This window comes from Ensifer sp. M14 (assembly GCF_003355565.1).
Lineage (GTDB): Bacteria > Pseudomonadota > Alphaproteobacteria > Rhizobiales > Rhizobiaceae > Ensifer.
Genome location: NZ_QJNR01000004.1, coordinates 1830777 through 2283727, shown reverse-complemented (window position 1 = coordinate 2283727; position 452951 = coordinate 1830777). Strand labels below are relative to the sequence as shown.

Here is a 452951-nt window from a genome sequence, read left to right as displayed (position 1 = left end):
TGACGTCACGGACCAGCCAGTTGTGCTTGGTGCACGGCCGGGTGATGCCGATCGTGTCGCATTCCTGGAACGCGTCCGAGCCGATCAGCGAGGTCGGAACCTGGCCGGAGATGCAGACGAGCGGGATGGAATCCATCAGCGCATCCTGCAGCGGGGTGACCGCATTGGTCGCGCCCGGACCGGAGGTGACCAGCATGACGCCGACCTTGCCGGTAGAGCGGGCATAGCCTTCGGCCATGTGGCCGGCGCCCTGCTCATGGCGAACGAGGATGTGCTGGATATCCTCCTGCTGGTGGATTTCGTCGTAGATCGGAAGCACGGCGCCACCGGGATAGCCGAAGATATGCTCGACGCCATTGTCCTTCAGTGCCTGGAGAACGATCTCCGCGCCTGTCATCTGGTTCTCTGTACCGCTCATTGACTTGCTTCCGTCCCTTTTCCCAGTTGGGTGCTTAGCTTGTTTGAAGGCATAAAAAAAGGCCCCGTCAGGAGCCTCGTTTAGCGCATGGGTGGCTACCGCCGGATGGTTACACCATCCTGCCCATGCGCCGTCCCACCACAAGAATAACCGCAAAATTTATCATGGGACGATTTGATAAACACAAAGCGCTAAAGCGTCAACGCTTTTTCCGGAGGATATCCAATCGCCGCGAAACGGACCGGCACTGTAGCGGCCAGCACGGATGACGTAGCCTCGTGCCGCGGCCGGCAAACAATTCCGTTTACCATATTGTTCCACTTAAATTTAAGGGGCCTGAGGAAAGATGGCCTTGCTGCATGATGCAGCGCTTAAAAACAAGGCAATGATATGCTTGATCTTTCCGTACTCTCGCCGCTGGTCATCAGCGCGGCCGCAATCTACCTGTTCTTCCGCTGGGTCGTCTTCGACATGAACTCCCACGAATAGAGCGGTTGCGACAGAGCCGGCCCGGCCGCCCTCGACCAAAGCCCAGCAAGCCCGTCGAAACACGCCTCTGCAGATTTCCGGCGTCAAATCGCTCCCGATGCGATGGGCCCGATGCGATTGGAATGACGCAGCGACGTGGCTAGCTTTACCGCGTGCCGATCGATTGCGACCGAACCCCAGCCGGCGTCACTCATCGACCAGCCTTGCCACGAGATCGCCAGGCAGCCGCTCGCCCTGATCGGTGCCGAGCGCATCGAGGCCGATGATCTGCACGCCGGCCCGATCTTCAGCGTCGACATCGCGGGCAGGCTTGAGATCAGGTCCCGACACGCCGGCTGCAGCAAACCGGCGCTGCCGGCAGGCGATGACGAGCGCTCCGCCCCTCGCCCGGGCGGAGCGGATCTTCTTCCCGTTCAGGCCGGCAAACGCTGTTCATAGTCCTTCATCAGCCGGCTCCAGCCGTCCCAGAAGGGCATCGGCTCGGCACCTGTCGCACGGGCAGCCAGGATGTCGAGATGCATGTGCCAGCCGGCACCGAACATCAGCATGGTGGCGCGGTCGGCAATGCTGCGGTGGGTGACGGTCAAAAGCACCTTGTTGCCCACCGGCTCCAGCTCGAAGGAAACGTCGCCGCTGCCGGTCCAGCTTATTGAGAGTTTTCGCGGCGGATCGAGTTCGGTGATCTGGCTTGCCATCCGGTGCTCGTCGGGAAAACCGGCCGGGCGCTCGCCGGGTGGGTTTGTGAGTTCGTCGTTGCGCCAGACAAGCTCGACCGGCGCACCGACCTTCATCTCCATCTTACCCGAAGCCAGCCACTGCTCGCGCAGGTCGCTGTCGGTCAGATAGGCCCAGACCCGCTCGATCGGGCCTGGCAAAAGCCGCGTCATCTTCAAGGTGTCCGGTTCGCTCAACACGCCATAGGCGTCGAGGGTCGCAAGATCATTCATGTGCCGTCTCCTTCTTGGGTTTGTCGTGCTTCGGTTTTTCTGGCTTGGGTCCAGCGGGCCTGAATGGATCGGGCCAGCGTCAGGCGGGTGAGGTTCGATTGAACGGGCGTTGACCTGTCCACCGCCGGTAGGGCCATGGCCTTCTGCCGATGGGGGCCCGCGCTGGCGCAGCACCGTCTCGAGCCTGTCGAGACGGGCGATCCAGAAGCGTTCTTGGGCGTTCGGCTGGTGGTCAGGATGAAAGATGAACAGCATCTCGGGCACCTATAATTCAACCATTTGGTTGAATGTACGCCCGCTCCGCCGGATAGTCAACCAATTGGTTGAATTACATTTGCGACAGGACGCATGGTTCCCCGAACGATTTGGCTGCGCGGCAGGCGATCCCCTCCTCTTCAGCGTCGGTTTTCTCACCGTCGCCAACAGGTCAGTCCCCGAGGCCATAAATCAGGCTGTTGCCCCGAGGTCCCTTTCGTTCAACGCTGCGGAGCGGTGAGCCATGCGCGCGATAGAAGGATGGAAAATGTGGCATGAAGCACGACGACAGGCCACAGCAGAACACCGGTCAGCTCACCGGCGACGGCGAGATAGGCAAGATACAGCGTCACGCCCACATTATAGGCGAGCATGCCGACCAGAGGCGAATGCCGCCAGCAGGCAAGCCCCAATGCGATCAGGGCGATCCCGGCCACGCGAGCCGCCGCCGCCCCTGCGCCGACGAGAGCCTCACCGAATAGCAGCTCCCCCACAAACGACGGAACGATGAGTAGCGCGATCCCCGTGGCCGCCTCGCAGACGGCGGCAAACATCAGAACCGTTTTCGTCGAACTCATCGGCATCGACCTTTCCTACAACCATGTGCTTCACGGCCGCATGAACAGCCTAGGGTTTCGCTGCCGACTGTTCGTTCAACCTGAAAGTCAGCCTGTTGATCTTGCCCGTGAACCTGAAAGGTGGATCGTAGCGATACTCGATCATGGCGACGCCGGAGCGCGTATCCAGCCCGACGTCGAAAGCTTCGTCTTCCGGAAACGTAATCGGCGTGGTGTGATCCATCGAATTCCTGGCCACTTCCTTGCCGTCCACTGTCAGGATACCCGTGCCGCCCTGCCCCAACGCTGGCCCGTCCGACTTGAAGTCGAAGACAATGGTGTGCTTGCCACTATTGAGTGAAGGGCCTTCCCATGTGGTCCGTTTGAGATCGAGCAGATTATAGAGGAAGACGACCTTTCCGCCGCCGATCCCCAGGTCTCCCTTGCTCAGGAACAGCCCGTAACCACCGAACCGCCCACCCTCGGTGACGATCATGCCTTCCGCCCCGCCTTCGGGTATCTCGACATCGGCAGTGATCGTGTAGGACTTGTCCAGTATTCTCGGCGCGGCATTGGCTGGCACGCCGCTGAGTTCGCCCGAATAGGTGAATTCCGTTCGTCCCACCGTCAGGCTCGGACGGGGCGCGTTCCAGCGGGCGAGTGTGGAGTTATCCAGCGGCAGCACGTCGTGCTTTGCGGCCTCCGAGTAAAACAGCGCCTGCATTTCCTTGAGCTTGTCTGGCATCTTGGCGGCAAGGTCATCGAATTGGGTGGGGTCGTCCTTGACGTTGTAGAGCTCCCATTCGTATCCGGAGATCACATCGGGAGGCGTCTTGGAACTCAGTTCCCACGGCAGGGTCGCTGGCGTCGTCGCCGCCACCCAGCCCTCGTGATAGATGGCGCGATTGCCGAGCATCTCAAAATATTGCGTCTTGCGCGCGGATGGCGCCTCGGCATTGGCCTTGTCCCACGTATACACCATGCTCACGCCATCGAAGGGGCGTTGCTGGACACCGTTGATCGTATCTGGCGCCTTGATACCGGTTGCCTCAAGGATCGTCGGCACGACGTCGATGAAATGGTGGAACTGCCGGCGGATACCTCCCGCGTCAGCAATGTGTCCCGGCCACGACATGGCCATGCCCTGGGCGGTCCCGCCGAAGTGCGACGGCACCTGCTTCATCCACTTGAATGGCGTGCCCAACGCCCACGCCCAACCAGCGGAAAAATGCGGAAATGTGCGGTCCGAGCCCCAGAATTCGTACCAGAGATACTGGTCCTTCACCGGCACTGGAATACCGTTGAATGTCGTGAACTCGTTCGGCGTGCCGTTGAGCGTGCCTTCGGCACTCGCACCGTTGTCGCCGCTGATGTAGATGATCAGCGTGTCATCGCGTTCGCCGAGATCTTCGACCGCCTGGATGACCCTGCCGATCTCGTTGTCGGTATAGGCGAGATAGGCCCCATAAACGTCCGCTTGCTTTATGAAGAGCTTCTTCTGTTCAATATTGAGGGTATCCCATTCCGGCAGTTGCTTCGGCCACGGTGTCAGCTTGGCATTCTCGGGCATGATGCCCAGCCGCTTCTGGTTGGCAAAGATGGTCTCGCGAAGCTTGTTCCAGCCCTCGTCGAAGAGGTGCATGTCGCTGATCTTCTTGATCCATTCCGGCGTGGGATGGTGCGGCGCATGGGTGCCGCCGGGCACGTAGTAGACGAAGAACGGCTTGTCCGGCGCGATCTCCTTGAGCTGCTTCATGTACTGTATGGCATCGTCGGCCATTGCCGTGGTCAGGTTCCACTCGGGCTTGCCTTCGAACGGGTAGATGGCCGTGGTGTTGCGAAACAGGTTCGGTTGCCACTGGCTGGCGTCGCCGCCGACGAAGCCGTAGAAATACTCGAAGCCCATTCCGCTCGGCCATTGATCGAAAGGGCCTGCCTGGCTTGACTGATAGAAGGGCGTGTTGTGGTTCTTGCCGAACCACGAGGTGGCGTAGCCATGGTCCCTGAGAATGGTGCCGATTGTCCCGTTCTCCTTGCGGATAACAGAGTCATAGCCTGGGTACCCTGTCGCCATCTCACCAACGACACCAAAGCCGGCGACGTGATGGTTGCGGCCGGTAATCAGTGCCGCTCGTGACGGTGAGCACAGCGATGTGGAGTGAAAGTTCGTGAAACGCAGGCCCTCGTTGGCGATGCGATCAAGAGCAGGCGTCGGGACGACGCCACCAAAGGTGCCGGGCGCACCAAATCCCACATCGTCCGTCATGATGAGCAGCACGTTTGGAGCGCCCTGCGGCGGTACAATGCGCGGGGCCCACCAGGGCTGCGACTCCGTGGCCTTTTGCTTGATCACGCCGCCGAAGCTCGGATCCGATCGGGGAAGCTGTTTGCCGTCAATCGTGGTTGTGGCCGTCGGAGAACCGAGAACGCCTTTGACCTCCTGCGCAAAACCGGAGATGCAACTCATGGCGAGAAAACCTGCGCCCACCAGCATGCCGTTACGAATTTTCATGATGGAAATCTCCCGTGGCAGGCAGATTTTTTGAATTTGCTGTATTAGCGTACGCGCATAAATTGATCCGAGCAATGCGCCAGGTCGGGCCTGCGTTGCTCTCAGCCACCGTCGAAACCAGTTGTTAAATCCCCAGCGCTAACATGCAGGACCGTTGTGCCGGGGTTTTGCGTTGCTGAACAATGATCTTCATTCCTCGATACGTGCCGGAGAGCAGGATCGCCGCGACGGCTTGAAGCCCGGCAATCGCTTCCTTGGCCGCGTCGTTGCGTGCAGCGGTTCGCGCGCAACCATCGCCGCCGTCGCCGAACAGGGCGAAACGTCGCTGACCGAACTCTGGTCGGTCGGCCGGCTGATTTCGATCACGGTCGGCAGGAACCGTGTCGTCGCGCTGGTCTATTCCATGCAGACGGTCGGCACCGAATGGGGCGAAGACTCCAACAACACGTTCCGCATCGAAGTCGAGTTGATGGGCGAAGTCCATCCGGGCCCAAGCGGCCGCGAGGAGTTTTCCGCCGGCATCAGCGTGTACCCCTATCTCGGCGCGGTCGCCCATCGCATCCGCGCCGCGGACCTTGCCCGCATCTATGATTCCGGCCAGGACGATTGCTGCATCATCGGCAAGCTCACGCAGGACGAGAGCCTCGACGCGACGATCCACGTGCCGTCGATGCTCGCCAAGCACTTCGCCATCGTCGGCACCACGGGCGTCGGCAAGTCGACCGCCGTGACGCTGCTGCTCAACAAGGCGATTGCCGCCGATCCGAAGCTGCGCGTGCTGATCCTCGATCCGCACAACGAATTCGCCGCCGCCTTCCCGGAACTTTCCGTCGTCATCGACCCCGAAACGCTCGACTTGCCCTTCTGGTTCTTCCGGCTGGAGGAGTTCGCCGAGGTCATTTTCCGTGGCCGGCCGGCCGTGCCCGAAGAGCTCGACATCCTGCGCGACGTCATCCCCGACGCGAAGAAAGCCTTCAAGGGCAGTGCCGAATCCGGCCTGATGCGGCGCCAGACGGAAAAAAGCTCCGTTACCGCCGACACCCCTGTGCCCTACCGGATCGCCGATCTGCTGGCGCTGATCGATGAGCGCATCGGCCGGCTCGAAGGGCGCAACGACAAGCCGCACCTGCGCTCGCTCAAAGTCCGGATCGTCTCGGCGATCAACGACCCGCGCTACCATTTCATGTTCTCGTCGAACACGATCTCCGACACGATCCAGGACACGATCGCCAAGGTTTTCCGCATTCCCGGCGAAGGCCGGCCGATCGCCACCTTCCAGCTTGCCGGCATCCCTTCCGAAGTCGTCAACTCCGTTGCCTCGGTGCTCTGCCGCATGGCGTTCGAAATCGGCCTTTGGAGCAATGGCGGCATCCATATGCTGGTCGTGTGCGAAGAGGCACACCGCTACGTGCCCGCCGATCCCTCGCTCGGTTTCCTGCCGACGCGCCAGGCGATCGCCCGCATCGCCAAGGAAGGCCGCAAATACGGGGTCTCGCTCGGCATCATCACCCAGAGACCGGGCGAACTCGACCCGACGATCCTGTCGCAGTGCTCGACGGTCTTTGCCATGCGGCTTGCCAACGACCGCGACCAGGACATCATCCGCTCCGCCATCCCCAACTCGTCGATCTCGACCACCAGCTTCATCTCGTCGATCGGCAACGGCGAAGCCATCGCATTTGGCGAAGCAGTGGCGGTGCCCATGCGCATGCGCTTTGACCGCGTAAAGGAAGAGCGGCTGCCCCGCGCCCATGGGATCACCGACCGGATCGACGAGGATGCGCCACCGACCGTCGACATCCGCTCGATCGTCAACCGCATGCGGGCGATCACCGGCCCGAACATCTCCAGCTTCCAGCAGAACTATCTGTCGGCAACCGGCCCCAGTGAACAGGAAGAGCGGCTCTGGGCCACGGAACTTGGACCAGAGGCCCACGACGAGCCGGAAGAGACCGGCTTCAAAGAAGCCCCTGACGAAGTCGAGCCCTACCGCCCCGATATGCTGCCGCGCGCACCTGAGCCCGGCAATCCGCAGCTCGAGCGCTTCAATCAGATCCGCCAGCAGCTTTTGGCAGAAACACCGGAGCCGAAGGCCGGTTATCGCCCAGAGCCGGCGGCCGATCCCCATGCCGCCCGCCCCGCCGCTGAGCCGCGGCGCGAAGGCTCGCTCCGCGACAGCCTGCTCAAGCGCCCGCTCGGCAGCATCATCCGTAAACCCTGACGCCGGGCGCGCTTGGCAAAGCGTCGCCCCTCATGCCTTTGCGTTGCTCGGCTGGCACCTGAGCGAACGGCCAAACGTCTTGCTCTGTCGCCGACATCGGCGAACGTCCCAAGCGACGCCCCCTGATTTTGCTCCTGCTTTATTGCAGTTGCTAAAGTTGTATCCCGCGGCCAGACTGCGTGCGTGCTGGATTCGCCGCCGGGCACTGCTTCGGCGTGCAACTCAGACTGCGACTGAGGGGGTCGATCATGCGATATGCCAGGTTGAAATACGCCACAGCCTTGTTCGCCATCTTCGCGACGACGGCGCAGGCGCAGGATTCGAATGCGGATCTCGCCAAGAAGCTGTCGAACCCGATCGCCTCGATGATCAGCGTGCCCTTCCAGTTCAATTATGACCGCGGCTACGGGCCTGACGACGGCAACAAGTCCACACTCAACATCCAGCCGGTCATTCCCTTCTCGCTGAACGCCGACTGGAACGTCATTTCGCGCACCATCCTGCCGGTAACCTCGCAGAACGACATTGCCGGCCCGAGCGGCTCGCAGTTCGGCCTCGGCGATACGCTGCAGAGCTTCTTCTTCTCGCCGGTCAAGCCGACGGAAAGCGGGATCATCTGGGGTGTGGGGCCTGCCTTCCTGATCCCGACTGCGACCGACGACCTGCTCGGCGGCGAAAAATGGGGCGCTGGCCCGACCGTCGTCGTGCTCAAGCAGGAAGGCGAATGGACCTATGGCGCACTTGCCAATCACATCTGGTCGTTTGCCGGAAGCGACGAGCGCAACGACATCAGCTCCACCTTCCTCCAGCCGTTCCTGTCCTACACCACCCCGGATGCCTGGACTTTCACGCTCAATACGGAATCCACCTACGACTGGAAGGCGGATGAGTGGACCGTCCCGATCAACTTCAACATCTCCAAGCTGATCACCATCGACAAGCAGCCGATCAGCCTTGGCGCAGGCGTGCGCTATTGGGCGCAGGCACCCGACAACGGCCCGGAGGGTCTCGGTGTCCGGCTGACGATGACGTTCCTGTTTCCGAAGTAACGCCCGAGATCGGGCGCGCCGCAACGCCGCGCCTGTCGTCGGCATGCCTGCCCGCACGTGAACTCACGAAAGTACGGGTGGCAGCAGATAGAGCGTCATGGCGAAAATCAGATAGACCATCAGCATCAGCACGCCCAAGAACCACGCGGCACGACCGCTGTTCGTGATGATGATGGCCGTCATCGTGGCGACCAATACCATGATGACGGCACCCGGCCAGAACTGTAGGTCCATCGGCGTGGGCCCGATGACGTAACTCAACAGCACGAGAACGGGAGCAACGAAAAGGGCGATCTGGGCAGCACTGCCGAGCGCAATGCCGACGCTCAGATCCAGCCGGTTCTTGCGCGCACCCGAAAATGCCGACGTCATTTCTGCGGCTGCCCCGACAAGTGCGACGACGACAAAGCCCACGAAGGCGGGCGTCATTCCGAACGTTTCCGCCGCCTGCTGCACCGATTCCACGAACACTTCGCTGACCAGAGCAACCATGACCGTGACGGCGGCAAGCGTTGCAAGCGCGACACTCAGCGGCCAGGGAGCCTCATCCGAGGCGCTGGCGTGCTCGACGCTGCCGAAGAATTCGCGGTGGCTCTTCAGGGAGAAGAACAGGCCCAACCCGTAGGCGATGATCAGAAGGATCGATAGACCGAAGCTCAGATCCTGCATGAAATCCGGCGCCGCAGCGAGATTGTCGGCATCCGCCATTGCCGATGGTACGATCAGTGCGACCGTCGCCAGGAAAAGCAGGCTCGTCTGCAGGCGCGCACTGACGCGGTTGTAATCCTGAACATGGTATTTGAGGCCGCCGAGCAGGAACGAAGCCCCCAGCATGAAGAGCGTGTTGCAGACGATGGCGCCGGCGAGCGACGCTTTCACCAGCGTGTATTGACCAAGGCGCAAGGCGGCGAGCGCAATGATGAGTTCGGTCAAATTGCCGAGCGTCGCATTGAGAAGGCTGCCGACCGTGTCGCCGGTCCTGGCGGCGACGGCTTCCGTTGCGTGGCTGAGCAGGGTTGCCAATGGAATGATCGCCAACACCGAAAGCAGGAAGAGCAGCGTGTGCGCTTCCGGTAACGCGCTATGCGCCACCAGCACCACCGGCGCCAGAACGAGCAGCCAGAGAAGCGGCGTGTGCCGAATTTCATTCCAAAGCTGGCTCATGACATCCCCCGGAAAGCATTGAAGTTTCCTGACCGCACGGCTGAAGGCGGCCGTGAACGAGGCTCAGTCCGGCGGCTTTCGGTCGTTGTGTTCACGGGCGGTCGCCTGCAGCGCCTGGACACTGACGGCTGCAACGAGGCCGGTGAGGATAATCCCGGAAAAGCCGATCAACATGGCCAGCACGCGCGAAGACAAATGGCTCGGCGTCAGATCGCCGTAACCTATGGTGAGACCGGTGACGAAGGTGAAATACAGGGCGTCCATCACCCGCCACTCCTCTATTCGCCCGATCAACAGGCCACCGCCAACCATGATGCAGAGAATGGCGGACAGGATTGGCCAGACAACGCCAAGCTGGCGATAGAACTCGCCGAAGAAGATCCGTCTTGTGAATTTAGACCCCATCGGACCCGCCTCGAAAAAGAATAACCTGACATCCCCATGATGACCGCCTGAACGCCTGTTCCGGATGTCGCCGACAACCGGATCACTACAGCAGTCCAGGCCGCAATTTAGGGTGATCTAATGTGGGTGAAAGTCAACTCTGTAACGGTAACGATGGAGGGCTCATCGAGCAGATTTGTCGCCTCCCTGGTACACCTGAATTCTCTCAGGCGACCGCACACTGGGGCATCGCAAGGTCAACCGACGGTCGTTGCCTTGGCAGCCGCAGCATACTTGCGAAAATTCTAAAAAAGACGAGACTGCGCACCGTGCCCCAACGGGGCACGGAATGCCAGGACAGCAATCCGGGGTTTTTGCCGCTCGGCCTATCCGGCCGGGCTGCGCCTATTCCTGCCTATCTCGTTCGCAGTCACATCCATACAACAGATGAGGACACTGCTCATGATAGACCAAGCTGATCAACCACGTTCATTGACAAGCCGCAGGTTGGGCCTTGGAGCCCGAGCCAGGCTTCTCGCAACAGCCGCTGCTGCGCTTACGTTCGTCGCCGTCCCCTGGGGGTCGGCGGCAGCCCAGACAACGCAATCTGCCAAACCGAACATTCTCATGATTGTTTCCGATGATACAGGCTTCGGCGATCTCGGGCCGTATGGCGGCGGCGAAGGCCGCGGAATGCCGACGCCGAACATCGACAAGATGGCAGACAATGGCATGACGTTCTTCGACTTCTACGCCCAGCCGAGTTGCACACCCGGCCGTGCAGCGATGATCACGGGGCGCATTCCCAATCGCAGCGGCATGACGACCGTCGCGTTTCAAGGCCAGGGCGGTGGCCTGCCTGCAGCCGAATGGACCCTTGCGTCCGTTCTCAAGCTTGGCGGCTACGACACCTACTTCACTGGCAAGTGGCACCTTGGGGAGGCTGACTACGCGCTGCCGAACGCCCAGGGCTTCGATGTGATGAGATATTGCGGGCTCTACCACCTGAACGCCTATACCTACGCCGATCCGACCTGGTTCCCGGATATGGACCCGAAGCTGCGGGCGATGTTCCAGCGGGTAACCAAAGGCGCCCTGTCAGGCAAAACGGGTGAAAAGGCCGTCGAGGAGTTCAAGATCAACGGCCAGTACGTCGATACTCCAACGATCAACGGTGCACCCGGTGTTGTCGGTATTCCGTTCTTCGACAGCTACGTCGAGAAGGCCGCGGTCGGCTTCCTTGACGACGCATCCAAATCCGGCAAGCCCTTCTTTATCAGCGTCAACTTCATGAAGGTGCATCAGCCGAACATGCCTGCACCGGAGTTCGAGCATAAGTCGATGTCGAAATCGAAGTATGCCGACAGCATCGTGGAACTGGACACCCGCATTGGCCGCATCATGGATAAACTCCATGAAACCGGCTTGGACAGAAATACCCTCATATTCTACACCACCGATAACGGCGCCTGGCAGGATGTGTATCCTGACGCCGGCTACACGCCATTCCGTGGCACCAAGGGCACCGTCCGCGAAGGCGGCAATCGCGTTCCCGCTATCGCAGTGTGGCCGGGCAAGATCAAGCCTAACAGCAAGAACCACGATATCGTCGGCGGGCTCGATCTGATGGCAACCTTCGCCGCGGTCGCCGGCGTCGCCCTGCCGGACAAGGACCGCGAAGGCCAACCGATCATCTTCGACAGCTATGACATGTCGCCGATCCTGCTCGGTACGGGCAAGTCGGAACGCACCTCCTGGTTCTACTTCACCGAGAACGAGCTTTCGCCCGGCGCTGCCCGCGTCGGCAACTACAAGGCCGTGTTCAACCTGCGCGGCGATGACGGCCAGGCGACTGGCGGACTGGCGGTCGATTCGAACCTTGGCTGGAAAGGTGCATCCAAATATGTCGCAACGGTCCCGCAGGTCTTCGATCTCTGGCAGGATCCGCAGGAGCGCTACGACATCTTCATGAACAACTATACGGAGCGCACCTGGACGATGGTCACCATCAGCGACGCGATCAAGCAGCTGATGCAGACCTATGTGAAATATCCGCCGCGCAAGCTGCAGAGCGAAACCTACACCGGTCCGCTCGAGATCTCGAAGTACCAGCAGTTCCAGTGGCTACGCGAAGAGTTGTCAAAGGACGGTTTCAAGATTTCGCTGCCAACAGGCAACTAAAGCATGTCGCGCAAAAGTGTGCAGCGCTTCTGCGATAACGACATGCGTGAAAACAAGGACTTAAAGCGCGGCAGGCGAATCCTAGAGACCGCGACGCGCTTTAGTCACATCTCCCGATGTGGCCTGAAAAAGTACAAAAACGGGTCTTTGCGTGGGCGACCAGACGACGCCCAGCACCAAACGCCCGCACCAAACGTCAAAGCCGCCGAGGACGGCGGCTTTGTCCTGCACGGCAGAATTTCTGATCACAAAGCCAAACGCCGGACGTTGCCAGGGGCGCGATCGCCCGCCAGAAATTCACGCCATCTCGGCAGCACTCTCGATGCGCTGCCAGCTGTCGTCGAGCTGGTTGCGAAACCAGGTCATCTGCCGCTTGGCATATTGCCGGGTTGCGGCGGAGCCGGTCTCGATCACCTCGGCCTCATCGATCTCGCTGCGCAGGAGCGCTGCAATCTGGCTGACGCCGATCGCCTTCATCACCGGCATGATCTGGTCCAGGTCGAGTGCCATCAGCGCCCGCACCTCGTCGATCGCCCCACCCGAAAGCATCAGGCCGAAGCGGCTATTGATGCGGTTGTGCAGCACCTTGCGATCCGGCAGCACCACCAGCTTGCGCGCCCGCTGCGGATCGATGATCTGCGGACCGTTTTTCTGCTGGTAGACACGGATCGACTGGCCGGTCGCCTCCACCACTTCGAGCGCCCGCACGATGCGCTGGCCGTCGCCGGGCTTCAGCGTCTCCGCCGTCTGCGGATCGCGCGCCGCAAGCTCTGCATGTAATCCTTCAGGCCCCTCCTGCCTCAGCCGCTCGCGCAACCGGTCACGAAGGACAGCGGGAATGTCCGGCATGTCGGCAAGCCCGCCGGTCAGCGCCTTGAAATAGAGCCCGGTGCCGCCGACGAAGACCGGCAGCCGGCCGGCCTTGCGCAGTGCCGCAACCAACGCCTCTGCCTCGCGCAGCCACGCCCCGGTCGAATAGGCCGCGCCTGCCGGCACGTGGCCGTAAAGACAGTGCTCGACGCCGCCCATGTCGACCTCGTCGGGGCGCGCGGTCAGCACCCGCAAGGTGTCGTAAACCTGCATGCTGTCGGCGTTGATGACCACGCCGCCATGCCGCCGCGCCAATTCGACCGCAAGCGCGGACTTGCCGCTGGCGGTCGGCCCGGTTATCAGGATCGCGTCCGTATCGGTTTCAAGGTTGTTGTCCATGGCTCTCGTTGCCACGCTTATCGCCAATCCGTCAAATCCTGTTCTGACGCCAGCGCTCGCGGAAGCCGCCGCTGACGCCGTCAAGGCATCCGGCCTCTATTGGCTCGCCGACGGCATCGCCTGCGACCTCGCGCTCAGGGACGGCACAGACCCCTTCGCCGCCGAGGCCGCGCTGCGCGGTGCGCTCAACGGCGTGGCCGTCGATGTCGCCGTCCAGGACGCCGACACAAGGCGCAAGAAGCTACTGATCGCCGACATGGATTCGACCATGATCGGCCAGGAGTGCATTGACGAACTTGCCGCCGAAGTCGGCCTCAAGGACAAGGTCGCCGCCATCACCGCCCGCGCCATGAACGGCGAGATCGCCTTCGAGCCGGCGCTGATCGAGCGCGTCGCGTTGCTGAAGGGCCTGCCTTCGAGCGTCGTCGGTGATGTCATCGCCCGGCGCATCACCCTGACGCCTGGAGGCCCCGAGCTGATCGCCACCATGAAGGCGAAGGGCTACTACACCGCCCTCGTTTCCGGCGGCTTCACCGTCTTTACCGGCCCGGTCGCCGACATGCTCGGCTTCCAGGAAAACCGCGCCAACACGCTGATCGAGAAGGATGGCACGCTGACCGGCGAGGTCGCCGAACCGATCCTCGGCAAGCAGGCCAAGGTCGACGCCCTGCTCGATATCGCCGGTCGCCTCGGCATCTCCACCGACGAGGCGCTTGCCGTCGGTGACGGCGCCAATGATCTCGGCATGCTGCAGCTCGCCGGCACCGGCGTCGCGCTGCACGCAAAGCCCGTGGTCGCCGAACAGGCGAAGGTGCGCATCGACCATGGCGACCTCACGGCCCTTCTCTATCTTCAGGGCTATCGCAAGACCGACTTCGTGCGATGATCATCTCGGAGACCGAACGGCTGCGCATCCGCGCCTGGAAGGAAAGCGACCGCGATCTCTTCTTCGAGATCAACAACGATCCCAAGGTGATGGAGTTCTTTCCCCATCGCCGCAGCCGGGAGGAATCCGACGCGCTGTTCGATCGCGTCGGCCGCGGCATCACGGAGACCGGGCTCGGCTTCTTCGCAATCGCGCTGAAGCCCGACGACCGGCCGATCGGCTTCTGCGGCCTCGCCTATACCGACCTCGACCCCTACCTGCCGAAAGGCACCGTCGAGATCGGCTGGCGGCTTGCCGTCCCCTTCTGGGGCAAGGGTTACATCACCGAGGCGGCGCTCGACCTTTTGCGTCACGGGTTCGAGGAGAAGGGCCTACGCGAAATCGTCTCGTTCGCCATTCCCGAGAACACCCGCTCGACGGCGGTGATGACACGCCTGGGCATGCACCGCGATCCCACCCGCGATTTCAACCACCCGCGCATCCCCGCCGCCAAACCACAGCTCGTTCGCCACGTGCTTTATGCGATGACACGGGCGGACTGGCAGGCGCAGCGGGCAAAGGCCGGGGCGTGATCGCGTAGCGGCGTCCGTAAGCTGCGGCTCGCCGCACGCCCTTGTCGTTCAACCGCCTCCCGCTCGTTATTCGTCGCTTGCCCCTCACTGTCCTGCCGGACATCTCTCCCCGCAGGCGGGGAGAGAGACGCTGGGCGCACCCCGTCTCGCCAAGCCGCAACGCGAGCGCTCAGCATCCGTCCTTCTCCCCGCAGGCGGGGAGAAGGTGGCGGCAGCCGGATGAGGGGCAGCGTCAAGCCGAAGCGCCCGCCCTGGAGCGGACCCAGCGACACGTCTTCAGTTCCCTCGCCCTGCCCCCGGATAATTCTTCTCGACCCAAGCGGCGAACGCCTGCGCTGCCTCCGACAGCGCATCAAACCGCCGCGCCACGAGAAAGAAGGCACCGTAGGGCACCGAAATGTCGAATGGTTGCAGCAGGCGTCCGGTCTTGAGTTCGTCGCGCACATGGTCGCGGTCGATCAGTCCGACGCCGTTGCCGCGTAGCGCCGCCTGCAGCACCATCGCGCCATCATTGAAGATCGCGCCGCGCTCGATGCGAACCGGCCCGGCCCCGGCCGCGGCAAACCATTGTTGCCATGCCTCCCGGTTGTCTTCGTGCAGCAACGCATGCTGCATGAGATCGATCGGTGTCGAAATTGGCCGACCGGAACGAGCCAGCTCCGGTGAAATCACCGGAATCATCTCGACATCAGCAAGTCGGCGTGCCTCGACGCGCGGCCAGGAAGAAAGCGTCAGACTATGGCGGATGGCGATATCGGCTTCGCCGCTGCGAAACTCCACCAATCGCGGGTCGGCATCGATCAGCAGATCCACATCGGGATGCGTGTTCTGGAACTCTGCCAGATGCGGCACCAGCCAGCAGCCGGCAAAACACGGCTCCGAGCTGACCTTAAGCGTGCTCGCAAGCTCGCGCCCCGAAAGCGCCGCCAGGCTGTCTCCCACCATATCGAAGGCCGACGTCAGTACCGACAGCAGCGACTGCCCCTCCGCGGTCAGGCGAACGCTGCGATGCCGCCGCTCGAACAGCGGCCGACCGACAAGATCTTCCAGCTCGCGGATCTGCCGGCTGATCGCCGCCTGCGAGACGAAAAGCTCGCCCGCGGCCAGGGTGAAGCTTTCGAGCCGGCCCGCCGCCTCGAAACTCCGCAACGCTGTCAGGGGTAAACGGCCGCGCTTCATGCATAACCTCAAGTCATCCGAAGGCGACTGTAAACTCGTTTGAGCCCTTGCGACAAGTGCGTTGAAATGCGGAAACAGAAAGGAGGATCCGGCCATGCATGCCATCCTCGAGACCTTGATCGACGCGCTGCGCCTGATGACCTTCCAGCCGCCAATGCGCCAAACGCACCACACCCGGACGGGAGAGATGGAGGGTGCTGGCTTGCGCTGTTGCACAGAATGATCGAGTTGGGCGGCCACAGAATATTAGCCGCAGGATGGGTCGGCGCCATCGTTGGCGTGCGTTCCCGCCTGAGGCGGAATAGCGGCACGGCTCATCTCAACGTTTTTTCGGCAGAACCGCTTCGCACCGTTCACGGACACTCGCCAAAGCAATGGCGCATGCGCCAAGCCCGCGCAGATCTGTCGGCAGTCAAAACCCGCCTTGGCGCGCTCCAATGCGCGAAGTGACCTGCCGGGCCATCGCTCTCAATCCATGGCGATCAAAGAAACGGGCTGCCTTGAATCAAAGTCTCAGACATCAGAATCGGACTGTGAGAGAGCGGCGCGATAGGCCTGAAAGGATTCAGGAAAACACCATCGCGCCGCGCCGTCCTATTCCATGCGCACGGTGACGAAGCGCAGCTCGCCGGTCTTGTTGGAAAGCATCAGCAGCGCGTTGCGGCGGCCGTCAGACTTCAGCTCCTCGACGCGGTCGGAGACGTCGTCAGGCGTATCCATCGCTTCCTGACCAACCTCGACGATGACGTCGCCCGGCTCTACCCGGCGCTCGGCCGCAGCCGACCCTGCCTGCACCTCGGCGATGACAACGCCTTCGACATCGTCGGCGATGCCGAACTTCTTGCGGCTTTCGGCATTGAGCGTTGTCAGCTTCATGCCGAGCACCGTGTCCGAGGCAGGCATCTCGGCGGCTGGCGGCTGATCCGTCTTCTTGTCCTCACCGCCTTCATCGCTCGTGGTTGCCGAGGCACTGGCAATGCCTTCGCCATCCTCCAGCCGTCCGAGCGTGACCTTGACCGTCTGCTCCTTGCCGCCCCGGATGATCACCACGTCGACAGCCTTGCCGACGCCGCTCTCGGCGACTGCCCGCTGCAGGTCGCGCATCTCGGCAACATCCTTGCCGTCGAACTTGATGATGACGTCTCCGGCCTTGATCTCACCCTTGGTGATCGGCCCGCCCTCGATGATGCCCGAGACCAGCGCGCCGCGCGGCGAGGCCAACTTCAGGCTTTCGGCGATATCGTCCGTCACCGGCTGGATGCGCACGCCAAGCCAGCCGCGCCGCGTCTCGCCGAAGTCCTTGAGCTGCAGCACTACGTTGGCGGCAAGTTCGGTCGGCACCGAGAAGCCGATGCCGATCGATCCACCCGACGGCGAAATGATCGCCGTGTTGATGCCGATGACCTCGCCCTGCATGTTGAACAGTGGGCCGCCGGAATTGCCGCGGTTGATGGCGGCGTCCGTCTGGATGAAGTTGTCGTAGGGGCCGGCATTGATGTTGCGTCCGCGCGCCGAGATGATGCCGACGGAGACAGAGCCGCCAAAGCCGAACGGATTACCGATGGCCATGACCCAGTCGCCGATGCGCATTTTGCGGGAATCGCCGAAGGGTACCGCCTTGAGCGGCGCTTTCGGCTCGACCTTGAGCACCGCAAGGTCCGTCTTGGTATCCTTGCCGACGAGCTTGGCCTTCAGCTTGCTGCCATTGGCGAAGATAACCTCGATATCGTCGGCACCCTCGATCACGTGGTTGTTGGTGACGATCACGCCGGCGGGATCGATGACGAAGCCGGAGCCGAGCGAATTGACGGTGCGCTGGCGGTTGCCGCCCTTGTCGCCCTGCCCCTTGAAGAACTCGTCGAAGAAGTCCTGATAGGGCGAGCCTTCCGGCACCTGAGGCGTCGGCGCATCGTCGTCGTTCTTGACGCGCTGGGACGTCGAAATGTTCACGACCGCATCAAGCAGGCCCGCCGCGAGGTCGGCGACGGATGCGGGGCCATTGCTCGGCGGGCGAATGGCGGTCGTCTGCGCCACCGCCACGTTGGACAGAAGCAGCGTGGCGGCCAGCGCCAGGGCGCCGAGGGATTTCGATCGAGTGGACAATTCGCGGAGCTCCTCACATTGTCTCGGCGGTGCGATACCTCAAAGGATAGCGCGTCATGCGATGCTCTGCAGCCCCACACGCCCAAAGAGGCGCAAGGATCGCTGCAGCGACCTTGATTTCCAGCATAACCCAATCCGTCGACCGATACCGGTCGCAGGCGTTATGCATCTGGTGACAGCAACGCGATCCGGAGATCCCGTTCCGCCCGATCTTCCTGTGAAGATACGGCGGAATTCAGAAGCGTCCAGACACGATTTTCTGATCCGCCCGAAAGAGCGGATAGGGACCGACGATCAGATGGTGATCTCGTGCCCATGTTCTTTCAGCGCCTGCACCGCCTTGTCGAGATCGGAACCGGGCACGAAGATGTAATCGGTGCTGAAGGTCGAATTGGCAAAGACGCCGATGCCTGCGGCCGAAAGCGGCCTGAGCACGGAAGAAAGCACGCCCGGCACGTCAACGCTGAAATGCTGTTCGATGCGGAAGCAGCGCCAGCCGAGCGAACTCTGGGTGCTGGAAGGAACGCGCGCGGCGCGGCAGACGAGGGTCATTTCCTCTCGCGAGCTGGACACGGTCCAGAAACCCGGCCCCGGCAGCCATTCCGGCATCTGGGAACCGACATTGAGACGGGTGATCGCATATTCGGCGTCGACCAGCCGGATCAGCAGTTTATGTGGCATTTCGCATTATCCTCGAAGCAACCAGACAAGTCCGACACCGGCGGCAACGGAAAATACCCCGGTCAGTCGAAGCTGATGCTCCGGGACATACGGCAAACGCTTCGCCAATTCCACTAAAACCAAAGGGGCCAGTGCGTACACCAGCCCCTCGATGATCAGGAAGAAAGCGATCCCGGTCAGAAAGTCGGACATAGTCCGCTTAGTTCCCGGTCGCTGGTTGCGTCGTTGTCGCAGCCGGCGGGTTGCCTTCCGAGTCATTGAAATAACGGAAGAACTCCGAATGCGGCGACAGCACGAGCGTCGTGTCCGAGCTGCCGATCGACTCCGTATAGGCGGCCATCGAACGGTAGAATTCGAAGAACTTCGGATCACGCGCAAATGCGTCGGCAAAGGTCTTCGTCCGTGCGGCTTCGCCTTCACCGCGCAGGATTTCCGATTCGCGCTGGGCGTCGGCGACGATCTCGACGACCTGACGGTCGGCAATGGCGCGGCGACGTTGACCGGCTTCATTACCGCGGGCGCGAATCAGTTCGGCTTCCGCCAGACGCTCGGCCTTCATGCGGTCGAAGGTCTGCTGAGAGACTTCCTGCGTCAGGTCCGTGCGACGGATGCGAACGTCCTCGATGCTGAGGCCGAGCGTTTCGGCATCGGCCTGGAGGTCGGCACGAACTTCGCGCATCATCGATGCGCGCTCGTCGGAGAGTGCTGCCTCGAAGCCGCGCAGACCGTAGACGCGACGCAGCGATGCGTCGAGACGGGTGCGCAACCGGGCCTCGGCCGAGTCACGGTCGCCCGAAACGGTTTCGCGGAAGCGGCGGGGGTCGGCGATTTTGTAGACGACGAAGGCGTCGACTTCATAGAACTTGCCGCCCGAGACCTGGACGCGGATGTTGTCGAGATCGAAGCGCAGGGCCTGGTCCTCGACGTACTGGACGCGATCGGCATCCATGAAGGCGAAGGGCAACTTGAAGTAGAGGCCCGGCTCGGTCTTGACGTCCTGGATCTGACCGAAGCGGACGACGACAGCCTGCTGACGCTCGTTGACCACGAAGACCGACGAGTAGATTCCGACCAAGACGACCGCGAGCAGGATCAGGATGATTGAAATACGATTGTTGATCACTGTGCGGCTCCCGTCTGTGCCGGCCGACCGATTTCATTCAGCGGCAGATAGGGCACGACGCCCTGCCCGTTCTTCTCGTCGATGATGACCTTCTTCGACTTGCCGAGCACGCCCTGCATCGTTTCGAGATAGAGACGCTTGCGGGTCACGTCAGGCGCCTTGGAGTATTCGTCGTAGACCGAGATGAAGCGCTGCGCTTCACCGTCCGCTTCCTTGACGATGCGGTCCTTGTAGGCGGCTGCCTCTTCGCGGATCTGCGCGCCCTGACCGCGGGCCTTGCCGAGGATCTGGTTGGCATACTGGTTGGCTTCTTCGACGAAACGATCTTCGTCCTGCTCGGCGCGCTGCACTTCGTCGAACGCGTCGGCGACTTCGCGCGGCGGAGCCGCATCCTCGATCGCCACGGTGTTGATCGAGATGCCGGCACCGTAGCTGTCCATCGTCGCCTGGATCGTGCTCTTCACGTCGGCGGCGATCGCCTGACGGTTGTCGCGGAAAATGTCCTGGGCCGGACGACGGCCGACCACTTCGCGCATCGCGCTTTCGGCAACCTGCTGCAGCGTGTCAGCCGGATTTTCGACATTGAACAGGTAGTGCTTGGGGTCCGTGACGGAATAGAGCACCGAGAACTGGACGTTGACGATGTTCTGGTCGCCGGTGAGCATCAGGCCGGCATTCGACTGACCGCTGTTGCGACCGCCGATGTTCTGCTGCTGCTCGGTGACCTTGACGAATTCGACGGTTTCAAGCGGCCAGAAATGATAGTGCAGGCCCGGCATCGAGATCTCGTCCTTCGGCTTGCCGAAGCGCATTTCCACGCCCCGTTCATCCGGCTGAACGGTGTAGATCGAGTTGATCAGGATGAAGCCGACGATCAGCAGGCCGACGATGGCGAAGACGCCGCCGTTGAAACCGCCGGGAACAACGTTCTTCAGCTGGTCCTGGCCACGACGAATGATCTCTTCCAGATCCGGCGGGCCACCTTTGCCGCCTCCGCCGCCACGTGGGCGGTTCGGCCCCTGGCCCCATGGACCCTGATTGCCTCCGCCGCCGCCGCCACCCCACGGGCCGCCGCCGCCATTCTGATTGCTCCAGGGCATCAAAACCTCTCTTTTGAATACTGCTCACGATGAACTGCCGCGCGAATGCACGGACGTCCACGATGTGAACCCGTTATAGGTATGACATGCTTCGCTTTCAACGCGATAGGCCAGAGTTCACCGTAAATGGTTCAAAATAGTTGACGAATGGACCATTCCGGCGCCACGCTCCATGCATGACGCACCAGGGACGCCGGAGCGCTTCAAGCTCGCGGCCTAGCTTCGCCTCAAATCGATCCCGATTTTCGGAATTATGCAGCTGAGGGCGTGCGGCGGCGCCAGGTCACGAAATGCATGGCATGGCTGTCCCTCTCGCCCTGCGGCAGATCCTCTTCGAACACCTTGTCGAAAACGGCAGGATCGATATGCGGAAACCGAGCATCGCCTTCGATATCGGCCGGGACCTCGGTGATGTGCAGGATATCGGCCACGCCGATCGCCTGACGATAGATCTCGCCGCCACCGACGACGCAGACCTCGTCCGCGCCGGCTGCCGAGGCTTCTCGCCGCGCCACGCTCAAGGCTTCTTGCAGCGAATGCACGACGATCGCGCCCTCGGCGAAATAATCGGCGCTGCGGCTGATGACGATGTTCGCCCGGCCCGGCAGCGGGCGGCCGATCGAGGCCCAGGTCTTGCGGCCCATGATCACGGGCTTGCCGATCGTCAGCGCCTTGAAGCGCTTGAGGTCGGTCGGAAGCCGCCACGGCAGGTCGCCCTCGCGCCCGATGACGCCGTTGGCGGCGACCGCTGCGATGAGGGAGACTTTCAGTTCGTTGGTGCTGGTATCAGTCATGGAACCCATTCGGTTTGCTGTCGATTTCGCTTGCCCGGACAAAAGCCGGCCGGTCGGTCACCACTCGGATGTAGCGGTCGACGACCTCGCTCTCGGGCAGGATCTTGCGCATCCATTGCAGCGCACTGGCCAAAAGCAGATCGGCGGCACTCATCGTCGCGCCGAGCAGATAGGCCTGCCGGCCGAGCACGTCGGTCACATGGGCGCACATGTCGCTGTAGAGCCGCGCCTGCGCCGGATTGCTGATCGTCGCCCCGGTGATATGCGCCAGCGCCGTCGGCTCGATCACGCCGGCATAATAGGCAAGCCAGGAGAGATAAGCGCCGCGCTCGGGATGGCCGGGTGCCCGCCCAAGACTGCATTCGGGATGAAGGTCGGTGAGATACTGCACCACGGCGGCCGATTCCCAGATCAGAGCGCCCTTGTGCAAAAGCGCTGGCACCTGTTTGTGCGGATGCGGATTGTCGTCGTCGGGCGCACCGGTCCCATCCCAGCGGCGGATCGAGACATAGCGGATCTCGTATTCCGCACCGATCTCCTCGAGCAGCCAGACGATGCGCGAGGAGCGCGACTGCGGTGCGTGGATGAGCGTCAGCATCAAAACCTCCCGACAGCGCGGCGTCGAACAGAAAACGCCAAGGTCGCTGCAACGCTTGAATTACGTCGGAGGCGGAAGACCCTCCCGGTCTGCCGCCGTCACGCGAATGCCCGTATCGATCACCCTGACCGCGCCGTGCGAGGCGGCGACGTGTCAGACGGCGATCGGCGCCTTGATGGTTGAATCAGCTTCGTAGCCGACAAGGGTAAAGTCTTCAAAACGGAACGAAAACAGATCCCTGACATCTGGATTGATCTGCATGGTCGGCAATGTCTTCGGCGTGCGGGCAAGCTGCAGCCGCGCCTGGTCGAAATGGTTGTGGTAGATGTGCGCGTCGCCAAATGTATGGACGAAATCGCCCGGCTTCAGCCCGGCCACCTGCGCAACCATCATCGTCAGCAGCGCGTAGGAGGCGATGTTGAAGGGCACGCCGAGAAAGATGTCGGCCGAGCGCTGGTAGAGCTGGCAGGAAAGCTTGCCGTCGGCGACATAGAACTGGAAAAGGCAATGGCACGGCGGCAGCGCCATCTCGTCGACCAGCGCCGGGTTCCAGGCCGAAACGATATGCCGGCGCGAATTCGGATTGGTCTTCAGGCTTTCGACGAGGCCGGCGATCTGATCGATGTGCCGTCCGTCCGGCGCCGGCCAGGAACGCCACTGGTAGCCGTAGACCGGCCCGAGATCGCCGTTTTCGTCCGCCCACTCGTCCCAGATGCTGACGCCATTTTCCTTGAGATAGGCGATGTTGGTCTCGCCCTTCAGGAACCAGAGCAGTTCGTGAATGATCGAGCGCAGGTGCAGCTTCTTGGTGGTCAGCACCGGGAAGCCTTCCGACAGATCGAAGCGCATCTGGTAGCCGAAGACCGAGCGTGTGCCCGTCCCCGTCCGGTCGCCCCGGTCGGTTCCGCTGGTCATCACATGGTCGAGGAAGTCGAGATATTGCTGCATGGTCTGGCGCCGCCGATTCGTGTTGTCCCAAATTTAGGGTGAAGCCGGCGGCAAACCAATGTCCTGGGGATGTTTATCCCGCAAATTTAGCCGCGTTCAAACCGGGATCTTGAGGAAAGCCTGCGCGTTTTCCGCCGGCATCCCGCCTCAAGGCATCGGTTAGGTTGATGAATCCGGGTCGATCCGACCCGGGTTCACCGCAACTTACAGCGCCTGCAGCTTACCGAGGTTCTTGGCCACCAGATAATAGAAGGTCACGCGCGACTTCGAGCGGTCCGCAGACATCGCCTTCGCCGTGGCCGAGATGGCTGCGTCCGCGTCCGCGCCCGCGACGCCGAGCTTCTTCTCGCACCATTTTTCCCGGACGCGATCGAGTTCCTTCGGGTCGGTGGCCGACACGAGCGAGGAATCCTTGTTGCGAAGCGCAATGCCGAGATGGCGCACGATCTTGTTCACAACTGCTTCATCGGCGCCGCTGTCATACTTCTGCACATCTGCGAGATAGTCGGTCATGATGCCTCCACATTGGGATTGCTCAAAAAACTGCAGCGTGCCCCGCATGCCCCAGCGGCCCGCCTGCAGCAGCCGGAGTTTTTCATGGCTGCCAATCCTGTCAAGCGTTTTGGAAAAGCAGCGATTTATCCGCGTCTTCCCCTTTTCTTCGGCGCCGGAAAGACCTATATGACAGATGCCGTCTTCGGGCGGCTATGGCAATAAACGGGCGGTGAAATAAACCCATTGGACCCGGGGGCGGTACCCGGCGCCTCCACCAAAAACCGGTCGACACTTCGATGACCGGCTTTTGATGGGGGCGAAATAGGATCGACAAGGGCGTAAAGATCGACTTTTTGCTCGGCATTGTACCACCGTTATCGGGCTAAACTTATAGTTGCAAACGACAACTATGCTGAAGCACGTCTCGCTGCCTAACGGCGGTGCGACACTTCAAATCAAGTCCTTCCGGGTAGCACCGTAAGGCGGGGTCCGAAGGCACCTGGCAACAGAAGCCTTCACCTTCTCCCCCGCTTCGAAATGGTCTATAGATGCTTGGATAATTGACTCGTCATATTCTGACGGGCAATGGAAAGCCGACAGTAGAATTGAGTTCGAGAAAGACGGGAAACCCATGGGCCAGGACCACATTCGCTACGACATTCTGGCGCAGGACGCGCTTCGCGGCGTCATCCGCAAAGTGCTGACCGAGGTTGCGGCCACCGGCCACCTGCCTGGCGAGCACCATTTCTTCATCACCTTCCTGACCGGAGCGCCGGGTGTTCGCATCTCGCAGCACCTGAAATCCAAGTATCCCGAGCAGATGACCATCGTCGTCCAGCACCAGTTCTGGGAACTCAAGGTCTCCGATATCGGCTTCGAGATCGGCCTTTCCTTCTCCGACACGCCGGAGCGGCTCGTCATTCCATTCAATGCCATTCGCGGCTTCTACGACCCCTCGGTCAATTTCGAACTCGAGTTCGACGTGGCCGCGGCCGAAGAGGAAGAACTCGAATCGGCGGAGATCACCGCCTACCCCGTGCCTGAAACAGACGGCGAAGTGCCGCCCAAGGACGCGGAGAAATCCGGCGAAGCCAAGAATGGCGGCGGTTCGGTCGTTTCGCTCGATTCCTTCCGCAAGAAGAACTGAGGCAGCTGAAAGGCCGCGGCATGAGTGGTGACGTCGTCAATCTACGCCAGTTCCGCAAGCGCAATGCCCGCGCCGAAAAAGAAAAGCAGGCCGAACAGAACCGTATTTCGTTCGGCCGCACCAAGGCTGAGAAATCTCTGACCGACGCCTTGAACGCGAAAGCGGCAAAAGCCCTCGACCAGGGGCGCCGCGAGCCCGCAGCCGATCGACCCGATGAGGCCGAGGACTGAAGCACAGGACGCGTAAGCGGCTGCGGCCTTCTTCAAATCATCATCGAAACAGATTGTGCGGAACGTCTCACGCCTGAATGCGTTGCTAGAGCATCAAAGCCGGCGCACGGTTCGGCAAAAACGATTCTGCGTCAAGGACTTGCAGCAGCTTCCCGAATCAAACCGCCAACGACTTGAATCAATTTGCGAGCTCCGGCGATGATCCGAAAACACTCCGCCACCCTGCACGGACACCGCACCAGTTTTTCGCTGGAGGACCCGTTCTGGCTGGAACTGAAGACGATCGCAGCGACCCGCACCATGCCGATCGCCCAGCTGATCGTCGAGATCGACGACGCGCGCAGCAGTGACAGCAACCTCTCCTCGGCACTTCGGGTCTACGTTCTCGACTGGATCAAGTCGAACGTACCGCGCTCAGCAGCCGACGACACGTGACGGCGCGTCGCCATGGCGTGCGAACCCGTCCGTCGGGGCGCCGGCGAGGCCCTCGCGCAGCTGTGTCGCCATCGCCCTGATCCCGCCCGGCAGCCGCGAATACTCGATCAGACACACCCGGTTGCGCCCCGTGTTCTTGGCAAGGTAGAGCTGGTCGTCCGCGATCTTGAAGATGTCCTCGTACTGTACCGGATAGGTAAACAGCGCCACGCCGATGCTGACCGTCACCGGATCGGCATCCGGAGCAATCGCCTGCCCGTGCTCGGCCACCGCCCGACGAATGCGCTCGGCCATCGCCCCGATCGTTGCGGGATGAGCATGGTGAACGAACACGCCGAACTCCTCACCGCCGAGACGGCCAATCAGACCGCCATCGCCCACCGCCAAGCGCATCCCGGTCGCTATCGCCACCAGCGCATCGTCACCGGCGAGATGGCCATGGCGATCGTTGATGCGCTTGAAGTGGTCGGCATCCAGCACCATCAGCGCCGAGGTCGTGGGAAAGGGCTTGAGATCCTGTTCGGCAACGAACGCCGTGACATCCGACGTGAACGCGGCACGATTGAGACAGCCGGTCAGGCCGTCGTAGCGGCTCGCCAAAGTCAGGAGATCGTTGGCGCGCGCCAATTGCTGCAGCTTGATGCCGATGAAGGCGAAAAGCGGGATGGCCAAAAGCAGTGGAATGAACAGGGCAAGGCGCATTGACGTCACCATCACCTCAGCCCCGAAGGGAGCGATATAGTAATAGGTAATGAGAACCGCAACGGCCGTGCATCCAGCGGTGCCCGAGAATGTCCAGTTCGTGATCCATATGATCGCGCGGCGATCAAGGCCCTCATCCAGTGACGTCATGCCACCCCCCGTTGCAGACCGCACTGTGAAGGCAGGATGCTAACTCCTGCTCAATCGATCCATTAGGATTTTAAGAGTTTTGCGTTTCGCCGCAGCCACGACAGGCGCTGGCAGCCGAAGCAGATTGGTCTTCGATCGCTGAAGCGGAGCCTGAGTTCGGCTGTCGATAGGCTCTTCACCGGGCAAAACAGGCCGCGTCAACCCACCGGAACATAGACTTTTGATTGCAACGGGAACCCGCCCCTCGCCTTCTGTGTGCCTTGCGCCACACCTCGCGCAATTCCCGCGTGCCGAAACGGAATTCGAAGCGAATATACTTGTTTAGCATCACCTAATTTCAAACAATCCAAGTGCCGCCAGCGGCCGCAGCCTCGGGCGCTCGTGAATTATGTGAGGGAGGAAGGCATGCAGCTCTATGCTCGGATCGGTCTGGCCACGTGTTTGACCCTGTCATCGGCCGCGCTCGCCAACGCCGCCGACATCGCGCCGCTCCTTGCGCCCACGGCGCAGCCGCAGGAGACGGAAAGCGGTTGGCAATTCACCGTTGCACCCTACTTTTGGATCGCGGGCCTGAGGGGCGATACGGCCCAGTTCGGGCTGCCCGAGGTGCATATCGATTCCAGTTTCAGCGACATCTGGGACAATCTCGATTTTGCCTTCATGGCAATGGGCGAGGCGCGCAACGGCTCCTACAGCATCTTCGGCGACGTGATATACTCCAAGCTATCCGCCGACGGCAGCACGCCGAACGGCATCCTCGCCAATAGCGTGGATGTGGAATCGACGAGTTTTGCCGCGCTGCTGGGCGTCGGCTATGCCATTTACGAAGACCAGTCGTCCCATCTCGATATCGTCGGCGGCCTGAAAGTCTGGTCGGTCGACACCACGCTTTCGTTCTCCGGCGGCCCGCTCGATGGTGTCAGCCGGGATGACGGCGCCACCTGGGTCGATGCGGTCGCCGGCTTGCGCGGCTCCTACTACTTCACGCCCGAGTTTTATCTGACCGGTTGGGGGCTGGTCGGCGGCGGCGGCGCGGATCTCGATTGGGATGCAGCACTCGGCCTCGGCTACAAGTTCACCGACACAATCTCGGCCGTCGCCGGCTATCGCGCGCTCGGCGTCAACTACAGCAACGACGGCTTCGAATACGATACGGTGCAGCATGGACCGATCCTGGGGGTCGCCATCCGCTTCTGATCCGACGCGTTGCGGCGGTCGGGGACGAGCGATCTGTGGGACGGCAGGTGTTCTGCTTCATTTTCTCCTCAAGTCGCACGCGATCTGAGGAGACGGCAGAACGCCTAAAGTTCGACAGCAGCCCTGACGCGTCACATCTGACACGTGGCACCCGCAGGGCCCCCGGACGCGTCAGCCACGCGTCGGCGATCAAGCCGCCGCCGCGACATGGGGAGACGCACAGCATCTCTGCCTCTGTGCTCCGCTCCACTGCTACAGCCCGGGAAAAATGCAAAGCGTGGCCCAGCAGCAAAGACGTGAAAACAACGCGATCGAGCGTTTCCCTGACCTGCCTTCTGCATGTTTCCTTAGATCGTACCTGGCTTAACAACGATAAACATGCGGCAATTCAAAGCGCTATAGCGACCTTTGCGCGTCCGGCTAGGGTCGTTTCCGTGCTACACGGAGCCTTGGAAACCCTCTGGACGTGCGGCGCTGTAGGACGTAGCGCCCTATTGCACCGTGACATCGGGCAAAACGTCGAAATTCAGCCCCTGCCCGCTCGGATTCTGTGGGCCTTCGCCGGTCCCCGGCGGCACCTGCGACGGGGCGCCAAGTTGCTGTTGCTGCTGGCGTTCGCGTTCGACGCGCGCGGCTTCTTCCGCTGCCTTTCGCGCGGCCTCTTCCGCCGCCTTACGTTCCGCCTCCGCGCGGGCCGCCAGATCCGCCTTCACCCGTTCCGCTTCGGCTGCCGCTGCCGCACGCCGCCGCTCTTCGGCGACCGCCCGCAGGCGCTCGACTTCACGCTGCTGTGCCTTTGCCTTGTAAAGTTGTACCTCGCGACGCAGCCGTTGCTTCTCAAGCACGTTGGCCTGCAGCGTCTCGACGCGCCGGCGCTCGCGCTCAAATGCGCGAAGCGACAGGAAATTCGAGAGATCGGCAACATCGAGGTTCACACCCGGTGACGAAAGCAGGCCGGCATAACTCAGCCGTACGCGCGGCTCGGCGCCGGTCAGCGCCTCCTCGCCCGGACGGAAGGTCATGTCTATGGTCGCGTCGAGGCGCTCCGCCGCAAGATCCAGCGATGCTTCGCCGACAAAGGCTGCGTTGCCGTCGGCAGCCGTGACGTTCTGCGCCCTGAGCACGCCTCCGGCGATGCTGAAGGGGACCTTGACCACACCGACGACCGACTGGCCGGAAAACACGGCTGCCTCTGCCGCCTGGCGGATTGCGTCGGCCGAAATCTCCGTCTTCATGGCGTCGGCAGTTGCCATCAGTTGCGGCAGCGCCGCGCTGTTGACGCCGTTAAGCGTCACGCCATTGAAGGTGGCGGTGCCCGAACCGCTTGCCGAATGCGCCATGGCTTGCGCGTTCGTGCCCGATGCCTCAAGCGCGACCGAAAGGTCGAAGGTGCCGGTGGCGACCGGGGCGCCGGCACGCATCCAGCCAGCCTGCGCCAGATCCCCGCTCTTGACGTCGAGCCGCGAGCGCAGGAAGCCGGAGCCATTGGCATTGCCGAGCTGCAACCGGCCTTCGAGCTTGCCGCCGAGCCAGTCGCCGGTCGCATCGGTAAAGGCAATCTCGTCGCCCTTCCACTCCAGCTTGCCGGCAAAGTTGCCGATGGCGCTGTAGAACCCCGGCCAGAAGTTGGCGGCCTGCACATCGAGCACCACGTTGAAACCGGTCCAGGCGGCTTGCGCCACGGGGGTTTTCGACAGCGCTCCATTCGACATGTCCTGAACGTGGCCAAGGATTCCCTCGGCCAGCCAGGCGAGATCGAGCGTTGCAACGCTGATCTGGCCTTCGGCCTTGCCCGGCACCGTGCGGTCGATCGTCAGAGCGCCTGCAAAGCCGTTGTTGTCGGCCTTGCCTTCGACGGTCGTAAAGGCGATCGCCTCCGGCGTCGTCGCCACGTCGGCCGAAACCGAAATCGGCAGGCCGGTGCCCGTCTGCGGCAACGCGATGCCCTGCTGCAGCAGATAGGGCTCGAGGTCTTCCGTCTGGAGTGTCAGTTTGGCCTGGCCCTCGAGGAAATGGTCTCGCGAAAGATCGAAGCTGCCTTTGGCTGCAAGCGACGTCTTCTCGGTAGTAAAGGTCACCGTGCCATTGGCGTTGGAGCCATCGGTGCTCTGCAGCTTGACGGAGAGAATGCCGTTGGCGTCGGCATCGAAAGGCAACGGGTCGAACCCGGCCTGGCCGAGCAGCAGCAGCGTTTGCGGGTTTTCGAGCGTCGCTTCAAGCAACATGCCCTTGCCGGAAAGCGCCTGGGCCATGTCGGGCGCCTGATAGCTGGCGGCAATCTTGGTGCCGTTGGCCGTGCCGAAAATGCCGAAGGTCGCCGGCGCGTTGCCTTCCTTGTTGCCGGCCGTCAGCGTCACGTCGAATGCGGCATCGGTGAAGTACGGACCTGCCCTGGTCAGGCGACGAAGGGCCGGATGATCGACGGCGTGCCGGCCGATCATTTCCAGGAACGGTGTCAGGTCCTTGGCCGCAAGCTTCATCTTGGCCGAAATCACCGGCTTTTCGAGATCGCCGCTGGCACGACCGGAAAAGGCGAGCTGGGCGCCGGCAAGCGAACCGATCGCCACGCGCTCGGCCTGAAGCTGGCCATTCTTCAATGTCACCACCGCCTGAACGTCGCGCGCCTCCTCGCCGAAGGCGGAGAACTCGTCGGCGGAAAGGTCGGCGGCAATCGCATGCTGCATCAGCGTCGAGGCCGAGGCATCGCCGGCAACCAGCCCCGCCAGCGCCTGCAGGGCTTCGAGGTCGATGCGATTGCCGTTCAGCTGCAGCGACAGGTTCGGCTGCTGCTCGGCGAAGGACTGGCGCTCGAGCCGCCCCTTGAGGCTGGCGTCGCCGGCCGCCACTTCGAGGTTTTCGAACTGCTGCAGCGTGTCGGTCAGGTTGACGGTTGCCGAAAAGCCCGCGGTCTTCAGCTTGCGGATCGCCGGATCGACGGAGCCCGCCAGCCAGCTCGCCAGGCCCGAAGGCTGGTTGGACGCGAGAAGCAGGTCGCCGCGGAACGAGCGCTGGCCCTTGAGGTTGAGCCGCCCCTTGGCCTCAAGCTGGGTGCGCCCGGGCAGAAGGGCAACGACATTGTCGATCACCCAGCCGGCACCATCCGGCTGCACGTCGATGCGCACATCGCGCACGGTCGTATCGCCGATGACGATCGCCGGCAGTTTCAGGCTTGCCCGCCCCGGCACCTGTGGGATGGGAATGTCGGCGGCAATGGCCAGCATCGCTTCGAGCCGCTGGCGCATGGAGATCGCCGGGTCGCGCCCGGTCTTGCCGTTGCTGCCGGAATTGCCGATGCGGCTGACGTCGATCTGCTGGCCGTCGGCAATCAGGAGGAATTTCTGGTCCTTGCCGGTGTCGAGCGTCGCCTCGCCTGTCACGACGTAAGGATCGTCCGCAGGGCCGATCTCGAACCGGTATTCCGGCACGCGGATACTCTCATTGGTCAGCTGGAAATCGCCGTTGATGCGCAGTGGCGCATGGCCGTCCGCATCCTTGGCCTCGCCCTGCGGGCGGTTTTCGGTCAGCGTGAAGCGACCGCCGTAAACCGGCTTGAAGTCGACGATCTTCAGTGCGCCGTCGAGCTCGACGCCGAAGGGACGCTTGTCCGGCGTCACCCGCGCCTTCAGGCTGAGCGCACCCGTCTCGTCCACCTCATTGCTGGAGAAGGCGAAACTGCCGGCCTCGCCGTCGAGCGCAGCCCGCCCCTCCACCTTCCAGGGGCCAGCCAAGGTGCGGGCGGAAAGATCGGCGGAAAGGTCGGTGACGCGTCGGGTGCGGCCGGTCTGCTCATCGATGAATTCGATCTCGCCATGGGTGATCTCGACATTTTCGAGCACCACCGTCTTGGCCGGGATGGCCGTACGGGTGCCGCGCGCCCAATCGAGCGTGCCGTCCGGGAGCAGCCTGACCTTGGCCTTCGGCCGGTCGAGGCGCATATCGAAGATCAGTGCTTCGCCGCTCAGGAACGGCGCAAGCTCCGCACTCATCGAGAACTGCGCGACCTGAATCAGCGGCTCGCCCTTGTCGCTGCCGCCGACGCGCACATCGTTGAGCGTGACCGTCGGGAACGGGATCAGCCGTGCGTCGACGCTGCCATGGACGACGACCGGCTTGCCCATGATGCGGCTTGCCTCGCGCTCGAATTCCTTGCGGAATCCCGTCCAGTCGATGAACCACGGGGCGATCAGCGCCGCAAAAAGCGCAACGACCACAAGACCGCCGATGGCAACCAGAATTCGCGAAAGCACCGTGCCTACATTCCCATCAAGTTCAAAGGCGCCCATCGGCACCGTCTGCGTCCATATGAACGCCAAAGGGACGTCTTCGTCCATTACATTTGGACGTCTTCGTCCTTATCAATTGCGTCGGCGTTGCCTGCCGCCCAAGGAGCGGCCGCATCCCCGCTCTCCCCTCGCCCGTCCATTCGCGTCAAGCGAAGATCTTGCCGGGGTTGAAGATACCCTGCGGATCGAGGGAACGCTTGACCTGCCGCATCAGATCCAGCGCATCGCCAAGTTCAGCTTCGAGAAACGGCATCTTGCCCTGACCGATGCCGTGTTCGCCTGTGCAGGTCCCGTCCATCGACAGCGCTCGCGCGTTCAGCCTTTCGACGAAGGCCTCGGCGCGCGCCACGTCTGCGGCGTCCGTGTCATCGAAAAGCAGGCCAACGTGGAAGTTGCCGTCGCCCGCATGCCCGACAATCGGGGCCGTCAGGCCGTTCGCCGCGATATCCTCATGGGTCGCCGCAACGCAATCGGCCAGCCGCGAGATCGGCACGCAGACATCGGTGGAAAGAATGGCCGCTCCGGGGATCAGGCTCTTCTGGGCCCAGTAGGCGTTGTGCCGCGCCTTCCACAGCCGCGCGCGCTCTTCCGGGTTGGTTGTCCAAATGAAACCGCTGGAACCGAAATCGGCCGCTATCTCGGCAAAGTGCCGCGACTGCATCTCTACGCTCTCGCTGTTGCCGTGGAATTCGACGAACAGCGTCGGGGTCTCTTCGTAAGAAAGGCCGGAATAGGTGTTGCAGGCCCTCATCTGCAGCGCGTCCAGCAGCTCGATGCGGGCAACCGGAATGCCTGATTGAATCGTCAGGATCACAGCATTGCAGGCATCCGCAATCGTCGGGAACGGGCAGACGCCGCCGGAGATGACTTCGGGAATGCCCTGCAGCCGGAGCGTGATCGAGGTGATGATGCCGAGCGTGCCCTCGGCGCCGACGAAGAGCCGCGTGAGATCGTAGCCGGCAGATGATTTGCGCGCCCGATGCGCCGTGCGGATTTCGCGCCCGTCTGCCGCCACAACTGTCAGGGCCAGCACGTTGTCCTTCATCGTGCCGTAGCGCACCGCATTGGTGCCGGATGCCCGCGTCGAGGCCATGCCGCCGATCGAGGCGTTGGCGCCGGGATCGATCGGAAAGAACAGGCCGGTGTCGCGCAGATAGGTGTTGAGTTCTTCTCGGGTGATGCCGGGCTCGACCCGGCAGTCCAGGTCCTCCGCGTTGACTTCGAGCACCCGGTTCATGCGCATCATGTCGACGGAGATGCCGCCGTTCGGCGCGTTGACGTGGCCCTCGAGCGAGGAGCCGGTGCCGAAGGGGATCAGCGGCACCGCACTTGCAGCGGCGATCGCGACGATCTCGCGCACCTCGTCGGCACTTTCGGGGAAGACGACGCCATCGGGAAGCTGCGCCGGGATATAGGTGGTGGTGTGGGCATGCTGGGCACGGATCGCTTCGCCCGTCTGGAACCGGTCGCCGAATCGGGCGGCAAGCTGCGCCTTTGCGGTATCGATCCCGGTTTCGTTTCGCGAGCCAGCTCTGATCGCCTTCAATGCCACGGAAAACGTCCCTTCTTCCTGCCATCCACACCGCCCCTTTCCGACATTGGGGAAGCGCTTTCATTTCAAGGCGCTACTGTGCAAATCGGAATCACTTTGTCCAGACGTTCGCGCTCTTCTTGGAGCAAGGTAGGGCAGGAAAACGCCGACGGTGAGACCGGAGTGTCACAGGAGGCCGCGTGAGACCGTCGCAGTGCATCCGCCACCGCCGGCCCTTCCGGATAATGCTTCCCAGCCAAATCAGCATCTTCTGGCAGACACGCCGAGACGCAAGAATCCGGCGCTACCGCGACGCGTAACGAGCCGGATCCGGAAGGTGGCGGCCCTGCGTTTCGCGCCGAAATTAACTGTTACGTACTTACGTCCAGCCTGTTGCCGAACGACGATCCGGTCGTTCCGCAACCCATCGGCACGACGCCGATCGTCCGACTGAACGCAGTTCAGCATTTCGTGAACCTTAGGAGGCTCGAATAATGAGAATTCCTGGCAAGCTCGCGGCGATAGGGCTGCTGCTTTTAAGCAGTTCCGCTTATGCACAACAGCCCGCAGCAACGAACAAGCCGAACGTCCTCGTCATTTTCGGCGACGACATCGGCCAGAGCAACGTCTCCGCCTATACCATGGGCGTAATGGGGTATCGTACACCAAACATCGATCGCATCGCGCAAGAAGGCGCGATCTTCACCGACTACTACGCCGAACAGAGTTGCACCGCGGGCCGCTCCACCTTCATCACCGGCCAGTCGACGCTGCGTACCGGCCTTTCCAAGGTCGGCCTGCCCGGCGCGCCTCTCGGCTTGCAGGCTATCGATGTGACGATCGCCTCGGCGCTCAAGGACAAGGGCTACGCGACCGGTCAGTTCAGAAAGAACCACCTCGGCGACCGTGACGAGTTCCTTCCGACCCAACATGGTTTCCAGGAGTTCTTTGGCAACCTCTACCATCTGAACGCCGAGGAAGAGCCGGAAGACCGCAACTATCCGCAGGATCCGAGCTTCCGCAAACAATTCGGTCCACGCGGCGTCATCAAATCCTCCTCCGACGGCAAGATCGAAGACACGGGCGCCCTGACGCGCAAGCGAATGGAAACGATCGATGATGAGACCTCGGCCGCCGCGATCGACTTCATGAAACGCCAGAATGCTGCTGGAAAGCCGTTCTTCACCTGGTTCAACACCACGCGCATGCACGCACGCACCCATGTGCGCGACGAGCATCGCGACAAGCCGGGCCTCACGGCGCGCACTGAATATGCCGACGGGATGATCGAGCATGACGCCGTGATTGGCGAGGTCCTGAAATCGCTCGACGACATGGGCATCGCCGACAACACGATCGTTGTCTACACCACGGATAACGGTCCACATGAGAACACTTGGCCCGACGCGGGCAACTCGCCCTTCCGCAATGAAAAGACCACCAATTGGGAAGGTGCCTTCCGCGTACCGGCGATGATCCGCTGGCCGGGGCAGATAAAGCCGGGAACCCAACTGAATGGCATCTTCTCCGGCCTTGACTGGTTCCCGACCTTGCTTGCCGCCACTGGCGACACAGACATCAAGGAGCGCTTGCTGAACGGAGTGACCATTGGCGGAAAGCAGTACAAGAACCATCTGGATGGCTACAATCAGCTCGACTACATTACCGGAAAATCCCCGGATAGCGCCCGCCGCGAGTTCTATTACTTTAACGACGACGGTGATCTCGTGGCAATGCGCTACGAAAACTGGAAGCTGGTCTTCGAGGAACAGCGCGCGATCGGCACATTGGCGGTCTGGGCCGAACCCTTTACCAAACTGCGCATTCCGAAAATGTTCGATCTGAGGGCCGACCCTTACGAGAAGGCCGACATCACGTCGAACACCTATTGGGACTGGGTGTTTACCCATGCCTACTTGGCGGTGCCGGCACAGGCGAGCGTGGCCAAGTTCTTCGAGACGTTCAAGGACTATCCTCCGGCGCAGCGCCCGGCGAGCTTCTCGATCGACCAGATCCAGGAAAAGCTGCAAGAGTCCATGACGTCGATGGGCAGCGGACAGTAACAGAGAGCAAGAATGGGCCCGGACGGAAAATCCGGGCCTATGACAAGCCGCGCGGGTCGAACGGCTCTGAAGGGGCACGGCGCCGGCGTCCGGACCCTGCCGGGCTCTCCGTTCGGTGGCGATTGACCACGAGTGGCCTTCCCTACTCTTCCACGAGCCCTTCGCTGGTCGTGGATTTCGCGCCGTTCTCGTCGACCTCGCGAAGAAACGGCTGCCGGAAACCATCTTTCTGATCGCCGCCCAGCTCGAACTCCCAGCCGGTTCCGGCTTTAGCGAACCTCGAGCGAGGCTGCCGCTTCCATCTCCTCGTGCAGCTTGCGCTCCTCGTCCGCATGCGGCTTGGTGAACCCGGCAATGACGAGATAGGCAACCGGCGTCAGATAGAGCGTCACCACGACGGCAAGGCCGAGACCGCCGACCAGCACCCAGCCAAGCGCGATGCGCGCTTCCGCACCCGCACCGCTTGCCATCACCAGCGGCACCGCGCCGACGATGGTGGCGATCATCGTCATCATCACCGGACGAAGGCGAATGTTGGCGGCATTTTCGATCGCGGTTCGCACATCCTGGCCGCGATCGCGCAACTGATTGGCGAACTCGACGATCAGGATGCCGTTCTTCGCCATGATGCCGACGAGCATCACCAGGCCGATCTGGCTGTAGATGTTGAGCGTGTTGCCGGTCAGGATCATCGCAAAGACCGCGCAGGCGAGGCCCAGCGGCACCGTCGCCATGATGATCAGGCCGCTGACGAAGCTTTCGAACTGTGCCGCCAGCACCAGGAAGATGATGACGAGAGCAAAGCCGAAGGTGACGATGAGCCCGTTGGCATTCTCGTTAAGGGTCGCAGCCTCGGCGAGTGGCATGATGCGCGAGCCCGGCGGCAACAGCGGCTCGGCCATCTGCTCGACCATGGTCAAGGCTTCGCCGAGCGCGAGGTCAGACTTCAGCCCGGCCGAAAGCGACACGGCGCGCAGCTGCGATTCCCGCGACAGCTGTGGCGCGACGGCCATTTCCTCGACGCTGGCAATCGTCGACATCGGGACGATCTTGCCGTCGCCGGCCTTCAGGAAGATGTTCTGCAGGTCGGTCGGGTCGTTGACCGGATTGGTCGAAGACAGAAGCTTGACCGGATAGGACTCGCCATCGACGAAGACGTCGACGACGCTGTTGCCGTCGAGCATCGCCTGCAGCGCCCAGGCGAGACCGCCGATATCGACGCCCATGTCGGATGCGCGCTCGCGGTCGATGGTGATCGATAGCTGCGCCTGGTTGGCCTCATAGTTCAGCCGGACGTTCTCGAAACGCCCGGTATCTTCCATCTGGCGCACGAGCTTGGCCGCGGCATCGCCGAGCTTGGTGTAGTCATTGCCGACGAGCGCCACCTGCAGGCCGCTGCCGGCGCCGCGGATGCCGAGGCTGTTCGGCTGCATCGCAAACACCCGCACCGAGGGGATGCGCGCCGTCACCTTGTTGATCTCGGAGACGATCTGCTGCTGGCTGCGCTCGCGCTTGTCCCAGGGGGCAAGCGTCAGCACCATGAAGCCGCTATTGGCCGAGCCGCCCTGGCCGGAGATCGAGAAGATGTTGTCGATCTCGCCGGATTTGACCAGCGGCTGCAGCCCGTCCTCGATCCGGCGCATCTGCGCCTGTGCATATTCGAGCGACACGCCCTGCGGCGCGTTGATGCGCATCATCACCTGCGAGCGGTCCTCGCTCGGCGTCAGCTCCGATTTCAGCGTCATGAAGCCGATGCCGCCCATGGCGGTGAAGAAGGCAGCAACGACGAAGACGATCACAGGCGCGTTGAGGCAGCCGCGCAGCGTGACGCGGTAGAATTCGGAAGCGCGCGCGCCGAACCGGCGCATCGGTCCGGGTTTCGAGTGGTTCTCCTGCGTCAGCATGCGCGATGCCAGCATCGGGCAGAGCGTCAGCGACACGAAGGACGACAACAGGATCGAGAAGGCAAGCACGAAGCCGAACTCGCGGAAGAGACCGCCGGTCTGCCCGGGAAGAAACGACAGCGGCACGAACACGGCGGCAAGCGTCGCCGTCGTCGCCAGCACCGCGAAAAACACTTCGAGCGTGCCGTGCACGGCTGCAGCCCGGGGCCCAAGACCTTCGGCCCGTCGTCGCACGATGTTTTCCAGAACCACGATCGCGTCGTCGACCACCAGACCCGTAGCGAGCACGATGGCGAGCAACGTCAGGATGTTGATCGAGAAGCCGGCCATGTAGATCGCCGCCACCGTGCCGATCAGCGCGATCGGCATGGTGATGGTCGGGATCAGCGTCGCGCGCCAGTCGAGCAGGAACATGTAGATGACGAGCGTGACGATGAAGATCGCTACGCCGAGCGCGATCTCCACCTCGTGGATGGCGCCGTTGATGAACACCGCGTCGTCGCTGGTGATCCGGAGCTGCGTGCCCTCGGGAAGGATCTGCGTCTGGATCGTGTCGACGACCTTGCGCACGCCCTCGGAAATATCGACCGTGTTGGATTGCGCCTGGCGGATGATGCCGAGGCCGATCCCCTGGCGGCCGTTGGAGCGCAGCGCCGTCGTGCCTGAATCCGGCCCGAGCGTCACCGTACCGATATCGCGCAGCCGCACATTGTTGACGAGGATGAGGTTTTCGAACTGCTCCGGCGTCTGCAGGTCGGCGGTCGCGCGCACCGAAATGTCCTGGCTGGCGCTGGTCAGCTTGCCGGCCGGCACATCGTAGGAGGCGTTGGCAAGCGCCGTCCTGAGGTTTGCCACCGTCACCCCGCGCCCGGCGAGCTTCGCTTGGTCGAGGTCGATGCGGAAAATTTTTTCCTGGTCGCCGTAGACGGCGACGTCGGCGACGCCCTCGACGGCGGCGAGCCGGTCGCTGATCTCGTTTTCGACCAGCAGCGTCATGTCTTCCATCGACATGGTGTCGGAGGTCAGCGCCAGCCGCATGATCGGCTGGCTGTCGGCATCCGCCTTGACGATGCTCGGCTCGTCGACATCCTCCGGCAACTGGTTGCGCACGCGGCCGAGCGCGTCGCGAATATCGTTGGCCGCCTGGCCGATATCAGTCGTGTCGGAGAACTGCAGCGTCACCCGGCTGCGGCCGAAGTTGGACGTCGAAGAAATGTCCTTGATGCCCTGAACGCGCGATACCGCGCCCTCCACCACCGACGTCACCTCGCGGTCCATGGTCTCGGGAGCGGCGCCATCAAGCGTCGTCGTCACCGATATGACCGGCTGGTCGACCTGCGGCAATTCACGGATCTCGATGCCGTTCCAGGCCGCAAGGCCGGCAACCACGATCAGCGTGTTGACCACCAGCGCGAAGATCGGCCGGCGGATGAAGAGAGCAGTAAAGCCGGTCTTGCCGGCCTCGCGCGCGGTCTGGTGGCCGGTTTCCCTAGCGCCGCTCACTTCACCTCCTCCGCGACCTTCTGCGTGGCATCGCGGCGTTCGCGCCCGGCAATGCGGACATCGCCGCCGTCGCGCAGCCGCTGCACGCCTTCGGTGACGACTTCGTCGCCTTCGCTCAAGGCTGCATCGACCAACACCTTGTCCGGGTTGCGCTGGATGATCTTGACCGGAACACGCTCGCTCTTGTCGGCGCTCACGCGCCAGACGTAGGAGCCGTCGGAGCTCCACTGGATGGCGAGCGGATCGACGGTCGGATAGGTGTCGCCGTCGAATGCCATGGTGACGGAGAAGGACATGCCGGCCCGCAGCGTATCTTCGGGGTTTTCGAGCCGCGCCCGCACCCGCAATGTCCGGCTTGCCTGGTCCAGGCGGTTGTCGATGGCGTGGATGACGCCGTCGAGCTGGCTCCCCGGCTGGGCTATGGCTTGCGCCGTCACCGGCTGGCCGACGACGATCTTGTTGGCGAAGCGCTCCGGCACCCAGAAATCGACGAGGATTTCCGAACGGTCGTCGACCACGGCAATCGGCGTTGTCGTGGTGACGTAATCGCCGACATTGACGGTGATGATGCCGACGACGCCCTTCGACGGCGCGACGATATCGCGGCGCTTCAAATCGAGCTCGGCGGTCTTGAGAGCCAGTTCGGCGGTCTGCATGGCGATTTCGGCATCGCGCACGTCGACGGCCGTCACCGCGCGCGCAGTGCTGAGGTTGCGGTAGCGTTCCACCTTTTCCTTTGCGCTGTCGCGCGTCAGCCGCGCCTGGTCGGCGGCAATCTTCTGGTCGTCGCTGTCGAGCTTGGCGATCACCTGGCCCTGCGCCACCCTGTCGCCGGAACGCACGAGAATTTCGGTGAGGTTGCCGGTGGCCGTCGGTGTTACGGTGACGGAGTGGATCGCTTCGCCATTGCCGATGGCGTTCAGCCGGTCGTTGACGACGGCCGTTGCCGACGGACGCACCATGACGAGGACGGCGTCGTTGCCGCCCTGCCGGCGTGCGCCGCCACCCTGGCCGCCCTCGCCGCCAGCACCGCCGTCCTGCTTGGAGAGAGCATCGATCAACGGGTGCGAAACACCGATCGCCGCCAGCGTTTCACCTGCCCCGGGCACGAACCGCACCCAGACGCCGGCACCCACCAAAAGCACAACGGCGCTGACCGCCAGCTGTTTCCAAACCCGCATTCATGTCTCCAAATATGCAATACACGCTCCTGCGCGGCAGGTGCCGGCGGAACGTTCCGATTTGCCCTGAGTATCGTTGTTCGGACCTTTGGGGGCAACGACGGAATGCCATCATTACGCAATTGTAATAAAAGCGAATTTGTTGGCCGCATGATGACATCAGGGCATTATAGCACCGGCCGCTGCGGCTACCGCGTTATTCTCCAGAAATACACTAGACAATCACCGTTTACAGTCACGGCGACTGAGGTATCCTGCAACCGCCGGCAGCCATTGCCATCAGGTTTCGACCGGTTCTGGAGAGGGGAAAAGACATGTGCGATGCGTGCGTCATGGAATCCGTAAAGCAGAAAATGCTGTCTCGCCGCAGCTTCTTTAAAGCGACAGCCGTCGGAACGGTGGGGATCGCGGCCGCAAGTGCGGGCATCGCCCCGCCGGCGCTGGCCCAGGGACATACTGGCGTTACCGACCTCACCCACGAACTCTACGAGGAGTTCCCGACCTTCTTCGGCAAGCAGCAGTTCTTCCGCGAGGAGAAGTTCAACTACGCCAAGGACAAGTTCAACATGTTCGAGCTCCGGGTGAACGAGCACACCGGCACCCATGTCGACGCGCCGCTGCATTTCTCCGCAGACGGCCTGTCGGTCGCCGAGCTGCCGGTCGAAAAACTGGTCGTGCCGCTTGCAGTCATCGACATCCGCCAGAAGGCGTCCGCCGACGCCGATGCACAGCTAACGCCCGACGACATCAAGGCCTGGGTCGCCGCCAATGGCGAGATCCCGGAAAACGCCTGCGTCGCCATGCTTTCGGGCTGGGGCGCACATCTCGGCACCGACAAGTTCCGAAACGCCGATGGTGACGGCAAGCTGCACTTCCCCGGCTTCCACGTCGAGGCGGTGAAGTATCTCTTGGAAGAAACCAAGGCGGCCGGCATCGCGGTCGATACGCTCTCGCTCGACCACGGCCCCTCGCCCGATTTCGCCACCCACTATGCCTGGCTGCCGGAAGGTCGCTGGGGGCTGGAGGCAGCCACCAACCTCGACAAGGTGCCGGCCAAGGGCGCGACGCTGGTGCTTGGCGCGCCGAAACATCGCGGCGGCACCGGCGGCCCTGCCCGCGTGTTTGCGCTCGTCTGACCCCTTGGCCCCGAAGATCCGGCGGCACCCCTGCCGCCGGCGATGTTTTCCTCAGGAGATATCATGAGCACCATCACCCCACCGGCCGATCCGGAAGCCGATCCACGCGTCAAAGCAGTTTTCGACGACATCCGCGCCACCCGCAAATCGGACTTCATCAACAATATGTGGCTGTGGCTCGCCTTCGATCCGGATCTGCTGGAGCAGACCTGGCGCGACGTCAAGGCGGTGATGGCGACGCCCTCGGCACTCGATCCGCTGGTCAAGGAAATGCTCTACATCGCCGTTTCCGTCAGCAATGGCTGCGGCTACTGCGCCCATTCCCACACGGCGGCCGCCAGAGCCAAAGGCATGACCGATGCCGAACATGCCGATCTCCTGCGCGTGATCTCGCTTGCCGCCAGAACCAACCAACTGGCCACCGCCCTGCAGGTGCCGGTGGATGCGGCCTTCGACAGGACGGCCTGACGGCGGCTGGCGGGAGAATAAGCGGCTTCGAAATCGCCTGTCTTTCCACAGGCTTGGTGCGGCTGGCGCAGAAAACGGAATAAAAGAAGAACATCCTTTCTGGCCTTTCGCCTCCGAATCACTACATTGAGCCGCATGATGAGTGGTTTCGACGACATTCCCTTCTTCGACGAAGAGCCGGCCCCGCGCAAACAGCAGCCTCCGGCGACGGGCGGCATTGCCGCACGCGCCATGGCGGCGCGCGACCGTCAGCAGCGCCCGGACTATCTTTCCGGCCTCAACCCGGAGCAGGCCGAAGCGGTGGAATCGCTCGATGGTCCGGTGCTGGTTCTCGCCGGCGCCGGCACGGGCAAGACCCGGGTGCTCACCACCCGCATCGCCCATATTCTGTCCACCGGCCGCGCCTTCCCCTCGCAGATCCTGTCGGTGACCTTCACCAACAAGGCGGCGCGCGAGATGAAAGAGCGCATCGGCGTGCTCGTCGGCCATGCGGTCGAGGGCATGCCCTGGCTCGGCACCTTCCACTCGATCGGCGTCAAGCTTCTGCGCCGCCATGCCGAACTCGTCGGCCTGCGCTCCGACTTCACCATTCTCGACACCGACGACGTCATCAGGCTGATCAAGCAGATCATCCAGGCCGAAGGTCTCGACGACAAACGCTGGCCGGCCAAGCAGTTCGCCGGCATGATCGACGGCTGGAAGAACAAGGGCCTCGACCCGGCGCAGATCGCCGAGGGTGATGCCCGCGCCTTTGCCAACGGCAAGGGCCGCGAGCTTTACGCCGCCTACCAGAACCGGCTGCGCACGCTGAACGCCTGCGACTTCGGCGACCTGCTGCTGCACCCCATCCGCATGTTCCGCAGCAATCCGGATGTGCTGAAGGAATACCACGACAAGTTCCGCTACATCCTTGTCGACGAGTATCAGGACACCAACACCGCGCAGTACATGTGGCTGCGGCTTCTGGCGCAGCGCCCCAAGGGCGTGCCGCAGAACGTCTGCTGCGTCGGCGACGACGACCAGTCGATCTATGGCTGGCGCGGCGCGGAGGTGGACAACATCCTGCGCTTCGAAAAGGATTTCCCGGGCGCCAAGGTGATCAAGCTCGAGCGCAACTATCGCTCGACCGAGCATATTCTCGGTGCCGCCGCCCATCTGATCGCCCACAACGAGGGGCGGCTGGGCAAGACGCTGTTTACCGACCGCAGCGACCCGGATGACGAGAAGGTGCAGGTGCACGCCGCCTGGGATTCCGAAGAGGAAGCCCGTGCCGTCGGCGAGGAAATCGAACAGCTGCAGCGCAAGAGCCACAAGCTCAACGACATGGCGATCCTGGTGCGCGCCTCGTTCCAGATGCGAGAGTTCGAAGATCGTTTCGTCACGCTCGGCCTCAACTACCGCGTCATCGGCGGCCCGCGCTTTTATGAACGGCTCGAAATCCGCGATGCCATGGCCTATTTCCGGCTGGTCTGCCAGCCGGCCGACGACCTCGCCTTCGAGCGCATCGTCAACACGCCGAAGCGCGGCCTTGGCGACACCACCATCCGCACCCTGCACGACTATGCCCGCGCCCGCGACGTGCCGATGCTGGCGGCTGCGACCGATATCATCGAGACCGACGAGCTGAAGCCAAAAGCCCGCAAGGGGCTGTTCGACGTCGTCGCCGACTTCCGCCGCTGGCAGGGCTTGCTCGAAACCACGCCGCACACCGAACTTGCCGAGCAGATCCTCGACGAGAGCGGCTACACCGCGATGTGGCAGAACGACAAATCGGCCGAAGCCCCAGGGCGGCTGGAAAACCTGAAGGAACTCATCCGCTCGATGGAAGCCTTCGAGAGCCTGCGCGGCTTCCTCGAACACGTCTCGCTGGTGATGGATGCCGAGCAGAACGAAAACCTCGATGCCGTCTCGATCATGACGCTGCATTCGGCCAAGGGCCTGGAATTCGACACCGTGTTCCTTCCCGGCTGGGAGGAAGGCCTGTTTCCGCACCAGCGCGCGCTCGACGAAGGCGGCCGCTCGGGCCTCGAGGAAGAACGGCGCCTTGCCTATGTCGGTATCACCCGGGCAAAACACCGCTGCCACATCTGGTTCGTCTCCAACCGCCGCATTCACGGCCTGTGGCAATCCACCCTGCCATCACGCTTCCTCGACGAACTGCCGATCACCCATGTGGACGTCGCCGAAAGCGAGCAATCCTATGGCGGTTACGGCCGCGGCGGCTACGGCCAGTCGCGCTTCGACAAGGCCGATCCCTTCCAGAACAACTACTCCACCCCCGGCTGGAAGCGCGCCCAGCAGAACCGCTCGGACGCGACACGCGACAACTGGGGCTCACGCTCCGGCCACGCGGTCGAGCGCATCGGCTACGGCGAAAGCGGCCCGCGCAGCCGCACCATCGACGGCGAGCTGGTGGCAAAATCGACAGCCACCGAGCCCTCCCGCTTCACCGTCGGCGACCGCGTCTTCCACATGAAATTCGGCAACGGCAACATCTCGGCGATCGAAGGCAACAAGCTGACGATCGACTTCGACAAGGCCGGCCAGAAGCGCGTGCTCGACGGGTTTGTCGAGAAGGTGTGAGCGGAAACGGGCTGGCGATTGCCAAACATCTGCTTGGAGATGGGCGCGTTGGACAGCGGATCGACATCATGCATATCCGTAAGTGGGAGCGCACTTTGGCTTGAGGGGCAGAATGAAAAAGGTCGGGCTGGCGCTTATTCTACTGGCTGTTGTTACGCTTGCGGCTGGTTTTGCATTCAATGAGAGATATCCAACGTATACGTGGAATCAAAAAATCCGGATCGTAGCCGAAACGAAAAGCGGTGAAATTTCTGGTGAAGCGGTAAGTCGCGTTACGTGGAAAAAAGGGTTCAACTTAAACACCGGCTGGAATAGATCCGTAAGCGGCGAAGCCGTAATCTTAACGTCTTCGGATGGCAGCCACCTCTTTGCGTTGATAACGCGGACGGACAATCCGGATTATTTGAGCACGGTGGCCACCGCCTCCCTCCAAAACGTCGATCTTTGGCTTGACGAGTCGCTGTTCGAAGAGCTTTCGCTTAAAAACGGGCGTGCATCTGGCCCCATTGCCGTTCCGGAACGACTGTGGCCATGGTTCGCATTTTTCGACGATATTCACGACTCGCGCACAGTCAGGCAGGCAACTCCCAGCGACCTTACGCCGGTATTTGGTTCGGGAGCATACGTTAAGAGTGTGACGATTGAGATCACTTCTGAGACGCCAGAGCTAGGCAAAATACAGACTATCTTGCCATGGTTGACCGACATCTGGCCCAATCGCTTAGACGGGCAAAGATACGAAACCATCCGAGCAGTCGACCGAACGGCAAATTCCCTTTCGGCAAACAGCTTCTCCACGGAGGTTCGCCGATAGCGGGCCGAAAGGCTCGAGGCTTTGTTACTTCTGGCGTTCGGCATCTCTAGGTCGAGGCTGCCCGCCTAAAGATGCTCGACGCGCAGCCGTCCGCCCCAGCGGTCGTTGAGATATTCGCAGACGAGCGTGCGGTGGCAGCGGTGCGGTTTATCCTCGGCGCAGAGCAGGCAGGCGCCCTGCAGCGCCTCCGGTTTCACCTGCTGCTCGATCCTGCGCTCCGCCATCAGGTCGAAAAAGTCCCGCGAGAAGGTTTTCCAGTCGCCCTTGTCGGTCTTGTAGGCCTTCATGATCGCCTCGGTCGGTGCAAAAAGCGGCTGGTGCACATAGTCGATGCCACCGATCCGCTTCAGGAAGAAGGCGAGGTCAGTGGCCTTGGCGAAGCCGGCGAGCTGCGACGTATTATGCAGTCTGACATCGACGATCGTCCTGACGCCGGCCTTCTGCAGCCGGTCGAAGAAGTCCTCGGCCGACGATTTTGTAAAGCCGATCGTCGAAACCAGAACGTTATCCGTCGCGCCCATCCCAATTCCCCCGCAGTTGCGAGACCTTCTCCCGATCTCAAGCTTGGACCAGCTTGCGGTAGACGAGAAAGCCCGACTTCTCCGCCACCCTGTCATAGAGCTTCATCGCCGTCTCGTTGGTCTCGTGCGTCTGCCAATAGACGCGTGCCGAGCCAGCTTCGCGTGCCGCCTCGCAGACGCCTTCGATCAGCGCCGCGCCGACGCCCTTGCCGCGCGCGGCCTCGGTGGTGAAGAGATCCTGGAGATAACAGTTCGGCCCGATGGCCGTCGTGCTGCGGTGGAAGAGGTAATGCGTCAGCCCGATCAGCCGCCCCTCGCTTGTCGCCACCAGTGCATGCACCGGCTCGTAGCCGTCAAAGAAGCGCGACCAGGTCATCGCGGTAATCGCCGGATCCAGCGCCGTAGCGCCCGAGCGGCCATAAAAGGCGTTGTAGCCATCCCAGAGCGGTAGCCATTGCTCGTAATCGCTGCGTTCGATCGGGCGGATGCGAAGTGCGTCGGCCATGTCGGTTCCTGTTTTTCGCGGGAGCGCGGTCCTTTGCCCTCCACCATCTGCGAATTGTGCGCGCAACGCATCTTTGAGACTGACTTTTCCACCGCAAATTGAAGAATTGAATGCGCCGCGCGTTGTTGGACTGCCTGTCTCGACGATCAAGCGGCGAGATGCCTTGGACAAGCACGATACGTGGGTCGGCGGAACATAACCTGAGCGAGCCGCCCGTGGCGGACCGCCTGGAGTACGGCCCGGATCTGTGGCCTCGGTGGCACCACCGTTTCAAGCGCCCTCGCCGTGCCTCGCCTTGCGGAGCAAGGCCATGACTTCGGCATCCGAGGTCTGCTCGAAATCGCGATAGTGGAGGCCAACGGCGCGAAAGAAGGCTGGTGTAGAAAGGCAGACGATGGCCTCGACCTGCTCGCGCAGGCTTGCGATTGCGCTCGCCGGCGCGACCGGAACCGCCAGGAGCAGGCTGCGCACACCGGCGCGGCGCAGTGCCTGGATCGCCGCGCGGATCGTGCCGCCGGTGGCGATACCGTCATCGACCAGCACCACGTTGCGCCCCTTTGGCGATAGCGGCTCGCGGTCGCCATGATAGAGTACCCGCCGCCGTGCGATCTCTTCGCGCTGGCGTTCGGTTTCGGCGGCGATGTAATCGCGCGCCGGCCTGACGAGGCGCACTGCCTCGGGGTTCAACACCAGTTCCGCCTCATCGCCATCGACCAGGGCGCCGAGGCCGAACTCCTGGTGTCCGGGCGCGCCGATCTTGCGCACGATCAGCACTTCGAGCGGTGCGTCGAGGTGCATGGCGATCTCGAAGGCAACCGGCACGCCGCCACGCGGCAACGCCATCACCAGGGGAGCCGGCGGGACTACGGCCGCCACCGCCATTGCCAGCCGGCGGCCGGCATCGGCCCTGTCTTCGAAGAACACCGGTCCCGTGAACATATCCGCCTCTCCCGGCCGGCAGAAGGCCGCTTGAACCGCCCGGCGCAGGGCTGCCACCGGCAAAACACCGCAGCGTCCGTCAGTTGTCACGCCGCGTCGGTGGACAACCGTTCCAATCACGGCAATCGCTAAAATTGCAGCGATTTTCGCCGGATTTCATTAAGGCGCCAAAGCTACCAATTGAGCCTGTATATCTGACTTTGCAGCAAGCCGCCTTCCTCGATTTTAGCACGACAGGCCGTTTCGAAATGAGCTTTCTTCCTGCCTTATCGATCATCTCCCTTTTGGTGATGCTGCCGGTTCTGCTGTCGCTGCGGAAAGCCTCGACGCCGGGCGCTGCGGAGTTCGCTTCGGGCTGTGTAACCACGGCCGTGGCCATGGCGTTGGTGATGGTCTCCGGGCTTCCGTCGCTCCAGCCGTTGGCGCTTGTCGGCTATGCATTTCTGGCCGTCGCCTGTCTTTTCGTGCTCGCCGGTTTCCAGGCGTTCTTCGCGCTGCCCGGCTGGTGGCCGGCAATCCTGTCACTCGGCACGACCTTGGCTGCCACGCTCTCGGTTCTGGTCGTTTCGGGGCCGAACAGTTACGCAGCACGGACGCTGATTGCGCTCGGCATTGCGGCCGCCGTGTTCGTGATCGCCTCGATTTCCGTCCCAAGGCTGCGCACGGCCAGCGATCCGAAGACACGACGGGCAATCATTGTCGGCGCGGCGGTTGCCGGCGCGACGCTCCTGCATATCGCCGCCGATGTGCCCGCCGCCATCGTGGACCGGCCTGGCCCGGCCGCCGAGGTCGCCTGGAATTTCGCGCTGTCGGCCATGTGGCTGCTCTATATGCCGATCCTCTATCTCGGCGTCATCCTCATGGCGCATGATCGCGTCATCGCCGATCTCAAGACCACGATCGCCCGCGACGAGTTGACGGGAGCGCTGTCGCGACGCGCCTTCATCGATCTCGGCGAGCGCCAGTTCGCATCGTGCCTGGCCCGTACCCGCCCGGCCACGTTCCTGCTGCTCGACCTCGATTACTTCAAGCAGATCAACGATCGCTACGGCCATGCCGCCGGCGATGCGGCGCTGGGTCACTTCGCCGGCATCGTCGCCGCCTGTCTTGCCGGGCGCGGCACTTTCGGGCGCATCGGCGGCGAGGAGTTCGGCATTGTCCTGTCCGATCATAGCGAAGGGGAAGCCTTTCTGCTGGCCGAGGAGATCGGGCGCACGGTGCGCGACACGCCGGTCGGCCGCTTTGGCCAGCCGATCCGATTGACGGTCAGCATCGGCATCGCCAGTGCGAGCACCGGCGATACCATGACCGACGTGATGGTCCGGGCCGACATGGCGCTCTACGCTTCCAAGGCCGACGGCCGCGACCGCTGCACCATCGCAGGCCGGCTGCAGCCGGACGCGAGCGCCCGCGTGCTGGCCGCCGCCGCGGCACAGCTTCGCGCTGCCGAAGACTATTCGCACGCGCCGCAGTTGCTGCGCGATACCGGCTGATGAAAACAAGCGCGCCCAGCTGGTCTTGCGCTTTCCACCTTGCCTTGCCCTTCTTGCATTGACCGCGGCAGAACCTATGTGAACGGTGCAATCCACCGGAGGAAGTCCATGTCCCGTTCACACCGCGTCTCGATGCTCGTAGGCCTTGCCGCCCTCATGTCGACCGTCGCTCCCGCCCGCGCCGAAACCGTCGGCGAAGTCGGGGTCGACTGGCTCGGCAACGACATCATCGTCGACGCGGTCAGCGACCCCAAGGTCAAGGGCGTCACCTGCCACGTCACCTATTTCGATCGCGGCGTCATCGATCGGCTGAAGAACGGCAACTGGTTTGAGGACCCCTCAAACAACTCGATCGCCTGCCGCCAGACAGGCCCGATCGAGATCGGCGACATCGAGCTGTCGAAGGAAGGCGAGGAAGTCTTCCGCTCCGGCCTGTCGCTGATCTGGAAAGACCTGCTCGTCACCCGGATCTACGACCGCAAGAACGACACGCTGATCTATCTCGCCCACTCGCGCGAACTGACCGACGGCTCGGCCAAGATGTCGATCACGACGATCCCGCTCTACGGACAGACCGTCAACTGGCAGGAAGGCAAGCCTGCGCCTTGATCGCGCGTCCCGTTGCCTATCCTTCAGACGACACAGGTTGAAAAAGAGCCCCCGAAACCACGTTCCGGGGGGCTTTGTCACTGGCCAGTCCCCACAACTGGCCGAAAATCTTCAATGTTCAGTAAGAGGAAGGAGGGACGATACCCTGGTAGTATTCGCCGTCGCCGCCTTGATAGCGTTCAAAACTCGGCTGCTGGTAGATGACACGCGGCGGAGCGGTCCTGTAGATGCTGCCGGTCGACATGCGGTCAACGGATCCGTTGTCATACATCATTCTCGGCTGCGCCGTCGTCGTGCGCGGCTTGATGGCGTGGGCGTCGATACCCTGGTAGTAGCTGTCGGCAAATGCCGGAGCTGCGATGCCGGCGACCGCCGTCGATAGAACCAGTACAGCAAGCGAGTTTCTCAGAGACGTTTTCATGACATAACTCCTATGTCGTTGTCCTTGCACCACCCGGCCTCCGTTCGGGTACGCGCAGGAACGTACCATACACCCACTTGTTCCTCTGATGTAGTTGACGTTTCGCTCACATAATCTCGTGCAACCGTGATGGACATTGCGCAACTGTAACTTGACCGGTTCGCACGCCAAACGTCTCCGGCGCGGGGTCGGGCCAGCAAGCATCTGAAAGAGCGCAATTTTTCGCAGCCGAGATGGTGCGCGGAAGCGCCGTGCCACGGTCGATGTCGCCGGCATGACGGGCGATCTCGCGGAAAACCGCTCGCCGTCGTCGAAGGTTCCCGAAAAAATAAATGAAAACGGCCCGGAACAATGCTCCGGGCCGTGGCGCAGAAAGAGGTGACTGGCTGGGATCAGGCCGCCTGGGCCAGTTCGTCGGCAATCACGGTGTCGAGGTTGAGGAAGCAGACCATGGTCTTCTCCAAGGCGACGATGCCGCGGCAGAAGGCGCGCTGCGCTTCCGGAATGATCTCCGGCGCCGGCTGCAGGTCTTCGCTCTTGATGGTCATCATGTCGGACACCTGCTCGACCAGCAGGCCGACCAGCTTGCCGGCGATATCGGTGACGATGATCGCCGAACGTTCCGACGGTTCGGTCATCTTCATGCCGAGACGGCAGGCCATGTCGATGACCGGGATCACCGCGCCGCGCAGGTTGATGAGGCCGAGCACGTAAGGCGGCGTGTGCGGCATCGGCGTCACCGGCGCCCAGCCGCGGATTTCGCGGATCGCCATGATGTCGATGCAGAATTCCTGGTCGCCCAGATGGAACGAAACGATTTCGAGGTAGGCACCGGACTGCTTGATTGCGTTGGACATGATCAGAATTCTTCCCAATTCTCACCGGAGGCCGAAGTCGATGGCACGGAGCCCGGTTGGTTGCCGAATGCGCCCGCAAGCTTGCCCATGAGGGCCTTGGCGGGGGATGGAGCTGGACGCGAGGTCGATTTTGCCGAGGCGAGGTTGCGCAGGGGCACGGCCCTGTCGGTGCCCCTGGGCACCAGCCTTGCAGATACCGGCGTCGTCGATGCCGGCGGCGCTGTTGTCTTCGTCTGGATAGGAGGAGTGACCGGCTTCGCGCTCGAGGTCGTCTGCGGGGCGCTGGAGCGCATCGATGCGTGAACGGTGCGGCCTTCGTGGAACTGGCCGACGAGCTGCGTCAGCTTTTCCGCGTCCTGCGCCAGCGTGTGGCTGGAGGCATTGGTCTGCTCGACCATCGCGGCGTTCTGCTGGGTCATCTGGTCGAGCTGGCCGACGGCCGTGCTGATTTCGTTGAGCCCGGTCGACTGCTCGCGCGCCGCCATGACGATGGAACTCATGTGTTCGTTGATGCGCGCGACATCGACGCCGATGCGGCCGAGCGCTTCACCCGTCGCCTGCACCAGCCGGACGCCGGTGCCGACCTCGTTGCCGGAGCGGCTGACGAGCGTCTTGATATCCTTGGCGGCACCGGCGGCACGCTGCGCCAGCTCGCGCACTTCCTGCGCAACGACCGCAAAGCCCTTGCCGGCTTCCCCTGCCCTTGCCGCCTCGACGCCGGCGTTCAGCGCCAGAAGGTTGGTCTGGAAGGCGATCTCGTCGATGACGTTGATGATCTTGCCGATCTCTTTCGACGCGTCCTCGATGCGGGCCATGGCATCGATCGCCTCGCCGACGATGCGGCCGGATTCCTGCGCATTGGTGCGGGTATCGTCGACCATGCGGCTTGCTTCTTCGGCGCGCTGTGTCGCCGTTCGCACGGTCACCGTGATCTCGTCGAGGGCGGCGGACGTCTGTTCAAGCGATGCGGCCTGCTTTTCGGTGCGCCGCGCCAGGTCGTCGGCGGCGCTGCGCATCTGGCGGCCGTTCGATTCGATCGAAAGGGCGTTTTCCTTGACGTTGAAGAGCACGTCGCGCAGGCGCTCGACCGTCTGGTTGAAGTTGCGGCGCAGCGTGTCCAGATTGCCGTCGAACGGCCGGTCGATGGTGACGGCCAGATCGCCTTCTGCAAGCTGCGTCAGCGCCAGGCCGAGGCTGTCGACGGCCGCCTGGATGCGGCGCACCGCTTCGTCGCGCTCACCCTGCTGCTGCTCGCGCTCCTTCTCGATCTCGCGGCGGCTGGCCGCCGCATTCTGCTCGAGCGATTGTTTTTCGATGGCCGAGACGCGGAAAAGATCGACCGAACGGGCCATGACGCCGATCTCGTCTCCGCGATCGAGCGCCTCGACCTTGGAGCCGAGCTCGCCCTTCTGGATGCGCTGCATGCTGTCGCGTAGCCTGAGGATACCGCGACGCAGCGTGGCGCCGTGGAACCAGAGCAGGCCAAGCAAGGTCGCCATGGCAAGCAGGCCGGCGGCAGTCTGCAGCAGAAGCGCATCGGCCGAAACGGCGCGCGCTTCATCAACCCGCGTCTGAACAAGTTGGGTCGCAGCCTCCGACAGCTGTGCAAGCGCAGCACCGAGCCGTTCGCCGGCACCGTCGATCGCGTCGTCGATCTTGCCGAATTCTTCCGTCGAAGCCTTGCCCTCGACCAGCGCCTTCAGGTCGACGCCGATGGCCTGGCGAAGTTCGGCCAGATCCGCGTCGAAAGTCGAAAGCGCATCGGCACGACCGAGCAGTGTCGCCAGCGTCTTGATATCGTCCTTGCTCGCCTCCAACAGCCCGAGCGTGGTTGCAATGCCGGCGGCACGCTCCGGATGAACGACGCCTTCGTCACGATCGACGATCGTATCCATGGCGTTGAGCACGAGATTGGTGGTGGCGAGCCGCATCTCCCCAACGGTGGTCAGGCCGCGCTGCGCGGTGATTGCGCCGTTCAGCGCCTCATTCGAGCGAATGTCTTCGTACCAGCCGACGCCGAGCACGGAGCCGAAGCCGACGAAGGCGGCGCCGGCAAGCGTTGCGAGCCGCTGGCTGACGGAAAGGTTGTTCTTCAGAGGAGCAGACGTAGCGGTCATAGAGCAGTCCATGGTCACGGACCTGCCTAAAGCCAGGCGAAGTCCTCCGTTAAAATCGATGCGGAAAGCCGGGCTCGATCAAACCGGATGACGTCATGTCATGTAGAGGTGAAGCACTTCACCCGCGTTGTCGAAACACTGGCAAACAGACCTTAAGCATTTGCTAAGACGGGCGCGCAAGTCTGGGGACAAGCGTGGTTCACCACCCCTTCCCCGCGCAGTTTCAGATGCTATGATGGGGCCATGAACACGAGACCGCTAAAATCGATCCGGCTGCCGCTGCTTGCGGCTCTCGCGCTGGCACTCGCCATCGTGTCGGTCCTCGCCTTCCAGGGCTGGATGGCGAACGGCGCCGATATGTTCCTGGCGCTTGCCCAATCCGGTCTTGCCTGGTGCCTGTGAGCTGATAAGCCGGGCTTCCGGCGCATTTCCGGGACGGAGGCGACACGGTTTTCCACCGGGAAATGCCTCAACATGAAGTGATTGCCTGCGGCAATTCTCCCATTTGCGTGGCCGCGATGGAGACGGTATCAAAAGCCGATCACGCTGACATGGCCGGCTCGGGCCCCAACAAAATCGGTAGCACGCATGAAAACCATTCGCATCGCCCTTTGGGCCGCTGTCGTCGTCATGGCCGGCGTTCTCGGCTGGCTGACCTACGAGATGACCCAGTCGAAGCAGCAGGCGGCCTCCGGCCCGTTCGGCGTGCCCTTCACGCTGGTGGCGCAGGACGGCAAGGAGATCACCGAAAAGGCCTTCACCGGCAAGCCGACAGCACTGTTCTTCGGCTTCACCCATTGCCCGGAGGTTTGCCCGACCACGTTGTTCGAGCTGAACGGCTGGCTGGAAAAGGTCGACCCGGAAGGCAACAAGCTTCAGGCCTATTTCATCACCGTCGACCCCGAGCGCGACACGCCTGACATTCTCGGCCAGTATGTTTCCAACGTCTCCAAGCGCATCACCGGCATTTCCGGCCCGGCCGACAAGGTGCTGGACATGGTCAAGGGGTACCGCGTCTACGCCAAGAAGGTACCGCTCGATGAGAAGCAGCCGGATGGCGACTACACCATGGACCACACAGCCTCAGTGTTCCTGCTCCACGCCGACGGCAAATTCTCCGGCACCATCGCCTACGAGGAAAACCCCGAGACGGCGGTGAAGAAGCTCGAGAACCTGACCAAGGGCTGAGGACGAGCCCAGCCTCAATCGAATGCTTTTGCAAGCGCCGGCATCGTCCGGCGCTTTGCGTTTGCCCGGCATTCATGCTAGCGGCGGGGCTTGCAGCGCCGCGCGCCGGATCGGGACCGCGCGCCGTATGTGCAGTGACAGCCGAAGGACAGGGCCTTGAGCGAGATCAGACTTTTCGTCACCACCACCGAGAGGCAGGCGGAAGCCGTGCTCGACCGCTTGAGCGAGGTTTTCGGCGAAGAGGATTTTGCCATCGGCACAACGGAAGTCGACGAAAAGCGCGACGTCTGGGAAGCCTCGATCTACATGATGAGGGTTGACGAGGAAGGCGTGAACGAGCGCTTGACCGCCGCGCTTGCCGACGGCTTCGCCGATCTCGCCATTACGCGCGAAGTGCTGCCGGATATCGACTGGATCGCCAAGTCGCTTGAGGGCCTCGCGCCCGTGCGTGCCGGCCGCTTCGTCGTGCACGGCTCGCACGACCGCGACAAGGTCCGCACCGGCGAAATCGCCATCGAGATCGAGGCCGGACAGGCCTTCGGCACCGGCCACCACGGCACCACCGCCGGCTGCCTCGAAGTGCTGGCGACCGTGGCGCGCACCCGCACGGTGCGCAACGTGCTCGACCTTGGCACCGGCAGCGGCGTGCTGGCGATCGCCGCCTGGAAGCTGCTGCATGTGCCGGTGCTCGCCACCGACATCGATCCAATCGCCACTCGCGTCGCCGAGGACAACGCCCGCCGCAACGGGGTCGTCACCGGCATGACCTTTGCGACCGCCCCGGGCTTCCACTCGACAGCCTTCAGCGGCAACGGCCCCTTCGATCTGATCATCGCCAACATCCTCGCCCGCCCGCTGATGAAGATGGCGCCGCAACTGACGGCCAACCTCGCGCCCGGCGGCTCGGTGATCCTGTCGGGCATCCTTGCCGAACAGCGCTGGAAGGTGCTTGCCCACTATAACGGCCAGCACCTGCGCCACGTGCGCACCATCTGGCGCAACGGCTGGGTGACGATCCACCTGGAGAAATGAGCTGCCAGCGGCTCAGTCACAGGCCTTCGCCTGATGGCCTGAAGAACTGTGACGTGCCCGTCCCAAGTATGTCTCTTCGCGCGGCCGACGCCGCACGGCTGGATTCCTGTGACAAGCACAGGAATGAGGGTTGAGTTTTGGGCGCTCTGGCTGCTCTTCACGATGGTCGAATGCATGCGGCCCTGCGGTGGCTTCCAGAGATTTGCTGAAGAGCAATGGGCCTACATCGGCTCACTGACCCTGCTCCTTGTCCCCGGTAACAGCCCTACATCGTCATCCAAGCCGTCCCTCCTCTCCCTCATTCCTGTGCTTGTCACAGGAATCCAGCCACGGCGCGTCCGCGCTGTGAAAGGCCCCTCTCCCGACGGAAAGCCTTAAGCCGGATTCGGGCTCCACGCGCAAAAACTGATGCCGAACGAAACGACGGGTCCTGCAGCCGAGACCAACCAAACCGGAAAAACGAAAAGGCCGCCACGTCCATCATGACGGGCGGCCCTTCGAAACAAAGGCGATGCCAGGGGCATCGCCTGCTGGTTCGGCTTGAGACCGAACCATGCCCGCGAGCCTGAGGAGGAGGAGCGCTCGAGCGGGCGTCTACCGTTCCGAAGCTGACCACCCTTGAGGGAGGAGGAGAACAGAATGATCAACTATTCTCGGAACTGCAGGCTTTTGAACCACCGGATGTTCGTCCGTGTTCGTTGAGGCGGCTTATAAACTATTATTCCGATAGAGATAGCGGCTTCTTGGCATAGGAGCCATGCACAAAGCGCATATGTATGGTGAATGAGCAATTGCCCTCTAATTCTGTGCACGCTTTGCCGCGCAATTGGTGGGCAGGATCTCGCCTCTTTCCTCCCAAGGGGGCTTTCCGCTAAGATCGCCCATCTTTCCCGCGGTTCTCCGCCCAATCTACCGGAAATCCCTCATGTTTCAGTCCTTTGAAGTCACCTCTACGCCCCAGTTCGGCAAGGAGCGCGCGCAGGCCTTGCGCGCGTCCTTCGCCAGCCTCGGCATCGACGGCTTTCTTGTGCCGCGTGCCGACGAGTTCCAGGGCGAGTACGTGCCTGCTTCGTCGGAGCGGCTGTCCTGGCTGACCGGCTTTACCGGCTCCGCCGGCGTCGCCCTCATCACGCAGAGTCAGGCCGTCGTGTTCGTCGATGGACGTTACGTCACCCAGTTGAAGGAACAGGTCGATGGTAGCGTCTTTACCGGCGGCGACCTCATCGGCGAGCCGCCGCATCTCTGGCTGGAAAACAACGGCACCAAGGGCTTCAAGCTCGGCATCGACCCGTGGCTGCACACCGGCGCCGAAGTGCGCCGGCTGGAAAAGGCACTGGCCACCCTCGGCGGTTCGCTGGTCTTCCTCGACCATAACCCGCTCGACCGCATCTGGACCGGACGCCCGGCAGCCCCGCTCGGCCGTGTTTCCATCCAGCCGATCGAACAGGCCGGCGAACTGGCCAAGGACAAGATCGCGACCATCGCCGCCGGCCTCGGCAAGGCCGGCGCCAGCGCCGTCGTCTTGACCGACCCCTCCTCCGTCGCCTGGACCTTCAACATCCGCGGCACCGACGTGCCGCACACACCGCATCCGCTGGCCCGCGCCATCATCCACACCGATGGCCGCGCCGAGATCTTCCTCGACAAGCGCAAGGCCGGCATCGAGCAGGAAGCCTATCTCACCCAGATCGCCGAGATCGCAGCGCCCTCGACCTTCGACGATCGGCTGAAGGCGCTCGGTGCTGCGGGTGCTGCCGTCATGCTCGACCCGGATCTCGCTTCGTTTGCCATTTCCCAGCTGATCCGCGGCAACGGCGGCAAGGTGGTCGAGGCCGTCGATCCGGCCCGCCTGCCCCGCGCCCAGAAGAACAAGGCCGAGATCGAGGGCTCGACCCGCGCCCATCTGCAGGATGGCGCCGCCATGGTCGAATTCCTTGCCTGGCTCGATATGGCCGAACCCGGCACAGTCACCGAGATCGGTGCTGCCAACCAGCTGGAAGCGGCCCGCGCCACTGTCGGCGAGCGCATGCAGAACCCGCTCAAGGACATTTCCTTCGACACGATCTCCGGCGCCGGCTCCCATGCGGCGATCATGCATTACCGCGTGACGACCGAAACCGACCGCGCCATCGAGGCAGGCACGATGTTCCTGATCGATTCCGGCGCGCAATATATCAACGGCACCACCGACATCACCCGCACGGTGGCAATCGGTGCGGTTCCGGAGGAGCAGAAGCGCTTCTTCACCCTGGTGCTGAAGGGCATGATCGCCATCAGCACCGCGCGCTTCCCCAAGGGCACGCGCGGCGTCGACCTCGACCCCTTGGCCCGCATCGCCCTCTGGAAGGCGGGCGCCGACTACGCGCACGGCACCGGCCACGGCGTCGGCTCCTATCTCTCGGTGCACGAGGGCCCGCAGCGCATCGCCCGGCTTTCCACGCAGGAACTGCTGCCCGGCATGATCCTCTCGAACGAGCCGGGCTACTACCGCCCCGGCGCCTTCGGCATCCGCATCGAAAACCTTGTTGTCGTCGAGCCGGCCGAAGAGATCGCCGGCGGCGACTTGCCCATGCTCGGCTTCGACACGATCACCTACTGCCCGATCGACCGCCGCCTGGTGCTGCCGGCGCTCCTGACCGACGAGGAACTGGCCTGGTTCAACGCCTACCACGCCGAGACGCGCGAAAAGCTGATGCCGCTCCTGGTCAGCGACGAGACCCGCAACTGGTTGAAGGCCGCGACCGAGGCGCTGACACGCTAAAGGCGGTGTCCGGCGCTTGCGCCGGGTCGTCGTCCAAAAGAAAACGCCGCGGCTCATCAGAACCGCGGCACATTTGTTTTTCGGGCCAGCCTTGACGTGCACGTTGCCGCGAAAGGGCCACCCCATTCTCCTCATCCTCGCCCTTGTGGCGGGGATCCAGCGCCCCGACGGCCGTCGGGGCGAATGACTCTCCAGCCCAAGGACTTGGGCTACTGGATTTCTGTGACAAGCACAGAAATGAGGCAAGAACCGGCGATCCCCGGCCCAATTCACCGAACCAGAAATATTGGAAGCCGTGGCAACGCTTCCCTTTCGGTAATCGCTGCGCTCTTAAAGCACCAGATGACGCAGCAGCATCACCACCACCCAGCCGATGGCCAGCATGCGCAGGGTGGAAAGGTTGAGCCCGAGCGCAATGGCGAAAGCGACGAACATCGAGACGGCCACGTCGAAGCCGCCATAGACGAAGGCGGGCGCGACCAGCGTCGTCAGCACCGCCGCCGGAACGGCGTTCAGCGCCGCCTCCAGCCGCGGCGGGATCTGCTTCATCTGGGTGATGAGTACATAGCCGCCGATGCGGGTGACGAAGGTGGCAACGGCTGCCGCGATGATGAGGTAGATGAGGTTGAGGTGCTGCGGATCCATGGCTCAGGCCTCCTTCTCGATGGCGACGGGCGGTGCCGCCACGGCCCCGGTCGGCGGCAGGCAGGCGGCGAGCAAAACGCCCGCCAGTGCCCCGATGCTGACATGCCAGGGCGAGCCGACGAAATGCATGCCGGCGACGGAGGCGACGGCCGAAACGGCGACGATCGGCAGGAAGCGATCGCGCTTGCGGAAACCCATGACCAGGCCGAGGAAATAGATCGGCAGGAGCACATCGAGGCCGATCGCCTTGGGGTCGCCGATCATCTGGCCGAAGATCGCGCCAAGCAGCGTGTTGAAGATCCAGGGGAAATAGATCACCAGCCCGAAGCCGAGATACCAGGGGAAGGTTACCGGCAGGCCGCGCTCGCCACGCTTTTCCGTCTCGGCATACTGCGGATCGACGAGCAGGAAGAAGGCGAAAAACTTCTGGATTGGGGTGAAATGCCGGATGTATTTGGCGATAGAGGCGGAATAGAGCACGTGGCGGAAGTTGACGGCGAAGACCGAAAGCACCACCAGCCACGGCTGGACATGGTTGCCGAACAGCTCGATGCCGACCATCTGGCTGGCGCCGGCATAGACCGTCGCGCTCATGAACACGGTGTCGGCGATGGTAAAGCCATTGTCGACCGCGAGCGCACCGAACAGCGCGCCGAACGGCGAAGCGGCCAGCATGATCGGGAAGCCGCCGCGCACGCCCTCCCAGAATTCGTCTTTTCTCATGGGTTCCTCCCGCGGCGCCGGATCTCGGCGCCCGCGGCATGCGGCCTCCGATCGAGCTCGATCAACGCGACATGCAGCATTTCAATCTTGATGTAACGGTCGTCACGCGCCTCAAAGCGCGCGGCAGTCGTCCTGTGCCGGACAGATAGGCGCTTCGCCCCTGCCCAACAATTCAATTGCGCTTATACAATGATTGAATTTTATGATGCCTGGCGGCGCCAGGCTTGAACGAAATGCGCACGGGGCCGGCAAGCGCGGGTGAATCGTCACCGCAGATATCCATTTTCCCGACAGTCGCCAGGTCAATACGAGCCCCATCCGGAGTCCCCGGCGGGACGGGGCGCAGGCCGCATGGGCCTGCACCCCCAAGTCACAAGCACCGTGCCTTCAGTCGGCACGGCCACGTCGCGTGAAGGCGGAGCGCCTTAGCGCTTGACCTGGAACGTATGCTCGATGCCCGGGAAGCTGCGCGCCTTCACCTCGGCCGCATATTCTTCGGCCGCCTTGGAAATCGCCGGCGCCAGCTCGGCGAAATGCTTGACGAAGCGCGGCTTGAAGTCGTTGAAGAGGCCCAGCATATCGTCGGAGACGAGGATCTGGCCATCGCAGGCCGGCGACGCGCCGATGCCGATGGTCGGCGAGCGCAACTCGCCGGTGATCTCGCGGGCAACCGGCTCGACGGTGCCTTCAACGACGATCGCGAACGCACCGGCATCATCGATCGCCTTGGCGTCGCGACGGATTTTCGCCACTTCCTTCTCGTTTCGGCCGACCGAGCGATAGCCGCCGGTGGTGTTGACGAGCTGCGGCATCAGGCCGACATGGCCGAGGACCGGAATGCCGCGGCTGACGAGGAAATCGACGGTCTCGGCCATCTCGGCGCCACCTTCGAGCTTCACCGCGCTACAGCCGGTTTCCTTCAGGATGCGCGCTGCGCTGCGGAAGGCCTGTTCCTTCGATTCCTGATAGGAGCCGAACGGCAGGTCGATGACGATGCAGGAGCGCTCCGAACCGCGCATGACCGCCTGGCCATGGGCGATCATCATGTCGAGCGTGACGCCGACGGTGGTGTCGAGACCGTAGAGCACCATGCCGAGCGAATCGCCGACCAGCAGGAAATCGACATGCGGATCGAGCAGCCGGGCGATCGGCGTCGTATAGGCCGTCAGGCTGACGATCGGGCGTTCGCCCTTCAGTGCTTCGATGCTGGCGGGGCTCAGGCGGCGTTTGGTGGATTGTACGCTCATTCTCAGGCAACCTTTGCAAAACGTGCGGATTTGGACGCAATCACGCGGTTATCGAGCAGCTTCGTCGTGCCGAAGCGGACGAAGAGCAACAGGAGGACCGGCTTGTCGCCGACCTCGTGAATGGTTTCGAGCGTGTCGGGGTCGCGCAGCGCCACGACTTCGGGCCGGGCGAGCGGCTCGGTCGAGAGAAAGGCGGTAACCGCCTTTTCCACTTCGGCAGCGTCGGTGATCCCGGAAGCGACGAGGCGCTCGGCCTCGGCAAGCGCCCTCGGCACGATGGCCGCCGCCTGGCGTTCTTCTGTCGTCAGATAGACATTGCGCGATGAACAGGCGAGCCCGTCGGCCTCGCGCACCGTCGGCACGCCGATGACGGAAACAGGCTGAGCGAGATCTTCGACCATGCGGCGGATGATCTGCAACTGCTGGAAATCCTTCTCGCCGAAATAGGCACGGTCCGCCTGCACGATGTTGAACAGCTTGGTGACGACAGTCGACACGCCGGCAAAGTGGCCGGGACGCACCGAGCCTTCGAGCTCGGAGCCAAGCTTCGGAACATCGACCACCGTTTCCATCGGGCGCGGATACATGTCGGACACGTCAGGCGAAAAAAGGAAGTCGACGCCGCCCTCCTCCAGCATCGCCTGGTCGCGCGCGAGATCGCGCGGATATTTGCTGAGGTCTTCGTTGGGGCCGAATTGCAGCGGATTGACGAAGATGCTGGCAACGACGACGTCGTTGTCTTCACGCGCGCGTCGCACAAGTTCCATATGGCCGACATGAAGATAGCCCATGGTCGGCACGAGCCCGACCGTCCTGCCCGCCCGCCGGTGTTCGGCAAGGGCTGCGCGCAGCTCGGCAATGGTGGTGATGGTCTTCAAATCCGGACCCTCCAATCCGCGAAGGCGCCGATCGCGCCCCGCCCCGCGGCATATGGCGCTTGGCCCGCTCCGCGAAAAGGCAATTGCACAAAATTTGGCTGCAAACCTCTATCTTGTGCAGCGCAAAAAGACAAACGGAAATGGTGCCGCTGCGAATAGGAAGAAGCCGGTCATTGGCGGCGCACCGCGCAGATGCGAGACTGCCGCGCCGCTGGGGCGAACGTGCATCCCCGCGGCACGCGCAGGTTCACTGGGCTGCCGTCGCCGGCACCCGCCAAGGCGGATCAAGCCTGTTGGTTCCGGCGAAATAGAGAACGATGCGGTTGCCGGCCGGATCGAAGACTTCGGCCTCCCGCCAGAGCCAGCTTTTGTCGGCGGGGCTGCTGGCAAACAGGATGCCGGCCTCGATCAGACGACTGACGGTCAGATCCAGGTCGTCACACTCGAAATAGACGGTGGTCCCGCCCCCTGTTGTCTCGCCCTGATGCAGCGAAAACGAACTGCCGCCATCCGGGCAGACGAAGCGCACATAATGCGGCCGCGCATCGACGATCGGCTGCAGCCCGAGCGTGCCGTAGAAAGCCCACCCCGCATCAAGATCCGGCATCGTCACCGTTACCTGGTTCAAACGCATGGCAACCCCTTCAATGTCGAACGCATGAACAGCGGGTCGGCAACGGCCGGCCGCCGAACGTCGCGTGTGCGAGCACGGCATCCCGAGCCTATCCCCTGTAACGTCGAAGTTTACAGTAACGTACTGGCGCTTTTCGGCGAAGGTATTCAATATCCCGCACGGAGAAGCTCGAAGGACGACGCAAGGTCCATCGTCGTTGGTGGTTTGACGGATTGGAGAGCGCCAGCGGGACTGGCGTCACCGGTACACGCTTGTGGTGCGGCGCCTGGCAGACGCACAGACCTGATGGGGCAACGCGAAAAGCGTTGGTGTGCCTGTTGGCTTCGAACTGAAAGGCGCGCTGGCATTCGCGAAGAAACGCCAGATGGTCCCCCTTCACTGGGGTGCGCTCGAAGAGCATTTGATTGCCGCATTTCATGCCGGATTCCGCGATTGAAAATACCGCCGCCTGCTTTCAACTGGGAGGAATGCAATGTCGCCATCCAGAGGCCTGCGTTTCGGGAGCGCTGCAGGAGGGCCGCTCCTGCCGCTCACCCTGTCCCTCGCCTTATCGCTCTCGGCATTGGCGCTACCGGCCCATGGACAATCTGCCCCCGCCGATGGCTCCGTGCTGCCGTTCCCGGCCGAGCCGATGAAGGGCGTTGCGAAGCCGCGGCTGCAGGATTCGACGATGCAGTGGCCGGCCGCACCGAGCCGGCTGCCCGACAGTGCCCCCAACATCCTGATCGTGCTTCTCGACGACGTCGGCTTCGGTGTTTCGGAAACATTCGGCGGCGAGGTCCGCACCCCGACAATGTCGAAGCTTGCTGCCGAGGGCATCAGCTTTACCGGCTTCAACACCACGTCGATCTGCTCGCCGACCCGCGCATCTCTTCTAACGGGCCGCAATCATACCCGCGTAGGCTCAGGCACCATCGCCGAACGCGCCGTCGCCTTCGACGGCTATACCGGCGTTATCCCGAAGACGGCGGCGACCGTCGCGGAAGTGTTGAAGAATTATGGCTACCATACCTCCGCCTTCGGCAAATGGCACAACACGCCGGCGATCGAAACCACGGCGATCGGCCCGAAGGACCGTTGGCCGAACGCCTATGGGTTCGAGCATTTTTACGGCTTCCTGGGTGGCGAGACATCGCAATGGGAACCGCGGCTGACGGAGAATTTCGACGCCGTCGAGCCACCGCATGACGACCCGAAATATCACCTGACCGAGGATCTGGCCGACAAAGCCCTGACCTGGCTCGACAACTACCGCGCCTTCGATCCCCAAAAGCCCTTCCTGATGTATTGGGCGCCCGGCGGCGTGCACGGCCCGCATCATGTCTTCCCGGAGTGGGCCGACAAGTACAAGGGCAAGTTCGATAGCGGCTGGGATGCCTATCGCGAGCGCACCTTCAAGCGCCAGCTGGAAATGGGGATTATCCCCCCTGACACGAAGCTGACCGAACGCGACCCCACCATGGCGTCGTGGGACAGCATTCCTGAAGCCCAGCGCCCATTCCAGGAGCGCCTGATGGAGGTGTTCGCCGGTTTTGTCGAGCACACCGACGCCCAGGTCGGCCGCCTGATCGACGGCATGGAACAACGCGGCCTTCGCGACAATACGCTGATCTTCTACATCTTCGGCGACAACGGCTCGAGCGCGGAGGGCCAGCAGGGATCGATCAGCGAACTCCTGGCCCAGAACAACATCGCCAACACGGTCGAGCAGCAGATCCAGGCGCTCGACAGGATTGGCGGGCTGGATGCGCTCGGCACCGGCAAGACCGACAACATGTATCACGCCGGCTGGGCCTGGGCCGGGGGCACGCCTTTCAAGGGCACCAAGCTGATGGGCGCCTATTTCGGCGGAACACGCAACCCGATGGTCGTTTCCTGGCCCGGGCACATCAAGCCTGACGGCAAGGTCCGCAGGCAGTTCCAGCACGTCGTCGATATCGCGCCGACCATCTATGACATCCTGAAGATCAAGCCGCCGCAGATGGTGAACGGCTACGAGCAATTGCCGATCGACGGCACCAGCCTTGCTTCGACCTTTGCCGATGCAGATGCGCCGTCGCAGAAGAAGGAACAGTTCTTCGACAACAACGGCAGCCGCGGCATCTATCTCGACGGCTGGTTTGCCGGTGTCCCCGGACCGTTCATTCCCTGGGACACGCCAGGCTCCGCCAAGCGCCTCGCCACCTGGGATTCAGCCAAGGACGAATGGGAACTCTACAACGTGAGGAACGATTTCTCGCAGGCGACCGATCTGGCAGCCAAGAACCCGGACCAGCTTGAGAAACTGAAGAAGCGCTTCCTCGAACTTGCCGAGGAGAACAAGGACTTCCCGATTGGTGCCGGAAACTGGCTGCGCCTGCATCCGCAAGACCGGATCAAATCGTCCTACGACAAGTGGACGTTCAGCCAGAACACGCGCCGCATGCCGGAGTTTGCAGCGCCTGGTGTCGGGCGCGAGAGCAACAACGTGACAATCGACGTGGATCTGTCCGAAAATGCCAGCGGCGTGCTCTATGCGGTCGGCGGCGCCGGCGGCGGCCTCAGCGTCTACATGGACGATGGTCACCTGGTCTACGAATACAACATGATGATCATCGAGAATTACCAGGCGCGCACGGACAAGATCCCGGCAGGCAAGCATCTGATCCAGATCTCGACCTCGATCCCGAAACCCGCCGGACCCGCCGAAGTCGTGATCGCAATCGACGGCAAGGAGGCGGCGCGCACCACGATCGCGCGGACGGTTCCCGCAGCCTTCACCGCCACGGAATCCTTCGACGTGGGCGTCGACCTCGGCTCTCCGGTCTCGCAGACCTATGCCGACAAACGCCCCTTCGCGTTCAACGGCAAGATCGATGAAGTGCATGTGGAACTCACCCACTAGAGTGGTCGAGCGCCTCGAATTTCCCGGGAACGACGTGCCTGGAACCCCAGGGCCGATCGCGGCATCGAGCCGTCGGACCCGGCAGGCAAAATGGCAAAGGGGAGAATGCGGCATGAACCTGAAGAAACTCCGAGCCCTGGTGCTGCAGACCGCGGTGCTGGCGGCAATCCCGAGCTTTGCGCTCTCCCAATCGGTGTTGAGCAAGGCACAGCGGGTCAGCGAAAGCATGGAGCCCGCGCTGGTGCACTCCGAACAAGCCGGTGCGACGCAGAAGAAGCTTGATGCGCTCTTCGACAGGATGGGCAAGCGGCCGAACATCGTCTGGCTCGTCGTCGACGACATGGGCTATGGCGATCCCGGCGCCTATGGCGGCGGCGCGGCGATAGGCGCCGCAACGCCGAACATGGACCGGCTGGCATCAGAAGGCCTGAAGCTCACCTCTGCCTATTCCCAACCGACCTGCACGCCGACGCGCTCGGCGATCCTCACCGGCCGGCTGCCAATCCGCACCGGCCTGACACGGCCGATCCTGGCAGGCGACAAGATCACAAAGAACCCCTGGGCTGACGAGATCTCGCTGCCGAAGCTGCTCGGAGAGGCCGGCTACAAGACCGTGCTGTCGGGAAAATGGCATGTCGGCGCGGCGGAAGGCATGCGCCCGCACGATATCGGTTTCGACGAATTCTACGGTTTCTACGAGGCCGAAAAGGAAATCAGCCAGAGCGTCGACAAGCGTCGCTATCCGGACCTCGTCCTCAATCCGGAGCGGCTTGAAATGCTTCGCCGCACCGGCTCCAGCGACAGTCTCGTCCACGGCTTCAAGGGAGGCGAGACATCCGACGTCGTCAAGATCGACAGCATCGAGACGATGGCCGAAGGCGACCGGATGACGAAGGAATTCAGCGTAGAGAAGATCAAGGAACTGGCGGCTGGCGGCGCTCCGTTTTTCCTCGAACACGCCTTCATGAAGGTGCATGCCGACAACTTCGCTTCGAAGGCGTTCGAGGGAAAGAGCGCCAGCAAGTATCCGTACAAGGACGATGTCGTCGAGGTCGATGCCTATATCGGTGAGATCGTTGCAGCACTCGATGCCGCAGGCGTCTTGGAAAACACGTTCATCTTCGTCACCTCGGACAATGGTCCGCAACTGGATAGCTGGCCGGATGCGGGCTACACGCCCTTCCGTGGCGCCAAGGCGTCCGCATGGGAAGGCGGCGTGCGCGTTCCCGGTATCGCCTACTGGAAAGGCATGATCGAGCCGGGCCGCCAGAGCGACGACCTCTTCGATCTCATGGATCTTTTCAACACCTCGCTGCATGTCGCCGGTGCGGCCGAGAAAACTCCGACCGACCGCTACATCGACGGCATCGATCAGACGTCCTTCCTGCTTGCCGACGACGGCCGCTCCAATCGCGAGAAGGTCTATATCTGGTCCGAGCACAACCTGATGGCCATGCGCATGTACGAGTACAAGATCCACGTGAAGGTGGTGGAAGAACACGCCCAGTGGCTGAACATCGACATGACGACGATCAGCGATGTCGGGCTCGCTCCGTGGCTGTTCAATCTCTACATCGATCCGAAGGAACAGTATCCGGTCGGTCACCGCATGAATGCCTTCCTCGCCTCCATGGCGGCAGAGATGAAGGGACATGCGGCGACCCTGCGGAAATATCCGCCGAAGGATATCGGCCTCGGTCGATAGTTGGAGAGGCCGCCGTTGCGCGCTCTCAGCCGAACTTGACGAGGTTGAGCGCCGGCAGCGGCCCGCCCGGGAACTGCGCGAGCCTGCCGCCAACCGCAAGCGAGCCGAGGTCGATGCCGAAGAAGCCGAGGCGGTCGATCAGCCGGGCGACCTCGGCCTTTGCAGTCTCGTCGTCACCGGAGAAGAACAGCACGCGGCTGCCACCTTCGGCCTTCGGGTCGCTCGAGACGAGCTGTGCCTGCAGATGGTTGAAGGCCTTGACGACGCGGGCGCCTGGCACGAGGTCGGCGACGATATCGCTCGAAAGCCGGCCATCAAGCTCGGCCGGCTTGAACAGCGGCGCCTCGATCGGGTTGTTCGCGTCGATGACGATGCGGCCGTTCCACTCGGGCAGACCAGCAAGTGCCGTCGGCAGCTTCGACCAGTTGACGGCAACCAGCACGATATCGGCGCTTGCGGCCTCCTCCCGCGTGCCGGCGGTGATGTAGGGTGCGAGTTCACCTGTGAGTGCCTGCAGGCTTTCCGGGCCGCGACTGTTGGCGATGGTTGCGGGGATCGACGCTCTGGCGAGCGCTCGGGCGAAGGCCGATCCGATATTGCCGGATCCGATGATACCGATGGACTGGGACATGGACATTCTCCTTTTGCGCGCCGCGGGGGCAGCCGATCGCAAGGGGCTGCGGCGACGCTGATGGGGGGTGAGGATCGGGATACGGGGCGCACCCGTTGCTGGTCGAACGCTTCGATCAGGCGGTAAAGCCACCGTCTGCAACGATGTCGGCGCCGGTGACGAAGGCCGCCTCCGGGCTTGCCAGATAGGCAACGACGCTGGCGATCTCCTCCGGCTTGCCGTAGCGGCCGATTGCCATGCCGGGGCCGACGATCTTGGAGACGGGGCCGCCGTCCGGGTTCATATCGGTGTCGGTCGGCCCTGGATGCACCGTGTTGACGGTGATGCCGCGGGGGCCGAGATCGCGCACCAGGCTGCGGTTGAAGCCGGCGACCGCGCCCTTGGTCAGCGTGTAGAGCGAGGCGGTCGGAAAGGCGGCGTAACGCACCGTCGACGAGCCGATATGGATGACGCGGCCGCCCGGCTTCATCTTGCGCACCGTCTCCTGCGTGGCGACGAAGACGCCGGTGACGTTGACGGCGATCATGCGATTGTAATCCGCGTCCGTGATCTCATCGATCGGGCCGCCAAGCGCAATGCCGGCGTTGTTGACGAGGATATCGACACCGCCCAGCGTCTCCGCGGTCTCGTTGACGGCGGCGCGCACCGCTCCCGCGTCGCCGGCGTCCGCCCTGATGGCAATGGCGCGGCCGCCCGCAGCCTCGATCTCTGCGACCACCGTGGCCGCCTTTTCCGGCGAGCCATGATAGGTGATGGCGACGGCCGCACCGTCGGTTGCGAGGCGCTTTGCGACGGCGGCGCCGATCGAGCGTGAGCCACCGGTCACCAGGGCCACCTTGCCTTCAAGCGTCTTTCTATTCTGCGACATGACATCAGCTCCTTCAGGGTTTCGATGGAGTGGATATTGCCATTTCATTCCGCTAACATAAGTCGGCAATGATTTTCATCATCTTCAACGATTGCTTGAATATGGAAACACTGGCCAATCTCGAATCCTTCGTGCGCAGCGCCGAGCTCGGCGGTTTCTCGGGTGCTGCGCGCAAGTTGGCGCTGACGCCGGCAGCCGTCAGCCGCAACGTCGCAAGGCTGGAGCGGAACCTCGGCGTGCGGCTTTTTCATCGATCGACCCGCAAGCTGACGCTAACGGAAGAAGGCGAGCGCTTCCTCTCAGCCATCCGCGACAATCTCGAGGGTTTGCAAAGCGCGATCGCCAGCGTGGCGGGCGACGGCGGCGCGCCGGCCGGCCTGCTCAAGGTCAGCCTCAGTCCCACCTTCGGCATCGATCACATCCTGCCGCTGGTGCCGGCGTTCCTTGAGGCCTATCCGGCTGTTCGCCTCGACTGGCAATTCGACAACCGGCAGGTTGATCTTATCGCCGAAGGTTTCGACGCGGCGATCGGCGGCGGCTTCGAGCTTTCGCCCGGGATCATCTCGCGGCCGATCGCGCCGGCGCACATCATCGCCGTTGCCTCGCCCGCCTACCTGAAGAGCCGTTCCCAGCCCGTCGACCCCTCCGGGTTTGCCGACCTTGATGGCATCGTCATGCGCGCCACCCGCACCGGCCGCATCCGCCACTGGACGATGCGCAACGCCGCCGGCAATGAAATGAGCGCGACGCCGCGCGAAACCATCGTCGTCAACGATCCGACCGCCATGTGCCGGGCAGCCCTGCTCGGCCTCGGTGTGACGCTGATTGCCGTTCCCGATGTGCTCGGCCATCTCGAAAGCGGCGCCCTCGTGCGGTTGGCTCCGAAATGGTACGCCGATGCCGGTCCGATCTCGATCTACTATGGCAGCCGGACGCTGCTGCCGGCAAAGACCCGCGCCTTCGTCGACTTTGTCGCCGAGCATTTCAAGCGCCACCGCCTAGCCGAACAATTTGCCGGCAGCCTCGGGTGAGCCATGGGGTTGTTGAAAACCCTTGATTGCACACCACATCATGAGCGGCACATCGCATTCCTCAAAAAAATGTCTGGCCGGCTGTCGGCTGCGTGTCCCGCCGAACGTCCTAGTGATGTCCAACCAAGAAAATCCCTATGAGGAGCATTTCATGCGCATGATTTTTGTAAACCTGCCCGTCAAGGATCTGAAGGCTTCGCGCGCGTTCTTCGGCGCGCTCGGCTTCACCTTCAACGAGCAGTTCTCCGACGACACGGCCGCGTGCACGGTGATCTCGGACAATATTTTCGTCATGCTTCTGACGGAACCGAAGTTCCGCGGCTTCATCACCGGCGAGATCAGCGACGCCAGCAAGGGCACCGAGGTCATCACCGCCCTTTCCGCGTCCAGCCGCGCCGAATGCGACGACATGCTCGCCAAGGCACTCGCTGCCGGTGCCAAGCCCTGGAAGCCTGCGATCGACTATGGCTTCATGTACGGCATCAGCTTCCAGGATCTCGACGGCCACGTCTGGGAATTCATGTGGATGGACATGGAAGCCGCCCAGCAACAGGCCTCCTGATCGGCCGCAAGCCCTTTGCCTTGCGCCCGCCGCCAAAAGCGGCGGGCACTTTTTTGTCTGATCCGGTGCACGCGACAGTGAGCGAGGCTATCGGCCGCAGAGGTTTTGGGGAGAAATTGCCCGAAAAACCGGATAGTTGGGGAACCGATACGTCCAGAACGGCAAGCAAGCCGCCGAATGCGCTTGCCGCGCATGCAGATTAAGGAGTCCCATGTCCACGAACGTCGAAGCCAAGCATTGGTCCAAGGTCGAGCTTTTGCACGAGACCGTGCGCAACCCCAACATCCACGTGCGCGGCACCAACAGCTATTACAGCAACGCCTGGACAGGTTCCTTCGAAGAGAGCGTCGTGCGCTACCTCTATGGCGACGAGTACAGCCTCAAGGCCTGGGAGCCGCAATGGCCGATCGACCAGTTGCGCATCGGCGACTATGTCGCGATCGGGGCCGAGGCGGTCATCCTGATGGGCGGCAACCACACCCATCGCACCGATTGGATAAGCCTCTATCCCTTCCTCGACATGATCGGCGAAGCCTATATCGGCAAGGGTGACACCGTGATTGGCGACGGCGCCTGGATCGGCATGCGCGCGATGATCATGCCGGGCGTGAAACTTGGCGAAGGCGCGGTCATCGCGTCGGGCGCAATCGTCACCAGGGACGTGGCGCCCTATACCATCGTTGCCGGCAATCCGGCCCGCCCGGTTCGCCAGCGCTTTCCCGAAGCCGACATCGAGACGCTGCTTACGCTCGGCATCTACCGGTGGGAGAAGGCGAAATTCGACGCGCTACGTCGCTTCATCTGCGCCGACGACATTGCCGCACTGAAAGCCGCATCAGAAGCCTACGATATCGAGCAGGCGTAACCACGCCGCATGCCAACACGCCTGATCGCGGGAATTCATTTTTACGCATTTCTTGACGGAAAAAGCGCTTCGCACTTTTCCTGGAAATGCGTCAGCCCGCGATCAGCGCCAGCCATTCATCCTCGTCCATCGTCTGCACGCCAAGCTCGCGTGCCTTGTCGAGCTTGGAGCCCGCCCCCGGGCCGGCGACGACGATATCGGTCTTCTTTGACACCGAGCCCGCCACCTTGGCGCCGAGGCTTTCGGCCTTTGCCTTGGCCTCGTCGCGCGTCATCTTTTCGAGCGAACCGGTGAAGACGACGGTCTTGCCGGCGACCGGGCTGTCGCTTGCAACCGGCTTTTCCGCGTCTTCGGGCGTGACTTCGGCAAGCAGCCGCGTCACCACTTCAAGGTTCCTCGGCTCCTTGTAGAACTCGACGATGGCGCGCGCGACCACTTCGCCGATGCCGTCGATGCTGTTGAGCTCGTTCCAGGCATCGCCGGCAAAGGCGCCGGCCTCGCTCATGGCAGCGCCAAAAGCCTCGTAGGTACCGTAGGAGCGCGCCAGCAGCTTGGCCGTGGTCTCGCCGACATGGCGGATGCCGAGCGCGTAGATGAAGCGATGCAGCGCGATCGAGCGGCGCGTGTTGATCGCGTCATAGAGTTTCTTGACGCTGACGCGGCCGAAGCCATCGATGTTTTCGAGCTTCGTCAGCTGCGATTCAGCCTGACGCTTTTCCAGCGTGAAGATATCCGCCGCCGTGCGGATGATGAGCGTCGGATCCTCACTCTCGAAGAAGAACTCGATCTGCTTGGAGCCGAGGCCCTCGATATCGTAGGCATTGCGCGAAACGAAATGCTTCAGGTGCTCGACCGCCTGCGCCCGGCAGACGAAGCCGCCGGTGCAGCGGCGCACCGCGTCGACCTTGCCGGATTTCTCGTTGATGTCGCGCACCGCATGGCTGCCGCAGACCGGACAGGTCGTGGGGAAGCGATAGGGCTCACTCCCCTCCTTGCGCTCATCGATCACCACATCGACGATCTGCGGGATGACGTCGCCGGCGCGCTGGACGATCACCATGTCGCCGATGCGGATGTCGCGGCCCTCGCGGATCGGCTCGCCCGAATTGCCGAGCCCCTTGATGTAATCTTCGTTGTGCAGCGTGGCGTTGGTGACGACGACGCCACCGACGGTGATCGGCTCAAGCCGTGCCACCGGCGTCAGCGCACCTGTGCGCCCCACCTGGATATCGATGGCCGTCAGCCGGGTAAACGCCTGCTCGGCGGGGAACTTGTGCGCCGTCGCCCAGCGCGGCGAGCGCGAGCGGAAGCCGAGGCGCGCCTGCAGGTCGAGCCGGTCGACCTTGTAGACGACCCCGTCGATATCGTAATCGAGATCCGGGCGTTCGCGCTCGATATGGTGGTAGTGCGCCAGCAGCTCGTCGGCGGACGAAATCCGCTGCATCAGCGGGTTGACCGGGAAGCCCCAGACCTTGAATGCCTCAACCATACCGAATTGCGTATCCGCAGGCATTTCCGACATCTCGCCCCAGGCATAGGCAAAGAAGCGCAGCTTGCGGCTGGCCGTCACTTTCGCGTCGAGCTGGCGCAGCGAGCCGGAAGCGGTGTTGCGCGGGTTGACGTAGAGCGGCTTGCCGAGCGCCGCCATCTCGGCGTTGAGCGCGGCGAAATCCGTCTTGCCCATATAGATTTCGCCGCGCACCTCGACGATATCGGGGGCGCCTGCCGGCAGCGTCTGCGGGATCATGCCGATGGTGCGGATATTGGCGGTGACGTTTTCGCCCGTCGTGCCGTCGCCGCGGGTCGCGGCCGTCACCAGCCGGCGGTTTTCGTAGCGCAGCGACATCGACAGGCCGTCGATCTTCGGCTCGGCGGTAAAGGCGATCGAGTTATCGGGCAGCTGCCCGAGGAAGCGGTAGACCGAAGCGACGAAATCGCGAGCGTCCTCGTCGGAAAACGTGTTGTCGAGCGACAGCATGGGCCGGGCATGAACGACAGGTTGGAAGGTGACCGAAGGTGTCGCCCCCACCTTTTTCGACGGGCTGTCCTCGCGAATGAGCGCCGGGAACCGCGCCTCGATCGCATCGTTGCGCCGCTTCAGCGCGTCATAGTCCGCGTCCGTGATCTCCGGCGCGTCGTTGCCGTGATAGAGCGCATCGTGACGGGCAAGCTCGGTGGCGAGAAAGGCCAGTTCTCCGGCCGCTTCCGTTTCGGTGAGGTTCTCGACGGGTTTCAGTTCACTGGACATGCGCGACGACTCCGGATTGGGAGTCGTTTTTTAGAGCAACTGCCGGGAAAGAAAAGAGCGACCGCTAGCATGCTCCCTGATCATCCGGCGGAAACGACATCTGGCGCGACATCGGCGCAGCGGCGGATCTCCAGTTCGCACCAGCGTTCGTATCGCTTCTGATAGCGGGCGCGTATCACCTCCAGATCCTGCCGGTGAATGCCGCGCCGGGTGTAGATCCATTTGCCTTCGGCAAGGCCCCGCATGACGCGACCGACCGGCTCCAGCCCGAACATCTTCAGGATGGCGGCGCCGCCCTTGTCCCAGCCGATGCCGTAGAGGTCGATACCTTCAGGCGGAAACTCCTGGTACTCCAGGATCGCCGACACCGTCGCCCAGACGAGAATGCCATTTTGCCGTCGGCGTTCGCTGCGCATGGAATCAAGCAGGTAGCTCAGATTAAGGATGGTTGCGAGATAGACCACCTTGGCCTTGCGCGCTTTCGGATGGGCGAGCAGCCCGTTGGCAAGCAGATCGTCGAAGCCGTAGTCGCCTTGCAGGGACAGCTTGAAGTGGTTTTTCTCGAAGACGTAGTAGTCGGTGAAACCGAAGATATGGTCGTCCGAATCCTGCAGGCAGATCAGGCTATAGGGATCGGAGAAGAAGGCCTTCATATCCTCCTCCGGATCAATCGCGTCGCTCTGGAACACATCCTGCGCCTTGCGGATCACATCATAGGCAACCGCGGTCGATGGCGGGATCCGAACCAGATAGGGGCGCTCATCGTCCGCGCTGGAACGCAGAAGGCCGGGCGTCTCGATCCAGCCGTCGCTTTCCTCCGGCAGTTCGATGCTGCGCGGACCTGAAAGCCGCGCGACCACAAAAGGAAGGACCGCGGTCGCGCCGACCACTGTCAGGATGCCAAGTTTTCCAAGTTGATCCTCGGCTTCCCTTATCGTCAGGATGTAACCGACGAAGGCGAGCGAATAGATCACGATCAGTTCCGGATGCTTGCGCATCTGCTCCAGCCGAAGCTGAAACCGCTGCTGTAGTCTCTCCCACATGCCCTATGCCGCCCGCCAATCCGCCAAAGACGAATAAAAACACGGACGCGGAGGGCCCGGCAACCTGGCGAGAAGACGTACGAGTCCTAACCGTTGCCGGAAAGCAACCTTGCGGCAGCAGCCCTCGCCTCTTCGGTGATCGAGGCGCCGGCGAGCATGCGGGCGATTTCCTCGGTGCGGGCCTTGTCGTCCATGCGGGCAACACGGGTCGAGATCATCTCGGCCTTCTCGCTCGACGGTCCCTTGGAGATCAGCAGATGCGTGGCCGCGCGCGCGGCCACCTGCGGCGCGTGGGTAACGGAAAGCACCTGCACCGTGCCGGAAAGCCGCTTCAGCCGCTGGCCGATGGCGTCAGCCACGGCACCACCGACACCGGTGTCGATTTCGTCGAAGACGAGCGTCGGCGCCGAGCCGCGGTCGGCAAGCGCCACCTTCAGCGCCAGCAGGAAGCGCGAGAGTTCGCCGCCCGAAGCTACCTTCATGATCGGCCCCGGTCGGGTGCCCGGATTTGTCTGGACATGGAATTCGACGAGGTCGATGCCATCGGCAGTCGGCTGGCCCGCATCGCTCTGCACTTCGACCATGAAGCGGGCGCGCTCTAGTTTCAGCGCCGGCAGCTCGGCCATGACGGCCGCCGACAGAGCCGAAGCGGTCTTCTGGCGCTTGTCGGACAGCGTGCGCGCGGCAGCGTCGAAGGCAACCCTTGCGGCGCCCACCTGCGCATCGAGCTGCTTCAGCTTCTCTTCGCCGGCGTCGAGGTCGGCGAGGTCCGAAATCATCCGGACGGCCAGCGCCGGCAGCTCGGCGACCGGCACGGAGTATTTGCGGCTGGCGCCACGAAGCGCAAACAGGCGCTCTTCGACGCGCTCCAGCTCCTTCGGGTCGAACTCGGTGTTGCGCAACGCCCGCTCGACGGCCATCTGCGCGTCGGAAAGCTGGTTCAGCGCCCCATCGAGCAGTTCGACGGTTTCTTCCAGCAAGCCCGGCGCCTCATGGCTCTTGCGTTCCAGCCGGCGCACGAGCGAGGCGATCAGCGGAACCGGCGAACCGTTGCCGTTCAAGAACTCGGAGGCTTCGTTGATGTCGCCGGCAATACGCTCGGACTTCATCATCCGCGCACGCTTTTCGGCGAGCTCGTCCTCTTCGCCGTCGCGCGGGTTGAGCTTTTCCAGTTCCTCGACCGAAGAGCGCAGATAATCCGCCTCGCGGGCTGCTGCCTCGACCCGCTCGCGGTGTTTCTTCAGCCCGCGTTCGGCGTCCTTCCAGGCGCGGTAGAGACCGGAGACCTGCACGGCCTCGTCGGTGGTGCCGCCGAAGGCATCGAGCAGCGTGCGATGAGCGTCGATATCGACCAGCGCACGATCGTCATGCTGTCCGTGGATTTCGACCAGCGTCTGGCCGAGCTGGCGCATCAGTTGCACGCTGACCGGCTGGTCGTTGACGAAAGCCTTGGTGCGGCCATCGGCCGATTGCACCCGACGGAAGATCAGGTCGCCGTCATCGTCGATGCCATTGTCGCGCAGCATCAGCCGCGCCGAGTGTCCGATCGGTACGTCGAAGACCGCCGTCACCTGCCCCTTGTCGGAACCGTGGCGCACGAGCGAGCCGTCGCCGCGCCCGCCAAGGGCCAGCGACAGACTGTCGAGCAGGATGGATTTTCCAGCACCGGTCTCACCGGTCAGCACGGACAGTCCGGCCTCGAACGCCAGATCAAGCCGTTCAATCAGGACGATATCGCGGATCGAGATCTGGGCGAGCATCCGGGGTCAAATCTTCCGTATCAGGCGCCGATCAGCTTCTTGCCTGCGCGCGCAATCCAGGAACCTCCGCTTTCGCGTGGCTCGAGACCACCCGACTGCAGCAGCTTGAACGAATCATTATACCACTGGCTGTCAGGATAGTTGTGTCCGAGAACGGCGGCAGCGGTCTGCGCTTCGGATGTCACGCCCATGGCGTAGTAGGCTTCGACCAGACGGGCCAGAGCCTCTTCGACCTGGTTGGTATTGGGATACTGCTCGACGACGGTGCGGAAGCGCGACACGGCGGCAAGGTACTCCTTGCGCTCGAGATAGTAGCGGCCGACCTGCATCTCCTTGCCGGCGAGCTGGTCGCGGGCAAAGCGGACCTTCGCCTGCGCATCCTCGACATATTGAGAGTCCGGATACTTGTCGACGACGGCCTGCATCGCCTCGATCGCCTTGAAGGCCGGCTTCTGATCCTGCGTCACCGCCGGAATCTGCTTGGTGTAGGCAAGGCCCTGGATGTACTGCGCGTAGGCAGCATCTTCGGACTGCGGATAAAGGTTGAGATAGCGACCGGTGGCGTTGATCGCCTCCTGGTACTGACCGTTGCGGTAGGAAACGAACGCGTTCATCACCAGCGCCTTGCGGGCGTATTCGGAGAACGGGTGCTGCCTGTCGAGCGCTTCGAACTTGCGAGCCGCCTCACCGGTCTTGCCGGCATTGAGGTTGGCAAGACCCTGGTTGTACAGCACTTCCGGCGGATCGGTCTCGGCCGTCAGCTTGGTGATGTCGATATCGGGATCGTTCTGGCAGGCGGTAATCAGGGCGCTGCCGGCAACGGCCGCGACAACCACGGCGAACATACGCGCTGACTTCTTCAAATCAACAGAAACTGCAAGAACCATCGGATATTCCCGTTCCATTCTGCGGGCATGGACCCCGCCAGACATGCGCTTTTAGAGCAAGTTGCCTCAAGACCGCAACGTCATGATCGGTGATTCATGCAAATTTGTGGCGGCGCCGACATGAAAATGCCGGCCTTTCGGCCGGCGACTGGAGGAGAGTGTCCTTTTGTTGTTATGCGGACCAGGGCGCGAAGCCCGGAACTGCAACCGCAACCATGTCGCGCGCACGGGTGCGCTGGCGTGGCGTGGCGGTTTCGACGACCTCGTAGGCAGAGGGATCGCTGAGCAGAGCCTTGAGCGCATTTGCGTTCATCTTGTGACCACCGCGATAGGAACGGTAGCAGCCGATGAACGGCGCGCCGGCAAGCGACAGGTCGCCCACGGCGTCGAGCGTCTTGTGACGCACGAATTCGTCGGTGTAACGAAGGCCTTCGACGTTGATGACCGAATTGTCGTCGGAGATCACGACGGAATTCTCGAGCGAAGAGCCGAGCGCGTAACCGGCCGCCCAGAGGCGCTCGACGTCACGCATGAAGCCGAACGTGCGGGCACGCGACAATTCGCGCTTGAACACCGAAGGCGTCATGTCGCCCTTCCAGGCCTGGCGGCCGATCAGCGGGCAATCGAAATCGATCTCCACCTCGAAGCGCATGCCGTCATAGGGTGTGAACTCCGACCAGGACGCACCCGATTCGATTCTGACCGGCTTGATCACCCGGATGTAGCGGCGCTTGACCGCAAGCGCGCGAACGCCGACCTGCTCGATCGCGTCGATGAAGGGTTCGGAGCTGCCGTCCATGATCGGCATTTCGGCGCCGTGAACCTCGATGGTGAGGTTGTCGAGGCCGAGCGCATAGATGGCGGCCATAACATGCTCGATCGTCGCGATCGAGGTCGCCGGCGACATGCCGAGAACGGTGCAGAGATCAGTATTGCCGACCTGCGAGGAAACCGCCTTGAACTCGCTCAGACGACCGTTGGCGAGAACGCGCTGGAAAACGATGCCCGCATCGGCTTCGGCCGGATGAAAGGTGATTTCAACCTCGGCGCCGGAATGAACACCAATTCCCTTGAGCGTTACCGGGCTAGCGATCGTGGTCTGAAACCCGAGCAGTTCGATTCCCATTCTCGTCGTCACTTTCAATACCTATGGCCCTTGGGCCCAAACATCAGGCGGATGCAGCGGTTTTCAGGGCACAAGAAAGGTGCCCGAGAGTTTCAGCCCAAAGGCCGGAACTCTGCGTTTCGAACAGACAGCGCGTGATCGAATCGCATGCATCCCCAATTCCGAGTCTGAAAATAGTAGTTATGAGGCACCATTCCAAATCACTGTTCGTTTCGCTTTGTTACGCATTTGCAACGGGCGGACGGCACCAGGCAACCTATTGAAACAAGAAGTAAAATGCAAAAATGCCCGGGCGTTAGCCCGGGCACTCGGCAAGGTGAAGGAACGGGCCTTCAAGATCAGTTCGATTGACGGCGCAGGAACGCCGGGATTTCGAGCTGATCATCTTCGTGCGAGCGCGCCTGCGGTGCGGCGCGACCGTGATCGTCAAGCTGGCCGCGACGCGGCGCATAGAGGCTGGCTTCCGGCGACAGCGGACGGCGCTGCTGGGAAGCGGCGGCCGGCGCACCGGCCGTCATGTCGGCAGCCACGCTGTGGCTTTCTTTTTCGCGCAGGCCGAGCGAGCTGGTGATGCGGTTCAAGAGGCCCATCGGGCCGCGCTCTTCCTGCATCTGCGGCGCCGGCTGGGCGCGCTGGTCCATCTCGGCCTTTACGACCGGCGGGAAGTCTTCGACCTTCGGCATGCGAACCGGTTCTGCCTGCTGGCGGATGACCGGAGCGATCGGCTCCTGGCGCTGGACCGGCTGCGGCTGGACCTGTGCGTGAACCGGCATTTCGACCGGGCGCTGAACCGGGGCCGGCTGGCGCATGACCGGAGCGGCTTCTACCGGTGCAGCACCGGCAAAGAGCTTGCTCTGGGGACGGAAGTCCTCATGGGCCTGCTGCATCGGCACTGGTGCCTGGGTGGCAGCGCGGGTCGCGATGTCGAGTTCGCGTTCCATTTCCGCTTCGCGGATCGCAAGCGCGATCTGGTCGACGGAGTTCTGCTGCTGCACCGGCTGGGCAACCGGCTGCTGAACCGGAGCGGGCTGGTGGTGGGCGACAACCGGCTGCTGGGCCGGAATGGCTGCCGACGGGCGGATGATCGGCTTCTGGGATGCTACCGAACGAAAGTCAGCAGAACGACCGGCCACCTCCGCGGCCGTGCGATCGATACCGGTGGCAACGACCGATACGCGGATCAGGCCTTCGAGTTCTTCGTCGAACGTTGCGCCGAGGATGATGTTGGCGTCCGGGTCGACTTCTTCGCGGATGCGGGTCGCGGCTTCATCGAGTTCGAACAGCGTCAGGTCGCGACCGCCGGTGATGGAGATCAAGAGGCCCTGCGCGCCCTTCATCGAGGTTTCGTCGAGAAGCGGGTTGGCGATTGCAGCTTCGGCAGCGGCCATTGCACGGCCCTCGCCCGAGGCTTCGCCGGTGCCCATCATGGCGCGGCCCATTTCGCGCATCACCGAACGGACGTCGGCGAAGTCGAGGTTGATGAGGCCTTCCTTGACCATGAGGTCGGTGATGCAGGCAACGCCCGAATAGAGAACCTGGTCGGCCATCGCGAACGCATCGGCAAACGTCGTGCGGTCATTGGCGATGCGGAAGAGGTTCTGGTTCGGGATAACGATCAGGGTGTCGACCGACTTCTGCAGTTCGGCAATGCCCTGGTCAGCCAGACGCATGCGGCGCTGGCCTTCGAAATGGAAAGGCTTGGTGACGACGCCGACGGTCAGGATGCCCTTGTTGCGGGCGGCCTGCGCGACGATCGGGGCTGCACCGGTGCCGGTGCCGCCGCCCATGCCGGCGGTGACGAAGCACATGTGGGTGCCCTGCAGGTGATCGATGATCTCGTCGATGCACTCTTCGGCAGCCGCGCGGCCGACTTCCGGCTGCGAGCCGGCGCCAAGACCCTCGGTCACGGCGACACCCATCTGGATGACCCGCTCTGCCTTGGTCATGGTCAGCGCCTGCGCGTCAGTGTTGGCAACGACGAAGTCGACGCCCTCAAGACCCGCGGTAATCATGTTGTTGACGGCATTGCCGCCGCCGCCGCCAACACCAAAGACGGTGATGCGGGGCTTCAGCTCCGTGATATCCGGCTTCTGCAAGTTGATAGTCATAGTACCCGTTCCTTCTGTTTTCTGGCCGCCTTGCCGAGCCGACCAAATCCTTGAAATTCCAACTTTGTCTTCACCGGGCGCCGTCCCTGTTCGGCGCCCGCTCTACTCAAAAACTTTCCTTCAGCCACTGACCCATGCGGGCGATGCGGCCGTTGCCGTTGCCGAGACCCGAGAACATGCCGCCCTGGGCCGCATGCGTCTCGAGGTCGGCGACCTGCGGATAGATCATCAGACCGACAGCCGTTGAGAACGCCGGTCCCTTGGCAGCCGCCGGCAGCCCGGAAACTCCGAGCGGACGGCCGATGCGAACGTTGCGCGCCAGGATCCGGCGTGCTGCTTCCGGCAGGCCGGTCAACTGGCTTGCGCCACCGGTCAGGACGATGCGCTTACCGACGATCGGGCTGAAGCCCGAGCGCTGGATGCGGTCGCGGATGAGTTCCAGCGTTTCCTCGATGCGGGCGCGCACGATCCGCGACACCAGCGCGCGCGGCACGTGGGTCGGCTGATCGCGGTCGTCCTCGCCGATCGGAGGGACGGATACGATGTCGCGCTCGTCGGCGCTGTTGGGCAGCGCCGAGCCGTGCACGACCTTCAGCCGCTCGGCGTCTTCGATGCGGGTCGAGAGACCGCGCGCCAGGTCCGTCGTCACATGATGGCCGCCAAGGTTGACCGCGTCGGCATGAACCAGCTTGCCATCGGCAAAGACCGAGATCGTCGTCGTGCCGCCGCCCATGTCGATCGCTGCACAGCCGAGTTCGACTTCATCGTCGACGAGAGCCGCCAGACCGCTGGCATAGGGCGTCGCAACGATGCCTTCGACCGAGAGATGCGCTCGGTTGACGCAAAGTTCGAGGTTCTTCAATGCGGCCCGCTCGGCGGTCAGCACGTGCATGTCGACGCCGAGAACGTCGCCGAACATGGCCAGCGGATCACGGATGCCGCGCTCGCCGTCGAGCGAGAAACCGGTCGGCAGCGAATGCAGGATGGCGCGATCGGAGCGCAGCGATTGCTGGCCGGCGGCCGACAGCACCCGCTTCAGATCGCTGGCATCCACTTCCTGGCCACCGAGATCGATGGTCGCGGTATAGACATCGCTCTGCAGGCGGCCGGCGGAAATGTTGACGATGAGGCTGTCGATCGTCAGGCCGGCCATGCGCTCGGCCGCATCGACGGCAAGCCGCACGACGCTTTCGACCGCATCGAGATCGGCGACGACGCCGTTCTTCACGCCGCGGGATTTCTGGTGGCCGATGCCGATGATTTCGACGCTATGCGTGCGATTGGGCAGGATCTGGCTTTCGGCGCGCGGCGTCAGCCGGCCGATCATGCACACGATCTTGGTCGAGCCGATATCCAGCACCGAGACGACATGAGACCGCTTCGAAGAAAGCGGCTTCAGGCGCGGCAGGCCAAAGCTGGAGGAACCGAACAAACTCATATCCGCCCCTCTTTCTTCTTCTCCGTCTCCTGCGCCTTCAACATCTTGTCCCTCGCCTTCAAGGCAACTTCGCGCCGGCTGACCGCACCCGGCGTCAATTGAACTGTGGTTCGATCTTCCAGCCTGAGATCGACGGCTGCGATGTCGCGCTCCAGCAGCTGGTGCTGGCTTTCCATGTCGGAGAGAACCTGCATCGCGCGGGCGACATCGTGTTCCGGCAGCTTGACGACGATGCCGTTGTCGAGGCGCAGATCCCAGCGGCGGCCGGCGACGCGCACGAAGGCCTTCACCCGCGAGCGGATTTCAGGCCAGCGGGAAAACTCATCGTAGAAATCAGCCGCCGCCGTCTCGGCATCACGGCCGACGAACAGCGGCAAGGCTGCAAACTTGTTGTCGCGTAGCGGCGCAATCGCGCTGCCGCTGCGCTCGATCAGCGACAGGTCGGAGCCGTGCTGCCAGATGCCGAAGGCCTTGCGCTCGGTGAGCGTGACTTCGATCGTGCTGGGGTAGACCTTGCGCACCGTGACGCCCTGCACCCAGGGCAGTTCGGCGATCAGTTTGCGCGCCTCGATGATGTCGAGCGCCACCAGCGACGTCGTACCGTCAAGGCCGAGCTGCTGCAGGATATCGATCTCGGAGGTCTGCTCGTTGCCGGAGACGCGCACATCCTCGATGGCAAAACCGGCGGCCGTCGTCGATGCCTGCGCAACGTTCTGCGTGTGGCCGCCGAGCGACATGCCGTAAAAGCCGGTTGCGACGAAAAAGGCGACGGCAGCAATCGTCCCGGTATGTGCGGGAAAGCGGACCCGGCCGCTGCCGAGGCTGACGAGAAAGCGAACAGCCTTGCGAAGCGGACGCGGCAGAACGCGTGCGCCATCCGCCTCGGCAGCAACCGCGCCCAGCGGATCACGAACTCTCTTGCCTCTTTTGCCCCTTACCGCAAGCACGAAGCGTCCTCCACCATCCAAGTCAGAAACTCGCCAAAGCCAAGGCCCGCATGCTGAGCCATTTCAGGCACCAGGGAGGTCGGGGTCATGCCGGGCTGGGTGTTGATTTCCAGCCAGATCAGTTCGCCTTCACCGGAGCCACGGTCGTCGAAGCGAAAGTCGGATCGGCTGACGCCGCGGCAACCGATTGCCTGATGCGCCTTCAATGCGAGTGTTTGTATTTTTTGGTAAATATTTGGTGAAATCTGTGCCGGAATGACGTGTTGCGAGCCACCTTTCACGTATTTGGAATCGTAATCGTAGAAGGCGTGGCCCTGCGGGATGATTTCGGTGACGCCAAGCGCCTTGTCGCCCATGACGCCACAGGTGAGTTCACGGCCGGCAACATAACGCTCGACCATGATTCGGTCGCCATAGCGCCACTCGCTGGAGGTCACGACCTGCGGCGGGTGCGACTGATCTTCCTTGACGATGACGACGCCGAAGCTCGAACCTTCGCAGACCGGCTTGACGACGTAAGGCGGCTTCATCGGATGCGTCGGCCCAAAAGCCCGGCGGTCCATTACCAGCGCCTCGGCAACCGGGATACCGGCAGCAGCAGCCACATGCTTGGCCTGCGCCTTGTCCATGGCGAGCGCCGAGGCCAGCACGCCGGAATGAGTGTAGGGAATTTCCAGATATTCGAGAATGCCCTGGATCGTGCCGTCCTCGCCGAAGGGGCCGTGCAGAGCATTGAAGGCGACATCGGGGCGCAGGTCGGCCAGAACCGAAGCGACATCGCGCGCGACGTCTACACGCGTAACGCGGAATCCTTCCGCTTCCAGAGCATCGGCGCACGCAGCCCCGGACGACAGGCTAACCGGTCGCTCCGAAGAAAATCCGCCCATAAGGACAGCTACATGCTTGCCGTTCATTCATACCCCCGAAAATACGCCACTATCGCAGCGCTTGCTTGCGTCTGGCTTGTTCCGGCATCGCGAGTCGCCGGTGACCATTGGGGGCACTAGAACGGCATTATAGTTAATGAACCGTTTACTTTTGTTAACCTTAGTCGGGAAACGATCGGCAGCGGCGCTCGAAAACGTTGCGAATACAACGCTTTCTGGCGCGAAATCAGCGCGTTGGCGCAACCTGTTTACGCGAAACACAAACCGCTAAAAAATGAAGACCCCGCTCCAATTCGGTGCGAGGCCTCAAGGCTTGGCCGTCTGTGCGGCTTATCGGTTAATCGTCTTCAGTGACGCGATCAGTCGTCCTCACCGATGCGATTAATCGTCTTCCCCGACGATTTTCCAGACGATTCCGGCGATCGCGGCGCCGACGATCGGAGCCAGCCAGAAGAGCCAGAGCTGCGAAAGCGCCCAGTCTCCCACGAACAGCGCCTGCCCCGTCGAGCGCGCCGGATTGACCGACGTATTGGTGACCGGGATCGACACCAGATGGATCAGGGTCAGCGCCAGGCCGATGGCGATCGGCGCAAAGCCCGAGGGCACGCGGCCATGGGTAGCGCCGAGAATGATGAACAGGAAGAAGAAGGTCATCACCACTTCCATCACCAGCGCCGCCGTCAGCGAATAGCCGCCGGGCGAATGTTCGCCATAACCATTGGCCGCAAAGCCGCCGAGCTGGAAGTCCGCCTTGCCGCTGGCGATGACGTAGAGAACGGCTGCAGCGACGATCGCGCCCAGCACCTGGGCGATGATGTAGCCGATGAGGCTGGAGGCCGGGAATTTACCGGCAACGGTAAGGCCAACGGAAACGGCCGGATTGAAATGACCGCCGGAAATGCCGCCGACGGCATAGGCCATGGTCAGAACGGTGAGACCAAAAGCGAAGGAGACGCCGAGAAGGCCGATGCCGACGGCAGGAAACGCGGCCGCCAGCACCGCACTGCCGCAACCACCGAAAACGAGCCAGAATGTACCGAGAAATTCCGCAGAAAGCTTCTTGAACATGCATTCGCTCCTGAAAGACGAAGCCGATCGCTTCAGTTGCCGAGAGTTTGCCACATTTTGATTCCGGTCAACCCCGGTTGCGACAGGGATCCCATCGCCAGTTAAACACGAAATCGAGCGCCCCAGCTTCGCCGATCGCCCATTCTGTCGACAACGATAGCTGCGTTTCGCCGGAGCCATGCAGCTCGGGAATAATGCTGCGCGCGCCCTCGGAATCGTTCGCATTTCTTACGAGTTCAGGGTTTCATCGTGCGGAAACTTGCGTTAATACGCCCGAACCGCCTCCCAAGACGGCATGACATCCATATCAGGAACGACAACAATGACAGACGCGACACCCTCCCTGTCGCCGAAGGATAGCGCGTTGCAGACGCCGGCAGTGAACTCCCCTGCCCGGGTGCTGTTCGCCAGCCTCGTCGGCACGACCATCGAATTCTTCGACTTCTACGTTTACGCCACCGCAGCGGTGCTGGTCTTCCCGCACCTCTTTTTCCCGACATCAGACCCGACATCGGCGATGCTGCAATCTTTCGCCACCTTCTCCATTGCCTTCTTCGCCCGCCCGTTCGGCGCGGTGATCTTCGGCCATTACGGCGACAAGGTCGGCCGCAAGGTGACGCTGGTCGCAGCTCTGATGACCATGGGCATTTCCACCGTCGTCATCGGCCTCTTGCCGACCTATGCGTCGATCGGCGTCGCGGCCCCGCTGTTGCTCGCCCTTTGCCGCTTCGGCCAGGGTCTCGGCCTTGGCGGCGAATGGGGCGGCGCCGTGCTGCTCGCCACCGAGAACGCACCGGAAGGCAAGCGCACCTGGTATGCCATGTTCCCGCAGCTCGGCGCGCCGATCGGCTTCATCCTGTCGGCCGGCACCTTCCTCATCCTCGGAGAAGTGATGACCGACGAGGCCTTCCTCGCCTGGGGATGGCGCGTGCCCTTCATCGCCAGCATCCTTCTCGTGGCCGTTGGCCTCTATGTCCGCCTGAAGATCACCGAGACACCGGAATTCCAGAAGGCGATCGACAAGCACGAGCGCGTCCAGGTTCCGATCGCGCAGATCTTCCGCTTCCACAAGCGCAGCCTCGTGCTCGGCACCTTCGTGGCGCTCGCCACCTTCGTGCTGTTCTACCTGATGACGGTGTTTTCGCTGTCCTGGGGCACGGCCAAGCTCGGCTATTCGCGTGAGCAGTTCCTGGTGGTCCAGATGACCGGCGTCGTGTTCTTCGGCCTGATGATCCCGGTTTCGGGCATCCTGTCGGACCGCTACGGCCGCCGCCTGGTGCTGATCGTCACCACCATCGCCATCGGTGCTTTCGGCCTCGTCATGGCGCCGCTCTTGGCCGGTGGCCTCGGCAGCGCCTTCCTGTTCTCCATCCTCGGCCTCGGGCTGATGGGGCTCACCTACGGTCCGATCGGCGCAGCACTTGCCGCCCCGTTCCCGACCTCGGTGCGCTATACCGGCGCGTCGATGACCTTCAACCTCGCCGGCATCTTCGGCGCGTCACTGGCGCCCTATATCGCCACGTGGCTTGCCACCAACTACAGCCTCAACCACGTCGGCTACTACCTTCTGGGGGCCGCCGCCATCACACTTGTGTGCCTGGTGCTGTCGACCGAGGAAGAAGTCTCGGCCTAAGCCGCACCTGTTGCGCTTCGACGCGTCAGAAACACCCATTAAAAGGGCCGCAGCGGCAACGCCGCGGCCCTTCTCTTTTGGCTGGCTCGCTGGCCAACGACCTGATCTGAATTCCCTCCGACGAGAAGGGCGAAGCCACAAAACACGAGATGTGCCGGTTTCCTGTTCCCGACCCCGGAAGCCTCGATCTTTGTCAATGTCAGCCAGGAAAGTGACATGGTTCACTGTGGTGTCGCGAGGTCTGGATCGTCGCCGCAGTCCCCGGTCATTGCGCAGCTTGAGCCGATCTGCCGAGCGCGCTTGGGAAGTCGAGCAATCGACTCACAACGATGCATCGATTCCGCGAAAGTGTTGTCTATTTCCGTTCCGTCGATCATGATCACGCCGTTTCGGACGGCTGGCGGCGCGCCGTCGGAGATCGACATCGCGATGAGCCTGATGGCAATGTTGGCGTGATGGCACGGTCCCATGGATAGCCCGATCTGCTGCGAGTTGGGGATCGTCGCCAGACTGCCTAGGAAATCGCCGTCCTTCATCTCGATCTGCTCGGCCAGTTCTGTAAGCCCGACCTGGTCGCCTGATTTCACGAACTCGGCAACCTTGGCTTCGAGATGTTGCGCTTCTGCGCCGTCGCCCAGCGAAGCCACCGCATCGCGCAGGCGAGCCTCATCCATAGCCTTGGCCGGTGCAACGAGCGTGAAATTGACCAGCAAGGCGCCAAAAAGGAGCGACCTGATGCGCGACAGTTTTTGCAAGCGAGACACGCGCGCTTCCCTCCTGAGACGTCAATGTTGTGCTGGGAATCCAGTGTTCTTTCACAGAGCGGAGTGATCCAGCGCAACCGCGCGCCAGATAAACAAAGGGCCGCAGCGTCACCACTGCGGCCCTCTTTTGGGGCTTTGCCCTCCAGCCTCAGGCGATGCCGCGGCCGAGGAATTCCTTGATCTCGTAGCCCGGCATGAAGGTGCCGATGCGCTTGATTTCCCACTCCAGCCGCACACCGGAATGTTCGAGCACGCGGTTGCGCACGGTCTCGCCGAGATATTCGAGCTCGTAGCCCGTCGCCTGTCCGGTGTTGATCATGAAGTTGCAATGCAGCGGCGACATCTGCGCGCCGCCGATCATCATGCCGCGGCAACCCGCCTCGTCGATCAGCTTCCAGGCCGAATGTCCCTCGGGGTTCTTGAAGGTCGATCCGCCGGTCTTCTCGCGGATCGGCTGCACGGTTTCGCGGTGCTGGCGCACGGCATCCATGTCGGTGCGGATCTTGTTCTTGTCCTCGGGATAGCCCTCGAAGATCGCGTGCGTGAAGATCAGGTCCTTTGCCGCTGCGGAATGGCGATAGCCGTAGCCCATGTCGGCATTCGACAGCACATGCGCATTGCCCTGGCGATCGACCGCATGCACCTCGACCACACGCTCGCGGGTTTCAGCCCCATTGGCGCCAGCGTTCATGCGCAAAGCGCCGCCGATTGTGCCGGGAATGCCATAGTAGAAGTAGAAGCCGCCGATGCCGTTATCGAGCGCCATGGCCGCGATGTTCTTGTCCGGGCAGATCGCACCGGCCTTGATGCGGTTTTCGCCGACGAGCTCAAGATCGCCGAAGCCCTTTGCCGAAAGCCGGATGACCACGCCGGGAATGCCGCCGTCACGAACAAGCAGGTTCGAGCCGACGCCCATGACCATGACGGGCACTTCAGCCGGAACGAGCTTCAGGAAGGTGACGAGATCGTCGGTGTCGTGCGGCTGGAACATCAGCTCGGCAAGACCGCCGGCGCGGAACCAGGTCACGCGATCCATCGGCGCGTCGGGCGTGATGCGGCCGCGAACGGCGCTGACCCCGCTTCCGAGGGCTTCGAGTAGTTTCTGACCGTTGACCTGTTTCATGCTCAATTTCCTGAAATGTCTGCGAGTTCCCGTGGCAAGGCGGCGGCCCAGTAGGTGATGCTGCCAGCCCCCAAGAGAACCACAAAATCACCCGGCTGCGCAATCTTGCTGACAACCGGCGCGATTGTTTCTGGGCCGACCACATACCGGGCGTCGCGATGACCGCCGGCCCTGATGCGGTTGACGAGCTCTTCGGCGTTGATGCCGTCGATGGCATCTTCTCCGGCTGCGTAGACCGGCGCGATCAAAATCGTGTCGGCATCATTGAAGCAGGCGGAAAAATCTTCAAACAGGCTTGCAAGGCGCGAGTAGCGGTGCGGCTGGTGCACGGCGATGATCCGGCCCTGGCAGGCCTCGCGCGCAGCCCGCAACACCGCCTTGATCTCGACCGGATGGTGGCCGTAGTCGTCATAGACGCGCACGCCGTTCCAGTCGCCGGTAAAGGTGAAGCGGCGCTTGACGCCGCCGAAGGAAGCGAGCCCCTTGGCAATCGCTTCCGGGCTGACGCCGAGGCGCTGCGCGACCGCGATCGCGGCCGTTGCGTTCGATACGTTGTGGCGGCCGGGCATCGGCAGGCGCAGATCCTTCATCGTGATCACCTGGCCGGTGCGGCGGCGGCGGATCTCGACGTCGAAGACGGAGGTGGCGCCATCCATGCGGATGTTGTGGAAGCGCACGTCGGCCTGCGGGTTCTCGCCGTAGGTGACGACCTTGCGGTCCTCGATCTTGCTCACCATGGTCTGCACTTCGGGGTGATCGAGGCAAAGCACGCCAAAACCGTAGAATGGCACGTTCTCGACGAACTGGCGGAAGGCGGCGCGCACGGCGTCGAAATTGCCGTAGTGGTCGAGATGTTCAGGATCGATATTGGTAACGATGGCGACGTCTGCCGGCAGCTTCAGGAACGTGCCATCGGATTCGTCAGCCTCCACCACCATCCACTCGCCCTCGCCCATGCGGGCATTGGTGCCGTAGGCATTGATGATGCCGCCGTTGATGACGGTCGGGTCGAGTTCGCCGGCATCGAGAAGGGCGGCGACCATCGAGGTCGTCGTCGTCTTGCCGTGGGTGCCGCCGATGGCGATCGCATTGCGGAAGCGCATCAGCTCGGCCAGCATCTCGGCGCGGCGCACGACCGGCAGAAGCTTCTCGCGGGCTGCGATCAGTTCGGGGTTGTCCTTCTTGATCGCGGTGGAAACGACCACGACTTCCGCATCGCCGATATTTTCGGCCTTATGGCCGACGAAGACCTCGATGCCCTTTTCGCGCAGGCGCTGGACATTGGCGCTATCGGACTGGTCGGAGCCCTGCACCCGATGGCCGAGATTGTGCAGCACCTCGGCAATGCCGCTCATGCCGATACCGCCGATACCGATAAAATGGACCAGACCGATCGTCTTCGGCATTTTCATGAGCGTTTTTCCTTGAATGTCTCGACTGTCAAACCGCTGGCAATAGCCTCAACCATGCTCGCAAGCAAGCGCGCGGCATCCGGCTTGCCGGTTTCGCGCGCATGGGCAGCCATCTGCGCCAGCGACTGCGGATTGGCCATGGCGTCGGCAAGAATGCCGGCGAGGCGCTCGGCCGTCAGCTCTGCCTGGACGATCACCTTCGCTCCGCCCTTGGCGGCAATCGCTGCGGCATTCGCCGCCTGGTCGTGATCGAGCGCGTAGGGATAGGGAACGAGGATCGCCGGCCGGCCGATGACGGCAAGCTCCGAAACCGTCGAGGCGCCCGAGCGGCAGATGACGAGCTGGGCATCGGCGATGCGCTCGGCCATGTCGGTGAAGAACGGCGAGACGTCGGCAGGAACGCCGAGCTTCTCATAGGTGGCGATGACGCCATCGCGATCTTCCGGACGCGCCTGCTGCGTCACCTTCAGCCGCTGGCGAAGTGCATCGTCGAGACGGCAGATCGCCTGCGGAACCGCTTTCGAAAAATACTGCGCGCCCTGGCTGCCACCGAAGACGACAAGATGAAATGGTGTTTCGCCGGCGGCGGCGTCATAAGGCACCTTGGCAGCCTCAAGCACCGCCGGGCGCACCGGGTTGCCTGTCGTCACCGTCTTTGCGGCAAAGGCGCCGGTGCCCTCCGGCAGGAAGCCGCCGGCAATCGCCTTGACGCGCGACGCGAGCGCCTTGTTCGCGCGGCCCATCACAGCGTTCTGCTCATGGATCATCGACGGCACGCCCATGCCCGTTGCCGCCAGCAGCGGCGGCACGGTCGGGTAGCCGCCGAAGCCGACGACGGCCTTCGGTCGCAGACGGCTGATCAGCCGGCGCGCGGCGCGCATGCCGGTCCACAGCGTCCACAGCGAGCGCACGACATGGATCGGGTTTTTCGAGCCGATGGTCGCCGACGGCACCACGTGCACTTCGTCTGCCGGAAACTTGCCGGCGAAACGCTCGGCGCGGCTGTCCGTCACCAGATGCACCGAATAGCCGTTCGCCTTCAGCTCATGCGCAAGCGCTTCGGCTGGAAACAGATGGCCGCCGGTACCCCCGGCGGCAAGAAGGATTATACCCTTTGTCATTCTTTACTCCGCCGGCACGCCAATGCCGGACCGAAACAGGCTGCGCTCCACGGCGCGCTTCTCCGGGCGATGGCGCGTGAGCGCCAGGATGAAGCCGGCGGTGACGCAGATCGCCACCATGGACGAACCGCCATAGGAGATCAGCGGCAGGGTCATGCCCTTGGCCGGAAGCAGTTCGAGGTTAACGCCGATATTGATCATCGACTGGATGCCGATCTGCAGCACGAGGCCGGCGACGGCAAAACGGTTGAAGTCGTTGCGCTCGCGGAAGGCATGGTTGAGCCCGCGCAACACCAGGAAGGCAAAGATCATCACGATCAGCATGCAGAAGACGATCCCGAACTCTTCGGCTGCCACCGAGAACACAAAGTCGGTGTGGCTATCGGGAATGATGCGCTTGACGATGCCTTCGCCGGGGCCGCGACCGAACCAGTCGCCACGGATGATGGCCTCGCGCGCCGTGTCCATCTGGAAGGTGTCGCCTTCCCCGGTCAGGAACTTGTCGATACGGCCGGCCACGTGCGGCAGCATGGTATAGGCGACGAAGAAGCCGCCGAAGGCTGCACCCGCAAGTACGATGATCCACAGCCAGGGCATGCCGGCCATGAAGAACATGCCGCCCCAGACAGCGGTCGTCAGGATGGTCTGGCCAAGGTCGGGCTGGGCGACAAGCAGCGCCCCGACGATGCCGAAAAGCAGGATCGCAAAGAGGTTTCCGGGAATTTCCGGCTGGCGCGCATGTTCGGAGAAGAGCCACGCGCAGACGACCACGAACGCCGGCTTCATGAATTCGGAGGGCTGGATGGAAATACCGGCGATCGAGATCCAGCGCATCGAACCCTTGACCTCCTGGCCGACGAAAAGCACCAGCACCATCATGCTGAGCGACACGCCGAGCAGGATGATCGCGGCGCGGCGCACCTGCCGCGGCGTCAGGAAAGAGATCGCAACCATCACCACCAGCGACGGCAGCAGGAAGACGGCGTGGCGCTTGACGAAGTGGAAGCTGTCGAGGCCGATGCGCTCGGCGACCGCCGGGCTTGCCGCAAAGGACAGCATGAAGCCCACGCCCATCAACAGGATGAAGGTCGCCAGGAAGAACCTGTCGATCGTCCAGAACCAGTCGGCCACAGGGCCACGTTCGGCTCGGCTTACCATCTTGTCAGTCCCCTTTATCAGGCGCGCTTGCGCCAAACGTCCGAAACCCCGGCGACGCCCATCCGTCCCGCACCGCATGGGCGCGCGGACAGCGAGTGTCAGATCAGCATCGTCACGCCCTGCAGTGCCTTGACGTGCGTCACAAAGGCATCGCCGCGTATTTCAAAGTTCTTATACTGGTCGAAGCTTGCGCAAGCCGGGGATAACATCACCGCCGACCCGCCCTTGGCGTCGCCTTCGGCATCGGCTGCGGCATGCGCCACGGCCTTTTCCAGCGTGCCGGAAATTTCGTAGGGCACGGCCTCGCCGAGCGTCGCGGCAAAAGCAGGTGCTGCCTCGCCGATCAGGTAGGCCTTGACGATCTTCGGGAAGAACGGCGACAGCGAGGCGATGCCGCCATCCTTCGGCAGACCGCCGGCAATCCAGTAGATGCGCTCATAGCTCGACAGTGCCGGTGCCGCCGCATCGGCATTGGTCGCCTTGCTGTCGTTGACGAATACGACGGCGCCCTTGCGGCCGACCGGCTGCATGCGGTGCTTCAGCCCCGGGAAGCTTTTCAGCCCCCGGCGGATCTCGTCTTCGCTGACGCCGACGGCAAGGCAGGCGGCGATTGCGGCTGCCGCGTTCTGCGCATTGTGGCCGCCGCGCAGCGTCTGGATGCCATCGAGATCGACGAAGAGCCGTGACGTTCCGCCATGAGCAAGAAGGATGCGCGAGCCGTCGGCATGGATCCCGTCGGCGAGAACATGCCGGCGCGAGATGCGCACCACCCTGGTGCCTGCCCGCTCGACGCGGTCTGCAATCAGCGCTGAGAAACTGTCGTCGACACCGACGATCGCCGTGCCGCTGCCCGCCACCAGCCGCTCCTTGATGTCGGCATAGTGCTGCATGGTGCCGTGGCGATCGAGATGATCGGGCGTGAGATTGAGCAGGATGCCGGCCGTCGGGTTCAGCGTCGGTGCCAGATCGATCTGGTAGGACGAGCACTCGACCACATAGAAGCGGCCGGCCTTCGGCGGCTCAAGCGTCAGCACTGCCGTGCCGATATTGCCGCCGAGCTGCGTGTCGCGGCCGCTTTCCTTCAGGATATGGGCGATCAGCGCCGTCGTGGTCGACTTCCCGTTGGTGCCGGTAATGGCGATGAACGGGCAATCGGGCGCCTGCGCCCGGCGCTCGCGCACGAAGAGCTCGACGTCGCCGATGATCTCGACCCCGGCGGCATGCGCCAGGTCGACAGTCCAGTGCGGTTTCGGATGGGTCAGCGGCACGCCGGGCGAAAGCACGAAGGCGGAAAGAGCCCGCCAGTCAATGTCATGAAGGTTTGCCGTCGGCACGCCCGCCTCGCCGGCCTTGGCGACGCTGTCTGGATTGTCGTCCCAGGCCGTCACCTCGGCCCCACCGGCAACGAGCGCCTCGGCGGTCGCCAACCCCGAGCCGCCAAGCCCGAAGAGAGCGACCTTCTTGCCCTTGAATGTGCTGACCGCGATCATCGTCCGATCACCGCAGCTTGAGGGTGGACAGGCCGACCATCGCCAGGATGACGGCGATGATCCAGAAGCGGATCACGACCTGGCTTTCCGTCCAGCCCTTCTTCTCGAAGTGGTGGTGGATCGGCGCCATCAGGAACACGCGGCGGCCGGTGCGCTTGAACCAGAACACCTGGATGATCACCGACAGCGTTTCCATGACGAACAGGCCGCCGATGATGATCATGACAAACTCATGCTTGACGGCGACGGCAACGGTGCCGATCAGGCCGCCGAGCGCCAGCGAACCCGTGTCACCCATGAAGATGGCCGCCGGTGGCGCATTGAACCAGAGGAAGCCAAGGCCGGCGCCGATGACGGCGCCGAGGATGACGGCGAGCTCGCCCGTGCCGGGCACGAAATGGATCTGCAGGTAGTTGGCGAAAACGGCGTTACCGGCGAGATAGGCGATGAGGCCGAATGCGGCTGCCGCAATCATGACAGGCACGATCGCAAGCCCGTCGAGCCCGTCCGTCAGGTTCACGGCATTGCCGGCGCCGACGATGACGAAGCCGCCAAAGAGCACGAAGAAATAGCCGAGATTGATCACCAGGTCCTTGAAGAACGGGAACGTGACCGAGGAGCCGAAGGTCGAGCCGGCAGCACCGCCCGAAAGCGACGCCTGCATCATGAAGAACACGGCAATGGCGGCGATGATGAACTCGAAGCCGAGACGCGCCTTGCCGGAAAAGCCCTTGTCCGACTGCTTGGTGACCTTGAGATAGTCGTCATAAAAGCCGATGGCGCCGAAGCCGAGCGTGACGAGAAGGGTCGAGACGACATAAACGCTGGAAAGATCGGCCCACAGCAGCGACGACACGACGATACCGGCGAGGATCATCAGCCCGCCCATCGTCGGCGTGCCGGCCTTCTTGAAATGCGTCTGGGGTCCATCGGCGCGGATGGGCTGGCCCTTGCCCTGCCGGATACGGAGCGAATCGATCATGCGCGGACCGAACAGGAATACGATCAAAGCGGACGTGAAAAGCGCTGCTCCGGTACGGAACGTGATGTAGCGAAAAAGATTGAAAAATTGAAAGTGGTCCGCCAGTTCCACGAGCCAGATGAGCATTAAGGGACCTTTCCCCAAAGGTTTAAAATCGGACACCGTCCAACAGAATCATCTGAAAAACGATACGCGCTTGTATACAAAAGTGTTAGGTCGCGCTGCCTAACCCAAGGCTGTATCCACCGCCAGCGGTGGCGATCATCACAGCGCATCGCGCGCCAGAAGGCGCGCGAAAGTCGCTATCCTCAATTCGTCGACTGCATGGCCGCCCCTGAACCGCTCCCGGCCCGGGTCGATCATGCCGTCGCTTCGTCCCCCTCGGCCAAAGGCTCCGGATAGGCTTCGATCAGTGCGTGCACGATCTTGCCGCAGCCGGTGCCCTTCGAAGACTTGATCATCACCACATCGCCGGCCGCAACTGCCCCGAGCGCATAGGTTTTCAGCTCGTCGACGGTCTCGCGGTAGACGACGGAGACTTCCGGCGGCAACGAATCGCGCAGGTTTGCCATCAGCGGCCCGGCAAGCCAGACGTCGGCAATCCCGGCTTCGACCAGGGGCCTTGCGAGTGCTGCATGGACCTCGACGGAGTGGTCGCCCATCTCCAGCATGTCGCCGAGCACGGCGATGCGGCGCCCGCCCGGCGCCGGTGTCGAATCTTGCAGCAGCGAAATCGCCGCGCGCATCGAGGTCGGGTTGGCGTTGTAGCTTTCGTCGATCAGCGTCAGCGTACCGGCGCCGACCAGCAGCTGATGCCTGCGGCCACGGCCGGTTTCGGCCTGCATGGTCGCAAGCGTCGAGGCGGCAAAGTCGACATCGGCGCCGACGAGCTTCACCGCCGCAAGCACGGCCAGCGCGTTTTCAGCGATGTGACGTCCAGGCGCGCCGATGGTGATTTCCATCGTCCGACCGCCAAGGGCTGCCCAGAGCACCGATCCATCGGCAGCGCCGGCAAATTCGACGAGACGGAACTCGGCCTTCGGGTTGACGCCGAAGGAGTGGATATAGCTGACGCCGGCGGTACCCGCCGCTTTCTCCAGCAGCTTGTACTGGGCGCTGTCGTGATTGATGACGGCGTGACCGCCATTGACGACGCCCTCGAAGATCTCGGCCTTGGCCTCGGCAATCTGGTCGAGGCTTTCGAAGTTGCCGAGATGGGCGGCGGCGATGCTGGTGACGATCGCCACATGCGGGCGGACCATCTTCGTCAGCGGCCGGATCTCGTCCGGGTGGTTCATGCCGATTTCGAAGATGCCAAAATCGGTCGCTTCTGGCATGCGCGCAAGCGTCAGCGGCACGCCCCAGTGATTGTTGAACGACGCGACGGACGCATGCACGCGGCCTTGCGGCACCAGCACGTGGCGCAGCATCTCCTTGGTGGTGGTCTTGCCGACCGAACCGGTGACGGCGATGATCTTGGCGGCGCTGCGGTCGCGCGCCGCACATCCAAGCCGGATCATCGCTTCGAGCACATCGTCGACGACGATCATCGGCGCGCTGAGGCGTCCAAGCGCCGGCAGCTTGCCTTCGCTGACGACGAGAAGTGCGGCGCCATTGGCGAGTGCAAGCCCGGCATAATCATGGCCGTCGACCCGGTCGCCCTTGATCGCGAAGAAGGCCTCGCCCTTGCCGACCGAGCGGCTGTCGATCGAGATCCCGCTTACTCCTTCGGGCAGGTTTCCAACCGGACGGCCGTTCATTGCGGCCAGAAGATCGCTGCTTGTCCAGAGCCAGTTCAAATCACAGACCTCCCAATGCCTTGCGGACTTCCGCATGATCCGAGAACGGCAGCGTGACGAAACCGACCGTCTGGCCTTCCTCGTGTCCCTTGCCGGCGACGATCAGCGTGTCGCCGCTTTGAAGCATGCCGACGGCAGCGCGGATTGCTTCGGCGCGGTCGCCGATTTCGGTCGCGCTCGGCGCGGCAGCCATGATTTCCGAACGGATCACGTCGGGGATTTCAGAGCGTGGATTGTCGTCGGTGACGATCACCACGTCGGCCAGCCGCGTGGCGATCTCGCCCATGATCGGCCGCTTGCCCTTGTCGCGGTCTCCGCCGCAGCCGAAGACCACGATCACCCGGCCGGTCGTGAACGGCCGCACCGAGGCGAGCACATTTTCGAGCGCATCGGGCTTGTGGGCGTAATCGACATAGGCAAGCGCGCCATCGCGCGTCTGGCCGACCAGTTCGAGGCGACCGGAGGCGCCCTGCAGCTTTTCAAGCGCCGAGAATGCCGCCTTGGCGCTGATACCGGTGGAGATCGCCAGACCGGCCGCGACAAGGGCATTGGCCACCTGGAAGTCGCCGGCCAACGGAATGTGGATTTCGAAGATGTCGTCGCCGACATGGACTTCGGCCGACTGCTTGTGGCGGAAATGCTCCACCCGCTTCAGGGAGATGAAATCGCCCTTGCGACCGACGGTGCGCACGTCGAGCTTCGCCTTGCGGGCAGCCGCAATCGCCTGTTCCGACCATTGGTCATCGGCAAAGATCACCGCCGGCGCGCCCTTCGGCAGAAGCGCTTCGAACAGCCGCATCTTGGAGGCCATATAGTGCTCGACCGTCGGATGATAATCCATATGGTCGCGGCCGAGATTGGTGAAGGCGGCGGCCGATAGCCTGACGCCGTCGAGGCGGCTCTGGTCGAGGCCGTGGCTCGAAGCCTCCATCGCCGCATGGGTCACGCCGGCGTCAGCAAGTTCGGCCAGAAGCTTGTGCAGGGAGACCGGGTCGGGTGTGGTCAGCGAGCCATAGTCGTTGCGGCCGGGCGCAACCACGCCTGTCGTACCGATCATTGCGGCCGCAAGGCCGGAATGCGCCCAGATCTGCCGGGTAAAGGAGGCAACCGAAGTCTTGCCGGCAGTCCCCGTCACCGCCACCATCGTCTCGGGCTGGCGGCCGTAGAAGGCGGCCGCGGCGCGCGCAAGAAAGGCGCGCGGATTGGCAAGCGAGAGAACCGGCGCAGAGGCTCCATCCGGCTTCGCATTGCTTTCGGCAACCACGGCGACGGCGCCGCGCGAGAGCGCATCGGCAATATAGCTGGTGCCGTTTGCCTTGCTGCCGGAAACGGCGACGAAAAGATCCCCTGGCTGCACCTGCCGGCTGTCGGCCGTGATGCCGGCAACCTCGATCGCAGAGGAAGCGCCATCCAGTTGCGCAGAAAGTTCAGGGAAGCTCGTTCCCGCCAGGTCTCTTATCTTCATGAACCGCACGTCTCACATCGCTCTCGATCCGCCGGAATCGCGAATCGTCCCGCATTCTCATTTCATGCCTAATAAGACACAAGCATGGCAGAACCATCTTCTCCGAACTTCGGTTCGACGCCGAGAAGCGGTGCAGAGCGGCTGATGATGTCGCGTACCATTGGCGCGGCATTCGAGCCGGCGGTCCGTCCGCCATTCTCGCCGGTCTTCGGCGCGTCGATGAAAGTCAGCACGATGTATTTCGGATTGTCGATCGGAAAAGCTGCGAGAAAGGCGTTGAAGTTCTGGTCGCTGGCGTAGCGGCCATTGACGACCTTGTCGGCCGTCCCGGTCTTGCCGCCGACGTTGTAGCCCGGAACCTGCGCGCGCTTGCCCGAACCGGCGATGCCGTTCCAGCGAAGCAAGAAGCGCATGTCGTCGCTTGTGCTCTTCTTGACGACCGTCGTTGCCACCTCGTCGGCTTGTTCTTCCGAGCGCGGCAGGAAGGTCGGCGGGATCAGCTTGCCGCCGTTGACGAGCGCTGCACCGGCGACAGCCGTCTGCAGCGGCGTCGTCGAGACGCCGTGGCCGAAGGAGATGGTGATCGAGTTGATCTTCTTCCATTCGCGCGGCTGGCTCGGGGATTTGACTTCCGGCAGTTCGGTCGGCAGCCTCGAGAGCAGGCCGATGCGGGTCAAGAATTCCTTGTGGCCGGGAATGCCGATGAGGTCGGCGATCTTGGCCGTGCCGATGTTCGACGAATACTGGAAGATTTCCGGAACGGTCAGCACCCGGCGCTTGCCGTGGAAGTCCTTGATGGTGAAGCCGCCGATGCGGATCGGCGCCGTGGCGTCAAAACTGTCGTTGAGCGTCACCTTGCCGGAATCGAGGCCCATGGCGATCGTGAAGGTCTTGAAGGTCGAGCCCATCTCGAACGTGCCGTTCGACATGCGGTTCATCCAGCCCTCTTCGGCCCCTTCGGCCGGCTTGTTCGGGTCATAGTCGGGAACGGACGCCATCGCCAGCACTTCGCCGGTGTTGACGTCGAGCACGACGGCGCCAGCGGCCAGCGCCTGGTAGTTCTTCATGCCCGAATCGATGACGTCGCGCACGATGTTCTGCACCCGGACGTCGATCGACAGCTTGACCGGCTCGAGCTTGGCATCACTGGTCATGCCGATGGCGGCGAGATCGGCGAGCCCCTGCCCGTCGATGTAACGCTCCATGCCGGCAACGCCGCGGTTGTCGATGTTGACGTGGCCGAGGATGTGAGCGGCGGTCGGGCCGCCCGGATAGAAGCGGCGCTTCTCCGGCCGGAAGCCGACGCCGGGAATGCCGAGCGCCAGGATCTCGCTCTGCTGCTTCGGCGTCAGCTGGCGGCGCAGCCACTGGAAGCGCGATTTCGACTTCAGCTTGTTGTAGATTTCGCGGGCGTTGATGTCAGGCAGAACCGTCGCCAGCCGCTCGACCGCCTCATCGGCGTCGACGATCTTGTGCGGCTCGGCATAGAGCGAGACCGTGCGGATGTCGGTGGCGAGGATCTCGCCATTGCGGTCGAGAATGTCGGGGCGCGAAGCCATCAGGTTGTCGGCACGGCCGATGCTCGACACCGTCTCCGGCTGCGCCATGCCGTACTGCACCAGGCGGCCGCCGATCACGGCATAAACGATCCCGAAGCTGGCGATGATGATCGCCACGCGGTTTTTCGCCTGATTGGTGGTCTTCTTGCGCGTGCCCTGGAACGTGACGTTGAGCTTGGCTTCGGCCGGCAGGTTGTTGCCACCGGCGGAAAAGTGCGCCTTGCTCTTCAAAACCATGATGCGGGAGAGAAACGACATCAGTGCGCCACCGAACCTGTTGCGATGTTATCGGTCGTCTGCTCCGCCGCCTTGGCGGCAGCGAGCTTCTTTTCTTCTTCCGTCGGCGGCACGTCGGCCTTCAGCATCGGCAGTTCCTGCGGGCGGACGAGTTGCGTCGATGGCGTCGGCGCCAGCTGCAAGTCGGCCCCGAAGGCGCCAACCAGCCGCTCCAGCCGGTTCGGCTGCGTCAGCAGCGCCCAGTCGGCGCGCAGCAGGTCGATCGTGTCTTCTTCCAGCTTGATGGCGGCGTCGAGCTTGCGCACCTGCTCCAGCTTGTTCTCGGCCTGGTGCTTGATCGTGTAGGTGACCGTGGCGGCTGCCGTCATGACGACGATCAGGACTATGTCGAGTGTTCGCAGCATATCTCTCTCAGCCCCCCAACCGTGCAAGGCTCGCCAGTTCCGGCAGATTGAAAATGGATAGATCGTTTCCCGGCGATGGCGCTTCCGTGCGGATACCGGCTCTGAGCTTGGCAGACCGGGCGCGCGGATTGAGGGACGCTTCTTCCTCGCTGGCCGCCACCATAGGCTTGCCAACTGGCGTGAAGGTTGCCGCCCGCGCGGTCACCAGCGGCAGATGCCGCGAACCCGCAGCCTTGCCCGAGCGATCCTGGAAGAACGCCTTGACGATCCGGTCTTCAAGGGAATGGAAGGTAACGACCACCAGGCGGCCGCCCGGCTTCAGCGCCCGCTCGGCGGCAAACAGCGCCTGGGCGAGTTCGCCGAGTTCGTCGTTGACGAAGATGCGCAGCGCCTGAAAGACGCGCGTTGCCGGATGGATCTTGTCCTTGGCCTTGCGCGGCGTGACGATTTCGATCAGCCCGGCGAGATCGCGGGTGGTTTGGAACGGCGTTTCGGCCCGGCGCTTCTCGATGGCGCGGGCGATGCGGCCCGATTGCTTTTCCTCACCGAGAAAACCGAAGATGCGGATGAGATCGGAAACCTTGGCGCGATTGACGACGTCGGCGGCGGAAACGCCGGCTGCCGACATGCGCATGTCGAGCGGTCCCTTCCTCTGGAAGGAGAAGCCGCGCTCGGGCTCGTCGATCTGCATCGACGACACGCCGATGTCGAGCACAACGCCGTCGAGGCTGCCGGCCGGCGCATGCTCGGCAAGTTCGGAAAAGCGGGAATGAATGAGCTTGAGCCTGCCGCCGGAGGCCGCGACCATCGGCTGGCCCGCGGCGATCGCCGTCGGGTCGCGATCGAGCGCGATCACATCGGCGCCGGCATTGAGGATAGCGGACGCATAACCACCGGCACCGAAAGTACCGTCGAGAATGACCTTGCCGGGAGCTGGCTCGAGGGCAGCGAGGACCTCGCTCAGGAGGACGGGAATGTGACGGACCGGTCCGCCATCGGCTTCAGAAGCTCCTCCGCCTTGTTCCGTCACCATTCCGCCTCTCCATTCTATTCCGGACGCAGCCCCCGTGACTTGCGCCCTTCCCGGGCCGCCGCCTGCGCCTTTGCAAAGGCCTGCGGCTCCCAGAGCTGAAAATAATCGCCCCGCCCGACAAACATCACGTCGGCCGAGATGCCGGTGAAGTCGCGGATAAAATCCGTCACCATCAACCGGCCTTCCGGGTCGAGCTTCACGAAGACCCCGCCCCCGTGAACGAGCAGCGACATCTCGTTGGCTGCCGGAGAAAAAGGATCCTCGGCCGCCATCTGCCTCTCGAACCGATCCAGGAGTTCCGGCCCACCGACGCTGATCGCCGGGAAGACGAAGTCCTGAAAACAGTATAGCTCCCGGACGCCCCCATCCGACAGAACGGAACGAAACGCCGAAGGCACGGACACCCGCCCCTTTGCATCGATCCGATTGGTGGCATTTGACAAGAAGCGGTTCATGACGCGAAACGGCCGCCCAAGACTGACGGGCCATAATCATCGACCCGCGAGAACACTCGACCGCGCTCACAAAACACCCCTGCCGGACACCAACATGTCCGCCCATCTCCCGATGCCGGGAGACCCTGGAATCTTGCGATGATGGGCCACGAAGCGGCCCTTGCGCAGTACCATTATGGGATATCATGGGACCATATGGGCGTCAATGGGATTGGCTCTTGAACAGCCGGGTAGCTGATCAAATATTGATAGGTTGTTAAGTTTAACGAAGCGTTACGAAGCGACCCCCGCTGCCCTGGAATGCGACGGTCAAACGGCTTCAAATCGTTGGGAAATCAGAATGTGAGAAAGAATGCAGCAAAGCGGGGAAGCAGGATTTCCTCGCGCGATTTCTGATCGCTTCAACCTGTTCGGCATCGAAACGATACCCGCCTGAACACGCGTTGCGCCCACGGGCTTCGAAGCGCGCGACGCCGTGGGAAAAGGAAAAATCGCCAGTTGGCCTGTAAGCCGGGTTCTGTATGGCCCCGCTGCCCGAAGACAGCAGAACGTGGCAGCCATTCATCTGGGACTACGTTTGCACGCAGCCTCTTGCAACCCACCCGGATGACTGGCCCGGAAACAGGCTGGACGCTTGCGCGTCCGCGTCATCCCTATTCGGTCTTGCTCCCGGTGGGGTTTGCCGTGCCGTCCATGTCGCCATGTCCGCGGTGGGCTCTTACCCCACCCTTTCACCCTTACTCCGCAAGCGGAGCGGTTTGCTTTCTGTGGCACTTTCCCTGAGGTCGCCCTCGCCGGACGTTATCCGGCACCGTACTTCCGTGGAGCCCGGACTTTCCTCCCCCCGCGGCCTTTCGGCACTTGCGGAGCGCGGCTGCCCGGCCAACTGGCAGGCGGTCCTTAAACGACCGGGAAGCGGAGCGCCAGAGAAAAACGGCGGTCTCGACGTTTCGCCTTTACGCCGCCGCCACGCTCTTCGCTGTGCGCTTAGCGGAAAGAGACGGCGAAATCCGTCTCATAGGCCGGATCGTCGATGCGGCCCTCCGTCACCAGCATGGCGCCGAGCCTGCCGATCTCGTCGGAGCTTTTCGCCGCCTGGCCATTCCCGCCGGTCAACACGGCAATGCGGTCGCCGCCGGCAAAGCCGATATAGGGAAAGCCATGACGGGTGAACGACGTGACGCAAGGGCGGAAATGCGTCGACGCCGGCTTGAAACCGGGCATCACCTCGTTGAGCAATCCGCCCATATGCTCGGCGGCACCGGCACCGGCGCTGCCACGGAACCAGGCGCGCACCTCAGCCTCGCTGTCGAGCACGCGGTCGGTCGGATCGCCGCCGATCTTGATGTAGTGCTTGCCGTCGGCATAGGCGACCGGCGGCAGCAGATAGTAGCTCTTCGCCTGCTCCGGCGCTGCGCCGATCAGCGACGGCATACGGTCATAGGCTGGCAGATCGCGAGCCGCGACCTCAGCGAAGAACACGGTGCGCGCCTTGACCACAAGGTCGATCGGCCGGGGAAGAAGCGTGTCGGAAAGAGAAAACCCGCCCGCGGCGACAATCACGCGCCCGGCATCGAGCGTGGCGCCATCAACGGTTGTGACGACGACGCGGTCGCCGGCCTGAGACACGGACGCCACTTCGCTGCGCACGATCCGGGCTCCGGCCTTTTCCGCGCAGATCGTTTGCGCCAGCACCAGCGCCCGCGGGTTGATGTAGCCGGCACCTTGCGCCTCGTGAATGCCGGCAAAGCCTTGCGGGAATCGGAACCAGGCAAAACGCTCGGCAAGCGCGCCCTCGTCCAGAAGCGGCGCCTCGACGCCGAGCGCATCGCGAGCGCGCGCAACCTTCTCGATGTAGTCGTAGCTACCGCCCGGCGCTGGACCGGCGATCAGGCAGCCGACTTCCGCGTAGAAATCGACGCCGCTTTGTGCAGCGATTTCCTCGTACCGGTCGATGGAACGCTTGGCGAGCCGCGCCCAGACGGGATCGTCGTCGATCGTGCGGGTGATGCGGGCATTGTCGTAGTGGCTGGAAAAGACGCCGCCGTGATTGGCCCAGTCGCCGGGTTCGTCCGGCCCGACCAGAGCGACCCGTGCGCCCGAGAGCGCCAGGTGCCGCCCTGCCGCCGCCCCCATCATGCCCTTGCCGACAACGATGAAATCAAAGCTTTCCGACATGTCCGTCCTCACCATTTCGATCAGGTCGGGATAGCATGCCGGCGCAGATATGGCACTGCGGTTGCATCACGTTTTGAAGGTCGCCGGAACGCGAGACCTGTCCGGCTAGAGCATCCGCCACCGCTTGGGAAACAGCAGGCGGATGATGCTCGGTACTCGATAGAAACAGTGCCCCTTAACCGGGGCGCCCTCCTCGGATCGACATCGATCGAACGAGGAGGTAATGCCGCACGCCCAATGACATAAGGCGTGCTTTGCGCGCACGATCTGGCGCGCCCTAAGATCGGCATCAATCAGTCGATGATGCTCTGGACCTTGCCGCAGTAACGCTTGGAAACCGGGTTCATGCGCTTGGCGCCATGGCCGGCATTGTACTTCAGGATGGTGCCGCAGGTGGTGCCGCCGGACAGCTCATGCGCCATGGCGAGATACTTCATGCCGAACTTGATGTTCGTTTCAGGATCGTAGAGCCCCTTGGAGGAACCGGAATAGCCCATCATGCGCGCCGTTGCCGGCTTGATCTGCATCAGGCCGATTTCACCGGCACTGCCGCGCGCCTTGGCGTTGAAGTTGCTTTCGACCTTGACCACCGCATGGGCCAGATCGATCGGAACGCCGTATTGCTTGGCGTAGGACTGGATCAGGATGGTGTATTGCGTGCCCTGTGCGAGCTGAGGATTCGGGTAACCTGTCGTCCGTGTAACTGACTTGAGGGATGAGGTCTTGATGGTCTTGTCGACGTTCCCCGCATACGACGTACCAATCCCGGCGAAGAACATGCCAAAGCATGCCGCCGCCGCAGCAACAGACGATATTCTCATGTAGCTTGAAGTCTCCGGTCTGGGGAATGGGCAGCACGGCGCACCCCGCCGTTCGAGCCTCACTTCCCGATCGTTTCATTGACAGGAAGGAGCGTATTGCCCTTGCGTTTCCTGCAGTTTCAATGAGCGGCAAATGAATGCCGCATCATGGTAAACATGTGGCAACGCAGCAAATTTGTGCGGAAATGACCGAAAAAGCTAATTTAGCACGCAAAAATTTTGCGCGTCAGGCACCAAACTGAGGTAGAGCCGCAAGCAGTCGATGCAACGTATCGAGCGTCGAAATATCGGCGATGCCGTCGACCCGTTGCTGACGAAAATGCCGCTGGAACGCGGCAACGGTGCCCTCGGTTTTCTCACAAAAATCGCCAGTGACTTCAATGCCGTAACCGTAGAGCGACAGCATCGACTGTATCGCCTCGACCGGCTGACCTCGGTCGCCACGCTGGAAAAAGCGACCGCCGCCGATCGGCGCCGGCTCCACCCAGTGACCGACGCCCTCGCGGTGCAGCCGATGCCACGGAAACTTTTCACCCGGGTCGACCTTGCGAATCGGGGCGATATCGCTGTGCGCCAGCACCCGTTCAGGGGCTATCGACCACCGTTCGCCACAGTCCCGACACAATTCGACGACTGCAGCGATCTGCTTTTCGGGAAATTCCGGCAGCCCGCCGGGGTGGCCGGCATTGGCGATCTCGATGCCGATCGAGCTGGAATTGATGTCCGTCTCGCCCTTCCAGAAGCTTTTGCCCGCGTGCCAGGCCCGCAGCGCCTCCGGAACCAGCTGGTCGACGCGGCCGTCTTCATCGACGAAATAGTGGCTGGAAACCTGGCTTTCCTCGCGACATAGCCATTCAAGCGCCGATTTCGGCGTCGCCATGCCGGTGTAGTGAAGCACAATGATATCGGGCACCCGGCCGTCCGCACGGTCGCCGAAATTGGGCGAAGGCATGAAGCGCGCACCCGAGTAGTCGCAGTATTTCGACGTCATGCGGCGCGGCGTTCTCTCTCGATCGCCTCATAGGCGGCATTGAGCGCGGCCATGCGATCATTGGCGATGGCATGGAACTCTTGTGGCACACCGCGCGCAACCAGCCTGTCGGGATGGTTCTCCGACACCAGCACGCGGTAGTGCTTGCGGATCTTGGCGAAATCGTCCTTGGGCGAAACGCCGAGAACGAGATAGGGATCCCGGCCGTCGCTATGGACATGGCGCGCCATGATCTGCTCGAAATGCGCCTCGTCCATCTTGAAGATCTCGGCGACACGCATCAGGAACGCCAGTTCCTTCTCATGCACTGCGCCATCGGACTTGGCGATGTGGAACAGACCGTCGATGATGTCTTCCAGGATCGGGCAATTGCTCTCGCAGGACGAGCAGAGCGACGCCATCTTCTCCGCGTAGGCTTCGTAGCCGGCCACGTCCTGGCGCGCGAGGTTATAGAGACGGGCAACGTTCTGCGCCTGATCGGCCGGAAACTCGAAGATATCGCGAAAGGCCGAAACCTCCGCCTCCGTCACCACGCCGTCGGCCTTGGCCATCTTGGCCGAAAGCGCGATCATCGCCACGGAGAAAGCCACCTTGCGCCGCGTTTCCGGGTCGCCTTCAAACAGCGTGCGCACGGCCTCGACCACACCGGCAAGCGCATTGCCCGTGGCGGTGACGATCTTGAGGAGGCTATCCCAGAATGACATGCACGATTTTCCTGTCTCTCCAGCCTATAGCATGGACTATTGTGGTGGCAAATTGCAAGCGGTGGCCTGCGGCGAACCACGGGAATGACGAATTTGTGATGGCCCCTCACTATTGTCAATCCGTTTGAGTGACGTTGCGCCGGCGCAAGGGTTCCCGCCTGTTCCCTGGGGAACACACCCGCCCCCGCGAGAAACCGCCTGATCCCCTGCCCCGCAGCGCATTGATGTCGGCGACGTCCCCCACCACCTTCCTTTGCGCGACATCATGTCCACGCCGGCAATGGAGACGAATGCGGCGAAACCTGCGCGCTTGCCGACAGGACATCCACAGAGCCGTCATTTAACTTCCATCCGTTTTGCGCTAGAGAGGCCCCACCAATTGCGTGCCGAATCCCGAGGAGGAAACATGGCCAAGAAGAAAGTCGCAATGCTGACGGCGGGCGGGCTCGCGCCTTGTCTGTCATCCGCCGTTGGCGGCCTGATCGAGCGCTACACCGACATCGCGCCCGACTACGAGCTGGTGGCCTATCGCTCCGGCTACCAGGGGGTCCTGCTTGGCGACCGTATCGAGATCACCCGGGACATGCGCGAGAACGCGCACATTCTCCACCGCCACGGCGGCTCGCCGATCGGCAACAGCCGTGTCAAGCTCACCAATGCTGCCGACTGCGTCAAGCGCGGCCTGGTCAAAGAAGGTGAAAACCCGTTGCGGGTCGCCGCCGAACGGCTCGCTGCCGACGGCATTTCGATCCTGCACACGATCGGCGGCGACGACACCAACACCACGGCCGCAGACCTTGCCGCCTATCTCGGCGCCAATGGCTATAATCTGACGGTCGTCGGCCTGCCGAAGACGGTCGACAACGATGTGGTGCCGATCCGCCAGACGCTCGGCGCCTGGACGGCCGCCGAATACGGCGCCCGCTTCTTCGATCATGTCAGCAACGAACAGAGTGCCGCCCCGCGCACGCTCGTCGTCCATGAAGTCATGGGCCGCCACTGCGGCTGGCTGACGGCGGCAACCGCGCGCTCCTATGTCCAGATGACCGAGGACAAGCAGTTCGTCGACGGCTTCATGATGAACAAGCAGCTGAAGAATATCGACGGTCTCTATTTGCCGGAGATCAAGTTCGACCTCGAGGCCGAGGCCGAGCGCCTGCGTGGCGTCATGAACCGCTCGGGCTTCGTCACCCTGTTCGTCAGCGAAGGCGCCTGCCTCGACGCGATCGTCGCCGAGCGGGAAGCCGCCGGCGAAACCGTCAAGCGCGATGCCTTCGGCCATGTGAAGATCGACACCATCAATGTCGGCAACTGGTTCACCAAGCAGTTCGCGGCCCTTCTCGGCGCCGAGCGCTCAATGGTGCAGAAGTCGGGTTACTACGCCCGCTCCGCACCGGCAAACGGCGACGACCTGCGCCTGATCCAGAGCATGGTCGACCTTGCGGTCGAAAGCGCGCTCAACAAGGTTTCCGGCGTCACCGGCCACGACGAAGACCAGGGTGGCAAGCTCAGAACCATCGAGTTCCCGCGCATCAAGGGCGGCAAGCACTTCGACACTTCAACCAAGTGGTTCGGCGACGTCATGGACGTCATCGGCCAGAAGTGGCAGGCGCAAGACTAGGAACGCAGCGCCCGAAGCTGATCATCGACTTTGGGCGACTGTGTATTGGCAAGCCGAGCCTCTCAATTGGCAGTTGACGACTCCGCGCCTTGGTGGCTCCCTCCAGAGATCAGTCTCGGAAAGCCCTCAAGCGCGGAGCCTTTTTCATGTCGTTCGAACACTGGTTTGCCTTTGCCGCAGCCTCGGCAGGGCTGCTCGCCATCCCCGGCCCGACGATATTGCTCGTCATCTCCTATTCGCTCGGCCACGGCCGCAAGACCGCAGGGGCCACCGTCGCCGGCGTGGCGCTCGGCGATTTCACCGCCATGACCGCGTCCATGCTCGGGCTCGGCGCGCTGCTTGCCACCTCGGCTGCAGTCTTCACCGTGCTCAAATGGGTGGGTGCCGCCTATCTCATCTGGCTTGGCATCCAGCTCTGGCGGGCACCGGTTGCGGGCGCAGACGGCACGGACGGGCAAGCGCCCGCGCAGGAGCGGCCGCTGCGCATCTTCTTCCATGCCTACGCCGTCACCGCACTCAACCCCAAGAGCATCGTCTTCTTCGTCGCGTTCCTGCCGCAGTTCCTGGACCTGTCGCGGCCGCTCTTTACCCAGATGGTCATCTTCGAGGTGAAGTTCCTCACGCTCGCCATCATCAATGCAAGCCTCTATGCAGTCCTTGCGTCGACCGCCAAAGACACGATTTCCAAGCCGAATATCCGGCGGATCGTCAACCGCGCAGGTGGCTCGCTGCTCGTCGGCGCAGGGCTTTTGACGGCAACCATGAAGCGGGCATCGGCCTGAAATTCTCGCGCGCGCTTGCTGCCGGCCGCCCCATGGGTTAATGGAGATTCACGCATGGCGGCTGGCAGCCGTTGATTTGCAGGGGCTGCGGGGCCCAGAAGCACGAAAGTGACAGCATGGCGAAATTCCGTATTTCCCTTTCAAAACAGTCGTTTGGCGTGGCAGCTATTCTGTCGGCGACACTCGTCTCGGGGTGCTCCACTGTCGAGCATACCTCGGTGGAAGAGCTTACGGCCGTGCAGACGGTCACCCCGCTTGCAAAACCCGGCACCGAAATGACCGCCTATGCCCTTCCGACGCCCGATGGCGCGGCAACGGCAGCATCCGCTGCCCTGTCGGCACAGACGGCAGGCATGGCGACTACCCTCCCCGTCGGCACCGACCTCGCGCAGACTGCCGGTCCGGCACCAACTGTCGTCGCTGTTCCCGGCGGCAAGCCGGGTGAAGCCCAGGCTGTCGCCATGGCGACGCCGGCAGCAGCTTCGGCCAATGCCGCCGCGCTGCCGGAAACCGCATCCGCTCTCGTCTCACCGAAGACGAGCCGCGTTCAGGATCTTCCCGTTTCGACGCTTGCGGTTGCCGCCGCGATGGAATCGGACTTCGACACCGGCGAGCCCGTCGGCCTCGAAACGCTCGTTGCCAACCGCATGATCGTTCCGACCGAAAAGCCGAAGATGGGTGTGATCGGTTCGAGCGTCGCCGCCGTTGCGAGCGTCATTCCCGATTCGCTGAAACTGACCAACGCACCGTCCAGCTCGCGTCCGGACCTGGACAAGCTCATCAAGCACTACGCCGATCTCAACGGCATTCCGGTCGAGCTTGTGCACCGCGTCGTCAAGCGTGAGAGCAACTACAACCCGCGCGCATACAGCAAGGGCAATTACGGCCTGATGCAGATCCGTTACAACACTGCCAAGGGTCTCGGCTACGAAGGCCCGGCCGAGGGCCTGTTCGACGCGGAAACCAACCTGATGTATGCGACGAAGTACCTGCACGGCGCCTGGATGGTTGCCGACAACAAGCACGACGGCGCGGTCAAGCTCTATGCCAGCGGCTACTATTACCATGCCAAGCGCAAGGGCCTGCTCGACGATCTCGGCATGAAGTAAGCCGACCCGATTTGTCATGGTGAAAAGTTTCAGGAGGCGCTCAATCGAGCGCCTCTATTATTTTGGCGTTGAGCTTTTGCACGTCATAGCCGCCACGCGATGGCGTCAGCCCCAGGCGCACGACCGCAAGCTTGAGTGACGGCACCAGCATGATCGCCTGCCCATCGTGCCCGAGCATCCAGAAGGCATCCGCCGGAAAGACGCCCGTGCCGGCACGAACCCCGTTCTCCTGAAGCCAGACCTGACCGGCGCCATACTCGCCGCCGGACGCTTTTGTCGGCGTGCGCATGAAGGCGACATAATCCCTCGGCAAAAGCGCCCTGCCCTTCCAGGTGCCGTCCTGCAGCAGGAATTGTGCGAAACGCGCCCAGTCGCGCGCCGTCGCATACATGTAGGATGAGCCGACAAAGGTGCCGCTGGCGTCGGTTTCCATCACCGCACTCGTCATCCCGAGTGGCAGGAACAGGGCATCGCGCGGATAGGCGCGTGCGGCGGCAGGATCGTCGAAGCTCCGCATCCACAGCCGCGACAACAGCGTGCTGGTGCCGCTGGAATAGCTGAAGGTGGAGCCGGGCGGCGACTTCGCCGGCTTTCCTGCGGCGAAGCCCGCCATGTCCCTCTCGAGATAGAGCATGCGCGTCACATCGCTGACATTGCCGTAGCCTTCGTTGAACTCAAGGCCGCTCTCCATGCCCATAAGGTCGGCAAGCTTGATCTTGGCGCGTGCATCCCCGCTCCATTCCGGCAGGAGGCTGGCCCGCGTCACATCCATGCGCCCCTCCGCGATACGCATGCCGATCAGCGCAGCTGTCACCGATTTGGTCATCGACCAGCCGAGAAGCGGCGTCGAGCGATCGAAGCCCGCGGCATAGGTCTCGGCAATCAGATGTCCATCGCGCACCACCGCGACCGCCCGCACGCCGGGACCGGCAAGGCTGGCGTCCTCGATCAGTGCCTGAACGGCCGGGTCGATCTCCGCCTTGTCGCCTTCCGGCCAGGCGACATCCGCCGATCGTGTGATCGCGGGCGTCGGTTCCACCGCCGGCACCTGTGCGGCGACATCATCGCCGGAGACATTGGCGCAGCCGAGCCCTGGGTGATAGACGGCATAGGACGGAGCCGCAAAGCCGAAGATGCGGGCTGATACCAGCCGTTTCTCCCTGTCGACCGAGACGGTGATGAATTTCAGCAGCGGATGGCCCGGCGCCTGCACGTCGTCGGCCAGCACCGCCTGTCCGTCACGCCCGGCGATGAAGACATTCGAGCAGACGATCTTGGCGGCATAGCCATCACCCACCTTCAACAGTTCCGGTGGCGCCAGGGCCAGCCATCCGCCGACGCCGGCAATGGCGACGGCAACCGCGGCCCCGACAGTTTTCAATAGTCGTGCCATTGCGTCCTCCCGTCTGACACGCGAGAGAGAAGCAGCATTTGACCGAAAGGAAAAGCCCTCGTGGTTATGCGAGCCGGCGGGCGTCTTTGTCGTTGGCGTCTCGCAACAGCGCTGGAAGATCCCGTGCCGGCAAGGCCGGTGATATCCATGGCCCCCAAGCTTCCACCGCGCCTGCTGTGCGGGCGCAATCCATTTCGCTTTCCCTGGCGATGCCGCGCACCGCCATCGGCAGCCGCAGAACCTGCCCCGTCTTGACGAGGCAAGCGAGCAGGGCGACGCTACGTTCGCTGCCGTGGACGTCGCGTATCGCCGGCAGATCCACCGTCAGCTGATCCGGCTGAAGCTCGCCAACAAGGTTGAGCGGCAACGCGGCCGCAGCGCCACCGCTCAGCGCCACGCGCACCCCGAGAGCGCGCAGGCCCTGCAGGTTTTCGCAGATTAGCGCCATATCACCGGTCGACAGCGCTTCCGACACCTCGATCGTCAGCCGGCCGGGCGCCAGCCCGGCCTCCTGCAGACACGTCTTCACGTGGCTGAGGAAATCGCGATCTCGCAGTTGCAGCGCGAAGGGTGCCACCGTCAGGCCCACTGGAGACGGCCAGTTCGCCGCCTGCCGGCAAGACTGCTGCAACGCCCAGTTGCCGACCGTCAGCGCAAGGGGTCCCTGCTCCAACGGCTCTGAAAACGCCTCGGTGCCGATGACCCCGCGGATCGGGTGCGACCAGCGCAGCAAGACTTCGAAGCCCCGGACGGCGCCGCTCGCAGTGCCGGCGATCGGCATGTATTCCAGAAAGAACTCCCGCTGGGAGACGGCACGGGCAAGGTCGCGCTCGGCCTCGGCGCGCATTTCTGCGGCTTGCGCGAGATGCGGCGCGTAGAAAACATGGCTGTTGCCGCGCATTTCCTTGGCTTCGTAGAGCGCCAGGTCGGCCCGCTTCAAGACCGCGCCAGTGGACAGATCGCCCTGCTCCAGGAACGTGACGCCGATGCTGCAGCCGGAGGCCGCCTGACCATCGACCAGATCGAACGGCGCGTCGAACAGCGCCTTCACCCGGTCGGCAAGGGTGGTGACCTCGGCATCCGACGGAGAGCCCGGACCAAGCAGCACGAACTCGTCGCCACCGAGGCGATAGACCGTCGCCTCGCCGGCAAAGGCCCGCCTCAGCCGCGTGCCGATACCACTCAGCAGCCGGTCGCCCGCATCATGACCCATGGTGTCGTTGACCGCCTTGAACCGGTCGAGATCGATCAGCAGCAGCGGCCGACGCTCGAACGGCGTGCCATCCGAGCGAAGCGCGCGCAGCACATCTGCCTCCAGCGCCGAGCGGTTTTCAAGCCCGGTCAGCCGGTCTCGGTGAACCTCATTGCGCAGCCGCCGCTCGGCACGGCGGACTGCACGGAGCTCGCGCTCCAGCCGCCGTGAATAAGACCAGCGATAGAAGGAAGCGCCGGCGACGAAGGGCATGACGCCGGCCGCAAGCGCTCCTGAAAAATTCCAATGTGTAAAGGATCCATCCGTGAACAGCGTTTCCGTCGTCAGCCAGATCGCCGGAAACAAAGCCCCCAGTGCCGTGCCGGCAGCTGCAAATCGCTGCTCGGGCTTCGGCAGAAACGTTCTTAACATCATGTCGACGCCCCCCGAATATAAGGAGGAGCTAGCACGCCAGGGTTTAATGAATTCTTATGGGTGAAAAATCGTAGTCGGCTATTTTGTGCAGTGCGGGAGCTGTGAAAAAACCCGTCATCAAAGTGTAGCGGAGTCACTTTAGAAGCGGCTAAGTTTCAACTGGATGAGCGGCAGAGATGACCGAACTTGCCCCTGATGTCGGCTTTGGCAGAAACAATCCGAAGCTGAAAAACGCCCTCCTGCAACACAAGACCTTCTCGTTTGCTGGCCTCTCCGAGCGCCTGTTCGGCCTGCTCTTCTCCGGCCTCGTCTATCCGCAGATCTGGGAAGACCCTATCGTCGACATGGAAGCCATGCAGCTTCGCCCGGGGCACCGCATCGTCACCATCGGTTCCGGCGGCTGCAACATGCTGACCTATCTGTCCGCCGATCCCGGCCGCATCGACGTGGTCGATCTCAATCCCCACCACATCGCGCTCAACCGTCTGAAGCTTGCCGCCTTCCGCCATCTGCCTGGCCACAAGGATGTCACGCGTTTCCTGGCAACCCAGGGCACCCGTTCGAACGTCCAGGCCTTCGATCTGTTCCTCGCCCCGAAGGTGGACCAGGTCACCCGTGGCTATTGGAACGGCCGCGACATCACCGGGCGCCGACGCATCGGCGTCTTCGGCCGCAACATCTATCGCACCGGTCTGCTCGGCCGCTTCATCGCTGCCAGCCACATGCTCGCGCGCCTGCATGGCGTCAACCCGGAAGAGTTCGTCCAGGCGCGCTCCATGCGCGAGCAGCGCCAGTTCTTCGATACGCGCCTGGCGCCGCTGTTCGAGCGCCCGTTCATTCGCTGGATCACCAGCCAGAAGAGCTCGCTTTTCGGCCTCGGCATCCCGCCGCAGCAGTTCGACGAGCTGGCGAGCCTCAGCGCCGACAAGTCGCTGGCCACCGTGCTTCGCCACCGCCTGGAAAAGCTGACGTGCCATTTCCCGCTCAGGGAAAACTACTTCGCCTGGCAGGCTTTCGCGAGACGCTATCCCCTGCCGCACGAGGGCGAGCTTCCGGCCTACCTGCACGCCGACAACTATGAGACGATCCGCAACAGCGCCGAAAACGTCCTTGTCCATCACGCCAGCTTCACCGAGCTTCTGGCAAAGAAGCCGGCGGCTTCGGTCGATCGCTACGTCCTGCTCGACGCCCAGGACTGGATGAACGACCAGCAGCTGAACGATCTGTGGACCGAGATCACCCGCACCGCCGATGCGGGCGCGACCGTGATCTTCCGCACCGCTGCCGAAGACAGTATCCTCAACGGCCGCCTCTCGCCGGCATTGATGCAGCAGTGGCACTATGATGCCGAGGCGTCGCTGACCCTCGGCAATGCCGACCGCTCGGCGATCTATGGCGGCTTCCACATCTACAGGAAGACGGCATGAGCGGGGTGGAGCAAGCAGAGATCAGCCATCAGCGGCGCATGGACCACATGTACCGCTACCAGAGGCACGTTTACGATCTGACGCGGAAGTACTATCTCTTCGGCCGCGACACGCTGATCCGCGACCTGAACGCTGGCGCGGGCTGCTCCGTGCTCGAAGTCGGGTGCGGCACGGGGCGCAACCTCGCGCTCATCGGCACATGCTTTCCCAGGGCCCGGCTCTTCGGTCTCGACATCTCCGCCGAGATGCTCGCCTCGGCGGCAGCCAAGCTCAGCCGTCGCGGCAGAACACCGGCCATGCTGCGTGTCGCCGACGCGACCAGCTTCGAGCCCCGGTTGTTTGGCGAGCCCGGCTTCGACCGGATCGTCATCTCCTATTCCCTGTCGATGATACCCGACTGGCAGGGCGCGATCGACGCGGCGATTGCCGCGCTCAATCCCGGCGGCTCGCTGCACATTGCCGATTTCGGCCAGCAGGAACGGCTGCCGGAAAGCTTCCGCCGCCTGCTGCGAAGCTGGCTCACGCGCTTCCATGTGACGCCGCGCGAATCGCTGTTCGAAGCATTGGCCGAGCGGGCAAGATGCAACGGCGCACAGCTTGAGCGCCGGGCCATCGGCCGGGGTTATGCCTGGCTCGCGGTCTATCATCGCCCTTCGGCCGCAGCATCCGCGCGGGCAAATCCAGCCGCGGCATTGCTGGAAGACCGGGGTGCTGCCGCAATTCCCGCTTGAGCTAACTCAATTTTTACGATGATATGGTGAAAATGAGGTTCACGCCTCGTTGGGGACATCACCATTATGGAAGCCACCGTGTGAGGCAGGATCGTCGATTTTTTCGAAACAGGACCTCCATGCGCCGGCTTCTTCTGGCACTGCTGCCCATTGCCACCCTCCTTTCGGCCTGTTCGTCGACCGATTACGATCTGCTGCAGACCGCATCGATCCCGCCGCGCTTCAGCGATACCGATCCGCAGAATTTCGGCGACCGCACGCCCCACCACCACAATATCCACGGCATCGACGTCTCCAAGTGGAACGGCGACATCGACTGGATGAAGGTGAAGAATTCCGGCGTCTCCTTTGCATTCATCAAGGCGACGGAAGGCAAGGACCGGGTCGATACGCGCTTCAACGAATATTGGCAGCGCGCCCGTGCCGCCGGCATTCCCTATGCGCCCTATCACTTCTATTACTTCTGCTCGACGGCGGATGCCCAGGCCGACTGGTTCATCGCCAACGTGCCGAAGAGCGCCGTCTATCTGCCGCCGGTTCTCGACGTCGAGTGGAACGGCGAATCCAAGACCTGCCGCACCCGCCCCTCGCCGGACGAAGTCCGCGTCGAGATGAAGCGCTTCATGGATAGGCTCGAAGCCCATTACGGCAAGCGGCCGATCATCTACACCTCGGTCGACTTCCACCGCGACAATCTCGTCGACCAGTTCAAGGAACACCATTTCTGGGTCCGCTCCGTCGCCAAGCATCCGGGTGAAGTCTATGTCGAGCGCCGCTGGGCCTTCTGGCAATATACCAGCACCGGTGTGATACCGGGCATCGACGGCGCCACCGACATCAATGTCTTTGCCGGCTCGCCGAAGAACTGGAAGAATTGGGTTGCCGCCGTCTCCAAGCCGAAATGACGACGACCACGGTTCTGTGCAGAAGCGCGGCAAACCGACCCATTTTCTTGTTTCCGTCATAATGCTCTGAGAGAGCATCGGCAGATTGCATCTTTGGTACATTGACCGCCAGCGGCGGCGCATCGCGCCCTGCGGCGACAGAAAGGAATTATCATGATCCTCAAAACCCGGCATGCGCTTGCATCCGTCGCGCTTCTCGCGCTGACAGCCTCCCCCGTTTTCGCGCAGCAGGCACCGGCCTGCGGCGGCGATCTCGGCGCGTTCCTGCAGGGCGTCAAGGCCGAAGCAGTCGCCAAGGGCGTGCCGGCCGATGTGGTCGACCGTGCGCTCGCCGGTGCCGCCATCAATGAGAAGGTGCTGAGCCGCGACCGCGCCCAGGGCGTGTTCAAGCAGACCTTCACCGAGTTTTCCAAGCGCACCGTCAGCAAGTCGCGGCTTGATATCGGCGCGCAGAAGATGAAGGAATACGCCGCCGTCTTCGCCCGCGCCGAGAAAGAATACGGCGTTCCCGCCCCTGTCATCACCGCCTTTTGGGCCATGGAAACCGACTTCGGTGCCGTTCAGGGCGACTTCAACACCCGCGACGCGCTGGTCACGCTTGCCCATGACTGCCGCCGGCCGGAAATGTTCCGTCCGCAGCTGATCGCCGCCATCGAGATGGTCCAGCACGGCGACCTCGACCCGGCAACGACCACCGGCGCCTGGGCCGGTGAGATCGGCCAGGTGCAGATGCTGCCGGAAGACATCATCGCCTATGGCGTCGATGGCGATGGCGACGGCCACGTCAACCTGAAGAGAAGCTCGCCGGACGCGATCCTGACCGCCGCCAAGTTCATCCAGAGCCTCGGCTTCAAGGCCGGCCAGCCGGCGATCCAGGAAGTCAGCGTTCCCGAACAGCTGCCCTGGGAAAAAACCGGCCTGCAGCCGGGCATGAAGGCGAGCGACTGGTTCGCGCTCGGCGTCAAGCCGCGCAATGGCGACACGGCCTTCGGCAACCTGGAAGCCTCGCTCGTCCTGCCGCAGGGCCGCAAGGGCGTCGCGTTCCTGACCTACCCCAATTTCAACGTCTATCTCGAGTGGAACCAGTCGTTCATCTACACGACCTCGGCCGCCTATTTCGCAACCCGGCTCGGCGGCGCACCGACCTATGAGGGCGGCAATCCCGAACTGGGCCTCGACGACACCGGCATGAAGGCGCTGCAGACCAAGCTTCAGACGCTCGGACACGACGTGGGCAAGGTCGACGGTATCCTCGGCTCGGGCACCCGCGCAGCGCTTCAGAAGGAACAGCTGCGTCTCGGCCGTCCCGCCGACGGCTGGGCGACGCTCGAATTGCTGAACTCGCTGTAAGCGGTTTTCTGTCAGGAAACCGGAAACACTGAAAGCATCGGCCCGGCCAGGATTTGGCCGGGCTATTTTTTTGCATGGCCGTACCCGTCGGTACGGCCGGGGTAGATCCCCCGTCATTGGCTAATTGCACACATCGATATCGATCGGGCGCTGTCCGGCGCCTGGGAGCTTGCAAGAACCGGGTGGTGCCCGTCGCTGCACCGCGCTAGATCTGTATCGCACCTCTTCACGCAACCTTCCGAGTCCCCGGGGGACGTGGCGGCTGGGCAAGCGGCACAATTCCATTGCGCATGCCGACGGCTCGATTTCATCGGCAGCGGCCGCGCAGAAAGCGCGAGCAGCACCATGAATGCACCGGCACAGTCCGCCAGCCAGCAGATGACCATGCGGACCTGGGCGCTTCTTGCCCTGCTCGGGCTCATCTGGGGCGGATCCTTCTTCTTTGCCCGCGTCGCCGTCGCGCATGTGCCGCCTTTCACGCTCGTGTTCCTGCGGCTCGGCCTGGCCGCCCTGGCGCTGCACATCTACATCCGCGGCCGTTTCGGCATTTATCAGGCGCTAACAAGCCGCTGGCGCGAATTCCTGCTGATGGGCCTGATCAACAACGCCATTCCGCACGCCTTTATCTTTCTCGGACAAACCCAGGTCGGCGCCGGGCTTGCGGCGATCCTGAACGCAACCACGCCGGTCTGGACCGTGATCATCGCCAACATGGCAACCGACGACGAGAAGCTCAGCGCCGGCAAGATCGGCGGCTGCCTGCTCGGCCTTGCCGGCACGGTGGTGCTGATCGGACCGAGCGCGATTGCCGGCCTGTTCGGCAATGCCAGCAGCGTGCCGCTCTGGGCGCTCATGCTGCCGGTGCTGGCCGCCGTCAGCTATGGTCTGGCGGCGACCTACGGCAAACGCTTCCGCGGCCTGGCTCCACCTGTCACCGCGGCCGGCCAATTGACCGCCTCGTCCCTGATGATGCTGCCGGTCGCAGCCCTCATCGACACGCCCTGGGCCCTGCCGATGCCACCGATCGAGGCAACGCTGGCCATTCTTGGCCTGGCGCTCGTATCGACCGCCTATGGCTACATCCTGTTCTTCCGCATCATGGGCGAAGTCGGCGCCACCAACACGTCACTGGTCACGCTTCTGGTCCCGCCGAGCGCAATCCTGCTCGGCTACCTCTTCCTGGGCGAGACATTGCAGCCGGCGGATGTGGGCGGCATGGCGCTGATCGCAGCCGGCCTTGCCGTACTCGACGGCCGGATCCTCAGGGTGAAACGCGCCGCATAGGAGGAATCGAACTGGCCGGACATGGCGGAAAACGTGCCCTTCCGAAGCACTCACGCTCGGTTACATCTGTTTACATTAACCTTCCGGCAGCGATTGTGAAAAAAATGTGGCACGTTAAAATGCGTTTTAATTTCAATCTACTAGCCCTGTTGATAAGGCAAATGTGATCACGCATTTTTGCACTGCAGCACAAGTTTCCCTTTTAAGCGCCGATAATTCGCCCTATGTTTTAACCGTCAGCGCAAGGAGGGTCTTCGATGGGACTTACACATTCGTTGAATGTCCTCATGATTAGTGCAGCGTTCGTATTCGTGGCGACAATGCTCTTCATCTGAAGTCAGGCCACTGAGAGTCCAGACCGAAATAGGGACTTTAATTTTCCGGGAATCCAATTTGCAGCAGAGATTTTTGAGGTAGGCCAACACAGCAATCTGCCTCGACGCTGCAGGAAAAAAGAAAGCGCATGAAGGACACCTTCATGCGCTTTCGCTTTTTCGGAACGGTTTCCCCCGGAACACCCGCACAGGCCTGAGGAAATCGACCCTTTTGATGTTTGCTGGCGAAATCGCGGGGCTTTACGCCGCCGCGCCGGCAACCGCCTTCAGCGCGACCTGCTCGTCTTGCGCCATCTCGTCGGCGCGCTCGAACCCGACGAGGTCGCAGACGGCGGTGATCAGCGGCGAACGGTTCATCGTATAGAGATGAAAGTCCCTGACACCGCGGCGGGCGAGATCGACGATCTGCTCGGCAGCGATATGCGTCGCCTCCTTGAAGCGCTCGGTCGGTTGGTCCTCCAGATGCGCAAGACGGGTGACGATCACCTCCGGCACGCTGGCGCCGCAAAGGCCGGCGAACTTCTGCACCTGGCTGAGGTTGTTGATCGGCAGGATGCCCGGCACGATCGGGATCTCGATGCCCGCCCGGCGCACGCGTTCGAGATAGCGCTCGAAATCGTCGTTGTCGAAGAAGAACTGGGTGAGCGCGCGCGTCGCACCGGCATCCACCTTGCGCTTCAGCATGTCGATGTCGGCATCGACGTCAGGGCTTTCCGGGTGCTTTTCCGGATAGGACGATACCGAGATCTCGACATCGCCGCGATCACGAAGCGCCCGCACGAGATCGGAACTGCTCTCATAACCACCGGGAAAGGGCGCGTAGGTGCTGCCGATGCCGCCCTGCGGATCGCCGCGCAGCGCCACGAAGTGGCGAACGCCGAAGGCAAGAAACTCATCGATAACCGTGTCCACCTCCGACTTGGGCGCGCCGACGCAGGTCAGGTGCGCTGCCGTGTTGGCAAAGCCCTTCTCCTCGATCATCCGCTTGACTGTCGTCAGCGACCGCGTCTTGGTCGAACCGCCCGCACCATAGGTGACAGTCACGAAGGCGGGACAAAAGACGGAGAGCTCTTCGGCCGTCTGGAAGAGCTGCGCTTCCATCTCGTCGGTTTTTGGGGGGAAGTATTCGAAGGAAAGCCGCAGATTGCCGCGCTCGGCAGGATAAAGCGTCTGTGCCGTCATTCTCAAAGTCCCCCTGCTTGCATGCGCTGATGTGGCGCTTCGCTCTCCTCGACGGCGCGCTGATCGCGCGCCAGCCAGATTGTCACCGTCAGTTTTCCTCCGTCCGTGCCTTCCGGCGACAGATCGGTCGTCTTTTCCAGTTGGAGCCCGGCCTTCGCCAGCCAATCGGTCATCGCCTGATGCGAGAAGCCGAGCCGCGCATGGGCATGTTCGTCGCGCAAGTGCTCCAGCCCGTGCGGGGCAAAATCGATGATCACCAGCCGTCCGCCGGGCGTCAGCATGCGGGCGGCCTCGGCGATCGCCGCTTCCGGCTGATCGAGGAAATGCAGCACCTGATGAATGGTGACGAGATCGAACACCTGCCCATCGAGCGGCAGGTTGAAGATATCGCCATGGCGGATGGACGCCTTGGTGATGCCGGCACGGTCGAGATTGGAGCGGGCAACGGCCAGCATGTCGCGGCTGGCATCGATGCCGATGCCGCGGCGGTAGAGGCCTTCGAACAGTTGCAGGATGCGGCCTGTGCCGGTGCCCAGATCCAAAAGGCTTTCGACCGGCTCGTCGCCAACCATGTCGCGCAGCGCCGTCTCCACGTCCCGCTCGCTGACATGCAGCCGCCGCAGTTCATCCCAGCCGGCGGCGTTGCGGCTGAAATAGGCCTGCGCCTTTTCGGCGCGCGCCTTCTTCAGGGTGACTAGCCTCGAGGCATCGCGAGAAAGAACCGCGTCGTCCGATGTGGCCGAGGCAAGCATCGCCCGCACCAGCGACACGCGGGAGCCCTCCTGACGAAGGCGGAAATAAGCCCATGCGCCTTCCTGGTAACGGTCGACGAGTTCGACCTCGGCCAGCAACTTCAGGTGCCTCGAAATGCGGGGCTGCGATTGTCCAAGAATTTCGGTAAGATCGGTGACGGTGAGATCTCCCGCACCAAGCAGGGCGAGCAGGCGCATGCGGGTGGGCTCACCCGCAGCCTTCAACACATCCACCAGCGCGTCGAGACCAAGTTCTCTCTGATCCGCCATACCAATCCCCATCAACACATAAAGATATGTTTATGTGATTTAAGGGTGTAGCGCAAGCGGATTTGCGCTGACAGAGCAAACTATGCCGCTCAAGGAACAGGACTTTCCACCGTTCCTTCAGGCACGCAGACGAAGCTTGCCTTCGCGCGGCGTTTCTCCAATCGGCGTTTCGAGGTCAACCGCTTTTTCGCTGGCGGATTGCATCCGGTTGATTTGCAAGCGACGGCGTAAACAGGCTTGTTGTCCGCAAGCGGCAACCGGGCCCAGGCTGTAGTTAAACCAAACCGATCATCTCGCAAGAAATGCAAGGCGATTGATTGTGATTCCACACGCAACACTCTAAGGGTGCCGAAGACGCAAACTTCTGCTCCCGAAGGCTCCTTGAAACAGGATCGCGCTCATGAAGCTGGTGACCGGTAACTCCAACCGCGCCCTTGCCGAAGCCGTTGCCCACCACTTAGATCTTCCCCTGATAGACTGCACGGTCAAGCGCTTCGCCGACCAGGAAATCCACGTTCAGCTTCATGAGAATGTGCGCGGTGAGGATGTCTATATTCTCCAGTCGACAAGCGCCCCGGCCGACGGCCATCTCATGGAATTGCTCATCCTGGCCGATACGCTGCGACGCTCGTCGGTTCGCCGTGTCACCGCCGTCATCCCTTACTTCGGCTATGCCCGTCAGGATCGCCGCGCCGTTGGCCGCACGCCGATCTCGGCGAAGTTGGTCGCCAACATGATCGCGGGCGCAGGTGGCCACCGCGTCATAACGGTCGACCTGCATACGGATCAGATAGAGGGCTTTTTCGATATTCCGACTGACAATCTCTATTCAGCGCCCGTGACGTGCCGCGACATTCAGGAGCACTACGACACCAGGGATTCAATCATCGTTTCGCCCGACGTAGGCGGCGTGGCGCGCGCTCGCGCTATCGCCAAGCGCATTGGCACCGATCTCGCGATCATCGACAAACGGCGCCCCGGCGTAGGCGTGTCGGAAGTCATGAACATCATTGGAGATGTGGCCGGGAAGAGCTGTCTTCTGATCGACGACATCGTCGATAGTGGCGGGACGTTGATCAACGCGGCGGAAGCGTTGTTGAAATCGGGTGCCAAGGAGGTTTCGGCCTATGTAACCCATGGCGTTCTTTCCGAGGGTGCCTGCGAACGTATTGGTACCAGCAGCCTCAAGGAGCTGGTCGTGACCGATTCCATTCGCGAAACCGAAGCTCAGCGTCACACCCCCAACATCAGACGCATCACCATCGCGCCATTGATAGGCGAGGCCCTCGCCCGGACGGCGAGAGAGCAAAGCGTTTCAAGCCTTTTCAACTAAGTCGGCGCGTGGTGCGATACCCACCGCCATGCCACGCTAGAACATTCCCCGGAAAAGTGCGAAGCGGTTTTCCGTCAGGAAAAGCGTAAGAATAAGGTACCAGAGCGCTTCTGCGACTCCTCTAAACCCGAAACGCTGCAGAACATCCCGCGTTCAAGTGGAACCACTAAAGGCGGATAAGATTTTCTGGAATGAGAGTGCTTGGAGCAACCCTGGTGCGTTCTTCTGGACGCACGGCGCCCAACGTCACAGGCGGCAAGACGGCTGCCGCCTTACCCATGCCGCAGAAGACGGGCGCGTCGCGCGAGACCGGGCTCACGCGACGCGCAAGACTGTTAGCGCGTCAGGCGCTTGTAGGTGACGCGCTTCGGGTTGACCGAATCCGGGCCGAGGCGGCGGATCTTGTCCTTTTCGTAGTCTTCGAAGTTGCCTTCGAACCATTCAACCTGGCTGTCGCCTTCAAAGGCGAGGATGTGGGTCGCCAGGCGGTCGAGGAACATGCGGTCGTGGCTGATGATAACGGCGCAGCCGGCGAAGTTTTCGAGCGCGATTTCGAGTGCCGCCAACGTCTCGGTGTCGAGGTCGTTGGTCGGTTCGTCGAGCAGCAGCACGTTGCCGCCGTTCTTCAGCATCTTGGCGAGGTGGACGCGGTTGCGCTGACCGCCCGAGAGGTTGCCGACCTTCTGCTGCTGGTCGCCGCCCTTGAAGTTGAAGGTCGAGCAATAGGCGCGCGAGTTCATCTCGTACTTGCCGAGCTTGATGACTTCGGCACCGCCGGAGATTTCTTCCCAGACGGTCTTGTTGCCGTCGAGCGCGTCGCGGCTCTGGTCGACATAGCCCAGATGCACCGTCTCGCCGATACGGATCGAGCCGCTATCGGGCTGTTCCTGGCCGGTGATCATGCGGAACAGCGTCGTCTTGCCGGCGCCGTTCGGGCCGATGATGCCGACGATGCCGCCCGGCGGCAGCTTCAGAGACAGGCCGTCGATCAGGAGGCGATCGCCATACCCCTTGGTGACGCCATCCATCTCGATGACCACCTGGCCAAGACGTTCGCCGACCGGGATGATGATCTGTGCGTCGCCGGGACGCTGGTTTTCTGCAGCGTCAACCAGTTCGTCATAGGAGCGGATACGCGCCTTGGACTTGGCCTGGCGGGCCTTCGGGCTGGAGGCGATCCATTCCTGCTCGCGGGCAATCGCCTTCTGGCGGGAAGCCTCTTCGCGGCCTTCCTGCTGCATGCGCTTGGCTTTTGCAACGAGGTAGGCCGAGTAGTTGCCTTCGTACGGAATGCTGCGGCCGCGGTCGAGCTCGAGGATCCAGCCGGTGACGTTGTCGAGGAAGTAGCGGTCGTGGGTGATCATCAGCACGGCGCCCGGATATTCGCGCAGGTGCTTTTCGAGCCAGGCGATCGTCTCGGCGTCAAGGTGGTTGGTCGGTTCGTCGAGCAGCAGCAGGTCAGGCTGCGACAGCAGCAGCTTGCAGAGTGCGATACGACGCTTTTCACCGCCCGAAAGGCTGGTGACGTCGGCGTCACCCGGCGGGCAGCGCAGCGCTTCCATCGCCATTTCGACCTGGCTCTCCAGATCCCACAGGTTCTGGCCGTCGATGATGTCCTGCAGCCTTGCGCCCTCTTCCGCTGTCTCGTCGGAATAGTTCATCATCAGTTCGTTGTAGCGCTCAACGATCGCGGTCTTCGCGGCAACGCCTTCCATGGCGTTTTCGAGCACGGTCTTGGTCGGGTCGAGCTGCGGCTCCTGCGGCAGGTAACCGATGGTCGCACCTTCGGCGAGCCAGGCCTCGCCGGTATATTCCTTGTCGAGGCCGGCCATGATGCGCAGCACCGTCGACTTACCGGCGCCGTTCGGGCCGAGGATACCGATCTTCGCGTCCGGGTAAAACGACAGATGGACGTTGTCCAGGACCTTCTTCGCGCCGTAGGACTTGTTGAGCCCGGTCATATGATAGATGAATTGACGTGCCATAAAGGAATGCTCCACATGGGAAGGAAATTTGCCCGCTATGTAGGCGAATTAGTGCAAAGGGGCAATCGCCAAAGGCGCTCGCCCCCGCCTATCCCATGGCTGTGTCGTGTCTGTGCCTACCCACGCCCCGCCGCGTCGGCAATGCCTTTGACGCATTTGAACTCCGTCGGCCCCGCCGCCTGGATCAGTGGCGCAAGGCCGGTCTTTCCCGAGATGTCCCCGGTCAGCCCGATCGTCAGGCCGGTGATGACACTGCGTCCCGCAACTGTCTGGCAGCGCATGCGCACCCGGTCGCCGGCGCCACTGCCAAAGCTCTGGTCGAAGGCCTGCTTGATCGCCGCCTCGTCGAGTTCGGCGCCAATGCGTCCTCGAAAGAGCGCGCCGACGGCCGACCGGTTGAGCTCCTCCAGCATGCGCAATTGCACCGCGAAGTAATCGTCGACCGTGCCGCCCTGGCAGGTGCCGCTGCGCAACCATTGATGACGATCGAGCCCCGACTGGACACCCGGCATCGCGATCAGCAGTCGAGTTGCCGTATCATCTGCCATGGCAAGCTTCGGCAGATCGAGCCAATCGCCCTTGCGGTCCTGGCTGCGCATCTCGGCCGCCACTCCGCAATAGCTCTTGCGCAAGGGCCAGAGCCCATGCAGCGACAGGTTGGTGGCATCGAACCGTTCCGCCGTCTGGCTGGCGCATTCCTTGCGCTCAGGCCGTGTCTCGCAGAAGCCCGGCTGCCAGCTGACGGCAAGCACGTAGTCCGTTCGGAACGAACCGCTACCCGCGCCAGCGTCGACCTTCTCCTGCGCCAAGGCAAAGGACGACGGGGCAAGCAGCATCGCCAGCGCCATCGCAACAATTGTCATTGGACTTGATATCGCTTTTCTCCAACATGCCATGACACTCTCCCGATATAAAACAAAACGGGAACAAATATCGCTCAAAACGGGAAAATTGCAACTGGTAATTACAGATGCGGGAAATCGCTTGTGACCTCATGCGTAGAGATCACCAAGCAGCGATTGCCTTTCCCATGCAAATCGATTTGATATCGGGCAAGCTGACGATTGGTCCGGGAGAAGGCATGTTCGGGCAGGTGAGGACGCATCAAAGCCCGACAGGCGCTACCTTAAGCTGGCGCCACCATCCGGCAACCATCGAGGCGCGCGGCATTCTTCTCGTCAGCCACGGGCTTGCCGAACATTCCGGCCGCTATACCCGTTTCGCGGACGTGATGGCCGCCCACGGCTTTAACGTCTACGCCCATGACCATCGCGGCCACGGTGCGACCCGCGCGCCGGATGCGCCGCTTGCGATGTTCTCGAACCGGGACGGGCTCGACAAGGTGTTTGCCGACATCAAGGCGATGCGCGCGCTTGCCGTCGAGGCCCATGCGGGCCTGCCGGTCATTCTCTTCGGCCATTCCATGGGCGGGCTGATCGCGCTCAACGCCGCCGAAACAGATCCTGATCTCTATGACGCGCTCGCCGTCTGGAACTCGAACTTCCGTCCGGGCATTGCCGGGCGCGGCGGCCAGTTGATCCTGAAGATCGAAAAGGCGCTCAAGGGCTCGGATGTGCCGAGCCCGTTACTCTCCAAGCTCACCTTTGGCGCCTGGGGTCAGGCGATCAAGGATCGCAAGACCGATTCCGACTGGCTGTCGCGCGACGAGGCCGAGGTAGCGAAGTACATCGCCGACCCGCTTTGCGGCTTCGACGCGACTGTCTCGCTGTGGCTGGACCTCATGCGGCTCGCCTTTGCCGGCGCACGGGCGGACCGGCTGGCGCGCCTGCCGGCAAACCTGCCCGTCCATCTCGTCGGCGGCAGCGCCGACCCCTCGACCGAAAACGGCGCTGCGATCAGATGGCTTGGCGAACGAATGAAGGCGCGCGGCATGACGGATGTGTCGATCACGATCCACGAGGGCATGCGCCACGAGACGCTCAACGAGATCGGCCGCGAGAAGGCGACCGCGGATTTTGCGGCCTGGTGCCAATCTGCCACCAACAAGACTGCGGCCGGCAAGGTTGCCGTTGGCAAGAGGTTCTGACCCGAAATCACCATGGCAGACATGTCCCTCCCCAAGACCGCCAAAGCCAATGACCGGATCTCCTTCGGCCTGACGCTGATGGTCCTTTCGGTGCTCCTGTCGCCGCTGATCGACATCTTCGCCAAGCTGGCGATCGCAACCGTTCCCTCGGCGCAGATTACCGCTGTACGCTTCATCCTGCAGGTGGTCTTCATCCTGCCGATCGTGCTGGTGCGCGGCAGCCTGTTCGACCTCACCTGGCGCAAGACGGCGCTGCATGCGCTGCGTGGCGGCCTGCTTGTCGTCACCATGCTCTCCTTCATCACCACGCTGAAGGTGATGGAAGTGGCCGATGCCATCGCCATCTTCTTCGTCGAGCCGATCATCCTCACCATCCTCGGCAGCATCTTCCTGAAGGAAACCATCGGCTGGCGGCGCTACACCGCCTGCGCGGTCGGTTTCCTCGGCGCGCTACTCGTCATCCAGCCGAGCATGCAGGAGGTGGGCCTCATCGCGCTGCTGCCGATCGTCGCCGCCTTCGGTCTGGCGGTGTTCCTGCTGGTGACGCGCATGGTGGCGCAGAACGAGGACCCCTGGTCTATGCAGTTCCATGCCGGCATCTGGGGCGGGCTCTTCTGTCTCGTCCTGCTCTGGCTTGGCGAAGGCAGCGGATCCAATGTCTTCGATCCGGTCTTGCCGGCGGGCAACGCCTGGCTCTACCTGCTCGGCGTCGGCGTCACCGCCACCATTTCCGGCGTGCTCGGGGTCTATGCCTATCGCTCGGCTCCGGCCTCGGTGCTGGCACCGCTGCAATATCTCGAAATCGTCTCGGCGACGATCTTCGGCTGGTTGGTCTTCGGCCATTTGCCCGACGCGCTGAAATGGCTCGGCATTTCCATCATCATCGGCTCCGGCCTCTACATCATCTGGCGGGAACGCCGGGTCGACAAGACCGCGAGCATCGCTCCGGTCTCGCCTGCAATCTGAAATAAGCAGTCTGAAAACAAAAGAATGACTATCGGGAGGAAAACATGAAAACTGGAGGTCAGCTCGTCGTCGACGCGCTCGTCGCCAATGGCGTTAAACGCATCGCCTGCGTGCCCGGCGAAAGCTATCTGGCGGTGCTGGATGCGCTCTATGACACCGATATCGATGTCGTCGTCTGCCGCCAGGAGGGAGGCGCTGCGATGATGGCCGATGCCTGGGGACGCCTCAGCGGCGAGCCCGGCATCTGCATGGTGACGCGCGGCCCCGGCGCCACGAATGCCTCGGCAGGCCTCCATGTCGCAAAGCAGGATTCGATCCCGATGATCCTGTTCATCGGCCAGGTGCAGAGCGAGGCACGCGAGCGCGAAGCCTTCCAGGAGATCGAATATCGCCGCGCCTTCACCGAGGTCGCCAAATGGGTCGGCGAGATCGACGATCCCGCCCGCATTCCCGAATTCGTCACCCGCGCCTTTGCGGTCGCCACTTCGGGCCGGCCCGGCCCTGTCGTGCTGACGCTGCCTGAGGACATGCTGACGCGCAACGCCGAGGCACCGGCGGCCAAACCGTACCAGCCGGTCGAAGGGCATCCGGGTCCGTCCCAGATCAAGAAGCTCGGCGCGCTGCTCGAAGGCGCCAAACGCCCGATCGCCATTCTCGGCGGCACGCGCTGGACGGCCGACAGCGTCGCCGAATTCCAGCGCTTCGCCGAGCGCTGGAGCCTGCCGGTCGGCTGCTCCTTCCGCCGCCAGATGCTGTTCGACCACCTGCACCCCAACTATGCCGGCGATGTCGGCATCGGCATCAACCCGGCGCTCGCCAAGGAGATCAAGGAAACCGATCTGGTGCTTCTGATCGGCGGCCGCTTCTCCGAAATGCCTTCGTCCGGCTACACGCTGATGGATAGCCCCTACCCGCGCCAGACGCTGGTTCATGTGCATCCGGATGCCTCCGAACTCGGCCGCGTCTACCGGCCGGAACTGCCGATCGCCGCCAGCCCGCGCGATTTCGTCGCCGCGCTCGAAGGCCTTGCACCGGCGGCCGAGCCCGCCTGGTCGGCGCGCACCAGGGCGATGCACGAAGCCTATCTCAAGTGGTCGACACCGCCGGAAACCGGCCCCGGCGACGTTCGCATGGGCCCGATCATGAACTGGATCGAGGCGAACACGCCCGAGGACACCATCTTCACCAACGGCGCCGGCAACTACGCCACCTGGGTGCATCGCTTCCACCGCTTCCGCAGATACGCGACACAGGCAGCGCCCGCATCCGGCTCCATGGGTTATGGCCTGCCGGCAGCCGTTGCCGCCAAGCACCTGCATCCGGACCGCGAAGTCATCTGCTTTGCCGGCGACGGCTGCTTCCTGATGCACGGCCAGGAGTTCGCCACCGCGGTGCGCTACCGCCTGCCGATCATCACCGTCGTCGTCAACAACGGCATCTACGGCACCATCCGCATGCACCAGGAGCGCGACTACCCCGGCCGCGTCAGCGCCACGGACCTGACCAATCCGGATTTCGCAGCCCTTGCCCGCGCCTATGGCGGCCACGGCGAGACGGTGGAAAAGACGGAAGAGTTCGCCGATGCGTTCCTGCGCGCCCGCGCCAGCGGCAAGCCAGCGATCATCGAGATCAAGCTCGATCCGGAAGCGATTACGCCGACGCGCACGCTGAGCGAGATCAGGAAGGGTTGAGCGGGTTCGTTCTCTAGGAAGGTTCAATCACGGCGCGGACGCGCCGTGGCTGGATTCCTGTGACAAGCACAGGAATGAGGGAATTCAACTGTTGCGGTCGAGACCTTCCAACGCGATGGCACATCTCCGCAAACGTGGCGTGTGCGCGCAGCGGCACCGACTTGCACTTCCTCATTCCTGTGCTCGTCACAGGAATCCAGCTGCGTCGTGTCGACGACGCAGGGAGGTGGTGCCCACTGCCAGACCGAGCTGCCGCTTCCTGCTTACTCCAGCCACTCCGTCGCAAACGCTCCGGTCGCATGCAGGTCGGTGGTCTCAAGGCGCCCCGGCCCAAGATTTTCGAACTTGTGCGGCACGTTGGCCGGCGCCACGACGATCTGCCCGGCTTCAGCTTCGATCTTGCGATCGCCGACGGTAAACAACGCCCTGCCAGTCCGGATGATGAAGGTCTCGGGATAGGGATGGCGATGCAGCTTCGGCCCGCCGCCGATCCTGTCGGTGGTAAAGAACATCACCGAGACGTCGGCGCCATAGGCGCCACCCTGAAATTCGCCCTGCCAGACATCGGGCCTCTCAGCCCACTGCTCGCGCTCGATCAGATGTATTCCGGACATGCAATCTCCTCCGCCATTCGATTGTTCGAATCACGGGCGAGCCGGCATGTCGGTTTGCCTGGCACCCTTGGGCGCAAGGCATTGCGGGGCGCAGTGACGCCCCTGCACTGCTGCGCTGAACCGGCTCAGCCGCGAATATGCTGGGTCTGCTGGAAGACCGCTGTCGAGCGGGCGCCGGAACGGCAATAGCCGAGCATCGGCCGCTGGAATTCGTCGAGAGCGTCGACCATCTTTTGAACTGCGTCCGCCGTTACGCCCATCGGGCCGACGGGGATATGCATGGTCTCGATGCCCAGCTCCTGCGCGCGCGCTGCGATGGAATCGAAGGTCGGCTGGTCTGGCGCCTCGAAATCGGGGCGGTGGCAGACGATGGACTTGAAGCCAAGCGCCTTGATCTGGTCGAGGTCCTCGACTGTGATCTGGCCGGAAACCGAGTATTCGTCGTTGATCGGGCGGATGTCCATGGCAGCTTTACCCTTGCAAAAAACCTGAGGCGATTGATGTAGGCGCGGTACCCGTCGGCGTCAATTCCAAACGCTTGAGTCAGGCGACGCCGAAGGCGAGTGCATAGGTCTGCGTTTGGCCGGGCTCAAGCAGTTTCAGCTCCCCGGCAGCGCCGAGCTCCGGCCGCTTGGCCAACCGATGCGACGCAGGCTCGATGCTGATGACGTCGGCGTTGCCGCGCTGACAGCGCCACATCTGCAGAAAAGGCAGCGTATCGGCGTGAAAGCGCACCGAAAGCCGCTTGCCACCGACGAGCGGGGCAAGCGCCACTTCTGACCAGCCATCCGCCTCCACCTTGGCCGGAATGCAGAAATGTGCACTTTCGCCCTCGCCGAAGCGCCAGGCGCGCTCCCCTTCAGCAAAGGATGGGCTGATGATGCGGGTTTCATCACCGACCAACCTGCCGGCAATATTGAGGTGGTACATCATCATCGGTGGAAAGGCGCCGGCGCCGGTGTTGGTCAGCCGGTCTTCCAGCATCACCTCGTCCCGGTCGGCGTCCACGTGCCAGCGGCGCTCCAGCAGTGCGTGGCCGCCATCGGCAAGGTTGACCTCGACCGTGGCGATGCAAAGCGTGGCGTCGGCAGACATGTGCGTGTGCTTGACTGGCGTGCCGGCAAGCGAGCCGTGAAGGGGGTAGCGCGCACTCTCCTCGCCAGCTGCAATCGGCTCGGGATGTCGGATGTGCTCGGGTCCGCAGGTGAAGAGAAAGCCGGCCAGCGCCCGGTCGATGCGCGGATCGCCGTCGGAGGGAATCGCCGCACCCGGCGAAAGGTCAACGCCGTCGACGACGAAGGCAGCGATGTCGAGCGCCGACGCGCGGTCGAACAGAATGTGATTCTCCTGTGCGTCATCAGGTGCATCAAATCTCGTTCGCATGCACCGGCCCTCCACCCCCAACCGACGGGAATCACAGCGATCACAAAGACATGATACCCGACAAAGGCTGTTTTTCATCGGTTGAAAGCTGGTAAGGCGTCGCCTAGATAGAATTTAACCGCTTATTCATGATGAATTCATTTTTTTCACATTAACGTCGAAATCGGAATGTACCGCGCCACATCAACCACCATGAGAACAGGTTTTATCGTGACGTCAGCGACCCGCACCGGCCTCTCGCTCCTCGCCGCAGCCGGCTTCCTCGCCGTGGATCTTGCATCCGCCTTTGCTCAGGAAGGCTACGGCCGCAACCGCCGTGGCAATGGCGACGTGATGCTGGTGACGCCGGAAGGTGAAATTCTCGACTATATGCCGGGCGCCGACGAAGTGCGCACCATGCGCGACCGCCGCGGCCGCACCGTGCTGGTCGACAACTGGGGCAATCTGGTCGCGACCGTCGTGCCGTCCGAAGGCTATGGTGCCTATCGGCGCCAGCAAGAAGCGGACGTCTATTCCAACCGTCGCAGCCGCGATCGCGGCTATGGCTATTCCGAACCGGGCGACGTCACCGGCTCCATTCAAGACTATCGCGATCCGGCCTATCGTGACGTGGTGCCGCCCTCGGTCGAGCGCAACGATCTGCCCAACAGCCTGCCCGGCCTGATCGACGGCGACGAGCAGGCCGCGATCGACCCGCAATACGACCAGCCGCTCCGGCAGTCCATGCCGCCGGCCATCTCGGTCAAGTCCAAGTCGCGCGCGGAAATCACCGCGCTGCAGGTCTTCCTCGACCGCGAAGGCTTCTCGCCCGGCGTCATCGACGGCAAGATGGGCTCGAACGTCACCAAGGCCATCGAGGCCTGGCAGCAGTCGACCGGCGAAACGCTCGATCCCAACAACACCGAAGACATTCTCGAGCGGCTGCGCATGAACGGCGGTCTGCCGATCACCAGTTACACCATCACGGCAGCCGACGCTTCCGGCCCATACGTCGCCTCGATCCCCGACGACTACGCCCACAAGGCGATGCTGCCGCACATGTCGTTCACCGCGACGAGCGAAATGCTCGGCGAGAAGTTCCACATGGACGAAGCCTATCTGCGCGAGCTCAATCCGGGCGTCGACTTCACCATTCCCGGCACGATCATCAAGGTCATCAACCCCGGCGAAAACCGCAAGGAAAAGGTCGCGCGCATCGTCGCCGACAAGGCCCGCAAGCAGGTTCTGGCCTATGACGCCGCCGACAAGCTCGTCGCCGCATACCCGGCAACGATCGGCTCGTCCGACACGCCTTCACCGTCGGGCACCGTCAATGTCGAGCGCATCGCGCTCAATCCCGGCTACACCTACAATCCGAAGATCAACTTCAAGCAGGGCGACAACGACAAGATCCTGACGTTGCAGCCGGGGCCGAACGGCCCGGTCGGCACGGTCTGGATCGCGCTATCGAGGCCGACCTACGGCATCCACGGCACACCGGAGCCCTCCAAGATCGGCAAGACCCAGAGCCACGGCTGCGTGCGCCTGACCAACTGGGACGCAACCGAACTTGCCAAGATGGTGAGCGTCGGCGTCACGGTCGAGTTCGTCGACTGAGGCGTCGTCTCGGAGCCTGTCAGTGCTAAAACCGATCCGCAGGCCTTGGCCCACGAAAAGCCTGAGGAAGCCTCTTGCTCACAAGCAATAACACGCGCCCTCATTCCGGCCTCGTGCCGGAATCCAGCGACCTGACGTTCGTCAGGTCAAAAGACTTTTCCTGTGACAAGCACAGGAATGACGGTGAGCCGGATTGTCTCCGAACGTGTCTGCGTTGAACCTCGACACCCTCTGTATCCTGGAGGCCCAACACTGCGCCGCCTCCTTGCGTCGACCTGAGATTGACGACCCGCCGTCGTAAAGCGCCGGAATCCCACTCGAATTCATTGAAATCGCAGCTTTTTGTGCACTCCGTCACCCAATTGGGGGAGTGACACCGACATGCCTGCGTTGAAAATGACCCTGTCTGCTCAAGGGCTTCTTGATCAGGCTATTTTCATCGGAACCCATAGGGCCGGTGCGGCGGACCACCGTCCCGGCAAAGACATTTACACCCGACTACTCCACCGACACGACCCAGACCGCGGCCGCCCACGAACCGGCTGCGGTCATTTTTTTTGCTGGCGCATGGTCGCCTCCTTCGCGCGAAACCCTTCATGACCTCATGAAACATTGTCATGAGAAATTTGAAGGCGTTGGCCCTATCACTTAGCCACCTCTAAATTTCAGACCTTACCGAAGGAATGTCCGCTATGGCGACCGAGCGCACCCTGCCCAACCTCTGGCATGCGACGGCGCCGGCCGCACCGGAGACCCGGCCGCTTGGCCGCGATCTGACGACGGATGTCGCCATCATCGGCGGCGGTTTCACCGGTCTTTCGGCAGCCCTTCACCTCGCCGAAAAAGGCGTGACGGCGACCGTCATCGAGGCGAAGATGATCGGCTTCGGCGGCTCCGGCCGCAATGTCGGCCTCGTCAATGCCGGCATGTGGGTTAAGCCCGACGATCTGATCGCGACACTCGGCGCAGATGCCGGCAACCGCCTGCTCGGCGAACTCGGCGACGGCCCGGCAATGGTCTATGCGCTGGTCGAAAAGCACGGCATCGCCTGCGAAGCCGTTCGCAACGGCACCCTGCACATGGCCGTTGGCGCCGAAGGGCTAAAGGATATCAGCGACCGCGAAACGCAGTGGAAGAAGCGCGGCGCGCCGGTCGAGGTTCTCTCGGCCGAGCGGGCGACAACGCTCTCCGGTGCTGAAGGCTTCTCCGGCGCGCTGCTTGATCGCCGCGCCGGAACGATCCAGCCGCTTGCCTATGCGCGTGGCCTTGCCCGTGCAGCCCTTGCCGCCGGTGCCGAGATCTATACCGACACGCCGCTCGTGGGCGCCGAGCGCCAGGGCGATGCCTGGGTGCTCAAGGCCGGGCGGAACACCGTGCGGGCAAAGCAGGTCATCCTCGCCACCAATGCCTATGGCGGCATGTTTGCCGAGACGCCCTGGCAGGAACACACCCAGGAACTGACGATCCTGCCCTACTTCCAGTTTGCCACCAATCCGCTGCCGGAAGAGGTCGCAAGCCGCATCCTGCCGGAGCGCCAGGGCACCTGGGATACCGGCCTGGTCATGACCTCGTTCCGCATGGACCAGCAGAACCGCCTGATCTTCGGCTCGATCGGACGTCTCGACGCGATGGCCGAGGGTACGCACCGTGCCTTTGCCGCCCGCTCCGTGCGCAAGCTCTTCCCCTATATCGGCGATTTCCGCTTCGAATACTGGTGGGACGGCCGCATCGGCATGACCACCAACAACCTGCCGGCCATGCATACGCTGGCACCGAACGTGTTTTCCGTCAGCGGCTACAACGGCCGCGGCATTGCCCCCGGCACGGTTTTCGGCAAGGCACTCGCCAGCCACGTCACGGGTGAGACCTCGGCGATCCCGCTTGCGGAAACGCCCGTGACGCCGGATAGCTTGCGTGGCGTGAAGTCAGCGTTCTATCACGCGGGTGCGCAGGCCAAGCACTTGGTCGATCATCGATTTTGATCTGCGCTGCCCACCGATAGGAATGATCGCCAATTTTCTCCTCATTCCGGCCTTGTGCCGGAATCCAGCGACCTGACGCCCATCAGATCAAAGAGCCTTTCAGCCAAGGACTTGGCTGGCTCGATTCCTGTGACAAGCACAGGAATGCGGGTGATTGTCGCGTTTCACTGAGCCGTCCGTTGATCCGCACAGTAAGTCGGTCTCGGCGCTCCCAAGTGGACCTCCGAAACACGTCTTATGTACGCGATCGAACTCAGGCGTCAGTGAGCCCCGGCATCGTTGGCGACCTTGTCGACCATCACAACCGGCCCCTCAATCGCTCGATTCAGCAGGTCCCTCACCCAGTTGATCTTCAGATTGGATTGCCGGTCCTCGCATTCTTCGTCACCAAGCATTGCGAGCGCAGCTTCAAGGCGCGCGGAGACTTCCTCTTTGGTGAGCTTTGTCATCTATGCCTCCATATCCATGGGAGCAGACTACAGAAACTGCGTCGCGAACATCACGCCGGCGCAAACAATATCCGCCGCTTTTCCACGTTATCCCCGCTATGTCGATGCAACGCATTCACGCCTATCCGCCTAACAAAGTCATGAGCGCCATCAGAGGTGAAGATTTGCTTTGCTTGAAATGAACAGCGCCCCGGACCGTGATGATCCGAGGCGCTGTCGGTCAGACTGCAATATGCGGACTCAGGCCGCGCGGCGATAGCCGGATGCGGTACCCACGTGGACCTGGGTCGACGTCTGGAACGCCTTCAGCTTCAGCGCGATCTGTTCCGATTCCACCGTCAGCGCCTGGCTTGCGGCATTGGCCTCTTCGACCATTGCGGCGTTCTGCTGGGTGATCTGGTCCATCTGGCCGATCGCTGTGTTGACCGCCTGCAGGCCAGTTGCCTGCTCGGCGGTGCTGGCGCGGATGTTGCCGAAGACCGAGCTGACCTCGACCACCTGCGAGACGATCTGCTGCAGCGACTGGGCAACCTGGTTGACCGAGTTGACGCCGTCATCCACTTGGCAGCGCGACTTGGCGATCAGGCCCTGGATGTCCTTGGCCGCATCGGCACAGCGCTGGGCAAGCGCCCGCACTTCGGAAGCGACAACGGCAAAGCCCCTGCCCGCCTCTCCGGCGCGCGCCGCCTCGATGCCGGCGTTGAGCGCCAGCAGGTTGGTCTGGAAGGCGATCTCGTCAATGACGTCGACGATGCGGGCAATGCTTGCCGACGACGTCTGGATTTCCTGCATCACCTCGATCGCGTGGGTAACGACCTCGCCGCTGCGCTCTGCGTTGGCGCGGGCGGCAATCACCGTCGAGTTCGCCTGGTCGGCGCCTTCGGCGGTCTGCTTGACCGTGCGCGTCACCTGTTCGACCGCGGCTGCCGTCTCCTCGAGGTTTGCCGCCTGGCGCTCGGTGCGCTTGGCGAGGTCGTCGGCCGCAGCCGCGATCTCCTTGGCACTCAGATGGATCTGGCTGGCGCCGGCCTCGATACCGCCGATTGCACGGGCAAGCTCGCTGATCGCATGGTTGAAGTGCTCGCCAAGCTCCTCATAGGCGACAGGCAGGTCGGCGGCGATGCGCGCCGTCAGGTCACCGTCGGAGATCTTCTTCAGCGCAACGCCAAAAGTCTGGCTGACGAGCTGGCGTTCGGTCGCCAGCACCTCTTCCTGAACGGCGCGCTGCTTGGTAACGTCAGAGGCGTCCATATAGACCGAGATCGACAGGTCCATGTCGAGGAACATGCCCTTGACGAGGCTCGACAGCATCGCGCTCATCTCTTCCGCCGAGGTGGCCTGGCGCGAGAACAGGCCGCCCTTCGGCCAATGCGCCTTGACGATTTCGGTAATGAGATGCTCGGCGATCAGCGCGTAGCCGCCGATGTACCAGCGCGGCTCGAGCCCGATGCGGGCGTGCACCTGGCCGATGGTGCGCACCTTCGCACCATATTCGTCGTTGAAATTGCCGTCGGCGATGTTCGCCCAGTGACCGACCTGTGCGCCCTTGGCGCGGTTGATATGCGCGTCCGACGAGAAGAAGCGGTTCGTCTCCGGTGTCTTCTTCACCCGGGCGTAGAACTTGTCGAGCGCCGGCGCCATTTCCTTTTCCAGGATCGGCTTCAGGGTCTTCAGGCTCGCCTTGGCCGCATCATCAAGCGCCATGAAATTAAGACGACCGGCAATGTCTTCCTTGCCGGCAGCGACGTGTTCCGTTTTCATGCGCGACTTCCCTGCATGCTCTTGCTGGATCATGGAAGCGGGACGGGAGACCGGGCGAACGAGGTCAGATCCACAATCCTTGCCGCAATCATGGCGGCTATCTGCACCTCGGCAAACAGCCGTCAGGTGCAGTCACTTTCCATCAGCACTCGTATAAGCCCATGGTAAAGGAAGCCTTACGGGAAACAGCCATTTCGAGTGGTTGCCACGCGATTCAACCGGAATTGACGAACATCAATTCCGGTTGCGACTATTCTGAAAACTGGCGATGCTTGATCAGGCCGCGCGTCGCGAAGCCCAGGATGGTGCACGCGAAGCCCAGGAACGGCGCGCTTTTATCGGCGTCAGGGCCTGCACTTCCTTGGCAAGGGCCGCTGCGTTTTCGCGCGCCTTGTCGAGGTTGCTGACGCGGGTTTCATCCATGGACTGCAGCGTTCCGCCGCAGTCGAAAATCTCGCGATAGGCGACGCGCTCGACGATCGGCGTGTCGAGAACGGAGACGCCGCGCGAGGCAAGCAGGGTCTTGATCGTCTGCAGCGCCCGCGTCGTCACCAGCGAATTGACGCGGGTGAGCACCACGGAATGGTTGATGCGAACCCGGGCCCTCTCCTCGATCTGGCGGATGAGTTCGAGGATCTGCACGGCGCCGCGCGCGTCCATGGCACAGCCCTGCACCGGGATCAGCACCTGGTCGGACAGTGCGAGCGCCAGCGCGACGATCTGGTCCTTGGCGCCGGCAAGATCGATGATGATGTAGTCGGCCTCGTCCTTCATTTCCCGGATATGACATTCCAACGATGCCGGGGTGATATGCGAGATGACGGAGAGATTGGCGATCTGGCCGGAGACTTCCGCCCAACTGGTGATCCAACGCTGCGGATCGGCGTCGAGGACCACCACGCGGTGTCCCTGCCTCGCCAGTTCCGTCGACAGGATCAGCGCCGCCGTCGTCTTGCCCGCGCCGCCCTTTGCATTGGCGAAAGTGATGACCGCCATCTTATTCCTCATTTTCTGCTCTGTTCCCGCGCCCTGCCCGACCGAAGCGTCGAGCGAGCAGTGCCGCTTAATAGAACCTTTCAGAACATGGTTAACGAATTGGAAATTTTCGCTGGCGAAGATTAACACCCGCCCTGCCCGATCGAACGGAAGGGCGTGAAAAAGCCCGGAAAACCAAGGGTTTTCCGGGCTCAAAGAAAATTAACACTCAGAGGCTTTTGGGCAATGCGCCCAGGCTCAGATGCATTCCCTGAACAGCTTCTTGGCCGCATCGAGCGTCAGCTCGACCGGGTTGCCGCCCGCGGTCGGGTCGACGATCGCCATTTCCGACATCTCGTCGATACGGTCTGTGCCAACGCCAAGTGCGGAAAGCTTGTCGGGAACGCCGAGTTCCTCGCGCAGCTTCAGCACGTAGTCGTAGAAGCCGTCGAAGCCGCCGGAAATACCGAGATAAGCGGCAGCCCGGACGATCTTGTCCTCGATCACCGAGCGGTTGAAGCGCAGCACCGGCGGCATCACCACGGCATTGGTCATGCCATGATGGGTGTTGTAGATCGCGCCGACAGGGTGCGAGAGCGAATGGATGGCGCCGAGCCCCTTCTGGAAGGCCACAGCCCCCATGGCGGCCGCACTCATCATGTTGGCGCGTGCCTCGATATCGCTGCCGTCCTTGTAGGCGCGCGGCAGATACTCTTTCACCAGTCGCATGCCCTCAAGCGCGATACCGGCTGACATCGGATGGTAGAACGGCGAGGAATAGGCTTCCAGGCAATGGGCAAAGGCGTCCATGCCGGTGCCGGCGGTGATCACTTTGGGCATGCCAACCGTCAGCTCCGGGTCGCAGATGGTGACCGCGGGCAGGAACTTCGGGTGGAAGATCACCTTCTTCACATGGCTCGCCGAATTGGTGATGACGCTGGCGCGGCCAACCTCGGAGCCGGTGCCGGCGGTCGTCGGCACAGCGACGATTGGCGCGATGCCTTCGACGCTCGCGCGCGTCCACCAGTCGCCGACATCCTCGAAGTCCCACACCGGGCGGCTCTGGCCGGCCATGAAGGCCACGCACTTGCCGAGGTCGAGGCCGGAGCCGCCACCGAAGGCGACCACGCCGTCATGGCCGCCATCCTTGAACGCCTTGACGCCCGCGGCCAGGTTGACGTCGTTGGGGTTCGGATCGACATCGGCGAAGATCGCCCGGCCAAGGCCGTTGGCCTCGAGGATATCGAGCGCGTTCTGCGTGATCGCCATCGGTGCCAGGCCACGGTCGGTGATCAACAACGGCTTCTTCATGCCGGCCGCCTTGCAATGGTCGGCAAGCTCCTTGATCCGGCCGGCGCCAAACTTGATGGCGGTCGGATAGCTCCAGTTCGCGGTGATCGTCATGCTGTGACTTTCTTCAGATGGTAGGATTTCGGACGGGTAAGGTTCTGGAAGCCGATGACCGAGAGCGAGCCGCCCCGGCCGGTTTCCTTGACGCCGGTCCAGCAGAGCGCCGGATCGAGATAGTCGGCGCGGTTCATGAACACGGTGCCGGTTTCGAGATCGCGACCGATGCGGGACGCGCGGTCCGCATCCTTGGTCCACAGCGATACGGTCAGCCCGTACTGGCAATCGTTCATCAGCTCGATCGCCTGGCTATCGCTCTTCACCTTCATGATGCCGACGGCGGGCCCGAAGGTTTCCTCGCGCATGAAGGCCATGGAGTGATCGACATCGACCAGCACCTGCGGCGCGAGATAGGCGCCGCCATCGTCCTGCGGGAACAGCTTCGGGTCGACCAGCGCCTTGGCGCCCTTGGCGAGCGCGTCGGCGATCTGCTCGCGAACGGTCGCGGCAAAGCGCTTGTGCGCCATCGGACCCAGCGTCGTTTCCGGATCAAGCGGATTGCCGAGCTTGTAGTTCGATACCCAGGCGACCGACTTCTCGACGAAGGCGTCATAGAGGGATTCGTGCACATAGATGCGCTCGATACCGCAGCAGCACTGCCCGGAATTGAAGGTGGCGCCATCCATCAGCGTGTCGACGGCCGCGTCGAGGTCGGCATCTTCCATGACATAGCCCGGATCCTTGCCGCCGAGTTCCAGGCCAAGGCCGGTGAATGTGCCGGCAGCCGCGCGCTCGATCGACCGGCCGCCTTCGACCGAACCGGTGAAGTTGATGAAGTCGAAGCTTTTCGCCGCGATCAGCGCCGCCGTCGTCTCGTGGTCGAGGAAGACGTTCTGGAACACGTCGGCCGGAACGCCGGCCTCGACGAAGGCGCGCACCATGCGCTCGCCGACGAGGATCGTCTGGCTGGCATGCTTGATGATGACCGTGTTGCCGGCCATCAGCGCCGGCGCAACCGTGTTGATCGCGGTCATGTAGGGGTAGTTCCACGGCGCGATGACGAAGACCACACCATGCGGCTCGCGCTCGATGCGACGGCCGAAGCGGTCGCTGTCCTCGACGAGGATCGGCCGCAGCGCATCGGCAGCAATCGAAGCGACATAGTTCGAGCGCTCATTGAACCCCTTGAACTCGCCACCGTAGCGCACCGGCCGGCCCATCTGCCAGGCCAGTTCCGGCACGACCTCGTCGACCATCTCGTTGAGACGGGCGACGCCTGCCAACACCAGGTTGACGCGTTCGTCCAGCGGACGGCGAGCCCAGGCCTTCTGCGCCTTGCGCGCGTGGGCAACAACCTGCTTGGCCATTTCCAGCGGCAGCGCCGGGCGTTCGGCATAAACCTCTCCGTTCACCGGAGAAATGCACTTGATCATGCTCATGATCGTCTTCCTGTTTGTTCCATCGGATTTCTCGTTCGGTGCTGCGGCCGCCCCTCATCCGGCCTGCCGGCCACCTTCTCCCCGCAAGCGGGGCGAAGGAAATATGCCGCGCCGTTGCTCCCAACCAAGCCCGATTCGCAGGGCAGGTACCCTCTCCCCGCAGGCGGGGAGAGGGTTAGGGTGAGGGGCAAATTCCGCGCCCTCCTTACGCTCTTTCGAAGCCGCGTGCGACCTCCCAATCGGTGACGCGACGGTCGTATTCTTCCTGCTCCCACTCGGCCGCGCGGACATAGTGGTCGATGACATCGTCGCCAAAGGCGGCGCGCAGCATCTTGGAGCCGGTCAGCGCTTCAGTGGCCGCCCGCAGCGTGCGCGGGATCTCGCGCACGTTCTTGCCGCCATAGGCATCACCGACGAACGGCGCCTCCAGTTCCATCTTGCCTTCGATACCGGAAATGCCGGCGGCGAGCAAAGCCGCGAATGCGAGATAGGGGTTGAGGTCGGAGCCGCCGACGCGGCACTCGATGCGGATCCCCTTGGTGTCCTCGCCGCAGAGGCGATAGCCGGCGGTGCGGTTGTCCTTGCTCCATACCGCCTTGGTCGGCGCGAAGGTGCCGGCCATGAAGCGCTTGTAGGAATTGATATAGGGCGCGAGGAAATAGGTGATCTCGCTGGCGTGGCTGAGCAGGCCGGCGACATACTGGCGCATCTGCTCCGACATGCCGTATTTGCCGTCCTTGTCGAAGAACTTCGGCGTCTTGCCGTCGGCGCTCCACAGCGACTGGTGAATGTGGGAGGACGAGCCGGCGGCCTGATAATTCCACTTGGCAAGGAAGGTGATCGCCTTGCCGCGTGACCAGGCGATTTCCTTGCAGCCGTTCTTGATGATGGCGTGCCGGTCGGCCATCGTCAGTGCGTCGGCGTAGCGCACGTTGATTTCTTCCTGGCCGGCGGAAGCCTCGCCCTTGGAATTCTCGACCGGGATGTCGGCGCCCTGCAGGCCGTTGCGGATCGCCCGCATCACGTCCTCTTCCTTGGTGGTCTGGAAGATGTGGTAGTCCTCGTTGTAACCGCTGACGAGTTGCAGGTCGCGATAGCCGGACTGGCGCGCGTCGTCATAGGTCTGGTCGAACAGGAAGAATTCAAGCTCGCTCGCCATGAAGGCCTTGAGGCCCATGGCCTCCAGCCGGGCGATCTGCTTCTTCAGGATGGCGCGCGGCGAGTGCGGCACTTCGGCATGGGTGTGATGGTCGAGCATGTCGCACAACACAAGTGCCGTGCCTTCGAGCCACGGGATGCGGCGCAGCGTCGAAAGGTCCGGCTTCATCGTATAGTCGCCGTAGCCTTTTTCCCAGCTCGTCGCCTTGTAGCCGGAGACGGTTTCCATCTCCATGTCGGTTGCCAGCAGGTAGTTGCAGCTATGCGTTTCCTGCCAGGCGCTGTCGACGAAATACTGCGCGTGGAAGCGCTTGCCCATCAGCCGGCCCTGCATGTCGACCTGGCAGGCGAGAACCGTATCGATGCGGCCGGCCGCAACATCCTCTTTCAATTGCTCAAACGAATAGCTCATCAAACTTCATCCCATGTTTCGGCAAGCGGCCGTTCCCGTGGCCGCAAAAAGAAAGGCGGAAGCTGCAGATGCGCTCCCGCCCATTTTGTTATTGCTTAGACTTGGCCGACGGCCTTTTCGGCAGCGGCGATTTCCGCCTGACGGCGTGCGACTTCCTCACCGATCGGCGGGCCGCGGAAGCGGCGCTTTTCGAAACCGAACCAGATGAGTGCGGTCAGCACCAGGAAGCCGACGGTGATGTAGAGCGCCCAGTCGTTCGGCGGCTGGATGCCGAGAACGAAGATCAGCACCATGGCGATGATAGAGAGCACTGCGAAGAGCTTGAACATGCCCTCGCCCAGGTCCCACGGACCCATCTTGTCCCACTTCGACGTTCCCCATGCGAGGAGGCCGAGCGTGATCGGGATCGCGAAGGAGAAGAACAGGAAGATGACCGTGCACGATACGACGATCGTGTAAACGGGCGTCTCGCCGATCGAGACCAGCGACGAGCCCCAGACGAAGAGCACGGCGAGGATCGAGCCGGTCCAGATCGCCGCCACCGGCGTGCGGTAGGTCGGGCTGACCTTGGCAAGCGCCTTGGAGGCCGGCAGGCCGCCGTCACGCGAGAAGGCGAAGATCATGCGGGAGACCGAGGTGACGGTTGCCAGGCCGCACAGCCATTGGCTGACGAGGATGGCGAGGTAGAGCACGTCCTTCATGACGGGATGAACCTGCGTGTCCATGGCCCAGAAGAACACGTTCCAGCCCTGCTTGGCGGCTTCGTCCATGTTCGGGATCATCAGCACGAAAGAGCACAGCATGATGTAGCCGAACAGTGCCGACCACAGCACCGACGAGACCATGCCGCGCGGCACGGATTCGGCCGCTTTCACGGTTTCTTCCGAGGTGTGCGCCGAGGCGTCGTAGCCGGTGATCGTGTAGATCGGCAGCAGCAGACCGAGCAGGAAGACCCAGATGCCCGAGGTCACAGGCCAGACATTGCCGCCGGCTTCCCCGGAATAGTTGGAGAAGGTGAAGAGGCGCGCAATGTCGTAGCTGTCGGCAACGGCAAGGCACACGCCCGCGAGCAGGATCGACGTCGCGAAGATCAGGTAGCCGGAAAAATCGGTGAGCTTGGCCGTAAGCCCGATGCCCATGTGGTTGACCAGCGCCTGGGCGCCGGTGATGACGGCCAGGAAGATGATGCGGGTGAGCGTGGTATCCGCAAGGCCGAAATACGGCGTGCCGAACGAGCCCATGAAGAAGTAATAGGTGCCGACGTTGATGGCGCCGAGAACCGTGACGAGACCGAGCAGGTTGAACCAGGCGGTCAGCCAGCCGGTGAAGCGGTTGCCGAGGATCGAGCCCCAGTGATAGAGGCCGCCGGCGGTCGGATAGGCCGAGCTGATCTGCGCCATGGCAACGGCAAAGACGAGCGAGATGAAGCAGCCGAGCGGCCAACCAATGCCGATGGCGGCCCCACCCGCACCCGACGTTGCCTGGGCCAGCGAATTGATGCCGCCGGAGAGAATGCAGATGATCGAGAACGAGACTGCGAAGTTCGAGAACCGGCTCATTCGCCGCTCGAGCTCCTGGGCATAGCCCATCGAATGCAGGACCTGCATGTCCTGCTTTTTGTCGAGATCACTGTAGTCTGACATTTTTCTTCCCCTGATTTCTTCAGACCCGGCCGCCCCATTGCGGCAGGATCCCATCACTACCTGCCCCGGCAAGCCGGAACAGGACCGCGGCAAAGCCGCTCCCCAGGGTCTTTTATTGTGCTGAAAGTGCCGCCACGCCTTGGCTGAGCAACCCTTCCAGATAATCGGCCATGACCCTCTGGCCGATCTCGTTTCGAATGAGATCGTTGCGGATCTCGATCATCACATTCGGCAATCCGTTGTGGACGCCGTATTCGATCAGGCTATGCGTGACACCATCGGCCGGCCCGTAGGGCTCGTTGCGGCGGATGTCGTAGGCAACCTTGCCCTTGGTGGCGAAGGTCAGCATCTGGTCGGCGAGCCGGCTGTCGGCGTCATGCAATATGCCGACCTCGACGGAACGCGGCTTGCCGAAATAGACGGGCGTGAACGAGTGCATGGTGACGACCACAGGCGGCTTGCCCTTGGCCTTGCGCTCGGTCACGAACCGGCTGACGGCGTCGTGAAACGGCAGGTAGATCTCGTCGACACGCGCCTGCCGCTCATCCCCCGCCAAATCGCGGTTGCCCGGAACCTCATAGACTTCGCTGACGGCAGGCATGGCACCGTCGGCTTCCGGTGGCCGGTTGCAATCATAGGCAAGCCGCGAGAAGCGCTGGTAGATCAATGCCGCATCGAGCTTGCGCGACAACAGTTCTGCAACGGCGAGCGCCCCCGGATCCCAGGCGATGTGGCTTTCGAGCGCATGCTGCGAAAGGCCGAGCGAACCCAGCCGCTCGGGCACCCGGCGCGACGCGTGTTCGCAAACGAGAACGATTTCGCCTCTGCCGGCCGCGTTCTCGATCGCAACCGGATCGCCATCTGTATCGGTCAAAAGTCGCGTCAACACCGGCATCCCCTCTTGCCCCGTTAGACGTTCGTTAATGAAAAGATTTGTTCAGAGATTAGCCAGTGTCAATCGAAATCTGAAACGATCTCTTCAAAATTGCGATTGACTCCAATTGTGACAGCGATGTTTAATCTGTCACAAACTGGCGTTAGACCAGTTCAGGGGAACCGATTTGACCAGCAAGGCGACATCCACAACGGTGTCGGATGTGATCAATGCCCACTTCACCGCGCTGACCCGCGCGGAAAGGCAGTTGGCCGAGACACTTCTCGACAATTATCCCGTATCGGGGCTCGGTTCGATCACCACGGTCGCCGAGAACGCGGGCGTGTCGACGCCGACGGTCGCGCGCATGGTGCAAAAGCTTGGTTTCAAAGGCTTTCCCGATTTCCAGTCGCGGCTGCACCAGGAGCTGGAAGCGACGATTTCCAACCCGATCACCAAGCATGACCGCTGGGCCGCGAGCGCACCGGGCACCCACACGCTCAACCGATTTGCCGACGCCGCGATGAACAACATGCGCGAGACGCTGTCGCAGATCGAACCGCAGGAATTCGACGCGGCGGTGGCGCTTGTCGCCGACCGCAAGCGCAACGTCTATCTGCTGGGCGGCCGCATCACCCGCGCCGTTGCCGATTATCTCTTCACCCATCTGCAGGTCATCCGCCCTGGTGTCACCGAAATTGCCTCCAATGCCAGCGCCTGGCCGCATTACGTGCTCGACATGCGCCATGGCGACGTGCTGATTCTCTTCGACATCCGCCGCTACGAGCAGGAGATGGAGACACTCGCGAAATCCGCCCGCGACCGGGGCGTCGAGATCGTGCTCTTTACCGATCGCTGGAGTTCGCCGGTCGCCAAATCCGCCTCCAAGGTCTTCCGCTCGCAGATCGAGGTGCCGTCCGCCTGGGACAGTTCGGTGGTCATCCTGTTTCTGGTCGAAGCCCTGATCGAAGCCGTGCAGAGTTCCAACTGGGACGCGACCCGCGACCGGATGAAGACGCTCGAGGGGCTGTTCGATTCGACCCGCATCTTTCGCAAACCGGTTTAGGAGGGACAGCCGGAACGTTCACGAAGTTTTATGCACATGTGTTTCAGTGAAGGCGCCGTGTCGGAAAAAGATTTGTTCTTCCAACGACATGCGCGGCGCGAACAGACAGATCGCTGTCACACAAGTTTCATAGCATCTCTTTAACAGCATCGCCGAAATTGACTGAAAACCCATAACAAGGAGAACGCCAGTGATTTCAACGACTCAACGCCTGCTCTCACTTTCCACCGCCATTCTCTTGGCAACGACGGCCATTGCCGCTGCCGAGCCGAGCGCAGAGCTTATCGAAGCCGCCAAGAAGGAAGGCATGCTGACCACCGTCGCCCTGCCCCACGACTGGTGCGGCTATGGCGACGTCATCGCTGCCTTCAAGGCCAAGTATCCGGAAATCCAGGTCAACGAACTGAACCCGGACGCCGGCTCGGCCGACGAAGTCGAAGCCGTCAAGGCCAACAAGGACAACAAGGGCCCGCAGGCGCCTGACGTTGTCGACGTCGGTCTCGCCTTCGGTCCGCAGATGAAGGCCGAAGGCCTGCTGCAACCCTACAAGGTCTCCACATGGGACGAAATTCCAGATAGCGTCAAGGATGCCGAAGGCTACTGGTACGGCGACTATTACGGCGTGATGTCCTTCATCGTGAACAAGGACCTCGTCGCCAACGCGCCGAAGGACTGGGCTGATCTGCTGAAGCCGGAATATGCCGGCCAGGTGGCACTCGCCGGTGACCCGCGCGCCTCGAACCAGGCGATCCTCGGCGTTCTCGCCGCTGGCCTCGCCAAGGGTGCAAAGTCCGGCAAGGAAGCCGGCGAAGCCGGTCTCGGCTACTTCGCCGAGTTGAACAAGGCCGGCAACTTCGTTCCGGTTATCGGCAAGTCCGGCACGCTGGCCCAGGGCTCGACCCCGATCATCGTCGCCTGGGACTACAACGCTCTCGGTTGGGCAAAGACGCTGAACGGCAACCCGCCGACCGAAGTCGTCGTTCCTGCAAGCGGCGTTCTCGCCGGCGTCTACGTTCAGGGCATCTCGGCCTATGCGCCGCACCCGAATGCAGCGAAGCTGTGGATGGAGCACCTCTATTCCGACGAAGGTCAGCTCGGCTGGCTGAAGGGCTTCTGCCACCCGACCCGCTTCAACGCCATGGTCAAGGCCGGCAAGGTTCCGCAGGAACTGATCGACGCCCTGCCGCCGGCAGCTGCCTACGAGAAGGCCTACTTCCCGACGCTCGAAGAAGTCGATGCCAACAAGGCAGCGGTCACCGGCGCCTGGGATTCCGTGGTCGGCGCCAACGTTCAGTAAGCGTTTCCACACTCGATCCTGCCCCGGCCGGTTTTCCGGCCGGGGCAGATGCTATAACCATAAGAAATTCAATGAACGACCGCGTCCGTAGCGCGGCATCTCGGGGCGAACGGAATGTCATCTGCTCACACCGGCGCCAGGCCACCTGCGCGCCGTCTTCCGCTTCACTGGCTCGGCGTCCTGCCCTTTGCAGCGTTCGTGTTCCTTTTTCTGATTCTGCCAACGATGAAGATCGTGGTCGGCGCCTTCCAGACGCCTGATGGCAGCTTTACGTTCGACAACGTCATCGGTCTGTTCAGGCCGTCGATCCTGTCGGCCTACTGGATCTCCATCAAGATCAGCATTGCCTCGGCGCTTCTCGGCTGCCTGATCGGCTTTGCTATTGCGTCTGCCGTCGTCTTCGGCGGGTTGCCGAAATGGATTCGCGGACCGCTTCTGACCTTTTCCGGCGTCGCCTCGAACTTCGCCGGCGTGCCGCTCGCCTTCGCGTTTCTGGCGACGCTCGGTCCCGTTGGCATCCTCACCGTCTTCCTGCGCTCGAACTTCGGTCTCGACCTCAGACTGCTCGGCTTCAACCTCCTGTCGTTCTGGGGGCTCACCGTCACCTATCTGTTCTTCCAGATTCCGCTGATGATCCTCATCATCACCCCGGCTCTCGACGGATTGAAGCGCGAGTGGCGCGAGGCCGCCGAAATTCTCGGTGCCACGGGCTTGCAGTACTGGCGCATGGTCGCTTTCCCGATCCTGCTGCCCTCGCTTCTCGGCACCCTCGCGCTCCTCTTCGCAAACGCCTTCGGAGCCGTCGCGACCGCAATCGCACTCACCGGCTCGTCGCTCTCGATCGTCCCCATCCTGCTCTTCGCCCAGATCCGCGGCGACGTTCTCGGCAACCCGCACCTCGGCTACGCGCTTGCCTTCGGCATGATCGTCGTCACGGGCATCGCCAACGCGATCTACATCTGGCTTCGCGCCCGCAGCGAGAGGTGGCTGAAATGAAGAAGATATGGGCCTGGGGGGCCCTGATTTTCGGCCTCCTCTATTTCACCCTGCCGCTCATCGGCATGACGAACTTCTCGCTGAAGATGCGCCGCGGCGAGTATTCGTTCGACGCCTATGCAAAGGTCTTCAGCGATCCGCGCTTCCAGGAGACCTTCACCTATTCCATCATGCAGGCACTGTTCACCATCGCCTTCGGCGTGCTGCTTGTGGTGCCGACGGCCTACTGGGTTCGCCTGAAGCTACCTGGCTTGCGGCCCTACATCGAGTTCATCACGCTGCTGCCGCTCGTCATTCCGGCAATCGTCATCGTCTTCGGCTATATCCGTCTCTACAACACCTCGAGCTGGCTGCCGCTCACCGGATCGATCGCCGGCACCAATGTGCTCCTGATGTTCGGCTACGCCATTCTTGCGCTTCCCTATATGTACCGGGCGGTGGACACGGGTCTGCGGACGATCGACATCGCCACCCTGACCGAAGCCGCTCAAAGCCTCGGCGCGGGATGGGCGACCATTCTGGGGCGGATCATCCTGCCGAATGTTCTGGTCGCGGTACTCTCCGGCGCCTTCCTGACCTTCGCCATCGTTATCGGCGAGTTCACCATGGCAGCGCTTTTGAACAGGCCGGCCTTCGGTCCGTATATGCAGCTTCTGGGCGCCAACCGCGCCTATGAGCCAGCCGCCCTCGCCGTTATCGCGTTCGGCATCACCTGGGGCTGCCTCGGCCTCATCCAGCTCGTCTCGCGCTTTCAAAAAAGCGCGCCTCCCAAGGCCTGAGGATCGGTCCATATGAGTTTCCTGACACTGACCAACATCCAGAAATCCTTCGGCCCCGTGCAAGTCGTGCATGGCTTCGACATGGCAATCGAGAAGGGCGAGTTCGTCTCGTTCCTTGGGCCCTCGGGCTGCGGCAAGACGACCGTGCTGCGCATGATCGCCGGCTTCGAGACGCCATCCAGCGGATCCATTGTCATCGATGGCAAGGACCAGGGCACGCTGAAGCCGAACCAGCGCAACATCGGCATGGTGTTCCAGGCCTATGCGCTGTTTCCCAACATGAATGTGCACGACAACGTCGCCTTCGGCCTGAAGGTCGCCGGCGCGCCGAAGGCGGAGACCGATACGCGCGTCAAGGAGATGCTGAGCCTGATCAAGCTCGAGCACCTGGCCGACCGTTTCCCCTACCAGCTGTCCGGCGGCCAGCAGCAGCGCGTTGCGCTGGCGCGCGCGCTCGCCGTCAAGCCGCAGGTGCTGTTGCTCGACGAGCCGCTCTCGGCGCTCGACGCCAAGATCCGCGTGTCGCTGCGCGAGGAAATCCGCCAGATCCAGCAGCAGCTCGGCATCACCACCGTCTTCGTCACCCATGACCAGGAAGAGGCGCTGTCGATCTCGGATCGCATCGTCGTGATGAATGGCGGCCGTGCCGACCAGATCGGCACGCCGTTCGAGATCTACAACACGCCTGCCACCCGCTTCGTCGCTTCCTTCGTCGGCACGCTCAACATCATCGAAGCCAAGGTCGCAGACCCTGCCTCTGGCGCCGTCACCATCGGCAACCAGCAGGTCTCGCTGAAGGAGCAGATTTCCGGCATGAAGGGCGGCGACAACATTTCGCTCGCGCTGCGCCCGGAAGCAGGCTCGATCGCCGACAGCGCCAAGGGCGATACGGCGCTGACCGGAGAGGTGGTTTCGACCAGCTTCCTCGGCTCGGTCATCCGCACCAAGCTGCGCATCGGCGGCGATGTCATCTCTTTCGACATGTTCAACGATCCCGGCCTGACGCCCCCAACGTTCGGCGACAACGTCACGCTGCGTTTCGCTGCCAAGGATCTGCTGGTCATCCGAGAGTAACGTCGGACCTGAGAAGGCACCGCGCTGCCGGAATCATTTCGCCCGGCAGCGGCAGACCGTGGAAAAATCTGTCGTAATTTCCAGGATTTTCGTCGCGCCACGCGTTTGACCACGCGTGGCCGATCTATATAGTCGGCCCTGTTCTCAGGGCGGGGTGAAACTCCCCACCGGCGGTAGCGATCGAAAGGTCGAAGCCCGCGAGCGCTTCGAGGGCTTTCCTCGAGGGTCAGCAGATCCGGTCAGATTCCGGAGCCGACGGTCACAGTCCGGATGGAAGAGAGCAAGCAGGAACGTGGACCCCACGCCGGGGCTTCGCGCGCATGCATGTTCGCCCGACGGGAAAATTGGAAACGCCAAACCCTGGAAGGCTTGAGACCCATGACTATTCTTTCCCACCCCACCGCCAAGATCGCGATCGTTCGTGCCCGCTGGCATGCCGACATCGTTGATCGTTGCGTCGATGCCTTTGTCGCCCAATGGACGAAGCTCGGCGGTTCGGCCGCCGATGTCGAGATCTTCGATGTGCCAGGCGCACTCGAGATCCCGCTGCATGCCCAGAAGCTTGCCAGGACCGGCCGCTATGCCGCAATCCTCGGCACCGCCTTCGTCGTCGATGGCGGCATCTACCGGCATGATTTCGTCGCCGGCACCGTGCTCGACGGCATGATGCGCGTCCAGCTCGACACCGACGTGCCGGTGCTTTCCGCCGTGCTGACCCCGCACAATTTCCAGGAAAGCTCGCCGCTGATCGCCTTCTTCCGCGAGCACTTCGTCGCCAAGGGCGAAGAGGCCGCCAATGCCTGCGCCCAGATCCTCGACGCCCGCGCCAAGCTGGCTCTGGTCAACGCCTGATCTGACACTTCACTGCATCGCACCCGGCAGCCCCTCATCCGGCCTGCCAGCCACCTTCTCCCCGCCTGCGGGGAGAAGGACATGCGTGGCACGCTCTCACGCCCAACACCTCCACCTGACGGCTTCAGCCTTTGCCTCCCTCCGCTGCAGTGATCGGAACCAGCAAAGCGGCTGACGAGGCCGTCGCACGGCATGACCGCGCTGGGTTCACGGAAGAGCGATGACGACGCCACACGCTCGACCGTCCCCTCTCCCCGCCTGCGGGGAGAGGGCTAGGGTGAGGGGCAGCTCCAGACAAAGCGCGTGAAGGACAAATCCACGCGAAGGCGCACGAGGCTTCCTTGAATCAACCTCTGAACCACCTGAATCGACCCGTCAGCACAGGCCGCCAAACAGCTGTTTCGACTCGGCAATTCAAGGCACTCAATGCGCCGGCCCGGCCTCGGCAAGACAACGTTCCAGCGCCGCCATCCGGTGGCGATGGCCGGCTGCCTCGAAGCCGACGACGGTCACGAAAGGCGCGAACATCACGATGATCAGGCAGATCGCCATATCGACGCCCGCCATCGCCGCTACGATCGACGCCGCTAGCACAAGCACCGTTCCGGCCAGCAGCCACGCATGCAGCGGCTCCGCCTGCCGCAGCAGATAGGCATACATGCCGTAGACCAGGCCGATGTAGGCCCCGACCGGAATGACCACGGTCAGAACGGTTGCCAGTGAGCTGATATGCGCCTTGTGTTCGATGTAATAGGCAGCCACATGCAGACCCGCGCCAGTGGCAACGATGGCGGCAAAGATGAAGATGTGCCCGTAGCCCCAGACGAAGGAACGCCTGCGGTGCGCATGCAGGACCTCGGCGCTCGGCAACAGGAAATAGATCCACCACATGCCGAAGGTGAGCCCGGTGCCGGCAAGGCAGACGAGCGCCACGTCGAGGTTCCAGCCCTCCCCGTCGACGACAGCGGTGATCGAGGCGACGGTGCCGACCACACCTTCGCCGAGCGCGATGATCGCCAGAAGACCGTAGCGTTCGGCGATGTGGTGTGCATGCCAGGGCGTGCCGCCATGCCGCGTCTCGGCGATATAGGGCCCGAGCATCTCGATCGCCGTCAGCACCACGGCCATGGCGATGGACACGGTGAGCGAGAAATCGAAGAAGATCAGCACGATCCAGCCAAGCTGGGCAATGCCGATGGCGATCACATAGGTCATGCAGGCATCGCGCCGCACCGGATCCTGGTGGGTGGCGCGCAGCCACTGGAAGATCATCGCCACGCGCATGACGACATAGCCGAGCACCATCACGCCATTGTCGAGATGCCCGCCCACGTCGATCGAGTGGAACATGGCGGGAAGGCCGATCGCCAGGATCAGCACGCCGACCATCTGCACCATGGTCACGCAGCGGAACACCCAGTCGTCGGTGTCATAGGCGGAAGCGAACCAGGTGAAATTGATCCAGGCCCAGCAGATGGCAAAGATCGCCAGCGTAAAGCCGATCAGCCCCGCCCCGAAATGCCCTTCGGCCATCAGATGCGCGAGCTGCGATGCCGCAAGGCTGAACGCGATGACGAAGGTCAGGTCGAACAGAAGCTCGAGTGTCGTTGCGGTGCGATGATGCTCATGCGTGTCGCGGCCGCTCATGCGTGCCAGGCGGTGGCTTACGGCAAGGGGCGGTGTCGTGGTGGCGTCGGACATGGGGCGCAGACCTCGCTGGCGGGACGATATGCAAGAATATTCAAATATTTGCAGAAGCTTCGTCAAGCGGGCAGTGCCAGATCTCCCGGCATTGGCTGAACATGAAAACGCCCGGCATCTCTGCCGGGCGTTCGCCGCGATGCGCGAGGGAGGATCAACGTGCATCGCGGTATCGGAGCATTTCCAGGAGAAGTGCGAAGCGGTTTTCCGCCAGGAAATGCGTGAAGCAAAGAGACAGAGCGCCTCTGCGGCCCGGTTTAAGCCGGAAACGCTCTCTTGGTCGATTGAATTACTTCGCCGCGTCGAGACGATCGATCGCGTCGACATTGCCGGCCGACGAGCCGTTCGGGTCGAACTCGGAGGCAAGCCAGGCGTCGACGATCGACTTCGCCAGCTCCGGCCCGATGACGCGCGCGCCCATGGTGATGATCTGGGCATTGTTCGACTTGGCCGCCCGCTCGGCCGAATAGGTGTCGTGGGTCAGCGCGGCGCGGATGCCCGGCACCTTGTTGGCCGAGATGCAGACGCCGATGCCGGTGCCGCAGAACAGGATGCCGCGTTCGTTCTCGCCGTCGACGATGGTCTGCGCCAGCTTCTGCGACAGGTCGGCGTAAAAGCCGGACTGGCTGAGGTCGCTGACTTCGAGGTCGGCCTTGCTCTTCAGGTGAGCGGCGATGACGTCGAGCAAGGGCTTGCCGGCGCTGTCTGCTCCGATTGCGATCTTCATGGTCGTTCCTTTCCGTTCTTGTTGGTCTGCGACGTGCGAGGGCTCAGATCGCCTTCGACACACGCTGCAAAATGTCGAGATAGCCGTTGACGTCCCAGGCGGAGCGGCCGATGAACAGGCCGTCGATATGCTGCTGGGTGATCAGTTCTTCGCAATTGCCGGGGTTGACGCTGCCGCCGTAAAGCACGGGAACGCGTACGCCGAGAGCTGCCTCTGCCACATCGGCAATCCGCTTATGGCGCTCGTCGGCATAATCTGATGTCGCCGGAATGCCGTTGACGCCGATGGCCCAGACCGGTTCGTAGGCAAGCAGGATCGTCGCCTTGCGGGCATCGCCTTCAAGAAGCGCCAGCGCACCTTCCACCTGCCGTTTCAGGACGGCATCCGCCTCGCCCGCCTCGCGCTCGGTGAGCGTCTCGCCGATGCAGATCAGCGGCACCAGGCCGTGACGCACGGCCGCTGCCGTCTTCAGGCCCACGGTCCGGTCGGTCTCGCCAAAATGCTCGCGCCGTTCGCTGTGGCCGAGCTCGACAACGTCGAGGTTGCAATCCCTCAGCATGACTGGCGAAACTTCGCCGGTCCAGGCGCCGGCGTCGTCCCAATGCATGTTCTGCGCGCCGACCTTGACGCTCGTCTCGACCAGCCGGTCCTTGACCTGGCGAACGGCGGTGAAAGGCGGAATGACGAAACGCTGGATGCGCTCGTCTCGCGCGCCGTCGGCGGCTGCCAGCCCATCGGCAAAGACCATGGCTTCCGCCAGCGTCTTGTTCATCTTCCAGCTTGTGCCCACCCAGAGCTGCGGCTTGTTCATGCTGTCTCCGATATTTTTCGAGTGTCGACCGTGACCAGGCGGATGCCGGCTTCGCGAAGCGCCACGGCATGCTCGTCCGCCACCTCCGCACCCGTCAGCACCGCGTCGAAGGCGTCGAGCCCGGTCAGGAAATGCAGGGCGGACCGCCCGAACTTGTCGTGATCCACCATGAGATATTTGCGCGCCGCCGACTTCACCATCAGCCGCTTGGCCTGCACGACCTCCTGGTCCTGGTGGAAGGCTGCCGCGCCCGCGACCGCGGAACTGGAGAGGAAGGCGATATCGACCCGCAGCGAGCTGAGCGCTTCCTCGGTAACGATGCCGAAGAAACCGTTGAATTTCTTGCTGTACTGGCCGCCGAGCGCGATGACGTTGATACCCGGCGCGCCGGACAGGCTGGCGATGACGCCGAGATTGTTGGTGATGACGGTGAGCGGCCGGATGTCCCTGATGCAGGCGGCGATCGCACCCGCGGTCGAACTGTCGTCGACGAGGATGCTCTGCCCCGGCTCGATCAGACCAGCGGCATATTCGGCAATGCGGTTCTTTTCGGCGGCGGCAATTTTTTCGCGGTAGCGGAAATCGCTTTCGAACTGCGGGCTCGACTGGATCGAGGCGCCGCCGTGCACCTTACGCAACAGGCCGGCCTGTTCGAGATCGTCGAGGTCGCGATGCACCGTCATCTTGCTGACGGCGAAACGCAACGACAGATCCTCGACGGACGCTGTGCCAGCCTCCATCAGAACATCCATGATCGCCTGTCGCCTGTCTTCCGGCTTCATCGTCATCCGCCTCATCCGATGCCGCGAAAGCGCGTCATCTCTTGTGAGAAGATAACACTTGCATGTGATATTTCAACCTTAATAGTGATATTTTGTGATTTTTCAGTGTGATTTTGACGAGTCGTTGAACCCGGTGTCGATGTAGGGCTCCCAGAATTCCACCGACTCCCGGATCATTTCGACGACGTTATGGTCGGTCGGCTCGCGCTCGCGGAAGGAAAGCTCCAGGCAGATCTCGTTGTCGGTGCCGCCACCGGCCTTGACCGCTTCGATCAGCTTCTCCGGCGTGATGCGGCCGTCCTTGTTGTAGGCGGCGGTAAATGGCCAGTGCCCGCCCTTGTTCATCGACGACTGCTTGATGTGGATGATTGGCGAGCGCTCGGGAAAGGCACCCGCCCAGGCATAGGGGTCGATGTCATCGGGGTTGTCGGAGGTGACGTCGCCATGGTCGATATCGACCATCATCTTCATCGGGATCGGCAGCTCGGCATCGGCAAGCCGCCGGTCGAGCGCGCGGCATTCGGCGATCGTGTGGCCGAACTCGCGCCCGACCGACATCGGCTCCCAGAACACATAGGAAAGACCGGCCGCCTTGCCGTGTTCCGCCACCTCGCGCCAACAATCGATGGCGATCTTCATCATTTCCTCGCGCCGGGCCGGGTCGTCATAATCCTTCTGCGTGAAGATCGCGAACTGCGTGCCCATGCCGGAGGCGCCGAGCTCTGCGGAAATATCGGCGAAGGTCTTGAACCAGCCGACATAGTAGCGCCGCACATCCGGGTCCGGGTGGCCGAAATGGTTGAGCCTGCCATAGGGCCCGGTCATGCCCGAGGTGATCTTCACGCCGGTGCGGCCAAGCGCTGCCTTGAACTGGCGGATGGTCTTGGAAATCGTCGCCGCCGGCCAACCGGGATTGACGAACTCGTGCGTCAGTTGCACGTAGCCGATGCGGATCTGTTGCCCGATCGTCTCGATCAGGTCGTCGGGTTCGGCAAAGCGGTTGACCAGTGGATTGGTGTTGAGCGACAGCGTGAAAGCCAAGGCCGGACTCCTGACTACCAGAGAAATTTCGGGAGGATGAAATCGGGCGTGGCGCCATGCTCGGCAAAGAGTTTTTGCCGCTCCGCGTCGGAGGCATGCTCCAAAATGCCCGTGGTCACCAGCACCGAACCCAAGCCGGCACTCGCCGCGCCGGCGATATCGTGCTCGATGCTGTCGCCGATCGCGCAGATGCGCGACGGATCGGGATGACCGAGGAAGTCGAGGGCAAAGTCGTAGATGTCGGCGAAGGGTTTGCCGATCCAGCGCACCTTGCCGCCAATGTCCTCGTAAAGCTCCGCGATCCGCCCGGCACCGAAGGCCGTTCCGCTCTTCGTCAGCATGACCTTGTCAGGGTTGGTGCAGAGGCACGGCACCCCGCGCCGCGCCGCCGGCGCCAGCAACGCCTCATAGTGTGACAACGGCAGGACATCACCTTCGCTTGCCGCCAGCAGCACAAAATTCGCATCTTCACCCCATTGGGTGCGTTCAAGGTCGAGCCCTTTCAGCGGCGAGAGGTCGCCGTCGCGGCTGACCAGCAGGCATTTGCGGGGCAGCCCGCTTGCCTGTCGGCCCTCTCGCTTCAGGATCTGCCAAGCCACTTCGCCCGAGGTCAAAAACCAGTCCCAGCTGCCGGCGACAAAGCCGAGTTCGACGAGGCGACGATCGTTTTCCTCCGAGCGCTTGCCGGAATTGGAGAGAATGATGATGCGCTTGCCCTGATCCTTCAGCCGCACCAGCGTCTCGGCGGCACCGGGATAAGGCCCACGACCGTCGCGCAGCACGCCGAACTGGTCGATCAGGAAGGCATCATAGCGATCGGCGATATCGGCAAGGTTGGAGATGACGGTACTCATAACACACCTGCCTGTTTGGCGCCCGCAAGCGCCAGTTGCGCTGTGCCGGCTGCGGCCTCTTCCGAATGCACGACCAGGAACGGCACCCCGAGCTTACGCGCGCGGATCGCCGACCACGCCGCATTTTTTGCACCACCGCCGACCGTGCGGATGGAGCCGAGCTTCGGCCCGCCAAGCGCTGTCAGCCGCTGATAGGCGAGGCTTTCGACCCCGGCGATACCTTCGAAGATCGCCTTCAGAAACATGGCGTCATCCTGTGGCCGCGGTGTCATACGTGGTTCGAAATTCGGGTCGGCGATGGGAAAGCGCTCGCCCGGTTTCGTCAGCGGATAATAGTCGAGGCCGGTATCGTTGGCCGGGTCGATGCGGGCGGAAAGCTCCGCGATTTGCTCGCCGGTGAAATGCGCCGCCAGAACCACGCCGCCCGTATTCGACGCTCCGCCAGCCAGCCACATGTCGCCGATCCGATGGCTATAGAGCCCGTATTCCGGGGCAAACAGCGGCCGGTCGGAAAGCACCTTCACCGTCAGCGTCGTTCCGAGCGCACTGACACCATCGCCCGGCCGGTCGGCACCCGTCGCCAGAAACGAGGCACAGCCGTCGGTGGTGCCGGCAACGACGACCACCTCTCGCGAAAGGCCGAAGGCTTCGGCAGCCGCGGGCGAGATCGTCGCGACCGGCTCGCCGGCAGGCAGTACCTCCGGCAACAACCCGGCACGCGCGCCGGTCTTTTCGATCCACTCCGGCCAGCCCCGAGTGACCGGGTCGTAGCCGGTCTTCAAGGCGTTGTTCTCGTCGGACACATCGTAGAGCCCGGTAAAATGCCCGGCCAGCCAATCGGCCTGGTGGATGACACGGAAGACATCCGGCACCAACTGAAAAGCCAGCACCTTGGCAAGGCCGGAGGTTGCGCCGTGGGCGGCGCTCTCCTTCGGCGCATGGGCGGCAATCGCGTCCAGGATTGCACCATCGGAAACCGGATCGTTGTACATCATCGGGCGGGCCAGCGGTGCACCGTCAGCAGCCACCGGCAGCATCGTGCCCGAGGTGCCGTCGATGCTGATCGCCCGGATTCGCTGCCGATCGACCACCTCGATCACATCGCCAAAAGCCGCCTGAACCGCCTTCCACCAGCCGACCGGATCGCGGTGATCTTCAGAGAAGGCAGAAAGCTTGGCAGCGCCAGATGCGACGATTGCGCCATCCGGCGTCATGGCGACAGCACGCGCACCCGATGTGCCGATGTCGATGCCGATGACCAGCGCGTCATGATGTCCATTCATTGTAGCGCCTGCCCTGCCCGGTTGAGCTTCTGGCGGTATTTCTCCGCGTCCCAGCCGAGCAGCTCCGCATTCTCAGCATCGCTTAGGTAGCGCAGTCGCCCGCTCGCCGGAATGCGGGCCGTGACGTCGGCAAGGCATCGCGCCATGGCGAGCGCACCTGCGGATATGGTCTTTTCCACCAGCACCCCCTTGCCGGGAAAGAGCAAAAGCGGCGGCAGGCTTTCGCCCCGTTCCGCCCTGCCCTTTTCGATCGAAGCTGCAGTCTCGCCCGGTGCTGCGATGACGCAACCCTTTCCGAGGAAGATGACATGGTCGGGATAGAGGCTGCCGCCTGCGGCGATCCGGCAACTTTCCAGATCGGTTGCGACCGCATGCAGCCGCGCATCGTCGGGCAGGCAGTAGCCGCTGTCGACCGCAAGCCGCGACAGTGCAGCCAGATCTGCCGCGGGCGCCGGCCGTCGCTGCCCCGTCAACCGGCGCGAGACATCCGTCAGGAGTATCGCGGCATCGGCGACAGTCTCAGCGGCAACCGCCAGACCGTGATTGCCGAGGATCAGCACGGACGTATTCTCCTGCAGCCGCTCGGCGATCGCTTTCGCAAGCGGCAGGCCCGGTCGGGCATAGGGCACGAAGACATGCGGAATGCCGGCCAAGCGCTCGGCGGCGATGGCAGCGCCGTTGGTCTGTACTGCGGTCGCAATGGTTTCGACGCAATGGACGTGGATCACCACCTTCTGCGGCATCAGCGCATGCACCGTCGTCTCGATCGAGGGCCTGAGACCCGAAGGGTTCATCTCGGAAATAACGAAATCCTGCGCTTTCTCGGTGGCGGGATCGTTGCGTTCCAGCGCCTCCAGCATCGGGTCGAGCGCCACCGGCACCATGACGTCGCGCTGCCGGGCATGGGCAAGCCAGAGGCCGGAGGCCTTGATCCAGAGCGTGCCAACCTCCTTGATCGACGTGTTGCCGCCCGCCCCCTGCACCAGCAGCGGGTCGGCACCGACACGCGCCGAGATATCAAGCAAGGCCTCGAATTCCAGACTGCGCATTCCCACTCTCCTTCAGGCCGCCGCCTGCTGGCGTTCCAGCCAGCCGGTGAAAACCTGTTTCTCGGCCGGCGTCATGTGCAGGCCGTGCTTCGTCCGTCGCTCCAGGAGGTCTTCAGCCGTCGAAGCCCATTCGGTGTCGATCAGAAAGCGCGCCTCGCGCTCACGAAACAAGGGGCTGAAGGCCGTGCCGAGGTTGTCGAGCGATGTGGCATTGCCGATCAGCTCATGCGTACGCGTACCGTAGAGCCGCGCGTAATGCTTGGCGAGATCGGCCGTCAGCCAGCGATAGCGCGCTCTCAGATCCCCGAGGAACTGCTCGAAATCGGCATTGGCCATGTCGCCCCCCGGCAAATGCGCTTTTGCCGTCCAGGCCACGCCCATCTGAGGGAAGAACGGCTTAAGCCGCTCCAGCGCATGCTCGGACAGCTTGCGAAACGTCGTGATCTTGCCGCCAAAGACGGAAAGAAGCGGTGCCTGCCCGTTCACGGCATCCACCTCGAAGATATAGTCGCGCGTCACCGCCGAGGGGTTCTCGGCATTGTCGTCGTAAAGCGGCCGCACGCCGGAAAAGGAATGGACGATATCGTCCTCGGTCAATTGCTGTTTGAAGTAGCGGTTCACCGATTTCACGAGATAGGCGATCTCGTTGCCATCGGCCGACACGTCCTCGGGACGACCCTCATAGGGGATATCGGTGGTGCCGATCAGCGCCAGGTCGTTCTGGTAGGGGTTGATGAAGATCACCCGCTTGTCCGGGTTCTGCACGAGATAGGCCTGCCGCCCCTCCCAGAACTTCGGCACGACGATATGGCTGCCCTTGACCAGCCGCACGCTGCGGCTGGAGTTGAGCCCGGCGACCCGGCCAATGATGTCGTTGACCCACGGCCCGGCGGTATTGACGACTGAGCGCGCCCTGACCTCGGACTTCACGCCGGTGCGCAGATCCGTCATCTCCACCTGCCAGAGGCCGTCGACGCGACGGATGGCGCTGCAGGCGGTGCGGGTCAGGACCCGCGCGCCCTTCTTCTGCGCATCGAGCGCATTGAGCACGACAAGCCGGGCGTCATCGACCCAACAGTCGGAATATTCGAAGGCCTTGCGATAGTCCCGCTTGATCGGCGCGCCCTCTGGCGCGGTCCTCAGATCAAGGCTGCGCGTGCCCGGCAGGCGCTTGCGGCCGCCGAGGTGGTCGTAGAGGAAGAGCCCGAGCCGCACGAGCCAGGCGGGCCTGTCGGCCGGATTGTGCGGCAGCACGAAGCGCATTGGCCAGATGATGTGCGGCGCGGAAGCGAGCAGCACCTCGCGCTCGATCAGCGCCTCGCGCACCAGCCGGAACTCGTAATATTCGAGATAGCGCAAGCCGCCATGCACCAGCTTGCCGGAGCGCGAGCTCGTGCCTTGCGCCAGATCGTCCTTCTCGCACAAAAGCACCGAGAGCCCTCGCCCGGCGGCATCGCGCGCGATCCCAGCACCATTGACGCCACCGCCGATGACGAAGAGATCATATAGTCCGGTCTCGGAACCCAAGGTCTTGCCCCCTGTCATCAGCACGGATTGACCGGCGGCAGGCCGGCGATGTAGCGGCGCACCTCTTCGGCAGCCATCTCGGCAGCGAAAGTGACGGTGCGCACCGACGCACCGGCGATATGCGGCGTCAGCGTCACGTTCGGAAGCTGCAAGAGCGGCCAATCCTCCGGCACCGGCTCCACCGAGAAGGTCTCGAGCATGGCCGCCGACAGGTGGCCGCTCACCAGGTTTTCGTAGAGCGCGTCATAGTCGCAGAGCGGCCCGCGCGCCGTGTTGACGAAGATCGCGCCGGGTTTCATCGTCGCGAAGGTCTCGGCATTCATCATGTTCCGGGTTTCCTCGGTGACGCGCGGATGCAACGTCACGAGGTCGGAGCGCGTCAGGAGGTCGTCGAGCGACACCTGCTCGACGCCGGCATTGAGGTCGTCGGCCGAGAGCTGCACATAGGGGTCGTGCACCAGAACCTTGGTGCCGAAGGCCCGAAGCAGCCGCACCACCTTGGTGCCGATATTGCCGTAACCGATGACGCCGACGGTCATCTCCGAGAGTTCGCGGCCGGTGCGATCGGCGCGATAGAGATCGCCGCGCCACTCGCCCTTGCGCAAGGCCTCGTGGCCGGTGCGGATCAGCCGTGTCTCCGCGAGGATCGCGCCCAGAGTGAATTCGGCAACGGCGCTGGCATTGCGCCCGGGCGTATTGACGACGCTGATACCGGCGTCTCGCGCGGCAGCCATGTCGATGTTGACAGGGCCGCCGCGAGAGACGGCAACGAGCTTCAGCCCGGGAAGCGAGGTCAGCATGCCGCGCGACAAGGGCGCAAGCTGCGTCACCAGGATTTCCGCATCGCCGATGAAGTCGACGATATCGTCCGCCTTGCCCAGATATTCCTTCAGGCCGTCCATGCCTTCGACAGCGTAACCATGCTCCATCGGCACATCCGGCCAGGGCAGTTCGAGGGTGCGGATGTCATGGCCGTCGCCGCTTGCTTCGACGATCTTGTCGCGAAACACGTCCGGCAGCATGAACCGGTCGCCGATGATGGCTATCTTCTTCATTTCAGTTTTTCCTGTTGAGGTCCCGAGACAGCCCCTTGGGAAAGGGCGTGCCACACGGGGCGAAGCGCGATGCGCGACTGCTGGTAGGAGGGGAAGAGGCCGTCGTAACGGCGCGCCAGCGCCGCGTCGGCCGGCTCGGCGGTACGCTGATGCGGCGACACCCAGTCGCGCACGCAATCGGCCATCGAGGGGTAGATGCCGAGCGACACGGCGGCGATCATCGCAGCACCCGCCGCACCCGCCTCCTCGCGCTCGCTGGTCTGGACGCTGGCGCCGAGTGCTGCGCCGAGAATGCGCCGAAGCGAGGCGCTGCGTGCGGCTCCGCCGGTCAGCCGAACGCGGCCTGGAAGCGGCCCCATCTCGGCGTAGCAATCGCGTGCCGCCATCGCGAGCCCGTCGAACACCGCCTTCACCATGTCGCCGAAACCATGGGTGATCGACAACCCGACGAAGGAGGCGCGCGCCGAAGCGTCGACGAACGGCCCACGCTCGCCCGCATCCGAAATGTAGGGCTGGAACAGGAGCGAGCTATCCTTGGCCTCCGCCAACCAGCCGTCGACATGGGAGAGCAGCTCGCCTTTGGTCTTTTCGACCCCCATGCCCTTCAGCAGGCCGCCGGCAACCGACAGGATCCAGTCGATGTTGAGCGTTGCCGCCATGTTCGACTGCATCTGCGCGTAAGTATCGGCGATCGGCATGCACATGGTGTAACCGGTGAGATCGCGGTTGAGCCGCACGTCGTCGGCGCCGTTGGCAAGCCGCATGTGCATGCCGGTCGAGCCGATGATCGAGCAGCCGGTGTCGGTGCCGGGATCGTAGAGCCCGGCGCCAAGGGCCGTGCAGACCACGTCGACATAGCCAAGTACCACCGGTGTGCCCGTGGGAAGGCCGATGGCAGCCGCCGCATCCTTCGAGAGCAGATGATGCGATGTCGCCCCGTCGACGATCTCCGGCAGGAAATGCTTGAGCTTTTGCAGGCCGAGAAAGCGGATGACGTCGTCGTTGTAGCTACGGGTGCGGAAATTGCCGAAGGTGAAGTTGGCTTCGGACGGGTCGGTCGCGCGCATCTGCGTCAGCTTGAAGTAGAGCCAGTCCTTGCAGTGAAACGTGGTCGCGACATCAGACAGCATCTCGGGCGCGTTGTCGCTCATCCAGCGCAATTGCGCGCCCTGCTGGCAGGCTGCGAGCCCGGAGCCGGTGCTGGCGAAACGTTCGACATCACCGCTGTCGCCGCGCAGCCGCTCAACCGTGTCGCCGGCGCGCGCGTCGAGCCACAGCCAGCCCTTGCCGATCGGCTCACCCGCCTTGTCGATCATCCAGGTGCCATCGCCCTGGCCGGTCACCGCGACCCCCGCGACGCGGCCAGCGAGGTTCTCGACCTTGCCTGAAAGCTCGGTCAGGGTGGTGACCGTATCGGCCCAGGCGCGGTTGAGATCCTGGACGCTGCCGGTCCTGCCGACGGCCTCGTAGACGTTCGGCACCGCGGCCATCGCCAGCTGCCGCCCGCCGAGGTCGAAGGCCACCGACTTGATGACCGAGGTTCCCGCATCGATGCCGATGAGGATGTCGCGCATCAGGCCAGCTCCACGCCGTGGCTGATCGCCTTGCCGCTGTCGCCGTCGAACACGTGCAGGCTCGACGGATCGAGGCGGATGCCGATCGGCTGGCCGACGGCAAGCTCCGTGCGGTCATGCTCGACCAGCACCATGGTCCCGCCGGCAAAGTCCGCCGCGATATGCGTCTGGTCGCCAAGCCACTGATTGACGGCCACCCGGCCGGAAACTCCGTCAGCGCTGCGGCGCACCGCGTAAGGCCTGATGCCGAGCACCACCTTCTGCCGCTTCATCAGCGCGTCACGCACCGCGTGGGAAAAGTCCGACGCCGGATATTCCAGCCGCACGCCGTCCTTGAGGCCGAACGAGACCTTGGCGTCCGAACCGGTGATGCTCGCCTCAAACACGTTCATGGGCGGCTCGCCGACGAAGGTGCCGGTGAAGAGGTTCGCCGGACGCTCCTTGATCTTTTGCGGCGTGTCGAACTGCTGCAGCACGCCGCCCTCCATGACGGCGATGCGGTCGGCAAGGGCGTTGGCCTCCGTCTGATCGTGGGTGACGAGGATCGCCGTCAGCTCGCGTTCCTTGATGTAGTGCTTGATGCGGCCGCGCAGCACGGCGCGCAGCTGCGGCTCGAGCTGGCCCATCGGCTCGTCGAGCAGGTGCAGGCTGGCGTCGCGGATCAGCGCCCGCCCGAGCGAGGCCCGCTGCTGCTGGCCGCCGGAGATCGAGCTGGGATAACGGCCGAGAATGTCCTCGATTTCCAAGAGCTTGGCGATACCTGCGACCTTGTCGTCGACGACGCTCTGCGACAGTTTGGAGGCCTTGAGCGCAAACGCGATGTTCTCGCGCACCGTCAGCGGCGGATAGAGCGAATAGCCTTCGAACGCCATGGCAACATTGCGGCGCACCGGCGCAAAGGTCTGGACCTCGCGCCCGCCGAGCGAGATCGTGCCGCGCGACACCGCCTCGAAGCCGGCGATCATGCGCAGCGTCGAGGTCTTGCCGCAACCGGACGAGCCGAGAAGCGCGATGATCTCGCCCTTCGTGACATCCATGTTGAGCTTCTTGACGGCGTGCACGCCGTAATCGACAGGTCCATAGAACTTGTCGACGTCCCGGATCACAAGAGCGGTGTCGGTCATGCCGCTTCTCCATTGCGCTTGGATTCAATGTCGGAGCGAGGCAACAATTGGCCGCTCGCCTTGTCGAAGAGGAAGGCCTGGGCGCCGTTGACGGCGATATGGGCAGGTCCAGCCGTCGGGCCCGGCGTTCCGGCCGGCCGCGACACCAGGATTTCGCGGCCGCGCGCGGTCATCGCCAAAGTCACGGTCTTCTCGTTGAGCGGCGTTTCCGCCTCGACCGTCACCGGAATAGCCCCCGGCGCCGATGCATCGACAAAGACGATGGTTTCCGGGCGAAGACCGAGAACGCAAGGTTTGCCCGAGACGTCGCCGTCATAGTCGGCAAGCCGCACCCGGACGTTGGAGAGCTCGATGTAGACACCGTCGCCGCTCTTCTGCGGCACCACATCCAGGAGATTGATCGTCGGATCACCGAAGAGGCGGGCGATCTCGATATCGGCGGGTGCGTTGTAGATTTCCTGCGGCGTGCCGATCTGGCGGATGCGCCCCTGCGACATCACGGCGATCCGGTCGCCGAGCGCCATCGCTTCCTTGTAGTCCTGGGTGACGTAGACGACGGTTGCGCCCTGCGCTGCCAAGAGACGCGGCAGTTCCAGCCGCATCTCGAAACGGAGCTTGGCGTCGACATTGCGCAAGGGGTCGTCGAGCAGGAGCAGCGGCGGCGAGCCGACGAGCGCGCGGGCAAGCGCCGTGCGCTGCTTCTGGCCGTTGGAAAGCGCCTTCGGGTGGTGACTCAGCACGTGCTCAATCTTCAGGAGCTTTGCGACCTTTTGCACGCCTGCCGTAATCGCATCCTTCGATGACCGCGTCGCCGTCAGCGGGCTCGCGATATTGTCGAAGGCACTCATGTGCGGAAAGAGCGCAAAGTTCTGGAAGGCCATGCCGACGCCGCGATGCTCGGCATCGACATCGGTCATGTCCTCGCCGCCGATCAGCACCCTGCCCTCATCCGGTTCGATGACGCCGGCGACCAAGCGCAGAAGCACCGTCTTGCCGGCGCCGGAAGGGCCGAAGAGCACCAGGCGTTCGCCATCGGCGACGTCGAGCGACAGGTCGTCGAGAACCGTGTGGCTCTTGTAGCGCTTGACGATGTTTTTCAATTGAAGCGTCGTCATGTCTTACCCTTTCACCGCGCCAAGCGACAGGCCTTCGACGAGGTAGCGCTGAGCGTAGAGTGCGAGCGCCAGCGTCGGCGTGACCGAGAGAACGATGGCCGAGGCGATCTGCCCGTATTGGATGCCTGAAGAGGTGATGAAGGCAAGCGCGCCCACAGTCACCGGCTGCTTGTCGGCGGACGCCAGCACCAGCGCGAAGACGAAATTGTTCCATGCGAAGATGAAGGCAAGCAGGCCAGCCGCGGCAATGCCCGGACCGGCAAGCGGCAGGGCGATCTTGCGGAAGGTCGCAAACCAGGAATGGCCGGCGATGCGGTAGGCGTATTCGACGTCGGCCGAGATATCCTCGAAATAACCGCGCACGATCCACAGGATGAGCGGCAAGCAGATGAGCTGGTAGACCCAGATCAGGCCGAAATAGGTGTTGGAGAGACCGAGCCATTGGAAATACTGAGTGAGCGGCAGCAGCACCAGCAGCGGCGGCGCGAAGCGGAAGGACAGAAGCGTGAACGCGATGTCCTCCGACCCCTTGAACTTGTGGCGGGCAAAGGCATAGGCCGCGGGAACCCCGAGCACCAGCGCCACCGCCACCGAGGCGGTCGACAGGAAGATCGAGTTGCCGAGATTGCGCATAAAAGCGATGTCGAGCGTGCCGGCTGCCGTCTGTAGCTTGCCCGTGATCAGCGCTGCATAGTTCGACAGCGTTGGCGAAAACACGATCGACGGCGGGATGGCCAGGATGGTCTCATTCGTCTGGAACGACATCAGGAAGATCCAGAAGATCGGGAACATGAAGAAGACAACCACGAGCGTCAGGGCGAGAGCGCGCAGGACCCGTTCGATGGGAGACATGGTTTCCATTTGAACCTCCTTACGCTTCGCCGCGAGCGCGTTCGCGCAGACGCAGCCAGTTCTTGATGAAGACGTTGGAGAGCGCGTAGGTGATCGCCCACAGGATGATCAAAAGCGCTGCCGAACGGCCGACATTGGTCGACTGGAAGAAGTTGAGATAGGCCTCGACCTGGAAGACGGTCAGCGTGTTGCCAGGCCCCCCTTGGGTCATCGCATAGATGATGTCGAACTGCTGGATGCTGTCGAGCAACCGGAACAAGGTCGCCGTCAGAATATAGGGCGTCAGCATCGGCAAGGTGATGCGGAAGAACACGAAGCTCCTCGGCACGCCGTCAAGCGCCGCCGCCTCGAAAGGCTGGGTCGGCAGCGACCGGAGACCGGCCAGAAGCAGGATCATGATGAAGGGCGTGTAGACCCAGATATCGACCAGAACCACGGTCAAAAGTGCGGTATCGGGTGACGAGGCCCAGCGGAAGTCGTGCAGCCCGATCAGGCTTGCGAGATAGCTGAGAATGCCGAAGCTCGGATTGGTCATCAGCTTCCACATCAGCGCCGCCAGCGCCGGCGCGATCATCAGCGGCAGAAGCAGCATGATGGAGATGAAGTTGTTGATGGTGGAGCGGCGCTGCAAGAGCAGCGCGATGCCGAGGCCGAGCAGCAATTCCAGCGTCACGGTGATGCCGGCATAAAGCAGCGATACCTTCAGCGTGTTCCAGAACGCCGGGTCGGTGACGAAGTTCAGGTAGTTTTCGCCCCAGTTGAACTGGCGAGCCCATGGCTGGCTCAGCCGGTAGCGCTGGAACGAATAGATAACGGCCGTGAAGAAGGGAATGAGAATGCCGATGCACACCAGAAGCGCCGGCAGGCTCAGCACATAGGGAAGCATCTTCCTGCTGATCCTGAAACCTGACGCCGGTTTGCGGAGGGTTGCTGTTGAAGCCATGTCGAGCTCCGTTCTCTATTCTTGAAGAAAGCACGCGGCACGCGAGGCGTTTTTGCGCCCGCGCCAGTCCATCGGCATCTCAGGTTGTTTTAACGGCTGTAAGCCGAACTTGCGGGACGCCCGACGCTCAAGTGCCTGTTTGCGTTCATTTGAACGCGCGGCTCTCAAGTCGCCGGGCATCGCTTGGGAGGCCTATCAGCCGAGACCAGCTTCCTTCAGCTGGCGATCGATGCTTTCGACGAGCTGGTCGAGACCTTCATCGACCGGCACCTGCTTGGCGACCATCTTTTGCAGCGTCGCCGCCCATTCGGTGGTCACGTCGAAGAACAGCGGCTGCGCGGTGAAGTGGATCTTCGCGCCCGGTGCGGAAATGTCGTGCATCTCCACATAACCCGGATAGCTCTTGTTCAGCCGCTCGCGGAAGATCTCGTCCTTCCAGACCGATGCACGAACCGGGTTGACGAAGTCCATCTTGGTTGCGCCGAAGATGGCATGCTCAAGGCCGGTCGCCCATTGCAGGAAGTACCAGGTCGCGTCCTTGTCCTTGGCGAAATTGGACATGGCAAGCGACCAGATCCAGATATTCGGCGTCGGCGCGGAAGCGGCGGGGTTGGCGGCGAACGGCGCGTATGCCAGCTTGCCGGCCATCTTGTTGTCGCCGCCATTCATGAAGTAACCGAGAATGTCGGCATCGTAGATCATGGCGGAGGCGCCGGCGCCGAGATCGGTGCCGACCTGGTACCAGGTGTAGGTCGACCAGTCCTTCGGCCCACTTTCCTGGATCATTGATACCCATTTCGTGTGGAAAGCCTTGGATTCGGCCGTATTCATCGCTGCGGAAAGCTTGCCGTCCGCCGAGACGTTCAGGTCCTTCTGGCCGAAATTGGCGTAGCCCGAGAGGAAGCCCGGATGGATCGTCGCCCAGGAGCGCGAGCCGCGCACGCCGATGCCGTAGACACCGCCGCCGACATCCTTGGTGAGCTTAGCCGCAGCAGCGGACAGTTCGTCCAGGTTCTTCGGAACAGCGACGCCGGCCTTGTCGAACATTTCCTGGTTGTACGAGAGATTGTTCTGCTCATAACCCCACGGAATGCACCATTGCTTTGCATCTTCCGAACCGAGCGCCCCGCCCGGCTGGCCGTTCCAGGCGCAGGAATTCTTGACGCCAGGCAGGAAGTCGTCCCAGGCATATTGCGGGTTGGTCTTGGTCGGATCCTTGATCCATTCGTTGAGATCGGTGATCCAACCGGCAGGGCCATAGGTCCAGGTCATGTAGGCGCCGGTCATGAAGGCGTCGTATTCGGCTGAACCCGAGGAAAGCGCTGCCGTCACCTTGTCGAAATAGACGTCTTCCGGGAACACGTCATAGGTGACTTCGATGCCGGTCAGGTCCTTGAAGGCCTGAAGGTTGGCAATCATCGCATCGGCATAGGGATGCTTGTTCAACAGGAGCTTCAGCGATTTTCCGGAATGGGCCTTCCAGTCGAAGTCGGCGGCCAGCGCCTGGGTCGACATCATGTTGAAGAGCGTGCCGGCCGTGCCGGCCGCAATGCCCGCGGCACCGAGACCCTTGAGCAGGCCGCGACGATCTACCTCTCCGCGCAGAAACGCGCTGATGAGGTCTTTCTCCTTCTCGTACATAAGTCTTCTCCTCCGTTGCGGGTATGATTGCATCATGCGATCACCGGCTACCCGACCGGTATTCCTCCCCTTGAGATCTTAGAGCGACACCTCTTCGCCCTCGCCTCTCGATCTTGTCAGACACTCCTCATTTGACGCCGGCGGCGAGCGCCCGGGCCGTCTTTTCATCGGTGATGAGCCCGCTCAAGAGGCCGCTGCCAAGCACGGCGCGAATGGCGGGCGTCTTGATCTTGCCGCCGGCAACCGCCACCGTGCGGCGGTCTCTCAGGTCGTCACGGCTCAAAGTGAAGGTGCGGTTGGACAGCGTCGTCTCGATCGGGCGGCCGTCCTCGTCGAAGAAGTGGCCGAGCAATTCGCCCTTGCCGCCGCCTTTTTGAATTTCCTCGATCTCGCTCATCTCGATCATGCCTGTCGAAACCAGCGACGCCTCGCGCTCCGCGGTGCCGATGCCAACCATCAGCAGATCGGCGGTCTTGGCGAGATCAAAGACCTCGCGCACGCCGCGCTGGCTGAAGAGCACATCGCGGTCCTCGACGGTGTTGGCAAAGAACGGCACGGGCATGACATAGGCTTCGGCACCGGTGCGCTCCGCCAGCCGGTGGATCACGTCATGCGGGTTGGCCGAGAACTTGCGGGTGAGCCCGCCGAGCAGCGAGACGAAGCGGGTGTTATTGCTGGTGGTGCGCGGCAGGTATTCGACACAAGCCGCCAGCGTGCGGCCATGGCCGACGCCGACGAGCGACGTCTCGCCGCGCTCGATTTCGCGCTTGAGGAACTGGGCGCCGGATATGCCGAGCGCCTTCAGCGGCAGGTCGTCGGCATCGAAATCAGGAACGACCTCGCAATAGTCGAGGCCGTAACGTGCCGAGAGCTTCTGCTCCAGCTCGACGCATTCCGACACCTCGCCGTCGATATAAACCTTCACCAGACCTTCCTGGTTGGCCTTCATGATCAGCCGGTGGGCTTTGAGCGACGTCAGCCCCAGCCGCTTGGCAACCTCGGCCTGGGTCAGGCCGCCGGCGTAGTGCAGCCAGGCAGCGCGCGTTGCCATGCTCGTTTCGTCGTCGCGAAGGTTTGCACCGCCGATGATCGCCATCGTTTCCACCCGGATCTCTTATGTTGCAGTGCGTGATAAATTTTGCACCGCATGATATTTTTATCTCGCTGATGAAAGAAATTTCATGCGGTGAAAAAAATGTCAAGCAAGAACGTGCGAAGGCACGATCACGGTTTATGGATCGGCGGAGAGTGATGTGGATTAGGGCGCGTTTGATGCGGGTGTCAGGGAGCCAAGAGCCGATGCCAAATGCTGGCTGGAACAGCACAAATCCGCAGCGAGGGCTTGAATGCATCGCTCGTCGGCGAAAGCGGAACCAATCCATCAACGATAGGAATGCCGGTTAAACAGCTGCCACGAGCGGGCCGGACGCTGAGGAAAAGCCCGTCACAGGAATCCAGTCAGCCCAAGTCTTTGGGCTGAAAAGGCTTTTGACCCTGATGACGCCGAGCCGCTGGATCCCCGCCACAAGGGCGAGGAGGAGGGAGAGTGGTATGCACAGCACCTCAAACAAGGCATTCTCAGCAGCTTCTCCCAAACGCTGACCGACCAGACCGCCGGCTTGCGACTCAGCCCTTACTGGCCGAGATTGCGCAGATAGAGCGAGAGAAGCTGCGTCTGCGAGGAAATGCCGAGCTTGCGGTAGACATTGCGGCGGTGCACCTTGACCGTGCCGGTCGAGATACCGAGCTTCAACCCGATCGATTCCGACGAATGCCCCTGCAACACCAGCTCAATAATCGAGGCTTCGCGCTCGGTCAGATTGAGGTGCTGCCAGACACCATCCGCCGGCGGATGTGTGGACTTCCGGCGGCTGCGGCCGGTCTTTGCCAATGCCGCGTCGAACCGGCGGCCGAGATCGGCCCAATGGTGGCGCACCAGTGCCGAGACCAGCGGCTCAACCTTCTTTAACAGAGTGAATTCCGCAGGACTGAAAGACCCGGTCGCCTCGCGCCGCATCAGCGACAGCACGACGGTGATCTCGTCGCTGATCGGCACGAAAAAGCCGACCTCCTCCGCAAGCCCCGTCTGCACGTAATAGGTCCGATAATACTCGCTGGAGAAAAACCGGTCCGGCGCCCGCTCCCGCATGCGCCAGACGCCCGGTTTGCCCTCGCAGGCAGCATGGTAGAACGGATCGAGCAGATAAGGGCCGGCCTGGTAGAGGCTGACGAACAGCACGTGATCCCTAGCATTGAAGGTGCTGTAGAGGTCAATCGGCCGTTCCTTGCCGCGATAGGCGAAGACAACAACATAATCGAATGTCATCAGCGTCGACATCAGTTGCCGATAGGTCGATCCCACAGCCTCGTCTTCCATGGGCGCCCCGTCGACCATGGGCGCCAAGACCTGAAATAACCCCTCGAGATCGATGCCCAAACCGCTCTCCCGCCGATCCGGCCCTGTTTAGGGGTATACTCCTCCCACAAGCCAATTCGCGTTGAAATACCTCTCTCGGGGTATATACCGGCACCGGGCGCTTTGACTAGGCTGCCTGTCAATGACGGTGGAACGCCAGGGCATCCGAGCCTTGGCGGTATCCGACAACAACCGCAGGGAACAGACGTGACATCCGCTTCGACGAACGACATCGAGTTCCGTTCGGTCGCCAAACGCTATGGCAGCGTGACCGCCGTTTCGGACATCAACTTCGCGGTGCCCAAGGGCGCCTTCATGGCTCTGCTCGGCCCTTCCGGCTGCGGCAAGACCACCTGTCTGCGCATGATCGGCGGCTTCGAGCAGCCGAGCGAGGGCACGGTCTATATCAGCGGCGAGGCGATGAACGGCGTTGCCGCCTACAGGCGCCCTGTTAACATGGTGTTCCAGCAGTATGCGCTGTTTCCCCATCTCGACGTCGAGCAGAACGTCTCCTACGGCCTGCGGCAGATGCGGCCGCGCATATCGGGCGCCGAGATTTCGCGCCGCGCCCAGGAGGCGCTGGAGATGGTCCGGCTCGGCGGCTTCGGCAAGCGCCGGATCCACGAAATGTCCGGCGGCCAGCAGCAGCGTGTCGCGCTTGCCCGCGCCATCGTCAACAAGCCGAAGGTGCTGCTGCTCGACGAGCCTTTGGCGGCACTCGACAAGAAGCTGCGCACCGCCATGCAGATCGAGTTGCAGACGCTGCAGCGCGAACTTGGCATCACCTTCGTGCTCGTGACCCACGACCAGGAAGAAGCGCTGTCGATGAGCGACTTCGTCTGCGTCATGAACGCCGGCCGCATCGTCCAGGTCGGGCCGCCACAGGAAATCTACGATCGCCCTTCAAGCCTGTTCGTCGCCGATTTCGTCGGCAAGACCAACCGGATCGAAGCAACCGTCGACAATGGCGGCACTTCGATCCTGTTTGCCAACGGCACGCGCTTTGCAGCCCCTTCCGCCACCATGCCGAGCCTCGGTCCTGCCACGGTCGCGTTGCGCCCCGAGGCGATCAGCCTGAAACGCAACGGAGCTGCCGGCAGCGCCGCCCTCGCCGGAACCGTCACACACCGCATTTTCCTGGGATCGTCGGTCGAATACTCCGTCGATGTCGACGGCCTCGGCGATTTCCTCGTCACCGCCGATCGCAGGGCGCTCGGCGACGGCGATCTCGTCGAGCCTGGCGACAAGGTCGGCCTCGCCTTCGATCCCAACGCGCTGCACGTCTTTCCGGCCTGAGATCTCTTCCCGGCCCAAGCCGGCCGGGACCTTGCATGAACGTCAAACGATAAAGGGAACAGCGTCATGACCAAATGGTACAGAGAAAATGCCCCGATTACCGCCGATAAGCTTGCCGACGAGCTGATGCGCCTGAAGCGCGGTTCGGTCACCCGCCGCCACTTCCTCGGCGTCACCGGGCTTGGCCTTGCCACCGCGGTTCTGGCGCGCCAGCCCGGCCTGTTCAGCTCGACGGCGTTTGCCCAGGATCTCGGCAGCCAGATGTCGATCGCCACCTGGCCGAATTACCATGACCCCGCCACTTTCGAGGCGTTCCAGGCCGCAACCGGTGTTGCCGTCGAGGTCAACGTCTTCGGCTCGAACGAGGAAATGCTGGCCAAGCTCCAGGCCGGCGGCACCGGCTGGGACCTGTTCGTGCCCACCAACTACACCATCTCCACCTATGTAAAGCTCGGCCTGATCGACGAGCTCGATCTCTCCAAGCTGCCGAACTACGACGCTTCCACCGAAACCGCGCGCTTCACCAACGAAGGCGTCGTCGACGGCAAGACCTATGCCGTGCCGAAGAACTGGGGCACCACCGGCATCGCGCTCAACTCGAGCAAGATCAAGACGCCGGTCACCAGCTGGAAGGACTTCTTCGAGGTCGCCATGACCGAGGCCGACGGCCGCGCCATGGTCCACGACTACCAGCTCACCACCATCGGCAACGCGCTGGTCTCGCTCGGCTATTCGTTCAATTCCACCAAGCCGGACGAACTCGCCAAGGCCGAGGAGCTGCTGATCAAGGTGAAGCCGCATCTCTACGCCATCAACAGCGACTATCAGCCGTCGATGCGCGCCACCGACGCCTGGATGACCATGTGCTGGACCAATGACGGCGCGCAGCTCAACCGCGACATGCCGGAAATCCAGTTCGTGCTCGGCAAGGACGGCGGCGAAATCTGGTCGGATTTCTACGCGATCCCGAAGAGCGCCGCCAACAAGGCGGCCGGTTATGCCCTGCTCAACTACCTGATGGCGCCGGAAAACGCCGTCAAGGAGCACATCGCCAATGGCGCACCGACCACCGACAGCCGTGTGCTGAAGCTGCTGCCGGCCGACGTCACCGGCAACAAGATCGTCTATCCCGACGACGCGTCCCTGACGCCGCTCGAGTTCGGCGCTGCGGTGACCCTGACCGACCCGGGCCGCGCCGAGCTGATGGCGCGCTTCAAGTCGGCCTGATCAGTCACGTGCTTGCCCACGCGGAGAGACAGTGCCCTCCTCCGCGTGGTGAGTGTCTCTGGTCTGCGCGATGAGGCGCCCCTCATCCGGCCTGCCGGCCACCTTCTCCCCGTTCTGACGGGGAGAAGAGACAAGCGGCAAGCTCCCTGCCCCCCGCTTTTGCCGGAAGAGAGGGACCGAGCGGACGCAACGCATCCCCTTCGCCCCGCCTGCGGGGAGAAGGTGGCCGGCAGGCCGGATGAGGGGCTTCCTCACTGCGCCGATCGGGCCGAAAACACTGATGAAACTCGAACGGATGACCTTTATGCCCGCGGCAACAAACACGAAAAGAAACCTGGTGACGGCAGCGCTGGTGGCGCCGGCCGCAGCATGGCTGATGATCTTTCTCGTGCTGCCGTTCATCGCCATGCTGGTCTTCGCCTTTGGCGAGCGCGCGCCGGAAGGCGGCTATCAGGCGGCCTTCACCTTCGCCCAGTTTGCAAGGCTGCCGACACGGGCGGCCGCCTTCTGGAATACGATGGTGCTGGCGCCGGTCGGTGCGCTCGTCTGCCTGCTGGTCGCCTATCCCGTTGCCTACTACCTCGCCGTCAAGGCCGATCCGCGCTACCGCCTGATCCTCGTGTCGCTGGTGGTCGTGCCCTTCTGGACGAGCCTGCTCGTGCGCACCTATGCCTGGATGTATATCCTCGGCTCGCGCGGCATTCCGAACCTGTTGTCGATGATCGGCCTTGAAGACGTGCGCCTGTTGAATACGCCCGGCGCCGTGCTTCTCGGTATCGTCTATGGCTACCTGCCGCTGATGATCATGCCGATCTATGTCAGCCTCGAAAAACTCGATCGCCGGCTGCTCGAAGCCTCCGCCGATCTCGGCGCCAAGCCGGTGTCGACGTTCTTCGGCGTCACCCTGCCCCTGTCGCTGCCGGGCGTGATGACCGGCGTGGCGCTTGTCACCATCCTCTTGCTGGGCGAATACCTGATCCCGCAGCTGCTCGGCGGTGGCAAGGTGTTCTTCATCGGCAATGCGCTGGTCGATCTCTTCCTGCAATCGCGAAACTGGCCCTTCGGCTCGGCAATCGCCGTGACGCTGGTCGCCGTAGTCGTGGTGATCCTGATGGTGGCAATGCGCATCGCCTTCCGGGTCGCCGGCACAAGACAGGTGGATCTCGTCTGATGCGCGCCTTCATCTCCTCGGTCTACATCTTCCTCTATGCGCCGATCGCGCTGGTCGTGTTGTTCTCGTTCAATGCCGGGCGCAGCGCCAGCGAGTTCACCGGCTTTTCGACCGCCTGGTACGGCAAGGCGCTCGGCAATACCTTCCTGGTCTCGGCGCTGCAGAACAGCCTGATGATCGCCTTTACCAGCGCCACGCTTGCCGCGGTCTTCGGCACCATGGCGGCGCTGGGCATGGAGCGGCTTGCCCCGCGCAACCGGGCAATCTTCGATGCGCTGTTTGCTGCGGCCATCGTCGTCCCCGGCGTCGTTATCGGCATCGCCACGCTCGTTGCGCTCGTTGCCGTCTTCTCCTTCGTCAATCCGGCGTTGGCAACGATCTGGCCGGGCGATCAGCCGCCACAACTCGGGCTCGGCTATGGCTCGATCATCGCCGCCCACGGCCTGTTCTCGATGGCGCTCGTCACCATGATCGTAAAAGCGCGCATCGCCAGCCTCGGGCGCGATATCGTCGAAGCATCGAGCGATCTCTACGCGACGCCGCTCACCACCTTCCGCCTGATCGTGCTGCCGCAGATCCTGCCGTCAATCCTCGCCGGCTTCCTGCTCGCCTTCACCTTCTCCTTCGACGATTTCATCATCGCCTTCTTCGTCGCCGGCTCGAAGACGACACTGCCGATCTACGTCTTCGCCTCGATCCGCCGCGGCGTGACGCCGGAAATCAACGCTATCGCGACGCTGGTGCTCGTCGCCTCGCTGCTTTTGATCCTGACCGCCCGCATCCTGATGCGGGATAAGAAACCGAAATCCGGGGAGTGAACAGATGATCCTGCAAGATCGGGTCGCTATCGTGACCGGAGCGGGCTCCGGGATCGGAAAGGCAGGCGCTGCCATCATGGCGCGCGAAGGCGCCCATGTGGTCGTTATCGACCGCAGCGTCGAAGCTGGTAGCCTGACCGTCGACACCATCCGCGCCATGGGCGGCAAGGCGGAGGCTGTTGCGCTCGACGTCACCGACGACGCCGCCCTTGCCGACGGCATCGCCGATATCCTCTACCGTCACGGCCGTATCGACATCCTGCACAACCACGCCGGTGCGCAGGTTGCCGGCGATCTCGAAGAGGTCGAAGTCTCCGGCTTCGACCGCTCGTGGAACCTCAACGTACGCGCCCACTTCATGGCCGCCCGCCTGGTCATGCCGTCGATGAAGGCCGCCGGCAGCGGCGTCATCGTCAACACCTCCTCATCGTCAGGCGTGCTCTACGACCGCGAGATGATCGCCTATACCACCACCAAGCACGCCGTCATCGCCATGACCAGGCAGATGGCCGGCGACTACGCCCGCCATGGCATCCGGGTCAACGCGCTCTGCCCCGGCTGGGTCGATACGCCCTTCAACGACCCCTTCATCGCCCAGATGGGCGGGCGGGGCGCAATCGAGGCCTATATCCGCGAAAAGGTCCCGCTCGGCCGCTGGGCCAGCGTCGAGGAGATCGCCGAGTCGATCCTGTTCCTCGTCTCGGATCGCTCGTCCTACATGACCGGCCAGATCCTGGTGGTCGATGGCGGCGAGACGGTGGTGTGATGTTTGAACGTGCCGGGCGGCGGCACATCCCGCTTCGTCAGGTCGGTGAGTACCGTAGCAGGTCCGTAGCGATCCCAACCTTCCTCGTTCCTGTGCCCGTCACAGGAATCCAGCCACGGCGCGTCCGCGCCGTGAATAGCTCTTGCCAGGCGTGGAGCGAGTATGTCTCCGGCGCCGCCAATCCGACACCGCTGGACCTCGGTCACGAGCATTGGGATGAGGGTCGGCGCACCGCGAAGGCCCTCACACCTTCACATGCCCGATGCCCTTGGCTTCGATCTCCTCGAAACTCTCGTCATAGCCGGCGTCGGCGTAGCGGATGACGCCGAGCGCGGTGTCGTTGGTGAGCGCATGGTCGAGCCGCTCGTCGGCATCCGGCGTTCCGTCGGCAACCACCGTCACGCCGCAGCTCGTCATATAGCCGGCGTAACCGCCGCCGCCCGAATGCACGACGACGAGATCGGCCATCGACGAGCAGAGCAGCATGGCGTCGAGCAAGGGCCAGTCGGCGATCGCGTCCGATCCGTCCTTCATCCGCTCGGTCATGATGTTGGGATGCGCCATGGCGCCGGCGTCGAGGTGGTCGCGGGAGAAGGCAACCGGTCCCTTCAATTCGCCTGATGCCACCAGCTCGTTGACGCGGCGCGCCAGCGCCGTTCGCTCGCCATGGCCGAGCCAGGCGATGCGGGCCGGCAGGCCCTCGAACGGGATGTGCTCGCGCGCAAGCCTGATCCAGTTGGTGACGATCTTGTTGTCCGGGAACATCTCGAGCAGCAGATCGTCGATCCGGGCGATGTCGCTCTCCTCGCCGGACAGCGCCATCCAGCGGAAGGGGCCGATGGCGCGGGCAAAGAGCGGGCGCAGATAGGCTTCGGTGAAGATCGGAATGTCGAAGGCATTGGCGACGCCGCCCTCGCGCGCCTGGGTGCGGATGAGGTTGCCGTTATCGAAGACCTCAGCGCCCTGTCTCTGGAAGTCGAGCATCGCCTTGACATGTTCGACGATCGAGGCCCGGCTTGCGGCCATCAATTGCCCCTGGCCGTCATCGCGCAGCGATTTCACCTGATCGACCGTCATGCCTTTCGGCACGTAGCCGTAGACGAGGTCGTGCGCCGAGGTCTGGTCGGTGACCACATCGGGAACGATGCCGCGCCGGGCGATCTCGGGATAGATCTCGGCGGCATTGCCGACGAGGCCGACGGAAAGCGCTCGCTTTTCCTTCACTGCTGCATCGATCATCGAAAGCGCCGTATCCAGATCCGGCGCGATCTCTTGGAGATAGCCGATCTCCCGGCGTTTCTTCGCCCGTTCCGCATCGATATCGACGCAGAGGATCGCAGCCCCCGCCATGCGGCCGGCGAGCGGCTGCGCGCCGCCCATGCCGCCGAGCCCGGCGGTCAGCACGAAGCGGCCGGAAAGATCGCCGCCGAAGCGGCGCTCGGCGATGCGCATGAAGATCTCGTAGGTACCCTGGATCACGCCCTGGCTGCCGATATACTGCCAGGCGCCGGCCGTCAGCCCGCCCCAGCAGATCAGCCCCTTGCGCTGCAGCTCGTAGAAGACCTCGGCCTTGGCCCATTGGCCGACGATGTTGCAATTGGCCATGATCACCAGCGGCGCCTTGGCATGGGTCTTCAAGAGGCCCACAGGTTTACCCGACTGGATGATCAGCGTCTGGTCCTCGTCCATCTCGGTGAGCGCCTTGACGATGGCCCGGTGCGCCGGCCAGTTGCGCGCCGCCTTGCCGAGGGCGGCATAGACGATCAGATTGTCCGGATCCTCGCCGACCGAAAGCACGTTTTCGAGCAGCCGCAGCAACGCCTCCTGCCGCCAGCCCTTGGCGCGCAGCTCGGGGCCGCCGGGGATGGGGAAGCCAGGATGGCGGGGATTGGCCTTGTGCATCGTCTCGTTCCTCGTTGTTGTCTCGGCGGGCGTGCCCGCTCATTCGCGGCACGGAAATGAGCGGCCCCTCACCCTAGCCCTCTCCCCGCCTGCGGGAGAGGGCTAGGGTGAGGGGCAATTCACCAAACACATCGGTGATGGGCTGATCAAACCACATCCGCCTCTCATTCACTTCAGCGGCAACGTCTCCACGAAGACGATCGCACCATCGAGCAGGCGCTTGCGCATGATGTCGTCGCCATAGGCGTCCGCCCCTGCTCGCACCCAGCCATGCATCGCGCGACCGTTCATCACCATCACCTCGACGTCGGACAGCGCCAGCGCCCAACCGTCATTGCCCTTGCCGAGCCGCACCAGCAGCGAGCCCTCGCGTGCACCGCAGAGCAGATTGCCGTTGAGCAGAAACGCCCAGCCACCGAACATCGCCTTCTCGGACAATCCCGGCCGGTCGCTGAGTTCTTCCCGGATCACCTCTTCCAGGCCCGCATCGCGCGCCATGAACCTCTCCCCTGATTACCGCCCAGCGAGCGCGTAGCGGGCAAGCTCGATGCCCATCGCCTTTTCGACAGACGGATAGACCGTCGGGTCGAGCACACTGGAGGCAAGCGGGATCACCGACTTCGGCACATGCAGCACGAAGATCTTCATGCCGACTTGCAGTTGGCCGACGCTCAAGGGTTCGCCCTCCGGCGACAGCGTGGTGATGACGTCCGGGAAGGTCGCGAGCCTCTGACCTTCCGCAGAGTCAACCGCCATGTATTCGTTCATCACGTGCAATACCCTGGAGTCAGTTCCCTTCCCCAACGTCACCGTGCCGATGTCGAAGGCGTCCTTGGTGTAGGTGACCGACTTGTCGGTGATCACACCTTCGGCCAGCAGCGCGCCGTTGGTCGTCTTGACGATCGCATCGATGATGGCGCTGCCGCCTTTGGCTTCGGCGGCGATGATCGCTTCGCCGAGCGCCAGCGCCAGCGAGATGCCGCCGAGCGCCGCATTCGCCCTGACGTAGGAGGCGCGCACCGGATTGCGGCAGGACGCAATGAAGCCGCCCGACATGTCGGAGGCCGTGCGCAGGATCGGCGAGACCTTCGCGGTCGCGCCGCGCACCACCAGCTCGATATAGCGGTTGTCGTCGCGGTTTCCGCCGACCGCCGTCTGGATCATTGGCTCAGGAGAGCCGGCAAGGCCGATCGAACCCATGTCGCCGGTCGGGTGCGCCCGGATGTCGCCGACCGCATCGACCACCTTGGTGCCAAGGATTGCCGACGGCAGCCAGCCATTGAGCGTCGAGGACTTGCCGTTCTGGCCGATGATCAGGCCCGAGAGCTTCTCGCCGAGCGCTTCCTGCAAAAGCTGCACAGCCTTGACATAGTCGACGCCGCGCATCTCCCAGGCGGTGGTAGAGGCCGGCGCGCCGATGGCAGCCGCCGTCGCCACCCAATCGTTCGCGTCCAGTTCATCGATCGACACCAGTTCGGGCTTGCCGATGGAGACCGCCGCATAGCCGAGCATGCGGCCATGATCGGCCCAGCCGCCGCCGCCGGCGGCATAGACGGAGCCGCCCTTGACCGCTGCCTCGACATCCTTTTCCTTGAGTATCCGGCCCATCTCACACCTTCTCCTGCAATCGTTTGTCGAGCCTCTTCACCGCTTCGAAGAGTACGGCGGCGCCAAGCGCGATGTCGTCGTTTTCGGCCCATTCCTCGGGGGCATGAGAGCGTCCGCCCCGGCATGGAATGAAGATCATCGCCGAGCGGGTGATCCGCCCGATCCAGGCAGTGTCATGACCGGCGCCCGATGCCATGCGCCGGTGCTTGGCACCGATCCCGTCACAGCTTTCTTCCAGCGTCGACAGCAGAAGCGGGTCTCCGGGCGTCGGGTGGTTGTCGGAAATCACATTGGCAGGTGCGATCGTCACGCCGGCATCGCCAGCGATGCCAAGGCAAAGCGGTTGAAGCTCTGCGAGGAACCGTTCCATCTGCGGTCGCAACTCGGCGCGGGCGTCGATCAGCAATCGCACCTTTGAGGGAACTACATTGGCCGCATTCGGCTCGATCGAGAACTCGCCGACCGTCGCAGTGAAATGGCCCTCGCCCTTCGAAAACTCTGTCGCCAGCCGTTCGATCGCAAGCACCAGCCGGGAGGCGGCAACCAGCGCATCGCGCCGATGGCCCATCGGCGTCGTGCCGGCATGATCAGCCTGCCCCTCGACGATGATCTCGATGCGGGTGATGCCGGAGATCGCCGTGACGACGCCGATATCCAGTCGCCCCGTCTCCAGCACCGGCCCCTGCTCGATATGCAGCTCCAGAAACGCCTTGATGTCGGAGCGCTTCAGTGTTGACAGGCGCGATGGATCGCCGCCGACTTCGACGATGCCCTGCCGCAGGCTCAATTCACCCTGCACCCGGCTCAGCCAGCCATCCGGCAGGATGCCGGCCATGCCGCGGCTGCCGACGCAGGAAACGCCGAAGATTGACACTTCCTCCGCCAGGAAGTCGACGATCTCCAGGTCGTGATCGAGTTCGATGCCGGCGTCGGTCAATGCGCGCGCCACTTCAAGCGCGGCTGCGACGCCGGCGATGCCATCAAACCGGCCGCCTTCCGGCACGGTGTCGGAATGCGACCCGAGCATCAGCGTGCCAAGCGAAGATTTCCGCCCTTTGCGCCGGCCGATGAGATTGCCGGCCGCATCGATGCGTGTCTCCAGGCCCGCCGCCCGGAAGCGGCGATCGAGAAACGCCCTGCCTTCGAGGAAGAACGGCGTGAAAGCACGGCGGGTATACGGCCGGTCCGGCTCGGTGATGCCCGCGAGCCCGTTGACGATGCCGGCGATCCGGCCCGCATCCACGGGCAGATTGGTCTTGACGCTGGTCATCATCGGGCCTCCTGCAGGGCAAGGGTCTGAAGCGGGCGGACGAACGCGCCGGTGCCCGGCTTGGCAACGACGGTGCGTCCGTCAAAGGCAAGCTTGCCACGCAGATAGGTGGCAGACACCCGCCAGGGCAATCTGATGCCATTATAGGGCGACCATCCAACGACATTGTTGCCGCTTGTCGCCGCGTCATAGGTATAGGGCTCTGAGGTCATGACGATGATGTCGGCATCCTTGCCGGCTTCGAGCGCACCCTTGCAATGGTCGAGCCGGAAATGCCGCGCGGGATTGAGCGTCATCAGCTCGGCCGCCCGCGTCAACGGAATGCCGCGTTCCAGCGCGCCCTTGATGAACAGCGGCACCATGACTTCCAGGCCGGGCACGCCTGAGGCATTGGCGAGCATGTCCGGATTGGTCTTGCGATCCTCCGACCAACTGACATGGTCCGTCGAAACCATCGTCACCGTGCCGTCGGCCACATGCCGCCAGAGCTTTTCCACCTCGGCGCGCGGCCGGATCGGTGGATTGATTTTGGCCTTGCCCCCGAGCCTGCGAACGTCGTTCTCCTCGTCGAGCGTCAGGTAGTGGATGCAGCATTCGATCGTCGCCGCATGGCCCTGGGCGCGGTAGGCGGCGGCGATCTCGTAGCCGCGCCCGAGCGAACAATGCACCACATGCGCCGGGCAACCGGTCGCGGCTCCTGTCTCATAGATCTGGTTGGTGGCAAGCAGTTCCGTCAGCGGCGGCCTGGAAAGACAATGCGCGCGGTAGTCGGTGACCCCCGCAGCCTTGACCCTTTCGATCGCGGCTCGCACCGCCTCGTCGTCCTCGTTATGCACGCCAGCAGAAAGCCCCGTCGGCGCTATGGCACGAAAGCAATCCTCGAGCAGGGCTGCGGGAATGCGCGGAAAACGCTTGGGATCGGTGCCGAAGGTGGAGAACTTGAAGGCCGCGACACCGGCCTCGACCATTTCGAGGATACGGGCCGGCCCTTCCTCGGGATCAACTGTACCATAGAGCGCGAAGTCAACACGCGCCTGCGGGCTCGCATGCTCCACCTTGTAGGCCACAGCCTCGGCCGAGCAGACGAGATTGCCCTCGTCATAGGGCATGTCGACGATCGTGGTGACGCCACCCGCCGCAGCCGACCTTGTCGACCAGACGAAATCCTCCTGGTTCTTCTGCGACAGCGAATGCACCTGCGCATCGACGGCGCCGGGAAGGATCATCGCGGTTCCGAGATCGTGGCGTTCACGCGCCGATGGTGCTGCCCCCTGCCCGACATGTACGACCTCGCCGTCTCGAACCGCCACATGCCCGCCTTCGACGATCCGGTGTGCAAGAACGACGGTGCCTTTCAGGACAAGATCGAAATCGGACATCGTGTTCTCCCCCTTGGATCAGTCTTGTTGGGTCAGTCCTGGATCACTTGCTCAGCGCAAAGAAGTCGTCGAATTCCGGCATCGGCGCCATGGCGACGAAGCTGCGCAGCAGGTCATGGCAGGTGAAGGCCTGCTGCAGCGCCTCGATCTCTCTCGAAAGCGGCCGGTCCTTGACGTACATCGGGCTGATCGAGCGGGTGCGCTCATGCGCAAGCTTGACGATCCCGTGCGGCGCGTCGCCGACGAGATCGATTGCCTGCGACGACAGGATCGCCTCGATCGCCGCCAACTGCCGGAGGTCGCGCACCTGCGTTTCCATGCGCTCGACGATCAAGGGCAGGAAGGTCGCCTCCTCCTCCAGCCCGCCGGCAACGACGATGGACTGGGCCGAAAGCGGCACCGCCATCGACTGCACGCGCATATAGAGTTCGACGGCGAGTTTCATCAGCGGGCCGAGGCCGGTTGCGACTTCGCCCGGCGCCACCAGATTGACCGGAAGATTGCGCCTCCCGCCGTTCGACAAAAGGATGCAGCGGTTGAGCACGTTGCGCGCCACATGGGAAAAGGCGATCTGCGCGGTTTCGACATAGAGCGTCGTCGTCAACGGCAGCGATGCACCCGAAGCATGCACCTGGCCGCCGAGCACCACCGGATTGTCGTCGGAAAGATAGGTCGCCTCGACCAGACGGCCGGCCGCCACCAGCAGCGTGTCGACGACGGCGCCGAACACCTGGGCGGTCATGCGCAGGCTCAAGGGATCGTGGATCGCTGTCGGCAACGGCCAGTCGGCAACGCCGGACTGGCCATAGAGCCAGGAACCGACCAGCGCCTCGCCACGCGTCGACAGGGTCGCCGCCACCCGCCACGGATCGGCCGAGGCGCCAAGCGCCTGGGAAGACATTACGCCGGTGACCAGCAGCACGCGGATGGCCGCTGCAGCCTCGCGCAACACATCGGCGGCAGCCGAATAGGCGATGGCGTTGACGCTGAGCGCGGCCAGCGCATCGCGCGGCCGCATCACCAGGGGCTCAAGCCCGGCATCGGCAAGCGCCGTTTCGGCCGGCACCAGCCGGCCGCGATGATAGGCCTCGCCGACCCCGGTCAGGACCGCCGCGATCTGTCCCATCAGGCCGATATCGGCACAGCCCATCGAGCCATGCCGGCGCACCGCCGGAATGATGTCGTGTTCGATCAGCGCGAGAAAGGCGGTGATCAGCTCGGGACTGCAGCCGGTATGCCCGCGCATGGCCGTATTGCAGCGAATGGCGATCGCCTTACGCACAATCGGCACCGTGAAGAACTCGCCGGTGCCGAAATGGTGGGCACGCACCAGCGAGGCGTTGAATTCCACCAGATCGTCCGCCGTCCACAGCCGGTCCTTCATCGAGCCGACGCCGGTGTTGGAGCCGTAGACCGGCAGGCCGAGCGCGACACGATCGGCGATCACCTTGTGGGCAGCCGCAACCCGCTCCATGCCGCCCTCGTCCGCAACCGGCCGCGCAGCCCCCGAGCCGATTTCCTCGAGCGTCGCGAAGTCGAGCGGTTTCCCGCAGAGAACGATGGACTTGACCTGTTGCAGCATGCCGAGAGAACCTTACCACGCGATGCGCCTCGACGCCGAAACGATGCGTGGATGCAAAGACTTGATGCGATCCGGCCCGTTGGACGAGGGATCGTCGTTCAGCATGCTATGCGGTTTGCCCTCTCGCGTGATATATCCCAAATCCTGAACAGCCGATGCCGAAAGCTGAACGCGACAGCGACGGCCATGCTGGTGAGGGAACTTGCACAATGGATATCGCCACGATCCTGCTCGTCGAGACCGTGATGAAGGAAGGCGGCATAAGGCGCGCGGCCACCTTGAGCGACCGTGCGCCGTCAAGCGTCAGCGCCGCCGTTCGCCGCTTCGAGCAGGCCGTTTCGATCCCGCTTTTCCGCCGCGATGGCAACCTGATGGCCCTGACCCTGGAAGCCCGCGCGCGCCAGGCCGACGTGGCTGAGGCAAGCGCCACCATCAGGGCGCTGCTCGCCAAAAGCAAGGCGGAACCGACGACCGCTATTCCGCCCGTCGGCCTTGTCGCGCTCGATCGGTTCGTGCGCATCGCCCGCGCCGGCAGCATCCGCGCCGCCGCCCACACCCTCGGCCTCGGCCAGCCGCAACTGACGCGGCAGATCGCCGACCTCGAACGCCATCTGCTATGCCGGCTGTTCGAACGCTCCCATGGCGGCATCGCCTGCACGCCGGTCGCTCTCGACCTCATCCCCGACGTCGAACGCCTGCTCGACCTCTGGGCGCGGCTGACGCGCGCCTCGGCCGACCGGTTCCGCCGCGACGTCACCACCTGGCGCCTCGGCGCGGTCATGCCACTCGGGCCGGAAAGCGAGATTGCCCGCATGCTGGCGGCGCTGACCGCCACCTGGCACCGCTCCCGTCCGCGCCAGTCGCTGTTCATTTCCAGCACCACCGCCGACGAACTTCTGGCCGGCCTCAAGAGCCGGCGCTTCGACGCAGCCCTGCTCGACATCGCGGGCATTCCCCCTGATTTCGACGGTCGTCTGGTCACCGAGACGCCGCTGGTGCTGGCCGGACCGGCCCTGGCATTGTCGGAGATGGGCGGCAATCTTCCGCGGCTGCTGGCCACCTGTCCTATCGCTGTGCCAAGCGCCCGAAGCGGCCTGCGCCGGGAGGTCGCCCGCTTCCTCGATGATATCCTCACTGAGTCGGAGCGACGGCGCGTGACGCTGGTCGAGGTCGATTCCATCCCCGTGATCATCAACCTGGTCAGCCACCACGGCTATCTCTCGGTGCTGCCGGAAACCTCGCTGGCGCGCATCCACCGCCCACCGGCGATGATCCGGCTGGGAGCCCAATACCGTCAGTCGCTGACGTTGATCTGGCCGAGCGGCGCATTTTCCAGCGAGGTCGGCGAGTTGATGATTTCGATGATGCGGGCAAGCGCACAGGCTTGACGGCTTGAGGTGTCACACAGTGTATGCGGCACAAAATTTCGCGAGCTCGGGTTTGCCATTGTCCTCATTCCTGTGCTTGTCACAGGAATCCAGTCGACGCGCGCCGGCGCGGCGGAAAGACTCTTTACCAGCCCAAGGACTTGGGCCGGCTAGATTCCTGTGACAGGCACAGGAATGAGGGAGGGAGAAACGGTCGCGAACGAAAGCAGGCCCTTTACCCCGAAGCAACAGCTTCGGAATCAATTGCTGATCATCCGCCGCCAACCGCCTGAAACGACTCACGAATTCGAAACTTAAATCAAGACTTGAAGTACGCTTTCAGCCCTTGAGCTTCAGCCGGCGACGCGTTTCGCTCGGGCTTTCGCGATAATGCGCGCGGTAGCTGCGCGAAAACGACGAGGAGGAATTGAAGCCGGAGATCGCGGCAATGTCGGCAAATTCCATGCGCGTCTCGATCACCTTGCGCCGTGCCGCATTAAGGCGCAGCGCCAGGTAATGTTCGTGCGGTGCCACCCCCATCGTGTCGCGAAACAGATCCTGCAGGTGCCGAACGCTGACGCCGATGCGGCGGGCGAGGCGCTGAAGCGTCAGCGGCGCCTCCACCGTTTCCTCCATCAGCTTGACCGCCGCACCGACACGCGGGTCGAGGATGCGCATGTTGCCGATGGCCGGCATCTGCAAGAGGTCGCCGCGGGTGCGCTCCTGCTCGTAGATGAATAGGCGAGACACTTCGAGCGCCAGCGAGTAGCCATGCGCCCGGCGGATCAGCTCCAGCATCAGGTCGAGCGTCGGCAGCGACCCTCCCGTGGTGATGCGCTTGCCATCGATGACGAAGCGTTCGGGCACCATCGTCACCTGCGGATAGGCGGCGGTGAAGTCCTCGAAATCCTCCCAGTGGGTGGTGGCCCGGGAGGTGTCGAGCAGGCTGGTTTCGGCCAACAGCCAGGAGCCGGATTCGATGCCCGCCATCATTTCGCGATGGCGCGCCGTCTGCGACAGCATCATCTTCAATTGCGAGGTGGCGCTGCGCTGCCAGTTGTAGCTTGAGAGAATGAACAGCGGTGCCGTTTCGCGCTGCGGCCGGAAGGCACCTGAGACCGGAATGGGAATGCCGCTCTTGGTTTCGATCGGCTCCCCGTCAGGGCTGTAGAGCGTCCAGCTGTAGAGCGGCCGGCCGGCGATGCGGTTGGCGGCGCGCATCGGCTCGATCACCGAGGCAACGAGGATCAGGTTGGTCTCCGGCAACACCAGGATATCGGCGTGCTGCACCTGCGAAACGTTCTGATCCATCTGCAAACTTCTCCGCCCCGTTGCCGATAATGTACAATCTGGAACCGATTATGAAAAGCAGCGCCGTCGTTCTTGGCTCGTAATGGTCGCAATAAAAGGGAGACAGCAATGCCGCTCAGCATGAACCGCGAGGTATTCATCACCTGTGCCGTCACCGGCTCGGGAGACACCGTTTCGAAGTCCAGCCACGTTCCGATCACGCCGAAACAGATCGCCGAAGCGGCGGTCGAGGCGGCCAAGGCCGGCGCTGCCGTGGTCCACTGCCACGTTCGCGATCCGGAAACCGGCGCCCCCTCCCGCAGGCTCGACCTCTACCGCGAAGTCACCGACCGTATCCGCTCGGCCGATGTCGACATGGTGCTGAACCTGACCGCCGGCATGGGCGGCGATCTGGTGTTCGGCAACGTCGAAAGCCCCTTGCCCGTCAATGAAAAAGGCACCGACATGGCCGGCGCCACCGAGCGCGTCGCCCATGTGGCCGAATGTCTGCCGGAAATCTGCACGCTCGACTGCGGCACCATGAACTTCTCGCTCGGCGACTATGTCATGACCAACACGCCGTCGATGCTGCGCGAAATGGCCCGCCAGATGACGGCACTCGGTGTGCGCCCGGAGATCGAGGCCTTCGACACCGGCCACCTCTGGTTTGCCAAGCAGCTCGCCGAGGAAGGCCTAATCGAGGATCCGGTGCTGATCCAGCTCTGCATGGGCATTCCGTGGGGTGCGCCCGACGACCTCAACACCTTCATGGCCATGGTCAACAACGTGCCTGCCAACTGGACCTTCTCGGCCTTCTCCATCGGCCGCAACGCGCTGGCCTACCCGGCAGCGGCGGTGCTTGCCGGCGGCAACGTTCGCGTCGGCCTCGAAGACAACCTCTACATCGGCAAGGGCCAGCTCGCGACCAACGGCCAGCTCGTCGAAAAGGCCGTCGGCGTCATCGAAGGCATGGGCGCCAAGATCATCGGGCCGGATGAGGTCCGCAAGAAACTGAAGCTGACGAAGCGCTGAGCGGGGATACAATGAGCCAGATCAAGAATGCAGCCTGCGTCGGTGGCGGTGTCATCGGCGGCGCCTGGGTGGCGCGTTTTGCGCTCGCCGGCATCGACGTGAAGATCTTCGACCCGCATCCGGAAGCCGAGCGCATCATCGGCGAAGTCATGGCCAATGCCGAGCGTGCCTATGCGATGCTCACCATGGCGCCGCTGCCGCCGAAGGGAAAACTCACCTTCTGCAAAAGCATCGAGGAAACGGTCAAGGACGCTGATTGGATTCAGGAAAGCGTGCCCGAGCGGCTGGAGCTGAAGCGCGGCGTCATCACGCAGATCGACGCGGCAGCAAGGCCGGATGCGCTCATCGGCTCGTCCACCTCGGGCCTGCTGCCCTCCGACCTTCAGGCCGAGATGAAGCACCCCGAGCGCATGTTCGTGGCGCATCCCTACAACCCGGTCTACCTGCTACCGCTGGTCGAACTCGTCGGCGGCAAGAAGACGTCGAAGGCGACGATCGAACGCGCCATGCAGGGCGTCGAGCAGATCGGCATGAAGGGCGTCGTCATCGCCAAGGAGATCGAGGCCTTCGTCGGCGACCGGCTGCTGGAAGCGCTCTGGCGCGAGGCGCTGTGGCTGATCCAGGATGACATCTGCGATACCGAAACGCTCGACAACGTCATGCGCTATTCCTTCGGCATGCGCTGGGCGCAGATGGGCCTGTTCGAGACCTACCGCATCGCCGGCGGCGAAGCCGGCATGCGCCACTTCCTCGCCCAGTTCGGCCCCTGCCTGAAATGGCCGTGGACGAAGTTCACCGACGTCGTCGACCTCGACGATGCGCTCGTCGAAAAGATCGGCGCCCAGTCGGACGCGCAGGCCGCCGGCCGTTCGATCCGCGAACTGGAGCGCATCCGCGACGAAAACCTCGTCGGCATCATGCACGCGCTGAAATCGGGCAATGGCGGCGAAGGCTGGGGAGCGGGCAAGCTGCTCGCCGATTTCGAAGCGAAGCTCTGGGCCAATGCCAAGAAGCCGGAAGCCGATCTCGGCGACGTCAAGCCGCTGCACATTCTCGATACCAAGGTGAGCGCTGCCTGGGTCGACTACAACGGCCACATGACCGAGCATCGTTATCTCCAGGTCTTCGGCGACACCTCGGACGGCCTGTTGCGCCTGATCGGCGTCGACCTCGAATACGTGCGCGACGGCCACAGCTACTATACGGTCGAGACTCATATCCGCAATCTTGGCGAGGCCAAGCTCGGCGATGCGCTCTATTCGACCTGCCAGCTGCTGTCCTCGGACGAGAAGCGCCTGCATCTGTTCTCGACGATCTACAATGCCGAGACGAAGGAAGCGGTCGCAACCGCCGAGCAGATGATGCTGCATGTCGACAGCAAGGCCGGCGAAGCGGTCGCGGCGCCTGCGAAGGTGCTCGACAAGCTGAAGGCGATCACCGAGGCACATTCGGGCCTGCCGAAGCCGGACGGTGCCGGACGGTTCGTCGGCCAAAAGCGCTGACTGCCCTTTCTCGTGGGAAGGGAATTTGCGGGAATGTTCCGGGCGTCGGCCGCCCCTCATCCCGCTGCCGCGACCTTCTCCCCGTAAACGGGGAGAAGGGATCTGCCGCAACCGCTCGCTCCTTCAAAGGTCGCAGCGGTTCTTGGTGGCCGGAGCGGTGCGCTACCCGAGAGGCATCCCCTCTCCCCGCCGGCGGGGAGAGGGTTAGGGTGAGGGGCAAGACAAGCACGCCAGCCGTCGATGGGGAGATCGGCTACAGGCAGGCAGATAAATTGCGAGGGAGAACACATGAATTTCGCACTGACCGATGAACAGCAGATGATCGTCGACACGGTCCGCAGCTTCGTCGAGACCGAAATCTATCCGCATGAGGACGAGGTCGAGCGCACCGGCATCGTGCCGCGCGAACTCGGCCAGGACATCGCCCGCAAGTGCAAGGAACTCGGCTTCTTCGGCTGTAATTTCCCGGAAGAGGTCGGCGGCGCCGGGCTCGACCACACCTCCTTCACCCTCGTCGAGCGCGAGCTCGGCCGCGGCTCGATGGGCCTGACCGTGTTCTTCGGCCGGCCCTCGGGCATCCTGATGGCCTGCAACGACGAACAGCGCGAAAGATACCTGCTGCCCGCGGTCAAGGGCGACAAGTTCGACGCGCTCGCCATGACCGAGCCGGATGCCGGCTCCGACGTGCGCGGCATGAAGTGTTTTGCCCGCAAGGACGGCGACGACTGGATCGTCAACGGCACCAAGCATTTCATCAGCCATGCCGACATCGCCGATTTCGTCATCGTCTTCATCGCAACCGGTGAAGAGGACACGCCGCGCGGACCGAAGAAGAAGATCACCTGCTTCCTCGTCGACCGCGGCACGCCCGGTTTCGAGATCCGCAAAGGCTACAACTCCGTCTCCCACCGCGGCTACAACAACTGCGTCCTGACCTTCGATGATTGCCGCCTGCCCTCCGCCCAGATCCTCGGCGAAGTGCACAAGGGTTTCGACGTCGCCAACGACTGGCTGTTCGCCACACGGTTGACGGTGGCGGCAACCTCGGTCGGCCGGGCGCGCCGCGCCTTCGACTATGCACTCAACTACGCCGCCGAGCGCAAGCAGTTCGGCAAGCCGATCGGCGCCAACCAGGGCGTCTCGTTCAAGCTCGCCGACATGATCACCGAGATCGACGCCGCCGACCTCCTGACGCTGTCGGCTGCCTGGCGCCTCGACCAGGGCCTGCCCTCCAACCGCGAGATCGCGTCTGCCAAGGTCTACGCCACCGAAATGCTCGCCCGCGTCACCGACGAGGCGATCCAGATCTTCGGCGGCATGGGGCTGATGGACGACCTGCCGCTCGCCCGCTTCTGGCGTGACGCCCGCGTCGAGCGCATCTGGGACGGCACCTCCGAAATCCAGCGCCACATCATCAGCCGCGACCTGCTGCGGCCGCTGGGAGCGTAAGGGATGATTGAGCAGGCTTCCTCTCCCTCCCTCATTCCTGTGCTCGTCACAGGAATCCAGCAGCGGCACGTCCGTGCCGCGCTTGACCAGGACGCGACCGACGTTGGCGCCGTGAAAAAGAAAACTCCCGTCGGCTTGCAGACGCAAGCCGGCTGGATTCCTGTGACAAACACAGGAATGAGGGCGTTGGCGGCCAGCAGTCGGACGACCAACAGCCCGGCGCCAGGTGCTCCTGCGACCATCCAGATGAGGGAGTGCAGGACGGCATGACCCAAACACCCCGCTCCGTCGACCGCCTGATCCATCTGAAATCCAGCGCCACACCATCAGCAGCGACCCGTTGCGGCCGGTGGGAGCGTGGTCCGATGACGGCGAACCTCACTCCCGCCTTCATCCCTGTGCTTGTCACAGGGATGAAGCAGCGGCACGTCCGTGCCGCGCAAGACCAGAACACGACCGGCATTGGCGCCGTGAAAACGAAAGCTCCTATCGGCTTGCCGACTCAAGCCAGCTGGATTCCTGTGACAAGCACAGGAATGAGGGAGTGCAGGACGGCATGATCCACACTCCCCGCTCCCTCGACCGCCTGATCCGACCGAAATCCATCGCCGTCTTCGGCGGCAAGGAAGCGCGGCGGGTCATCGAACAATGCGACAAGATGGGCTTTTCCGGCGAAATCTGGCCGGTGCACCCGAGAGAAGACCAGATCCTCGGCCGCAAGTGCTACCGCTCGGTCGCCGACCTTCCCGCCGCACCCGACGCCTCCTTCGTCGGCGTCAACCGGCAGCTCACCATCGAGATCATCGCCGCACTTGCCGCGCGCGGTGCCGGCGGCGCCGTCTGTTACGCCTCGGGCTTCCGCGAGGCGGCAAGCGAGCTCGACGACGGCAATGACATGCAGGAGGCGCTGGTGGCCGCTGCCGGCCACATGCCGATCGTCGGTCCCAATTGTTACGGCTTCATCAACATGCTCGACGGCGCCCTGCTCTGGCCCGACCAGCACGGCATGCAGCGTGTCGAAAAGGGCGTTGCCGTCCTGACGCAATCCTCAAACATCGCCTGCAACATCTCGATGCAGACGCGCGGCCTGCCGCTCGCCTACCTCATGACCGCCGGCAACCAGGCGCAGACGGGTCTCTCCGACATCGCCTGCGCCGTGCTCGAAGACCCGCGCGTCACCGCCGTCGGCCTGCACATCGAGGGTTTCGACAGCATTGCTAGCCTCGAGCGGCTGGCGACACGCGCCCGCGAACTCGGCAAGCCGGTCGTGACGCTGAAGGTCGGCAAGTCCGAGGCGGCCCAGCTTGCCACCGTCTCGCACACCGCCTCGCTTGCCGGCAACGACCGGGTGTCCTCGGCGCTTCTCGCCCGCCTCGGTATCGGCCGCGTCGATACGCTACCGGCGCTGCTCGAAACGCTGAAGCTGCTGCATGTCGCCGGCCCGCTCGAAAGCAACGAGATCTCCTCGATGAGTTGCTCGGGCGGCGAGGCCTCGCTGATGGCCGACGCCGGTGTGCGCTACCGCGTGAACTATCGGGCGCTGCTTGACGAGCAACGCAAGCCGCTCAAGGAAGCGCTCGGCGAGATGGTGACGATTGCCAACCCGCTTGACTACCACACCTTCGTCTGGGGCAACCGAGAAAAGCAGACCACAGCCTTCAGCGCGATGATGAAGGGCGGCTACGCGCTCAACCTGATCGTGCTCGACTTCCCCCGCCAGGACCGCTGCGACGCGGCCGACTGGGTGACGACCTGCGATGCGGTGATTGATGCAGCGAAAGCGACCGGCGCGCGCGCCGGCATCGTCGCCAGCCTCGGCGAAAACATGCCGGAACAGACGGCGCTGTCGCTGATGGCGGCTGGCGTCATCCCCTTCTTCGGCATCGACGAGGCATTGGCGGCGGTCGAGACCGCAGCCGGCATCGGAGCTGCCTGGGCCAAGCCAATACCGCCGAAGCTGTTGAACGGCGGTGTTTCTGGCGGTGGCGGCGGTTCGATCACGCTCAGCGAGCATGACGCCAAGACCGAGCTTTCAGCCTCAGGCCTCAGGATCCCGGCGGGCAAGACCGCATTAACGCCTGAAGATGCTGCCAGTGCCGCCGAAAGCCTCGGATTCCCCGTCGTGCTCAAGGGATTGGGTGTTGCCCACAAGACCGAAGCAGGTGCCGTCAAGCTGAACCTGTCGAGCCGCGAAGCGGTGCTTGAGGCGGCCGAAAGCATGGCTTCGGTCGCCTCCGGCTATCTCGTCGAAAAGATGGTGGCAAAGCCGGTCGCCGAACTCATCATCGGCGCGATGCGCGACCCGGTCGCGGGTCCGGTGTTGACCATCGGCGCCGGTGGTATCCTCGTGGAACTGCTGGACGATTCCGCCATCCTGACGCTGCCGACGACGCCGGACCTGATCCGCGAAGCGATCGACGGCCTCAAGATTCGCAAGCTTCTCGACGGTTATCGCGGCGGCCCGAAGGGCGATTTTGCCGCCCTTGCCGACGCTGTCGCCGCTGCGGCATCCTATGTCGTTTCAAACGCTTCAAACCTCGAAGAACTCGATATCAATCCTTTAATGGTGTTACCGGAAGGCCATGGAGCCATCGCCGCCGACGCCCTGATCCGTCGGAGGAACTGACGCCATGACCGGACCGATCCTGACGCGCCGCGAGGGCGGCATTCTCGAAGTGACGATCGACCGGCCGAAGGCGAATGCCATCGACCTGAAGACCAGCCGGATCATGGGCGAAATCTTCGCAGGTTTCCGCGACGACGACAGCTTGCGCGTCGCCATCATCACCGGGGCCGGCGAAAAATTCTTCTGTCCGGGATGGGACCTGAAGGCGGCTGCGGCCGGCGACGCGGTCGACGGCGATTACGGCATCGGCGGCTTCGGCGGCCTGCAGGAGCTGCGCGATCTCAACAAGCCGGTGATCGCCGCCGTCAACGGCATCTGCTGCGGTGGCGGCCTCGAAATCGCACTCTCCACCGACCTGATCCTGGCGGCCGAGCACGCAACCTTCGCGCTGCCGGAAATCCGCTCGGGCACCGTTGCCGACGCCGCCTCGATCAAGCTGCCGAAGCGCATCCCCTACCACATCGCCATGGACATGCTCCTGACCGGCCGCTGGCTCGACGTCGTCGAGGCCAACCGCTGGGGCTTCGTCAACGAGATCCTCCCCGCCGACAAGCTGATGGCGCGCGCCTGGGAACTGGCCCGGCTGCTCGAAAGCGGCCCGCCCCTCGTCTACGCCGCGATCAAGGAAGTGGTGCGCTCAGCCGAGGGCGAGACCTTCCAGACGACGATGAACAAGATCACCCGCCGGCAGTTCAAGACCGTCGACATTCTCTATTCGAGCGAGGACCAGCTGGAGGGCGCAAAGGCCTTTGCCGAGAAGCGCGACCCGGTCTGGAAGGGGCGCTGACGGACGCTGCCAGAGGCGGCGCAGGACTGAAAAAACGTGCCGGTGATCCGGCGAAACGACGTCACGGAACGTGCAGGGGTACTCGCGCGTCGCCGAAGGCTATCCATAAGCCAGCCTTATGGAAATAAATGATAATTTAGGACGTTACAAGGTTCATCCAAGCGATTAGGCTTATCGATCTGAAGCCAAAAGCGTCCGCCCGGGAAAGGAGACAACAGGCAATCGAAGATGAAAAATGGCCCAAACGGCCGATCCGAAAGCCATCCGCAAGGTGGCGGTACGCAGCAATCTCTACCAACCAGAACGAACGGCGAATGCCGACAAAGAAGGGAACAGGGGAATGAGCGATTACAAGGATTACCTCACACGACAGGTCATGCTCGGCAAGATGAACCGGCGTGAATTTCTCGGGCGCGCGGCTGCAGCCGGCATCCTCGCATCGACCGCAGGCACGCTGTTTGCCACCAGCGCTGAGGCCCAGGAGCCCAAGCGCGGCGGCCATCTGAAACTCGGTCTCGAAGGCGCTGCCGCAACCGATAGCAAGGACCCGGCAAAGGCACTGTCGCAGTTCATGTTCGTCGTCGGCCGCAACTGGGGCGACATGCTGGTCGAGAGCCATCCGACCACCGGTGCGCCGGTACCGGCACTGGCCGAATCCTGGGAGCCGTCGGCCGACGCCTCGACCTGGACCTTCGCCATCCGCAAGGGCGTGAAATTCCATGACGGCAAGGAACTGACAATCGACGACGTCATCAAGACGCTGCAGCGCCACACCGACGAAAAGTCGGAGTCCGGCGCGCTTGGCGTGATGAAATCAATCAAGGAAATCAAGGCTGACGGCGACAAGCTGGTGCTGGTGCTGACGGAAGGCAATGCCGACCTGCCGCTGCTCCTGACCGACTACCACCTGATCATCCAGCCGAATGGCGGCCTCGACGCTCCCGATGCCATGATCGGCACCGGCCCCTATAAGGTGGCAAGCTTCGAAGCCGGCGTGCGCGCCACGTTCGAGCGAAACGCCGACGACTGGCGCACCGATCGCGGCTTCGTCGATTCGGTCGAACTGATCGCGATGAACGACGCCACGGCCCGCATCGCTGCCCTTTCCTCCGGTCAGGTCCACTTCATCAACCGCGTCGATCCGAAGACCGTCAACCTCCTGAAGAAGGCGCCGACCGTCGAGATCCTGAACACATCGGGCCGCGGCCATTACGTCTTCATCATGCACGCCAACACCGCGCCGTTCGACAACAACGATCTGCGCATGGCGCTGAAGTATTCGATGGACCGCGAAACCATGGTCCAGCGCATCCTCGGCGGCTACGGCAAGGTCGGCAACGACTTCCCGATCAACGATACCTATGCCCTCTTCCCCGAAGGCATCGAGCAGCGCGCCTATGACCCCGACAAGGCGGCCTTCCACTACAAGAAGTCCGGCCACAGCGGCCCTGTGCTGCTGCGCACCTCCGACGTCGCCTTCCCGGGTGCGGTCGACGCGGCCGTTCTCTACCAGGAAAGCGCCAAGAAGGCCGGCATCGAGATCGAGGTCAAGCGCGAACCGGGCGACGGCTACTGGACCAACGTCTGGAACGTTCAGCCTTTCTCGACATCCTACTGGGGCGGTCGCCCGACCCAGGACCAGATGTATTCGACGGCCTATCTCTCGACCGCCGACTGGAACGACACCCGCTTCCTGAGGCCAGACTTCGACAAGATCCTGCTTGAGGCCCGCGCGGAACTGGACGAGACCAAACGCAAGGACATGTATCGCACCATGGCCACGATGGTGCGCGACGAAGGCGGCCTGATCCTGCCGATGTTCAACGACTTCGTGAACGCCTCCACCAAGCAGGTGAAGGGCTTTGTCCACGATATCGGCAACGACATGTCGAACGGCTATATCGCCACCCGCGTCTGGCTCGACGCCTGATGATGGAAAGCGGACCGCTGACTGGTCCGGTTCCGACGGATGGGGCCGCGGATGGAACACATCCGCGGTCTGCCGCTCTTTCCGGTGTACCAGCAAAACCCAACCCCACCGATGCCAAGGGTGAAATCGACGGCACCTTCTGGCGGCGCTTCACCTTTCGCCGTCCGCTCGCGGCGCTGATCCTTCAGCGTCTCGGCTTGAGCGTCGGGCTGCTCTTTGCCGTTTCGCTGATGATATCAGGCGGCATCGAGGCGCTCCCCGGCGATTTCGCCACCACCTATCTCGGCCAGTCGGCAACGCCGCAGGCGGTGGAAAACATCCGCAAGGACCTCGGCCTCGACAAGCCCTGGAGCGAGCGTTACCTCTCCTGGCTCGGCGGCGCCGTGCAAGGTGATTTCGGCACCTCCTGGGCCAGCAAAAACTCGGTTGGCGAACAGATCGGTAAGCGCCTGGGCAATTCGCTGTTCCTCGCCTTCTTCGCCGCGATCGTCTCCGTGCCGCTCGCCGTCGGCTTGGGCATGCTGGCGGTGCAGTTCCGCAACCGGCTGCCTGACAAGATCATCAACGTCGTCTCGCTTGCGGCCATCTCGCTGCCCGAATTCTTCGTCGGCTATCTCCTGATCATGTTCTTCGCCGTCAAGTTCGGCGTCGCCACCTTCCCGGCGACCGTCTACGACAGTATGAGCCTCACCGAGCGTCTCTCGGCAATCGCTCTGCCGGTCGCAACCCTTGTGCTCGTCGTTCTCGCCCACATGATGCGCATGACGAGGGCCGCGATCCTCAACGTCATGTCGTCGGCCTATGTCGAGACGGCCGAGCTCAAGGGCCTCGGCATGTTCCGCATCATCGCTCGCCACGCCGCTCCCAATGCAGTGGCGCCCGTCATCAACGTCATCGCGCTCAACCTTGCCTATCTTGTCGTCGGCGTCGTCGTGGTCGAGGTGGTGTTCGTCTATCCCGGCATGGGCCAATACATGGTGGATGCCGTGACCGTGCGCGACATGCCGGTGGTGCAGGCCTGCGGCCTGATCTTCGCGGCCTTCTACATCTTCCTCAACATGGCGGCCGACATCATCGCCATTCTCGCCAACCCGAGACTGAGGCACCCGCGATGAACCTGAGATCCATCCCCTTGAGTGCCTGGATCGGCATTGCCGGTATCGCGATTGCGATTTTCTGCGCGCTGTTTGCACCCGTCATCGCCCCCTTCGGCGAGCGTGACGTCGTCGGCGATGTCTGGCTGCCGGCCGGCGGCGACTTCCTGCTCGGCACTGACAATCTCGGTCGCGACCTACTGTCGCGCCTGATCTATGGCGCCCGCACCACCATCTTCGTGGCGCTGGCGGCAACCGTGCTGTCCTTCTCGCTCGGCATGATTCTGTCGTTCACCGCAGCCGTCATGGGCGGCTTCGTCGACCAGTTCTTCTCCCGTTTCAACGATCTGATGATGGCGATCCCGACGCTGATCTTCGCCCTCGTCGTGCTTGCCGTGCTGCCGCAGCATCTGTGGATCCTGATCCTGGTCATGGCCGTGCTCGACTCGACCCGCGTCTTCCGCATCGGCCGTGCGGTTGCGCTCGATGTCGCGGTCATGGAGTTCGTCGAGGCGGCACGGCTGCGCGGCGAAGGCAGCGCCTGGATCATCTTCCGCGAGATCCTGCCCAATACGCTGTCGCCGCTGCTCGCCGAATTCGGCCTGCGCTTTGCCTTCTCCATCCTGTTTCTCTCCACCCTCTCCTTCCTCGGCCTCGGCATCCAGCCGCCGGCCGCCGACTGGGGCGGCATGGTCAAGGACAACAAGGACGGCATCATCTTCGGCATCTCGGCAGCGCTGATCCCGGGTGCTGCGATCGCGACGCTGGCGATCTGCGTCAACCTCGTGGTCGACTGGCTGATGAAACGAACCTCCAGCCTGAAAGGAGGGCGTGGCGATGCCTGAACCTTCATCTGCAAGGAACACGCTTCTCTCCGTCAGGAACCTGAAGATCGAGGCGACCAGCTATCCGCCGGGCGAACCGCCGAAAACCGTCACCCTCGTCGAAGGCGTGTCCTTCGACCTTGAGAAGGGCAAAGTTCTCGGCCTGATCGGCGAATCCGGTGCCGGCAAATCAACGATCGGCCTGTCGGCGCTCGCCTATGGCCGCGGTGGCGTGCGCATTACTGGCGGTGAGGTCCTGCTCGACGGCAAGGACATCCTGACGCTCGACAAGAACGGCATCCGCTCGATCCGCGGTGCGCGCGTCTGTTACGTCGCCCAATCGGCAGCGGCCGCCTTCAATCCGGCCCACCGGCTCGGCGATCAGGTGATCGAGGCATCGCTGCGCCACGGCATCATGAACCGAGAGGAGGCGAAGAAACGCGCGCTCTATCTCTTCCGGGTGCTCGGCCTGCCGAACCCGGAAACGTTTGGCGAGCGTTATCCGCATCAGGTCTCGGGCGGTCAGTTGCAGCGGGCGATGACCGCGATGGCGCTTTGCCCCAACCCGGAGCTGATCGTCTTCGACGAACCGACGACCGCCCTCGACGTGACGACCCAGATCGATGTGCTTGCCGCGATCAAGCACGCGATCGAGGAAACACACACCGCAGCGCTCTACATCACCCACGATCTCGCGGTGGTGGCCCAGATCTCCGACGACATCATGGTGCTGCGCCACGGCAAGACGGTGGAATACGGCACCACCAAGCAGATCATCGAGGCTCCGCGGGAAGATTATACCCGGGCGCTGGTCAGCGTCCGCCAGACCAAGCGCGATGAGGCGCCGGACCAGACCGGCACGCAGTTGAAGATCGAGCATATCAGCGCCGGCTATGCCAATGGCTTCAAGGTGCTGCACGACGTTTCCATGCACCTGCCCAAGGGCCAGACGCTGGCGATCGTCGGCGAAAGCGGCTCGGGAAAGTCGACGCTGGCCCGCGTCATCACCGGGCTTTTGCCGCCGACAGAGGGGCGCATCACCTTCGAGGGCAAGGAACTGCCGCGCGCCCTGAAGGGCCGCAGCAATGGCGAACTGCGCCGCATCCAGATGATCTACCAGATGGCCGACACGGCGATGAACCCGCGCCAGACGGTGCGCGACATCGTCGGCAGGCCGCTCTCCTTCTACTTCGGCATGCATGGCGCCAAGAAGACCGCGCGGGTCAAGGAACTGCTCGACCAGATCGAGATGGGAACGAAGTTCCTCGATCGTTATCCGGCCGAGCTCTCCGGCGGCCAGAAGCAGCGTGTCGCCATCGCCCGGGCGCTTGCTGCGGAACCGGAGTTGATCCTCTGCGACGAACCGACCTCGGCGCTCGACCCGCTGGTGGCCGAGGGCATCCTGAATCTGCTTCTGAAGCTGCAGGAGGAAACCGCTGTTTCCTATGTCTTTATCACCCACGACATCGCCATCGTCCGGGCAATCGCCGACAGCGTCGCCGTCATGCATCGCGGCCGGCTGGTGCGGTTCGGGCCGAAGTCCAAGGTGTTGGCACCGCCCTTCGACGACTATACCGACCTGCTGCTGAAGTCCGTGCCCGAGATGGAAATCGGCTGGCTGGAACGGGTGCTGAAGACACGGCGCATGGAAAGTGCCGGCAACTGACGGTCAGCGACAACAGAGTCCCCTCTCCCTGCCTGCGGGGAGAGGGCTAGGGTGAGGGGCGACGGGTCAACAGGAGCTGGCTGTCACTTCACTTTGCAATCGACATCACCCAGCCGCTGCGCCGCCTTGCCTTCGAAGGTCACGGACGATTCCGCCTTGGCGGTGCAGTCTCCGGTAGCGCCGCTGCCCGAGCGAAAATGCACCACCGGCTGCCCCTCGATCATGATGCTCGGCACCACCTCGTAAAGTTCCGGCGGGCAGTTGGCGACGTCGGAAAGCCGAAGCGCCGGCTGGCCGCCGATCATGACGCTGGTGGAACCGGAAAGCGCGCAGGCCGGGATCGGTGGACGCGCATCTTCAGCGCCTGATGGCACCGCTGAGCAGGCGAACAGAAGGCCTGACATGGCCACAACAGCAGATTTCATCGGCTTCCCTCAACGATACGGTCGCTTGCTCATGGCGCAATCTAGGACGGCAACGCGAAGGCCGCCACCTCAATAATCGGTCGGTACCGTCAGCACGTCGGCATCAGGCGTTTCGAGAAAGGTGCGCACCGTCGCGGGCATTTGCCGGGACCCCATGGCCAGCACCCCGCAGCGCGACAGCATCTGCCGGAGATCCGGCTCCTGGCCAAGCGTGCGCCAGATCATACGCGAGGCATAGGGCAGGTTTTCCTTGCGCCAAGAGACGCCCATGGTGGTGCCACGCAGATAGACGCGCTGATGCACTTCGAACGGCATCAGGATCGTCTGCGACAGCATCGGCTGGCGCCCGACGCTGCGCTCGGCGATGAAGATGCGGTTGCGCCAGAAGGTGGCGAGGCCGACATACTTCGAAAACTGCTGGATTTCGTTGGCCGCATCGCGGATGCGCTCGATCGACTTCACCCGGATCGAACCGCTCTCCTCATGAATGCGGGCGCAGGAGCAGACGACGCGGCCGGGCCACGACGGCGAGAGATGATAGGTCTGGTAGTAGCCGACATGACGGCGGAGCCCGGCAAGGTCGCCCGGAAATCCCTCAAGCAGCAGCCCGGCTTCAGAGCGGTCGCGATCGGGCCTCACCATGCGCGCTTCGAACAGTTTTGCCGACAGCGAAAAGTCCTGCGCCTGCAGCCCGAAGAAGCCGGCGATGCGGGCGACATTGTGCGCCGACGGCCGCGCCTCGCCGCTGATGTAGCGGTTGAACTGCTGACGGTTGATCCCGATTTCCCGGCAGATCTGCGAGATCGAGCGCCGCGTCGCGCAGGCAAAGCGAAGATTGGCGGCAAAGTGGTCGGCGTCGTGCAAGATTGCTCTCCCGAACGGAACGACAGATAGCGTAAAGTCGCGTAAATCCGCGTCAAGTCGCGAAATTGTGTGGCCGGTGCCAACCGTTAGGTTTTCGCTAGAAACAAACTTCAGAGGGAACCTGCACATGAGCGACTTCACCAAGCGTCCCGACGGCCTCATCGTACCTGCCGGCATCAACCGTCGCGGCTTTCTGGCAGGCACCGCAGCGCTCGGTCTGGCGGCAGGCTTTGGCGGCACAATGGTCGCGGGCGATGCTCGCGCCGAGGAGCCCAAGCGCGGCGGCCACCTGAAGCTCGGCCTCAAGGGCGGCGCCACCACCGATACGCTCGACCCCGCCGGCTACAGCGGCTCGGTCTCCTTCGTCATCGGCCATCTCTGGGGCGACACACTGGTCGAATCCGATCCGAAGACTGGCGCACCGCTGCCGGCACTCGCCGAATCCTGGGAGCCTTCGGCCGACGCGTCACAATGGACGTTCAAGATCCGCAGCGACGTCAGCTTCCACGACGGCAGCAAGATGACCGTCGCCGATGTCATCGCTACGCTGAAGCGCCACTCGGACGAAGGCTCGAAGTCGGGCGCGCTCGGCCTGATGCGCTCGATCAAGACGATCGAGGAAAAGGCCGGAGCTCTGGTTCTGACATTGACCGAAGGCAATGCCGACCTGCCGCTGCTCCTGACCGATTACCACCTGATCATCCAGCCGCGCGGCGGCGTCGACAATCCCGCCTCGCCCATCGGCACCGGCCCCTACAAGCTGGCGAGCTACGAGGCGGGCCTGCGCTCGACCTTCGAGAAGAACACCAACGACTGGCGCCAGGATCGAGGCTTCGTTGACAGTGTCGAAATCATCGTGATGAACGACACGACGGCCCGCATTGCGGCGCTCTCCTCCGGCCAGGTGCATTTCATCAACAACATCGACCCGAAGACCGTGCCGCTCCTGAAGCGCGCGCCGCGCGTCGAGATCCTGCGCACCGCTGGCAAGGGCTTCTACAGCTTCCTGATGCATTGCGACACGGCGCCCTTCGACAACAACGACCTGAGGCTGGCGCTGAAATATGCCGTCGACCGGCAGGCGATCCTCGACCGCGTCGTCGGCGGGTTCGGCACGCTCGGCAACGATTACCCCGTCAACGAGAACTATGCTCTGGCGCCCGAGGGCATCGAGCAGCGCGCCTATGACCCCGACAAGGCCGCCTTCCACTTCAAGAAGTCGGGCCACGACCGGCCGATCCTTTTGCGCACCTCGGATGCCGCCTTCCCCGGCGCCATCGACGCCGCGGTGCTGTTTCAGGAAAGCGCCAAGAAGGCCGGCATCGAGCTCGAAGTGCGCCGCGAGCCGGAAGATGGCTACTGGACCAATGTCTGGAACGTCCAGCCGTTCTGCGCTTCCTACTGGGGCGGCCGGCCAACGCAGGATTCGCGCTACTCCACCTCCTACCTTTCCAGTGCCGAGTGGAACGACACCCGCTTCAAGCGCGAGGACTTCGACAAGCTGCTGCTTCAGGCACGCTCAGAGCTCGACGAGACCAAACGCAAGGAGATGTACCGCACGATGGCAATGACAGTGCGCGACGAAGGCGGCCTGATCCTGCCGGTGTTCAACGACTACGTGAACGCCGCTTCCGCATCGCTGAAGGGTTTTGTGCACGACATCGGCAACGACCTTTCGAACGGCTACGTTGCCAGCCGCGTCTGGTTCGACAGCTAAGAGCAACTCCAGCGCGTGCGGAATTGCGCAAAAAACACGGAGCCAGAGCATTTCCGGCAGAAGCACCTGGCTTCGGGAAATGCGTGAGAACAAAGAGAGTGAGCGGACAAGCGAAATGTCAGACCGTGAATTCACCCTGATCGAGAACGAATGGATCCGATTGAAGGACGGCACCCGGCTTGCCGCCCGCATCTGGATGCCCGCAGGCACGGATGCCGACCCGGTGCCATCAGTGCTTGAATACCTGCCCTACCGCAAGCGCGGCGGCACGAGCCTTCGCGATGAATCGACCTACCCGGTCTTTGCCGCCGCCGGCATTGCTGGCGTGCGTGTCGACATCAGAGGCTCGGGCGAAAGCGACGGCGTCATCGACGGCGAATATACACCGCGCGAACTTGCCGACGGCTGCGAGATCATCGAATGGATCGCTGCCCAGCCCTGGTCGAACGGCAAGGTCGGCATGATGGGCATCTCCTGGGGCGGCTTCAACTGCCTGCAGGTCGCAGCCTTGAAGCCGCCGGCATTGAAGGCCGTGATCTCCATCGCCTCCACCGTCGACCGCTACAACGACGACATTCACTACAAGAACGGGTGCCATCTCTCGGCGCAGCTATCGTGGGCGGCGACGATGCTTGCTTATCAATCGCGCTCGCCGGACCCCGCCATCGTCGGCGATCGCTGGAAGGAAATGTGGCTGGAGCGCCTGGAGAACGAGCCCTACTTCATGGAGGAATGGCTCGAGCACCAGCGCCGCGACGCCTTCTGGCAGCATGGCTCGATCTCAGAGAGTTTCGACAGCTTCGACACGCCGGCGCTCGTCATTGCCGGCTGGGCCGACGGCTATCGCAACACGCCGCTGAAAGCCGTCGAGGGTCTCGGCATGAAGGCCAAGGCGATGATCGGCCCCTGGGTGCACAAATATCCGCATTTCGCCTGGCCGAAGCCGCGCGCCGATTTCCATGGCGAGGCGATCCGCTGGTGGAACCGCTTTCTGCGCGACGAGAACAACGGCGCCGAAGGCGGGCCGCAGGTGCGCGCCTATATCCTCGACGGCCCGCGCCCGACTGTGCGGCGCGACAACGACCCCGGCCGCTGGGTCGCCAAGGACGTCTGGCAGACGCCGGAGATGCAGGTTCTCGGCGTCACGCTCGACGGCAGGCTCGCCGCCGACACCAAGGACAAGGGCATCGGCGACGTCTATCTGAAATCGCCGCTCGATACCGGTACGGCATCCGGCGAATACTTCACCCTGAAACCCGATGCCGAAATGGCCGGCGACCAGCGCATCGACGATGCCGGCGCGCTGACCTTCGAAACGCGTCCCTCGCTGGAGGCTGAAGACTATCTCGGCCAGGCGAGCCTCTCGGTCGATGTCACCTGCGCCGCAGACACCGCCAACCTCGCTGCCCGCATCGTCGATGTGCATCCGGATGGGACCGCCACCCGCATCGCCTTCGGCGTGCTCAATCTGGCGCATCGCGACGGCAATGCCGAACCGCGACCGATGGAGAAGGGCCGCAAGACGCGGATCACCCTGGTTCTCGACGCCTGCGGCTATCGCGTGCGCGCCGGTCACCGCATCCGGCTGTCGCTGTCGACCTCCTACTGGCCGATGATCCTGCCGCCGCCAGGCGATCCCGGGCTCACCATCGACACGGCAAGCCTGGCGCTTTCGCTACCCCTGCTCGGCCAGCACAGCGAGGTGGTCGTGCCGGAGCCGGAAAATCCGGACCCGCTGCCGAAGTACATCGAGCATACGGCGGGCAGTACCAGCCGTACCGTCGAGCGCGACATGACCAATGGCGTCACCCACTATCGCATCTACGAGGATGGCGGCTTGAGCGAGCACCCCGATACCGGGCTTTCGACGCAGGACATTCGCGACGAGACCTGGTCCATCGCGTCAGACGATCCACACTCGATGATCGGCACCTCGACCTGGACCTGCATTGCGAAGCGCGAAGGCTGGTCGGTGCGCACCGTCTCGACCTCGGTGCTCACCTGTGACGCCAACGACTGGATCACCGAAGCCAAGATCGTCGCCTATGAAGACGACGCCCCGATCTTCGAAAAGAGCTTTGCCAAGCGGGTCGCGCGCGACCTGATGTAGGCGCATCTTGACTTCAGCGCCGCATGACTGTACCAATCGGTAAATACTTTACTGATTGGTACAGTCATGCGCCATTTTTTCAGTCGTCACCAACCTCCCATCCATATCGGCCGCGGCCTGGTTGCCGGCATCGGCGGCCTTGTCGCCATTGCCGCCGTCGGCGCGCTCACCAACATCGTCGGCGAACCGCTGCTGATGGCGCCGTTCGGCGCCAGTTGCGTGCTGATCTTCTCGGTCGCCGGCAGCCCGCTTTCGCAGCCGGCCAATGTCGTCGGCGGCCATTTCGTCGCGACGCTGGTCGGCCTCGTCATGCGCGCGATCTTTCCCAACGAGTGGTGGGCGGTCGGCCTCGCCGTCGGCGCCGCAATTGCACTGATGGCAGCGCTGCGCATCACCCATCCACCGGCCGGCGCCAATCCGCTGGTGGTCTTTGCCAGTGACCCCGGCTTCGAGTTCCTGCTCTTTCCCGTGTTGACCGGTTCGCTGATACTGGTCGCCGTCGGCACGCTGTTTCATCGTTTCGGCAAGGTCGAATATCCGCTTCAAAGGAAGCCCGCATGAGCCGCGTCGTCGCCGAGCGCCAGGATGTCATCGCCACGCTTGCGGAGGTCTTTCGCGAGCATGGCTATGACGGCGCGAGCCTCAGCCTGATCACCGAGAAGACCGGGCTCGGCAAGGGCAGCCTCTATCACTTCTTTCCCCGCGGAAAGGAGGAGATGGCCGAGGCCGTGCTGGGCGACATCGCCACATGGTTCCAGACCAACATATTCGACCCATTGCGCAGCGGCGAAACACCGGCGGCCGCGATCGACGACATGTTTACCGCCGTCGACAGCTACTTTCGCCAGGGACGCCGCCTCTGCCTGATGGGCGTCATTGCCGCAAGCGGCGCGCATGATCGCTTCTCGGTCGAACTCAACCGTTATTTCGCCGATTGGCGGACGGCCCTTGCTGAGGCACTCGACCGCCAGGGCACCGCAGAGAGCGAACGACAGGCGCTCGCCGAAGAGGTGATCGGCGGCATCCAGGGTGCGCTCATTCTTGCCCGCAGCCTCGATGATCCTCAAGCGTTCGGCCGCGTGCTTAGCCGCCTCAAGGCGCGCTGCCGCTCGTCGCAGAACTGACAAAAATCAGATCGCAAGGCGCTGCCGCCTTGACAATTCCCCGTGCACCCGGTTATTAACCTTCAAGTTAAATAACTTTCGGGTTAAAGAACGGCCGCGCCTTGCGACGGCGCTGGCTGCGGGAGGAAACATCATGGCAATGACCACTGAAAACGCATCGCGCGAACACAGGCTGAGCCTGGAGATCACCAGGATCTTCGACGCCCCGCGCAGCCTCGTGTTCAAAGCCTGGTCGACCCCGGAACATGCGTTGCGCTGGTGGGGACCGCGTGATTTCAACCCGCATTCCATGAAGATGGATTTCCGCCCCGGCGGCGCCTGGCGCGCCTGCATCCGCTCGCCGGAAGGGCAGGACTACTGGATGGGCGGCGTCTATCGCGAGGTGATCGAGCCGGAAAAGCTCATCTTCACCTTCGCTTGGGACGAGGAAGGCAAGCCGGGTGCCGATACGCTGATTACGGTGTCCTTCGTCGATCTCGGCGGCAAGACGCAGTTGACCTTCCACCAGACTCCATTCGACAGCGTCGACGAGCGCGACTCGCACCAGGACGGCTGGGGCGAGTGCCTCGAAAGACTGCAGGAGTATCTTTCCGATGTCTGAGACAATGAACACCGCGGACAACGCGCCGGGCCCGAAGGCGACGCGGCGGGAGTGGATCGGCCTTGCCGTCCTCGCCCTGCCCTGCATGCTCTATTCGATGGACCTGACGGTCCTGAACCTCGCGGTGCCGCAGCTGACCGAACAGCTGAAACCTTCGGCCTCGCAGCTCCTCTGGATCGTCGATATCTACGGTTTCATGGTGGCGGGTTCGCTGATCACCATGGGCACACTCGGCGATCGCATCGGCCGCCGCCGGCTCTTGATGATCGGCTCCATCGCCTTCGGCATCGCCTCGGTGCTTGCCGCCTTCGCATGGAGCGCGGAAACGCTGATCCTGGCGCGCGCCGTTCTCGGCGTCGCCGCCGCCACGCTCGCGCCTTCAACGCTGTCGCTGATCCGCAACATGTTCCTCGACGACAAGCAGCGCACGCTCGCAATCGGCATCTGGATCGCCAGCTTCTCTGCCGGTGGCGCCATCGGCCCCGTCGTTGGCGGACTGATGCTCTCGCAGTTCTGGTGGGGTTCCGTCTTCCTGCTCGCCGTGCCGGTGATGATCCTGCTCCTCATCCTCGGCCCGATGCTGCTGCCGGAGTTCCGCGATCCCAATGCCGGCCGGCTCGATTTCGTCAGCGCCGGCCAGTCGCTCGTCGCCGTACTCTCGGTAATCTACGGCATGAAGCGCATCGCCGAGGACGGCCTCGACGTCACGGCCGTGTTCTTCATCCTGCTCGGATTGACGGTCGCCATGCTGTTTGCCCGGCGCCAGAGCCGGCTTGCCGATCCGCTGATCGACCTCGCGCTGTTCAGGACCCCGGCTTTCAGCGCGGCGCTCGGGGTCAACATCCTCGGCCTGTTCGTCGGCTTCGGCGCCTTCCTGTTCGTGGCGCAGTATCTGCAGCTCGTGCTCGGCCTGTCGCCCTTTGTCGCCGGACTCTGGTCGGTGCCGACAGGTGTCGCCATGGTGCTGGGCTCTATCCTCGTTCCGTCGCTTGCCTCCCGCTATGCCGCCTCGAACCTGATTGCGGCCGGCTTCGTCTTGACCGCCATCGGCTTTGCCATCTGCACCCAGGTCGAAACGACGAGCAGCCCGCTGCTTGTGACGACGGGCCTTGTCGTCCTCTGCCTCGGCTTTGCGCCGGTCGGCACGCTGACGACGGATCTGATCGTCGGTTCCGCCCCGCCGGAACGCGCCGGCGCGGCCTCGGCGATCTCGGAAACCAGCTTCGAATTCGGCGGAGCACTCGGCATCGCCGTACTCGGCAGCATGCTCACGGCCGCCTATCGCAGCCGCATGGATGCGGTGATCGTCACCGGCCTTCCCGAAGAGACCGTGGAGGCCGCACGCCAGACGCTGGGCGGCGCGGTTGCCATTGCCGAGCAAATTCCGGGCGAGCAGTCCGAACGGCTGCTCGATGCCGCTCGCGACGTGTTCACCACTTCGTTTGCCTTCACCGCATCGATCTGCGTGGCCCTGTCGCTGCTGACCGCGCTGCTCGCCTTCCTGCTTCTGCGCAAGGCAACCGGCGATGGCGCCGACAACGATCCAGTCATTGCCGACGAGGCGGAAGTTTCCGCCAAGGCAGGATAACAAGTGGCGTCCGCGTAACGGACGCCAACACATAATTCGCATCAACGCCCACCTCGGCAGCGCCGTTTCCCCCGGTCGAAAGACTGGGGTCCGGCGGCGCATGCCCAAAAACAGGAGCACGTCCGATGAAAAAGCTCTATCGCGGCAGCTGCCATTGCGGCACCGTCAAGTTCGAGTGCCAGCTCGATTTCGCCGAAGGCATCCGCCGCTGCAATTGCAGCTTCTGCGCCAAGACACGCATGCAGAAATCCTTCGCGCTGCGCGACGAGTTCACCATCATCAGTGGCAAGGAGGCGTTGACGAGTTATCGAGCGGTGCCTTCAAACTGGCGGGAGGGCGACGTCGATCACTACTTCTGCAATCGCTGCGGCATCCGGCCATTTTCCCGCGGCTATCTCGAGGATTTCCTCGGCCATTTCTATGCCGTCAACGTCGCCACCCTCGACGATGTCAGCGACGAGGAACTCGGCACCGCCCCGATCATCTACGAGAACGGCCGCCACGACGACTATGAAAACCCACCGCCAGACATCCGCTTCATGTGATCGCCGACGCCGGAGAATGTCCGGGACGCGGTCCCGTCAGCATATCCGCAAGCGGGACGACCTCAAGCGGGACTCAGCGCCCGCAATGCTTCCAGCGCGCGCTCGGCATCCGCCTCCGGCACGAAGATGTGGTCGTGATAATAGGCAGCGACGACGTTGGCGCTGATGCCCTCCCGCGTCAATGCCGTCGCCACCGCCGCCGTCAACCCGACAGCTTCGAGCGCCGAATGCACATTGAGCGTGATGCGGGCAAGCAGCGGACCATAGGAAAGGTCGGCGGCATCGGCCGCCGGACGCTCCAGGATCAGCGTAACCCCTTCGTCCTCGCGATAGGTCGCAAGCGGCTCAAATGCCATGTAATGCTGCGCCTCGTCGTGGGGCACCGTGCAATAGACATAGGTTTGTGGAAACAACGCCGGCGCCATCGTCGCGAGCAGCTTCGCAAGATCCGTTTCCCCAGCCATCATGCCTCCTCCACCATGTCCGCAATCCCTCTCAACCGGATCGCAGCGCCGCTGCTGTGGTAGCGGATCGTCACATTGCCGTGAAGCACGGTCTTGCGATTTGCTTTCGAAAGGCCACGCGAAAAACATGGGCGCAACACGGCCGCCGCCCGACTGCGGCAGAGGAACCCACCGATGCCTGCAAAACGCGACGCTCATCCGATCACTGTGAAGGCCGGCCGCCACCTGCGGCTGATCGCTCCGGCACTGGCGCTCTGCGTCGCACTTTCGTTTGGGGCAACGGCCCGAGCCGCCGAACCGGCCATCTCCATTCCGCCGCCATCGCTGGACGAGAAGGCAGCCAGCGGACCGGAGACGGCGGTGTTCTCCGGCGGCTGCTTCTGGGGCGTCCAGGGCGTGTTCCAGCATGTGAAGGGCGTGAGCAAAGCCGTCTCCGGCTATGCCGGCGGCAGCCGCGACACCGCGTCCTACGAGGCGGTCAGCAATGGCGATACCGGCCACGCGGAATCGGTGGAAGTGACCTACGACCCGAGCAAGGTCAGCTACGGCAAGCTGTTGCAGATCTTCTTTTCCGTCGGCCACAACCCGACGCAGCTGAACTATCAGGGGCCGGATCGCGGCACGCAGTATCGCTCGGCGCTGTTCGTCGCCACACCGGAGCAGAAGAAGATTGCCGAAGCCTATATCGCCGAACTCGGCAAATCCGGCGTGTTCCCGGCCGAGATCGTCACCGAGATCGCGCCGCTGAACGGCTTCTATGTCGCTGAGGCCTATCACCAGGATTTCCTGACGCGCAACCCGACCTACCCCTATATCGTCTACAACGACATGCCGAAGATCGAGAGCCTGCGCAAACTGTTCCCGCAGAGCTTCCGAGCCAATCCGGTGCTGGTGTTCAAGGCGAAAAGCTAGCGCACCCAAGAGAACTGAGGCGCGCGAGAACTGAGGCGCACCGCGGCCGGATTTACGCTGCGGTCAGGGCCGAAACGCTCAGCCGGTCCCGACAAGAACGGCAATGCCGTCCGCCAGACGACGAAAGCCTTCGCGCGCGCCTTCGCTCATGTGCCGGGCCCTGAGCCAGGCATGGATCATCTGCGGCTCTTCCCGGAACGTGACATTGACGCCGGCCATCGCCAGCCGCGCCGCATAGATGCGCGCATCGTCGCGCAACGGATCGAAGAAAGCGCCGGTGATGTAGGTCGGCGGCAGGCCTGAGAGATCCTTCTCCGCCAGCGGTGCCGCAAACGGGTTGCCCTCCGGCGCCTGCAGGATCTCACGATAGTAGCTGGTATCGGCGGTCGTCAGCCCCGGCGCCTCCGACATCTCAACATAGGAGCCGGAAGTGAGATCGCCGCCGAGCCCCGGATAGATCAGCGCCTGGCCGACGACACCCGTAAGCCTCTCAGCCCGCGCCTTCAAGACAATGCCCGCCGTCAGGTTGCCGCCGGCACTGTCGCCGACGACCACCACGGGCCGTCCATCGGCGAAGAGGAAATTCAAGACCGCGTAGCAATCCTCGAAGGCGGCCGGCCAGACATGCTCGGGCGCCAGCCGGTAATCGACCGATACGAGTTCCGCCCTGGCGAAATCCGCAAGCTCGGCGCAGATGGCGTCATGGCTGTCGAGCGAGCCGACGACGAAGCCGCCGCCGTGGATGTAATAGATCCGTGTGTCGGTGGAGATCGCCGCCGGCCGGTAGCGCCGGATCGGGATGCGGCCGTCGACAAGCCCGTCCTGGCGCGTCAGCCCTTCAGGTGACGGCGCGTCGAACTCGGCACAAAGTGCATCGTACCATTTGCGCTGCTGTTCGATCGACGCGTCCACCGCATCGGCGGGATAGAAGGCTTCACAGCGCCGGTGAAAGGCGAGAATGCCCTCCTCGGTCGGCATCGGTTTCATTACGGCCTGATCCAAAGTCCGCCTCCTGATCTCTCCAGCGGAAGTCTAGCAGCAGGCCGGCCGCCTTCTATCCGGAAACCGACACAACCATGAAAATTCCGCCGCCGTTGCGTTGTCGGGGACGACCTCCCGCTCGCGCTTGCAAGCGCGGCTCCACAACGATTAACTGCACGGATGGCCTTCACCTTCAGACAGTTGCAGTATTTCGTCGCCGTCGCCGAGCAGGGCTCGATCACCCGTGCGGCACAGAACCTGTCAATCTCGCAATCCTCGATCACCGAGGCGATCAAGGAGCTTGAGGGCGACCTCGGCGTCGAACTGTTCGACCGGCATCCGCGCGGCCTGTCGATCACCCATAACGGCCACCAGTTTCTGCGGCATGCGACAAAAATCCTCTCCGACGTCTCGGATGCAAGGCGCAGCTTTTCCGACAGCCGCGAGGAGACCGGCGGCAAGCTCAATCTCGGCGTCACTTCTCTTGTGGCCGGCTACGTGCTGTCGGATCTGCTCGCCCGCTATCGCCGCGCCTGCCCCGGCGTCGATGTCAGCGCCATCGAGGACAACGGCTCCTATCTGGAACACCTCTTGATCGGCGGCGAGCTCGACGTTGCCGTGATGGTCATCTCCAATCTCCGGGACCGCATGGCGCTGCAGGCCGAGATCCTCGAAACCTCGCCCTATCGCCTCTGGCTGCCGATCGGCCATCCGCTCGTCAGCGCCGACATCATCTCGATCAGCGATATCGCCAAGGAGCCGCTGATCATGCTGACGGTGGACGAAATCGAGGAGAACACCGGCAAGCTGCTGTCGGCGCTCGGCGCCCGCCCGCACGTCGCCTTCCGAACACGTTCGGTCGAAGCCGTGCGCAGCCTGGTGGCAACCGGTGCCGGCATCGCGCTTCTGCCCGATCTCGTCTACCGCCCCTGGTCGCTTGAAGGCGACCGCATCGAGAGCCGCGACGTCTCCGGCGCGCTTCCCGTCGTCCAGGTCGGCATGGTCTGGCGCAAGGGCTCCAGCTTGCCGCAATCGGCACGCGATTTTGTCGGCATTGCGGAAGCGCTGCGCAGCGCCCGTCCACGCTAGAAATCCGATACGGTTCAGAAATTCAAAGAAAATCATAGGGCTACGCCACAGTATATGCGTTCGTCCGCACCGGTACATCTATCGATATCGGGAAAACCGATAGCGGCATTCTGATTAATGAATTTGCGAATGCGGAGAAACCAAGGCACGCTTCAACCTGGGAACGAAGCCGTAAAATGCGGCTCAAAACTGGGAGAATTCAGATGAAGCAGATCCTGAAATCCTGCACGGCGCTGACGCTGTCGCTCGGCCTTGTGGCACCCGCCTTGGCGCAGGAGCCGCTCAAGGAACTGGGCAAGGGCGAAGGCGAACTGTCGATCGTCGCCTGGGCCGGCTACATCGAACGTGGCGAGACCGACAAGAACTACGACTGGGTCACAGACTTCGAAAAGCAGACCGGCTGCAAGGTCAGCGTCAAGACAGCCGCCACCTCGGACGAAATGGTGGCGCTGATGAACGAAGGCGGCTTCGACCTCGTCACCGCCTCGGGCGACGCCTCGATGCGGCTTGTCGCCGGCAAGCGCGTCCAGCCCATCAATACCGATCTCATCCCAAGCTGGAAGACCATCGACGAGCGCATGCAGAACGCGCCCTGGTACACGGTCAACGGCGTTCACTACGGCACGCCCTATGTCTGGGGTCCGAACGTGCTGATGTACAACAAGGACGCCTTCAAGGGCGAAGCGCCGAAGAGCTGGAACGTCGTATTCGAGGAAATGAACCTGCCCGACGGCAAGTCCAACAAGGGTCGCGTCCAGGCCTATGACGGCCCGATCCACGTGGCGGACGCCGCCAACTACCTGATGAAGCACAAGCCCGAGCTTGGCATCAAGGATCCCTACGAGCTCAACGAAGACCAGTACAAGGCGGCACTCGATCTGCTGCGCACCCAGCGCACCCTTGTCGGCCGCTACTGGCACGACGCCATGATCCAGATCGACGACTTCAAGAACGAAGGCGTCGTCGCCTCCGGCTCCTGGCCGTTCCAGGTCAACCTGATGGAAGCCGAAAAGCTGCCGATCGCCTCGACCATTCCGGAAGAAGGCGTGACCGGATGGGCAGACACCACCATGCTGCACGCTGAAAGCGCCCATCCGAACTGCGCCTATATGTGGATGGAGCACTCGCTTTCGCCCAAGGTCCAGGGTGATGTCTCCGCGTGGTTCGGCGCCAACCCGTCGGTCGGAGCCGCCTGCAAAGGCAACGAACTTCTGACCGACGCCGGCTGCAAGACCAACGGCTACGAGGACTTCGACAAGGTCAAGTTCTGGAAGACGCCGGTGACGAAATGCGCAAGCCAGGGCGAATGCGTGCCCTACCACCGCTGGGTTTCCGACTATATCGGCGTCATCGGCGGTCGCTGAGCCGCCGCGACCATATCGCAAGCATTAGCCCCTCACCCTGACCCTCTCCCCGCTCGCGGGGAGAGGGAACGCCCTCGGCAAACCCGCAGGGCATCACCTTGAGGCAAGGCGTCCGCCACGTGTCTCCTTCGCCCCGCCTGCGGGGAGAAGGTGCCCGGCAGGGCGGATGAGGGGCGCTTCCCCTCACCGCGGGGATGAGGGGCTGGAATTCTGGAGCAACTTGATGTCCACCGCCGTTCTTTTCGACAATGTTTCCCGCCACTTCGGCGCCGTGCGCGCGGTCGATGGTGTGAACCTCGAGATCGCCGAGGGCGAATTCTTCGCCATGCTCGGCCCCTCCGGCTCGGGCAAGACAACCTGCCTGCGCCTGATGGCCGGCTTCGAGCAGCCGACCGGCGGCCATATCGAAATCTTCGGCGAGACGGCAGAAGGCGTGCCGCCCTATCGCCGCAGCGTCAACACCGTCTTCCAGGACTATGCGCTCTTCCCGCATCTCTCGATCCTCGACAACGTCGCCTATGGGCTGATGGTCAAGGGCGTCGGCCGCGAAGAGCGTCGCAAGGCGGCCGAAGACGCGCTCGCCATGGTCAAGCTGCCGAGCTACGGCAGCCGCCGCCCCGGCCAGCTCTCCGGCGGTCAGCGCCAGCGCGTCGCGCTCGCCCGTGCCCTCGTCAACAAGCCGAAGGTGCTGCTGCTCGACGAGCCGCTCGGTGCGCTCGACCTCAAGCTGCGCGAGCAGATGCAGGAAGAATTGAAGACCCTGCAGAAATCGCTCGGCATCACCTTCGTCTTCGTCACCCACGACCAGGGCGAAGCGCTGTCGATGGCCGACCGCATCGCCGTCTTCAACGATGGCCGCATCCAGCAGCTCGGCAGCCCGGAAGAAGTCTACAAGCAGCCGAAGACCCGCTTCGTCGCCGATTTCGTCGGCTCGTCAAACGTGCTGCCGGCAAAGCTGTGCCAGAAGTTGGGCGTCAGATCCGCCTATGCCAGCCTTCGCCCCGAGGCGATCTTGCTGTCGCCACCGGGCGAAGGAGCGCTCAGCCTCAACGGCACCGTCTCGGCCCATAGTTTCCTCGGCGCGGTCAATCGCGTCGTCGTCGACGTCGATGGCGCGCGCATCGCGGTCGCAAGCCCCGCCGCGCTTGCCGTGCCCAACGTCGGCAGCCCCGTCACCATCAGCTTTGCGGCGCACGAGTTGCACCCGATGGAGGACGCATGACCGCCGTCGTTGAACATATCACCCTACAGGATCTTCGAGGCCCGGCCGGCCGGCTCTCGGACTTCTTCTGGAAGCACCCGCATGTGCTGCTCACCGTCATGCTGGCGCCGCCGCTCCTGTGGCTCGGCGTCGTCTACATCGGCTCGCTCTTTGCGCTTCTGCTGCAGAGCTTCTTCTCGATCGACGACTTCTCCGGCCTGATCAATTACGAGTTTACCTTCGCCACCTACCGCCAGCTGCTGAGCGAGACCAATCTCGACATCATCCTGCGTACCGTGTCGATGGCGGCGATCGTGACGGTCGCCTCGGCGCTGATCGCCTTTCCGATCGCCTATTACGCGGCGCGTTACGCGCAGGGAAAATGGAAAGTGCTGTTCTACCTCGGCATCATGCTGCCGCTGTGGTCGAGCTATCTCGTCAAGATCTATGCCTGGAAGCTGATCCTCGCAAAGGAAGGCATCGTCACCTGGTTCCTGGCCAAGGTGCATCTGCAGTGGCTGCTCGATGCCTGGCTCTCGCTTCCCGTCGTCGGCGGTAACTCGCTCTCGGTCAGCTACACCGGCACCTTCATCGTCTTCGTCTATGTCTGGCTGCCCTTCATGATCCTGCCGATCCAGGCAGCGCTCGAGCGCGTGCCGGGAAACCTGATCGAGGCCTCCTCCGATCTCGGCGGCACGCCGGCCCAGACCTTCCGCCACGTGCTTTTTCCCTTGGCGCTGCCGGGCATCGTCGCAGGATCGATCTTCACGTTTTCGCTGACGCTCGGCGACTACATCATTCCGCAGATCATCGGTTCTTCCCGGCTGTTCATCGGCCAGGCGGTCTATGCCCAGCAGGGCACGGCCGGCAACATTCCGCTTGCCGCCGCCTTCACCGTCGTGCCGATCGTCATCATGGGCGCCTATCTCTATATGGCCAAACGCATGGGGGCCTTCGATGCGCTCTGATCGCCTCAACCGCTCGCCCCTCGGCCTGAAGATCGCGGCCGCCGCCGGCCTCGCCTTCATGCATGTGCCGATCCTGCTGATCTTCCTCTATGCCTTCACCACGGAGGAAAAGAGCTACCAGTTCCCGCCGCCGGGGCTGACGACGCAATGGTTTGCCGTCGCCTGGAACCGGCCGGATGTCTGGGCGGCGCTGACGCTGTCGGTCAAGGTCGCCTCGATCGCGACCGCCGTCGCCCTGGTGCTCGGCACGCTCTGTGCTGCCGCCGTCAGCCAGACGCGCTTCTTCGGCCGCGAGACAATCTCGCTGCTGGTCATCCTGCCGATTGCGCTGCCCGGCATCATCACCGGCATCGCGCTGCGCTCGGCTTTTTCGATGGCCGAGATCCCGTTTTCCTTCTGGACCATCGTGCTTGGCCACGCGACCTTCTGCATCGTCGTGGTTTACAATAATGCCGTTGCCCGCTTCCGCCGCATCTCCGGCTCGCTGATCGAGGCCTCGATGGACCTCGGCGCCGATGGTTTCCAGACCTTCCGATACATCATCCTGCCGAACATCGGCACGGCGCTTCTGGCCGGCGGCATGCTCGCCTTCGCCCTATCCTTCGATGAGGTGATCGTCACCACCTTTACCGCCGGCCAGCAGTCGACGCTGCCGATCTGGATGCTCGAAGAGCTCATCCGCCCACGCCAGCGCCCGGTGACCAATGTGGTCGCCATGATCGTGGTGCTGGTCACCTTCCTGCCGATCCTCGGCGCCTACTACCTGACCCGCGACGGCGACCAGATCGCCGGCGGCGGCAAATGAACAAGACTTTCAAGGGAGAACAGACATGGACACCCAGCTTTTGATCGGATCGCGCTTCGAGGCCGGAACCGAAGCCGAGGAGCTTATCCTGAACCCGCGCACCGGCGCAAAGATCATCGATCTCGCCGAAGCCTCGCACATGCAGGTCGAAGCGGCCGTGGACGCAGCGGAACGCGCCTTCGTCTCCTGGTCGATGACGACGCCGGGCGAGCGCTCCGGTTATCTGCTCAAGATTGCCGACGCGATCGAGAAGAACGCCGACGATTTCGCCGCACTCGAGGCGCTCAACTGCGGCAAGCCGATCAATGCCGTGAGGAACGATGAACTGCCCGCCATCGTCGACTGCTGGCGCTTCTTTGCCGGCGCCATCCGCAACCTGCATGCGCCGACGGCGGGCGAGTACCTGCCCGGACACACGTCCATGGTCCGCCGCGACCCGGTCGGCATCGTCGGCTCGATCGCGCCGTGGAACTATCCGCTGATGATGATGGCCTGGAAGCTGGCGCCGGCGATTGCCGGCGGCAACACCGTCGTCTTCAAACCGTCGGAACAGACGCCGCTGACGGCGCTGAAGCTGGCGCGTCTGCTCGCCGACATCCTGCCCGAAGGCGTCGTCAACGTCGTCACCGGCCGCGGCGAAACCGTCGGCAACGCGCTGATCAACCACCCGAAAATCGCGATGGTCTCGATCACCGGCGACATCGCCACCGGCAAGAAGGTGCTGACGGCCGCCGCCAAGACGGTGAAGCGCACGCATCTGGAACTTGGCGGCAAGGCCCCTGTCATCGTCTATGACGACGCCGATCTCGAAGCGGTCGTCAACGGCATCCGCACCTTCGGCTACTACAATGCCGGCCAGGACTGCACCGCCGCATGCCGCATCTATGCCGAAGCCGGCATCTACGAAAAGCTCGTCGCCGACCTGAGTTCCGCGGTGTCCACCATCCGCTACAATCTTGCCGACGACACAGAAAACGAGATCGGTCCGCTGATCTCGCGCCGCCAGCGCGACCGCGTCGCAAGCTTCGTCGAGCGCGCCGCCGACCAGAAGCACATCGAGATCACCACCGGCGGCGCTGCTGGTAGCGCCGACGGCTTCTTCTTCCAGCCGACGGTGATCGCCGGTGCCACCCAGGAAGACGAGATCGTCCGGCGTGAAGTGTTCGGCCCGGTCGTCTCCGTCACCCGCTTCACCGGCAAGGACGATGCCGTCGCCTGGGCGAATGACAGCGATTACGGCCTCGCCTCCTCCGTCTGGACCAAGGACATCTCCAAGGCGATGAGGGCCGCCTCGCGCCTGCAATATGGCTGCACCTGGATCAACACCCACTTCATGCTGACCAACGAGATGCCGCATGGCGGCGTCAAGCAGTCGGGCTACGGCAAGGACATGTCCGTCTATGCGCTGGAGGACTACACTGCCGTCCGCCACATCATGATCAACCACGGCTAAGCCTTCAGGCGTGGCGCGGCCTTTTCGGGCAGCGCCGCGCCTCTCGGGCCACGACAAATGGGAGGAAATACCATGTACCGCCGCCAACTGCTCGTTGCCGCAGGCGCTCTGGGTCTGAGCGCCGTTCTCCAGGTACCCCCAGGCTTTGCCGCCGATGCGGCGCCTGATGTCGTCAAGGCTTATGTCGCCGCCTGGAACGCCCATGATGCGACGAAGGCCGCATCCTACTTCGCCGACGGCGTCACCTACTACGACGCCTCCGTCGGCAAGCCCGTGACCGGCAAGGATGCCGCCAAGACCGGTGTCATCGACAACTTCCTCAATGCTGCTCCCGATGCCGTCTGGACCATGAAGGGCGATCCGATTGCCGCCGGCGACAAGGTCTCTTTCGAATGGGAGTTCTCCGGAACCAATTCGGGCGCCTGGGCAGATGGCACGGCCGCAACCGGCAAGAGCTTCAAGTTCACCGGCGCCTCGGTGTTCACGGTCAAGGACGGCAAGATCGCCGCGCAAAATGACTACTACGACGCGCTCGGCTTCTACAAACAACTCGGCCTGCTCTAGTCGGCCGTCGAACCTGCGAGACCGCTCTTCCAGTAGCCGCAAGCCCGCGAACAAAAACATGCGCCCAAAACTCATAAAATAGCTTGCGCGAAGAGGAAACATGAGTAACACGATCACCTTATGAGTTTCTGACCCTTGCTCAGAAGGTGTGTCGCATGCTTGCAAGAAGGATCGCTGCTTCAGCCGGGCTTCCGGCTGTGTCTCGCCCGCACCGTGCGGGCGATAGCGCATCTCTTCTGGATGCCTGTTCATGGCAGGCGGCACAATGACCGCCGCCGCCGAAGCGATCATGGACACGGGAAGCGCCAAGATTCTGTCCGCTGCCTTTTCAGGCACGCACGCCTGGTGCAACGAGAAGATGATGCTGTCGGATGATCTTTCCGACGGCATGGCGTTGCCGGAGTTCTTCGCCTCCGGCGCCTTCGACCGTGCGCTCGACATCTATGCGGAAAAATCAGGGGGGACTGATCGCCGCGCTGTCGCCTCCATGTGGTCGCTCTACTATTTCTCGGCGCTCACCATTCCCTATATCGTTGCCCGCGTGCTCGACCATCAGGTGCTGCCGGTCGCGTTTAACCGCATGAAGGTGGCACTATCCGACGATGGCCTGCCCCGCGCCTTTGGCGTCGTCGATGCCGGCGACTGGCAGGCGGGCGACAATGACGACGTTTTCGCCACCCTATCACCGCTGATGGGCGAGCATCTGCGCGAAGTCGTCGGCTATCTCAAGTCGAGCGGCGGCATCGCCCCGAAACTCGCCTGGAACAACGCGCTCGTCTATATCGACTACGCCATGCGCGCCGCCGGCGTCGAGCCGCTTCATGCCCAGGCCGAAGCCTTGATCGGTAGCAAGTCCCTGCCCGATGGTTCGCCCAACCCCTTCTTCGGTTGCCTGCGCCACGAGGAAGAGGACGGCGCGCGCGTCTGCCGGCGCAAGATCTGCTGCCTGCGCTACCTGCTCCCGGGCGTGCGCAGTTGCGGTAGCCTCTGCGCCCTCCCCAGCCAACGGAACCAGTAGCTTGCCTTATCTCGCCTTGCGGCCCGCGGTCCGGCTCTTGCTGGCCCTGATCATCACCATCCTGCTTTTCGCCACGGTCGCCCGGGCCGAAGGCAAATGGCCGATGACGGTGAAGGACGCGGCCGGGCGCGAGGTGACGATCCCCGCGGCGCCAAAGGCGATCCTGCTCGGCAGCGGGTTCAACCTGGTGGCGCTTTCGCTCATTCATCCGAAGCCCGTCAGCCTGCTCGCCGGCTGGTCCGGTGACATGAAGGGCGACAATCCCGAGATCTACGAGAGCTTTCGCAAGAAATTTCCTGCGATTGCCGACGTGCCGCTGATCGACGACGCCTCTGGCGTGGGTACGGCACTTTCCCTGGAAACGCTGCTGACATTGAAGGCCGACCTTGCGATCCTTGCCAACTGGCAGGCCGATACCGAGCCGGGCCAGCGCGCCATCGACTATCTCACCAGCACCGGCGTGCCTGTCATCGTCGTCGATTTCAACAGCGATCCGCTGAAAAGCACAGCCGACATGATGCGGCTTCTCGGCCGCGTCCTCGAGCGCGACGACCAGGCGGAAGCCTTCGCACGCTTCTATGAGGACAAGCTGGCCTTGATCCGGTCCCGCGTCGCCGCCAAGCCCGAGCCGCGCCCGACCGTACTGATGGATGCCTTTCCGAAGCCCGATCGTTGCTGCTGGGCCTATGGCGTCGGCGGGCTCGGCGAGTTCCTGACGATCGCCGGCGGCCGCAATATCGCCGAAGGCACGCTGCCGCGACCGGGCGGCACGGTCAGCGCCGAGGCAGTCATCGCGGCAAACCCCGATGTCTACATCGCCACCTCATCTCCCGGCGGAGTGTATAGTGGCTTCTCCATCGGTCCGGGCGTCGCCAGGGATGAGGCAGAGCAGACGCTGGCGGCTGCGGTCAAGGTGCCGGTCCTGTCCGGCATCGTGGCAGTCGAAAGCGGCCGCGTCCATGGCATCTGGAACTTCTTCAACGCCATTCCGCTCAACATCGTCGCTGCCGAAGCCTTCGCCCATTGGCTGCGGCCCGACATCTTTGCCGATCTCGACCCGGAAAAGAGCCTCGCCGAAATCAACGAGCGTTTCGCCGCCGTGCCTTTCGAAGGCACCTACACGGTCAGCCTGGGGGCCGATACGCCTCGCTAAACGCGCCAACAAGCCCACCATATTCGCAATTGCCGCAAAGGGTTGGCGAAAACGATCCGGCTTCGAACCGCCAGATGTCGGAAGCGTGACCTTCGAGCGCGTGCGGCGATGTTGCCACCCACCGCTCACCCTATATAAGGGTTGATAAGGAGGAGCTTCATGCTTTGGTTGGTAGCGTTGGTTGGCGTGGCGATCGTGTATCTGGCGGCGCGTTTCAGCCGCTTTCGCCGGTGGGCCGAGCCCATCCTTTCGGTCGCAGTGGCAATCGCCCTGCTCTCCGCTTTCATCGTCTGGATCAGCGACCGCGGCGAGCGCAAGGCTCCCGCATCCGAGCCGGTGGCAACGGCCCCGGCGGTTCCCGCCGCCCAGAATATTGTTCTCGGCGATATCACTTTCCAGCAAAGCCAGCCGGAGCGAAGTTTTCGCCTGCGCGGCACGGTCACCAACAACGGTGCCACGCCGCTTGAATATTTCCGGCTCTCCGTGACGCTCGAAGACTGCCCTCAAGACACCTGCTCGAAGATCGGCGACGATACCGCGCTGGTTCTTTCCCGCGTGCCCGTCGGCCAGGCACGGCCGTTTGAAACCTTCCTTACCTTTCCAAGCCGCGAGGGCGAAAGCCTGACGACGCCGAAATGGACCTACCAGGTATTGGAAGTCCGCGGCGCCGCCAGCAAGTGACCGACCACATCACTCCTAAGGCAAGATCGACTTGCGCAGCAGATGATGCCGCGGACGGCGAAGGTTGCAGCGCCCTTACGCCGCGGGCGCCAACCGCAGCACTGACACGATCGCGGCGGTAGTCGTCACCTCGGCGAATTCCGCCCGCAGTGTGGCGACATGCGCACGATGGATGTCGCGCGCCGGGATCGTGCCGCCCTGGCCGTCCGGCTGGTCGAAGCAGTCGCAGGCGTCTTCGACCAAGATCACCCGATAACCGAGATTGGCGCCGACCCGCACGGAGGTCGAGACGCACATATCCGTCGATATGCCGAAGAGCACGATCGTATCGACGCCGAGCCGGCGCAGGCGCAGATCGAGGTCGGTGCCGATGAAGGCGGCATTGACGCTCTTGCTGACAAGCGGCTCGTCGCCGACGGGTTCGAAGCCCGGGCGCGGCGCATTGCCCGGCGCACCCGGTTGAAGCGTCGAGCCCGGCGCGACGCTCTCGTGCCGCACATGAATGATCGGCCGGCCCGCCGCACGCCAGGCGGAGAGCAGTGCGCGCCCGTTGTCGTCGACGTCCACGTTCCAGCGCGGTGGCCAGGGAGCGGCATCGAATGCCTGCTGCATGTCGATCGGGATCAGGACGGCATTGTTGGGAAGTCTCGGGATGGTCATGGCTAACGCTCCTTGGTTGCCTCAGGAAGCTAGCTGGCCTATCGTCCGGTTTCACTGGACAAGATGATGTCCAGCCGGACGAACTTCCGGCCTGGTGTGCATAGGGGCGACACATTGACAGAATTGGATGAGAAGGACCGGCTTCTGGTGGCCGCGCTTCGACAGGATTCGCGCCAGAGTCTGGTGGCGCTTGCCCGCCATGCCGGCCTGTCGCGTAGTGCTGCCCATGAGCGTCTGCGCCGGCTGGAAACGAAAGGCGTGATCGCCGGTTACACCATCCGCATAGGCGTCGAGGACAAGGCCCCGGTGGTGCGCGCGCTGATCGCCATATCCTTCCAGCCCGGCAAAAATTGCGACCATATCGTGCCGCATCTGGCCGGCATGCCGCCTGTCGTCAGCTGCTGGTCGCTCGCCGGTGAGACCGACCTGATGCTCCTGATCGAATGCGCGTCGAACGGCGATCTTGACACCATCCGCCGGCAAATTTCGTTGATCTCGGGCGTTGCGACCATGCAGACCCATGTGGCGCTGCGCACGCATTTCGACCGGCGGGATTGATCGCGCAACGGCGCTCGACGACGCATGGCGTTGTTGCTACCCCAACCGCCGCTGAGCCACCGATACTTGCCTCATTCCTGTGCTTGTCACAGGAATCTAGCGACGGCGCGTCCGCGCCGTCATTAGCTTGCTTCGTCCCACCGCAGCATTCAAAGTTCTTTCACACCGCCGACGCGGCGCTGCTGGTTCCCTGTAGCAGGCTCATGGATGACGGTTGAGTCGGCCGGCTGATCTCATCGAGATACCAGTTGATGTAGCGCAGTTCGTTCTGTTCCATCGGCGCGATCGGCCCCGGAACGAAATAGTGCGAGCGCACGCCGCGCGAGGTGTGTTCGATGATCGCCTTGTCCTCGTCTGTTGTCACCGTCCACAGCCAGGTGAGCTTTTCGAGCTCGTAGTCCCGCCCCTCCTCGGCCTTGCCGTCGACGAGCCAGATCAGTTCCATCTCGCAGGTGCCCGCCGTCTTCGGAATGAAGCGGTAGATCATGCCGTGATCGGGATAGCAGACGAGGAATGTCGTGCCGCCGAGATGGATGGAGGTGACGCCGCCGTCGAAATCGCTGAAGCGGCCCATCAGCGGGGCCAAGGGCTGGCCGTCCTTGCTGCCGGTCTTCACACCATCATAGAGCGCATAGCGGAAGGCGTGCACCGTCTCCTTGCCACCAGCCGAACTCTGCCAGTGATCACCCGAGCCGACCTCGATGCCGAGCGCGCAGGTGCGCGCCTCCATCTTGGCGTTCAGCTCCTCGATCATGTGCAGTGGCTGTTCGAGCGCATGCGTCTCGGAATATTCCGGATGCGCCGGGCCGCAATGGTAGCACTCGACATAGTTCTCGACGGCGAGCTTCCAGTTGGCATCGACAGGATAGGACTGGCGGTGGGCGACCTTGGCCGTAGCCCAGCCATATTGGCCGCAGGTCGCATGCAGCAGGTTCTCGACTTCGGCGAAATCGAGCGGTTCTTCGGCAAAAGACATGAAGATCAGGCCTTCGACCACGCGCACATGAAGTTTCTTCAGCCCATGGTCCTCGCGCTTGAAATCCTTCGGCATCAGCCGCGCCGCCTTCAGCGCGCCGTCATTGCCATAGGTCCAGGCGTGGTAGGGACAGACGAAGGCGCGGGCATTGCCCTTGTCCTTGGTGCAGACCTCGGCGCCGCGATGGCGGCAGACATTGAGCATCGCATGGATGGCGCCGGTGGCGGTGCGGGTGACGATCACCTGCTCGGAGGCCATGCGAAAGACTTCGAAATCATTGGGGTTCGGGATCACGCTTTCATGCGCCACACAGTGCCAATGGCGGCGAAACACCCGGTCGAGATCACGCTCGTAGATGTCCTCGTCGTGGTAGAAGGCGCGGACCAGCCCATGGCCCGGCCGATGCGCTGCCACCAGCTGATCGATGCGGTCGCCCGCGACGGTGGTATTGGAAAGGTCCGATGCGAACATGGGCCTGAACTCCCGAAAGATAGACCGGAAGAACCGCGTTCCGGCGCGCGCATGCTAAGTTTACTTGGTGTGCGGGGCCGCCCCTCACCCCAACCCTCTCCCCGCATGCGGGGAGAGGGAGCGCGCGCCACCAAGCTCTCCGCCTCGTCCGCTTACGAGCTCGACGGTCGCGACTCGTCTCCTTCTCCCCGTCAAACGGGGAGAAGGTGGCCGGCAGGCCGGATGAGGGGCAACCTCAAACGCCGTTCGCTACATCCTCACCCGTTCGGAGCGCGGATCGTACATCGCCTTCAGCGACGCCTCTGCCTTCACCCGCGTGCCGGCGATCTCGATCTCGAAGCGTGAGCCGAGCACGTCGGCATCGCTCTCGCCTTCAGACGGCACATAGCCAAGGCCGATCGCGCCGCCGAGATGGTGGCCGTAATTGCCCGACGTGATCGTGCCGACGATCTTGCCGTCGCGCACGATCGCCTCGTTGTGGAAGAGCAAGGGCTCCGGATCGGCGAGCCGGAACTGCACCAGCCGGCGCGAAAGCCCGCGATTGTGCTTGGCGAGCACCGCCTCGCGACCGATGAAATCGCCCTTGTCGGGTTTCACCGCGAAGCCGAGCCCGGCTTCGAGCACGTGGTCCTCGTCGGTGATATCGTGCCCGAAATGGCGGAAAGCCTTTTCGATGCGGCAGCTGTCGAGCGTGTGGATGCCGCAGAGTTTCAGCCCGAGATCCTGCCCCGCCTCCTCAAGCGCCTCGAAGACATGCGCCGTCTGGTCGGTCGAGACATAAAGCTCCCAGCCGAGTTCGCCGACATAGGTGACGCGGTGGGCGCGAGCGAGCCCCATGCCGATCTCGATTTCGCGCGCCGTGCCAAAGGGATGGGCGGCATTCGAAAAATCGTTCGGGCTCACCTTCTGCATCAGGTCGCGTGCCTTCGGCCCCATGACGCAGAGCACGCTTTCGCCAGCACCGACATCGGTGATGACGACGAATTCGTCGCGTACATGCTTGCGCAGCCAGGCAAGATCGCGCTGCAGCGTGGCGCCCGGCACCACCAGCAGGAACGCCGTTTCCGAAAGACGCGTGACCGTCAGGTCACTTTCGATGCCACCGCGGCCGTTGAGCATCTGGGTGTAGACGATGCGACCAGCCTCGACATTCATCTCGTTGGCGCAGAGCCGCTGCAGGAAGGAAAGCGCATCGCGCCCTTCCACTCGGATCTTGCCGAAAGAGGTCATGTCGAACAGGCCGACGCCGTTTCGGACTGCCAGATGCTCGGCCTTCTGGTTTTCGAACCAGTTCTGCCGTTTCCAGGAATAGCGGTATTCACGCTCCTGACCGTCATTGGCAAACCAGTTGGCCCGCTCCCAGCCGGCGACCTCGCCGAAGACCGCGCCCCGGCTTTTTAGGTGTTCGTGCAGCGGCGAACGGCGAACGCCGCGGGCCGTCGCCATCTGGCGGTAGGGGAAGTGATCGGCGTAAAGCAGCCCCAGCGTTTCCGACACGCGATCCTTCAGATAGGCACGGTTCTTCTGGAACGGCTGCGCCCGGCGGATATCCACTTCCCAGAGATCGAAGGGCGGCTCGCCGTCGTTCATCCACTCAGCCAGCGCCATGCCGGCGCCGCCGGATGAAACGATACCGATGGAGTTGTAGCCGGCCGCGACCCAATATCCCCTAACCTCCGGCGCCTCGCCGAGATAGTAGCGATCGTCGGGTGTAAAGCTCTCCGGACCGTTGAAGAAGGTATGGATGCCCGCCGTCTCCAGCATCGGCATGCGGTTGACCGCCATTTCGAGGATCGGCGAGAAATGGTCGAAATCGTCGGGCAGTTGGTCGAAGCAGAAGTCCTCGCGGATACCGTCCATGCCCCAGGGCTTGGCCTTGAGCTCGAAGGCGCCGATCAGCATCTTGCCGGCATCCTCCTTGTAATAGGTGCACTCGTCCGGCACGCGCAGCACCGGCAAGCGGGTCAAGTTGGGGATCGCCTCGGTGACGATGTAGAAGTGCTCGCAGGCATGTAGCGGCACGGTGACGCCGGACTGCCGCGCGAACTCCCTGCCCCACATGCCGGCACAATTGACGACGTGGTCGGTCTCGATCGTATAGGTCTCGCCGTTCTGCTCGCAGGTGACCCCGGTCACCCGGCCGTCCTTCTTCAGAACGGCCGTGACCTTGACGCCTTCGATGATGACAGCGCCATTCTGGCGGGCGCCCTTGGCAAGCGCCATGGCAATGTTGGCCGGGTCGCACTGGCCGTCGAGCGGCAGATGCACCGCCGCCTTCACATCGGAGGTGTTGAGGTGCGGGTACATCGCCTTCACCTCGTCAGGCGTGATCTCGCGCACGTCGACGTTGAAGGCGCGTGCCAGCGAGGCCTGGCGGTAGATCTCTTCCTTGCGCTCTTCCGTCAGCGCCACGGTGATCGAGCCGTTCTGGCGCATACCGGTGGAAATGCCAGTCTCGGCCTCCAGCTTGACGTAGAGGTCGGCCGAATATTTTGCGAGCCGCGTCATGTTTTGGGAGGCCCGCAACTGGCCAATCAGGCCGGCCGCATGCCAGGTCGTGCCCGAGGTCAGCTGCTTGCGTTCAAGCAGCACCACGTCGGTCCAGCCGAGCTTGGCGAGGTGATAGGCGACCGAACAGCCTGAGACGCCGCCACCGATGATGACGGCCCGGGCTTTCGAGGGGATCGGCTTGCTCATGCGCGCAGTCTTTCATTGGAGGGATCCCAGAGCGGTTGGTCGGCCTCGACGGTCGCCTTGAAGCGATCGCCGAAGATCTCGACCTCGATCTCGTTGCCGGGCACGGCGAGATCGGCGCGCAGCATCCCGAGCGCGATCGACTTGCCGACGCGGTAGCCCCAATTGCCCGAGGTGGTTTCGCCGACCACCTGGCCATCCGACCAGAGCGTCGACATGTAGGGCGCGTCGCAGCCGTCGGCGGCGACCGTCAGGGTGACGAAGCGTTTGCTGACACCCTGCTGCTTCTCCCGTTCCAGCGCCGCCTTGCCCTTGAAGCCGGGCTTTGCCCAGTCGACGAAACGCTCGAGCCCGCCCTGCAGGATAGTGTAGTCGGTCGAAAGATCGCCCTTCCAGGCGCGGTAGCCCTTCTCGATCCGCAGGCTGTCGAGCGCCTCCATGCCGAAGGGTTTCAGGCCGTGCTTCTGACCTGCGGTCCAGACGGCATCGAAGATGACGGCGGTATCGTCCACCTTGGTGTGGATCTCCCAGCCGAGTTCGCCGGCAAAGGAGACGCGCACCAGCTGGCAATAGCGCCCGGCTATCTGCGCGGTCTGATGGGTCAACCAGCCCTTGGCGAGATCCGCATCGCTGATGTCTGCGAGGATATCGCGGGATTTCGGCCCGGTGAGGATCTGGCAGCTAAATTGCGTAGTGACATCGTCGAGCGTGAAGGCCGCATCCGCAGGCAGGTGTTTGCGCAGCCATTCGAGATCGTGCCACTGCGCCGTTGCCGCCGTGATCAGGAAGAAGAAATCCTCTTCCAGCATCATGACCGACATTTCGGTGACGATGCGGCCCTTGTCGTCGGAGAAATAGGCAAGGCCGATGCGACCGAGCTTTGGCACGCGGCCGGTAATCAGGCCTGAAAGCCAATCGGTTGCGCCCTTGCCCTTCACCCGGAAGCGCGAAAAGCCCGGCAGGTCGAGAATGCCGGCGGCATCGCGCACGGCGAGACATTCCTCCTCGATGCGTTTGGCCCAGGGCCCTGCCCGCCCCCAGGTCTGGGTCGCCTCTTCCGACGTATCATCACCGGCTTGGGCGTACCACATCGCCCGTTCCCAGCCGTTATAGGGCTTGAACTGCGCGCCGAGCGCCGCGATCCGATCGTGGATCGGCGACAGTTTCTTGCCGCGGCCGGCCGCCCAGTAATGCTTCGGAAAATGCATCGCGTATTCGTGGCCGTAGATTTCCATGCCCTTAGCGATGCAGTAGTCCTGGTCGGTATAGTCGGTGTAGCGCCTGGGATCGCAGGACCACATGTCCCACTCCGTCTGGCCCTCGGTGATCCATTCGGCCAGCACCTTGCCGGCGCCGCCCGCCTGGCAGATGCCGAAGGTGAAGACGCAGGCCTCAAACGCGTTCGGCACGCCCGGCATCGGCCCGATCAGCGGGTTGCCGTCAGGCGCATAGGGGATCGGGCCATTGATGATCCGCGACAGCCCGGCCGTTCCGAGGATCGGCACGCGCTCGACGGCGTCGTTCAGATACCATTCCAGCCGATCGAGATCGTCGGGGAACAGCTGGAACGAAAAGTCTTCCGGCATCGGGTCATCAGGCGTTACCCAATGGGCGCGGCAGTTGCGCTCGTAAGGCCCGAGGTTCATGCCGTTCTTCTCCTGGCGGAGATAGTAGGAGCTGTCGACATCACGCAGCAGCGGCAGCTTATGGCCGGCCTCCTTCGACCAGGCGGCCAGCTCCGGGATCTCGTCGAACAGGATGTATTGATGGCTCATCACCATCATCGGCACGTCGCGGCCGAACATCTTGCCGACCTCGCGGGCATAGTAGCCGGCGGCGTTGACGACATATTCGCAGCGGATCTCGCCCTGCGGCGTGGTGATCACCCACTCGTCGTTTTCGCGGCGGGCCGCCGTGACGGGACAGAAGCGGATGATCTTCGCGCCCATGTCGCGCGCGCCCTTGGCGAGCGCCTGCGTCAACTGCGCCGGGTCGATGTCGCCGTCATAGGGGTCGTAGAGCGCACCGGTCAGGTTATGGGTTTCGAGGAACGGATAGCGGCTGCGCATCTCCTCGGGCGAGAGAATATCGAGATCCATGCCCTGGTAGCGGCCCATGCCGACGACGCGCTTGAACTCCTGCAGCCGCTCCTTCGAGTGGCCGAGCCTGATCGAGCCGGTGACGTGATAGTTCATGGGATAATCGACGTGCGCTCCGAGGTCGCGATAGAGCGAGGCGGAATAGCGCTGCATGTTCATGATCGACCAGGACGACGAAAACGTCGGCACATTGCCGGCCGCATGCCAGGTCGATCCCGCCGTCAGCTCGTTCTTTTCCAGAAGCACGCAATCGGTCCAGCCCGCCTTGGCAAGATGGTAGAGCGAGGAAGCGCCGATCGCTCCCCCACCGATGATCACGACGCGCGCGTGAGACGGCAAATTCGACATGCACTGTTCCCTCGTTTTGCCGGAATTCTTGCCGGTGAAACGGGGCGCCATCAAGCGATGGAAACAGGCTTTATTGATCGATGAATTCGATTAGATTGGACGAACCTTCGAAACCGGATGAAATGCCGATGCAAGTGGATCTGATCGAGACGTTCCTGGACCTGATGGAGACTCGCTCCTTCAACCGCACGGCCGAGCGGCTGAACATCACCCAGTCCACCGTTTCCCACCGCGTCAAGGCGCTGGAGGCGCAGTTCAACCGCAAGCTCTTTACCCGCAACAAGGGCGGCACGGTACCGACGGCTGCTGGCCTCAGGTTTCTGGACTACGCAAAAGCGCTGCAAAACCAATGGCATGAGGCCACACGTGCGGTCACCAGCGCCGGCGCGCTGGAACGCTCGATGCGGCTCGGCATCCAGCATGATCTCGCCGAAGCCTTTGCCGGCGAATGGCTTTCGGCCATCCGGAAGGAGCTGCCGACCACCGAGATCTACATGGAAGCAGACTACTCCAATCAGATGAACCGGGATCTCGGTGCCGGCGATCTCGACCTCGCTTTGCTCTATACCCCGCATTATCTGCCCGACCTTCACTATGAAAGGATCGGCGATCTGCATTACGTGATGGTGAGCACAGACGCCGCTTCGCTATCGGATGTCAGGATCGAGACCTATATCCAGGCGATCTACTCACCGGCCTTCGATCGCGCTCACCGGCTGGCTTTGCCGCATCTCTCGGCAGCGCCGGTCGCAACCGGCCAGAACATGGCCATCACCATGCTGCTGCATTCGCTCGGTGGTGCAGCCTATGTGACAGTAGCAACGGCCGATCGGCTCGTGCAATCCGGCCGGGCCTGCATCGTTACCGATGCGCCGGTGATCCCGCAGTCGGTCTATGCCGCCACCAGCCTTCGCACCCGCCACGCCCACCAGCACCGCAAGATCATCGGTGCGATGCAGACGCTGCTTTCCGCAGAAAGCGAGGCCGCGGCCTGAAGCTAGGCCATGCGGCGCTGGATCAGCCGCTGCAGGAACATCAGAATGGAAACGATCGCCAGATAATAGACGAGTGCCGCTGAATACCATTCGACGAAGCGGAAGCTGGAGGCAATCGCGTCGTTGACGACGGCCATGATCTCTCGCATCGAGATCACATAGGCAAGTGACGTCAGCTTGATCAGGTTGATGAACTCGTTGACGAGCACCGGCATGACGATGCGCAGGGCCTGCGGCAGGACGACGAGGAAGAAGGTCTGCAGCCGGTTGAGCCCGAGCGCGCGGGCCGCATCCGTCTGCCCCTGGCCGATAGCCGAAAGCGCGCCGCGCATCGCCTCGGCCATATAGGCGGTGGTGACCAGCGTGAAGGCGATGAAGGCGGCGGCAAAGGGCGTATACCACGGCGCCCGCGTCAGGCCGGGAAAGAGCTGCGGTGCACCGTTCCAGACGATCAGCAGCACGAGGATGAGCGGGGCCGAGCGAAACAGCCAGACATAGATCTGGGCCGCCGTGCGGCGCACCGCCGCCATCGAGTTGAGCGCGACGGCGAGCGGCAGGCAGAGCAGGAACGAGGCGGCCTGAACCAGGATGGAGAGCAGGATGGCGATGGCCGCACCCTGCAGCATGACCGGCATGGTCAGGGCATCGAAAAACAGTTTGGTGTCGAAGTTCATGCCCTGCCCGCTTCCTTGGATTAAGTTGGAGCGGGATGCGGGCGGAAGACCGCACACACTTTCCCCATCCCGCTCTCAAAGCATCAACGGTCGTAATCGACGTCGAACAGCGCCGGATCGAGGCCGTATTTCTTGGCGATACCGGTAAAGAAGCCCTGCTCCTTCAAGGTCTTCAGGCCCGCCTTGATCTGAGCGGCATCGCTGTCCCCGCGCCGGGAGTAGATGCCGTAGGTGAAATCCGAGGCCCAGATGTAGGGAAGCTGCAAGGTCCCGTCGGAGCGCGAGGCGCGATAGGCGCCCTCGGCCTCTTCGGTCATCGTCGCATCGACACGCCCGACGAGCACCTGCTGGTAGGCCGCCTGCTGGGTCGGATATTCCTGCACCTCGACCGGCGCCTGGCCCTTGGCCGCGAGCACCTTGTTCAGGGGCTCGATCCGCTCCTGCTTGTAGTAGGCGCCGGCTTCGAGCGCGATCACCTTGCCGCTCAGGTCCTCCGGCACCTTGATGGCATCGCTGCCGGCCTTGGTCACCATCGCGGTTGCCGACTTCATGTAGGAGACGCCGTCATAGGTCTCGCGACGCTTGTCGTTGATGTAGATGCCGCTGACGATCATGTCGCAGCGCCCGGCGCCGAGCGTCGGCAACAGGCCGGTACTTCCGCATGGGCAAGCCCCGCCGACAGCAGAATGGTCCCGAGAAGGGTTGCATGCGATGCCAGTCTGATCATCTCTATTCCCCTCGATTAGGTTGGTGAAACGCGCCCGACGATGTCGCCATAGGTCTGGCTGTCGAAGGCGGGAAGAATAAGCGGGTCGACGAACCCGTCGCGCCGCGCCGTCAGCACGTATTGCATCATCGACGCATTGTCGGGCATCTCGAAAACCTGGACGAAATCGTAGGTTCCGAGCGTGGCGTAGAAGGCGACAGAACGGCCGCCGAGCGCAGAGACGCGGTCTTCGCTCACCTTGCGCCGTGCGCCGCTGTCGGCAAGTTCGGCCAGTCCCTTGGCCGTCAGTTTCATCAGCGAGATATATCTTTGCATGGGGCATCATTCCGTTGGAACGGTTGGCAGAACGCTTTGAAAATGGAGGTGTACTGTCGGTGCTAGAGCGCTTCATCTTTAAACGGAAGCAATTCTGTTGGCTCAAAACGGCCGCTCCACACGAAGGATGGCGCTGAGCGATGCCGATCCATCGAGCAAGCCATCCGACACAGTGGGCGGCCGTTTTCAGCCAACCCGAAGGGCCGGATGAATTTTGGCCATTGCCGGCGGTGGCCGTCTCGACCGCAGCGTCAGCTGCGCTCTTCGCCAACCGCCTTGGTCCTGGCCGAAATTCCTTCCGGCAGAATGCCTCCGTTTAAAGATGAAGCGCTCTAGCGGCTGGCTTTGGCCAGGCCGGCGATGACGGCTTCGCTGGTCGAGACCGTGCCGAAGATGCCGTTCTCGATCGAGATCATGTTGATCGCCGCCTCATGCGCCCATTGCTCGCCACTGGCGCAGCAATCCGAAATCGTCAGGCACTGGAAATTGCGGTCGCAGGCCTCGCGCAGCGTTGTATGCACGCAGACATCGGTGGTGCAGCCGGTAAAGAGCATATGGGTGATGCCCCGCGCCCTCAGCACATGCTCGAGATCCGTATAGGTGAACGAACTGTTGCAGGTCTTGTCGACGATGACGTCGCTCTCCGCGACATCGAGTTCCGGCAGCAGTTGAAAGCCGGGGCTCGAGCGCAGCAGTACCTGCGTGTTCTCGAGGCCCGAACGCCTGCGGCGCCATTTTTCGTAAGGGGTCATGTCGGCGAGGTCGGCGCGGTAGCCCTGCCGTGTATGGATGATCAGGCACCCGGCCTGCCGCGCGGCTGATATCACCCGATTGACGGCCGGCACGATGGCCGCGAGCGGCGCCGGATCGTAACCCATCGAAGCGAAGTAGCCGTTGGGCGAGCAGAAGTCGATCTGAAGGTCGATCACCATCAGCGCGGTCTGCGACGGAGCCAGCTTGCCGTCATAAGGAAAATCAAATGGTTGCGCTGCGATCATGGCTTATCTCCCTCTCTCCGACCCGATTCATAGAAGCAAAAATCGATTGGGAATAGCGATTTTTTATGCTTGATATTGTCTAGTTTGGCTAAACAGTTGTTGATGACGGAAACGTATCGATCGACTGCCAATCAAGGCTTGGAGCTCTAATGAAGGCGTTGCATTTCCTGCCCTATCTCAGGGTCTTCGAAGCCGTTGCCCGGATTGGATCGGTGCGCCAGGCAGCCGATGAGCTGGGTCTCAGCCCCGGCGCCGTATCGCTGCAGCTTCGCCGGCTTTCTGAGACGACTGGCCTGACGCTCCTGGAAAAATCGGGACGCAACATTCGCCTGACCGCCGCCGGGCGCGATTTCGCCCAGACCGTCTCCCACGCCATCGGCAATCTTGCGGTTGCCGTTGAAAACAATGCCGAACGGCAGCTCGAAAACCACCAGACGAAGCTGACGGTCGCTTTGCCCCCGGCCCTGGCAATCGCCTGGATGGCGAGCCTGCTGGTGCAATTCGCCGACGCACGCGGGGTCAGCGATCTCGCCATGCGCAGCTGTATCCGCGCAAGCGACGTGCAGTGGGACGATGTCGACCTGGCTGTGGTCTACGACAATCCGCCGTTCAACGGGCTGTGGTGGCAGGTGGTCAGCGACGTGAAGCTCAGGACCATTTGCTCGCCGCTTCTTTTCCCGCGCCTGGAAGGGTCGCACCGCGACCGGAAGCTGCGCGACGTCACCTTGCTACACGAGGACGACGGCCGGGAATGGACGCGCTGGGCGGCCGCCGCGCGCATATCGCTTGAAGGCAGCCGCAGCGTCCGGGTGCCTTCGGTCGCCGTCGCCGTCGCATCAGCCCTGCAGGGACAGGGCATGGCACTGGTCTCGGATGTTCTCACCCGCTCCTATCTGCAGGAAGGACGGCTGATCCAGCCGTTCGCAACGGCGATACCGGCGTCCGCGGGATATTACCTCCTCTGCCCGACGGAGAAGGCCGAGGCGCCGCTGATCCAGGCGCTTGCCCATCAGATCGCCGCCCATCTGCGCGGCGACTGACATGCGCCGGCTTTCAATAGCGCCCCTTGAGCAGCGCCTTCAGCCGGGTCGCGTCATCCGTTGTCACCCCAGGCGGATCGACGACCTCCATCCACGCATCGATATAATGTTCCGGCGCATAGACATGGCCGTAGCCTATCGGCGTCGTCGTGCCCGTCGCCGCGTCGGCCAGAAGCTGGAACATCGTTACCACAGGGAACCATCTGAGGTCCGGCGAGACGTCATGACCGCGCGGCGCCTTCATCCAGTCCGGCTCGCGATAGAAGGAATGCGCATCGAAGAAGGTGATCGGGTCGCTGGCATATTGCAGGTAGACGATGCGGACATTGCCCCATACCGCGCCTGGGATATCCAGCGCATTCTGCTGGCCGGTGAAGCGGATCACCGAACCGTCGCGATAGCGCGGCAGCCACTCCGGAGAGCCCGGATTTCGGCCGGCTGTCACCGAAAGCCACGTCCGCGTCGGGAACGGCGTCCCGACCCAGAGCGCGCCCTGGAACGGATCGCTGAGGATGCCGAACGGGTCGACCGAGCCCTGCGAGTTCATCGAGCCGAGGCTGAGACCGTAGAGGTAGAGGCGCGGACGTTTGTCCTTGGGCAGCGTCGTCCAGTAACCGTAGACCGCGTCGAACAAGGCATTGGCAGTTTCGCCGCCATATTCCGGCTCGACCAGGAGCGACAACCAGCTGGCCAGATAAGAATACTGCACCGCGACACTCGCGACGTCGCCCTTCAAGAGATACTCGACCGAATCGAGGCCCGGCGGATCGACCCAGCCGGTGCCTGTCGGCACGACGATCACGAGGTTGGACCGCTCGAACCCGCCGACACGCTTCAGTTCTTCGAGCGCCAGCTTGGCCCGTTCCTTCGCCGTCTCGGCCGAATTGAGCCCGGCATAGACGCGCAAGGGCTCCTTCGCCTCGCCACTGAAGAAGGCGCCGATATCCCCGGCGCTCGGCCCTGAGGCGATGAATTGGCGCCCTTGCCGGCCGAGTTCGTCCCAGGTCATCAGCGACGCGCCGCTGCCCGTCTTCATCGGGTCGGTCGGCGGCGCCACATCAGGGTCGATCAGCGCATCGAGCCTCTGGAAGGAGCTGTCGGCCACATGCAGTGCGTAGCGGAAGATCACCCCGTCGGTCGCCGACCAGAAGAGAGCGATGGCCGCCGCAATGGCGGTGACCTTTGCCAGCGGCCGCGTCAACACATATTCGAAGCGCTTGGCAAGAAAGCGGAATGTCAGCCGGAACAGGCGTACAAGCAGGACGATGACGATGAAGACGACAGCGGCGATGAGGCCAAGCTTGAACGGCTCGGCGCTCTCGACGGGATCGAGCCCCATGAGGCTGCGCACGGTATTCTGCCATTCCGCCGCCCGCCAAAGAAAGGTCAGCGCAAAAATTCCGCAGCCGAGGGCCGCCGCAAGCTTGAGGAACAGGCCAGTCTTCGGCCGTACGTCCGGCAGTTCGAGATAGGACCAGAGCCAGCGCAGGAACACGCCGATGGCATAGCCGGCAGACAGCGAAAGGCCTGAGATCATCGCCTGAATGACGTAGGGCCGCGGGATCAGGCTCGGCGTCAGAGACGCGGCGAAGAACGCTACGGCGACGATGAGCCCCGTCGTCGACAACGACGCCCAAAGCCCGGACACGAATCGTGGAACGGGCCACCTCGCCCTGCGCAGGCCTATCTCTTCAAGGTGATCCACCGGCAGGCTCCTTGTTGTCAGTCGTTCGTCAAGAGCGCCATGTGGGTTGGCGCGGTGCCCGATTGATAGCCGTCAGCCACAGAGGCGACAACCTCGCGTCGGCAGTGTAACCGCCACCGGCGCCATCCTCTACACGCGGCATGCGCGGATCAGCTTTTCTGGAAGGCCAGGTGCACGCCGAGCCCGACGAGGACGCCGCCACCAACACGCTGCATCGCACGCTGCGCCATGCTCGAGCGCTTGAGCCTGGCCATCAGTACCCCCGCCAGAATGACGCAGACGATATCAGCGGACGAAAACATCAGGTTGACGATCGTGCCGAGAATGACGAACTGCAGCCAGACCGGGAACGCCGCGGATGCGTCGATGAACTGCGGCAGGAAGGCCACGAAGAAGATCGCCGTCTTGGGGTTCAGCACTTCGACGGTGATGCTTTCGAAGAAGGCGCGCCGGCCGGATTTCGCCCCGATGCCGGGCAAGTCGCCCGCCCCTTGTGCCTTGGCGCGAAACAGCGAAATCCCGAGCCAGACGAGATAGGCGGCACCGGCAAACTTGACAACCATGTAGAGCACCGGCACCGCATGAAACAGCACCGACAGACCGGCGGCCGCCGCAAAGACATGCACATAGCCGCCGAGGTGAATGCCGAGCGTCGCCATCAAACCGGACCAGCGGCCGCGCGCCATCGTCTGCGCCGCCGCATAAAGCATCGCAGGACCCGGGATATAGGCGAAAATTGCCGTGGTCACGACGAAAGCCAGAAGCAGTTCCATGGACGGCATCACAATGCTCCCAAAAGGTCATATGGTGTGCAATATCCGGCAGTAGACAATGCCTGCGCTCGCTTGGCAAGGCGAGATCGATGCCCGTACACACGCCGACATTGCAAGGGTCGGCCACGATGCGCGCGGAGCCTCAGACTTCCTGGCTCATCGGCCACTCGCCGCTTAGATCCGCCGCTCCTTGATCGTGTTCATCACGAAGCTCGTCTCGATCGAGGCCACGCATTTGAGGCGGGCGATCTTCTCCTTGATGAAGCGCTCGTATTGCTCGAGCCCCGCGCTCATCACCTTCAGCACATAGTCGCGCGAGCCGGTGACCAGGTGGCATTCGAGCACTTCGTCCCAGCCGCGGATCGCCTGTTCGAACATCACGATCTCGTCCTCGTGCTGACGGCTGAGGCGGACGGTGGCGATCGCCGTCATCGTCCAGCCCTCGACCGCCGGGTCGATCAGCGCCGTGTAGCCGCGGATTACGCCGGTCTCCTCCAGCCGCCGCAGCCGCCTGAGGCAGGGCGAAGCCGACAGGCCGACACGTTCGGCAAGGTCGTTGTTGGTGATGCGTGCGTCGGCCAGCAACTCCCTCAGGATTCTGCGGTCGGTCTCGTCGGCAATTTTCTGCGTCATATCTCTTCAATCCCGGTAATAGTTTGCGCAACTCAAGGGTATGTGATCGCAAATAGCAAGGATCGGTCCAAGCGTCTGATATAATTTGCCTGCCAGTCGCCCCGTTTCGCTTCAGGAGAAAGCCATGACCGCGCCGCACCCCTACAAGACCCATATCGGAAACCACAAGCTGCATCCCGAAACGCTGATGCTGAACTATGGTTACGACCCCGAACTGTCTGAGGGGGCCGTCAAGCCGCCGGTGTTCCTGACCTCCACTTTCGTCTTCCGCACCGCCGAGGAAGGCCGCGATTTCTTCGATTTCGTCTCCGGCCGTCGCGAGCCGCCGGCGGGTGTAGGCGCCGGCCTCGTCTATTCGCGCTTCAACCATCCGAACAGCGAGATCGTCGAGGATCGCCTTGCCGTCTATGAGCGCACCGAAAGCTGCGCGCTGTTTTCCTCCGGCATGTCGGCGATCGCAACGACGCTGCTTGCCTTCGTCAAGCCGGGCGATGCGGTGCTGCACAGCCAGCCGCTCTATGGTGGCACCGAGACGCTGCTGGCGAAAACCTTCCTCAATCTCGGGGTTTCGGCCGTCGGCTTCGCCGATGGCGTCAACGAGGCGGCAGTGACTGAGGCTGCAGACGCGGCGATGGCGAAAGGCCGCGTATCGGTGATCCTCATCGAAACGCCCGCCAACCCGACCAACAGCCTCGTGGATGTCGCGATGATCCGCCGTGTCGCCGACGCCATCGGCGCCAAGCAGGGCCACACGCCTGTCATCGCCTGTGACAACACCCTGCTCGGCCCGGTGTTCCAGCGGCCGATCGAGCATGGCGCCGACATCTCGCTCTATTCGCTGACAAAATATGTCGGCGGCCACTCCGACCTCATCGCCGGCGCCGCCCTCGGCTCCAAGGCGGTGATGAAGCAGGTGAAGGCGCTGCGCGGCGCGATCGGTACGCAACTCGACCCGCATTCCTGCTGGATGCTCGGCCGCTCGCTCGAGACCCTGTCGGTGCGCATGCACAAGGCCAACGACAATGCCCTGGTGGTGGCAGAATTCCTGCGCGACCATCCCAAGGTCGAGCGCATCCACTACCTGCCGTTCCACGACGCAGCCTCGCCGCTCGGCAAGGCCTATGCGGCGCAATGCACCGGCGCCGGATCGACCTTCTCCTTCGATATCACGGGCGGCCAGGAGGCGGCGTTCCGCTTCCTCAATGCGCTGCAGATCTTCAAGCTCGCCGTCAGCCTCGGCGGCACGGAATCGCTGGCAAGCCACCCGGCCGCGATGACCCATTCCGGCGTGCCGATCGACGTGCGCCGCCGCATCGGCGTTCTCGACACCACGATCCGGCTTTCGATCGGCATCGAGCACCCGGACGATCTGGTCGCCGACCTCGCGAACGCGCTGACGCTGGCCTGATTTCGAGAAACCGGCCGCCGATCCCATCGGCGGCCAGCCGCCTCAATGCGACAGTATATTGATCACGTTGCCGAACGGGTCGCGCATGTAGAAGCGTCGGACGCCCCAGGGCTCGTCGGTAATCTCATAGACGACCTCGACGCCCTTTTCCCGCGCCTGGGCATAGACCGCGTCGACATCATCGACCTCGATCGAGAGCACCGGCACGGGGGTGCCGTTGCCGCCTTCGCTCGCGACACCCACCTGCGGCATCACCGCCTGCCCTTTGGCCGCGAATGTCAGGATCCAGCCATGATCCATCACCAGCTCGAGCCCAAGCAGGTCGGCGTAGAAGGCATGCGCCACCTGCGGATCCGGCGCGTATAGATTGGACACGATACGTTTGACTGCCATGCCGTTCTCCCGGCTTTCGTGTGGGCGCAATTTGTCTTGCGGCAACGCGTTTGCCAAGAGCGCCGAAACCGGCAGTGGGCAAAAGTGCTAAAGAGGTTTTTGACTGTCCGGTCAGCCACGCGGCGCTGCCGGAGATCGGGGCAGCACTGTTCGGATCGCCGTCTCCACCAGCGCCTTGAACCGCCCAATTTCCGGCCGCCGCTGTTGTTGGCGCGAGGTTTCCAGAAACACCGTTCCTTCGGTGCCGTCGATCGCAAGCGGGCGGATGGCGAGCGCCGGGTGCAGCGCCGTCAGATGACGGGCAAGCGACGACGGAACAGTGGCAACCAGCCGGCTCGCGATCAGCGCGTCGCCGATCCCCAGATGGGATGGCATGGTGAGCATGATCCGGCGCGAGCGCCCGTCGCGCGCCAGCAGCCGGTCGAAGTGATTGTCCGACGCCGGCCAGGGCAGCGAATAGAGATGCGCGGCCGAGAGATAGTCGTCGACCGCCACCTCATCCGCACCGGCGAGCGGGCAGAGCGGACCGAACAGGCAGACGAGCCTGTCGCAGGCAACCGGCAACCGGTCGACGAGGCTGCGGTCATCGCGATCGCCGCCGACCGAGATGACGGCATCGACCTCGCCCTGCGACAGTTCGGTGGCATAGGAGCGGCGTTCAAAGGAGCGGATGTGCAGGCTATGGCCCGCATGGTCCTGCAGCAGCCCTTGCATCAGCACCGGCAAAAGCTGCTGGCGCAGACCGTCAGGCACCACGAGCGTAAAGCGCCGCGCCTGCGGCAGCGCCTCCAGAGCGCCGGACGAAACCGCGAGCGTGATGCTGGTGATCATCTCGCTCAGCGGCACCGCGATCTCTTCCATGCGCGGCGATGGCGCCATGCCGGTCGGCGTGCGCACGAACAGTTCGTCGGAAAAGTCCTCCCGCATGCGCCGTAGCCGATGACTGATCGACGAGGCCGTCACCCCCAGCCGCTCGGCCGCCCGACCGACATGGCGCTCCAGCATCAATGCATGCAGCACTTTCAGATTGTTAAGATCGATCCGACGCCAGTCGAGCATGCTGAATTCCGTTCAATGCGAGATGAGGAGCCATCATTTTCCAGCCATGAAAGGCCTTGGTAGAGCGCCTCCTTAACACAGGAGACAACAATGCTTCACCTGACGCGGGTCGCCCGCAGTACTTTCCTGGCTCTTCTCCTGCTGCCGACGCCATCGACCGCCGAAGATGGCGGCCCGCACGTGACCAGTTGCGAGGCGATCGTCCCTATGGTCGCCGGCTGGGAGACGCAACCGCCGGAATGGCCCGACGTCGAGCTGACCGCCGAAGTCGTGTCGCTGGAGGTTCAGGATCCGATCGCCGTCACGACGCTGTGCCCGAATACCAAGACCCGCGTCGTCTGCCTCGAATACAACAACAGCGCGCTGAAGCCGGGAGACCGGGTCAATGTCAGCGGGCTGGTGTCCGGCACCTTCGAAAACGGCGTCGTGCTCGACCCCTGCGGCACCACCAAGGTCGAGGCCGACGGCAAGCCCTGAAGGCAGAAATCAGCGGCCGGGCATCGCCGCGCGAACCAGCATCGCTGCCGCCTTGCCGGCACTCTCCATGTAGCTTGCATCCCGGTGCAGAAGCACGACCGCAAAACTGCCGTCGAGCAACAGCAGCATCTGGCGCGCCAGTTCGCCGGCATCATCGATGCCTGCCTCGGCGAACACCTGCGCCAGCCAGGCCTCGAACTTCTTCTTGTGGGCCGCACCGATGCGGATCGCCGGATGGCCAGGCATATTGGCAAGCTCGGCCGTGGTCCGCAGGAAACCGCAACCTTTCCATGAGGGATGCCGGGCGACGCGGGCGAGATTGACGAAGATCGCCTCGACCTTAGCCGCGAGATCGCCGTCGGTCGCCTCGAACCACTTGCGAAACAGCGCCAGGTTCGGCTGGTCGCGCCCTTCGAGATAGGCCGCTATCAGGTCGTCCTTGCTTTCGAAGTGATAGTAGAGCGTGCGTTTCGTCATCCCCGCAGCTTCGGCCACCGCATCGACGCTGACGGCGCGGATACCCTCGGCATAGAAGAGCTTTGCTGCTGCCGCGACGATCGTTTCCCGGGTCGATTTCTGAGCTTTCGCCATCACGATGTATACCGACTAGTGAATATACATGACATCCTCCCGCACCTAACCTCTCCGTGTCAACACTTGCCGGAGAGCAACCATGTCCAACACCGTTCTGATGCAGATTTCCGAAGGCATTGCCCAACTGACGCTGAACCGGGCCGAGAAGCTCAATGCGCTGAGCTACGAGCTGATCGACCGGCTGCTGGCCCTACTTGACGCAATCGAGGGGAACGACAAGGTCGGCGCCGTCATCATCACCGGCGCGGGCGACCGCGCCTTTTCCGCCGGCGGCGATATTCACGAATTTTCCGAAAGTGTGGCGAAGGGCGTGAACCCGGCGGTGCGCGATTTCGTCCGCCGCGGCCAGCGTCTGACCGCGCGGCTCGAATCCTTCCCGAAGCCGGTCATCGCTGCCGTCAACGGCATTGCCTATGGCGGCGGATGCGAGATCACCGAGGCGGTGCATCTGGCAATCGCCAGTGAGCAGGCACGCTTTGCCAAGCCCGAGATCAAGCTCGGCATGCCGCCCACCTTCGGCGGCACGCAACGCCTGCCGCGGTTGGCAGGCCGCAAGCGCGCGCTTGAACTGCTGTTGACGGGCGAGGATTTCTCGCCGGATCGCGCCCGGGAGATGGGCCTCATCAACCATGTCGTTGCCCATGAGGAACTGATGCCCGCCGCTCGCGACCTTGCGCGGCGCATCATGGGCTATTCGCCGCTCGCAATCCGCTCGATCATCACCGCCGTCACCCGCGGCCTCAATATGTCGATATCTGAGGGGCTGCTGGTGGAAAGCGAACAGTTTGCCCAGATGGTTCCGACCGACGACCTCTCCGATGCGCTTGCCGCCTGGAAGGGACGGCACATTCATGATGATCCGCCGCGCGACCGCGCCTTCTCGCGTTACTATTAAATTCAACCGATCGGTTGACAATCACCATCGCATCGTCAATATTCAACAACATGGTTGAATATATGAACGATCGGCTCGACGCCGTATTCCATGCGCTCTCCGACCCGACGCGGCGGGCGATGTTGCAAGATCTGTCGGCGGGCGAACGGCTGGTGGGCGAGCTTGCCGCCCCCTTCTCCATCTCGCTTGCCGCCGCATCGAAACACATCAAGGTGCTCGAAGGTGCCGGCCTCGTGCGGCGCGAGGTGCGCGGCCGGGCCCATGTCTGCCGGCTCGACGCCGAGCCGATGCATGCCGGCATGGAATGGATGCGCCACTACGAAGCCTTCTGGCGCCAGCGCATCGACGTGCTGGAGGCGCTGCTCCTGGCGGACGACGCGGCAAAGGGCGTGGACGCGCAGGCAACGACCGAGACGGAGAAGAAAGGATGACTTCGCCAACCGGCAACGACGACGGATATGCCCGCAACGTCGCGCCGGATACGGCGCGCATCGAGCGGCTCTTGCCGGGTCCGATCGAGCGCATCTGGGCCTATCTGACGGAGGAGGACAAGCGCCGCCAGTGGATGGCGTCAGGCATCATAGGTGCCGCAGCCGAAGCGCCGGTCGAACACATCTTCCGCCACGAGGAACTCGGCACGGATTGCGGCGAACCGCCGGCCAAATATGCGGCCCTTGCCGGCGAGAGCCGGATCCATGGCCGCATCATCGCCTGCGAGCCGCCGCATCTGCTCGCCTATAGCTGGGGCGAAGGCACGCCGACACCGTCGCAGGTGCGGTTCGATCTGGAAACAAGGGGCGCCAACGTGCTGCTGGTCGTCACCCATTCGCGCATCGCGAAACAGGAGATGATGGCGAGCGTGGCCGCCGGCTGGCACACCCATCTCGACATTCTCGCCGATGTGATTTCCGGCCGCACGTCGCGCGGCTTCTGGAACAAGCATACCCGGCTCGAACTGGAATATGCCCAGCAGCTGTCACCGCCCTAGCACTCTTTAACCTTCCGAAATTGCTGCATGATTTTCTGCCTGGGATCCCTGCCGATCCAGGGGCCTCATGCCGCATGTCCATGCAACGAGGCAGGATCAAGGGAGTTTGAAATGTTGCTTCAGAACAAGGTGGCCATCGTTTATGGCGGCAGCGGCGCAATCGGCGGCGCAGCGGCGCGAGCCTTTGCCCGCGAAGGCGCCAATGTCTTTCTGGTCGGACGTACAGCCGAAACCTTGAGCCGCACCGCCGAGACAATTCGAGCGGCGGGCGGAAAGGCAGAGTTCGACGCCGTCGATGTCTTGGATCAGGCAGCCGTCGAACGGCATGCGCAATCGGTAGTCGATCGCGCCAGCCGGATCGACGTGGTGCTGACCGCCGTCGGCTTCACGCATGTTCAGGGACCGCCGCTGTCCGCGCTGTCACTGGAGGAGTTCGAGCGCCCGATCGCCGCTTACACCCGCGCCAACTTCATCACCGCCAAGGCGGTCTCGCCCCACATGGAGAGAGGCGGCAGCGGCGTGATCCTGACGGTTTCGACGCCCGGCTCACGCCTGTCAGGATCCGGCTTCCTCGGCTATGGCACCACCTGCGGGGCCATCGAGACCTTTTCTCGCATTCTTGCCGGCGAAGTCGGTAGCCACGGTATCCGCGTCATCTGCCTGCGCCCGGACGCCATACCCGAATCGCTGCCCGTCTCGCACGCACGCGGCGTGTTCCAGGGGTTTGCTGACCGCTTTGACACGACCGTTGAGGAGATGCTCGAGGGACGAGCAAAGACCGGCACGTTGCTCGGCCGCTTCCCGCGGCTCGACGAGGTCGCCGACTATGCCGCCTTCGTCGCCTCGGACCGGGCGGGCGCCATGACCGGCGTGATCGCCAATCTCAGCTGTGGCTCGTTAGTCGACTGAAATAAGACGACCGGCGCAACCTTTGAAGGTCCGCCGGTCGTTCACCTTCAGGCGCGTGCAAAGCCCAGGATGAACAGGGCCAGCGCGCCGATCGAAGACACCGTGCGCACATGGTTCCACCAGACCCAGTCCGTCAGGTAGCGCTGCTGCCAGATTTCGATCGCCGCCTGCCCGGGCGTGGCCGCGCCCAGCGCATCGTTCATCGGCACGTTGAAGACAATGGTGACGATCAGCACGCCGGCGACATAGACGATGCCGCCTACCGCCAGCAGCAGGCTGCCGTTGCCGCCGGAGAGGAAGGCCAGCACCACCAGGGCGAGCGCCAGAAGCGCCGTGCCCATGAAGGCGCTGAGGAACAGCGGATTCTGGATTACCACGTTGATGGCGTTCATCGCCGCGATCCCCTGCTCCGCCGGCAACCGCGCCAAGGCCTGCATGATGCAGACCGAGAAGATGAAGAACAGCCCGGCCATCAGGCCGGAACCGATCGCGGCCGCAAACGCCAGAGCGGGGATGAGCGCGATCATGCGGCAAGACTCCAAACACCTGTTGCAGCGGTCTCCCGGGCATAGTCGGCGAAGCCGCGCGGCCCGCGCCCAAGCACGCGCTCGACATCGGACGTCACTTCAGAATTGCGCCCGTCGAGCACCGAGGTGAAGAGATAACGGATGAGTTCGACATAGTCATCAGGCAAACCGTCGGCCTGCAACTGCGCGGCGAAGTCGGCAACCGGCACGGACTGATAGCGGATCCGGCGGTTGGCGGCCACGGCGATCTCGGCCACGGCGTCAGCAAACGTCATCAGTCGCGGGCCGGTCAACTCGTAGACCTTGCCGACATGTCCCTCGTCCAGAAGCGCTGCCACCGCCACGTCGGCAATGTCATCGCAGCTGATGAAGGGTTCGGTGATCTCATCCGGCGGCAGGAAGACCGAACCGCTGGCAACGGCACCGGCCAGGAAATCCTCGCTGAAATTCTCGAAGAACCAACTGGCCCGGATGATCGTCCACTCGGCACCGGATGCCTGAAGCGCGCGCTCGGCTGCTTCCGCCTCGTCCTCTCCGCGTCCCGACAGCAGCACCAGCCGCTTGATGCCCGAGCGCACGGCAAGGCTCGAGAACTTGCGAATGGTTTCGACGGCACCCGGCACCGCCAGATCCGGTTGATAGCTGACATAGATGCGCTCGACATTTTCAAGCGCGGGCGCCCAGGTCGCCTCGTTGGTCCAGTCGAAGGATGGTGATGCCGAACGGGCGCCGATGCGCACGGCAACGCCGCGTTCCTGAAGGCGCGCTGCGACCCGCCGCCCCGTCTTGCCGGTACCGCCCAGAACCAGTGTGAGTTTGTCCGTCATCGCTTCCTCCTGAGGTTGATCCACAAACATGAGTATCTCTCACATTTGCAAATGTGATAAATCCTCGTATTTTAGGAGTCAAGTCAAAATGTGAGCATCCCTCATGAAACAAGAGATAAGCCCAGCCGCGGCTTCCGCCGACGACGAGACCGCGCTGCGCCGCACACCCAGCCAAAAGCGCAGCCGCGAGCGCGTCGAGCAGATCCTTGCCTGTGCGACGGCGATCATCCAGGAAAAGGGCAGCGACGCGATGCGCATGAGCGAAGTCGCTGAAAAGGCTGGAATATCGATCGGATCGCTCTACCAGTACTTTCCCGACAAGGCAGCGATCGTGCGCACGCTGGCGGAGCGCTACAATGCGGTCTGCAGCGAATGCATCGCGGCCGAGCTTGCCAAGGTGACGTCGCTCGCGGAACTGCGTGACGCCTTCGCCGTGCTGTTCGACATCTACTACGACATGTTCCTCGCCGAGCCCGTCATGCGCGACATCTGGTCGGCGATGCAGGCCGACAAGGCGCTGCGCGAGATCGACCTCCAGCAAAGTCGCATTGGCGGCCGGCTCCTCGCCGATGTCTGGGCGCGGTTTGCGCCCGGCACGCCGCGCGAAGCGATCGACAGCGCCGCCTTCCTGATCATGCATCTCGGCGATTGCACCATGCGGCTTGCAGTCTCGGTCGAGCGCGCGGAGGGCGACCAGATCGTCGAGGCCTACAAACGCATGATCCTTCGGGATTTTGTCGCGGATGGGCCGGGCGGCGGCGCAAGTTTAATTGACATCTCCGGGGTGCGATCCTAATCATCGTGGGATCGATTGGTTCCCGCAACGCGAACGCGTTTCGGGAGTAAACGGGAACGTGACGGATGGACCCATGCTGGGCATTCAAATCACGGCCGACCCCGCGACTGTAGAGCGACGTGAATGCGCCGTTCCGGAGCGATCCGGAAGAAGCCACTGGAGACGGGACCGCGAGAGGGCGGACCTTGGCTCTGGGAAGGCGAGGCAAATCCAGGGTGATCTCACCCGACGTCCTGAGCCAGGAAACCTGCCAGTCGATGCGGGCATAGGGCCCAAACCGGGATATTTCCCGATGCCATCACGGAGGTTGTCATGGCTACGTCTACAGTTTCGAGCATTCCGCTCTCCCTCAGCGATCGTCTGACCGCAGGTATCATCGCGCTGCTCATCGGCGGCTTCCTCGTCTTCGGCGCGGGCCTCGCGAATTCGGCCGTGCTGCACGACACCGCGCACGACACCCGCCACTCCTACGGCTTCCCCTGCCACTAAGCGATGCGGAGGGACGCGACATGCGTTCCGCATCGACATAGCTGCGGACAAAAACGCTTCCGGCGAACAGCCGGACGCGTTTGCTTGCGTCTGATGCAGACCAAAGATCTGCCGGCAGGAGCCGTTCGCGGAATTGCCAATGGGACACGGCGCTGCCTGCAAGATGCATGGCGCGCCGATATCGAGGGATATCGAAAATGATTGTCAGAACGCTTCTGGCCGCGATCGTGGCTGGATTAATTGCCGGTGTCTTCATGACCGGCGCCCAGGAACTGCGCGTCGTACCGTTGATCCTGCACGCGGAAGAATTCGAAGGCGAGGCACCGGCAGCCGGCGAACAGCCCGCCGCCCAGCCGGGAACCGTCGATCCGGCCGCCGCAAGCCACGACCAGCACTCGTCGCTGAAGGCGGTCTCGCCGATCGGCACCCTGCTCGACGCGCTGTCGCCGATCACCCCCGCCTACGCCCATGAGGGCGAACACGAGGAAGGCGGCATCATGTTCGGCATGAGCCGCTTTTCCGGAACGCTGATCGCCAATCTGGTGACCGGCTCCGGCTTCGCGCTGCTGCTGGCCGGTGTCAGCCTCGTCATCGGCTACCCGATCACGCTTAGAAACGGCGCGCTCTGGGGTGCCTGCGGCTGGCTCGCCGTGCACATGCTGCCGGCCATCGGCCTGCCGCCGGAACTGCCGGGCTTCCCGGCCGCCGAACTCGGCGACCGCCAGGTCTGGTGGCTGGCAACGGTGGCGCTTTCGGCCGTCGGCCTCTATCTGCTGGTTCTGCGCGAAGAAATCGTCGCCAAGATCATCGGCCTCGTGCTGATCGCGGCACCCCACGTCTATGGCGCCCCGCAGCCGTCGGATATTTCCAGCAACGTTCCGGCCGTGCTCGGTGCCGAGTTTGCCGTGGCAGCGCTCGCCACCACGCTCGCCTTCTGGATCGTCCTCGGCGTCGTCTCGGGCTTCATCAACGATCGCTTCGCCAAGGCATAAGCCGACCGGCCACCGTGACAAAAGGAGCCCCTGATATCGCCGATATCAGGGGCTCTGTCGTTTCAGATGCTCAGCCGGTCTGCGATGCCAGCAGATGCGCCTGCAAGCGTTCTCGACGCTCCTCCGGCGCCTGCAGCACGCAGCTGTCGCAGAAGCTGCCACCTTCGGTTCGATAATAGAGACAGCAACCGCCGCGCAGCCGGTAGACCCGCGACAGCGGCGGGTGGCCGTCGATCTCGATGGTCTCGTAACGGAGCTTGCCGGAAAAGAGAGGCGTGCCTTCGCGCTTGACGATCGCCAGCGCCTTGGACATCGCATCCTCTTCATCGCCGAGCGCGCGGCCAATCTCCAGGAAACCGCCGGCCAGCGAATCCGCCGCAAGCCGCCATTGCGCCCCGGAGGAAAGACCGGCGCGATGCTTCAGCATGGCGATGACTGGCGCCAGATGTGCTGCGAAGGTTTCACCGAAGGCATCCGTATCGCCTGGGGCATCATCGCTGACTGCGGGCAAGGCAAGACTGAAATGAAACCGTTTGGCCGCCACCAGCCGCTCACCATAGGCGCGCGAAAATTCTTCGAAGCGAAGGCCGCGAACACCCGCCACGATGCCCGCACCGAGGTAGAGGCTGCCGAGCGCCAGAGCGAGCTGGTTGCCGTAGAAGGCGATCAGATGAGCGGCGCGAATCTTGTCGTCCATACCGGCGGCAAAACAATCCTGATAGGCAAGCCCGGCGTCGAGGCCCGCACCGTCTTCGGCCCAGAACTGCGCCTCGGAAAGACAGCCGTCGCCGGCATCGTCAAGCGAAAAGCCCACTTCGGGAAAGCGCAGTTGCAGGCGCGCGAGCACGCCACGAACGCTCTGGCGCAGCGCCTCGTCCATGGCCTCCTCCGCTGGGCGATCGCCTTGTCGCTCGTGAGCAAAGCTCATGCCATCCCCCTGGTCGCAAGCCAGCCACCGCGAAAATCCGCCCGCTCCAGTCCGCGCCGGATGGCCGGAATGTCGCGCGTCAGCCGCCAGACAAAACCGCTTCTGGCGTTCTCGATCATCATCACGACGAGCCCCTGGTCAAGCCCGACCACGCGGTCGTCGACCCAGCCGTCAGGGCCTGAGCCTCGCAGGCTTGGGTTGAACCCGCCGGGAAAGCGGCCCTCGCACAGGAGGTCGGGATAGCGGTTTTCGAACGCGGCCAATGCCGACTGCGAAGCATCCGCGTCGAATGGCAGGCAGGCAACTGGTGCCCAGGGCGCAAGCGTGCCATCGTCTGGTCCACCGGGCGCACCGCGGGCGGCATAACCGAGCATCCGCTGCCAACGCCCATCGACAAGCCGCTGCCGCCCCTTCGGTCCGTCACAGGCACTGAGGCCCCATCCATCCCTGTCATAGCCAGCGAAACCTCGGGGATTGTCTTCGGCATACTGGCGCTGCAGGTCGATCGCCCGGCAGGTGTTTTCAGAATAATCCGTCGCCTTGTCGCGCATCGGCGGATCGCGAAGACCGCGAAGGTCGAGCCAGGCCTGCGGAAAGAGATGGATGAACAGCGGGCCGGCCCGCAGGTGCGGCGCACCGTCGACCGTCGTCCAGTCATAGGCGGCTGTGAAGACGCGGTAATGCTCCGGCCCGATCGCATGATGCGGCGCGCCGAGCGCCAGGACATAGAGCAGAAGCGCCTCGCTATAGCCTTGCCAGCGATATTTCAGAAATCGCCCCGGCGGCCGCCAGCCCATCGTCAATGTCTCGCCGCGGCCAAGCGCCCAGTGCCAGTCCACCTGGGCATAGAGCTTTTCCGACAGCACCTGGATCTCCGTCTCCGTCGCATCCTCGCCGGTGAAATAGGCAGCAGCCGTCAACACGCCGGCAATCAACAGCGCGGTATCGACGGTCGAAAGCTCTGACTGCCATACCCGCTCACCGGTCTTCATGTGGAGAAAGTGATAGTAAAAGCCGCGATAGCCGGTGGCGCGCGCATCGCTCCCCTGCCGGCATTGCTGGAGAAACCGCAGGGTCGTCAGCACCCTTTTGGCCGCTTCGCCGCGCCCGATCCAGCCGCGTTCGACGCCGACAGGGTAACAGGAAAGCCCGAAACCGGTCGCGGCGATGCTCGAAGGCGCGTCTGCGAGCGACGTATCGGCGACCAGCCCCGTTTCGGCGTCGCTGTAGCGCAGAAAATAGTCGAAGGCGGCGGCCTGCAGCCTATCGACCTGAAAACATTCCGTATTCCGTGTCTGCTGAAGCATATTCCCGGCTCATTTGGACCCGCTGGCACAGTATCGATCGGCTGTCACCTATGTCGATATCACCTTTTATTGAAGGTCGGCCAAGCCCAGACAGTCGCCGACAGCCAATCCTGTGCTACATTTCGTCAGATAACGCGGCTCGCAATGACGGGTTGAAGCTATGTTGAGCATGCTGGCGTTGATCCTTTCCCTGACGGGCAGCCCGACCCAATCGGGCACTGCGCCGACCGATGTCGACGTCGAACTGGTGTTGGCCGTCGATATGTCCGGTTCCATGGACCTGGACGAAGCACGGGTCCAGCGCTCCGGCTACGTGCAGGCACTGCGCCACGCGGACTTCCTCAATGCGGTGGCCAGCGGTCGATATGGCCGGATCGCGCTTGGCTATTTCGAATGGGCCGGCACGGTCAACGAATCCTCCCTCGTCGCCTGGCGGGTGATTTCCAACGCCGCCGAAGCCGACGCCTTTGCCGCGATGATCGAAGCACGCCCGGTCGGCACCCGCCGCGGCACCTCGATCTCCAACGCGATCACCTACGGCACGGCGCTGATCGATTCCAACGCCTTTTCCGGTATGCGCCGCGTCATCGATGTCTCCGGCGACGGACCCAACAATATCGGCCCGCCGGTCACGCCCGCCCGCGACATCGCCATTGCCCGCGGCATCATCATCAATGGGCTGGCGATCCTGATCCGGCCGTCGGTCTCGACCGGGCCGCTCGACCAGTATTATGCCGAATGCGTCGTCGGCGGCCCCGGCTCCTTCGTTCTGCCGGTGCACGAGCCGGAAGATTTCGCCATCGCCATCCGCCAGAAGCTGATCCTGGAGGTGAGTGGCTTACCGCCGCCGCCACGCGTGCGGCTCGTCGATGCCATGCCGGCGCCCGACTGCATGATCGGCGAAAAGCTGCGGCCCGGCTTCCTAGATCGGGTGTACCCCGAACTCGACAAGTAGCCGGCGCCGATCCACCACCACGCCAGATTGTCGTTTCCCTTCACCGCGGGCGACGATAAGATGCCGCACTCATTCGCGGATCGATTTCCTTCATGCCCCTCACCACCCATCCGGCACCTGCCGATGCAACCACCGACACCAGCACCCGGCAGATTCATGACAAGCTGCGCGATGCGATCGTCGAACGCCGGCTTGCGCCGGGAACCAAGCTGTCGGAAAGCGATGTCGGCGATCTCTTCAATGTCAGCCGGACGCTGGTGCGCGCCGCCCTGCAGGCGCTTGCCTATGAAGGGCTGGTCACCGTCGAGAAGAACCGCGGCGCCTTCGTCGCCCATCCCTCGCCGGATGAAGCCCGCCAGATTTTTGCGACCCGCCGGCTGATCGAGCCAGGCCTCCTGCGCGCGGCTGCGGCCCGGATCGGCCCCGCCGAGATCGATAAGCTGCGCCGCCTGCTCGCCACCGAACAGCATCTGACCGCCCAGCGCGGCCGGACGGCCCGCCGCGCCGAGATCAAGGCATCGGGCGACTTTCACCTGGCGCTCGCCGACCTCACCGGCAATGCCATCCTCAGGCGCTTCATGGACGAACTGGTCGCCCGTTCCTCGCTCGTCATCGCGCTCTACGGACAATCGACCGTTTCGAGTTGCGGCCACAACGAACACGACGACATCCTGACCGCAATCGAAACCGGCGACATCGAGACCGCATCAGCGCTGATGATCCGCCACATCGATCACATCGAGGCCGATCTCGACCTTAGGGAGCGCAAGCCGACCGACCTCAGGGCCGCGCTCGATTTCTGAGCCATGTCGCCCGAAGGCTGTAGCGATCGATCAACGCGCATCAGCACCCAGGTCGAAGGCGGATCCTGTGACCCGGTTTGCGCACGGCCCACATTGGATCATGTCATTGCTGCAATGAAACAGTGACATGATCGAACGTGTTGCAGTCGCGCAATCCAGGCGGAAAGCCGCTTCACACTTTTCCTGGAATTGCTTCTCGGCCTCCGGCGCCCCAGCCTTCAGCACTTCCATCAACCGAAAAATCTTTCGCGAAATTTGTAGCGGCCAAAGCGTGGCCGCGTTCGTCCGAAAGCCTTGGCTTTAGGGGCTCCCGACGGCCGCAGTCGGCCGACCATGTCGGGCCGCCGTCCTCATGGTTAAAAAAACCGCACCCACTGACGGAACCATCTGCGATCACCGGCGTTGCCCTCCCGCTCAAAAGACTATGAATGAGGAATGCAAGATGAGCGAAAAAACCTTCGCAACGCCGATCCACCTGAAACTGTCGTCCAAGCGGCAGACCGTCGTAAGGACCGTCTGGGAGGCGCTTGAGCTGCTGCGGCAATGGCCGGGCAGACGTGGACGGGAATATCGTGCCGCCCTTCAGCGCTGCCTGGATGCGCTCGACGGGCTGACCAGCGTCAACAGGGCAAGCCGCTGCTTTACCGCCGCCGCCCGCGAATCAGGCCTTCTGCTCGCCTGAGAAAAACTCCAGTTTTCCGAAGTTCACGCACCGGCTGAACCGCCGGTGCGTCCGCCTCCGCTAAGCATGTCGCGCAAAAGTGTTCAGCGGCTTTGCGATGACGACATGCGCAAAAACAAGAGCTTAGAGCGCGTGGCAGTCGCGCGCCAATCTCAGTAGCAATTGCTTGCGTGTTTCATCCCTGAGCCGGACAGGACTTAAGGAAACATGCCGGTGCCGCTACTGCGTCGGCCGGCCGACGTTTTTGCCACCATCGGCAACAAGTGCGGCAAGCGACGCCTTGTCCAGCCGCCAGTCCGGCGAGCCGTAGCCGAGCGGCCACTTGTAGGGTTCCTTGTCGTTGAAGAACACCACGGCTGTCAGAAGCGGGAAACGATCGCGATAGGTGTTGCGATCGAAGATCTCCGCATACCAGGCGCGCTTGTAGTCGGGCGAGCCGGAAACGCCGAGCTCGGCGACCATCACAGGCTTCCCGAAACCTTCGACCCGGCGGTATTTTTCGCCAAGCGTTTCGCCAAAACTGCGCTCGCGGCCCCAATAGTCCACATCCATCTTCTGCAGACCCCAGACGGGAATGCCGATGGCATCGACCACGTCGTCGCCGGGATAGTAGCCGGTGAGGTTGCGGTGCCCCTTCGGCGACCAGACGAAGCGCACGTCGGGCGCAAGCTCCCGGCAGCTTTCGACGAAGTAGCGAAACGCCTTCCTGTAGCCCTCGGCGTCGCGCCGCGCCCAGGGGTAGCGACCGTCAGGATCTTCCATCTCGTGGCCCCAGCGCATGTAGACCGGGGCGGCCACCGCGCCGGCGCGCTTGCAGATATCGCGGATCTCGCGATCGAAACGCCCGCGGCCGATATCGGCAAACAGCCGCTCGCCCCCCGCCCGCCAGTCGCTCGCATGGGTGTAGGGCTCGACGGAGATCATCAGTGCCCGTCCCTGCGCCTCGGCAACGGCGATCTTGCGCTTCAGCATCGCCTTGTCGAGCGCCTGCCAATAGACGAAGACATGTTCGATCGTCAGGGCATCGCTGTTCGTCACCGCGTCATGCGGGTCGTAGACGCCGATCGCAACCGCGCCGCCGGATTTGCCCGCGGCCTTGCCGGCCGTACCGATCGAGGCCGTCGTCAGCACCCGGTCGACCGTGTCGCCGAGATCGGCAGCCACGGCGCGCGCGCCGTCCATCGCAGGCGAAAGCGCCACGAGGCCAGCCAGGAACACCGATCTGAACATCGCAATCGACAAGAGTTGTCTCCGACGGAGGATGAGTATTTCCCGGAACAGAACGACAAGCGCCTCTCCCGAAAAGATGCAGGACTGCAAGAAGCTCGAGTATTTCCGCAGCTCAAACCCTCAAGCGGAAACACTCTGACGAAACTGTATGAAGACGAAGCATTTCAAGCGCATCACCCAAATGGGAATGGCTTTACAGCGAACTTCTGAGGAAGCACCGCGACGTATGGCCGAAGCCGCTCGGCGAGCAGATGTAGGGCGCACGGCCGAGATAGGCGGTGACCCGCTTCCTTGCCGGCAGCGGCTCGACGATATCGTCTTCCTGCGCAACCCTGATCAGCTTGCCCTCTTTCGGGGCAACGCCCGCCGTGCTCGTCACGGCCTTCGAGCCGGCAGAGGCAAACAGCGGACTTTCCGCAATGCCCGCCGACGAACAGCCGGAAGAGACAAGCAGAAGACCGAGAAACGAGGCAGGTACGAGAGACTTGAAACCCGAAACGGTAATGCGGCGGAGGCCGCCCAAGGCGGTTAGGCTTCGCATAAGCATCCTTTCGAACGAGCGGAGATAGCCGCCTGGCAATTTCCCTAGCGGGAATCGACCGTGACGTTCAACCCCCACTTCTTATTATTGACAGCTAAAATTAAGAGTTTCTTTCTGAGCGCATGCTTTTCGAATGCAGGGACGCTGCCAGGCCGCCGCCGCCCGCACCGACTTTTGCCCCGTCAACCGCACTCCAGCGGGGCCGAGATCCGCAATCGCGACGAATAAACGTTATGAAATCATGATGTTGGGTAGACAAGCCCCGCGCGCCGAATTCAAACGAGCACCGGTTGACGCCTCACCTCCCCCGCTTCACAGCACAGACGGAGACAGCCGCCATCGAAGCCGTGCACGCCGCCGCCCTGTCAAGCCGGAACAAACGTTCTCCCGCGGGAGGCTCGCCGCACCGGCCGGAGGTCGACGCGCCCCACTCCGACCAAAGTCCCCCTCATTTCTGGCCGCCGGTTGTTTACACAGTGTTGACCTCTGTGACGCACCTTGGCTTCCAGGCGCAACATGTTTGAGCGTATGCGCCCACTCCAAAACTGCCCGCTTCTGGCGGGCATTTTTTTGGCTTCAGATCCCGAAGAGGTTTTTCAGGTGCCGTTTCGATTGGCGAGCGGCTCCGATGGTACGACTGCTTATCGATAGCGAGACGACTTGGTGGGCCCGGAGGAACCTGTCGAGCCGCGTAAACTCTTGTAATCGCTTCGGTATTTTGGACGTCGGCGTCGTGATGCCAACACTGATGCCAACACATTTGTGGGATTTTCTGGGACTTCTGTGGACATTTCCCTGGCCGCGTGAATATTTTGACGGCAACTGAGCGAGGGCGGCGATTGAGCAAAGCGGGCGATCATCACTACGTGCCTCAGTTCCACCTCGGTATGTGGAGCGGGCAAAACGACAAGATCAGCCAGTGGGGACGCATACCATTCAACAACAAGCTCGTCTGCACACCGGTCACCACCGCTGCCACGGCATACGTCCCTGGCCTCTACTCGCTGGCCCACGTCAACGATGAGGAGGCCCAGCAAATTGAAATCAAGCTGTTCGGGAAGATCGAGACCGCAGCGAAGCCGGTCCTCGACAAGCTGATCAGTCGCGGCCCCGCCAAGCTGTCAGTTGAAGAGCGATACTGGTGGACCATCTACCTCAATGCCTCACTCTTGCGCGTGCCGCATATCGTTGAGATGGTCACATCGAGTGTTCAGGAGCGCATCGCTCGGGACATGTCCCAGCCCATTCCTGAGTTTGACGCAGCGAAGGGCGATGCACCAGAAAACACGCTGTACGAGTGGGCTTCAAAGCACGCACCCGCTCGTGTCGCTAACTCGGGATTGAAGGTCCTGGTCGATCTGATCCAAAGCGAAAAGGCCATCGACCGCATCATTCATCTCAGGTGGCTCGTCAAAGACGTCTCGTCAGGACCGAGGAGGTTGCTGCTGGGCGACAATCCTTTCGAACGAGTTGGCGACCTCTACAAGCCGCGCACCACCATCTCGCTTCCGTTGTCTCCGACGCACCTTTTCATCGCCAGTGATGCGCCGGATGTCATCGACCACTTTGCCCGGATGCCCGCTCGCGATGTGGTCAAGGCGAACAACCAATCGTCCCTCATCAACGCGAAGAAATTCGTCTACGGCGAAGCGGAGCGCGACTTCATCGACGCCCACCTGCCGCGGCACTAGCTCAGCACGTAAGCCCGCCAAGCATCCCAATCAGCGTCGTTGTCATAGTTGTCATTCGCCGCTACCTGAGAGGATGCGGAATGCTGCTGCTGCCACCGAAGGTACTTGGCCGTTGCCAAGGGCCGTAAGCTGCTCCACCCTTGCGGCCACCCCATCAGCCAGGATACCCACTCCGGGTTCAGAGGGCCATTCAGCTCCTTTGAGGACACCATCTTCCTTAACTTCGCGCGTGCTCCAGACCCGCCCCATTTGCAGAGCGCGGCTCCACCCGAGGCTGTCACCGCAGTTGGTGTTGGCCAAAATCCAAATTCGCTCCCTGAGATGGGGCGCGCCAACGTGTCCCGCTGCCAGCACTCCCCACTGAGCATCGTACCCCATCTCGGCCAGGTCTCCGAGAACTCGACCGAGTCCTCTGGATGTGAGCATGGCGCTGTTCTCCACGAAGACGAACTGGGGTCGTACTTCGTCAACGATGCGGGCCATTTGCTTCCACAATCCTGATCGCGCTCCGTCGATCCCGGCACCCTTGCCTGCGGCACTGATGTCCTGGCAGGGAAACCCTCCAGAAACCACGTCAACACGTCCGCGCCATGGCGTTCCGTCAAAGGTGCAAACGTCATCCCAAATCGGGAAAGGCGGGAGAAGTCCGTCATTTTGTCGGGCGGCAAGAACAGCGGCGGCGTAGGGTTCTCGTTCGACGGCACAGACGGTGCGCCAACCAAGCAGGTGTCCTCCGAGAATGCCTCCACCAGCGCCCGCGAAAAGAGCCAGCTCATTCATGGCACCTCCAGGCAGAGGTGCAGTGTTCATTTCCAATAGAATCGTATGTCCGGCGCATGACCTTTCCTGTCGTTGGATGTTGCGCCGATTCTACTACACTGGAAGTGGCTTATTCTACTAATCGTTGAATATAGATCGTGTAACTGACAGTTGAATCGCCAGTATGGTTCCGGTCATGGGACTCGAACCCGCAACAGGTGGGACTCGAACGAAGTGAGAAAAAGCGAATCAGTTCAAGCATTTGATTCAATGGAAGGAGTCGAGAGTTTGTTGGCATCACTACAAACGGCGAAATCTGATACCAACAACCGTGCCAACAAATTGAATCGCTGGGGTGTCCCGACGTGTCCCATGTCGTCCAAAGAACCCTGGAAACGCTAGGGTGTCAGGGACGGCTATGGACGGTATGGGACGTCTGTGGACGGATTGGTGGGCCCGGAGGGACTCGAACCCCCAACCAAGCGGTTATGAGCCGCCGGCTCTAACCATTGAGCTACAGGCCCACGCCGGATCAGGTCCGGGACTCAGCGAACCAATGGCAGTTCGTGATCGGCAATGGCTCTAGCCGAAAACCTTTTTGACGACAAGCCATTGCCGCAATGCCCACACAATCGATAAGCATGAAGTGAGCAGGGACAGAAACAACCGGAGAGACACGACCCATGACTTCCACACGCACTGCCCGCACGCTTTCCATCGCTGCCTTGGCCGCCGCCTTTGCGGGTATTGCCGCTGCGGGCGCACACGCACAGGATGCTGCCACGGCGCGCGAAGCGATCATCACCGTTGCCGGCGAAGGCCGCTCGTCGATCGCGCCCGATATGGCGATCCTGCAGCTGAGCGTCGTCAAGGATGCCAAGACCGCCCGTGAGGCGCTCGACGCCAACAACAAGACGATGGCCGAGGTTCTGACCGCCCTCAAGGCAAGCGGCATTGCCGACCGCGACCTGCAGACGAGCGGCTTCTCGATCAACCCGCAGTTCAACTTCCCGACCAACAATGACGGCGGCAACCGCCCGCCGGAGCTGATCGGCTACCAGGTGGCCAACGGCGTGAGCGTGCGCGTGCGCGACCTCGCCAAGCTCGGCGAGATCATCGATAAGTCGGTCACGCTTGGCGTCAACCAGGGCGGCGGCATCCAGTTCACCAATGACAAGCCGGAAGGCGTGATCACCGAAGCGCGCAAGGCGGCTGTCGCCGATGCCATCGAGAAGGCCAAGGTTCTGGCGGAAGCTGCCGGCGTTTCGCTCGGCAACGTCGTCAACATCACCGAGCAGGGTTTCCGCCCGGAGCCGGTGCCGATGATGCGCGCCGGCATGGCCAAGGAATTTGCGGCCGACTCCGTGCCGATGGCAACCGGCGAAAACAGCTACAACGTCACTGTCAACGTCACCTTCGCGATCAAGCAGTAACGCCTGCCGCCTGAGCCCGCACGCAAACAGCGCTGGCGGGCTTTTGCGGTTTGCGACTGGCCGCCGACTATGGTCGGAGACCGGCACCGGAAAAGACAAGGCCCCGCGCAGTGGCAACCGCGCGGGGCTTTTTCGTGTCGGGCTCAAGCTCGGTGCGTGCCCGTCGTGTGGCTTGCAGACAAAGAAAAACCCCTCACGCCTGGGGCGTGAGGGGTGCATTTCCGCCGGCCGGGGGAGACAGGACGGAAAAGGCTTGGATTACCAGCGGCCGATTACCGGGCAACCGCGCTGATTGGCGAACGCGATCGTCTGGCGGTAGCCGCGGCGGCTGCCTTCGACGACGATGCGGCGGTGCGAGACGTCGGCGACGTAGGCGCGGCGCAGGCCATGGTCACGGGCCTTGTCGACAGCCATCCAGGGGGCGCAGCGGCTGCGGCGGCCACCGCCATCCCAGCCACGGTCCGGACCGCGGCGATCACGACCCCAGTCGCGCTCGTCGCCGTAACCACGGTCGAAATCGCGATACTGAACCTGAACGCCGCCACCCGAGCCGAAGCCGAATTCGACGGTGTCTGCGGAAGCGGTGGAGGCGGCACCGAAAAGGCCGGTCAAACCGATGACGGCAGCGGCGGCGGCGTTGATGAGGATGTTCTTCATGGTCTTTCTCCGAGGGCTTGAAGGGTTCAATCTGCAATCACCGTCCCAAGCGATTGATCGGACATTAGCGGCGCCAAACTGAACGCTAGCGGAACTGCACATTCATGCGGGGTTCAGATTGCGGGCACCTGACGCAAACGGGCGGGAAACAGAGATTCGTTCGACTTCCAGGCGAAGTGCTTCGACGGATGGCCGGCAGACGCAACGCCGCTATTTGTGCGCGATATCAATATGATAGAGGATTGATCGACATGACCTTGCCGTCCGACACGCGACAGGCGGCGTGAAAATCAGCGCGATCTTCCTGAGGAGGTTGCGATGCGAAGACGCGGCTCAGCCGGCAAGTTCGGCTTCGAAAGCGCGCATGTTGCGATAGTGGCTGACCCGGGTGATCGACTGATCCTCGATCTCGATCACGAAGACGCTCGGGATCGAATAGGTCTGGCCGGAGGCGGTTGGGAAACCGTCGAGCGTCTCGCGGTAAGTGCCGCGTGCGGTCAGGTCCACGGCGATCCGCTGGCCGAAATTGTCGCGCATCTGCACAACGTCGCCATAGGTTTCGTCGAAATGGCGCAGGAAGGTCATGATGCTGGATCTGAGCGGCTCGACGCCGACGGTGCGCTGGCCGGTCAGAGAATCGAGCGCCACGTCCTCGTCGACAAGCCGCGCCAGAGCGTCGAAGTCGCGGTCGTTCAATGCGTCGATGAAGCGGCTGGCGATGGTCTGCGCGTCGGTCATATCTGCCTCGGATGCTGATTTCGGGTTCGTCCACGTTTTTTGGACTAGAGCCATGGAAACGACGAAGGCCAATGTCGGTTCCATGCACGATCCTCCAACGAATATGGAGGGATGGCGACGCCCTTCAAGGCGCCGCCACGATCGATCGGGCAACCGGGTCGGGGTCATTGCCCAAGATGCAGCACGATCTCGCGGCGGTGCGGCCGGTCGCGGTGTTCGAACAGATAGAGGCCTTGCCAGGTGCCGAGCGCCATGCGGCCGGCATTGACGGGGATGCCGATCGAGACCTGCGTCAGCGCCGCCTTGATGTGCGCGGGCATATCGTCAGGCCCTTCCTGCGTGTGCACCACCCAGCGCATTGACGGATCGGAGGATGGCGGCACCAGCCGGCCGAAAAAAGCGCTGAGGTCACGCTTCACGTCAGGATCGGCGTTTTCCTGGATGAGGAGCGAGCAGGAGGTGTGCCGGACGAACAGGGTCAACAGCCCCTCGCCCCCGCTATTGGCGCTGACGAAGTCTGCCGCCTCGTCGGTGAACTCGTAAAGCCCCTGGCCGCGGGTGGAAATGACGATCGTGGTCTGCGTCATGTCTGCCTGTCTCCCTTGGCGCCGCGGCAGCAAAGCGCGGCCCCCGCTTGAACTGGTTCGGCAAAGCCGCCGCCAAGTCAAGCCCAGGCCTTCTGCCAGGTCTGTTTCTCGCAGCCAAGGCACCGTCTCGCGGCCGGAGCTATTTCTCGAGAAAGGCCTCGAAGCCGCCATAGATCATGCGTTTGCCGTCGAACACGTCTCTCCAGGCCTCGCCCTGCAGCCGCGGATCCTCCATCACCTTGGCAACGATCGCGTCCCGGTCGGCGCGCGACTTGTAGGTAATCCAGGAGAAAACCACGGTCTCGTCATCCTTCGCCTGCACCGCGCGGGGAAACGATGTCACCTCGCCATAGGGAACGTCGTCGCCAAGGCACTCGGCATAGGAGAGCGCGCCATGCTCCATCCACACGTCACCCGCTTGCCGCGCCATGTCCTTGTATGCCTCGATATTGGCCTTGGGCACCGCAACGATGAAACCATCCACGTAGCTCATGTCGATATCCTCCTCGGTTGCTTCGACCACCAAAGGACGAACGGGATCGAAAAGTTCCGACAATAACCTCAGATTCTTCGGTTGATGCGTGTTTGCCGCCTTCAAGGGCTGTCGTCGGCCGCCGCGCATGGCCTTGCGAAAAGTTGTGACCGCCTGTCGGCAAGTCCCCTTCCCGTTCGTCCTTGGCACAGACCATCACGCAAGGGAGCAACCGTCATGCAGAAGATCACGCCCTTTCTCTGGTTCGACAACCAGCTTGAAGACGCTATCCAGTTCTACACCGCCATCTTCCGCAATGCCCGCATCACCGACATCAAGAAAGGGCCCGATGGCCGGGCCTTCACCGCCGCCTTCGAGCTTGAGGGACAGGCGTTCATGGGGCTCAACGGCGGCCCGCATTTCAAGTTCTCCGAAGCCGTCTCGTTCTTCGTGCGCTGCGCCGATCAGGCGGAGGTCGATTACTACTGGGAACGCCTGCTCGACGGCGGCACGCCGCAGCGCTGCGGCTGGCTGAAGGATCGCTTCGGCCTGGCCTGGCAGATCATACCCGATGCTCTGATGCGACACCTGAGCGATCCGGATCCGGCACGCGCCGGCCGCGCCCAGCAGGCGATGATGGCCATGGTCAAGATCGACGTCGCCGGGCTTGAAGAGGCAGCCGCCGGCTGAGCCTTGTCCTAAAGCGCGTCGCGATCTTTCAGATAAGCTTGGCGCGCTTTAAGGTCTTGTTTTCACGCATGTCGTTATCGCAAAACCGCTGCACACTTCTGCGCGACATGCTTTAGCTACCGCAGCTTTTCAACTGGCGGCTATAGAGCGAGGCCATTCCGGTGGCGCGCTTGGCGCCGGTCTTGGCGGTGTCGCTCCAGTTGCCGCGGGCGTAGCCGGCGTGGCCGTGGTAGTAGGCGATGTAGAGCCGATAGGTGTCGTTGAGCGCGATGCCGTTTTTCTCGCCGCTTTCGCGGTGGTACCAGGCAATGAAGCGGATGGCATCGCCGAAGTCGGAACGCCGTGCCGTCCAGCGGCCGGTTTCGCTCTGGTAGCGCGCCCAGGTGCCGTCGAGCGCCTGCGAATAGCCATAGGCCGACGAAAGCCGCGTCCACGGAATGAAGCCGAAGAGTTTGGTGCGCGGCGGCTTGGCGTTATGCCGGAAGCCGGATTCCGTATAGATCGTCGCCATCAGCACCGGCACGGGCACGCCATATTCGCGCTCCGCCTGATAGGCGGCGCGGCGCCAGTTGTTGAAAAGGCCATCTCGCTGCTCGAAAACCGCGCATGCGTTTCGGGTGTCTCTCGGCACCGTCGCGCAACCGGCCAGCAACAGGAGGACGACGACAAAAACGCAACGCATCTTCGAACCTCTCGTTTCAGAGAGATTGATAAAACGTAAACGTTAAGGATCGGTTTTGAATCGAATGCGATTGATCGGGGAGCTATTGCGTCATGGCTTGGTCAGGTCGCGATTTGGGGATGAAATTACGCAGCAGGTTCAAAATGCTACGCCGGGTTTGCGTGCCATATCCAACGCGCAGCGCTGCCGCGTGTGGCACTCAAGATTCTGCTATCTGACGTTTCAGCTTTGACCTATTCTCGGCGCAGCGGAAGACAGTTGCGGCCAGCGCTGAGACTCAGCGTCCGTAGGTGGTCGCAGATCATGCGAAAGTGTCGTCGCCGACCGTGGCGCGCGCAAAACGAGGAGAGCGAAGACATGCGATTTCCTGCCTTGATGTTTGCAGCCGGTGTCGTGCTGACGGGTCTTGCATCGGCCGCACGGGCCGATGATTGCGCCAATGCCAGCGACCAGGCGACGATGAACGAATGCGCCGACAAATCGCTCAAGGCCTCGGACACCGAACTCAACACCCTCTACAAGCAGATCGAGGCGCGCCTGAAGGACGATCAGGACAAAGCCAAGCTGCTCGTTGCCGCGCAAAAGGCATGGATCGCCTTCCGCGATGCAGAGTGCGACTTTTCCGCAGCTGGCGTTACGGGAGGCTCGGTCTATCCGATGATCGTTCTTCAATGCCGGGATGGCTTGACGCAGAACCGCGTCAAGGACTTCAAGACCTATCTGAGCTGCGAAGAAGGCGACCTCAGTTGCCCCGTTCCGTCAGCCAACTGAAGCCTGCCTTGACGACGGCGGCGAAGACATGTGTTTTCGCCGTCGCCCTTACCACTGCCTGGCTTGGCAGCGCGGCAAACGCAACTGACCGATCGCACCTCTACACCAGCGATGCGATCGTCACCGGCACCGGCGAAGAGAACCGGCAGATCGGCTTTCGCGAATGCCTGAGCGAAGTTTTGGTCAAGGTTTCCGGCGATGCCAGGCTCGCCGACAGCACCGCACTCCCCACCCTGCAGGCGCGTGCGGCGGAGTTCGTCGCAAGCTTCTCCTATCGCGACCGGTTGGAAGGCGTCCCGATCCATGACGAGCAGGGAACGCACGACCGTCCGCACGATCTCACCTGCCGTTTCGAGCCCAAGATCATTGACCCTCTGCTGGCAAGACTTGGGTCGAAGCCATGGCTTTCGCCGCGTCCGATCATCGCCGTGCTGCTGGCCGTCAAAGACCAGACGCGCCGCTTCGTGCTGGCGCACGACGGCAGCGAAAGCCCCTATATGGCGCAATCGCTTGCCGCTGCCACGGTTCCGCTGGCTCTCATGGCCCGCCTTCCCGACGCTGCAACGCTTGCCGCCGCAAGGCTCGATTTCGACCATCTATCCCGGTTGAACTCGACTGAGCTGAAACAGCTGGCCACGGATATCGGCGCAGAAATCCCCCTCGCCGGCACGCTCGTCTGGTCCGACGCCGCACGTGGCTGGATCGCCGATTGGCGCCTCGTCGAAAACGGCAAGGCGTATCGTTGGCAAATCCGCGGCGTCAGCTTCGATGACGCATTTCGCAACGCCATGCAGGGCGCGGCACGCATTCTCTCCGGCAACGGCCCGCCATAGACGAGCGTTGCGTGCTTGCCGGCTGTTGCCCAGCGCTGCTGATCTCACCCGAGAGACGCCACCAGTTCGCGATAGGCAGCCTCCGGGAATGCCTTGAGCGTGCGAGTGCGCACATTGCCGCCCATGCCGAGCGTCATGGCAAAGCGCGCTGCGACCGCGTCGTCAGGCGCCTCGCAGATCGCCACCATGTCGTATTCACCCATGGTCAGAAAGAAATGTTTGAAGGAGCCGCCCATGTCGCCAAGCATCTTCTTGGCCGCATCGAGGCGCTTCGGAGACTCACGCACGTTCTTCACGCCCTGCTCAGTCCAGTTGAGGAGCACGACATAGGTGGTCATTTCACACCTCCCTGAGGACACGTTTCACGCCCGCGGTGCGACTGCTCCCGCGCTTTGGCCGGGTGCCCCGATTGCTCGGAAAGGGGGAGTATAGTCCTCCGGGCAAGCCGCCACAAGAAAACCGGCAGAGCCGCCTGCACGGAAACGAAAAAGCCGGGCGATGGCCCGGCTTTTGAATGTTGGACTTTCGACCGCTCAGTTGTCGAGGAACGAGCGCAGCTTGCGGCTTGCTTAGCTGTCCAAGAAGCTTCTCAGCTTCCTGGAGCGGCTCGGGTGCTTGAGCTTGCGCAGCGCCTTCGCCTCGATCTGACGGATACGTTCGCGGGTAACCGAGAACTGCTGACCGACTTCTTCAAGCGTGTGGTCCGTGTTCATGCCGATGCCGAAGCGCATGCGCAGGACGCGCTCTTCGCGCGGCGTCAGCGAGGCGAGAACACGGGTCGTCGTTTCGCGCAGGTTGGCCTGGATGGCAGCATCGATCGGCAGCAGCGCGTTCTTGTCCTCGATGAAGTCGCCGAGATGCGAATCCTCTTCGTCACCAACAGGGGTTTCGAGCGAGATCGGCTCCTTGGCGATCTTCAGGACCTTGCGGACCTTTTCGAGCGGCATGGCGAGCTTTTCGGCAAGTTCTTCCGGCGTCGGCTCGCGACCGATTTCGTGCAGCATCTGGCGCGACGTGCGAACGATCTTGTTGATCGTTTCGATCATGTGCACCGGAATGCGGATCGTACGGGCCTGGTCGGCGATCGAGCGGGTGATCGCCTGACGGATCCACCAGGTCGCATAGGTCGAGAACTTGTAGCCGCGACGGTATTCGAACTTGTCGACCGCCTTCATCAGGCCGATGTTGCCTTCCTGAATGAGATCGAGGAACTGCAGGCCGCGGTTGGTGTACTTCTTGGCGATGGAGATGACGAGGCGCAGGTTGGCTTCGACCATTTCCTTCTTGGCGATGCGCGCTTCGCGCTCGCCCTTCTGCACCATCGAGACGATGCGACGGAATTCGGCGATCGAGATGCCGGTTTCGGTCGCAAGGTTCTGGATCTCCTGGCGGATGTCGCGGATCGTCTGGTTTTCGCTCTTGGCGAATTCCTTCCAGCCCTTGCCGGCCAGGTTGCTGATCGACTTCATCCAGTTCGGATCGAGCTCGGCACCGGAGTACTGCTCGAGGAACGAGTCGCGCTTGACGCCGTAGGATTCGGCAAGCCGCAGCAGGCGACCTTCGTTCTGCATCAGGCGCTTGGAAATGTCGTAGAGCTGCTCGACGAGGCTGTCGACGCGGTTCTGGTTGAGCGACAGCGACTTGACCGCCTTGATCAACTCGTCCTTGAGCTCCTTGTAACGGCGCTCCTGGGCGGGCGACAGAGTGCCGGTGGCCGCAAGGCGGGCTTCCACCTGCTGGTCCTGCAGCTTGCGCAGCTTCTTGTAGGTCTCGGCGATGATGTCGAGCGTTTCCATGACCTGCGGGCGCAGTTCCGCTTCCATGGCTGCGAGCGAGAGGTTCGACTCGTCTTCGTCTTCCTCTTCTTCCTCGCTCGGCATGACATCGCCGCCGACATTGGTGATGTCGTCGTCGTTGCCGGTGCGAACCTTGCGGGTCTTTTCCTTTTCCTCGGCGGCCTTGCGGTCTGCCTCGATCTTTTCAGGGCTCTGGAACTGCGGCGCAGCCTTTGCCTCCGGACCGGAATAGGTGGTTTCGAGATCGATGATCTCGCGCAGCAGCGTCTGGCCTTCGTTGAGTTCGTCGCGCCAGATGATCAGCGCCTGGAACGTCAACGGGCTCTCACAGAGACCGGCGATCATCGTCTCGCGGCCAGCCTCGATGCGCTTGGCAATCGCGATTTCGCCTTCGCGCGACAGAAGCTCGACCGAACCCATTTCGCGCAGATACATGCGCACCGGGTCGTCCGTCCTGTCGGTCGGCTCTTTCTTCTTGGTTGCCGCAAGCGCCGTGCCGCCGCTGGAGGTGGCCAGTTCGCCGCCTTCGCCGTCGTTGTCGTCGTCGCTGCTCTCGTCGTCGCTGCTGCCGCCGGCGGCTTCCTCAGCTTCCTCGTCTTCGATGACGTTGATGCCCATATCGGAGAGCATCGCCATCGTATCTTCGATCTGCTCGGAGGTGACTTCTTCGGACGGCAGGACGGAGTTCAGCTCGTCCATCGTCACATAGCCGCGCTTCTTGGCGGCCTTGATCATCTTCTTGACAGCGTCATCGGAAAGATCGAGAAGCGGGCCGTCCGGAGCGCCTTCGCGTTCAACGTCAGCTTCTTCGTTTTCTTTGACTTTGGTTGCCATTTAGTTCGTCGCTTTCCTTGTCGCAACCGGCGTGAGCCCGGTGCAAATGCCGCTCGAAGGTCCGGGTGCGCCGCGCACCCGCCACCGAATCATTTCCCCTGACGTAACGGGATGATGTTTAATTCCTGATTAACCACGATAGCGATCGTGGCAAAGCGGACAAGCTTCGACAGTCCTGCCACTGAAGCACTACTGGCATGATATCCTAACCGCCGTGTCATTTCGCCATTTCTTGCTTGGAAATGGTGATTCCCAGAATTTTCGATCCCGTCAAGCATTTCCGCTGAAAAACCGCCTGATTCGGCAAAAATCGCCTCAGTTCACGTTTTCGGGTGTTTATCAGCTTCCGCTGAACATGTAGGCGTTGCCCATAAAAAGACAAGGGTCGATACTGCCTATCGACAAGGTAAGATTGCGTCGCATCGGCACGCGCAACCATACCTATGCACAATACCCCCGGTCATACCGATAGCCCGTCGTATTTGACGATCTTCACCGCCTCGATATCGAACTCCGGCAGACAGCGCAGGTTGATGGCCGCCATCGGTCCGTTCGGGCCGGCCCCCTCGCCGAATGGCGCGATACCGCAATGGCTGCAGAAGTGATGTTTGATGACGTGCCTGTTGAACTCATAGGTCGAGAGATCGGCTTCCGATGTCTTCAGGCTCAGGCTGTCGCGTGGAACGAAGGCCAGCAAGCCGCCCCGCCGGCGACACATCGAACAATTGCAATCGATCGCCTCGGCGAAGTCTCCCTCGACCTCGAAAGCGATTTTGCCGCAATGGCAACTTCCCTCGTAACGCATGCACTGGCTCCTTTGGCCGCCACAACCGTTGATCGCGGTCGCCCGCAACTGTCGGCAAAGATAGTGCGCGAACACGGGCGAACAAGCCGGATTGAACAACGCATGCCAAGACGCAAAACAATTCCCGAAAAGCCGAAGTTCGCCTGCGTGTTCGCAACATTATTCCGGTTTTCCGCTTGCCCTCGACCCAATCTCGACTGACCTTCCGGCCGAGAAAATGGAGGCACTCTTGAACATCAAGGAAACCGGCGCCATGCGCGTCATCAGCATTCGACGCAGGCTCACCATCCCCGAAGTCAGACATGCAAGCGCCGAGCTTGCGCCGCTGATCGACGCGGAAATCGACCGCGCGGGGCTGAAGCCCTCAGGGCCATGGATCTTCATTGCGCGGAACCTGCCGAAAAATGCCAAGGCCGCATTTGACTGGCGTATCTGCCGGCCGGTCGCAGGCGGTGAGGCCTATGACGGCACGCTCGACATGATCGAACTGGAGCCGATCATGGTCGCCTCGACCCTGCATCAGGGGCCGGTGCGAAGCCTCTTCACCCAGGGCTATGCGCCGCTGGTCGAAAAGATCGAGATGAGCCGGCACAATTTCTCCGGCGAAAGCCGCGAGATCTATCACCGTTGGGCAGGTCCCGGCTCTCGCTACCACGAGATCGAGATCCAGTTCGGCCTGGCCAATTGACAAAAAGACCGCGCATCGATGGCGATACGCGGCCTTGTGGATTTCGGCTTTCTAGCGAAGCGCCCTGCCTCACCGGTCCCCGTTCACCAATCCCCGTTCACCAATCCATGACGACCTTGCCGGAATTGCCCGAGCGCATGGCCTCGAAGCCGTCGCGGAAGTCGTCGATGCCGATGCGGTGGGTGATGACGGGCGAAAGGTCGAGCCCGCCCTGGACGAAGGCGATCATCTTGTACCAGGTCTCGAACATCTCGCGGCCGTAGATGCCCTTGAGGTTGAGCATCTTGAAGATCACCTTGTTCCAGTCGATCTCGAATCCAGCAGGCGCAATGCCGAGAATGGCGATCTTGCCGCCATTGTTCATCTTGTCGATCATGTCGCGGAAGGCCGGTGCAGCACCGGACATTTCCAGCCCGACATCGAAGCCCTCGGTCATGCCGATCGCTTTCATCACGTCGGCAAGGTTCTCCTTCGAGGCGTCGACGACATGGTCGATGCCGAGGTTTCGGGCGAGCTCGAGCCGCGTCGGGTTGATGTCGGTGATGACAACCTTGCGCGCGCCCGAGCGCTTGGCAACCAGCGCCCCCATGATGCCGATCGGGCCGGCACCGGTCACCAGCACATCCTCGCCGACGAGATCGAAGGAAAGGGCAGTGTGCACCGCATTGCCGAAGGGGTCGAAGATCGCCGCGATCTCGTCGGGAACGTCCTCAGGGATCGGCACGACGTTGTATTCCGGCAGGCAGACGAATTCGCCGAACGAGCCCGGCCGGTTGACGCCGACGCCGAGCGTGTTGCGGCACAGATGGCCGCGGCCGGCCCGGCAATTGCGGCACTTGCCGCAGACGATATGCCCCTCGCCCGAGACCCGCTCGCCGACATGGTATTTCGTCACGGCCGAGCCGACCTCGGCGATCTCGCCCATGAACTCGTGGCCGACGACCATCGGCACCGGAATGGTCTTCTGGGCCCACTGGTCCCAGTTCCAGATGTGCACGTCGGTGCCACAGATCGCCGACTTTTTCACCTTGATCAGCACGTCGTTCGGCCCGACCTCGGGCACCGGCACGCGCTCCATCCAAAGCCCGACCTCGGGCTTCGTCTTCACCAGCGCCTTCATCATGTTCGTCATCGACCTAATCCTCAAATCACGCCGAGGTCGCGGCCGACCTCTTCGAAGGCGGCGATCGCCCGGCGCACGTCGTCTTCGCTATGGGCGGCCGACATCTGCGTGCGGATGCGGGCCTGACCCTTGGGCACCACCGGGAAGGAGAAGCCGATGACGTAGACGCCCTTTTGCAGCATGCGTGCCGCCATTTCCTGCGCCAGCGCCGCATCGCCCAGCATCACCGGGATGATCGGATGGCCCTCGCCGGCCAGCGTAAAGCCGAGCTTCGACATCTCGGTGCGGAAAAGGCTGGCATTGGCGTAAAGCCGCGCCCGCAGCGCATCGCCGTTGTCGATCAGGTCGAACACCTTCAGCGAGGCAGCCGCAATCACTGGCGCCAGTGTGTTGGAGAACAGATAGGGCCGCGAGCGCTGCCGCAGCCACTCGACCACCTCGGCCTTGCCCGAGGTATAGCCGCCCGAAGCGCCGCCGAGCGCCTTGCCGAGCGTGCCGGTGATGATATCGATACGGCCTTCGACGCCGCAATGCTCGGCCGAGCCTCGGCCGTTTTTGCCGACGAAGCCGACCGCATGGCTGTCATCGACCATGACCATGGCGCCGTACTTCTCGGCGAGATCGCACACGCCGCCGAGATTGGCGATGATGCCGTCCATCGAAAACACGCCATCGGTGGCGATCAGCTTGAAGCGGCTGCCTTCGGCCTTCTTCAGCTCTTCTTCCAGTGCCGCCATGTCGTTGTTGGCATACCGGAAGCGCTTGGCCTTGGAGAGCCGCACGCCGTCGATGATCGAGGCATGGTTCAAGGCGTCGGAGATGATCGCATCCTCTTCGCCCAGCAGCGTCTCGAACAGGCCGCCATTGGCATCGAAGCAGGAGGAATAGAGGATCGTGTCTTCCAACCCGAGGAACGACGAGATCCGTGCCTCCAGCTGCTTGTGTTCTTCCTGGGTGCCGCAGATGAAGCGCACCGACGCCATGCCGTAGCCGTAGCGGTCGAGCGCCGCCTTGCCGGCTTCAGCCAACTCCGCGTTGTCGGCAAGGCCGAGATAGTTGTTGGCGCAGAAGTTCAGCACCCGCTCGCCCGAGGCAACCTCGATCTCACCCGCCTGCTTCGAGACGATCACTCGCTCCGACTTGTAAAGGCCTGACGATTTCAACCCGTCGAGTTCGGTGCGAAGGTGGGAGAGAAAGGCTGAGGTCATGGCTGGCCGCTTTCGCTGTAAAAAGAACGTTTCGTGCCAAACGAGTACCACGCCAGCTTTCCCGTTGCAGCAAATTCCCGCGGCTTGAGAGGGCCGTGCAGCATTCCGAAGGCAAAACGACAGGGCGTTGCATGGCGAGACGGCTTGCTCGACATTTTATGTCGTAGTCTTCGCCGTGCAAGACAGATTGCTTCGGTTGCCACTGAGTTTGAGTGCGCGGCCAGCGAAATCCGCTCCCCTCGCCCTTGTCCCGTTGAGTACCGCCTATTGCGCCGCCGACGCGGCGCTGCTGGATTCCTGTGACAAGCACAGGAATGAGGGAGAACCAGGTCGGATTTTCCAGATCGCGCACAATTTTTACTTGTATGCTAGACGCAGCGCCGTCAATCTCGGATCCCATGAGGGGCTATGTCTACATCCTCGCGTCCAAGCGAAACGGCACGCTATATGTTGGTGTGACGAAGGATCTCGCCGCCCGGCTTTACGAACATCAGAACGACCTGACGCCCGGTTTCACATCGAGATACGGCGTCAAGACGCTGGTCTGGTTTGAGGAGTTTGATTTGCTGACTGCAGCGATAACTCGGGAAAAAACGATCAAGAAATGGCCTCGAAAGTGGAAGTTGAACCTGATCGAACAGATGAACCCGGATTGGGCGGATATTTCGGCCTATCTGCATGCCCTCTGACCAATGATCCTATCGCGTTGTCTCGAGCTCGGGACAGCCTCGCCACGATTGTCAGGGTTCAGTTTTTGAATGCGCTGGCGGCCGCCACCGCCCTCATTCCTGTGCTTGTCACAGGAATCCAGCAGCGCAGCGTCGGCGGCGCGGTCGACTTAGCTGTTCGCAGGCGAAGTTCCCAGAATTGCGCTGTGTCCGCACAAGTGCCGAAACGATAGAGAGTCAGGACTAGCCCAATCGCCCAAGCTAAACGTCGGGGTTCACCCCTCAAGATACCCGTCGATGACGGCGAGAAACGCCTTGCCGTAGCGCTCGCGTTTGCTTTCGCCGATGCCGGGGATGTCGAGCAATTCGTCGAAGCCGCGCGGGCGCTCCTTGGCGAGCGCGATCAGCGTTGCGTCCGGGAAAACGACATAGGGCGGCACGTTCAGGTCCTTGGCGATGGTAAAGCGTTCGGCGCGCAGCAGTTCGAACAGCTCGAGATCGGAACCGGCGAGGTCGGCGCGCTCGCGCTGGCTGCCGGATTTCGCCTGTCGCGCAGCCTTGCCTGTCTGCGGGCGGTCCTTGCGAAACAATACCTGGCGCTCGCGCTTGAACACGGCGCGGGCGTCAGGTTCGAGCTTGATCGCACCGAAGGCAGTGTGATCGACGCTGACGAGGCCGGCGGCCAGCAATTGGCGAAACACCGATTGCCATGTCCGGGCCGGCAGATCCTTGCCGGCGCCGAAAACAGGCATGTCGACATGGCCGAAACGCTCGGTCTTTTCGTTGACGGTGCCCATCAGCACGTCGACGACATGGCCGGTGCCAAAGCGCTCTCCGGTGCGATAGACGGCGGCAAGCGCCTTGATCGCCGCTTCGGTGCCGTCCCAGGTTTCCACCGGCTTCAGGCAGGTATCGCAATGGCCGCAGCGGCCGGGATGCGCCTCGCCGAAATGCGCGAGGATCGCCTGGCGGCGGCAGCCGGCCGTCTCGCAGATCGCCAAAAGCGCATTGAGCTTGCCGCGCTCGATGCGCTTGATGTCTTCGGCCGCACCGCCCTCGTCGATCATCCGGCGGCGCTGCAGCACGTCGGCCATGCCATAGGCCATCCAGACTTCGGACGGCTGACCATCACGACCGGCGCGGCCGGTTTCCTGGTAGTAGGCCTCGATCGAACCCGGCAGATCGAGATGGGCGACATAGCGCACATCCGGCTTGTCGATGCCCATGCCGAAGGCGACGGTCGCGACCAGGCAGAGGCTTTCTTCCTTCAGGAACGCGTCCTGATGGGCGTCGCGCAGCGTCCGGTCCATGCCGGCGTGATAGGGCAGCGCGCGAATGCCCTGCCCGTTCAGCCATTCCGCCGTATCCTCGACCTTGGCGCGCGACAGGCAGTAGACGATTCCGGAGGAACCGCGAAAGCGGCTGAGGAAGCGCAGCAACTGCTGGCGCGGCTGGTCGCGCTCGACGATTTCATAAGCGATGTTCGGACGGTCGAAACTGGTTGTGAAGACTTCGGCACCTTGCAGCGACAACCGCTCGATAATGTCTTCGCGGGTATGCGGGTCGGCCGTCGCCGTCAGCGCGATGCGCGGCACACCGGGATATCGCTCGGCAAGCAGGCCGAGCGTGCGGTATTCCGGCCGGAAATCATGGCCCCACTGCGAAACGCAATGCGCCTCGTCGATGGCGAAAAGCGCAATGCGGGCATTGCCGATGAGGTCGGCGAAGCCGTCGGTGACGATGCGCTCGGGCGTGACGTAAAGCAGATCAAGCGTGCCGTCGGCAATCTGCCGGCGCACCGCGACCGCCTCTTCGCGCGTCAGCGACGAATTGAGGGCGGCCGCATTGACGCCGAGTTGCTTCAACGCCTCCACCTGATCGCGCATCAGCGCGATCAGCGGCGAAACGACGATACCAAGGCCGGGACGGCAGAGAGCAGGAATCTGGAAGCAGAGCGATTTGCCGGCGCCGGTCGGAAACAGAACGACGGCATCGCCACCGCCGGCCACATGCTCGACCACTTCCTGCTGCCGGCCGCGAAAGGCCGAATAGCCGTAGACGCGCTTAAGCACATCGAGCGGCGCTCGACCGGCGTCGTCGAAGAGTTGGCTGGCAGCACTTCTGTCGTGCTGCGCGCGTTCGACGAACTCCATTGCATCTCCTTCGGGGAATCACACACCGCCATCATCGCCAGATGCGACGGCAATGCCATAGGCGCCAGCCTATTTGAAGACACAGCGTGGATATCCAGAAGGATCGGCAGGCGTTTTCGGTCGGGGATTGGTGTTTTTGACAGCGCGGCCTTATTGATGCATCGGTACTTTAGGAAGCCGAGATCATCGGAAGGGCATCATGGCGAATATTCTGGCGGCAAGCGGCGGCGTCAAGCAAGTGATCTGCATCAACTGGGGTACGAAATACGGCGCTCCGTTTATCAACCGGCTCTATGCCATGGTGGCGCGCAACATCACCCCACCCTTCACCTTTACCTGTTTTACCGACAATCGCGACGGACTGCGCGACGAAATTCTCTGCGAGGATCTGCCGCCGCTCGACATTGCGAACATGCCCACGAAGACGCCAGGCATCTGGCAGAAATCGCGACTGTGGGGACCGAAGCTCGGCAATCTCAAGGGGCCGGTCCTTTTTCTCGATCTCGACATCGTCATTGTCGGATCGCTCGATTGCTTCTTCGAGAGGGAAGGACCCGACGACGTTGTCCTGGCGAGAAACCAGACGACGCCTTTCGAGCGCCTCGGCCAGACCTCGGTTTTCCGCTTCCCCGTGGGCAAACTCGTGCCACTCCAGGAAAAGTTCAGGGCCAGCCCACAGGCAATCGCAGACGAATATCGTTTCGAGCAGCGCTTCGTAACACGCAATGCGCCTGGTGGCGTGAAGCTCTTTCCCAGACGCTGGGTGCTGCACTTTCGACGGGACTGTCGCCACATCTTTCCTCTGAACTACTTCCTGGCGCCACGCCTGCCGGCCGACGCGCGCGTCGTGCTCTTCCCGCGCAACCTGCTGCCGCAACATGCAATCGACGGGCAATATGGCGAACGCGGCCGCGTGGATACGCCGCTTGGGCACATTCGCCGGCTGTTTACCGGCGACCACCGCGAAAAAAGTCCGATCAGCCACCTGCGCCACTACATCCACCCCGCGCGATGGGTGGCCGAACACTGGCGCGAATAATCGGGATCCTGCCAGGATCAGGATCGGACCGGATCTCGACCTCGCTGAACGGCATTTCGGCGGTTATATCGACTTGCGCCGATATTGACCTCTTGCGTGGGACCGTCTGCGATTATCCGGCAAGGAGCACACCGCAGTGCGATGCCTTGGCATCGGTCGAGGATTGCGACGCTGCCGGTGGCCGACAGACGGCCCACCCGAAGGGCCGGGCGCTTTTGGCCCCCGGACAGCGTCGATAATCCTCACCGGACCGTTTGGGTCCGCTTCCGGTTCTCTCCTTGCCGAGAACCAAAATCGCTCCGGCGCAAGAGGTCAATATCGGCGCAGGTCGGTATTACCGGGCCGCCGGCCCCTTCACCCGGCCCGAAAGCACGCCAAAACCTTCGATGATCGCTTCCTGGTTCTCAAGCCGGGTCACCTCGAACTGGACCTCCTGCAGCGTGCGCAGCAGTTGCGGCACGGCGTCAAGGTCTCCCTCCTCCGTTGCGTGCGCCAACTCCCGCTCCAGTTCGCGCTTTTGCCAGTGCAGCGCCTTGGAGCGCTGGTGCAGCGCCAGCGCCTGCAGATAGCCTTCGCGGGCATCCTCAGGCGCCGCAGCGGCAGTCGCCGTCCACAGCCGGGCGTAGCGGATCTGCTGGTCGATGGCCGCGATCAACGGGGCAAAGCCTTCGGCGTCGAGCTGCTCCACCAGCCCCTCGCGCGTCAGGCGCGGGCCGTTGGCGGCAGCGGCATTCAGCACCGCCGCCCAGCAGCGCTGCAGATCGCGATGGTCGAACTCGATGGTCGAGATCTCGTCGTACTCGTCGAAAAGCAGCTGCGGGTGGTTTACGATGGTCAGCGCCAGCACGCTTTCGCGCAGCGACGGCACCGCCTGCTGGCCGCTGACCAGCGACGAACGCGCCAACCGATCCGAGATCGCCGTTGGGCCCGAGGTGTTCGTCTGGCGTTGACCGGGTCCGCTGCGCTGGCCGCCGCCCTGGCGGCCGCCGCGCTCGAACTGCCGCCGCTCGCCGCCGCGACCGGGGCTTGCCGCCTGCAGGAAGGCGTGCAGCCGGTCGCGCATGTCCTGGCCATAGTGGCGCCGCACGCTCTCGTCGGCGATCACGGCGGTAACCTGCTTCAGCCTCGCTTCCAGCTCGGCGCGTTTTTCCGGCGTATCGAACGAGCCGCCCTGGATTTCACGCTGCCAGACCATCTCGGCGAGCGAGCGGGCATTGGCCAGCACCTGATCGAAGGGCGCCCGCCCCTCCTGACGCACCAGATCGTCGGGATCCTTGCCATCGGGCAGCATGGCGAACCGCACCGAGCGGCCGGGCTTCAGATGCGGCAGCGCCAGATCGACACCGCGGTTGGCGGCGCGAATGCCGGCGCCGTCACCGTCAAAGCAGAGCACCGGCTGCGACGTCATCTTCCAGAGCAGATCGAGCTGGTTTTCAGTGAGTGCTGTCCCAAGCGGCGCCACAGCATTCTCGACGCCCGCCTGATGCAGCGCGATCACATCCATATAGCCTTCGACCGCAATGATCGTGGCCGCAGCATTGTCGTTCTGCCCGGCGTCGCCGGGACGGCTGCCCACAGACATCGCCCGTCGTGCCCGGGCAAAGTTGTAAAGCACGTTGCCCTTGTGGAAGAGCTCGGTCTCGTTGGAATTGAGATATTTCGCCGGCGCATCCGGCGACATGGCGCGGCCGCCGAACGCGATGACCTTTTCGCGCGACGACAGGATCGGAAACATGATGCGATCGCGAAAACGGTCGTAGGAGACAGGCACTTCGGGCCCATGCACCACCAGCCCGCAGGCCTCGATCTGGTCCTTGCCGATGCCTTTTCCGGCCAGAAATTCCTTCAGCGCATTGCGGCTGTCGGGTGCAAAGCCGAGCCGAAATGTCTCGATCGTGCGACCGGTCAGCCCGCGCTCGCGCAGATAGGCGCGCGCCTTGGCACCATTGGCCTGCTGCAGCTGATCCTCGAAGAATTGCGTCGCCAGCTCCATGACGTCGAGCAGGCTGGTCCGCTCCTTCTCACGCCGCTCGGCCTGAGGGTCGGGCTGCGGCATGGCAACGCCCGCCATGTCGGCGATTTGCTGCACCGCCTCCGGGAAGCTCAGGCCTTCGAGGTCGGTGAGAAAACGAAAATGATCACCGGTGACGCCGCAGCCGAAGCAATGGTAGCGGCCCTTGCGGTCCTCGCAATGGAAGCTTGGGGATTTCTCGCCATGGAACGGGCAGCAGGCCCAGTAGTCGCCGCGCGAGACATTGGTCTTGCGCCGATCCCAGGTGACGCGTTTGGCGATCACGTCCGAAATCGGCACGCGGTCGCGTATCTCGTCAAGAAAGGTCTGTGAAAAGCGCATGGATACCTCTGGTCAATCCTCCATATAGGCGGAGAGACCGCCGGACACCACAGCACTCAACGGCCGTGCCCGCAATTCACAGGCCTTGTCGATGGCAAATATGAACCCGGCTTGCTGTGGGGCACAATCTATACACGTTAAACGAGAGTTTATTTCCACACGCAAGCCGTGTCCCCGCCTTGACTCCGGTTCGGTGCGATAGGATGAATTCGCATCCCGACCTCGGATTCCGCATCATGGCCCTCTCCGTCGAAGCACTTGCATCCAGCACCGGCTTCTTCAACGCCGTGCTCAGCTATGCGCGCGGCATGGTCGCGCTTTATGGCGCAAACCCGCGGCTCGCCTCGATCTTCGCCTCGCAGCAGCGCTGGCTGATGGCGCAGTCCGGTCTTGCCCTCTACCACGAGCGCGACCCGCAGGACCCGGCAAGCGGCCTCTATTCCGGGCGGTTCATCGACTATATCGTCGCAAACGAGATCGCCAGCCGCAACACCGCAGCCTCGTTCACGCAGGAGATGGTCGCTTATCGTTTCGCCCGCCATATCGCCGACCGGCCGGACAAGCGAGCCCGGCATCTGGAGCCGACCGAGGCCGCTCTCGACTATGTCTGGAAATGGCTGCAAGCCCACCTGACGATTTTGGACGCGCTCGACGGCGGCGCAAGGGCGGGTTCACTCGAGCAAACGCCCGATCTGTTTACCCGGCTGCAGCCGGTGATCGCGCACGCCCTTGTCGGCAACGACAGGGTTCGCCGCCCGGGCCCGACCTTCGATCTCTTCACCTGGGTCAATTCCGGCGGCGTGGTCATGGACGACCTGTTCTCACGCATTGCCGTCTTCGACCCGGATGCCCAAAGGGCCGATATCGGCACGGTGTCGTCGAGCGATCTCAGCGAACGCTTCATGATCTCGAAGACGCACCTCAAGCGCATCTTCAACAAGGCGTCGGAACTTGGCAACATAGGGTGGGATGGCCTGCCCGGGCGCGGCAGCCTCTGGCTGTCGAAGGGCTTCATCCGGGAGTATTGGGATTATCAGGCGGAGAAATTCGCGCTGATCGATCAAGCCTATGAAGGGCTCGGCGGCACCCTCGGTGCCGCAACGGCGCCCGCTGCAAAAGAGCGGGCGCTGTCGGTTACTTCAGCAGATCCTTGACCAGACCGGAGGCCTTGGCGAAGTCCATCTGGCCGGGATAACGCTCCTTGAGCGCGTTCATGCACTTGCCCATGTCGCGAAGCCCGTGGGCGCCGGTTTCCTGGATCACCGAAGCACAGAGTTCCCTGACCTTATCCTCGGGCAGCTGGACCGGCAGGAACTGGTTGATGATGACGATTTCCTGGCGCTCCTGCTCGGCAAGCTCCGGCCGGCCGCCTTGATCGAACATGCGAGCTGATTCCTCGCGCTGCTTGATCATCTTGGCGAGGATCTGCAGGATCTCGTCGTCGCCGACCGGATCCTTGCCCAGGCCACGGTTGGCGATATCACGATCCTTGATCGCAGCCTGGATCAGCCGCACGGTCGAGGTGCGCCGCGTATCCTTGGCCTTCAGGGCTTCTTTCAGTACCTCAGCGAACTGGTCGCGCATGTCTTTCTCCATGTCGAAGCCGGCCCGCGGTGCTCTTGCCCGGAACCGGTTCGATGCGTCAATGTTGTCGTCGTCTTAAACCAGTGTGGCAGGTGCAATCAAACGGATTACACAACCGCTTGAATTATAAGGAATTTTATTTCCGGACAATTCACAGCGGCCGGTTGACCGGGCTTAGCGCTTTGGCTATTTTCCCGCACCTGCACGACATCGGCATGTGAGCACTTTTCGCGGGGATTCCGCGCGTCCATGCCTGAGCACATGAAATGGCGATCAGCCGCCGGGTTTTCAAGCCCCGCGCTCCACGCCACAACGGGATAGGAACGATGACCGCGACACCCGCATGGACCACTGAAAAACCCACCGCTTTGCTCGTTCTTGCCGATGGCACCGTCATCGAAGGCAAGGGCATCGGCGCAACCGGCAAGGTGCAGGCGGAAGTCTGCTTCAACACGGCGCTTACCGGCTACCAGGAAATCCTGACGGACCCTTCCTATCTCAGCCAGATCGTCACCTTCACCTTCCCGCATATCGGCAATATCGGCGCCAATGACGAGGACATCGAAGACCTGACGCCGGCAGCCCGCCACGGCGCGGTTGGCGTCATCTTCAAGGCCGACATCACCGAGCCGTCGAATTACCGCTCCGTCAAGCACCTCGACGCCTGGCTGAAGGCACGCGGCATCATCGGCCTTTGCGGCATCGACACGCGCGCATTGACCGCCTGGATCCGCGAAAACGGCATGCCCAACGCCGTCATCGCCCACGACCCCTCCGGCGTCTTCGACATCGAAACGCTGAAGAAGGAAGCCAAGGCCTGGAGTGGGCTCGAAGGCCTCGACCTCGCCAAGGTCGCCACGTCAGGCCAGTCTTCGCAGTGGACCGAGAAGCCCTGGGTCTGGGACGAAGGCTATTCGACTCTCGGCGAGAAAGAGGCCCAGTACCACGTCGTGGCGCTCGACTACGGCGTCAAGCGCAACATCCTGCGCCTCTTCACGGGCCTCAACGCCCGCGTCACCGTGATGCCGGCAACGACGAGCGCCGAAGAGGTGCTTGCCCAGAAGCCGGACGGCATCTTCCTCTCCAACGGCCCGGGCGACCCGGCCGCCACCGGCGAGTATGCCGTGCCGGTGATTCAGGACCTCTTGAAGAGCGACATTCCGGTGTTCGGCATCTGCCTTGGTCACCAGATGCTGGCGCTGGCGCTCGGCGGCAAGACCGAGAAGATGCACCAGGGCCATCATGGCGCCAACCATCCGGTCAAGGATCACACGACAGGCAAGGTCGAGATCGTCTCGATGAACCACGGCTTCGCGGTCGATTCGAAGTCGCTGCCGGAAGGTGTTGAAGAGACTCATATTTCGCTGTTCGACGGCACCAATTGCGGCCTGCGCGTCGCCGGCAAGCCGGTGTTCTCGGTGCAGCACCACCCGGAAGCCTCGCCGGGTCCACAGGACAGCCACTACCTCTTCCGCCGGTTCATGAACCTCGTGCGCGAGAAGAAGGGCGAGCCGGCACTCGCCGAGCGCTAAGCGCGCGACGAAGACAAGTTTTGAAGGCCCGCTCCGTGCGGGCCTTTTCTTTTGGAGCACAGGTTTTGAGCGCCGCCCCCTCACCCAGCGGCCAGACGCGCGGCAATGAAATCGACTACGGCGCGCACCGACGGCAATTGACCGCGCCGGTGCGGCATCAAAAGCGTCGTCGTGACGCTGCCTGCTTCCCAATCAGGCAGGACACGCACGAGGCTGCCCGCCTCGATTTGCGCCCGGCAGATTTTCCGCGGCAGTGCGGTGATGCCGAGGCCGGAAACGGCGGCTGCGCAAAGCACATGGGATTCGTCCGCGACGAAGCGGGGCTCGGGGCGAACCCGGACGACCACATCAGCGTCGTTGCGCATTGTCCATCCCTCTGCGGTCAAGGAGGCCAGAAGCCCGTTATGGCGTGAAAGGTCGCTGGGTTCACGCGGTCGCCCGCGGCTTTCCAGATAGGCCGGCGCCGCCACCAGCCAGATGGCGTCCGTTGCCACCCGCCGCTGCACCATGCCGGAATCGGGTAAGGCAGCGAAGTGATCGCGCACGGCGATGTCGAAGCCCTCCTGCACCACATCGACGAAGCGATCGGTCGCGTGCAGCATCACCCGCATCTTGGGATAGGTCTGCGCCAGTGGCGGCAGGAGGCCGGCCAGCATCATCTGCGCCGTCGGAACCGAGGCGGTGATCCTGACCGTGCCGCTCGGCTCGGCAAGCCGCCCCTTGACGATGGCTTCGGCCGCTTCCGCCTCGATCAGCATCGCCGCGGCATGGCGATAGAAGTCCTCCCCGATTTCGGTGACGGTGAAGCGGCGCGACGTGCGGTTGATCAGTCGGACACCGAGCGTCTTTTCCAGTTCGGCCACGCGTTTGCTCAGCGTCGATTTCGGCACATTGAGTGCGCGCGCCGCCGGTGCGAACCCCTTGTGGTCGACCACATGGGCAAAGACGATGAAGTCGTTGAGATTGCGCATCGCAGCTTCCAATGTCTACAAATGTAGACGATAGATCCACATTTTCCTCACTTACGCAATATCGTCCACGAAACTATCTCTTCATCATCGAAACCTGATATCGAAGGAAGAGAAGATGGGTATCTATCAGAACAAGAAAGCCGTCGTCATCGGCGGCACGCACGGCATGGGTCTGGCAACCGTCGAGCGGCTCGTCGACGGCGGCGCCGAGGTGCTTTTGACCGGCAACAACGAGGCGAACCTCGCGAGAATTCAGGAGCGCTTCGGGTCGCGCGTCCATGCGGTGAAATCCGACATTTCCGATCTCGGCGAGATCGCCGTGCTCGGAGCGACGGTCGGCCAGAAGCTGGGCTCGATCGACCTGCTGCACGTTAACGCCGGCACATCGCTGCTTGAACCGTTCGACCAGGTGACGGAGGCCTCCTATGATCGCCAGTTCACCATCAACACCAAGGGCGCCTTCTTCACCGTCCAGCGATTGGCGCCGCTGATCCGCGACGGCGGCTCGATCGTCTTCACCTCGTCCGTTGCCGATGTCGGCGGTCATGCAGGCATGGCTGTCTATAGCGGCAGCAAGGCAGCGCTGATCTCCTTTGCCTCGGTCTTTGCTGCCGAACTCCTGCCGCGCGGCATCAGGGTGAACTCGGTCAGCCCAGGCTTCATCGACACGCCGACCAAGGGTGTTGCCGGCGTCACCGATGCCGAGCGCGCCGAGTTCAAGGCGCTGGGCGACGCGATCACGCCGATGGGCCGCAACGGCACCGCCGACGAAGTGGCCCGGGCCGTGCTGTTCCTCGCCTTCGACGCGACGTTTACGACAGGCGCAAGACTGACGGTCGACGGCGGCCTCGGCCAGCAACTGTCGCCAGCGGCCTGAAGCGCGCAGGAGCGGAGAAGCACGATGTCCAAAACCATCTCCATCCTCGGCCTCGGCGCGATGGGCACGGCACTCGCCAACGCCCTCATCGACGCAGGCAATGTCATGAACGTTTGGAACCGCACGCAGACACGGGCTGATGCGCTCGTTGCCCGCGGTGCCCGCCGGGCCAAAACGGTCTCCGAAGCCATCGCGGCAAGCGATCTGATCATCCTTTGCCTCACCGACTATGCCGCCGTGGACGCCACGCTTGCCGACGTCGGCCCGATGCTTGCCAACAAGACCGTCGTCAACCTGACGAACGGTCGTCCGGATGAAGTCCGGGCCATCGCCGCCCGGCTTGAAGGATACGGCGCGCGCTATCTCGATGGCGGCATCATGGCGACGCCGCCGATGATCGGCTCACCGCACGCCTTCATTCTCTATAGCGGCAGCGCCGATGCATTCGAGGGCGCCAAGGAGCAACTGGCCGCCTTCGGCCAGAGCCACTATCTCGGCGAAGATCCCATCTTCGCTGCGGTCAACGACCTCGCCTTGCTGTCAGCGATGTACGGCCTCTTTGGCGGTTATCTGCACGCAACGGCGCTTGCCGGCAGCGTCGGCGTCACGGCAATGCAGTTCCTGCCCCTCGTCGAGCCGTGGCTCGCCGCGATGATGACGGCGCTACCCGACTATGCCGAACGGATCGACAGCGGCGATCATGCCCGCGACGTGATGTCGAACCTAGCGATGCAATCGGTGGCGATCACCAACATCGTTACCGCAAGCAGAAGTCAGGGCATCGATCCGGCGTTCATGGAGCCGATGGAAAAGCTGGCGCAAAAGCGCCTTGCCGGCGGCTTCGGGACCGACGAGATCTCCGGCATCATCGAGGCGATGAGGGCGAAGTAGCGCGCAGCCTTCCACGGGGCTGGTGGCGATGAAGGCCCGGCGGAGCCACCTCGAAATGTCGCCTCAGCCGAGCGGTGCAGCAACGGTCCGCGGTAGAAAGCTCGCGCGTCGTTTGCCTGCGGTTGACCCGTCGCAGGCCATCGCGCATCCTCACCGCAACTGGAGGTGACGATGATTACAGGTCCACAGTGCCGCGCCGCCCGGGCGCTGATCGAAATTTCGCGCGAGATGCTGGCGAGCTTTTCCGGCGTCGATGAAGACACGATCCTCAAGTTCGAGCGCAAGCTGGAAAAGCCCGGCGGCGCGGTGATCCTGTCGCTCACGCATGCGCTCGAAAATGCCGGCGCCATTTTTCTGCCGGAAGGCGAGCGCGGTATCGGTGTCTGCCTGAAGTTCACCCGCTCCGAGGCGCGACGCCTCTCCATCCTCGAAAGCGAGGGCGGCGTCGTCGGCGACGACGAGGTTCCCGGCGCCTAGGCAAAAGGCAGATCTAAATTGATTTCAGCGCCTTAACCGGCAGGATTGAATCAGTTTGACCGCTTGTTGAATCGTTTTGCCAGCAAAAAAGCCCACCGTTTCCGGCGGGCTTTTTCTATTGCATGCAATGCCTCAAGATTACTTGCAGGCGCCGCAGAAGCGCTGGATGCGGCGGCAGGCTTCCTCGAGCTGCGCTTCCGAGGTCGCATAGGAAATGCGGAAGTTCGGGCCAAGGCCAAAGGCCGAACCGTGCACGACGGCAACCCCTTCGGCTTCGAGCAACTCGGAGACGAAGTCTTCGTCGGTCTCGATGACCTTGCCCGACGGCGCAGTCTTGCCGATCAGGCCAGCGCAGGACGGATAGACGTAGAAGGCGCCTTCCGGCGTCGGGCACGCAATGCCCTTGGCCTGGTTCAGCATCGACACCACGAGATCACGGCGACCTTCGAAGATCTTCTTGTTCTCGGGGATGAAGTCCTGCGTACCGTTGAGCGCCTCGACGGCAGCCCACTGCGCGATCGAGGTGGCGCCCGAGGTCTGCTGGCCCTGGATCATGTCCATAGCCTTGATCAGCTGAAGCGGGCCGGCTGCATAGCCGATGCGCCAGCCGGTCATGGCATAGGCCTTGGAGACGCCGTTCATGGTCAGGGTGCGGTCGTAGAGGCCGGGCTCGACTTCGACGGGGGTCGCGAACTTGAAGTCGCCGTAGGTCAGGTGCTCGTACATGTCGTCGGTGAGGATCCACACATGCGGATGCTTCATCAGGACGTCGGTCAGCGCCTTCAGTTCGGCATGGCTATAGGCAGCACCCGACGGGTTGGACGGCGAGTTGAAGATGAACCACTTGGTCTTCGGCGTGATCGCCTTGTCCAGGTCTGCAGGCTGGAGCTTGAAGTTGTTTTCCTGCGTCGCCGAAACGGTCACCGGCGTGCCGCCGCACAGCGCCACCATCTCCGGGTAGGAAACCCAGTAGGGCGCCGGGATGACGACTTCGTCGCCCGCGTTCAGGGTTGCCATGAAGGCGTTGAAAAGAATCTGCTTTCCGCCGGTGCCGACGATCGTCTGGGCGGCGGTGTAGTCGAGGTTGTTCTCGCGCTTGAATTTCTTGGCGATCGCTTCGCGCAGTTCCGGAATGCCCGATACCGGCGTGTACTTCGTCTCGCCGCGGTTGATCGCGTCGATCGCCGCCTTCTTGATATTGTCAGGCGTATCGAAATCCGGCTCCCCTGCCCCAAGGCCGATCACGTCGCGTCCCTTCGCTTTCAGCTCGCGGGCTTTCTGCGAAACGGCGATGGTGGCGGAAGGCTTTACACGGGAAAGGGCATCGGCAAGGAAGGCCATGATGAAAGGTCCTGATCGTTTCGAGACGCGGTGAGCGCTACGGAACGAAAAAGTCAGGCTCCATAGCGGTTAGGTCTATGTCGAAAGACGCCCGGTCTTGCAAGCGCCAGCGCCTGAAAAACCGCGCGAATGCGGGCAAAATGCGTCACCATGACAAAGTTTCATGAGTGCGATCAGCGATGACGATGGTCCGTCGATACTCCCTTCGGATCTGCCGACAACTACGACGGGATGGATATGTCTCAATGCCCGCAGCCAAAGCTCGGCTCCATCCGGGACTTCGTGACCCGGCAATACCATCGACCAAGAACGTTCCTTGGCGTAAATTTATTCAGAAAAAACAGCGGATTTCGGCATTTTTGCAAAAGCCATAATTTAGCCACGACAACTGTCGCGGTCCGCCGCAATTCCGTCCAGCAACAGCCGGTTTCCGGGCCTTTCCTCGCATGATCCGATCGCATCGCATCACGGGGGTATGCAATGTTTCTCGACGACGAAATTGCTAAATCACGGACACGGCAGAACGAAGCGCGCTGGGGCATGTATCTGGCGCTTGCAGCGCTCGCCGCCTGCATCGTGATGATCCTCGGCTTGATGACCCAGGCCTCGGCCCAGACGGCAAACGCCAGACCGGAGCAAGTGGCCGGCTATGTCAGGCCCAACGACATGGGCACCGGCGCCCTGCTCTTTCCGTCGAAGGAACCGGGCTATTTCGTCGAGGCGCCGCGCCTTGCGACAGATGTCGAGATCGACGTCAACGGGCCGATCATGCGCACCCGCGTCACGCAGCGGTTCCAGAACCCGAGCAAGGGCTGGGTCGAAGGCACCTATGTCTTCCCGCTCCCCGACGATTCCGCCGTCGATACCCTGAAGATGCAGATCGGCGACCGCTTCATCGAAGGCCTGATCAAACCGCGCCAGGCCGCCAAGGAAATCTACGAGCAGGCCAAGGCCGAGGGCAAGAAGGCAGCACTTCTGGAACAGCAGCGCCCCAATCTCTTTACCAACCAGGTCGCCAATATCGGCCCGGGCGAAACGGTGGTGGTGCAGATCGAATATCAAAGCGGCGTGCGCCAGTCGAACGACGCCTTCACCTTCCGTTTCCCGATGGTGGTGGCACCACGCTACAATCCGCAGCCGATCGTCCAGACCGTCGATCTCGACAGCCGCTCCGGCTATGCCGTCAGCGACCCGGTTCCCGATCGCGCAAAGATCGAACCGCCGGTGCTGGACCCCAGCGAAAACGCCAGGATCAACCCGGTGACGCTGACGGTCAATCTGAAGGCGGGCTTCCCGATCGCCGAGGTGACCTCCGCCTTTCATGAAATCGAAACGACCACGCTGGACCAGCTGACGCGCAAGATCACGCTGAAAGCGGGAAGCGTTCCTGCCGACAGGGATTTTGAACTCAGCTGGAAGGCGGTCGAAGGCCAGAGCCCCTATACCGGCCTCTTCCGCGAGACCGTCGGCGGCAAGACCTATCTCCTGTCGTTTGTCACCCCGCCGGTCAAGGCGACCGAGACCGACAAGCCGGTGAAGCGCGAGGTGGTTTTCGTCATCGACAATTCCGGCTCGATGGCCGGCCCGTCGATGGAGCAGGCAAAGGAAAGCCTGGCCTTGGCAATCTCGCGGCTGAAGCCGGAGGACCGCTTCAACGTCATCCGCTTCGACGACACGATGACCGTGCATTTCCCTGGGCTCGTCGAGGCGACGCCCGACAAGCGCGAGGATGCCATCGCCTTCGTGCGCGGCCTGACCGCCGATGGCGGCACGGAAATGCTGCCGGCGCTGGAAGCGGCCCTGCGCACGCAGGGCCCGGTCGCACCGGGCGCGCTTCGCCAGGTGGCGTTCCTCACCGACGGCGCCATCGGCAATGAAGGTCAGCTCTTCCAGGAGATCCAGAAGAACCGCGGCGACGCCCGCGTCTTCACGGTCGGCATCGGTTCGGCGCCCAACAGCCACTTCATGACCAAGGCCGCCGAATACGGTCGCGGCACCTTCACGTTGATCGGCTCGGAAAGCCAGGTGGCCGCGCGCATGGGCGAGCTCTTCACCAAGCTCGAAAGCCCCGTCATGACCGATATCTCCGCGAGCTTCGAAGGTGCCGCTTCCGGCGATATCACGCCCAACCCGATGCCCGATCTCTATCGCGGCGAGCCGGTCGTGCTGACGGCCGAACTCGACGGTACGTCGCCGGACGGCAAGCTGCGGATCGTCGGCAAGGCCGGCGACCAGCCCTTTCGCGTCGAGATGGATATCGCCAAGGCGGCAAGCGGCGAAGGCATCGCCAAGCTCTGGGCCCGACGCAAGATCGACGATCTCGAGGCAAGCGCGTCGGCCATCGCCGACCCCGCATCGCTCGACAGGCAGATCGAAACCGTCGCCCTTGCCCACCACCTGGTCTCGCGCGTCACCAGCCTCGTCGCCGTCGATGCCACGCCATCGCGGCCCGCCGGCGAAAACCTGACGGCAACCGACGTGCCGCTCAACCTTCCGGCCGGCTGGGACTTCGGCAAGGTTTTTGGCGAGAAACACGATGCAATTGCGCCCGACGCAACCGACACGATCGACGAGCGGGAAGCTTCGAGCGAAAGCCAGACGAAGCTCGCGATGCTCACCGCCGACCGCATGTTGGCGGCGCCGACGGCGCGTGCAGCCGGCCTGCTTGCCGAAGCCAACAACCAGGTGAACCTGCCGCAGACGGCGACCGAGGCGGACAAGCAGATCCTCATCGGCCTGATGCTGCTCGCCTTCGCGCTTGTTGCCGGCAGCACCTTCGTCTTCTGGCGCGGCCAGATTGCCGTCCTCGTCATCGCAGGGGTTCGACGCCATGGCCGCTGACGACGACCTGCCCGGGCCGCGCCCGGGCTTCCTCGCCCGTCTCTCGGCGATCGAGACCATCGTCGTCGCGATCATCGCGCTGTTTGCACTTGCCGGCCTCATGCTGGTCGGCAAGGGATTTTACATGAAGGCCAAGGCCGAGGTCTCGCAGGTGCTCTTGAAGAAGAGTTTCGAGGCACAGCTGCACGGCGAGGCCAACGGCAAACCCTGGCCCTGGGCCGACTTCGAAACGACGGCGGAAATCATGGCGCCGCGCCTCAACCGTTCGGCGATCGTGCTGAAGGGCGCAAGCGGCCAGGCGCTTGCCTTCGGGCCGGCCTGGCTCACCAACACCCCCCTTCCCGGCGACGAAGGCACTGCCGTCATCGCCGCCCACCGCGACACGCATTTCCGCTGGCTGAAGGATGTGTCGGCCGGCGATCTGCTGGTGTTGACCCGCAAGGACGGCCGGCGCTTTCTGTTCCGCGCCGGGCAAGGCCGTGTCGCACGCTGGGACGAAAGCGGCATCAATGCTGCCGCCAGCGGCCACAATCTGGCGCTCGCCACCTGCTTCCCTTTCGATGCGATCGAGCCCGGACCGATGCGCTACATCGTGACGGCCGAACTGGTGGGCGAGCAGCATCCGGTGCCGCTGACCACGGGCTCGATCTCGAAATAAAGCCTTTTTGATCCGATTTGACTTGAACGAACCGGCCGACCGCTCCAGCTTGCCATGCAACAGCATGAACGGATCGGAGAGAGCGAATGCGGCAGACGCGGGCATCAAGGCTGGATTCAACGCGGATGGCGCGGGCCGTTCGTGCATTGCCGCTCCTGGCCGGCCTGCTTTTGTCGGCCGCTCCTTTTGCCGCCTTTGCACAGGAAACGCGGGAATTCCCCTCCCAGCACGGCGACGTGCTGGTCGAGACGCTGGTCGCCGGGCTTGAGCACCCGTGGTCGGTCGAAGTCCTGCCGGATGGCGGCTATATCGTCAGCGAGCGCGCCGGTCGGCTGCGCATCATTCGCGACGGCAAGGCCTCGGCACCGCTGACGGGCGTGCCTGAGGTCGCAGAACAGGGCCAGGGCGGCCTGCTCGACATTGCGCTCGCCCCCGACTTTGTCACCAGCCGCACGCTCTACCTGACGCTTTCGGCCAATGGCGACGGCGGCTTTGGCACGGCACTGGTAAGCGCGACCTTGGCGGCAGACGACAAAAGCCTCACCGGCGTCAAGGAACTCTTCCGCATGAACAAGCTGACCCGCAAGGGCCAGCATTTCGGCTCGCGCATCGCCATTGCGCCGGATGGCAGCCTGTTCTTCGGCATCGGCGACCGCGGCGATCGCGACCGCGCCCAGGATCTGCATGATCATGCCGGCGCCATCCTGCATATCAACGCCGACGGCAGCATTCCCGCCGCCAACCCCTATCGCGGCGGCACCGACGGCCTGCCGGAACTCTGGTCGAAGGGGCATCGCAATCCGCAAGGCATCGCCATCGATCCGAAAGACGGTACGCTTCTGACCGTGGAACACGGCGCGCGCGGCGGCGACGAGGTCAACAACCCGCAAGCCGGCCACAACTACGGCTGGCCGGTGATCACCTACGGCAAGGACTATTCCGGCGCCGAGATCGGAGAAGGCACGGCAAAGGACGGCTTCGACCAGCCGCTCTACTATTGGGACCCCTCGATTGCGCCGGGCGCGCTTGCGGTCTACCGCGGCAAGATGTTTCCGGAGTGGGACGGCAGCCTGCTTGTCGCAGCGTTGAAGTACCAGCTGCTCGCCCGGCTGGAACGGGACGACACCGGCGCAGTCACCGCCGAAGAGCGGCTGTTCGACGGCGAGTTCGGCCGCATCCGCGATGTCGTCGTCGCGCCGGACGGCGCACTGCTCATGCTGACGGACGAGGAAGACGGCGCGCTGCTCAGGGTCTCAAAGGCACCGACGCAGTAGATCCTCAATGAAGATCAGAGACCGGCGCGAACGTCCTTGCGGAACATGAACTTCAATCCGGACCAGACCGCATCGACGGCACAGACCTTGGTGTCGACAAGCCCGAGTGGTAGGAAGATCTCGCGCAATCCATATTCGGTCAGCGTGGTCGGAACCTTCGATGCGCGCTTCGGCCATGAGATCCACATCATGCCCTTGGCCTTCAGGCTTGCGGCAAGCCGCGGTGCCAACACGTCGAGCCCCGCCCTCTCCACCGCAAAGGCGTGAATGTAATCGTGCCGGCGTGACGCCAAACCGTCGATAGAGGTTTCGCAAGTGGCAAACCCGGCAAAGCCAGCAATCTCGGTCAGATCACCGGGAACACCAAGCAACAGCGCTGACTGGCCGTCCCTCAAGCCAAGCTTGCGGACAAGCGGTGTCCCGGAATAACCGCTCTCGACCATCTCCACCTCCCCGTCATCGCAGGCGTTCCCGGCATTTCGCGCAGCTCGGCCCGCGACGATGAGCCTTGCCCGGGAAAATCGCAACTGATAGACGGCGATGCATCTGAGGAGATGCAATCATGACCCGCGTTCAGGCCAATCTGTTCCTGCTGTTTTCCGGCGCCATCTGGGGTGCCGGTTTCGTCGCCCAATCGACGGCGATGCAGGCGATCGGCCCGCTCTGGTTCATCACACTGCGTTTTGCCATCGCGACGCTGGTCGCGCTGCCGCTTGCCATCGTTGAAACCCGGCGGGCACCGCAGCCTTTGACCGGCACGACTGTGCGCAATTTCGCGTTTGTCGGACTTGCGCTTTTCGCCGGCGCAGTCACCCAGCAATATGGACTGCTGACCACCAGCGTCACCAATTCCGGTTTTCTGACCGGCCTTTACGTCGTTTTCGTCCCGGTGCTGACGGTGATCTTCCTCCGCCGCAAGCCGCACTGGATCATCTGGCCTGGCGCACTGATGGCGCTGTTCGGCATTTTCCTGCTGAGCGGCGGGGCGCTGTCGAGCCTGACCGGCGGTGACTATCTGACCGTCGTGTGCGCTCTCTTCTGGGCACTGCAGATGATGCTGGTCGGCATCTTCGCCCCCAGCAGCGGCCGTCCGATGCTGTTGTCGATGACGCAGTTCGCCGTGTGCGCTGTGCTCGGCTGCGTCGTCGCCTTGGCGATCGAGCCCTTGAGCATGGAGGCGGTGAAGGGCGCGCTGCCGGAAATCCTCTATGCCGGCATCTTCTCGAGCGGCGTCGCCTTCATCTGCCAGGTCGTCGGCCAACGCTACACCACGGCGCCGCAGGCGGCGATCTTCCTGTCGAGCGAGGCGCTGTTTGCGGCCTTCTTCGGTGTGCTTTTGCTTGGCGAGATCATCACGCCCATCGGCTATGTCGGCTGCGCCATCATTTTTGCAGCGATGCTGGTGGTGGAAATCGTGCCGGAGCTGACAAAGAACCGGCGCGCGCAGGCTCCTGCCTGAGGCGCGACACGCCCTGGTCCGGAGACAGGCAGAACTATAACCGTTGAATTTGACGGGTACTGAACTGCTGCGTTACTTGTCACTGCTCCCACCAAGAAAGCTGTTGCTTGACTTTGAAACGCTTCCGGGCGTTGCAGAATTTTTGCATTATTACTTGCATGTTTTCTGCAACGAAGAATGAAGCCTCGGGTCGGGACAGCGCGACGGCAAGAAGCTTCAAACATATCAGTCAGTTGCGAATTTATGCTGCATACAGCGCGCCGATGGCGGCCACGACTCTTGCGGCAAAATTGGGCGCAATCCACTCAACTTCTCGATACATTCGTTCAAAAAGCTGTGATTTCAACAGCTTGCGATGCATCCTAGATATCACCTGAAAAAACCGCAACTGACCGAATTTTGAGCAATGGCAAGACGCAATACCACTTCTAAAAAGTTTTGCTTGCCAATTCAAAATAAACCCATCAATCTTACTCTGTTCGGGCAATCTACGAGCACGGGAAGATCTTGAAATAATAGCGGGCCGGAGACGCAAAAACTCCGGGTGGCCAGACTGGGGGGACGCATGTTTGCAACCTTTCCGATGGCTGGCTGCGGTAACAGGAACCTTTCCTCAAATATCGAGAACTGCCTGCCCAACGCCCAACCGGGCAAACTGCAATGCTACCCGTCCGTCAAACGGGTGGAGAGAAAAGGACCTGACGCATGGCCGAAACTGGCACTGTAAAATTCTTCAACACCGACAAAGGCTTTGGTTTCATCAAGCCTGACAACGGTGGAGCGGATATCTTCGTACACATCTCTGCTGTCCAGGCTTCCGGCCTGAACGGCCTGTCGGAAAATCAGAAGGTAAGCTTCGACACCGAACCGGATCGCCGCGGCAAAGGCCCGAAGGCGGTCAACCTGCAGGTCTCCGGCTAACACCGGTTCTGCTGAAAGATTCAAGTTGAAGCCCGGCAGCGATGCCGGGTTTTTTTGTTCAGGCCCCGTTCAGTTTGGCGCGGTTAACCTTCTCTCATCATGAAGGCCGGAACCGCTCCGGTCCATGCACAGGATTGAAGCCATGAACAAGTTCATCAAAGCGACGGTTCTCTCGGTCATCGCCGCCGCCTCGGTTCTCCCGACCCTCAGCACGGCTGAGGCGGGTGATTGGAACCGCCACCGGCACCATGACAACGGTGACGCCGTTGCACTCGGCGCACTTGGCCTGGCGACCGGCGTGATCATTGGCGGCGCGATCGCTTCGCAGCCCCGCTACAGCGAGCGCGTCTACATCGACCCGGAACCCGATTACTATGAACCGCGCCCGGTCTACCGTCCGCGCCCCGTCTATCGCCCGCGTCCTGTGGTCGTCGACAACTATGGCGGCGGCGGTTACGGCTCGCTCGAGCCCTGGACCCCGTCCTGGTACAGGTATTGCTCGCAGCGTTACCGCTCGTTCAACCCTGACAACGGCACCTTCCGTGGCTACGACGGCCGCAGCTACTTCTGCAACGCCGGCTGATCCCAAAGCCAGCCGAGCGAACAAACAAAAAGCGCATGTCTCACTCGAGGCATGCGCTTTTTTCGTTACCGTCAATGCCTGCCGACGTCGTCAGAGGCCGCGCAAATAAGGATTGGTGCGCCGCTCCTCGCCGATCTGGCCGCCGGGGCCATGCCCGCAGATGAAGCCGACCTGATCGCCGAGCGGCAGGATCTTGTCGCGGATCGAATCGAGCAGTTGCTGATGGTTGCCGCCGGGCAGATCGGTGCGGCCGATCGAACCGTGAAACAGCACATCGCCGACATGGGCGAAATTCTGCACGCGGTTGAAATAGACCACATGGCCGGGCGCGTGGCCGGGGCAATGCAGCACTTCGAACACATGGTTGCCGAACGAAACCGTATCGCCATCCTCCAGCCACTGATCGGGAACGACGTTTTCCACCTTCATCGCCAGGCCGAATTTCTCGGCTTGCTCTTCCAGCCGCGACAGAAGGGGCAGATCGTCCTTGTGCGGACCGATGATCGAAAGCCCCAGCGCTTCCTTCAGTTCCTTGGCGCCGCCGGCATGGTCGATATGGCCGTGTGTCAGCCAGATCGCCTTCAGCGTGATGCCGTTTTCCTTGATGGTCTGCAGGATCACATCGACGTCGCCGCCAGGATCGACGATCACGCCTTCCTTGGTTTCAGCGTCGAAGAGAACCGTGCAGTTCTGCTGGAAATGGGTAACCGGGATGATGCCCGCTTGTAGCATGCCGTCAGCGCCTCGCTCAGATGTCGTTGGCACAGCTATAGCGCCAAATGACATCAGGCACAGCGCGAATTAACGCATGTCGTATGAAAATGATCGGCGGCGTCGCGATCATGACATGCGCAAAAACAAGAGCTTAAAGCGCAGCGCGCGAATCCCGGACGTCAGAATGCGCTTTAGCGCAGGCTTGCAATTTGCGCTGATGGAGGCAGAGGCGTCGGGAATTGCACGGTCGTCAGCAACAGGGCTGAGATCAAAAGCTCGGCGGCCACGACGATGGCCACTACCGGACGCAATCCGTTGACGGCTGGGTTTCCCGGATTAGCAGTTGTAGTCGACATTGAACCTCCCTCTCCTGCCCGAGCTCGTCTTTGTTGCGCGGGCAAATCGCTGATCGTTTCCCTCGGGCACTGCCCCGACATGGACAGGAAAACACCTCGATCGCGAAACGGTTCCCTCACACAAATGCAGATTGAACCACTGCAGTCTCATTATGTCGCATCTTCATATTTCGTGACGTTCCCCAGGGAACATCCCCACCGACGCCGCGTTTGCCCCTCAGCCAAAAAAAAGGAGCATGATGATGAAGAAGCTTACCCGCCCCCTGTTGCGAACTGCCGCGGCCGCAGGTTTCGTACTCGTAGCCGGCTCGGCCGCCTTCGCTGCCATGACTGCCACCACCGTCACCGACCTCAATGTCCGCGCCGGCCCCGGCCCGCAATATCCGACCGTTGGTCTGGCCACGCGCGGCAGTACCGCTGTCCTTGACGGCTGCATCGAAGGCAGCAAGTGGTGCCGCATCGACGTCAACGGCCTGCGCGGCTGGGTCTATGCCCAATATCTGACCTCCGATCTCGGCGGCGCTGCGGTGGTTGTCCAGGATCGACGGTCCGACCTGGCAGTCCCTGTGGTGACCTATGAGGCGCAGGCCGGCGATCCGCCGATGCCCGCACCCGGCGACGAGCTGCTCGGCCCTGTCGAAGAGGTCGACCCGATCGTACCGCCGGATACGGTGCGCACCTACATAACCACCAATCCGGGCGATACCGTCTACCTCGACGGTGAAGTCGTGGTCGGTGCCGAACTGCCGCAAACAGTCGAAGTTCGCCGCGTGCCCGACTACACCTACGACTATGCCAGCATCAACGGCCAGCCGGTCCTGGTCGAGCCGGCGACGCGCCGTATTGTCTACGTCTATCGATAAGCGAGAAGCGCCCGCCCGAGAGGAAATACACGAACCAACTCCAGCGGCCTTTGGTCGCTGGACTTTTCGTTTGCGCTGCAGCGAATCACCGACGTCTATAGCCACGCATGACCATGCCGGTTCTCAAGCGCTGTAGTAATTCTGTCGTGTTTCACTCAGCAGAACCCGAAAAGCACCATCTCCCGTACGAAATTTCAACATTTTAGCGAGCAAAGCCTTCGCGAAAGGTGGCCGTGACTTCGCCAAATTGACAAGAGTCTAGATTCGGTCTCAACCTGTCCTTGCCGGATCATCGGCATAGGGCGGCTCGTCTTCGACGAGCCTCGATACGGAGGGATCAATGGAAGCATTAATGCCAATCATTACCCAATTGATCGCGGGGGCGGCCGGCGGAAACGCGGCCAGCGCAGTATTGAAGCAAGGGGCATTCAGTGTCGTCGCACGAACGATCGTCGGCGCCATCGGCGGCCTCGGTGGGGGATTCCTGATCCAGATGCTCGGCGGCGAAGCGGCCGCGACCGGCCTTGCCATGCAGGCGATTGGCAGCCTCGTCGGCGGCGGTGTGCTCAGCGGCATCGTCGGTCAGTTCCTCGGCAAGCAAGCCTGACGCCTTCCGAACGATATCCGTAGCAAGACAAAAGGCGGCCGGGGGCCGCCTTTTCTGCATTCAGGTCATGGCTGGTTATTCGGCCGCTGCGGCAACCGGATAGACTTCCTTCATGTAGTCGTTCATCAGCGTTTCGCAGATGGTGGCAGGCGTGAAGCGATAGGGCCCGATCTCGGAAACGGGCGTCACCTCGGCGGCAGAACCGGTCAGGAAGCATTCGCTGAACCCGGACAGCTCCTCCGGCATGATCGCCCGTTCGATCACCTGGTAGCCGCGGCGCCTGGCAAGCTCGATCACCGTGCGGCGGGTAATGCCGTCGAGGAAGCAGTCCGGCACCGGTGTGTGGATGACGCCGTCCTTGACGAAGAAGATGTTGGCGCCGGTCGCCTCGGCCACCTGGCCGCGGTAATCGAGCATCATCGCATCGGCATAGCCCTTGGCTTCTGCGGCGTGCTTGGAGATGGTGCAGATCATGTAGAGGCCGGCAGCCTTCGATTTCGACGGCGCCGTCTTCGGGTCCGGGCGGCGCCATTCGGCGATATCCAGGCGAATGCCCTTCAGCTTTTCGGTCGGGTTGAAATAGCTGCCCCACTGCCAGATGGCGATGGCCACGTTGATGCGGCTGTTCTGGGCAGACACACCCATCATCTCGCTGCCGCGCCAGGCGATCGGCCGGACATAGGCTTCGGAAAAGCCCTGACGCTTCAGAAGCTCGACGCTTGCGGCATCCAGTTCCTCAACCGAATAGGGGATTTTGAAGCCGAGGATGTCGGCGGAGTTGTGAAGGCGCTGATTGTGTTCCGTCAGCTTGAAGATCCGGCCGCCATAGGCGCGCTCCCCCTCGAACACGGCGCTCGCATAGTGCAGACCATGGGTCAGCACATGGATCTTGGCATCCTTCCACGCGACGAACTCGCCATTGAACCAGATTTCGCCGTCCAACTGATCGAAAGGAACCGCTGCCATGATGTCGTCCTCCGGCGCTTGTGCGCCATTCTTGCTGTTGATTATCGTCCCGCTTTCAGTTTATCGGCAAACTGATTGTTGGAAAGTTCAATTTCGAGATTTTGGATTTGCGATCAGTGCGGCGCGGCATATCCTCCTGAGGTGTTACCGCCGCCAAATGTCTCGCTTACCGAGCATGGACGCTACCAACGCCGTAAAAATATGTCAATAAAGCTGACGTATTTTTACGATTGTTTCGTAAGTTGCAACTTGGCTGAAAGGAAATGACCGCGTGGCCGGCCAATCCAAAGAAAACACCCGATATGTGGGCGACACGGTCGCGCACGACGATGATACGATCGACTTCGAAATCATCGAGCTGCTTTTCTTCGCCTATCGCGACTTCACCTCCGACCCGGACGCCATCCTGGAAAAAGGCGGTTTTGGCCGCGCGCATCACCGCGTCTTGCACTTCGTCGACCGCGAGCCCGGCATGACGGTCGCTAACCTTCTCGACACGCTGAAGATCACCAAGCAAAGCCTTGCCCGGGTGCTCAAGCAGTTGATCGATTCCGGCTACATCCGTCAGGTCACCGGGCCCGAGGATCGGCGGCAGCGCATGCTCTATACCACCGAGGAAGGCCAGGCGCTGGCCCGTGCGCTGGCCGAGCCACAGTCCCGCCGCATAGCCCATGCATTGGCAAAGACGGGACCCGGCGCGCGTGAAACCGTCAAACGCTTCCTTGCCTGCATGAAGAACGGCGCCGGTGACTGAAATGTCGAAAGCCCGCAATCGGCGGGCGACGGGGGAAAGCTAGGCATGACAACTAAAGCGACAGTCTCCGACGATGCCGCGCATCTACTGGTCGTCGACGACGACAGGCGTATCCGCGATCTGCTCAACCGTTATCTGGTCGAACAGGGCTTTCGCGTCACGACCGCTGCCGACGCCGATGAAGCACGGCGCAAGCTGGTCGGTCTCGATTTCGACCTGTTGATCGTCGACGTGATGATGCCCGGCGAAAGCGGCATTTCGCTGACGCAGAGCCTGCGCCAGATCAAGACCGTGCCGATCCTGATGCTGACGGCGCTGGCGGAATCGAATTCTCGCATCGAGGGCCTCGAGGCCGGTGCCGACGACTATCTCTCAAAGCCCTTCGAGCCGCGCGAACTGGTGCTGCGCATCAGCAACATCCTCCGGCGTAACCAGCCGGCGCAGGCGCCCAAGGTCGATCAGGTGATCTTCGGCCCCTACACCTTCTCCGTGGTGCGCAAGGAACTGCGCCGCGGCGCCGATCACATTCGGCTCACCGACCGCGAGCAGGAAATCATGACGCTGTTTTCCCAGCGCGCCGGCGAGACGATCCCGCGCCACGAACTGATCGGCGATGATGCCGAAGTCGGCGAGCGCACCATCGACGTCCAGATCAACCGTCTGAGGCGCAAGATCGAGGACGATCCTTCCAATCCCGTTTGGCTGCAGACGGTGCGCGGCATTGGCTACAGGTTGAGCGTGGACTAAACATGGCGCGCAAAAGCGCGCGGAAACAAGGAATTGAGGCGCAAGGAGCGAACCCCCGAGGTCGCGGCGCGCTTTAGAGTGGTGATCTCTTCGATGAGCGCAGCGGAACCCAATGGCAAGTTTTGACAGCATCCGGCGCGAGGCGGCAGGCCCGAGCGACAACCCGTGGAAGCGCTTCACCCGCTGGCTGCGCCGGCGGCTGCCGATGGGTCTTTACGCCCGCTCGCTGCTCATCGTCATCATCCCGATGGTTCTGCTGCAGTCGGTCGTCGCCTTCGTCTTCATGGAGCGCCACTGGCAGTTGGTGACGCAGCGCCTGTCGGCCGCCGTCACCGGCGATGTCGCCGCCATCGTCGATCTCATTGCCACCTTCCCGGCCGATCGCGACATAGCCGAAATCGTCCGCATCGCCCGCGACCAGCTCGATCTCAGCATCTCGGTCGAGCCGGGCGGCGAACTGCCGCCGCCGCGGCCCAAGCCCTTTTTCGAGATCCTCGACCAGATCCTGAGCGAGGAGATTTCCAACCAGATCCGCCGCCCCTTCTGGATCGACACGGTCGGCAACTCCAATCTCGTCGAAATCCGCATCAAGCTCGATGACGGCCGCATGCTGCGCGTCTATGCCCGCCGCAACCAGGCCTATGCTTCCAACACCCATATCTTCATCGTCTGGATGGTCGCGGCTTCCCTGGTGCTTCTGTCGATCGCCATCCTGTTCCTGCGCGGGCAAATCCGACCGATCCTGGCCCTGACCAAGGCGGCGGAAAACTTCGGCAAGGGCCAGAAGATCGACGACTTCGCCCCGCGCGGCGCCGTCGAAATCCGTCGCGCCGGCCTCGCCTTCATCCAGATGCGCGAGCGCATCGAACGCCAGATCGAGCAGCGCACCGCCATGCTCACCGGCGTCAGCCATGACCTTCGGACCATCCTGACCCGCTTCCGGCTGCAACTGGCGCTCGCCGGCAACAACCCCGACCTCGAAAGCCTAAACCAGGATGTCGACGACATGCAGAACATGCTCGAAGGCTACCTGGCGTTTGCGCGTGGAGAGGCGGAAGAAGACGTCGGACAGCTGAAGCTCAGCGACCTGATGACGCGCCTTGCCGCCGAAGCGGAGCTGCACGGCAAGACGCTGACGACATCCATCGAGGGCGAGGACGAGGTCCGCGTCCGGCCGAACGCCTTCACCCGTCTCATCGCCAACCTCGCCTCCAACGCCTATCGCTATGCCAACCGGGTCAACATCGACGCGCGTCACAGCGCCAAGTGGGTAACGATCACCGTCGATGACGACGGCCCCGGCATTCCCGAACGCTCGCGCGAGGACGTGTTCAAGCCGTTTTTCCGTCTCGACGAGGCGCGCAACCTCGACAGTTCCGGAACGGGTCTGGGCCTCGCTATCGCCCGGGACATTGCCCGCAGCCACGGCGGCAACGTCACGCTCGGCGACAGCCCGCTGGGCGGGCTCAGGGCAACCGTGCGCGTGCCGGCGTGACCGAGCTTCTTTCAGCAACAGCCGATCCACGTTGAAGATGCCATGCTTGAGGAGACGCCGCACGTGCCGGACACGTTAGACTGGGACGATTGGGAGCAGCGGCTGGCCCTGCACTGGGCGGACTTCAGCCAGATGAGCGCGCAGCCGTTCGTCGAACGGCTCGACGCACTGGCGGCAGAATTGCCCGACGGCCACCCCATCGGGCTGTTCGAACGGGCATCGGCTCAGGATTCTCTTGGCAATGAGGCAAATGCCGAGCCTCTTTACCGGCAGGCGCTTGCCGGTGGTCTCACGGGCATTCGCCGTCGCCGCGCCACCATCCAGCTTGCCAGCACGCTGCGCAATCTTGGGCAGACAAGCGAGAGCATCACCTTGCTGGAAGCCGAGCGCGCGATGCCATCCGACGAACTCGACGATGCCGTCGCCGCCTTTCTGGCGCTCTCGCTTGTTGATGCCGGAAGAGCGCAGGAGGCCGCAGGTCTGGCGCTCGGCAGGCTGGCGCGCCACCTGCCCCGCTACAACGGATCGCTGAAGCGCTACGCCGACGCATTGCTGCCGGACGTGTGACCGGCGGGAAACTTGGGCGTTTAGCGCGTATAGATGGAAATCAGGCCACGCCGCTCATTGAAGCGGTGCCAGGCATCGATGCGGCGCGGATGGTGGGCACGCATGGTGTCGAGCGGAGCCAGAAGCCGGCCCTCGCGACCGAGCGAGGCATCGAGGATCTCCACGATCCGGCGGTTCGGCCAGGGCTTTCTGGTAATCGTCAGAAGCGCCCGGAACGCCTCGTCCTCGCGGCCGGCGCCGAGTTGGTGGGCGATCAGGCCGTAGGCGAAGGCGGTCGAGCGGCTGACGCCGGCGTGGCAATGCACCAGAATGCGGCTCGACGCATCGTCGGCGGCCGGACGCATCGCTTCGAACACTTCGAGGACCAGATCCGGGAAGTGCTGCGTCGCGATAGCATTTTCCTGGTCGCGCATGCGCACGACGCGGTGGCTTGCATCCGCGATGACGGGCACATCGGTCTCGGGCAATTCCGGATCGAGCAGCGAGAGCACGTGACTGGCGCGCCAATCGCGCGCCGCGTCGGATGCGCGCCAAAGGCAGGAGACCTTCACGCGCTCGGGTATCAGATCAACATGGATTGTCATCGGGTCACATCAGCTTTCGGCCGTTGGGGATCGGCTTGTCGATGGCAGCCAGCACGATCGCGCCGGCCTCGTCTTCAAAGCCCAGCGTCAGAACCTCGGAACGGACAGGGCCGATCTGGCGTGGCGGAAAATTGACCACCGCCAAGATCTGCCGGCCGATGAGATCCTCAGGCTGGTAGTGCACGGTGATCTGTGCTGATGACTTTTTTATGCCGATCTCAGGGCCGAAATCGATCTTCAGCTTGTAGGCCGGCTTGCGGGCCTCGGGGAAAGCCTCGGCCTCGATGATCGTACCGACACGAATATCGACGCGTTCGAAATCTGCGAAAGTAATCGTTTCCGACATGACAATGCTCTGAAGAATTTAACCGGCCAGTTCCTCGGCACGCTGACGGGCAGCGGCAATGGCCTTGTCAAAGAGTGGCTGCATCCCGTCATCGGCCATCAGCACGTTGAGCGCTGCGGCGGTCGTGCCGCCGGGAGACGTGACGTTCTGGCGCAGCTTCGAAGCGTCGTCGGGGGACTGATGAAGCAGTTCACCAGCCCCCGCGACGGTTTCCCGCGCGAGCCGCATGGCGAGGTCCGCCTTGAGACCGGCCTTGCGCCCGGCCTCCGCCATGCACTCGACGAGGTAGAAGACATAGGCCGGACCACTGCCGGAAACAGCGGTGACGGCATCGATATCGGCTTCGGTCTCGACCCATTCGACCGGACCGCTGACCTTCAGCAAATCGTGCACCTGACCGCGCTGCGCCGCGCTGACGCGGGCATTGGCAAAGGCGCCAGTGACACCACGTCCGATCATGGCCGGCGTGTTGGGCATGGCACGCACCGTGGCGGCGGCACCCAGATGGCTTTCGATGAAGGCAAGCGTCTTGCCGGCGGCCACCGAGACGATGACGGTGCCTGCGCCAACCAGCGTCTTCAGCGGCGGCAGCACCGCTTCCATCACCTGGGGCTTGACGGCAATGAAGATCACCGCGGCTTCGACGCCATCAGGGGCAGAGGTGGCGTGCGCGACGCCGTTGTCGGCAATCAGCTGTGCCATGGCCGGGGGCGGGCCGGGATCGATCACCAGAAGATCGGCGCCCTTGACGCCGCTCTTCAGCCAGCCGCTGAGCATGGCGCCGCCCATGTTGCCGGCGCCGATGAGAACGATGGGACCGGAAGCGACGACAGCCATATCAGGCCTCCCCGACGGTTTCGAACAGGACCGCATCGACGGCGCGCTGCGCATCCATGCCGGACCAGACGACGAACTGGAACGCCTGGAAATAGGACTCGCAGGCATCGAGCGCGCTCGAAAGCAGAACTTCGACCTGCTGGTTGGTGGGCTCGGCGCCACCGGCGAGCAGCAGCGACTGGCGGAAGATCACCACTTCTTCCTGCCGCCACAGATCGAAGTGCCCCATGAGCACCTGACCGTTGATGTGCGACAGCAGACGAATGACTTCGTTGACGCGGCTATCGGGAACCTTGATGTCGAAGGCGCAGGCAAGATGCAACGCCTCGAACTCTTCCATCCACGAGAAGGACACGTGGTAATCCGCCCACTTGCCTTCGACGGTCATGGCGATCTCGTCCTCGCCCGACCGTTCGAATGACCAGTCATTGGTGGCGGCCACAAACTCGATCATATCGACCGGGTTGGACTGACGCTCGATTTCCATTTCCAAAAGGCTCATGCATCACCCTAGTAGGCGCGACACAGGCGCGCGTTATCACGTTCACAAGACGCAACTCTGCAAACCTGGCACTGAATAAGAACACACTATGATTGCTGAACTCACATCCATCCTGGCTGACTTACCCTGCCTGGAGCTTGCGTGGTCCGTTTCGAATCATCATTTAAAATCAGTGTATAATGGCGGAGTCAGGCTGCCAGCCCCCCGGCCCAAAAATAGCAGGGTACAACCTGTTGCGCGTTGCCATTTGCATTCAGCGCGAATGCTTAAACGACTCTGGCGTAAGGGTTTTTTGCCAGTGTCCACAGGTGGAAAACTTTTCAGGTTTTATTAACCTCCCTGTGCCGCGTTTCACACCGCCAAGGATATCGACAGCAAAACGCCCGCAGAATCGATCCGCGGGCGAAGTAAAAACGTTGAAAAGCCGTTACTTGGCAGGGAGGGCGTTACTTGCTGCTTTCGGCGAGACGCGCCTCAAGAGCCTCTATACGGGCCAGCAGCGCGTCGTTTTCGTCGCGCGCTTTGATCGCCATTTCCTTCACGGCCTCGAATTCCTCGCGCTTGACGACATCGAGCGAATTCATTGCGCGCTCGGCCTGGGCGCGAAAGGCAGTCTCGACTTCGCGGCGCACACCCTGGGCTGCCCCTGCGGCATCGGTCATCAGCTTGGCAAAATCATCCATGATGCGGTTGGCGCCTGTGCTCATCGTCCTGATCTCCATATTCAGCCGCCGCTTCGCATTGCGATGCGGTCCTTGTTTTCAGGTAGGGTCAGGCGCGGGCGGATGCAAGAAAAATCACCAAACTGTGGTCGCTGCTCGGCCCCAAGCGGCCTTGACCCCGCCGGATTCGATCGCCATGTTCCGGCAAAACAACCGGTCCGGAACGAGAAGACATTTTGGAAACCATCGCGACCCGCCTCGCCATTCTCCCCTTCCCCGAAATCGACCCCGTGATCTTCCAGATCGGTCCGCTTGCCGTCCATTGGTATGGCCTCGCCTATGTCGCCGGCATCCTGATCGGCTGGTACTACGCCCGCCGCCTCGTGCTGAACACGTCGCTCTGGCGCAACGGCGAACCCGCAGCGACCCTGGCGCAGCTCGACGACTTCCTGCTCTGGGCCGCCGGCGGCATCGTGCTTGGCGGCCGCATCGGCTACATCCTCTTTTATGATCTCGGTTCCGTGCTCGAAAACCCGATCCGGGCGCTGGAGATCTGGAACGGCGGCATGTCGTTCCACGGCGGCTTCATCGGCACCACCCTGGCAATGATCATCTTTGCGCGCCGCAACGGCATCGCCCTCTGGAGCATGTTCGACATCGTCGCTGCCGTGGTGCCGATCGGCCTGTTTTTTGGCCGCGTCGCCAACTTCATCAACGGCGAACTCTGGGGCCGGCTGTCGTCTGCGCCCTGGGCCATGGTGTTCCCGACCGGCGGTCCCTTTGCCCGCCACCCGAGCCAGCTTTATGAGGCGGCACTCGAGGGCTTGCTGCTGCTCGCCGTCATCGCCTGGTTCATCTATCGCCGCCATGCGCTGAAGTCGCCGGGCCTCGTCACTGGCATCTTCGTGCTCGGTTACGCAGCAAGTCGCATTTTCGTCGAATTCTTCCGCGAACCGGACGCGCAGATCGGCTATCTTGCCGGCGGTTGGCTGACCATGGGCATGCTGCTTTCGCTGCCGATGGCGCTTGCCGGCATCTGGGCGATTGCCCGGGCGCGCCGGGCCGCTGTCGCCGCCGCATAACGGGACGGACGCATGACGACACCACTCGCGGACAAAATCAAGGCGCTGATCCGGACCAACGGCCCGATCAGCGTTACCGACTATTTCTCGCTGTGCCTGGCAGATCCGGAGCACGGGTATTACCGCGTGCGTGAGCCTTTCGGCAAAGCGGGCGACTTCACCACGGCGCCTGAAATTAGCCAGCTTTTCGGCGAGATGATCGGCATTTTTCTCGTTCATGCTTGGCAGCAGCACGGCACGCCGGAAAAGACTGTGATCGTCGAAATCGGCCCCGGCCGTGGCACGATGATGGCGGATGTCCTGCGGGTCGTCAGGCGCCTTTCGCCCGAACTCTATACCGCCGCCAGCGTGCATCTGGTCGAGACGAGCGATCGCCTGCGCAAGGTCCAGGCGGAAACGCTTGTTGCCCATGGCGAGAAAGTGCAATGGCACGAGAGTTTCGACACCCTGCCGGAGGGCTTCCTGCTGCTGGCGGCCAACGAGCTTTTCGATGCCATCCCCATCCGCCAGTTCGTGCGCACGCCGCAAGGGTTTCGCGAACGCATGGTCGGCCTAGATGCCGCGGATGAACTGACATTTGCCGCGGGTATCGCCGGCATCGACCCCACATTGTTGCCATCGCCCCCGCAGGCGGTTTCCGATGGCACGATCTTCGAGATCGCCCCCGCCCGCGATGCCGTGATGGCCGCGCTTTGCGAGCGTTTGAAGATCGGCGGCGGCACCGCCGTCATCATCGACTACGGACATCTGGCGACCAACTACGGCGACACGCTGCAGGCGCTGCTCGACCACCAGTACGATCCGCCGCTCGCCAATCCCGGCCGCGCCGACCTCACCAGCCATGTCGACTTCGAGCAGCTCGCGCGGCGCGCCAAGAACGACGGCCTGCAGATCAACGGCCTTGTCCACCAGGGCGACTTCCTGATCGGCCTTGGTCTTCTCGAACGCGCGGCGGCGCTGGGTCGCGATAAGGATGCCGTAACCCAGGAGGGCATCCGCCAGGATGTCGAGAGGCTCGCCGGATCCGGCGAAGGCAAGATGGGCGAACTCTTCAAGGTGCTTGCCGTCAGCAGCCCTCCGATCGCGCTTCCGCCGTTCCGAAAACCAAAGAGCTGAATGCATCGGGCGTAGCCGGCCAAATGTAAATTCGCCGGCCGTCGTGGGGTATCCGCAGCACCCATTGCTCCGGGAGTTTGACGTTCGCCGCCACGGGCAAGGCGCCTCCTTCGGACGGCACCCCTGTCGTTCGGCAATTGACAGTCCAGCCATCGCGGGTCAACATCGCGCCGGCAAATCAGCCGCCAATCACCGGGCCGCACGTGCCCCCAACCCCATTTGAAACTCACGTCGAAGCAAAGGGCGAAGACACCGATGCAGCACGATGCCGCGCTTTCCCCCGTGCAGAGCTCGCTCTTCAGCGACAAGGCCGGACCGGCGATCGCACATGGTTATTTCACCCGCCAAGGCGGCGTTTCCGAAGGCATCTATCGCGGTCTGAATGTCGGCCTAGGCTCGAATGACGACAAGGGTCGCGTCGGTGAAAACCGCGCCCGCGTCAGCCGCTGGTTCGGGGCCGAGCCGGAACAGCTTGCAACCGTCCATCAGGTCCATTCTCCCGATGCGGTCGTCGTCGACGCCAGCTACAACGGCAGCCGACCGGATGCCGACGCCCTGGTGACGGCAACGCCTGGCGTCGTGCTCGGCGTGCTGTCGGCCGATTGCGGGCCAATCCTGTTTGCCGACGCGGATGCCGGCGTCATCGGTGCCGCCCATGCCGGATGGAAGGGCGCGCTCGGCGGCGTGCTCGAAGGCACCATCGAGGCGATGCTGACGCTCGGTGCGCAGCGTGAGCGCATCGTTGCCTGTCTCGGGCCCTCGATCAGCCGGCGCAACTACGAGGTTGGCGCTGAATTCGTCGACCGTTTCCTGGCGACCGATGGCAACTATGACAAATTCTTCGGCCCGTCCGAGCGCGACGGCCACGCGATGTTCGACTTGCCGGGCCTGACGATCGCGCGCCTGACCGCCGCCGGCGTCACCGCCGAAAACCTCGACATCTGCACCTATTCCGACGAAGACCGGTTCTTCTCCTACCGCCGCACCACGCATCGGCAGGAGCCGGACTATGGCCGACAGATATCCGCAATTTGCATACGGGAGAGCTGACATGGCGCTGCAATTTGCCCAGGAGGAATATGCCGCCCGCCTTGAGCGGCTGACGGCGAAGATGCGTGAAGACAAGCTCGACGCGGTTCTGCTCTTTGCCCAGGAAAGCATGTACTGGCTGACGGGCTACGACACCTTCGGCTACTGCTTCTTTCAGACCCTGGTGGTCAAGAAGGACGGGTCGATGGTGCTCCTGACGCGCTCGGCCGATCTGCGCCAGGCCCGACACACCTCCAACATCGAGCGCATCGAGATCTGGGTCGACCGCGTCAACGCCGATCCGACGATGGACCTGAAGAACCTCCTCAGCGAGATGGATCTGCTCGGCAACCGCATCGGCGTCGAATACGACACCCATGGCATGACCGGCCGCACCGCGCGCCTCGTCGACCACCAGCTTTCGACCTTCGGCGAACTGATCGATGCCTCGCTGCTCGTCAGCCGCCTGCGCCTGATCAAGAGCCCGGCGGAAATCGCCCATGTGGAAAAGGCAGCCAGCCTTGCCGACGATGCGCTCGACGCGGCGCTGCCGCTCATCCGCCCCGGCGGCAACGAAGCCGATATTCTGGCAGCGATGCAGGGAGCGATCCTTGCCGGCGGCGGCGACTACCCGGCCAACGAGTTCATCATCGGCTCCGGCGCCGACGCGCTGCTGTGCCGCTACAAGTCCGGTCGCCGGCTGCTCGACAGCCAGGATCAGCTGACACTCGAATGGGCCGGCGTCAGCGCCCATTACCACGCCGCCATGATGCGCACCGTCGTCATCGGCGAGCCGACCAACCGCCACCGCGAGCTTTACAGCGCCTGCCGCGAGACCATCCAGGCGATCGAGATGGTGCTGCGCCCCGGCAACACCTTCGGCACCGTCTTCGACGTGCACGCCAAGATCATGGACGAGCGCGGCCTTGCCCGGCATCGCCTGAACGCCTGCGGCTATTCGCTCGGCGCCCGCTTCTCCCCCTCCTGGATGGAGCACCAGATGTTCCATGTCGGCAACCCGCAGGAGATCGAGCCCGACATGTCGCTGTTCGTGCACATGATCATCATGGATTCCGACAGCGGCACGGCCATGACGCTCGGCCAGACCTACATCACAACCACCGATACGCCGCGCGCACTTTCACGTTATGGGCTGGACTTCATTTCTGCTTAGGGAAATCCGCCTACACTGTCGCTGAAATGGCAGACAACAGGAGATGACTTCACAGGCCTGCCGCGAAGGAAAGACGGACGGTTTGAACGATGCGAAAGCTTCTCACGCCCATCGCAAGCCTTGGCCTTGTAGTCGCCTTGGCAAGCTGCAACAGCACGGACGCGCTGATACCGCAGGTCGACGTCGGCGGTGGCACGTTCCGCTCGCCGCCGGTGACGCAATCCGACCTCGAGTCGATGTCGACGCAGACGGCCGTTGTTCCGGTGCAAAGCTCGCCGGTGCAACGCACCCAGGCCTTCGCCTCGCAGCCGGCCCCCGTCAGCATGCCGACGGAGTATGCGACAAGCGACAGCACCTACACCGATCCCGCCGGCTCGCTTGAGGCACAGGCAAACCGCCTGGCTTCCGGCACAGAGCCGGTGCAGAACACGACGCTCGCCGAGCCAGCGCCGGTAGAAACGTCCGAGCCCGTCGCCGAAGAGGTTCAGCAGCAACAACAGCAGCCGGCCGTTGCCTCCGTTCCTTCCGCCAGCACGGCTGCGAGCGGGGCGATCCGCTTCCTGCCGATCATCGGCGCGCCTGTTGCGGCCGTCACGCCGCTTTCCAAACAGCTCGGCGCCGAGGCGCGCAGCCATGGCCTGACGATCAAGGGATCGGCCGACGCCAGCAGCGAACACATCCTCAAGGGCTATTTCTCGGCGCTTAAGGATAACGGCAAGACGACGATCGTCTATGTCTGGGACGTGCTCGACGGCAGCGGCAACCGGCTGCACCGCATTCAGGGACAGGACTCGGTCGCAACGGCCGGAGCCGACCTTTGGGAAGGCGTTCCGGCCGAAACCATGCAGGCGATCGCCACCAAAACCATCAACGCCTATCTCGAATGGCGGCAATCCAGACCCGGTTGATACAAAGTTTTTAGGATAATGCGCTTCGCGGCGCAGCATTCCCCTTGCATTCAAGTTCAGTGTCGCTAAAAAGCGGCCGATCAGCTCTGAACGGCGGCCATCCCGCAAAGATTGTCCGCGATTGGAATGGCTCTCGGAATCTGCGCGGAAAATGCCGCTCCCGGATGAACCCGGACGGTAGCCGCGCCAGCTCAAGGCGGTCCGTCAATGAAGGTTTTCGCAGGCAATTCGAACCGGCTGCTGGCCGAAGCGATCTGCAACTATCTCAACCTGCCTCTTGGTAAAGCGACCGTAAGGCGGTTTGCCGACCAGGAGATTTTCGTCGAGATCGGCGAAAACGTGCGCGGCGAGGATGTCTTCATCATCCAGTCGACCTCGTTCCCCACCAACGATCACCTGATGGAACTGCTCATCATGATCGATGCGGTGCGCCGCTCCTCGGCTCGCCGCATCACCGCGGTGCTCCCCTATTTCGGCTATGCCCGCCAGGACCGTAAGCCCGGTCCACGCACGCCGATCTCGGCCAAGCTCGTTTCCAACCTGATCACCGAGGCCGGCGCCGACCGCGTGCTGACCCTCGATCTTCATGCAGGCCAGATCCAGGGTTTCTTCGATATCCCGACTGACAACCTCTATGCGATCCCGATCCTCGCCCGCGACGTCAAGGAAAACTACGACCTGAAGAACGTCATGGTCGTTTCGCCCGACGTCGGCGGCGTGGTACGTGCCCGTGCGCTCGCCAAGCGTCTCGACTGTCTGCTGGCGATCGTGGACAAGCGCCGTGACCGCCCGGGCGAATCCGAGGTGATGAACGTCATCGGTGACGTGAAGGGCAAGGACTGCCTGCTGATCGACGACATCGTCGATTCCGGCGGCACGCTCTGCAATGCCGCCGAAGCGCTTCTGAAGAACGGCGCAACCAGCGTTACCGCCTATATCACCCACGGCGTGCTGTCCGGCGGTGCGGTCGCTCGCGTCACCTCGTCGATGCTGAAGGAACTTGTCATCACCGACTCGATCCAGCCGACGACGGCCGTCCAGTCCGCCCACAACATCCGCGTCATCACCACGGCGACGCTGCTCGGCGAAGCGATCAACCGCACCAGCCAGGAAGAATCGGTTTCGAGCCTCTTCGACTGAGGCAGGCTTGACCTGCCGGCGAAAGTAACCGCTTTCGTCAAGCGGGATTGGGTCGCCATTTTCCGTGGCCCTGACCAGGGCGTTGCATTTAAGCAGCTTTGTGCAACGCGCTTCCACGGCTTGATTTCACGTCTGTCGTCGTTGCAAAACGGCTGCGCATTTTTGTGCGGCACGCCTTGTTGCACAATTTCATCCTTAAATCGGAAACTATTTGAGGATGAAATTATGCAACAAATCATAGTGTTACAGTGATCTTTGCGCGCCTGTCTGGACGGCGCAGCACCTTATTACCCACCCGAGAGTTGTCATCTTCCATCCGTAGGGGTAACATTTGCCCCGCTGCAGCTAACGTCTTTCTCTGCAGACTGCATAGTTCATCGACAAGGTGCTTCTCGAACAGAAGACCTCTTGATACTTCGAAGGACATCTTCGGAACGTTACTTCCATGCAGCGCCACCTGGGTGGCGGCTCCACCGAGCTATGCCGATCACGCACGGATAATTTGGAGGAAAAGATGAATAACTGTACGCTAACCCTCGTTCTTGCAGCCGGCCTCGCCTTGTCTGGTTGCCAATCTGCTACGTACTCTCGGACGAGCACTGGCGATTTCGGCTGCCTCGCCGGAACCGTCAGCGGCGCAATCCTAGGCGGGTTCGCCGGCTCGGCCATCGGCGCAGGCAGCGGCCAGCTCTGGGCTGTCGGCGGCGGCGCCACGCTTGGCGGTGCGGCCGGTGCTGCCTTGACGTGCCGCTGAGTGCGAAAGGCTACGAGATGCGAAAAGTAGCGCTGCTGATGGCATCCGTGCTTTGCCAGCTCACTCCGGTCGCCGCCCAGGATAAGCCTGCGGCGATGTATCAGGGGCAAATGGATCGGCTCGACCGCGACGGAGACGGCGTGATCAGCCGGTCCGAGTATCAGGGCTTCATGACAACGGCTTTCGCAAATCTGGACAAGAACAAGGACGGTACCCTGAGCGCCGACGAGGTAGCGCCTGTCCTGAACGCGCAACAGTTTGCCGCCATCAACGTGAACCGCGACGGCAAGATCACCCAGAGCGAGTTCCTGACCAGTGTGATGGCCGATTTCAAGGCGGCCGACCGCGGCGGCGACGGTAATCTGCAGTAGAACGCGCGCGGATCGGACGAAGGCATTCGAGAACACCGCGCGACCGAGGACACGTCAGGTCACGCTGACGTCAGGAGCGGTCATGCGCCGGAGCTTGTCGCTGTGGTCTCCAGCGGGCAAGCCTCGCCGCCGCCGAACAGCCGCGAGCGCGTCAGGAAACGGCGCTCGCGGCCATTGTCGAGCGAGAACATCCCGCCCCTGCCCGGCACCACGTCGATGATCAGCTGCGTGTGTTTCCAGACTTCGTACTGGCTGGCGCTGATGTAGACCGGTACGCCGCCGATCTCGCCGAGCTTCACGTCGTTGTCGCCGACGATGTAGTCGTCGGCGGGATAACACATCGGCGACGAGCCGTCGCAGCAGCCCCCAGATTGATGGAACAGAATGTCGGGATGATCGCGCCTGATCTCGGCGATGAAGTCGAGTGCGGCGTCGGTCGCAAGCACCCGCAGTTCCCCAGCGGTCATGTCGAGCCTCCTGGCGCATGTCGCACAAAAGCGTGCAGCGGTTTTGCGATGACGACATGCGCGAAATCACGTGTCGCGCCTCGCAATTTCAAATTCAGGGGGCCGAGGGCGAGAGCTGGAGGAGAGCCCTCGGCCGCACCTGGGAGGCCCCCTCCCCGTGAAAGGGAGAAGGAATTTGGCGGCTCAGAAGAAGCCGAGCGCCTTCGGGCTGTAGCTCACCAGCATGTTCTTGGTCTGCTGATAATGGTCGAGCATCATCTTGTGAGTCTCGCGGCCGATGCCCGATTGTTTGTAGCCGCCGAAAGCCGCATGGGCAGGATAGGCATGGTAGCAATTGGTCCACACGCGGCCCGCCTGGATCTCGCGGCCGAAGCGGTAGCAGCGGTTGGCATCACGACTCCAGACCCCGGCACCAAGGCCGTAGAGCGTATCGTTGGCGATCTCCAGCGCCTCGGCTTCCGTCTTGAAGGTGGTGACGGACACCACCGGCCCGAAGATCTCTTCCTGGAACACCCGCATCTTGTTGTGCCCGCGGAAGACCGTCGGCTTGACGTAGAAGCCCTCCGCCAGTTCGCCTTCGAGCACGTTGCGGCCGCCGCCGGTCAGCACCTCGGCGCCCTCCTGCCGGCCTATGTCGATATAGGAGAGGATCTTTTCGAGCTGTTCGCTCGACGCCTGCGCACCGATCATCGTGGCGCTGTCGAGCGGATTACCCTGGCGGATCGCCTCGACCCGTTTCAGCGCCCGCTCCATGAAGCGGTCGTAGATGCTTTCCTGAACGAGCGCCCGGCTCGGGCAGGTGCAGACTTCGCCCTGGTTGAGCGCGAACATCGCAAAGCCTTCAAGCGCCTTGTCGAAATAGTCGTCGTCTTCGGCCAGCACGTCGGCAAAGAAGATGTTCGGCGACTTGCCGCCAAGCTCAAGCGTGACGGGAATGAGGTTCTGGCTGGCATATTGCATGATCAGCCGCCCGGTCGTCGTCTCGCCGGTGAAGGCGATCTTGGCAATGCGCGGGCTGGTGGCAAGCGGCTTGCCGGCTTCAAGGCCGAAGCCGTTGACGATGTTGAGCACGCCCGCCGGCAGGAGGTCGCCGACGAGGTCGGCCCAGACGAGGATTGAGGCCGGGGTCTGCTCGGCCGGCTTCAGCACCACGCAGTTGCCGGCGGCAAGCGCCGGCGCCAGCTTCCATGCCGCCATCAGGATCGGAAAGTTCCAGGGGATGATCTGGCCGACGACGCCGAGCGGCTCGTGGAAATGGTAGGCAACCGTGTCGTGATCGATCTCGCCGATCGAGCCTTCCTGGGCGCGGATGCAGGCGGCGAAGTAGCGGAAATGGTCGATCGCCAGCGGAATGTCGGCCGCCATGGTTTCACGGATCGGCTTGCCGTTGTCGAAGGTTTCGGCGCGGGCGAGCAGCTCCAGATTGTCTTCCATCCTCTGGGCGATCTTCATCAGGATGTTCGACCGCTCGGCAGCCGATGTGCGCGCCCACTTCTCCTTGACCGCATGGGCTGCATCGAGCGCAAGCTCGATATCGGCCGCGTCCGAGCGCGCAACCTGGCACAGCACCCCACCGGTCACCGGTGTCGTATTGTCGAAATAGCGCCCGGCCACCGGCTCGCGCCATTCGCCGCCGATGAAGTTGCCGTATTTCTGCTTGAACGGGCTCTCGACGATCTTCTGATGCAACATGCTCATTCCTCCCTGTGAACCAGCAACCAAAGCTGTGAGAGGAAGGTGAAACCGAACGTGCGTCTTCGATAGTAAGGCAAGACCGTCAGCGGCGCGATCTGTATCAGAAGTGAGACAGCTAGGGTCGGGTCACTGTGCTGCAGCGCAACAACCAGGGGCGCCCGAGGGTAATGGCTTCGATCCGCGCGCCCCTCATCCCCCCGCCGGGACCTTCTGCCCGCCACCGCGGGGAGAAGGGACGTGCCTGGGTTAAACTCGAGGAGAGGGGCATTTTCGGAAAGCCGGAATTAGTTGACCGAGAGCCGCTTCATCTTGCGATAAAGCGTCGCACGGCTGATGCCGAGCAGTTCGGCTGCCATAGAGACATTACCGTTGGCGCGCGACAGCACGCGCCGAAGGGCGGCCCGCTCGGCGTCTGGAAGTTCAGCGCCGTCGTCGGATGTGCCTTCCCTGAGAAGATCCGAGGCCGGAATGCCCGACGCGATGCGTTTGTCGTCGAGATCAAGCCATTGCCGCGCCGCCCGCGTTGCGCCCTGCACCAGATCGTCGCGATCGACCGCCAGAAGCGCCGGCCCTGCCCTGTCGACCGGCACGAGCACGATGCGCGAGCCGGCAAAGGCCCGGCGGAAAAGCCCTGCCTCGATGCGGGCTGCAGCATCGCGCACGGCCTGCGACAGCAGCGAGAGGGTGATCTCCGAGGCGTCGTCGCGGCAGGTGGAGATATCGATCGCCGCCGCCAGCCGCCCGAGATGATCGCGGATCGGCGCCGTGGTGCAGCTAAGCCCGATGTTGCTGCTGAGGAAATGCTGGTCGCGCTGGATGATGACGGCGCGCTCGTCGGCGATCGCCGTGCCGATGCCGTTGGTGCCAACGCTCGCCTCGCTCCAGACCGTTCCCGACCAGAGACCGACATCGCGGAACGCAGCATCGTCGCCGACAGCACCGCGCCGCTCCAGCGCCACGCCCTTGTCGTCGGTCAGAAGCAGGCAGCAGCCGGCCTTGCCGACTGTCGCAAACAGCCGGTCAAGCTCGCCGCCCGCCTCGGCAATCAACTCAGACGAACGCTGACGCGCCAACCGGAATTCGCTCTCGGACAGTCGAACGGGCGTTCGCCGCTCTTCGGGCGCCAGGCCATGCAGCGTCATGCAGCGGCGCCAGGATGCAGCCACCGGCGAGCTTGCAGCCGCGGAAGACTGGTGCGCAACCTGGTAGACGTATTCCGTATGATCCCTGACGGCAGGCATCGGTTTCCTCCCTGGAAGCCACGTCTGGCAACGCAAGGCCCGGCCGATCTCCCAAACGGCTGAGCCTGCTTTGGCCGCACTATAGGCATCGATTGGATAAGAGGTCCAGCAAGACGAAGGTCCACCGTCCATGCCCGCATCAGCGTGTTTGATGCGTTCATCACGGCGGCGGTATCGACACGCCGCCGGAATATGATAGGCGAGTTCAAGCATCATCCGACGCGCCATCACAACAACTGGTTGCCAGCCATGCTTCGTGACTTCTCGATCCAGAGCCTGTTCATGGGCCTGCTCATCGCCTTTGTCGGCTTCGCCAGCTCCTTCGCCGTCGTCCTGCACGGCCTTGGAGGCGTCGGCGCTACCGAGGTACAGGCCGCATCCGGACTGATGGCGCTGTCGATCTCGATGGGCGTCTGCGCCATCATCCTCAGTGCCGCCACCCGGCTGCCGATCAGCATCGCCTGGTCGACACCCGGCGCGGCCCTGCTTGCCAGCTCCGGCGTGGTCGAGGGCGGCTTCAACGCCGCCGTCGGCGCCTTCCTGGTCTGCGGCCTGCTCATCGTGGTTGCCGGTCTCTGGAAGCCGCTGGGACGCATGGTCTCGTCCATCCCGGCCGCACTCGCCAACGCCATGCTGGCCGGCGTGCTGCTCAGCCTTTGCTTTGCCCCGGTCAAGGCAATCGGGTTCAACCCGCTGTTGGGCCTGCCCATCCTCTTGGCCTGGGCCATCGTCGGCAGCGTCAACAAGCTCTATGCGGTGCCGGCAGCCCTGCTTGCCTTCGTGCTCGTCATTGCCTTCGGTGTGGACATGCCGGCGGATGCTCTCAGCGAACTGTCTTCGGCGCTGGCCCCTAAGCCGGAGTTCGTGATGCCGGCCTTCACCACGCCGGCGATGATCAGCATCGCGCTGCCGCTGTTCATCGTCACCATGGCGTCGCAGAACATTCCCGGTATCGCCGTGATGAAGGTCAACGGCTATGACCCCACGCCCGGTCCGCTGTTTGCGACGACCGGCCTGTTTTCGATGCTGAGCGCGCCCTTCGGCGGCCATGCCGTCAACCTTGCGGCGATCACTGCCGCCATGGGCGCCGGCGCCGACAGCCATCCGGATCCGGCGCGACGCTACTGGTCGACCATCATTGCCGGCATCTTCTATGTCATCTTCGGCCTGCTCGCCGGCGCCGTCACCACCTTCGTCAGCCTCGCGCCGTCGATCTTGATCGAGGCGGTCGCCGGTCTGGCGCTGGTCGGCGCCTTTGCCGGCTCCGCCATGGCCGCCTTCACGGAGGCAAAGACGCGCGAGGCGGCCGCGATCACCTTTCTGGTAACGGCCTCAGGCGTCAGTTTCGGCGGTATCTCCGGTGCCTTCTGGGGGCTGATCGCCGGCGGCTTGATGCTGGCACTTGCGCGCTTCACACGCAAAAAGGCTTAAGAGCGCCGCCTTCGCCATTTGATTTTGCACATGTCGATAGCGCAAAACCGCGGTGCACTTTCGCGCGACATGCTTTAAAACCGCGGCAAAGCTTGCATTTGCGGGCGTTCTCGTCTATGCACCGCCCGTCCGCGTAGACACCCTTGGAGGCAACGCGGATGAAGCCCATGCGGCTTCGGTTCTTCTGCCATTGCGGATGAACTCTCCAGAATTAGACATAGAAAGGTCTACCTATGAGCCACGCAACTTATGAGCTCAAGGCCGAGACGCGCGAACGGGTTGGTAAGGGGTCCTCCCGTGAACTTCGTCGCAACGGTCTTATCCCGGCTGTCATCTACGGTGACAAGCAGGCCCCCATTTCGATCGCGCTGTCCACCAAGGACGTGACGATGAAGATCCACGCCGGCGGTTTCATGACCACCGTTGCGGTCATCGACGTCAACGGCGAAAAGATCCGCGTCCTGCCGAAGGACTACCAGCTGGATCCGGTCCGCGACTTCACCATGCACGTTGACTTCCTGCGCGTCTCCAAGGACAGCAAGGTCACCGTTCAGGTTCCGGTTCACTTCGTCAACGAAGAGAAGTCCCCGGGCCTCAAGGCCGGCGGCGTTCTCAACATCGTTCGCCACGAAGTCGAACTGGCCGTTGCTGCCGACGACATTCCGGAGTTCCTGACTGTTGACCTGTCGGGTCACAAGGTCGGCGACGCGATCCACATCTCCAACATCAAGCTGCCGAAGGGCGCGACCCCGGTTATCAGCGACCGCGACTTCACGATTGCAACGATCGCTGCTCCGGCTGGCGGTCTGAAGGAAGAAGAAGGCGAAGCAGAAGCCTGATTCACCTGGAGGTGAAGCGGCGATCCGGCAATTGCCGGACTCTGCACTACCCATTGAAAGGCCCGTCCCGGCAACCGGGGCGGGCCTTTTGCGTTGAACGCGCCGGTTGCCGCGCTGTCCCACCCCTACAATCGATCAGGCCTCCTCACGAATTGTAATGTAGCAATTTCAGCAACATTTAAGGTTTTGATGATGTTCTTGCAGCGGGGAATTTGTAAGCAAGCGTCTAAAGAGAATACGAAATGACACGAGTGGCAACGCCTGGGGGATGCGTCCGATGATGCATTCCGTCGAGAACCGATTTATAGCGATTGTATGCGGTGCGATGCTGGTTTTCGTTGCCCCACTCTTCGTGCTTTTCCTCAGTATCTCCAGCGAACGCGTCGCACGGGAGCGCCTGCACAACATCGAGCTTCTGATGGGCGCAAGCGCCGAGGCGCTCGGCAAACCGATCTGGGATTTTGACAGCGACGGCATCAAGCGCATCGCCCGCTCGCTGATGAACGACACCGATATTCTGGCCGTCACCATTCGCGACAATTCCGGCTCGATCCTCGCACAGATGCCTTCTGGCGGCCTCGGCGCCGGCAGCGACAGCCGCACGCTGAAAACGCCCATATCCTACGACGCGATCGACGGCATAAAGGAAATCGGCAGTCTTGAAGTGCGCGCGCCGACACCCGGCCTGCTGTCGCAGTTCAGCAAGGACGAGCTGGCGATCCTCGCCATCCTTCTCATTGCCGTTGCCACCGTTTTTGCCGCCGCACTCATAGGTAACCGCTTCACCGTCATCCGTCCGCTAATGCGCCTGACGGCCGCCATCGAGGCGACGCGGCGCCTGGGCTCGCGCCACCGCGTCGACTGGATCGCAGACGACGAAATGGGCGCGCTTGCCGCCAACTTCAACGAGATGCAGGACCGGCTCGAGCGCGAGTCGATGGAGCTGAAGAGCGCACATGAGCGCGCCACAGACATCTACAACCTGACCCCGGCCATGCTGTTTTCGCTCGATACCGACAATCGCCTCTGCGCTGTCAGCGATTACTGGCTGCTGGCGACCGGCTATGCCCGCGAACAGGTTATCGGCGAAAACTTCACCGACTTCATCGATCCGCACTGGCACGAGACCTATCGCAGCCATGCCAAGGCCATCGCCGTCGGCGACCACAACATCTGCGAGGTCACCGTCCCCTTCCGCAAGGCGGACGGCGAGTTCATGACCGTGCTGATCCTGGAAACGGAAACGACGGGGGATGGCGACCTGTCACTGTCCGTGATGACCGACGTCACCGCGCTCAAGCAGGCCGAAAGCCGCAATCATGCCCAGGCGATCACCGACCACCTGACCGGCCTTCTCAACCGCCAGGGCTTCGAGGCAGCGCTGGACGAAGCCATCGTGACTGCCGATGCCTCCGGGATCCAGGTCGGCTGCCTGTTCATCGACCTCGACCGCTTCAAGTGGATCAACGACAATTTCGGCCATGCCGCCGGCGACGAAGTTTTGCGCCACACCGTCGAACTGATCCGCGCCACCCTGCGCCCCGACGACATCATGTCACGTCTTGGCGGCGACGAATTCGCGATCCTGGTCTCAGATGTGGACGTCGCAACGCTCGCGTCTGAAATCGGCGAGCGCATCGTCAATACGCTACGCGAGCCGATGCACATTGCCGGCAACGAGCTGTTCGTCAGCGCCAGCGTCGGCATCTCCGTTTATCCCCAGCACGCCGAAAACGCGTCCGACCTGCTGCTCAAGGCCGACATGGCGATGTATGCCCGCAAGCACGACGGCAAGAATGGCCTGCAGGTGTTCGACGCCAGCATGCTCGATACCGCTCGCGAGCGCCACGAGATCGAACAATGCATCGAAGCCGGCCTCAAGGATGATCACTTCGAGGCCTGGCTGCAGCCGATCGTCAGCCTCAGCGACGGACAGATCGCCGGCTTCGAGGCGCTGATGCGCCTCAACCATCCGGAAAAAGGCATCATGCCGCCCGGCAAGATCATCGGCATCGCAGAGGAAACCGGGACGATCGCCCGCATCGGCGACTGCATTCTCGAAAAGGCGATCCGCCATCTGGCGGCAATCTCCGCCCTTGATGGCACGCAGAACACCTATCTCGCGGTGAATTTCTCGCCATTGCAGTTCGAGCTGACGCTGCCGCACAAGCTCGCAGCGCTGCTGCTCAAACATCATATCTCGCCGAACCGGATCGTCATCGAAATCACCGAAGCGGTGCTGATGCTCGATAATCCGGAAGTGCATGCCGTACTGAAGCAGCTCAACGAATTCGGCTGCCGGATCGCGCTTGACGACTTCGGCACGGGCTACTCGTCGCTGAGCTATCTCAACCGTTTCCCCGTCGATATCGTCAAGGTGGACCAGTCCTTCACCCGCTCGCTCAGCTCCGGCACCGCCGATGTCCGCCGCAAGAGCCGGATGCTGATCAAGGGCATCCGCACGATCTCGCATCAGATGGGCTGCACCGTCGTCGCCGAAGGCATCGAGACCCAGGAGCAATGGCAACTCCTGCGCAAGCTTGGTGTGGATTGTGGGCAGGGTTATCTCTTCAGCCGCCCCATGCCGATCGGCAAGATGCTGGCCATGCTGGAGAGCGACTCCGAAGTCAAAGCAAACACTCAAGGATAGCGGCCGGACACTGGCGCAAAGGAGCAAGGCGTGAAAGAGCTGATACTGGCATTCTTCCTCGGCCTTTCCGCGTCCGCCGAAGCACAGACGATCAAATTCGTCACCGAGGACTATCCGCCCTACAACTTCTCGACCCCGAGCGGTGCCAACGGTTCCTCGGTCGAACAGGTGGCGGCGATCATGGACGCGTTGAAGCTCCCCTATACGGTCGAGGTCCTGCCCTGGGCGCGGGCCTACATGCTGGCTGAAACCGATGCGTCCCATTGCGTCTTCACTACGGGAATTAACGCCGAGCGCGAGAAGCGGTTTCAGTGGGTGCAGCCGCTGCTCGTCGACCACATGATCATGGTGCGGCGCAAGGGATCGGACATCGCCCCTGATACCATCGATGCGGCAAAGCAGTTCACCATCGGCACCCAACGGGAAGATTTCTCCGCCACCTATCTCATGGAACACGGCTTTCGGAAGATCGATTATGCGACCAACCTGGACTCGACGCTGAAGAAGCTGATTGCCGGCCGCATCGATCTGATGATGACATCGGAAAAGACCTTCGAAAGCATGCGCGCCGAAGGCAAGCCCGTCGAGGCGGCGCTGATGCTGGAAGGAAAATACTACGGCATCGCCTGCCACCGCGACATGGACAAGCAGACAGTCGAGAAGATGCAGCGCGAACTCGACCGCCTGATCGGCAACGGCACCCAGGATGCGATCTTCGATCGTTATGGCCTGAGGCCCAGCGGAAGCGTGCAGGCAACGAAATAAGGATTGACTCTGACGGCGTTTCGCGGTCGTGAAGCGGTGAAAGCCCGACGGAGCGTAACGACATGCTGATCATCGCAGGACTTGGCAATCCAGGTTCGAAATATGCCGCAAACCGCCACAATATCGGTTTCATGGCTGTCGACGTCATCCATCGCCGCCACAATTTTTCCTCCTGGTCGAAGAAGTTCAAGTCCGAGATCGCCGAAGGCGAGATCGGCGGAGAACGCGTGCTCCTGATGAAGCCGCAGACTTTCATGAACCTCTCCGGCGAAGCTGTCGGCGAGGCCATGCGCTTCTATAAGCTTGCGCCGAAGGACATCACCGTCATCTATGACGAGCTGGATCTGCCCGCCGCGAAAGCGCGCATCAAGGTCGGCGGCGGCCATGGCGGCCACAACGGCATCAAGTCGATCGACGCCCATTGCGGCAAGGAGTATCGGCGCCTGCGGCTCGGCATCGGCCACCCTGGCGTGAAGGACCTCGTGCACGCCCATGTGCTCGGCGATTTTGCCAAGGTGGATCAGACCTGGCTGGTGCCGCTGCTCGACGCCATCGCCGACAATGCCGACATGCTGGTGCGTGGCGAGGATTCGCAGATCTTGAACAAGATCGCGCTTGCGACCGGCGGCAAGCCGGATGAGGACAAGCCTCAGGCCCAAAAGAAGCAGGGCGCTCAATCCCATATCCATCAGGCGCGCAATTCGGCCCAGCCGAAGAAGCTGCCGACAAGCGGCCCGATGGCCGACATGCTGAAAAAACTGTTCGGCCCGAAGGGCGACTGAGCGTGGCACCCTCGCTCGTCTCGATCCGTGCCGCCCAGGCAGGCGATCTGCCCGGGCTTCTTGCGCTTTACGGCGAGCTGAACCCGGACGACCAAACGCTCGATGCCGAAGTGGCAGCAGATCGTTTTGCCGCGATCCTCGCGCAACCCGGCATGACAGTTTTCATCGGCTTTGCCGACGAGATCGCCGCTGCATCGGTCACGTCTGTCGTCGTGCCGAACCTGACGCGGGGCGGCGCACCTTACGCTCTCATCGAAAACGTCGTGACGTCGGCCTCCTTTCGCAAGCGCGGCTTTGCCGGTGCGCTGATCCGGCACGCCGTCTCTGAAGCCTGGGCCGCCGGCTGCTACAAGGTGATGCTGCTAACGGGATCGAAGGATCCAACGACGCTGCGTTTCTATGAGAATTGCGGCTTCCGGCAGGACAAGACCGGTTACCAGATCCGCCGCCCCTAACGGTCACTCCTGGCCGTCACTCCTCCGGCTCGGTCATGAACATCAGCGGGAAACCGGCATCCTTGGCAAGATCCGTCGCCTCCTTGGCCTTGGTCTCGGCGATATCGCGCACGCAGACGACGACGACGGACACCCCCATCTTGTGCGCCGTCATCATCACCCGGTAACCCGCCTCCTCGCTCATATGAAACACCGCCTTCAGCACCATGACCACGAAGTCGCGCGGCGTGTAGTCGTCGTTGACGAGAATGACCTTGTAGAGCTTCGGCCGCTCCAGTTTCGGTTTCGGCTTGAGCTTTGGTTTTGCGGCAAGACCATCGTCACTCATCGGAAATCCACCCGTTGATGACAGGAAGGCGGTCGCAGTCGGCCATGCGGCCCTGGGACGCTGACACTCAATATCGTACGCCAGACGCCGCCAATCAAGCAAAAGCCCGTTCCTTCACCGCGCCGAAACGCGCGAAGGCTTGACCGTTCGGCTCCTTTATCCCATAGCCACGCCCAACGAATTCGAGAACGACAGGTTTTAGCCATGGGCTTCAAATGCGGTATTGTCGGGCTGCCGAACGTCGGCAAGTCCACCCTCTTCAACGCGCTCACCAAGACGGCGGCGGCTCAGGCTGCCAACTATCCTTTCTGCACGATCGAGCCGAACACGGGCGAAGTCGCGGTTCCCGATCCGCGCATGCGCAAGCTGGCCGACATCGCCAAGTCGAAGGAAATCATCCCGACGCGCATCTCCTTCGTCGACATCGCCGGCCTCGTGCGCGGCGCATCGAAGGGCGAAGGCCTCGGCAACCAGTTCCTCGCAAACATCCGCGAAGTGGATGCAGTGGTGCACGTGCTGCGCTGCTTCGAGGATGACGACATCACCCACGTCGAAGGCCGCATCAACCCGGTTGCCGATGCCGAGACGATCGAAACCGAGCTGATGCTCGCCGACCTCGACAGCCTGGAGCGCCGCACCGATCAGACCCGCAAGCGCGCCGGCGGCAAGGACAAGGATTCGGTCGCCCAGCTGCCGATCATGGAAGCGTCGCTGAAGCTGCTGCAGGACGGCAAGCCGGTGCGCACGCTGCTGGCCAAGCTCGACGCCGAAGAGCTGCGCATCCTGCAGGGCCTCAATCTTCTGACCGCGCATCCGGTTCTCTATGTCTGCAACGTCGCGGAAAGCGACGCCGTCGACGGCAATGAGCACACGCGCGCGGTTGCCGAAATGGCAAAGGCACAAGGTGCCGAGAGCGTCGTGATCTCGGCGGCGATCGAATCCGAAGTCGCACAGCTGCCGGAAGAAGAAGCCAAGGAATTCCTGAGCGCGCTCGGCCTGGAAGAAGCCGGCCTCGACCGCCTGATCCGCGCCGGCTACAAGCTGCTCGACCTCATCACCTATTTCACCGTCGGTCCAAAGGAAACGCGCGCCTGGACGATCCAGCGCGGCACCAAGGCACCGCAGGCTGCCGGCGTCATCCACACCGACTTCGAGCGTGGCTTCATCCGCGCCAACACCATCGCTTTCGACGATTACATCGCGCTTGGCGGCGAAGTCGGTGCGAAGGAAGCCGGAAAGGCCCGCGACGAAGGCAAGGAATACGTCGTCCAGGACGGCGACGTCATCCACTTCCGCTTCAACACGTAAGACGATGAGCCAAGGCGCGCTTCAGGCGCGCCGCCAATAGCACCACCCGATGTTACGGCGCGGCATGCAACCGCGCCGTAACTGTTTCTGGCAACAGGTTCATGACGATGCGCCGCAGCTTCTGCCAGAAAATGCCGATGAAAAGCACGGTGACGCCGACGGCCGCAAACGCGACGAAGACATAGTTGTCGAGCGACGCGCCGGTCTGGTTGAGCATCGTCCAGATCGCGCCGCCCAGCGACAGCAGCCCTGAGGTCACGAAGGCGCGGCGGTCGATGACCAATCCGACCAGCATGAACAGGGCAACGATCAGGATGGCGGCAATCGCCTGGCCAAGCCCGGCCTGCCCATCCCACCACGTGCCGCCGCCGTTCGACAGAAAGACCAGAGCGATCAGCGCGTAGAGCAATGCAGGTGCTGCGGCCAGATGCAGCCAGAACGCCGTATCGGAGCGCGCCGTCACACGCTGTGGATCGGAGACGTCGTAGCGCATGGCGACCGCAAACAGGCCCAGGGCTCCGACAAGAACGGTGAGCGCGAGAAGCGTGAAGTGGTTGCCGTTGGCGAGGTCGATCCCAAAACTCCTCTCGATGGCAAACAGAACCGCCACCACGCAAATGAGCGCGATCGATACCATCAGACCGGCGAGCGCCAACGGGACGCGGTAGCGCCAGTAAAACAGACCGAGCGGGATGGGGAACACCGAGAGATAGACGAGCGCAACGACCATCGGCTTCCAGGCATCATCATGCTCGTCCACGAACAGCAGCGAAGTCATCCCGACCCAATGCACGAGGGCAATCGTCAACGCCACCGAAGGCAGTGCCAGGCGCTGGCGACGCACGAGGATCTCCGCAAGCACAAGAATGACCGGCAGGGTGGCGAACGGGCCAGCCAAACCCCAAACACCGATCAGCACGACCACGACGCCGATGGTGATCAGGATGTCGTGAAATCCCCGGACGAACCGCGGCTGCTCGCTGTCTTCGGCGGCGCGCGCATCGAGAGCGGCATCGTCCCGATCCGCGGCGGCGTCCCTTGCCGACGGCCCGAAGTTGATGCCGCGGTCAGCAAGATAGGCTTCAAGATCGCTCACCTGATGGGCGGCGATGATCCCCTTTTCGGCAGCGCCGGCGAGCGCCCTGTTCAATTCGGTCACGGACATTCCTCAATCAAGAGCTGGTCGAGATACCAACAAAACAGGTGGTTGCATGAAGAAGCGCCATGCGCAACCTGGAAATTCCGCGATACGGATGCGTCAACTGATGCGGGAACACCATGCGCCGGACACGACACTTCGGGGACACCCTAAGGTTTGAAAGACATTGCTTAATTTCCCACTCAAATCGATTCCGGTTTGTGGAATTATGCAGTAGGTAAAGCGTCAGCAAATCAGACGGGACAACCCAGCATGTTGTATTTCGAGGATTTTTCCGAGGGGCGGCGCTTCGACTATAAACCGGTCGAAATGAACGCCTCCGATATGATTGCCTTCGCTCAGGAATTCGACCCGCAGCCGATGCATCTCGACGAGGAAGCCGGCAACCGCAGCATCCTCGGCGGGCTTTCGGCGTCGGGCTGGCACACCAGCGCCGTCGGCATGCGCATGATGCTCGACGCCTTCATGGGCCAATCCACGTCTCAGGGCTCGCCCGGCATCGACTTCATGGACTGGAAGAAGCCGGTGCTTGCCGGCGACGTCCTGACCGGCTTCAGCCAGGTGATGGAGGCGCGCCGCTCGAAGTCCAAGCCGGGTTTCGGCATCGTCAAGTTCCGCAACGAAATCGTCAACCAGGCCGGCGAGCCGGTGGCGGTTTCGGAATGTTCGGTGCTCTTCCGCTGCCGTGACAAGGTCCAACACTGATGATGACGATGGAGGAGTTTTACGCCACCGGCCGCAGGACCGTCATCGGCAGCCTGACCTTTTCGGCCGAGGACATCATCCGCTTCGCCCGCGACTTCGATCCGCAGCCCTTCCATCTCGACGCCGAGGAGGCCCGGCATTCACTGTTCGGTGGCCTTTGCGCGTCCGGTTGGCACACGTCCGCCGGCTGGATGCAGTGTTTCGTCCGGTTCTGGAAGGACGAGCAGCGGCGGCTTGCCGCCGAAGGCCTGCAGGCGCCAAGGCTCGGCCCCTCGCCCGGCTTTCGAGATCTCCGTTGGCTGAAGCCGGTCTATGCCGACGACACAGTCACCTATGCCGTGACGTTTCTTGAAAGCCGCGCTCTTGCCTCGCGGCCGGGCTGGCGGATCAACACGATCCTCTGCGAGGGCGAAAACCAGCACGGCGAGGCGGTGATCCGCTTCGAAAGCAAGGTCATCGAGTTCGTCTAGAGGGTTTCCAGGAAAAGTGCGAAGCGGTTTTCCGTCCGGAATGCGTAAATGCAGGGAGCCAGCCCGCCGTCACCTGTCCCAACCGAAGGGCGACAATCTAATTCCTTAAGTCAGGAACGATTTGGGCGTAAAATCCGTTCGGACCTTCCAAGCTCCACGCCCGTCGCCGACAGGCCCTGGCGCAGAGGAGCTTCGACAGGGATAACGGAGGGCTATCGATGGAAAAGACCCATGTCCGCGAACTGGCGGAGGAATATCTTCGCCTCGGCGGCCACCGCCGCGTGGCGATCGACGATAACGAAACCTCTATCAGAAGCTGGGAAGACGAACCGCCAGAAGCCGACGCCTTCTGGCGGAAAGAGGTGGAAACACTGACGCCAGCAACACAGCGCGAGGTGCAGCTGATGCTGCCGACGATCAATCGCGCCTGAGGGCGTCAGCCCTCAGTGGCCGTCGAATTCGATCAGCGTGCGGACGTTGACGCCAAGCGCTTCGAGCTTCTTGCGGCCGCCGAGCTCCGGCAGGTCGATGACGAAACAGGCCGCAACGATGTCGGCGCCCATCTGCTTCAACAGCTTGACGGCGGCTTCCGCTGTGCCGCCGGTTGCAATCAGGTCATCGACGAGAATGACCTTCTCGCCCGGCTTGATCGCGTCCCTGTGCATCTCCATCTCGTCGACGCCGTATTCGAGGCTGTAGGCGATGCGCACCGTGTCATGCGGCAGCTTGCCCTTCTTGCGGATCGGCACGAAGCCGGAGGAAAGCTGGTGGGCGATCGCGCCGCCGAGAATGAAACCGCGTGCCTCGATGCCGGCGATCTTGTCGATCTTGGTGCCGGCATAGGGATGCACCAGTTCGTCGATCGAACGGCGGAACGCGCGTGGATTGCCGAGCAGCGTGGTGATGTCGCGGAACATGACGCCCGGCTTCGGATAGTCGGGAATATTGCGGATAGCGGCGATCAGTTCCGATTGAACGGTAGTGGTCATGGGCAAAGAAGGCCTTTGTGTCTCTTGTTACCGCAAACCCATAACACCATCGACCCGCATGTCTATAACGGTTTCTTGCCGCACGGAGGCTGGAACAATTTGGTCGGTCCGGGGGTTGATGCTAGGCTGGGTTCCGTGGCGCGCGGAGGAGATGCGCGCGACCAACCCCTTGCATTGAGCTCACATCGGAAGGAGGAACATCATGCGCCTGTTTGAATGCGGTTCTCTTGTCCCGGGTTGCGAATGGCACACCCGCGCCGATAACGACGCCGAAATCGTCCGCCGCGTGGTGGACCACATGCGCCAGTCCCACGGCGAAACCATGATCCGCGAAAACATGATCGACAACATCAAGGCGCGCATTGTCGAAGAGACAAAGGCCGCCTGACAAAGCTGCCTGTGACCCGAGCGCGCGCGGGTTTCACACCGATGCAGACCCGCGCCGCGTCTCGTTTGTCCTGCCGCCCAACAACGGCGCGCGGTGTCGGACGGTTGTGATGGACAGAACGATCGCGACCGCGCGATCTGGACTGTGCGAGGATCCCCTGCCAACCCTTGAGCCTTGGCACACTTCGGATCGCGCCTTCGATGATCCGGTGGACAAGCGGCAATGGCGCGAAGGAGATTTGACCCGCGCGGTCCTCACGCTTAATAGCCTTGTGATCAGGACACGGCGTTCCGCCCTCGCCTGTCATGGTGATCACTTGCGTTTGCCGGCCGCCTGCGCGAACGTCTCATGCCCTGCACTTTTTCAAACTGGCACTCGGAACCTATGAACGACAAAGCTTTTGACACTTTGACCGGCATGTACTTCACGGTCGACGATCCCGATGGGAGTTATGGTACTGGTCAGGTTATTCGTCTTGCTGCCGAAGGGATCTATTTCGTTCGCTTCGACGGCAATGAGGTGACGCTACCCCTGGAGCTCGTGTCTATCGGCGAGATGCTGCAGACCACCGAAGAAGAGTACAAGCTCTGGCGGTTCTTCGATACGACCGAGGAACGGGACAAGTGGATCGAATGGCTGGACGCGCCATCCAAGCCGCGGGTCATCTCGCTTGTGAGGCCGACCAAGTAGCGGCCTCTACTCCGGCGCGGAAAGGGGTTGCGGAGACAGGATTCGAAATCCGAACCTGCGACAGGTTAAAAACCGGATGAGCGACCGGGCTGCTCAGCGCGTGGCGCGCTCCCGAAGCGGGAGATCTGAACGTTTCGACTTGGGCGCATCGAACTTTGCCATGCTCTCACGCCGCGCGCTTCAGGCGCGCGGCACCATCGCTTCGAGCCTTGCGACAAGGTTTGACCGGTCGAGACCGAAGTTGCGCTCGATCCACAGGGTCTCCAACTCGCTGAGGATTTCACCGACGCGGGGTCCGGCCGGGATGCCGACCTTCAGCACATCGGCGCCCGTCAGCGGGAAACTCGGGCGCTTCCATGCCTCGGTTCGCTTCAAAAGACGTTGGAACGCTGCGGTTTCAGCCAGCAACGATGGATCGTTTTCGGATTTGCGTCTGGCCGAAGCGAGCGCCAGCCGAAGCCGGGCGGAAATTCCCTCCGGGCCGTGGCGGTAAAGCAACCGGTCGAGTGCCGCATCCACGGTTTTTGCGAGTATCGCCGGCGCATTGGCAAAGCGCGAAAAATACGCTGCCTCGGCCTTCGACAGGCGCAGACGTGCGGCCATGGCTTCGAGCCGCTCTGCGTCCGGCGGCACGATCGCCGCAAGGCGTAAAAGCGGATCGGGAACCCACGAGAATGCGCGCTCTGCGGCAACCAGTTCCGGAATGGCGTCGATGCCCCATTTCTCCGTCTCAGGCAGGATTTCGGTCAACACACCCGCCTGGCGCATCCAGAGCAGGGCACGGCCCGGATCGTCGGCCGAAAGCAGCTTTTTCGTCTCGGCCCAAACGCGCTCTGCCGAAAGCGTCGACAGTTTGGAGCGCGCCTGGGCGCAGGCCCGCAAGCCATCGGCATCAGGGCGCCCATTGCCGTAATGGGCGAAGAAGCGGAAGAAGCGCAGGATGCGCAGATAGTCCTCAGCCACCCGCTCGGCCGCATTGCCGATGAAGCGCAGAGTGCGGCTCTCGATATCGGCAAGGCCGCCGACATCGTCGATGACCTCGCCCTTGGCGTTGGCGTAGAGCGCGTTGATGGTGAAGTCGCGCCGTTCGGCATCGGCTTTCCAGTCGGTCCCGAAGGCCACTTCGGCACGGCGCCCATCGGTCGCAACGTCACGGCGCAACGTCGTCACCTCATAGGGCATGCCGTCGATGACCAGCGTCACCGTGCCGTGGTCGATGCCCGTCGGCACCACCTTGATCCCGGCGGCTTTCGCGCGCGCCGAAACCTCGTCGGGATGCCAGGTGGTGGCCATGTCGACATCGCCGACCGGCACGCCCATCAGGCTGTTGCGGACGGCGCCACCGACGACGCGCACTTCGCCGCCCTCGACATTCAGGAGATCGAAGACGCGGCGAAGGGATGGGGCAGAAAACCAGCTCTCGCCGGCAACCGAGGTCATGCATAAAGCCTTTCGTAGAGCATTCGGACGATGCCGGCGGTGATACCCCAGATATTCCGGTCACCATAGGGCATGCGATAGAAATGCCGGTCCTCGCCCTGCCAGTGGCCGCTTCCGCGTCCATGGTTTCCAGGATTCATCAGGAAGGACAACGGCACTTCGAAGACGCTTTCGACCTCGTCCGGGTTGGGCACCAGCTCGAAGCCGGGCTGCACCACCGCCAGAACCGGCGTGATCTTGAAGCCTGATAGCGCCATGTAATGCGGCAATCGTCCGATGGTTTCCACGAACCGCGGATCGAGACCGATCTCCTCTTGCGCCTCGCGAAGGGCGGCAAGCTCGATCGACCGGTCTTCGGGATCGACGGCGCCGCCGGGAAACGCCACCTGGCCGGAATGCTTGCGCAGGCTGGCGGTCCTTTGAGTGAAGATGACATGCGCATCCTCGCCGTCGTCGACCACTGGCACCAGCACAGCCGCATCCTTCAGATGCAGAGTTTCAAGATGCGGCACGATGCTGGGATTGAGCAGGAAGTCGCCGTGCTCACGCCACGCGCTTTCCACCGGCCCGCCCATCTGGGTCAGCGCCCGGCGGCGAAATTCGTCGGCGGAATAGGGATGCACGTTCATCGCGACAGCGCTTCCAGTTCGGCAGCGGGCATGACCGAGAAGACGGAGCCGCCCGAGCGCACGCAGAACATCTCGACACCGTCGACCATCACGGTCTCACCAAGTTCGACGATATCGTACATGACCGGCCGGGAAACCAGCGCTTCGAGCCGGCCGCGCACATGCAGGTAGGGCTTCAGCTCACGGTTCTCGCCGTGGATGACGAAGCGCAAGGCATGCTCCGGCCCCGCCTCGACAACATCGCCGACATTGGTGCGAAACGTCAGCACCTGCACGCCGTCGTTCTGAGTAACGCTCATTTCGACGGCAATGAAGGGCGCATCGACGATGCGGATCGCCACCTTTTCCACAGGTGTCACCAGATAGGTGACGCCGTCCTCGTCCTTGCGCAAAACTGTGGAGAACAGCCGCACCAGCGGCTGCCGGCCGATCGGTGTGCCCAGGTAGAACCAGGTGCCGTCGGCGCGGATTTCCATGTCGATATCGCCGCAGAATGGCGGATTCCAGCGCTCCACCGGCGGCAGGCCGCGCTTGCCGTCGCCCGTCTGGCCGGCCGCGCGCGTAATCAGCGCCGCCAGTCCGGCCGCGTCCCCGGTTCGCTGAATTTCGGCTTCTGCCATCGTTCCGTCCCGATTGGCCCCGATTTTGCACCGGAGGCGTGTATGCCGTCGCGAGATGCGGCGTGTATGATGTCACGAGATAGTGCGTCTGCGGCGACTTGTCAGCCGTCCGCCAGGGTCTAAATTGGAATAAGGCAACTGAAATTCCCCGGCGGGGCGATTCGGTTCAACAACGGGCGACCGGGGAGTACGACCATGAGTGTGATGAAGGGCGCGACGGACGCGACCGACGAAAAGGCGATCGTTGCCGCGGCGGAAAACGCGCTTTCGGAAATCGCGCTCGTGCGCGCCGAAGTCGGCAAGGTCATCTTCGGTCAGGAGACCGTGGTCGAGCAGACCCTGCTTGCGGTGCTCTCTGGCGGTCACGCCCTGCTCGTCGGCGTTCCCGGCCTTGCCAAGACCAAGCTGGTGGCGACGCTCGGCACCGTTCTCGGGCTTGATTCCAGCCGCGTGCAGTTCACGCCCGACCTGATGCCGTCGGATATTCTCGGCTCCGAGGTCATGGACCAGGACGCGGCCGGCCATCGCTCCTTCCGTTTCATCCCCGGCCCGATCTTCACGCAGCTGCTGATGGCCGACGAAATCAACCGCGCCTCGCCGCGCACGCAGTCGGCGCTGTTGCAGGCGATGCAGGAGTATCACATCACCGTTGCCGGCGCCCGCAAGGACCTGCCGCAGCCGTTCCATGTGCTCGCCACCCAAAACCCGCTGGAGCAGGAAGGCACCTATCCCCTGCCCGAAGCCCAGCTCGACCGCTTCCTGATGCAGGTCGACGTTGGCTATCCCGAGCTTGCCGCCGAACGGCAGATCCTGCTTGAGACCACGGGCACCGCCGAAGCGACTGCCCGTCCTGTCATCGATGCCGCCCGCCTGCAGCAGATCCAGAGCCTCATCCGCCAGATGCCGGTCGGCGAGAAGGTGGTCGATGCCATTCTTGATCTCGTGCGCTCCGCCCGCCCGGGGAACGGCAACGCGGCAACCGACAAGAACGTCGCCTGGGGCCCGGGTCCGCGTGCCGGGCAGGCGCTGATGCTCTGTGCCCGCGCCCGCGCGCTTTATGATGGCCGCCTGGCTCCGTCGATCGACGACATCCTGGCGCTCGCCGAGCCCGTTCTCCAGCACCGCATGGCGCTGACCTTCGCCGCCCGTGCCGAAGGCATGACCGTGCGCGACGTCATCGCCGGGCTGGTGAAACAAGCCAAGGGATAAAGAATGGCCTCCATCGGGCACATAGTTGCGCGTACCCCCGCTGGTGAGGTTCTTTCCCGTGCGCAGCAGCGCGCGATGCTTGTTCCTGATTGCCTCGTCGAAGCCCGCCGCATCGCCAATACGGTGATCTCCGGCTGGCATGGGCGACGCAAGCGCGGGATCGGCGAGAATTTCTGGCAGTTCCGCCCCTATAGCGACGGCGAAAGCCTGTCGCGCATCGACTGGCGCCGTTCCGCCCGCGACGATCATACCTATGTGCGCGACCGCGAATGGGAGGCCGCCCATACCATCTGGCTCTGGGCCGACCTGTCGCCGTCGATGATGTACAAGTCGACGCTCGGTTCGGTGTCGAAGGAAAGCCGGGCACTGGTGCTGATGCTGGCGCTCGCCGAAATCCTCGCCCGCTCGGGCGAACGCATCGGATGCCCCGGCGTGATGGAGCCGATCTCGGCCCGCAACGCCGCCGAACGGCTGGCAACCGCGATCATGCTGACCCCGCTTTCCGAAGGCTTGCCGGAGACGGGCATGATCCGCAACGCCAGCGATCTGGTGCTGATCGGCGATTTTCTCGATCCGACCGACCGGATCATGGAGCGGCTGGGTCCGATCGCCCGCCGCGGCCTTCGCGGCCATGTCGTCGAGGTTGCCGATCCGGCCGAGGAGGTTTTCCCCTATGCCGGCCGGACGGAATTCAGCGACCCGGAAACCGGCCAGAAGCTGACCGCCGGGCGCGCCGAAATCCTGCGCGAAGATTATCAGCGCGCCTACCTTGCGCGCCGTGAAAGCCTCGGCGTGACGCTGCGCCATCTCGGCTGGACCTTCACGCCGCACAGGACCGATCGACCCGCCTCCGAGGCGCTGGTTGCCGTCCACATGTATCTGTCCGGCATGCCCGGGCGCGCCACCCATGGAGGCCAGCTATGACCGGCCTTCCCTTTCTCTTTGCCAATCCGGCGATGCTTGCGGCCCTCATCGCCCTGCCGGTGATCTGGTGGCTGTTGCGCATGACGCCGCCGAAACCGGCGGCCGAAGTGTTTCCGCCGCTGCGCATCCTTGCCTTGGTCTTGAAGCGCGAAGAAACGCCGTCGAAAAGCCCGTGGTGGCTGACCCTTTTGCGCATGCTGCTGGCCGCCGCCGTCATTCTCGCCATCGCCGATCCCATTGTGAACCCGCGGCAGAACACATTGGCAACGGGCGGTCCGCTCGCGATCGTCGTCGACAACAGCTGGGCGACCGCCACCGACTGGGAACAGCGCGTCGATGCCGTCAGCACGCTGATCGACGATGCGGAGGCGCGCGACCTGGCCGTCTCGATTGCCTTCACCGGCGATCGCCAGCATGACGCCACCCCGGGCTCGGCAGCGACTGCGCGCAACAGGCTTGCCGCCGCCGCCCCCATCCCGCTCGCCGTCGACCGCGCCCAGGCGATTGCCGCGCTGAAAACCGCGTTCGAAGGCACGAAGCCCGGCACACTCGCCTTTGTCAGCGACGGCATCGAGGCGGCAGATCAGAAAACCATGGCGGCACTGTCCGAAGTCGGAGCCGCCGAACTGCGGCTGATCGAGGCCGATGGCAGCCGCACCGTGGCGCTGACCGATAGCAGCAACGGCTCGACCGGCATGTCGGTGACGGCGACGCGCCTGCGCAAGGACGCAGCGCAGACCCTGCCGATCGTTGCCTATGACACCCGCGGCCGCGCCATTGCCGACGGTCAGATCGCCTTTGCCGCCGGCGAAGGTGTCGCCAAGGGCGACATTGAAGCGCCTTTCGAACTGCGCAACGACTTCGCCCGCATCGGTATCGAGAATGCCGCGACCGCCGGCAGCGTGCATCTGCTCGACGATGGCTTCCGCCGTCGCCGCGTCGCGCTTTTGAGCGGCGAGGCCCGCGACCAGTCGCAACCGCTGCTGTCGCCGCTCTACTATATCAACCGTGCGCTCGCGCCCTATGCCGATCTTGTCGAACCGCGCGAGACCGATCTCGCCGTCGCCATTCCGGAACTGCTGGAGCAGAAGCCTTCGGTGCTGATCATGGCCGATATCGGCCGGCTGCCGGAAGAGATCTATCCGAAACTGTCGAAGTGGATCGACAATGGCGGCATGCTCATCCGCTTCGCCGGGCCGCGGCTTGCCGCAGCCCCGGCCGATGATCCGCTGGTGCCGGTAACGCTGCGCCAGGGCGAACGGGCGCTCGGCGGCGCGCTCTCCTGGTCCGAACCGCAACCGCTTGCCGACTATCCGGGCAACAGCCCGTTTGCCGGCATGGCGCGCCCGGCCGACATTCTCGTCAAGCGGCAGGTGCTGGCCGAGCCGACGGCCGATCTTGTCGAGCGGACCTGGGCAAGCCTTGCCGATGGCACGCCGCTGGTCACGACCTCGACCCAGGGCGCCGGGCGCATCATCCTCTTCCATGTCAGCGCCGAGGCGACCTGGTCAAACCTGCCGATCTCTGGCGATTTCGTCGAGATGCTTCGCCGCAGCGTTCAGCTGTCGCGCGGCGGCGGCGTTGCCAATGAGGGCAAGGCGCAACAGCAGACACTCGCCCCCTATCGGCTGCTCAATGCCGACGGCGTGCTCGTCGCCGAGACTGGCAACGCCCGGCCACTTGACGTCGCCCCGGGTCAGGTTCCGGTCGCGACGCCGGAGAATCCCCCGGGTCTCTACGGCTCGGAAGACGGCTTCACCGCGCTCAACCTTTTGCCGCGCAATGCCGAGCTGGCGCCGATCGACATGACGGCCGCCGGTGCGCACACGACCCAGCCACTGGCCGCTTCCGAGAGCTGGTCGCTGAAGCCGTCGCTGTTCACGCTGGCGCTGCTGCTGTTGCTCGTCGACGCGCTGATCGTGCTGTTCATGGGCGGCGCGTTCTCGAGGCTGCGTGCAGCAAAGGCGATGAGCGCAATCCTTCTGCTGGCCGCAAGTGCCTTCCTCGCGTCGCCACCGGATAGTCTGGCCGACGACAGCCGACCGGAGGACGCCGCCATTCTCGAGCGCCTCGACACCACGCATCTGGCCTATGTCGTGACCGGCGAAGGCGAAGTCGATCGTCTCTCCGAGCGCGGGCTTGCCGGCCTCACCGATTTCCTCACCTATCGCACCACGCTTGAGCCCGGCACACCCGTCGGCCTCGATATCGCCAAGGACGAGCTGTCGTTCTACCCGATCATCTACTGGCCGGTTTCCGCATCGGCGCCGATGCCGAGCCCGCAGGCCGTCAGCCGCATCGACGCCTATATGCGCGCCGGCGGCACGGTGCTGTTCGATACGCGCGACCAGTTCTCTTCGCTCGGTGCATCGTCCGGCGGCACCAGCCCCAATACCGAGCGGCTGCAGGCGATCCTTGCCAATCTTGACATCCCGCCTTTGGAGCCGGTTCCGACCGACCACGTGCTGACCAAGGCGTTTTACCTGCTGTCGAACTTCCCCGGCCGTTACACCGGTAGTCCGCTGTGGATCGAGGCTCAGCTCGACAATCGTGAAGAGCCGAGCAATCGCCCGGCCCGCTCCGGCGATGGTGTCACGCCGATCATGATCACCGGCAACGACTTTGCCGGCGCCTGGGCGGTGGACGCCAACGGCGTCGCGCTGCTGCCGACCGTACCGCCGGACGAGATGCAGCGCGAATACGCCTTCCGCTCCGGCGTCAACATCATGATGTATATGCTGACCGGCAACTACAAGGCCGACCAGGTGCACGTGCCGGCCCTGCTCGAACGGCTCGGACAATGAGGGCCGATCGATGACCGCCGACTTCTCACCCTTCATCCCCTGGCCCTATCTGGCGGTGCTTGCCGCTGCAGCCGCAATCCTGGCTGCACTCGGCATCTGGCGCGGCGTGCGCGGCGCCTGGGTGCGTGCAGCAGCGCTTGCTGCCTTCTGCCTGGCGCTGGCCAACCCGATCCTCTTCCAGGAAGAGCGCGAGCCGCTGTCGACCATCGTTGCCGTTGTCGTCGACCGCAGCCAGAGCCAGGACTATGCCGGCCGACGCGAGCAGACCGACAAGGCGCTCGCCGACCTCAAGGACCGGCTCTCCCGCTTCCCGCAGATCGAGACCCGCCTCGTCGAAGCGGCCGACAGCGAGGAGAGCGAGGCGCCATCGACGCGGCTCTTCTCCGCCTTGACCTCCGTGCTTGCCGACGTGCCGCCGGCGCGGGTCGGCGGCGCAATCTTCATCACCGACGGCCAGATCCACGACGTTCCCGATATCAACCAGAAGCTCGGCTTCGACGCGCCGATCCACGGGCTGATCAGCGGCAAGCCGGATGAGTTCGACCGCCGCATCGAGATCGTCAGCGCGCCGCGCTTCGGCATCGTCGGCGAACAGCAGAAGCTCTCCTTCCGTGTGGTTGACGATGGCAAGACGCCGGGTGGAACCGCCGAGGTCACCATCCGCCTCAACGGCAACGAAATTGCTACCGAAGTGGCCGAGCCCGGCACCGACGTGCCTTTCAGCTTCACCGTGCCGCGCGGCGGCAACAACATCCTCGAATTCGCGGTCAACGGCGTCCCCGGCGAAGTCACCGAAACCAACAATCGCGCCGTCCATGTGCTCGACGGCATCCGCGAGAACCTGCGCGTTCTGCTGGTCTCGGGCGAGCCGCATGCGGGCGAACGCGCCTGGCGCAACCTGCTGAAATCAGACGCCGCCGTCGACCTCGTCCATTTCACCATTCTGCGCCCGCCGGAAAAGCAGGACGGAACCCCAATCAACGAGCTGTCGCTGATCGCGTTTCCGACGCGCGAACTGTTCGTCGACAAGATCAGCGAATTCGACCTGATCATCTTCGACCGCTACCAGCATCGCGGCGTGCTGCCGATCCTCTACTACGACAACATCGCGCAGTATGTGCAGAACGGCGGCGCGCTTTTGATCGCCGCAGGGCCGGAACATGCCGGCAATGATTCGATTGCCGCCACACCCCTTTCGGCCGTGCTGCCAGCAAACCCGACCGGCGTGATGAACGAAAAAGGCTTCTATCCGCGCCTTTCGGACGAGGGCAAGAAACACCCTGTCACCCGCGGCCTCGAAGGGGCTGCCAGCGAGCCGCCGCAATGGGGCCGCTGGTTCCGCACCGTCGACGTCGACAGACCGCTCGGCCAGACCGTGATGGAAGCGGCTGACGGCAAGCCGCTGCTGGTGCTCAATCGCGTCGGCAAGGGCCGTGTCGCCATGCTGCTCTCCGACCAGGGCTGGCTCTGGGCCCGCGGGTTCGAAGGCGGCGGTCCGCACGTCTCGCTCTATCGCCGCACCGCCCATTGGCTGATGCAGGAGCCGGCGCTGGAAGAAGAAGCGCTGACGGCCCGCGCCGCCGGCCGCACGCTCGAAATTACCCGCCAGACCATCGAGGGCGATCCCGGCCCCGCGACCCTCACCTACCCCTCGGGCAAGACCGAGGAACTGACGCTCGCTCAACGCGAGCCCGGCCTCTACAGGGCCGAAGTCAAGACGACGGAGACCGGCCTGTTCGAAGTCGCCAACGACGAATTGACGACGCTCGTCCATGTCGGCAATGTCGACGCGCCGGAGTTCAAGGCGGCGATCTCGACCGAGGACAAGCTGCGCCCCTGGGCTGAACAGACCAAGGGTCTGGTGCGCCGGCTGGCAAGCGCCGAAGGCGCCATCGACCTGCCGTCGATCCTGCCGGTGCGCGGCGCCGTGCGCGTCGCCGACGACCAGCGGCTGTCGCTGCGCATGACCGACGAAACCGTGCTCAGGGGCATCAATTCGCTGTCGCTGTTTACCGGCCTCTTCGGCCTTGCCGCCCTGCTCCTGCTGATATCGGCAACCTGGTACCGCGAGGGGCGATGACCGATCCGAGCGTCGCCATCAGCAACCTGCGCGACGTGCCCTACTTCGCCGATGATATAGCCGACCGCGTCTGGCGAGCCTGGTGGGAGCCGCGCGGCTTTCCCTTCGGCCATATCGCCGAGATGGTGGCGGGGAGCCTTGGCGACCACCACATTCCCTTCGCCATCGTCGCCCACCGCGGGGCGACCTTCATCGGCACCGCATCGGTTATCGAATCCGACCTGGAGGAGCGCCCCGAACTTCGCCCCTGGGTGGCGGCCGTCTGGGTCGAGCCTACTTTCCGTGGCCTCGGCATCGGCGCCAGCATCGTGCGCCATGCGGCGGAGGCGGCGTTGTCCACCGGAGTCGAGCGCGTGTATCTCTGCGCCTTGCCGCAGAAGCGCTCCTTCTATGAGCGCGGCGGTTGGCAGCTCGATGAAAAGGATGTGGGTGAAAGCCGGCTCGACGTTTTCAGCATGCGCCGTTCCTGATTTAGGCCACAATGACTGTCGACATCGCAGGGACATTCTTTGGAGCCCTGTAGATGCGATCGATAGCCTCCTCCTTCCTTGCCCTCGCCCTTACCGGTGCCATCGTCACCGGGTCTGCTCACGCGGCAGACCTTATCGACTTCTGGGACAAGCCGCAGCACGGCGGCAACAGCTTCAACCGGCTGCCGCCGGACGAGGCTTACTTCAAGGCATTGTCCGGCTACGGCGCCACCTGGGTTCGCCTGTCCTACGACAAGTGGAAGCCGACCAAGCGCGACTATCTGATCGGCGACGCCGATAAATACGAGGGCATTCCGGCAGCCGACCTGAAGACGCTGAAGGAAACGCTCGATCGCGCCGACAAGGCCGGATTGAAGGTGGTCATTACTCCCCTGTCGCTGCCCGGCATGCGCTGGTCGCAGAACAACGGCAACAAGTTCGACGGCCGCATCTGGCAGGACAAGGCCTGGTGGGCCGAGGCCGCGAGCTTCTGGCGCGATCTCGCCCGCGAACTCAAGGACCATCCGGGTGTCGCCGCCTACAACATCATCAACGAGCCGGCGCCCGAAAAGCAGAACGGCCTTGCCGAACATGCCGACGAAAAGGCGATGCAAGACTGGTACGCCGGCAAGAAGGGCAGCGCCTCCGACCTCGTCGCCTTCTACGAAACGGTGATTGCCGCCATCCGCGAGGTTGACCCGGCGACCCCGATCATGGCGGACGCCGGCTGGTATGCCGCAGCCGATGCCTTCAATTACTGGCCGTCCGGTCTCAGCGACCAGAAGGTGCTCTACAGCTTCCACATGTACGAGCCCTATGCGGCCACCAGCGCCCCCAACTTGAAGCGCGAGAGGCCCTATGGTTATCCCGGCAAGGTGCCCTTCGGCGAAGGCGAAGAGAACTGGGACAAGGCGCGCGTTGCCTCCTATCTCGGCCAGCCGGTGCAATGGGCGAAAGACAAGGGCATACCGCTCAACCGCGTCGTTGCCGGCGAGTTCGGCTGCATGCGCCGCTGGACCGGCTGCAAGGCCTATCTCGAAGACGTGCTGACGACGCTCGACAAGGACAGCCTGCACTGGGCCTTCTACAGCTTCCGCGAAGACAGCTGGGACGGCATGGACTACGAACTCGGATCGAAGAAGGTGCACTGGAAATACTGGGATGCGATCGACGCCGGCACGCCGGATCCGGTCAAGCGCACCGCGACGCCGGAGTTCGAACCGATCGCCAAGCGGCTGGCGAAGTAGGAACGCCCGTGCTCGAGATTACCGACAAGCCGCCGGCTGAAGCGCTCGACGCCATCGGCAATGGGCTGACAGCGTTCAACGCCGCCGATGTCGGCCCGTCCGAACGACGGCCGCTGGCGGTGCTCGTCGGTGGTCCCGATGCCGGGGGCCAACGCGGCGGCCTCTGCGGCTATACGGCCTGGGGTTGGCTGTTCGTGCAATGGCTGTGGCTGCCCGAAGATCTGCGCGGACAGGGTCTTGCGGGCAAGTTGCTGGCGGCGGCCGAAGACGAGGCGCGGCGACGCGGCTGCCACGGCGCCTGGATCGACACGTTCAATCCGCAGGCCCGGCGCGCCTATGAACGCCAGGGCTACGAGGCCTTCGGCGAGCTGCCCGACTTTCCGCCGGGCCGCAGCCGTGTCTTCCTGAAAAAACGGCTCGTCTAGGACCGGCCGTCAGACCGCAAGCGCCAGTTCGATATCGTCGATCTCGGCTGCCTCATCGGCGGCTGTATCGTCCCGCCAGCCGATGACACCGGACAGGCCGGCATGCACGCCTTCGGCCATCGGCACCACCAGCACCCGCGCCGGATCGACCGGGCCGGGAAACTCCAGCGCGGCGTACCGGACCTTCTCAAAGCCGAGCGGCTGATAATAGGGCGGGTCGCCGACGAGAATGACGGCGTGCGAGCCCTTCCGCCGTGCGGCTTCGACGGCAATACGAACGAGTTCCCGACCGATGCCCATGTTCTTGTGCGACGGCCGCACCGCCAGCGGCCCGAGCAAATGGCCCTTGATCGAACCGGCCATGACAGGCGTCATCCTGACGGAGGCGATCGTCTCACCATTGTCGGCACAGATGAAGGACAGCGACCGATCGTGAGCGCCCTGCTCGCGGATACGCGCAGCCGCCCGGGCAAACCGGCCGGGGCCAAAGGCTTCTTCGTTAATGATTTCGATGGCTGCGTCATGGGACGCGTCTTCGGTCAGGTAGACGAGGTCGTGCTTTGTCATGGGATCAGGAACCAGGCGTACGAACGGACATGGGGATGGCTTCGCCCGAAGGGCGTTGGCAGCATCAGCGTCGTCGCAGGTTTCCCGAGAAGGTCATGAGTTCGGTTCGTTCCGGACACAGAGAAATTTTCTGAAATCGCCGATACCAGAAAATTGCCCGATGTCAAAGCCCAAAACGCACTGTTCAGAAATCGATACCTACCGAAGACCGATAAAGCAGCTATCTATGAACGACGAAACGACAAAGGAGACCGCCCATGGGCAGGCTTGTAGATGGCGTCTGGCAAGACGTGTGGTATGACACAGCGGCGACGAAGGGCCACTTCAAACGCAGCGAATCGCAATTCCGCAACTGGATCACATCAGACGGATCGGCAGGCCCATCGGGCGAAGGCGGCTTCAAGGCAGAAGCCGGGCGCTACCACCTCTACGTCTCGCTTGCCTGCCCCTGGGCCCACCGCACGCTGATCTTCCGCAAGCTGAAGAAGCTCGAGGAGCTGATCTCGGTCTCGATCGTCGATCCGTTGATGCTGGCGAAGGGTTGGGAATTCAAGGGCAAGGACGGCGGCACCGTCGATCACCTCTTCGGCTTCGACGCCCTCTGGCAGGTCTACACCCGCGCCGATCCGACCTATTCCGGCAGGGTGACCGTGCCGGTCCTCTGGGACAAGCAGAAGAACACGATTGTCTCGAACGAATCCGCCGAGATCATCCGCATGTTCAACTCGGCCTTCAACGAGCTGACAGGATCGACCGAGGATTTCTATCCCGAACATCTGCGCAGCGAAATCGACGAGCTGAACGGACGCATTTATGGCGCCGTCAACAACGGCGTCTACAAGGCCGGCTTCGCCACCAGCCAGGAAGCCTACGAGGAAGGCGTTACCCCGCTGTTCGACATGCTCGATGAACTGGACGAGCGGCTGGCATCCCGACGCTACCTGACCGGCAACCAGATCACCGAGGCCGATTGGCGGCTGTTCACGACGCTGGTGCGCTTCGACCCGGTTTATGTCGGCCACTTCAAGTGCAACATCCGCCGGATCGCTGATTACAAAAACCTGCAGGGCTATCTGCGCGATCTTTACCAGGTGCCTGGCGTGGCCGAGACGGTCAACATGCGCCACATCAAGGAACACTATTACCGCAGCCACACGATGATCAATCCGACCGGGGTCGTTCCCGTCGGCCCGATCCTTGATCTGGATGCACCGCATGGGCGGGAATCCATCTAGCCAGCCGGCAGCGCAGGCCTCGAAGCAAGGCGGGGCGTTGCCGCCTCACCAATAGACATCGACAGCGGTGGCGCCGGCGAGCTCTGCAAGCCGGCGGCGCGTTGCGGGCGTCGTATCGTCAGGCAGAGCATCGAGCGCAAAGAAGCCGCTTGCCGAAATCTCCAGATCCGGCGTCTTCGGCGCCAGCTGGCGAACATGGTCACAGCGGTAGAACACCACGTGGTCGCGACGGCTCGTGCGCCTGTTGTAATAGACCTGCGCCAGCATCGGCGGGACTGCCGCCTCGAGATTACCCTCCTCGCGCAATTCGCGCAGCAGGCCGTCGAGTGCCGTCTCGTCACGGTCGAGCCCGCCACCCGGCAGATGCCAGCCGGGCAGATACGAGTGCCGTACCAGAAAGACACGACCTTCATCGTCGAAGCAGGCGGCGCGCACGCCGATCGTCATACCGCGTGACAAGGCGTAGTATCCGTGAGCAAGGCGCATCAGGACGCGGTGATACCAGCGCCGCACCTCCCCAGGCTGCTGCTTTTCCAGATGCTTATCCTTCCGAATGGACCGCCGGGCCGGATTAATCCGGTGACATGATTCCCCTCAACCGGAATATGCGCTAGACGGGGACGATGTTCAAACTTGCCCATATCTCCGATGTCCACCTCGGCCCTCTGCCCGATCTCTCCTTGAGGGAACTCGCCTCCAAGCGCATCACCGGCTTCGTCAACTGGCACCGGAACCGCAGGCGACACCTGTTCACGGGCACGCTCGACTGCCTGATGGCCGATATCGAGAAGCGCGATCCGGACCATATGGCCATCACCGGTGATCTGGTGAACCTCGCCTCGTCGCGGGAGATCACCGCGGTGACCGATTGGCTTGAAGACGCGGGAGACCCGGCCAACATTTCGATCGTCCCGGGCAATCATGATGCCTATGTGCCCGGCGCCTATGAGAAGACGACGCGCGCCTGGTATCCCTTCATGCGCGCCGATGGCGCCCCGGTCGATTGGCATGAGAGCCATCGTTGTTTCCCCTATATGCGGGTGCGCGGCCCGGTGGCGCTGATCGGTTGCTCGACGGCCGTCGCGACGCCACCCTTCGCCGCAAGCGGCTATTTCGGCCAGCGGCAGGCGCGCGCCACCGTCAATCTGCTGCGCCAGGCGGGCGATGCCGGTCTCTTCCGCGTGGTGATGATCCACCATCCGCCGATCCGCGGCGCCACCTCGCTGCACAAACGCATGCTAGGCATCCGTCGTTTTGCGGCGACGATCTCGTCTGGCGGGGCCGAGTTGGTGATCCACGGCCACACGCATCTCAACACCGTCTATTCGCTGAAGGGGCCGAACGGCCCGGTGCCGGTTGTCGGCATCTCCTCCGCATCGCAGGGCCCGGGCGGCCACAAGCCACCGGCTGCCTACAACCTGTTCACCATCGTCGGCGAGGCCGGCAACTGGCATCTCACCCGCGAGCGATATGCGCTCAACGCCGACGCGACGGGCGCCACGCTGGTTGAGACCACCCGGTTCTAGGGACATGACGAACATGGGAGAGGCCGGCCCGAAATTTGCCGGAATCCCATCCCCGAGGGGAATAATTACGCCTGTTTGCGCGTCACACTTCCGTTCGGGTTCCCACAACCGGCAGAGCGATCTATCCTCTGTGCCGGAGATGGCGTGCTCGGCGCCATTGTATCTGTTGGGAGATAGGCATGATGTACCGCAAGACCATTCTATGCACCCTGTTTGCCGCCGGCGCGGCCATCTTCGCAGCGCAGACGGCCATGGCCGCCGGCGAGGATACCAGCGAGCCGCCGAAGAAAACCAAGACGAGCAGCGAATGCACCAACGGCAAGATCTGGGATGCCAAGCGAAATGCCTGCGTCAACGCCAAGAAGAGCGACCTGAGCGACGACATCCTTTTTCAGGCCGCCCGCGAGCTCGCCTATGCCGGCCAGTATGAGAATTCCATCAAGGTTCTCGGCGCCGTCAGGGATCAGAAGAGCGCCCGGGTACTGAACTATCTCGGTTACGCCAATCGCAAGGCGGGCCGGATGGAGCTCGGAATGCAATACTACAAGAGGGCGCTCCAGGCCGACGAAAACTATATCCTCGCCCGCTCTTACATGGGCCAGGCATTGATCGAGCAGGGCCAGGTCGAGGATGCCCGCGTGCAACTGGTCGAGATCCGCGACCGGGGTGGCGAAGACACCTGGGCCTATCGCTCGCTGTTGCAGTCGCTCGGCGGCGTCAGGCACTATTGATGCATGCCGACTGCCTTCCCGCGACCGGGAAGGCAGTTCCGCACCCCGGTTGAAGGCGCCTCCTCAGTTGCGCTTCTTTTCGGTCCATTCCGGCGGCAAGCCCAGGCCGCCGCCGACGATGCCTGTCACCCCAGAGCCACGCCCGAAAACCGCGCAATCGGGATCGGTCGGCTTGCCGGTGACCGCATAGGACAGGCTGTTTGAGACGGCCTTCATCGACGGCAATTCGAAATCCGACTTCATCGGGTCGTTCGATTTTGCCAGCAACGCGCTGAAATCCTCGGAGAAGTCGCCGGCCAGTTCGAAGGCGTCGGCCGCTGTCGATGCGCGCGAGCCGTTGGTCAGGATATTGGCGCCCCGCGCCCATGTGAGCCCAGCGATCTGCTTGCCCCTTGTATCGAAGGCCTCCGCCTCGACGGCGAGACTGCCAAGACCGATCGGAATACGCGGGACCGGCACCGGAGCCACCGCCGAGGTGACGGTCGACACGCCGGCGACGACGGCATTGGTCGCCTTGACCTTGCTGACGACGGAGCGCACCGCCATATCCGCAGGCTTCGAGACCGGCACGACATCAAAATGGGCGCTGAGCGCCTCGCACAGCGACCGGTCGATGCCCGTCGCCACCAGTTTCTTCTGGGGATCGCCGAGCGTACCGACATCGGCATTGGAGGCAAAGGTCGTCGGGATCAGGTGCACGGTCTTGACCGTCTTGGTCGCATCGGAATCAACCCGGTACTTCGTCTTGGTCACCATGCCGTCGCTGGCGACGAAATCCTTGTAGGACGACAGCGAGCCGGTCTCGCTGAGCGACGCGCTCTGGCAGGCAGCAAGGCCCGCAAGAGATACGCTTAAGCCCGCAACGCGAAGGAACGGCGACGCCGATCGCAACCGCTCACCCAGCACGCGCCCAGAGGATCGCCAGCCGCTACGGCCTGTACGATCGCATTCTTGTTTGTTCATTGACACTTCCCCCGACAACGACTTGCAGTTGCACGGATGAGTGCCGGTCAGATTCGGGCTGAACTTTGACGCACGGCCAGCGCAAGCTTGCAGTTTACGGTAACGACTGCCTCACGAGATGGGGTGCGGGTGAGCGAAGGTTTTTGGGATTACGGCGCAAGAAAGAACAGATTTCGCTTTCCGATCCGGGACTTCCCTTGCAGACTGATGCCCAAATGTTTCATATCATTGGCCGTGGATATTATCTGGCGAATAAAGACACGACCCCGCACGTTTCATTTGGAAGAGCAATGCGCCCAGCGGCAGAAACGAAGGACTTCAGACGCGACTTGGTCAGCCTGCTGCCCAAATTGCGCCGTTTCGCAATGACATTGACGCGCAATGCCCATGATGCCGATGACCTTGTCCAGGAAGCTTGCGAAAGAGCGATTACGCGCAGTCACCTTTGGAACGGAGAAGGCCGACTCGAAAGCTGGATCTACGCCATGACGCGCAATCTCTGGGTCGACGAGATCCGCAAGCGAAAAGTCCGCACCGGCAGCGGCACCGTCGACGTGTCCGACCAGGACGAACTCAGCATCGAGGCCTCCGCCGAAAAGGCCGTCTACGCCAACCAGTTGCAGAAAATGATCCTCTCCATGCCCGAAGGCCTGGCAAGCACGTTCCTCCTGGTCAATGTCGAAGGCCACAGCTACCGCGAGACTGCCGATATCCTCGGCATCCCCATCGGCACGGTCATGAGCAGGCTATCGACAGCGCGCCTCAGGCTCGCGGCGATGATTTCCGAAAACACCGAAAGGAGGGCATGACCGTTGCAGCAGACGAAAGGTCACGCGCTCGAGATTCGGTTGTGCGCCTATATCGACGGCGAACTCGGCGAGGCAGAGAAGACTGAGCTGGAGGCGCTCCTCGCCCGCGACGAGGACGCAAAGGCGCTGTTCGAAAAGCTGAAGGCCGGTAGCGCCTTCGGCAACACGGCGTTCGAGGATTTCCTGCACGATCCGGTGCCGCTGGCGCTGGTGCGGCAAATCAAGCAGGGTTCCGGTATCAATCCCAAGGTGGAGCGGGTAACGATCGCGGCCGCCAATGTCAGCCGCGTGCGCGTCTGGCCGCGCGTGATGGCCGCCTCCGTGGCGCTGGTTCTGCTCGGTGGCACCGCCGGCTATATCGTCGGAACGACAACCGGCTTCGGTGAGCCGACGAAGCTTGCTTCAGCACGCAACTGGCTCGACGACATCGCCGATTACCACCGCATCTATTCGCGCCAGAAGGAACGCCTCGTCGAGGTTCCTGCCTCCGAAGCACCGAAGATCGAGACCTGGCTCGCCTCCAGCGTCGGCGTGCCGTTCACCATCCCCAACCTTACCGGCAAGGGCCTGAACTTCGAGGGTGCACGCCTGCTTGTCGCAAGCGGCAGACCCGTCGCCCAGCTCATCTATCGCAATGCCGATGGCGACGTGTTTGCAATCTGTTTCCTCAAGGACAGCGACAGCCCGCAATCCGACAGGTTCTCCGAAAGCATCCGCGACGATCTCGGCATGGTTTCCTGGCAGCGCGGCGGCGCATCCTTCGTCGTCGTCGGTCCGTCCGCAAATCCCGGCCTGCACGATCTGGCCGAAGCGGTCTCGACGACGATCTGACCCTGCACCTTCACACCGCAGTGCCCCTGCGTCGAGACGGATCCGTTCGCTGGCGTGCCATTTGTCAGACTGGATATCGTCGGTGTGAAAGCCAGGTCGGCCGCCGGTGCGGCAGAAAGAAGAACTGCCCAAACCCGAGGCAGCTATTTATTCACATAACCAAAGAGTTATAGCCACTTTGGATGCAGAAAATACATCTGCCGCCGCGGGCAAATATTGGCTCCGAATTGTGATGTCATCTCGCCCGGAAAATTGGTAAATTTCAGCAAATGAAAACCAAAGGTTGACATTGCAATACTTTATCTCTATCTCTTGCAAATCGATATTTGCTTGCTGAGCTTTGGTTACCGCGCATTTAGCAACCGCGCCCTGAACGAACCTTCCTTTCAAAAATCGCTATCATCATCCGCAGCGCTTCCGCGCGGCGGTCATTCAATATGCTATGAAAGGGTTCATCATGACCACTGGCACAGTTAAATGGTTTAATTCCACAAAGGGCTTCGGCTTCATTCAGCCTGACAACGGCGGCCCGGACGCATTCGTCCACATCTCCGCCGTCGAGCGCGCTGGCATGCGCGAAATCGTCGAAGGCCAGAAGGTCGCCTACGACATGGAGCGCGACAACAAGTCGGGCAAGATGTCTGCCTGCAACCTTCAGGCAGCTTAAATCGGTATCGGCTCTCCCTTGACCACGGATGTACTGGCACTGTCGAGAGCATGATACCCATCAAGGTCAGGCACTATGCCTGGCCTTTTTTTATACTGCGTGTTGCCTGCATGATCCCGCGGATCGGAACCGGTCCGGAGATGAAACCATGTGGGAACCAAAGGGATAGCGCGGCTGCCGCGCGCCTCCGTACGGAGGTGCACCACCGCAGGCGAGCCCTTTTTAAGTCGGGAAACCCCATGACAGAGACACACAACAAATCGCGCCAGCGCGCCGAGATCGCCTTTGCCAAGGAGCAATCGCAGTTCTTTGCCCGTGACAGCGCGGTCGAAGAGCTCGACTCGATCGTCCAGGCTCGCGAGGAGAAGACCTTGCGCCTGCGGGAAGCCCGCCTGGCAAAAGAGTTGCAGGATCGCCTGGCGGCGGCCGCCGCCCCCGTTTCGAAACGTGTCAGAAAGGCCTGACTTTCAGTCAGGGTGACACCTCAACTGGAATAGAGACTTGAGAAACATCAGAAACAACGAACTCACCGACCGTCGCAGCGCCGCTAACGACGCGAAGGCAGCGCTTCTCCAGGCCTACCGCGCCGCGAAGGAAGCAGCCGAACCGACCCAGCTCGCCCGTCAGGCCGAACGCCAGGCGGTCGCTGCCGCCCGCGAGGAACGGCGCATCAATCGCGAGCGAGTAAAGACCGAGGAGCGCGAGCGCGCGCAGGCCGAGGCCGCCGAGCGCGAGGCAGCAATCGCCGCTGCAGCAACGGCTGAGGCCGAAGCACGCGAAGCCGCTGACAAGAGCCGCATTTCACGCGTCATCGAAGACGAAGCCGCGCGCAAGGCCGAACGCGATCGGCGCTACGCCAACCGCAAGGCCCGGCAGGGCTGATACTCTTGGAGTTCGGCCCCAAATCGACCCTGTCGGTCGGGCCGTCCATCGTATGCCAGCGAATGACATTCCAATTGAAAACGCCGCGCGTCGATCACGACGCGCGGCGTTTTGTTGATCAGGCGTTTTTCATGTCCAGCACGCGGTTGGCGGCCGAAACGATCGCTTCCAGCGAGGCGGCGACGATGTTGGTATTGATGCCGGCGCCAAACAGCTTGCCATCCGGATGCTCCATCTCGACATAGGCGATAGCGGCGGCGTTCGAGCCGTGCTGCAGCGAATGTTCCGAATAGTCGGCGACCGAGAGGTCGACACCGAGGTAGATCGACAGCGCATTGATGAAACCATCAATCGGACCGGTGCCCTTGCCCTCGATGCGCTTCGTCTCGCCATTGTCGGTGATCTCGGCTGCGACCACGCGCACGCCCTTGTGCTCGCCGACCGGATAGGTGTGGTGATCGACGAATTTTATCCGCGCGCCGGGCTGGTCGACGTAACGCTCGATAAAGCGCTCATGGATCCGCTTGGAAGGTAGCTCCTTGCCTTCCTCGTCGGTGATGCGCTGGATATCTTCACGGAACTCGACCTGCAGGTTGCGCGGCAGGTTGATGCCGTAGTCTTCCTGCAAGATGTAGGCAATGCCGCCCTTGCCCGACTGCGAGTTGATGCGGATGATCGCCTCGTAGGAGCGACCGACGTCACGCGGGTCGATCGGCAGGTAGGGCACTTCCCACTGCGGCTTGTTGGCGGTTTTGATCGCCTTCATGCCCTTGTTGATCGCATCCTGGTGCGAACCGGAAAACGCGGTATAGACCAGCTCACCGACGTAAGGGTGGCGCTCGGGGATCACCATCTGGTTGGAATACTCGTACACTTCCTTGATCCGCTCGATATCGGAGCAGTCCAGCTCGGGATCGACCCCTTGCGTGAACATGTTCAAGGCCAAGGTCACCACATCGACATTGCCGGTGCGCTCGCCATTGCCGAACAGCGTGCCTTCGACGCGGTCGGCACCGGCCATCAGGCCGAGCTCGGTTGCTGCAATGCCCGTGCCGCGGTCATTGTGCGGATGCAGCGAGATGATCAGGCTTTCGCGATTGTCGAGGTTGCGGCACATCCACTCGATCTGGTCGGCATAGATGTTCGGCGTCGCCATCTCGACGGTCGAGGGCAGGTTGAGGATCAGCTTGTTGTCCGGCGTCGGCTTGACGATCTCGGTGACGGCATTGCAGATCTCCAGCGCCACTTCGAGCTCGGTGCCGGTAAAGCTCTCCGGCGAATACTCGAAGCGGAAGCCGCCGCCGGCCTTGGCCGCCATGTCGGTGATCATCTTGGCCGCATCGGTCGCGATCTGCTTGATGCCGGCGACATCCTTGGCAAACACCACGCGGCGCTGCAGCTCGCTGGTCGAATTGTAAAAATGCACGATCGGCTTGTGCGCGCCCTGCAGCGCCTCGAACGTCCGGGTGATCAGCTCCGGCCGGCACTGCACCAGCACCTGCAGCGACACGTCCTTAGCGACGTTGCCCTCTTCGATGCACCAGCGGGCAAAGTCGAAGTCCGTCTGCGAGGCGGAGGGAAAGCCGATCTCGATTTCCTTGAAGCCCATGTCGAGCAGCAGCTGGAACATGCGCGCCTTGCGATCATGGCCCATCGGGTCGACGAGCGACTGGTTGCCGTCACGCAGGTCGACCGAGCACCAGATCGGCGCCTTGGTGATCGTCTTCGACGGCCAGGTACGGTCGGCAAGCGCGATCTGCGGGTAAGGCTGATACTTCACCGCCGCTTCCGGCATGCCGTTCTTGATGGAATGGGATTTCTGGATCATTGCAGCTTCTCTTCATCACTGAGCGCTCTGGCCGCTTTGCCTTAGCCGATCGGGGATCGGATTGCGATGGCAAATGCCGGACGGGCGCGCCTTTGTCCTAAAACTCTATGGGATTCGAGGAGCATCTGCCGGCGTGGCTTTTCGGCCGCCGGGCGCTCCTCAGCGAACCCGGCAACCGCGAGTAAGGCCGAGAAGAAGAAGCGAGGCGAAGGCGCGCAGCGGCGCACGATTGTCATCGTGTGCGGCAGAGATCGTAGCGATCCGATATGCGCTGGCCTTGGTCATGCCAAAGCCTATACACGGCTTGCCGAAACGGAGCAAGGCGTCGCCTTCAGGAAACATTGGGTGCTCCACGGGATCTTCAATCCGTTGCCCCACAAAACAAAAAGGGCACCGGCGCGACCGCCGATGCCCTTTGCAAATCAGCCCGCCGCTTCCGGCGAGTATCGGTCTCAGATATCCGAAACCGAGGTGATGATGCGCGAGACGAGACCGTAGCTCTTGGCCTCTTCAGCCGACAGCCAGTAATCGCGTTCCGTGTCCTTGGCGATCTTTTCGACCGTCTGGCCGGTCGCTTCGGAGAAGATCTTGTTGAGGCGCTCGTTCATCTTGATGATTTCGCGCGCCTGGATCTCGATATCGGACGCCATGCCGCGGGTGCCGCCCGACGGTTGGTGAAGCAGGAAGCGGGTGTTCGGCAGGCAAAGACGACGCTCCTTGGGAACGCCGACATAGATCAGCGCGCCGGCGGATGCGACCCAGCCGGTGCCGATGGTCCAGACCTTCGGCTTCACGAACTTGATCATGTCGTGAATGCTGTCGCCGGATTCGACGTGGCCGCCCGGCGAGCTGACGAAGAGACGGATGTCCTCATCGCTGGCGGACGAAAGCGCCACGAGCTGCGAGCACACCTTCTGTGCCAGTTCCTGGGTGATCGTGCCGTAGATGAAAATCGAGCGCGACTTGAAAAGGTTCGCCTCCGTTTCCTTGCCCAAGGGCAGCTCGGTGTTCTTGTCTTCCTCGTCGCTCATCGGTGATTCTCCGGCGTCTCATGAATTTCTTTGTCAAAGTCAGATAATGCGACTCGACCGCGAAGACAATGCAACAAACCGAAGGGGCGACAAAGCGGCAATCCGGACTGTGCCTATGGTAAACACGGCCACCGCCAAATGCCGTATGGACAGCCAAACAGACGGCAATAAGATCGGTGCGTCAACGAACAGCAAGAACGGGGCTTTCCTCCCAGGCCCTGTCGATCCATGGGGACAGATATGAACAGACGCATCCTGATTGCGGCCACAGCGCTGATGACATCCGCAGCGCCCGCCTTCGCTCACCTCAACCCGCAAGAGCACGGCTCGTTTGCCGCCGGCTTCTCGCATCCGCTCTTCGGCCTCGACCATATCCTGGTCATGGTCGCCGTTGGCCTCTGGGCCGCCCAGATCGGCGGCCGCGCGCTGTGGGTGGTGCCGACAGCCTTCGTCGCCATGATGGCGGCCGGTTTCGCGCTGGCAACCGCCGGCATCGACCTTCCCTTCGTCGAGCCAGCAATCCTCGCCTCGGTTGTCGCTCTGGGCCTGCTGGTGGCCATGGCCGTGCGCCTCGATGCACCAGTGTCGGCTGCCGTCGTCGGCCTCTTTGCGCTCTTCCACGGCCATGCCCATGGCGGCGAACTCGGCAGCGCCGGCGCCCTCCCCTTCGCCATCGGCTTCCTGATTGCGACAGCCGCGCTTCATGCAGCCGGCATCGGGCTCGGGGTAGCACTCGGCCGCCTCTCGGGCGGCGGCACATTGTCCCGCGTTCTCGGCGGCATCACGGCACTCGCCGGCACCGCACTGATCTTTGGCTGACGATCGCGACCAGGGAACGGCGGACCCTGTCCGCCAACCTCTTGCCGAACCCAAGGCGGCGCCAGGGAATGACATTACGCCCAGACCTCGGACTGTTGTTCCTCCACGCTCTTCCACTCGACGGTTCGATGTGGAGCGCGCAGGAAAACCTGCTGCCGGGCGCAACCTACACGCCGACACTCTATCGCCGCGGTCACTCCGTCGGGGAATGGGCGGCTTCGGCTCTGAACGAGGTGGAGGAGGAACGCCTTATCGTGGTCGGCTGCTCAATCGGCGGGTCCTGCGCACTCGAAGTTGCAGCCGCAGCGCCGCAAAGAGTTGCCGCGTTGGTGTTGATCGGAACCAAGGCAGACCATCGGCCCGATCCGCAATTGCATGCATCCGCGCTCGAAACGATAGAAGAGCATGGCCTTGAGCTGGCCTGGGAAACCTTCTGGGCATCGCTCTTTTCGAGAAGTACGGGGCAATCGGTCGTCGATGCCGCCAGAGACATGTTCTTTCGGCGGTCCGCCGAAGATCTACGAACGGGCATCACCGCCTTTCACTCCCGACCAAGCCGCGGCGACATGCTTTCCATGTTTCGCGGGCCCGTCACGGTCGTGACCGGGGCAGACGATATCGCACCGGGGATTAGAGTTAGTGCCGCACAAGCCAGCGCCGCTCGCGACGGGACGCTGATGATCGTTCCAGATTGCGGGCATTATGTGCCACTGGAAAGGCCCGAGCGCCTGAACGAGATTCTGCGCCGGGTGATATCCGCCGAGCACGAACGCTGAGGTCACGCGGCAACGGCCAGACGCATAGCCGCCACCGGCGTTCGAACTCAGCGGCCGTGTGTATCCTGCATTGGGCTTTAAAACGGCGGGCCAGGCCCGCCACTATTTACCCGCGTCCGCGATAGGTCGGAACGCCCTGGTCCGGCAGCCAGAGCCCTTCGGGGGGCTTGCCGGTCTGCCAGAAGACATCAATCGGGATGCCGCCGCGCGGATACCAGTAAGCGCCGATGCGCAGCCAGCGTGGCGACAGGAGCGTCACCAGCCGGTTGGCGATGTCGATGGTGCAATCCTCGTGAAAGGCGCCGTGGTTGCGGAAGGAGTGCAGGAAAAGTTTCAGCGACTTCGATTCCACCAGCCACTCATCCGGCACGTAATCGATGACGATATGGGCAAAATCCGGCTGTCCGGTCATCGGGCAGAGCGAAGTGAATTCCGGCGCGGTGAACCGCACCAGGAAGTCCGCGCCACGATTGCCGCTCGGCACCCGCTCGAGCACCGCTTCATCAGGGCTTTGCGGCAGATCGACCTTCGCGCCCAGTTGCGACAGGCCGGATACGTCAGTCTGGCTCATTTGCGTACTCCACTTACCTTTACGCGCACACCGTGCGCCGTTTCGCCTTCCGGCTCCACATGAATGGCGATCTTGGCGCCGGGATGAACGGCACGGATCGCGTCTTCGATGCGGTCGCAGATATCATGCGCCTCTCCAACCGCCATCTTTTCCGGCACGACCATGTGGAAATCCACAAAGATCACCGCACCCGCCTGGCGCGTCTTCAAGTCGTGCACCCCAAGCGAACCCTTGGCATTGGCGGCAATCGCCTGCTTGATCGCCTCCTCTTCATCATCCGGCACGGCTCTGTCCATCAGCCCGTCGATCGAGCGTGAGATGACAATCCAGCCCTGGAACAGAATGTTGCAGGCAACGATGACGGCAAGCAGCGGATCGAGGATCGCGTAGCCGGTGGCAATGGCAAGAACAAGGCCGATCAACACGCCGATCGAGGTGACGACATCCGACAGGATATGATGCCCGTCGGCGCTGAGCGCAGGCGAGCGATACTGCCGGCCGGCGCGGATCAGCACATAGGCCCAGACGGCATTGATGACGCCGGCGACAAAGTTGATCGCGAGCCCAAGGACAGGCGCATCGAGAAGGACCGGCGCCATCATCGCGGGAACCGCTTCCCAGACGATCAGCAGCGCGGCAACGACGATCAGCACACCTTCGATAACGGCGGAGATATACTCCGCCTTGTGATGGCCGAAAGGATGCCCGGCATCCGCCGGCTTGGCGGCATATCCGATCATGGCATAGGCGATGACGGCCGCAATCACATTGACGGTTGATTCAAGACCGTCGGACAGAAGCGCGACGGAGCCGGTCACCCACCACGCCAACATCTTCAGGCCCATGACGCCCAAAGCGAGCGGAATGCCCCAGAATGCAAGTCGGAGCACGGTTCTGTTATCGGATACGGACATCTTCATCATTCCTCATGCAGATGCAAACGAGTTGCAAACGCAAGCCCATTGAAACGCAAAACCGCCCGCGCGAATTTCGCGCAGGCGGTTAATGGCAGACATATGTGCCATCGATAGCGGCTTGTCAAAGGTTTGATCGGACCGTGCGCCCCTTCTAAGGGTCCATGGCTGTGCTCGGCAGCAGATCAGGGGCGTCGGCGGCAGTTTCCGCCACGTCCGTGCCCTTGCCGAGGTAGAGGAAGACGATCACCGCCGTTGCCGCGGTAATGGCCGTCAACAGCCAGAGCAGCGCGCCGAACGCATCGCCATAGGCCTGAAGCAGAACAACGCGCTCGATCGACGGCACGAGGCTGCCGGCAGCAGCCACATTGCCGGTGACGAGCCTTTGGGCGATGTCGGCGGCGTGCACGCCCGTCTCTGAACCCAGATTGATCTGCGTAAAGGCAGAGAGAAGCGCCGCCACCACGGCGAGCGCGACGCCTTCGCCGGCGACGCGGGTGGTGCTGAAGATGCCTGTCGCCATGCCCGCCCGCTCCTTTGGCACCACGCTGACGGCAAGGCCATCCATCAAGCCCCAGGGCAGGCTGATACCGATGCCGATCGTAAGCAAGGGTGCGACCAACAGCGCTGGCTGTGTCCCGACGGGAAACTGACCAAGCCAGGCAAGGCCGGCGGCCGACACCAACAGTCCGGTCCCGCAGATGGCCGCCGGCGCGAACCAGCGCGTCAACAGACCCGCGGCGATCGGCAGGACGAGAAGCGGCGCCGACAACGCAATCATCATCCGCCCGCCGTCGATTTCGCTCATGCCTTCGATGCCGATGAAACGCACGGGCAGCAGAATGAGCAACACGACAAAACCATAGGCCGGGGCGGCGGCGAGCAACTGTACGCCGACAAAGCGAGGGTATCTGAACAAAGAAAGATCCAGCATCGGCCGCGCCACGGAACGCTCGATCCGGTAGAAGATGAAGAAGAAGACGGCAGCAGCTGCCAGCACTGCCAAGACGAAAGGATCGCTCCAGCCGGCTTCAGGCATCTGCAGGATGCCGAAGGTCAGGAATGCCAGCGCAAGTGTGAAGGTCGCCGCCCCCTTACAGTCGAGGCCCCCGGCATTCGGGTCACGTGTTTCCCGCAGGAAAACGGCGCCGAGCACGAAGGCGAAGACCGCGAGCGCGACGACGAGCAGAAAGATTGCCGGCCAGCCGAATGCCTCGACCACAAGGCCGGAGGCGATCGGGCCGAAGGCGAGGCCCACGCCGAAGCTCGCCCCGACGATACTGAACGCCCGCAGCCGCTCCCCCTCTTCAAACTCCTGCGCCAGCGATGCCATACCGCCGGAAAAGGCGGCTGCGGCGCCGAGACCCTGCAGCGCTCTGAGACCATCGAACCAGACGATGTCGCCGGCAAAGGCGAGGCCAAGCGAGAACAGCCCGAAGGCTGCAAGCCCGCCAAGAAACATGCGCTTGCGGCCATAGGCATCGGCAAGCGCGCCGGCGGCCATCAAAGTGCTGCCGAAGGTCAGCATGAAGGCGTTGGTAACCCAGTTGAGCGCCAGCGGACTTCCGCCCAGCGTCCGGCTGATCGAGGGCAGCGCCACCGCCGTGCCGGTGAAGGTCAGCGGCATCGCCGCAGCGGCACAGCAAACGGCGACAAGCACGAACAAGCGTCCCGCACTGCCCTCGCATCCAATCTTTTCTCTCATATCTGTCAGTCCGCCGTGTTCGAGCAAAGGAAGGACCCGACGGCGCACGCAAGGTGGCCGGCTAAATGGTCCGTGTCAGTGACTACCGATTGACTTGAGCAGGATAGATTGGACACAATGTGCGGAAAATACCGTCAATGTGCCGCATATAGCGGAACAAAACGCTCGAATAGGAAAAACGATGGATCGCTTGAGCGGGCTGACAGCCTTTGTGCGAACGGCTGATCTCGGAAGTTTCGTTGCCGCCGGACGCGTGCTCGGGCTGTCCGCCTCGGCCGTCGGCAAGGCGGTGACAGGTCTCGAAAAACAGCTCGGTGTTCGCCTTTTTCAACGCTCGACACGCAGCCTGCGGCTGACCGACGAGGGCCGGTTGTTTCACGAACGCTGCCGCCGGGTGCTCGACGATCTCGACGATGCCGAGGCATCGCTCGCCCAGGCGGTCGCGACCCCACGTGGGCGCCTGCGCGTCAGCGTTCCGATCGTCAGCTATCACCTGCTGTTGCCGGTGCTTCCTGAGTTTGTCGAGCGCTACCCCGAGGTCGAACTCGACCTCGACTTCAATGATCGCATTGTCGACCTGATCGACGAGGAGGTCGATGTCGCCATTCGCAGCGGCGACCTGCCCGACTCCCGGCTGATGTCGCGGGCGTTCAGGCCCTTTCGGCTGCTCCTGTGCGCAGCCCCGTCCTACCTGGCAAAGCATGGCATTCCTGAATGCCCAAGGGATCTCGACGGTCACCGGGCAATCCGGTTTCGCTTTCCCAACAGCCGTAAACTTCAGGACTGGCCGATCGCAATGCCAAGTCCTGTCACCTTGCCGCCGATGCCGACCGTTTTGACCTGCAACAATATGGAAGCCTTGCGCGGCGCTGTGATCAGCGGCCTCGGCATCGGCTGCATGCCGGACTTTCTGGCGCGCGGACCGCTTGGCGATGGCGCGCTTAAGACGGTGCTCGATGCGCATCTCGACGCGCCCAGCCAGTTTCACCTTCTCTGGCCATCGAACCGGCACCTGTCGCCGAAGGTGCGTGTCTTCGTCGATTTCCTCAGCGAGCGGCTGTTTGCCGACCATTGCGAAATCCCCGGAGCGCTACGGCTCCCGTGAAGACGCTGGCAAAATGACAAACGAAAAACGCCGCCCCTGGTCAAGGAGGCGGCGCCTGACTGTCTGTGATAGCGTGCTTAAGCGGCCTTGACCTTCGCCCGCTTGGCCAGATGCGCCACCACGTTTTCGATCATGCGCATGCCGGCATCGCCGCCGAGTGTCATGATCGATTCCGGGTGGAACTGCACGGCCGCCACCGGCTCCTTTGTATGCTCGATACCCATGATCGTGCCGTCCTCGCTTTCGGCGGTGATCATGAAATCGCGCGGCAGGCTCGACGGATCGGCAAAGATCGAGTGATAGCGACCGACCGTCACCTCCTTGCCAAGGCCGGAAAAGACGATACCGGGCTCGAGCACGCGAATGCGCGAAGGCTTGCCGTGCATCGGGATCGCCAGTTGCCGCAAGTCGCCGCCATAGGCTTCAGCCAGCGCCTGCAGGCCGAGGCAGACGCCGAAGATCGGCAGGTCGCGGGCGCGCGCCTTCTTGATCGTCGCCTTGCAGTCGAAATCCTTCGGGTTGCCGGGCCCGGGCGACAGCACGACCAGATCCGGCTTCACCCGGTCGAAGATCTCCTCGGCCACCGGCGTGCGTACCGTCGTCACCGTCGCGCCGGTCTGGCGGAAATAGTTCGCCAGCGTGTGCACGAAGCTGTCCTCGTGGTCGACGAGCAGGATGTTGACGCCGGCACCAACGGCCGCGACGTCGCGGCCGGCCTTACCGGCGTTGGCGGATTTCGCGTCACGGATGGCTGCGATCATGGCAGAGGCCTTCAGTTCGGTTTCGGCTTCTTCTTCTTCCGGGTTTGAATCGTAGAGCAGCGTTGCTCCCGCCCTCACCTCGGCAATGCCGTCCTTGATGCGGATGGTGCGCAGCGTCAGGCCAGTGTTCATGTCGCCGTTGAAGCCGACCATACCGATGGCGCCGCCATACCAGGCGCGCGGGCTCTTCTCGTGGCTCTCGATGAAGCGCATCGCCCAGAGTTTCGGCGCGCCGGTGACGGTGACGGCCCAGGCGTGGCTCAAGAAACCGTCGAAGGCGTCCATGTCGTCGCGCAGGCGCCCTTCGATGTGGTCGACCGTGTGGATCAGGCGAGAATACATCTCGATCTGACGGCGGCCGATGACCTTGACCGAGCCGGGCACGCACACACGGCTCTTGTCGTTGCGGTCGACGTCCGAGCACATGGTCAGTTCGGACTCGTCCTTCTTGGAGTTCAGGAGCTTGAGGATCTGCTCGCTGTCGGCAATCGGGTCGTCACCGCGCTTGATCGTGCCCGAGATCGGGCAGGTCTCGATGCGGCGGCCGGACACGCGAACGAACATTTCCGGCGAGGCGCCGACCAGGTATTCCTGATTTCCAAGATTGATGAAGAAGGAATAGGGCGACGGGTTGATCGCCTTCAACCGGTTGGAAATCTCCGACGGCTTGCTGTCGCAGCGCTCGAAGAATTTCTGGCCGGGCACGACTTCGAAGAGGTCACCGCGGCGGAAGCTCTCCTTCGCCTTGACGACGAGTTCCGCATATTCGCCGGGGCGATGGTCGCCATGCGGCGGAATGCTGTCGACGGTCTGGAAGGGTTCGCTGGCGATCACTTCCGTCTTGCCTTCGGTCGAAGCGCCGTCCTTGGCAAAATCGTAGCGGTCGATCCAGGCCTTGGCGGCGTAGTGGTCGACGACCAGGATCTCGTCCGGCAGGAACAGCACCATGTCGCGCTGATCGTCAGGACGCTTCAGCTTCAACTCGATCGCGTCGAACTGGAAGGCGAGATCGTAGCCAAAAGCGCCGTAAAGGCCGAGGTTCGCATCCTCCGCCGAATGAAAGAGATTGGTGACGGCGCGAAGCACGGTGAAGACCGTCGGCATCTTCGAGCGCTCTTCCTCGGTGAAGACGCGGTCGGGCACGTTGATCGTCAGGTCGAGACGGGTTGCCGTAGAGGAGACGAGCGTGATGTCGGCAACGGTTTTCAGATGTTCTGCGATGATCGACAGCAGAACTTCGCCACGGCCGTTATAAGCCTCGATCCAGAGCGCGCGGCCGAAGGAGGAAATGCCGAGCGGCGGATCGACGACGGCGGTGTCCCAGCGGGTATAGCGACCGGGATATTCGTAGTTGGACGAAAACACCGCGCCGCGGCGCTCATCCAGCCTGTCGACATAGCTGGAAATCGCATCCGCATAGGAGGCCTCGCGCCGCCTGCGGGTGACGACGACGCCGCCCCTGGTGGTATAGCTTTCCGCGCCGTCTTCGAGAATTGCCGTTGCCATTCGTCTCGCTCCGTAAAAGCCCGGTTTTCCCATGCGGCCAGAATACAAAAAAGCCGCCTCGAAATCTCCGGGCGGCTTGATGTATCAATCACGCATGACTGGTCAAGGCCGCCTCAGCGAGCCCACCACCAGATCGAAATGTTGCGTGCATTTGTCATGGGCGAAAGTGTTAGCGCGGGTTGCGCCCTTGCGCAAGCGGGAAAAAGCGGCACCGCAAAGGCAAAAGAAAAGGCGGCCACGAGGACCGCCTTTTCGACTGGAATGCGACAGGAAGACCTTAGAACCGCTGGGTCAGCGAGATCTTGAACGCACGTCCCGGCTCCGAGTAAAAGTCACGCGGCTGCGAGCCGGTGGACGCCAGATTGACGTCGCGCACACCGAGCGCGTTGAAGTACTTCTTGTCGAAGATGTTGTAGACACCCGCCTGGACCCTTAGGCCCGACAGTTGCTCCGGCGTCCACCAACCCGTGAAATCGACGATGCCGTAACCCGGTGCGTCGAACGTGTTGGCTGCATTGTCATTCGGCATGGCCGCGGAAAGCGTCGTCGAAAGATCGACGCCGAAGGTTTCCTGGCTGTAGCCTGCACCGATGATGGCCTTGAACGGCGCGACCGTCCGCAGACGCTTGTCGGTATCCTCGTTCTTGCCATAGGCATAGGCAATCGAGCCGTGAACGTTGAAGCCGTTGTCGAAGGTCTTCAGGGCGCTGAGTTCGAAACCAGAGATTCGCGCCTTTTGGACGTTGTTGTACCTGAATTCCGTGAAGCCGGCAGGGGTCACGGTTGTCGTAGTCTCGATGAAATTGTCGTAGCTGTTGTGAAACACGGCGACGCGACCGGTCAGGTCACCCGTGTCGAAGTTGGCGCCGATTTCGAAACCATTGCCGATTTCCGGCTTGAGATCCGGGTTGCCGAGCTGGGCATAGCGACCGAAGGGATTGTAGAAGCGGCTGTAGAGTTCGTCCACCGTCGGGGCGCGGTAGGCCATCGACCATTGCGCGAACAGTTCCACGTCGGGGGTGATGTCATAGGTCGCAAGCAGCTTCGGCGACAAACGCGCGCCGTCCCGATCACGCAGGGTGCCGAAGGACGGCAGGGTCGGGTTGGCAACGAAGCCGGCATTGGCCTCCGGCTGATAGTCGAACCAATCGAAGCGCACGCCGGGGGTCAGGGCAAAGGCGCTGTCGCCCATCGAGATACGGTCTTCCAACACTGCACCGATGGTCGTGCTTCGAACATTCGGGATTTCAGACTGATTGTTGAGCGCCGGGCATGTCGTCGGCGTCGGGCAAAGTGCCCAGGTGTACTGGTTCCAGTCCGACCGCGCCGTATCGAACCGGAACAGCACGGAATGGTCGAACCCGCCAGCTTCGAAGTCCTTGCCCGCAGTGGCGCTGAAGCCCCAGCTTTCGTTGCTGATCGAGTTGTCGCGGCCGTAAGCCACGTTTGCAAGCGTGCGCCCGTTCGAGCCGGACGACCGTTCCAGTTCCTGCCAATAGAGCGTCGCACGGGCAAAGCTGAAGAGATCGTCGGAGGAAACCGCCTCGAAATCATAGTCGAGTGAGACGCGCTTGCGTGCCCGATCCTCATAGCCGTTGTAGTCACCGATCTGATAGGTCCGCCTCTGGTCTGTCATCAGATCGGCGTCGCCGTCGCGGCGGAAGCTTTCGGCGGTAAACCCGATCCGGTGGCCGCCTTCCATCTGCTGGCGAAGCTTGAACAGCAGGTTGCTCTGGTCGAAATCCACCGGATTGGGTTCGGTACGGGTCGCACCGGTGCCACCGACTGTGCCTTCATTCTCGCGCTCATGCCCCTTGCGGTAGCTGCCCTGGAACAAGACCGATGTGTCGCCGAACGTCTTGGCAACGGCAGCGGAGCCGGAAATGCTGCTGTCTTCACTGTCATAGATCGTTCTGAACAGCGCACCCCAGTCCTTGCCGTCTGAAATGAGGTCTTCCGGCTCCAGCGTGCGCAGGACGATGGCGCCGCCGAGCATACCTGAGCCGCCGCGGCTGGAATCCGCGCCACGCACGACATCGAGCGCCGAGAGAGAATTGAAGTCGAATGTATCGCCGCCGCCGTTCGCGTTGATGGACGCGAAGGCCCCCTGACGCGAACTGTTCGAAAGGAACGGGATCGGAACGCCGTCGATCGTCGTTACGATGCGCGGCCCGGACAGACCACGGAGGTTGACGCCAGAGTCGGCCTTCGATGCGTTGATGCCCGCATCGACGCTGCGCCCGAGATCGTCAAGGTCCGTGACCTGCTTCTGCTCGATGGTCTTCGCGTCGATCTCGCTTGCAAGCGGCGTGTCTGCAATGCTGCCTGCTGGCGCCGTCGTCGTACCGCGAGCACCCTTCACCACGATCTTCTGCATAGGCGTCGCATTGCCGTTGGTTTGCGCCGTCGTCTTGGCCGGAGCGCTCTGCGCGAAGGCCGGTGGCGCAGCAGGAATGAGTATCGCAGTTGCGCAAGCCAGAAGTGCCAGGCGACGGTGCCGGTTGAGCATGGACCAATCCTTTGAAATCATGGGCCGGGCTTGCTGGTTGAGCGGCGAACTCAAGGGGCTGGCTGGGCGTGGGTTCGAAAACGTTGCGACATTGCGTCGCCTCATTTAAGCCGCATAAAAAACATGACTATTGTTGTCAACATAGAAACACTTTCCCCACAATTTATGGGATCGTCCCAATTCGAGGCGTTGCCGAACTGCAACGCTCTTTGGACCAGGACGATGAAACCAGATGGCCTCCCATGCGTTCCTCTCCCTCGTAGGTTGCCCTAACGGACCTGTGAAAGGATACGCATGCGTTGCCATATCCCTCTGATCTTGCTGTCGACATTGCTCCTCGCCGGTGCGAGCCTTCCCAAATCCGGACCCCTGCCCCAAGACAAACCGCCAACCGGCAATCAGGCTGAAGCGCCAATACCCGCGCCTGAAAAGAAGCCGGTAACGCCGACGAAGGAAGGGGAGGAAAGCAAGGAAAAGTCGCCCGTCGACGCTGAGCAGGGCAGTCAGGCGCCCACGCCTGAGCCGAAGCCTGCAGAAGCCACGGAAAGCCAGAAGGCTGCCGAAAAGGAAAAGGGTGCCGATGGCAAGAAGAATGGCGATGCCGCGGCGGAAGAAAAGGATGGAAAGGAAAAGGACAAGCCGACTGGCGACAAAACGGACGAGGCCCCGGTCACCTACCCGCCGGTCGAAAACGAGAACCCGGCCGATTACGCCAAATGCCTGTCGGAGCTGAAAGCACTGGGCGCCGTCTTCACCGAAGCCAAGCGGATCGACGATGGCAAGGGCTGCGGCATCGACAAGCCGCTCGACGTCACCGGCGTGCTGCCCGACGTCAAGCTGGCGCCGAAAGGGCTGATGCGCTGCGAGGCGGCACTGGCCCTGGCGCGCTGGACCAAGGAAGCGGTGCAGCCGGCCGCCGGCGTGGCATTTGCCAAGGGCACGACGGTGAAGGCGCTGAACCAGGCCTCCACCTATATCTGCCGACTGCGCAACAATGCGAAGACCGGCAAGATTTCGGAGCATGCGCACGGCAGTGCCGTCGACATCGCCTCGTTCAGCTTAAGCGACGGCAAGACCATCGAGATCCAGCCGCGCGATGAGGACGGCACGATGACCGGCGCCTTCCAGCGGGCAATCACTGCCTCGGCCTGCCTCTATTTCAAGACCGTGCTCGATCCCGGCAGCGATGCGGCGCATGAGACGCACCTGCATCTCGATGTGATCGAACGCCGGAACGAGTACCGCTACTGCCGCTAGCTTTCGACGTTTGCGAGGGCGACGAACTCGCCTTCAAAACGCCCGGCAAGGACGCCGTCATCCAGCAGTTCCGCGGCAACGACAATGCGGGCTTTGCCCCGACGGTGAAACATGCGCAGGAAACCCGGCCATTGCCCGATGTCTGCAAGGGTTGATCGCGCGGAAAATGCACAGGCAACAGGCTTCAGATACTCCATCCGGTTGCTCTGGATGACGAGGTGCGCCGAAACTCCGGCTGAACTCAAGCGCACGTGAAGCAGCGACCAGGCTGTCAGGATCGACAGCGCCGACGCGCTGCCGCCGAATACCGTCTCGCGATGGTTGATGTTGGGGGCCAGCGGCGCCGACAGCCGCACGTGCTCCTCCGTCATCTCCTCGACCTGAACCTGCATCGCCGCGGACAGTGGAATGTGGGCGTGAAGATAGGCTTCGAGGTCCAGCGGGGTCATGGGCGGCTCTTTTCCGTTTCGGCACAAGACGTTGGCAATCGCGAGTGATCACGAGATGAGCACAAGGGCGCCGACACCCACAATAGCCCCATGCACTTCGCCATCATTCACTTCGCAATCCGCGGGGCATGGAGGCAATAAAGGCGGTACAGCCGCCTTGCAGGATCGGCTTGTGTTTCCCAGATAGCAGTCCAGGCAAATCGCAGTCCCCTAACGCACGAGTAACCACTATGGCACTTACGATGTACCGGCTCTCCGTTCCCACCTTCGTCCATGGCTTCGCTGTCCTCGGCAAATTGCTCGACAAGGCCGAGGTCCATGCCAGCGAGACGGGCCTTTCGCTCGACGACCTCGTCAACGCCCGGCTCACCGCCGACATGCTGCCGCTCTCGGGCCAGGTCCAGCGCGCCAGCGACACCTCGAAGGGCACCATCGCCCGGCTGACCGATCTCCAAGTGCCGAGCTTTCCCGATGAGGAAAAGACGTTCGCGGAACTGCGCGAGCGCATCGGCAAGACTGTCACCTTCCTTGAAACGGTCCGGCCTGCCGATCTCGAGGGCAGCGAGACCCGCGAGGTGACCTTGAACTTCACCAAGCTGAAAATGACGTTGAGCGGCGAGGACTATCTCCTGAAGTTCGTGTTGCCGAACTTCTATTTCCACCTGACGACCGCCTACGACATTCTGCGCCACAAGGGCGTTCCCGTCGGCAAGGCGGACTTCATCAGCCTCAGCTGAGGCGGCGCAGCAGAGCTTTTTAGGCCAGCCGGCAACGCCTCGAATTGATTCCATTTCGAGGCGTTGCGGATCACCGAAAGTGGCTAAAACAGCCCTTCGATATAGCCTTGCTGGTTGAGATAAATCTTCTCCGACGACGGCACCTTCGGCAGGCCCGGCATCGTCATGATCTCGCCGGTGATGACGACGACGAAGCCGGCGCCGGCGGCAAGCCGCACTTCACGGATCGGCACCGTGTGGCCGGTCGGCGCGCCGCGCAGGTTGGGATCGGTCGAAAACGAATACTGCGTTTTAGCCATGCAGATTGGCAGATGGCCGTAGCCCTGATCCTCCCAAGTCCGCAGCTGATCGCGCACCGACTTGTCGGCGATCACTTCGCTGGCGTGGTAGATGTCCTTGGCGATCGTCTCGATCTTGTGGAACAGCGACATCTCGTCGGGATAGAGCGGCGAAAACTGCGAGTGGCCACCTTCGGCGAGGTCTGCCACCTTTCGCGCCAGTTCCTCGATGCCGGCAGAGCCTTCGGCCCAATGGCGGCAGAGCACGGCCTCGGCACCGAGCGTCGCGACATAGTCCTTGATCGCCTGCACCTCGGCCTCGGTGTCGGAGGTGAAGTGATTGATCGCGACGATCGCCGGCACGCCGAATTTTTTCACGTTCTGCACGTGGCGGCCGAGATTGGCGCACCCCTTGCGCAGCGCCTCCAGGTTCTCCTTGCCGAGATCGTCCTTCTTGACCCCACCATTCATCTTGATGGCGCGCACGGTTGCGACAATTACGGCGGCATCGGGCTTGAGCCCCGCCTTGCGGCATTTGATGTCGAAGAACTTTTCGGCGCCGAGATCGGCGCCAAAGCCGGCTTCGGTCACGACGTAATCGGCAAGCTTGAGTGCCGTCGTCGTCGCGATCACCGAGTTGCAGCCATGGGCGATGTTGGCGAACGGGCCGCCATGCACGAAGGCGGGGTTGTTCTCCAGCGTCTGCACTAGGTTCGGCTGCATCGCATCCTTCAACAGCACGGTCATCGCCCCATCCGCCTTGATGTCGCGGGCAAAGACCGGACTCTTGTCGCGCCGGTAGCCGATGATGATATTCCCAAGGCGCTTTTCCAGATCCTTCAGATCAGTCGAAAGGCAAAGGATGGCCATGACCTCGGAGGCGACGGTGATGTCGAAGCCGGTCTCGCGCGGATAACCGTTGGCAACGCCGCCGAGCGAGCCGACGATGTTGCGCAGCGCACGGTCGTTCATGTCCATCACCCGCCGCCAGGAGATGCGCCGGATATCGATGTTCTGCTCGTTGCCCCAATAGATGTGGTTGTCGAGCAGCGCCGCCAGCAGGTTATGCGCGGAGGTGATGGCGTGGAAGTCGCCGGTGAAATGGAGGTTCATGTCCTCCATCGGCACCACCTGCGCGTAGCCGCCGCCGGCTGCCCCGCCCTTGACGCCAAAGCAGGGCCCGAGCGACGCCTCGCGGATGCAGACGACCGCCTTCTTGCCGATGCGGTTGAGCCCGTCGCCGAGGCCGACCGTGGTCGTCGTCTTGCCTTCGCCGGCCGGTGTCGGGTTGATCGCCGTCACCAGGATCAGGTGGCCGTTCTTGCGGTCCTTCTGGGCGGCGATGAATTCGGCGCTGATCTTCGCCTTGTCATGCCCGTAAGGCAGCAGGTGCTCCGGCGGAATGCCGAGCTTCGCACCGATCTCCAGGATCGGCTTCTTCTTCGCGGCGCGCGCGATTTCGATATCGGACTTGACCTCCGCCATGGGTTTTCCCCTCCCCCCAAGCTCGCATTCTTTGACCGCACCCCTTTATGGGATGAAGCTTGTTTTCAGCGGCTCCGGGCCGGAGCCGCTGCCATCAGGCATGAATTTTAGCGTGCAAGAATGTCGCGCATCTCGACGATGTTGGAGCGCACCCGCAGGATATAGAAGCCCATGGTCGCCAGATGCGTCGGCATGATCCACCCGGCCTCCTCGCCGTTGGAAATGATGAAGGGCTGGATGCGCAGCGCCGAGCGCAGCTGCTTGATCGTCTCCGTCCAGATCGGCGTCAGGCCGCGCTGGGCGACGACGTTCTCGAAGTCGGCGCCGGCGGCCGAAAGGATGCCGTAGTAGCCGTAGAGCTGGCCGTAGGCGAACCAGAAGCGGTCGTCGGCGCGCGTATCGAACCAGCCGCCATTGTGGTTTTCCGAGCGCTCCCTGATGATCGCCGACGTGTTGCCGAGATCGTTGGCGATGCGATCGAGGAACTCGACCAGGTTGTCGGCGCGGCCGTCAAAGACGGCGTCACACTTGGCAAGCGTCGTGTTGAAGGTGCGCATGTCCCTCATGGCCGCGCGATAGAAGCTCGGCGTCGGGGTCTTCGGGCCAAACGGATTGAGGCCGAAATACCAGGTCTCCTCATCGAACTGGATGTTGCCGCGCGCGCGCTGCAGATCGTTGTTGATGCCGGAGGTGCCACGAACGCGACCGAGCGAATCCACGAGCTCTACCGAGGTGCGACGGACCGCCTGGTTGATGCCGCGCTGGAACGATGCCTTGTTGTCGAGCCAGGGCGTATCGTCCCAGTCGAGGCCGAAGAAGCCGACCTTGTAGAGCAGCATCGACGAGATCCAGGCGTTCTCGTTGACGTTGAAGTCGATGAGATCGGCTGCGACATCGACGATCGCCGAGGTCTGGCACTGGGTCCCGGCCGGCAGTTGCACGGCGGCGAGCGCCTCGGGCGTCACTTCGGCGGGCGGAGTGGCGACTGCCGCCTGGTTGGTTGCAGCCGCACCGGGCGTCGCCTGTCCAGTCGTGGCTCCCGGTCCGCTCACCGGCGAACCGGCAGGCACCTTGCGCTCGGCGAGCTTGTAGCGATCGACATAGTCAGGGTTGAAGTTCGTCCAGGCCTGGGTCTGCCAGACGAAATAGCCATAGAAGAAGATGAGGCCGAGCAAAATGATGCCGATCGGTCCCTTGATGATCCAGCTGCGCTGGCGATACCAGTTTCCAAGCAAAACGAACGGCCACAGCAGCCAGGCAACGGCCAGGCCGATGCCGCGACCGATCGCGGTAAAGACACGCTGGAAAAACGCAACGATCGGATCAAACATGTCCTATTCCTCTCTGAGGCCGTAAAGCTTACGGCGGAAGGCCGCCTTGTCTTTGAGATATGTCCCGGTCAGTGTCGCAACAACATATTCCCTGAACTTTTCACTGTAACGCTCGTAGGCGTCATAAAACCCCTGCTTGTCGAAGACGAAGCGGGAGACGAAGTCGCGCGGAACGAGCTGGGCGATCAGGCGGTTGACCAGCCACTGGTCGGCATGAGTGGGCGATGCCCTCACCAGCATGAAGCGGTTTGCCGGGGCCACATCCTGCATCCGGATGCTGCCAGTCGTCTGCACGGCGCGCAGCATTTCCTGCAGAAATGGATAGGCCCCATCTCGGGCAACAAGGGCAGCGTTGCGGTGCATCCAGGTCTGCAGCCAGATCCGGTCGACACGCGCAAGATCCGCCGTCGGATCGGCGTCGTTGATCAGGCCGCGCACCACCATGTCGGCGCGGTGCTGGTAGAGGCCGGAATCCTCGACCCAGGACGCCTGCGGCAGCTGCAGCCGCTTGGTCGAAGCGAGGAAATCGTAGATGCGGGCGTGATCGTCGATGGCGATATAGCTGACCTGCCAGGGCCGCGACCGGCGAAAACCTGGGACCGACGGGTCGCAGATGACCGTCGTCGTCTTGTCGTCGAGGAAGACATAGACGCCGCCGAAATGATTGGCCCAGAAGGCATCGTGGCGGAAGACGAGTTGATCGGGCACCAGCGCATTCTGGCGGATGTCGCCGGTCACCTTCGCCAGCTCGACCATGCGGTTGAGCATCTCATCGTCCGTCCAGGCCGTCGGCACCTTCTTCAGGCGGTCGACGAGACCACGCAGTTCGGCCGCCTTGCCCAGCATGTCCTCAGCGGAAAGCACCCGGAAGCGCACCTCGTTGATCGATAGCAGGTCGTCGATGTCGTCGACGATCGAAACCGAATCCTCGATCTCGCCGTAGAGCGCATCCTTGATCGTCACCGCGTTGATGGCGCGACTGTTGGCATTGAAGAACTCGTGCATCAACGCCGCCGTATTGGAAAAGCTGGTGTGCACCACCGGCAACTCCGCCTGATCCGGCGTCATGATGATGAAGCGGCGGTTCACCCGGTTGGGATCGAGATAGTCGCGATCGCCAAGCTCGTCGGCAATCTCCGGCGAGAACCCGGTGATGTCGATGCTGAAGCGCTCCAATGCCGTCGGAGGCAGGCCAAAGCCCTCAAGCGCCTTGTTGTAGCGCGCGATCAGATGCGGCTCGGCGATATCGAGCAGTCGTCCATAGATGAGCTCGGCTTCGAGAAGGCGTTTCATGCCTGAAGCCCTCCAATGACAACATAGCAAGGTCGCTCAAGGTCGCCGAACTTGTATCGGCCACGCAGGTGCATTCGTCCCCTCTCCCCGCCTGCGGGGAGAGGTTTAGGGTGAGGGGCAAATCTCCATCGTTCAAACATGGCTTTCGCCCGCAGGAATGAATGTCAAATCTGATGTCCTCACTTCACCCGTCAAACGCTTCTCCAGGATCGCAACAACCGTCTCCAGAACCGCATTGCGCTCATTGAATACTTGCATGTTCCAGAAGCGAACGACGCTCCATCCATTGGCGACCATGTACATATCGCGAATTGAATCGCCACTACTATTCGCGTGCTGGCTCCCATCGACTTCGACGACGAGATGGTGATCCCGACAGGCGAAGTCAGCAAAATAGCGGCCTATCGGAAACTGCCGAACGAACTTGTAGCCATTGAGCCGTCGAGCCCTGAGCTCCGACCACAATATCGCTTCTGCTTCGTTATCCGAACGGCGCAAAAGACGTGCACGTTCGGTGGCTTTCTCGTCCGCTCCTCTCATGCCGGCCCCTCACCCTAGCCCTCTCCCCGCACGCGGGGAGAGGGGATCGCGTCGCGCGCCGTGGTCAACCACAGTGCGAAAAGCAGGCCAAGGCGATCATCTCTTGCTTCAGACATCAGCCCTGCCACCGGCCATCGCGTTTCATCGCCTCGATCTCGCGGATCGCCTTCTCGCGTTGGCGCTCGCGGCGGATGATGTCGGTGACGGCGGCATCGTCCGACTTGTCGGTGTAGCGGAATTCGCTGTCGGCGTAGCGGTTGATTTCCTGCAGCACCATCTCGATGGTGATCGGGCCGCGCAGCGCCTCGATCATCGCTTTCTTCTCGTCATAGCCCTTGTGCATGAACGAGCCGGCATCCTTGAACCAGTCGTCGGGCAATTCGACGTCCATCGCCCGGAGCTTGACAGCATCGGTGATGTTCTTGATCGCCCGGCCGGTAAAGCGGGGTTCCGCCTCCTTGATCATGTGCAGATAGGCACCGACATCGGCGAGAGTGGCGAGTGCCCACTTCTCCTTCTGGTAACGCTCCCAGACGGACACGAGCCCTTCTTCCTGTGGTCGCGAATGCGCCTCGTAGGATTGCGACACGGCGCGCTTGATCTCCTGGCCCTCAAACAGCGCGTGCTCGCCGAGCGGGATCTTGTGGTTCTTGCCGACCAGCAGCGCGAAGATGTCGATATAGTCGTCTTCCGTCTGCGGCCCATCGACCAGCCAGCGGGCGCCGGCGCGCTGGCGCAGCGCATCATCGACATTCTCCGGGTAGTTGGAGAACATGCCGAAGGTGCAGTTGCCGCGCACCACCGTCGAGGCACCGGCAAAGCTTTCCATCAGCACCGCCGTTACCTCGTGCTGGCCGGCAGATGCCCGGTCGTCCGAGCGCTTGGCAGCGACCTGGTCGACATCGTCGATCGTGCCGAAGCCGATGGCGCGCGGGTTGATGACGTTGTTGACGAACTCCTTGCAGTTCTGGCCCGACTTGCCCTGATAGGAGGAGATCTGGTCGACGCCGAAATTCTCGTAGTGGAAGGCGTAGCCGGCGATCTCGCAATACTCGTTGAGCATGCCGGCAAGCATCTGTATCAGGATTGTCTTGCCGGTGCCCGGCATGCCGTCGCCGATGAAGGTGAAGAGGAAACCGCCAAGCTCGACGAAGGGGTTCATCTGCCGGTCGAAGTCGTAGGCCATCAGCATCTTGGCAAGCTTCAGCGCCTGGTACTTGGCGATGTGGTTGCCGATGATTTCTTCCGGTTTCTTGAAGGTCATCACCAGCGGCTTGCGCTTCTGGCCGGGCGCGACATCGAAGCCGTTGAGCGTGAAGTCGTCCTGATCGAGGCGGATATGCACGCTTTCGAAGCTCTGCAGCCCGGTAAATCGACCCTTGCGCGCGATCAGCCCCTCGATCGCCACACGCGAAAACGCACGGGCCCGCGCCGTCAGCGCCAGATCGTCGGCCGCGCCTGAAATGCTGCGGTCAAGCGCTGCGATCAGCCCCTTCAGGGCATCCTGCGGCGTGTCGAACAGAAAGTCCGGCTCGACGGCATCGTCGACCGGCTCGCCCTCGCCCGACAAGGTCGCGCCGAGATAGGCGGCCAGCGTAAAGGCCGAGATGTAGGCGGAAGCATTCAGCAGCGCCTTGAACTGGTTGGCGTCCTCGCCGGCAAGCGGCGCGGTCAGATTGCGCGCCTGCAGCTGCTCGAGGTCCGTCTGGCGCGCGAAGACGTCGGCAACCGCCAGCGCCACCTGGATGCCGCGGCGGGTCCTGTAGAGTACCGCATGTTGCGCCGGCGACAGCATCGGATCGCCCTGCCGCACCGCCTGAACGGTGCGCACAAGCTCGACCTCGCGGGTGCGACGCTGGCCGCCGGTCGAAACCGTCGAGACGAACCGTCGCCCGGTGCCGGCAAGCGGTGCGCCAGCCGGCCCTTCGTCGCGCTCGAGGATCACCAGCTTGGTCACCAGCCCCTGCGCGACCGCCTGGTGCTTGGCGATCTCGTCCTCGTGCAGCGTCGTCAGCCCGGCATTGAGTGTCATGCTTAAACCTCGCTCACGACCTGGTTTCCGGAGATGACATGCACCTTGTAGTCGCCGAAGACCTGGGCCGCCTCGCCGGATGCATAAAGCGCCTGATAGGCATCGTGCGGCACCAGCGCATGTTTCTCGTAGGACGAGACGCCCATGCGCGTGGCCTCCAGATTGTCGGTATCGATGTGGAACTCTTCCTGCGCCGGGGTCGTCGACCAGAAGCCGCGCTGTGCGGCGCGTTCGGCCTTGGAAAACACCTCCTGCACCGTCCAGGTCAGAAGCCAGGCATTTTCGGGCTTGCGCACCTTGGACAGGATCTCGTTGATCTTCGCATTGTTCTCGGTGATCCCGGCCGAGTAGAACGGTCCAAGCACGATGCGCCGCAACTGCTTGGGATGCAGCTCGGCGAAATCCTTGTCCATGTTGGTGGCGATCGTGATCGGCGTCAGCGAGTAGGTGCTGTTCTTCGAGGCGAAGTCATCGAAGCGGCTGGCAAGCTCCGGGTTGAGCAGACCGCCGACCGGCAGCGGGATTTCCACCTGCGGATTGAGCTTGCCATCCGCGGTGACGAGCATCTCGACGATCTTTTCCGAGGAATCCTCGATCGTCGCCATGTACACCATCGGCAGGGTCTGGGTGCCGTCGAAGGCTCCCCAGCTCACGACATAATAGGGCCGCATCGTCTTGGGGTTGACCGCGACGCGGATCGTTTCCGGCAGGATGAAGGGTGAAAAGATCTCGCCCTTGCCGATCTGCTCAAGATAAAGCCGCTCCGCCATGCGCGACTGCAGCGCCTCGGGAAAAGCCTTCTGTCTCAGGATGAAATCGGCCATCTCCTCGCGCAGCGCATCGGCCGACGGAATATCCGCAAGCCGCTTGCCCGCTGTCTGCCGGTCGTTTTCCAGCTCGAGCACGTTCTGGAAAACCGGAAAGCCGCTCTCGGCCCGCGAAATCCTGAACTGATCGACGAAGCCGATGCGGTTCTCCCAGCAGGCGATCGACGCTTTCAGCCGGGCCAGATAGGGAACGATCACCTCGCCAACCACCGTGTTGCGATAGAGCGGCGAATTGCGGTCTCCGAGAAACAGCTCAAGCCCGGCCAACGCCGAATGGATCGAGGCGAAATACTGCGCAACGGCGGGGGATGCGGCGATCTTCATGCCGTTCCCCCCGGCGCGCGGCGCAAGGCAAAGTCGAACCGTTTCATGCGCATGCCCATGTGCTCGCGCCGATCACTGCTTCACGTAGTTGGCAGTGTTGTGCTTGTCCATGACCGCCTGGAAGCGGCGGGCAAAGGCATCGTCGGCCAGCTTCTTGCGGCGCTGGATGTCCTGCGTCGACAGCATGTTTTTCTCGTGCATTTCCAGGAGGTCGCCGATGTGGCGCTGGGCGGCCGCACCGATGCCGGCCATCGTCTCTTCGGCTGCCGTGTCGACCTGGCTTCCGAGCGTGTTGATCTTGTGGGCGACGTCCTGCTGGGCCGCCGTCTTCAATGAATCTTCCAACGCCTTGTAGAGCACGATGCGCTGTTCGGTATCGATCGTCAGCTTGTTGATCAGGGTGTTCTGGGCGGCGATCTGGTTGTTGAGCGAATCGACGAAGGTCTGGAACATCGAGGTGTAACGCTCGAGCGTCTGGCTTTCGGCCAGCAGCTCCTGCTCCTTCGCCTGTTTCTCATTGTACTCCGTCGCCAGCGCCGAGCGCTCGCCTTCGAGCTCGGTGCGCACCTTCTGCTCGGTCGAAGCGGCAATGCGGTTCTCGATGTCGAGCAGCAGCGGGTTCAACTCCTCAATGCGCTTCTGCACCGTTTCCAGATTGGACATCGTGCCCTTGCGGCGCTCGATCACCTGGATCAAGCTCTGTTCGGAGGTCTTGTAGCGCTGGTCGAGGATCGACTTCTGATCCTTGAGGATGCCGACGATCGTGTCGGACTTCGACAACAGCTCCTGCAGATTGCCGGCAAGCGACATGTTGCGCACCCGGTCGGTGCGCATGCGCTGCATCTTCTGCTTGGAGAAAATACCGATGAACTTCTCGTAGCCGGTATAGTTCTTCATGCTCTCGAATTCGGAGCCGAAGACGTTGGTCGCATCCTCCAGCCCGATGATCAGGTCGGCAATGTTCGCCTCCATCACCTTCTGCTGGTTGATCACGTCCTGAATGCGGGCATTCTCGATATCGAAATTGACGTCGCCGAGCTTGGTCTCCGATTTGGCGAACTGCTCCAGCACGACACCGGATTGCTCGAGCTTGCCGCGCATCTGCTCGACAACGCTTTTCGTCTTCTCGATCTCCGCGTCAAAATTCTGAAGAGAAGCCATATCATCCCCCTGGATCGGTCGAGGCAACAGATGCCATCCGGGCCAAATTATTCAGCCTTCGATTGCAGGTATATAAAGGGTGTTTATCGAAAGAGAACAAGTCTCGCCGGCCGGCTTTTTTGGTCAACCGTACCGTCGAAGTGCTTGAGATATCGAAGGCATTGCCTATTTGGCCGCAGATGGGTCCTTGAGATATGCAATGACGTCGGCGATGTCCTGCGGCTTCCTCAGCCCGACAAAGCTCATCTTGGTGCCGCCCACCATCGCCTTGGGGCTTAAGAGATACTCACTCAGTGTCGGCTCGTCCCAGACATGCCCTTCCGCACCGAAGGCCTTCATGGCCTCTGAATAGCTGTAGTCGGACACTGACGCGGCCGGACGACCGATAACGCCCATCAGGCTCGGGCCGACCCTGTTGTTCGGCTCGGTGGCGGTGTGGCAGGCGCCGCATTTGCGGAAGACGGCAGCGCCCGCCTTGGCGTCGCCACCGGCATGAGCGGGCGCAGCACCGAGACAGAGACAGAGCAGGAGAGACGGAAAGATGCGCGACATCGCTGACCTCATCTGGGAAAGACGGGATCAGCATTGCATCCCGAATGCGTGGTCTTCAAGACGGCAGGCGGTCGCACCAAGGCACCGCGCGTCAAGCAGCGCCTGAAGAGCAGGGCATGGCACTCGCAAGTGGCAGCGGAACGCCTTGAATCGAATCCGATTTCAGAGCGTCACGCCGGATCGCAGCGCATCTTGTCTTCCCAATGGCGCCGGCAATAGGAGACATATTTCTCGTTGCCGCCCACCTCGACCTGGGCACCCTCGCGAACGACATTGCCCTGCCCGTCGAGACGGACGACCATGGTCGCCTTGCGGCCGCAGTCGCAGATCGTGCGCACTTCGCGCAGTTCGTCGGCAATGGCCAGAAGCGCCATAGAGCCCGGAAAAAGCTTGCCCTGGAAATCGGTGCGCAAACCGTAGGCCATGACGGGGATGCCGATCCGGTCGGCGACCCGCGCCAGCTGCCAGACCTGCTCCTCGTCGAGGAACTGGGCCTCGTCGACGAAGACGCAGGCGATCTTGCCCATGTCATCCGCGTTGAGCCTTTCGATCAGACCAAAAAGATCGTCGCCGCCATGGAAGGGAATGGCATCCGCGTCGAGACCGATGCGCGACGAGATGCGCCCGGTGCCTGCCCGGTCGTCGAAAGCCGCGATCAGCATGACGACGCGCATGCCGCGTTCCTGATAGTTATAGGATGCCTGCAGCAGCAACGTGCTCTTGCCCGCATTCATCGTGGCATAGCTGAAATAGAGTTTGGCCATATCCTGCCGCCTCCGGAAATCGTCTCGCCGGTACATGACGAGGCTTGGCCCCGAAGGCCAGAGCCTGTTTGCGCGACCCACAGTTTTTCGCTCGACTTGACCATTTCGTGGGCATTGCGACATTCTGCGTCGCAGCGTGCATCCCGTCAGCGTATTGACGCAATACACTTCCTTCGACATCAAAGCGCTTGAATTCGCTATCCAATGGTGTTTGGCTAACACTCCAACCGTGTTTGGCTATAACAATAATAGAGGCAGGGGAACGACAACGATGAACAAAGCACTCTCTCTCAAATTCATGCTCGCGGGCGCCGTTTCGCTGGCTGCCCTTGTTGCCGGAAACGCCGCGGCAGCCGAGCCCGAAAGCTGTGGCACCGTCCGTTTCTCCGACGTCGGATGGACGGATATCACAGCCACCACCGCCACGGTTTCCGCCGTGCTCAAGGGCCTCGGCTACGAGACCGATATCAAGGTTCTCTCGGTGCCGGTCACCTACACCTCGCTGAAGAACAAGGACATCGACGTCTTCCTCGGCAACTGGATGCCGACCCAGGAAAACGACGTACGCCCCTATCTCGACGACAAGTCGGTCGAATCCTTCGGCCCGAACCTCGAAGGCGCGAAATACACGCTGGCGACCAACGCCAAGGGTGCCGAACTCGGCATCAAGGACTTCAAGGATATCGCCGCTCAGAAAGACGCGCTCGAAGGCAAGATCTATGGCATCGAGCCGGGCAATGACGGCAACCGCCTGATCATCGACATGGTCGACAAGGACACCTTCGGCCTCAAGGGCTTCGAAGTGGTCGAATCCTCCGAACAGGGCATGCTGGCGCAGGTCGCCCGCTCCGAAAAAGATGGCGCGCCGATCGTGTTCCTCGGCTGGGAACCGCATCCGATGAACGCCAACTTCAAGCTCACCTATCTCTCGGGCGGTGACGATATCTTCGGCCCCAATTTCGGCGGCGCCACCATCTTCACCAACGTTCGTGCCGGCTACACCACCGAATGCCCGAATGTCGGCAAGCTGCTGACGAACCTCAAGTTCTCGCTGCAGATGGAAAACGAGATCATGGGCAAGATCCTCAACGACGGCAAGGAACCGGACGCAGCCGCGAAGGAATGGCTGAAGGCCAACCCGACGGCCATCGAACCGTGGCTCGCCGGCGTCACCACCAAGGACGGCGGCGAAGGCCTTGCCGCGGCCAAGACCGCGCTCGGGCTCTGACCGACGACAAGGCGGGGCAAGACCCCGCCTTTTTTTCACCGCATCGCGCGATATTGTTGATCTGACGAGACGGATTTACCCCTGTGGAATTTCTGACAGAATACCGCATTCCCATCGGCGGCTGGGCCAAGGCGTTCGTCGACTGGCTGACGACGAACTTCGAGCTGTTCTTCGACCAACTTGCCAGCTTCCTGTCGGGCGTCGTCGGCATTCTGCTCTATATCCTGCAGACGCCCCACCAGCTGATCGTGGTGGCAGTCATCACCGGGCTCGCCTGGTGGTTCCGCCGTTCGCTCGGCGTGACCCTGTTCACCGGCCTCGGATTGCTGCTGATCATCAACCAGGGTTACTGGAAGGAAACGACCGAGACACTGGCTCTGGTGCTGGCTGCAAGCGTCGTCAGCATGGCCGTCGGCGTTCCGCTCGGCATTGCCGCTGCGCGCCGGGCCTGGGTCTATTCCGTCATGCGTCCGATCCTCGACCTGATGCAGACGATCCCGACCTTCGTCTATCTGATCCCCGCGCTCATTCTCTTCGGCCTCGGCATGGTGCCGGGCCTGATCGCAACGGTGATCTTCGCCATTCCGGCCCCCATCCGCCTCACCCGCCTCGGCATCATCTCGACGCCGCCATCGCTGGTGGAAGCGGCACAGGCCTTCGGCGCAACACCGGCCCAGGTGCTGCGCAAGGTCGAGTTGCCCTTCGCAATGCCGCAGATCATGGCGGGTCTGACCCAGACGATCATGCTCTCGCTGTCGATGGTTGTCATCGCCGCACTCGTCGGCGCCAACGGCCTCGGCGTTCCCGTGCTGCGGGCGCTGAACACGGTGAACGTCGCAAAGGGTTTCGAGGCCGGTCTCTGCATCGTCATTCTCGCCATCATCCTCGACCGCCTGTTCCGCTCGTCCGACGAAGGAGAAGGCGCATGACCGACGCCGTCGTTTTCAAGAATGTCGACATCATCTTCGGCAACAACCCGCAGACCGCGCTGCAGATGATCGACCAGGGCAAGACCCGCGACGAGATCGGCGCGGCCACCGGCCTGGTGCTGGGCGTCGCCGGTGCAACGCTTTCGATCAACGAGGGCGAGATCCTTGTCTTGATGGGGCTCTCCGGCTCCGGCAAGTCGACGCTGCTTCGCGCCGTCAACGGCCTTGCGCCCGTCGTCCGCGGCGAAGTCGAGGTCAAGACCGCCAATGGACCGCTCAATCCCTATCGCACCACACCGAAGTCGCTACGCGATTTCCGCATGCACACCGTGTCGATGGTGTTCCAGCAGTTCGCACTGTTGCCCTGGCGCACCGTTGCCGACAATGTCGGCTTCGGCCTCGAGCTGGCCGGCATGCCCGACGCCGAACGCAAGGCCCGCGTGGGCGAGCAGCTTGAACTCGTCAATCTGACGAAGTGGGCAGGCCGCAAGGTCAACGAGCTTTCGGGCGGCATGCAGCAGCGCGTCGGCCTTGCCCGCGCCTTTGCGACCGGTGCGCCGATCCTGTTGATGGACGAACCGTTCTCGGCCCTCGACCCCTTGATCCGCACGCGGCTTCAGGACGAACTGCTTGAGTTTCAGCGTCGCCTGAAGAAGACCATCGTCTTCGTCAGCCACGACCTTGACGAGGCGTTCCGCATCGGCAACCGCATCGCCATCATGGAAGGCGGCCGCATCATCCAGTGCGGCACGCCGCAGGACATCGTCAGAAACCCGGCCAACCAGTATGTCGCCGATTTCGTCCAGCACATGAACCCGATCACCATGCTGACGGCGAAGGACGTGATGCAGACCGGCGTCCAACGCGGTGCGACCGTAGCCGGCGTGACGGCAACCGCCAAGCCGACGACACCGCTCGTCGATATCCTCGACGCCATGTCCCGCCAGCCGGGCAGCGTCGGCGTCGTCGACAACGGCTCCGTGGTTGGCACGATCAACGCGCAGAACATCGTCGAAGGCCTGACGCGACACCGCAACAAAAGTTGACTAAAGCGCACAAGAAGCCAATAAAAGCCCGGACCCTGTTCCGGGCTTTTTCGTCTGGAACCGGACCGAAGATCAGGAAGGACCGAGGAATGACCGACAAGCCGAACGTATTGCGCGAAACCGATGACGAGGCGCGCAAGCTGGCACATACGCTTTTGCGCGGTGCGCGCAGCGGTTCGCTTGCGGCCATCGAGCCGGAGAGCGGCGGCTTCCCCTTCGTCAGTCGGGTTCTCGTCGGCATGGATGTCGACGGTGTGCCGCTGATCCTGATTTCCAAGCTGTCGACCCACACAAAGGCACTGCTCGTCGACACGCGCGCTTCGCTGCTGACGGGAGAACCGGGCAAGGGCGATCCCCTCGCCCATCCGAGACTCACGGTACAGTGCGAAGCCGAAGCGGTTGCACGCGATTCGGACGCTCATGCCCGCATCCGCGAGCGGTTTGTCCGTCGGCATCCCAAATCGAAGCTCTATGTCGACTTCCCCGACTTCGGTTTCTTCCGCCTCAACCCGTTACGCGCCAGCCTTAACGGTGGTTTTGGTCGCGCTTACGTGCTGACGGCAGAGGATCTGGTGATCGAATCACCGGCCACCGCATCGCTCGCCGCCATGGAAACCGGCGCAATCGAACATATGAACGCCGATCACGCCGACGCGGTCAGGTATTACGCTGAAAAACTCTGCAACGCCCCGGAAGGCGACTGGAAGGTCGTCGGCATCGACGCCGCCGGCCTGGATCTGGCCTATGGCGACCAGCTGAAGCGGCTCGAGTTTCCTGCGCCAATGCGGGACAGTTCGGAGTTACGGCCACTTTTGCGCGAACTTTACGGTTAAATCGCTCGCAAGCTACCCCCATTTCTTGCAGTAGGTAGTTGCCCTTTTATGCATCACGACTAATTATCGTCCTTCGTCAACCATAACTACGTGTGATGTAATTTTCGCATGGAGCACGCAATGCAGCCACTTTCGCCTGAAAAACATGATGAAGCCGAGATAGCAGCCGGCTTCCTCTCGGCCATGGCAAACCCTAAGCGCCTTCTCATCCTCGATTCCCTTGTCAAGGAAGAGATGGCAGTCGGCGCATTGGCCAATAAGGTGGGCTTGAGCCAGTCCGCTCTTTCCCAGCACCTGTCCAAACTGCGAGCCCAGAATCTGGTCAGCACTCGCCGTGACGCTCAGACGATCTACTATTCCAGCTCGTCCGACGCCGTCATGAGGATTTTGGGTACGCTCTCCGAGATCTACGGCGTCGACGCAAATGCCGTGGAAGAAAAGACATTGGTCCGCCGCTCGGCCTGACCTTCTCAGTCCGGAACAGGGATCATGCCCTGAAGTAGCCCCACACGAGCAATCGCGCGGGGCTTATTCTTTTCTGGAAGATCGGCAGACGGGGCAGGCCATTGCCCGGCCGAAGCGCTCCGCTGCCCAAGCAACCTCCATCCTGAAGGTTGCTTGGGGCTTGCCGCCGTTGTTTACGCGGCCTTGAGGTTTCGGGGTCAGGATGCGCCCGGGCGAAACAGCCGGGACATCGGGTTTATGAAGGATAAGGTCCGTTGGGGCATCGCCGGTACCGGCGTGATCGCAAACAGCTTCGCATCCGACATCCAGTTTGCCGGCAACGCCGTGCTGGCAGCGGTCTATTCCCGAAGCCAGGACAAGGCCGATGCCTTCGCCGAGCGTTTCGGCGGCATTGCCCGCCATTCCAGCATCGATGCCTTTGCTGCCGATCCTGAAATCGACGCGGTCTACGTTGCCTCGCCAAACGCCGTGCATCTGGAACACGCCATCGTCTTTCTTTCGGCGGATAAGGCCGTCCTGGTCGAAAAGCCGCTAACGACCTCGTTCGACGACGCGCGTTCGCTATCGGCGTTGGCCGCAGCCAAGGGCCTCTTTGCCATGGAGGGCCTGTGGACGTGCTTCCTGCCGGCGATCGCCAAGGCACGCGCACTGCTCGATGGAGAAGCCCTCGGGCGCATTCGGCATGTGACGGCGGAGCTGGCCTATGAAAAGCCGTTCGACCCCACTGACCGCTTTTTCGACGCCAGACTCGGCGGCGGGTCGCTGCTCGACCTCGGCATTTATCCGCTTTCGCTGTGCCTGAACCTTTTTGGGCGCCCGCATGCGATCGACGGCCGCTGGCAAAGCGCGCCCACGGGCGTCGACCTCTCGGCGGAAATGCGCCTCGCCTATGCCGGCTTCAATGCGCATCTTTCCTGCGGCTTTGACCGCGATGGAGACAACCGCTTCGTCATCGATGGCGATCGCGGCACACTCGTCATCGACGCGCCGTTTCTGAAGGCGAGCCGGCTGTTCCTCGCCAACAATGGCCTGGTGCGCAAAGCCATCGCACCGAGAGGCCGGGGTCTATGGGCAAAGACACTGACGCGGGTTGCCAGGCGCGTCGCCCTGCCCGGCCTTCAGCGTTTCGATCTGCCGTTCCCGGGCAACGGATTGCAATTCGAGATCGAGGCGGCAAGTGCTGCAATCCTGGAAGGCTGGCACGAACACATCCTGATGCCGACATCGCGCAGCATCCAGGCGATCGAAATCATCGAGACGATCCGCGCTTTGCCACCGTCATAGATCGCGTGGACGGTAGCCCTGGCGGCCGTTGTTGAGCGCAAGCACGATTTCGGTCAGGTGGCGCGCCGTGGCTCCGGAAAAGAACGGCGCCTCCTTACGCGCGATCGCCTCGGCCTGGGCTGCAATGCCGCTGACAAAATCGATCTTCGAGGGATAGGCGGGCAAGGCCGTGGCCTTGGCCCTGGCGGGATAGCGCACCCGATTGCCGGCGTAGAGCCGGAGAGGCAGCTTGCGGCCGAGCTTCCATTCGACCCAATCGAGAATGCGGTGCTGCAGCGAGCGCTTCGCACCGAAAGCTTCGAGATGGACGGGCGAGCGGTTGTCCCAGAGATCGCGCACGACGATGATGCCCTCGTCACCGATGATCGTCAGCGACCGGTCGCGCGGGGCCGCAAGCCCACAAGTCACCCGCGCCGTCACGCCCGAGCGGAAGGAAAGGCAGCCGACGGAGAAATCCGGACCGAGGTGCAACCGTTCCGTACCCGGTCCCTTGTCCGGAAAGGTCAGGGCCGAAACGGCGCTGACCTCGGCAACCGGGCCGAAGAGCGAAACGAGCCAGCTTGCGGCGTAACCGGCGTGTTCGAGCGTGCAGCCGACTTCGAATTCATGCACGCCCGGCCAGCGGGCGCCGGAGCGGCTGCGCCATTCCCGCCAGTTCGCCTTGAACACCGGACCATCTTCCATTTCCGCGTAGACGAGGCGCGGCGTGCCGATGGCACCAGCCGCCAGCAGCGAGACACAGAGCGTGTGCGCCTCGCTGAGCGCATTGGCCGGCGCACCGCCAAGCACCAGGGCCCGCTCTCGTGCGAGTTCCACGAGTTCGCTCGCCTCATCGACGTCCATGGCCAGCGGCTTTTCACAATAGACATGCTTGCCAGCGAGAAGTGCTGCGCGGTTTACCGTATAGTGGCTTTCCGGCGTCGTCAGATTGACGACGATCGCAACCGCCGGATCAGCCAGAACCGCCTCCAGCGTCGCGTAGCGGTTGACCTTCCAGTAACCGGCAAACTCGGTGAGGCGGGCTTCGTCCCGGTCCCATACACCGATGAGGCGCAACTGCGGGTGGTTTGCAAGCGTCGTCATGTAGTAGTCGGCAACAAAGCCGGTTCCGACAAAGGCTATCCCGGTCATCGCTGCAGCCCTCTAGCGTGCGTCGGCAAGGAACGACGCGACATAGACGAGCGGTGCGTTCCAGTTGATGGTGATCTCATTGGAGCCGTAAGCCTCGATATCGTCGACATAACAGGTTTGGGGCGCGCAGCCCTGCAGCCGCTGTTTGGCGATCGCGTCCACCGGAGTCGAATTCGGCCCTCCGGCAAGCGATCCGACCGGCGGACTGGGCAGGCTCGGGTCTACCTGATGCGCATACCAGCGGCTGTGCTGGTTCTGCGGCGAGCGCGCGCCGTAGCCGGTGATGTAGGACATCGCCAGAGCATTGCGGCCGAGAAGATAGTCCATGCTTTCACGCGCAGCACCGAGGAAGGCCTTGTCTCCAGAAAGGTCGAAGGCCGCCGACAGGACAATGATGTTCTGCAGAATCAGCTGGTTCGAACCCCAATCGTACTGGTGATTTCCAGGGCGATAGATCTGCCCAAACGGCTCGGCTGCCTGCAGCGGCAGGAAGGTCCTGGCCGCAGCCAGAACCGAGCGTCGCACCATGGCGAGATCGGCCTTGGGCAAGGCTTCACCGTAAAGCGCCAGCTGCAGCCGGGCGAAACCGGCAACATTGCGCCAGTGGAAGGCGCCGCTCGGCGGCAGCACATCGCCCGACCAGTGCGGCGATGCACGCAAGACGTCAAGATACTTCGCGTCTCCGGTTGTCAGGAAAAGCTCGGTCGCAGCCCAATAGAGTTCGTCGGAAACGTCGTCGTCGTCATAGTCGCCGCCGCCTGAATTCCCGTCCGATTTCGGCGCCAGCAGCACCGGATTGGCATTGGCCGCCACCCACGCCTTGCGCGCGGTCGTCAGCAGCTTTGCGGCAAATGTCGGGTTGTCCTTGGCAAACAGCCGCGAGGCCTGTGCGGCAACCGCTGCCACATCGAAGGTCGCAGCCGTCGAGGGTCGGTGTAGCGCCCGCAGCTTCGGATCCTCGCTCGGCAGCATCGGCGGCGACGTCCACTCGGTGTCATGGATCTTGTGATGAACCATCCCGGCCAGCGGTTCGCCATCCGGCACCATCATCGAAAGCAGGAACTGCAGCTCCCATCGCGCCTCGTCGAGCAGATCGGGAATGCCGTTGCCGTTCTCGGGAATGCGCGAAAGCCGATCGCCGAGTGCTGGCGATTTGGCGCCGCCAAAGGCACGGGCGCGCTCGAACGTCGCCAGCAGCTGCGCGGCCGAGATCGCGCCGTTGACCGCATACTTGCCGTGATCGCCGGCGTCGTACCAGCCGCCGGAAACGTCGAGACGATAGGTGCAGGACCAGTCGCCGTAGAGCGCTGTGGCTTCGTCGCCACTGAGGCAGCCGACCGATTTGTCCCCCTCGTTCGGCGCTGCGCCCACATGGCCTGCGGGCCGCGCATAGGCCTTGCCGGCGATATCGCCGCGGATCTGGATGCCGCTGCGCTGCGGGTAGAACCAGGAGAGCGCGTCAACGGTGAGGCGACCATAGAGATCGTCGGAGATCGAAAAGCGGTCGCTCGTCCAGTCGCCGGAGACCAGCCGGTAGCCATCGCCGGGCGCAGCATAGGCGGAAAAATCAGCCACATGCGTCCGCACCCCAGCCGATGGATCGAAACCGCGCGGCCGCGTCGTTCCCTCGCCAACGACCGCGTCGCCGGCGTCGACCAACTGAAAGGAAATCGCGTTGCGTGCGTCCGAGATCACCGTCGCCCGCTTCGGACCATCGGTGAAATAACCGAGCTGGTTGACCCGGATGGCCGGGCCCCTGTTCGCCCGGTTGGTGGCTGCGGGAGGTGCAGCAACCTCCACCAATGATACGTCGTCGATACAGAAGCGCGACGGCTTGTCGACACCGCCGAGCGGGAAGACCAGCTGAGCCTCCTCCTCGTCCGATGCCATGAAGTCCGCTGAAAATGACGTGCGCTCCGACGCGCCGCCGATGCTGAACTCGCTCTGCACCGTCCAGGGCTCGGCTGCGCGCTGGATGCGGGCCGGCACAGCGCGGGCAGCATCGACCATGGCCGACATTGACAGCCTGTAGTGAAGCCCCGGCTCGAGTTTCACACCGTTGACGCCGATGAGCCTGTCCCAGGTATCGCCGCCCGCCGAGACGTCGGCGCAGAGTTGCCCTGCGTCGCGGGTCAGTGCCACACCGTCACCGGCCCAGAAACTGTCCCCGCCATGCTCGAAACGGCCGTCGACGATCAGGTCGGCGCCTGCTGCCACACCGGGCAGAAACAGGACGACCATGGCCGCCTGCGCGATCCCCAACCTCGACACCGTCTCGCCACTCCGCTTCATTCGCCACCGGATCGCACCGTCCGGATGACGGTAAGAAGCACGAGCCATGGATCCGGCGATACACGGCGCGGTAGCGTTGACGCAAACAGGTTAAACTTGAGAAAACGTCCGCGCCTGCAACGAAAAATCCGCCGCACCGCTTCGAATGAACAGTCGATTTTTGCGGGAAATCACGCCCATGTATCCGATTGTGGCAAGCCCTGAACCCGCGCACGTGTCGGCGCTCCAGACTTGACCCGAACCGGCGCCCTGATAGTTTGACCAAAGGGTAAAAGAATCCGAGCGGGCACAACCGCCCGACACTGGACCATGCCGAGGAGAACTGGAATGTCGAACCGTCTGAATACCACGCCGAACGATCTGCGCGCCTTCTGGATGCCGTTTACCGCCAACCGGCAATTCAAGAAGGAGCCGCGCCTCTTCGTCGGCGCGAAGGACATGCACTACACGACCCATGACGGTCGCACGGTGCTTGACGGTACCGCAGGTCTCTGGTGCGTCAATGCCGGCCATTGTCGCCCGAAGATCACCGAGGCGATCCGCGAACAGGCGGGCGAGCTCGACTACGCGCCGGCCTTCCAGCTCGGCCATCCCAAGGCCTTCGAACTCGCCAATCGCCTGGTCGATATCGCACCTGAGGGCATGAACCACGTTCTCTACACCAATTCCGGCTCCGAATCGGTCGATACCGCTCTGAAAGTGGCGCTTGCCTATCACCGGGCCAAGGGCGACGGCTCGCGCTTCCGGCTGATCGGCCGCGAACGCGGCTATCACGGCGTCAATTTCGGCGGCATCTCGGTCGGCGGCATCGTCTCCAACCGCAAGATGTTCGGCACGCTTCTGACCGGCGTCGACCACATGCCGCACACCCACCTGCCGGCCCAGAACGCCTTTACCCGCGGCGAGCCCGAGCATGGCGGCGATCTGGCGACCGAGCTCGAGCGCATCGTCACCCTGCACGACGCCTCGACCATCGCCGCCGTCATCGTCGAGCCGGTCGCAGGCTCCACCGGCGTGCTGATCCCGCCGAAGGGCTACCTCCAGAAGCTGCGCGACATCTGCACCAAGCACGGCATCCTGTTGATCTTCGATGAAGTCATCACCGGCTTCGGCCGCCTCGGCACGCCGTTTGCCGCGCAGTATTTCGGCGTGACGCCCGACATCATCACCACCGCCAAGGGCCTCACCAACGGCGTGATCCCGATGGGTGCCGTGTTCGTGACCTCGGAAATTCACGACGCCTTCATGAACGGGCCGGAACACCTGATCGAGTTCTTCCACGGCTACACCTATTCCGGCAATCCGATCGCCTCGGCCGCAGCGCTCGGCACCCTCGACACCTACAAGGAAGAGGGCCTTCTGACCCGCGCCGCCGAGCTTGCCTCCTATTGGGAAGACGGCCTGCATTCCCTCAAGGACTGCCCCAACGTCATCGACATCCGCAATGTCGGCCTGATCGGCGCGATCGAGCTGCAGCCGATCGCCGGCGAGCCGACCAAGCGCGCCTTCAACGCCTTCCTGAAAGCCTATGAGAAGGGCCTGCTGATCCGCACCACCGGCGACATCATCGCGCTGTCGCCGCCGCTGATCATCTCCAAGGCGGAGATCGACGAGCTGTTCGACAAACTGCGCGACGTGCTCGTCAACAATATCTGATAGCGTCGTCCACCAGCGAATACGACCCTTTCCCCGGCAACGGGGAGAGGGTTATTCTTAACTACAGGCCGAAATGAGAGGTGCACGGATGGCAACAGCTTTGGAACGAATGATCGACCAGGGCGTCGGTCGCGAGCCGGCAGACACCGTGCTCAAGGGCGGGCACTTCTTCGATCTGGTGACGGGTGAGCTCGTCGCCTCTGACATCGCCATATCAGGCGGCCGTATCGTCGGCACCTATGGCGAGTACCAGGGACGCGAGGAGATCGATATCTCTGGCCGCATCGTCGTGCCCGGCTTCATCGACACGCACCTGCACATCGAATCCTCGCTCGTCACCCCGCACGAGTTCGATCGCTGCGTGCTGCCGCTCGGCATCACCACCGTCATCTGCGATCCGCACGAGATCGCCAACGTTCTCGGCACCGAGGGCATCCAGTTCTTTCTCGATTCCGCGCTCGAAACGATCATGGATATCCGCGTGCAGCTGTCATCCTGCGTGCCGGCGACGCATCTGGAGACGGCAGGTGCCGACTTACCCGTCGAACGGCTCCTGCCCTTCCGCGATCATCCGAAGGTGATCGGCCTTGCCGAGTTCATGAACTTCCCCGGCGTCATCCACAAGGATCCGGTTTGCCTCGCCAAGCTTGAAGCGTTCCAGGGTGGTCATATCGACGGCCACGCGCCGCTGCTCAGGGGCAAGGACCTCAACGGCTACCTCTCGACCGGCATCCGCACCGAGCATGAATGCACGACGGCCGAAGAGGCGATGGAGAAGATCCGCAAGGGCATGCACATCCTCGTGCGCGAAGGCTCCGTCTCCAAGGACCTGTACGCGCTGATGCCGATCATTACCGAACGGCTTTCGCCCTACCTGGCGCTCTGCACCGACGACCGCAATCCGCTCGATATCGCCGAGCAGGGTCACCTCGACCATATGATCCGCACCGCGATCGCAGCCGGCGTCGAGCCGCTGGCGATCTATCGCGCCGCCTCGATCTCGGCCGCCCGCGCCTTCGGCCTTCGCGACCGCGGCCTCGTCGCACCCGGCTGGCGCGCCGATCTCGTTGTGCTCGACAGCCTCGAAAGCTGCCGCGCGCAAATGGTGTTTTCCGGCGGCCGACGCGTGACCGACGCGCTGTTTGCCACCCGCAAGCCGGTTGCCCCCGTCGGGCTCGACAGCGTCAAGGCCGGCCATGTCAATGCCAGCGACTTCGGCGTGCCCTACTCCGACAGAGAGACGTCCGTCATCGGCGTCCTGCCGGGCAAGATCATCACCGAGCATCGTCGCTACAGGCTGCCAGCCGATGGCAACGAGACCGGCGTCGACCTCGGCCGCGATATCATCAAGGTGGCGGTGATCGAGCGGCACGGCGTCAACGGCAACCATGCCAACGGTTTCGTCCAGGGTTTTGGTCTGAAGAAGGGCGCAATCGCCTCCACGGTCGGCCATGACAGCCACAACATCTGCGTCGTCGGCGTCAACGTCGAGGACATGGCAACCGCCGCCAATCGGCTTGGTCAGATCAAAGGCGGCTTCGTCGTCGTCGAGGATGGCAAGGTCACCGGCGAGATCGCATTGCCGGTCGCCGGCCTGATGAGCCTCGAGCCGCACGAATCCGTGCGCGATACCCTGCATCACCTGCGCCAGGCGGCCTTTGCGCTGGGCGCGACCCTGGAAGAACCCTTCCTGCAGCTCGCGTTCCTGCCTCTGCCGGTGATCCCGCACCTGAAGATATCGGATCGCGGACTTGTCGACGTCGACAAGTTCATGCTGATCGGCTGAACCAGGCAGGGCCGCTCAGTTGTCGGCAGAGGAGCCGGAAAGCTCCTTGCGAAAATAGACCACGCGCTCGGTTTCCTCGAAGCCAAGCGCCATGTGCAGGCCATGGCTTTCAAGGTTGTCAATGTCAGTGTCCGACGCCAGCTCGCGGCAACCGTGGCTGGTCGCCCAGCGCTCTGCAGCCGTGATCAGTGCCCGCGCCACCCCATGGCGTCGGTAGCGCGGAAGCACGTAGATGCCTTCGAGAAAGGCGACGGGAGACGTCTCGCAGCCGTTGACGTAATCGGTACGCAGCGAGACCTCGGCAAAGCCTGCCGCGACACCGGCATCGTCCTCGCACAGAAACGCTGCCTGTCGCTCGGCCGCAGCCAGACAGCTGTCGATCTCGTCGCGGTGAACCGCGGCGGGCGTATCGGACCAGAGTGCAAGCCGCATCTCCAGCCAGCGTCCGACCATCTCCCCATCCATCAGCAACACGCGCATCAGAGTTTCCCGCAATAGGCGCTCAGACCATCGAGCTTCAGCACGCCGCCGGCAACCCGCGCAGATTGGCCGGGTAGCGGAAAGGTCTCCACCAACGCGTCAGAAACGAGGAATTCCTGCGGCTCGCGTGTCAGGTTGAAAACGAACAGCAGCCGTTCGCCATCCTTCTCACGCGTGAACGCCAGAAGGTCGCGGTTGCTTTCCAGGAATGACATGTCGCCATCGTGCAGGGCGGCGTGCGATCGACGAAAGGCGAGCATTGTTCGGTAGTGGTTGAGGACCGTCTCTGCGCGGCTCTCCTGCGTATCGACCGCCAGCCGCGCCTGCTCGGCCGGCACCGGCAGCCACGGTTTTCCGGTGGAGAACCCGGCATTCTGGGCGGCGGCCTCCCACACCATCGGCGTGCGGCAACCGTCCCGACCCTTGAACGACGGCCAGAAGCGGATGCCATAGGGATCGCGCAGATCTTCGAAGGCGATGTCGGCCTCAGGCAGTCCGAGCTCTTCGCCCTGATAGAGGCAGACCGAGCCGCGCAAGGTCGCCAGCAACGTCATCGCCAGCTTGGCGACGACATCCCGTTCCGCCTCGCTCTCAGCAAAGCGGCTGACATGGCGCGTGACGTCGTGGTTGGAAAAGGCCCAGCAGACCCAGCCGTCGGTGACGGCCTTCTGGAAATTGTCGACGCAGCGACGGATATGGCCGGCGGTGAAATCCGGGCCGAGCAGATCGAACGTGTAGCACATATGCAGCTTGTCGCCGCCGCTGGTATAGGCCGCCACCGTCTTCAAAGATCGCGCGCCATCTCCGACCTCCCCCACCGTCGTTCGGCCGCCATAGCCATCGAGCAACGCCCGGAACCGCTGGAGAAAGGCGATGTTCTCCGGCTGGCTCTTGTCGTAGAGATGATCCTGCATGCCGTAAGGGTTAACGTCGGGCGCATCATTGCTGGTCGCATCCGGATCCGGCACCAGTGGCGGATTGTCCCTGAGATGGCGGTCGTGGAAATAGAAGTTCACCGTATCCAGCCGGAAGCCATCGACGCCGCGGTCGAGCCAGAAGCGCGCGGCGTCTAGCACCGCATCCTGAACTTCAGGATTGTGGAAATTGAGATCCGGCTGCGAGGCCAGGAAGTTGTGCATGTAATACTGCTTGCGCACCCCGTCCCATTCCCAGGCCGGCCCGCCGAAGATCGAAAGCCAGTTGTTGGGCGCGGTGCCATCCGGCTTCGGATCGGCCCAGACATACCAGTCCGCTCTGGGGTTCTCGCGACTGGTGCGGCTTTCGATGAACCAGGGATGGCGGTCGGAGGAATGCGAAATCACCTGGTCGATGATCACCTTGAGGCCGAGGCGGTGCGCTTCCGCCAGCATCGCGTCGAAGTCGGCAAGCGTGCCGAACATCGGGTCGACGTCGCAATAATCCGAGACGTCATAGCCCATGTCCGCCTGCGGCGAGGTGAAGAACGGCGACAGCCAGATGGCGTCGACGCCGAGCGAAGCGATGTGGCTAAGCCGGCGCGTGACACCCTTCAGGTCACCGATGCCGTCGCCATCGGTATCCTGAAACGAGCGAGGATAGACCTGGTAGATCACCGCGCCGCGCCACCAATCGTCACCCGAAACCTGCTGAGACGCCATGCCCTGCCCCCGTGAAACCGATCTGTGCGCCAAGATGTAGCCTTGCCCGGCACGCGAGTAAACGCCGGACTGCGGGCGCAATGTCGCGCAATCGTGTAACATCGAAAAACAATCTCTTGCCGAGACCGGTCTGGAACCTTATCCCGTCAGCACGGGAAAAACCAAAGGGAGAGAAGACGTTGGCCGGAACGATGCTGTCGATCGGGGAGTGCATGGTCGAACTGATGCAGGCCGAGGGCGGCCTGCTGCGCAAGGGCTATGCCGGCGACACCTTCAATGCGGCCTACTATGCCCGCCTGTTCCTGCCGAGCGACTGGTCTGTCGCCTATTGCTCCGCGGTCGGCACCGACCCGGTTTCCGACGAAATGCTCGCCTTCATGGCAGAGAAGGGCATCGACACAGGCCCCGTCCGCAAGATCGAGGGCCGCACGCCTGGCCTCTACATGATCCATTTGAAGGACGGCGAGCGCAGCTTCTCCTATTGGCGCTCGGCGTCTGCAGCACGGCTGCTTGCCGATGATCCTGAGCATCTGCGCCGCGCGATCGAGGGTGCCGATCTCATCCTGTTTTCCGGCATTACCCTTGCGATCCTTTCACCCGACGCGGTGGAAACCCTGCTTGCCGAACTGCGCCGCGCAAAGGCCGCAGGCAAGCGCGTGGTCTTCGACCCCAATATCCGCCCTCGCCTCTGGGACGATGCCGAGCGCATGCGCCAGACCCTGACGGACGGCGCGCGCGCCGCCAGCCTGCTGATGCCGAGCTTCGATGATGAAGTCACGCATTTCGGCGACGGCTCGATCGCGGCGACGATCGCGCGCTACAAGGCGCTTGGCGTTGCCGACGTCGTCGTCAAGGACGGTGAAAAGGGCGTGACGCTGGCGTTCGAGGGATCAGGCGAAAGCCATGTCCCGGCAACGCCGGTCGCGCTCGTGGTCGACACCACGAGTGCCGGCGATAGCTTCAATGGCGCCTTCCTTTCCAGCCTCGTCGCAGGCGATACGCCGAGCGAGGCTGCAGCCTTTGCGGCTCGCATCGCTGCGGGCGTCATCGGCCATCACGGTGCGCTCGTCGACAAAGCCAAGCTCGTCGGCTGACGCTCCACTTCAGCTTTCCGCCGCCGTCGAGATTGATCGCTTCGGAGCCAAGTTTGATCCGTTTGGCGCCGAACGGATCCCTGTTTGCGCTAGCTTTCCTGCATCCACATGAAGGAGATGCAGGGAATGAACCGTTTTCACAATCTGGTGGTTGCCGCCTCGATGCTCATCGCCAGCGCGGCCCAGGCTGCCGATTTCACCGTGACAAGTCCTGACTTTGCCGAGGGCAAGGTGCAACAGGCGCAGTTTGCCGCCAATATGGGCTGCACCGGCAAGGATCTGTCGCCGGCAATTTCCTGGGCCAACGCGCCTGAGGGCACCAAGAGCTTTGCCGTCACCCTTTACGACAAGGATGCGCCGACCGGTTCCGGCTGGTGGCATTGGGTGGCGATAGACATCCCGGCCAACGTCACCGCGCTCGATGGCGGCGCCGGCAGCGACATCTCGAAAATGCCGGCCGGCGCGGTGACCATCGCCAATGACGCCGGTCAGCGCGGCTTTGGCGGCGCCTGCCCGCCCGACGGCGAGGTCCATGACTACACCATCACCGTCAAGGCGCTGAGCGTCGACAAGCTGCCCGTGCCGCCCGGCGCATCGCCCGCACTGGTCGGTTTCGTCAGCAACATGAACACGCTTGCCTCAGCAACGGTGTCCGCCAAAGGCAGCCGCTAACCGGACCCATCCTCGAACGTCGAACGCCGCTCGGCTTGCCCGCAGCGGCGCTTCCGCGTTACGACCGTTGTCCGGATCGCTTGCCGAGGAATGAAGCCGCGTGAACCACAAGATCTCCGTTCGGCCAGGCGCTGGCGCCGCGGCACAAATCGTTCAGTACAACCGGCTGCGCTATTCAAACATCCTGATCGAGCAGCCGGTCGTCATCGTCGTCGAGCGCGGCACGAAGATCCTGCGCCAGGGCGATTTCGAATGCGTGATCGCGCCCGGCGAAGCGGTTGCCCTTCAGCAGGGCCAGGTGTTCGATGTGGTCAACGTGGCCGAGAAGGACGACACTTATCTCGCCCGATGGATCGCCTTCGATCCGGAGCTCATCGCGGCCTTCCATCCAACGAAGAATGTCGGCGCACCGATCGAGAAGGCGCATCTCCTCACTGGTCTGCAGCCGGCCTTTGTCGACGCCTTCGACGCAGCGACAAGGGTCGTCGCCGAGCCCGATGGCATCCCCCTACCTGTCGCCCGACACCGGATCGGCGAGTTGCTCGTCTGGCTGAATATCTTGGGTTGCTTCTTCCGTCCGGTCAATACCACAAGCTTTGCCCAAAGGGCCCGGCAGAACCTCATCGGCGATCCGGGCACACCATGGACGGGCAGCGGCCTTGGCAAGCGGCTCGGCGTCAGCGAGGCGACCTTGCGCCGCAAGCTCTCCGCCGAAGGCTGGTCGTTTCAACAGCTATTGACCGACGTGCGCATGTCCGCGGCGATGCAGATGCTGCAGTCATCGGATGTGCCCGTGCTGCACATCGCCCAGCAGGTCGGATACGAATCGCAGTCGCGTTTCGCCGCCCGCTTCCGCCAACGCTTCGGCTTTCCGCCGAGCGCGATCAGAGGCCACAGGCGCTGACGCTTAGCGCTTCTTGCGCTTGTTCTCGAAGGGGTTCTCCGAGGCGCGATAATGGATGCGGATCGGCACGCCCGGCAGATCGAAATCGTTGCGCAAACCATTGATCAGGTAACGGGTATAGGATTCCGGCAGCGCGTCGGGACGCGTGCACGAAATCATGAAGCCCGGCGGGCGAGCCTTCACCTGCGTCATGTATTTCAGCTTCAACCGGCGGCCGGAGACGGCCGGTGGCGGATGCTGCACCTGCTGGGAATCGAGCCAGCGGTTGAGGCGCGCCGTCGAGATGCGACGGTTCCAGGTCTTGTCCGTATCGATGATCGCCTGCATCAGGCGGTCGAGGCCGTACCCCGTATGACCGGAAATCGGTATCGCACGAATGCCGCGCGCCTGCGGCAGCAGCCGCTCGGTCTTTTCGCGAAGATCGGCAAGCACCGCCTGCCAATCTTCCACCAGATCCCATTTGTTGAAGGCGATCACGGCGGCCCGGCCTTCGCGAATGATCAGATCGACGATCTGCAGGTCCTGCTTTTCGAACGGAATGGTCGCGTCGAAGACGATGACAACCGTTTCGGCAAAGCGGATGGCGCGCAGCGCATCGGCAACCGAGAGCTTTTCAAGCTTCTCCTGCACTTTGGCCTTGCGGCGCATGCCGGCGGTGTCGAACATCTTGATGGTACGACCGCGCCAGTCCCATTCAACCGAGATCGAGTCACGGGTGATGCCGGCTTCCGGACCGGTCAAAAGCCGGTCTTCGCCGAGGAAGCGGTTGATCAGCGTGGACTTGCCGGCATTCGGTCGGCCGACGATCGCCACGCGCAGCGGCTTGGTCTCGTCATAGACTGGCTCGGCCTCGTCTTCCTCTTCCCCCGCCTCACCGTTGGTCGGGCGCAGGTCGATGTCGGTCTCGGCGACGTCGTCTTCCGGCGGATAGGCCCGCTCCTCGCCGATCGCAGCGACGATCGCGTCGCGCAGATCGAGCATGCCCTGGCCATGCTCGGCCGAAATCGGGCACGGATCGCCGAGCCCGAGGGTGAAAGCGTCATAGAAGCCGCCGTCGGAACCACGGGCTTCCGACTTGTTGGCAACCAGCACGACCGGCTTGCCGCGCCGGCGCAGCATCTCGGCCAGCGTCTCGTCGGCGGGCGTCAGGCCCGCCTTGGCATCGACCACGAACAGCGACAGATCGGCCTCGTCGATCGCGGCTTCCGTCTGCGCCCACATGCGGCCCTGAAGGCTATCGGGCGCCGACTGTTCGAGACCGGCGGTATCGATGATGCGGAAGCGCAGGTCGATGAGCTTGGCATCTCCAGGGCGGCGGTCGCGGGTCACACCCGGCGTATCGTCGACGAGCGCCAGCTTCTTGCCAACCAGACGATTGAACAAGGTGGACTTGCCGACATTGGGGCGCCCGACGATGGCGACGGTGAAACTCATGAACGTATCCGTTTCCGACTGAAAGCGCTGCATGTCCTCAAGACATACAGCGCTCCAACACTTTGAAAATCAACATATCCTTTCCAGAGACCGGACCCGGTCTCCAGGGATATGCGCTTAGGCTTTGCCGCTCGCGGCAATGACGTCGAGCAGCATCTGCGCCCGGCCTGCTACATTGCGCGGGCTCTGGGCGTCATCGACGATCTGTTGGAACCAGCTCTTCGCCTTGGCGATATCACCGGCCTTGTAGGCAGCAAGGCCAAGCGCCTCGCGGGCCGAGTGCCGCATGTTGTTCTGTCGCACGGCGAGCTGTTCCACTTCGGCCGAAACCTGATCATAGGTGCCGGCATCGACCAGCAGGTAGGCTGCACGCAGACGGGCGGCATCACGAAGCGCCTCGGGCAGGCTGGTATCCTTGCCGATGTCCGAGAACGCCTTGACGGCGGCATCGGTCTCGCCCTTTTCAGCCTGCAGCGTCGCTGCACGAAGACGGGCAAGCACCGGGTAGGCGCCGTAGCCATCCTTCTGCAGCGTGTCGAGAGCGGCAAGCGCCTCGTCAGCCTTGTTCTCCTTGGCAAGGTTCAATGCCTGGAGGAATTCGTCGCCAGACTTCGAGGACGCGCCATCGCGCCAGTAGTCGTAGCCGACCTTGCCGACAGTCCCCAGCACGATGAGCACGGCAATTGCCACGATGACGCTGCCGAAACGGGCCCAGATGTTCTTCATCTGATCCGAACGCAGTTCTTCATTCACCTCGCGGATAAAGCTGTCGTCTTGGTTCGCCATCGATTGCCCCGGCCTCTCGGCCTTCCCTGCACGCTATTAGGATTTTGCGCCTTCTACCCGATTTTGCGGCAGTTGTAAGGGGGCGCGCGTTATTTAGCCGACAACCATCGGAGAAACACCGATCACCAGTTCGTGCAGTTTCCAGACAATCGCTCCGTAAAGGACAGCGCCAAGCACCACCGCAATGAGGTCGTAACGATAGGAAACGAAGGCCGGATAGGTGATTTCGCCGGCGCGCCAACGCTTCTTCATCGAGATGCGCAGGATCACCGCCCAGATGAGAAACGTGCCGAAGAGCAGCACAGACGACGTTTCGCCATTGGCAAGCAGGTGGGCGAGCGCCCAGATCTTGATGGCGAGGATGGCGGGATGTTTGGTGGCCGTCCTGATCTTGCCCGCGGGCAGATAGGCGGCGACGAGACAGATGCTGGCGATCAGCATCAAGGTCAGCGCGATATGCGCGAGGAACGTCGGAGACGTGTAGAGCATGCCGGTGGTGGCGCGTGCCTGGTCGAAGCCGTAGGCGATCAGACCGAGGCCGAGCAAAGCGCAGATGCCGTGGATCGCATGCCATGCGCCGGTGCCGCTGCGCGCGATTACCGATGCACGCAAGCCGGGCGCAAAACTGCGAACGAGATGGATGCCCAGGAAGATCACGATACCCAATATCAGCAGCGCCATGTCGTCACCCGTCCTTCATTGTTGCTCTGTCGGCTATCGACATAGCCGGAGTGCACAGAAATTTCCAGACAGATCAAAGGATTGCCGCATTCCTGGATAAAGGGACGGCATACGCAAATCGTCGCAGATATCATGATCCGAACATTCATTGCCCTTTCCGTAGCCCTTGTCCCTGCCCTCGCCGCGGCCGGAGAACCCATGCACGACGCAGCCGCGCCGGCTGTTCCTGCCAAGGAAAAGCAGCTCGTTATCGTCTCTTTCGATGGGGCGCATGACAACGCGCTGTGGGAAAAGAGCCTGGCGATGGCCAAGCGCACCAATGCGCGTTTCACCTATTTCCTCTCCTGCACCTTCCTGATGACGCGCGCCGACGGCAAAGAGATCTACAAGCCGCCGGGGATGAAACCTGGCCGCTCCAATGTCGGCTTTGCCCAGAGCCGTGAGGAAATCGCCACCCGCGCCGGCCACATATGGCAGGCCCACCTCGACGGCCACGACATCGCCAGCCACGCCTGCGGCCATTTCGACGGCAAGGACTGGACGAAGGCCGACTGGCAGAGCGAATTTGCGACCTTCGATGTGGCTTTGCGCGATGCCTGGAAGAAAGCGGATAAGCCGGATGCAGAGCCGCAGGGCTGGGCGGAATTCGCCCGCGCCGGCATCAAGGGTTTCCGCGCACCCTATCTTTCGCTGAGCGACGGCCTGCTGCCGGCGCTGAAAGCCGCCGGCTTCACCTATGACGCAAGCCTGGTGACCAAGGGACCGGGCTGGCCGATGGAAAAGGACGGCCTGCCGCGCTTTGGCCTGCCGCTGATCCCCGAAGGACCGTCCAAGCGTCCGGTGATCGGCATGGACTACAACCTGTTCGTCCGCCATTCCATGGGCGTGGAAAACAAGAAGGACAGCGCCCTCTTCGAAGCGCGCACCTATGAAGCCTACCGGAAAGCCTTCGACAAGGAATATGCTGGCGACCGCGTCCCGCTGCAGCTCGGCTTCCATTTCGTCGAAATGAACGGCGGCGCCTATTGGCGCGCGCTCGACCGGCTCTTGACCGAGGTCTGCGGAAAGCCCGATGTCGCCTGTGTCAGCTACGCTGAGGCGCTGCCGATGATCGACCAGGCAAAAAAGAAGGCGGATCGCTCCGCCTTCTGATTGGTTTTCATCCGGCCTCGGTCAGGCCAGCTCTTCTTCGCCACCAACCGCGATGAACTTCTGCTCGATTTCCGGCAGCGGTTCGTCGTCGATTGCCGCTTCGAAGGCGCGCAGACGCTTGTAGATCGACAAAAGCTCGACAATCGTCGGCCAGGACGAAACCAGATACTGGAACGACGACGTCACCTGCCCGAAGGCACCCGAAATCTGGTTCAACGCACCAAGCGTGATCTTGCCGGCGATGATCGACGGCGCCAGGATCAGCAGCGAGAAGATGCCGTTGATCTGCAGATAGAAAATGCGGGCGATGTTGAAGTAGAGGTAGTGGAAGTAGAGCCGGAAATAGTTCCGGCGAACGTTTTCGAAGAGATCAGCGACCGTCGGCGGCTGGGCGCGATCGGCATGGTCCTCACCATAAACCAGTTCCTTGCGGTAGGCCGCTTCCACACGCTGGTTGCGGAATTCGAGGCCCGGCAGCTTGATGCCGACGAGCGCCAGGAACACCGTGCCGAACAGCGACCAAGCCACGGCAGCCGTAACGAGCGGATACGGGATGGCACCGACAATCGGCAGTTCGGTGACGTTGGCCGAGAGCCGGAGCAAGACAGGCGTAAACGCAATCAGCGTCATCACGCTGTCGATCAGGCTGACGCCGAGGCCCTCCACCGTCGTGGAAAAGCGCATCGTATCTTCCTGCACGCGCTGCGAAGAACCTTCGATATGACGCAGCTTGCCCCAGTGGGCCATGTAGTATTGGTTCATCGCCGTGCGCCAGCGGAAGATATAGTGGCTGACGAAGAAGCGGGTCATGACCGCCACCGCGACCGCGACCATGGCGATGCCGAGGAAGACGGCGATTTCCCCATAGAACTCCGCCGCGGTCACCACCTTCGTCTTCGAGACAATTGCCTGGATCAGATCCCAGAACGGCCCGTACCAGTTGTTGATCGCGACGCTCACCTGCACCTGAAAATAGGTAACGAACAGAATGAGCGCCGATCCGAGGATCGACCAGTTCTGCCAAGGGTGTGGCGAGTAGACGTACCAGAACGCTGCGAACAATCCGACGACCAGCCCGAAATAGAGGTAGAACCAGAGGAAGGCGGGCGACCAGAAAGCAGAAATGCCGGTAATCGGCGGTGCATCCGCTGGCAAAGGCGGCATTCCGAAGACGGCGCCCAACTGTTCGCCCCCGCCATACCAGAAGGCAATAGCGACAAGCGACCAGACGACAAACGAAATGAAAAAGAGCTTCGGCTTCGGAAAGAAGGATAGGAACAAAGTACGGCACTCTCGTTTCGGGGGAGGAGAACAACTCGCCTCCCGAAGCGCCGAAACTAGGGCAAAGCGCCATTTTCAACAATCCGGTAATATGAACCTTACTGTTATTTCATGATGCCGGAAGGGGATGCCCCGCGGCATTCAGCCGTCGTCTCTGGGCTGTCATCAAGGTGGCGCTTCAGCGCGGCAAGGCCGCTGAAATTCGCCTCAACTCCACCATGATGATGCCGCCGCAGACGAACAGCACTGCAGCCGCAATCAGGGTCGGCGCTGCAAAGCTGCCGGTGCGCTGCGCAAGCCAGCCGGCGACGACAGGGCCGATGATCTGGCCGATGCCGAAGGCGGCCGTCATCAAGGCGAGCGCCTTGCGCGGGCTTTCCGGCGCCAGATGCCGGCCGATCTGCAGGCCATAAGCGGTGATCATCATGAAGGTGGCACCCAGCATCAGGCCGCCGGCAAGCGGCGCATAGGGCAGTGGCAGGCTGACGGTGAGCACAAGACCCGCTGCCTCGACCAGAAGGCCGATCGCGTAGACGCCGGCAAGGCCGAAGCGCGGCACGGCAAAGCGCCAGAGATAGACCGACAGGGCCGCACTCAGGCCCGTCAGCAGCCAGGCGAGGAACTCGATGCCGTGGCCGCCGCTCGCATCGCGGGCCATGGCAACGAGGAATGTCGCGGTAATCACGTAACCGAAGCCGAACAGCCCATAGGTCAGCGTGACCACCGTCAGGGGTCGCGTCCAGATGAGCGGCTTTTCGCGCACGGCGCCGTTGCCCGAAGCGGCTCCGGCCGGCAGCAGGAGGGCGACGACGATCGTGCCGGCGAGGCCGACAAGAGCGCCGGTGAACCAGTCGGCCTGAGACGCCGAAAGCCCGGCAACGCCGACAAGAGGGGCCAACCAGACGCAGAGCGAGGAGAAGGCGATGCCGAGCCCGACGCCGCCGAAATGCACCGCCGGCACGTTTGCAGACCGCGCCAGCAGCCCGTGGCCGAGCACGATGCCGGAGATGAAGATCATCGAGAAGGCACTGGCAAGGCCGGCGAGGAAACGGACGAGGCTCAGCACGAAGACCGAAGAGGAAAGCCCCATCGCCGCGAGCAGCAGCGTGGTTGCCGCAAGCGAGAAGAGCCCGATCCTGCGCTCATGCCCATGCGCCCAGCCGTAGGCGCCAAGCACGGCGCCGGCGAGGTAGCCGACGAAATTCGCCGAGGCGATGACACCGGCATCGGCCGGCGTCAGGCCGAGGTCCGCCATCATCGCCGGCAGGATCGGCGTATAGGAGAAGCGGCCGAAGCCCATGGCCACCGCCATGGCGATGGCGCCGGCGGCAGCGGTAGAGGCAAGGCTTTCATGATGTGGTCGGTCGATCGTGGTCATAGCAGTTTATTGCACTGCAAAACGGCCACCACAAATCACTATAATTGAATGTCCTATTGAAGGAATCGAACGATGCCCGTCAGCCGGGCAGCGTCACCACCAGCGGACCGCCCCGGGTGACGACGACCGTATGCTCATACTGCACGGTCGGTGCCCGCGGTTCGCTATAGAGTGTCCAGTCATCCTTGTCGCCGCTTTCGGCCCAGTCTGCCCCCATCGAAAGAAAGGGTTCGACGGTAAAGACCATGCCGTCGGTCATGCGCCGCCGCTCGCTCGGATCCGGCCAGGTGGCAATTTCCTTCGGCTCCTCGTGCAGGGAGCGGCCGATGCCGTGGCTGGCGAGGTTGGTAACCAGCGAATAGCGGTTCTTGCGGGCAAAATCGCCAATGGCATTGCCGATCGCAGCGAGCGGCTGGTCGGGACGGACCTGCTTGAGACCGACCCACATCGCCCGCTTGCCATCGCGGCAGAGCCGGTCGATCGCAGCCGAGACTGGTGGCACCGGGAAGGACGCGCCGGTATCGGCAAAGATGCCGTCTTTCTCGGCCGAAACGTCGATATTGACGAGATCACCGGCGCGGATGATACGGCTGCCGGGAATGCCGTGGGCGATTTCCTCATTGACGCTGATGCAGGTGGCGCCGGGAAACTGGTAGCAGAGCTCCGGCGCGGACCGCGCGCCAGCCTCTTCCAGCACCTTGCGGCCGATCGCATCCAGTTCCGCCGTGGTGATTCCGGGTTCCAGGGCTTCGCCCATCGCCTGCAGCGCATTGGCGCAGATCCGGCCGATTTCCTTCAGCCGCAGCAGATCTTCTTCGTTGTTGAGGGTCATCCGTGTCTCGCTTTCGTGCCCACATGTAGCCCGTCGGCGCCAGATTTTCCAGCGCCGTCAACCGAGACCTGAGCGGCCTGCGGCGGCTTAAGCCGAAACGGCTTGTCCGGCCTTCTCTTCAGCGAGCGCCTTGCGCACCAGCGGCGCCACCTTGGTGCCGTAGAGCTCGATGCCGCGCATGATCTGGTCGTGCGGCATCGGGCCGATCGCCATCTGCAAAAGGAAGCGATCGTTGCGGAAAAGCTTCCAGTTCTCGACGATCTTTCCCGCCACGGTTTCCGGATCGCCGAGGAAGAGATTGCCGGCAGGGCTGCGCGCCTGATCGAAATGCGCCCGGTTCGTCGGCCCCCAGCCACGCTCGCGGCCGATGCGGTTCATCACTTCGGCCTGCGGCCCGTAAAACTGGTCGGCGGCAAGATCGGTGGTATCGGCGATGAAGCCATGGACGTTGATGCTGGTCTTCAGCTTTTCCGGATCCTGGCCGGCACGGCGGGCAGCCTCGCGATAAAGGTCGAACAGCGGCGCAAACCGGCGCGGCTCGCCGCCGATGATGGCGAGCGCCACCGGCAGCCCGAGGGCGCCTGCACGGGCAACCGACTGCGGCGTGCCGCCGACGGCGATCCATAGCGGGAGCACCTCCTGCAGCGGGCGCGGATAGACGCCGCGGTCGCTGATCGCGGGGCGCATCTCGCCCGCCCAGGAAACCTTTTCCGTTTCACGCAACGCCATCAGCAGGTCGAGCTTTTCGGCAAAGAGCTGGTCGTAATCGTCGAGCGACTGGCCGAAGAGCGGGAAGGATTCGATGAACGAGCCGCGCCCAGCCATGATTTCCGCCCGGCCATTGGACAGGAGATCGAGCGTCGAAAACTGCTGGAACACGCGCACCGGATCGTCGGAACTAAGCACGGTGACGGCACTCGTCAGCCGGATGGACTTCGTCTTCGCGGCGGCGGCTGCAAGAATGACGGCCGGAGCGGAGGCCGCATAATCAGGGCGGTGGTGTTCGCCAAGGCCGAAGACATCGAGGCCGACCTGATCGGCGAGTTCAATCTCTTCAAGCAGATTGGCAAGCCGGCGCTGGCCTTCCCGGCCCTTGTCGGCAGCGTTCGGATCGACATCCGCAAATGTGTAAAGCCCGAGTTCCATGGTGCCCATCCTGTCCTTGTTTACCGACAGATAGTTGGCGCGGGGACAAGCGGCAAATGCGCATCCGGGAAACACTGTGTTTCCCGGATGGAGCCAAACGGCCCTTTGATCAGATCTGGGTCAACGTGCGCTTGACCGCATTGCGCCAGCCCTTGAGCTTTACCTTGCGCGTCGCCTCGTCCATGGCGGGCTCGAAACGGCGATCACGCGCCCAGGACTTGGCAAAATCCTCCTGCTTCGGCCAGACGCCGGCACGGCTGCCGGCAAGCCAGGCAACGCCGAGCGCTGTCGTCTCGAGGATGGTCGGCCGGTCTACCGGCGCATCGAGCAGGTCGGATAGGCGCTGCATCGTCCAGTCCGAGGCGACCATGCCGCCGTCGACGCGCAGCACCGTTTCCTTGCCGTGGCTGCGCCAGTCCTTGTGCATGGCTTCAAGCAGATCGCGCGTCTGGTAGCAGACGGCTTCGAGTGCGGCACGAGCGAACTCGGCGGGCCCCGTGTTGCGGGTCATGCCGAAGATCGCGCCGCGGGCATCGGGATCCCAGTGCGGCGCGCCGAGACCGGTAAAGGCCGGCACCAGATAGACCTCCTGCGACGGGTCCGCGCTTTCGGCGAGCGTGCCGGTGTCGGGCGCCGCCTTGATCACCTTCAGGCCATCGCGCAGCCATTGCACGGCAGCACCCGCAACGAAGATCGAGCCTTCGAGCGCATAGGTTGTTTCGCCATCGAGCCGATAGGCAATGGTGGTGAGCAGCCGGTTCTTCGAGCGCACCATGTCCTTGCCGGTGTTGAGCAGTGCGAAGCAGCCGGTGCCGTAGGTTGATTTCAGCATGCCCGGCTTGAAGCAGGCCTGGCCGATGGTGGCGGCTTGCTGGTCGCCGGCAACGCCGAGGATCGGGATCGCCGCACCGAAGAGCGCCGGATCCGTGACGCCGAAATCGGCGGCGCAGTCCTTGACCTCCGGCAGCATGGCGCGGGGAACGCGCAGGATGTCGAGCAGTTCGTCGTCCCAGGCATTGTCGGCGATGTTGTAGATCAGCGTGCGAGAGGCGTTGGTTGCGTCGGTTACAAAGGATTTTCCGCCCGTCAGCCGCCAGATGAGAAAGGTGTCGATCGTGCCGAAGCAGAGCTCGCCCTTGGCCGCTTTGGCCTGGGCACCCTTGACGTTCGACAGCAACCACTGAAGCTTGGTGCCGGAGAAATAGGGGTCGAGCAGCAGGCCTGTTTTCCTGGTAAAGGTCTTTTCCAGACCCTGCTTCTTCAGCTTGTCGCAATAGGCAGCGGTGCGGCGATCCTGCCAGACGATGGCGTTATGGATCGGCTTTCCGGTTTGGCGATCCCAGACGACGACGGTCTCGCGCTGGTTGGTGATGCCGATACCGGCGAGATCGCCGGCAGAGATCCCCGCCTTCTTGATCGCCTCGTTGACGGTAAAGACAACGCTCTCCCAGATTTCCTCCGGATCGTGCTCGACCCAACCGGATTTCGGAAAGTGCTGTTTGAATTCCTTCTGGCCGACGCCAGCCACCTGCTGCTTGCCGTCGAAGATGATCGCCCGGCTCGACGTCGTGCCCTGATCAATCGCAAGAATATATCCGCCCATATGCCCCTCCCCGGCCTCACATCACGTGTTTCCACGCACTTCCTCAAGCACGCGGCGTCCATTTCGAAAAACTTCAATACGATGGCAAAACGAATGTCAAACGAAAACAAAACGCAAGAAATCGCGAGGAAGCCTGCAACCGCAACTCTGCGTCGGCGGCCTGAAAAACACAATTGTCACCTCAGCGGTTTTACGCGTAGGTTGGCGCTGTTGCGTCGCAAAAACCGGGCAAGATCAGGCGGCGCTGCAAAGGGAGAGTTGAGGAATGACGAGAACAGCGGTCATCACCGGTTCGACGAGCGGCATCGGCCTTGCCATAGCCAAGGCTTTCGCCAAGGGCGGCGCCAACATCGTCCTGAACGGCTTCGGCACGCCGGACGAAATCAAGGCCGCGACGGACGAAGTCGGGGCACTCACCGCGGCAACCGTGATTTACCATCCGGCCGACATGACCAAGCCGGAGGAGATCGCCGACCTGATCGCGACGGCTGAAAAGCGCTTCGGCAGCGTCGACATCCTCGTCAACAATGCCGGCGTTCAATATGTCGAGAAGGTCGAGGACTTTCCGGTCGAGCAATGGGACCGGATCATCGCCATCAACCTCTCCTCCTCCTTCCACACCATTCGCGCCGCGCTGCCCGGCATGAAGGCCAACGGCTGGGGCCGCATCATCAACATCGCGTCTGCCCACGGGCTCGTGGCCTCGCCGTTCAAATCGGCCTATGTCGCCGCCAAGCACGGCGTCATGGGGCTGACGAAGACCGTCGCACTCGAAGTTGCCGAAGATGGCATCACCGCCAACTCGATCTGCCCCGGCTATGTGCTGACCCCGCTGGTCGAAAAGCAGATCCCGGATCAGGCCCGCACCCGCGGCATCACCGAGGAGCAGGTCATCAACGACGTGATGCTCAAGGGCCAGCCGACCAAGAAGTTCATCACCGTCGAACAGGTAGCGTCCTTGGCCGTCTATCTCGCCAGCGATGACGCCGCGCAGATCACCGGCACCCATGTTTCGATGGACGGCGGCTGGACGGCGCAATAGAGCGCCGCCCGTCCATTGAGACGAGGCGCAGGACGCCCTAACTCTATGAAAATGCGCAAGGGTCCCCGTCGCCAGGAACAATCCCGGCTTTCGCGGCCCTGCACCAGCAGGAATGAATGGCATGCCCAACGATAGGGACCGCACGGACGATAGCATTCGCTTTATCCTCAATGACAGCGAGGTGACGCTTTCCAATGTCGCGCCGACCGCCACGCTGCTTGATTATCTGAGGCTCGAGCGCCGACTGACGGGCACCAAGGAAGGCTGCGCCGAGGGCGATTGCGGCGCCTGCACCGTGCTTGTCGGCCGGCTTGCCGGCGATAAGCTGGTCTATGAAAGCGTCAACGCCTGTATCCGCTTCGTCGGATCGCTGCACGCGACCCACGTCGTGACGGTCGAACATCTCGCGGCCCGGGACGGCACGCTGCATCCGGTGCAGCAGGCGATGGTCGATTTCCATGGTTCGCAATGCGGCTTTTGCACGCCCGGCTTCGTCATGTCGCTTTATGGCCTGTGGCTTTCGAACGACGATCCGAGCCGCGCCGACATCGAAAAGGCGCTGCAAGGCAACCTCTGTCGCTGCACAGGCTACGAGCCGATCGTCAAGGCGGCCGAGGCCGCCGCCAGCGCGCGGCCTTCCGCCATCTTCGATCCGATCACGGCGGCGCGCGATGAAACGATCGCCCGCCTCAAGGCACTTCGGCCGGAAAGGACGATCACGATCCGCCATGGCGAACACTGTCTGATCGTGCCGGCGGATACCGCCGGCCTTGCGACAGCGCTCGCTGAAAACTCGGGAGCGACTGTGGTTGCCGGTTCCACCGATGTCGGCCTTTGGGTGACAAAGCAGATGCGCCCGATCAATCCTGTCATCTTCATCAACGGCATCGCCGAACTGCAGAACATCACGGAAAGCGAAGCCGGCCTCACCATCGGTGCAGGCGTCAGCTATTCAACGGCCTTCGCAGCGTTGAGCAGCGCCTATCCCGCTTTCGGCCGGTTGATCGACCGCATCGGCGGCGAACAGGTGCGCAACATGGGCACGATTGGCGGCAACATCGCCAATGGTTCGCCGATCGGCGACAGCCCGCCGCCGCTCATCGTGCTCGGGGCAACCGTGACGCTGCGCTCGACGGAGGGTGTGCGAACGCTGCCGCTCGAGGATTTCTTCATCGCCTATGGCAAGCAGGACCGCAAAGTCGGAGAGTTCGTCGAGAGCATCTTCGCGCCCCGGCTGCCGACGGATGAGCTGTTTGCCGCATACAAACTTTCCAAGCGGCGCGACGAAGACATTTCCGCCCTGCTCGGCGCCTTCCGCATTTCGTTCGATGGCGACAAGGTGAAGACCGCCCGCATCGCCTTTGGCGGCATGGCCGGCACGCCGAAGCGGGCTGCGACCGTGGAGGCGGCCCTCATCGGCAAGCCCTGGACCGAGGAAACGGTGCGCGCAGCGCAAGCCGCCTTCGAGGCAGACTATCAACCTTTAAGCGATTGGCGCGCGACCAGCACCTATCGCCTGCTGGCGGCAAAGAACCTCTTGCTGCGCTTCTTTCTGGAAAGCGCCGGCGAGACCGCGCAACTGCGTCGTTTCGAGGGGGTCGTATGAGCATGGTCAGCGATTTGGGACTGCCCCTCACCCTAGCCCTCTCCCCGCGAGCGGGGAGAGGGAATGGAGACGTCGCCGCAATGTCCCTTCTCCCCGTAGCAACGGGGAGAAGGTGGCCGGCAGGCCGGATGAGGGGCATGTTCTTCGAAAGGATTGAGCAAGATGGATAAATCGACCTTCGAGGAACGCAAGGCGATCAACGGCCAGATGCATTCGCGCCAGCGCCACGACAGCGCCCACAAGCACGTGGCCGGCACCGCCGACTATATCGACGACATGCCGGAACCGGCCGGCACCCTGCACGGCGCGTTGGGCATGACCGATCGCGCCCATGCCGAAATCACCGCCATGGACCTGTCTGCCGTCATCGCCGCGCCCGGCGTGATCTGCGTGCTGACCCCCCGTGACATGCCGCATTCCAACGACATCAGCCCGAGCCACCTGCATGACGAGCCGGTGCTTGCCGATGGCATCGTCCAGTTCCACGGCCAGCCAGCCTTTGCCGTCATCGCCGAGACCCGCGACATCGCCCGTCGCGCCGCAAGGCTGGCAAAAATCAGCTATCGCGACCTGCCGCATTTCACCGATATCACCGACGCCGTCGCCCATGGCGGCGAGCTCGTCACCCAGCCACTCACGCTGCAGCGCGGCGATGCCGAGGCCGAACTGGAAAAGGCGCCGCGCCGGCTGAAAGGCCGGATGCGCATCGGCGGCCAGGAGCATTTCTACCTCGAGGGCCATATCGCCCTTGCCATTCCCGGCGAGGACGACGAGGTCACCGTCTGGTCGTCGACCCAACATCCGAGCGAAATCCAGCACATGGTCTCGCATGTGCTCGGCGTTCCCTCCAATGCGGTGACTGTCAATGTACGCCGCATGGGCGGGGGCTTCGGCGGCAAGGAAACGCAGGGCAACCAGTTCGCAGCCCTTGCGGCCGTGGCGGCAAAGAAGCTCAACCGCGCCGTGAAATTCCGCCCCGACCGCGACGAAGACATGACGGCCACCGGCAAGCGCCACGACTTCCTCGTCGACTATGACGTCGGCTTCGACGATGACGGTCGCATTCACGCGGTGCACGCCAACTACGCGGCGCGCTGCGGCTATTCCTCGGATCTTTCCGGACCGGTCACCGATCGCGCGCTGTTCCACGCCGACAGCTCCTATTTCTACCCGCATGTGAGGCTGACGTCGCAGCCGCTGAAGACCAACACCGTCTCCAACACCGCCTATCGCGGCTTCGGCGGCCCGCAGGGCATGGTCGGCGGCGAGCGCATGATCGAGGAGATCGCCTACGCGCTCGGCAAGGATCCGCTCGAAATCCGCAAGCTCAACTTTTACGGCGAGAAAGGTTCGGGGCGGGATATCACCCCCTATCACCAGCACGTCGAAGACAACATTATCGCCCGCGTGGTCGCCGAGCTTGAAGCCGGCGCCGACTATCAGGCGCGGCGCAAGGCGATCATCGACTTCAACCGCACGAGCCGCGTCATCCGCAAGGGCATCGCGCTGACGCCGGTGAAGTTCGGCATCTCCTTCACGCTGACAGCCTTCAACCAGGCGGGCGCGCTGGTGCACATCTATCAGGATGGCTCGATCCACCTGAACCATGGCGGCACCGAAATGGGCCAGGGCCTTTATGTGAAGGTCGCGCAGGTCATTGCCGACAGTTTCCAGGTCGATCTCGACCGCGTGCGCATCACCGCAACCACGACTGGTAAGGTTCCGAACACGTCCGCCACTGCCGCCTCGTCCGGCACGGATCTGAACGGCATGGCCGCCTTCGATGCCGCACGCCAGATCAAGGAACGCCTCGTCGCCTTTGCCTGTGAGCGCTGGCAGACGACGGCGGAAAACGTCAGTTTCGTTCCCGATCACGTGAAGATCGGCGAGGAGCTGGTACCCTTCCCCGAGTTCATCAAGCTCGCCTATATGGCGCGCGTGCAGCTGTCTGCTGCCGGCTTCTACAAGACGCCGAAGATCCATTGGGATCGCGCGACGGGCCGCGGAACGCCGTTCTATTACTTCGCCTACGGTGCCTCGGTATCGGAAGTCTCGATCGACACGCTGACCGGCGAATACATGGTCGACCGGGTCGACGTGCTGCACGATGTCGGCCACTCGCTCAATCCGGCAATCGACCTTGGCCAGATCGAGGGTGGTTTCGTGCAGGGCATGGGTTGGCTGACGACGGAGGAGCTGTGGTGGGACGACAAGGGCCGCCTGCGCACGCATGCGCCCTCGACCTACAAGATCCCGCTCGCCTCCGACCGGCCGAAGATCTTCAATGTCAGACTGGCCGAGTGGGCGGAGAACGCGGAAAAAACCATCGGCCGGTCGAAGGCGGTGGGCGAACCGCCCTTCATGCTGCCGATCTCGGTGCTCGAGGCCCTGTCGATGGCAGTCGCAAGCGTCGCCGATTATCGCGAATGCCCGCGCCTCGATGCGCCGGCGACGCCTGAGCGTGTGCTTATGGCCGTCGAGCGCCTGCGCCAAACCCGTTAAAAAATGAGAGCGCCGCGCATCCTGTTCGATGCGCGGCGCTTTCTGGAACTCCGGTCAGAACCGGGGCAAGTCAGCGCTGTTGAAGACACGCTGCGCATCCTTCTGCGCCTCGGCATCGTCCCCATAGGGACCCCGGCCATCCATGAAACCCATGTCTCTTTTGATGTAGTCGGACAGCGCATTCACATCCAGCACCGGCTTGGCTGCAACGGCACTGCCAAACAGGGAGGACGTGAACCGCACGACCGCATCCAGCGAAAGAACCTGTTTTCTTTCAGTATGTTCGATAACGTCGCAAGTCATTTTGATCACCTGTTCGTCTTGGGAAGTTGACTTGCAGAATGACGTGGAGGAGGATTGAAATCCAATCGAACATCCGTCTGCATGCATCAAGAGAACTTATCCATGAAGATGTCCAAGCAGTTTCCGCTGAATGCGCTCCGGGTCTTCGAAGCCGTGGCCCGGCTCGGCAGTTTTACCAGGGCCGGCGAAGAGCTGGGCATGACCCAGACCGCCGTCAGCTACCAGATCAAGCTGATCGAGGAGAGCGTCGGCGAACCCCTGTTCCTGCGCCGCCCACGCCAGATCGCGTTGACCGATGTCGGCCAGCGGCTGGCGCCACGGGTCACCGAGGCCTTCGAGATGCTGCAGGAGGCCGTCTCCGCGGCGCGCGGCGATATCGACAGCACGCTGCTGATCAGTTCGACCCCGACCTTCGCCTCGCAATGGCTCGCCCGCAACATCGGCTCGTTTCAGCTCGCCCACCCCAACATTGCCGTGCGCCTGGACACCAACGACAACCTCGTCGATTTTGCCAAGGAACCCACGGATCTCGCCATCCGCTCCGGCGCCGGCGTCTGGCCTGGCCTCGACACCCACCCGCTGATGCGCGTCGAGTTCAGCCCGATGCTGAGCCCGGCGCTTGCCGAAACCGTCGGCGGTATCCGGGAGCCGCGCGATCTCCTGAAGCTCAGGATTATCGATGCCGGTGATCCCTGGTGGCGGCTCTGGTTCTCCGCAGCCGGTGTCAAAGATCCGGATCTGGAAGGCCGCCCGACGAGCCGGCTGGGCGCGCAATCCTTCGAGGCGCGCGCGGCCGTGGCCGGCCAGGGCGTGGCGATCCTAACACCGGAATTCTACGGCGACGACGTAGCGCTTGGCCGGCTCTACCAGCCATTCGACCTGCGCTGCAGCGACGGCTGCGATTATTGGCTGGCCTATCCGCACGCACGCCGCAACACGCCGAAGATCCGCATCTTCCGCGACTGGATCCTCGGCGAACTCTGCCCGTCGGTTCAGTTCGGGGCTGATTGGGTCAAAGAGCGCAAGGCGGCTTCCACCGGCTGACGGTTAACCCCTTAGAATCCATCAGGTTTATCATCGGCGAGATTTCATCGCGAAATCGTCCCGATCCCTGCAAAACACGCCCACAGGTGCATGCTCCCCCTTCCCCAATTCCCGGTTTTTGCGCAAGGTGCGCCGACGGAGAGAACAAAGGGGACCCCGAATGTACGAGTTCGCCATCGCCTGGGAATGGCTGGCCTTTGCTGTGCGCTGGCTGCACGTCATCACCGCCATCGCCTGGATCGGCTCATCCTTCTATTTCATCGCGCTCGACCTTGGCCTGGTGAAGCGTGATCACCTGCCTGTGGGTGCCTATGGCGAGGAATGGCAGGTGCATGGCGGCGGCTTCTATCACATCCAGAAATATCTGGTCGCCCCCGCCTCGATGCCGGAACACCTGACCTGGTTCAAATGGGAATCCTATGTGACGTGGCTGTCCGGCTTCGCCATGCTCTGTCTCGTCTACTACGGCGGCGCCGATCTGTTCCTGATCGACCGCCACGTGCTCGACATCTCCGCAACCACCGCGATCCTGATCTCGCTCGCCTCGCTCGGCATCGGCTGGATCTTCTACGACCTGCTCTGCAAGTCGCCACTCGGCAAGAACACCTGGGGTCTGATGGCGTTTCTCTACGTGGCGCTGGTGATCATGGCCTGGGGCTATACGCAGGTGTTCACCGGCCGGGCCGCCTTTCTGCATCTGGGCGCCTTCACCGCGACGATCATGTCGGCCAACGTCTTCTTCCTCATCATCCCCAACCAGAAGATCGTCGTTGCCGACCTCATCGCCGGCCGCACGCCTGACCCGAAGCTTGGCGCGCAGGCCAAGCAGCGCTCGCTGCACAACAACTACCTGACCCTGCCGGTCATCTTCTTCATGCTGTCGAACCACTACCCGCTGGCCTTTGCCACCGCCTTTAACTGGATCATCGCGGCGCTGGTGTTCCTGATGGGCGTCACCATCCGCCACTGGTTCAACACGACGCATGCGCGCAAGGGCAGGCCCACCTGGACGTGGCTCGCCACCGTGCTCATCTTCATCCTGATCATCTGGCTGTCGACCGTGCCGAAGGTGCTGACCGGCGAAGAAAAGGCCGAGATCGCGCCGGTCTTTGCCCGCTTTGCCACGAATGCGCACTTCCCCGCCGTCAAGGACGCGATCTCGACCCGCTGCTCCATGTGCCATGCGGCCGAACCGGTCTATGAAGGCATCGCGCGGGCGCCGAAGGGCGTGGTGCTGGAAAGCGATCAGGAGATTGCCGCCCACGCCCGCGAAATCTATATCCAGGCGGGGCGCAGCCATGCCATGCCGCCCGGTAACATAACCGACATGACGACGGACGAGCGCCAGCTGCTGACAGCCTGGTTCGAAAGCGCCGTCGAGGAAGGCAAGACACAATGACATCGACGCTTATCCGCGGACGCCTCTTGAGCTTTCATCGCGCGCCGCTGGCAATCGACGACAGCGCCGCCTACGCCTATGAGGCCGATGGCGCGCTGCTGATCGAGGGCGGCCTCATCAAGGCGTCGGGTGGCTATGCGGCCGTCAAGGCCGAGGCTGCGGATGATACCCTCGAGATCGATCACCGTCCGCATCTGATCGTGCCCGGCTTCATCGACACGCACCTGCATTTCCCGCAGATGCAGGTGATGGCGTCCTATGCCGCCAACCTCCTGGAATGGCTCAACACCTATACCTTCCCTGAGGAGTGCCGCTTCGTCGAGACCGCCCATGCCGAGCGTATTGCCAGCCGCTTCTTCGACGAGATGGTCCGCCACGGCACGACCACGGCGGCCGCCTATTGCTCGGTGCACAAGGCATCTGCCGATGCCTTCTTCGCCGAAGCTCTGCGCCGCGACATGCGTATGATCGCCGGCAAGGTGATGATGGACCGCAACGCCCCGCAAGGCCTGCTCGACACGCCGCAGATGGGCTACGACGAGACCCGCGCGGTGATCCGCGAATGGCACGGCAAGGGCCGCAACCATGTGGCCATCACCCCGCGTTTCGCCATTACCTCGACGCCCGAGCAGATGGACGTCGCCAAGTCGCTCGTGCACGAGTTCCCCGACCTGCACGTCCAGACGCATCTTTCTGAAAACCGCGACGAGATCGCCTTCACCTGCGAACTTTACCCGCAAGCCGTCGACTATACCGACGTCTACGCCCGTTATGGCCTGCTCGGCCCCAAAAGCCTGTTCGGCCACTGCATCCATCTCTCCGAGCGCGAGGCCGATGTCATGAGCGAGACGGGATCGGTCGCGGTCTTCTGCCCGACATCAAACCTTTTCCTCGGCTCCGGCCTTTTCCCGTTGCGGGCGCTCAACCGGCGCGACAAGCCCGTGCGCACGTCCGTTGCCTCGGATATCGGCGGCGGCACCAGCTATTCCATGCTGAAGACGCTCGACGAGGCCTACAAGATCCTGCAGTTGCAGGGCGAGCGGCTGAACCCGTTCGACAGCTTCTTCATGATGACCCGCGGCAACGCCGAGGCGCTTTCCCTCGTCGACAAGATCGGCACGCTCGAGGCCGGCACCGACGCCGACTTCATCGTGCTCGACATGGCGGCGACACCCGCGATGGCTCTGCGCGCCGAGGTGGTCACCTCGCTTTCCGACGAGCTTTTCCTGTTGCAGACCATGGGTGACGACCGCTCTGTGGTCGAGACCTATGTGGCCGGAAAACCGGCCAAGTCGGCGCTCGTCACCGCCTGACTTTCTTGCAAAGCACCAAGAGGTCAAAAAAATTGACCTCTTTGCCTCAGCGCTATTAACAAGCCTCCGGCAAACATGGTAAGGCCTCTGAAGTCATTGCTGGAGCAGGCGCGCGCGGTTTTCCTCGGCCAGCTCTAACCCTTGGTTCAGATGAAGGCCGTTTCCATGACGCAAATCCTCGAAATCAGCGATCTCAAGGCGCTCGCCAAGCGCCGCGTCCCGAAACTCTTCTTCGACTACGCCGACAGCGGCGCCTGGACTGAAGGCACCTATCGCGCCAACGAGGAAGATTTCGCCAAGGTGAAGCTGCGCCAGCGGGTGCTGGTCGATATGACCAACCGCTCGCTGGAAACGACGATGATCGGCCAGAAGGTATCGATGCCGGTGGCCCTGGCGCCGACAGGCTTGACCGGCATGCAGCACGCCGACGGCGAAATGCTGGCGGCCCAGGCAGCCGAGGCCTTCGGCGTTCCCTTCACGCTGTCGACCATGAGCATCTGCTCGATCGAGGACGTCGCCTCGGTCACGACCAAACCTTTCTGGTTTCAGCTCTACGTCATGCGCGAACGCGAATTCGTGCTCAACCTCATTGACCGCGCCAAGGCCGCGAAATGCTCGGCGCTGGTGCTGACGCTCGACCTGCAGATCCTCGGCCAGCGCCACAAGGACCTGCGCAATAGTCTCTCGGCCCCGCCGAAGCTGACGCCCAAGCACCTCTGGCAGATGGCGACCCGGCCCGGCTGGTGCATGAAGATGCTTGGCACCAACCGCCGTACTTTCCGCAACATCGTCGGCCACGCCAAGAGCGTCACCGACCTCTCCTCGCTCGGGGCCTGGACGGCCGAACAGTTCGACCCGCAGCTGTCGTGGAAGGACGTCGAGTGGATCAAGGAACGCTGGGGCGGTCCGCTGATCCTCAAAGGCATTCTCGATCCGGAAGACGCCAAGATGGCGGCCAAGACCGGCGCCGACGCGATCATCGTCTCCAACCACGGCGGCCGCCAGCTCGATGGCGCCCATTCCTCGATCAGCATGCTGCCGCGCATCGTCGACGCGGTCGGCCACCAGATCGAAGTCCATCTCGACGGCGGTATTCGCTCCGGCCAGGACGTGCTGAAGGCCGTCGCCATGGGCGCCAAGGGCACCTATATCGGCCGGCCGTTCCTCTACGGCCTCGGCGCCATGGGCAAGGAAGGCGTGACCAAGACGCTGGAAATCATCCGCAAGGAGATGGACATCACCATGGCGCTCTGCGGCAAGCGCGATATCAACGACGTCAACCGCGACATTCTCGCGGATTGATCGAGCGCCGATCCGCAAAGCCGCAATTTAAGGAAAAGCGCAGCTTCGCAGCCCGCCCCCAACTCCAGCGTGGAGTGCCTGCAGCTTCAAAACTGATCGCATCGGTCGAACCTATGCGATCAGCTCTTGCGGCGAGCCGTCAAGAAGGGCGGTCCAGTCGCAACTCTTAGAGCATTTCCAAGAAAAGTGCGTAGCGGTTTTCTGTCCGGAAATGCGTAAAAACAAAGAGATAGAGCGTTTCTGCGATTCCGGATAATTCGGAAACGCTCTAGGATTGATCTACGCCGCCCGAAGATCCAAGCGTTTGCGGCTCTCCGATCTCTATTGCGTGCCCGTCGGGGTCATAGAAGCGGAACACCCGCTGCCCCCAGGCTTGCCGCTCGATCGGGTGGATCAGCTCCACCTGTGGCGCAATGCTTTCGAAGGCGGCCTCGATATCCTCATGCTCGAAGTAGAGCAGCATGTTCCTTCGCCCATAGGGTTCTTCCGTGGGAGAGACTTCCCGCCACACCGTCTGTTCCAGCAAGCGCCCATCGTGGATCGCAAAGCCGGTCTCGAAGAGAACGAAGTTTCCGAAATCTTCCAACACCGTCAGGCCGAGTGTATCCCGGTAAAAGTCCCTGGATCGATCGATGTCGCGGACGAAGGGGATGGGATTGACGAAACGCATCGAACTTCCCTCGTGAGTTTCAAAATCGTCGCACACAATTCCGATCAATGCGACGGTTTTGAACTTATCCCGCGAACATGCGTGCGTCTGAACTCAGCTGCCGCGATAGGTCGAATAGCCGTAGGGCGAAAGAAGCAGCGGCACGTGATAGTGGCTGGCCGGATCGGCGATGCCGAAGCGCAAGGGGATCAGGTCGAGAAAGGCAGGCTCCGGCAGGTCAGCGCCGACACGGCGCAGATAGTCGCCGGCAAAAAAGACCAGCTCGTAGCTGCCGGCCATGAAGCTGGCGCCTTCCACCATCGGCCCATCGACCCGCCCGTCGCTGTTGGTATGAACGGTGCGGATCAACTGCCGCTCCTCGCCTTCGAGCCAGTAGAGATCGATGCGCAGGCCTTCGGCCGGCTTGCCGAGCGCGGTGTCGAGGACGTGGGTGGTCAGGCGGCCGGTGCTGCTCATCGCGTCTCTTCCTTCAGCTCGCGCTTTCGATGACGAAGGGCTCTTCGTAGAAATACTCTTCTAGATTGTTGCCCGGGCCCTCCCGGTCGACAACGATGAAGTCGCTGACAGCACCGACCGACATCAGCGGATGGTGCCAGACATTGCGGCCGTAATTGACGCCCTGCCGTCCGTTCGCCCGGAACACCCGCGGCGCGCCCGGTCGGCCACCCTCGTCTTCGGCAACGACCACCAGCCAGGGCCGGTCGTCGAGCGGCGAGAAGCTCTGGCTGCCGAACGGATGCCGCTCCATCATCGCGACCGTGTAGGGGAAGGCACGCGGCTGGCCGCGAAAGATGTTGATGATGACATTGGCGCCCTCGCCGGTGACGTCGGCGCGCGCCAGGCCGTGGAAGCGTTCGGTGTTGCCGCCGTTGATATAGCGCATCGATGCCGGATCGGCTTCGATGACCGTGCCGAACGGGGCGAAAGCGTCCTGTTTCAGGGGCTCGATCGAAAGAATGCGCGACATCAGGCCGTCGCCCCGCAGCGCTCTTTGCCGGCGGTTTCGGCATGATCCGGTTCGACTACCCTCCGTAGTGATGAGAGCAGAGTGCGAACGGGCAAGTCAGGCATTTTCGTCTCCTGGAAGCATGGATTGCAGCCGCAGACGAGCGATTTTCTCCACCTGCGCACAGGCGGTCTCAAATTCCTCTTCGGTCGAATTGTCAATGCGTCTTTCGAACGAGGCGAGAATGTCGTTCTTCGTCAGGCCCTTGACCGCGATGATGAAGGGAAAGCCGAATTTCTGCGTATAGGCCTCGTTGAGCGCCGTGAACCGGCCGTGCTCCTCGGCCGAAAGCCGATCGAGCCCGGCAGACGCCTGCTCGGCGGTCGAATCCGCCGTCAGCTTGCCGGCGATCGCCAGCTTGCCGGCAAGATCCGGGTGCGCCCGCAGCACCGCCAACCTTTCGCGCGGCAGTCCGGCGCGAAAGGCCTGGCAAAGCGCCGAGTGCACATTACCGGCTGAAAGTCCCGTCGCGGCCGCCCGGTCGTAAGCCCGTTCGGCAACCCAGGGAGAATGCTCGAACACGCCGCCGAAGCGGCTGACGAAGGCGTCGCGATCGGACATCAGAGAGCCCCTTCCGGCTTGTGGTGTTCGTACCAGTGACGGGCGATATCGATGCGCCGCGGCACCCAGACCTTGTCGTGCGACATGACGTAGTCGATGAAGCGCGCCAGTGCGGCAGCGCGGCCCGGACGGCCGACCAGGCGGCAGTGCAGGCCGATGTTCATCATCTTGGCGTCGCCCTCCTTGCCTTCCTCGTAGAGCACGTCGAACGTGTCCTTGAGATAGGTGAAGAACTGGTCGCCGGAGTTGAACCCCTGGTTCGTCGCAAAGCGCATGTCGTTGGCGTCGAGCGTGTAGGGGATGATCAGATGCGGCTTGTCGGCCGTCAAACCCGGAACCCAATAGGGCAACTCGTCCGCATAGCTGTCGCTGGAATAGAGGAACCCGCCCTCTTCGAGAACGAGCTTCAGCGTGTTGTTGGACGGCTTGCCCTGGTAAAGGCCGAGCGGGCGCTCGCCGGTCAGTTCGGTGTGCAGCCGCACGACTTCGCGGATGTGCTCGCGCTCCACCTCTTCCGGGAAATCCTTGTATTCGAGCCAGCGCAGACCGTGGCTGGCGATCTCCCAGCCCGCTTCCTTCATGGCCGCGACCGCTTCCGGATTGCGGGCCATCGCCTGCGTCACGCCATAGACCGTCAGCGGTACGTCGCGACTGGTGAACATGCGCCAGAGCCGCCAGAAGCCGGAGCGGGAACCGTATTCGTAGATCGATTCCATGTTGAGGTTGCGCTGGCCCGGCCAGGGTTGCGCGCCGACAATCTCGGAAAGCAGGTTCTCGGATGCCGGGTCGCCGTCAAGGATGCAGCTTTCGCCGCCCTCTTCGTAGTTGAGCACGAACTGCACGGCGATACGCGCGTCACCCGGCCAGTTTGCCTTGGGCGGGTTGCGGCCATAGCCGACGAGGTCGCGTGGATAGGTAGTCTCAGACATCAAATCACCCTTCGAGTTTTCCGGAACGGTATCATTGCCGACCGGATTGTCGAGACAAAATGACGTCAGTGCAGACGGTTAGCGGCCGGCCATCAAGGCCGCAACCATCCGCGACAAGGGCGGAACCGGGCTCGGTGCAAGCGTCGCCTCGGCTGCCGCCCGCTTGATCCGGTCCGCCCTTTTGGCCGCAGAGATCTTGCCGAGCGGGTGCTGCGAGTGGACGCGCATCGGCGCGCCCGATTCCTGCTCGACGAACAGCGCCAGGCTGCCAATCGTCAGCGGCGCCACCAGGCACGGTTCGAACAGATCGCGCAACGGCGTCTCGATGCGGCGCATCGCGTCCTGATTGAGCGGCCCGGTCAGCATCATGTGGAAGCGATATTCATCCATCACGTGAGGATCGCCCCAACGATGCAGATTGGAAAATTGCGGCGCAGACAACCGGTCCGGGTCTGAGCGCTCGATCTCGTCTTCGCTCAGCGGCGCGCGGAAGGGGTCGAATTCCTGGATGGTGCTGGCGGCGAGCAGATGCATCGCCGTGCTGGGGATCTGCGGCATCAGCCCCCAGCACTGGCCAAGCCGGGCGACTTCCAACTTCTCGATTTCGAACGGCGTCTGGGCACCGGCAAAGTGCATCAAAGCTTTGAGCAACTGCGCTTCGTCCATATCAGGGTGAAGCCTGAAGGGCGACATCACCACCGCATGAAAGCCGAAGCGACGCGGAACGGCCGTATGGAAGGCAATCTCGGATGCGGTCAATCCGGAGATCGACGGCAGTTCGGTAGGCTCGCCTGAGTAAACGTTGCGACCCAGCCAGCTTGCGGCAACCGTTGAGAGCGGATCGGCCATCGGCGGTGTGAAACAAATGGCGTAGCGCATGTGCATGCTCCGGAAATCCGTTCTGGCACTTGCCCGCGACAACCGATCTCGATCGTCACCAGGGCGCGGCGCAGGTTCAAAACCTTGAGAGCGTCAACTATGTCTCCCGAGGAAACGCGACGCTCTACTGCCCGCGTCTTAGGTGATTTGCGTGACAGATTGACGAAGTAAACGGGGCATGCCTGGGGATCGCACCCAAGGTTGTGACCCGAACTCTTTCGGAACCATCCCGCCCGACAGCCGTTCCCTTGAGGTAGCAAACAACGATGGAGAAGAAGCGTGACCTATCACAATGCGAACCTTCAGGACGCCAGGATCAAGGAAACCCACGACCTGATCGCCAGCGACAAGGTTGAAGGCACGAAGGTCTATGGCGCCGACAGCAAGCACATCGGCTCGATCGAGCGCGTCGTTATCGAAAAGCGCAGCGGTCGCGTGGCCTATGCCGTGCTCGGTTTCGGTGGCTTTCTCGGCATCGGCGAAGATCACTATCCGCTGCCCTGGGCGAAATTGACCTATGACGAGAGCCTCGGCGGCTATCGTACCGATGTGACTCGCGAACAGGTCGAGCGAGCGCCGAAATATCACGGCAACGAGGAATACGACTGGAACAGCGATAACGGACGCCGCGTCTACGATTATTACGGCGTACCGCCTTACTGGATGTAAGTATCGGCTGTACGGTATTCCTGACACACGAGGCTCCGCCAGCGGCGGGGCCTTTATTTTGCCGTCGCCCTAGAGATGTTTCTCGCGAAGTGCGGCTATGTGATTCCGGCACAGGAAGGAATCCGGAACTTCAATCGTCGGCTGACCTGCGATTTCGTCGACGACAAAACGCGCGAGGCGGTGGGCAATGCCGAAGCTCACCTTGAAGCCACCTGTCAGAACCGACAGGTTTTCGTGGTCCGGATGGCGCCCGACCATCGGCTCCCGACCAGCCGATTTCGGCCGGATGCCGGCCCAGCGCTCGACCACCTTCGCCCCGCGTAAGGTTGGGACCAGCAATTCGGCACGCAACAGCAACTCATTCAGCAGTTCATCCGTCGACAGCGGATCGGCGTACTTGTTCTCGCTGGTGCTGCCGACGGCGACATGCCCGTCGTCATGGGCGACGATATAGACGCCATCGGTGAAGATGACGGGCAATTGCGGGTCGACGTCAGCCAGAAGCAATGCCGCCTGTCCCTTGACCCCGGTTCCGCTCGGCTCGTGGAGGGGACCGCACAGCGTGTCGATCAGCGGGAAGCTGCCGACGCCGGCGGCAAGAATGCAATGGCCGAAGGCGATGTCCACGCCGTCATCGAGTTCGGCTCGGCCCGGCCCCGGATGAATGGCCCGCACGCCGGCTCCCTCGACAATCCGCACGTTCGGCAGTTGCGCCAGGGCTGCCCGCAGGACCGCCAGCATCTGGCGCGGAGCAAGCCGTCCGCCAAGCGTATCGAACACCAGTCCGCAGGCAGCTGCCTCCGCGCCGAGCGAGCCGGACGGCAGCTCGTCGCGCACATGCCAGAAGTATCGTCGGTCGCCGGCCTGCCAGTTTTGCAGGGCATCCTGCTCGTGGCGAAGGGCGATCTCGCGCAGATGCTGCTTGGCGAGCGGCATGATCCGGCCACTGCGGCGATAGCCTGCCGAAAGTCCGGTTTCGGCCTCGAGCGCTGCGACGTCGCTTTCGAGCGACACCAGCGCGTCGAACTGGAATTGTTTCTTGGTGTTCCATTTGTCCGGCATGTGCGGCATCAGTGCGCCGAGGATGCCGCCGCTGGCGCCGGCACCGATGTGGCGCCCTTCGACCAGACAGACGTCCATGCCGGCCCGTGCTGCCATAAGGGCTGCCCAAAGCCCCATGATGCCGCCGCCGACGACCAAAACTTCGCTCATCGATTGACCTTCTCCGGTGGTGGGATTATCGCCATCTAATGACAGGATCCGCCGCAGAACCGAACCAGCCCCCGGCCCATCAAAGCCTCGATTGGCACGAGGGCGATATGCCCTATTCCCGGGAATTTGGCGATCACTTTTATTGCCGCACCGACGGTCGGCTCGAATGCGGGCACGTGTTCCTCGCCGGCAACGGCCTGCCCGAACGCTGGGCCGCCGGCGGAGCCTTCACCGTTGGCGAACTGGGCTTCGGCACCGGCCTCAATTTTTGCGAGACGTGGCGACAATGGAAAGCGGCGGCGACAGGCGGCACGCTGAACTTCGTCAGTTTCGAACGGTTTCCGATGCAGGCGGAGGAAATCTCCCGGGCGCTCGCCCATTGGCCCGAGATCGATGCAGAACGACTTGCTCTCACCGATCGCTGGCCAGCGACGAACGACGGCAGGATCGAGATCGATTTCGGCGGCGGCGTTCGCCTGACCGTCGTCTGCGGCGCCGCGCTTGATGGCCTCGGCAAGGCGACGGAGCGCTTCGATGCCTGGTTCCTCGATGGCTTTGCACCGTCGCGCAACCCCGACATGTGGTCGGAAGAGCTGATGCGGCTTGTGTTCGACAGGACAGCACCCGGCGGCAGCTTTGCCACCTATGCCGCAGCCGGCTTCGTTCGCCGCAATCTTCAGGCTACCGGCTTTGCCGTCGAGAAGCGCAAGGGCTTTGCCGGGAAGCGCGAGATGCTGCGCGGCGACAAGCGCTGAGCGAAGCAGCGAGGCGCTCTCCACAGACGTTTTGACGGCCTTTACTCCACCAGAGAACTGAACTGTCGCAAATGGCAGGGGCATCGAGGCCAAAAATCTGCGACAGAAATCCATCGGCAACGCGGTGGGTTTCTCATGAACAACGATCAGTTTCCGGATGCTGCAGCAGGCGAATCCTCCTCCCCGCTTGAGCGGCGACGCAGGCCGGGCGGTCGTGGCGGTGAACGCACGCGAAAATCCTCAGGCGGCAAATATCTCAATCTCGTCAATACCCAGAGCAAATCCTCGGTGCTATCGGACGATGCGCTCGAGGCGGTCCATCAGGCGTCACTGACGATCCTGGAAGAGATCGGCATGGACGTCATCCTGCCGGAGGCGCGCGAGCGCATGAAGGTGGCGGGCGCCGATGTCACTCCCGGCACCGACCGCGTGCGCTTCGATCGCGGGCTGATCATGGACATGATCGCCTCTGCCCCCTCCTCATTCACCATGCATGCGCGCAATCCCGCCCGCAACGTTGCGATCGGCGGCAACAATCTGGTGTTCGCCCAGATCGCCAGCGCACCCTTCGTGGCTGACCGCGAAGGCGGCCGCCGCACCGGCAACCAGGAGGATTTCCGCAAGCTGGTGAAGCTCGCCCAGTCCTACGACATCATCCACACGACAGGCGGCTACCCGGTCGAGCCGGTCGATCTGCACGCTTCCGTGCGCCATCTCGATTGCCTCTCCGACATGGTGAAGCTCACCGACAAGGTTTTTCACGTCTATTCGCTCGGCCGCCAGCGCAACACCGACGGCATCGAGATAGCCCGCATCGGCCGCGGCGTCTCGATGGAGCAGATGGAGCGCGAACCGTCGCTCTTCACCATCATCAACACCTCCTCGCCGCTGCGCCTCGACGCGCCGATGCTGCAGGGCATCATCGAAATGTCCTCGCGCAATCAGGTGGTGGTGATCACGCCCTTTACGCTCGCAGGCGCCATGGCGCCGGTAACGATCGCCGGTGCCCTGGTGCAGCAGAATGCCGAGGCTCTGTGCGGCATCGCCTTTACCCAGATGGTGCGGCGGGGATCACCTGTCATGTATGGCGGCTTCACCTCGAACGTCGACATGAAGACGGGCGCACCTGCCTTCGGCACGCCGGAATACATGAAGGCAGTGATCGCCGGCGGCCAACTCGCCCGCCGCTACAACATTCCCTACCGCACCTCCAACACCAACGCCGCCAACACGCTCGATGCGCAGGCCGCCTACGAGTCCGCCCTGTCGCTCTGGGCACTGACGCAAGGGGGCGGCAACTTCATCATGCATGCGGCCGGCTGGAGCGAAGGAGGGCTGACCGCCTCGTTCGAAAAATTCATCCTCGACGTCGACATGCTACAGATGGTGGCGGAATTCCTGACGCCGCTCGACGTCAGCGAGGATGCGCTCGGGCTCGACGCAGTACGCGATGTCGGCCCTGGCGGCCACTATTTCGGCACGCTGCACACGCTGCAGCGCTACGAGACCGCCTTCTATTCGCCGATACTGTCCGATTGGCGCAATTTCGAGACCTGGACGGAGGCCGGTCGACCGACGACCTATGACCACGCCAATCGCGTCTTCAAACAGAAGCTCAACGAGTACGAACGACCGCCGCTGGATCCGGCGATCGAAGACGAACTCGACGCCTTCGTTGCCAAACGCAAGGAGGAAGGCGGCGTCCCGACAGATTTTTGACGGGACGCAGCGTTTCAGATTGCAAGAAAAGCCTCAGGGGTAGACGGCAGAGCGGGCGGTTGCGATCAGTTGCTCGATCGGCACCGTCACGCAATTGCGGTCGATTTCGGCGACTGTCTTCTGCTTCACATTGGCGGACAGCAGCTTGCGCAGGTCGCCCAGCGTTTTTGGGGCCGCGCAGATCACAAGGCTGTCGAAGGCATTGTCGTTCAGATAGCCTTCGATCTTGCTCGCCACATCGGCGGCAAAGCGGTGTTTCTCCTCGCGCACCGGATCACTGCTATATTCCATGGCGGAGCGCCCATGACCGACCGAGGAATGACTGCGCCCCGGCTTGTCGGCCATGATGTCCTGGGCACGCTTGGGATCGGTGTGGATCACCTCCTCCTCCGGGTGCTGACGTTCGTCCTTCCGCAGGTTGACGCCCTTGACGAAGCGCGCCGTGTTGCCATCCGCGGCCAGTATCCAAGTCCGGTTTTGCACGATTGTCTCCCATGAAATGATGTTGCTCGTGGGCAGGCCAGAATAAGCCTGTAATAGAAACGGATGAAGGCCGATCCGGTTCCATTCCTTTTGTCAAATGCGTGCACTTTCTTGGTGTATCGGCCGTTTCACATGCGCGCGAGATAGGCATCGAAGCTGCGCTCGGGTGACGGCTGGAAATGATCGCGCTCGACCTTCATCTCCCGGATGCGATCCACGCGAAAATCCCGGAAATCCTGGCGCAGTTCGCACCAGCTGGTCAGCAGCCAATGATGCCCAAAGACGCTCAAGCCCAGCGGCCAGACAGTGCGTTGCGAATTCTGATCGGCGAGGCTTTCATAGGCGATGCGCACCTTTCGCTCCTGCGTGATCGCCCGGCGCAGGTCACCGAGCACCGGCGGCGTCTGCGGCTGCAGCGCCGAGCGGAAAGCGCGGATCGGGGCGCTGCGCAATCGCGTCACGTGTTCGGGCGGAAGTCCATGCTCGATCTTGTCCATCGCTTCGCGCGCGGCCTGCGCCAGCCTGCTGTCGCCGAGCATCTGAACCGCCCGCGCGCCGAAGGCCAGCGCCTCGAGTTGTTCGAAGGTGAAGGCGAGCGGCGGTGCGTCGAAGCTTTCGCGCAGGAGATAACCGACACCGCGCTCGCCATCGATCGGCGCGCCCGACGCCATCAGGTGCTCCATGTCGCGATAGATGGTGCGGCGCGCGACCTCCATCTTCTCGGCAATTTCCTGCGCCGTCATCGCCCGGCCGGTCGCCCGCATGAGCTGGATGATTCGAAACAGCCGGTCGGCAGGTCTCATTGGCGCAATCCCATCGCAGGTCCGAGTGCGGTTGTGGCCATAAGGCTGTCAGTTGCCTTGTGATTAAGTCAAGCGGCAATCAACAGGGAGCATGACATGACCACCGAAAGCATCCTCGAACTCGCCGTCTGCATCGTCGCGGACAGGCCGGCCGCCGCGGCCGCCCGTCAAAGGGCGATGCAGGCCGTCTCGCAATATCCGGGTTTCATTTCCTGGCGTGCCGTCGGCTCCTGCGAAAAGGCAGATATGCTCGCCGATCTGGTCGAATGGGAAACGCTGGATGCGGCCAAATCGGCCGGCGAGCGCGTGCGCCGAGACCCGGATTTCGCCCCTTACATGGCAGCGATCAGCGCGGTAATGCTGATGCAGCATTTTGCGGTCGAGCAACAGATCTGAGCAGAAAGACGATCCAGCAATGGCTGAACCACTGAAGAACCTGCTGCATCCGGGCGTCGTCACCACCATCGCAGACCGCCTGAGCGCGGTCCACCCGACCTTCGACCGCGAGCGGTTCGAAGCGCTTGCCGGCGACAATCTCGAGACGCTGGAACTGATGCAGCGATCCCTTCAGATCCGCGATGGGCTGATCGAAACCCTGCCGCAATCCTTCCCGCAAGCAGCAGCCGCCCTTCGCGACTGCCTGCCAAACGATGATCGACCCGGCCTCAGCGGCTGGACCTTGCTGCCCATCAGCCAATATGTCGCCGCGCGCGGCTTTGGCGATTTCGAGTTGTCGCTGTCACTGTTGCGCGCGCTGACGCCGCACTTCACCTCCGAGTTCGGTATCCGCGTGTTCATCGACCAGGACCAGGAACGGGCGCTCGCGATCATCGGCTCTTGGGTAACAGACGCCAATCACCACGTCAGGCGTCTGGCGAGTGAAGGCACCCGCCCCCGCCTGCCCTGGGCGATGCGGCTGCCGAAACTTATCCGCGATCCCCATCCGATCCTGCCGATCCTTAAGTCCCTTATCGACGATCCCGAGGACTATGTGCGCCGCTCGGTCGCCAACAGCCTCAACGACATCGCCAAGGACCACGCCGATCTGGTGACAGACTTCGTGGCCGAGCACATGGCGGGCGCCTCGCCCGAACGGCAGCAACTGCTGCGCCACGCGTCGCGAACGCTGTTGAAGCAGGGCCACGGGGCCGCCCTTTCGAACTTCGGCTTTGCGGCACCCGCAGGCATCGACGCAGCTTTCTCGCTCGACCGGCCGGAAATCACGCTCGGCGAGAGCCTCGTCTTCAAGCTGGCTGTCAGGCACACCGCAAAGACCGCCCAGAAAATCATGATCGACTACGCCGTGCATCACCGCAAAGCCAATGGCATGACCTCGCCCAAGGTTTTCAAATGGACATCCGCGACGCTGGAGCCGGGTGCGACGATGGAGATCGAAAAGCGCCACGCCATCCGGCCGATCACGACCCGCCGTTATTATCCCGGCGCCCATCGCGTCGTCATCCTCGTCAACGGCCAGGAGGCAGCCGACGCTGATTTTCAGCTGTCGGTTGATGAATAACCCTACCTCATTTCGCACCTGCGAAAAGATGGACCTTGACTTTTGGGGCCAAAACGACGACATGGACGCAGCGTCACCTTCAGGCCGCCGCGTGAGCGCGCCCTCGGCAACACAGAAAGCCGTGAAGAAGGAAAAGCGCACCCATACGCCGTAAGCGGCGACAGCACAGGCGCTTGACGACTTTTTCTTAACCCACAAGTTCCCAATTCACGCGGGGTTCTTGACGCCGAACGACACCGGAACAGCAAACTGCGGTTCCGGCGAATGCGTTTGGCGCCCCCAAAAGGTATATGCATTTGTCCACCTTTAAAGATCTTGGTCTTTCCGAACACATTCTGGAGACCCTGTCCGCCAACGGCTTTGAAAAGCCGACGCCGATCCAGGCGCAGGCCATTCCGCTGGTGTTGAAGGGCCACGACCTGATCGGTCTCGCCCAGACCGGAACCGGCAAGACGGCCGCCTTCGGCCTGCCGATGATCGAAAAGCTGGTTGCCGACGGCAAGCGTCCCGACCCGCGCAACATCCGCGCCCTCGTGCTGGCGCCGACCCGCGAACTGGTCAACCAGATCGCTGCCAACCTCAAGCTGTTCGTCAAGAAGTCCCCGCTGAAGATCGGCGTTGTCGTCGGCGGCGTGTCAATCAACAAGCAGACCGAACAGCTCGCCCGCGGCGTCGACATCCTGGTCGCAACGCCCGGCCGCCTGCTCGACCTCATCAACCGCAAGGCCGTGACGCTCACCCAGGGTCGCTACCTCGTGCTCGACGAAGCCGACCAGATGCTCGACCTCGGCTTCATCCATGACCTGCGCAAGATTTCCAAGCTCGTGCCGAAGAACCGCCAGACGCTGCTGTTCTCCGCCACCATGCCGAAGCTGATTGCCGAACTCGCCGGCGAGTACCTGACCGACCCGGTCAAGGTTCAGGTTACGCCTCCGGGCAAGGCTGCCGACAAGGTCGAACAGTATGTTCACTTCGTTCCCGGCAAGGACCTGAAGACGGTTATCCTGAAGAAGACCCTGACCGAGAACCCGGATGGCCTGTCGCTGATCTTCAGCCGCACCAAGCATGGCGCCGAGAAGCTGATGAAGCATCTCGACCACGTCGGCTTCAAGGCCGCCTCGATCCACGGCAACAAGAGCCAGGGCCAGCGCGAGCGCGCCTTGAAGTCCTTCCGTGACGGTGAGATTCGCGTGCTTGTCGCCACCGACGTCGCTGCCCGCGGCATCGACATCCCCGGCGTCACCCACGTCTACAACTACGACCTGCCGGAAGTGCCGGACGCCTATGTTCACCGTATCGGCCGTACCGCCCGCGCCGGCCGCGACGGCATTGCGATTGCGTTTTGCGCACCGGACGAAATCCGCCTGCTTCGCGACATCGAGAAACTGATGGGCATCAACATTGCTGTCGCCAGCGGCGAAGCGCCTGCCGACCAGGCTCGCCCGTCCAAGGCACGCGGCGGTCGCGGCAACGGCAATGGCAACGGCCAGCACCGCGGCAATGGCGGCGGCGGTCAGCGCCAGGAAGCCCGCCCGCGCCGCGAGCGCCCGGCTCGCCAGTCGGCACTCGCTCCGAGCAGCTTTGCCGGTGACGACCTCCTGCGCGACGACCGTCCGCAGAAGACGGAACACCGTGGCCAGCGCCCGGCCGGCCAGGCCCATGCCGAAGGCCGTTCGGAAGGCAACCGCAACCACGAGCCCAAGAAGCACCATGGTCGTCCCGGCCAGAAGCCGGGCGAATGGCGCAACAAGGGCCCGCGTCCGGAAGGCCAGGCCGGTGAGCGCCGTGAAGGCGGCCAGGGCGGCATGCGTCGTGGCGCCGGTGGCGGCAACCGCGGCCAGCAGGGCTGACCTTCACGCGCATTTCAGGCGAGCCGTGTGAAGCGGCTTCGTCCGGAAATACATGAAAACAAAGAGTTGAGAACGGCGGGTCGCTTCGGCCCGCCGTTTTTTATGCCTGCTGTTTACGGTTGGTGAGGTAGACGCCGGCGACGGCAATCACCGTTCCGATGATCATCGGCAACGTCAGCGCCTCGCCAAAGAACAGCCAAGCCTGAACGGCCGCCAGCGGCGGCACGAGATAGATGAGCGAGGCCGCGCGCGACACCTGGCCGCGGCGAATGAGATAGAGCAGCAGCGCAATTGCGCCCATGGATAGCCCGAGCACCGACCAGGCGAGCGCTGCAAAGATCTGCAGGTTCCAGGTGACGTGAAGATCTTCGAGCATCAGGGCGAGCGGAATGGTGACGATCAGCGCGCCGAGATACTGAAGCGCCGCAATGGTGCGGATGTCGCCGCTTTGCAGATGCCGCTTCTGGTAGAGGGTGCCATAGGTGACGGCGGCCATGCCAAGGACGTTGATGAGAACCGGCAGCAGATGGATCGGCGTGGCGCCGGTATCGATGACAAGCACCTTCGGCAGCACGGCAAGGGCGATGCCGAAAAAGCCGAGCACCAGTCCGAGTTTCTGCTGAACGCTCAGCTGCTCGTCGATGACGACGGAGGCGGCAACAGCCGTCATCAGCGGCTGCAACCCGGCGATGATCCCGGAAATTGCCGCCGGCACGCCCTGCCCGATCGCCCACCAGACGGCGCCGAGATAGAGCCCGTGCAAAAACATGCCCGAGACGACCGCGTGGGCAGCGGCCGTAAGGGACGTCGGCCATTTTGCCCGGGTCACGAGACAGAAGCCGATGAACAGGAGGATCGCCAGCGTATAGCGCAACACCAGAAACGTCAGCGGATCGGCATAGACAGCCGCATATTTGGCGACGACCCAGCCGGTCGACCAGAGCAGTACGAAGATGGCCGGAGCCAGGCGGGCGAGCGTCATTGACCTATCCAAACGGGCAAAGGGAGGTCAGCCGCGATAGACGCGGGGGCGTTGATGGTCAAAGCAATTTTTCTGATGGTGACGATCAGCCGGCTGCATGAGTCTATAAATCGCAACCGGTTCGTGGGCAGGATTATGCATAAGTTTTAATGTGATATCCCGCCCTTTACGCGCCATCCGTCACGCGCGGCGTAATGGGAACCATCAGCCGCAGCGACGACAGCGACAGTGAAACGAAGCCCGGATCGTATTCCTCGCGGTAGTGCAGCCTGCTGGTATCGACCGCCAAGCCTTCCGACTCGATCCAGTCGAACATGCGCTCATAGTGAACAAAGACGTCGCCATCATCAGGGTGGTGCATTGCGCTGACGAAGCGCATGACCGGGAGGTCGACATGGCCAGGGTGGCGGGTCGTTTCCGCCGTTTGCGATATGAACCCGACAAGATAGCGGAAGCCATCAAGGCGATCGTTCCAGGAAAGGCCGACGAGGGTCGGGTGATCCTTCGGATGCAGCCGCAGATGATGCTCCTGCATCTGCGCGATCAACCGGCGCACGGCCCCATCAGCCGCCTCGACGAAGGTCCCTTCCCAGAAGGAGCCGGCGATCCGCTGCGCGGGCCTTTCGACGATTTCGAACACGATTGCCACCTCTCGCGAAAGCAGGGCATGGGCGCCGCAAGCGGCGGTGACTATTGATAATCCAGCCGCATCAGATGGCAATCGTCTCTGCCAACAGGGCTGTCAGAGCAGATCGACGAAGGCGCGCGCCGCGCGGCTGAACTGGCGGTCGCGATGCGTCAACAGCTCGAAGCTGCGCTCGGCAAGCTCGAACGGTAACTCGACCAGCCGGCCGCTATCGACGAAGGGCTGGGCGGCGAGCCTGGAGACGGCCGTGATGAACGGACCGCTCTCGACGGCCGTCAGCACCGCCTCGTTCGACGGCAATTCGAGCTCGATCTTCAGCTGATCGGTATCCGCACCATGAGCCTGCATCGATTGCAGGAACATGGCGCGCGTACCCGATCCTTCTTCGCGCAGCACCCAACGCGCAGCAAGCAGCGCTGCGAGATCGACGGGCCTGCCGGCAAGCGAATGGCGAGGCGGCGCATAGATCGCGATCCGGTCGACCGCAACGCTGCGATGGTCGAGTTTCTCCGCATCGACCCTGCCCTCGACAAAGCCGAGCTGCGCCGTTCCCTCCTCGACCGCCTCGGCAACCACTGCCGTGTTGCGCACGGTCAGCCTCACGTCGATATGCGGATAGTCATGGGTGAAGCGGGCGAGACGCACCGGCAGCCAATAGCTTGCCACCGTCTGGCTCGCGGCGATTGCGAGCGTCCCTCGGCGCAGGTGTGAGAGGTCGTTGAGGCAGGCGGTCGCCACGCTAGCGCGCGCCAGCACCGCCTTCGCCTCCGGCAGAAACGCCTTTCCCGCGTCCGTCAGCGCCAGTCCGCGGCCGATGCGATCGAACAACCTGACGTCGTGTTGCGTTTCAAGTGCTGCGATCGCCGCACTTGCGGCGGATTGCGTGACGTTCATGGCCTCGGCCGCGCGCGTCATATGCAGGCGCTCAGCGACAGCCACAAAAATGCGAAGTTGATCGAGTGTCATAGAAAATCAATCGCAAAAAGCGATCAGATTGACAAGAACAATCCGTTAGACTGATTTATCAATCGGACTAAGTTGCGGTCATGTCCAGATCGCATTCCATATCCACCACCCCGGCAACCACAGTCATTTCCCGCATGACGCGCATCGCGCCGGGTCTGATCCTCTGTTGCCTCGTCGCACTCGCCGCCTTCGTCCTTGAACGGTTCGAGGCGAGCTGGACCGGCCGTCCCTGGCTGGAAGCGCTTGTCATCGCGATCCTTCTCGGCGCGCTGCTGCGTATCTTCTGGACACCGGGTGATCGCTGGATGGCCGGCATCCGCTTTTCGTCCAAACTGCTTTTGGAAGCGGCGATCGTTCTGATCGGTGCGAGCCTCAGCTTCAAGGCGATCCTGGCAAGCGGCCCGGTGCTGCTCGCCAGCATCGTCGGCATCGTCTTTCTTTCGATCGTCTCGGGTTATCTGATTGCGCGGCTGCTCGGCCTGCCCAAGCGGATGGCAACGCTGATTGCCTGCGGCAACGCCATTTGCGGCAATTCGGCGATCGCCGCCGTTGCGCCGGCAATCGGTGCCGAGGGCGATGAGGTCGCCGCAGCCATCTCCTTTACCGCAATCCTCGGCATCGCCGTCGTTCTCACACTGCCGCTGATCGGTGGCTGGTTCGGCATGTCACCCTATGGCTTCGGCGTGCTGGCCGGCATGACCGTCTACGCTGTGCCGCAGGTGCTGGCGGCGGCCTCGCCGTTCAGCGCGCTTTCCGTCCAGGTCGGAACCCTGGTCAAGCTCGTGCGTGTGCTGATGCTTGGCCCTGTCGTCCTTTGCTTCTCGATCATCAACCGTGAGGGCGAAGCGCATCCACTGGCGCCAAGCTTGCCTACCGGCAAGCGCCCTACCCGCCCTGCCACATTCGCGCATTTCGTCCCCTGGTTCATTCTCGGCTTCCTCGCAGTCGCAATCGCCCGCAACAGCGGCGTGATCCCCGGCGCTGCCGCCGCCGGTGCAGCGCACCTCGCCACGTGGCTCACCGTCGTCGCCATGGCCGGCCTCGGCCTCGAAGTCGATATCCGCAAGCTCGCAGATGCCGGACCGCGCGCAAGTGCTGCCGCCACATTGTCGCTGCTGGTTCTGGCCAGCCTGGCGGCTGCGGCGATCGTTCTGTTTGGCCTCGGCTAGTTTTCCGAGCCCGCCCAAATTTCAAGCATTTGCTTATTTTCTAAGGCACCGGAATCGGTGCACGCTCGTCCGCCGACGCCTGCCGCCCCATTGTTGGGCATCGCCGTGCCCGAAAGCGCCGGAATAACGCACCAAAACTTTCTTGTCCCCCGACTGTGCACGCTTCTTGCATTGCATCCAGCGTTGTACTCAAATGGTCAAAAATAAGGGGACCACGCCTTTGGCATTTGACGAAATGATGAATGCGGACAGCAGTCCGCGCCAGCCATATTCGACCTATCATGAATGGTATGCCAGCCAGGACAGAAATCGGCTCATAACGAAATCAAAGGACGCCGAGAACATCTTCCGGAAAACCGGCATCACCTTCGCGGTCTACGGACACGCAGACAGTTCCGAAAAGCTCATCCCCTTCGATCTCATCCCCCGCATCATTTCCGGCCGCGAATGGCGCAAGCTCGCCCAGGGCATCGAACAGCGGGTCATCGCCCTCAACGCCTTCCTCGACGACATCTACCACAAGCAGGAGATCATCCGCGCCGGCCGCGTGCCGCGCGAGCTGATCGAGAAGAACGTGGCCTTCCTGCCGCAGATGATCGGTTTTCGTCCACCGGGCGGCGTCTACACCCACATCGTCGGCACCGACATCGTGCGCACCGGCGAGGACCAGTTCTACGTGCTGGAGGACAATGCCCGCACGCCATCAGGTGTCAGCTACATGCTGGAAAACCGCGAAACGATGATGCAGATGTTCCCCGAACTCTTCCATCAGAACCGCGTGCGCCCGGTGGAGAACTACCCGAACCTGCTGCGTCAGAGCCTGGCGTCGCTGGCGCCCCCCGGCTGCAGCGGCAAGCCGCGCGTTGCCGTGCTCACCCCCGGCATCTACAACTCCGCCTATTACGAACATGCCTTCCTCGCCGATATGATGGGCGTCGAACTGGTCGAAGGGTCGGACCTGCGCGTCATCGACGGCAAGGTGAAGATGCGCACCACCCGCGGCTACGAGGCGATCGACGTGCTCTACCGCCGCGTCGACGACGACTTCCTCGATCCGTTGACCTTCCGGCCGGAATCCGCGCTCGGCGTGCCCGGCATCATGGATGTCTACCGCGCCGGCAACATCACCATTGCCAACGCGCCCGGCACCGGCATTTCCGACGACAAGGCGATCTATTCCTACATGCCCGAGATCGTCGAGTTCTATACCGGCCGCAAGCCGCTCTTGGAAAACGTGCCGACCTGGCGCTGTTCCGAGCCGCAGAGCCTCAAATACGTGCTCGAACACCTGGAAGAACTGGTGGTTAAGGAAGTGCACGGCTCCGGCGGCTACGGCATGCTGGTCGGCCCGACCGCCAGCAAGAAGGAGCGCGCCTTGTTTGCCGAAAAGCTCAAGGCCCGCCCGACCAACTACATCGCCCAGCCGACGCTGTCGCTGTCGACCGTGCCGATCCTCGTCAACAAGGGCATAGCGCCCCGGCATGTGGATCTTCGTCCCTACGTCCTTGTCTCCGACAAGGTGCAGATCATTCCCGGCGGCCTGACGCGCGTCGCACTCAAGGCCGGTTCGCTTGTCGTGAACTCCAGCCAGGGCGGCGGGACCAAGGACACCTGGGTGCTGGAGGACTGAGACCATGTTGGGAAGAACTGCAAACGGTCTCTACTGGATGTTCCGCTACATCGAACGCGCCGAAAACAGCGCCCGGTTGATCGATGCCGGCCTGCGCATGGCGCTGACCCGCAGCGGCGCGACGGAGGGTGATTGGGACGGCGTGCTGCAAAGTGCGGGCGTGCGCGAACTCTACGACGAAGTGCACGAAACACTGACCAGCATCGACGCCATCGACTTCCTGCTGCGGGATCGCGCCAATCCGTCGAGCGTGATGTCCTGCATCGAGGCGGGCCGCCACAACGCCCGCATGGTGCGCACCGCGCTGACGCGCGAGACCTGGGAGGCGACAAACGAATGCTATCTCGAGATGAAGGCGATGCTCTCCAGGAAAGCGCGCCAGACCGACATGCCGGAGATCATCGACGCGATCAAGCGTCGCGCCGGCCTCATCCGTGGCGCCTTCCACGGCACCATGCTCCGGAACGAGATCTTCAATTTCTCGCGCATCGGCACTTTCATCGAGCGGGCCGACAACACCGCGCGCATCCTCGACGTCAAATACTACGTGCTCTTGCCGGCGGTCGCAGCCGTCGGCTCGTCGATGGACAATGTGCAGTGGGAATCGATCCTGCGCTCGGTCTCGGCCCACCGCGCCTACGGCTGGGTCTATGATGCCGAACTGAAACCGGCCAATATCGCCGACTTCCTGATCTCCAACGGTCGCATGCCGCGCTCGCTGGCCTACTGCTACGAGAAGATCGCCAGCAACCTCGGCTATCTAGAGCGCGAGTATGGCGAGCGCCACGAGGCGCATGAAACGGCTGACCGCACGCTGGCCGCACTCCGCAGCCGCTCGATCACCGACATCATGGACCAGGGCCTGCACGAATATCTCGAGGATTTCATCAGCCAGAACAATCGTCTGGGCCAGGAAATCTCCGACGGCTATCGTTTCAACTGAGTTTCGGGAGGACAGCATGCACCTGAAAATCAGCCATACGACCGAATACCATTACGACGAGCCGGTGCAGTATGCGCTGCAGCGGCTGCGGCTAACGCCGACCACAGGCGTCGGCCAGACCGTACTCGGCTGGCAGACGCTCCTCGACGGTGCGGCGATGGAGGTGAGCTACGACGATCACTTCGGCAACCGTGTCCATCTGGTCAGCGTCGACGGCGATCGGGAGGCGATCCGCATCGCCGCCTCCGGCGAGGTCCACACCGAGGATCGCGCCGGCGTCTTCGGTCCGCACCAGTCCTATGTGCCGCTGTGGCTCTTTGCCCGCGAGACGCCGCTGACAAAGGCGGGCAAGCTGATCCGCGACCTCGCGAAATCGGCAGAGGGCGAAACCGACCTTGCCCGCATGCATGCGTTGATGGCGATGATCCATGAGGCCGTGGAGTACAAGGCCGGCGAAACCCATGCGGAGACTTCGGCCGAAGACGCGCTTGAGGCCGGCAAGGGCGTCTGCCAGGACCATGCCCATATTCTGATCTCGGCGGCCCGCTCGCTCGACATGCCGGCGCGCTACATCTCCGGCTACCTGATGATGGAAGGGCAGACGGAGCAGACGGCCAGTCACGCCTGGGCCGAAGTGCATCTTCCCGGCCTCGGTTGGGTCGGCTTCGATGCCGCCAACAAGATCTGCCCTGATGACCGTTACGTGCGCATCGCCACGGGCCTGTGCTACCGCGATGCCGCCCCGATATCCGGCCTGATCCATGGTGAGGCGAATGAAACGCTGAAGGTTTCGGTGACCGTCGAGCAGCAGACGCAAAGCCAGAGCCAGACGCAAAGCCAGTGAGACCTCCGATGGGACGCACAACGGTGCACCCCATTGAACCACCCTCGCGCGGCTTCAGCGCGTGCTTGTGAACGTCGGTGCGCGAGCAGAAATGAGCGATCTAGCGCGAGGCGCTCGACTGCAACAGCCGGCAGAGCGAAGCCAGCCCGCTGTCATAACCGCCATCGAGCACATCGCGACAGCGCTTCAGCACCTTTCGCCGCTCTCCCGCGGGCATATCGTCGAACGCTGCAAACGAAGCGCCTGGCGAAGCAACGCCGCTCCCACTTCGACGTTTCCTTTTGAACGACAGGCAGGGCAGAAGCAAATGATCATGCCGAAGCTGGTTTTCCTGGTACTTGTCGGCCGAAACAAGGCGGCAGCTCCGGGGTGATGATTAGAGGAGCACGAGCGACGATTTCGCTCGTGCTCAGTCTGCCTAGTGGCTGTCGCGTTCGACGACGGAACCGCGCGCCCCAACCAGGAAATCGAGGTCGGCGCCGGTGTCTGCCTGCATGACCGTGTTGACGTAAAGGCCGGCATAACCGCCCTTTTGCGGCTTGACCGGGGAAATCCAGGCCGCCCGACGCCGGGCCAGTTCCTCATCGGAAACATCGAGCTGGATGCTGCGGGCTGGAACGTCGACGGCAATCATGTCGCCGTTTTCCACCAGCGCCAGCGGACCGCCGTCGGCGGCTTCCGGCGCGGTGTGAAGGATGACGGTGCCATAGGCCGTGCCCGACATGCGCGCATCGGAAATGCGGATCATGTCGGTGATGCCCTTCTTCAACACCTTCGGCGGCAAGCCCATGTTGCCGACCTCGGCCATGCCGGGATACCCCTTGGGCCCGCAGTATTTCAGCACCATCACGCAGGTCTCGTCGATGTCGAGATCATCGCGGTTGATGCGGGCGTGATAGTCCTCGATGCTTTCGAAGACCACGGCGCGGCCCTTGTGCTGCATCAGGTGCGGCGATGCCGCCGACGGCTTCAGCACGCAGCCCTTGGGCGCCAGATTGCCGCGCAGCACCGCGATGCCGCCCGACTGCGTCAGCGCCTTTTCGCGCGGAACGATGACGTCGTCATTGTAGTTGGTGACGTCCTTGACGCCGTTCCAGATCGTGTCGCCGGTGACGGTCAAAGCGTCCTTGTGCAGGAGGCCCATTTCGCCGACGGCCTTGATCACCACCGGCAGACCGCCGGCGTAGTAGAACTCTTCCATCAGGTGCTTGCCCGACGGCTGCAGGTTGACGATCGTCGGCACGTCGCGGCCAAGCCTGTCCCAGTCGTCGAGCGTCAGTTCGACACCGATGCGGCCGGCAAGCGCCAGCAGATGCAGCACCGCATTGGTCGAGCCGCCGACAGCACCGTTGACGCGAATGGCATTCTCGAACGCCTCGCGCGTCAGGATGTCGGACGGTTTCAGGTCCTCCTTGACCATGTCGACGATACGACGGCCGGAAAGCTGGGAGATCACCCGCCGGCGGGCATCGATGGCGGGGATCGCAGCATTGCCGGGAAGCGTCATGCCGAGCGCTTCGGCCATGGAGGCCATGGTCGAGGCCGTGCCCATGGTCATGCAGCTGCCGGCAGAACGCGCCATGCCCTGCTCCGCATCCATGAACTCATCCAGCGACATCTCGCCGGACTTCACCATTTCCGAAAACTGCCAGATGGCGGTGCCGGAGCCGACATCCTTGCCGCGCCACTTGCCGTTCAGCATCGGGCCGCCGGAAACGAGAATGACGGGGATGTCGACACTGGCAGCCCCCATCAAGAGGCTCGGCGTGGTCTTGTCGCAGCCGCCGAGCAACACGACGCCGTCAACCGGATTGCCGCGGATCGCCTCTTCGACATCCATGGCCGCCAGGTTGCGGAACATCATGGCCGTCGGCCTCAGCGTGCTTTCGCCGACGGAAAAGACCGGGAATTCGACCGGGAAGCCACCCGCCTCGTAGACGCCGCGCTTCACCCGCTCGGCGAGATCGCGCAAGTGCGCGTTGCACGGCGTCAGCTCCGACCAGGTGTTGCAGATGCCGATGATCGGCCGGCCGTCGAAGGTGTCGGCAGGCAGGCCCTGGTTCTTCATCCAGGAGCGATGCATGATGGCATTCTTGCCCGTGCCGCCGAACCATTCCTGGGAGCGCAGCTTGCGCGGCCACTCAGCTTTCTTCTTCATGTTGTCCTTCCTTGAGCGGCCCGCGCCGAAACGCGGGCCCTGGACGGCGCCCCTTAAGCCAGGGTGTATGCCGTCTTGACGGTTGTGTAGAATTCGGCGGCATAGCGCCCCTGCTCGCGCGGAATGACCGGCCGGCTTCAAATCGGAATCGATGGCCGGCTTCATCGGAATACGCACCAATCTGAAGCCGGATAGGTATTCCAATCTCATGCCGGACACGATTCCGATCTAAAGCCGGACAGTTGGCGTGCCCCTGAGTCGCATGGTCAGCCTTCTTTTTGACGGCATGAAATTCCCCTCGTGGATACTGAGGAGATTCATGCCAAGGTTGCTGACCCAAGGGCATCGTCATGACGGAAAAGCCGTCCGGTAATTGATTGGAATGCTGTCCGGCTTCAGGTCGGAACGCTGTCCGGAAGTTGATCGAAATCCCGTCCGGTTAAATCCCGGAATCCGCACTTTAAAAGAGCCGAATGGTCTATGAGGCGTTCCCGCTGCACCAGTCAGTGTGATGAAATGGCTAGTGGGATTTCAGTGTGGAACCCCCTCGAACGAGGCGGCGCTGAAGGAAAACTTCCCGTGCGATGAAACTGGGACCTAGTCGCATTTTGTAGATGTCCAGACGGCGAGACATCGTCGGGTCGCGGCAACCTCGCGTAGGACTCAGAATTACTTAAAAACAGCTGGGCGCGGGGGTGGAACGCTCTGCTGCCTTCCGTCGCTCCCTGATTCTATTGAAGGCAGCGAGCCGCTCGCGCATACCCTCAACGATTCGTACTTTTTCCCCAAATGACAGCCGCGATAGTTCGCGCCTGGCCTCCGCCTTGCGAACCAGAATTTCTGCCAGTGTCAGATCCTCGGGGCGTGTGGTTTTCATGGCTTGAAACCTATAGCAAATGGGTCGGGGTGTCCAGTTTGCGTCAAGAACCGTTGCCAATGCTCTTCGAGGCCATGACGTGCAATCACCCCCTTGAGTGCACCAAGGTCGACCGCATTTTCCGAAAGGAATGCCAAGACACGCGCATTGTCTTTGTATCGTCCCGTACGGAGTGCCATCGCTACTACGTGTTCGGGCGAAAGTGTTCGAGTTGTAATGATCTCCCCTGTGCCGAAGTCATCCTGAATCTCCACACCGTTTCGCAGCGCTTCTAGGTCCAACGCGTCCGTTGCGGGAAGGAATTGCACCGGCCAGCCCTCAACAAGAAGTCCTTCCTTCCTCCATTCGGTATAACCGCGCTGACTTAGGTAGGGAACGATGGCCCCAAGAGTGACAAGACCACCAACCGGAGCATTGAAAGTTATGAGGATATCAAGGTCTTCTGTGACCATCGGTTCTATGTATTGAAGGGCTGCTACCGCTCCTGCAATTACATACGTCTCAATGATCCCATCTCGAACCATATCATTGAGTACATTCAGTGTTTTTGCCATCGTCATGCTTTACATCTCCTGCGGTTTCCCAGTGTCGATCAGGTAGCTGCCATTGACAAGTGCCGACCGATAAGTGGGCGATCGCGTATCGGCCGGGGTGTGAAATGAGCATCCGAACACGTCAGATTGTGCGCAAACGGCGGCTCTGCCTCAACACTTCGAATCCCTTTGCATGTTGCTTCCACGCCATTGACAGCAGCTGCATCGAACGGACGGACAGTCCAATAGGCGTCTCGGCTGGGGTTCTGCGTCGCTACTATGCCGATCCGCACGAACAAGTCCCTCCATGCTTGGCCGCCCTCGCGGTCTGTTGCCACAATCCGACTGAAGTCCTGTTTGTCGTTTGCAACGGCCTTGAACACGGTAGGGGATTCAAGAGAGGCACCGCCTATGTCAATCCACTCCCCTTCTGAATACGATAAGGCGTCCGGCCTGGCGTTGGTTACGGCCTTATGCCGGCTTTGGAATGCGCGATATCCCCAGCAACCTTCCGCTGACCATTTTGGAGTGTACCGGAGGAGCGGTCGAACTTGGCGCGCGCCTGACGAGGGGAATGGCATCAGGGTGCGGGAAGATCTAAATCTCCGAGGCGTTCATTTGGAATGTGGGAACGTGCTCCTGGAGTTCCGATACAGTGAGCGACACGATGTAGGTCATTACTCATTCAACGTGGATGGTCGCGCCATATCCATGCAAACCGGACCCGAAGACTTGTTTCATGTCTGGTCGCATCTATCCTTGTTGGAGGCGTCGCCCTCTTTCGCGTCACACCTCTACAAAACTGAACAGGCGTGGATCGGGTATATTGAAAACCGTCTGATTTCGGGTGCCGATGAAATAGAGCCTGACCGACGCACTTTCAGCATCTTCTCGCCGGGCTAAAGTGACCGCACTTCCTCCCGAGCATGGCGAATTCTCCGCGATTAAGGAGCCTACGCACTCGCGATCGGTGAGGCCTTGTCGACCATGTCGGCTTTAGGCATATGCCCCCGCGGCAGAGCTTGAGCGCATTCCTTTGCCGCTAGCCTCGCGCCAATTCCGAATTCAAATGATCAGCCAACCGGATCGCAAGCGACAGGATCGTTAAAGTCGGATTGGCATGACCGCTCGTCGGGAACACCGAGCCACCTGCAATGTATAAGTTACTTACGCCGTGTACCCTGCAGTTTATGTCAACGACGCCCGTCTTGGGATTCGTCGACATCCGTGTCGTGCCAAGCGTATGCGCCATATCGATGATGACGAGATCCTGGGTTCGCCGTTCTGTGGCCCAGCCTTCTAACTTCGGGATAGGCAGTTCCGCGCGCGAGAGAGCCTCATGCGATAATTCAGCAATTTTGAATAAAGTTCTATAGTCGAGATCGCTAATCCGCCAGTCGATCCTGGCAAGCTGCACGCCGAACCTGTCCCTTCGCTCACTAAGGGTGATCCTGCTTGCAGGATTTGGCGCCTGTTCGCTGATTGCTTCCATGCGCAAACCAGACAATTTGCGAGGAAGTCCCTGAGACTGGAATTCATCGGCGACCAGATTCGGCGAAAGCCTGATCGCCGCGTTGACGATAGCATCCTTGAGCACTTTCGGTGTTCGATGGTCCGAAAGGAGCTTCATACCAAGTCCCCTGGTGATAAAACCCGAACCGGCAACAACAGAAAGCAGATCACGTCGGACATTGTCGCTACGCGAACGCAGCAGCTTCTTCAGCGCGACCCACGGATCATCTGGCGCGCGATCTGTGGAGAAAAAGACAGCTGCATTCAATACCTGGTCGCGTTCCTGCGCCTGTGGAGTTAAGGCGAGACCGTGAGTGAACATGTGGGCGCGATTTTCGTGGTTCACACCATAGAAACCGAAAAGCTTTATGAGTACCGCCATTCGATCGGTCGGGATCCTTCCCACACGCGCTGCGATGTGGTCCATAAGATATCGCCCTACGACATCATAGCGATTGCCAACTCCCACCGAACAGACATCGGTAGACGCTAGCAACAATCGGGCATTCTCAATTCCTCCCGCGGCCAACACACAGATCGTGGCCCTGATACGCGCCTGCTTGCCACTAATACTTACGACCTCGATCTCAGAAAACCGGGAACCATCCTTGGTTACGCCCACGTTCGTAATCGTCGCATCAAGAAGAACATCTATATTGGGCGGCCGCCGGGCGATGAACTCTCGTCCGAAACGCATAATATCGAGGCGATCGACGCGAGAGCGAGAAAACTGCCAATAGAATGAGCGTAGCCCGGCGTCATCGAAGCGTTGCGGCGGTTCTTTTGCGCTGAGGTTTAAGACCTTCATTGCGCGATGGAGATATGGCATGAGGTGGTCGCGATCGACCGGCCAGCCGGAATAAGGCACCCAGCGTCGAGCCTGGAAGTCTATCGCATCAAAGGGAGCCGATTTTCCCGCCCATGCGTGCGTGGACCCGCCGAGCGCTCTGCATCGAACACCAAAACGCTGCACGTCAGATGACCAGAACTTGGCTTGCGAACCATGAAATTCTATCCTCTTGCGGATCTGTGCCTCGGTTTGAAGCTCACCGACATTCTCAACTTCATTGAGCGCAGAATGCTCGGGACTCTCGAGTTCAAGCCCGCTTTCGACGACGACAACCTTCCTTCCCGCCCTGGAACACTCCTCGGCTATTGTCAGGCCCACAGGGCCAGCCCCCACGATTACGATATCCGCCGTGATGGTAGAGTTGTCGTCGAACTCCGAAAGCCGCCTCATCCTCATCTAAGGGAAGTTCTCTTCGAGGAAACGGGAGTCCAACCTGTGCACATTGATCGATGAGGGAAGCGCTGCACCCTATCGGCAAAGCGCATCCCTTTTGGCTTGCGAGTAACTACGCAGTTGCGGCTAACCCCATCCTGGACGCTCTTTTGCATCGGCTCCTCCGTCCTCCATGCCTCACAGTTTACAGCCCTGGATGGAGAGAACGTTGCGCGGGATCAAAGCCGTTCGCGTCAACCGGCTGAAGGTAATGGGTGCTGGTTGTTGCACCGCTTCGACACGGGCTTGCCACTGGCGGAGGCGGCTGCCCAACTCTGGATCACCGCCAGGACGCTTTAGAACCCCCCTTTCCAAGGACCGGCCTTTGAGAGGTTAAGCCGCAGACGGAACGATCGGCAGCGATGGCGGGTGGCCACCTTCAGGCGGAGCCGTCGAGCGACCCTCTTGTTTTGACCGACAGAAGCCATGCGACCGACAATATCAGTAGGCTCGCCACAATCACTTGCGCCAGCAAGGCCTCTGAAACCGGATAGAGCCCGAAATATAGCTGAAGCCAGGGAACATCCGGAAACCAGGCCACCGGCGTCGCCGACACGAGAGCTGCGGTCTGCAGGCCGCGGACGCCGCTACCAACCAGAGTGACGCAAAGAATTGCAAGCAAGGCTCCGGTGAGCCGGAAAAAGGCTCCAACTGGCAGCTTCACCTCAAGGGCGAGCATGGCATAGGCCGCGGCTCCGGCGAGCAGCCCGCCGACCAAAAGCCCAGTAAGAACTGGGAAAACGGGAGCATCGACCAGCAATGCTTCATAGAACAGCACGGTCTCGAACCCCTCGCGGAAGACCACCAGGAAGGCTAGGGAAAGAAGGGTAAAGCGACCGAGGTAGGCGCTCTTTCCGTCGATGCCTCCTTCGGCTGCCGCGGCAGTCTTGCGCCGGATGTCCCTGACCCAGTCGCTGACATAGGCTTTCCGAAATATCCAATGGGTTACGTAAATAAGTACCGCAGCCGCTGTTAGCGCGGTAACGCCTTCAAGCAATTCGCGTTGTAGGGTGGTCATCGCGAACACTTTCCCGACGACAAGCCAAAGGATGAACGATCCGGCCAGCGCCGCCATGACTCCACTGACCACCGGTCGACGCCAGCCGCTCACTCCACTAGCCGGAACGCCGCTCGCCTTCAGTGCGCCGACCATACATGCGAGCACAAGCACCGCTTCCAATCCCTCCCGCAAAAGGATGGCCAGGGATTGCAGGAAGGCACCCATTGCAGAGAGCCGCGTGCTCAGCACCTTTCCGGCTTCCTCGGTTGCCGCCTTCATCTCCATCACCGCCTGCTTGAACGCATCGATGGGGCCTCGATCGACGATGAGGCTTCCAAGTCCTGGTTGAGAGACACTGCCCTCCCAGAAACCTGCCTCCATCTTCAAAGCAAGACTTGGCGCGCGCGGCATAAGACGTTGTTCTATGTCCGGATCGAAAAGCGCATATGCTTCCAGGCGTTTGAGCTCCGCCTCCTCCCAGTCACCAGATTCCACCACCAGCAGTATCTCATCCAGAATTTCCGGCAGCAGCGACAGCGCAGCCTCGTATCCGCCGTCGGTGAGGTTCTTCCCGTAGACGTCTGCAATCAGAACCTGGGCCTCGTTCGCAAGGAGCAGCATGGTAGCGGCCTCTCCCTTCCGCTCGATCAGCACCTTCATCTCCGCTAGAATTATCGCCACGCGTTCGAGCGACTGTGGAGACCGGGCGGCAAGGTCGTATCCGAGGTCACCGAATAGCATCTCGGCACGATCCCGGAACAGGCCAGCCTCATAGTATTCGAAAGGAATTGTCACCTCTCCGTTTCGGACGCCCTTCTCGTATTCTAACGGAACAAGCCCGACGAACCTTCCGAGGAGGCGAACGCGGCGTACGAGCTCCTCTTTCGAAAGATTGGCTGGCGAGTAGGTGGAGAGTTCAGTTTCAAGCCGTGCCAGCAAGGCTTCGGATCCTTCCGCTGGCGTCGGTACGACGTTCAGTTGAGCAAAAGTCTGAGCAATCGCAGCAGCCCGTCTCGAAGCGATGCGCTCCGTGATGTTCTTCGACAGTAGATCATGCAATCCGCCAGCCCGTGAAAGCGCGGTGGCGAACTGAACCTCATAGCCAGTGGACAGATGAGAACGTGCCTCTGTGATCGCTCGGCGGAGTTCTCCGGCATACACACCAAGCAGTTCCGCCTCGATAGTGCGGTGCGCGGTGTTTGCATCGATACGCCCGGCCAGCACCTCGCGCATCGCTAGGCTCGCCGCCGTGTCGCGGGAAGTGCGGGCATATTCACGAATGTTCAGCCAGTCTGCCGCATCCTCCAATTTGCCCTGATCGAGGCTGCCTAAAGTTGCGCTGAGGGCCCCGTCGAGCAGGCCGGTCCAAATCCGTGCACGCGCGGCCGCGGCTCCCGGCGGGTCCCATCGAGAGATTGCCTCGCCGAAAGCTGAAACGGCTTCGTCAATCGTCTCTGCCTTCTCCGGGGAAGTTTGGCGGTATGCATTTTCGAGCCGTTCGCTCCACAGGAGTTGGAACCTCTTGAACCGCCCGCTCATTTCCTGTCGCAGCGCAGCATCTGGCGTGCCGAACAGTTGACGCTGCATACTGGCGCTTTCCGCCCGCAACGCGTCGGCGTCTTGCCACGGCACCCTGTTCCGCGCTTCTGCGCTAATAGTGACCAATAGGATAGCGAGCATTGCTAAGAATGCCTGGCCGGCTTTGACGATCATGGATGTCCCACTTCAGAACCGGACAGATTGAATTCCGCCGCACTTAGCTCGAATGGAGGAATGACGAGGTTCATCTTCAACGTGTTGTAGACGAACTCTTGGGTGGCGACGCGATACCAGAGCCGAGCTTCCAGTCGGAAAGGTCCCTCGGCATCCAGGGGAAGCTGCGTTTCATACGCGACCAGGTCCTCGCCCTTTGGCGGCACGCCGGGGCGAACATGCGAGATGGCTGCGGTAATGAAGGTCCGGTGATCGGGGATGCGGTTGCCCTCGGTGTCGAGGAAATCCTCCCGCCAGATTACGGCCTGAGGGTCTGTTTCGCCCCGAAGCGCATCGAAAGCCCCCGAATGATAGACCACCGAACCTGCGTTATCGCGGACGATGACTTCCAACCACATGTACTTCTGGTCAATGACTCCGGTTGGCAAATTATGGCCGGCGCCGAGATTCTGGACTGCCACGGAGAAGCGGAGGCGGCCTTCGACGATCCCGCTGCTGCGTAACGCAAGTCCCGCAGCTGTCCGCAGTAGCGCCCGTGTGGCCTCCCCCTGTCGAGCGACTAACTCGGTGCTCTTTGCATCGGAAAGGCCGGGCAGGATACCGCCACGTAAGAAAGTCAGGTTGGAGCCGAGCGCCGTATCGAACATCAGGTAGTTCGAGCCAACAAAGTTGTGAGAATAGCGCTCGGGATTGCGTAGATCGCCGCCCCGGATCTGCCGGACGTAGGCCGCTGGATCCGGGGCCATGTGGCAATCTTGGCAAGTGACGCCGTTGCGCCCGTACCAGCTGTCGCGCCACTCGCTAAACGTAGTCTGCACATGCTGACGGCTTTGTGCCTTTGACATCGAGGCGTCATAGGTTTCGGTGTGGCATGCGCCGCAGAAATCCGCACTGGCAATCAACGCATTGGTCTTGGCGGCACCATAGGCGCGCGCATGGTCGCGCGGTGCTGCCAAAATCATCGCGTTGGGCAGCTGGTCCACTCCGGTAGTGATCGCCAACGTCAGTGCGCCATTGCCCTCCTCGGCATCCGCATGGGTCGCGGTATGGCACATGACGCAGGTGATACCCTCGGTTTCCGCCGCCGAAGGCATCACTGACTTGAAACGGTTGGTCCGCCCCGACAGGACCTCTCCGGGCGAGTGGCACCCCTCGCAGAAACGGGCCTTTTCAACGCCGTCCTTGTGAAGGCCCTCGTTGACCTCCACGGCCCTTTCGTAAACCACGTCGCGGCCAGCGATGGCGTGCAACGAGGGCACCCATTCTTCGAATTCCCGTTGATGACAGTTGGCGCAGGCCGCCGCCGATTGGATACTAGCGGGATCAGCCAGTTTTCCGCTTTCAGTCTGCACCCGGGACGGCCAGAAGGGCCGCTCACGGCCCAATTCGTCGGGGCCAAATGGCAATTGGTAAAATGGCACGGCTGCCAGTTCAATGCCCGGCTCCGGCGGCCGCGGGCGTTGCATTTCTGTTCCAGCAATAAACACTAAGCCGGACACGGCGCCGAATACGAGCAGTGGTAGATGGGTTCTGAGCTGGTATTTCATAGCATAGTTCGCGCCCTGTGAGCCGCAGTCCCGCCCCAGTGCCGCAGCCCTAAATGAGCCACAAGCCCACCACCCGCCGCTAACGCTGCCCATAGATGTAGGAACGTCAGCATATGAGTGGTCTCAAAGCGCCAGAACCAGGGCCAACCAGCTAGATAGGCGGCAGACGGCAGCACCATCATCAATCCCGTCAGAACCACAATTGCGTATGTTGTTAGCAGCAACCAGCTGAGCCAGCTAAAGCCACGTCGTTGGCTTTTGGGCATTCCCCGCCTGACATGCCCGCCGATCCACGAGACGAGTGCTGCCGACAGAACCAGCCCCAGCAGGATGTGAAGCAGCAACACAACCTCCCCCGAGTTCCAGTTATTCGTAGCAAGCAACTCGAGATGCAAACCCGTGCCAAGGAGAACGGTGAATACGACGGAAAGCAGCGAAGCGCGCCGTATACCGGGGCGATTTGGGCCATATTCCAGCAAAAAACGTTGGCACGCGGGCTCAGGGGACGTTTTGAGGCTTGTCATCGCAATCCGGGTTCCTAGTCGACAAGTCGCTCCGACCACAAAGTGGCGCTACGGATTAACCGCGGATCTGGACACCCGCCTTGGCAGCCCCCTGGAGGACCATGGCAACGATGCGTTCGGCAATGTCCTGCGCCTCGTTACCAAGGGCGTCCGCTTCCTCGACACCAAATTTGGCACCGGCGGCCTCGCGGGCTTGGGTGTCTTGCACAAGGGTCAGCAATTCCTCGAAGCCAGACTTGATGCGGCTGTCGAGGTCGCTGTCACCAGCGGCCACCACCGGCGAAATTGCTTCCGAATACATCTTTCGGCAACCGTTCATGATACCCTGAACGTCCGTTAGGCGGCTCTGAGCAACGAAAGCGCCGATCTCGCCGGAGATGAACTGGGATTCCTTCCACTCGCCGAAGTAATCGCCGACCGTCGGAGTCATGACGACCACGGAGGTGAAGGCGTCCTCGCGGTTCGGCTTCCAGGCGTTCATGTCCGTCTCGAGCATCTTTGCCCAATGGGCTAGGGCCTGGACAGCCCCTAGCCCGAGATTGGCATCGAACAGCATTTCCCCGCGAGTGACCTTACCGTCGGCGTTGAGGTCAACAGGCAGTTTGATGCCCGACTCGTTCATGCCCCAGAGAAGCGGTTCGGTTATGCCATGAAATAGATTGCCAGGGCGCTTGAGGACCGTGCCATCTGGTAAGGACAGATCGTATTCCGCCACGTCCTCCTGTTCGGTTCCAGGATTTCCAGCGTCAAGGATAAGGTCGTATTTCGCGGTCGCGGGGATACCGGCGACAATACCCTCGATTGTCTCGTATTGGTTCGAAGTATCGAGCCACAGGGCTCGGATAGCGCCGATCTGCTTTGCAAGCCGGACGCCGTCGACCGACCAAGCGGCGGCATAATCGCCGTCATGGGCGGCGATTACTCCGGCATACTCTGCAACGGCGACCTCCAGAAGTTCCGCCTGCACGACCAGCTGGTGATTATGTTCGAGGGTGAACTGTTTGACATTAGCGAGACCGCTGGCCTCAGCATCTGCTGCTCCAGCGTTGCCCGCGCCCCCCAGAAGGGTGGCGGCAAACACGAGTGTCATGACTGTCTTATCCATGCTGATGGCAAATCCTTCGAAACGATTGATACAACGGGGACCGAGAATCCTCTGTGGGAGGCAATTTCCAGCTGCTGGAACAACCAGTTGCGAATGACTACTGAATGGAATTGTGCGGATCTTTGCGCCAGCGCAAATGTAGACAATTTCCGGAAGGTATCTTTGCCGTGCAGATCAATGGCTTGCTGTGGGATCGGCTGCATCGCAGGTTTTGCAGGAGGTAGCGCTTAGCTTGTGCCATGTCAGCAAAGAAGATCATCGACGTCATACGTGGCCCGACTGCGGAACTCGCTCGCTTTCGCATGTTCTGGCCTAGCGGTCGTTGCCCAAGCCAATCCGGTGCGAAGAAACGGTCGTTACGAGGATCGCGCACATGGCGCAATTGCCGTATGAGCTGTGATCCGGCGATGTCCTGTAGGTTCAAGTATCTGCCGGAATGCCTCCCAGGTAAGCTGAATGAAAGTTGAACTCATGGAAAAAGACCGACTGTTTCTGCTTCGACCGGGATTCGAAGATCCCGCCTATCCGGGCCAGCAATTTTACTGTTGGCATTGTGCCCTCATGGAGGGAGTGCTGGCCTCGTTTCCTGATTTAGCGCGAAAGATTGATGTTGAACGGGTTGCGTGGCCTCGTCCGCGATCGCCCGTCATTGCTCTGGTAGGAGACAAGAACCAGTCCCTGCCGATGCTTGTGCTGCCCTACGGCGAAACATCGAAGCATCAAACTGATGTTTTTCAAGGAAGAGCGTTCATTTCCGAAAAGGACAAAATCCTTGCTGCCCTATCGGAGCGGCATGACTTCCCTAATCCACATCCATAGGCTGGAGCTCAGGGTTGATGCCCAATTTGTCGTCGACGGAGTGAAATCGGGCTTTTGGTGAATGAGGTCGACTCCGGCGGCTCTGGCTTGCCGCGTTTTCGTTTCATCTTGCGAGGGCTCCTCTGGGTGAACCGCGATGTTCCCAAGGCATTGCTTAAGCCAGGGTGGCCGTCTTGACGGTTGTGTAGAATTCGGTGGCATAACGACCCTGCTCGCGCGAGCCGTGGGAGGAGCCCTTGCGGCCGCCGAAGGGCACGTGGAAATCGACGCCGGCGGTCGGCAGGTTGACCATCACCATGCCGGCCTCGGCATTGCGCTTGAAATGCGTCGCATGTTTCAGGCTGGTGGTGGCAATACCCGACGACAGGCCGAACGGCGTGTCGTTGGCGACGGCAAGCGCCTCGTCATAGTCCTTCACGCGGATCACCGATGCGACCGGTCCGAAGATCTCTTCTTGGCTGATGCGCATTTGGTTGGTCGCCTCGGTAAACAGTGCCGGTTGCAGGTAGAAGCCGGGCGTGTCGCGCTTCAGAAGCTCGCCGCCGAAGGCGAGCTTGGCGCCTTCCTGCTTGCCGATGGCGATATAGTCGGTGTCTTGGTTGAGCTGGCTCTGGTCGACCACCGGACCGATATGCGTGCCGGCCTTCAAGGCATCGTCGATGACCAGACCCTTCATGCGCTCGCCCATCGGTGCCGGCCTTCAAGGCATCGTCGATGACCAGACCCTTCATGCGCTCGCCCATCGCCTGAACGAACCGGTCGTGAATGCCTTCCGTGACGATCACCCGCGACGACGCGGTGCAGCGCTGGCCGGTGGAGAAGAAGGCGGAGTTGACGGCAGCCTCGACGGCAACGCCAAGATCGGCATCGTCGAGCACCACGAACGGGTTCTTGCCGCCCATCTCCAGCTGGTACTTGCGATTGTGCTCGACCGAGGCGAGCGCCACGCGTTTTCCCGTGCCGGTCGAGCCGGTAAAGGTGATCGCCTGGATGTCGGGGCTGTCGAGCATCGCCTGGCCGACGACCGAGCCCTTGCCCATGACCAGGTTCAACACGCCCTTCGGCAGGCCGGCACGCACGAGGATGTCGACGATCGCGTGAGCGCAGCCGGGCACCAGCTCAGCCGGCTTGAAGACGATGGTGTTGCCGTAGCAAAGCGCCGGCGCGATCTTCCAGGCGGGAATGGCGATCGGTCTTCCAGGCGGGAATGGCGATCGGGAAATTCCACGGCGTGATGATGCCGACGACACCGACCGGCTCGCGGGTGATCTCGACACCAATGTTCGGGCGCACCGACGGGATGACCTCGCCGGCCAGCCTCAGCGCTTCGCCAGCGAAGAAGTCGAAGATCTGGCCGGCTCGCACGGTCTCGCCGATGCCTTCTGCCAGCGTCTTGCCCTCTTCGCGCGACAGAAGCCGGCCGAGTTCGTCCTTGCGCGCCAGGATCTCGTCGGCGGTCTTTCGAAGGATGGCATGGCGCTCGAGAATGCCCGAGCGCGACCAGGCAGGAAAGGCGGCTTTCGCCGCGGCAATCGCCGCCTTCGCGTCCTCGGCCGAGGCGCGGGCATAGTCCCCGATCACGTCGTTGGTGTCGGACGGATTGATATTGGCAACGCCATCACCGCCAACCCACTCGCCGGCAATCAGGTTCTGGTGCAATGTCATGGGCCTCAGCCTCCTTCATCTTGTTTTCGCGGGTAGCCGCTGCTCGGCGGCCTGCCGCTGGCATACCAGATATATCAGAGCTGATGTATGGCGACCGGCTCGTCGGCGGCGATGGCCAGCGGGTTGCGCAGGGCGAGACCGAACTCGGCGGCCTCGATCTCGAAGACATCCCCCTCCTCGGTGCGGAGGCCATCACCGAAGGACAGTGTCGCCGTGCCGAACATGTGCACATGGACGTCGCCGGGCTGACGGAACAGGCCGTACTTGAAGTGGTGGTGTTCGAGGTTGGCAAAGCTATGCGACATGTTGGCCTCGCCCGAAAGGAACGGCTTTTCCCAAAGCACTTTGCCGCCGCGCAGGATGCGCGATGTGCCCCTGACATCCTCAGGCGCCGCACCGACGCGAATTTCTGGGCCGAAGCTCGCCTGACGCAGCTTCGAGTGGGCGAGCCAGAGATAGTTGACCCGCTCGGTCTTGTGGTCGGAAAATTCGTTGGCAACGGCAAAGCCGATGCGGAACGGCACGCCCTTGTCGGAGATCACGTAAATGCCGGCCATTTCCGGCTCCTCGCCGCCGTCTTCGGCAAAGGCCGGCGATACGAGCGCCGCTCCGGGAGCGACGGCAGAGGTACCGTTGCCCTTGTAGAACCATTCCGGCTGCGCACCGATTTCACCTTGTTTTGGCTTGCCGCCTTCAAGTCCCATGCGGAACATCTTCATGGAGTCGGTGAGCGTCTCCACTGCCGTTTCGGTGGTCTTCTTGTGCATGGCGTCGCGGGTTGCGGCTGAGCCTAGGTGTGTCAGACCGGTCCCGGTCAGATGCAGATGGGCCGGATCGGGATGGGTGATCGGCGGCAGGAAACTTCCATCGGTATAGGCCTTTTCGAGATCGACCGGAGCGCCAAGACCCTTTGCCTCTATCGTCTCCTTGAGGCTGCGCCCGGCATTGGCCGCTTCCATCGCCAGCGCGTAAACGCTCGTCACGCCGTTGACGGCGCGGGCCGATTCACCCGCCGCGCGCACCGCGACCGTTACCGATCCGTCTTCGTTTCTGATCTGAGAAATCAGCACGATCCTGTCCTTCCTTGCATCGTATGGGCCATGCTCTCACCTGGTCTCAGGCAAACAGCCGCCCCTCGGGTGGCTCGCGCCACCCAATCCTGACAGTCCAGGCTGTCACTCCCGGCAGCCGAAGCTGCCCGCTCAATGGTACTTGTTCGATCCGGGCGTTCCGGTCGCTCGTCAGCCCTTGTTCTTGTTGTAGACGTCGAAGAAGACGGCAGCGAGCAGCACCAGACCCTTGATCAGCTGCTGGTAATCGATGCCGATGCCCATGATCGACATGCCATTGTTCATCACGCCCATGATGAAGGCGCCGATCACCGCGCCGGTGATCTTGCCGACACCACCGGAGGCGGAAGCGCCGCCGATGAAGCAAGCAGCAATGACGTCGAGCTCGAAGCCGACACCGGCCTTCGGCGTCGCCGAATTAAGCCGCGCGGTGATGATCATGCCGGCGAGTGCTGCCAGAACGCCCATGTTGATGAAGGTGTAGAAGGTCAGTCGCTCGGTGTTGATGCCGGAGAGTTTCGCCGCCTTGACGTTGCCGCCCATGGCATAGATGCGACGACCAACCGTCGAGCGCGTGGTGACGAAGGTGTAAAGCGCGATCAGCACGCCCATGGCGATCAGCACGTTCGGCAGGCCGCGATAGGTCGAAAGCTGATAGCCGATGAACAATGCAACGACGGCGATAACCGCCATCTGGATGGCGAAGAAGACGAAGGGCTCGTTTTCGCTGCCGTGCTGCTCGTTGACCCGGCGATTGCGCACGCCTGCATAGATGGCATAGCCGACAAGCGCCAGCACCGCCACCAACGCCACCATGTTCTGGATGAGGTCGGGTTTGGGATTAAGGAAGTAGAGGAAATCCGGGACGAAGCCGGTCGAAAGCAGCTGGAATTCCTTCGGGAACGGGCCGATCGGCCGACCGCCGAGCACCACATAGGTGAGCCCGCGAAAGACAAGCATGCCGGCCAACGTGACGATGAACGACGGTATCTTCTGGTAAGCGACCCAATAGCCCTGCGCCGCCCCCATGATGCCGCCAACGATCAGACAGGCGGGGATGACGACGATCGCCGGCAGGCCCCATTTGACCAGCATGATCGCCGATATCGCTCCGATGAAGGCGACGATCGAGCCGACCGAAAGGTCGATATGACCGGCAACGATGATCAAAAGCATGCCCAGCGACATGATGACGATGAACGAGTTCTGCAGCACCAGGTTGGTGATGTTGACCGGGCGGAACAGGACGCCATTGGTGACGAACTGGAAGAACAGCATGATGACCACGAGCGCGACCAGCAGGCCGTATTCGCGGATGTTGTTCTTGAGATAGTCCCCGATCGAGGGTTTGTTTGGTTGGTTGCTCGTATCGGCGACCATTAGTGTTTCTCCCCTGAACGCATGATGGCACGCATGATGGATTCCTGGCTCGCTTCCGCCTTCGAAAGCTCGGCGACGATACGGCCTTCGTTCATGACGTAGATGCGGTCGCAGGTTCCAAGCAGTTCCGGCATTTCCGATGAAATCATCAGGATGCCTTTGCCCTCGGCTGCAAGCTGGTTGATGATGGTGTAGATCTCATACTTCGCGCCGATATCGATACCGCGTGTCGGCTCGTCGAGGATGAGGACCTCCGGATTGGTGAACAGCCATTTCGACAGCACCACCTTCTGCTGGTTGCCGCCGGAAAGATTGACCGTTTCCTGATAGATCGAGTGAGAACGGATGCGCAGCTTCGAACGATAATCGGAGGCGACCTTGACCTCCTTGCGATCGTCGATCACGCCGTTGGACGCCACCGCCTTCAGGTTGGAGAGCGTCGTGTTCTCCTTGATGTTGTTGATCAGCACGAGACCCAGCTGCTTGCGGTCTTCGGTGACATAGGCAAGGCCGGCATCGATGGCGCGCGGGATGGTGCTGACGTCGACCGGCTTGCCGCGCATCAAAACGTCGCCGGTGATCTTGTGGCCCCAGGACTTGCCGAAGATGCTCATCGCTGTTTCGGTTCGCCCGGCACCCATCAGGCCGGCAATGCCGACGACCTCGCCGGCGCGCACGGTGAAATTGACGTCGTGCAGGAACTGCCGGTCGCGGTGATGCTGGTGGAAGACGTTCCAGTTCTTCACTTCCAGCAGCGTCTCGCCGATATCAGGCTCGCGCGGCGGGTAACGGTCTTCCATGGCGCGGCCGACCATGCCCTTGATGATCCGGTCTTCACCGACATCCTCGGTCTTACAGTCGAGCGTTTCGACAGCACCGCCGTCGCGCAGGATGGTGATCTGGTCGGCGACCTTGCGGATCTCGTTCAGCTTGTGAGAGATGATGATCGAGGTCATGCCCTGCGCGCGAAACTCCATCAGGAGCTTCAAAAGCGCATCGGAATCGGTTTCGTTGAGCGAAGCGGTCGGCTCGTCAAGGATCAGGAGCCGGACCTTCTTCGACAACGCCTTGGCGATCTCGACCAGTTGCTGCTTGCCGACGCCGATGTCGGTGATCAGCGTCGCCGGCGGTTCGCTCAGGCCTACCTTCTTCAGGAGCTCCTGGGTGCGGGCAAAGGTCTGCGGCCAATGGATCACGCCATTGGTGGCGATCTCGTTGCCGAGAAAGATGTTTTCGGCGATCGACAGCAACGGAACCAGCGCCAGTTCCTGATGGATGATGATGATGCCGAGGTCTTCGCTGTCGGAGATGGTCGAGAAGCGGCGGGGCTCGCCGTCGTAATAGATCTCGCCCTGGTAGGTACCGGCGGGATAGACGCCGCTCAGTACCTTCATTAGCGTCGATTTGCCGGCGCCGTTTTCACCGACCAGAGCGTGGATCTCACCTTCGCGAACCTTGAAGCTGACATTGTCCAACGCCTTGACGCCAGGAAACGTCTTGGTGATGCCACGCATTTCGAGAATGATATTGTCCATGTTCAGTCATTCCAGCGGCAGTCGACAAGAGAGTACAGTCTCTCTCACCTGGATAAAAGGGTCCGCGAAGGATCGCGGACCCCCTGTACGTCGTCCGATCAGTTGTTGATCTGATCTTCGGTGTAGTAACCGGAGGAGACCATCACATCCTTGATGTTGGACTTGTCGACCGCAACCGGCTTCAGGAGGTAGGACGGAACGACCTTGACGCCGTTGTCGTAGGTCTTGGTGTCGTTCACTTCAGGCTCCTTGCCTTCCATGATCGCGTTGACCATGCCGACCGTGACCTTGGCGAGTTCGCGCGTGTCCTTGAAGATCGACGAATACTGTTCGCCGGCAAGGATCGACTTGACCGACGGCAGTTCGGCGTCCTGGCCGGTGACAACAGGCATAGGCATATCACCGGAGCCGTAACCGACGCCCTTCAGAGCCGAGATGATACCGATGGACAGACCGTCATAAGGCGAAAGAACGCCATCGACCTTGGCATCGGTGTAGTTGGCGGACAGCAGGTTTTCCATGCGGGCCTGTGCGACGGCACCCTCCCAGCGCAGCGTGCCGACCTGATCCATGCCCTTCTGGCCGGACTTGACGACGATCTTGCCGCTGTCGATCAGCGGCTGCAGGACCGACATCGCGCCATCGTAGAAGAAGAAGGCGTTGTTATCGTCAGGCGAACCACCGAACAGTTCGACGTTCTTCGGCTCGGTCGCGCCGTCGAGCTTCAGGCCCTGCACCAGCGAGGTTGCCTGCTGCACGCCGACCTGGAAGTTGTCGAAGGTGGCGTAGTAATCGACATTGCCCGAATCGCGGATCAGACGGTCATAGGCGATGACCTTGACGCCTGCGTCATGGGCCTTCTGCAGGATGTCGGAAAGCGTCGTGCCGTCGATGGCGCCGATGATGAGAACCTTGGCCCCCTTGGTGACCATGTTTTCGATCTGGGCAAGCTGGTTCGGGATATCATCGTCGGCAAACTGCAGGTCCGGCGTGTAGCCGGCTTCCTTGAACAGCTTCTCCATGGTCTCGCCATCGGAAATCCAGCGGGTCGAGGTCTTCGTCGGCATGGAAATGCCAACGGCGCCCTTGTCCTGAGCGAAGGCGGGTGCCGCAAACGACGCGACAGAGATCGCGGCCGCTGCGAGAAGCGAAGTAATCAGTTTCATCTGGTCTCTCCCAAAAGTGTTGAAGCCGGCAGGCCCGCAGCCTCCCCGTCCTATGCGCAGCGATCCACCGGCCCGGAGATCGCGTCTCCGGCGGTGGATTGAGGTGAAGGAAGTCCTCCCCGCCCGCATGCTCCCACATGCACTGGCACATGGGAAAAAACTGGAATCAAAAGCCATAACTGTCAAATACAATATCGCTTTGCTACCATACCATTTTTGATATAATACTCAAAAACAGTGTGATTTTTGAAACATCCTGAAAACTGGATTGCCTGCGATGATCAAAGACGGAAAGTCCGGCGCCACAGGGGTTGCTGCCGAACAGTTCGACAGCGGGCTGTTTCGCTCGGGCCTGAAGATCAATCACCTCCGGCTGATCCTGGCGATCGACGATCATCGTCGCATCAGTGCGGCTGCGGAGACCCTCGGCATCTCCCAGCCGGCCGCATCGCGCATGCTCGCGGAGATCGAGACGATCCTGAAGGCGCCGATCTGCGAGCGAGTCGCACGCGGCGTGGAACTGACCCGCTACGGCCAGGCGCTGGCGCGGCGGGCGCGCACGATCTTTCTAGAACTGCGCGAGGCCTCGCGCGAAATCAACGAATTGAAGACTGGCAGCGGCGGCTCGGTGTCGATCGGCTCGGTGACCGGACCGGCGCTCAACCTCGCCGTACCGGCGATCCGCCAGGTCATCACGGCCTATCCCGGCATCGAGATCAACATCCAGATCGAAAACAGCAACGTGCTGACACGCGAGCTGCTCGCCGCTCGCCACGACTTCGTCGTCGGGCGCATCCCGGACGATCTCAGCCCGAGGCTCTTCAACATGGTCGAGATCGGCTATGAGGAGGTCTGCCTGATCGTGCGCGACGGCCACCCGCTGCTCGAAAAAACCGTCGCCGATGCCGAGGATCTCCCCGCCTACGACTGGGTGTTCCAGCCGCCGGGAACGCTGCTGCGTCGCGCGGTCGAAGACAGCTTCATGTCCGCCGGCGTGCGGCTACCGGCGACCGTGATCAACACCTCCTCGATCATCCTGACGCTGTCGATCGTGCGCAACACCAATGCGATCGCGCCGGTGGCGCTCGACGTCGCCAACCTGATCGCCGACAACGGCACGCCGGCCGGCGAAATCCGCATCCTCAAGACCGAGATTCCGATCCGTATCAAACCCTATGGATTGATCACCGCCGAGGGACGCGCTCTGCCGCCGAGCGCCAAGCTGCTCTACGATCTCATTCTCAAGCAGGGGCGGGCCTGATCAGCCTGATCAGCCCGGCATGATCAACCATGTTGATCAGCCTGGGATAATCTCCATCCGGCATTTTGCGCCGGATTGGCGGAGGTTGCATGTTTGGAATGTCGGTGTTTCAGTCCGTGCTCGAGCGGCTGAAGACGGACGAAGACGAGGAAGGAACCGCCGAAACGGCAATTGCCGCGACGCCGCGCGCGCCTTCGTTCGCAACCACGTTCGTCGCCAGCGCCAACGAGAGCGGATCGGCTGCGCGCAGCGCGGTCGAGCGCGCCTATTTCGATACGTCGTTCGTCGAGCCGCCCCCGGCAGAGCCGATGCCGGAGTTTCTCAATCGCACCAGCCTTGAAGAAGTTGCCGAAGAACTGGACCTCGGCGACCGGGAAACACTCGCAACGCTTGCCGCCAAGCGGCGGAGCTTTGCCGCGGCCAATCATCCCGACCGCCTGCCGCAGGATTTTCGTGCCAACGCCACGGTGCGGATGAAGCTCGCCAACATGCTGATCGACGAGGCATCACGTCAGTTGCTGGCGGCTTGACTTCCCTTCAGGCGTCGTTGTCGGCCTTTGGCGCTTCGTCTTTCGCAGCAGTACTCTCAACACCTGCAGCCTTGTCGGTCGGCTTGTAGAACAGCAAAAGCGAAGAGCCGACATAGGCAGCGATCGCGAGCGCAATGATGCTGAAGAACGGCTGGTCGTGATAAAATTCAAGCGCTGCCCACCCCGCACAGACCAGGAATATCAAGATCCGGCGCCACAGGGGACGGTAAAAGGCGTGGTCCGGGTCGATGAGTTTGATCATCCTGTCCTCTGGCTGCTTGCGCTCGAATTCGGCAAAGGATTTCTTGTAGGGGAAATGCACCCGCTGCCGCAAGCCCGCGGCCGTTGCACGCCCTTGACGGATACCATGAAAATGGAATAAAAATTCTGAAAATGATTTCATCGACCTTTTCATTCCGAATGCACATTTCAAAGTGCCGTGCGGGAGAAAGGGGCGAGCGAGGGAGAGGAAGGCGCGCGGCATCCGCTGGCGCAACATTGCCGACAGACACCTTGCAACCGATTCGCGGAATTGCCCTTCCGCGGCGCCTTTGCGCGATGAGCGCCGATCATCACGCCCCTTCCCGGTCGCGTACCGGAATTCGAGAGAAATTGAGATGACAGTGAGATTTGGTCTTCTGGGCGCCGGACGCATCGGCAAGGTTCACGCAAAGGCCGTCAGCGGCAATCCCGATGCCGTGCTCGTCGCCGTTGCCGATGCCTTCCCGGCGGCCGCCGATGCCATCGCCAAGGCCTATGGCTGCGAGGTCCGCACCATCGAGGCAATCGAAAAGTCGGCCGATATCGACGCCGTCGTCATCTGCACGCCGACCGACACCCATGCAGACCTGATCGAGCGTTTCGCCCGCGCCGGCAAGGCGATCTTCTGCGAAAAGCCCATCGATCTCGATGTCGATCGCGTCAGGGCCTGCATGAAGGTGGTTGCCGAGACCAAGGGCAAGCTGATGGTCGGCTTCAACCGCCGCTTCGATCCGCATTTCATGGCCGTTCGCAAGGCCATCGACGCCGGCAAGATCGGCGATGTGGAGATGGTGACGATCACCTCGCGCGATCCCGGCGCGCCGCCGGTCGATTACATCAAGCGTTCGGGTGGCATCTTCCGCGACATGACCATCCATGACTTCGACATGGCGCGCTTCCTGCTCAGCGAAGAGCCGGTATCGGTCACGGCGACCGCTGCCGTGCTCGTCGACAAGGCGATCGGCGAAGCCGGCGACTACGACAGCGTTTCGGTGATCCTGCAGACTGCATCCGGCAAGCAGGCGATCATATCCAACTCGCGCCGCGCCACCTACGGCTACGACCAGCGCATCGAGGTGCATGGTTCGAAGGGTGTCGTCTCGGCCGAGAACCAGCGCCCGGTCTCGATCGAAATCGCCAATGGCGACGGCTACACCCGCCCGCCGCTGCACGACTTCTTCATGACCCGCTACACCGAAGCTTACGCCAACGAGATCGAGAGCTTCATCTCCGCGATCGAAAAGGGCACGGAAATCACGCCTTCCGGCAAGGATGGCCTGGCAGCGCTGGCGCTTGCAGACGCGGCGGTAAAGTCGGTCGTGGAAAAGCGCCAGATCAGCGTCGGTTAAGACCTACTGCATGTTCCTAAATTCGTAACCGATGTAAGGACAAAAACATGCAGCAGTTCAAAGTCTTACAGCGACCTTTGCGCGTCTGATAAGACGCGCGGCGCTGTAGGCAAGCCTCAAAAATAGACGGCCGGGCGCATGGCGCTCGGCCGTTGGCGTTTTCAGGCTACCGCTTCAGCCGTCGGCGCGCAGCGCCGCTGTCGCCCATTCTCCTACCTGCTCCTCCTGCCCCGTGCTCGGCGCAACACCCGGCCTGCCGGTGAGGAACCCCTGAACCTGCAGGCAGCCTTCGTCGACCAGGATCTGTTTTTGCCGCTCCGTTTCCACGCCCTCGGTCACGACAGGCAGGTTGAGGCTGTTGCCGAGCGCAATGATCGCCCGGACGATCGCGTGCGCCGAAGGGTCCTTGTCGATCAGGGCCGTGAAACTGCAATCGATC

General features: G+C 62.6%; 414 protein-coding genes, 1 tRNA gene, 2 other RNA genes, 1 pseudogene and 2 riboswitches (2 of these 420 cut by a window edge). Of the genes and pseudogenes, 194 read left to right on the top strand and 224 right to left on the bottom strand.

The annotated features are described in order from the left end of the window. The 5 genes from BLJAPNOD_RS10830 to BLJAPNOD_RS10810 form a co-directional block, all read right to left on the bottom strand. Positions 1-418 carry the 5' portion of an acetolactate synthase 3 large subunit gene (locus BLJAPNOD_RS10830; RefSeq protein ID WP_077500135.1) on the bottom strand. It extends 1361 nt beyond the left edge of the window, so the window shows 418 of its 1779 coding nt (coding positions 1-418); its start codon is at positions 416-418; its stop codon lies beyond the left edge, outside the window. 675 nt (positions 419-1093) lie between these two features. Further along, on the bottom strand, positions 1094-1237 hold the full coding sequence (locus BLJAPNOD_RS35340; protein ID WP_158556111.1) for a hypothetical protein: 144 nt from the start codon (positions 1235-1237) through the stop codon (positions 1094-1096). Positions 1238-1320: 83 nt separating this feature from the next. Continuing rightward, positions 1321-1854: an SRPBCC family protein gene (locus BLJAPNOD_RS10820; RefSeq protein WP_115419805.1), complete on the bottom strand. Its 534-nt coding sequence runs from the start codon at positions 1852-1854 to the stop codon at positions 1321-1323. Between the two features lie 476 nt (positions 1855-2330). Further along, complete coding sequence (locus BLJAPNOD_RS10815) at positions 2331-2693, bottom strand: hypothetical protein (RefSeq protein ID WP_244610914.1); 363 nt, start codon at positions 2691-2693, stop codon at positions 2331-2333. Between the two features lie 43 nt (positions 2694-2736). Further along, complete coding sequence (locus BLJAPNOD_RS10810) at positions 2737-5178, bottom strand: arylsulfatase (RefSeq protein ID WP_115419804.1); 2442 nt, start codon at positions 5176-5178, stop codon at positions 2737-2739. 172 nt (positions 5179-5350) lie between these two features. Between BLJAPNOD_RS10810 and BLJAPNOD_RS10805 the strand changes: the two genes are divergently transcribed. Together BLJAPNOD_RS10805 and BLJAPNOD_RS10800 are read left to right on the top strand one after the other, a co-directional pair. Beyond that, positions 5351-7399 (top strand): ATP-binding protein, encoded by a 2049-nt coding sequence (locus BLJAPNOD_RS10805; protein WP_115419803.1) that lies wholly within the window; start codon positions 5351-5353, stop codon positions 7397-7399. Between the two features lie 248 nt (positions 7400-7647). Further along, positions 7648-8448: a transporter gene (locus BLJAPNOD_RS10800; RefSeq protein ID WP_115419802.1), complete on the top strand. Its 801-nt coding sequence runs from the start codon at positions 7648-7650 to the stop codon at positions 8446-8448. Positions 8449-8511: 63 nt separating this feature from the next. Here BLJAPNOD_RS10800 and cax read toward each other — a convergent pair whose 3' ends face one another. After that, positions 8512-9612 (bottom strand): calcium/proton exchanger, encoded by a 1101-nt coding sequence (gene cax, locus BLJAPNOD_RS10795; RefSeq protein WP_115419801.1) that lies wholly within the window; start codon positions 9610-9612, stop codon positions 8512-8514. Between the two features lie 63 nt (positions 9613-9675). Further along, positions 9676-10017 (bottom strand): potassium channel family protein, encoded by a 342-nt coding sequence (locus BLJAPNOD_RS10790; protein ID WP_077500123.1) that lies wholly within the window; start codon positions 10015-10017, stop codon positions 9676-9678. A 606-nt stretch (positions 10018-10623) separates the two neighbouring features. Between BLJAPNOD_RS10790 and BLJAPNOD_RS10785 the strand changes: the two genes are divergently transcribed. Beyond that, the gene (locus tag BLJAPNOD_RS10785) at positions 10624-12177 is read left to right on the top strand and encodes an arylsulfatase (protein ID WP_244610913.1); all 1554 of its coding nucleotides are present in this window, start codon (positions 10624-10626) and stop codon (positions 12175-12177) included. Between the two features lie 297 nt (positions 12178-12474). On the opposite strand, the gene miaA is transcribed toward BLJAPNOD_RS10785, so the two are convergent. Beyond that, positions 12475-13386 carry a tRNA (adenosine(37)-N6)-dimethylallyltransferase MiaA gene (gene miaA / locus BLJAPNOD_RS10780; protein WP_199565929.1) on the bottom strand — a complete coding sequence of 304 codons (912 nt, stop codon included), beginning with the start codon at positions 13384-13386 and terminating at the stop codon, positions 12475-12477. On the opposite strand from miaA, the gene serB reads away from it, so the two are divergent. Beyond that, positions 13385-14272, top strand: a complete 888-nt coding sequence (gene serB / locus BLJAPNOD_RS10775; RefSeq protein ID WP_115419798.1) for a phosphoserine phosphatase SerB — start codon at positions 13385-13387, stop codon at positions 14270-14272. The two genes, miaA and serB, sit on opposite strands and share 2 nt — an antisense overlap. Continuing rightward, the gene (locus tag BLJAPNOD_RS10770) at positions 14269-14844 is read left to right on the top strand and encodes a GNAT family N-acetyltransferase (RefSeq protein WP_115419797.1); all 576 of its coding nucleotides are present in this window, start codon (positions 14269-14271) and stop codon (positions 14842-14844) included. Before serB ends, BLJAPNOD_RS10770 begins: the two co-directional genes overlap by 4 nt. A 276-nt stretch (positions 14845-15120) precedes the next feature. Here the strand turns inward: BLJAPNOD_RS10770 and BLJAPNOD_RS10765 are convergent, their stop codons facing one another. After that, on the bottom strand, positions 15121-16023 hold the full coding sequence (locus BLJAPNOD_RS10765) for a LysR substrate-binding domain-containing protein (protein WP_115419796.1): 903 nt from the start codon (positions 16021-16023) through the stop codon (positions 15121-15123). 94 nt (positions 16024-16117) lie between these two features. On the opposite strand from BLJAPNOD_RS10765, the gene BLJAPNOD_RS36355 reads away from it, so the two are divergent. Continuing rightward, complete coding sequence (locus tag BLJAPNOD_RS36355) at positions 16118-16246, top strand: hypothetical protein (RefSeq protein ID WP_256372313.1); 129 nt, start codon at positions 16118-16120, stop codon at positions 16244-16246. A 371-nt stretch (positions 16247-16617) separates the two neighbouring features. Here the strand turns inward: BLJAPNOD_RS36355 and BLJAPNOD_RS10760 are convergent, their stop codons facing one another. The 9 genes from BLJAPNOD_RS10760 to BLJAPNOD_RS10720 form a co-directional block, all read right to left on the bottom strand. After that, entirely contained in the window at positions 16618-18078 is a 1461-nt protein-coding gene (locus BLJAPNOD_RS10760) for a DegQ family serine endoprotease (protein ID WP_244611012.1), read from the bottom strand. Between the two features lie 342 nt (positions 18079-18420). Beyond that, positions 18421-18807: an ACT domain-containing protein gene (locus BLJAPNOD_RS10755; RefSeq protein WP_025427669.1), complete on the bottom strand. Its 387-nt coding sequence runs from the start codon at positions 18805-18807 to the stop codon at positions 18421-18423. A 6-nt stretch (positions 18808-18813) separates the two neighbouring features. Continuing rightward, on the bottom strand, positions 18814-18999 hold the full coding sequence (locus tag BLJAPNOD_RS10750) for a DUF2065 domain-containing protein (protein WP_115419794.1): 186 nt from the start codon (positions 18997-18999) through the stop codon (positions 18814-18816). 7 nt (positions 19000-19006) lie between these two features. Continuing rightward, complete coding sequence (locus tag BLJAPNOD_RS10745; protein WP_115419793.1) at positions 19007-19930, bottom strand: protease modulator HflC; 924 nt, start codon at positions 19928-19930, stop codon at positions 19007-19009. Beyond that, positions 19927-21030: an FtsH protease activity modulator HflK gene (gene hflK, locus BLJAPNOD_RS10740; protein ID WP_115419792.1), complete on the bottom strand. Its 1104-nt coding sequence runs from the start codon at positions 21028-21030 to the stop codon at positions 19927-19929. Before hflK ends, BLJAPNOD_RS10745 begins: the two co-directional genes overlap by 4 nt. 251 nt (positions 21031-21281) lie before the next feature. Then, positions 21282-21824 carry a dihydrofolate reductase gene (locus BLJAPNOD_RS10735; RefSeq protein ID WP_115419791.1) on the bottom strand — a complete coding sequence of 181 codons (543 nt, stop codon included), beginning with the start codon at positions 21822-21824 and terminating at the stop codon, positions 21282-21284. After that, positions 21817-22422 carry a glutathione S-transferase gene (locus BLJAPNOD_RS10730; protein WP_115419790.1) on the bottom strand — a complete coding sequence of 202 codons (606 nt, stop codon included), beginning with the start codon at positions 22420-22422 and terminating at the stop codon, positions 21817-21819. Before BLJAPNOD_RS10730 ends, BLJAPNOD_RS10735 begins: the two co-directional genes overlap by 8 nt. Before the next feature lie 153 nt (positions 22423-22575). Next, positions 22576-23370 carry a thymidylate synthase gene (locus BLJAPNOD_RS10725; protein ID WP_077500103.1) on the bottom strand — a complete coding sequence of 265 codons (795 nt, stop codon included), beginning with the start codon at positions 23368-23370 and terminating at the stop codon, positions 22576-22578. A 204-nt stretch (positions 23371-23574) separates the two neighbouring features. Further along, positions 23575-23883, bottom strand: coding sequence for a DUF2853 family protein (locus BLJAPNOD_RS10720; protein ID WP_115421241.1), 309 nt, complete (start codon positions 23881-23883; stop codon positions 23575-23577). Between the two features lie 138 nt (positions 23884-24021). Between BLJAPNOD_RS10720 and ssrA the strand changes: the two genes are divergently transcribed. From ssrA to BLJAPNOD_RS10700, 4 genes are all read left to right on the top strand, one after another. Further along, positions 24022-24385, top strand: a transfer-messenger RNA (tmRNA) gene (ssrA, locus tag BLJAPNOD_RS10715). 111 nt (positions 24386-24496) lie between these two features. Beyond that, complete coding sequence (locus BLJAPNOD_RS10710) at positions 24497-25012, top strand: SspB family protein (RefSeq protein ID WP_077500101.1); 516 nt, start codon at positions 24497-24499, stop codon at positions 25010-25012. A 20-nt stretch (positions 25013-25032) separates the two neighbouring features. Further along, positions 25033-25242: a DUF4169 family protein gene (locus BLJAPNOD_RS10705; RefSeq protein WP_077500099.1), complete on the top strand. Its 210-nt coding sequence runs from the start codon at positions 25033-25035 to the stop codon at positions 25240-25242. A 198-nt stretch (positions 25243-25440) separates the two neighbouring features. After that, entirely contained in the window at positions 25441-25677 is a 237-nt protein-coding gene (locus BLJAPNOD_RS10700) for a ribbon-helix-helix domain-containing protein (RefSeq protein ID WP_115419789.1), read from the top strand. On the opposite strand, the gene BLJAPNOD_RS10695 is transcribed toward BLJAPNOD_RS10700, so the two are convergent. Next, positions 25657-26529 carry a GGDEF domain-containing protein gene (locus BLJAPNOD_RS10695; protein WP_115419788.1) on the bottom strand — a complete coding sequence of 291 codons (873 nt, stop codon included), beginning with the start codon at positions 26527-26529 and terminating at the stop codon, positions 25657-25659. The two genes, BLJAPNOD_RS10700 and BLJAPNOD_RS10695, sit on opposite strands and share 21 nt — an antisense overlap. Positions 26530-26934: 405 nt before the next feature. On the opposite strand from BLJAPNOD_RS10695, the gene BLJAPNOD_RS10690 reads away from it, so the two are divergent. After that, entirely contained in the window at positions 26935-27726 is a 792-nt protein-coding gene (locus BLJAPNOD_RS10690) for a hypothetical protein (protein ID WP_115419787.1), read from the top strand. A 491-nt stretch (positions 27727-28217) separates the two neighbouring features. Here the strand turns inward: BLJAPNOD_RS10690 and BLJAPNOD_RS10685 are convergent, their stop codons facing one another. Both BLJAPNOD_RS10685 and BLJAPNOD_RS10680 read right to left on the bottom strand, forming a co-directional pair. Continuing rightward, positions 28218-31973: an AsmA-like C-terminal region-containing protein gene (locus tag BLJAPNOD_RS10685; protein ID WP_115421240.1), complete on the bottom strand. Its 3756-nt coding sequence runs from the start codon at positions 31971-31973 to the stop codon at positions 28218-28220. 181 nt (positions 31974-32154) lie between these two features. After that, on the bottom strand, positions 32155-33561 hold the full coding sequence (locus BLJAPNOD_RS10680; RefSeq protein ID WP_115419786.1) for an FAD-linked oxidase C-terminal domain-containing protein: 1407 nt from the start codon (positions 33559-33561) through the stop codon (positions 32155-32157). Between the two features lie 473 nt (positions 33562-34034). Between BLJAPNOD_RS10680 and BLJAPNOD_RS10675 the strand changes: the two genes are divergently transcribed. Beyond that, on the top strand, positions 34035-35603 hold the full coding sequence (locus BLJAPNOD_RS10675) for an arylsulfatase (protein WP_115419785.1): 1569 nt from the start codon (positions 34035-34037) through the stop codon (positions 35601-35603). Positions 35604-35872: 269 nt separating this feature from the next. Here the strand turns inward: BLJAPNOD_RS10675 and BLJAPNOD_RS10670 are convergent, their stop codons facing one another. Continuing rightward, on the bottom strand, positions 35873-39010 hold the full coding sequence (locus BLJAPNOD_RS10670) for an efflux RND transporter permease subunit (protein WP_115419784.1): 3138 nt from the start codon (positions 39008-39010) through the stop codon (positions 35873-35875). Beyond that, on the bottom strand, positions 39007-40191 hold the full coding sequence (locus tag BLJAPNOD_RS10665; RefSeq protein WP_115419783.1) for an efflux RND transporter periplasmic adaptor subunit: 1185 nt from the start codon (positions 40189-40191) through the stop codon (positions 39007-39009). The genes BLJAPNOD_RS10670 and BLJAPNOD_RS10665 overlap by 4 nt, the downstream gene beginning before the upstream one ends. 314 nt (positions 40192-40505) lie before the next feature. On the opposite strand from BLJAPNOD_RS10665, the gene BLJAPNOD_RS10660 reads away from it, so the two are divergent. From BLJAPNOD_RS10660 to BLJAPNOD_RS10645, 4 genes are all read left to right on the top strand, one after another. Next, positions 40506-41327, top strand: coding sequence for a cyclase family protein (locus tag BLJAPNOD_RS10660; RefSeq protein ID WP_115419782.1), 822 nt, complete (start codon positions 40506-40508; stop codon positions 41325-41327). A gap of 63 nt (positions 41328-41390) precedes the next feature. Beyond that, the gene (locus BLJAPNOD_RS10655; RefSeq protein ID WP_115419781.1) at positions 41391-41795 is read left to right on the top strand and encodes a carboxymuconolactone decarboxylase family protein; all 405 of its coding nucleotides are present in this window, start codon (positions 41391-41393) and stop codon (positions 41793-41795) included. A gap of 135 nt (positions 41796-41930) precedes the next feature. After that, positions 41931-44378, top strand: a complete 2448-nt coding sequence (locus BLJAPNOD_RS10650) for a UvrD-helicase domain-containing protein (protein ID WP_115419780.1) — start codon at positions 41931-41933, stop codon at positions 44376-44378. A gap of 112 nt (positions 44379-44490) precedes the next feature. Beyond that, positions 44491-45192, top strand: coding sequence for a hypothetical protein (locus BLJAPNOD_RS10645; protein ID WP_115419779.1), 702 nt, complete (start codon positions 44491-44493; stop codon positions 45190-45192). A gap of 65 nt (positions 45193-45257) precedes the next feature. Here BLJAPNOD_RS10645 and BLJAPNOD_RS10640 read toward each other — a convergent pair whose 3' ends face one another. The 3 genes from BLJAPNOD_RS10640 to BLJAPNOD_RS10630 form a co-directional block, all read right to left on the bottom strand. After that, on the bottom strand, positions 45258-45713 hold the full coding sequence (locus BLJAPNOD_RS10640; protein WP_115419778.1) for a DUF488 domain-containing protein: 456 nt from the start codon (positions 45711-45713) through the stop codon (positions 45258-45260). 37 nt (positions 45714-45750) lie between these two features. Beyond that, positions 45751-46218, bottom strand: a complete 468-nt coding sequence (locus tag BLJAPNOD_RS10635) for a GNAT family N-acetyltransferase (RefSeq protein ID WP_115419777.1) — start codon at positions 46216-46218, stop codon at positions 45751-45753. A gap of 270 nt (positions 46219-46488) precedes the next feature. Next, positions 46489-47157, bottom strand: a complete 669-nt coding sequence (locus tag BLJAPNOD_RS10630) for a phosphoribosyltransferase (protein WP_115419776.1) — start codon at positions 47155-47157, stop codon at positions 46489-46491. Positions 47158-47405: 248 nt separating this feature from the next. On the opposite strand from BLJAPNOD_RS10630, the gene BLJAPNOD_RS10625 reads away from it, so the two are divergent. Both BLJAPNOD_RS10625 and BLJAPNOD_RS10620 read left to right on the top strand, forming a co-directional pair. Then, positions 47406-48650 (top strand): GGDEF domain-containing protein, encoded by a 1245-nt coding sequence (locus tag BLJAPNOD_RS10625; protein WP_115421239.1) that lies wholly within the window; start codon positions 47406-47408, stop codon positions 48648-48650. A gap of 132 nt (positions 48651-48782) precedes the next feature. Then, on the top strand, positions 48783-49259 hold the full coding sequence (locus BLJAPNOD_RS10620) for a CreA family protein (RefSeq protein ID WP_244611010.1): 477 nt from the start codon (positions 48783-48785) through the stop codon (positions 49257-49259). 118 nt (positions 49260-49377) lie between these two features. Here the strand turns inward: BLJAPNOD_RS10620 and BLJAPNOD_RS10615 are convergent, their stop codons facing one another. The 3 genes from BLJAPNOD_RS10615 to BLJAPNOD_RS10605 all read right to left on the bottom strand — a co-directional run bounded on the left by BLJAPNOD_RS10615 (position 49378) and on the right by BLJAPNOD_RS10605 (position 52654). Then, positions 49378-49680: a hypothetical protein gene (locus tag BLJAPNOD_RS10615; RefSeq protein WP_115419774.1), complete on the bottom strand. Its 303-nt coding sequence runs from the start codon at positions 49678-49680 to the stop codon at positions 49378-49380. Positions 49681-50072: 392 nt separating this feature from the next. Further along, positions 50073-50537, bottom strand: a complete 465-nt coding sequence (locus BLJAPNOD_RS10610) for a chemotaxis protein CheW (RefSeq protein ID WP_018326507.1) — start codon at positions 50535-50537, stop codon at positions 50073-50075. Positions 50538-50539: 2 nt separating this feature from the next. Further along, the gene (locus tag BLJAPNOD_RS10605; RefSeq protein ID WP_244610912.1) at positions 50540-52654 is read right to left on the bottom strand and encodes a methyl-accepting chemotaxis protein; all 2115 of its coding nucleotides are present in this window, start codon (positions 52652-52654) and stop codon (positions 50540-50542) included. Between the two features lie 243 nt (positions 52655-52897). Between BLJAPNOD_RS10605 and BLJAPNOD_RS35605 the strand changes: the two genes are divergently transcribed. The 4 genes from BLJAPNOD_RS35605 to BLJAPNOD_RS10585 all read left to right on the top strand — a co-directional run bounded on the left by BLJAPNOD_RS35605 (position 52898) and on the right by BLJAPNOD_RS10585 (position 57635). Next, entirely contained in the window at positions 52898-53056 is a 159-nt protein-coding gene (locus BLJAPNOD_RS35605) for a hypothetical protein (RefSeq protein WP_199565928.1), read from the top strand. 186 nt (positions 53057-53242) lie between these two features. Continuing rightward, entirely contained in the window at positions 53243-53842 is a 600-nt protein-coding gene (locus tag BLJAPNOD_RS10600) for an SCO family protein (RefSeq protein ID WP_115419772.1), read from the top strand. A 156-nt stretch (positions 53843-53998) separates the two neighbouring features. Further along, positions 53999-54874 carry a 50S ribosomal protein L11 methyltransferase gene (locus BLJAPNOD_RS10595; RefSeq protein ID WP_115419771.1) on the top strand — a complete coding sequence of 292 codons (876 nt, stop codon included), beginning with the start codon at positions 53999-54001 and terminating at the stop codon, positions 54872-54874. A gap of 925 nt (positions 54875-55799) precedes the next feature. Continuing rightward, positions 55800-57635, top strand: coding sequence for an aminopeptidase P family protein (locus tag BLJAPNOD_RS10585; protein ID WP_115419769.1), 1836 nt, complete (start codon positions 55800-55802; stop codon positions 57633-57635). A gap of 330 nt (positions 57636-57965) precedes the next feature. On the opposite strand, the gene BLJAPNOD_RS10580 is transcribed toward BLJAPNOD_RS10585, so the two are convergent. The 5 genes from BLJAPNOD_RS10580 to BLJAPNOD_RS10560 form a co-directional block, all read right to left on the bottom strand. Then, the gene (locus BLJAPNOD_RS10580) at positions 57966-58280 is read right to left on the bottom strand and encodes an AzlD family protein (protein WP_115419768.1); all 315 of its coding nucleotides are present in this window, start codon (positions 58278-58280) and stop codon (positions 57966-57968) included. A 3-nt stretch (positions 58281-58283) separates the two neighbouring features. Then, positions 58284-59003 carry an AzlC family ABC transporter permease gene (locus tag BLJAPNOD_RS10575; protein ID WP_077500057.1) on the bottom strand — a complete coding sequence of 240 codons (720 nt, stop codon included), beginning with the start codon at positions 59001-59003 and terminating at the stop codon, positions 58284-58286. A gap of 425 nt (positions 59004-59428) precedes the next feature. Further along, entirely contained in the window at positions 59429-60250 is an 822-nt protein-coding gene (gene panB, locus BLJAPNOD_RS10570; protein WP_077500053.1) for a 3-methyl-2-oxobutanoate hydroxymethyltransferase, read from the bottom strand. 2 nt (positions 60251-60252) lie between these two features. Next, positions 60253-61128, bottom strand: a complete 876-nt coding sequence (gene panC / locus BLJAPNOD_RS10565) for a pantoate--beta-alanine ligase (RefSeq protein WP_115419767.1) — start codon at positions 61126-61128, stop codon at positions 60253-60255. 247 nt (positions 61129-61375) lie between these two features. Next, positions 61376-61762 carry a VOC family protein gene (locus BLJAPNOD_RS10560; RefSeq protein WP_115419766.1) on the bottom strand — a complete coding sequence of 129 codons (387 nt, stop codon included), beginning with the start codon at positions 61760-61762 and terminating at the stop codon, positions 61376-61378. A gap of 472 nt (positions 61763-62234) precedes the next feature. On the opposite strand from BLJAPNOD_RS10560, the gene BLJAPNOD_RS10555 reads away from it, so the two are divergent. Beyond that, positions 62235-64646, top strand: coding sequence for an arylsulfatase (locus BLJAPNOD_RS10555; protein WP_115419765.1), 2412 nt, complete (start codon positions 62235-62237; stop codon positions 64644-64646). Positions 64647-64758: 112 nt separating this feature from the next. Then, positions 64759-66351, top strand: a complete 1593-nt coding sequence (locus BLJAPNOD_RS10550) for an arylsulfatase (RefSeq protein ID WP_115419764.1) — start codon at positions 64759-64761, stop codon at positions 66349-66351. A gap of 25 nt (positions 66352-66376) precedes the next feature. Here the strand turns inward: BLJAPNOD_RS10550 and BLJAPNOD_RS10545 are convergent, their stop codons facing one another. Both BLJAPNOD_RS10545 and BLJAPNOD_RS10540 read right to left on the bottom strand, forming a co-directional pair. After that, positions 66377-66982: an NAD(P)-binding domain-containing protein gene (locus BLJAPNOD_RS10545; protein WP_115419763.1), complete on the bottom strand. Its 606-nt coding sequence runs from the start codon at positions 66980-66982 to the stop codon at positions 66377-66379. Between the two features lie 115 nt (positions 66983-67097). After that, on the bottom strand, positions 67098-67850 hold the full coding sequence (locus BLJAPNOD_RS10540) for a 3-oxoacyl-ACP reductase family protein (RefSeq protein WP_115419762.1): 753 nt from the start codon (positions 67848-67850) through the stop codon (positions 67098-67100). 101 nt (positions 67851-67951) lie between these two features. On the opposite strand from BLJAPNOD_RS10540, the gene BLJAPNOD_RS10535 reads away from it, so the two are divergent. From BLJAPNOD_RS10535 to BLJAPNOD_RS10525, 3 genes are all read left to right on the top strand, one after another. Next, the gene (locus BLJAPNOD_RS10535) at positions 67952-68881 is read left to right on the top strand and encodes a LysR family transcriptional regulator (RefSeq protein ID WP_115421238.1); all 930 of its coding nucleotides are present in this window, start codon (positions 67952-67954) and stop codon (positions 68879-68881) included. 151 nt (positions 68882-69032) lie between these two features. Continuing rightward, positions 69033-69443 carry a VOC family protein gene (locus BLJAPNOD_RS10530; RefSeq protein ID WP_115421237.1) on the top strand — a complete coding sequence of 137 codons (411 nt, stop codon included), beginning with the start codon at positions 69033-69035 and terminating at the stop codon, positions 69441-69443. 211 nt (positions 69444-69654) lie between these two features. Then, positions 69655-70308, top strand: a complete 654-nt coding sequence (locus BLJAPNOD_RS10525) for a CatB-related O-acetyltransferase (RefSeq protein WP_115419761.1) — start codon at positions 69655-69657, stop codon at positions 70306-70308. 91 nt (positions 70309-70399) lie between these two features. On the opposite strand, the gene ligA is transcribed toward BLJAPNOD_RS10525, so the two are convergent. From ligA to aqpZ, 10 genes are all read right to left on the bottom strand, one after another. Further along, positions 70400-72556, bottom strand: a complete 2157-nt coding sequence (gene ligA / locus BLJAPNOD_RS10520; protein ID WP_115419760.1) for an NAD-dependent DNA ligase LigA — start codon at positions 72554-72556, stop codon at positions 70400-70402. Between the two features lie 80 nt (positions 72557-72636). Continuing rightward, the gene (locus tag BLJAPNOD_RS10515) at positions 72637-73599 is read right to left on the bottom strand and encodes a hypothetical protein (protein ID WP_147294539.1); all 963 of its coding nucleotides are present in this window, start codon (positions 73597-73599) and stop codon (positions 72637-72639) included. 86 nt (positions 73600-73685) lie between these two features. Beyond that, the gene (gene recN / locus BLJAPNOD_RS10510; RefSeq protein WP_115419758.1) at positions 73686-75359 is read right to left on the bottom strand and encodes a DNA repair protein RecN; all 1674 of its coding nucleotides are present in this window, start codon (positions 75357-75359) and stop codon (positions 73686-73688) included. Positions 75360-75379: 20 nt separating this feature from the next. Next, a complete protein-coding gene (locus tag BLJAPNOD_RS10505; protein ID WP_115419757.1) occupies positions 75380-76246 on the bottom strand; it encodes an outer membrane protein assembly factor BamD in 867 nt (288 codons plus the stop codon). A gap of 172 nt (positions 76247-76418) precedes the next feature. Continuing rightward, a complete protein-coding gene (gene lpxC / locus BLJAPNOD_RS10500) occupies positions 76419-77372 on the bottom strand; it encodes a UDP-3-O-acyl-N-acetylglucosamine deacetylase (protein ID WP_115419756.1) in 954 nt (317 codons plus the stop codon). A 338-nt stretch (positions 77373-77710) separates the two neighbouring features. Beyond that, positions 77711-79480 carry a cell division protein FtsZ gene (ftsZ, locus tag BLJAPNOD_RS10495; protein WP_115419755.1) on the bottom strand — a complete coding sequence of 590 codons (1770 nt, stop codon included), beginning with the start codon at positions 79478-79480 and terminating at the stop codon, positions 77711-77713. A gap of 106 nt (positions 79481-79586) precedes the next feature. After that, positions 79587-80918 carry a cell division protein FtsA gene (gene ftsA / locus BLJAPNOD_RS10490; protein ID WP_077499982.1) on the bottom strand — a complete coding sequence of 444 codons (1332 nt, stop codon included), beginning with the start codon at positions 80916-80918 and terminating at the stop codon, positions 79587-79589. Continuing rightward, positions 80915-81865, bottom strand: coding sequence for a cell division protein FtsQ (gene ftsQ / locus BLJAPNOD_RS10485; RefSeq protein WP_077499980.1), 951 nt, complete (start codon positions 81863-81865; stop codon positions 80915-80917). Before ftsQ ends, ftsA begins: the two co-directional genes overlap by 4 nt. Further along, the gene (locus BLJAPNOD_RS10480) at positions 81853-82779 is read right to left on the bottom strand and encodes a D-alanine--D-alanine ligase (protein ID WP_077499978.1); all 927 of its coding nucleotides are present in this window, start codon (positions 82777-82779) and stop codon (positions 81853-81855) included. Before BLJAPNOD_RS10480 ends, ftsQ begins: the two co-directional genes overlap by 13 nt. A gap of 354 nt (positions 82780-83133) precedes the next feature. Then, positions 83134-83820 (bottom strand): aquaporin Z, encoded by a 687-nt coding sequence (gene aqpZ, locus BLJAPNOD_RS10475; protein ID WP_115419754.1) that lies wholly within the window; start codon positions 83818-83820, stop codon positions 83134-83136. Between the two features lie 322 nt (positions 83821-84142). On the opposite strand from aqpZ, the gene BLJAPNOD_RS10470 reads away from it, so the two are divergent. Next, positions 84143-85453: an MFS transporter gene (locus tag BLJAPNOD_RS10470; protein ID WP_115419753.1), complete on the top strand. Its 1311-nt coding sequence runs from the start codon at positions 84143-84145 to the stop codon at positions 85451-85453. Between the two features lie 221 nt (positions 85454-85674). On the opposite strand, the gene BLJAPNOD_RS10465 is transcribed toward BLJAPNOD_RS10470, so the two are convergent. The 18 genes from BLJAPNOD_RS10465 to BLJAPNOD_RS10380 form a co-directional block, all read right to left on the bottom strand. Beyond that, positions 85675-86127 carry a hypothetical protein gene (locus BLJAPNOD_RS10465; protein WP_206750048.1) on the bottom strand — a complete coding sequence of 151 codons (453 nt, stop codon included), beginning with the start codon at positions 86125-86127 and terminating at the stop codon, positions 85675-85677. 238 nt (positions 86128-86365) lie between these two features. Then, positions 86366-87340 (bottom strand): UDP-N-acetylmuramate dehydrogenase, encoded by a 975-nt coding sequence (gene murB, locus BLJAPNOD_RS10460; RefSeq protein WP_077499968.1) that lies wholly within the window; start codon positions 87338-87340, stop codon positions 86366-86368. 2 nt (positions 87341-87342) lie between these two features. Next, positions 87343-88752 (bottom strand): UDP-N-acetylmuramate--L-alanine ligase, encoded by a 1410-nt coding sequence (gene murC, locus BLJAPNOD_RS10455; protein WP_115419751.1) that lies wholly within the window; start codon positions 88750-88752, stop codon positions 87343-87345. Beyond that, positions 88749-89873 carry an undecaprenyldiphospho-muramoylpentapeptide beta-N-acetylglucosaminyltransferase gene (murG, locus tag BLJAPNOD_RS10450; protein WP_115419750.1) on the bottom strand — a complete coding sequence of 375 codons (1125 nt, stop codon included), beginning with the start codon at positions 89871-89873 and terminating at the stop codon, positions 88749-88751. The genes murC and murG overlap by 4 nt, the downstream gene beginning before the upstream one ends. A gap of 3 nt (positions 89874-89876) precedes the next feature. Further along, positions 89877-91031: a putative lipid II flippase FtsW gene (gene ftsW / locus BLJAPNOD_RS10445; protein WP_077499962.1), complete on the bottom strand. Its 1155-nt coding sequence runs from the start codon at positions 91029-91031 to the stop codon at positions 89877-89879. Between the two features lie 98 nt (positions 91032-91129). Continuing rightward, positions 91130-92521 (bottom strand): UDP-N-acetylmuramoyl-L-alanine--D-glutamate ligase, encoded by a 1392-nt coding sequence (gene murD / locus BLJAPNOD_RS10440; protein ID WP_115419749.1) that lies wholly within the window; start codon positions 92519-92521, stop codon positions 91130-91132. 7 nt (positions 92522-92528) lie between these two features. Beyond that, positions 92529-93629: a phospho-N-acetylmuramoyl-pentapeptide-transferase gene (gene mraY, locus BLJAPNOD_RS10435; protein ID WP_077499958.1), complete on the bottom strand. Its 1101-nt coding sequence runs from the start codon at positions 93627-93629 to the stop codon at positions 92529-92531. Between the two features lie 233 nt (positions 93630-93862). After that, positions 93863-95302 (bottom strand): UDP-N-acetylmuramoylalanyl-D-glutamyl-2,6-diaminopimelate--D-alanyl-D-alanine ligase, encoded by a 1440-nt coding sequence (locus tag BLJAPNOD_RS10430; RefSeq protein ID WP_115419748.1) that lies wholly within the window; start codon positions 95300-95302, stop codon positions 93863-93865. A gap of 1 nt (position 95303) precedes the next feature. Further along, positions 95304-96767 (bottom strand): UDP-N-acetylmuramoyl-L-alanyl-D-glutamate--2,6-diaminopimelate ligase, encoded by a 1464-nt coding sequence (locus BLJAPNOD_RS10425; RefSeq protein WP_115419747.1) that lies wholly within the window; start codon positions 96765-96767, stop codon positions 95304-95306. A 68-nt stretch (positions 96768-96835) separates the two neighbouring features. Then, a complete protein-coding gene (locus BLJAPNOD_RS10420) occupies positions 96836-98584 on the bottom strand; it encodes a penicillin-binding protein 2 (RefSeq protein WP_115419746.1) in 1749 nt (582 codons plus the stop codon). Next, the gene (locus BLJAPNOD_RS10415) at positions 98584-98967 is read right to left on the bottom strand and encodes a hypothetical protein (RefSeq protein ID WP_077499950.1); all 384 of its coding nucleotides are present in this window, start codon (positions 98965-98967) and stop codon (positions 98584-98586) included. The genes BLJAPNOD_RS10420 and BLJAPNOD_RS10415 overlap by 1 nt, the downstream gene beginning before the upstream one ends. A 7-nt stretch (positions 98968-98974) precedes the next feature. Further along, positions 98975-100000, bottom strand: a complete 1026-nt coding sequence (gene rsmH / locus BLJAPNOD_RS10410) for a 16S rRNA (cytosine(1402)-N(4))-methyltransferase RsmH (RefSeq protein ID WP_115419745.1) — start codon at positions 99998-100000, stop codon at positions 98975-98977. 14 nt (positions 100001-100014) lie between these two features. Further along, positions 100015-100455, bottom strand: coding sequence for a division/cell wall cluster transcriptional repressor MraZ (gene mraZ / locus BLJAPNOD_RS10405; RefSeq protein ID WP_115419744.1), 441 nt, complete (start codon positions 100453-100455; stop codon positions 100015-100017). Between the two features lie 490 nt (positions 100456-100945). Then, an RNA gene (gene rnpB / locus BLJAPNOD_RS10400) (RNase P RNA component class A) lies at positions 100946-101345 on the bottom strand. A 97-nt stretch (positions 101346-101442) separates the two neighbouring features. Next, positions 101443-102633 carry an FAD-binding oxidoreductase gene (locus tag BLJAPNOD_RS10395; RefSeq protein WP_115419743.1) on the bottom strand — a complete coding sequence of 397 codons (1191 nt, stop codon included), beginning with the start codon at positions 102631-102633 and terminating at the stop codon, positions 101443-101445. A 293-nt stretch (positions 102634-102926) separates the two neighbouring features. Then, positions 102927-103454: a lytic transglycosylase domain-containing protein gene (locus BLJAPNOD_RS10390; protein WP_077499944.1), complete on the bottom strand. Its 528-nt coding sequence runs from the start codon at positions 103452-103454 to the stop codon at positions 102927-102929. Between the two features lie 226 nt (positions 103455-103680). After that, positions 103681-104445 carry an N-acetylmuramoyl-L-alanine amidase gene (locus tag BLJAPNOD_RS10385; protein ID WP_115419742.1) on the bottom strand — a complete coding sequence of 255 codons (765 nt, stop codon included), beginning with the start codon at positions 104443-104445 and terminating at the stop codon, positions 103681-103683. Further along, positions 104442-105149 carry a DnaJ family molecular chaperone gene (locus BLJAPNOD_RS10380; protein WP_077499940.1) on the bottom strand — a complete coding sequence of 236 codons (708 nt, stop codon included), beginning with the start codon at positions 105147-105149 and terminating at the stop codon, positions 104442-104444. The genes BLJAPNOD_RS10385 and BLJAPNOD_RS10380 overlap by 4 nt, the downstream gene beginning before the upstream one ends. Before the next feature lie 406 nt (positions 105150-105555). Between BLJAPNOD_RS10380 and BLJAPNOD_RS10375 the strand changes: the two genes are divergently transcribed. The 3 genes from BLJAPNOD_RS10375 (at position 105556) to BLJAPNOD_RS10365 (ending at position 108661) form a co-directional block, all read left to right on the top strand. After that, entirely contained in the window at positions 105556-106770 is a 1215-nt protein-coding gene (locus BLJAPNOD_RS10375; protein WP_077499938.1) for a pyrophosphate--fructose-6-phosphate 1-phosphotransferase, read from the top strand. A 146-nt stretch (positions 106771-106916) separates the two neighbouring features. Beyond that, positions 106917-107552, top strand: a complete 636-nt coding sequence (locus BLJAPNOD_RS10370) for a LysE family translocator (RefSeq protein WP_115419741.1) — start codon at positions 106917-106919, stop codon at positions 107550-107552. Positions 107553-107668: 116 nt separating this feature from the next. After that, positions 107669-108661, top strand: a complete 993-nt coding sequence (locus tag BLJAPNOD_RS10365) for a lytic transglycosylase domain-containing protein (RefSeq protein ID WP_115419740.1) — start codon at positions 107669-107671, stop codon at positions 108659-108661. A 40-nt stretch (positions 108662-108701) separates the two neighbouring features. On the opposite strand, the gene BLJAPNOD_RS10360 is transcribed toward BLJAPNOD_RS10365, so the two are convergent. Next, positions 108702-110054, bottom strand: a complete 1353-nt coding sequence (locus BLJAPNOD_RS10360; RefSeq protein WP_115419739.1) for a serine hydrolase — start codon at positions 110052-110054, stop codon at positions 108702-108704. Between the two features lie 64 nt (positions 110055-110118). Then, positions 110119-111681, bottom strand: a complete 1563-nt coding sequence (locus tag BLJAPNOD_RS10355; protein ID WP_115419738.1) for an EAL domain-containing protein — start codon at positions 111679-111681, stop codon at positions 110119-110121. Positions 111682-111857: 176 nt separating this feature from the next. On the opposite strand from BLJAPNOD_RS10355, the gene BLJAPNOD_RS10350 reads away from it, so the two are divergent. The 5 genes from BLJAPNOD_RS10350 (at position 111858) to BLJAPNOD_RS10330 (ending at position 117378) form a co-directional block, all read left to right on the top strand. After that, positions 111858-113108, top strand: a complete 1251-nt coding sequence (locus tag BLJAPNOD_RS10350; RefSeq protein WP_115419737.1) for a DUF3419 family protein — start codon at positions 111858-111860, stop codon at positions 113106-113108. Continuing rightward, positions 113105-113839 carry a class I SAM-dependent methyltransferase gene (locus BLJAPNOD_RS10345; RefSeq protein ID WP_115419736.1) on the top strand — a complete coding sequence of 245 codons (735 nt, stop codon included), beginning with the start codon at positions 113105-113107 and terminating at the stop codon, positions 113837-113839. Before BLJAPNOD_RS10350 ends, BLJAPNOD_RS10345 begins: the two co-directional genes overlap by 4 nt. A 119-nt stretch (positions 113840-113958) precedes the next feature. Continuing rightward, the gene (locus BLJAPNOD_RS10340) at positions 113959-114744 is read left to right on the top strand and encodes a glycoside hydrolase family 25 protein (RefSeq protein ID WP_077499924.1); all 786 of its coding nucleotides are present in this window, start codon (positions 113959-113961) and stop codon (positions 114742-114744) included. Positions 114745-114897: 153 nt separating this feature from the next. Further along, a complete protein-coding gene (locus tag BLJAPNOD_RS10335) occupies positions 114898-116094 on the top strand; it encodes a lytic murein transglycosylase (RefSeq protein WP_115419735.1) in 1197 nt (398 codons plus the stop codon). Positions 116095-116439: 345 nt separating this feature from the next. Further along, positions 116440-117378, top strand: a complete 939-nt coding sequence (locus tag BLJAPNOD_RS10330; RefSeq protein ID WP_115419734.1) for a DMT family transporter — start codon at positions 116440-116442, stop codon at positions 117376-117378. A 575-nt stretch (positions 117379-117953) separates the two neighbouring features. Here BLJAPNOD_RS10330 and metF read toward each other — a convergent pair. Together metF and BLJAPNOD_RS10320 are read right to left on the bottom strand one after the other, a co-directional pair. Further along, positions 117954-118895, bottom strand: coding sequence for a methylenetetrahydrofolate reductase [NAD(P)H] (gene metF / locus BLJAPNOD_RS10325; protein ID WP_115419733.1), 942 nt, complete (start codon positions 118893-118895; stop codon positions 117954-117956). 2 nt (positions 118896-118897) lie between these two features. After that, positions 118898-119917: a metalloregulator ArsR/SmtB family transcription factor gene (locus BLJAPNOD_RS10320; RefSeq protein WP_115419732.1), complete on the bottom strand. Its 1020-nt coding sequence runs from the start codon at positions 119915-119917 to the stop codon at positions 118898-118900. Positions 119918-120317: 400 nt separating this feature from the next. Here BLJAPNOD_RS10320 and BLJAPNOD_RS10315 point away from each other — a divergent pair, with 400 nt between their 5' ends. Continuing rightward, positions 120318-121250, top strand: a complete 933-nt coding sequence (locus BLJAPNOD_RS10315; protein WP_115419731.1) for a ribose-phosphate pyrophosphokinase — start codon at positions 120318-120320, stop codon at positions 121248-121250. A 335-nt stretch (positions 121251-121585) separates the two neighbouring features. Here BLJAPNOD_RS10315 and ettA read toward each other — a convergent pair whose 3' ends face one another. Further along, a complete protein-coding gene (gene ettA / locus BLJAPNOD_RS10310; RefSeq protein WP_115419730.1) occupies positions 121586-123235 on the bottom strand; it encodes an energy-dependent translational throttle protein EttA in 1650 nt (549 codons plus the stop codon). 116 nt (positions 123236-123351) lie between these two features. Beyond that, a complete protein-coding gene (locus BLJAPNOD_RS10305; protein WP_115419729.1) occupies positions 123352-124098 on the bottom strand; it encodes a ribonuclease in 747 nt (248 codons plus the stop codon). 218 nt (positions 124099-124316) lie between these two features. On the opposite strand from BLJAPNOD_RS10305, the gene BLJAPNOD_RS10300 reads away from it, so the two are divergent. Genes BLJAPNOD_RS10300 through BLJAPNOD_RS10290 form a run of 3 tightly spaced genes read left to right on the top strand, consistent with a single transcriptional unit; the run spans position 124317 to position 127939 of the window. Further along, positions 124317-125282, top strand: coding sequence for an alpha/beta hydrolase (locus BLJAPNOD_RS10300; protein ID WP_115421236.1), 966 nt, complete (start codon positions 124317-124319; stop codon positions 125280-125282). A gap of 12 nt (positions 125283-125294) precedes the next feature. Continuing rightward, positions 125295-126248 (top strand): DMT family transporter, encoded by a 954-nt coding sequence (locus tag BLJAPNOD_RS10295; RefSeq protein ID WP_115419728.1) that lies wholly within the window; start codon positions 125295-125297, stop codon positions 126246-126248. A gap of 44 nt (positions 126249-126292) precedes the next feature. Next, entirely contained in the window at positions 126293-127939 is a 1647-nt protein-coding gene (locus BLJAPNOD_RS10290) for a thiamine pyrophosphate-binding protein (protein WP_115419727.1), read from the top strand. A gap of 263 nt (positions 127940-128202) precedes the next feature. Here the strand turns inward: BLJAPNOD_RS10290 and BLJAPNOD_RS10285 are convergent, their stop codons facing one another. The 3 genes from BLJAPNOD_RS10285 to BLJAPNOD_RS10275 form a co-directional block, all read right to left on the bottom strand. Next, positions 128203-128553: a cupin domain-containing protein gene (locus BLJAPNOD_RS10285; RefSeq protein ID WP_115419726.1), complete on the bottom strand. Its 351-nt coding sequence runs from the start codon at positions 128551-128553 to the stop codon at positions 128203-128205. Positions 128554-128678: 125 nt separating this feature from the next. After that, a complete protein-coding gene (locus tag BLJAPNOD_RS10280) occupies positions 128679-129017 on the bottom strand; it encodes a TIGR01244 family sulfur transferase (protein ID WP_025427758.1) in 339 nt (112 codons plus the stop codon). 79 nt (positions 129018-129096) lie between these two features. Beyond that, entirely contained in the window at positions 129097-129936 is an 840-nt protein-coding gene (locus BLJAPNOD_RS10275; protein ID WP_115419725.1) for a DUF4432 family protein, read from the bottom strand. A gap of 168 nt (positions 129937-130104) precedes the next feature. Here BLJAPNOD_RS10275 and BLJAPNOD_RS10270 point away from each other — a divergent pair, with 168 nt between their 5' ends. Together BLJAPNOD_RS10270 and BLJAPNOD_RS10265 are read left to right on the top strand one after the other, a co-directional pair. Beyond that, positions 130105-131532 (top strand): L,D-transpeptidase, encoded by a 1428-nt coding sequence (locus BLJAPNOD_RS10270; protein WP_115419724.1) that lies wholly within the window; start codon positions 130105-130107, stop codon positions 131530-131532. A gap of 692 nt (positions 131533-132224) precedes the next feature. Continuing rightward, on the top strand, positions 132225-133514 hold the full coding sequence (locus BLJAPNOD_RS10265) for an FAD-binding oxidoreductase (RefSeq protein WP_115419723.1): 1290 nt from the start codon (positions 132225-132227) through the stop codon (positions 133512-133514). A 260-nt stretch (positions 133515-133774) separates the two neighbouring features. Here the strand turns inward: BLJAPNOD_RS10265 and BLJAPNOD_RS10260 are convergent, their stop codons facing one another. The 8 genes from BLJAPNOD_RS10260 to BLJAPNOD_RS10220 form a co-directional block, all read right to left on the bottom strand. Then, positions 133775-133963, bottom strand: a complete 189-nt coding sequence (locus BLJAPNOD_RS10260) for a hypothetical protein (RefSeq protein WP_077499896.1) — start codon at positions 133961-133963, stop codon at positions 133775-133777. Positions 133964-134203: 240 nt separating this feature from the next. Further along, positions 134204-135724 carry a globin-coupled sensor protein gene (locus BLJAPNOD_RS10255; protein ID WP_158556110.1) on the bottom strand — a complete coding sequence of 507 codons (1521 nt, stop codon included), beginning with the start codon at positions 135722-135724 and terminating at the stop codon, positions 134204-134206. Between the two features lie 276 nt (positions 135725-136000). After that, positions 136001-136720, bottom strand: coding sequence for a ParA family protein (locus BLJAPNOD_RS10250; protein ID WP_077499892.1), 720 nt, complete (start codon positions 136718-136720; stop codon positions 136001-136003). A 237-nt stretch (positions 136721-136957) separates the two neighbouring features. Further along, the gene (locus BLJAPNOD_RS10245) at positions 136958-138103 is read right to left on the bottom strand and encodes an iron-containing alcohol dehydrogenase (protein ID WP_115419721.1); all 1146 of its coding nucleotides are present in this window, start codon (positions 138101-138103) and stop codon (positions 136958-136960) included. Then, complete coding sequence (locus BLJAPNOD_RS10240; RefSeq protein WP_115419720.1) at positions 138100-139485, bottom strand: aldehyde dehydrogenase family protein; 1386 nt, start codon at positions 139483-139485, stop codon at positions 138100-138102. The genes BLJAPNOD_RS10245 and BLJAPNOD_RS10240 overlap by 4 nt, the downstream gene beginning before the upstream one ends. Before the next feature lie 205 nt (positions 139486-139690). After that, positions 139691-141055, bottom strand: coding sequence for a glutamine synthetase family protein (locus BLJAPNOD_RS10230; RefSeq protein WP_077499884.1), 1365 nt, complete (start codon positions 141053-141055; stop codon positions 139691-139693). A gap of 95 nt (positions 141056-141150) precedes the next feature. After that, positions 141151-142698, bottom strand: a complete 1548-nt coding sequence (locus BLJAPNOD_RS10225) for an amino acid permease (RefSeq protein ID WP_115419718.1) — start codon at positions 142696-142698, stop codon at positions 141151-141153. 112 nt (positions 142699-142810) lie between these two features. Beyond that, the gene (locus tag BLJAPNOD_RS10220) at positions 142811-143584 is read right to left on the bottom strand and encodes an N-formylglutamate amidohydrolase (protein ID WP_115421235.1); all 774 of its coding nucleotides are present in this window, start codon (positions 143582-143584) and stop codon (positions 142811-142813) included. Between the two features lie 175 nt (positions 143585-143759). Between BLJAPNOD_RS10220 and BLJAPNOD_RS10215 the strand changes: the two genes are divergently transcribed. From BLJAPNOD_RS10215 to BLJAPNOD_RS10190, 6 genes are all read left to right on the top strand, one after another. Further along, positions 143760-144638, top strand: a complete 879-nt coding sequence (locus tag BLJAPNOD_RS10215; protein ID WP_077499880.1) for a MurR/RpiR family transcriptional regulator — start codon at positions 143760-143762, stop codon at positions 144636-144638. Positions 144639-144828: 190 nt separating this feature from the next. Then, on the top strand, positions 144829-145935 hold the full coding sequence (locus tag BLJAPNOD_RS10210) for an ABC transporter substrate-binding protein (protein WP_077499878.1): 1107 nt from the start codon (positions 144829-144831) through the stop codon (positions 145933-145935). A 114-nt stretch (positions 145936-146049) separates the two neighbouring features. Further along, the gene (locus BLJAPNOD_RS10205; protein ID WP_115419717.1) at positions 146050-146931 is read left to right on the top strand and encodes an ABC transporter permease subunit; all 882 of its coding nucleotides are present in this window, start codon (positions 146050-146052) and stop codon (positions 146929-146931) included. After that, positions 146928-147710 (top strand): ABC transporter permease, encoded by a 783-nt coding sequence (locus BLJAPNOD_RS10200; protein ID WP_115419716.1) that lies wholly within the window; start codon positions 146928-146930, stop codon positions 147708-147710. The genes BLJAPNOD_RS10205 and BLJAPNOD_RS10200 overlap by 4 nt, the downstream gene beginning before the upstream one ends. Before the next feature lie 12 nt (positions 147711-147722). Next, the gene (locus BLJAPNOD_RS10195; protein WP_115419715.1) at positions 147723-148784 is read left to right on the top strand and encodes an ABC transporter ATP-binding protein; all 1062 of its coding nucleotides are present in this window, start codon (positions 147723-147725) and stop codon (positions 148782-148784) included. Between the two features lie 136 nt (positions 148785-148920). Next, positions 148921-149070, top strand: a riboswitch (FMN riboswitch). A 92-nt stretch (positions 149071-149162) separates the two neighbouring features. Next, positions 149163-149636: a 6,7-dimethyl-8-ribityllumazine synthase gene (locus BLJAPNOD_RS10190; protein ID WP_199565927.1), complete on the top strand. Its 474-nt coding sequence runs from the start codon at positions 149163-149165 to the stop codon at positions 149634-149636. Between the two features lie 423 nt (positions 149637-150059). On the opposite strand, the gene BLJAPNOD_RS10185 is transcribed toward BLJAPNOD_RS10190, so the two are convergent. The 18 genes from BLJAPNOD_RS10185 to BLJAPNOD_RS10100 all read right to left on the bottom strand — a co-directional run bounded on the left by BLJAPNOD_RS10185 (position 150060) and on the right by BLJAPNOD_RS10100 (position 170152). Then, positions 150060-151337 (bottom strand): low temperature requirement protein A, encoded by a 1278-nt coding sequence (locus tag BLJAPNOD_RS10185; RefSeq protein ID WP_115419713.1) that lies wholly within the window; start codon positions 151335-151337, stop codon positions 150060-150062. 289 nt (positions 151338-151626) lie between these two features. Further along, the gene (locus tag BLJAPNOD_RS10180) at positions 151627-152064 is read right to left on the bottom strand and encodes an RpiB/LacA/LacB family sugar-phosphate isomerase (RefSeq protein ID WP_077499866.1); all 438 of its coding nucleotides are present in this window, start codon (positions 152062-152064) and stop codon (positions 151627-151629) included. 43 nt (positions 152065-152107) lie between these two features. Continuing rightward, entirely contained in the window at positions 152108-152875 is a 768-nt protein-coding gene (locus BLJAPNOD_RS10175; protein WP_115419712.1) for a triose-phosphate isomerase, read from the bottom strand. Further along, positions 152872-153657 (bottom strand): DeoR/GlpR family DNA-binding transcription regulator, encoded by a 786-nt coding sequence (locus tag BLJAPNOD_RS10170; RefSeq protein WP_115421234.1) that lies wholly within the window; start codon positions 153655-153657, stop codon positions 152872-152874. The genes BLJAPNOD_RS10175 and BLJAPNOD_RS10170 overlap by 4 nt, the downstream gene beginning before the upstream one ends. A gap of 102 nt (positions 153658-153759) precedes the next feature. Further along, entirely contained in the window at positions 153760-154698 is a 939-nt protein-coding gene (locus BLJAPNOD_RS10165) for a TIM barrel protein (RefSeq protein ID WP_115419711.1), read from the bottom strand. A 14-nt stretch (positions 154699-154712) separates the two neighbouring features. Further along, on the bottom strand, positions 154713-155552 hold the full coding sequence (locus BLJAPNOD_RS10160; protein WP_115419710.1) for a TIGR01459 family HAD-type hydrolase: 840 nt from the start codon (positions 155550-155552) through the stop codon (positions 154713-154715). Then, complete coding sequence (locus BLJAPNOD_RS10155) at positions 155549-156835, bottom strand: FGGY-family carbohydrate kinase (RefSeq protein WP_115419709.1); 1287 nt, start codon at positions 156833-156835, stop codon at positions 155549-155551. The genes BLJAPNOD_RS10160 and BLJAPNOD_RS10155 overlap by 4 nt, the downstream gene beginning before the upstream one ends. Then, the gene (locus tag BLJAPNOD_RS10150) at positions 156832-157884 is read right to left on the bottom strand and encodes a class II aldolase/adducin family protein (protein ID WP_115419708.1); all 1053 of its coding nucleotides are present in this window, start codon (positions 157882-157884) and stop codon (positions 156832-156834) included. The genes BLJAPNOD_RS10155 and BLJAPNOD_RS10150 overlap by 4 nt, the downstream gene beginning before the upstream one ends. Before the next feature lie 12 nt (positions 157885-157896). Continuing rightward, the gene (locus BLJAPNOD_RS10145; protein ID WP_115419707.1) at positions 157897-159429 is read right to left on the bottom strand and encodes a glycerol-3-phosphate dehydrogenase; all 1533 of its coding nucleotides are present in this window, start codon (positions 159427-159429) and stop codon (positions 157897-157899) included. Next, complete coding sequence (locus BLJAPNOD_RS10140; protein ID WP_115419706.1) at positions 159429-160466, bottom strand: 2-hydroxyacid dehydrogenase; 1038 nt, start codon at positions 160464-160466, stop codon at positions 159429-159431. The genes BLJAPNOD_RS10145 and BLJAPNOD_RS10140 overlap by 1 nt, the downstream gene beginning before the upstream one ends. Continuing rightward, a complete protein-coding gene (locus tag BLJAPNOD_RS10135; protein ID WP_115419705.1) occupies positions 160463-162040 on the bottom strand; it encodes an FGGY-family carbohydrate kinase in 1578 nt (525 codons plus the stop codon). Before BLJAPNOD_RS10135 ends, BLJAPNOD_RS10140 begins: the two co-directional genes overlap by 4 nt. Then, positions 162040-163164 (bottom strand): ABC transporter ATP-binding protein, encoded by a 1125-nt coding sequence (locus BLJAPNOD_RS10130; protein WP_115419704.1) that lies wholly within the window; start codon positions 163162-163164, stop codon positions 162040-162042. Before BLJAPNOD_RS10130 ends, BLJAPNOD_RS10135 begins: the two co-directional genes overlap by 1 nt. Next, a complete protein-coding gene (locus BLJAPNOD_RS10125) occupies positions 163161-164279 on the bottom strand; it encodes an ABC transporter ATP-binding protein (protein WP_115419703.1) in 1119 nt (372 codons plus the stop codon). Before BLJAPNOD_RS10125 ends, BLJAPNOD_RS10130 begins: the two co-directional genes overlap by 4 nt. A 3-nt stretch (positions 164280-164282) precedes the next feature. Continuing rightward, positions 164283-165140 (bottom strand): carbohydrate ABC transporter permease, encoded by an 858-nt coding sequence (locus BLJAPNOD_RS10120; protein ID WP_077499844.1) that lies wholly within the window; start codon positions 165138-165140, stop codon positions 164283-164285. Positions 165141-165150: 10 nt separating this feature from the next. After that, positions 165151-166074: a sugar ABC transporter permease gene (locus tag BLJAPNOD_RS10115; RefSeq protein WP_077499842.1), complete on the bottom strand. Its 924-nt coding sequence runs from the start codon at positions 166072-166074 to the stop codon at positions 165151-165153. A gap of 195 nt (positions 166075-166269) precedes the next feature. Then, the gene (locus tag BLJAPNOD_RS10110; RefSeq protein ID WP_077499840.1) at positions 166270-167715 is read right to left on the bottom strand and encodes an extracellular solute-binding protein; all 1446 of its coding nucleotides are present in this window, start codon (positions 167713-167715) and stop codon (positions 166270-166272) included. A gap of 127 nt (positions 167716-167842) precedes the next feature. Beyond that, positions 167843-168811, bottom strand: a complete 969-nt coding sequence (locus BLJAPNOD_RS10105) for a sugar-binding transcriptional regulator (protein WP_077499838.1) — start codon at positions 168809-168811, stop codon at positions 167843-167845. A 537-nt stretch (positions 168812-169348) separates the two neighbouring features. Beyond that, a complete protein-coding gene (locus BLJAPNOD_RS10100) occupies positions 169349-170152 on the bottom strand; it encodes a LuxR C-terminal-related transcriptional regulator (protein WP_115419702.1) in 804 nt (267 codons plus the stop codon). A 186-nt stretch (positions 170153-170338) separates the two neighbouring features. On the opposite strand from BLJAPNOD_RS10100, the gene BLJAPNOD_RS10095 reads away from it, so the two are divergent. The 5 genes from BLJAPNOD_RS10095 (at position 170339) to BLJAPNOD_RS10070 (ending at position 175409) form a co-directional block, all read left to right on the top strand. Continuing rightward, positions 170339-171427 carry an ABC transporter ATP-binding protein gene (locus tag BLJAPNOD_RS10095; RefSeq protein ID WP_115419701.1) on the top strand — a complete coding sequence of 363 codons (1089 nt, stop codon included), beginning with the start codon at positions 170339-170341 and terminating at the stop codon, positions 171425-171427. A 66-nt stretch (positions 171428-171493) separates the two neighbouring features. After that, on the top strand, positions 171494-172654 hold the full coding sequence (locus BLJAPNOD_RS10090; RefSeq protein WP_115419700.1) for a spermidine/putrescine ABC transporter substrate-binding protein: 1161 nt from the start codon (positions 171494-171496) through the stop codon (positions 172652-172654). Between the two features lie 304 nt (positions 172655-172958). Next, on the top strand, positions 172959-173825 hold the full coding sequence (locus BLJAPNOD_RS10080; RefSeq protein ID WP_115421233.1) for an ABC transporter permease: 867 nt from the start codon (positions 172959-172961) through the stop codon (positions 173823-173825). Further along, a complete protein-coding gene (locus BLJAPNOD_RS10075; RefSeq protein WP_115419698.1) occupies positions 173825-174643 on the top strand; it encodes an ABC transporter permease in 819 nt (272 codons plus the stop codon). Before BLJAPNOD_RS10080 ends, BLJAPNOD_RS10075 begins: the two co-directional genes overlap by 1 nt. A 4-nt stretch (positions 174644-174647) precedes the next feature. Then, positions 174648-175409 (top strand): SDR family oxidoreductase, encoded by a 762-nt coding sequence (locus tag BLJAPNOD_RS10070; protein ID WP_115419697.1) that lies wholly within the window; start codon positions 174648-174650, stop codon positions 175407-175409. Positions 175410-175652: 243 nt separating this feature from the next. Here the strand turns inward: BLJAPNOD_RS10070 and BLJAPNOD_RS10065 are convergent, their stop codons facing one another. The 6 genes from BLJAPNOD_RS10065 to BLJAPNOD_RS10040 form a co-directional block, all read right to left on the bottom strand. After that, positions 175653-177311 carry a urocanate hydratase gene (locus BLJAPNOD_RS10065; protein ID WP_115419696.1) on the bottom strand — a complete coding sequence of 553 codons (1659 nt, stop codon included), beginning with the start codon at positions 177309-177311 and terminating at the stop codon, positions 175653-175655. A gap of 168 nt (positions 177312-177479) precedes the next feature. After that, positions 177480-177809: a TfoX/Sxy family protein gene (locus tag BLJAPNOD_RS10060; RefSeq protein ID WP_115419695.1), complete on the bottom strand. Its 330-nt coding sequence runs from the start codon at positions 177807-177809 to the stop codon at positions 177480-177482. A gap of 15 nt (positions 177810-177824) precedes the next feature. After that, complete coding sequence (locus tag BLJAPNOD_RS10055) at positions 177825-178919, bottom strand: DUF917 domain-containing protein (protein WP_115419694.1); 1095 nt, start codon at positions 178917-178919, stop codon at positions 177825-177827. A 1-nt stretch (position 178920) separates the two neighbouring features. Then, positions 178921-180189 carry a Zn-dependent hydrolase gene (locus BLJAPNOD_RS10050; protein ID WP_115421232.1) on the bottom strand — a complete coding sequence of 423 codons (1269 nt, stop codon included), beginning with the start codon at positions 180187-180189 and terminating at the stop codon, positions 178921-178923. Next, on the bottom strand, positions 180189-181568 hold the full coding sequence (locus BLJAPNOD_RS10045) for an amidohydrolase family protein (protein WP_115419693.1): 1380 nt from the start codon (positions 181566-181568) through the stop codon (positions 180189-180191). The genes BLJAPNOD_RS10050 and BLJAPNOD_RS10045 overlap by 1 nt, the downstream gene beginning before the upstream one ends. 43 nt (positions 181569-181611) lie before the next feature. Then, positions 181612-183150 (bottom strand): aromatic amino acid lyase, encoded by a 1539-nt coding sequence (locus tag BLJAPNOD_RS10040; protein ID WP_115419692.1) that lies wholly within the window; start codon positions 183148-183150, stop codon positions 181612-181614. 209 nt (positions 183151-183359) lie between these two features. On the opposite strand from BLJAPNOD_RS10040, the gene BLJAPNOD_RS10035 reads away from it, so the two are divergent. Continuing rightward, a complete protein-coding gene (locus tag BLJAPNOD_RS10035) occupies positions 183360-184538 on the top strand; it encodes a LysR family transcriptional regulator (RefSeq protein ID WP_158556109.1) in 1179 nt (392 codons plus the stop codon). 318 nt (positions 184539-184856) lie between these two features. Here BLJAPNOD_RS10035 and BLJAPNOD_RS10025 read toward each other — a convergent pair whose 3' ends face one another. After that, positions 184857-185828: a GlxA family transcriptional regulator gene (locus tag BLJAPNOD_RS10025; protein WP_115419689.1), complete on the bottom strand. Its 972-nt coding sequence runs from the start codon at positions 185826-185828 to the stop codon at positions 184857-184859. A gap of 108 nt (positions 185829-185936) precedes the next feature. On the opposite strand from BLJAPNOD_RS10025, the gene BLJAPNOD_RS10020 reads away from it, so the two are divergent. The 9 genes from BLJAPNOD_RS10020 (at position 185937) to BLJAPNOD_RS09965 (ending at position 198717) form a co-directional block, all read left to right on the top strand. Then, positions 185937-186839 (top strand): 3-keto-5-aminohexanoate cleavage protein, encoded by a 903-nt coding sequence (locus tag BLJAPNOD_RS10020; RefSeq protein ID WP_077499808.1) that lies wholly within the window; start codon positions 185937-185939, stop codon positions 186837-186839. An 11-nt stretch (positions 186840-186850) separates the two neighbouring features. Next, on the top strand, positions 186851-188341 hold the full coding sequence (locus BLJAPNOD_RS10015; protein ID WP_115419688.1) for a carnitine 3-dehydrogenase: 1491 nt from the start codon (positions 186851-186853) through the stop codon (positions 188339-188341). Between the two features lie 288 nt (positions 188342-188629). Then, positions 188630-189790 (top strand): acyl-CoA dehydrogenase family protein, encoded by a 1161-nt coding sequence (locus tag BLJAPNOD_RS10005; RefSeq protein ID WP_115419687.1) that lies wholly within the window; start codon positions 188630-188632, stop codon positions 189788-189790. Between the two features lie 556 nt (positions 189791-190346). After that, positions 190347-192416 (top strand): acetate--CoA ligase family protein, encoded by a 2070-nt coding sequence (locus BLJAPNOD_RS09990; protein WP_115421231.1) that lies wholly within the window; start codon positions 190347-190349, stop codon positions 192414-192416. Between the two features lie 4 nt (positions 192417-192420). Then, positions 192421-193203: a carnitinyl-CoA dehydratase gene (locus tag BLJAPNOD_RS09985; RefSeq protein WP_077499798.1), complete on the top strand. Its 783-nt coding sequence runs from the start codon at positions 192421-192423 to the stop codon at positions 193201-193203. 340 nt (positions 193204-193543) lie between these two features. Then, entirely contained in the window at positions 193544-195133 is a 1590-nt protein-coding gene (locus BLJAPNOD_RS09980) for an ABC transporter substrate-binding protein (RefSeq protein WP_077500025.1), read from the top strand. Further along, positions 195133-196248 (top strand): ABC transporter permease, encoded by a 1116-nt coding sequence (locus BLJAPNOD_RS09975; protein ID WP_077499796.1) that lies wholly within the window; start codon positions 195133-195135, stop codon positions 196246-196248. The genes BLJAPNOD_RS09980 and BLJAPNOD_RS09975 overlap by 1 nt, the downstream gene beginning before the upstream one ends. Continuing rightward, positions 196245-197072, top strand: coding sequence for an ABC transporter permease (locus BLJAPNOD_RS09970; RefSeq protein WP_115419685.1), 828 nt, complete (start codon positions 196245-196247; stop codon positions 197070-197072). The genes BLJAPNOD_RS09975 and BLJAPNOD_RS09970 overlap by 4 nt, the downstream gene beginning before the upstream one ends. Then, positions 197065-198717, top strand: a complete 1653-nt coding sequence (locus BLJAPNOD_RS09965) for an ABC transporter ATP-binding protein (RefSeq protein ID WP_115421230.1) — start codon at positions 197065-197067, stop codon at positions 198715-198717. Before BLJAPNOD_RS09970 ends, BLJAPNOD_RS09965 begins: the two co-directional genes overlap by 8 nt. An 83-nt stretch (positions 198718-198800) precedes the next feature. On the opposite strand, the gene BLJAPNOD_RS09960 is transcribed toward BLJAPNOD_RS09965, so the two are convergent. Together BLJAPNOD_RS09960 and BLJAPNOD_RS09955 are read right to left on the bottom strand one after the other, a co-directional pair. Beyond that, positions 198801-199142: a PAAR domain-containing protein gene (locus tag BLJAPNOD_RS09960; RefSeq protein ID WP_077499791.1), complete on the bottom strand. Its 342-nt coding sequence runs from the start codon at positions 199140-199142 to the stop codon at positions 198801-198803. A gap of 69 nt (positions 199143-199211) precedes the next feature. Next, complete coding sequence (locus tag BLJAPNOD_RS09955; RefSeq protein WP_115419684.1) at positions 199212-200006, bottom strand: helix-turn-helix transcriptional regulator; 795 nt, start codon at positions 200004-200006, stop codon at positions 199212-199214. 127 nt (positions 200007-200133) lie between these two features. Between BLJAPNOD_RS09955 and BLJAPNOD_RS09950 the strand changes: the two genes are divergently transcribed. From BLJAPNOD_RS09950 to BLJAPNOD_RS09920, 7 genes are all read left to right on the top strand, one after another. After that, the gene (locus BLJAPNOD_RS09950) at positions 200134-201723 is read left to right on the top strand and encodes an ABC transporter substrate-binding protein (protein ID WP_115419683.1); all 1590 of its coding nucleotides are present in this window, start codon (positions 200134-200136) and stop codon (positions 201721-201723) included. Positions 201724-201838: 115 nt separating this feature from the next. Beyond that, positions 201839-203833 (top strand): CocE/NonD family hydrolase, encoded by a 1995-nt coding sequence (locus BLJAPNOD_RS09945; protein WP_115419682.1) that lies wholly within the window; start codon positions 201839-201841, stop codon positions 203831-203833. Positions 203834-203899: 66 nt separating this feature from the next. Then, the gene (locus BLJAPNOD_RS09940) at positions 203900-204394 is read left to right on the top strand and encodes an HPP family protein (protein ID WP_115419681.1); all 495 of its coding nucleotides are present in this window, start codon (positions 203900-203902) and stop codon (positions 204392-204394) included. After that, positions 204391-204957 carry a TetR/AcrR family transcriptional regulator gene (locus BLJAPNOD_RS09935; RefSeq protein ID WP_077499781.1) on the top strand — a complete coding sequence of 189 codons (567 nt, stop codon included), beginning with the start codon at positions 204391-204393 and terminating at the stop codon, positions 204955-204957. The genes BLJAPNOD_RS09940 and BLJAPNOD_RS09935 overlap by 4 nt, the downstream gene beginning before the upstream one ends. Positions 204958-205090: 133 nt before the next feature. Then, on the top strand, positions 205091-205558 hold the full coding sequence (locus tag BLJAPNOD_RS09930; protein WP_115419680.1) for an SRPBCC domain-containing protein: 468 nt from the start codon (positions 205091-205093) through the stop codon (positions 205556-205558). Beyond that, entirely contained in the window at positions 205551-207146 is a 1596-nt protein-coding gene (locus tag BLJAPNOD_RS09925; RefSeq protein ID WP_199565926.1) for an MFS transporter, read from the top strand. Before BLJAPNOD_RS09930 ends, BLJAPNOD_RS09925 begins: the two co-directional genes overlap by 8 nt. Positions 207147-207271: 125 nt before the next feature. Then, the gene (locus BLJAPNOD_RS09920; protein ID WP_077499777.1) at positions 207272-207691 is read left to right on the top strand and encodes a GFA family protein; all 420 of its coding nucleotides are present in this window, start codon (positions 207272-207274) and stop codon (positions 207689-207691) included. Between the two features lie 62 nt (positions 207692-207753). Here BLJAPNOD_RS09920 and BLJAPNOD_RS09915 read toward each other — a convergent pair whose 3' ends face one another. Next, positions 207754-208155, bottom strand: coding sequence for an ACT domain-containing protein (locus BLJAPNOD_RS09915; RefSeq protein ID WP_115421229.1), 402 nt, complete (start codon positions 208153-208155; stop codon positions 207754-207756). 174 nt (positions 208156-208329) lie between these two features. Here BLJAPNOD_RS09915 and msrA point away from each other — a divergent pair, with 174 nt between their 5' ends. Continuing rightward, on the top strand, positions 208330-209067 hold the full coding sequence (gene msrA / locus BLJAPNOD_RS09910; RefSeq protein WP_115419678.1) for a peptide-methionine (S)-S-oxide reductase MsrA: 738 nt from the start codon (positions 208330-208332) through the stop codon (positions 209065-209067). Positions 209068-209145: 78 nt separating this feature from the next. Here the strand turns inward: msrA and BLJAPNOD_RS09905 are convergent, their stop codons facing one another. Beyond that, on the bottom strand, positions 209146-210054 hold the full coding sequence (locus BLJAPNOD_RS09905) for an alpha/beta hydrolase (RefSeq protein ID WP_244611009.1): 909 nt from the start codon (positions 210052-210054) through the stop codon (positions 209146-209148). 174 nt (positions 210055-210228) lie between these two features. Here BLJAPNOD_RS09905 and BLJAPNOD_RS09900 point away from each other — a divergent pair, with 174 nt between their 5' ends. The 10 genes from BLJAPNOD_RS09900 to BLJAPNOD_RS09855 all read left to right on the top strand — a co-directional run bounded on the left by BLJAPNOD_RS09900 (position 210229) and on the right by BLJAPNOD_RS09855 (position 220344). Further along, entirely contained in the window at positions 210229-211137 is a 909-nt protein-coding gene (locus tag BLJAPNOD_RS09900; protein ID WP_025427829.1) for a LysR family transcriptional regulator, read from the top strand. Between the two features lie 203 nt (positions 211138-211340). Then, entirely contained in the window at positions 211341-212501 is a 1161-nt protein-coding gene (locus BLJAPNOD_RS09895; RefSeq protein ID WP_077499771.1) for an ABC transporter substrate-binding protein, read from the top strand. A 223-nt stretch (positions 212502-212724) separates the two neighbouring features. Next, positions 212725-213723 (top strand): ABC transporter ATP-binding protein, encoded by a 999-nt coding sequence (locus BLJAPNOD_RS09890; protein ID WP_115419677.1) that lies wholly within the window; start codon positions 212725-212727, stop codon positions 213721-213723. Further along, complete coding sequence (locus BLJAPNOD_RS09885) at positions 213720-214670, top strand: ABC transporter permease (RefSeq protein WP_115419676.1); 951 nt, start codon at positions 213720-213722, stop codon at positions 214668-214670. The genes BLJAPNOD_RS09890 and BLJAPNOD_RS09885 overlap by 4 nt, the downstream gene beginning before the upstream one ends. Then, a complete protein-coding gene (locus BLJAPNOD_RS09880) occupies positions 214660-215475 on the top strand; it encodes an ABC transporter permease (protein ID WP_077499765.1) in 816 nt (271 codons plus the stop codon). Before BLJAPNOD_RS09885 ends, BLJAPNOD_RS09880 begins: the two co-directional genes overlap by 11 nt. Before the next feature lie 25 nt (positions 215476-215500). After that, positions 215501-216928, top strand: coding sequence for a gamma-aminobutyraldehyde dehydrogenase (locus BLJAPNOD_RS09875; protein WP_115419675.1), 1428 nt, complete (start codon positions 215501-215503; stop codon positions 216926-216928). Positions 216929-217000: 72 nt separating this feature from the next. Further along, positions 217001-217492 carry a nuclear transport factor 2 family protein gene (locus BLJAPNOD_RS09870; protein ID WP_115419674.1) on the top strand — a complete coding sequence of 164 codons (492 nt, stop codon included), beginning with the start codon at positions 217001-217003 and terminating at the stop codon, positions 217490-217492. Positions 217493-217757: 265 nt separating this feature from the next. After that, positions 217758-218510: a siderophore-iron reductase FhuF gene (gene fhuF / locus BLJAPNOD_RS09865; protein ID WP_115421227.1), complete on the top strand. Its 753-nt coding sequence runs from the start codon at positions 217758-217760 to the stop codon at positions 218508-218510. Position 218511: 1 nt separating this feature from the next. Continuing rightward, positions 218512-219663 carry an ABC transporter substrate-binding protein gene (locus BLJAPNOD_RS09860; protein WP_199565925.1) on the top strand — a complete coding sequence of 384 codons (1152 nt, stop codon included), beginning with the start codon at positions 218512-218514 and terminating at the stop codon, positions 219661-219663. Between the two features lie 159 nt (positions 219664-219822). Beyond that, positions 219823-220344 carry a hypothetical protein gene (locus BLJAPNOD_RS09855; protein WP_077499759.1) on the top strand — a complete coding sequence of 174 codons (522 nt, stop codon included), beginning with the start codon at positions 219823-219825 and terminating at the stop codon, positions 220342-220344. A gap of 75 nt (positions 220345-220419) precedes the next feature. Here the strand turns inward: BLJAPNOD_RS09855 and BLJAPNOD_RS09850 are convergent, their stop codons facing one another. After that, entirely contained in the window at positions 220420-221004 is a 585-nt protein-coding gene (locus tag BLJAPNOD_RS09850) for a cysteine hydrolase family protein (protein WP_115419673.1), read from the bottom strand. Between the two features lie 114 nt (positions 221005-221118). Here BLJAPNOD_RS09850 and BLJAPNOD_RS09845 point away from each other — a divergent pair, with 114 nt between their 5' ends. Continuing rightward, entirely contained in the window at positions 221119-221562 is a 444-nt protein-coding gene (locus BLJAPNOD_RS09845; protein WP_244610911.1) for an Lrp/AsnC family transcriptional regulator, read from the top strand. 160 nt (positions 221563-221722) lie between these two features. Here the strand turns inward: BLJAPNOD_RS09845 and BLJAPNOD_RS09840 are convergent, their stop codons facing one another. The 3 genes from BLJAPNOD_RS09840 to BLJAPNOD_RS09830 all read right to left on the bottom strand — a co-directional run bounded on the left by BLJAPNOD_RS09840 (position 221723) and on the right by BLJAPNOD_RS09830 (position 228150). Next, positions 221723-223009: an aromatic ring-hydroxylating dioxygenase subunit alpha gene (locus tag BLJAPNOD_RS09840; protein WP_115419671.1), complete on the bottom strand. Its 1287-nt coding sequence runs from the start codon at positions 223007-223009 to the stop codon at positions 221723-221725. 249 nt (positions 223010-223258) lie between these two features. After that, positions 223259-225706, bottom strand: a complete 2448-nt coding sequence (locus BLJAPNOD_RS09835; protein ID WP_115419670.1) for an FAD-dependent oxidoreductase — start codon at positions 225704-225706, stop codon at positions 223259-223261. Next, entirely contained in the window at positions 225703-228150 is a 2448-nt protein-coding gene (locus BLJAPNOD_RS09830) for an FAD-dependent oxidoreductase (RefSeq protein ID WP_115419669.1), read from the bottom strand. Before BLJAPNOD_RS09830 ends, BLJAPNOD_RS09835 begins: the two co-directional genes overlap by 4 nt. Before the next feature lie 128 nt (positions 228151-228278). Between BLJAPNOD_RS09830 and BLJAPNOD_RS09825 the strand changes: the two genes are divergently transcribed. Then, complete coding sequence (locus BLJAPNOD_RS09825; RefSeq protein ID WP_115421225.1) at positions 228279-229145, top strand: LysR family transcriptional regulator; 867 nt, start codon at positions 228279-228281, stop codon at positions 229143-229145. 2 nt (positions 229146-229147) lie between these two features. Here BLJAPNOD_RS09825 and BLJAPNOD_RS09820 read toward each other — a convergent pair whose 3' ends face one another. The 4 genes from BLJAPNOD_RS09820 to BLJAPNOD_RS09805 all read right to left on the bottom strand — a co-directional run bounded on the left by BLJAPNOD_RS09820 (position 229148) and on the right by BLJAPNOD_RS09805 (position 231859). After that, complete coding sequence (locus BLJAPNOD_RS09820; protein ID WP_244610910.1) at positions 229148-229819, bottom strand: amino acid ABC transporter permease; 672 nt, start codon at positions 229817-229819, stop codon at positions 229148-229150. A gap of 83 nt (positions 229820-229902) precedes the next feature. Further along, complete coding sequence (locus BLJAPNOD_RS09815; protein ID WP_115419668.1) at positions 229903-230463, bottom strand: transporter substrate-binding domain-containing protein; 561 nt, start codon at positions 230461-230463, stop codon at positions 229903-229905. Between the two features lie 98 nt (positions 230464-230561). Then, positions 230562-230861, bottom strand: a complete 300-nt coding sequence (locus BLJAPNOD_RS09810; RefSeq protein ID WP_077499743.1) for a GYD domain-containing protein — start codon at positions 230859-230861, stop codon at positions 230562-230564. Positions 230862-231193: 332 nt separating this feature from the next. After that, positions 231194-231859 (bottom strand): isochorismatase family cysteine hydrolase, encoded by a 666-nt coding sequence (locus tag BLJAPNOD_RS09805; protein WP_115419667.1) that lies wholly within the window; start codon positions 231857-231859, stop codon positions 231194-231196. Positions 231860-232008: 149 nt separating this feature from the next. Between BLJAPNOD_RS09805 and BLJAPNOD_RS09800 the strand changes: the two genes are divergently transcribed. Continuing rightward, on the top strand, positions 232009-232899 hold the full coding sequence (locus BLJAPNOD_RS09800; protein ID WP_115419666.1) for a LysR substrate-binding domain-containing protein: 891 nt from the start codon (positions 232009-232011) through the stop codon (positions 232897-232899). Between the two features lie 13 nt (positions 232900-232912). Here BLJAPNOD_RS09800 and BLJAPNOD_RS09795 read toward each other — a convergent pair whose 3' ends face one another. The 3 genes from BLJAPNOD_RS09795 to BLJAPNOD_RS09785 form a co-directional block, all read right to left on the bottom strand. After that, entirely contained in the window at positions 232913-234604 is a 1692-nt protein-coding gene (locus BLJAPNOD_RS09795; RefSeq protein WP_115419665.1) for an alpha/beta-hydrolase family protein, read from the bottom strand. 149 nt (positions 234605-234753) lie between these two features. Further along, positions 234754-235386: a LysE family translocator gene (locus BLJAPNOD_RS09790; protein ID WP_077499733.1), complete on the bottom strand. Its 633-nt coding sequence runs from the start codon at positions 235384-235386 to the stop codon at positions 234754-234756. 165 nt (positions 235387-235551) lie between these two features. Next, on the bottom strand, positions 235552-236010 hold the full coding sequence (locus tag BLJAPNOD_RS09785; RefSeq protein ID WP_077499731.1) for an Lrp/AsnC family transcriptional regulator: 459 nt from the start codon (positions 236008-236010) through the stop codon (positions 235552-235554). Between the two features lie 124 nt (positions 236011-236134). On the opposite strand from BLJAPNOD_RS09785, the gene BLJAPNOD_RS09780 reads away from it, so the two are divergent. After that, a complete protein-coding gene (locus BLJAPNOD_RS09780; RefSeq protein WP_115419664.1) occupies positions 236135-237418 on the top strand; it encodes a cystathionine gamma-synthase family protein in 1284 nt (427 codons plus the stop codon). Positions 237419-237460: 42 nt separating this feature from the next. Here BLJAPNOD_RS09780 and BLJAPNOD_RS09775 read toward each other — a convergent pair whose 3' ends face one another. Then, positions 237461-237811 carry a VOC family protein gene (locus BLJAPNOD_RS09775; protein ID WP_077499727.1) on the bottom strand — a complete coding sequence of 117 codons (351 nt, stop codon included), beginning with the start codon at positions 237809-237811 and terminating at the stop codon, positions 237461-237463. 111 nt (positions 237812-237922) lie between these two features. After that, on the bottom strand, positions 237923-238870 hold the full coding sequence (locus BLJAPNOD_RS09770; protein ID WP_115419663.1) for a LysR family transcriptional regulator: 948 nt from the start codon (positions 238868-238870) through the stop codon (positions 237923-237925). Positions 238871-238960: 90 nt separating this feature from the next. Between BLJAPNOD_RS09770 and BLJAPNOD_RS09765 the strand changes: the two genes are divergently transcribed. Beyond that, the gene (locus BLJAPNOD_RS09765) at positions 238961-239347 is read left to right on the top strand and encodes a hypothetical protein (RefSeq protein ID WP_115419662.1); all 387 of its coding nucleotides are present in this window, start codon (positions 238961-238963) and stop codon (positions 239345-239347) included. A 9-nt stretch (positions 239348-239356) separates the two neighbouring features. Here BLJAPNOD_RS09765 and BLJAPNOD_RS09760 read toward each other — a convergent pair whose 3' ends face one another. Next, on the bottom strand, positions 239357-239938 hold the full coding sequence (locus tag BLJAPNOD_RS09760) for a TetR/AcrR family transcriptional regulator (RefSeq protein WP_115419661.1): 582 nt from the start codon (positions 239936-239938) through the stop codon (positions 239357-239359). Positions 239939-240020: 82 nt separating this feature from the next. Here BLJAPNOD_RS09760 and BLJAPNOD_RS09755 point away from each other — a divergent pair, with 82 nt between their 5' ends. From BLJAPNOD_RS09755 to BLJAPNOD_RS09740, 4 genes are all read left to right on the top strand, one after another. After that, a complete protein-coding gene (locus BLJAPNOD_RS09755; RefSeq protein ID WP_115419660.1) occupies positions 240021-240836 on the top strand; it encodes a crotonase/enoyl-CoA hydratase family protein in 816 nt (271 codons plus the stop codon). A 62-nt stretch (positions 240837-240898) separates the two neighbouring features. Beyond that, positions 240899-241267 carry a metalloregulator ArsR/SmtB family transcription factor gene (locus tag BLJAPNOD_RS09750; protein ID WP_244610909.1) on the top strand — a complete coding sequence of 123 codons (369 nt, stop codon included), beginning with the start codon at positions 240899-240901 and terminating at the stop codon, positions 241265-241267. Then, positions 241264-241824, top strand: a complete 561-nt coding sequence (locus tag BLJAPNOD_RS09745) for an SRPBCC family protein (protein WP_115419658.1) — start codon at positions 241264-241266, stop codon at positions 241822-241824. The genes BLJAPNOD_RS09750 and BLJAPNOD_RS09745 overlap by 4 nt, the downstream gene beginning before the upstream one ends. 111 nt (positions 241825-241935) lie before the next feature. Beyond that, a complete protein-coding gene (locus BLJAPNOD_RS09740; protein WP_115419657.1) occupies positions 241936-242733 on the top strand; it encodes an SDR family oxidoreductase in 798 nt (265 codons plus the stop codon). A gap of 47 nt (positions 242734-242780) precedes the next feature. Here BLJAPNOD_RS09740 and BLJAPNOD_RS09735 read toward each other — a convergent pair whose 3' ends face one another. Both BLJAPNOD_RS09735 and BLJAPNOD_RS09730 read right to left on the bottom strand, forming a co-directional pair. Continuing rightward, positions 242781-243260 (bottom strand): anthrone oxygenase family protein, encoded by a 480-nt coding sequence (locus tag BLJAPNOD_RS09735; protein ID WP_115419656.1) that lies wholly within the window; start codon positions 243258-243260, stop codon positions 242781-242783. Next, on the bottom strand, positions 243257-244087 hold the full coding sequence (locus BLJAPNOD_RS09730) for an NAD(P)H-binding protein (RefSeq protein WP_115421223.1): 831 nt from the start codon (positions 244085-244087) through the stop codon (positions 243257-243259). Before BLJAPNOD_RS09730 ends, BLJAPNOD_RS09735 begins: the two co-directional genes overlap by 4 nt. 103 nt (positions 244088-244190) lie before the next feature. Here BLJAPNOD_RS09730 and BLJAPNOD_RS09725 point away from each other — a divergent pair, with 103 nt between their 5' ends. The 3 genes from BLJAPNOD_RS09725 (at position 244191) to BLJAPNOD_RS09715 (ending at position 246364) form a co-directional block, all read left to right on the top strand. Continuing rightward, positions 244191-244883: a TetR/AcrR family transcriptional regulator gene (locus BLJAPNOD_RS09725; RefSeq protein WP_077499707.1), complete on the top strand. Its 693-nt coding sequence runs from the start codon at positions 244191-244193 to the stop codon at positions 244881-244883. After that, a riboswitch (cobalamin riboswitch) is annotated at positions 244883-245153 on the top strand. It overlaps the preceding gene by 1 nt. A 42-nt stretch (positions 245154-245195) precedes the next feature. Next, the gene (locus BLJAPNOD_RS09720; protein WP_025427862.1) at positions 245196-245372 is read left to right on the top strand and encodes a CbtB-domain containing protein; all 177 of its coding nucleotides are present in this window, start codon (positions 245196-245198) and stop codon (positions 245370-245372) included. A gap of 197 nt (positions 245373-245569) precedes the next feature. Next, a complete protein-coding gene (locus BLJAPNOD_RS09715) occupies positions 245570-246364 on the top strand; it encodes a CbtA family protein (protein ID WP_077499705.1) in 795 nt (264 codons plus the stop codon). A gap of 70 nt (positions 246365-246434) precedes the next feature. Here the strand turns inward: BLJAPNOD_RS09715 and BLJAPNOD_RS09710 are convergent, their stop codons facing one another. Together BLJAPNOD_RS09710 and BLJAPNOD_RS09705 are read right to left on the bottom strand one after the other, a co-directional pair. Then, complete coding sequence (locus BLJAPNOD_RS09710; protein ID WP_244610908.1) at positions 246435-247292, bottom strand: (2Fe-2S)-binding protein; 858 nt, start codon at positions 247290-247292, stop codon at positions 246435-246437. Continuing rightward, positions 247289-248599: a glucoamylase family protein gene (locus tag BLJAPNOD_RS09705; RefSeq protein WP_115419654.1), complete on the bottom strand. Its 1311-nt coding sequence runs from the start codon at positions 248597-248599 to the stop codon at positions 247289-247291. Before BLJAPNOD_RS09705 ends, BLJAPNOD_RS09710 begins: the two co-directional genes overlap by 4 nt. A 160-nt stretch (positions 248600-248759) precedes the next feature. Between BLJAPNOD_RS09705 and BLJAPNOD_RS09700 the strand changes: the two genes are divergently transcribed. The 3 genes from BLJAPNOD_RS09700 to BLJAPNOD_RS09685 all read left to right on the top strand — a co-directional run bounded on the left by BLJAPNOD_RS09700 (position 248760) and on the right by BLJAPNOD_RS09685 (position 251039). Next, positions 248760-249554 carry a DUF1194 domain-containing protein gene (locus tag BLJAPNOD_RS09700; RefSeq protein WP_115419653.1) on the top strand — a complete coding sequence of 265 codons (795 nt, stop codon included), beginning with the start codon at positions 248760-248762 and terminating at the stop codon, positions 249552-249554. Between the two features lie 92 nt (positions 249555-249646). Next, on the top strand, positions 249647-250357 hold the full coding sequence (locus BLJAPNOD_RS09695; protein WP_115419652.1) for a GntR family transcriptional regulator: 711 nt from the start codon (positions 249647-249649) through the stop codon (positions 250355-250357). 442 nt (positions 250358-250799) lie between these two features. After that, positions 250800-251039, top strand: a complete 240-nt coding sequence (locus tag BLJAPNOD_RS09685) for a DUF982 domain-containing protein (protein WP_077500014.1) — start codon at positions 250800-250802, stop codon at positions 251037-251039. A 219-nt stretch (positions 251040-251258) separates the two neighbouring features. Here the strand turns inward: BLJAPNOD_RS09685 and BLJAPNOD_RS09680 are convergent, their stop codons facing one another. Continuing rightward, entirely contained in the window at positions 251259-252281 is a 1023-nt protein-coding gene (locus BLJAPNOD_RS09680; RefSeq protein ID WP_115419650.1) for a glycosyl hydrolase, read from the bottom strand. A gap of 181 nt (positions 252282-252462) precedes the next feature. Continuing rightward, a complete protein-coding gene (locus BLJAPNOD_RS09675; protein WP_244610907.1) occupies positions 252463-252810 on the bottom strand; it encodes a hypothetical protein in 348 nt (115 codons plus the stop codon). Positions 252811-253649: 839 nt separating this feature from the next. Between BLJAPNOD_RS09675 and BLJAPNOD_RS09670 the strand changes: the two genes are divergently transcribed. Then, positions 253650-254501 (top strand): DUF4238 domain-containing protein, encoded by an 852-nt coding sequence (locus BLJAPNOD_RS09670; RefSeq protein ID WP_147294537.1) that lies wholly within the window; start codon positions 253650-253652, stop codon positions 254499-254501. A 51-nt stretch (positions 254502-254552) separates the two neighbouring features. Here BLJAPNOD_RS09670 and BLJAPNOD_RS09665 read toward each other — a convergent pair whose 3' ends face one another. Both BLJAPNOD_RS09665 and BLJAPNOD_RS09660 read right to left on the bottom strand, forming a co-directional pair. Then, complete coding sequence (locus tag BLJAPNOD_RS09665) at positions 254553-255281, bottom strand: DNA cytosine methyltransferase (protein WP_115419648.1); 729 nt, start codon at positions 255279-255281, stop codon at positions 254553-254555. A 427-nt stretch (positions 255282-255708) separates the two neighbouring features. After that, positions 255709-255784 (bottom strand) — tRNA-Ile (locus BLJAPNOD_RS09660). A gap of 159 nt (positions 255785-255943) precedes the next feature. Here BLJAPNOD_RS09660 and BLJAPNOD_RS09655 point away from each other — a divergent pair. Beyond that, positions 255944-256693 (top strand): SIMPL domain-containing protein, encoded by a 750-nt coding sequence (locus BLJAPNOD_RS09655; RefSeq protein ID WP_115419647.1) that lies wholly within the window; start codon positions 255944-255946, stop codon positions 256691-256693. Positions 256694-256951: 258 nt separating this feature from the next. Here BLJAPNOD_RS09655 and BLJAPNOD_RS09650 read toward each other — a convergent pair whose 3' ends face one another. The 4 genes from BLJAPNOD_RS09650 to BLJAPNOD_RS09635 all read right to left on the bottom strand — a co-directional run bounded on the left by BLJAPNOD_RS09650 (position 256952) and on the right by BLJAPNOD_RS09635 (position 259168). Then, positions 256952-257350 (bottom strand): hypothetical protein, encoded by a 399-nt coding sequence (locus BLJAPNOD_RS09650; RefSeq protein ID WP_115419646.1) that lies wholly within the window; start codon positions 257348-257350, stop codon positions 256952-256954. 333 nt (positions 257351-257683) lie between these two features. Beyond that, complete coding sequence (locus BLJAPNOD_RS09645) at positions 257684-258088, bottom strand: ketosteroid isomerase-related protein (protein ID WP_115421221.1); 405 nt, start codon at positions 258086-258088, stop codon at positions 257684-257686. 164 nt (positions 258089-258252) lie between these two features. Continuing rightward, positions 258253-258675: a secondary thiamine-phosphate synthase enzyme YjbQ gene (locus BLJAPNOD_RS09640; protein WP_115419645.1), complete on the bottom strand. Its 423-nt coding sequence runs from the start codon at positions 258673-258675 to the stop codon at positions 258253-258255. 139 nt (positions 258676-258814) lie between these two features. Beyond that, entirely contained in the window at positions 258815-259168 is a 354-nt protein-coding gene (locus BLJAPNOD_RS09635; RefSeq protein WP_077500000.1) for a DUF1428 family protein, read from the bottom strand. 216 nt (positions 259169-259384) lie between these two features. Here BLJAPNOD_RS09635 and BLJAPNOD_RS09630 point away from each other — a divergent pair, with 216 nt between their 5' ends. Continuing rightward, positions 259385-259837 carry a VOC family protein gene (locus BLJAPNOD_RS09630; protein WP_115419644.1) on the top strand — a complete coding sequence of 151 codons (453 nt, stop codon included), beginning with the start codon at positions 259385-259387 and terminating at the stop codon, positions 259835-259837. A gap of 112 nt (positions 259838-259949) precedes the next feature. Here the strand turns inward: BLJAPNOD_RS09630 and BLJAPNOD_RS09625 are convergent, their stop codons facing one another. Next, complete coding sequence (locus BLJAPNOD_RS09625) at positions 259950-260519, bottom strand: transglycosylase SLT domain-containing protein (protein WP_115419643.1); 570 nt, start codon at positions 260517-260519, stop codon at positions 259950-259952. Between the two features lie 357 nt (positions 260520-260876). Between BLJAPNOD_RS09625 and BLJAPNOD_RS09620 the strand changes: the two genes are divergently transcribed. Together BLJAPNOD_RS09620 and BLJAPNOD_RS09615 are read left to right on the top strand one after the other, a co-directional pair. Then, complete coding sequence (locus tag BLJAPNOD_RS09620; RefSeq protein ID WP_199565924.1) at positions 260877-261290, top strand: lysozyme inhibitor LprI family protein; 414 nt, start codon at positions 260877-260879, stop codon at positions 261288-261290. Then, on the top strand, positions 261266-262123 hold the full coding sequence (locus BLJAPNOD_RS09615; RefSeq protein ID WP_158556108.1) for a DUF2066 domain-containing protein: 858 nt from the start codon (positions 261266-261268) through the stop codon (positions 262121-262123). Before BLJAPNOD_RS09620 ends, BLJAPNOD_RS09615 begins: the two co-directional genes overlap by 25 nt. A 44-nt stretch (positions 262124-262167) precedes the next feature. Here the strand turns inward: BLJAPNOD_RS09615 and BLJAPNOD_RS09610 are convergent, their stop codons facing one another. The 3 genes from BLJAPNOD_RS09610 to BLJAPNOD_RS09595 form a co-directional block, all read right to left on the bottom strand. Then, positions 262168-262461 carry a GYD domain-containing protein gene (locus BLJAPNOD_RS09610; RefSeq protein WP_077499587.1) on the bottom strand — a complete coding sequence of 98 codons (294 nt, stop codon included), beginning with the start codon at positions 262459-262461 and terminating at the stop codon, positions 262168-262170. A gap of 231 nt (positions 262462-262692) precedes the next feature. Next, on the bottom strand, positions 262693-264753 hold the full coding sequence (rpoD, locus tag BLJAPNOD_RS09605; protein WP_077499585.1) for an RNA polymerase sigma factor RpoD: 2061 nt from the start codon (positions 264751-264753) through the stop codon (positions 262693-262695). A gap of 460 nt (positions 264754-265213) precedes the next feature. Further along, positions 265214-265558: a GFA family protein gene (locus BLJAPNOD_RS09595; RefSeq protein ID WP_115419640.1), complete on the bottom strand. Its 345-nt coding sequence runs from the start codon at positions 265556-265558 to the stop codon at positions 265214-265216. A 229-nt stretch (positions 265559-265787) separates the two neighbouring features. Between BLJAPNOD_RS09595 and BLJAPNOD_RS09590 the strand changes: the two genes are divergently transcribed. Beyond that, positions 265788-266246 carry a GyrI-like domain-containing protein gene (locus BLJAPNOD_RS09590; protein WP_199565923.1) on the top strand — a complete coding sequence of 153 codons (459 nt, stop codon included), beginning with the start codon at positions 265788-265790 and terminating at the stop codon, positions 266244-266246. A gap of 97 nt (positions 266247-266343) precedes the next feature. Here BLJAPNOD_RS09590 and tdh read toward each other — a convergent pair whose 3' ends face one another. Together tdh and BLJAPNOD_RS09580 are read right to left on the bottom strand one after the other, a co-directional pair. Further along, positions 266344-267378, bottom strand: coding sequence for an L-threonine 3-dehydrogenase (gene tdh / locus BLJAPNOD_RS09585; protein ID WP_115419638.1), 1035 nt, complete (start codon positions 267376-267378; stop codon positions 266344-266346). A gap of 11 nt (positions 267379-267389) precedes the next feature. Next, positions 267390-268577, bottom strand: a complete 1188-nt coding sequence (locus BLJAPNOD_RS09580) for a glycine C-acetyltransferase (protein ID WP_115419637.1) — start codon at positions 268575-268577, stop codon at positions 267390-267392. A gap of 398 nt (positions 268578-268975) precedes the next feature. Here BLJAPNOD_RS09580 and BLJAPNOD_RS09575 point away from each other — a divergent pair, with 398 nt between their 5' ends. Further along, positions 268976-269266 carry a GIY-YIG nuclease family protein gene (locus BLJAPNOD_RS09575; protein ID WP_077504839.1) on the top strand — a complete coding sequence of 97 codons (291 nt, stop codon included), beginning with the start codon at positions 268976-268978 and terminating at the stop codon, positions 269264-269266. A gap of 254 nt (positions 269267-269520) precedes the next feature. Here BLJAPNOD_RS09575 and recQ read toward each other — a convergent pair whose 3' ends face one another. After that, positions 269521-271398, bottom strand: coding sequence for a DNA helicase RecQ (gene recQ / locus BLJAPNOD_RS09570; RefSeq protein ID WP_115419636.1), 1878 nt, complete (start codon positions 271396-271398; stop codon positions 269521-269523). A gap of 196 nt (positions 271399-271594) precedes the next feature. On the opposite strand from recQ, the gene BLJAPNOD_RS09565 reads away from it, so the two are divergent. Then, positions 271595-272437: a glycosyl transferase gene (locus BLJAPNOD_RS09565; RefSeq protein ID WP_199565988.1), complete on the top strand. Its 843-nt coding sequence runs from the start codon at positions 271595-271597 to the stop codon at positions 272435-272437. Positions 272438-272771: 334 nt separating this feature from the next. Here the strand turns inward: BLJAPNOD_RS09565 and dnaG are convergent, their stop codons facing one another. After that, positions 272772-274790, bottom strand: coding sequence for a DNA primase (dnaG, locus tag BLJAPNOD_RS09560; RefSeq protein WP_115419634.1), 2019 nt, complete (start codon positions 274788-274790; stop codon positions 272772-272774). Positions 274791-275026: 236 nt separating this feature from the next. On the opposite strand from dnaG, the gene BLJAPNOD_RS09555 reads away from it, so the two are divergent. Further along, positions 275027-275944 (top strand): hypothetical protein, encoded by a 918-nt coding sequence (locus tag BLJAPNOD_RS09555; protein WP_244610906.1) that lies wholly within the window; start codon positions 275027-275029, stop codon positions 275942-275944. Here the strand turns inward: BLJAPNOD_RS09555 and BLJAPNOD_RS09550 are convergent. Then, on the bottom strand, positions 275925-276374 hold the full coding sequence (locus tag BLJAPNOD_RS09550; protein ID WP_115419633.1) for a GatB/YqeY domain-containing protein: 450 nt from the start codon (positions 276372-276374) through the stop codon (positions 275925-275927). The two genes, BLJAPNOD_RS09555 and BLJAPNOD_RS09550, sit on opposite strands and share 20 nt — an antisense overlap. 326 nt (positions 276375-276700) lie before the next feature. Between BLJAPNOD_RS09550 and carA the strand changes: the two genes are divergently transcribed. Continuing rightward, entirely contained in the window at positions 276701-277906 is a 1206-nt protein-coding gene (carA, locus tag BLJAPNOD_RS09545; protein ID WP_077504833.1) for a glutamine-hydrolyzing carbamoyl-phosphate synthase small subunit, read from the top strand. A gap of 80 nt (positions 277907-277986) precedes the next feature. On the opposite strand, the gene BLJAPNOD_RS09540 is transcribed toward carA, so the two are convergent. After that, the gene (locus tag BLJAPNOD_RS09540; protein WP_115421219.1) at positions 277987-278877 is read right to left on the bottom strand and encodes a LysR substrate-binding domain-containing protein; all 891 of its coding nucleotides are present in this window, start codon (positions 278875-278877) and stop codon (positions 277987-277989) included. Positions 278878-278992: 115 nt separating this feature from the next. On the opposite strand from BLJAPNOD_RS09540, the gene BLJAPNOD_RS09535 reads away from it, so the two are divergent. From BLJAPNOD_RS09535 to BLJAPNOD_RS09525, 3 genes are all read left to right on the top strand, one after another. Continuing rightward, a complete protein-coding gene (locus BLJAPNOD_RS09535) occupies positions 278993-279754 on the top strand; it encodes an SDR family oxidoreductase (RefSeq protein WP_115419632.1) in 762 nt (253 codons plus the stop codon). Positions 279755-279778: 24 nt separating this feature from the next. Beyond that, positions 279779-280645 (top strand): NAD(P)-binding domain-containing protein, encoded by an 867-nt coding sequence (locus tag BLJAPNOD_RS09530; protein WP_115419631.1) that lies wholly within the window; start codon positions 279779-279781, stop codon positions 280643-280645. A gap of 171 nt (positions 280646-280816) precedes the next feature. Beyond that, the gene (locus tag BLJAPNOD_RS09525) at positions 280817-281122 is read left to right on the top strand and encodes an XRE family transcriptional regulator (protein WP_115419630.1); all 306 of its coding nucleotides are present in this window, start codon (positions 280817-280819) and stop codon (positions 281120-281122) included. Positions 281123-281260: 138 nt separating this feature from the next. Here BLJAPNOD_RS09525 and BLJAPNOD_RS09520 read toward each other — a convergent pair whose 3' ends face one another. Next, complete coding sequence (locus BLJAPNOD_RS09520; RefSeq protein ID WP_115419629.1) at positions 281261-282463, bottom strand: pyridoxal phosphate-dependent aminotransferase; 1203 nt, start codon at positions 282461-282463, stop codon at positions 281261-281263. Positions 282464-283003: 540 nt separating this feature from the next. Here BLJAPNOD_RS09520 and BLJAPNOD_RS09515 point away from each other — a divergent pair. The 3 genes from BLJAPNOD_RS09515 (at position 283004) to BLJAPNOD_RS09505 (ending at position 287236) form a co-directional block, all read left to right on the top strand. Continuing rightward, positions 283004-285304 carry a marine proteobacterial sortase target protein gene (locus BLJAPNOD_RS09515; RefSeq protein WP_244611007.1) on the top strand — a complete coding sequence of 767 codons (2301 nt, stop codon included), beginning with the start codon at positions 283004-283006 and terminating at the stop codon, positions 285302-285304. Then, on the top strand, positions 285294-285962 hold the full coding sequence (locus tag BLJAPNOD_RS09510) for a class GN sortase (RefSeq protein ID WP_077504826.1): 669 nt from the start codon (positions 285294-285296) through the stop codon (positions 285960-285962). The genes BLJAPNOD_RS09515 and BLJAPNOD_RS09510 overlap by 11 nt, the downstream gene beginning before the upstream one ends. Positions 285963-286087: 125 nt before the next feature. Continuing rightward, positions 286088-287236 carry a PQQ-dependent sugar dehydrogenase gene (locus BLJAPNOD_RS09505; RefSeq protein ID WP_244610905.1) on the top strand — a complete coding sequence of 383 codons (1149 nt, stop codon included), beginning with the start codon at positions 286088-286090 and terminating at the stop codon, positions 287234-287236. Positions 287237-287250: 14 nt separating this feature from the next. Here the strand turns inward: BLJAPNOD_RS09505 and BLJAPNOD_RS09500 are convergent, their stop codons facing one another. Then, positions 287251-287679, bottom strand: coding sequence for a hypothetical protein (locus BLJAPNOD_RS09500; protein ID WP_115421218.1), 429 nt, complete (start codon positions 287677-287679; stop codon positions 287251-287253). A gap of 119 nt (positions 287680-287798) precedes the next feature. Here BLJAPNOD_RS09500 and BLJAPNOD_RS09495 point away from each other — a divergent pair, with 119 nt between their 5' ends. The 3 genes from BLJAPNOD_RS09495 (at position 287799) to BLJAPNOD_RS09485 (ending at position 290199) form a co-directional block, all read left to right on the top strand. Next, positions 287799-288695, top strand: coding sequence for a DMT family transporter (locus BLJAPNOD_RS09495; RefSeq protein ID WP_077504823.1), 897 nt, complete (start codon positions 287799-287801; stop codon positions 288693-288695). Between the two features lie 705 nt (positions 288696-289400). Then, positions 289401-289616, top strand: a complete 216-nt coding sequence (locus BLJAPNOD_RS09490; protein ID WP_077504822.1) for a cold-shock protein — start codon at positions 289401-289403, stop codon at positions 289614-289616. A 142-nt stretch (positions 289617-289758) separates the two neighbouring features. Continuing rightward, positions 289759-290199, top strand: coding sequence for a BA14K family protein (locus tag BLJAPNOD_RS09485; RefSeq protein WP_077504842.1), 441 nt, complete (start codon positions 289759-289761; stop codon positions 290197-290199). A gap of 90 nt (positions 290200-290289) precedes the next feature. Here the strand turns inward: BLJAPNOD_RS09485 and BLJAPNOD_RS09480 are convergent, their stop codons facing one another. Further along, positions 290290-290931, bottom strand: coding sequence for an MBL fold metallo-hydrolase (locus tag BLJAPNOD_RS09480; protein ID WP_077504821.1), 642 nt, complete (start codon positions 290929-290931; stop codon positions 290290-290292). Positions 290932-291511: 580 nt separating this feature from the next. On the opposite strand from BLJAPNOD_RS09480, the gene BLJAPNOD_RS09475 reads away from it, so the two are divergent. Together BLJAPNOD_RS09475 and BLJAPNOD_RS09470 are read left to right on the top strand one after the other, a co-directional pair. Continuing rightward, positions 291512-292132 (top strand): DUF1236 domain-containing protein, encoded by a 621-nt coding sequence (locus BLJAPNOD_RS09475; RefSeq protein ID WP_115419626.1) that lies wholly within the window; start codon positions 291512-291514, stop codon positions 292130-292132. Between the two features lie 340 nt (positions 292133-292472). Next, positions 292473-292739: a hypothetical protein gene (locus BLJAPNOD_RS09470; protein WP_077504819.1), complete on the top strand. Its 267-nt coding sequence runs from the start codon at positions 292473-292475 to the stop codon at positions 292737-292739. A 75-nt stretch (positions 292740-292814) separates the two neighbouring features. Here BLJAPNOD_RS09470 and BLJAPNOD_RS09465 read toward each other — a convergent pair whose 3' ends face one another. Further along, a complete protein-coding gene (locus BLJAPNOD_RS09465) occupies positions 292815-293705 on the bottom strand; it encodes a branched-chain amino acid aminotransferase (RefSeq protein WP_115419625.1) in 891 nt (296 codons plus the stop codon). Positions 293706-293976: 271 nt separating this feature from the next. On the opposite strand from BLJAPNOD_RS09465, the gene BLJAPNOD_RS09460 reads away from it, so the two are divergent. The 4 genes from BLJAPNOD_RS09460 (at position 293977) to BLJAPNOD_RS09445 (ending at position 297268) form a co-directional block, all read left to right on the top strand. Next, a complete protein-coding gene (locus BLJAPNOD_RS09460; protein WP_077504817.1) occupies positions 293977-294459 on the top strand; it encodes a MarR family transcriptional regulator in 483 nt (160 codons plus the stop codon). Between the two features lie 45 nt (positions 294460-294504). Continuing rightward, on the top strand, positions 294505-295206 hold the full coding sequence (locus BLJAPNOD_RS09455) for a response regulator transcription factor (RefSeq protein ID WP_065786378.1): 702 nt from the start codon (positions 294505-294507) through the stop codon (positions 295204-295206). A gap of 112 nt (positions 295207-295318) precedes the next feature. Next, entirely contained in the window at positions 295319-296701 is a 1383-nt protein-coding gene (locus BLJAPNOD_RS09450) for an ATP-binding protein (RefSeq protein ID WP_077504816.1), read from the top strand. Between the two features lie 63 nt (positions 296702-296764). Beyond that, entirely contained in the window at positions 296765-297268 is a 504-nt protein-coding gene (locus BLJAPNOD_RS09445; protein WP_199565922.1) for a tetratricopeptide repeat protein, read from the top strand. Positions 297269-297288: 20 nt separating this feature from the next. On the opposite strand, the gene BLJAPNOD_RS09440 is transcribed toward BLJAPNOD_RS09445, so the two are convergent. From BLJAPNOD_RS09440 to BLJAPNOD_RS09420, 5 genes are all read right to left on the bottom strand, one after another. Further along, complete coding sequence (locus BLJAPNOD_RS09440) at positions 297289-297852, bottom strand: dual specificity protein phosphatase family protein (RefSeq protein ID WP_115419623.1); 564 nt, start codon at positions 297850-297852, stop codon at positions 297289-297291. Positions 297853-297856: 4 nt separating this feature from the next. Further along, on the bottom strand, positions 297857-298198 hold the full coding sequence (locus BLJAPNOD_RS09435; RefSeq protein WP_115419622.1) for a tRNA-binding protein: 342 nt from the start codon (positions 298196-298198) through the stop codon (positions 297857-297859). 18 nt (positions 298199-298216) lie between these two features. Beyond that, a complete protein-coding gene (gene proC / locus BLJAPNOD_RS09430; protein WP_115419621.1) occupies positions 298217-299035 on the bottom strand; it encodes a pyrroline-5-carboxylate reductase in 819 nt (272 codons plus the stop codon). A gap of 1 nt (position 299036) precedes the next feature. Next, the gene (locus tag BLJAPNOD_RS09425) at positions 299037-299537 is read right to left on the bottom strand and encodes a YbjN domain-containing protein (RefSeq protein ID WP_025427918.1); all 501 of its coding nucleotides are present in this window, start codon (positions 299535-299537) and stop codon (positions 299037-299039) included. Positions 299538-299983: 446 nt separating this feature from the next. Beyond that, positions 299984-300244 carry an accessory factor UbiK family protein gene (locus BLJAPNOD_RS09420; protein ID WP_115419620.1) on the bottom strand — a complete coding sequence of 87 codons (261 nt, stop codon included), beginning with the start codon at positions 300242-300244 and terminating at the stop codon, positions 299984-299986. A 191-nt stretch (positions 300245-300435) separates the two neighbouring features. Between BLJAPNOD_RS09420 and lgt the strand changes: the two genes are divergently transcribed. From lgt to BLJAPNOD_RS09380, 8 genes are all read left to right on the top strand, one after another. Continuing rightward, complete coding sequence (gene lgt / locus BLJAPNOD_RS09415; protein WP_077504810.1) at positions 300436-301281, top strand: prolipoprotein diacylglyceryl transferase; 846 nt, start codon at positions 300436-300438, stop codon at positions 301279-301281. A 12-nt stretch (positions 301282-301293) separates the two neighbouring features. Further along, a complete protein-coding gene (locus BLJAPNOD_RS09410) occupies positions 301294-302397 on the top strand; it encodes a class I SAM-dependent methyltransferase (protein WP_115419619.1) in 1104 nt (367 codons plus the stop codon). 255 nt (positions 302398-302652) lie between these two features. Further along, positions 302653-303447: a peptidoglycan editing factor PgeF gene (pgeF, locus tag BLJAPNOD_RS09405; RefSeq protein WP_077504808.1), complete on the top strand. Its 795-nt coding sequence runs from the start codon at positions 302653-302655 to the stop codon at positions 303445-303447. 1 nt (position 303448) lies between these two features. Next, on the top strand, positions 303449-304600 hold the full coding sequence (locus tag BLJAPNOD_RS09400; protein WP_115419618.1) for a Xaa-Pro peptidase family protein: 1152 nt from the start codon (positions 303449-303451) through the stop codon (positions 304598-304600). 89 nt (positions 304601-304689) lie between these two features. Continuing rightward, a complete protein-coding gene (locus BLJAPNOD_RS09395; RefSeq protein ID WP_115419617.1) occupies positions 304690-305508 on the top strand; it encodes a hypothetical protein in 819 nt (272 codons plus the stop codon). Positions 305509-305715: 207 nt separating this feature from the next. Further along, a complete protein-coding gene (locus BLJAPNOD_RS09390; protein WP_025427925.1) occupies positions 305716-306648 on the top strand; it encodes a ribose-phosphate pyrophosphokinase in 933 nt (310 codons plus the stop codon). 514 nt (positions 306649-307162) lie between these two features. Beyond that, complete coding sequence (locus BLJAPNOD_RS09385) at positions 307163-307402, top strand: hypothetical protein (RefSeq protein ID WP_077504805.1); 240 nt, start codon at positions 307163-307165, stop codon at positions 307400-307402. Between the two features lie 17 nt (positions 307403-307419). Further along, the gene (locus BLJAPNOD_RS09380; protein ID WP_115419616.1) at positions 307420-307773 is read left to right on the top strand and encodes an EF-hand domain-containing protein; all 354 of its coding nucleotides are present in this window, start codon (positions 307420-307422) and stop codon (positions 307771-307773) included. Between the two features lie 80 nt (positions 307774-307853). Here the strand turns inward: BLJAPNOD_RS09380 and BLJAPNOD_RS09375 are convergent, their stop codons facing one another. The 3 genes from BLJAPNOD_RS09375 to BLJAPNOD_RS09365 form a co-directional block, all read right to left on the bottom strand. After that, positions 307854-308240: a DUF779 domain-containing protein gene (locus tag BLJAPNOD_RS09375; protein ID WP_115419615.1), complete on the bottom strand. Its 387-nt coding sequence runs from the start codon at positions 308238-308240 to the stop codon at positions 307854-307856. Between the two features lie 183 nt (positions 308241-308423). Further along, the gene (gene adh, locus BLJAPNOD_RS09370) at positions 308424-309932 is read right to left on the bottom strand and encodes an aldehyde dehydrogenase (RefSeq protein ID WP_115419614.1); all 1509 of its coding nucleotides are present in this window, start codon (positions 309930-309932) and stop codon (positions 308424-308426) included. Positions 309933-310219: 287 nt separating this feature from the next. After that, the gene (locus BLJAPNOD_RS09365; RefSeq protein ID WP_115419613.1) at positions 310220-311176 is read right to left on the bottom strand and encodes a helix-turn-helix domain-containing protein; all 957 of its coding nucleotides are present in this window, start codon (positions 311174-311176) and stop codon (positions 310220-310222) included. A 249-nt stretch (positions 311177-311425) separates the two neighbouring features. Between BLJAPNOD_RS09365 and BLJAPNOD_RS09360 the strand changes: the two genes are divergently transcribed. The 6 genes from BLJAPNOD_RS09360 to BLJAPNOD_RS09335 all read left to right on the top strand — a co-directional run bounded on the left by BLJAPNOD_RS09360 (position 311426) and on the right by BLJAPNOD_RS09335 (position 318098). Then, on the top strand, positions 311426-312607 hold the full coding sequence (locus tag BLJAPNOD_RS09360) for a benzoate/H(+) symporter BenE family transporter (RefSeq protein ID WP_115421217.1): 1182 nt from the start codon (positions 311426-311428) through the stop codon (positions 312605-312607). Positions 312608-312840: 233 nt separating this feature from the next. After that, the gene (locus tag BLJAPNOD_RS09355) at positions 312841-313446 is read left to right on the top strand and encodes a 50S ribosomal protein L25/general stress protein Ctc (RefSeq protein ID WP_077503446.1); all 606 of its coding nucleotides are present in this window, start codon (positions 312841-312843) and stop codon (positions 313444-313446) included. Between the two features lie 325 nt (positions 313447-313771). After that, the gene (locus BLJAPNOD_RS09350; protein ID WP_244610904.1) at positions 313772-316096 is read left to right on the top strand and encodes an EAL domain-containing protein; all 2325 of its coding nucleotides are present in this window, start codon (positions 313772-313774) and stop codon (positions 316094-316096) included. Between the two features lie 30 nt (positions 316097-316126). Further along, positions 316127-316861: a transporter substrate-binding domain-containing protein gene (locus BLJAPNOD_RS09345; protein WP_115419612.1), complete on the top strand. Its 735-nt coding sequence runs from the start codon at positions 316127-316129 to the stop codon at positions 316859-316861. 62 nt (positions 316862-316923) lie between these two features. Beyond that, the gene (gene pth / locus BLJAPNOD_RS09340; protein WP_115419611.1) at positions 316924-317643 is read left to right on the top strand and encodes an aminoacyl-tRNA hydrolase; all 720 of its coding nucleotides are present in this window, start codon (positions 316924-316926) and stop codon (positions 317641-317643) included. 2 nt (positions 317644-317645) lie between these two features. Then, positions 317646-318098: a GNAT family N-acetyltransferase gene (locus tag BLJAPNOD_RS09335; protein WP_115419610.1), complete on the top strand. Its 453-nt coding sequence runs from the start codon at positions 317646-317648 to the stop codon at positions 318096-318098. 16 nt (positions 318099-318114) lie between these two features. Here BLJAPNOD_RS09335 and clpS read toward each other — a convergent pair whose 3' ends face one another. Then, entirely contained in the window at positions 318115-318426 is a 312-nt protein-coding gene (gene clpS, locus BLJAPNOD_RS09330) for an ATP-dependent Clp protease adapter ClpS (protein WP_077503442.1), read from the bottom strand. A gap of 204 nt (positions 318427-318630) precedes the next feature. Here clpS and ychF point away from each other — a divergent pair, with 204 nt between their 5' ends. Next, positions 318631-319734 carry a redox-regulated ATPase YchF gene (gene ychF, locus BLJAPNOD_RS09325; protein WP_077503441.1) on the top strand — a complete coding sequence of 368 codons (1104 nt, stop codon included), beginning with the start codon at positions 318631-318633 and terminating at the stop codon, positions 319732-319734. Positions 319735-319786: 52 nt separating this feature from the next. Here the strand turns inward: ychF and BLJAPNOD_RS09320 are convergent, their stop codons facing one another. After that, positions 319787-320893 carry a hypothetical protein gene (locus tag BLJAPNOD_RS09320; protein ID WP_244610903.1) on the bottom strand — a complete coding sequence of 369 codons (1107 nt, stop codon included), beginning with the start codon at positions 320891-320893 and terminating at the stop codon, positions 319787-319789. 252 nt (positions 320894-321145) lie between these two features. Here BLJAPNOD_RS09320 and BLJAPNOD_RS09315 point away from each other — a divergent pair, with 252 nt between their 5' ends. From BLJAPNOD_RS09315 to BLJAPNOD_RS09305, 3 genes are all read left to right on the top strand, one after another. Next, the gene (locus tag BLJAPNOD_RS09315; protein WP_115419609.1) at positions 321146-321598 is read left to right on the top strand and encodes a MaoC family dehydratase; all 453 of its coding nucleotides are present in this window, start codon (positions 321146-321148) and stop codon (positions 321596-321598) included. Then, positions 321598-322068 (top strand): MaoC family dehydratase, encoded by a 471-nt coding sequence (locus BLJAPNOD_RS09310; protein WP_077503439.1) that lies wholly within the window; start codon positions 321598-321600, stop codon positions 322066-322068. The genes BLJAPNOD_RS09315 and BLJAPNOD_RS09310 overlap by 1 nt, the downstream gene beginning before the upstream one ends. Before the next feature lie 218 nt (positions 322069-322286). Beyond that, positions 322287-322499, top strand: a complete 213-nt coding sequence (locus tag BLJAPNOD_RS09305) for a hypothetical protein (RefSeq protein WP_025427942.1) — start codon at positions 322287-322289, stop codon at positions 322497-322499. Positions 322500-322511: 12 nt separating this feature from the next. On the opposite strand, the gene BLJAPNOD_RS09300 is transcribed toward BLJAPNOD_RS09305, so the two are convergent. Next, positions 322512-323057 (bottom strand): adenine phosphoribosyltransferase, encoded by a 546-nt coding sequence (locus BLJAPNOD_RS09300; RefSeq protein ID WP_115419608.1) that lies wholly within the window; start codon positions 323055-323057, stop codon positions 322512-322514. 202 nt (positions 323058-323259) lie between these two features. Here BLJAPNOD_RS09300 and BLJAPNOD_RS09295 point away from each other — a divergent pair, with 202 nt between their 5' ends. Together BLJAPNOD_RS09295 and BLJAPNOD_RS09290 are read left to right on the top strand one after the other, a co-directional pair. Continuing rightward, on the top strand, positions 323260-323445 hold the full coding sequence (locus BLJAPNOD_RS09295; RefSeq protein ID WP_077503436.1) for a DUF1059 domain-containing protein: 186 nt from the start codon (positions 323260-323262) through the stop codon (positions 323443-323445). Between the two features lie 384 nt (positions 323446-323829). Then, the gene (locus tag BLJAPNOD_RS09290) at positions 323830-324135 is read left to right on the top strand and encodes a hypothetical protein (protein ID WP_115419607.1); all 306 of its coding nucleotides are present in this window, start codon (positions 323830-323832) and stop codon (positions 324133-324135) included. A gap of 180 nt (positions 324136-324315) precedes the next feature. Here BLJAPNOD_RS09290 and BLJAPNOD_RS09285 read toward each other — a convergent pair whose 3' ends face one another. From BLJAPNOD_RS09285 to BLJAPNOD_RS09275, 3 genes are read right to left on the bottom strand one after another with little or no spacing between them, the layout of a single operon-like run. Then, positions 324316-325575: a CCA tRNA nucleotidyltransferase gene (locus BLJAPNOD_RS09285; protein ID WP_115419606.1), complete on the bottom strand. Its 1260-nt coding sequence runs from the start codon at positions 325573-325575 to the stop codon at positions 324316-324318. Beyond that, positions 325572-326204 (bottom strand): CoA pyrophosphatase, encoded by a 633-nt coding sequence (locus BLJAPNOD_RS09280; protein ID WP_077503433.1) that lies wholly within the window; start codon positions 326202-326204, stop codon positions 325572-325574. Before BLJAPNOD_RS09280 ends, BLJAPNOD_RS09285 begins: the two co-directional genes overlap by 4 nt. Beyond that, on the bottom strand, positions 326201-326824 hold the full coding sequence (locus tag BLJAPNOD_RS09275; protein WP_115419605.1) for a DUF1285 domain-containing protein: 624 nt from the start codon (positions 326822-326824) through the stop codon (positions 326201-326203). Before BLJAPNOD_RS09275 ends, BLJAPNOD_RS09280 begins: the two co-directional genes overlap by 4 nt. A 195-nt stretch (positions 326825-327019) precedes the next feature. Between BLJAPNOD_RS09275 and BLJAPNOD_RS09270 the strand changes: the two genes are divergently transcribed. From BLJAPNOD_RS09270 to BLJAPNOD_RS09240, 7 genes are read left to right on the top strand one after another with little or no spacing between them, the layout of a single operon-like run. Beyond that, a complete protein-coding gene (locus BLJAPNOD_RS09270) occupies positions 327020-328033 on the top strand; it encodes a MoxR family ATPase (RefSeq protein ID WP_077503431.1) in 1014 nt (337 codons plus the stop codon). A gap of 3 nt (positions 328034-328036) precedes the next feature. After that, positions 328037-328957: a DUF58 domain-containing protein gene (locus tag BLJAPNOD_RS09265; RefSeq protein ID WP_115419604.1), complete on the top strand. Its 921-nt coding sequence runs from the start codon at positions 328037-328039 to the stop codon at positions 328955-328957. Next, entirely contained in the window at positions 328954-331761 is a 2808-nt protein-coding gene (locus BLJAPNOD_RS09260) for a DUF4159 domain-containing protein (RefSeq protein ID WP_115419603.1), read from the top strand. Before BLJAPNOD_RS09265 ends, BLJAPNOD_RS09260 begins: the two co-directional genes overlap by 4 nt. 10 nt (positions 331762-331771) lie before the next feature. Then, positions 331772-333841 (top strand): hypothetical protein, encoded by a 2070-nt coding sequence (locus BLJAPNOD_RS09255; RefSeq protein WP_115419602.1) that lies wholly within the window; start codon positions 331772-331774, stop codon positions 333839-333841. Further along, positions 333838-334311, top strand: coding sequence for a GNAT family N-acetyltransferase (locus tag BLJAPNOD_RS09250; protein WP_199565921.1), 474 nt, complete (start codon positions 333838-333840; stop codon positions 334309-334311). Before BLJAPNOD_RS09255 ends, BLJAPNOD_RS09250 begins: the two co-directional genes overlap by 4 nt. A gap of 53 nt (positions 334312-334364) precedes the next feature. Then, positions 334365-335558, top strand: a complete 1194-nt coding sequence (locus tag BLJAPNOD_RS09245) for a cellulase family glycosylhydrolase (RefSeq protein WP_115419600.1) — start codon at positions 334365-334367, stop codon at positions 335556-335558. 8 nt (positions 335559-335566) lie between these two features. Then, positions 335567-335983 carry a GNAT family N-acetyltransferase gene (locus BLJAPNOD_RS09240; RefSeq protein WP_115419599.1) on the top strand — a complete coding sequence of 139 codons (417 nt, stop codon included), beginning with the start codon at positions 335567-335569 and terminating at the stop codon, positions 335981-335983. Between the two features lie 9 nt (positions 335984-335992). Here the strand turns inward: BLJAPNOD_RS09240 and BLJAPNOD_RS09235 are convergent, their stop codons facing one another. Beyond that, positions 335993-336550, bottom strand: coding sequence for an N-acetyltransferase (locus tag BLJAPNOD_RS09235; protein WP_077503424.1), 558 nt, complete (start codon positions 336548-336550; stop codon positions 335993-335995). 257 nt (positions 336551-336807) lie between these two features. Here BLJAPNOD_RS09235 and BLJAPNOD_RS09230 point away from each other — a divergent pair, with 257 nt between their 5' ends. After that, positions 336808-337785, top strand: a complete 978-nt coding sequence (locus BLJAPNOD_RS09230) for a glutathione S-transferase family protein (protein WP_115419598.1) — start codon at positions 336808-336810, stop codon at positions 337783-337785. A gap of 45 nt (positions 337786-337830) precedes the next feature. Here the strand turns inward: BLJAPNOD_RS09230 and BLJAPNOD_RS09225 are convergent, their stop codons facing one another. Continuing rightward, positions 337831-338271: an NUDIX domain-containing protein gene (locus BLJAPNOD_RS09225; protein WP_077503422.1), complete on the bottom strand. Its 441-nt coding sequence runs from the start codon at positions 338269-338271 to the stop codon at positions 337831-337833. A 137-nt stretch (positions 338272-338408) separates the two neighbouring features. Between BLJAPNOD_RS09225 and BLJAPNOD_RS09220 the strand changes: the two genes are divergently transcribed. Together BLJAPNOD_RS09220 and BLJAPNOD_RS09215 are read left to right on the top strand one after the other, a co-directional pair. Beyond that, positions 338409-339311: a metallophosphoesterase gene (locus BLJAPNOD_RS09220; RefSeq protein WP_077503421.1), complete on the top strand. Its 903-nt coding sequence runs from the start codon at positions 338409-338411 to the stop codon at positions 339309-339311. Between the two features lie 182 nt (positions 339312-339493). After that, on the top strand, positions 339494-340042 hold the full coding sequence (locus tag BLJAPNOD_RS09215; protein ID WP_115421215.1) for a tetratricopeptide repeat protein: 549 nt from the start codon (positions 339494-339496) through the stop codon (positions 340040-340042). A 63-nt stretch (positions 340043-340105) separates the two neighbouring features. Here BLJAPNOD_RS09215 and BLJAPNOD_RS09210 read toward each other — a convergent pair whose 3' ends face one another. Beyond that, the gene (locus BLJAPNOD_RS09210) at positions 340106-341005 is read right to left on the bottom strand and encodes a DUF3313 domain-containing protein (protein ID WP_115419597.1); all 900 of its coding nucleotides are present in this window, start codon (positions 341003-341005) and stop codon (positions 340106-340108) included. Positions 341006-341295: 290 nt separating this feature from the next. On the opposite strand from BLJAPNOD_RS09210, the gene BLJAPNOD_RS09205 reads away from it, so the two are divergent. The 5 genes from BLJAPNOD_RS09205 (at position 341296) to BLJAPNOD_RS09185 (ending at position 344194) form a co-directional block, all read left to right on the top strand. Next, a complete protein-coding gene (locus BLJAPNOD_RS09205) occupies positions 341296-341814 on the top strand; it encodes an RNA polymerase sigma factor (protein WP_077503418.1) in 519 nt (172 codons plus the stop codon). Positions 341815-341817: 3 nt separating this feature from the next. Beyond that, entirely contained in the window at positions 341818-342645 is an 828-nt protein-coding gene (locus BLJAPNOD_RS09200) for an anti-sigma factor (protein WP_115419596.1), read from the top strand. A 457-nt stretch (positions 342646-343102) separates the two neighbouring features. Further along, positions 343103-343312, top strand: coding sequence for a cold-shock protein (locus tag BLJAPNOD_RS09195; protein ID WP_077503416.1), 210 nt, complete (start codon positions 343103-343105; stop codon positions 343310-343312). Positions 343313-343551: 239 nt separating this feature from the next. Then, complete coding sequence (locus BLJAPNOD_RS09190) at positions 343552-343776, top strand: hypothetical protein (protein WP_077503415.1); 225 nt, start codon at positions 343552-343554, stop codon at positions 343774-343776. Between the two features lie 37 nt (positions 343777-343813). Further along, complete coding sequence (locus BLJAPNOD_RS09185) at positions 343814-344194, top strand: DUF6481 family protein (protein WP_077503414.1); 381 nt, start codon at positions 343814-343816, stop codon at positions 344192-344194. A 118-nt stretch (positions 344195-344312) separates the two neighbouring features. On the opposite strand, the gene leuA is transcribed toward BLJAPNOD_RS09185, so the two are convergent. From leuA to BLJAPNOD_RS09170, 3 genes are all read right to left on the bottom strand, one after another. Next, positions 344313-346022: a 2-isopropylmalate synthase gene (gene leuA / locus BLJAPNOD_RS09180; RefSeq protein WP_077503413.1), complete on the bottom strand. Its 1710-nt coding sequence runs from the start codon at positions 346020-346022 to the stop codon at positions 344313-344315. 159 nt (positions 346023-346181) lie between these two features. Next, positions 346182-346364 carry a hypothetical protein gene (locus BLJAPNOD_RS35600; protein ID WP_199565920.1) on the bottom strand — a complete coding sequence of 61 codons (183 nt, stop codon included), beginning with the start codon at positions 346362-346364 and terminating at the stop codon, positions 346182-346184. A 110-nt stretch (positions 346365-346474) separates the two neighbouring features. Further along, positions 346475-347053, bottom strand: a complete 579-nt coding sequence (locus BLJAPNOD_RS09170; RefSeq protein WP_115419595.1) for an ATP-dependent Clp protease proteolytic subunit — start codon at positions 347051-347053, stop codon at positions 346475-346477. A gap of 240 nt (positions 347054-347293) precedes the next feature. Here BLJAPNOD_RS09170 and BLJAPNOD_RS09165 point away from each other — a divergent pair, with 240 nt between their 5' ends. Together BLJAPNOD_RS09165 and BLJAPNOD_RS09160 are read left to right on the top strand one after the other, a co-directional pair. Further along, positions 347294-347872 carry a HupE/UreJ family protein gene (locus tag BLJAPNOD_RS09165; protein WP_115419594.1) on the top strand — a complete coding sequence of 193 codons (579 nt, stop codon included), beginning with the start codon at positions 347294-347296 and terminating at the stop codon, positions 347870-347872. A 68-nt stretch (positions 347873-347940) separates the two neighbouring features. Then, positions 347941-348648 carry an alpha/beta hydrolase gene (locus BLJAPNOD_RS09160; protein WP_115419593.1) on the top strand — a complete coding sequence of 236 codons (708 nt, stop codon included), beginning with the start codon at positions 347941-347943 and terminating at the stop codon, positions 348646-348648. Between the two features lie 106 nt (positions 348649-348754). On the opposite strand, the gene queF is transcribed toward BLJAPNOD_RS09160, so the two are convergent. The 3 genes from queF to BLJAPNOD_RS09145 form a co-directional block, all read right to left on the bottom strand. Continuing rightward, positions 348755-349219 (bottom strand): preQ(1) synthase, encoded by a 465-nt coding sequence (queF, locus tag BLJAPNOD_RS09155; protein WP_077503408.1) that lies wholly within the window; start codon positions 349217-349219, stop codon positions 348755-348757. Further along, a complete protein-coding gene (locus BLJAPNOD_RS09150; RefSeq protein ID WP_077503475.1) occupies positions 349216-350133 on the bottom strand; it encodes a cation diffusion facilitator family transporter in 918 nt (305 codons plus the stop codon). The genes queF and BLJAPNOD_RS09150 overlap by 4 nt, the downstream gene beginning before the upstream one ends. Positions 350134-350287: 154 nt before the next feature. Beyond that, entirely contained in the window at positions 350288-351838 is a 1551-nt protein-coding gene (locus BLJAPNOD_RS09145; protein ID WP_115419592.1) for an MFS transporter, read from the bottom strand. 181 nt (positions 351839-352019) lie between these two features. Here BLJAPNOD_RS09145 and BLJAPNOD_RS09140 point away from each other — a divergent pair, with 181 nt between their 5' ends. After that, positions 352020-352943, top strand: a complete 924-nt coding sequence (locus BLJAPNOD_RS09140) for a LysR substrate-binding domain-containing protein (RefSeq protein ID WP_115419591.1) — start codon at positions 352020-352022, stop codon at positions 352941-352943. 77 nt (positions 352944-353020) lie between these two features. On the opposite strand, the gene BLJAPNOD_RS09135 is transcribed toward BLJAPNOD_RS09140, so the two are convergent. From BLJAPNOD_RS09135 to BLJAPNOD_RS09130, 3 genes are all read right to left on the bottom strand, one after another. Then, the gene (locus BLJAPNOD_RS09135; protein ID WP_115419590.1) at positions 353021-355210 is read right to left on the bottom strand and encodes an anthranilate synthase; all 2190 of its coding nucleotides are present in this window, start codon (positions 355208-355210) and stop codon (positions 353021-353023) included. A 113-nt stretch (positions 355211-355323) separates the two neighbouring features. After that, the gene (gene trpLE / locus BLJAPNOD_RS35595; RefSeq protein ID WP_178385073.1) at positions 355324-355368 is read right to left on the bottom strand and encodes a trpE operon leader peptide TrpLE; all 45 of its coding nucleotides are present in this window, start codon (positions 355366-355368) and stop codon (positions 355324-355326) included. A 119-nt stretch (positions 355369-355487) separates the two neighbouring features. After that, the gene (locus BLJAPNOD_RS09130) at positions 355488-357719 is read right to left on the bottom strand and encodes a TonB-dependent hemoglobin/transferrin/lactoferrin family receptor (RefSeq protein WP_115421214.1); all 2232 of its coding nucleotides are present in this window, start codon (positions 357717-357719) and stop codon (positions 355488-355490) included. A 294-nt stretch (positions 357720-358013) separates the two neighbouring features. On the opposite strand from BLJAPNOD_RS09130, the gene BLJAPNOD_RS09125 reads away from it, so the two are divergent. Continuing rightward, positions 358014-358976 (top strand): extensin family protein, encoded by a 963-nt coding sequence (locus BLJAPNOD_RS09125; protein ID WP_115419589.1) that lies wholly within the window; start codon positions 358014-358016, stop codon positions 358974-358976. Here BLJAPNOD_RS09125 and BLJAPNOD_RS09120 read toward each other — a convergent pair. Further along, positions 358973-359425: a thioesterase domain-containing protein gene (locus BLJAPNOD_RS09120; protein ID WP_115419588.1), complete on the bottom strand. Its 453-nt coding sequence runs from the start codon at positions 359423-359425 to the stop codon at positions 358973-358975. The genes BLJAPNOD_RS09125 and BLJAPNOD_RS09120 overlap by 4 nt on opposite strands. A gap of 230 nt (positions 359426-359655) precedes the next feature. Between BLJAPNOD_RS09120 and BLJAPNOD_RS09115 the strand changes: the two genes are divergently transcribed. Then, positions 359656-360162, top strand: coding sequence for a DUF1993 domain-containing protein (locus tag BLJAPNOD_RS09115; RefSeq protein ID WP_115419587.1), 507 nt, complete (start codon positions 359656-359658; stop codon positions 360160-360162). Positions 360163-360245: 83 nt separating this feature from the next. Here the strand turns inward: BLJAPNOD_RS09115 and BLJAPNOD_RS09110 are convergent, their stop codons facing one another. The 9 genes from BLJAPNOD_RS09110 to BLJAPNOD_RS09070 all read right to left on the bottom strand — a co-directional run bounded on the left by BLJAPNOD_RS09110 (position 360246) and on the right by BLJAPNOD_RS09070 (position 370749). Beyond that, positions 360246-361925, bottom strand: coding sequence for a formate--tetrahydrofolate ligase (locus BLJAPNOD_RS09110; RefSeq protein WP_115419586.1), 1680 nt, complete (start codon positions 361923-361925; stop codon positions 360246-360248). A gap of 107 nt (positions 361926-362032) precedes the next feature. Continuing rightward, entirely contained in the window at positions 362033-363256 is a 1224-nt protein-coding gene (locus tag BLJAPNOD_RS09105) for a DUF2333 family protein (RefSeq protein ID WP_077503400.1), read from the bottom strand. Between the two features lie 3 nt (positions 363257-363259). After that, on the bottom strand, positions 363260-364549 hold the full coding sequence (locus tag BLJAPNOD_RS09100) for a DUF6638 family protein (RefSeq protein ID WP_115419585.1): 1290 nt from the start codon (positions 364547-364549) through the stop codon (positions 363260-363262). A 132-nt stretch (positions 364550-364681) separates the two neighbouring features. Continuing rightward, positions 364682-365089 carry an endonuclease domain-containing protein gene (locus tag BLJAPNOD_RS09095; RefSeq protein ID WP_077503398.1) on the bottom strand — a complete coding sequence of 136 codons (408 nt, stop codon included), beginning with the start codon at positions 365087-365089 and terminating at the stop codon, positions 364682-364684. Positions 365090-365204: 115 nt separating this feature from the next. Beyond that, entirely contained in the window at positions 365205-367121 is a 1917-nt protein-coding gene (locus BLJAPNOD_RS09090; protein ID WP_115419584.1) for an AAA family ATPase, read from the bottom strand. Between the two features lie 2 nt (positions 367122-367123). Then, on the bottom strand, positions 367124-368272 hold the full coding sequence (locus BLJAPNOD_RS09085; protein ID WP_115419583.1) for a hypothetical protein: 1149 nt from the start codon (positions 368270-368272) through the stop codon (positions 367124-367126). 72 nt (positions 368273-368344) lie between these two features. Further along, entirely contained in the window at positions 368345-369433 is a 1089-nt protein-coding gene (locus BLJAPNOD_RS09080) for a hypothetical protein (RefSeq protein ID WP_115419582.1), read from the bottom strand. Between the two features lie 165 nt (positions 369434-369598). Continuing rightward, the gene (locus BLJAPNOD_RS09075; protein WP_199565919.1) at positions 369599-369997 is read right to left on the bottom strand and encodes a cytochrome c family protein; all 399 of its coding nucleotides are present in this window, start codon (positions 369995-369997) and stop codon (positions 369599-369601) included. Between the two features lie 158 nt (positions 369998-370155). After that, positions 370156-370749, bottom strand: a complete 594-nt coding sequence (locus BLJAPNOD_RS09070) for a thymidine kinase (protein WP_077503393.1) — start codon at positions 370747-370749, stop codon at positions 370156-370158. A 271-nt stretch (positions 370750-371020) separates the two neighbouring features. On the opposite strand from BLJAPNOD_RS09070, the gene BLJAPNOD_RS09065 reads away from it, so the two are divergent. From BLJAPNOD_RS09065 to BLJAPNOD_RS09040, 6 genes are all read left to right on the top strand, one after another. Continuing rightward, complete coding sequence (locus tag BLJAPNOD_RS09065) at positions 371021-371977, top strand: choline ABC transporter substrate-binding protein (protein ID WP_115419580.1); 957 nt, start codon at positions 371021-371023, stop codon at positions 371975-371977. An 83-nt stretch (positions 371978-372060) separates the two neighbouring features. Continuing rightward, positions 372061-372906 (top strand): choline ABC transporter permease subunit, encoded by an 846-nt coding sequence (gene choW / locus BLJAPNOD_RS09060; RefSeq protein ID WP_077503391.1) that lies wholly within the window; start codon positions 372061-372063, stop codon positions 372904-372906. Continuing rightward, complete coding sequence (gene choV, locus BLJAPNOD_RS09055; RefSeq protein WP_077503390.1) at positions 372903-373952, top strand: choline ABC transporter ATP-binding protein; 1050 nt, start codon at positions 372903-372905, stop codon at positions 373950-373952. The genes choW and choV overlap by 4 nt, the downstream gene beginning before the upstream one ends. Positions 373953-374041: 89 nt before the next feature. After that, a complete protein-coding gene (locus BLJAPNOD_RS09050; RefSeq protein ID WP_115419579.1) occupies positions 374042-374785 on the top strand; it encodes a HugZ family protein in 744 nt (247 codons plus the stop codon). A 120-nt stretch (positions 374786-374905) separates the two neighbouring features. Beyond that, entirely contained in the window at positions 374906-375250 is a 345-nt protein-coding gene (locus BLJAPNOD_RS09045; RefSeq protein ID WP_077503388.1) for a metalloregulator ArsR/SmtB family transcription factor, read from the top strand. Positions 375251-375487: 237 nt separating this feature from the next. Further along, positions 375488-376534, top strand: a complete 1047-nt coding sequence (locus BLJAPNOD_RS09040; protein WP_115419578.1) for a Gfo/Idh/MocA family oxidoreductase — start codon at positions 375488-375490, stop codon at positions 376532-376534. On the opposite strand, the gene BLJAPNOD_RS09035 is transcribed toward BLJAPNOD_RS09040, so the two are convergent. Together BLJAPNOD_RS09035 and BLJAPNOD_RS09030 are read right to left on the bottom strand one after the other, a co-directional pair. Then, positions 376529-377665 carry a Gfo/Idh/MocA family oxidoreductase gene (locus BLJAPNOD_RS09035; protein WP_115419577.1) on the bottom strand — a complete coding sequence of 379 codons (1137 nt, stop codon included), beginning with the start codon at positions 377663-377665 and terminating at the stop codon, positions 376529-376531. The genes BLJAPNOD_RS09040 and BLJAPNOD_RS09035 overlap by 6 nt on opposite strands. 12 nt (positions 377666-377677) lie before the next feature. Continuing rightward, complete coding sequence (locus tag BLJAPNOD_RS09030) at positions 377678-379936, bottom strand: glycoside hydrolase family 9 protein (RefSeq protein ID WP_244610902.1); 2259 nt, start codon at positions 379934-379936, stop codon at positions 377678-377680. A gap of 348 nt (positions 379937-380284) precedes the next feature. Between BLJAPNOD_RS09030 and BLJAPNOD_RS09025 the strand changes: the two genes are divergently transcribed. After that, positions 380285-381613 carry an aspartate aminotransferase family protein gene (locus BLJAPNOD_RS09025; protein ID WP_077503384.1) on the top strand — a complete coding sequence of 443 codons (1329 nt, stop codon included), beginning with the start codon at positions 380285-380287 and terminating at the stop codon, positions 381611-381613. A gap of 88 nt (positions 381614-381701) precedes the next feature. Then, the gene (gene ade / locus BLJAPNOD_RS09020) at positions 381702-383399 is read left to right on the top strand and encodes an adenine deaminase (protein ID WP_115419575.1); all 1698 of its coding nucleotides are present in this window, start codon (positions 381702-381704) and stop codon (positions 383397-383399) included. Between the two features lie 15 nt (positions 383400-383414). Here the strand turns inward: ade and aac(6') are convergent, their stop codons facing one another. Beyond that, positions 383415-383879: an aminoglycoside 6'-N-acetyltransferase gene (aac(6'), locus tag BLJAPNOD_RS09015; protein WP_115419574.1), complete on the bottom strand. Its 465-nt coding sequence runs from the start codon at positions 383877-383879 to the stop codon at positions 383415-383417. Further along, on the bottom strand, positions 383879-385516 hold the full coding sequence (locus tag BLJAPNOD_RS09010; RefSeq protein ID WP_115419573.1) for an alpha-glucosidase family protein: 1638 nt from the start codon (positions 385514-385516) through the stop codon (positions 383879-383881). The genes aac(6') and BLJAPNOD_RS09010 overlap by 1 nt, the downstream gene beginning before the upstream one ends. A 179-nt stretch (positions 385517-385695) precedes the next feature. Here BLJAPNOD_RS09010 and BLJAPNOD_RS09005 point away from each other — a divergent pair, with 179 nt between their 5' ends. The 3 genes from BLJAPNOD_RS09005 to BLJAPNOD_RS08995 all read left to right on the top strand — a co-directional run bounded on the left by BLJAPNOD_RS09005 (position 385696) and on the right by BLJAPNOD_RS08995 (position 388186). Beyond that, positions 385696-386610: a sugar kinase gene (locus BLJAPNOD_RS09005; protein ID WP_115419572.1), complete on the top strand. Its 915-nt coding sequence runs from the start codon at positions 385696-385698 to the stop codon at positions 386608-386610. A 126-nt stretch (positions 386611-386736) separates the two neighbouring features. After that, the gene (locus BLJAPNOD_RS09000) at positions 386737-387282 is read left to right on the top strand and encodes a YbhB/YbcL family Raf kinase inhibitor-like protein (protein ID WP_199565918.1); all 546 of its coding nucleotides are present in this window, start codon (positions 386737-386739) and stop codon (positions 387280-387282) included. 100 nt (positions 387283-387382) lie between these two features. Then, a complete protein-coding gene (locus BLJAPNOD_RS08995; protein ID WP_115419571.1) occupies positions 387383-388186 on the top strand; it encodes a helix-turn-helix transcriptional regulator in 804 nt (267 codons plus the stop codon). 3 nt (positions 388187-388189) lie between these two features. On the opposite strand, the gene der is transcribed toward BLJAPNOD_RS08995, so the two are convergent. The 3 genes from der to BLJAPNOD_RS08980 form a co-directional block, all read right to left on the bottom strand. Beyond that, positions 388190-389620: a ribosome biogenesis GTPase Der gene (der, locus tag BLJAPNOD_RS08990; protein ID WP_115421212.1), complete on the bottom strand. Its 1431-nt coding sequence runs from the start codon at positions 389618-389620 to the stop codon at positions 388190-388192. A 117-nt stretch (positions 389621-389737) separates the two neighbouring features. Next, positions 389738-390406 carry a tetratricopeptide repeat protein gene (locus BLJAPNOD_RS08985; RefSeq protein ID WP_115419570.1) on the bottom strand — a complete coding sequence of 223 codons (669 nt, stop codon included), beginning with the start codon at positions 390404-390406 and terminating at the stop codon, positions 389738-389740. A 93-nt stretch (positions 390407-390499) separates the two neighbouring features. After that, on the bottom strand, positions 390500-391087 hold the full coding sequence (locus BLJAPNOD_RS08980; RefSeq protein ID WP_115419569.1) for an NnrU family protein: 588 nt from the start codon (positions 391085-391087) through the stop codon (positions 390500-390502). Between the two features lie 132 nt (positions 391088-391219). Between BLJAPNOD_RS08980 and BLJAPNOD_RS08975 the strand changes: the two genes are divergently transcribed. Next, on the top strand, positions 391220-392239 hold the full coding sequence (locus BLJAPNOD_RS08975; protein WP_115419568.1) for a polysaccharide deacetylase: 1020 nt from the start codon (positions 391220-391222) through the stop codon (positions 392237-392239). A 21-nt stretch (positions 392240-392260) separates the two neighbouring features. Here BLJAPNOD_RS08975 and sbmA read toward each other — a convergent pair whose 3' ends face one another. From sbmA to glpK, 5 genes are all read right to left on the bottom strand, one after another. Beyond that, entirely contained in the window at positions 392261-393520 is a 1260-nt protein-coding gene (sbmA, locus tag BLJAPNOD_RS08970; RefSeq protein WP_077503374.1) for a peptide antibiotic transporter SbmA, read from the bottom strand. Between the two features lie 178 nt (positions 393521-393698). After that, on the bottom strand, positions 393699-394898 hold the full coding sequence (locus tag BLJAPNOD_RS08965; protein ID WP_199565917.1) for an MFS transporter: 1200 nt from the start codon (positions 394896-394898) through the stop codon (positions 393699-393701). Between the two features lie 79 nt (positions 394899-394977). Beyond that, positions 394978-395730: a type I methionyl aminopeptidase gene (map, locus tag BLJAPNOD_RS08960; RefSeq protein ID WP_077503373.1), complete on the bottom strand. Its 753-nt coding sequence runs from the start codon at positions 395728-395730 to the stop codon at positions 394978-394980. Positions 395731-395817: 87 nt separating this feature from the next. Then, positions 395818-396876 (bottom strand): LLM class flavin-dependent oxidoreductase, encoded by a 1059-nt coding sequence (locus BLJAPNOD_RS08955; RefSeq protein ID WP_115419567.1) that lies wholly within the window; start codon positions 396874-396876, stop codon positions 395818-395820. 109 nt (positions 396877-396985) lie between these two features. After that, positions 396986-398479 (bottom strand): glycerol kinase GlpK, encoded by a 1494-nt coding sequence (gene glpK / locus BLJAPNOD_RS08950; protein WP_115419566.1) that lies wholly within the window; start codon positions 398477-398479, stop codon positions 396986-396988. 265 nt (positions 398480-398744) lie between these two features. Between glpK and BLJAPNOD_RS08945 the strand changes: the two genes are divergently transcribed. The 3 genes from BLJAPNOD_RS08945 (at position 398745) to xdhB (ending at position 403629) form a co-directional block, all read left to right on the top strand. Then, positions 398745-399521, top strand: a complete 777-nt coding sequence (locus BLJAPNOD_RS08945) for a 3-hydroxybutyrate dehydrogenase (protein WP_115419565.1) — start codon at positions 398745-398747, stop codon at positions 399519-399521. Between the two features lie 121 nt (positions 399522-399642). Further along, positions 399643-401127 carry a xanthine dehydrogenase small subunit gene (xdhA, locus tag BLJAPNOD_RS08940; RefSeq protein ID WP_115421210.1) on the top strand — a complete coding sequence of 495 codons (1485 nt, stop codon included), beginning with the start codon at positions 399643-399645 and terminating at the stop codon, positions 401125-401127. Positions 401128-401289: 162 nt separating this feature from the next. Continuing rightward, complete coding sequence (gene xdhB, locus BLJAPNOD_RS08935; protein ID WP_115419564.1) at positions 401290-403629, top strand: xanthine dehydrogenase molybdopterin binding subunit; 2340 nt, start codon at positions 401290-401292, stop codon at positions 403627-403629. A 54-nt stretch (positions 403630-403683) separates the two neighbouring features. On the opposite strand, the gene BLJAPNOD_RS08930 is transcribed toward xdhB, so the two are convergent. Next, a complete protein-coding gene (locus BLJAPNOD_RS08930) occupies positions 403684-403941 on the bottom strand; it encodes a hypothetical protein (RefSeq protein WP_147294536.1) in 258 nt (85 codons plus the stop codon). Between the two features lie 93 nt (positions 403942-404034). On the opposite strand from BLJAPNOD_RS08930, the gene BLJAPNOD_RS08925 reads away from it, so the two are divergent. The 4 genes from BLJAPNOD_RS08925 (at position 404035) to BLJAPNOD_RS08910 (ending at position 408990) form a co-directional block, all read left to right on the top strand. Further along, a complete protein-coding gene (locus BLJAPNOD_RS08925; RefSeq protein WP_199565916.1) occupies positions 404035-404976 on the top strand; it encodes a LysR substrate-binding domain-containing protein in 942 nt (313 codons plus the stop codon). A 160-nt stretch (positions 404977-405136) separates the two neighbouring features. Continuing rightward, entirely contained in the window at positions 405137-406375 is a 1239-nt protein-coding gene (gene puuD, locus BLJAPNOD_RS08920) for a urate hydroxylase PuuD (protein WP_115419561.1), read from the top strand. Further along, complete coding sequence (guaD, locus tag BLJAPNOD_RS08915; RefSeq protein ID WP_115419560.1) at positions 406372-407688, top strand: guanine deaminase; 1317 nt, start codon at positions 406372-406374, stop codon at positions 407686-407688. Before puuD ends, guaD begins: the two co-directional genes overlap by 4 nt. A gap of 165 nt (positions 407689-407853) precedes the next feature. Continuing rightward, positions 407854-408990: an alpha-hydroxy acid oxidase gene (locus BLJAPNOD_RS08910; RefSeq protein WP_115421209.1), complete on the top strand. Its 1137-nt coding sequence runs from the start codon at positions 407854-407856 to the stop codon at positions 408988-408990. A gap of 268 nt (positions 408991-409258) precedes the next feature. On the opposite strand, the gene BLJAPNOD_RS08905 is transcribed toward BLJAPNOD_RS08910, so the two are convergent. From BLJAPNOD_RS08905 to BLJAPNOD_RS08880, 6 genes are all read right to left on the bottom strand, one after another. Further along, complete coding sequence (locus BLJAPNOD_RS08905; RefSeq protein ID WP_115419559.1) at positions 409259-409660, bottom strand: VOC family protein; 402 nt, start codon at positions 409658-409660, stop codon at positions 409259-409261. Between the two features lie 93 nt (positions 409661-409753). Next, positions 409754-410116 (bottom strand): hydroxyisourate hydrolase, encoded by a 363-nt coding sequence (uraH, locus tag BLJAPNOD_RS08900; RefSeq protein WP_077503363.1) that lies wholly within the window; start codon positions 410114-410116, stop codon positions 409754-409756. 13 nt (positions 410117-410129) lie between these two features. Then, entirely contained in the window at positions 410130-410627 is a 498-nt protein-coding gene (locus tag BLJAPNOD_RS08895; RefSeq protein WP_115419558.1) for an ureidoglycolate lyase, read from the bottom strand. A gap of 96 nt (positions 410628-410723) precedes the next feature. Further along, positions 410724-411227, bottom strand: a complete 504-nt coding sequence (gene uraD, locus BLJAPNOD_RS08890; RefSeq protein ID WP_115419557.1) for a 2-oxo-4-hydroxy-4-carboxy-5-ureidoimidazoline decarboxylase — start codon at positions 411225-411227, stop codon at positions 410724-410726. Next, positions 411227-412156, bottom strand: coding sequence for an allantoinase PuuE (gene puuE / locus BLJAPNOD_RS08885; protein WP_115419556.1), 930 nt, complete (start codon positions 412154-412156; stop codon positions 411227-411229). The genes uraD and puuE overlap by 1 nt, the downstream gene beginning before the upstream one ends. Positions 412157-412234: 78 nt before the next feature. Beyond that, the gene (locus tag BLJAPNOD_RS08880; RefSeq protein ID WP_077503359.1) at positions 412235-413035 is read right to left on the bottom strand and encodes a DUF1045 domain-containing protein; all 801 of its coding nucleotides are present in this window, start codon (positions 413033-413035) and stop codon (positions 412235-412237) included. Between the two features lie 279 nt (positions 413036-413314). Here BLJAPNOD_RS08880 and BLJAPNOD_RS08875 point away from each other — a divergent pair, with 279 nt between their 5' ends. Further along, a complete protein-coding gene (locus tag BLJAPNOD_RS08875) occupies positions 413315-413704 on the top strand; it encodes a PRC-barrel domain-containing protein (protein ID WP_115419555.1) in 390 nt (129 codons plus the stop codon). Positions 413705-413773: 69 nt separating this feature from the next. Here the strand turns inward: BLJAPNOD_RS08875 and BLJAPNOD_RS08870 are convergent, their stop codons facing one another. Beyond that, positions 413774-414916 (bottom strand): FAD-binding oxidoreductase, encoded by a 1143-nt coding sequence (locus tag BLJAPNOD_RS08870; RefSeq protein WP_115419554.1) that lies wholly within the window; start codon positions 414914-414916, stop codon positions 413774-413776. A 38-nt stretch (positions 414917-414954) separates the two neighbouring features. Between BLJAPNOD_RS08870 and mnmD the strand changes: the two genes are divergently transcribed. Together mnmD and BLJAPNOD_RS08860 are read left to right on the top strand one after the other, a co-directional pair. Next, positions 414955-415671, top strand: coding sequence for a tRNA (5-methylaminomethyl-2-thiouridine)(34)-methyltransferase MnmD (gene mnmD / locus BLJAPNOD_RS08865; protein WP_115419553.1), 717 nt, complete (start codon positions 414955-414957; stop codon positions 415669-415671). A 135-nt stretch (positions 415672-415806) separates the two neighbouring features. Then, positions 415807-417390: a trimethylamine methyltransferase family protein gene (locus BLJAPNOD_RS08860; RefSeq protein ID WP_077503355.1), complete on the top strand. Its 1584-nt coding sequence runs from the start codon at positions 415807-415809 to the stop codon at positions 417388-417390. 33 nt (positions 417391-417423) lie between these two features. Here BLJAPNOD_RS08860 and BLJAPNOD_RS08855 read toward each other — a convergent pair whose 3' ends face one another. Both BLJAPNOD_RS08855 and BLJAPNOD_RS08850 read right to left on the bottom strand, forming a co-directional pair. Beyond that, a complete protein-coding gene (locus tag BLJAPNOD_RS08855; protein ID WP_115419552.1) occupies positions 417424-417873 on the bottom strand; it encodes a host attachment protein in 450 nt (149 codons plus the stop codon). Between the two features lie 128 nt (positions 417874-418001). Further along, positions 418002-418676, bottom strand: a complete 675-nt coding sequence (locus BLJAPNOD_RS08850; RefSeq protein ID WP_115419551.1) for a YafY family protein — start codon at positions 418674-418676, stop codon at positions 418002-418004. 96 nt (positions 418677-418772) lie between these two features. Here BLJAPNOD_RS08850 and BLJAPNOD_RS08845 point away from each other — a divergent pair, with 96 nt between their 5' ends. The 3 genes from BLJAPNOD_RS08845 to BLJAPNOD_RS08835 all read left to right on the top strand — a co-directional run bounded on the left by BLJAPNOD_RS08845 (position 418773) and on the right by BLJAPNOD_RS08835 (position 422045). Then, positions 418773-419072, top strand: coding sequence for a hypothetical protein (locus BLJAPNOD_RS08845; RefSeq protein ID WP_077503352.1), 300 nt, complete (start codon positions 418773-418775; stop codon positions 419070-419072). Positions 419073-419091: 19 nt separating this feature from the next. Beyond that, positions 419092-420195: a DNA alkylation repair protein gene (locus BLJAPNOD_RS08840; RefSeq protein ID WP_115419550.1), complete on the top strand. Its 1104-nt coding sequence runs from the start codon at positions 419092-419094 to the stop codon at positions 420193-420195. 296 nt (positions 420196-420491) lie between these two features. Continuing rightward, a complete protein-coding gene (locus tag BLJAPNOD_RS08835) occupies positions 420492-422045 on the top strand; it encodes a DEAD/DEAH box helicase (protein ID WP_115421208.1) in 1554 nt (517 codons plus the stop codon). Positions 422046-422145: 100 nt separating this feature from the next. Here BLJAPNOD_RS08835 and BLJAPNOD_RS08830 read toward each other — a convergent pair whose 3' ends face one another. The 3 genes from BLJAPNOD_RS08830 to BLJAPNOD_RS08820 form a co-directional block, all read right to left on the bottom strand. Beyond that, a complete protein-coding gene (locus BLJAPNOD_RS08830; protein ID WP_115419549.1) occupies positions 422146-423027 on the bottom strand; it encodes a DMT family transporter in 882 nt (293 codons plus the stop codon). Positions 423028-423193: 166 nt separating this feature from the next. Then, complete coding sequence (locus BLJAPNOD_RS08825; protein WP_244610901.1) at positions 423194-423667, bottom strand: GyrI-like domain-containing protein; 474 nt, start codon at positions 423665-423667, stop codon at positions 423194-423196. A gap of 102 nt (positions 423668-423769) precedes the next feature. Next, on the bottom strand, positions 423770-424639 hold the full coding sequence (locus BLJAPNOD_RS08820; RefSeq protein ID WP_115419547.1) for a LysR family transcriptional regulator: 870 nt from the start codon (positions 424637-424639) through the stop codon (positions 423770-423772). A gap of 80 nt (positions 424640-424719) precedes the next feature. On the opposite strand from BLJAPNOD_RS08820, the gene BLJAPNOD_RS08815 reads away from it, so the two are divergent. From BLJAPNOD_RS08815 to BLJAPNOD_RS08800, 4 genes are all read left to right on the top strand, one after another. Next, the gene (locus BLJAPNOD_RS08815) at positions 424720-425808 is read left to right on the top strand and encodes a YeiH family protein (protein WP_115419546.1); all 1089 of its coding nucleotides are present in this window, start codon (positions 424720-424722) and stop codon (positions 425806-425808) included. A gap of 235 nt (positions 425809-426043) precedes the next feature. Next, the gene (locus BLJAPNOD_RS08810) at positions 426044-427438 is read left to right on the top strand and encodes a circularly permuted type 2 ATP-grasp protein (protein ID WP_077503346.1); all 1395 of its coding nucleotides are present in this window, start codon (positions 426044-426046) and stop codon (positions 427436-427438) included. Between the two features lie 4 nt (positions 427439-427442). Then, the gene (locus tag BLJAPNOD_RS08805) at positions 427443-428381 is read left to right on the top strand and encodes an alpha-E domain-containing protein (protein ID WP_077503345.1); all 939 of its coding nucleotides are present in this window, start codon (positions 427443-427445) and stop codon (positions 428379-428381) included. 16 nt (positions 428382-428397) lie between these two features. Then, positions 428398-429225 carry a transglutaminase family protein gene (locus BLJAPNOD_RS08800; protein ID WP_077503344.1) on the top strand — a complete coding sequence of 276 codons (828 nt, stop codon included), beginning with the start codon at positions 428398-428400 and terminating at the stop codon, positions 429223-429225. Positions 429226-429643: 418 nt separating this feature from the next. On the opposite strand, the gene araD is transcribed toward BLJAPNOD_RS08800, so the two are convergent. From araD to BLJAPNOD_RS08760, 6 genes are all read right to left on the bottom strand, one after another. Beyond that, a complete protein-coding gene (gene araD, locus BLJAPNOD_RS08790; protein WP_115419544.1) occupies positions 429644-431383 on the bottom strand; it encodes an L-arabinonate dehydratase in 1740 nt (579 codons plus the stop codon). An 873-nt stretch (positions 431384-432256) separates the two neighbouring features. Beyond that, positions 432257-432820, bottom strand: a complete 564-nt coding sequence (locus tag BLJAPNOD_RS08785; protein WP_115419543.1) for a hypothetical protein — start codon at positions 432818-432820, stop codon at positions 432257-432259. A 1015-nt stretch (positions 432821-433835) separates the two neighbouring features. Then, a complete protein-coding gene (locus BLJAPNOD_RS08775; protein WP_115419541.1) occupies positions 433836-435551 on the bottom strand; it encodes a GMC family oxidoreductase in 1716 nt (571 codons plus the stop codon). Between the two features lie 415 nt (positions 435552-435966). After that, positions 435967-438300, bottom strand: a complete 2334-nt coding sequence (locus BLJAPNOD_RS08770; RefSeq protein WP_115419540.1) for an FTR1 family protein — start codon at positions 438298-438300, stop codon at positions 435967-435969. Further along, positions 438297-439847 (bottom strand): multiheme c-type cytochrome, encoded by a 1551-nt coding sequence (locus BLJAPNOD_RS08765; RefSeq protein WP_158556106.1) that lies wholly within the window; start codon positions 439845-439847, stop codon positions 438297-438299. The genes BLJAPNOD_RS08770 and BLJAPNOD_RS08765 overlap by 4 nt, the downstream gene beginning before the upstream one ends. 579 nt (positions 439848-440426) lie before the next feature. Next, positions 440427-441476, bottom strand: a complete 1050-nt coding sequence (locus BLJAPNOD_RS08760) for an imelysin family protein (protein WP_115419538.1) — start codon at positions 441474-441476, stop codon at positions 440427-440429. A gap of 471 nt (positions 441477-441947) precedes the next feature. On the opposite strand from BLJAPNOD_RS08760, the gene BLJAPNOD_RS08755 reads away from it, so the two are divergent. After that, positions 441948-442295, top strand: a complete 348-nt coding sequence (locus tag BLJAPNOD_RS08755) for a DUF3088 domain-containing protein (protein WP_115419537.1) — start codon at positions 441948-441950, stop codon at positions 442293-442295. A 154-nt stretch (positions 442296-442449) separates the two neighbouring features. Here the strand turns inward: BLJAPNOD_RS08755 and BLJAPNOD_RS08750 are convergent. The 5 genes and pseudogenes from BLJAPNOD_RS08750 to chvE all read right to left on the bottom strand — a co-directional run bounded on the left by BLJAPNOD_RS08750 (position 442450) and on the right by chvE (position 449111). Continuing rightward, a pseudogene (locus BLJAPNOD_RS08750) lies at positions 442450-443960 on the bottom strand (aldehyde dehydrogenase family protein). 74 nt (positions 443961-444034) lie between these two features. Beyond that, entirely contained in the window at positions 444035-445030 is a 996-nt protein-coding gene (gene araD1 / locus BLJAPNOD_RS08745; protein ID WP_115419536.1) for an AraD1 family protein, read from the bottom strand. Positions 445031-445201: 171 nt separating this feature from the next. After that, positions 445202-446410, bottom strand: coding sequence for a multiple monosaccharide ABC transporter permease (gene mmsB / locus BLJAPNOD_RS08740; RefSeq protein ID WP_115419535.1), 1209 nt, complete (start codon positions 446408-446410; stop codon positions 445202-445204). Continuing rightward, positions 446410-447945: a multiple monosaccharide ABC transporter ATP-binding protein gene (gene mmsA / locus BLJAPNOD_RS08735; RefSeq protein ID WP_077503338.1), complete on the bottom strand. Its 1536-nt coding sequence runs from the start codon at positions 447943-447945 to the stop codon at positions 446410-446412. Before mmsA ends, mmsB begins: the two co-directional genes overlap by 1 nt. A gap of 98 nt (positions 447946-448043) precedes the next feature. Beyond that, a complete protein-coding gene (chvE, locus tag BLJAPNOD_RS08730) occupies positions 448044-449111 on the bottom strand; it encodes a multiple monosaccharide ABC transporter substrate-binding protein (protein WP_115419534.1) in 1068 nt (355 codons plus the stop codon). A 277-nt stretch (positions 449112-449388) separates the two neighbouring features. Between chvE and BLJAPNOD_RS08725 the strand changes: the two genes are divergently transcribed. Continuing rightward, positions 449389-450372 carry a LysR family transcriptional regulator gene (locus tag BLJAPNOD_RS08725; RefSeq protein ID WP_115419533.1) on the top strand — a complete coding sequence of 328 codons (984 nt, stop codon included), beginning with the start codon at positions 449389-449391 and terminating at the stop codon, positions 450370-450372. 89 nt (positions 450373-450461) lie between these two features. Beyond that, the gene (locus BLJAPNOD_RS08720; RefSeq protein ID WP_115419532.1) at positions 450462-450902 is read left to right on the top strand and encodes a hypothetical protein; all 441 of its coding nucleotides are present in this window, start codon (positions 450462-450464) and stop codon (positions 450900-450902) included. Between the two features lie 7 nt (positions 450903-450909). Here the strand turns inward: BLJAPNOD_RS08720 and BLJAPNOD_RS36465 are convergent, their stop codons facing one another. Next, positions 450910-451305: a hypothetical protein gene (locus BLJAPNOD_RS36465; RefSeq protein WP_343215796.1), complete on the bottom strand. Its 396-nt coding sequence runs from the start codon at positions 451303-451305 to the stop codon at positions 450910-450912. A gap of 214 nt (positions 451306-451519) precedes the next feature. Between BLJAPNOD_RS36465 and iolG the strand changes: the two genes are divergently transcribed. Next, complete coding sequence (iolG, locus tag BLJAPNOD_RS08710) at positions 451520-452512, top strand: inositol 2-dehydrogenase (RefSeq protein ID WP_115419531.1); 993 nt, start codon at positions 451520-451522, stop codon at positions 452510-452512. Positions 452513-452686: 174 nt separating this feature from the next. Here the strand turns inward: iolG and BLJAPNOD_RS08705 are convergent, their stop codons facing one another. Further along, a protein-coding gene (locus tag BLJAPNOD_RS08705; protein WP_115419530.1) for an EAL domain-containing protein crosses the window boundary here: on the bottom strand, positions 452687-452951 show its 3' end. Its footprint extends 2102 nt past the window's final position; the window shows 265 of its 2367 coding nt (coding positions 2103-2367); its start codon lies off the right edge, out of view — the gene reads right to left on this strand; the stop codon is at positions 452687-452689.

Bases quoted from the DNA above. Each gene is read 5' to 3' on its own strand.
- carA (WP_077504833.1), top strand. From the start codon at position 276,701: ATGACCGCGACACCCGCATGGACCACTGAAAAACCCACCGCTTTGCTC.
- adh (WP_115419614.1), bottom strand. From the start codon at position 309,932: ATGTTGCATCAGAAGATCGTCGAGAGCCCGTTCAAGCAGAAATACGGC.
- BLJAPNOD_RS10115 (WP_077499842.1), bottom strand. From the start codon at position 166,074: ATGGCTTCAACAGCAACCCTCCGCAAACCGGCGTCAGGTTTCAGGATC.
- BLJAPNOD_RS10270 (WP_115419724.1), top strand. From the start codon at position 130,105: ATGTACCGCGCCACATCAACCACCATGAGAACAGGTTTTATCGTGACG.
- BLJAPNOD_RS09980 (WP_077500025.1), top strand. From the start codon at position 193,544: ATGAGCGATTACAAGGATTACCTCACACGACAGGTCATGCTCGGCAAG.
- BLJAPNOD_RS10230 (WP_077499884.1), bottom strand. From the start codon at position 141,055: ATGAGCTATTCGTTTGAGCAATTGAAAGAGGATGTTGCGGCCGGCCGC.
- BLJAPNOD_RS10130 (WP_115419704.1), bottom strand. From the start codon at position 163,164: ATGACCGACACCGCTCTTGTGATCCGGGACGTCGACAAGTTCTATGGA.
- BLJAPNOD_RS09455 (WP_065786378.1), top strand. From the start codon at position 294,505: ATGACAACTAAAGCGACAGTCTCCGACGATGCCGCGCATCTACTGGTC.
- uraD (WP_115419557.1), bottom strand. From the start codon at position 411,227: ATGTCCGATCGCGACGCCTTCGTCAGCCGCTTCGGCGGCGTGTTCGAG.
- BLJAPNOD_RS09435 (WP_115419622.1), bottom strand. From the start codon at position 298,198: ATGTCGGAAACGATTACTTTCGCAGATTTCGAACGCGTCGATATTCGT.
- BLJAPNOD_RS10225 (WP_115419718.1), bottom strand. From the start codon at position 142,698: ATGTCAGACTACAGTGATCTCGACAAAAAGCAGGACATGCAGGTCCTG.
- BLJAPNOD_RS09065 (WP_115419580.1), top strand. From the start codon at position 371,021: ATGAACAAAGCACTCTCTCTCAAATTCATGCTCGCGGGCGCCGTTTCG.
- BLJAPNOD_RS08880 (WP_077503359.1), bottom strand. From the start codon at position 413,035: ATGCGCTACGCCATTTGTTTCACACCGCCGATGGCCGATCCGCTCTCA.
- BLJAPNOD_RS08770 (WP_115419540.1), bottom strand. From the start codon at position 438,300: ATGATCGTCAAAGCCGGCCAGGCATTCTTAGCAATGCTCGCTATCCTA.
- metF (WP_115419733.1), bottom strand. From the start codon at position 118,895: ATGACGGCACAGACGCTTTATCCTGCCGAGCGCGGCAATCTGCGGCTT.
- BLJAPNOD_RS10055 (WP_115419694.1), bottom strand. From the start codon at position 178,919: ATGGGCCGGATACTCAAGGAAAAGGATGTCGAGGCAGCGGTCAAGGGC.
- BLJAPNOD_RS09755 (WP_115419660.1), top strand. From the start codon at position 240,021: ATGTCCAACACCGTTCTGATGCAGATTTCCGAAGGCATTGCCCAACTG.
- BLJAPNOD_RS09780 (WP_115419664.1), top strand. From the start codon at position 236,135: ATGACCGCGCCGCACCCCTACAAGACCCATATCGGAAACCACAAGCTG.
- BLJAPNOD_RS09985 (WP_077499798.1), top strand. From the start codon at position 192,421: ATGACCGGACCGATCCTGACGCGCCGCGAGGGCGGCATTCTCGAAGTG.
- BLJAPNOD_RS09095 (WP_077503398.1), bottom strand. From the start codon at position 365,089: ATGAGAGGAGCGGACGAGAAAGCCACCGAACGTGCACGTCTTTTGCGC.
- BLJAPNOD_RS09665 (WP_115419648.1), bottom strand. From the start codon at position 255,281: ATGAATGAGCTGGCTCTTTTCGCGGGCGCTGGTGGAGGCATTCTCGGA.
- fhuF (WP_115421227.1), top strand. From the start codon at position 217,758: ATGACCGCCGCCGCCGAAGCGATCATGGACACGGGAAGCGCCAAGATT.
- BLJAPNOD_RS10260 (WP_077499896.1), bottom strand. From the start codon at position 133,963: ATGACAAAGCTCACCAAAGAGGAAGTCTCCGCGCGCCTTGAAGCTGCG.
- BLJAPNOD_RS09450 (WP_077504816.1), top strand. From the start codon at position 295,319: ATGGCAAGTTTTGACAGCATCCGGCGCGAGGCGGCAGGCCCGAGCGAC.
- BLJAPNOD_RS09315 (WP_115419609.1), top strand. From the start codon at position 321,146: ATGTTGTATTTCGAGGATTTTTCCGAGGGGCGGCGCTTCGACTATAAA.
- BLJAPNOD_RS08725 (WP_115419533.1), top strand. From the start codon at position 449,389: ATGATCAAAGACGGAAAGTCCGGCGCCACAGGGGTTGCTGCCGAACAG.
- BLJAPNOD_RS10790 (WP_077500123.1), bottom strand. From the start codon at position 10,017: ATGGGGTCTAAATTCACAAGACGGATCTTCTTCGGCGAGTTCTATCGC.
- BLJAPNOD_RS10255 (WP_158556110.1), bottom strand. From the start codon at position 135,724: ATGAAAACGGAACACGTCGCTGCCGGCAAGGAAGACATTGCCGGTCGT.
- BLJAPNOD_RS10420 (WP_115419746.1), bottom strand. From the start codon at position 98,584: ATGTCGTTTCTCTCCCGCATCATGGTTTTGAAGAGCAAGGCGCACTTT.
- BLJAPNOD_RS09115 (WP_115419587.1), top strand. From the start codon at position 359,656: ATGGCACTTACGATGTACCGGCTCTCCGTTCCCACCTTCGTCCATGGC.
- BLJAPNOD_RS10600 (WP_115419772.1), top strand. From the start codon at position 53,243: ATGAAAACCATTCGCATCGCCCTTTGGGCCGCTGTCGTCGTCATGGCC.
- BLJAPNOD_RS10150 (WP_115419708.1), bottom strand. From the start codon at position 157,884: ATGCGCAGTCTGGAATTCGAGGCCTTGCTTGATATCTCGGCGCGTGTC.
- BLJAPNOD_RS10515 (WP_147294539.1), bottom strand. From the start codon at position 73,599: ATGTGGGAGAGACTACAGCAGCGGTTTCAGCTTCGGCTGGAGCAGATG.
- BLJAPNOD_RS10675 (WP_115419785.1), top strand. From the start codon at position 34,035: ATGAGAATTCCTGGCAAGCTCGCGGCGATAGGGCTGCTGCTTTTAAGC.
- BLJAPNOD_RS09075 (WP_199565919.1), bottom strand. From the start codon at position 369,997: ATGAGGTCAGCGATGTCGCGCATCTTTCCGTCTCTCCTGCTCTGTCTC.
- BLJAPNOD_RS09390 (WP_025427925.1), top strand. From the start codon at position 305,716: ATGAAGGTTTTCGCAGGCAATTCGAACCGGCTGCTGGCCGAAGCGATC.
- BLJAPNOD_RS09965 (WP_115421230.1), top strand. From the start codon at position 197,065: ATGCCTGAACCTTCATCTGCAAGGAACACGCTTCTCTCCGTCAGGAAC.
- BLJAPNOD_RS09150 (WP_077503475.1), bottom strand. From the start codon at position 350,133: ATGTCCGTATCCGATAACAGAACCGTGCTCCGACTTGCATTCTGGGGC.
- BLJAPNOD_RS09775 (WP_077499727.1), bottom strand. From the start codon at position 237,811: ATGGCAGTCAAACGTATCGTGTCCAATCTATACGCGCCGGATCCGCAG.
- BLJAPNOD_RS10050 (WP_115421232.1), bottom strand. From the start codon at position 180,189: ATGACCAGCGTCAAGACCAATCTGCCCGTGGATGCGGGCCGGATCGCC.
- tdh (WP_115419638.1), bottom strand. From the start codon at position 267,378: ATGACGAACATGATGAAGGCGCTGGTGAAGACGAAGCCCGAGGTCGGG.
- BLJAPNOD_RS08810 (WP_077503346.1), top strand. From the start codon at position 426,044: ATGATGAATGCGGACAGCAGTCCGCGCCAGCCATATTCGACCTATCAT.
- BLJAPNOD_RS10755 (WP_025427669.1), bottom strand. From the start codon at position 18,807: ATGCCACATAAACTGCTGATCCGGCTGGTCGACGCCGAATATGCGATC.
- BLJAPNOD_RS09760 (WP_115419661.1), bottom strand. From the start codon at position 239,938: ATGGCGAAAGCTCAGAAATCGACCCGGGAAACGATCGTCGCGGCAGCA.
- BLJAPNOD_RS09190 (WP_077503415.1), top strand. From the start codon at position 343,552: ATGACAGAGACACACAACAAATCGCGCCAGCGCGCCGAGATCGCCTTT.
- miaA (WP_199565929.1), bottom strand. From the start codon at position 13,386: ATGGACAACAACCTTGAAACCGATACGGACGCGATCCTGATAACCGGG.
- ftsW (WP_077499962.1), bottom strand. From the start codon at position 91,031: ATGGTAAGCCGAGCCGAACGTGGCCCTGTGGCCGACTGGTTCTGGACG.
- BLJAPNOD_RS09765 (WP_115419662.1), top strand. From the start codon at position 238,961: ATGCTTCACCTGACGCGGGTCGCCCGCAGTACTTTCCTGGCTCTTCTC.
- BLJAPNOD_RS09205 (WP_077503418.1), top strand. From the start codon at position 341,296: ATGCGCCCAGCGGCAGAAACGAAGGACTTCAGACGCGACTTGGTCAGC.
- BLJAPNOD_RS10620 (WP_244611010.1), top strand. From the start codon at position 48,783: ATGCTCGTAGGCCTTGCCGCCCTCATGTCGACCGTCGCTCCCGCCCGC.
- BLJAPNOD_RS09470 (WP_077504819.1), top strand. From the start codon at position 292,473: ATGGAAGCATTAATGCCAATCATTACCCAATTGATCGCGGGGGCGGCC.
- ftsZ (WP_115419755.1), bottom strand. From the start codon at position 79,480: ATGACTATCAACTTGCAGAAGCCGGATATCACGGAGCTGAAGCCCCGC.
- BLJAPNOD_RS09595 (WP_115419640.1), bottom strand. From the start codon at position 265,558: ATGCGTTACGAGGGAAGTTGCCATTGCGGCAAAATCGCTTTCGAGGTC.
- BLJAPNOD_RS09890 (WP_115419677.1), top strand. From the start codon at position 212,725: ATGTCCACCGCCGTTCTTTTCGACAATGTTTCCCGCCACTTCGGCGCC.
- BLJAPNOD_RS10480 (WP_077499978.1), bottom strand. From the start codon at position 82,779: ATGAACGGCAAGCATGTAGCTGTCCTTATGGGCGGATTTTCTTCGGAG.
- BLJAPNOD_RS10140 (WP_115419706.1), bottom strand. From the start codon at position 160,466: ATGAAGAAGATAGCCATCATCGGCGACCGGTTCATGCTGCCGGACGTG.
- guaD (WP_115419560.1), top strand. From the start codon at position 406,372: ATGACATCGACGCTTATCCGCGGACGCCTCTTGAGCTTTCATCGCGCG.
- BLJAPNOD_RS09360 (WP_115421217.1), top strand. From the start codon at position 311,426: ATGCTTCGTGACTTCTCGATCCAGAGCCTGTTCATGGGCCTGCTCATC.
- BLJAPNOD_RS08860 (WP_077503355.1), top strand. From the start codon at position 415,807: ATGAACAACGATCAGTTTCCGGATGCTGCAGCAGGCGAATCCTCCTCC.
- BLJAPNOD_RS09650 (WP_115419646.1), bottom strand. From the start codon at position 257,350: ATGAAGAACATCCTCATCAACGCCGCCGCCGCTGCCGTCATCGGTTTG.
- BLJAPNOD_RS10040 (WP_115419692.1), bottom strand. From the start codon at position 183,150: ATGCTGCAACAGGTCAAGTCCATCGTTCTCTGCGGGAAACCGCTCGAC.
- BLJAPNOD_RS10195 (WP_115419715.1), top strand. From the start codon at position 147,723: ATGAGTTTCCTGACACTGACCAACATCCAGAAATCCTTCGGCCCCGTG.
- BLJAPNOD_RS09945 (WP_115419682.1), top strand. From the start codon at position 201,839: ATGTCAGACCGTGAATTCACCCTGATCGAGAACGAATGGATCCGATTG.
- BLJAPNOD_RS09735 (WP_115419656.1), bottom strand. From the start codon at position 243,260: ATGATCGCGCTCATCCCCGCTCTGGCGTTTGCGGCCGCGATCGGTTCC.
- BLJAPNOD_RS09480 (WP_077504821.1), bottom strand. From the start codon at position 290,931: ATGCTACAAGCGGGCATCATCCCGGTTACCCATTTCCAGCAGAACTGC.
- BLJAPNOD_RS10770 (WP_115419797.1), top strand. From the start codon at position 14,269: ATGATCATCTCGGAGACCGAACGGCTGCGCATCCGCGCCTGGAAGGAA.
- BLJAPNOD_RS08785 (WP_115419543.1), bottom strand. From the start codon at position 432,820: ATGACGATGGCAAAAACACTGAATGTACTCAATGATATGGTTCGAGAT.
- BLJAPNOD_RS09810 (WP_077499743.1), bottom strand. From the start codon at position 230,861: ATGCAAAGATATATCTCGCTGATGAAACTGACGGCCAAGGGACTGGCC.
- BLJAPNOD_RS09145 (WP_115419592.1), bottom strand. From the start codon at position 351,838: ATGAGAGAAAAGATTGGATGCGAGGGCAGTGCGGGACGCTTGTTCGTG.
- BLJAPNOD_RS08800 (WP_077503344.1), top strand. From the start codon at position 428,398: ATGCACCTGAAAATCAGCCATACGACCGAATACCATTACGACGAGCCG.
- BLJAPNOD_RS10330 (WP_115419734.1), top strand. From the start codon at position 116,440: ATGAATGCACCGGCACAGTCCGCCAGCCAGCAGATGACCATGCGGACC.
- BLJAPNOD_RS09825 (WP_115421225.1), top strand. From the start codon at position 228,279: ATGCAAGTGGATCTGATCGAGACGTTCCTGGACCTGATGGAGACTCGC.
- rpoD (WP_077499585.1), bottom strand. From the start codon at position 264,753: ATGGCAACCAAAGTCAAAGAAAACGAAGAAGCTGACGTTGAACGCGAA.
- mmsA (WP_077503338.1), bottom strand. From the start codon at position 447,945: ATGGACAATATCATTCTCGAAATGCGTGGCATCACCAAGACGTTTCCT.
- BLJAPNOD_RS09265 (WP_115419604.1), top strand. From the start codon at position 328,037: ATGGCCTCCATCGGGCACATAGTTGCGCGTACCCCCGCTGGTGAGGTT.
- BLJAPNOD_RS09550 (WP_115419633.1), bottom strand. From the start codon at position 276,374: ATGCGCGACCAGTTCGCTGAGGTACTGAAAGAAGCCCTGAAGGCCAAG.
- BLJAPNOD_RS09085 (WP_115419583.1), bottom strand. From the start codon at position 368,272: ATGAAGATCGCCGCATCCCCCGCCGTTGCGCAGTATTTCGCCTCGATC.
- BLJAPNOD_RS10125 (WP_115419703.1), bottom strand. From the start codon at position 164,279: ATGACGACGCTTCAATTGAAAAACATCGTCAAGCGCTACAAGAGCCAC.
- araD (WP_115419544.1), bottom strand. From the start codon at position 431,383: ATGAAGAAGAAAGCTGAGTGGCCGCGCAAGCTGCGCTCCCAGGAATGG.
- BLJAPNOD_RS09305 (WP_025427942.1), top strand. From the start codon at position 322,287: ATGGAAAAGACCCATGTCCGCGAACTGGCGGAGGAATATCTTCGCCTC.
- BLJAPNOD_RS09355 (WP_077503446.1), top strand. From the start codon at position 312,841: ATGAGCCACGCAACTTATGAGCTCAAGGCCGAGACGCGCGAACGGGTT.
- BLJAPNOD_RS09555 (WP_244610906.1), top strand. From the start codon at position 275,027: ATGGCCCTCTCCGTCGAAGCACTTGCATCCAGCACCGGCTTCTTCAAC.
- BLJAPNOD_RS09210 (WP_115419597.1), bottom strand. From the start codon at position 341,005: ATGAACAAACAAGAATGCGATCGTACAGGCCGTAGCGGCTGGCGATCC.
- BLJAPNOD_RS09275 (WP_115419605.1), bottom strand. From the start codon at position 326,824: ATGGCAGAAGCCGAAATTCAGCGAACCGGGGACGCGGCCGGACTGGCG.
- BLJAPNOD_RS10750 (WP_115419794.1), bottom strand. From the start codon at position 18,999: ATGTCCGACTTTCTGACCGGGATCGCTTTCTTCCTGATCATCGAGGGG.
- mmsB (WP_115419535.1), bottom strand. From the start codon at position 446,410: ATGGTCGCCGATACGAGCAACCAACCAAACAAACCCTCGATCGGGGAC.
- BLJAPNOD_RS10295 (WP_115419728.1), top strand. From the start codon at position 125,295: ATGGCAGACATGTCCCTCCCCAAGACCGCCAAAGCCAATGACCGGATC.
- BLJAPNOD_RS09830 (WP_115419669.1), bottom strand. From the start codon at position 228,150: ATGTCGAATTTGCCGTCTCACGCGCGCGTCGTGATCATCGGTGGGGGA.
- BLJAPNOD_RS09515 (WP_244611007.1), top strand. From the start codon at position 283,004: ATGTATCTGGCGCTTGCAGCGCTCGCCGCCTGCATCGTGATGATCCTC.
- BLJAPNOD_RS10080 (WP_115421233.1), top strand. From the start codon at position 172,959: ATGCCCGCGGCAACAAACACGAAAAGAAACCTGGTGACGGCAGCGCTG.
- BLJAPNOD_RS10630 (WP_115419776.1), bottom strand. From the start codon at position 47,157: ATGTTCACGGGACCGGTGTTCTTCGAAGACAGGGCCGATGCCGGCCGC.
- BLJAPNOD_RS08775 (WP_115419541.1), bottom strand. From the start codon at position 435,551: ATGAGGATGAGGCGGCTTTCGGAGTTCGACGACAACTCTACCATCACG.
- BLJAPNOD_RS10810 (WP_115419804.1), bottom strand. From the start codon at position 5,178: ATGAAAATTCGTAACGGCATGCTGGTGGGCGCAGGTTTTCTCGCCATG.
- BLJAPNOD_RS09710 (WP_244610908.1), bottom strand. From the start codon at position 247,292: ATGAGCTTTGCTCACGAGCGACAAGGCGATCGCCCAGCGGAGGAGGCC.
- murC (WP_115419751.1), bottom strand. From the start codon at position 88,752: ATGAAAATGCCGAAGACGATCGGTCTGGTCCATTTTATCGGTATCGGC.
- chvE (WP_115419534.1), bottom strand. From the start codon at position 449,111: ATGAAACTGATTACTTCGCTTCTCGCAGCGGCCGCGATCTCTGTCGCG.
- BLJAPNOD_RS09935 (WP_077499781.1), top strand. From the start codon at position 204,391: ATGAGCCGCGTCGTCGCCGAGCGCCAGGATGTCATCGCCACGCTTGCG.
- BLJAPNOD_RS10650 (WP_115419780.1), top strand. From the start codon at position 41,931: ATGATGAGTGGTTTCGACGACATTCCCTTCTTCGACGAAGAGCCGGCC.
- ade (WP_115419575.1), top strand. From the start codon at position 381,702: ATGGCAACAGCTTTGGAACGAATGATCGACCAGGGCGTCGGTCGCGAG.
- BLJAPNOD_RS09165 (WP_115419594.1), top strand. From the start codon at position 347,294: ATGAACAGACGCATCCTGATTGCGGCCACAGCGCTGATGACATCCGCA.
- aqpZ (WP_115419754.1), bottom strand. From the start codon at position 83,820: ATGTTCAAGAAGCTTTCTGCGGAATTTCTCGGTACATTCTGGCTCGTT.
- BLJAPNOD_RS09685 (WP_077500014.1), top strand. From the start codon at position 250,800: ATGAGCGAAAAAACCTTCGCAACGCCGATCCACCTGAAACTGTCGTCC.
- BLJAPNOD_RS10725 (WP_077500103.1), bottom strand. From the start codon at position 23,370: ATGCAGCAATATCTCGACTTCCTCGACCATGTGATGACCAGCGGAACC.
- BLJAPNOD_RS09245 (WP_115419600.1), top strand. From the start codon at position 334,365: ATGCGATCGATAGCCTCCTCCTTCCTTGCCCTCGCCCTTACCGGTGCC.
- BLJAPNOD_RS09520 (WP_115419629.1), bottom strand. From the start codon at position 282,463: ATGGCCTTCCTTGCCGATGCCCTTTCCCGTGTAAAGCCTTCCGCCACC.
- BLJAPNOD_RS10380 (WP_077499940.1), bottom strand. From the start codon at position 105,149: ATGTCATTCTGGGATAGCCTCCTCAAGATCGTCACCGCCACGGGCAAT.
- BLJAPNOD_RS08720 (WP_115419532.1), top strand. From the start codon at position 450,462: ATGTTTGGAATGTCGGTGTTTCAGTCCGTGCTCGAGCGGCTGAAGACG.
- BLJAPNOD_RS09510 (WP_077504826.1), top strand. From the start codon at position 285,294: ATGGCCGCTGACGACGACCTGCCCGGGCCGCGCCCGGGCTTCCTCGCC.
- BLJAPNOD_RS09255 (WP_115419602.1), top strand. From the start codon at position 331,772: ATGACCGCCGACTTCTCACCCTTCATCCCCTGGCCCTATCTGGCGGTG.
- BLJAPNOD_RS09170 (WP_115419595.1), bottom strand. From the start codon at position 347,053: ATGAGCGACGAGGAAGACAAGAACACCGAGCTGCCCTTGGGCAAGGAA.
- BLJAPNOD_RS08850 (WP_115419551.1), bottom strand. From the start codon at position 418,676: ATGAGACCTGCCGACCGGCTGTTTCGAATCATCCAGCTCATGCGGGCG.
- BLJAPNOD_RS09045 (WP_077503388.1), top strand. From the start codon at position 374,906: ATGCAGCCACTTTCGCCTGAAAAACATGATGAAGCCGAGATAGCAGCC.
- BLJAPNOD_RS10190 (WP_199565927.1), top strand. From the start codon at position 149,163: ATGACTATTCTTTCCCACCCCACCGCCAAGATCGCGATCGTTCGTGCC.
- BLJAPNOD_RS09195 (WP_077503416.1), top strand. From the start codon at position 343,103: ATGACCACTGGCACAGTTAAATGGTTTAATTCCACAAAGGGCTTCGGC.
- mnmD (WP_115419553.1), top strand. From the start codon at position 414,955: ATGACAGGATCCGCCGCAGAACCGAACCAGCCCCCGGCCCATCAAAGC.
- BLJAPNOD_RS10360 (WP_115419739.1), bottom strand. From the start codon at position 110,054: ATGGCACGACTATTGAAAACTGTCGGGGCCGCGGTTGCCGTCGCCATT.
- BLJAPNOD_RS10735 (WP_115419791.1), bottom strand. From the start codon at position 21,824: ATGACTGATACCAGCACCAACGAACTGAAAGTCTCCCTCATCGCAGCG.
- BLJAPNOD_RS08895 (WP_115419558.1), bottom strand. From the start codon at position 410,627: ATGTCGCGCATTCTTTCGATCGAGCCCCTGAAACAGGACGCTTTCGCC.
- lpxC (WP_115419756.1), bottom strand. From the start codon at position 77,372: ATGGGAATCGAACTGCTCGGGTTTCAGACCACGATCGCTAGCCCGGTA.
- BLJAPNOD_RS09300 (WP_115419608.1), bottom strand. From the start codon at position 323,057: ATGACCACTACCGTTCAATCGGAACTGATCGCCGCTATCCGCAATATT.
- BLJAPNOD_RS10005 (WP_115419687.1), top strand. From the start codon at position 188,630: ATGAATTTCGCACTGACCGATGAACAGCAGATGATCGTCGACACGGTC.
- BLJAPNOD_RS09490 (WP_077504822.1), top strand. From the start codon at position 289,401: ATGGCCGAAACTGGCACTGTAAAATTCTTCAACACCGACAAAGGCTTT.
- BLJAPNOD_RS09645 (WP_115421221.1), bottom strand. From the start codon at position 258,088: ATGACCGACGCGCAGACCATCGCCAGCCGCTTCATCGACGCATTGAAC.
- BLJAPNOD_RS09770 (WP_115419663.1), bottom strand. From the start codon at position 238,870: ATGCTCGACTGGCGTCGGATCGATCTTAACAATCTGAAAGTGCTGCAT.
- BLJAPNOD_RS10730 (WP_115419790.1), bottom strand. From the start codon at position 22,422: ATGCTGACGCTCATCCACGCACCGCAGTCGCGCTCCTCGCGCATCGTC.
- BLJAPNOD_RS10580 (WP_115419768.1), bottom strand. From the start codon at position 58,280: ATGGATCCGCAGCACCTCAACCTCATCTACCTCATCATCGCGGCAGCC.
- BLJAPNOD_RS10365 (WP_115419740.1), top strand. From the start codon at position 107,669: ATGGCGAAATTCCGTATTTCCCTTTCAAAACAGTCGTTTGGCGTGGCA.
- BLJAPNOD_RS08815 (WP_115419546.1), top strand. From the start codon at position 424,720: ATGTCCAGATCGCATTCCATATCCACCACCCCGGCAACCACAGTCATT.
- BLJAPNOD_RS09260 (WP_115419603.1), top strand. From the start codon at position 328,954: ATGACCGGCCTTCCCTTTCTCTTTGCCAATCCGGCGATGCTTGCGGCC.
- BLJAPNOD_RS09295 (WP_077503436.1), top strand. From the start codon at position 323,260: ATGCGCCTGTTTGAATGCGGTTCTCTTGTCCCGGGTTGCGAATGGCAC.
- BLJAPNOD_RS10695 (WP_115419788.1), bottom strand. From the start codon at position 26,529: ATGACGTCACTGGATGAGGGCCTTGATCGCCGCGCGATCATATGGATC.
- BLJAPNOD_RS10175 (WP_115419712.1), bottom strand. From the start codon at position 152,875: ATGAACAAGCCGCAGCTCTGGGTGGGCACAAGCTGGAAGATGAACAAG.
- BLJAPNOD_RS09635 (WP_077500000.1), bottom strand. From the start codon at position 259,168: ATGAGCTACGTGGATGGTTTCATCGTTGCGGTGCCCAAGGCCAATATC.
- leuA (WP_077503413.1), bottom strand. From the start codon at position 346,022: ATGATCCAGAAATCCCATTCCATCAAGAACGGCATGCCGGAAGCGGCG.
- clpS (WP_077503442.1), bottom strand. From the start codon at position 318,426: ATGAGTGACGATGGTCTTGCCGCAAAACCAAAGCTCAAGCCGAAACCG.
- BLJAPNOD_RS08985 (WP_115419570.1), bottom strand. From the start codon at position 390,406: ATGGCGAACCAAGACGACAGCTTTATCCGCGAGGTGAATGAAGAACTG.
- BLJAPNOD_RS09080 (WP_115419582.1), bottom strand. From the start codon at position 369,433: ATGGCTTCTCTTCAGAATTTTGACGCGGAGATCGAGAAGACGAAAAGC.
- BLJAPNOD_RS09905 (WP_244611009.1), bottom strand. From the start codon at position 210,054: ATGAAACCGATGCCGACCGAGGAGGGCATTCTCGCCTTTCACCGGCGC.
- BLJAPNOD_RS10395 (WP_115419743.1), bottom strand. From the start codon at position 102,633: ATGTCGGAAAGCTTTGATTTCATCGTTGTCGGCAAGGGCATGATGGGG.
- BLJAPNOD_RS09790 (WP_077499733.1), bottom strand. From the start codon at position 235,386: ATGCCGTCCATGGAACTGCTTCTGGCTTTCGTCGTGACCACGGCAATT.
- murD (WP_115419749.1), bottom strand. From the start codon at position 92,521: ATGATCGCGGTCAGCACATTCAAGGGCAAGAAGGTCGCTCTCTTCGGG.
- BLJAPNOD_RS08965 (WP_199565917.1), bottom strand. From the start codon at position 394,898: ATGACCACGATCGACCGACCACATCATGAAAGCCTTGCCTCTACCGCT.
- proC (WP_115419621.1), bottom strand. From the start codon at position 299,035: ATGGCTGTCGTCGCTTCCGGTCCCATCGTTCTCATCGGCGCCGGCAAC.
- BLJAPNOD_RS09380 (WP_115419616.1), top strand. From the start codon at position 307,420: ATGCGAAAAGTAGCGCTGCTGATGGCATCCGTGCTTTGCCAGCTCACT.
- BLJAPNOD_RS09915 (WP_115421229.1), bottom strand. From the start codon at position 208,155: ATGGCTGGGGAAACGGATCTTGCGAAGCTGCTCGCGACGATGGCGCCG.
- BLJAPNOD_RS08925 (WP_199565916.1), top strand. From the start codon at position 404,035: ATGAAGATGTCCAAGCAGTTTCCGCTGAATGCGCTCCGGGTCTTCGAA.
- rsmH (WP_115419745.1), bottom strand. From the start codon at position 100,000: ATGGTGACGGAACAAGGCGGAGGAGCTTCTGAAGCCGATGGCGGACCG.
- BLJAPNOD_RS09090 (WP_115419584.1), bottom strand. From the start codon at position 367,121: ATGACACTCAATGCCGGGCTGACGACGCTGCACGAGGACGAGATCGCC.
- BLJAPNOD_RS10275 (WP_115419725.1), bottom strand. From the start codon at position 129,936: ATGCGAACGAGATTTGATGCACCTGATGACGCACAGGAGAATCACATT.
- BLJAPNOD_RS10285 (WP_115419726.1), bottom strand. From the start codon at position 128,553: ATGTCCGGAATACATCTGATCGAGCGCGAGCAGTGGGCTGAGAGGCCC.
- BLJAPNOD_RS08905 (WP_115419559.1), bottom strand. From the start codon at position 409,660: ATGCGTTTCGTCAATCCCATCCCCTTCGTCCGCGACATCGATCGATCC.
- BLJAPNOD_RS10240 (WP_115419720.1), bottom strand. From the start codon at position 139,485: ATGAGCATGATCAAGTGCATTTCTCCGGTGAACGGAGAGGTTTATGCC.
- BLJAPNOD_RS09285 (WP_115419606.1), bottom strand. From the start codon at position 325,575: ATGACCTCGGTTGCCGGCGAGAGCTGGTTTTCTGCCCCATCCCTTCGC.
- BLJAPNOD_RS10610 (WP_018326507.1), bottom strand. From the start codon at position 50,537: ATGTCCAACGCAATCAAGCAGTCCGGTGCCTACCTCGAAATCGTTTCG.
- BLJAPNOD_RS10765 (WP_115419796.1), bottom strand. From the start codon at position 16,023: ATGAAGCGCGGCCGTTTACCCCTGACAGCGTTGCGGAGTTTCGAGGCG.
- BLJAPNOD_RS09215 (WP_115421215.1), top strand. From the start codon at position 339,494: ATGTACCGCAAGACCATTCTATGCACCCTGTTTGCCGCCGGCGCGGCC.
- BLJAPNOD_RS08830 (WP_115419549.1), bottom strand. From the start codon at position 423,027: ATGACGCTCGCCCGCCTGGCTCCGGCCATCTTCGTACTGCTCTGGTCG.
- BLJAPNOD_RS08975 (WP_115419568.1), top strand. From the start codon at position 391,220: ATGATCCGAACATTCATTGCCCTTTCCGTAGCCCTTGTCCCTGCCCTC.
- BLJAPNOD_RS08820 (WP_115419547.1), bottom strand. From the start codon at position 424,639: ATGACACTCGATCAACTTCGCATTTTTGTGGCTGTCGCTGAGCGCCTG.
- BLJAPNOD_RS09535 (WP_115419632.1), top strand. From the start codon at position 278,993: ATGGGTATCTATCAGAACAAGAAAGCCGTCGTCATCGGCGGCACGCAC.
- BLJAPNOD_RS09740 (WP_115419657.1), top strand. From the start codon at position 241,936: ATGTTGCTTCAGAACAAGGTGGCCATCGTTTATGGCGGCAGCGGCGCA.
- BLJAPNOD_RS09655 (WP_115419647.1), top strand. From the start codon at position 255,944: ATGACTTCCACACGCACTGCCCGCACGCTTTCCATCGCTGCCTTGGCC.
- BLJAPNOD_RS10060 (WP_115419695.1), bottom strand. From the start codon at position 177,809: ATGGCGCGCGATGCGGGCCTGGAAGAGGTGATCCGGGAAGAACTCAGC.
- recN (WP_115419758.1), bottom strand. From the start codon at position 75,359: ATGCTCGCCCAGATCTCGATCCGCGATATCGTCCTGATTGAACGGCTT.
- BLJAPNOD_RS09855 (WP_077499759.1), top strand. From the start codon at position 219,823: ATGCTTTGGTTGGTAGCGTTGGTTGGCGTGGCGATCGTGTATCTGGCG.
- BLJAPNOD_RS09880 (WP_077499765.1), top strand. From the start codon at position 214,660: ATGCGCTCTGATCGCCTCAACCGCTCGCCCCTCGGCCTGAAGATCGCG.
- BLJAPNOD_RS09640 (WP_115419645.1), bottom strand. From the start codon at position 258,675: ATGACGCAGACCACGATCGTCATTTCCACCCGCGGCCAGGGGCTTTAC.
- BLJAPNOD_RS09800 (WP_115419666.1), top strand. From the start codon at position 232,009: ATGAAGGCGTTGCATTTCCTGCCCTATCTCAGGGTCTTCGAAGCCGTT.
- BLJAPNOD_RS10375 (WP_077499938.1), top strand. From the start codon at position 105,556: ATGGCCAAGAAGAAAGTCGCAATGCTGACGGCGGGCGGGCTCGCGCCT.
- BLJAPNOD_RS09610 (WP_077499587.1), bottom strand. From the start codon at position 262,461: ATGACCACCTATGTCGTGCTCCTCAACTGGACTGAGCAGGGCGTGAAG.
- BLJAPNOD_RS08805 (WP_077503345.1), top strand. From the start codon at position 427,443: ATGTTGGGAAGAACTGCAAACGGTCTCTACTGGATGTTCCGCTACATC.
- BLJAPNOD_RS10090 (WP_115419700.1), top strand. From the start codon at position 171,494: ATGACCAAATGGTACAGAGAAAATGCCCCGATTACCGCCGATAAGCTT.
- BLJAPNOD_RS10320 (WP_115419732.1), bottom strand. From the start codon at position 119,917: ATGGCGGATCAGAGAGAACTTGGTCTCGACGCGCTGGTGGATGTGTTG.
- BLJAPNOD_RS10710 (WP_077500101.1), top strand. From the start codon at position 24,497: ATGGGCCAGGACCACATTCGCTACGACATTCTGGCGCAGGACGCGCTT.
- BLJAPNOD_RS10075 (WP_115419698.1), top strand. From the start codon at position 173,825: ATGCGCGCCTTCATCTCCTCGGTCTACATCTTCCTCTATGCGCCGATC.
- xdhA (WP_115421210.1), top strand. From the start codon at position 399,643: ATGCCCAACGATAGGGACCGCACGGACGATAGCATTCGCTTTATCCTC.
- ychF (WP_077503441.1), top strand. From the start codon at position 318,631: ATGGGCTTCAAATGCGGTATTGTCGGGCTGCCGAACGTCGGCAAGTCC.
- BLJAPNOD_RS09695 (WP_115419652.1), top strand. From the start codon at position 249,647: ATGCCCCTCACCACCCATCCGGCACCTGCCGATGCAACCACCGACACC.
- BLJAPNOD_RS09840 (WP_115419671.1), bottom strand. From the start codon at position 223,009: ATGTTCGCATCGGACCTTTCCAATACCACCGTCGCGGGCGACCGCATC.
- BLJAPNOD_RS10390 (WP_077499944.1), bottom strand. From the start codon at position 103,454: ATGAGAATATCGTCTGTTGCTGCGGCGGCGGCATGCTTTGGCATGTTC.
- BLJAPNOD_RS09050 (WP_115419579.1), top strand. From the start codon at position 374,042: ATGACCGACAAGCCGAACGTATTGCGCGAAACCGATGACGAGGCGCGC.
- BLJAPNOD_RS09400 (WP_115419618.1), top strand. From the start codon at position 303,449: ATGGCGCTGCAATTTGCCCAGGAGGAATATGCCGCCCGCCTTGAGCGG.
- BLJAPNOD_RS09625 (WP_115419643.1), bottom strand. From the start codon at position 260,519: ATGCGTTGCGTTTTTGTCGTCGTCCTCCTGTTGCTGGCCGGTTGCGCG.
- BLJAPNOD_RS09675 (WP_244610907.1), bottom strand. From the start codon at position 252,810: ATGCGAAGCCTAACCGCCTTGGGCGGCCTCCGCCGCATTACCGTTTCG.
- BLJAPNOD_RS09885 (WP_115419676.1), top strand. From the start codon at position 213,720: ATGACCGCCGTCGTTGAACATATCACCCTACAGGATCTTCGAGGCCCG.
- BLJAPNOD_RS10245 (WP_115419721.1), bottom strand. From the start codon at position 138,103: ATGACGATCACCGCGAACTGGAGCTATCCGACCGCCATCAAGTTTGGC.
- BLJAPNOD_RS10465 (WP_206750048.1), bottom strand. From the start codon at position 86,127: ATGGATGAGGCTCGCCTGCGCGATGCGGTGGCTTCGCTGGGCGACGGC.
- BLJAPNOD_RS10820 (WP_115419805.1), bottom strand. From the start codon at position 1,854: ATGAATGATCTTGCGACCCTCGACGCCTATGGCGTGTTGAGCGAACCG.
- BLJAPNOD_RS09235 (WP_077503424.1), bottom strand. From the start codon at position 336,550: ATGACAAAGCACGACCTCGTCTACCTGACCGAAGACGCGTCCCATGAC.
- BLJAPNOD_RS09835 (WP_115419670.1), bottom strand. From the start codon at position 225,706: ATGAGCAAGCCGATCCCCTCGAAAGCCCGGGCCGTCATCATCGGTGGC.
- BLJAPNOD_RS09110 (WP_115419586.1), bottom strand. From the start codon at position 361,925: ATGGCGGAGGTCAAGTCCGATATCGAAATCGCGCGCGCCGCGAAGAAG.
- BLJAPNOD_RS10110 (WP_077499840.1), bottom strand. From the start codon at position 167,715: ATGTACGAGAAGGAGAAAGACCTCATCAGCGCGTTTCTGCGCGGAGAG.
- ettA (WP_115419730.1), bottom strand. From the start codon at position 123,235: ATGGCACGTCAATTCATCTATCATATGACCGGGCTCAACAAGTCCTAC.
- BLJAPNOD_RS10545 (WP_115419763.1), bottom strand. From the start codon at position 66,982: ATGTCCCAGTCCATCGGTATCATCGGATCCGGCAATATCGGATCGGCC.
- BLJAPNOD_RS08955 (WP_115419567.1), bottom strand. From the start codon at position 396,876: ATGGAACTCGGGCTTTACACATTTGCGGATGTCGATCCGAACGCTGCC.
- BLJAPNOD_RS09425 (WP_025427918.1), bottom strand. From the start codon at position 299,537: ATGAGCCTTTTGGAAATGGAAATCGAGCGTCAGTCCAACCCGGTCGAT.
- BLJAPNOD_RS09540 (WP_115421219.1), bottom strand. From the start codon at position 278,877: ATGCGCAATCTCAACGACTTCATCGTCTTTGCCCATGTGGTCGACCAC.
- BLJAPNOD_RS09920 (WP_077499777.1), top strand. From the start codon at position 207,272: ATGAAAAAGCTCTATCGCGGCAGCTGCCATTGCGGCACCGTCAAGTTC.
- BLJAPNOD_RS10350 (WP_115419737.1), top strand. From the start codon at position 111,858: ATGACCGAACTTGCCCCTGATGTCGGCTTTGGCAGAAACAATCCGAAG.
- BLJAPNOD_RS35600 (WP_199565920.1), bottom strand. From the start codon at position 346,364: ATGTTTCCTGAAGGCGACGCCTTGCTCCGTTTCGGCAAGCCGTGTATA.
- BLJAPNOD_RS09230 (WP_115419598.1), top strand. From the start codon at position 336,808: ATGGGCAGGCTTGTAGATGGCGTCTGGCAAGACGTGTGGTATGACACA.
- BLJAPNOD_RS09785 (WP_077499731.1), bottom strand. From the start codon at position 236,010: ATGACGCAGAAAATTGCCGACGAGACCGACCGCAGAATCCTGAGGGAG.
- BLJAPNOD_RS10135 (WP_115419705.1), bottom strand. From the start codon at position 162,040: ATGCGCGACATCCTCATCGGCATCGATGCGGGAACCTCGGTCATCAAG.
- BLJAPNOD_RS09730 (WP_115421223.1), bottom strand. From the start codon at position 244,087: ATGACGGACAAACTCACACTGGTTCTGGGCGGTACCGGCAAGACGGGG.
- BLJAPNOD_RS09900 (WP_025427829.1), top strand. From the start codon at position 210,229: ATGGCCTTCACCTTCAGACAGTTGCAGTATTTCGTCGCCGTCGCCGAG.
- BLJAPNOD_RS10335 (WP_115419735.1), top strand. From the start codon at position 114,898: ATGATCCTCAAAACCCGGCATGCGCTTGCATCCGTCGCGCTTCTCGCG.
- BLJAPNOD_RS10425 (WP_115419747.1), bottom strand. From the start codon at position 96,767: ATGAAGATAAGAGACCTGGCGGGAACGAGCTTCCCTGAACTTTCTGCG.
- BLJAPNOD_RS10615 (WP_115419774.1), bottom strand. From the start codon at position 49,680: ATGAAAACGTCTCTGAGAAACTCGCTTGCTGTACTGGTTCTATCGACG.
- BLJAPNOD_RS10415 (WP_077499950.1), bottom strand. From the start codon at position 98,967: ATGCTGCGAACACTCGACATAGTCCTGATCGTCGTCATGACGGCAGCC.
- BLJAPNOD_RS10020 (WP_077499808.1), top strand. From the start codon at position 185,937: ATGCCGCTCAGCATGAACCGCGAGGTATTCATCACCTGTGCCGTCACC.
- BLJAPNOD_RS10720 (WP_115421241.1), bottom strand. From the start codon at position 23,883: ATGACCGACTATCTCGCAGATGTGCAGAAGTATGACAGCGGCGCCGAT.
- BLJAPNOD_RS09720 (WP_025427862.1), top strand. From the start codon at position 245,196: ATGGCTACGTCTACAGTTTCGAGCATTCCGCTCTCCCTCAGCGATCGT.
- ligA (WP_115419760.1), bottom strand. From the start codon at position 72,556: ATGTCCAGTGAACTGAAACCCGTCGAGAACCTCACCGAAACGGAAGCG.
- BLJAPNOD_RS09035 (WP_115419577.1), bottom strand. From the start codon at position 377,665: ATGACCGGGATAGCCTTTGTCGGAACCGGCTTTGTTGCCGACTACTAC.
- BLJAPNOD_RS08945 (WP_115419565.1), top strand. From the start codon at position 398,745: ATGACGAGAACAGCGGTCATCACCGGTTCGACGAGCGGCATCGGCCTT.
- BLJAPNOD_RS10170 (WP_115421234.1), bottom strand. From the start codon at position 153,657: ATGAAGCCGGAAGACAGGCGACAGGCGATCATGGATGTTCTGATGGAG.
- murG (WP_115419750.1), bottom strand. From the start codon at position 89,873: ATGACAAAGGGTATAATCCTTCTTGCCGCCGGGGGTACCGGCGGCCAT.
- msrA (WP_115419678.1), top strand. From the start codon at position 208,330: ATGCCTGCAAAACGCGACGCTCATCCGATCACTGTGAAGGCCGGCCGC.
- BLJAPNOD_RS09220 (WP_077503421.1), top strand. From the start codon at position 338,409: ATGTTCAAACTTGCCCATATCTCCGATGTCCACCTCGGCCCTCTGCCC.
- BLJAPNOD_RS10250 (WP_077499892.1), bottom strand. From the start codon at position 136,720: ATGGCGGTCATCACTTTCGCCAATGCAAAGGGCGGCGCGGGCAAGACG.
- BLJAPNOD_RS09700 (WP_115419653.1), top strand. From the start codon at position 248,760: ATGTTGAGCATGCTGGCGTTGATCCTTTCCCTGACGGGCAGCCCGACC.
- BLJAPNOD_RS09525 (WP_115419630.1), top strand. From the start codon at position 280,817: ATGATTACAGGTCCACAGTGCCGCGCCGCCCGGGCGCTGATCGAAATT.
- BLJAPNOD_RS10470 (WP_115419753.1), top strand. From the start codon at position 84,143: ATGACAGACGCGACACCCTCCCTGTCGCCGAAGGATAGCGCGTTGCAG.
- BLJAPNOD_RS10120 (WP_077499844.1), bottom strand. From the start codon at position 165,140: ATGGAAACCATGTCTCCCATCGAACGGGTCCTGCGCGCTCTCGCCCTG.
- BLJAPNOD_RS09705 (WP_115419654.1), bottom strand. From the start codon at position 248,599: ATGCTTCAGCAGACACGGAATACGGAATGTTTTCAGGTCGATAGGCTG.
- BLJAPNOD_RS09365 (WP_115419613.1), bottom strand. From the start codon at position 311,176: ATGCCTGCCGTCAGGGATCATACGGAATACGTCTACCAGGTTGCGCAC.
- BLJAPNOD_RS10540 (WP_115419762.1), bottom strand. From the start codon at position 67,850: ATGTCGCAGAATAGAAAGACGCTTGAAGGCAAGGTGGCCCTGGTGACC.
- BLJAPNOD_RS10355 (WP_115419738.1), bottom strand. From the start codon at position 111,681: ATGATGTTAAGAACGTTTCTGCCGAAGCCCGAGCAGCGATTTGCAGCT.
- BLJAPNOD_RS09975 (WP_077499796.1), top strand. From the start codon at position 195,133: ATGATGGAAAGCGGACCGCTGACTGGTCCGGTTCCGACGGATGGGGCC.
- BLJAPNOD_RS09010 (WP_115419573.1), bottom strand. From the start codon at position 385,516: ATGGCGTCTCAGCAGGTTTCGGGTGACGATTGGTGGCGCGGCGCGGTG.
- xdhB (WP_115419564.1), top strand. From the start codon at position 401,290: ATGGATAAATCGACCTTCGAGGAACGCAAGGCGATCAACGGCCAGATG.
- panB (WP_077500053.1), bottom strand. From the start codon at position 60,250: ATGAGCGTACAATCCACCAAACGCCGCCTGAGCCCCGCCAGCATCGAA.
- der (WP_115421212.1), bottom strand. From the start codon at position 389,620: ATGAGTTTCACCGTCGCCATCGTCGGGCGCCCCAATGTCGGCAAGTCC.
- BLJAPNOD_RS09940 (WP_115419681.1), top strand. From the start codon at position 203,900: ATGCGCCATTTTTTCAGTCGTCACCAACCTCCCATCCATATCGGCCGC.
- murB (WP_077499968.1), bottom strand. From the start codon at position 87,340: ATGAAACAGGTCAACGGTCAGAAACTACTCGAAGCCCTCGGAAGCGGG.
- BLJAPNOD_RS08760 (WP_115419538.1), bottom strand. From the start codon at position 441,476: ATGGATAAGACAGTCATGACACTCGTGTTTGCCGCCACCCTTCTGGGG.
- BLJAPNOD_RS09040 (WP_115419578.1), top strand. From the start codon at position 375,488: ATGAAGGATAAGGTCCGTTGGGGCATCGCCGGTACCGGCGTGATCGCA.
- iolG (WP_115419531.1), top strand. From the start codon at position 451,520: ATGACAGTGAGATTTGGTCTTCTGGGCGCCGGACGCATCGGCAAGGTT.
- BLJAPNOD_RS09990 (WP_115421231.1), top strand. From the start codon at position 190,347: ATGATCCACACTCCCCGCTCCCTCGACCGCCTGATCCGACCGAAATCC.
- BLJAPNOD_RS09495 (WP_077504823.1), top strand. From the start codon at position 287,799: ATGACCCGCGTTCAGGCCAATCTGTTCCTGCTGTTTTCCGGCGCCATC.
- BLJAPNOD_RS10700 (WP_115419789.1), top strand. From the start codon at position 25,441: ATGATCCGAAAACACTCCGCCACCCTGCACGGACACCGCACCAGTTTT.
- BLJAPNOD_RS10625 (WP_115421239.1), top strand. From the start codon at position 47,406: ATGAGCTTTCTTCCTGCCTTATCGATCATCTCCCTTTTGGTGATGCTG.
- BLJAPNOD_RS09485 (WP_077504842.1), top strand. From the start codon at position 289,759: ATGAACAAGTTCATCAAAGCGACGGTTCTCTCGGTCATCGCCGCCGCC.
- BLJAPNOD_RS10555 (WP_115419765.1), top strand. From the start codon at position 62,235: ATGTCGCCATCCAGAGGCCTGCGTTTCGGGAGCGCTGCAGGAGGGCCG.
- BLJAPNOD_RS10550 (WP_115419764.1), top strand. From the start codon at position 64,759: ATGAACCTGAAGAAACTCCGAGCCCTGGTGCTGCAGACCGCGGTGCTG.
- BLJAPNOD_RS10025 (WP_115419689.1), bottom strand. From the start codon at position 185,828: ATGGATCAGAACGTTTCGCAGGTGCAGCACGCCGATATCCTGGTGTTG.
- BLJAPNOD_RS10505 (WP_115419757.1), bottom strand. From the start codon at position 76,246: ATGGTTCTTGCAGTTTCTGTTGATTTGAAGAAGTCAGCGCGTATGTTC.
- BLJAPNOD_RS10155 (WP_115419709.1), bottom strand. From the start codon at position 156,835: ATGAATGGACATCATGACGCGCTGGTCATCGGCATCGACATCGGCACA.
- BLJAPNOD_RS09580 (WP_115419637.1), bottom strand. From the start codon at position 268,577: ATGACCTCAGCCTTTCTCTCCCACCTTCGCACCGAACTCGACGGGTTG.
- BLJAPNOD_RS10785 (WP_244610913.1), top strand. From the start codon at position 10,624: ATGATTGTTTCCGATGATACAGGCTTCGGCGATCTCGGGCCGTATGGC.
- BLJAPNOD_RS09000 (WP_199565918.1), top strand. From the start codon at position 386,737: ATGAACCGTTTTCACAATCTGGTGGTTGCCGCCTCGATGCTCATCGCC.
- BLJAPNOD_RS10585 (WP_115419769.1), top strand. From the start codon at position 55,800: ATGTTTCAGTCCTTTGAAGTCACCTCTACGCCCCAGTTCGGCAAGGAG.
- BLJAPNOD_RS09025 (WP_077503384.1), top strand. From the start codon at position 380,285: ATGTCGAACCGTCTGAATACCACGCCGAACGATCTGCGCGCCTTCTGG.
- BLJAPNOD_RS10015 (WP_115419688.1), top strand. From the start codon at position 186,851: ATGAGCCAGATCAAGAATGCAGCCTGCGTCGGTGGCGGTGTCATCGGC.
- BLJAPNOD_RS10560 (WP_115419766.1), bottom strand. From the start codon at position 61,762: ATGCGTTTGAACCAGGTAACGGTGACGATGCCGGATCTTGATGCGGGG.
- BLJAPNOD_RS09395 (WP_115419617.1), top strand. From the start codon at position 304,690: ATGCGAAAGCTTCTCACGCCCATCGCAAGCCTTGGCCTTGTAGTCGCC.
- BLJAPNOD_RS10185 (WP_115419713.1), bottom strand. From the start codon at position 151,337: ATGTCCGACGCCACCACGACACCGCCCCTTGCCGTAAGCCACCGCCTG.
- BLJAPNOD_RS10690 (WP_115419787.1), top strand. From the start codon at position 26,935: ATGCAGCTCTATGCTCGGATCGGTCTGGCCACGTGTTTGACCCTGTCA.
- BLJAPNOD_RS09465 (WP_115419625.1), bottom strand. From the start codon at position 293,705: ATGGCAGCGGTTCCTTTCGATCAGTTGGACGGCGAAATCTGGTTCAAT.
- BLJAPNOD_RS10655 (WP_115419781.1), top strand. From the start codon at position 41,391: ATGAGCACCATCACCCCACCGGCCGATCCGGAAGCCGATCCACGCGTC.
- BLJAPNOD_RS10345 (WP_115419736.1), top strand. From the start codon at position 113,105: ATGAGCGGGGTGGAGCAAGCAGAGATCAGCCATCAGCGGCGCATGGAC.
- BLJAPNOD_RS10815 (WP_244610914.1), bottom strand. From the start codon at position 2,693: ATGCCGATGAGTTCGACGAAAACGGTTCTGATGTTTGCCGCCGTCTGC.
- BLJAPNOD_RS09575 (WP_077504839.1), top strand. From the start codon at position 268,976: ATGAGGGGCTATGTCTACATCCTCGCGTCCAAGCGAAACGGCACGCTA.
- BLJAPNOD_RS10535 (WP_115421238.1), top strand. From the start codon at position 67,952: ATGGAAACACTGGCCAATCTCGAATCCTTCGTGCGCAGCGCCGAGCTC.
- BLJAPNOD_RS09895 (WP_077499771.1), top strand. From the start codon at position 211,341: ATGAAGCAGATCCTGAAATCCTGCACGGCGCTGACGCTGTCGCTCGGC.
- BLJAPNOD_RS09805 (WP_115419667.1), bottom strand. From the start codon at position 231,859: ATGATCGCAGCGCAACCATTTGATTTTCCTTATGACGGCAAGCTGGCT.
- hflK (WP_115419792.1), bottom strand. From the start codon at position 21,030: ATGCCCTGGAGCAATCAGAATGGCGGCGGCGGCCCGTGGGGTGGCGGC.
- BLJAPNOD_RS10575 (WP_077500057.1), bottom strand. From the start codon at position 59,003: ATGAGAAAAGACGAATTCTGGGAGGGCGTGCGCGGCGGCTTCCCGATC.
- BLJAPNOD_RS09410 (WP_115419619.1), top strand. From the start codon at position 301,294: ATGACGACACCACTCGCGGACAAAATCAAGGCGCTGATCCGGACCAAC.
- BLJAPNOD_RS09620 (WP_199565924.1), top strand. From the start codon at position 260,877: ATGCGATTTCCTGCCTTGATGTTTGCAGCCGGTGTCGTGCTGACGGGT.
- BLJAPNOD_RS09280 (WP_077503433.1), bottom strand. From the start codon at position 326,204: ATGAACGTGCATCCCTATTCCGCCGACGAATTTCGCCGCCGGGCGCTG.
- BLJAPNOD_RS09950 (WP_115419683.1), top strand. From the start codon at position 200,134: ATGAGCGACTTCACCAAGCGTCCCGACGGCCTCATCGTACCTGCCGGC.
- BLJAPNOD_RS10200 (WP_115419716.1), top strand. From the start codon at position 146,928: ATGAAGAAGATATGGGCCTGGGGGGCCCTGATTTTCGGCCTCCTCTAT.
- BLJAPNOD_RS10180 (WP_077499866.1), bottom strand. From the start codon at position 152,064: ATGAAGATCGCAATCGGAGCAGACAGCGCCGGCAAGCCCTTGCTCGAC.
- BLJAPNOD_RS10605 (WP_244610912.1), bottom strand. From the start codon at position 52,654: ATGACCGCTACGTCTGCTCCTCTGAAGAACAACCTTTCCGTCAGCCAG.
- map (WP_077503373.1), bottom strand. From the start codon at position 395,730: ATGACCCTCAACAACGAAGAAGATCTGCTGCGGCTGAAGGAAATCGGC.
- BLJAPNOD_RS09475 (WP_115419626.1), top strand. From the start codon at position 291,512: ATGAAGAAGCTTACCCGCCCCCTGTTGCGAACTGCCGCGGCCGCAGGT.
- BLJAPNOD_RS09715 (WP_077499705.1), top strand. From the start codon at position 245,570: ATGATTGTCAGAACGCTTCTGGCCGCGATCGTGGCTGGATTAATTGCC.
- BLJAPNOD_RS10635 (WP_115419777.1), bottom strand. From the start codon at position 46,218: ATGGCCGACGCACTTCGCATCCGCCCGATCGAACGCAGCGATTACGAG.
- BLJAPNOD_RS08845 (WP_077503352.1), top strand. From the start codon at position 418,773: ATGACCACCGAAAGCATCCTCGAACTCGCCGTCTGCATCGTCGCGGAC.
- BLJAPNOD_RS09960 (WP_077499791.1), bottom strand. From the start codon at position 199,142: ATGAAATCTGCTGTTGTGGCCATGTCAGGCCTTCTGTTCGCCTGCTCA.
- BLJAPNOD_RS08765 (WP_158556106.1), bottom strand. From the start codon at position 439,847: ATGAAATACCAGCTCAGAACCCATCTACCACTGCTCGTATTCGGCGCC.
- BLJAPNOD_RS09500 (WP_115421218.1), bottom strand. From the start codon at position 287,679: ATGGTCGAGAGCGGTTATTCCGGGACACCGCTTGTCCGCAAGCTTGGC.
- ftsA (WP_077499982.1), bottom strand. From the start codon at position 80,918: ATGAGTTTGTTCGGTTCCTCCAGCTTTGGCCTGCCGCGCCTGAAGCCG.
- BLJAPNOD_RS09350 (WP_244610904.1), top strand. From the start codon at position 313,772: ATGCTGGTTTTCGTTGCCCCACTCTTCGTGCTTTTCCTCAGTATCTCC.
- serB (WP_115419798.1), top strand. From the start codon at position 13,385: ATGGCTCTCGTTGCCACGCTTATCGCCAATCCGTCAAATCCTGTTCTG.
- BLJAPNOD_RS09130 (WP_115421214.1), bottom strand. From the start codon at position 357,719: ATGCTCAACCGGCACCGTCGCCTGGCACTTCTGGCTTGCGCAACTGCG.
- recQ (WP_115419636.1), bottom strand. From the start codon at position 271,398: ATGGAGTTCGTCGAACGCGCGCAGCACGACAGAAGTGCTGCCAGCCAA.
- BLJAPNOD_RS10065 (WP_115419696.1), bottom strand. From the start codon at position 177,311: ATGCACAAGGCCAATCCCCGCCATCCTGGCTTCCCCATCCCCGGCGGC.
- BLJAPNOD_RS09420 (WP_115419620.1), bottom strand. From the start codon at position 300,244: ATGAGCACAGGCGCCAACCGCATCATGGATGATTTTGCCAAGCTGATG.
- BLJAPNOD_RS09140 (WP_115419591.1), top strand. From the start codon at position 352,020: ATGGATCGCTTGAGCGGGCTGACAGCCTTTGTGCGAACGGCTGATCTC.
- BLJAPNOD_RS09530 (WP_115419631.1), top strand. From the start codon at position 279,779: ATGTCCAAAACCATCTCCATCCTCGGCCTCGGCGCGATGGGCACGGCA.
- BLJAPNOD_RS10300 (WP_115421236.1), top strand. From the start codon at position 124,317: ATGTTCGGGCAGGTGAGGACGCATCAAAGCCCGACAGGCGCTACCTTA.
- cax (WP_115419801.1), bottom strand. From the start codon at position 9,612: ATGAGCCAGCTTTGGAATGAAATTCGGCACACGCCGCTTCTCTGGCTG.
- dnaG (WP_115419634.1), bottom strand. From the start codon at position 274,790: ATGCGCTTTTCACAGACCTTTCTTGACGAGATACGCGACCGCGTGCCG.
- BLJAPNOD_RS09870 (WP_115419674.1), top strand. From the start codon at position 217,001: ATGTACCGCCGCCAACTGCTCGTTGCCGCAGGCGCTCTGGGTCTGAGC.
- BLJAPNOD_RS09875 (WP_115419675.1), top strand. From the start codon at position 215,501: ATGGACACCCAGCTTTTGATCGGATCGCGCTTCGAGGCCGGAACCGAA.
- BLJAPNOD_RS09250 (WP_199565921.1), top strand. From the start codon at position 333,838: ATGACCGATCCGAGCGTCGCCATCAGCAACCTGCGCGACGTGCCCTAC.
- BLJAPNOD_RS10385 (WP_115419742.1), bottom strand. From the start codon at position 104,445: ATGACGTCGAAATACTGCGACTACTCGGGTGCGCGCTTCATGCCTTCG.
- BLJAPNOD_RS35605 (WP_199565928.1), top strand. From the start codon at position 52,898: ATGAACACGAGACCGCTAAAATCGATCCGGCTGCCGCTGCTTGCGGCT.
- BLJAPNOD_RS10660 (WP_115419782.1), top strand. From the start codon at position 40,506: ATGTGCGATGCGTGCGTCATGGAATCCGTAAAGCAGAAAATGCTGTCT.
- BLJAPNOD_RS10370 (WP_115419741.1), top strand. From the start codon at position 106,917: ATGTCGTTCGAACACTGGTTTGCCTTTGCCGCAGCCTCGGCAGGGCTG.
- BLJAPNOD_RS08870 (WP_115419554.1), bottom strand. From the start codon at position 414,916: ATGAGCGAAGTTTTGGTCGTCGGCGGCGGCATCATGGGGCTTTGGGCA.
- BLJAPNOD_RS10035 (WP_158556109.1), top strand. From the start codon at position 183,360: ATGGATATCGCCACGATCCTGCTCGTCGAGACCGTGATGAAGGAAGGC.
- BLJAPNOD_RS09310 (WP_077503439.1), top strand. From the start codon at position 321,598: ATGATGACGATGGAGGAGTTTTACGCCACCGGCCGCAGGACCGTCATC.
- BLJAPNOD_RS10305 (WP_115419729.1), bottom strand. From the start codon at position 124,098: ATGACAATTGTTGCGATGGCGCTGGCGATGCTGCTTGCCCCGTCGTCC.
- BLJAPNOD_RS09125 (WP_115419589.1), top strand. From the start codon at position 358,014: ATGCGTTGCCATATCCCTCTGATCTTGCTGTCGACATTGCTCCTCGCC.
- puuE (WP_115419556.1), bottom strand. From the start codon at position 412,156: ATGTCTGAGACTACCTATCCACGCGACCTCGTCGGCTATGGCCGCAAC.
- BLJAPNOD_RS09630 (WP_115419644.1), top strand. From the start codon at position 259,385: ATGCAGAAGATCACGCCCTTTCTCTGGTTCGACAACCAGCTTGAAGAC.
- BLJAPNOD_RS10340 (WP_077499924.1), top strand. From the start codon at position 113,959: ATGCGCCGGCTTCTTCTGGCACTGCTGCCCATTGCCACCCTCCTTTCG.
- BLJAPNOD_RS36465 (WP_343215796.1), bottom strand. From the start codon at position 451,305: ATGAAATCATTTTCAGAATTTTTATTCCATTTTCATGGTATCCGTCAA.
- BLJAPNOD_RS10705 (WP_077500099.1), top strand. From the start codon at position 25,033: ATGAGTGGTGACGTCGTCAATCTACGCCAGTTCCGCAAGCGCAATGCC.
- BLJAPNOD_RS09820 (WP_244610910.1), bottom strand. From the start codon at position 229,819: ATGAACTTCGACACCAAACTGTTTTTCGATGCCCTGACCATGCCGGTC.
- BLJAPNOD_RS09505 (WP_244610905.1), top strand. From the start codon at position 286,088: ATGGCGCGGGCCGTTCGTGCATTGCCGCTCCTGGCCGGCCTGCTTTTG.
- uraH (WP_077503363.1), bottom strand. From the start codon at position 410,116: ATGAGCAGCACCGGCCGCCTGACCACCCACGTCCTCGACACCGCGCTC.
- BLJAPNOD_RS09105 (WP_077503400.1), bottom strand. From the start codon at position 363,256: ATGTTTGATCCGATCGTTGCGTTTTTCCAGCGTGTCTTTACCGCGATC.
- BLJAPNOD_RS09750 (WP_244610909.1), top strand. From the start codon at position 240,899: ATGAACGATCGGCTCGACGCCGTATTCCATGCGCTCTCCGACCCGACG.
- mraZ (WP_115419744.1), bottom strand. From the start codon at position 100,455: ATGAACCGCTTCTTGTCAAATGCCACCAATCGGATCGATGCAAAGGGG.
- BLJAPNOD_RS09375 (WP_115419615.1), bottom strand. From the start codon at position 308,240: ATGACCGCTGGGGAACTGCGGGTGCTTGCGACCGACGCCGCACTCGAC.
- BLJAPNOD_RS36355 (WP_256372313.1), top strand. From the start codon at position 16,118: ATGCATGCCATCCTCGAGACCTTGATCGACGCGCTGCGCCTGATGACC.
- BLJAPNOD_RS10160 (WP_115419710.1), bottom strand. From the start codon at position 155,552: ATGAGTACCGTCATCTCCAACCTTGCCGATATCGCCGATCGCTATGAT.
- BLJAPNOD_RS10640 (WP_115419778.1), bottom strand. From the start codon at position 45,713: ATGGGCGCGACGGATAACGTTCTGGTTTCGACGATCGGCTTTACAAAA.
- choV (WP_077503390.1), top strand. From the start codon at position 372,903: ATGACCGACGCCGTCGTTTTCAAGAATGTCGACATCATCTTCGGCAAC.
- BLJAPNOD_RS10070 (WP_115419697.1), top strand. From the start codon at position 174,648: ATGATCCTGCAAGATCGGGTCGCTATCGTGACCGGAGCGGGCTCCGGG.
- BLJAPNOD_RS09440 (WP_115419623.1), bottom strand. From the start codon at position 297,852: ATGACAATCCATGTTGATCTGATACCCGAGCGCGTGAAGGTCTCCTGC.
- BLJAPNOD_RS10205 (WP_115419717.1), top strand. From the start codon at position 146,050: ATGTCATCTGCTCACACCGGCGCCAGGCCACCTGCGCGCCGTCTTCCG.
- pgeF (WP_077504808.1), top strand. From the start codon at position 302,653: ATGCAGCACGATGCCGCGCTTTCCCCCGTGCAGAGCTCGCTCTTCAGC.
- BLJAPNOD_RS08910 (WP_115421209.1), top strand. From the start codon at position 407,854: ATGACGCAAATCCTCGAAATCAGCGATCTCAAGGCGCTCGCCAAGCGC.
- glpK (WP_115419566.1), bottom strand. From the start codon at position 398,479: ATGGGCGGATATATTCTTGCGATTGATCAGGGCACGACGTCGAGCCGG.
- BLJAPNOD_RS09970 (WP_115419685.1), top strand. From the start codon at position 196,245: ATGAACCTGAGATCCATCCCCTTGAGTGCCTGGATCGGCATTGCCGGT.
- BLJAPNOD_RS10265 (WP_115419723.1), top strand. From the start codon at position 132,225: ATGGCGACCGAGCGCACCCTGCCCAACCTCTGGCATGCGACGGCGCCG.
- mraY (WP_077499958.1), bottom strand. From the start codon at position 93,629: ATGCTCATCTGGCTCGTGGAACTGGCGGACCACTTTCAATTTTTCAAT.
- BLJAPNOD_RS10645 (WP_115419779.1), top strand. From the start codon at position 44,491: ATGAAAAAGGTCGGGCTGGCGCTTATTCTACTGGCTGTTGTTACGCTT.
- BLJAPNOD_RS10280 (WP_025427758.1), bottom strand. From the start codon at position 129,017: ATGGACATCCGCCCGATCAACGACGAATACTCGGTTTCCGGCCAGATC.
- BLJAPNOD_RS09160 (WP_115419593.1), top strand. From the start codon at position 347,941: ATGACATTACGCCCAGACCTCGGACTGTTGTTCCTCCACGCTCTTCCA.
- BLJAPNOD_RS09745 (WP_115419658.1), top strand. From the start codon at position 241,264: ATGACTTCGCCAACCGGCAACGACGACGGATATGCCCGCAACGTCGCG.
- BLJAPNOD_RS10105 (WP_077499838.1), bottom strand. From the start codon at position 168,811: ATGGCGATCATCGGCGGTGCAAACCTTCGCGACGACGAAACGAGCATG.
- BLJAPNOD_RS09725 (WP_077499707.1), top strand. From the start codon at position 244,191: ATGAAACAAGAGATAAGCCCAGCCGCGGCTTCCGCCGACGACGAGACC.
- BLJAPNOD_RS09930 (WP_115419680.1), top strand. From the start codon at position 205,091: ATGGCAATGACCACTGAAAACGCATCGCGCGAACACAGGCTGAGCCTG.
- BLJAPNOD_RS09850 (WP_115419673.1), bottom strand. From the start codon at position 221,004: ATGACCATCCCGAGACTTCCCAACAATGCCGTCCTGATCCCGATCGAC.
- BLJAPNOD_RS09270 (WP_077503431.1), top strand. From the start codon at position 327,020: ATGAGTGTGATGAAGGGCGCGACGGACGCGACCGACGAAAAGGCGATC.
- puuD (WP_115419561.1), top strand. From the start codon at position 405,137: ATGTACGAGTTCGCCATCGCCTGGGAATGGCTGGCCTTTGCTGTGCGC.
- BLJAPNOD_RS09070 (WP_077503393.1), bottom strand. From the start codon at position 370,749: ATGGCCAAACTCTATTTCAGCTATGCCACGATGAATGCGGGCAAGAGC.
- BLJAPNOD_RS10525 (WP_115419761.1), top strand. From the start codon at position 69,655: ATGTCCACGAACGTCGAAGCCAAGCATTGGTCCAAGGTCGAGCTTTTG.
- BLJAPNOD_RS09100 (WP_115419585.1), bottom strand. From the start codon at position 364,549: ATGAAACGCCTTCTCGAAGCCGAGCTCATCTATGGACGACTGCTCGAT.
- BLJAPNOD_RS09925 (WP_199565926.1), top strand. From the start codon at position 205,551: ATGTCTGAGACAATGAACACCGCGGACAACGCGCCGGGCCCGAAGGCG.
- BLJAPNOD_RS10145 (WP_115419707.1), bottom strand. From the start codon at position 159,429: ATGACAGGGGGCAAGACCTTGGGTTCCGAGACCGGACTATATGATCTC.
- BLJAPNOD_RS09290 (WP_115419607.1), top strand. From the start codon at position 323,830: ATGAACGACAAAGCTTTTGACACTTTGACCGGCATGTACTTCACGGTC.
- queF (WP_077503408.1), bottom strand. From the start codon at position 349,219: ATGAGCCAGACTGACGTATCCGGCCTGTCGCAACTGGGCGCGAAGGTC.
- pth (WP_115419611.1), top strand. From the start codon at position 316,924: ATGCTGATCATCGCAGGACTTGGCAATCCAGGTTCGAAATATGCCGCA.
- BLJAPNOD_RS10290 (WP_115419727.1), top strand. From the start codon at position 126,293: ATGAAAACTGGAGGTCAGCTCGTCGTCGACGCGCTCGTCGCCAATGGC.
- BLJAPNOD_RS10045 (WP_115419693.1), bottom strand. From the start codon at position 181,568: ATGTCCGATTTCGATCTTGTCCTGAAAGGCACCGTCGTTCTTGCACAC.
- BLJAPNOD_RS09385 (WP_077504805.1), top strand. From the start codon at position 307,163: ATGAATAACTGTACGCTAACCCTCGTTCTTGCAGCCGGCCTCGCCTTG.
- BLJAPNOD_RS08840 (WP_115419550.1), top strand. From the start codon at position 419,092: ATGGCTGAACCACTGAAGAACCTGCTGCATCCGGGCGTCGTCACCACC.
- BLJAPNOD_RS09135 (WP_115419590.1), bottom strand. From the start codon at position 355,210: ATGGCAACGGCAATTCTCGAAGACGGCGCGGAAAGCTATACCACCAGG.
- BLJAPNOD_RS10315 (WP_115419731.1), top strand. From the start codon at position 120,318: ATGAAGCTGGTGACCGGTAACTCCAACCGCGCCCTTGCCGAAGCCGTT.
- BLJAPNOD_RS08980 (WP_115419569.1), bottom strand. From the start codon at position 391,087: ATGGCGCTGCTGATATTGGGTATCGTGATCTTCCTGGGCATCCATCTC.
- BLJAPNOD_RS09225 (WP_077503422.1), bottom strand. From the start codon at position 338,271: ATGCGCCTTGCTCACGGATACTACGCCTTGTCACGCGGTATGACGATC.
- BLJAPNOD_RS10530 (WP_115421237.1), top strand. From the start codon at position 69,033: ATGCGCATGATTTTTGTAAACCTGCCCGTCAAGGATCTGAAGGCTTCG.
- BLJAPNOD_RS10665 (WP_115419783.1), bottom strand. From the start codon at position 40,191: ATGCGGGTTTGGAAACAGCTGGCGGTCAGCGCCGTTGTGCTTTTGGTG.
- BLJAPNOD_RS08755 (WP_115419537.1), top strand. From the start codon at position 441,948: ATGGAAAAAGACCGACTGTTTCTGCTTCGACCGGGATTCGAAGATCCC.
- BLJAPNOD_RS09120 (WP_115419588.1), bottom strand. From the start codon at position 359,425: ATGACCCCGCTGGACCTCGAAGCCTATCTTCACGCCCACATTCCACTG.
- BLJAPNOD_RS10800 (WP_115419802.1), top strand. From the start codon at position 7,648: ATGCGATATGCCAGGTTGAAATACGCCACAGCCTTGTTCGCCATCTTC.